Annotated in this window: 311 protein-coding genes, 7 tRNA genes, 1 other RNA gene and 1 riboswitch; of the genes, 143 read left to right on the top strand and 176 right to left on the bottom strand. The window is 55.8% G+C overall.

The window, feature by feature from the left end; genetic code table 11:
- Positions 1-233: 233 nt before the first annotated feature.
- Entirely contained in the window at positions 234-806 is a 573-nt protein-coding gene (gmhB, locus tag FND52_RS14840) for a D-glycero-beta-D-manno-heptose 1,7-bisphosphate 7-phosphatase (protein WP_144131565.1), read from the bottom strand.
- A gap of 189 nt (positions 807-995) precedes the next feature.
- Between gmhB and metN the strand changes: the two genes are divergently transcribed.
- The 6 genes from metN to proS all read left to right on the top strand — a co-directional run bounded on the left by metN (position 996) and on the right by proS (position 6,570).
- Complete coding sequence (gene metN, locus FND52_RS14835; protein ID WP_144131563.1) at positions 996-2,027, top strand: methionine ABC transporter ATP-binding protein MetN; 1,032 nt, start codon at positions 996-998, stop codon at positions 2,025-2,027.
- Positions 2,020-2,673, top strand: coding sequence for a methionine ABC transporter permease MetI (locus FND52_RS14830; protein WP_002437008.1), 654 nt, complete (start codon positions 2,020-2,022; stop codon positions 2,671-2,673). Before metN ends, FND52_RS14830 begins: the two co-directional genes overlap by 8 nt.
- A gap of 32 nt (positions 2,674-2,705) precedes the next feature.
- A complete protein-coding gene (gene metQ / locus FND52_RS14825) occupies positions 2,706-3,521 on the top strand; it encodes a methionine ABC transporter substrate-binding lipoprotein MetQ (protein ID WP_125293580.1) in 816 nt (271 codons plus the stop codon).
- A gap of 115 nt (positions 3,522-3,636) precedes the next feature.
- The gene (gene rcsF, locus FND52_RS14820; RefSeq protein ID WP_125293581.1) at positions 3,637-4,041 is read left to right on the top strand and encodes an Rcs stress response system protein RcsF; all 405 of its coding nucleotides are present in this window, start codon (positions 3,637-3,639) and stop codon (positions 4,039-4,041) included.
- The gene (gene tsaA, locus FND52_RS14815; protein ID WP_144131561.1) at positions 4,038-4,745 is read left to right on the top strand and encodes a tRNA (N6-threonylcarbamoyladenosine(37)-N6)-methyltransferase TrmO; all 708 of its coding nucleotides are present in this window, start codon (positions 4,038-4,040) and stop codon (positions 4,743-4,745) included. The genes rcsF and tsaA overlap by 4 nt, the downstream gene beginning before the upstream one ends.
- Positions 4,746-4,851: 106 nt before the next feature.
- On the top strand, positions 4,852-6,570 hold the full coding sequence (proS, locus tag FND52_RS14810) for a proline--tRNA ligase (protein ID WP_125293583.1): 1,719 nt from the start codon (positions 4,852-4,854) through the stop codon (positions 6,568-6,570).
- A 41-nt stretch (positions 6,571-6,611) separates the two neighbouring features.
- Here proS and nlpE read toward each other — a convergent pair whose 3' ends face one another.
- Genes nlpE through FND52_RS14795 form a run of 3 tightly spaced genes read right to left on the bottom strand, consistent with a single transcriptional unit; the run spans position 6,612 to position 8,308 of the window.
- Positions 6,612-7,310, bottom strand: coding sequence for an envelope stress response activation lipoprotein NlpE (nlpE, locus tag FND52_RS14805; RefSeq protein ID WP_144131559.1), 699 nt, complete (start codon positions 7,308-7,310; stop codon positions 6,612-6,614).
- A 33-nt stretch (positions 7,311-7,343) separates the two neighbouring features.
- A complete protein-coding gene (gene arfB, locus FND52_RS14800; RefSeq protein WP_125293585.1) occupies positions 7,344-7,766 on the bottom strand; it encodes an alternative ribosome rescue aminoacyl-tRNA hydrolase ArfB in 423 nt (140 codons plus the stop codon).
- Positions 7,763-8,308 (bottom strand): YaeQ family protein, encoded by a 546-nt coding sequence (locus tag FND52_RS14795; protein WP_144131557.1) that lies wholly within the window; start codon positions 8,306-8,308, stop codon positions 7,763-7,765. The genes arfB and FND52_RS14795 overlap by 4 nt, the downstream gene beginning before the upstream one ends.
- A gap of 213 nt (positions 8,309-8,521) precedes the next feature.
- Here FND52_RS14795 and FND52_RS14790 point away from each other — a divergent pair, with 213 nt between their 5' ends.
- Together FND52_RS14790 and rof are read left to right on the top strand one after the other, a co-directional pair.
- Positions 8,522-8,722 (top strand): YaeP family protein, encoded by a 201-nt coding sequence (locus FND52_RS14790; protein WP_125293587.1) that lies wholly within the window; start codon positions 8,522-8,524, stop codon positions 8,720-8,722.
- Complete coding sequence (gene rof / locus FND52_RS14785; protein WP_125293588.1) at positions 8,709-8,969, top strand: Rho-binding antiterminator; 261 nt, start codon at positions 8,709-8,711, stop codon at positions 8,967-8,969. The genes FND52_RS14790 and rof overlap by 14 nt, the downstream gene beginning before the upstream one ends.
- A gap of 44 nt (positions 8,970-9,013) precedes the next feature.
- On the opposite strand, the gene FND52_RS14780 is transcribed toward rof, so the two are convergent.
- The 21 genes from FND52_RS14780 to rpsB form a co-directional block, all read right to left on the bottom strand.
- Positions 9,014-9,328 carry a c-type cytochrome gene (locus tag FND52_RS14780; protein ID WP_408938957.1) on the bottom strand — a complete coding sequence of 105 codons (315 nt, stop codon included), beginning with the start codon at positions 9,326-9,328 and terminating at the stop codon, positions 9,014-9,016.
- 2 nt (positions 9,329-9,330) lie between these two features.
- On the bottom strand, positions 9,331-10,614 hold the full coding sequence (gene tilS, locus FND52_RS14775; protein ID WP_144131555.1) for a tRNA lysidine(34) synthetase TilS: 1,284 nt from the start codon (positions 10,612-10,614) through the stop codon (positions 9,331-9,333).
- Positions 10,611-11,000: a VOC family protein gene (locus FND52_RS14770; protein ID WP_144131553.1), complete on the bottom strand. Its 390-nt coding sequence runs from the start codon at positions 10,998-11,000 to the stop codon at positions 10,611-10,613. The genes tilS and FND52_RS14770 overlap by 4 nt, the downstream gene beginning before the upstream one ends.
- 36 nt (positions 11,001-11,036) lie before the next feature.
- Entirely contained in the window at positions 11,037-13,172 is a 2,136-nt protein-coding gene (locus FND52_RS14765) for a lysine decarboxylase LdcC (RefSeq protein WP_144131581.1), read from the bottom strand.
- 116 nt (positions 13,173-13,288) lie between these two features.
- A complete protein-coding gene (accA, locus tag FND52_RS14760) occupies positions 13,289-14,248 on the bottom strand; it encodes an acetyl-CoA carboxylase carboxyl transferase subunit alpha (RefSeq protein ID WP_125293592.1) in 960 nt (319 codons plus the stop codon).
- A 12-nt stretch (positions 14,249-14,260) separates the two neighbouring features.
- Positions 14,261-17,743, bottom strand: coding sequence for a DNA polymerase III subunit alpha (dnaE, locus tag FND52_RS14755; RefSeq protein ID WP_144131551.1), 3,483 nt, complete (start codon positions 17,741-17,743; stop codon positions 14,261-14,263).
- 31 nt (positions 17,744-17,774) lie between these two features.
- On the bottom strand, positions 17,775-18,371 hold the full coding sequence (rnhB, locus tag FND52_RS14750) for a ribonuclease HII (RefSeq protein ID WP_144131549.1): 597 nt from the start codon (positions 18,369-18,371) through the stop codon (positions 17,775-17,777).
- On the bottom strand, positions 18,368-19,516 hold the full coding sequence (gene lpxB / locus FND52_RS14745) for a lipid-A-disaccharide synthase (protein WP_144131547.1): 1,149 nt from the start codon (positions 19,514-19,516) through the stop codon (positions 18,368-18,370). The genes rnhB and lpxB overlap by 4 nt, the downstream gene beginning before the upstream one ends.
- Entirely contained in the window at positions 19,516-20,304 is a 789-nt protein-coding gene (gene lpxA / locus FND52_RS14740) for an acyl-ACP--UDP-N-acetylglucosamine O-acyltransferase (RefSeq protein WP_125293596.1), read from the bottom strand. The genes lpxB and lpxA overlap by 1 nt, the downstream gene beginning before the upstream one ends.
- Positions 20,305-20,307: 3 nt before the next feature.
- The gene (fabZ, locus tag FND52_RS14735; RefSeq protein ID WP_002436969.1) at positions 20,308-20,763 is read right to left on the bottom strand and encodes a 3-hydroxyacyl-ACP dehydratase FabZ; all 456 of its coding nucleotides are present in this window, start codon (positions 20,761-20,763) and stop codon (positions 20,308-20,310) included.
- 114 nt (positions 20,764-20,877) lie between these two features.
- Positions 20,878-21,903: a UDP-3-O-(3-hydroxymyristoyl)glucosamine N-acyltransferase gene (lpxD, locus tag FND52_RS14730; protein WP_125293597.1), complete on the bottom strand. Its 1,026-nt coding sequence runs from the start codon at positions 21,901-21,903 to the stop codon at positions 20,878-20,880.
- 3 nt (positions 21,904-21,906) lie between these two features.
- A complete protein-coding gene (skp, locus tag FND52_RS14725) occupies positions 21,907-22,401 on the bottom strand; it encodes a molecular chaperone Skp (RefSeq protein ID WP_144131545.1) in 495 nt (164 codons plus the stop codon).
- A gap of 119 nt (positions 22,402-22,520) precedes the next feature.
- A complete protein-coding gene (gene bamA, locus FND52_RS14720) occupies positions 22,521-24,917 on the bottom strand; it encodes an outer membrane protein assembly factor BamA (RefSeq protein ID WP_144131543.1) in 2,397 nt (798 codons plus the stop codon).
- A 31-nt stretch (positions 24,918-24,948) separates the two neighbouring features.
- The gene (gene rseP / locus FND52_RS14715; RefSeq protein WP_125293600.1) at positions 24,949-26,301 is read right to left on the bottom strand and encodes a sigma E protease regulator RseP; all 1,353 of its coding nucleotides are present in this window, start codon (positions 26,299-26,301) and stop codon (positions 24,949-24,951) included.
- Between the two features lie 11 nt (positions 26,302-26,312).
- Positions 26,313-27,170 carry a phosphatidate cytidylyltransferase gene (cdsA, locus tag FND52_RS14710; protein ID WP_125293601.1) on the bottom strand — a complete coding sequence of 286 codons (858 nt, stop codon included), beginning with the start codon at positions 27,168-27,170 and terminating at the stop codon, positions 26,313-26,315.
- A gap of 12 nt (positions 27,171-27,182) precedes the next feature.
- A complete protein-coding gene (gene ispU / locus FND52_RS14705; RefSeq protein ID WP_125293794.1) occupies positions 27,183-27,941 on the bottom strand; it encodes a (2E,6E)-farnesyl-diphosphate-specific ditrans,polycis-undecaprenyl-diphosphate synthase in 759 nt (252 codons plus the stop codon).
- Between the two features lie 188 nt (positions 27,942-28,129).
- The gene (gene ispC, locus FND52_RS14700) at positions 28,130-29,326 is read right to left on the bottom strand and encodes a 1-deoxy-D-xylulose-5-phosphate reductoisomerase (RefSeq protein ID WP_125293602.1); all 1,197 of its coding nucleotides are present in this window, start codon (positions 29,324-29,326) and stop codon (positions 28,130-28,132) included.
- Positions 29,327-29,452: 126 nt separating this feature from the next.
- On the bottom strand, positions 29,453-30,010 hold the full coding sequence (gene frr / locus FND52_RS14695; RefSeq protein ID WP_002436957.1) for a ribosome recycling factor: 558 nt from the start codon (positions 30,008-30,010) through the stop codon (positions 29,453-29,455).
- 169 nt (positions 30,011-30,179) lie between these two features.
- Entirely contained in the window at positions 30,180-30,905 is a 726-nt protein-coding gene (pyrH, locus tag FND52_RS14690; protein WP_125293603.1) for a UMP kinase, read from the bottom strand.
- Positions 30,906-31,043: 138 nt separating this feature from the next.
- Positions 31,044-31,895 (bottom strand): translation elongation factor Ts, encoded by an 852-nt coding sequence (tsf, locus tag FND52_RS14685; RefSeq protein ID WP_008501911.1) that lies wholly within the window; start codon positions 31,893-31,895, stop codon positions 31,044-31,046.
- Positions 31,896-32,014: 119 nt separating this feature from the next.
- Positions 32,015-32,740 carry a 30S ribosomal protein S2 gene (gene rpsB / locus FND52_RS14680; protein WP_002436951.1) on the bottom strand — a complete coding sequence of 242 codons (726 nt, stop codon included), beginning with the start codon at positions 32,738-32,740 and terminating at the stop codon, positions 32,015-32,017.
- A 319-nt stretch (positions 32,741-33,059) separates the two neighbouring features.
- Between rpsB and map the strand changes: the two genes are divergently transcribed.
- The 4 genes from map (at position 33,060) to FND52_RS14660 (ending at position 38,052) form a co-directional block, all read left to right on the top strand.
- Positions 33,060-33,854, top strand: coding sequence for a type I methionyl aminopeptidase (gene map, locus FND52_RS14675; protein ID WP_125293604.1), 795 nt, complete (start codon positions 33,060-33,062; stop codon positions 33,852-33,854).
- Between the two features lie 171 nt (positions 33,855-34,025).
- Positions 34,026-36,701 (top strand): bifunctional uridylyltransferase/uridylyl-removing protein GlnD, encoded by a 2,676-nt coding sequence (gene glnD, locus FND52_RS14670; protein ID WP_144131541.1) that lies wholly within the window; start codon positions 34,026-34,028, stop codon positions 36,699-36,701.
- Positions 36,702-36,732: 31 nt separating this feature from the next.
- Positions 36,733-37,557: a 2,3,4,5-tetrahydropyridine-2,6-dicarboxylate N-succinyltransferase gene (dapD, locus tag FND52_RS14665; protein WP_125293606.1), complete on the top strand. Its 825-nt coding sequence runs from the start codon at positions 36,733-36,735 to the stop codon at positions 37,555-37,557.
- Positions 37,558-37,665: 108 nt separating this feature from the next.
- Entirely contained in the window at positions 37,666-38,052 is a 387-nt protein-coding gene (locus FND52_RS14660; protein ID WP_125293607.1) for a DUF3461 family protein, read from the top strand.
- A 39-nt stretch (positions 38,053-38,091) separates the two neighbouring features.
- Here FND52_RS14660 and FND52_RS14655 read toward each other — a convergent pair whose 3' ends face one another.
- The 3 genes from FND52_RS14655 to dgt form a co-directional block, all read right to left on the bottom strand.
- Positions 38,092-39,249 (bottom strand): CdaR family transcriptional regulator, encoded by a 1,158-nt coding sequence (locus FND52_RS14655; RefSeq protein ID WP_125293608.1) that lies wholly within the window; start codon positions 39,247-39,249, stop codon positions 38,092-38,094.
- 126 nt (positions 39,250-39,375) lie between these two features.
- Positions 39,376-40,806, bottom strand: a complete 1,431-nt coding sequence (gene degP / locus FND52_RS14650) for a serine endoprotease DegP (RefSeq protein ID WP_125293609.1) — start codon at positions 40,804-40,806, stop codon at positions 39,376-39,378.
- Positions 40,807-40,944: 138 nt separating this feature from the next.
- A complete protein-coding gene (dgt, locus tag FND52_RS14645; RefSeq protein WP_144131539.1) occupies positions 40,945-42,459 on the bottom strand; it encodes a dGTPase in 1,515 nt (504 codons plus the stop codon).
- Between the two features lie 92 nt (positions 42,460-42,551).
- Between dgt and mtnN the strand changes: the two genes are divergently transcribed.
- Genes mtnN through FND52_RS14630 form a run of 3 tightly spaced genes read left to right on the top strand, consistent with a single transcriptional unit; the run spans position 42,552 to position 44,676 of the window.
- Entirely contained in the window at positions 42,552-43,250 is a 699-nt protein-coding gene (gene mtnN, locus FND52_RS14640; RefSeq protein WP_144131537.1) for a 5'-methylthioadenosine/S-adenosylhomocysteine nucleosidase, read from the top strand.
- On the top strand, positions 43,243-44,046 hold the full coding sequence (gene btuF, locus FND52_RS14635) for a vitamin B12 ABC transporter substrate-binding protein BtuF (RefSeq protein ID WP_125293612.1): 804 nt from the start codon (positions 43,243-43,245) through the stop codon (positions 44,044-44,046). The genes mtnN and btuF overlap by 8 nt, the downstream gene beginning before the upstream one ends.
- A 9-nt stretch (positions 44,047-44,055) precedes the next feature.
- A complete protein-coding gene (locus tag FND52_RS14630) occupies positions 44,056-44,676 on the top strand; it encodes a TRIC cation channel family protein (protein WP_125293613.1) in 621 nt (206 codons plus the stop codon).
- Between the two features lie 50 nt (positions 44,677-44,726).
- On the opposite strand, the gene erpA is transcribed toward FND52_RS14630, so the two are convergent.
- Together erpA and clcA are read right to left on the bottom strand one after the other, a co-directional pair.
- On the bottom strand, positions 44,727-45,071 hold the full coding sequence (gene erpA, locus FND52_RS14625; RefSeq protein ID WP_125293614.1) for an iron-sulfur cluster insertion protein ErpA: 345 nt from the start codon (positions 45,069-45,071) through the stop codon (positions 44,727-44,729).
- 132 nt (positions 45,072-45,203) lie between these two features.
- Positions 45,204-46,613 (bottom strand): H(+)/Cl(-) exchange transporter ClcA, encoded by a 1,410-nt coding sequence (gene clcA, locus FND52_RS14620; RefSeq protein ID WP_144131535.1) that lies wholly within the window; start codon positions 46,611-46,613, stop codon positions 45,204-45,206.
- Positions 46,614-46,790: 177 nt separating this feature from the next.
- Between clcA and hemL the strand changes: the two genes are divergently transcribed.
- On the top strand, positions 46,791-48,071 hold the full coding sequence (gene hemL, locus FND52_RS14615; RefSeq protein ID WP_125293616.1) for a glutamate-1-semialdehyde 2,1-aminomutase: 1,281 nt from the start codon (positions 46,791-46,793) through the stop codon (positions 48,069-48,071).
- A gap of 38 nt (positions 48,072-48,109) precedes the next feature.
- Here hemL and FND52_RS14610 read toward each other — a convergent pair whose 3' ends face one another.
- A complete protein-coding gene (locus tag FND52_RS14610; RefSeq protein ID WP_144131533.1) occupies positions 48,110-48,889 on the bottom strand; it encodes an NAD(P)H-dependent oxidoreductase in 780 nt (259 codons plus the stop codon).
- A gap of 86 nt (positions 48,890-48,975) precedes the next feature.
- Between FND52_RS14610 and FND52_RS14605 the strand changes: the two genes are divergently transcribed.
- Complete coding sequence (locus tag FND52_RS14605; protein ID WP_144131531.1) at positions 48,976-49,878, top strand: LysR family transcriptional regulator; 903 nt, start codon at positions 48,976-48,978, stop codon at positions 49,876-49,878.
- 32 nt (positions 49,879-49,910) lie between these two features.
- Here FND52_RS14605 and fhuB read toward each other — a convergent pair whose 3' ends face one another.
- The 6 genes from fhuB to hrpB form a co-directional block, all read right to left on the bottom strand.
- On the bottom strand, positions 49,911-51,896 hold the full coding sequence (gene fhuB, locus FND52_RS14600) for a Fe(3+)-hydroxamate ABC transporter permease FhuB (RefSeq protein WP_144131529.1): 1,986 nt from the start codon (positions 51,894-51,896) through the stop codon (positions 49,911-49,913).
- Complete coding sequence (gene fhuD, locus FND52_RS14595) at positions 51,893-52,789, bottom strand: Fe(3+)-hydroxamate ABC transporter substrate-binding protein FhuD (protein WP_144131527.1); 897 nt, start codon at positions 52,787-52,789, stop codon at positions 51,893-51,895. Before fhuD ends, fhuB begins: the two co-directional genes overlap by 4 nt.
- The gene (fhuC, locus tag FND52_RS14590) at positions 52,789-53,586 is read right to left on the bottom strand and encodes a Fe3+-hydroxamate ABC transporter ATP-binding protein FhuC (protein ID WP_125293621.1); all 798 of its coding nucleotides are present in this window, start codon (positions 53,584-53,586) and stop codon (positions 52,789-52,791) included. Before fhuC ends, fhuD begins: the two co-directional genes overlap by 1 nt.
- A gap of 47 nt (positions 53,587-53,633) precedes the next feature.
- Positions 53,634-55,886 carry a ferrichrome porin FhuA gene (fhuA, locus tag FND52_RS14585; RefSeq protein WP_144131525.1) on the bottom strand — a complete coding sequence of 751 codons (2,253 nt, stop codon included), beginning with the start codon at positions 55,884-55,886 and terminating at the stop codon, positions 53,634-53,636.
- A gap of 266 nt (positions 55,887-56,152) precedes the next feature.
- On the bottom strand, positions 56,153-58,672 hold the full coding sequence (mrcB, locus tag FND52_RS14580) for a bifunctional glycosyl transferase/transpeptidase (protein ID WP_125293623.1): 2,520 nt from the start codon (positions 58,670-58,672) through the stop codon (positions 56,153-56,155).
- Between the two features lie 94 nt (positions 58,673-58,766).
- Positions 58,767-61,199, bottom strand: coding sequence for an ATP-dependent helicase HrpB (gene hrpB / locus FND52_RS14575; RefSeq protein WP_144131523.1), 2,433 nt, complete (start codon positions 61,197-61,199; stop codon positions 58,767-58,769).
- Between the two features lie 87 nt (positions 61,200-61,286).
- Between hrpB and thpR the strand changes: the two genes are divergently transcribed.
- The 9 genes from thpR (at position 61,287) to panD (ending at position 68,266) form a co-directional block, all read left to right on the top strand.
- A complete protein-coding gene (thpR, locus tag FND52_RS14570) occupies positions 61,287-61,814 on the top strand; it encodes an RNA 2',3'-cyclic phosphodiesterase (RefSeq protein ID WP_125293625.1) in 528 nt (175 codons plus the stop codon).
- A gap of 12 nt (positions 61,815-61,826) precedes the next feature.
- Positions 61,827-62,531 (top strand): DNA/RNA nuclease SfsA, encoded by a 705-nt coding sequence (gene sfsA / locus FND52_RS14565; RefSeq protein ID WP_125293626.1) that lies wholly within the window; start codon positions 61,827-61,829, stop codon positions 62,529-62,531.
- Between the two features lie 178 nt (positions 62,532-62,709).
- The gene (gene dksA, locus FND52_RS14560; RefSeq protein WP_002436912.1) at positions 62,710-63,165 is read left to right on the top strand and encodes an RNA polymerase-binding protein DksA; all 456 of its coding nucleotides are present in this window, start codon (positions 62,710-62,712) and stop codon (positions 63,163-63,165) included.
- A 59-nt stretch (positions 63,166-63,224) separates the two neighbouring features.
- A complete protein-coding gene (gene gluQRS / locus FND52_RS14555) occupies positions 63,225-64,106 on the top strand; it encodes a tRNA glutamyl-Q(34) synthetase GluQRS (RefSeq protein ID WP_144131521.1) in 882 nt (293 codons plus the stop codon).
- Positions 64,107-64,161: 55 nt separating this feature from the next.
- Positions 64,162-65,559, top strand: a complete 1,398-nt coding sequence (gene pcnB, locus FND52_RS14550; protein ID WP_208737509.1) for a polynucleotide adenylyltransferase PcnB — start codon at positions 64,162-64,164, stop codon at positions 65,557-65,559.
- Positions 65,556-66,035, top strand: coding sequence for a 2-amino-4-hydroxy-6-hydroxymethyldihydropteridine diphosphokinase (folK, locus tag FND52_RS14545; protein ID WP_125293629.1), 480 nt, complete (start codon positions 65,556-65,558; stop codon positions 66,033-66,035). The genes pcnB and folK overlap by 4 nt, the downstream gene beginning before the upstream one ends.
- A gap of 81 nt (positions 66,036-66,116) precedes the next feature.
- Positions 66,117-66,911 carry a 3-methyl-2-oxobutanoate hydroxymethyltransferase gene (panB, locus tag FND52_RS14540; RefSeq protein WP_125293630.1) on the top strand — a complete coding sequence of 265 codons (795 nt, stop codon included), beginning with the start codon at positions 66,117-66,119 and terminating at the stop codon, positions 66,909-66,911.
- Positions 66,912-66,925: 14 nt separating this feature from the next.
- A complete protein-coding gene (gene panC / locus FND52_RS14535) occupies positions 66,926-67,777 on the top strand; it encodes a pantoate--beta-alanine ligase (protein ID WP_144131517.1) in 852 nt (283 codons plus the stop codon).
- Positions 67,778-67,885: 108 nt separating this feature from the next.
- On the top strand, positions 67,886-68,266 hold the full coding sequence (panD, locus tag FND52_RS14530) for an aspartate 1-decarboxylase (protein ID WP_002436899.1): 381 nt from the start codon (positions 67,886-67,888) through the stop codon (positions 68,264-68,266).
- Between the two features lie 27 nt (positions 68,267-68,293).
- Here the strand turns inward: panD and FND52_RS14525 are convergent, their stop codons facing one another.
- The 4 genes from FND52_RS14525 to FND52_RS14510 form a co-directional block, all read right to left on the bottom strand.
- Positions 68,294-69,508 carry a polysaccharide deacetylase family protein gene (locus FND52_RS14525; RefSeq protein ID WP_244290576.1) on the bottom strand — a complete coding sequence of 405 codons (1,215 nt, stop codon included), beginning with the start codon at positions 69,506-69,508 and terminating at the stop codon, positions 68,294-68,296.
- 109 nt (positions 69,509-69,617) lie between these two features.
- On the bottom strand, positions 69,618-70,049 hold the full coding sequence (locus FND52_RS14520) for a PTS sugar transporter subunit IIA (RefSeq protein WP_144131515.1): 432 nt from the start codon (positions 70,047-70,049) through the stop codon (positions 69,618-69,620).
- A gap of 122 nt (positions 70,050-70,171) precedes the next feature.
- The gene (locus tag FND52_RS14515; RefSeq protein WP_125293634.1) at positions 70,172-70,942 is read right to left on the bottom strand and encodes an ABC transporter permease; all 771 of its coding nucleotides are present in this window, start codon (positions 70,940-70,942) and stop codon (positions 70,172-70,174) included.
- Positions 70,939-71,865, bottom strand: a complete 927-nt coding sequence (locus FND52_RS14510) for an ABC transporter ATP-binding protein (protein WP_125293635.1) — start codon at positions 71,863-71,865, stop codon at positions 70,939-70,941. Before FND52_RS14510 ends, FND52_RS14515 begins: the two co-directional genes overlap by 4 nt.
- A gap of 107 nt (positions 71,866-71,972) precedes the next feature.
- On the opposite strand from FND52_RS14510, the gene can reads away from it, so the two are divergent.
- Positions 71,973-72,635 (top strand): carbonate dehydratase, encoded by a 663-nt coding sequence (can, locus tag FND52_RS14505; protein ID WP_125293636.1) that lies wholly within the window; start codon positions 71,973-71,975, stop codon positions 72,633-72,635.
- A gap of 26 nt (positions 72,636-72,661) precedes the next feature.
- Here the strand turns inward: can and hpt are convergent, their stop codons facing one another.
- Positions 72,662-73,198, bottom strand: a complete 537-nt coding sequence (gene hpt, locus FND52_RS14500; RefSeq protein WP_167509364.1) for a hypoxanthine phosphoribosyltransferase — start codon at positions 73,196-73,198, stop codon at positions 72,662-72,664.
- Between the two features lie 194 nt (positions 73,199-73,392).
- Here hpt and FND52_RS14495 point away from each other — a divergent pair, with 194 nt between their 5' ends.
- Positions 73,393-75,792, top strand: a complete 2,400-nt coding sequence (locus tag FND52_RS14495) for a glucose/quinate/shikimate family membrane-bound PQQ-dependent dehydrogenase (protein WP_144131513.1) — start codon at positions 73,393-73,395, stop codon at positions 75,790-75,792.
- A gap of 50 nt (positions 75,793-75,842) precedes the next feature.
- Here FND52_RS14495 and cueO read toward each other — a convergent pair whose 3' ends face one another.
- A complete protein-coding gene (gene cueO, locus FND52_RS14490) occupies positions 75,843-77,393 on the bottom strand; it encodes a multicopper oxidase CueO (RefSeq protein WP_144131579.1) in 1,551 nt (516 codons plus the stop codon).
- A 146-nt stretch (positions 77,394-77,539) separates the two neighbouring features.
- Here cueO and FND52_RS14485 point away from each other — a divergent pair, with 146 nt between their 5' ends.
- From FND52_RS14485 to speD, 3 genes are all read left to right on the top strand, one after another.
- On the top strand, positions 77,540-77,887 hold the full coding sequence (locus FND52_RS14485; RefSeq protein ID WP_125293639.1) for a YacC family pilotin-like protein: 348 nt from the start codon (positions 77,540-77,542) through the stop codon (positions 77,885-77,887).
- A 151-nt stretch (positions 77,888-78,038) separates the two neighbouring features.
- A complete protein-coding gene (gene speE, locus FND52_RS14480) occupies positions 78,039-78,905 on the top strand; it encodes a polyamine aminopropyltransferase (RefSeq protein ID WP_144131511.1) in 867 nt (288 codons plus the stop codon).
- Between the two features lie 14 nt (positions 78,906-78,919).
- Complete coding sequence (gene speD, locus FND52_RS14475; protein WP_125293641.1) at positions 78,920-79,714, top strand: adenosylmethionine decarboxylase; 795 nt, start codon at positions 78,920-78,922, stop codon at positions 79,712-79,714.
- A 67-nt stretch (positions 79,715-79,781) separates the two neighbouring features.
- Here the strand turns inward: speD and FND52_RS14470 are convergent, their stop codons facing one another.
- The 4 genes from FND52_RS14470 to yacL all read right to left on the bottom strand — a co-directional run bounded on the left by FND52_RS14470 (position 79,782) and on the right by yacL (position 83,492).
- Complete coding sequence (locus FND52_RS14470) at positions 79,782-81,083, bottom strand: TRAP transporter large permease (protein ID WP_125293642.1); 1,302 nt, start codon at positions 81,081-81,083, stop codon at positions 79,782-79,784.
- The gene (locus tag FND52_RS14465) at positions 81,083-81,604 is read right to left on the bottom strand and encodes a TRAP transporter small permease (protein WP_125293643.1); all 522 of its coding nucleotides are present in this window, start codon (positions 81,602-81,604) and stop codon (positions 81,083-81,085) included. Before FND52_RS14465 ends, FND52_RS14470 begins: the two co-directional genes overlap by 1 nt.
- A gap of 46 nt (positions 81,605-81,650) precedes the next feature.
- Positions 81,651-82,649, bottom strand: a complete 999-nt coding sequence (locus FND52_RS14460; protein ID WP_144131509.1) for a TRAP transporter substrate-binding protein — start codon at positions 82,647-82,649, stop codon at positions 81,651-81,653.
- 480 nt (positions 82,650-83,129) lie between these two features.
- Entirely contained in the window at positions 83,130-83,492 is a 363-nt protein-coding gene (gene yacL, locus FND52_RS14455; protein ID WP_125293645.1) for a protein YacL, read from the bottom strand.
- A gap of 188 nt (positions 83,493-83,680) precedes the next feature.
- On the opposite strand from yacL, the gene FND52_RS14450 reads away from it, so the two are divergent.
- Positions 83,681-84,064 carry a hypothetical protein gene (locus FND52_RS14450; RefSeq protein ID WP_167509363.1) on the top strand — a complete coding sequence of 128 codons (384 nt, stop codon included), beginning with the start codon at positions 83,681-83,683 and terminating at the stop codon, positions 84,062-84,064.
- A 49-nt stretch (positions 84,065-84,113) separates the two neighbouring features.
- On the opposite strand, the gene acnB is transcribed toward FND52_RS14450, so the two are convergent.
- Positions 84,114-86,711, bottom strand: a complete 2,598-nt coding sequence (gene acnB, locus FND52_RS14445; protein WP_125293647.1) for a bifunctional aconitate hydratase 2/2-methylisocitrate dehydratase — start codon at positions 86,709-86,711, stop codon at positions 84,114-84,116.
- Between the two features lie 903 nt (positions 86,712-87,614).
- Here acnB and FND52_RS14440 point away from each other — a divergent pair.
- Both FND52_RS14440 and FND52_RS14435 read left to right on the top strand, forming a co-directional pair.
- Complete coding sequence (locus tag FND52_RS14440) at positions 87,615-89,249, top strand: DUF3300 domain-containing protein (protein ID WP_144131507.1); 1,635 nt, start codon at positions 87,615-87,617, stop codon at positions 89,247-89,249.
- Between the two features lie 12 nt (positions 89,250-89,261).
- Positions 89,262-90,110 (top strand): DUF2950 domain-containing protein, encoded by an 849-nt coding sequence (locus FND52_RS14435; protein WP_144131505.1) that lies wholly within the window; start codon positions 89,262-89,264, stop codon positions 90,108-90,110.
- A gap of 44 nt (positions 90,111-90,154) precedes the next feature.
- On the opposite strand, the gene FND52_RS14430 is transcribed toward FND52_RS14435, so the two are convergent.
- From FND52_RS14430 to pdhR, 5 genes are all read right to left on the bottom strand, one after another.
- Complete coding sequence (locus tag FND52_RS14430; RefSeq protein ID WP_125293650.1) at positions 90,155-90,439, bottom strand: hypothetical protein; 285 nt, start codon at positions 90,437-90,439, stop codon at positions 90,155-90,157.
- 200 nt (positions 90,440-90,639) lie between these two features.
- Complete coding sequence (lpdA, locus tag FND52_RS14425) at positions 90,640-92,064, bottom strand: dihydrolipoyl dehydrogenase (RefSeq protein ID WP_125293651.1); 1,425 nt, start codon at positions 92,062-92,064, stop codon at positions 90,640-90,642.
- Positions 92,065-92,273: 209 nt separating this feature from the next.
- The gene (gene aceF / locus FND52_RS14420) at positions 92,274-94,175 is read right to left on the bottom strand and encodes a pyruvate dehydrogenase complex dihydrolipoyllysine-residue acetyltransferase (protein WP_144131503.1); all 1,902 of its coding nucleotides are present in this window, start codon (positions 94,173-94,175) and stop codon (positions 92,274-92,276) included.
- Positions 94,176-94,189: 14 nt separating this feature from the next.
- Entirely contained in the window at positions 94,190-96,853 is a 2,664-nt protein-coding gene (gene aceE, locus FND52_RS14415) for a pyruvate dehydrogenase (acetyl-transferring), homodimeric type (protein ID WP_125293653.1), read from the bottom strand.
- A 178-nt stretch (positions 96,854-97,031) separates the two neighbouring features.
- Positions 97,032-97,796 carry a pyruvate dehydrogenase complex transcriptional repressor PdhR gene (gene pdhR, locus FND52_RS14410; RefSeq protein ID WP_125293654.1) on the bottom strand — a complete coding sequence of 255 codons (765 nt, stop codon included), beginning with the start codon at positions 97,794-97,796 and terminating at the stop codon, positions 97,032-97,034.
- Between the two features lie 536 nt (positions 97,797-98,332).
- On the opposite strand from pdhR, the gene aroP reads away from it, so the two are divergent.
- Positions 98,333-99,700, top strand: a complete 1,368-nt coding sequence (aroP, locus tag FND52_RS14405; RefSeq protein WP_125293655.1) for an aromatic amino acid transporter AroP — start codon at positions 98,333-98,335, stop codon at positions 99,698-99,700.
- Positions 99,701-99,765: 65 nt separating this feature from the next.
- Here the strand turns inward: aroP and ampE are convergent, their stop codons facing one another.
- Complete coding sequence (gene ampE, locus FND52_RS14400; RefSeq protein ID WP_125293656.1) at positions 99,766-100,620, bottom strand: beta-lactamase regulator AmpE; 855 nt, start codon at positions 100,618-100,620, stop codon at positions 99,766-99,768.
- A complete protein-coding gene (gene ampD / locus FND52_RS14395; protein WP_144131501.1) occupies positions 100,617-101,180 on the bottom strand; it encodes a 1,6-anhydro-N-acetylmuramyl-L-alanine amidase AmpD in 564 nt (187 codons plus the stop codon). The genes ampE and ampD overlap by 4 nt, the downstream gene beginning before the upstream one ends.
- A gap of 87 nt (positions 101,181-101,267) precedes the next feature.
- Here ampD and nadC point away from each other — a divergent pair, with 87 nt between their 5' ends.
- From nadC to hofC, 4 genes are all read left to right on the top strand, one after another.
- Positions 101,268-102,158: a carboxylating nicotinate-nucleotide diphosphorylase gene (gene nadC / locus FND52_RS14390; RefSeq protein WP_144131577.1), complete on the top strand. Its 891-nt coding sequence runs from the start codon at positions 101,268-101,270 to the stop codon at positions 102,156-102,158.
- Positions 102,159-102,336: 178 nt separating this feature from the next.
- Entirely contained in the window at positions 102,337-102,774 is a 438-nt protein-coding gene (ppdD, locus tag FND52_RS14385) for a prepilin peptidase-dependent pilin (protein ID WP_144131500.1), read from the top strand.
- Positions 102,775-102,783: 9 nt separating this feature from the next.
- The gene (gspE, locus tag FND52_RS14380) at positions 102,784-104,154 is read left to right on the top strand and encodes a type II secretion system protein GspE (RefSeq protein WP_125293660.1); all 1,371 of its coding nucleotides are present in this window, start codon (positions 102,784-102,786) and stop codon (positions 104,152-104,154) included.
- Positions 104,147-105,349 carry a protein transport protein HofC gene (hofC, locus tag FND52_RS14375; RefSeq protein ID WP_144131499.1) on the top strand — a complete coding sequence of 401 codons (1,203 nt, stop codon included), beginning with the start codon at positions 104,147-104,149 and terminating at the stop codon, positions 105,347-105,349. Before gspE ends, hofC begins: the two co-directional genes overlap by 8 nt.
- Positions 105,350-105,406: 57 nt before the next feature.
- On the opposite strand, the gene FND52_RS14370 is transcribed toward hofC, so the two are convergent.
- Positions 105,407-106,450: a GMP reductase gene (locus FND52_RS14370; RefSeq protein ID WP_125293662.1), complete on the bottom strand. Its 1,044-nt coding sequence runs from the start codon at positions 106,448-106,450 to the stop codon at positions 105,407-105,409.
- Positions 106,451-106,716: 266 nt separating this feature from the next.
- On the opposite strand from FND52_RS14370, the gene coaE reads away from it, so the two are divergent.
- Genes coaE through yacG form a run of 3 tightly spaced genes read left to right on the top strand, consistent with a single transcriptional unit; the run spans position 106,717 to position 108,284 of the window.
- Positions 106,717-107,337 carry a dephospho-CoA kinase gene (coaE, locus tag FND52_RS14365; RefSeq protein WP_144131497.1) on the top strand — a complete coding sequence of 207 codons (621 nt, stop codon included), beginning with the start codon at positions 106,717-106,719 and terminating at the stop codon, positions 107,335-107,337.
- Complete coding sequence (zapD, locus tag FND52_RS14360; RefSeq protein ID WP_125293664.1) at positions 107,337-108,080, top strand: cell division protein ZapD; 744 nt, start codon at positions 107,337-107,339, stop codon at positions 108,078-108,080. Before coaE ends, zapD begins: the two co-directional genes overlap by 1 nt.
- A 9-nt stretch (positions 108,081-108,089) precedes the next feature.
- Positions 108,090-108,284: a DNA gyrase inhibitor YacG gene (gene yacG, locus FND52_RS14355; RefSeq protein WP_125293665.1), complete on the top strand. Its 195-nt coding sequence runs from the start codon at positions 108,090-108,092 to the stop codon at positions 108,282-108,284.
- A 62-nt stretch (positions 108,285-108,346) separates the two neighbouring features.
- Here yacG and mutT read toward each other — a convergent pair whose 3' ends face one another.
- The 4 genes from mutT to trmB are packed head-to-tail and all read right to left on the bottom strand — an operon-like array spanning position 108,347 to position 110,577.
- Positions 108,347-108,748, bottom strand: a complete 402-nt coding sequence (mutT, locus tag FND52_RS14350; protein WP_125293666.1) for an 8-oxo-dGTP diphosphatase MutT — start codon at positions 108,746-108,748, stop codon at positions 108,347-108,349.
- 12 nt (positions 108,749-108,760) lie between these two features.
- Complete coding sequence (locus tag FND52_RS14345; protein ID WP_144131495.1) at positions 108,761-109,477, bottom strand: YggN family protein; 717 nt, start codon at positions 109,475-109,477, stop codon at positions 108,761-108,763.
- A gap of 54 nt (positions 109,478-109,531) precedes the next feature.
- On the bottom strand, positions 109,532-109,858 hold the full coding sequence (locus tag FND52_RS14340; protein ID WP_125293668.1) for a YggL family protein: 327 nt from the start codon (positions 109,856-109,858) through the stop codon (positions 109,532-109,534).
- A complete protein-coding gene (gene trmB, locus FND52_RS14335) occupies positions 109,858-110,577 on the bottom strand; it encodes a tRNA (guanosine(46)-N7)-methyltransferase TrmB (RefSeq protein WP_125293796.1) in 720 nt (239 codons plus the stop codon). The genes FND52_RS14340 and trmB overlap by 1 nt, the downstream gene beginning before the upstream one ends.
- A 150-nt stretch (positions 110,578-110,727) precedes the next feature.
- Between trmB and mutY the strand changes: the two genes are divergently transcribed.
- From mutY to FND52_RS14315, 4 genes are all read left to right on the top strand, one after another.
- Positions 110,728-111,813 (top strand): A/G-specific adenine glycosylase, encoded by a 1,086-nt coding sequence (gene mutY, locus FND52_RS14330; protein WP_144131493.1) that lies wholly within the window; start codon positions 110,728-110,730, stop codon positions 111,811-111,813.
- 2 nt (positions 111,814-111,815) lie between these two features.
- Positions 111,816-112,091, top strand: coding sequence for an oxidative damage protection protein (locus FND52_RS14325; protein WP_144131491.1), 276 nt, complete (start codon positions 111,816-111,818; stop codon positions 112,089-112,091).
- A 58-nt stretch (positions 112,092-112,149) separates the two neighbouring features.
- Complete coding sequence (mltC, locus tag FND52_RS14320) at positions 112,150-113,226, top strand: membrane-bound lytic murein transglycosylase MltC (RefSeq protein WP_144131575.1); 1,077 nt, start codon at positions 112,150-112,152, stop codon at positions 113,224-113,226.
- 254 nt (positions 113,227-113,480) lie between these two features.
- Complete coding sequence (locus FND52_RS14315; RefSeq protein WP_125293671.1) at positions 113,481-114,737, top strand: nucleoside permease; 1,257 nt, start codon at positions 113,481-113,483, stop codon at positions 114,735-114,737.
- Positions 114,738-114,783: 46 nt separating this feature from the next.
- Here FND52_RS14315 and FND52_RS14310 read toward each other — a convergent pair whose 3' ends face one another.
- Positions 114,784-116,919 (bottom strand): ornithine decarboxylase, encoded by a 2,136-nt coding sequence (locus FND52_RS14310; protein ID WP_144131489.1) that lies wholly within the window; start codon positions 116,917-116,919, stop codon positions 114,784-114,786.
- Positions 116,920-117,439: 520 nt separating this feature from the next.
- Between FND52_RS14310 and FND52_RS14305 the strand changes: the two genes are divergently transcribed.
- The 10 genes from FND52_RS14305 (at position 117,440) to FND52_RS14260 (ending at position 124,610) form a co-directional block, all read left to right on the top strand.
- On the top strand, positions 117,440-118,150 hold the full coding sequence (locus tag FND52_RS14305) for a DUF554 domain-containing protein (protein WP_144131487.1): 711 nt from the start codon (positions 117,440-117,442) through the stop codon (positions 118,148-118,150).
- Between the two features lie 104 nt (positions 118,151-118,254).
- A tRNA-Phe gene (locus tag FND52_RS14300) sits at positions 118,255-118,330 on the top strand.
- Positions 118,331-118,762: 432 nt separating this feature from the next.
- Positions 118,763-119,506: a FadR/GntR family transcriptional regulator gene (locus FND52_RS14295; protein ID WP_125293674.1), complete on the top strand. Its 744-nt coding sequence runs from the start codon at positions 118,763-118,765 to the stop codon at positions 119,504-119,506.
- 23 nt (positions 119,507-119,529) lie between these two features.
- Positions 119,530-119,976, top strand: a complete 447-nt coding sequence (gene rpiB, locus FND52_RS14290; RefSeq protein ID WP_125293675.1) for a ribose 5-phosphate isomerase B — start codon at positions 119,530-119,532, stop codon at positions 119,974-119,976.
- Positions 119,921-120,901 (top strand): NAD(P)-dependent oxidoreductase, encoded by a 981-nt coding sequence (locus FND52_RS14285; RefSeq protein ID WP_221740205.1) that lies wholly within the window; start codon positions 119,921-119,923, stop codon positions 120,899-120,901. The genes rpiB and FND52_RS14285 overlap by 56 nt, the downstream gene beginning before the upstream one ends.
- 14 nt (positions 120,902-120,915) lie before the next feature.
- Positions 120,916-121,593 (top strand): amino acid ABC transporter permease, encoded by a 678-nt coding sequence (locus tag FND52_RS14280; protein WP_125293677.1) that lies wholly within the window; start codon positions 120,916-120,918, stop codon positions 121,591-121,593.
- Positions 121,594-121,605: 12 nt separating this feature from the next.
- On the top strand, positions 121,606-122,292 hold the full coding sequence (locus tag FND52_RS14275; RefSeq protein WP_125293678.1) for an amino acid ABC transporter permease: 687 nt from the start codon (positions 121,606-121,608) through the stop codon (positions 122,290-122,292).
- Positions 122,293-122,310: 18 nt separating this feature from the next.
- Positions 122,311-123,036: an amino acid ABC transporter ATP-binding protein gene (locus FND52_RS14270; RefSeq protein ID WP_144131485.1), complete on the top strand. Its 726-nt coding sequence runs from the start codon at positions 122,311-122,313 to the stop codon at positions 123,034-123,036.
- A 40-nt stretch (positions 123,037-123,076) separates the two neighbouring features.
- A complete protein-coding gene (locus FND52_RS14265) occupies positions 123,077-123,874 on the top strand; it encodes a transporter substrate-binding domain-containing protein (RefSeq protein ID WP_144131483.1) in 798 nt (265 codons plus the stop codon).
- A gap of 124 nt (positions 123,875-123,998) precedes the next feature.
- Positions 123,999-124,610, top strand: coding sequence for a DUF2238 domain-containing protein (locus tag FND52_RS14260; protein WP_244290575.1), 612 nt, complete (start codon positions 123,999-124,001; stop codon positions 124,608-124,610).
- Positions 124,611-124,655: 45 nt separating this feature from the next.
- Here the strand turns inward: FND52_RS14260 and FND52_RS14255 are convergent, their stop codons facing one another.
- Complete coding sequence (locus FND52_RS14255; protein WP_125293682.1) at positions 124,656-125,615, bottom strand: LysR family transcriptional regulator; 960 nt, start codon at positions 125,613-125,615, stop codon at positions 124,656-124,658.
- 250 nt (positions 125,616-125,865) lie between these two features.
- On the opposite strand from FND52_RS14255, the gene FND52_RS14250 reads away from it, so the two are divergent.
- Together FND52_RS14250 and metC (FND52_RS14245) are read left to right on the top strand one after the other, a co-directional pair.
- Entirely contained in the window at positions 125,866-127,152 is a 1,287-nt protein-coding gene (locus FND52_RS14250; RefSeq protein WP_144131480.1) for an amino acid permease, read from the top strand.
- Between the two features lie 21 nt (positions 127,153-127,173).
- The gene (gene metC / locus FND52_RS14245) at positions 127,174-128,355 is read left to right on the top strand and encodes a cystathionine beta-lyase (protein ID WP_125293684.1); all 1,182 of its coding nucleotides are present in this window, start codon (positions 127,174-127,176) and stop codon (positions 128,353-128,355) included.
- 2 nt (positions 128,356-128,357) lie between these two features.
- Here metC (FND52_RS14245) and FND52_RS14240 read toward each other — a convergent pair whose 3' ends face one another.
- Positions 128,358-129,149, bottom strand: a complete 792-nt coding sequence (locus FND52_RS14240; protein ID WP_244290574.1) for an alpha/beta hydrolase — start codon at positions 129,147-129,149, stop codon at positions 128,358-128,360.
- A gap of 239 nt (positions 129,150-129,388) precedes the next feature.
- Between FND52_RS14240 and FND52_RS14235 the strand changes: the two genes are divergently transcribed.
- Positions 129,389-132,316: an autotransporter family protein gene (locus FND52_RS14235; RefSeq protein ID WP_144131476.1), complete on the top strand. Its 2,928-nt coding sequence runs from the start codon at positions 129,389-129,391 to the stop codon at positions 132,314-132,316.
- Between the two features lie 34 nt (positions 132,317-132,350).
- Here FND52_RS14235 and cobU read toward each other — a convergent pair whose 3' ends face one another.
- Positions 132,351-132,902, bottom strand: coding sequence for a bifunctional adenosylcobinamide kinase/adenosylcobinamide-phosphate guanylyltransferase (gene cobU / locus FND52_RS14230; protein WP_167509365.1), 552 nt, complete (start codon positions 132,900-132,902; stop codon positions 132,351-132,353).
- Positions 132,899-134,410 carry a cobyric acid synthase gene (locus FND52_RS14225; RefSeq protein WP_144131474.1) on the bottom strand — a complete coding sequence of 504 codons (1,512 nt, stop codon included), beginning with the start codon at positions 134,408-134,410 and terminating at the stop codon, positions 132,899-132,901. Before FND52_RS14225 ends, cobU begins: the two co-directional genes overlap by 4 nt.
- A gap of 112 nt (positions 134,411-134,522) precedes the next feature.
- Here FND52_RS14225 and FND52_RS14220 point away from each other — a divergent pair, with 112 nt between their 5' ends.
- A complete protein-coding gene (locus FND52_RS14220) occupies positions 134,523-135,836 on the top strand; it encodes an NAD(P)/FAD-dependent oxidoreductase (protein WP_144131472.1) in 1,314 nt (437 codons plus the stop codon).
- On the opposite strand, the gene FND52_RS14215 is transcribed toward FND52_RS14220, so the two are convergent.
- Positions 135,833-137,038 (bottom strand): serine hydrolase domain-containing protein, encoded by a 1,206-nt coding sequence (locus tag FND52_RS14215; protein WP_144131470.1) that lies wholly within the window; start codon positions 137,036-137,038, stop codon positions 135,833-135,835. The genes FND52_RS14220 and FND52_RS14215 overlap by 4 nt on opposite strands.
- Before the next feature lie 140 nt (positions 137,039-137,178).
- Here FND52_RS14215 and yghU point away from each other — a divergent pair, with 140 nt between their 5' ends.
- Positions 137,179-138,036, top strand: coding sequence for a glutathione-dependent disulfide-bond oxidoreductase (yghU, locus tag FND52_RS14210; protein WP_125293691.1), 858 nt, complete (start codon positions 137,179-137,181; stop codon positions 138,034-138,036).
- A 41-nt stretch (positions 138,037-138,077) separates the two neighbouring features.
- Here yghU and yghX read toward each other — a convergent pair whose 3' ends face one another.
- The 3 genes from yghX to FND52_RS14195 form a co-directional block, all read right to left on the bottom strand.
- Positions 138,078-138,965, bottom strand: a complete 888-nt coding sequence (gene yghX, locus FND52_RS14205; protein WP_125293692.1) for a YghX family hydrolase — start codon at positions 138,963-138,965, stop codon at positions 138,078-138,080.
- 97 nt (positions 138,966-139,062) lie between these two features.
- Positions 139,063-139,560 carry a TIGR00645 family protein gene (locus FND52_RS14200; protein ID WP_144131468.1) on the bottom strand — a complete coding sequence of 166 codons (498 nt, stop codon included), beginning with the start codon at positions 139,558-139,560 and terminating at the stop codon, positions 139,063-139,065.
- Positions 139,561-139,649: 89 nt separating this feature from the next.
- Positions 139,650-140,147 (bottom strand): ESA_00282 family adhesion-associated protein, encoded by a 498-nt coding sequence (locus tag FND52_RS14195; protein WP_125293694.1) that lies wholly within the window; start codon positions 140,145-140,147, stop codon positions 139,650-139,652.
- A 103-nt stretch (positions 140,148-140,250) separates the two neighbouring features.
- Here FND52_RS14195 and FND52_RS14190 point away from each other — a divergent pair, with 103 nt between their 5' ends.
- The 3 genes from FND52_RS14190 to FND52_RS14180 all read left to right on the top strand — a co-directional run bounded on the left by FND52_RS14190 (position 140,251) and on the right by FND52_RS14180 (position 142,091).
- Positions 140,251-140,655 (top strand): hypothetical protein, encoded by a 405-nt coding sequence (locus FND52_RS14190; RefSeq protein WP_125293695.1) that lies wholly within the window; start codon positions 140,251-140,253, stop codon positions 140,653-140,655.
- 3 nt (positions 140,656-140,658) lie between these two features.
- Positions 140,659-141,108: a cytoplasmic protein gene (locus tag FND52_RS14185; RefSeq protein ID WP_144131466.1), complete on the top strand. Its 450-nt coding sequence runs from the start codon at positions 140,659-140,661 to the stop codon at positions 141,106-141,108.
- Positions 141,109-141,194: 86 nt separating this feature from the next.
- A complete protein-coding gene (locus tag FND52_RS14180; protein ID WP_144131464.1) occupies positions 141,195-142,091 on the top strand; it encodes an SDR family oxidoreductase in 897 nt (298 codons plus the stop codon).
- A 55-nt stretch (positions 142,092-142,146) separates the two neighbouring features.
- Here FND52_RS14180 and exbD read toward each other — a convergent pair whose 3' ends face one another.
- Both exbD and exbB read right to left on the bottom strand, forming a co-directional pair.
- Positions 142,147-142,572 carry a TonB system transport protein ExbD gene (exbD, locus tag FND52_RS14175; RefSeq protein WP_125293698.1) on the bottom strand — a complete coding sequence of 142 codons (426 nt, stop codon included), beginning with the start codon at positions 142,570-142,572 and terminating at the stop codon, positions 142,147-142,149.
- A 6-nt stretch (positions 142,573-142,578) separates the two neighbouring features.
- Positions 142,579-143,310 (bottom strand): tol-pal system-associated acyl-CoA thioesterase, encoded by a 732-nt coding sequence (exbB, locus tag FND52_RS14170; RefSeq protein ID WP_125293699.1) that lies wholly within the window; start codon positions 143,308-143,310, stop codon positions 142,579-142,581.
- A 241-nt stretch (positions 143,311-143,551) separates the two neighbouring features.
- On the opposite strand from exbB, the gene metC (FND52_RS14165) reads away from it, so the two are divergent.
- Both metC (FND52_RS14165) and FND52_RS14160 read left to right on the top strand, forming a co-directional pair.
- On the top strand, positions 143,552-144,739 hold the full coding sequence (metC, locus tag FND52_RS14165) for a cystathionine beta-lyase (RefSeq protein ID WP_125293700.1): 1,188 nt from the start codon (positions 143,552-143,554) through the stop codon (positions 144,737-144,739).
- Between the two features lie 122 nt (positions 144,740-144,861).
- On the top strand, positions 144,862-145,515 hold the full coding sequence (locus tag FND52_RS14160; RefSeq protein WP_125293701.1) for a DedA family protein: 654 nt from the start codon (positions 144,862-144,864) through the stop codon (positions 145,513-145,515).
- Between the two features lie 31 nt (positions 145,516-145,546).
- Here FND52_RS14160 and FND52_RS14155 read toward each other — a convergent pair whose 3' ends face one another.
- A complete protein-coding gene (locus tag FND52_RS14155) occupies positions 145,547-146,443 on the bottom strand; it encodes an AraC family transcriptional regulator (RefSeq protein WP_144131462.1) in 897 nt (298 codons plus the stop codon).
- A gap of 187 nt (positions 146,444-146,630) precedes the next feature.
- Here FND52_RS14155 and yqhD point away from each other — a divergent pair, with 187 nt between their 5' ends.
- Together yqhD and dkgA are read left to right on the top strand one after the other, a co-directional pair.
- Positions 146,631-147,794, top strand: coding sequence for an alcohol dehydrogenase (gene yqhD, locus FND52_RS14150; protein WP_144131460.1), 1,164 nt, complete (start codon positions 146,631-146,633; stop codon positions 147,792-147,794).
- 102 nt (positions 147,795-147,896) lie between these two features.
- A complete protein-coding gene (dkgA, locus tag FND52_RS14145) occupies positions 147,897-148,724 on the top strand; it encodes a 2,5-didehydrogluconate reductase DkgA (protein WP_144131457.1) in 828 nt (275 codons plus the stop codon).
- 156 nt (positions 148,725-148,880) lie between these two features.
- Here dkgA and FND52_RS14140 read toward each other — a convergent pair whose 3' ends face one another.
- The 5 genes from FND52_RS14140 to parC form a co-directional block, all read right to left on the bottom strand.
- Entirely contained in the window at positions 148,881-149,351 is a 471-nt protein-coding gene (locus tag FND52_RS14140; protein WP_144131456.1) for a carboxypeptidase-like regulatory domain-containing protein, read from the bottom strand.
- Between the two features lie 42 nt (positions 149,352-149,393).
- On the bottom strand, positions 149,394-151,565 hold the full coding sequence (locus FND52_RS14135; protein WP_125293706.1) for a YgiQ family radical SAM protein: 2,172 nt from the start codon (positions 151,563-151,565) through the stop codon (positions 149,394-149,396).
- Between the two features lie 127 nt (positions 151,566-151,692).
- On the bottom strand, positions 151,693-153,105 hold the full coding sequence (gene ftsP / locus FND52_RS14130; protein WP_144131454.1) for a cell division protein FtsP: 1,413 nt from the start codon (positions 153,103-153,105) through the stop codon (positions 151,693-151,695).
- Between the two features lie 57 nt (positions 153,106-153,162).
- Positions 153,163-153,900 (bottom strand): 1-acylglycerol-3-phosphate O-acyltransferase, encoded by a 738-nt coding sequence (locus FND52_RS14125; RefSeq protein WP_125293708.1) that lies wholly within the window; start codon positions 153,898-153,900, stop codon positions 153,163-153,165.
- Positions 153,901-154,124: 224 nt separating this feature from the next.
- The gene (gene parC, locus FND52_RS14120) at positions 154,125-156,395 is read right to left on the bottom strand and encodes a DNA topoisomerase IV subunit A (RefSeq protein WP_125293709.1); all 2,271 of its coding nucleotides are present in this window, start codon (positions 156,393-156,395) and stop codon (positions 154,125-154,127) included.
- 249 nt (positions 156,396-156,644) lie between these two features.
- On the opposite strand from parC, the gene FND52_RS14115 reads away from it, so the two are divergent.
- Both FND52_RS14115 and FND52_RS14110 read left to right on the top strand, forming a co-directional pair.
- Complete coding sequence (locus tag FND52_RS14115; protein WP_144131452.1) at positions 156,645-157,226, top strand: NAD(P)H-dependent oxidoreductase; 582 nt, start codon at positions 156,645-156,647, stop codon at positions 157,224-157,226.
- An 89-nt stretch (positions 157,227-157,315) separates the two neighbouring features.
- Complete coding sequence (locus tag FND52_RS14110; RefSeq protein ID WP_125293711.1) at positions 157,316-157,630, top strand: putative quinol monooxygenase; 315 nt, start codon at positions 157,316-157,318, stop codon at positions 157,628-157,630.
- Positions 157,631-157,693: 63 nt separating this feature from the next.
- On the opposite strand, the gene parE is transcribed toward FND52_RS14110, so the two are convergent.
- Genes parE through nudF form a run of 5 tightly spaced genes read right to left on the bottom strand, consistent with a single transcriptional unit; the run spans position 157,694 to position 162,114 of the window.
- Positions 157,694-159,586 carry a DNA topoisomerase IV subunit B gene (gene parE / locus FND52_RS14105; RefSeq protein WP_125293712.1) on the bottom strand — a complete coding sequence of 631 codons (1,893 nt, stop codon included), beginning with the start codon at positions 159,584-159,586 and terminating at the stop codon, positions 157,694-157,696.
- A gap of 43 nt (positions 159,587-159,629) precedes the next feature.
- Complete coding sequence (yqiA, locus tag FND52_RS14100; RefSeq protein ID WP_144131450.1) at positions 159,630-160,205, bottom strand: esterase YqiA; 576 nt, start codon at positions 160,203-160,205, stop codon at positions 159,630-159,632.
- On the bottom strand, positions 160,205-161,032 hold the full coding sequence (cpdA, locus tag FND52_RS14095; RefSeq protein WP_125293714.1) for a 3',5'-cyclic-AMP phosphodiesterase: 828 nt from the start codon (positions 161,030-161,032) through the stop codon (positions 160,205-160,207). Before cpdA ends, yqiA begins: the two co-directional genes overlap by 1 nt.
- A 24-nt stretch (positions 161,033-161,056) precedes the next feature.
- Entirely contained in the window at positions 161,057-161,479 is a 423-nt protein-coding gene (locus FND52_RS14090; protein ID WP_125293715.1) for a DUF1249 family protein, read from the bottom strand.
- Between the two features lie 2 nt (positions 161,480-161,481).
- Positions 161,482-162,114, bottom strand: coding sequence for an ADP-ribose diphosphatase (nudF, locus tag FND52_RS14085; RefSeq protein ID WP_125293716.1), 633 nt, complete (start codon positions 162,112-162,114; stop codon positions 161,482-161,484).
- A 213-nt stretch (positions 162,115-162,327) separates the two neighbouring features.
- Here nudF and tolC point away from each other — a divergent pair, with 213 nt between their 5' ends.
- The 3 genes from tolC (at position 162,328) to FND52_RS14070 (ending at position 165,808) form a co-directional block, all read left to right on the top strand.
- Positions 162,328-163,821, top strand: a complete 1,494-nt coding sequence (gene tolC / locus FND52_RS14080; protein WP_144131448.1) for an outer membrane channel protein TolC — start codon at positions 162,328-162,330, stop codon at positions 163,819-163,821.
- A gap of 151 nt (positions 163,822-163,972) precedes the next feature.
- Complete coding sequence (locus FND52_RS14075; protein ID WP_125293718.1) at positions 163,973-164,644, top strand: DUF1190 family protein; 672 nt, start codon at positions 163,973-163,975, stop codon at positions 164,642-164,644.
- 3 nt (positions 164,645-164,647) lie between these two features.
- Entirely contained in the window at positions 164,648-165,808 is a 1,161-nt protein-coding gene (locus tag FND52_RS14070) for a glutathionylspermidine synthase family protein (protein WP_144131446.1), read from the top strand.
- A gap of 33 nt (positions 165,809-165,841) precedes the next feature.
- Here FND52_RS14070 and ygiD read toward each other — a convergent pair whose 3' ends face one another.
- Positions 165,842-166,630, bottom strand: coding sequence for a 4,5-DOPA-extradiol-dioxygenase (ygiD, locus tag FND52_RS14065; protein WP_144131444.1), 789 nt, complete (start codon positions 166,628-166,630; stop codon positions 165,842-165,844).
- Between the two features lie 196 nt (positions 166,631-166,826).
- On the opposite strand from ygiD, the gene zupT reads away from it, so the two are divergent.
- Positions 166,827-167,600 carry a zinc transporter ZupT gene (zupT, locus tag FND52_RS14060; RefSeq protein WP_125293721.1) on the top strand — a complete coding sequence of 258 codons (774 nt, stop codon included), beginning with the start codon at positions 166,827-166,829 and terminating at the stop codon, positions 167,598-167,600.
- Between the two features lie 61 nt (positions 167,601-167,661).
- Here the strand turns inward: zupT and ribB are convergent, their stop codons facing one another.
- The gene (gene ribB / locus FND52_RS14055) at positions 167,662-168,315 is read right to left on the bottom strand and encodes a 3,4-dihydroxy-2-butanone-4-phosphate synthase (RefSeq protein WP_125293722.1); all 654 of its coding nucleotides are present in this window, start codon (positions 168,313-168,315) and stop codon (positions 167,662-167,664) included.
- Between the two features lie 109 nt (positions 168,316-168,424).
- Positions 168,425-168,574: riboswitch (FMN riboswitch) on the bottom strand.
- A gap of 158 nt (positions 168,575-168,732) precedes the next feature.
- Between ribB and ubiK the strand changes: the two genes are divergently transcribed.
- Positions 168,733-169,077 (top strand): ubiquinone biosynthesis accessory factor UbiK, encoded by a 345-nt coding sequence (ubiK, locus tag FND52_RS14050; protein WP_125293723.1) that lies wholly within the window; start codon positions 168,733-168,735, stop codon positions 169,075-169,077.
- A gap of 33 nt (positions 169,078-169,110) precedes the next feature.
- On the opposite strand, the gene hldE is transcribed toward ubiK, so the two are convergent.
- The 3 genes from hldE to FND52_RS14035 all read right to left on the bottom strand — a co-directional run bounded on the left by hldE (position 169,111) and on the right by FND52_RS14035 (position 174,765).
- Positions 169,111-170,544: a bifunctional D-glycero-beta-D-manno-heptose-7-phosphate kinase/D-glycero-beta-D-manno-heptose 1-phosphate adenylyltransferase HldE gene (gene hldE / locus FND52_RS14045; RefSeq protein ID WP_125293724.1), complete on the bottom strand. Its 1,434-nt coding sequence runs from the start codon at positions 170,542-170,544 to the stop codon at positions 169,111-169,113.
- 66 nt (positions 170,545-170,610) lie between these two features.
- On the bottom strand, positions 170,611-173,451 hold the full coding sequence (glnE, locus tag FND52_RS14040) for a bifunctional [glutamate--ammonia ligase]-adenylyl-L-tyrosine phosphorylase/[glutamate--ammonia-ligase] adenylyltransferase (protein ID WP_144131442.1): 2,841 nt from the start codon (positions 173,449-173,451) through the stop codon (positions 170,611-170,613).
- Between the two features lie 12 nt (positions 173,452-173,463).
- A complete protein-coding gene (locus FND52_RS14035; RefSeq protein WP_144131440.1) occupies positions 173,464-174,765 on the bottom strand; it encodes a CYTH domain-containing protein in 1,302 nt (433 codons plus the stop codon).
- A 244-nt stretch (positions 174,766-175,009) separates the two neighbouring features.
- Here FND52_RS14035 and FND52_RS14030 point away from each other — a divergent pair, with 244 nt between their 5' ends.
- Together FND52_RS14030 and FND52_RS14025 are read left to right on the top strand one after the other, a co-directional pair.
- Entirely contained in the window at positions 175,010-175,630 is a 621-nt protein-coding gene (locus FND52_RS14030; protein ID WP_002438167.1) for a TIGR04211 family SH3 domain-containing protein, read from the top strand.
- A 96-nt stretch (positions 175,631-175,726) separates the two neighbouring features.
- The gene (locus FND52_RS14025) at positions 175,727-176,962 is read left to right on the top strand and encodes a multifunctional CCA addition/repair protein (RefSeq protein WP_144131438.1); all 1,236 of its coding nucleotides are present in this window, start codon (positions 175,727-175,729) and stop codon (positions 176,960-176,962) included.
- Between the two features lie 16 nt (positions 176,963-176,978).
- Here FND52_RS14025 and bacA read toward each other — a convergent pair whose 3' ends face one another.
- Together bacA and folB are read right to left on the bottom strand one after the other, a co-directional pair.
- Positions 176,979-177,797, bottom strand: coding sequence for an undecaprenyl-diphosphate phosphatase (gene bacA, locus FND52_RS14020; protein WP_125293728.1), 819 nt, complete (start codon positions 177,795-177,797; stop codon positions 176,979-176,981).
- Between the two features lie 115 nt (positions 177,798-177,912).
- The gene (gene folB / locus FND52_RS14015; RefSeq protein WP_144131573.1) at positions 177,913-178,281 is read right to left on the bottom strand and encodes a bifunctional dihydroneopterin aldolase/7,8-dihydroneopterin epimerase; all 369 of its coding nucleotides are present in this window, start codon (positions 178,279-178,281) and stop codon (positions 177,913-177,915) included.
- Between the two features lie 106 nt (positions 178,282-178,387).
- Here folB and plsY point away from each other — a divergent pair, with 106 nt between their 5' ends.
- The gene (gene plsY, locus FND52_RS14010; protein ID WP_125293730.1) at positions 178,388-179,005 is read left to right on the top strand and encodes a glycerol-3-phosphate 1-O-acyltransferase PlsY; all 618 of its coding nucleotides are present in this window, start codon (positions 178,388-178,390) and stop codon (positions 179,003-179,005) included.
- A 15-nt stretch (positions 179,006-179,020) separates the two neighbouring features.
- Here the strand turns inward: plsY and tsaD are convergent, their stop codons facing one another.
- Positions 179,021-180,034: a tRNA (adenosine(37)-N6)-threonylcarbamoyltransferase complex transferase subunit TsaD gene (tsaD, locus tag FND52_RS14005; RefSeq protein WP_125293731.1), complete on the bottom strand. Its 1,014-nt coding sequence runs from the start codon at positions 180,032-180,034 to the stop codon at positions 179,021-179,023.
- A gap of 245 nt (positions 180,035-180,279) precedes the next feature.
- Here tsaD and rpsU point away from each other — a divergent pair, with 245 nt between their 5' ends.
- From rpsU to rpoD, 3 genes are all read left to right on the top strand, one after another.
- Positions 180,280-180,495: a 30S ribosomal protein S21 gene (gene rpsU, locus FND52_RS14000; RefSeq protein WP_001144069.1), complete on the top strand. Its 216-nt coding sequence runs from the start codon at positions 180,280-180,282 to the stop codon at positions 180,493-180,495.
- Positions 180,496-180,673: 178 nt separating this feature from the next.
- A complete protein-coding gene (gene dnaG, locus FND52_RS13995; RefSeq protein WP_125293732.1) occupies positions 180,674-182,416 on the top strand; it encodes a DNA primase in 1,743 nt (580 codons plus the stop codon).
- 153 nt (positions 182,417-182,569) lie between these two features.
- Entirely contained in the window at positions 182,570-184,414 is a 1,845-nt protein-coding gene (gene rpoD, locus FND52_RS13990) for an RNA polymerase sigma factor RpoD (RefSeq protein ID WP_125293733.1), read from the top strand.
- Between the two features lie 52 nt (positions 184,415-184,466).
- Here the strand turns inward: rpoD and mug are convergent, their stop codons facing one another.
- Positions 184,467-184,973, bottom strand: coding sequence for a G/U mismatch-specific DNA glycosylase (mug, locus tag FND52_RS13985; RefSeq protein WP_125293734.1), 507 nt, complete (start codon positions 184,971-184,973; stop codon positions 184,467-184,469).
- A 125-nt stretch (positions 184,974-185,098) separates the two neighbouring features.
- On the opposite strand from mug, the gene FND52_RS13980 reads away from it, so the two are divergent.
- Positions 185,099-185,174 (top strand) — tRNA-Ile (locus FND52_RS13980).
- Between the two features lie 87 nt (positions 185,175-185,261).
- On the opposite strand, the gene FND52_RS13975 is transcribed toward FND52_RS13980, so the two are convergent.
- The 3 genes from FND52_RS13975 to FND52_RS13965 form a co-directional block, all read right to left on the bottom strand.
- Positions 185,262-185,585: a DUF1889 family protein gene (locus FND52_RS13975; protein WP_208737508.1), complete on the bottom strand. Its 324-nt coding sequence runs from the start codon at positions 185,583-185,585 to the stop codon at positions 185,262-185,264.
- 292 nt (positions 185,586-185,877) lie between these two features.
- Entirely contained in the window at positions 185,878-187,968 is a 2,091-nt protein-coding gene (gene foxA, locus FND52_RS13970) for a ferrioxamine B receptor FoxA (protein ID WP_144131434.1), read from the bottom strand.
- Positions 187,969-188,108: 140 nt separating this feature from the next.
- On the bottom strand, positions 188,109-189,098 hold the full coding sequence (locus FND52_RS13965; RefSeq protein ID WP_144131432.1) for a helix-turn-helix transcriptional regulator: 990 nt from the start codon (positions 189,096-189,098) through the stop codon (positions 188,109-188,111).
- Between the two features lie 207 nt (positions 189,099-189,305).
- Here FND52_RS13965 and FND52_RS13960 point away from each other — a divergent pair, with 207 nt between their 5' ends.
- The 6 genes from FND52_RS13960 to FND52_RS13935 all read left to right on the top strand — a co-directional run bounded on the left by FND52_RS13960 (position 189,306) and on the right by FND52_RS13935 (position 194,544).
- The gene (locus FND52_RS13960) at positions 189,306-189,737 is read left to right on the top strand and encodes a hypothetical protein (RefSeq protein ID WP_144131430.1); all 432 of its coding nucleotides are present in this window, start codon (positions 189,306-189,308) and stop codon (positions 189,735-189,737) included.
- Between the two features lie 4 nt (positions 189,738-189,741).
- Positions 189,742-189,954, top strand: coding sequence for a hypothetical protein (locus FND52_RS13955; protein ID WP_125293741.1), 213 nt, complete (start codon positions 189,742-189,744; stop codon positions 189,952-189,954).
- Between the two features lie 417 nt (positions 189,955-190,371).
- Entirely contained in the window at positions 190,372-191,601 is a 1,230-nt protein-coding gene (locus tag FND52_RS13950) for a sensor histidine kinase (RefSeq protein ID WP_125293742.1), read from the top strand.
- 17 nt (positions 191,602-191,618) lie between these two features.
- Positions 191,619-192,683: an AraC family transcriptional regulator gene (locus FND52_RS13945; RefSeq protein WP_144131427.1), complete on the top strand. Its 1,065-nt coding sequence runs from the start codon at positions 191,619-191,621 to the stop codon at positions 192,681-192,683.
- 119 nt (positions 192,684-192,802) lie between these two features.
- Complete coding sequence (grpR, locus tag FND52_RS13940) at positions 192,803-193,954, top strand: propanediol utilization system methionine adenosyltransferase GrpR (protein WP_144131424.1); 1,152 nt, start codon at positions 192,803-192,805, stop codon at positions 193,952-193,954.
- A 44-nt stretch (positions 193,955-193,998) separates the two neighbouring features.
- Positions 193,999-194,544: a BMC domain-containing protein gene (locus tag FND52_RS13935; RefSeq protein WP_144131423.1), complete on the top strand. Its 546-nt coding sequence runs from the start codon at positions 193,999-194,001 to the stop codon at positions 194,542-194,544.
- 114 nt (positions 194,545-194,658) lie between these two features.
- Here the strand turns inward: FND52_RS13935 and grpO are convergent, their stop codons facing one another.
- From grpO to FND52_RS13825, 22 genes are all read right to left on the bottom strand, one after another.
- A complete protein-coding gene (grpO, locus tag FND52_RS13930; RefSeq protein WP_125293746.1) occupies positions 194,659-195,564 on the bottom strand; it encodes a propanediol utilization system permease GrpO in 906 nt (301 codons plus the stop codon).
- Between the two features lie 144 nt (positions 195,565-195,708).
- Complete coding sequence (gene grpN, locus FND52_RS13925; RefSeq protein ID WP_144131421.1) at positions 195,709-196,626, bottom strand: glycyl radical diol dehydratase-activating enzyme GrpN; 918 nt, start codon at positions 196,624-196,626, stop codon at positions 195,709-195,711.
- 108 nt (positions 196,627-196,734) lie between these two features.
- The gene (gene grpM / locus FND52_RS13920) at positions 196,735-199,287 is read right to left on the bottom strand and encodes a glycyl radical diol dehydratase GrpM (RefSeq protein WP_125293748.1); all 2,553 of its coding nucleotides are present in this window, start codon (positions 199,285-199,287) and stop codon (positions 196,735-196,737) included.
- A 48-nt stretch (positions 199,288-199,335) separates the two neighbouring features.
- Positions 199,336-199,911 (bottom strand): DJ-1/PfpI family protein, encoded by a 576-nt coding sequence (locus FND52_RS13915; protein WP_125293749.1) that lies wholly within the window; start codon positions 199,909-199,911, stop codon positions 199,336-199,338.
- Between the two features lie 10 nt (positions 199,912-199,921).
- The gene (gene grpK, locus FND52_RS13910; protein ID WP_122927243.1) at positions 199,922-200,221 is read right to left on the bottom strand and encodes a propanediol utilization system shell hexameric protein GrpK; all 300 of its coding nucleotides are present in this window, start codon (positions 200,219-200,221) and stop codon (positions 199,922-199,924) included.
- 21 nt (positions 200,222-200,242) lie between these two features.
- Positions 200,243-201,763, bottom strand: a complete 1,521-nt coding sequence (locus FND52_RS13905; protein WP_144131419.1) for an aldehyde dehydrogenase family protein — start codon at positions 201,761-201,763, stop codon at positions 200,243-200,245.
- A 60-nt stretch (positions 201,764-201,823) separates the two neighbouring features.
- Complete coding sequence (gene grpI, locus FND52_RS13900; RefSeq protein ID WP_125293751.1) at positions 201,824-202,609, bottom strand: propanediol utilization microcompartment protein GrpI; 786 nt, start codon at positions 202,607-202,609, stop codon at positions 201,824-201,826.
- Positions 202,610-202,630: 21 nt separating this feature from the next.
- Positions 202,631-202,912 (bottom strand): propanediol utilization system shell hexameric protein GrpH, encoded by a 282-nt coding sequence (grpH, locus tag FND52_RS13895; protein ID WP_002438304.1) that lies wholly within the window; start codon positions 202,910-202,912, stop codon positions 202,631-202,633.
- Between the two features lie 278 nt (positions 202,913-203,190).
- A complete protein-coding gene (gene tdcD / locus FND52_RS13890) occupies positions 203,191-204,387 on the bottom strand; it encodes a propionate kinase (protein ID WP_144131417.1) in 1,197 nt (398 codons plus the stop codon).
- Between the two features lie 30 nt (positions 204,388-204,417).
- Positions 204,418-204,915: a GlcG/HbpS family heme-binding protein gene (locus FND52_RS13885; RefSeq protein WP_144131415.1), complete on the bottom strand. Its 498-nt coding sequence runs from the start codon at positions 204,913-204,915 to the stop codon at positions 204,418-204,420.
- A 24-nt stretch (positions 204,916-204,939) separates the two neighbouring features.
- Positions 204,940-205,212 (bottom strand): propanediol utilization microcompartment vertex protein GrpE, encoded by a 273-nt coding sequence (gene grpE, locus FND52_RS13880; protein ID WP_122927237.1) that lies wholly within the window; start codon positions 205,210-205,212, stop codon positions 204,940-204,942.
- A gap of 11 nt (positions 205,213-205,223) precedes the next feature.
- A complete protein-coding gene (locus FND52_RS13875) occupies positions 205,224-205,940 on the bottom strand; it encodes a flavoprotein (protein WP_144131413.1) in 717 nt (238 codons plus the stop codon).
- A 4-nt stretch (positions 205,941-205,944) separates the two neighbouring features.
- The gene (gene eutJ / locus FND52_RS13870) at positions 205,945-206,769 is read right to left on the bottom strand and encodes an ethanolamine utilization protein EutJ (protein WP_144131411.1); all 825 of its coding nucleotides are present in this window, start codon (positions 206,767-206,769) and stop codon (positions 205,945-205,947) included.
- A complete protein-coding gene (locus tag FND52_RS13865) occupies positions 206,762-207,448 on the bottom strand; it encodes a phosphate propanoyltransferase (protein ID WP_144131409.1) in 687 nt (228 codons plus the stop codon). Before FND52_RS13865 ends, eutJ begins: the two co-directional genes overlap by 8 nt.
- Positions 207,449-207,587: 139 nt before the next feature.
- Positions 207,588-208,706 (bottom strand): 1-propanol dehydrogenase PduQ, encoded by a 1,119-nt coding sequence (locus tag FND52_RS13860; RefSeq protein ID WP_144131407.1) that lies wholly within the window; start codon positions 208,704-208,706, stop codon positions 207,588-207,590.
- A 476-nt stretch (positions 208,707-209,182) separates the two neighbouring features.
- Complete coding sequence (fbpC, locus tag FND52_RS13855; protein WP_144131405.1) at positions 209,183-210,226, bottom strand: ferric ABC transporter ATP-binding protein; 1,044 nt, start codon at positions 210,224-210,226, stop codon at positions 209,183-209,185.
- A gap of 15 nt (positions 210,227-210,241) precedes the next feature.
- Positions 210,242-212,320, bottom strand: a complete 2,079-nt coding sequence (locus tag FND52_RS13850; RefSeq protein ID WP_125293759.1) for an ABC transporter permease — start codon at positions 212,318-212,320, stop codon at positions 210,242-210,244.
- A gap of 53 nt (positions 212,321-212,373) precedes the next feature.
- Positions 212,374-213,405, bottom strand: a complete 1,032-nt coding sequence (locus FND52_RS13845) for an ABC transporter substrate-binding protein (RefSeq protein ID WP_125293760.1) — start codon at positions 213,403-213,405, stop codon at positions 212,374-212,376.
- Between the two features lie 15 nt (positions 213,406-213,420).
- A complete protein-coding gene (gene uhpC, locus FND52_RS13840) occupies positions 213,421-214,743 on the bottom strand; it encodes an MFS transporter family glucose-6-phosphate receptor UhpC (protein ID WP_144131571.1) in 1,323 nt (440 codons plus the stop codon).
- A gap of 99 nt (positions 214,744-214,842) precedes the next feature.
- Entirely contained in the window at positions 214,843-216,384 is a 1,542-nt protein-coding gene (locus FND52_RS13835; RefSeq protein WP_144131403.1) for an MASE1 domain-containing sensor histidine kinase, read from the bottom strand.
- Positions 216,384-217,013, bottom strand: coding sequence for a response regulator transcription factor (locus tag FND52_RS13830; RefSeq protein WP_144131401.1), 630 nt, complete (start codon positions 217,011-217,013; stop codon positions 216,384-216,386). Before FND52_RS13830 ends, FND52_RS13835 begins: the two co-directional genes overlap by 1 nt.
- Before the next feature lie 132 nt (positions 217,014-217,145).
- Positions 217,146-217,898, bottom strand: coding sequence for a siderophore-interacting protein (locus tag FND52_RS13825; protein WP_144131399.1), 753 nt, complete (start codon positions 217,896-217,898; stop codon positions 217,146-217,148).
- A 228-nt stretch (positions 217,899-218,126) separates the two neighbouring features.
- On the opposite strand from FND52_RS13825, the gene FND52_RS13820 reads away from it, so the two are divergent.
- On the top strand, positions 218,127-218,693 hold the full coding sequence (locus tag FND52_RS13820; protein ID WP_144131397.1) for a PadR family transcriptional regulator: 567 nt from the start codon (positions 218,127-218,129) through the stop codon (positions 218,691-218,693).
- Between the two features lie 26 nt (positions 218,694-218,719).
- On the opposite strand, the gene FND52_RS13815 is transcribed toward FND52_RS13820, so the two are convergent.
- Genes FND52_RS13815 through FND52_RS13795 form a run of 5 tightly spaced genes read right to left on the bottom strand, consistent with a single transcriptional unit; the run spans position 218,720 to position 224,274 of the window.
- Positions 218,720-219,613 (bottom strand): dihydrodipicolinate synthase family protein, encoded by an 894-nt coding sequence (locus tag FND52_RS13815; RefSeq protein ID WP_144131395.1) that lies wholly within the window; start codon positions 219,611-219,613, stop codon positions 218,720-218,722.
- Complete coding sequence (ilvD, locus tag FND52_RS13810; protein WP_144131393.1) at positions 219,610-221,325, bottom strand: dihydroxy-acid dehydratase; 1,716 nt, start codon at positions 221,323-221,325, stop codon at positions 219,610-219,612. The genes FND52_RS13815 and ilvD overlap by 4 nt, the downstream gene beginning before the upstream one ends.
- Positions 221,322-222,698 (bottom strand): MFS transporter, encoded by a 1,377-nt coding sequence (locus tag FND52_RS13805; protein WP_144131391.1) that lies wholly within the window; start codon positions 222,696-222,698, stop codon positions 221,322-221,324. The genes ilvD and FND52_RS13805 overlap by 4 nt, the downstream gene beginning before the upstream one ends.
- Before the next feature lie 32 nt (positions 222,699-222,730).
- A complete protein-coding gene (locus FND52_RS13800; protein ID WP_244290572.1) occupies positions 222,731-223,381 on the bottom strand; it encodes a 2-dehydro-3-deoxy-6-phosphogalactonate aldolase in 651 nt (216 codons plus the stop codon).
- Positions 223,378-224,274, bottom strand: coding sequence for a 2-dehydro-3-deoxygalactonokinase (locus tag FND52_RS13795; protein WP_144131389.1), 897 nt, complete (start codon positions 224,272-224,274; stop codon positions 223,378-223,380). The genes FND52_RS13800 and FND52_RS13795 overlap by 4 nt, the downstream gene beginning before the upstream one ends.
- 232 nt (positions 224,275-224,506) lie before the next feature.
- On the opposite strand from FND52_RS13795, the gene FND52_RS13790 reads away from it, so the two are divergent.
- Entirely contained in the window at positions 224,507-224,983 is a 477-nt protein-coding gene (locus FND52_RS13790) for a hypothetical protein (protein ID WP_144131387.1), read from the top strand.
- 233 nt (positions 224,984-225,216) lie between these two features.
- On the opposite strand, the gene FND52_RS13780 is transcribed toward FND52_RS13790, so the two are convergent.
- A complete protein-coding gene (locus FND52_RS13780; protein WP_125293770.1) occupies positions 225,217-225,957 on the bottom strand; it encodes a FadR/GntR family transcriptional regulator in 741 nt (246 codons plus the stop codon).
- 114 nt (positions 225,958-226,071) lie between these two features.
- Positions 226,072-227,592 carry a methyl-accepting chemotaxis protein gene (locus tag FND52_RS13775; RefSeq protein ID WP_144131383.1) on the bottom strand — a complete coding sequence of 507 codons (1,521 nt, stop codon included), beginning with the start codon at positions 227,590-227,592 and terminating at the stop codon, positions 226,072-226,074.
- Positions 227,593-228,041: 449 nt separating this feature from the next.
- Between FND52_RS13775 and ygjG the strand changes: the two genes are divergently transcribed.
- A complete protein-coding gene (ygjG, locus tag FND52_RS13770) occupies positions 228,042-229,439 on the top strand; it encodes a putrescine aminotransferase (RefSeq protein ID WP_208737507.1) in 1,398 nt (465 codons plus the stop codon).
- 45 nt (positions 229,440-229,484) lie between these two features.
- On the opposite strand, the gene nadR is transcribed toward ygjG, so the two are convergent.
- The 3 genes from nadR to serB form a co-directional block, all read right to left on the bottom strand.
- On the bottom strand, positions 229,485-230,717 hold the full coding sequence (nadR, locus tag FND52_RS13765) for a multifunctional transcriptional regulator/nicotinamide-nucleotide adenylyltransferase/ribosylnicotinamide kinase NadR (RefSeq protein WP_125293773.1): 1,233 nt from the start codon (positions 230,715-230,717) through the stop codon (positions 229,485-229,487).
- A 155-nt stretch (positions 230,718-230,872) separates the two neighbouring features.
- Positions 230,873-232,255: a DNA repair protein RadA gene (gene radA, locus FND52_RS13760; protein ID WP_125293774.1), complete on the bottom strand. Its 1,383-nt coding sequence runs from the start codon at positions 232,253-232,255 to the stop codon at positions 230,873-230,875.
- Positions 232,256-232,267: 12 nt separating this feature from the next.
- A complete protein-coding gene (gene serB, locus FND52_RS13755) occupies positions 232,268-233,239 on the bottom strand; it encodes a phosphoserine phosphatase (RefSeq protein WP_144131379.1) in 972 nt (323 codons plus the stop codon).
- Positions 233,240-233,344: 105 nt separating this feature from the next.
- Here serB and FND52_RS13750 point away from each other — a divergent pair, with 105 nt between their 5' ends.
- Positions 233,345-233,986: a YtjB family periplasmic protein gene (locus tag FND52_RS13750; protein WP_125293776.1), complete on the top strand. Its 642-nt coding sequence runs from the start codon at positions 233,345-233,347 to the stop codon at positions 233,984-233,986.
- A gap of 24 nt (positions 233,987-234,010) precedes the next feature.
- A complete protein-coding gene (lplA, locus tag FND52_RS13745; protein WP_144131377.1) occupies positions 234,011-235,027 on the top strand; it encodes a lipoate--protein ligase in 1,017 nt (338 codons plus the stop codon).
- A gap of 27 nt (positions 235,028-235,054) precedes the next feature.
- On the opposite strand, the gene kch is transcribed toward lplA, so the two are convergent.
- From kch to deoC, 5 genes are all read right to left on the bottom strand, one after another.
- The gene (kch, locus tag FND52_RS13740) at positions 235,055-236,239 is read right to left on the bottom strand and encodes a voltage-gated potassium channel protein (protein ID WP_144131375.1); all 1,185 of its coding nucleotides are present in this window, start codon (positions 236,237-236,239) and stop codon (positions 235,055-235,057) included.
- 129 nt (positions 236,240-236,368) lie between these two features.
- Positions 236,369-237,088 (bottom strand): purine-nucleoside phosphorylase, encoded by a 720-nt coding sequence (deoD, locus tag FND52_RS13735; protein WP_125293779.1) that lies wholly within the window; start codon positions 237,086-237,088, stop codon positions 236,369-236,371.
- 53 nt (positions 237,089-237,141) lie between these two features.
- Positions 237,142-238,365: a phosphopentomutase gene (deoB, locus tag FND52_RS13730; RefSeq protein WP_144131373.1), complete on the bottom strand. Its 1,224-nt coding sequence runs from the start codon at positions 238,363-238,365 to the stop codon at positions 237,142-237,144.
- A gap of 98 nt (positions 238,366-238,463) precedes the next feature.
- Positions 238,464-239,786 (bottom strand): thymidine phosphorylase, encoded by a 1,323-nt coding sequence (deoA, locus tag FND52_RS13725; protein ID WP_144131371.1) that lies wholly within the window; start codon positions 239,784-239,786, stop codon positions 238,464-238,466.
- Between the two features lie 56 nt (positions 239,787-239,842).
- Positions 239,843-240,622 (bottom strand): deoxyribose-phosphate aldolase, encoded by a 780-nt coding sequence (gene deoC / locus FND52_RS13720; RefSeq protein ID WP_125293782.1) that lies wholly within the window; start codon positions 240,620-240,622, stop codon positions 239,843-239,845.
- A 265-nt stretch (positions 240,623-240,887) separates the two neighbouring features.
- Here deoC and FND52_RS13715 point away from each other — a divergent pair, with 265 nt between their 5' ends.
- Positions 240,888-242,438 (top strand): YjjI family glycine radical enzyme, encoded by a 1,551-nt coding sequence (locus FND52_RS13715; RefSeq protein WP_144131369.1) that lies wholly within the window; start codon positions 240,888-240,890, stop codon positions 242,436-242,438.
- Entirely contained in the window at positions 242,410-243,273 is an 864-nt protein-coding gene (locus FND52_RS13710) for a YjjW family glycine radical enzyme activase (RefSeq protein ID WP_144131367.1), read from the top strand. The genes FND52_RS13715 and FND52_RS13710 overlap by 29 nt, the downstream gene beginning before the upstream one ends.
- On the opposite strand, the gene FND52_RS13705 is transcribed toward FND52_RS13710, so the two are convergent.
- The 8 genes from FND52_RS13705 to FND52_RS13670 all read right to left on the bottom strand — a co-directional run bounded on the left by FND52_RS13705 (position 243,268) and on the right by FND52_RS13670 (position 249,858).
- On the bottom strand, positions 243,268-244,044 hold the full coding sequence (locus FND52_RS13705) for a TatD family hydrolase (RefSeq protein ID WP_144131365.1): 777 nt from the start codon (positions 244,042-244,044) through the stop codon (positions 243,268-243,270). The genes FND52_RS13710 and FND52_RS13705 overlap by 6 nt on opposite strands.
- On the bottom strand, positions 244,041-245,117 hold the full coding sequence (locus FND52_RS13700) for a patatin-like phospholipase family protein (RefSeq protein WP_144131363.1): 1,077 nt from the start codon (positions 245,115-245,117) through the stop codon (positions 244,041-244,043). The genes FND52_RS13705 and FND52_RS13700 overlap by 4 nt, the downstream gene beginning before the upstream one ends.
- 195 nt (positions 245,118-245,312) lie before the next feature.
- Positions 245,313-245,474 carry a DUF1328 domain-containing protein gene (locus FND52_RS13695; protein WP_002437547.1) on the bottom strand — a complete coding sequence of 54 codons (162 nt, stop codon included), beginning with the start codon at positions 245,472-245,474 and terminating at the stop codon, positions 245,313-245,315.
- Positions 245,475-245,604: 130 nt separating this feature from the next.
- Positions 245,605-246,228, bottom strand: coding sequence for a molecular chaperone OsmY (gene osmY, locus FND52_RS13690; protein WP_125293787.1), 624 nt, complete (start codon positions 246,226-246,228; stop codon positions 245,605-245,607).
- Between the two features lie 416 nt (positions 246,229-246,644).
- Entirely contained in the window at positions 246,645-248,234 is a 1,590-nt protein-coding gene (gene prfC / locus FND52_RS13685) for a peptide chain release factor 3 (RefSeq protein ID WP_144131361.1), read from the bottom strand.
- Between the two features lie 96 nt (positions 248,235-248,330).
- Positions 248,331-249,008 carry a pyrimidine 5'-nucleotidase gene (gene yjjG, locus FND52_RS13680; protein ID WP_144131359.1) on the bottom strand — a complete coding sequence of 226 codons (678 nt, stop codon included), beginning with the start codon at positions 249,006-249,008 and terminating at the stop codon, positions 248,331-248,333.
- 24 nt (positions 249,009-249,032) lie between these two features.
- Positions 249,033-249,476, bottom strand: a complete 444-nt coding sequence (gene rimI, locus FND52_RS13675) for a ribosomal protein S18-alanine N-acetyltransferase (protein WP_125293790.1) — start codon at positions 249,474-249,476, stop codon at positions 249,033-249,035.
- Positions 249,445-249,858 carry a DNA polymerase III subunit psi gene (locus tag FND52_RS13670; RefSeq protein WP_125293791.1) on the bottom strand — a complete coding sequence of 138 codons (414 nt, stop codon included), beginning with the start codon at positions 249,856-249,858 and terminating at the stop codon, positions 249,445-249,447. The genes rimI and FND52_RS13670 overlap by 32 nt, the downstream gene beginning before the upstream one ends.
- Positions 249,859-249,984: 126 nt before the next feature.
- Here FND52_RS13670 and rsmC point away from each other — a divergent pair, with 126 nt between their 5' ends.
- The 4 genes from rsmC to FND52_RS13650 all read left to right on the top strand — a co-directional run bounded on the left by rsmC (position 249,985) and on the right by FND52_RS13650 (position 251,458).
- Complete coding sequence (rsmC, locus tag FND52_RS13665) at positions 249,985-251,016, top strand: 16S rRNA (guanine(1207)-N(2))-methyltransferase RsmC (protein ID WP_125293792.1); 1,032 nt, start codon at positions 249,985-249,987, stop codon at positions 251,014-251,016.
- 122 nt (positions 251,017-251,138) lie between these two features.
- Positions 251,139-251,225, top strand: a tRNA-Leu gene (locus FND52_RS13660).
- A 29-nt stretch (positions 251,226-251,254) separates the two neighbouring features.
- Positions 251,255-251,341: transfer RNA gene (locus FND52_RS13655), tRNA-Leu, on the top strand.
- A gap of 30 nt (positions 251,342-251,371) precedes the next feature.
- Positions 251,372-251,458, top strand: a tRNA-Leu gene (locus FND52_RS13650).
- A gap of 32 nt (positions 251,459-251,490) precedes the next feature.
- On the opposite strand, the gene FND52_RS13645 is transcribed toward FND52_RS13650, so the two are convergent.
- Positions 251,491-251,727 (bottom strand): DUF1435 domain-containing protein, encoded by a 237-nt coding sequence (locus FND52_RS13645; protein WP_125294320.1) that lies wholly within the window; start codon positions 251,725-251,727, stop codon positions 251,491-251,493.
- Between the two features lie 255 nt (positions 251,728-251,982).
- On the opposite strand from FND52_RS13645, the gene FND52_RS13640 reads away from it, so the two are divergent.
- Positions 251,983-253,050, top strand: a complete 1,068-nt coding sequence (locus FND52_RS13640) for a GGDEF domain-containing protein (RefSeq protein WP_125294319.1) — start codon at positions 251,983-251,985, stop codon at positions 253,048-253,050.
- An 80-nt stretch (positions 253,051-253,130) separates the two neighbouring features.
- The gene (fhuF, locus tag FND52_RS13635; protein ID WP_144131357.1) at positions 253,131-253,919 is read left to right on the top strand and encodes a siderophore-iron reductase FhuF; all 789 of its coding nucleotides are present in this window, start codon (positions 253,131-253,133) and stop codon (positions 253,917-253,919) included.
- A gap of 8 nt (positions 253,920-253,927) precedes the next feature.
- Here fhuF and FND52_RS13630 read toward each other — a convergent pair whose 3' ends face one another.
- Positions 253,928-255,271, bottom strand: a complete 1,344-nt coding sequence (locus tag FND52_RS13630) for a PTS sugar transporter subunit IIC (protein WP_144131354.1) — start codon at positions 255,269-255,271, stop codon at positions 253,928-253,930.
- A 312-nt stretch (positions 255,272-255,583) separates the two neighbouring features.
- Here FND52_RS13630 and FND52_RS13625 point away from each other — a divergent pair, with 312 nt between their 5' ends.
- Positions 255,584-256,042: a YbaK/EbsC family protein gene (locus FND52_RS13625; protein ID WP_125294316.1), complete on the top strand. Its 459-nt coding sequence runs from the start codon at positions 255,584-255,586 to the stop codon at positions 256,040-256,042.
- A gap of 45 nt (positions 256,043-256,087) precedes the next feature.
- Here FND52_RS13625 and bglJ read toward each other — a convergent pair whose 3' ends face one another.
- The gene (bglJ, locus tag FND52_RS13620; protein WP_125294315.1) at positions 256,088-256,735 is read right to left on the bottom strand and encodes a DNA-binding transcriptional activator BglJ; all 648 of its coding nucleotides are present in this window, start codon (positions 256,733-256,735) and stop codon (positions 256,088-256,090) included.
- Entirely contained in the window at positions 256,711-257,415 is a 705-nt protein-coding gene (locus tag FND52_RS13615) for a helix-turn-helix domain-containing protein (protein WP_208737506.1), read from the bottom strand. The genes bglJ and FND52_RS13615 overlap by 25 nt, the downstream gene beginning before the upstream one ends.
- Positions 257,416-258,245: 830 nt before the next feature.
- Between FND52_RS13615 and FND52_RS13610 the strand changes: the two genes are divergently transcribed.
- The 8 genes from FND52_RS13610 to FND52_RS13575 all read left to right on the top strand — a co-directional run bounded on the left by FND52_RS13610 (position 258,246) and on the right by FND52_RS13575 (position 267,586).
- On the top strand, positions 258,246-259,022 hold the full coding sequence (locus tag FND52_RS13610; protein WP_125294314.1) for a threonine/serine exporter family protein: 777 nt from the start codon (positions 258,246-258,248) through the stop codon (positions 259,020-259,022).
- On the top strand, positions 259,013-259,486 hold the full coding sequence (locus FND52_RS13605) for a threonine/serine exporter (protein WP_125294313.1): 474 nt from the start codon (positions 259,013-259,015) through the stop codon (positions 259,484-259,486). Before FND52_RS13610 ends, FND52_RS13605 begins: the two co-directional genes overlap by 10 nt.
- Positions 259,487-259,611: 125 nt before the next feature.
- On the top strand, positions 259,612-260,157 hold the full coding sequence (dnaT, locus tag FND52_RS13600; RefSeq protein ID WP_125294312.1) for a primosomal protein DnaT: 546 nt from the start codon (positions 259,612-259,614) through the stop codon (positions 260,155-260,157).
- A 2-nt stretch (positions 260,158-260,159) separates the two neighbouring features.
- Complete coding sequence (dnaC, locus tag FND52_RS13595; RefSeq protein ID WP_144131352.1) at positions 260,160-260,900, top strand: replicative helicase loader DnaC; 741 nt, start codon at positions 260,160-260,162, stop codon at positions 260,898-260,900.
- A 133-nt stretch (positions 260,901-261,033) separates the two neighbouring features.
- Entirely contained in the window at positions 261,034-261,531 is a 498-nt protein-coding gene (locus FND52_RS13590; protein WP_144131350.1) for a YjjA family protein, read from the top strand.
- A 241-nt stretch (positions 261,532-261,772) separates the two neighbouring features.
- Positions 261,773-264,064: a phosphatidylglycerol--membrane-oligosaccharide glycerophosphotransferase gene (gene opgB / locus FND52_RS13585; RefSeq protein ID WP_144131348.1), complete on the top strand. Its 2,292-nt coding sequence runs from the start codon at positions 261,773-261,775 to the stop codon at positions 264,062-264,064.
- Between the two features lie 36 nt (positions 264,065-264,100).
- The gene (gene dsdA, locus FND52_RS13580; RefSeq protein ID WP_144131346.1) at positions 264,101-265,417 is read left to right on the top strand and encodes a D-serine ammonia-lyase; all 1,317 of its coding nucleotides are present in this window, start codon (positions 264,101-264,103) and stop codon (positions 265,415-265,417) included.
- 150 nt (positions 265,418-265,567) lie between these two features.
- Entirely contained in the window at positions 265,568-267,586 is a 2,019-nt protein-coding gene (locus tag FND52_RS13575; RefSeq protein ID WP_144131344.1) for an NADPH-dependent 2,4-dienoyl-CoA reductase, read from the top strand.
- Here FND52_RS13575 and rlmG read toward each other — a convergent pair.
- Positions 267,583-268,713 (bottom strand): 23S rRNA (guanine(1835)-N(2))-methyltransferase RlmG, encoded by a 1,131-nt coding sequence (rlmG, locus tag FND52_RS13570; protein ID WP_144131342.1) that lies wholly within the window; start codon positions 268,711-268,713, stop codon positions 267,583-267,585. The two genes, FND52_RS13575 and rlmG, sit on opposite strands and share 4 nt — an antisense overlap.
- Before the next feature lie 85 nt (positions 268,714-268,798).
- On the opposite strand from rlmG, the gene FND52_RS13565 reads away from it, so the two are divergent.
- From FND52_RS13565 to sstT, 4 genes are all read left to right on the top strand, one after another.
- Positions 268,799-269,299, top strand: coding sequence for a M48 metallopeptidase family protein (locus FND52_RS13565; protein ID WP_125294305.1), 501 nt, complete (start codon positions 268,799-268,801; stop codon positions 269,297-269,299).
- Between the two features lie 72 nt (positions 269,300-269,371).
- Positions 269,372-270,370: a Gfo/Idh/MocA family protein gene (locus FND52_RS13560; protein WP_125294304.1), complete on the top strand. Its 999-nt coding sequence runs from the start codon at positions 269,372-269,374 to the stop codon at positions 270,368-270,370.
- 172 nt (positions 270,371-270,542) lie between these two features.
- On the top strand, positions 270,543-271,511 hold the full coding sequence (locus FND52_RS13555) for a TerC family protein (RefSeq protein ID WP_144131340.1): 969 nt from the start codon (positions 270,543-270,545) through the stop codon (positions 271,509-271,511).
- Between the two features lie 377 nt (positions 271,512-271,888).
- The gene (gene sstT, locus FND52_RS13550) at positions 271,889-273,133 is read left to right on the top strand and encodes a serine/threonine transporter SstT (protein WP_125294302.1); all 1,245 of its coding nucleotides are present in this window, start codon (positions 271,889-271,891) and stop codon (positions 273,131-273,133) included.
- Here sstT and FND52_RS13545 read toward each other — a convergent pair.
- From FND52_RS13545 to uxaC, 3 genes are all read right to left on the bottom strand, one after another.
- Entirely contained in the window at positions 273,130-273,705 is a 576-nt protein-coding gene (locus tag FND52_RS13545; RefSeq protein WP_125294301.1) for a YgjV family protein, read from the bottom strand. The genes sstT and FND52_RS13545 overlap by 4 nt on opposite strands.
- A 76-nt stretch (positions 273,706-273,781) precedes the next feature.
- Positions 273,782-275,269, bottom strand: coding sequence for a UxaA family hydrolase (locus FND52_RS13540; RefSeq protein WP_144131338.1), 1,488 nt, complete (start codon positions 275,267-275,269; stop codon positions 273,782-273,784).
- Between the two features lie 21 nt (positions 275,270-275,290).
- Positions 275,291-276,703: a glucuronate isomerase gene (uxaC, locus tag FND52_RS13535; protein ID WP_144131336.1), complete on the bottom strand. Its 1,413-nt coding sequence runs from the start codon at positions 276,701-276,703 to the stop codon at positions 275,291-275,293.
- A gap of 461 nt (positions 276,704-277,164) precedes the next feature.
- Here uxaC and FND52_RS13530 point away from each other — a divergent pair, with 461 nt between their 5' ends.
- The 11 genes from FND52_RS13530 (at position 277,165) to FND52_RS13480 (ending at position 284,411) form a co-directional block, all read left to right on the top strand.
- On the top strand, positions 277,165-278,466 hold the full coding sequence (locus tag FND52_RS13530) for an MFS transporter (protein ID WP_144131334.1): 1,302 nt from the start codon (positions 277,165-277,167) through the stop codon (positions 278,464-278,466).
- A 125-nt stretch (positions 278,467-278,591) separates the two neighbouring features.
- Positions 278,592-279,371, top strand: coding sequence for a transcriptional regulator ExuR (exuR, locus tag FND52_RS13525; protein WP_125294297.1), 780 nt, complete (start codon positions 278,592-278,594; stop codon positions 279,369-279,371).
- Positions 279,372-279,692: 321 nt separating this feature from the next.
- Positions 279,693-280,355, top strand: coding sequence for a DedA family general envelope maintenance protein YqjA (gene yqjA / locus FND52_RS13520; RefSeq protein WP_125294296.1), 663 nt, complete (start codon positions 279,693-279,695; stop codon positions 280,353-280,355).
- 4 nt (positions 280,356-280,359) lie between these two features.
- Positions 280,360-280,737 carry an EnvZ/OmpR regulon moderator MzrA gene (mzrA, locus tag FND52_RS13515; protein ID WP_125294295.1) on the top strand — a complete coding sequence of 126 codons (378 nt, stop codon included), beginning with the start codon at positions 280,360-280,362 and terminating at the stop codon, positions 280,735-280,737.
- Positions 280,738-280,881: 144 nt separating this feature from the next.
- On the top strand, positions 280,882-281,250 hold the full coding sequence (locus FND52_RS13510; protein WP_125294294.1) for a DUF1090 domain-containing protein: 369 nt from the start codon (positions 280,882-280,884) through the stop codon (positions 281,248-281,250).
- Between the two features lie 33 nt (positions 281,251-281,283).
- Positions 281,284-281,586, top strand: coding sequence for an ElaB/YgaM/YqjD family protein (locus FND52_RS13505; protein ID WP_125294293.1), 303 nt, complete (start codon positions 281,284-281,286; stop codon positions 281,584-281,586).
- Position 281,587: 1 nt separating this feature from the next.
- On the top strand, positions 281,588-281,986 hold the full coding sequence (locus FND52_RS13500; protein ID WP_002437598.1) for a phage holin family protein: 399 nt from the start codon (positions 281,588-281,590) through the stop codon (positions 281,984-281,986).
- Positions 281,983-282,273 (top strand): YqjK-like family protein, encoded by a 291-nt coding sequence (locus FND52_RS13495; RefSeq protein WP_125294291.1) that lies wholly within the window; start codon positions 281,983-281,985, stop codon positions 282,271-282,273. Before FND52_RS13500 ends, FND52_RS13495 begins: the two co-directional genes overlap by 4 nt.
- A 196-nt stretch (positions 282,274-282,469) precedes the next feature.
- Positions 282,470-282,862: a DoxX family protein gene (locus FND52_RS13490; RefSeq protein ID WP_125294290.1), complete on the top strand. Its 393-nt coding sequence runs from the start codon at positions 282,470-282,472 to the stop codon at positions 282,860-282,862.
- A 67-nt stretch (positions 282,863-282,929) separates the two neighbouring features.
- Positions 282,930-283,916 (top strand): glutathione S-transferase family protein, encoded by a 987-nt coding sequence (locus FND52_RS13485; protein WP_144131332.1) that lies wholly within the window; start codon positions 282,930-282,932, stop codon positions 283,914-283,916.
- Between the two features lie 129 nt (positions 283,917-284,045).
- Complete coding sequence (locus FND52_RS13480) at positions 284,046-284,411, top strand: DUF805 domain-containing protein (protein WP_125294288.1); 366 nt, start codon at positions 284,046-284,048, stop codon at positions 284,409-284,411.
- 27 nt (positions 284,412-284,438) lie between these two features.
- On the opposite strand, the gene yhaJ is transcribed toward FND52_RS13480, so the two are convergent.
- Positions 284,439-285,341: a DNA-binding transcriptional regulator YhaJ gene (yhaJ, locus tag FND52_RS13475; RefSeq protein WP_125294287.1), complete on the bottom strand. Its 903-nt coding sequence runs from the start codon at positions 285,339-285,341 to the stop codon at positions 284,439-284,441.
- A gap of 104 nt (positions 285,342-285,445) precedes the next feature.
- Between yhaJ and FND52_RS13470 the strand changes: the two genes are divergently transcribed.
- Positions 285,446-286,147 carry a pirin family protein gene (locus FND52_RS13470; RefSeq protein WP_125294286.1) on the top strand — a complete coding sequence of 234 codons (702 nt, stop codon included), beginning with the start codon at positions 285,446-285,448 and terminating at the stop codon, positions 286,145-286,147.
- Positions 286,148-286,168: 21 nt separating this feature from the next.
- Positions 286,169-286,321, top strand: a complete 153-nt coding sequence (locus tag FND52_RS21820; RefSeq protein WP_167509361.1) for a hypothetical protein — start codon at positions 286,169-286,171, stop codon at positions 286,319-286,321.
- A 21-nt stretch (positions 286,322-286,342) separates the two neighbouring features.
- Here FND52_RS21820 and FND52_RS13465 read toward each other — a convergent pair whose 3' ends face one another.
- The 7 genes from FND52_RS13465 to FND52_RS13435 all read right to left on the bottom strand — a co-directional run bounded on the left by FND52_RS13465 (position 286,343) and on the right by FND52_RS13435 (position 293,047).
- The gene (locus tag FND52_RS13465; RefSeq protein ID WP_244290571.1) at positions 286,343-286,972 is read right to left on the bottom strand and encodes an NUDIX hydrolase; all 630 of its coding nucleotides are present in this window, start codon (positions 286,970-286,972) and stop codon (positions 286,343-286,345) included.
- Between the two features lie 119 nt (positions 286,973-287,091).
- Entirely contained in the window at positions 287,092-288,213 is a 1,122-nt protein-coding gene (locus FND52_RS13460) for a ribosomal protein uL16 3-hydroxylase (protein ID WP_125294285.1), read from the bottom strand.
- Positions 288,214-288,370: 157 nt separating this feature from the next.
- Positions 288,371-288,749, bottom strand: an RNA gene (rnpB, locus tag FND52_RS13455) — RNase P RNA component class A.
- Between the two features lie 39 nt (positions 288,750-288,788).
- Entirely contained in the window at positions 288,789-289,934 is a 1,146-nt protein-coding gene (garK, locus tag FND52_RS13450) for a glycerate 2-kinase (RefSeq protein ID WP_125294325.1), read from the bottom strand.
- Positions 289,935-289,999: 65 nt separating this feature from the next.
- Positions 290,000-290,890, bottom strand: coding sequence for a 2-hydroxy-3-oxopropionate reductase (gene garR, locus FND52_RS13445; RefSeq protein WP_125294284.1), 891 nt, complete (start codon positions 290,888-290,890; stop codon positions 290,000-290,002).
- A 34-nt stretch (positions 290,891-290,924) separates the two neighbouring features.
- Positions 290,925-291,692: a 2-dehydro-3-deoxyglucarate aldolase gene (garL, locus tag FND52_RS13440; protein ID WP_125294283.1), complete on the bottom strand. Its 768-nt coding sequence runs from the start codon at positions 291,690-291,692 to the stop codon at positions 290,925-290,927.
- Positions 291,693-291,718: 26 nt separating this feature from the next.
- Positions 291,719-293,047: an MFS transporter gene (locus tag FND52_RS13435; RefSeq protein WP_125294282.1), complete on the bottom strand. Its 1,329-nt coding sequence runs from the start codon at positions 293,045-293,047 to the stop codon at positions 291,719-291,721.
- Positions 293,048-293,445: 398 nt separating this feature from the next.
- Between FND52_RS13435 and garD the strand changes: the two genes are divergently transcribed.
- The 5 genes from garD to FND52_RS13410 all read left to right on the top strand — a co-directional run bounded on the left by garD (position 293,446) and on the right by FND52_RS13410 (position 298,487).
- A complete protein-coding gene (gene garD, locus FND52_RS13430; protein WP_125294281.1) occupies positions 293,446-295,017 on the top strand; it encodes a galactarate dehydratase in 1,572 nt (523 codons plus the stop codon).
- A gap of 354 nt (positions 295,018-295,371) precedes the next feature.
- Positions 295,372-295,842, top strand: coding sequence for a PTS galactitol transporter subunit IIA (gatA, locus tag FND52_RS13425; RefSeq protein WP_144131328.1), 471 nt, complete (start codon positions 295,372-295,374; stop codon positions 295,840-295,842).
- A 14-nt stretch (positions 295,843-295,856) separates the two neighbouring features.
- Entirely contained in the window at positions 295,857-296,141 is a 285-nt protein-coding gene (gene gatB, locus FND52_RS13420; RefSeq protein ID WP_125294279.1) for a PTS galactitol transporter subunit IIB, read from the top strand.
- A 5-nt stretch (positions 296,142-296,146) separates the two neighbouring features.
- Positions 296,147-297,493: a galactitol-specific PTS transporter subunit IIC gene (locus FND52_RS13415; protein ID WP_144131326.1), complete on the top strand. Its 1,347-nt coding sequence runs from the start codon at positions 296,147-296,149 to the stop codon at positions 297,491-297,493.
- A 220-nt stretch (positions 297,494-297,713) separates the two neighbouring features.
- Positions 297,714-298,487: a DeoR/GlpR family DNA-binding transcription regulator gene (locus FND52_RS13410; RefSeq protein ID WP_125294277.1), complete on the top strand. Its 774-nt coding sequence runs from the start codon at positions 297,714-297,716 to the stop codon at positions 298,485-298,487.
- Between the two features lie 4 nt (positions 298,488-298,491).
- Here FND52_RS13410 and FND52_RS13405 read toward each other — a convergent pair whose 3' ends face one another.
- Complete coding sequence (locus tag FND52_RS13405; protein WP_144131324.1) at positions 298,492-299,508, bottom strand: Fic family protein; 1,017 nt, start codon at positions 299,506-299,508, stop codon at positions 298,492-298,494.
- 3 nt (positions 299,509-299,511) lie between these two features.
- Entirely contained in the window at positions 299,512-300,375 is an 864-nt protein-coding gene (rsmI, locus tag FND52_RS13400; RefSeq protein ID WP_125294275.1) for a 16S rRNA (cytidine(1402)-2'-O)-methyltransferase, read from the bottom strand.
- A 64-nt stretch (positions 300,376-300,439) separates the two neighbouring features.
- Between rsmI and FND52_RS13395 the strand changes: the two genes are divergently transcribed.
- The 4 genes from FND52_RS13395 to dolP are packed head-to-tail and all read left to right on the top strand — an operon-like array spanning position 300,440 to position 304,028.
- On the top strand, positions 300,440-302,476 hold the full coding sequence (locus FND52_RS13395; protein WP_144131322.1) for a penicillin-binding protein activator: 2,037 nt from the start codon (positions 300,440-300,442) through the stop codon (positions 302,474-302,476).
- Positions 302,434-302,823, top strand: coding sequence for a YraN family protein (locus FND52_RS13390; RefSeq protein ID WP_125294273.1), 390 nt, complete (start codon positions 302,434-302,436; stop codon positions 302,821-302,823). The genes FND52_RS13395 and FND52_RS13390 overlap by 43 nt, the downstream gene beginning before the upstream one ends.
- 29 nt (positions 302,824-302,852) lie before the next feature.
- Positions 302,853-303,443, top strand: a complete 591-nt coding sequence (gene diaA, locus FND52_RS13385; RefSeq protein WP_125294272.1) for a DnaA initiator-associating protein DiaA — start codon at positions 302,853-302,855, stop codon at positions 303,441-303,443.
- Positions 303,444-303,452: 9 nt separating this feature from the next.
- Complete coding sequence (dolP, locus tag FND52_RS13380; RefSeq protein WP_125294271.1) at positions 303,453-304,028, top strand: division/outer membrane stress-associated lipid-binding lipoprotein; 576 nt, start codon at positions 303,453-303,455, stop codon at positions 304,026-304,028.
- 36 nt (positions 304,029-304,064) lie between these two features.
- Here the strand turns inward: dolP and FND52_RS13375 are convergent, their stop codons facing one another.
- On the bottom strand, positions 304,065-304,712 hold the full coding sequence (locus tag FND52_RS13375) for an NAD-dependent epimerase/dehydratase family protein (RefSeq protein ID WP_144131320.1): 648 nt from the start codon (positions 304,710-304,712) through the stop codon (positions 304,065-304,067).
- 117 nt (positions 304,713-304,829) lie between these two features.
- Here FND52_RS13375 and FND52_RS13370 point away from each other — a divergent pair, with 117 nt between their 5' ends.
- The gene (locus FND52_RS13370) at positions 304,830-305,348 is read left to right on the top strand and encodes a type 1 glutamine amidotransferase domain-containing protein (protein WP_125294269.1); all 519 of its coding nucleotides are present in this window, start codon (positions 304,830-304,832) and stop codon (positions 305,346-305,348) included.
- Between the two features lie 3 nt (positions 305,349-305,351).
- On the opposite strand, the gene FND52_RS13365 is transcribed toward FND52_RS13370, so the two are convergent.
- Positions 305,352-305,774: a YhbP family protein gene (locus FND52_RS13365; protein ID WP_144131318.1), complete on the bottom strand. Its 423-nt coding sequence runs from the start codon at positions 305,772-305,774 to the stop codon at positions 305,352-305,354.
- Between the two features lie 95 nt (positions 305,775-305,869).
- Here FND52_RS13365 and FND52_RS13360 point away from each other — a divergent pair, with 95 nt between their 5' ends.
- Entirely contained in the window at positions 305,870-306,172 is a 303-nt protein-coding gene (locus FND52_RS13360; protein WP_125294267.1) for a GIY-YIG nuclease family protein, read from the top strand.
- Here the strand turns inward: FND52_RS13360 and FND52_RS13355 are convergent.
- A complete protein-coding gene (locus FND52_RS13355; protein ID WP_125294266.1) occupies positions 306,159-306,662 on the bottom strand; it encodes a GNAT family N-acetyltransferase in 504 nt (167 codons plus the stop codon). The two genes, FND52_RS13360 and FND52_RS13355, sit on opposite strands and share 14 nt — an antisense overlap.
- Positions 306,656-307,180, bottom strand: a complete 525-nt coding sequence (gene ubiT / locus FND52_RS13350) for a ubiquinone anaerobic biosynthesis accessory factor UbiT (protein ID WP_125294265.1) — start codon at positions 307,178-307,180, stop codon at positions 306,656-306,658. Before ubiT ends, FND52_RS13355 begins: the two co-directional genes overlap by 7 nt.
- 227 nt (positions 307,181-307,407) lie before the next feature.
- On the opposite strand from ubiT, the gene ubiU reads away from it, so the two are divergent.
- The 3 genes from ubiU to FND52_RS13335 all read left to right on the top strand — a co-directional run bounded on the left by ubiU (position 307,408) and on the right by FND52_RS13335 (position 310,424).
- Positions 307,408-308,403, top strand: coding sequence for a ubiquinone anaerobic biosynthesis protein UbiU (gene ubiU / locus FND52_RS13345; protein ID WP_144131316.1), 996 nt, complete (start codon positions 307,408-307,410; stop codon positions 308,401-308,403).
- Between the two features lie 10 nt (positions 308,404-308,413).
- Entirely contained in the window at positions 308,414-309,292 is an 879-nt protein-coding gene (locus FND52_RS13340; protein WP_144131314.1) for a U32 family peptidase, read from the top strand.
- A 127-nt stretch (positions 309,293-309,419) separates the two neighbouring features.
- Positions 309,420-310,424 carry a luciferase-like monooxygenase gene (locus FND52_RS13335; RefSeq protein WP_125294262.1) on the top strand — a complete coding sequence of 335 codons (1,005 nt, stop codon included), beginning with the start codon at positions 309,420-309,422 and terminating at the stop codon, positions 310,422-310,424.
- Positions 310,425-310,455: 31 nt separating this feature from the next.
- Here FND52_RS13335 and mtr read toward each other — a convergent pair whose 3' ends face one another.
- From mtr to FND52_RS13260, 15 genes are all read right to left on the bottom strand, one after another.
- Positions 310,456-311,700, bottom strand: a complete 1,245-nt coding sequence (mtr, locus tag FND52_RS13330; RefSeq protein ID WP_144131312.1) for a tryptophan permease — start codon at positions 311,698-311,700, stop codon at positions 310,456-310,458.
- 149 nt (positions 311,701-311,849) lie between these two features.
- Positions 311,850-313,793: a DEAD/DEAH family ATP-dependent RNA helicase gene (locus tag FND52_RS13325; protein ID WP_125294260.1), complete on the bottom strand. Its 1,944-nt coding sequence runs from the start codon at positions 313,791-313,793 to the stop codon at positions 311,850-311,852.
- The gene (gene yrbN / locus FND52_RS13320) at positions 313,786-313,866 is read right to left on the bottom strand and encodes a protein YrbN (RefSeq protein ID WP_121497548.1); all 81 of its coding nucleotides are present in this window, start codon (positions 313,864-313,866) and stop codon (positions 313,786-313,788) included. Before yrbN ends, FND52_RS13325 begins: the two co-directional genes overlap by 8 nt.
- Positions 313,867-313,972: 106 nt before the next feature.
- Complete coding sequence (gene nlpI / locus FND52_RS13315) at positions 313,973-314,857, bottom strand: lipoprotein NlpI (protein WP_144131310.1); 885 nt, start codon at positions 314,855-314,857, stop codon at positions 313,973-313,975.
- A gap of 116 nt (positions 314,858-314,973) precedes the next feature.
- Positions 314,974-317,118 carry a polyribonucleotide nucleotidyltransferase gene (gene pnp, locus FND52_RS13310; RefSeq protein WP_125294258.1) on the bottom strand — a complete coding sequence of 715 codons (2,145 nt, stop codon included), beginning with the start codon at positions 317,116-317,118 and terminating at the stop codon, positions 314,974-314,976.
- A gap of 245 nt (positions 317,119-317,363) precedes the next feature.
- Complete coding sequence (gene rpsO, locus FND52_RS13305; RefSeq protein ID WP_002434239.1) at positions 317,364-317,633, bottom strand: 30S ribosomal protein S15; 270 nt, start codon at positions 317,631-317,633, stop codon at positions 317,364-317,366.
- A gap of 139 nt (positions 317,634-317,772) precedes the next feature.
- Entirely contained in the window at positions 317,773-318,717 is a 945-nt protein-coding gene (truB, locus tag FND52_RS13300; protein WP_144131308.1) for a tRNA pseudouridine(55) synthase TruB, read from the bottom strand.
- Positions 318,717-319,118 (bottom strand): 30S ribosome-binding factor RbfA, encoded by a 402-nt coding sequence (rbfA, locus tag FND52_RS13295; RefSeq protein ID WP_125294256.1) that lies wholly within the window; start codon positions 319,116-319,118, stop codon positions 318,717-318,719. The genes truB and rbfA overlap by 1 nt, the downstream gene beginning before the upstream one ends.
- Before the next feature lie 67 nt (positions 319,119-319,185).
- Positions 319,186-321,900 (bottom strand): translation initiation factor IF-2, encoded by a 2,715-nt coding sequence (infB, locus tag FND52_RS13290; protein ID WP_125294255.1) that lies wholly within the window; start codon positions 321,898-321,900, stop codon positions 319,186-319,188.
- Positions 321,901-321,924: 24 nt separating this feature from the next.
- Positions 321,925-323,412, bottom strand: a complete 1,488-nt coding sequence (gene nusA, locus FND52_RS13285) for a transcription termination factor NusA (RefSeq protein ID WP_125294254.1) — start codon at positions 323,410-323,412, stop codon at positions 321,925-321,927.
- Between the two features lie 26 nt (positions 323,413-323,438).
- Positions 323,439-323,891, bottom strand: coding sequence for a ribosome maturation factor RimP (rimP, locus tag FND52_RS13280; RefSeq protein WP_144131306.1), 453 nt, complete (start codon positions 323,889-323,891; stop codon positions 323,439-323,441).
- Between the two features lie 212 nt (positions 323,892-324,103).
- Positions 324,104-324,180: transfer RNA gene (locus FND52_RS13275), tRNA-Met, on the bottom strand.
- Between the two features lie 59 nt (positions 324,181-324,239).
- Positions 324,240-324,326 (bottom strand) — tRNA-Leu (locus tag FND52_RS13270).
- A gap of 44 nt (positions 324,327-324,370) precedes the next feature.
- Complete coding sequence (gene secG / locus FND52_RS13265) at positions 324,371-324,703, bottom strand: preprotein translocase subunit SecG (RefSeq protein WP_125294252.1); 333 nt, start codon at positions 324,701-324,703, stop codon at positions 324,371-324,373.
- A gap of 161 nt (positions 324,704-324,864) precedes the next feature.
- Complete coding sequence (locus tag FND52_RS13260) at positions 324,865-325,767, bottom strand: LysR family transcriptional regulator (protein WP_125294251.1); 903 nt, start codon at positions 325,765-325,767, stop codon at positions 324,865-324,867.
- A 166-nt stretch (positions 325,768-325,933) separates the two neighbouring features.
- Here FND52_RS13260 and iadA point away from each other — a divergent pair, with 166 nt between their 5' ends.
- Positions 325,934-327,067 carry a beta-aspartyl-peptidase gene (gene iadA / locus FND52_RS13255; RefSeq protein WP_144131304.1) on the top strand — a complete coding sequence of 378 codons (1,134 nt, stop codon included), beginning with the start codon at positions 325,934-325,936 and terminating at the stop codon, positions 327,065-327,067.
- Between the two features lie 10 nt (positions 327,068-327,077).
- The coding region (dcuC, locus tag FND52_RS13250) for a C4-dicarboxylate transporter DcuC (RefSeq protein WP_144131302.1) at positions 327,078-328,207 on the top strand (1,130 nt) is incomplete at its 3' end.

Below are 328,207 nucleotides of genomic sequence, written 5' to 3'. Positions count from 1 at the left end.
GAGCAGTGCCGCTTCGCTTTTTCTCAGCGGCGCGGGGTGCGTATATTACGACTTCCCGCTTCAGAGTCAAGCGTTAATTTTCGCTTTTCTCCGCCGAACTCCCCGGAGGGACTTCGCTGTCCGGCCGGCTTATTTGCCGTTGTTCCGTGTCAGTGGTGGCGCATTATAGGGAGTAATCAGAATCTGACAAGCCTATTTTTAAAAATAATTTCTGACTGCTCACCTTTTAATCACTACGCCGTTTTTTGCCGCGTTTTGATGGCTTCCGGCAGCTTCGCAAGGCTATCCACCACCCAATCCGCTGCTTTTTCCGCTTCTTCGGTCACCGGTTTACCAGAACGCACCAGCACTTTAGTACCCACGCCAGCCGCCTGTGCCGCCTGCATATCTTCAAGTTTGTCGCCGATCATATAAGAAGCAGCCATATCAATGTGCAGATAGTCACGCGCAGAGATCAGCATCCCCGGCTGCGGTTTGCGGCAATCACAGCTCTGGCGAAATTCGTCAACTGCCCCTTCCGGATGGTGCGGGCAATAATAGATGCCATCCAGATCAACACCGCGATCGGCCAGCGACCAGTCCATCCACTCCGTCAGGGTTTCAAATTGGGCTTCGGTAAATTTACCGCGCGCGATGCCAGACTGGTTAGTCACCAGCACCAGCGCGAAGCCCATCTCTTTTAATTCGCGCATCGCGTCGATCACGCCATCGATAAATTCGAACTGGTCAATCTCATGGACATAGCCGTGATCGACATTAATAGTGCCGTCACGGTCGAGGAAAATAGCGGGCATCGATTTAGCCACCGGTAGAACTCCTGCATATAAAGTAATGCGCGTAGTATCGCATGTTTCTTTCTGTGAGAAACAACTCATCATGCACAGCAGATTGATTTAGACGTCTGGATGCCTTAACATCCATTTCATGTACGGTCATCCGCCGTATCTGGCAAGACAAAATGCCACGGCTCACTCTCATACGATAATAAATAGCTAATGATCAAACTTTCGAATATCACCAAAGTGTTCCAGCAAGGGAACCGCACCATTCAGGCGTTGAATAACGTCAGTCTGGACGTTCCCGCCGGGCAAATTTATGGCGTGATTGGCGCCTCCGGCGCAGGCAAAAGTACGCTGATTCGCTGCGTGAACTTACTTGAGCGCCCCACTCAGGGCAGCGTTCTGGTTGATGGACAAGATTTAACGGCGCTTTCCGAGTCGCAATTGACCAAAGCCCGCCGCCAGATTGGCATGATTTTCCAGCACTTTAATTTGCTCTCTTCCCGTACCGTTTACGGCAACGTTGCGCTGCCGTTAGAACTGGATAACGTTCCGCGTGAAGAAGTTAAGCGCCGCGTCACTGAACTGTTGGATCTGGTTGGTCTGTCTGAGAAGCACGATGTCTATCCGGCTAACCTGTCTGGCGGTCAAAAGCAGCGTGTCGCCATTGCCCGCGCGCTGGCCAGCAACCCGAAGGTATTGTTGTGCGATGAAGCCACCAGCGCGCTGGATCCGGCGACCACCCGTTCTATCCTCGAACTGCTGAAAGACATCAACCGTCGCCTTGGTTTAACCATTCTGTTGATTACGCATGAAATGGATGTGGTGAAGCGCATCTGCGATTGCGTCGCCGTGATCAGCAACGGCGAGCTGATTGAGCAGGATACGGTGAGCGAAGTGTTTTCCCATCCGAAGACGCCGCTGGCTCAGCAGTTTATTCAGTCCACCCTGCATCTGGATATTCCGGAAGATTACGCTCAGCGTTTGCAGCCTATCGCGCAGGCAGATTCGGTGCCGCTGCTGCGTCTGGAGTTTACCGGCCAGTCGGTGGATGCGCCGCTGCTGTCCGAAACCGCGCGTCGTTACAACGTCAATAACAACATTATTAGCGCCCAGATGGATTACGCCGGCGGCGTGAAGTTCGGGATCATGCTGGCTGAAATGCACGGCACGTCCGAAGAGACGCAGGCGGCTATCGCGTATTTGCAACAACATCATGTAAAAGTAGAGGTTCTGGGTTATGTCTGAAGCAATGATGTGGTTGCTGGTTCGCGGCGTCTGGGAAACGCTGGCGATGACCTTCGTTTCCGGCTTCTTCGGCTTTGTGCTGGGCCTGCCGGCAGGCGTACTGCTGTATGTCACCCGTCCGGGTCAGATTAATGAGAATGCCAGCGTTTATCGCGTGCTGTCCGCGCTGGTGAATATCTTCCGCTCCATCCCATTTATTATTTTACTGGTGTGGATGATTCCGTTTACCCGCGCCATTGTTGGCACGTCTATCGGCCTGCAGGCGGCGATTGTTCCGCTGACGGTCGGCGCTGCGCCGTTTATCGCCCGTATGGTAGAAAACGCCCTGCTGGAAATCCCGTCGGGGCTGATCGAAGCGTCGCGCGCGATGGGTGCCACGCCGATGCAGATTGTTCGCAAGGTACTGTTGCCGGAAGCGTTGCCGGGTCTGGTTAACGCCGCCACCATTACGCTGATTACCCTGGTCGGCTACTCCGCCATGGGCGGCGCGGTAGGCGCGGGCGGTCTGGGACAGATCGGCTATCAGTACGGTTATATCGGTTATAACGCCACGGTGATGAATACAGTATTAGTATTACTGGTCGTTCTGGTGTATCTCATTCAAATCTCCGGCGATCGTATCGTCCGGGCTGTCACGCATAAGTAACGAACACAACATCAAAAGAGTAAGGAATCGCTATGTCTTTCAAATTAAAAACTTTCGCAGCAGTAGGCGCGTTGATTGGTTCTCTGGCGCTGGTTGGCTGTGGTCAGGAAGAAAAAGATCCTAACCACATTAAAGTAGGCGTGATTGTCGGTGCGGAGCAGCAGGTGGCTGAAGTCGCTCAGAAAGTCGCGAAAGAGAAATACGGTCTGGACGTTGAGCTGGTGACCTTCAACGATTACGTTCTGCCGAACGAAGCGCTGAACAAAGGCGATATCGACGCTAACGCCTTCCAGCACAAACCGTACCTCGATCAGCAGATCAAAGACCGTGGTTATAAACTGGTTTCCGTTGGCAATACCTTCGTTTACCCAATTGCCGGCTACTCCAAAAAAATCAAATCGCTGGATGAGCTGCAGGAAGGCGCACAGATCGCAGTGCCTAACGACCCGACTAACCTGGGCCGTTCCCTGCTGCTGCTGCAGAAAGTGGGTCTGATTAAACTGAAAGACGGCGTGGGCCTGCTGCCGACCGTACTGGACGTGACTGAGAACCCGAAAAACCTGAAGATTGTTGAGCTGGAAGCACCGCAGCTGCCGCGTTCCCTGGACGATGCGCAGATTGCCCTGGCCGTTATCAACACCACCTACGCCAGCCAGATCAACCTGACGCCGGCTAAAGACGGCATCTTCGTGGAAGATAAAGACTCCCCGTACGTGAACCTGATCGTGACTCGCGAAGACAACAAAGACGCGGAAAACGTGAAGAAATTCGTTCAGGCTTACCAGTCTGATGAAGTAAACGAAGCCGCGAACAAAACCTTTAACGGCGGCGCGGTTAAAGGCTGGTAATTCGTTTCTTCAATAAGAACGACATAAATATTCAGGACGGGCGCACGCCCGTCTTGTTATTTGTGCAGGCACCTGATTCAATAACCTACGATTTAATTATGATTGAGGATAAATTATGCGTGCTTTACCGATCTGTTTGCTGGCACTCATGGTGAGCGGCTGTTCAATGATAAGCAGATCCCCTGTTGAACCTGTCAAAAGCACGGCAGCCCCGGCAAAAGTCGAGCCCGCGAAGCCGCAGGCCCCGCGCCCTGCCCCCGTCAGAATTTATACTAACGCGGAAGATCTGGTCGGCAAGCCGTTCCGTGATTTAGGTGAAGTTAGTGGCGAATCATGCCAGGCATCGAATCAGGATTCACCGCCGAATATCCCAACCGCACGCAAACGCATGCAAATTAATGCATCAAAAATGAAAGCCAATGCCGTATTGCTGCACAGTTGTGAAGTGACCAGCGGTACGCCGGGTTGCTACCGCCAGGCCGTTTGCGTGGGTTCAGCGTTAAAAGTCTCTGCCAAATGAGTCAGTTCTGCCTCGAGCAGATAGGCGTTATCCGTTCGCCCTATAAAGAAAAATTCGCAGTCCCCCGCCAGCCTGGTCTTGTCACCAGCGGGGGCGGCGAGCTGCATCTTCTCTCCCCTTACAACAACCCTGACGCGGTGCGTGGTCTGGAAGCGTTCAGCCATATCTGGGTAGTGTTTATTTTTCATCAAACCATGGAAGGCGGCTGGCATCCTACCGTGCGCCCTCCCCGGCTTGGCGGCAATGCGCGGATGGGCGTATTCGCGACCCGTTCCACTTTCCGCCCTAATCCGGTCGGTATGTCGCTGGTTTCGCTGGAAGGGATCCGCTGCCATAAAGATGAGGTGATACTGCAATTAGGCGGACTGGATCTGGTGGACGGCACCCCGGTCATTGATATCAAACCCTATCTGCCGTTCGCCGAAGCGCTGCCGGATGCCCGTGCAGGCTACGCCCAACAGGCACCCGACGCCGCGATGGCGGTCTCTTTTACCGATGACGTGCAATATCGAATCCGCCAACTTGATGCGCGCTATCCTCGCCTGGAACAGTTTATCCGTGAAGTGCTGGCTCAGGATCCGCGTCCGGCCTATCGCAAAACGGAAGATCCCGGTAAAACCTACGCCGTCTGGCTGCTGGATTTCAACGTGCGCTGGCGCGTAACCGATACGGGTTGCGAAGTGTTTGCACTCGAAGCGCGTTAATTTCGCACCCTTCTCTTTTGGCAATCCGGCCTCGCTGGTAAACTAATTCACTTTACTTAAGTCAGGCCATTTGCCTGTATCTGAACCATCTAATGGAATCGTAATAATGCGTACTAGCCAATATATGCTCTCCACTCTGAAGGAGACACCCGCCGACGCCGAGGTTATCAGCCATCAGCTGATGCTGCGCGCCGGGATGATCCGCAAGCTCGCCTCCGGGTTATATACCTGGCTGCCGACTGGCCTGCGCGTCCTGAAAAAAGTCGAAAACATCGTGCGTGAAGAGATGAATAACGCCGGTGCTATCGAGGTGTTGATGCCAGTGGTTCAGCCAGCAGACCTGTGGGAAGAGAGCGGGCGTTGGGAGCAGTACGGCCCGGAATTATTACGTTTAGTCGACCGCGGGGACCGTCCGTTCGTCCTTGGCCCGACGCATGAAGAAGTCATCACCGATCTGATCCGTAACGAACTGAGCTCGTATAAACAGCTGCCGCTCAACTTCTTCCAGATCCAGACCAAATTCCGTGATGAAGTTCGTCCGCGTTTCGGCGTAATGCGTTCGCGCGAATTTATCATGAAAGACGCTTACTCTTTCCATACCTCTCAGGAATCCCTGCAGGCGACTTATGACGCCATGTACGAGGCGTACAGCAAAATCTTTACCCGTATGGGGCTGGATTTCCGTCCGGTTCAGGCGGATACCGGCTCCATCGGCGGCAGCGCCTCGCACGAGTTCCAGGTGCTGGCACAGAGCGGCGAAGATGACATCATTTTCTCTGACACTTCCGATTACGCCGCCAATATCGAACTGGCTGAAGCCGTTGCGCCGAAAGCGCCGCGCGCGCCAGCGACCCAGGAAATGCATCTGGTCGATACGCCGAACGCGAAAACCATCGCCGAGCTGGTTGAGCAACATAACCTGCCGATCGAGAAAACGGTGAAAACCCTGCTGGTGAAATCCGTTGAAGGCAGCGCTTATCCGCTGGTGGCGCTGTTAGTGCGTGGCGACCATGAGCTGAATGAAGTTAAAGCAGAGAAGCTGGCCCAGGTAGCAAGCCCGCTGACGTTCGCAACCGAAGCGGAAATCCGCGCGGTGGTCAATGCAGGTCCTGGCTCACTCGGCCCGGTGAATATGCCGATCCCGGTGGTTATCGACCGTTCCGTGGCTGCGATGAGCGATTTCGCTGCGGGTGCCAATATCGATGGCAAACACTACTTCGGCATCAACTGGGATCGCGATGTGGCTACGCCGGAAGTGGCGGATATCCGCAACGTGGTGGCAGGCGATCCGAGCCCGGACGGCCAGGGTACGCTGCTGATCAAGCGCGGTATCGAAGTGGGCCATATTTTCCAGTTAGGCACCAAATATTCTGAAGCGCTGAAAGCCTCCGTTCAGGGCGAAGATGGCCGCAACCAGACGCTGACCATGGGCTGCTACGGCATCGGGGTAACCCGCGTAGTGGCTGCTGCGATTGAACAGCACCACGACGAGCGCGGCATCGTATGGCCGGACGCCATCGCGCCGTTCCAGGTAGCGATCCTGCCGATGAACATGCACAAATCTTTCCGCGTTCAGGAACTGGCCGAGAAACTCTATAGCGAGCTGCGCGCGCACGGTATCGACGTGCTGATGGACGATCGTAAAGAGCGCCCGGGCGTGATGTTTGCGGATATGGAGCTGATCGGTATCCCGCACACCGTGGTGATTGGCGACCGCAACCTCGACAGCGACGAGATCGAATATAAGTATCGTCGTGAAGGCGAGAAGAAAATGATCAAGACCGGTGAGATTGTGGATTACCTGGTCAGCCAGATTAAGAAGTAAACCTGACGCCCTGCACCCGCAGGGCGTTTTTTTAGCGGCGATTACTCATCGCAATCCGCACCAGGCTTGAACGCGCCAGCGTTATCCGCCACCAGCGTTTTCTGCATTGCCCCGCTATCCGGATTCGCCTGCAACACGAAATGCGCTTCGATATGCAGCAATACCGGTTTCATTTCCCCTTGCTGCGCGGCAGCAAATCCCCGCTCCAGCTGCGCGTTGTTCACTACCGGGAAGCGTTTACCGGTGACACAGTCGGTGAACACCGCCGCATCGGCCATATAGAAATACATGCCTTTCATCGCCATTGGCGTGGCGGGCAGCGCGGCGGTAGAGGGCTTAAGGGTGTAGTTCAACTGCGACTCAATGGGATTGCCCTCGCGGTCGAGCATCTCGAGATTTTCACCCTTCACGCGAAAATAGAGCTTTTCACCGTCGGTATCGGTGAGCACCAGCCTGTCAGCGGTCCGCGCCCATTTCCCCCACGATGCAAACTGGGTCGGCTGCGGCGCGCCCTGATAACGCTGGTTCATCACCCAGGTACCGTCTTTCTCCAGAAACAGTGACGTGTCGATGCCTTCGCAGTCGGCGCAGGGCAGCAGGCCGCGAAAGCTTTGCTGCATCGCTTTGGCTTCCAGCGGCTGGACGGCCTGTAGTGGCTGGCTCTCGCTGCGGTTATTACAGCCAATCAGTAAAAATACCCCGCAGGCGATGGCAGCGGAGATAAGTGGACTTTTTGACATCATATCCCTGATTTTCATTGTTCTTTGCCTCAGTTAGTCTGACGTGCGGCGGATTTTGGCGCGTAGCGCTTTGGTGGTAGATTTTTGCGCTTTCGACGTCAGGCGTCTCTCTTTTGACGCACGTGTGGGTCTTGTTGCTTTTCGATGCTTTTGTTCAGCAGTAAGTTCCCGTACCAGTGCAATAAAGCGAGCAAGCGCCGCTTCGCGATTCATTTCCTGGCTGCGGTACTCCTGCGCTTTGATGATGACGATCCCTTCCGCGGTAATTAAATGGTGGCTGGCCGCCAGCAGACGCATTTTATAACTTTCCGGCAGGCTGGAAGCGGCAATATCGAAGCGCAAATGGATCGCCGTCGAGGCCTTATTCACATGCTGCCCGCCTGCGCCCTGGGCGCGTATAGCGCTGAAGGTCACTTCATCATCGGGTATAGAAACGGTACGCGAAAAAACAATCATTCGGACTGATGCCAGTTATCCAGGGTAATTTCCAGATTATTCTCACCTTCCGACAGCCAGATCAGCCCATCCTGTAGCGTGGCCTGTATCACCATGCTGCGCGACGCCAGGGCGCTCAGCTTCGCCAGCTGCGCGTCATCCAGATACCAGATGGTCAGATTATCGTAAGTGCGAAACTTACTCTGGTTCTGCTGCCGCCAGATGTCAGCTGCCCGGCTGTTGTAGGTAAACAGCGCCACCTGGGCCGCCTGGCTACAGGCTTTCTTCAGGCGGCGCTCATCCGGCAGGCCGAGCTCGATCCACAAATCAATGCCCAGATAGTCGTTGCGCAGCCACAGTTCCGGCTCCTCTTCCGCGCTGAGCCCACGGGTAAACTGTAGCCGCTCGTCGGCGTATTTGATCCACGCCAGCAGGCGCAGCATCAAACGCTCTTCGGTTTCCGACGGATGGCGCGCCAGCGTCAGGTTGGCGTCCAGAAACTGGTTTCTGTCCATGTCGGCAACATTCACGGTTGCTTTATAAATCGTTGCTTTTAAAGCCATAGGTCCCCCGAAAGACAATCGGCGGCTATTGTAGCGAAATTAGCGCGCCCGCGCCTGCCTCACCCGCCGCTTCGAACAGAATTCCCTGCTATGACTGTTAATGCCGCCAGAGCGAGTATGGTATAGTCACCTTGCTAAACAGAGTTAATATTCGTAGGCTTAGACTTGCATCCCACGATTCAGTCTGTAGTCAGGACTCTGACAGGAGGGCATGTGGAAAAGTATTGTGAGTTAATACGCAAGCGATACGCCGAGATCGCCAGCGGCGACCTGGGGTACGTCCCCGACGCGCTGGGTTGCGTATTGAAAGTATTGAATGAAATGGCCTCAGATGAAGCCCTTTCTGAGTCGGTCCGGGAAAAGGCGGCCTATGCCGCCGCGAACTTACTGGTGAGCGATTATGTCAATGAATGAAACTTATCAACCCATCAATTGTGATGACTATGACAATCTCGAACTCGCCTGCCAGCATCACCTGGTATTAACGCTGGAATTGAAGAGTGGGGAAGTACTGAAGGCGCAAGCCAACGATCTGGTTTCTCGTAAAAACGTCGAATATTTGATCATCGATGAAGCCGGCACCTCACGCGAAGTTCGTCTCGACAAAATCGCCAGCTTCAGCCATCCGGAAATTGGTACCGTGGTGGTTAGCGAAGGCTAGCGAACAACCAAAACAACGAGGGCAGCCGGATGGCTGCCCTTTTTTTATGGCTTCTGGCTGGCGTAGTACGCCGCCAGGTTATCGATATCTTCATCGGATAACCCGCTGACATAGGCTTTCATCACTTCCGCCTGGCCGCCGCTGCGCTCGCCTTTTTTATACGCGTGCAGGGAGTGTGCCAGATACTCCTCATGTTGCCCCGCCAGGTTCGGATACAGCGGGACCGAGACATTGCCCGTCGCGCCATGGCAGGAAACGCACATCATCGCTTTTTGCTCGCCCGCTTTCGGGTCACCTTTGGCTAAAACCGGCAGGCTACAGGCCAGTAAGCCCACTAAAACCGCACTACGCATCGTCATTGTTATTCTCCTTTCTGCCAGTCGATATGCCAGCATGCATGATCCTGAGCCTGCCCCTGACGCGTAACGAAGATGCCTGGAGCGGCAATTAATTGCTCACCGTAAAACAGCAGCGGCGTGGTATCCCGTCGCCAGGGCGGCACGGACAGCTCCTGCCACAGTTTCTTAAGGCTTCGGCTGCGCTCGCGTCCGACGATCTGCCAGTTGCCTGGCGCATGAAAGCGCACCGAAACCTGTTCATCCTGCTCTGGAGCCCGGACAGCATAGCCTGTCTGCGCCACGCGTAATATCCCTAATTCGAGTGGGAGCTTTAATGGCGCATAGGGCGGTAGCCAGGCAAGCACCTGTTTTCCCGGCGCGGCCTGGCGTGTGATCCACCACAGCTGCCCCTGATAGCGCCGCACGTCATGCGCACCGATTTGCAGGCGCGGCGCGGCATCCTCCCGGCTTAACGCCACTTCCTGCCAGATCCGCTCCAGCATGGCGCGCGACGGCGGCGGCGCATCCAGTTGAGTGAGCCAGCGGCGCAGTAGCGCATTGCGGCGGATTTGGCTCACTTCCTGCAAAGGCGCAATCGTCAGGCTGCCTTCCGGCGTCATCAGCGACGCCAGTTCATCGGCTAACAGCTCATCAAGCAGCGCTTCCTGTTCGCCGCACAGCGCCGCGCTGCGGGCTACGCTGCGGGCAAAGTGCGGCCAGCGGGCCTGAAGCAGCGGCAAAATGCGCAGGCGCAGGAAGTTACGATCGTAGCGATCGTCCTGATTACTGTCGTCATCGATCCACTCCAGCTGGTGCGCGTGGGCATAGGCTTCAAGCGCTTCACGAGACGTATTTAAAAGTGGGCGAACCAGGACGTTATCACCGAACGGCAGGGTTTCTGGCATCGCCGCCAGGCCTGCAGGCCCGCTGCCGCGCTTGAGGGCCAGCAGCACCGTTTCGCACTGATCGTCGAGATGTTGTGCGGTGACCAGCACCTCGTCCGGCTGGATAATCTGCGCAAAGGCGGCATAGCGCGCGGAACGGGCCTGGGCCTCAATCCCCGAGCCATCGTTTGGCAACGTAACGCGAATAACCTCCAGCGGCACCGCCCAGCGCTCGCAAATTGCCTGGCAGTGCGTCACCCACTCATCAGCAAAGGCGCTAATACCGTGATGAATATGCACCGCCCGCAGTTGGACATCATGCTGTTGGCGCAGATCCGCCAGCTGGTGCAGCAGCACGGTGGAGTCCAGCCCGCCGCTGAACGCCACCAGCACTTTGCGATAGTGACTATCCCAGTGGATCATCCCTCATACAGCTCCAGCGGCAATCCATCGGGATCGTTAAAAAAGGTGAAGCGCTTGTCGGTGTAAGGATCGACGCGGATCGGCTCGCAGGGGACGCCCTGCTGTTCCAGATGCGCCACCGCCTTATCCAGATTTGCAACGCTGAACGCCAAATGGCGCAGCCCGCAGGCTTCCGGGCGGCTTGGCCGCTCGGGGGGGAACGGGAACGAAAACAGTTCGATGACGTATTGCCCGTTCAGCGCCAAATCCCCTTTCCAGGAATCCCGCGCTTCGCGATAGGTTTCGAACTGGAGGGTGAAACCCAAAATATCGCAGTAAAATGCCTTACTGCGCGCATAGTCGGTCGCGATAATAGCGATGTGATGAACCCTGGTTAAATCCAGCATAATGTCTCCTTGTCGGCGTTCTGGCTGCGCGCCTCGCTACTGTTTTAAAACTCTGACCCGGTAAATGCCGTCTTCGCCGAGCTTCGCGCCGTGAATATCGGTTTCGAAACCGGGATAGTGACGGCCAATCGAGCACAGCATCAGCAGGAAATCGAGCACCGCGCGGCTTTCCTGCGTTACCCGCTCGCCGGGCATCACCAGCGGTACGCCGGGAGGATACGGCAGGATCATGTTGGCGGAAACCCGATTAATCAGATTATCCAGCTCTACGGTTTCGATATTGCCTTTCACCTGCTGCTGATACATCTGGTGCGGCGTAAGCTGCATTTCTGGCAGTACGTCGAACGCCTTGAGCATTAGCTGCGGCAGATCGTGCTGTTTGATCAGCCGATGGATGCCCTGCGCCAGATCCTGAATGCGCATATTGCGGTAAAAGTCCGGATCTTCCGCATACAGATCCGGCAGCATGTTTTTCACCCGCAGATTCAAATCGTAGGCGCGCTTAAATTCCATCAGCCCACGCAGCAGCCCCATAGCGCGGGTTTTGTCGATGCCGATGCTAAACAGAAACAGCAGATTGTACGGGCCGGTTTTCTCCACCACCACGCCGCGCTCATCGAGAAACTTCGCCACCAGCGCAGCAGGAATGCCCTCTTCCGCCATATTGCCGTGTTCGTCCATGCCCGGCGTCAGGATGGTGACTTTCACCGGGTCGAGGAACATATGGTTTTCATCGGCATGGGTAAAACCGTGCCAGTCTTCGCCGGGAGCAATCGGCCAGCAGTCCGCTTCTTCAATCGCTTCGGGCTGCCAGATATCGTAAAACCAGCCGTCGGCCTCTTCACGCAGCCGCTGGACTTCTTTACGGAAATGCAGCGCACGCTCAACCGATCGATTGATCAGGCGCTTGCCCGGATTGCCGCGCAGCATCGCCGCCGCGGTTTCAATGGAGGCCACCAGCGGATAGCTCGGCGACGTGGTGGTATGCATCATATAGGCTTCGTTGAAAGTTTCTTCGTCGTAGTCGCCTTTAATATGGATCAGCGCAGCCTGGGAAAAGGCCGCCAGCATTTTGTGGGTCGACTGGGTTTCGAAGATCACTTTGCCCGGCGTGCGCTCGCCGCTCATGCCGCCCTTGCCGCTATAGATAGGATGAAAATGGGTATAGGGCACCCAGGCGGAGTCAAAATGAATCGACGGCACGTCGAGAGTCTGTTTGATCCAGTTGGTGTTATACAGCAGGCCATCGTAGGTGGAGTTGGTGATCACCGCGTGAACCGGCCACTGGGCGTCAGGGGTCTCACGCACTTTTTGGGCGATAGATTCGCTGGAAAATTCCCGCTTCGGAATGCCGCCAAGAATGCCCAGCGCGTTACGCGTCGGCTTCATCCACAGCGGGACAATGTCGCTCATCATCAGCAGATGGGTCAGCGATTTATGGCAGTTGCGATCCACCAGCATGGTGCTGCCGGACGGCGCGGCGTACATGCCGACGATTTTATTCGAGGTGGAGGTGCCGTTGGTCACCATATAGCTTTGCTCAGCGCCAAAGGTACGGGCCACGTACTCTTCGGCCTCCAGATGCGGACCGGTGTGATCGAGCAGCGACCCCAGTTCGGTCACCGAAATCGACACATCGGATTTCAGCGTGTTGCCGCCAAAGAAATCGTAAAACAGGCAGCCCACCGGGCTTTTTTGGTAAGCGGTCCCGGCCATATGCCCCGGAGTGCAGAAAGTATATTTCCCCTCATGGACGTATTTGAACAGCGCCCGGGTAAACGGCGGCGTGATGTTATCGATGTATTCATCAGTGTACTGGCGGATACGCTGGCCAATATCCTCAGCGGCACCCAGGCCATATTCAAAGAACCAAATCGCCATGCGCATCTCATGCGCGCTGACGTCCATCGTTGAGTGGGTATTGATAAAGGCGTACAGCGGCAGATATTCATTAAGCTGATTAATATCGCTGCACAACTCGATACCGTGCTCGTCCCAGTCGAAAACCACGCCGCAAATGCGCGGGTTATGTTCAATCAGCTTGAGGAGATCGAGATTGTTCTTCGGCCAGATTAACTGGAAGCCCTGCCCTTGCAGCGCCTGTTCCAGTTCCTGCATCGGCTCATCTTTATAAAAGACCCCTTGCGGCCCCATGATGGCAATAATATTCAACACTCACCTCCTGGCAAAAATTCAGCCTTAAGCATAGTTTACGCATCCTGCCCGCCGGACGGCGAATAAAAAAAGGGCCGCTTACGCGACCCTTTTCAGAATGTGTGACTCGCCAATCAGGCGTAGCCGTAGCTCATCAGACGCTGATAACGACGATCCAGCAGTTCGTCTTTGCTCAGTACGTCGAGATCCGCCAGATCCGCCAGCAGCTGCGCTTTGAGGGATTCAGCCATCACTTCCGGATTGCGGTGCGCGCCGCCCAGCGGCTCCGGGATCACGGTATCGATCAGCTTCAGCTCTTTCAGACGCGGCGCGATAATGCCCATCGCATCGGCGGCAATCGGCGCTTTGTCGGCGCTTTTCCACAGAATAGACGCGCAGCCTTCCGGCGAAATTACCGAATAGGTGCTGTATTGCAGCATGTTGACTTTGTCGCCCACGCCAATCGCCAGCGCGCCACCAGAACCGCCTTCACCGATCACGGTGCAGATAACCGGCACTTTCAGGCGTGACATTTCACGCAGGTTGCGGGCGATAGCCTCGGACTGGCCGCGCTCTTCCGCACCCACGCCCGGATACGCGCCCGGGGTGTCGATGAAGGTGATAATCGGCATATTAAACCGTTCAGCCATTTCCATCAGACGCAGCGCTTTGCGGTAGCCTTCCGGTGCCGGCATACCAAAGTTACGACGGATCTTCTCTTTGGTTTCGCGGCCTTTCTGATGGCCAATAACCATCACCGGGCGATCGTCGAGACGCGCAATACCGCCGACGATGGCTTTATCATCCGCATAGGCGCGGTCGCCAGCCAGTTCGTCGAAATCGTCGAAAGCTAAACGCAGATAATCGAGGGTATACGGACGCTGTGGATGGCGCGCCAGCTGCGCAACCTGCCATGCCCCCAGGTCGGCGAAGATTTTACGCGTCAGTTCTACGCTTTTTTCACGCAGACGATGCACTTCTTCGTCGATGTTAATATCCAGTTTTTCATCCTGACGGCTTACCGCGGTCAGGGAATCGATTTTCGCTTCCAGCTCGGCAATCGGCTGTTCGAAATCAAGGAAATTCAGACTCATAATATTCCTGTATTAGTCAAACTCCAGTTCCACCTGCTCCGAACCTATCAGGCCACGCAGATCGTTAAGTAAACGATCGCTCGGAGAGACACGCCACGTTGCGCCAAAACGCAACCTCGCGCGCGCATCCGCCCTCTGATAGTAGAGATGTACTGGAATGGTTCCCGAACGATGGGGTTCCAGAGACTGACGGAGTCGGTTTAAAAGCTGGTCATCAATTTGCCTGTCCGTCAGCGAGATAGCAAGCCCACGCGCATACTTTTCGCGGGCGTCTGCAATGTCCATCACTTCGCGAGCGGTCATTTTAAGGCCTCCGCTGAAGTCATCAAAGCTGACCTGTCCGCTGACGATTAGGATCCGGTCTTGTTCCAGCAGATGCTGGTATTTCTCCAGCGCATCGGTGAATAACATCACCTCAAGACGCCCGGAGCGGTCATCCAGGGTACAGATGCCGATACGATTGCCGCGCTTGGTGACCATAACCCGCGAAGCAATCACAAGCCCCGCAGCCGTGATAACTTTACAACGCTCTGTCGGGTGCATATCTTTGAGACGCATGCCGCCGACATAGCGTTCGATCTCTTTCAGGTACTGGTTGATGGGGTGCCCTGTGAGGTATAGCCCCAGGGTTTCCCGCTCGCCGTCCAGTACGGTCTGCTCAGGCCATGGCTGGCAGTTGGCGTAGGATTTTTCAATCTGTTCCGGCTCTTCCGCCAGCACGCCAAACATATCCGCCTGGCCGATAGCTTCGGCTCTCGCGTGCTGATCCGCTGCTTTAAGCGCATCGCCCAGCGAGTTCATCAGCGCGGCGCGGTGCGGGCCAAGGCGATCGAACGCCCCGGACATGATCAGCTTTTCCAGGACCCGACGGTTAAGCTTTTTGGTGTCGGTGCGCGCGCAGAGATCAAACAGCTCGCGGAAATAACCGTCTTTATTACGCGCCTCGATGATGGCCTCAATCGGCCCCTCGCCCACGCCTTTAATCGCGCCGATGCCGTAAACAATCTCCCCGTCATCGTTGACGTGGAAATGATACAGCCCGGAGTTAATGTCCGGCGGCAGGATTTTTAGCCCCATGCGCCAGCACTCATCCACCAGCCCGACCACTTTGTCGGTGTTATCCATATCCGCCGTCATTACCGCCGCCATAAACTCCGCCGGGTAATGCGCCTTCAGCCAAAGCGTTTGGTAGGATACCAGAGCATAGGCCGCCGAGTGCGATTTGTTAAATCCATAACCCGCGAATTTCTCCACCAGGTCGAAGATTTTCATCGCCAGTTCGCCGTCGACGCCGTTATTTTTCGCGCCCTCTTCAAACACCGAACGCTGTTTGGCCATCTCTTCAGGCTTCTTTTTACCCATAGCGCGACGCAGCATATCCGCGCCGCCAAGGGTATAGCCCGAGAGCACCTGGGCAATCTGCATCACCTGTTCCTGATACAGGATGATGCCATAGGTCGGCTCCAGTACCGGTTTCAGGCTCTCATGCTGCCACTGGATATCCGGATAGGAGATCGCTTCACGGCCATGTTTACGGTCGATAAAGTTATCTACCATGCCCGACTGCAGCGGCCCCGGGCGGAACAGCGCCACCAGTGCGATCATGTCTTCGAAGCAGTCCGGCTGCAGGCGTTTAATCAGATCCTTCATGCCGCGCGATTCAAGCTGGAATACCGCAGTGGTTTCCGAGCGTTGCAGCATGTCGAAGCTTTTTTTGTCATCCAGCGGGATGGCGGCGATGTCGATGGGCTCCAGACCCTGCTTCGCCCGGCGCGGGTTGATCATCTTCAACGCCCAGTCGATGATGGTCAGCGTGCGCAGCCCCAGGAAGTCGAACTTCACCAGGCCCGCGTATTCCACGTCGTTTTTATCAAACTGGGTAACCGGGTGCTGGCCCATTTCATCGCAGTACAGCGGGGCGAAGTCGGTAATTTTGGTCGGCGCGATTACCACGCCGCCCGCGTGCTTACCGGCGTTACGGGTCACCCCTTCCAGTTTGCGCGCCATGTCGATCAGCGCCCGGACCTCTTCGTCGGCTTCATAGATTTCTGGCAGCTGTGGTTCGGCTTCAAATGCCTTCGCCAGGGTCATGCCCGGATCGGGCGGCACCAGCTTGGAAATGCGGTCAACGAAGCCGTACGGGTGGCCCAGCACACGGCCCACGTCGCGGATCACCGCTTTTGCGGCCATGGTTCCGAAAGTAATGATCTGCGAAACCGCTTCGCGCCCGTACATTTCCGCCACGTGATCGATAACCCGATCGCGCTTCTCCATGCAGAAGTCGACGTCGAAGTCGGGCATCGAGACACGCTCCGGGTTCAGGAAACGTTCGAACAGCAGGTCGAATTCCAGCGGATCGAGGTCGGTAATTTTCAGGGCATAGGCTACCAGCGAACCTGCGCCGGAGCCACGGCCTGGGCCTACCGGCACGCCGTTATCTTTCGACCACTGGATAAACTCCATCACGATCAGGAAGTAGCCCGGGAAACCCATCTGGTTGATCACCTGGAGTTCAATATCCAGACGCTCATCGTATTCCGGTCGGCGCTTCGCCCGTTCTTCCGGGTCCGGGAACAGAAACTCCAGGCGCTCTTCCAGACCCTCTTTTGACTTCGCCACCAGGAAATCCTCGGTGGTCATATCGCCGGTGGGGAACTGCGGCAGGAAATACTCGCCGAGGCGCACCGTCACGTTACAGCGGCGGGCAATCTCAACGCTGTTTTCCAGCGCTTCCGGAATATCCGCGAACAGCTCGCACATCTCCTCTTCGCTGCGCATATATTGCTGCGTCGAGTAGTTGCGCGGGCGCTTAGGATCGTCGAGAGTAAAACCGTCGTGAATGGCGACGCGGATTTCGTGGGCATCAAAATCACCGGCATCGATAAAACGCACGTCGTTAGTGGCGACAACCGGCACGCCCTTCTCTTCCGCCAGCGCGACGGCGGCGTGCAGATAACGCTCTTCATCGGTGCGCCCGGTGCGGATCAGCTCCAGATAAAACCGGTCGGCAAAATGCTGCTGGTAGAAGCTCAGGCACTGATCCACCAGCGCCATATTGCCGCGCAGCAAACTTTTACCAACGTCGCCATTGCGCGCGCCAGAGAGCAGGATCAAGCCGTGATTAAGCTCCGCCAGCCATTCGATATCGATAAACGGCCCTGCGGCCCCATACCCGCGCTGGTAGGCGCGGGAAATGAGCAGCGTAAGATTCTGGTAGCCGTCGTTGTTGGCGGCCAGCACGGTAATTTCGTTCAGCTCGTCGCCCATAATCGGGTTATGAACGTTAAAATCCGCGCCGATAATCGGCTTCATGCCCGCGCCGTGTGCGCCCCCGTAAAACTTAACCAGACCACACAGGTTGGTGAAGTCGGTGATCGCCAGCGCAGGCATCCCCAGCGAGGCCGCCTTTTTTACCAGCGGTCCCGTCTTGGCAAGCCCATCGATCATGGAATAGTCACTGTGCACCCGCAGGTGCACAAAACGAGGTTCAGCCATCTCAGTATCCGAATAACGTTGTGCGTGGTGCTTAAGACACCAGATTGAGAGCGCGTCTCACCGGCGCGAAACTGCGGCGGTGATGTTCTGTCGCGCCGTGCTCAGCCAGCCTTTCCAGATGGAAGACGGTAGGGTAGCCCTTGTGTTGAGCAAAACCGTATTGCGGGAAGCTGATGTCCAGCGCCGCCATTTCCGCATCGCGCGTAACTTTGGCAAGTATTGATGCTGCGCTGATTTCCGCCACCCGGCTATCGCCCTTGACCACCGCCATGGACGGCATCGGCAATTGCGGGCAGCGGTTTCCGTCGATCAGCACATATTCCGGCGTCACCGATAGCCCGGCAACCGCGCGCTGCATCGCCAGCATGGTGGCGTGCAGAATATTCAGCTCGTCGATTTCGTGCGGCTCCGCCCGCCCCAGGCTCCAGCACAGCGCTTTTTCAGTGATTTCATCAAATAGTGCCAGGCGGCGTTTTTCCGATAATTTTTTTGAATCGGCAAGACCAGGGATGGGACGGCTGGGATCTAAAATCACCGCCGCCGTGACCACTGCGCCCACCAGCGGGCCGCGGCCCACTTCATCCACACCCGCCACAAGTTGGGTATGCGGATAGATAAATTCGATCATTGCGCTAACTCCAGTACCGCATCCGCCGCCTGCTCGTCGGCATTGCAGCGAATTTGCTGATGCAGCTGGCGGAAGGTTTCATGCATCTGTTCGCTCTTCGCGCCACGATCTAACAGCGGCAGCAATGCGGCGTACAGGTTCTGCGGGGTGCATTCATCCTGAAGCAGTTCTTTAACCAGTTCGCGCCGCGCCAGCAGATTGGGCAGCGAGACATAATCAGTTTTGACCAGGCGCTTCGCCAGCCAGAAAGTGAACGGTTTCATGCGATAGCCGACCACCATCGGGCACTTCGCCAGCATACACTCCAGCGCGGCGGTGCCCGACGCCAGCAGCGCGGCATCGCTGGCGATCATCGCTTCGCGCCCCATGCCATCCAGCAGGTGGATGTGCATGTCCGGCGCGACATCCTGCTTAATCTTTTCAAACTGCTCGCGACGCTTCGCATTTACCAGCGGCACCACCACCTGCAAATCGGGGAAGCGTTCGCGCAACAGCAGCGCGGTTTTCAGGAAATCGGCGCTAAGCATTTCGACTTCCGCACCGCGGCTACCGGGTAACAAAGCCAGGCAGTGAGCATCTTCCGGGATGCCGAGCGTGGCTCTGGCCGCTTGTTTATCCGGGTCCAGCGGCATCGCATCGGCCATAGTGTGGCCGATAAACCGACACGGGACATTGAATCGATCGTAAAACGCTTTTTCGAAAGGCAGAAACGCCAGCACCAGGTCGGTGGCTCTGCCGATTTTGAAAACCCGTTTTTGACGCCACGCCCACACTGACGGGCTGACGTAATGAATGGTTTTAATACCCTGTTTTTTCAGGTTGCCTTCGAGGGTAATGTTGAAATCCGGCGCATCAATGCCGACAAACACGTCCGGCTTAAGCTCGTTGAAACGGCGGATGAGATCGGCACGAATATGCAGCAGGCGACGCAGGCGGCCCAGCACTTCAACCACGCCCATCACGGCCAGCTCTTCCATTTCGTACCAGGCTTCGCAGCCTTCTGCCTGCATACGCGGCCCGGCGACGCCCACGAAGCGTGCGTCCGGAATACGCGCTTTTAACGCGCGGATCAGGCCAGCACCAAGAATATCGCCGGAGGTTTCTCCGGCGACGAGGGCAATCGTTAAGGGTCGTTTTACAGCCATTAACGAATCAGACCGCGCGTGGAACGTTCAAAGAACTCGGTAAACGCCTGCACTTCGGGATATTGTTCCGCCAGCGCAGCGATTTCCGGTTTTGCTTCATCCAGCGTTTTACCACTGCGGTACAGCAGTTTATACGCGTTGCGGATCGCGGTGATCGCTTCACGGCTAAAGCCGCGGCGCTTCAGCCCTTCGATGTTGACGCCAAACGGCGTCGCGTGGTTACCCTGGGCAATCACATACGGCGGGACGTCCTGGGCGACGCCAGAGCATCCGCCGACCATTACGTGGGCACCAATGATGCAGAACTGATGAACTGCGGTCATACCGCCGATAATGGCGAAGTCGCCCAACGATACGTGCCCGGCCAGCGTCGCGTTGTTGGCCAGGATGCAGCGGTCGCCCACTGTGCAATCATGCGCTACGTGCGCGTTGATCATCAGCAGGTTATCGCTACCTACCTTCGTCAGGCCGCCGCCTTGCTCGGTTCCACGATGAATAGTGACGCTTTCGCGGATGCGGTTACGGTCGCCGATCTCCACACGGGTTGGTTCACCAGCGTATTTTAGATCCTGGTTTACTTCGCCAATGGATGCGAACTGATAGATCTCATTATCACGACCAATTTTGGTATGGCCGTTAACGACGACATGAGACTTCAGAACAGTACCTTCACCGATCTCAACGTGTGGACCGACGATACAAAACGGACCAATATGAACGTTAGCACCAATAATGGCACCGTCTTCCACAATGGCAGAGGGATGAACAAAGGCAGTTTTATCAATCACGTATCAGCTCTCCCGGCTGCGCGCGCACATCATCGTCGCTTCGCAGACAACTTTGCCATCGACCAGTGCGACGCCCTTAAAGCGCGTCAGGCCGCGGCGGGTTTTCTCAAAGGTGACTTCCATAATCATCTGATCGCCCGGCACAACCGGACGTTTAAAACGTGCTTCATCGATACCCGCAAAGTAGTAAAGCTCGCCCGGTTCCAGTTTACCCACGCTTTTGAATGCCAGGATACCGGTGGCCTGCGCCATCGCTTCCAGAATCAGCACACCTGGGAAAATCGGTTTACCAGGGAAATGGCCCTGGAAAAACGGTTCGTTTACCGTAACGTTTTTGACTGCCCGCAGGAAGCGACCTTCTTCAAAATCCAGCACGCGATCCACTAAAAGGAACGGGAAACGGTGCGGCAGAAGCTCTAAAATCTCTTCGATGTGCAGAGTATGAGTGTCAGTAGTCAAGATACTGGTCCTGTCTAAATATACTAAATGGCAATAATAACACGGCCTGCGGCAATCCGAAGAATGCCAACAGGCCGCTTAACTTTGTCGCTTGCAGGCGTTAGCCAGAGGGCGTTATTCGTCTTTAATGACTTTCCGCTCAACAGCTTTCAGGCGTTTATTCATTTCATCAATGTTCATTACCAACGCTGCTGTTTTACGCCAAACCTTATTCGGCTGTAGCGGAATACCTGAAGAGTACACGCCAGGCTCGGAAATAGGACGCATCACCATGCCCATACCGGTCACGGTAACTTTGTCACAAATTTCCATATGACCGTTGATCACGCTGGCACCGCCAATCATGCAGTAACGGCCAATTTTCAGGCTGCCCGCCATGATGACGCCGCCCGCAACTGCGGTATTGTCGCCAATCACGACGTTATGCGCAATCTGGCACTGGTTATCAATGATCACGCCGTTGCCGATAAGGGTGTCATCCAGCGCGCCACGGTCGATGGTGGTGCATGCGCCGATCTCAACGCGATCGCCGATAATCACCCGGCCAAGCTGAGGGATCTTAATCCAGTTACCACGATCGTTAGCGTAGCCAAAGCCATCCGCGCCGATCACGGTGCTGGACTGGATCAGGCACTGTTCGCCGATCTGGATCTCATGATAGATGGTGACATTCGCCCACAGACGCGAACCCGCGCCAATGCGTGAATTTTTACCCACGAAGCAACCCGCGCCGATAATGACGTTATCGCCCAGCTCAACGCCGGATTCGATCACCGCATTCGCGCCAACAGAGACGTTGTTGCCCAGCTTCGCGCTGGCGTCAATCACTGCGCTGGGCGCGATATTCTGCGCAGGCTGAGGCGTGGTATCAAGAATTTGGGCCATACGCGCATAGGTCAGATAGGGATTTTTCACTACCAGCGCCGCGCTTTTGGCAAAAGGAAGATCGTCTGCGGCCATCACAACGGCAGACGCCTGGCATGCAGCCAGATGGTCACGGTAACGGGGGTTTACCATGAAGGTGATTTGCCCCTCACCCGCAGACTGCATTGAAGCGACGCCGGTGATGACGATATCGCCATCACCGTGCAGTTCTGCATCCAACTGTTGGGCTAAATCAGCCAGTCGAATTGAAGGCATTACTTATTTAACCTGTTTCAGTACATCAGCGGTGATGTCTTTCACATCGCTACCGTTATAAACAACGGTATTGGCGTCCAGCACCAGATCGACATCCTGGTCGGCAGCAACTTTCTTCACAGCTGCCTGAATACGGGAAACCAGCTTGCCGCGTTCTTCATTAGAACGGCGCGCACGGTCCTGCTCGAACTGCTGGGCTTTAGTACCGAAAGCCTGGCGCTGAGTCATGATGTCTTTTTCCAGCTTGGTACGATCGCTCGCCTTCATCGTGGAACCATCACGCTGTAAACGCTGCATTTTGGCCTGCAGATCGCTTTCCTGACGTTGCAGCTCGCTGCCACGGCTTTTGAACTCATTTTCCAGCGTTTTAGATACGCCAGTGTTCTGAGCAACCTGCTGAAACAGATTTTGCATGTTAACAACTGCAACTTTATCAGCCGCCTGAGCAGACGCTGCCATTGCTAAACCGAGACCTGCAGCACATAACCACTTTTTCACAATAAACTCCTTACCATCCCATTAGTACCCGAAGGTACCGTTCTTTGCGTGGCCTGACGGGTGAAACACCCGCCAAAAGTCATCGCTACACTGCTAATGCATTCCTTCGCAACAAACAATTACCAGGTCTTACCGATGTTAAACTGGAACTGTTCTGCACTGTCTCCATCATACTTTTTAAACGGCTGCGCATAAGAGAACACCAATGGACCCAACGGTGACATCCACTGCAAGGCGATACCCGCAGACATACGGATGTTGGCGGGATCGCTGTAGTCCGGAACGCCTGCCGCACGCATTTCAGCGGTGTTATCCCAGTTGGTATCCCATACGGTACCCGCATCAACGAACAGCGAGGTACGAACCGAGTTGGCATATTTATCGCTGAGGAACGGCGTCGGGGTGATGAATTCCAGGCTGGCGACACCCATCGCGTTCCCGCCTACCGCATCGTCAGATGAACAGTATGCGCTATTTTCGCAGTTATCCTCATTCGGACCTTTATAAACTGCTTTAGGACCAATGTTGTTTGACTGGAAACCACGTACGGTACTGGAACCGCCTGCATAGAAGTTTTCATAGAACGGCATCTCTTTGCCGCCCAGACCATCGCCATAGCCCCAACGGGTACGTCCCAGGACCACCCATTTATGGTCATCATCAATCGGCACATAGGTCGCCGTATCGAGAGTGAGTTTATAGAACTCGTTATCTGAACCTGGAATGGTCACTTTACCGTTCAGGTTAACGCGCGAACCTTCGGTCGGGAAGAAACCGCGGTCCAGCTTGTTATAAGTCCAGCCGTAGTTAAAGGTGAAATCGTCGGCGGTAAAACCGCGATCGCTACCGTCTTTCTGACCGAGCGAATCAAGATAACGATCCATCGCAACCTGCGGCTGCATGTTGGACAGGTCGTTATGGACGTAGCCAACGCCTGCACGCAACGTGTTGTATTCGTTAATCGGGAAGCCCAGCGTGCCGTCTACACCGTAACTTTTGTTGGTATAGGAGGACAGATCGGCGTCATCCGCTTTAAAGTCGTTATAGAAAATGCGTCCGCCAAGACTAACACCATCCACGGTGAAGTACGGGTTAGTGACGGAGAATTCAGAATAGGTCTGATAATCGTTTTTGGTGCCGTTAATGCCGACAGAATAGCCGGTACCTAACCAGTTATCCTGCTGTACGCCAACCTGGAAGCTGACGCCGCTTTCGGTACCGTAGCCCACGCCGAAGTTAAAGCTACCGGTGTTACGCTCTTTGACTTTATAGACCACGTCTACCTGATCCGGCTGGCCCGGCACACGCTGGGTGTCGGTGTCCACGGTTTCAAAGTAGCCCAGGCGGTTCAGACGCTCTTTACCCTGATCGACCAGATCGCTGCCCAGCCACGCGCCTTCCATCTGGCGCATTTCACGACGCAGGACTTCATCTTTAGAGGTGTCGTTGCCTTCAAAACGGATTTTGCGCACGTAGAAGCGGTTACCCGAGTCCACGTTGACATGCAGTTTAACCGTTTTGTCGTTCTCGTTAATTTCAGGCTGTGTCTGCACGCGCGGGTAGGCATAGCCATAGCGACCAAGAAACTTTTTAATGTCGTCTTCCATTTTGGTCACTTTGGTGCCGTTGTAGAGCTCGCCCGGCTGCATTTTGGTCAGCGTTTCGATTTCCGCAGAGTGGCCGGCCAGGTTGCCGCTAACTTCAACGCCAGAGATTTTGTACTGATCGCCTTCGGTGACGTTAACGGTCACGTAGATGCTCTTTTTGTCCGGCGTCAGGCTGACCTGAGTCGAATCAATATTGAAGCGCGCATAGCCGCGATCCAGATAGTAGCTGCGCAGGGTTTCAAGATCGCCCTGCAATTTTTGCTTCTGGTATTTACGGTCGCCCACCACGTTCCACCACGGCACTTCATCACGCAGTTGGAAGTGAGAGATCAGCTCTTCGGTGGTAAACGCGTGGTTGCCCACGATGTTGATTTGCTGGATGGTGGCGGAAACGCCTTCCTGGAACACCAGTTTCAAATCCACGCGGTTACGCGGCAGCGGGGTCACAACGGCTTTTACGCTGGCGCTGTATTTACCCACGCTGTAGTAGAAATCTTCCAGTCCTTTTTCGATATCGGAAAGGGTGGTGCGGTCGAGAGATTCGCCGACGCGAACGCCGGAAGCCTCCAGGTTCTGCTTCAGCATGTCGTCTTTAACCGACTTGTTGCCGGAGAACGTGATGCTGGCAATGGTCGGCCGTTCTTTTACCTGAACAAGCAGCGTGTCGCCGTCGCGCAGTACGCGAACGTCTTCAAAGTTGCCTGTGGCAAAGAGCGAACGGATCGTGTTACTGATGTCTTCATCATTAACCGTATCACCGACGCGGACCGGCATGCTGAGGAGGGCCGCACCAACGGCGACTCGCTGCAGTCCTTCGAAATGAATATCTCTCACTACGAAACCGTCTGCACCGTATACAGTAGCGCTGCTGAACAGCAGCGACGCTATGAGCAATTTTTTAATCGCCATCGTTGTAATGCGCTCTTCCTAACCTGGCTCTCTATAACCGAGAGAAATCATTGAAAAGTGCAAGCCCCATTAACAGCACCAGCAAAATAGAGCCAATGCGATAACTAAAGTCTTGAACTCGCTCGGAAACCGGCCCGCCCTTCAGCTTCTCTATCGCTAAAAAGAGCAAATGCCCACCGTCCAAAACGGGTAACGGGAACAGATTGATAATCCCTAAGTTCACGCTTATCAGCGCTAAGAACATCAGGTAATAAATCAACCCATACTCCGCTGACATCCCTGCCCCTTGAGCAATCGAAATTGGCCCACTGAGGTTGTTCAGTTTGACATCACCGGTTATCAATTTCCCCAGCATATTGACCGTCAGCTTCATCAACTGCCAGGTTTTGTCCGTGGCTTCGATGATAGCGGCAAACGGCCCATACTGGCGCACTGTTTTATACTCTTCTGGCAGCGGGATCACTTTCGGCACCACGCCGGCAAACCCTTCCGCCTTCCCACTACCGGCTTTTGTATCCGGAATCAGGGTCAATGACAAGGGACTCCCCTGCCGTTCAATTTCTACCGCCAGCTTTTGCGCCGGGTTGTCGCGCACCAGCGTGACAAAGCTCATCCAGTTCGCCAGCGGCTGACCATCGACTTTAACGATCCTGTCGCCCGCTTGCAAACCCGCTTTGCTGGCGGCTGAATCAGCCTGAACTTCAGCCAGCACCGGTTCAATCTTCGGTCCGTAAGGTCTGATGCCTAGAGACGCCACCGGATCTTCTTTATCGGGCTCAAAATGCCAGTTTTTGAGATCCAGCATTTTATTGGTTTGTTGCGTACTGCCAAACGGCCCCACGCCCAACGTCACGCTGTCATCGCCGATTTTCGCCACCAGCTCAAGACGAACGCTATCCCAGTCAGGCGTTTCGATACCCTCAACGGACTTAAGTTCCATGCCTGGCGCAATTTGTGCCTGCGCCGCGATGGAGTTGGGCGTTATTTCACCAATTACTGGCTTAACGCTGGGAATACCGATCATGAAAACCAGCCAGTAGGCAACAATAGCAAACAGGAAGTTTGCTATCGGACCTGCGGCGATGATCGCCGCACGCTGGCCGACGGTTTTGTTGTTGAACGCCTGATGACGCATTTCCGGAATAACCGTTTCAACGCGCTCATCCAGCATTTTGACATATCCCCCGAGAGGGATAACGGCGATAACGTATTCTGTGCCCTGGCGGTCGGTGCGTCGCCACAGGGCTTTACCGAAGCCGATAGAGAAGCGCTCAACGCGAACGCCCGCTTTGCGAGCCACCCAGAAATGGCCAAACTCATGCACGGTAATAAGAACACCCAGCGCGATGATAAAAGCGGCCAAATTCCAGAGAATGCTCAGCATAGATTATTCCGTTAAATCGTTCTGAAAACTAACAGCATCAGACACGCGAACACCGGCACGGCAGCCGTCAGGCTGTCGATGCGATCGAGGATCCCGCCGTGGCCGGGAATGAGGTTCCCACTGTCTTTAATACCCGCTTCGCGTTTAAACATACTTTCAGTGAGATCGCCCAATACCGAAGCCAACGCAGCAACCACTGAGCATATCAGCAAAGTCGATGGTGCGACTTCAAGATTCACCACCACGCCATAAATCCAGGATATCACCGCAGCGGTAAACAGGCCGCCAATAAAGCCCTGCCAGGTTTTACCGGGCGATACCTTAGGCGCAAGCTTATGTTTACCAAACAGTTTGCCGAACATATAGGCACCGGAATCTGCGCCCCAAACCAGAATCATTACGTACAGCAGCCAGATAGCGCCGTAGTAATGGTTGGCTTCATAATGCCAGCCGCGCAGCGCCACCATGCCCCAAAAAAACGGCACGATGGTCATTAATCCGAAAGCCAGCCGCAGAGCTTTAGAATTGCGCCAGAACGCGGCGGATGCAGGATAAAAAAGCACCAGCAACAAGGCGACAACCCACCAGAAAAGGGACAGCCACAATGAGCCCTCAACGACCGCAATATCGACGCCATAGTGGTATTCGGGCAGCGTGAATAACATTAGCGCAAGCAGCAGGCCACACAGCACCGCCAGCCACACCCGTTGCGTACGGTTAACAAACCCGCTCAGTTGCCCCCACTCCCAGGCCGCCAGCATGCATACCACCAGCGTGGTGATTGCAAAGCCAATCAGCGGCAAAAAGAACAGTGCGGCAATGACGACCGGAATTAAAATGAAAGCAGAAATCAGGCGATACTTCAGCAAAAGCTACCCCCATCAGGCTTCATTGTCACCGGACACAGTCCCACCAAATCGACGCTCACGATTGGCAAAGGCATTCAATGCACCTTCAAAGTCTTGTTCATCAAAATCAGGCCAAAGAACATCGGTAAAATAAAGTTCCGCATAGGCGATCTGCCAAATCAGAAAGTTACTGATACGATGCTCTCCCCCTGTCCTAATCACTAAATCAACGGGAGCCAGCTCATGCATGCAGATCTGCTCGCTGAGCAAATCTTCACTAATCTGATCCGGGCGCAATAGCCCTTCCTGCACTTGCTCAGCTAAACGCCGCACTCCCTGAATAATATCCCAACGTCCGCCATAATTCGCGGCGATGTTGAGCGTAAGGCCGGTATTTTTACTGGTTAAGGCTTCGGCTTTATGAATACGCTCTTGCAAACGGGTGTTGAATCGACTGGTGTCGCCAATGATGCGCAGCCGGACGTTATGACGATGTAAGTTCTTGACTTCACTATCTAACGCCCAAACAAACAGCTCCATCAAGGCGCTAACTTCCTGAGCCGGTCGATTCCAGTTTTCACTGCTGAATGCATACAGAGTCAGCGCATCGATACCATGATTTGCAGCAAACGAAACGGCACGGCGAACCGACTTAGCCCCTGCCTTATGGCCAAAGGCACGGATTTTCCCCTGCCGTTTCGCCCAGCGTCCGTTGCCATCCATAATGATAGCCACATGGCGGGCACCTGAAGCAGGCAGATTTTCGTTTACTGGTTGATTCGCAGACAACATAACGCGTTCTTTTTCCCCGATAAGGAGTAAACGGTACTCAGAAATACTGAAGCCTCTACACAAAAACGCCGTGTTTACCACGGCGAACCCGGCCTTTACAGCCTTTTACCCCTAATTAGGGTGGCGCAGACTATATCACTGAAGCCAGACGCTAACAAATAACATGGCTTTTGTGGGATGAATAATCATCAGCTTGCGAAGCGCATCACTTCCTGATGCGCAACCCTGCGCGCTTCCTCATCAACGCCTAATACCTCGTCCACCGAGCGCGGTTCAGACAAGATCATCATGCCTAACACCTGGGCATTCAGCGCAGCAATATCAGTGAAGCGAATCTGCTGATCGAGGAAAGCCTGAACGGTGATTTCATTCGCGGCATTCAGGGCGGTGGTTGCCGCCTGGCCTTGTTCAAACGCGTCCATCGCCAGCTTCAGGCATGGGTAACGTTGGTAGTCTGGCTCAACAAAGCTCAACGGGCCCGCTTTGCAAAAATCCAGCGGTTTCACCCCGGAGCTCACGCGCGCGGGCCAGGCCATGGTATGGGCGATGGGGGTACGCATATCCGGTTCCCCCAGCTGTGCGAGCACGCTGCCATCCACATAGCGAACCATCGAATGAATCACGGATTGAGGATGAATCAACACTTCCATACGGCTGGCTGGCGCATTGAAAAGCCAGCGGGCTTCAATATATTCGAGACCTTTGTTCATCATCGTGGCGGAATCGACGGAGATTTTACGCCCCATCGACCAGTTCGGATGCCGACAAGCCTGATCCGGCGTCATACCCGCCAGTTCAGCCAGTGCGGTTTCGCGAAACGGCCCGCCCGACCCGGTAAGGATAATCGACGAAATGCCGTTTTCCTCAAGGTCAGCGTACCCCAGCTGGCGCTGGATTGTTTCCGGTAAACTCTGAAAAATGGCGTTATGCTCGCTGTCTACCGGCAGAAGGCGGGCGCCGCTCTGCTTCACAGCATCCATAAAAAGACGGCCACAGGTAACGAGTGACTCTTTATTGGCCAGCAGGATCTGTTTACCGGCGCGGATGGCGGCAAGCGTAGGCAATAATCCCGCCGCGCCGACAATCGCCGCCATGACCTGGTCGACGTCATTGAGCGCCGCCATATCGCAGGCCGCCTGCCGTCCGGAAAGCACCTCGGTCGCACTCCCCTTTTCACGCAGCAACGATTTCAGCGCCGATGCGCTGGCGTCGTCATCCATCACCGCAAAACGCGGAGTGAATTCGAGGCACTGCTCAGCCATGCGCGTTACGTTTTTGCCCGCTACCAGCGCGGTGACGACATACTGTTGTGGATTGTGGCGAACAACGTCAAGGGTGCTACAACCGATAGATCCGGTAGAGCCAAGAATGGTCAAATGCTTCATCAGGCGCTCGGTGAGGAAAAGGGAAAAGTCATCACGCAAGTTACACGTGGTCTAAATGCAAAACGCCGTAAGAAAACACCGCTAAGCGGCTTTCCTGTACGGCGTTCACATTTGCAAGGCGAGAAATTAGAACTGCATTAACTCAGTTTCTTTCTCTGCCAGCGCGGCATCTACTTTCTTGATAGCGGCATCAGTAGCTTTCTGAACGTCGTCCTGGGAACGGCGGTCATCATCTTCGCTGATTTCTTTATCTTTCAGCAGCGCTTTTACTTTATCGTTAGCGTCACGACGCACGTTACGCACCGCAACACGCGCCTGCTCGGCTTCGCCACGCACCACTTTGATCAGGTCTTTGCGACGTTCTTCGGTCAGCGGAGGCAGTGGAACACGGATATCAGAACCGGCAGAACTTGGGTTCAGGCCGAGGTCAGACGCCATAATCGCTTTCTCAACCGCCGGGCCCATCGAACGATCAAACACGTTGATTTTCAGCGTACGGGTGTCTTCTACCGTCACGCTTGCCAGCTGACGCAGCGGCGTTGGCGTGCCGTAGTATTCGACAATGATACCATCCAGCAGGCTTGGGGAAGCACGGCCAGTACGGATTTTGCTGATTTGGTTTTTGAATGCTTCGACGCATTTTTCCATACGCACTTCAGCATCTTTTTTGATTTCGCTAATCACGTTACGAGTCCTTGAAAACTGGTAGTTGGGCAGGCCACACACGCTCGCCTGACGACGTGAAACGCAGTGTGATAAGTATAGCCCGATTAATTCATGGCACCCGGCAGATAATCCGCCAACTGAACCGACAATGAAACGGAATTTTACCCGGAATTGTCGCTTACGGAAATTATTCCGTGATTAATGTGCCTTCTTTTTCGCCCATCACAACGCGACGCAGCGCGCCCGGCTTGTTCATATTGAACACGCGGATCGGCATTTTGTGGTCACGGGCCAGCGTGAACGCGGCGAGATCCATGACTTTTAATTCTTTTTCCAGCACTTCCTGATAGCTCAGCTGATCGTACAGGGTCGCTGCCGGATCTTTCATCGGATCGGCGGAGAACACGCCGTCCACTTTAGTGGCTTTCAGCACCACGTCGGCTTCGATTTCGATGCCGCGCAGGCAGGCTGCGGAGTCGGTGGTGAAGAAAGGATTGCCGGTGCCCGCAGAGAGGATCACCACGCGGTTATTGCGCAGCAGGCTGATGGCTTCCGCCCAGCTGTAGTTATCGCACACGCCGTTCAGCGGAATAGCAGACATCAGGCGCGCGTTAACATAGGCACGGTGCAGCGCATCGCGCATCGCCAGGCCATTCATCACGGTAGCCAGCATACCCATATGATCGCCGACTACACGGTTCATGCCCGCTTTCGCCAGACCCGCGCCACGGAACAGGTTACCGCCGCCGATCACCACACCGACCTGGACGCCGAGCTCAACCAGCTCTTTTACTTCCTGCGCCATGCGATCCAGTATGCTCGCATCAATACCGAAGCCTTCTGCACCTTGCAGCGCTTCGCCACTCAGCTTGAGCAGAATGCGTTTATAGACGGGTTTTGCATTGGTAGCCATGTTTCTTTCCTGGAACTGTCAACGAATGGGATGGTTTGGAGACGACATGATATGCCGCTTTTCAGTTCGCGCGCATTGGGAGCAAACTGAATGTTTTACTGATAAAACAGAGCCGCCCTCAGGCGGCTCCTTACTGCATTAAGACTGCTTGGACATAGCAGCAACTTCTGCTGCGAAGTCAGTCTCAACTTTCTCGATGCCTTCGCCCACTTCGAAGCGGATGAAGCCAGTTACGTCAGCGTTGTGCTCTTTCAGCAGCTGAGCAACAGATTTGCTCGGATCCATAACGAAAGGCTGGCCAGTCAGAGAAACTTCGCCGGTGAATTTCTTCATGCGGCCTTCAACCATTTTCTCTGCGATTTCTTTCGGCTTGCCAGACTGCATGGCGATGTCCAGCTGAACCTGGTACTCTTTTTCTACCACTTCAGCAGACACGTCTTCCGGCTTAACGAATTCCGGCTTGCTTGCAGCGATGTGCATAGCCAGCTGTTTAACCAGCTCTTCGTCAGCGCCTTTAGCAGCGACCAGAACGCCGATACGCGCGCCGTGCTGGTAAGAACCCAGAACGTCGCCTTCCAGGGAAGCTACGCGACGGATGTTGATGTTCTCGCCGATTTTAGCAACCAGGGCAACACGCTCTTCTTCGAACTGTGCTTTCAGAACTTCAACGTCAGTGATTTTGCCTGCAACCGCTGCGTCCAGAACTTTGTTCGCGAACGCCTGGAAACCACCGTCTTTAGCAACGAAGTCAGTCTGGCAGTTAACTTCCAGAATGATGCCGTAGTTGCCGTCGATCTTGGTGATGATCACGCCGTCAGCAGCAACGTTGCCTGCTTTCTTAGCCGCTTTGATCGCGCCGGATTTACGCATGTTTTCGATTGCCAGCTCGATGTCGCCGTTCGCTTCGGTCAGCGCTTTTTTGCAATCCATCATGCCTGCGCCAGTACGCTCACGCAGCTCTTTTACCAGGGATGCGGTAATTTCAGCCATTGTTAAATCCTCGGGAGATTTGATCTGCCCGGCGGCTAACGCCAGGCAGATATAAAAGAGAAAAAGGGGCCATAAAAAGGCCCCTATCTATACACGGTCAAATAAGGGCTAAAACCTTATTATTCAGCTTCTACAAAGCTTTCTTCAGCCTGAGAAGCCAGGTCCTGAGAGCGTGCTTCGCGAACGGTGGTCGCTACCGCGTTCAGGTACAGGGTCACAGCACGGATTGCATCGTCGTTACCCGGGATAACGAAATCAACGCCATCCGGATCGGAGTTGGTATCAACGATAGCAAATACCGGGATACCCAGGTTGTTTGCTTCTTTGATCGCGATGTGTTCGTGGTCAGCATCGATAACAAACAGAGCGTCCGGCAGGCCACCCATGTCTTTAATACCGCCCAGGCTGTTTTCCAGTTTTTCCAGCTCACGGGTACGCATCAGCGCTTCTTTCTTGGTCAGCTTGTCGAAAGTACCGTCCTGAGACTGAGTTTCCAGATCTTTCAGGCGCTTGATGGACTGACGAACGGTTTTCCAGTTAGTCAGCATGCCACCCAACCAGCGGTGGTTTACGAAGAACTGGTCGCAGCTTTCGGCAGCTTCTTTCACAGCTTCGCTTGCAGCGCGTTTAGTACCAACGAACAGGATTTTGCCTTTGCGAGCAGCAATTTTGTTCAGCTCAGCCAGGGCGTCGTTGAACATCGGTACAGTTTGCTCAAGGTTGATGATGTGAACTTTGTTACGCGCACCGAAGATGAACGGCTTCATTTTCGGGTTCCAGTAACGGGTCTGGTGACCAAAGTGAACACCAGCCTTGAGCATGTCGCGCATGGAAACAGTTGCCATGTTTAAAACCTCTATATAAAAGTTGGGGTTATGCCTCCACGTATCCCATATTACCGACCCCGAAGGGCACCCCGGAATATGTGCCGATACGTGTGTGTTATTACACATAGTGAGAATGTCGCTTCTGCGCCGCAGCGTGTAGTAAATGCGGAACAGAAGTCCGGCGCGCTTTATACCATAAAACCCATTAAGACACCAACAGTAGTTCACGCTGCGTTAGCCAGATTAAATCTCAATTTGGCTCAGCCCTGCCGCCCTGTTAACATTGTTATTACTTGCTTAAATCTTGTCGACGTAACGACATTAGCGGACGTTATTCATGGCTATTTCTATTAAAACCCCTGACGAAATCGAAAAAATGCGCGTCGCCGGCCGCCTTGCCGCCGAAGTGCTGGAGATGATTGAACCTCACGTTAAGCCAGGGATCAGCACCGGCGAACTCGACCGGATCTGCAACGATTACATCGTGAACACCCAACACGCGGTTTCCGCATGCCTCGACTACCACGGTTTTCCGAAATCGGTCTGTATCTCGATTAACGAAGTGGTATGCCACGGCATTCCGGACGATGAAAAACTGTTGAAAGACGGTGATATCGTCAATATCGACGTTACCGTGATTAAAGACGAATACCACGGCGATACCTCGAAAATGTTTATCGTCGGTAAACCAACCATTCTGGGCGAGCGCCTGTGCCGCGTCACCCAGGAGAGCCTCTACCTGGCGCTGCGCATGGTGAAACCAGGCATTCGTCTGCGCACCCTGGGCGCGGCGATCCAGAAATTCGTCGAAGCGGAAGGCTTCTCCGTGGTGCGCGAATATTGCGGACACGGCATTGGCCGCGTGTTCCACGAAGAGCCGCAGGTGCTGCACTACGATGCTGATGACGGCGGCGTGGTGTTGCAGGCCGGTATGACCTTTACTATCGAACCGATGGTCAACGCGGGCGATTACCGTATCCGCACCATGAAAGACGGCTGGACGGTAAAAACCAAAGACCGCAGCCTGTCTGCGCAGTACGAGCACACGATTGTGGTCACCGAAACCGGCTGTGAAATTCTCACGCTGCGTAAGGATGACACCATCCCGGCCGTATTGACCGCCGACGCGTAAGCGCACATTAATGGCCCTGTTTCAGGGCCATTTTTTTATCTTCTATGCGGTATTCCGCCCTCGCCCATCACAAAATGATCCTTTCTATTTGCGCATAACTTTTTTACTTTGTTGTCACAGACCCGGGTTCCCTGAATCGTTGGGCAAACTTATTTTCTTTAGGGTGGCGCCATGAGTAATACCTTACCTGAACCTTTCGTCAGCACCATTATCCCCACCCTGCCCGGCCAGCCTGATAACCCGGGCGTCTGGCCGCAGGCGGACCTGCACTGCCAGGCCATCAAAGCGCATATCGACCAGTTTCAGCAGTGGCTTGCCAGCGCCTTTGACAGCGGGCTGTCCGCAGAAACGCTGATTGAAGCGCGGACCGAATTTATCGACCAACTATTGCAGCGCCTGTGGATTGAGTACGGTTTTGGCGAGCTGAGCGAAGCGGCGTTAGTCGCGGTGGGCGGCTACGGGCGCGGCGAGCTGCATCCATTATCCGACATCGATTTGCTGATCCTGAGCCGCAAGCGGTTAAGCGAGGCGCAGTCCCAGAAAGTCGGCGAGCTGCTGACCCTGCTGTGGGACGTGAAGCTGGAAGTGGGCCACAGCGTGCGCACTCTGGAAGAGTGTCTGCTGGAGGGGTTATCCGATCTCACCGTCGCTACTAACCTGATTGAATCCCGCTTGTTAACTGGCGACGTGGCATTATTCCTGGAACTGCATAAGCATATCTTTTCAGAAGGTTTCTGGCCTTCCGAGCGCTTTTTCGCCGCCAAAGTCGACGAACAACAGGAGCGCCATAAGCGCTACCACGGCACCAGCTACAACCTTGAACCCGACATCAAAAGCAGCCCCGGCGGCCTGCGCGATATCCACACCTTACAGTGGGTAGCGCGGCGGCACTTTGGCGCGACGTCGCTAAGCGAAATGGTCGGCTTCGGCTTTCTGACCGAGGCCGAACGCAACGAGCTGGACGAATGCCAGCACGTGCTGTGGCGCATTCGCTTCGCGCTGCATCTTGAGCTGAACCGCTATGACAACCGCCTGCTGTTCGATCGCCAGCTCAGCGTGGCCCAGCGCCTGCACTATCAGGGCGACGGCAATGAGCCTGTCGAACAGATGATGAAGGATTTTTACCGCGTGACGCGCCGGGTCGGCGAGCTCAACCATATGCTGTTGCAGCTGTTTGACGAGGCGATTCTGGCGCTGCCCGCCGATGAAAAGCCGCGTCCGCTAGATGATGACTTCCAGCTGCGCGGCTCGCTTATCGATCTGCGCGATGAGAGCCTGTTTATCCGCGAGCCGCAGGCCATTCTGCGTATGTTTTACGCCATGGTGCGCAACCGCGACATCACAGGCATTTACTCCACCACGCTGCGCCATCTGCGCCACGCGCGCCGTCATTTAACAGAGCCGCTGTGTTATATCCCCGAGGCGCGCAGCCTGTTTTTATCGATGCTGCGCCACCCGGGCGCGGTGAGCCGCGGGCTGCTGCCAATGCACCGCCACAGCGTGCTCGGTGCCTATATGCCGCAGTGGTCGCATATCGTCGGCCAGATGCAGTTTGACCTGTTCCACGCCTATACGGTGGATGAGCACACTATCCGGGTGATGCAAAAACTGGAGAGCTTCGCGCTGGAAGAGACGCGCCAGAAACACCCGTTATGCGTGGAGCTCTGGCCGCGTCTCACCCATCCGGAGCTGATCCTGATCGCCGCGCTGTTTCACGATATCGCCAAAGGCCGGGGCGGTGACCACTCGGTGCTGGGCGCGCAGGACGTGCTGAAGTTCGCCGAACTGCACGGCCTGAATTCTCGGGAAACGCAGCTGGTGGCCTGGCTGGTGCGTCATCATCTGCTGATGTCGGTCACCGCCCAGCGCCGCGATATTCAGGATCCGGAAGTGATCAAGCAGTTTGCCGAAGAGGTGCAAACCGAAAACCGCCTGCGCTTCCTGGTGTGCCTGACGGTGGCGGATATCTGCGCCACCAACGAAACCCTGTGGAACAGCTGGAAGCAGAGCCTGCTGCGCGAACTCTATTTCGCGACCGAAAAACAGCTGCGGCGCGGGATGCAGAATACGCCGGACATGCGCGAGCGGGTGCGTCATCATCAGCTTCAGGCGCTGGCGCTGCTGCGCATGGACAACATTGATGAAGAGGCGCTGCACCGCATCTGGGCCCGCTGCCGGGCCAACTATTTTGTCCGCCACAGCCCGAACCAGCTTGCCTGGCATGCGCGCCACCTGCTGCAACACGATCTCAGCAAGCCGTTGATCCTGCTCAGCCCGCAGGCCACGCGCGGCGGCACCGAAATCTTCATCTGGAGCCCGGACCGTCCTTACCTGTTCGCCGCCGTGTGCGCGGAACTCGACCGGCGCAATCTCAGCGTTCATGACGCGCAGATCTTCACCACCCGCGACGGGATGGCGATGGATACCTTTATTGTGCTGGAGCCGGACGGCAAACCGCTGGCGGCGGATCGCCACGAAGCGATTCGCTATGGCCTGGAACAGGCAATCACCCAGCGCACCTGGCATCCGCCGCAGCCGCGTCGCCAGGCCGCCAAACTGCGCCACTTTACCGTCGAGACCGAGGTCAATTTTCTGCCGACCCACACCGATCGCAAATCGTTTATGGAGCTGATTGCCCTCGATCAGCCTGGGCTGCTGGCGCGCGTCGGCCAGGTGTTCGCGGACCTGGGGATTTCGCTCCATGGGGCGAGAATTACGACAATTGGCGAGCGAGTAGAAGATTTATTTATAATCGCGAATGCGGACCGGCGTGCCCTTAATAATGCGCTGCAACAAGAGGTGCAACAACGGTTGACAGCCGCCCTCAATCCAAACGATAAAGGGTAACGAATTTTTTTACGCAATATGGACAGAGACAATGCAGCAGTTACAAAACGTTATTGAAGCCGCTTTCGAGCGTCGCGCCGACATCACTCCCGCGAATGCGGATACCGTAACCCGTGAAGCGGTGAATCAGGTTATCGCACTTCTTGATTCCGGCGCGCTGCGCGTGGCGGAGAAGATCGACGGCCAGTGGGTGACGCATCAATGGCTGAAAAAAGCGGTGCTGCTTTCTTTCCGCATCAACGACAACCAGGTCATCGACGGTGCGGAAAGCCGCTACTTCGATAAAGTGCCGATGAAATTCGCCGACTACGATCAGGCGCGTTTCCAGAAAGAAGGTTTCCGCGTGGTGCCGCCGGCAGCGGTGCGCCAGGGCGCGTTTATCGCCCGCAATACCGTGCTGATGCCGTCCTATGTCAACATCGGCGCTTACGTGGATGAAGGCACCATGGTTGATACCTGGGCGACTGTCGGCTCCTGCGCGCAGATCGGTAAAAACGTTCACCTCTCCGGCGGCGTAGGCATCGGCGGCGTACTGGAGCCATTACAGGCTAACCCGACCATCATTGAAGACAACTGCTTTATCGGCGCACGTTCTGAAGTAGTAGAAGGCGTGATCGTGGAAGAAGGTTCAGTGATCTCCATGGGCGTGTACATCGGCCAGAGCACCCGTATTTACGATCGTGAAACCGGCGAAGTACACTATGGCCGCGTTCCGGCGGGCTCCGTGGTGGTCTCCGGCAACCTGCCTTCGAAAGACGGCAAATACAGCCTATACTGTGCGGTAATCGTCAAAAAAGTCGATGCCAAAACCCGCGGCAAAGTGGGCATTAATGAGCTGCTTCGCACTATCGACTAAAGATGAATAAAAAAGGCGGGATAACCCGCCTTTTTTGTACCCGGTTGTGGCATTAACGGATTATTTCATTAATTATTTCTGGGTTAATGTTTCGCTAAGGATACCGCTATGTACGATAATCTGAAGAGTCTGGGGATCACCAATCCTGAAGAGATTGACCGGTACAGCCTCCGGCAGGAAGCCAACAACGACATCCTGAAAATCTACTTCCGTAAGGATAAAGGCGAGTTTTTTGCCAAGAGCGTGAAGTTCAAATATCCGCGCCAGCGCAAAACCGTGGTGGCTGATGGCGTAGGGCAAGGTTACAAAGAAGTGCAGGAGATCAGCCCGAATCTGCGTTACGTGATCGACGAGCTGGATCAGATCTGCATGCGCGATCGTACTGAAGTGGATCTGAAGCGTAAAATCCTCGACGATCTGCGTCATCTGGAAAGCGTGGTGACCAATAAGATCAACGAAATCGAAGCCGATCTGGAAAAACTTACCCGGAAATAATTCTCTCAGGGCGGGTTCTCCCCCGCCCTGCTTTCTCTATTAGCGCTGTTCGTCGAGCTGTAACGCAATATACAACAGCAGCCTGTCGTCAAAATTCCCTAAATCCAGCCCGGTCAGCTCTGAGATCCGGTTCAGTCGATATTCCAGCGTATTGCGGTGGATAAACAGCGCCTTTGAGGTCGCCAGCGGCTGTACGTTGTGACGAAACCACGCGGTCAGGGTGCGGCGCAGCAGGCCGTTGTTGTCCATCGCTTTCAGCTTCGCCAGCGGGCGCGCCAGTTCGTTGGCCTGCCAGCCGCCGCGCAAACTGTCCAGCAGCACCGGCAGCATCAGATCCTGATAGAAATAGCTGCGCACGTCCGGCATACGCTGTTTGCCGACCATCATGGTGGTGCGCGCGGTACGCCAGGAGCGGGCAATGCTGCCGGGCCCGGTAAAATAGTTGCCGAGCGCCACACGAAAACGCAGATGCCCGCTCTCTTTCATCCGGGCGATCAGTTGCTCGACGCGGCGACGGTGATCTTCCGCATCCCAGCGGCCAAAGGCATTGAGCGCGGGCTTCAGTACCACCATTTCGGTCAGCGAAACGATCGCCACCAGATTATTGCGTTCAGGGGTCGTGAGCGCGGTTTGCAACTGTTGCAGTTCCGCCATGGCGCTGTCGACGCCGAGCTGGCCGCTGTCCACTTCTACCACGGCGACCACGCGCGGCTGATTGAGATCGATGCCTAAACGCTGCGCCCACTCCATCAGCGCCGGGGTGTGCTCTTCGGTCTGGATCAGGTTCATCACCAGTTCTTCGCGCAGACGCGTATCCTGCGCCAGCATATGCATCAGACGTGACTGCTCCAGCATCATCTCTGCCGTCATGCACACCAGCTCGCCATACTTGCGCAGATGCACCGGATCGCCCGTCAGGCCGATCACGCCGACAATTTCCCCTTCAATACGCAGCGGCAGGTTAATCCCCTGACGCACGCCGTGCAGGCTGCGCGCCACCGCATCGTCGATATCCACCACGCGGCCCTGAGAGAGCACCAGCAGCGCACCTTCGTGCAATTCACCAATACGCTCCTGGTCGCCGCTGCCGATGATACGCCCGCGGGCATCCATAACGTTGATATTGGTATCAATGATTCGCATCGTGCGTGACACGATATCCTGCGCCATTTTGGTATCAAGATGCCAACCCGCCATTGTGCCCCTCCGCTCTATCAATGATTCAGAATAAGGCACAAAAAAAACCCGCGCATTGGGCAATTGCACAATGCGCGGGGTCAGACTATGGAGTTGTGGAAAGGGTCACAAAAAACCCTTCAACTATTACTGCATCAACAGATAAAGCGTGGTATCACCGCGTTTCACGTTCAGCGCCAGCACCGACGGCTTGCTGTCGAGAATTTTGCGCAGTTCAGCGATGTTTTTCACCGGCTGCTGGTTAGCACCCAGGATGATATCGCCTTTTTTCAGGCCGATACGCGCGGCCTGAGAACCGGTTTTCACGCTATTCACTACCACACCCGGATTATTGCCGGTCTGGTTGCTCATCTCCGCGCCTTCAATCCCGTTGAAGATGGAAGAAGAATCTACCTGGTTCTGGCTGCTCTGCTGGAGTTCCAGCGTTACCGACGTTGGTTTGCCGTCACGCAGCAGGCCCAGAGTGAGTTTACTGCCCACCGGCATGGTGCCAACCTGAGCGCGCAGCGCCGCGAAGCTGCTAATCGGCTTGTCATTCAGCGAGACAATCACATCGCCCGCCTTCACGCCCGCTTTGGCCGCAGAAGAGTTCGGCATCACCTGGCTGACGAACGCGCCGCGCTGGGCGTCAACTTTCATCGCTTTCGCCAGTTCGGAGTTGAGTTCAGTCCCCATGATGCCAAGTTCGCCACGGCGCACCTGGCCATATTCCACCATCTGGCTGGTCAGGCTTTTCACCATATTGCTCGGAATGGCGAAGCCGATACCGATGTTGCCGCCGTCCGGCGCGAGGATCGCGGTGTTAATCCCGATCAGTTCGCCGTTCAGGTTGACCAGCGCGCCGCCGGAGTTACCCCGGTTGATCGCCGCATCGGTCTGGATGAAGTTTTCGTAGTTTTCAGCGTTCAGGCCGCTACGACCCAGCGCTGAGACAATACCGGAGGTCACGGTCTCGCCGAGGCCGAACGGGTTGCCGATCGCCACGGTGTAGTCGCCCACGCGCAGCGCGTCGGAATCGGCCAGTTTAATCGCCGTCAGGTTTTTCGGATCCTGGATTTGGATCAGCGCGATATCGGAACGCGGATCTTTACCGACCATTTTGGCGTCCAGCTTGCGGCCATCGCTGAGCTGCACTTTGATGCTGGTGGCGTTATCCACCACGTGGTTGTTGGTCACCACATAGCCTTTAGCGGCATCAATAATCACGCCGGAACCCAGCGCCATAAATTTCTGCTGCTGGCCGCCTTGCGGACCGGCACCGCCGCCCTGGCAGAACGGCGAACTCTGGAACGGCGAACCGTCCTGGCAGAACGGCGAATCGTCACCGAAGAACTGCTGGAAGTTACGCGGAAGGCGCGGGTTGTTAACCGCCGTGGTTCCTTCCACATTAATGCTCACCACTGAAGGCATCACTTTTTCAAGCATCGGCGCCAGGCTTGGCATCGGTTGAGTAACCGGTGCCGCCGAGGCGGTTTCAGCAGCGACAGCGGAGACAGGACTTAACGCCAGGCCCATGCTCAGAGCCAGCGCACTCAATGCTAACGTGGTTTTTTTCATCTGTTTCATTCTCAATTAATTAGTCAGGCAAAATTGCTGTGAACGTGACTATCAGAGTGATTTTATAGCGCGAAGTTCCACGCCTGAATTTCTTGAAAAGTAAAAATTTATTGGCCGTCTTTACAAAACTTTCGGATATTATTCTACCGCCATCAGCTTGCGGTATTCATCCCATGCATAAAGATCGGTCATGCCGCTAATATAATCCTGGATAAGACGGCAGCGATAATAATATTCCCAAACCGGGAAAACGGCATCATTACGATTAACGTGGCTCATCGCCTCAATATAGGCCAGACGGTGCCGACCGGACAACTTATGAAATAGCCGGGTTTCAATGGGTAACCGTCGCCCGCTGGCCTCTTCCACTAATAGCCGGAAGTCGTCTGCGCCCAGCAGCAACAGCGGTTGATATATATCTAACAGTCCCTTAATTACCCGGTAGCCCTGTAATTCGAGCTGTTCAACATCCGGATGGCTAAATACGTGGCGCACCGCGACATTTTTATAAAGCTTCAGAAGACGGCTATATGGGCTGTCATCTTCCAGCAGCGCATGATTAAAACAGCCGGGGAAAATGGTCGGCAAATTATCAATAAAACGCTGGGCGGCATAGGGCACCAGTTTATTCAGGGTGTTCACCCGTAAATACATAAAGAACTGATCTTCCACGCTGCGCTGCATGGAATTGGTCATCGATTTATCCCAGGCGTTTTGCACCACCTGGGCAAACAGATCGCCGGACTGATGGTCGCCCCAGGCGTCGCGCAAATGCTGGTAAAGCTGCTCGGCGCTGAAGATACGTTTCTCCACCGCATCTTCTAAATCGGCGACGCAATAGGAGATGTCGTCAGCGGCTTCCATAATCCACGTCAATGGAAAGCGGCAGTATTCATCCAGTGAGAGTTCTTTACGTAACCGTACAATGTACTCTTCTTCCGAGAGGTAAAATCCCGGTTTTTTCATCAAATAGCTGTGGCTTTCCGGCGTAGGACCGGTAAACCAGGCAGGGCGGGTATACTTTAAAATCCCGCCGACCTGCGCCCAGGTGAGATTCATGCGCAGCAGCGTATGCACCAGCCGGATGCCCTGGGCATTGCCTTCGAACTGGCAAATATCATTACGCACTTTACGCCGCAAATCATTCAGCGCTTCCTCACCTTCGTGCAGTTGCAATACTGCCACCTGGCAGCGATCGCCGCTGAGCGGCTGGCTGGTGGCATCAGCGGGCACCAGCCGCTGGCGAAACCAGTCATTAATCGCCGCTTCGCCAAAGTGGCCAAAAGGCGGATTACCGATGTCATGCATCAGGCAGGACATCTCTACAATGCTTTCGAACGGGCCGGTGAGTTCATCCAACCCGTACTCCGCCAGCAGCCTGCGCTCCTTCAGGCGGCTGAGCACCTCTTTGGCGATATAGCGGCCAACCTGCTGTACTTCCATGGAATGGGTCAAACGGGTGCGCACCGCAGCGTTGCGCTCAAGGGGAAACACCTGGGTTTTCTGCTGGAGGCGACGAATGGCGGGAGAATTAACGATGCGTCCACGATCGCTTTCAAAAATGCGCACAATTTCATGCTCGCTTTTCACGCCCTGCGGCGAGCGGTAGCGGCGACGCCAGTTAATCTTATTGCGAAAGTCGAACTCAGCCATAAGCCCTCCAGCTCATAATCAGAAGCGAATTATTTCCCTGCCATTGCCATGATAGACTATGCCCCTGAATCTAACATTTAGCGAGTATCTCTATGAAAGCAGGCATCATTGGCGCAATGGAAGAAGAAGTTACCCTTCTGCGCGACAAAATCGAAAACCGTCAAACCCTGAACATTGCCGGTTGCGAAATTTATACCGGAACCTTAAACGGAACCGAAGTGGCGCTGCTGAAATCGGGAATTGGTAAAGTGGCGGCGGCGATGGGCGCAACCCTGCTGCTGGAACACTGCAAGCCTGACGTCATCATTAATACCGGCTCCGCGGGCGGCCTGGCGCCGACGCTAAAAGTGGGCGATATCGTGGTGTCGGAAGATGTGCGCTATCACGATGCCGATGTTACCGCGTTCGGTTACGAATATGGCCAGTTGCCGGGCTGCCCGGCAGGCTTCAAAGCCGATGAAAAACTGATTGCCGCTGCCGAAGCCTGCATTCAGAAACTGGATCTCCACGCGGTGCGCGGCCTGGTGGTAAGCGGCGACGCGTTTATCAACGGCGCGGAAAACCTGGCGAAAATCCGCCAGCATTTTCCGAATGCGATTGCCGTAGAAATGGAAGCCACTGCCGTGGCGCACGTGTGCCATAACTTCGGCGTGCCGTTTGTGGTGGTGCGCGCCATTTCCGACGTGGCGGACCAGCAATCCCACCTCAGCTTTGACGAGTTCCTGGCGGTGGCGGCGAAGCAGTCCAGCCTGATGGTTGAAACGCTGCTCCAACAGATCCAGCATGGCTAAGTTCAAACGCCTCGGGGCGCTGTGCGCCCTTTTTCTGTTTCCGGCGTGGCTGTTTGCCGCGCCGCGCGTCATCACCCTTTCGCCGGGCAACACCGAACTGGCGTTTGCCGCAGGCATCACGCCCATTGCCGTCAGTAACTATTCCGACTATCCGGAAGCCGCCAAAAAGCTTGAGCAGGTAGCCAACTGGCAGGGCATGAATTTCGAGCGCATCGTGGCGCTGAAGCCGGATCTGGTTGTCGCCTGGCGCGGCGGCAATCCCGAGCGCCAGGTTAACCAGCTAAAAGCGCTGGGCATCGACGTGCTGTGGCTCGATCCGCTGACCGTGGATGATATCGTTGCCGCGCTGCGCCAGCTGGCGAAATGGAGCCCGACGCCCGGGCAGGCCAATGCCGCCGCCGACAGGCTGGCTGCGGAATTTGCCGCGCTGCGAAAACAGTACGCCGATAAACCGAAAACCCGGGTTTTTCTGCAGTTCGGTGATAACCCGCTGTTTACCTCCGGAAAATCCTCCCTGCAAAACCAGATCCTGGAAGTATGTGGTGGTGAAAATATCTTCGCTGACAGCCGCGTACCCTGGCCGCAGGTCAGCCGCGAACAGGTGCTGATGCGTAAGCCGCAGGCCATCGTGGTAGCCGGTGAACAGCGCAATATTCCAAAAACATCACAATTTTGGCATGACCAGCTCAAAGTTCCGGTTATTGCCCTTCACGACGACTGGTTTGAACGGTCAGGCCCGCGTATTATCCTCGCCGCAAAACAGCTCTGCCAGGCAATGGCGGAAACAACAAACTGAGGGTGAGCGATGCTGGTCTATTGGCTGGATATCATTGGTACTGCCGTTTTTGCTATTTCAGGGGTTTTACTGGCCGGTAAGCTGCGGATGGATCCGTTCGGCGTACTGGTGCTGGGCGTGGTGACCGCAGTGGGCGGCGGCACCATCCGCGATATGGCCCTCGCCCACGGCCCGGTATTCTGGGTGAAAGATCCCACCGATCTGGTGGTGGCGATGGTCACCTGTATGCTGACCATTGTGCTGGTGCGCCAGCCGCGCCGCCTGCCGAAATGGGTACTGCCGGTGCTGGATGCGGTCGGGCTGGCGGTGTTTGTCGGCATCGGGGTGAACAAAGCCTTTATGGCCGGAACCGGCCCGCTGGTGGCGGTGTGTATGGGCGTGCTGACCGGCGTGGGCGGCGGGATTATCCGCGATGTGCTGGCGCGCGAAGTACCAATGATCCTGCGCACCGAAATCTACGCCACCGCCTGTATTATTGGCGGCATCGTTCATGCTAACGCTTTCTATCTGTTCGGCATGCCGCTGGAACAGGCCAGTATGGTGGGCATGGCGGTGACGCTGACAATTCGGCTGGCGGCGATCCGCTGGCACTTAAAGCTGCCGACCTTCGCGCTGGATGACCGGGCCTGAAAACAAAAAAGCCGTGATGCAATCACGGCTTTTTTTATCGGCGTTACGGCTTAAATGCTGAATGAAGAACCGCAGCCGCAGGTGCTGGTGGCGTTCGGGTTCGTCACCACAAAGCGGGAACCTTCCAGGCCTTCGGTGTAATCCACCGCGCCGCCCACCAGATATTGCAGGCTCATCGGATCGACCACCAGCGCGACACCCTGTTTCTCAATGGTCATGTCGCCTTCGTTGATCTGATCATCAAAGGTAAAACCATACTGGAAGCCGCTGCAACCGCCACCGGTGATATACACACGCAGTTTCAGGTTCGGGTTCTCTTCATCGGCAACCAGGCTTTTTACTTTATTGGCTGCTGCATCGGTAAATTGCAGAGGCAGCGCTACGTCATCACTCATTATTTGCTCCCATTGATACGGCGATTCGGGTAATTAACCGAATGCTGGAGGCGGTCCCGGGAAAGAAACGGCCAGAAGTATGACGGATATCACCCAATCTTTTGGCTATTATCTAATACCCTGGTAAATCGTTCAAGTATTCTCCGGTCGGGCAGCCTGCTGCCGCTCCGCTTCCTGTTTCGCGAGCGTACGCGCGAGGATCGTGGAATAGAGCGGCTTGCCGCCCAGGAACTGCGCCAGCAGTGTGGCACCCAGACAGGTAATTATCATTGGCAATATGAGCTGATAATTGTCGGTCATTTCCAGAACCAGCACGATACCGGTCAGCGGCGCGCGCACCGAGGCGGCGAACAGCGCCCCCATTCCGGCGATGGCAAAGGTGCCCGGATCCAGCTGCCACGCCGGGAACCAGGCGATACAGGCCATGCCGAACGCGGTGCCCAGCAGCGTCCCCAGCGCCAGCATCGGCGCAAAAATGCCACCCGGTGCGCCAGAGGAGAAGCACAGCACCGTAGTGATGATGCGGGTGATAAAGATAAACAGCAGCATCCCGACGGTAAAATTGCCCGCTGCGGCAATGGGGATCAGATTAAAACCGCCCCCCGCCGCGCTGGGATCGATCAGCCCCAGCACGCCGCACAGCCCGCCGATCAATCCGCCGATCAGCACCCACTTCGTGGTATTGCCGCCGTGGATGCGGGCGAAGATATCCTGCGCCTTCAGCACCAGCGCGTTAAACAGCGGCCCGACAATGCCAAAAATCATCCCTAATACCAGATACAGCCACAGGGTATGGATTGGCGCGTTGGAGAGTTGACCAACATCGATAATCGCCGCTTCGCCATTAAACACGCGAAACACAATGCTCGACATAATCACGCCGGTGAACACGGCCTTAATGGAGATCAGGCTGTAGCGAAACTGCGGACGCATCTCTTCGATGATAAACAGAATGCCCGCCAGCGGCGCGTTAAAAGCCGCGGAAAGGCCCGCCGCCGCACCGGTCGCCAGTAGCGTATGGCGCGCCTCAGCGCTGCGCATGCGAAAAATATCCAGCACCATGCGCCCGATATTGCCGCCGATCTGCACGGTTGGCCCTTCGCGCCCCAGCACCATACCCGCGCCCAGCGTCCCCATGCCGCCGAAAAACTTCACCGGCAGCACGCGCCACCAGCGCACCGGGCGTAATTCTTCCATCGCGCCTTCGATTTCCGGGATGCCCGAACCGCCCGCTTCTGGCGCAAAACGGCGCACCAGCCAGTAGCCGAACATCGCCAGCAGCGCCGAAACGATAAACGCCAGCGGCCAGACCAGCCATTCGCGGTCTGCGGTGCTGGCCAGTAGCATCATGCGATTCAGCTGCACCCACTCTACGGCTTTATCGAATGCCACGCCCACCAGGCCGGTAATCGTGCCGACCACGGCGGCCATCAACAGGATCGCGACGGGGGTTTTATCGCGGTTAAGCAATTGCCGGATCCGCGCGCGCCGCGTCAGGCGGATAAACTGCTGTGCTTCAAACGAGGAGTTCTCAGAGTTCATACATCATCATTTTTAGGTAGTTTTATAACGCGCGGCATTTTACTCGCCCTCAAGCCAGACGTCGCGAGGAAAATCCCTTCGAATTATGATGCTTTAATCGGGCAAAACTTTTAATACCTTCCGTGGATCCCTTAGAATAGCCCGTTGTTACCCATTCCACGAATCAGGAGCCGATTCATGAGTAAGTCTGAACATCTCTACGCTGCCGCACGCGAGCTTATCCCTGGCGGGGTTAATTCACCGGTCCGCGCGTTTACTGGCGTAGGGGGCACACCACTTTTCATTGAGCGCGCCGACGGAGCTTACCTGTATGACGCCGACGGAAAAGCCTATATCGACTACGTAGGCTCCTGGGGTCCGATGGTGCTGGGACATAACCACCCCGCCATCCGCAACGCGGTCATCGAAGCCGCCCAGCGCGGTTTAAGCTTTGGCGCGCCCACCGAAATGGAAGTCAAAATGGCGCAGCTGGTGACCGAACTGGTGCCGACGATGGATATGGTGCGAATGGTGAACTCCGGCACCGAAGCCACCATGAGCGCAATCCGCCTGGCGCGCGGTTACACCCATCGCGATAAAATTATCAAATTCGAAGGCTGCTATCACGGCCACGCCGACTGCCTGTTAGTGAAAGCCGGTTCCGGCGCGCTGACCCTCGGCCAGCCGAACTCGCCGGGCGTCCCGGCGGATTTCGCCAAACACACCCTGACCTGCACCTACAACGATCTCGCTTCGGTGCGCGAGGCGTTTGAGCAGTATCCGCAGGACATCGCCTGCATCATCGTCGAGCCGGTTGCCGGCAACATGAACTGCATTCCGCCGCAGCCGGACTTCCTGCCGGGCCTGCGTGCGCTCTGCGATGAATTCGGCGCGCTGCTGATTATTGATGAAGTGATGACCGGCTTCCGCGTGGCGCTGGCGGGCGCGCAATCTTATTACGGCGTGGAGCCGGATTTGACTTGCCTCGGCAAAATCATCGGCGGCGGTATGCCGGTGGGCGCGTTCGGCGGACGCCGTGAAATCATGGAAGCGCTGGCACCAACCGGCCCGGTTTACCAGGCGGGGACCCTGTCCGGCAACCCGATCGCCATGGCGGCGGGCTACGCCTGTCTGACCGAAGTGGCCCAGCCGGGCATTCACGCCACCCTGACCGACCTGACCACCCGTCTGGCGGAAGGGCTACGCGAAGCGGCGCAGGAGGCGGGGATCCCGCTGGTGGTGAACCATGTCGGCGGCATGTTCGGCCTGTTCTTTACCGATGCGCCGAGCGTCACCTGCTATCAGGACGTACTGGGCTGCGACGTCGAGCGCTTTAAGCGTTTCTTCCACCTGATGCTGGAAGAAGGTGTATACCTTGCGCCGTCGGCGTTTGAAGCGGGCTTTATGTCCGTGGCGCACAGCGAAGAAGATATCGATAACACCATCGACGCGGCGCGTCAGGTGTTTGCGAAGCTGTAATCCTCAGGCCCGCGCTATCCGGCGCGGGCCGCTTTCCTTTAGCGCTGCAGATGCACGCGCCATCCGCTCTCCCCTTCCGCCAGTTCCGGCCTCAGGATTAGCGATGGGATCTGATAGTCACCGAAATTCTGCCGACGAAACGGCAGCGGGGCCGTCTGTTCGAGAGTTTTCATCCGCGCCTCCAGCTTCTCGCACTCCACCTGAAAACGCGCATCGTCCATCTTATGGACGCGATAAATCACGTGCGGCGGCAGAACATCGAAGCCCGGATACCACAGCATCCCATGCTGGATGGGAAACAGTATGTCGTCGATGCCACCGTTGATGCCGCGCGGGTGGTAATGGCTCTCCCAGCCGCCTGCCGTGACCACCAGCATGGCGCGCTTGCCGGTCATGTTGCCCTCGCCATAGCGGTCGCCCCAGTGGCTATCGGAGTGTTCACCCACGCCGTAGGCAAAACCGTAAGCGTACACGCGCTCAAACCAGCCTTTCATTATCGCGGGCATCGAGAACCACCACAGTGGGAACTGAAAAATCACCGTATCCGCCCAGCGCAGTTTTTCCTGCTCACGAGTGATATCCGGGGTCTGTAATCCCTGCTCGTAACCCAGTTTTGAATCCTCTGCCGGATCGAACGGCTTGCCCTGGCGATCGCGGGTAAAGTCCGCCGCATCCAGCGAGGCCTTCCAGTTCATGGCATACAGATCGGACACCTGAACCTGATGGCCCAGCGCGGTTAGCTGCGTCACCATAACCTGTTTTAGCGCCCCGCTCAGCGAATGGGGTTCCGGATGGGCATAGACAATCAGTACATTCATAATCATTTCTCCTGATGAAAAGTGACGCCAGCATCGCGCTTTGTCAGGTATAGTGGAAGTGAATAACTTATATATCAGGTATAGTTATGAACAATCTCAGCGGTCTGGATCTGAATTTGCTGCTGACGCTGGATGCGCTGCTCACCGAGCAGAACGTCACCCGCGCGGCGGCGCGGCTGAATCTATCCCAACCGTCGGTTAGCGTACAGTTAGCTAAACTTCGCGAATCGTTAGGCGATCCGCTGCTGCTGCCGGGGCCGCGCGGCATGCGCCCTACCGCCAGGGCCGACGCGCTGCGCGAGCCGTTGCGTCAGGCACTGCGGGCGCTGGATCATGCCATCGCCTCGCCGCAGCCCTTCGAGCCTGCAGAGGCGTCCCTTACCTGGCGCATCGCCGCCTCGGATTACAGCGAATATTCAGTCCTGCTGCCCGCGCTGGACGGGCTACGCCAGGCCGCTCCGCACTGCCGTCTGGCGCTGCTGGAAATTCCATCGACCCGCCTCTCCGCCGCGATGGAGCATGACAAACTGGATCTGGCGATTTTTACCCGCACCGGCGCACCGCCGGAACTGCGTAGCCGCTTCCTGTTCGATGAAAATTACCGGCTGGTATGCCGCCGCGATCATCCCGACCTGCAACGCGCGCCGGATCTGGCGCAGTTTTGCCAACTGGAGCATGTGATTGTCTCGCCGGACGGCGGCGGTTTTGTTGGTAGCACCGACGAGGCGCTGGCGAAACTGGGGCTGCGCCGCAACGTGGTGCTCTCGGTGCCGCACTTCAGCTTTGTCAGCGCCGTGTTAAGCCGCACCAGGCTGGTGGCGATGTTGCCGGAACGGCTGGTGCGCGACGATCCGGCGCTGCGCGTGCTGGACGCGCCGATTGAGATTGCGGGGTTTGAGAAGATGATGCTCTGGCCGGAGCGAGTGCACCGCGACCCGGCGCATCAGTGGCTGCGCGAGTTTATCGCCCGTGCGGTTCCGGCAGAATAAGGCCCCTTTGCCGATCAAAGGGGCCAGCGCAATTATCGGCTCTGCTTACGCAGCAGATACACAAAGTACGGCGCGCCAATAAAGGTCGACAACAATCCGGCGGGGATCTGGTACGGGAACATCACCATTCGTCCGCACCAGTCTGCGACCACCAGCAGCAGCCCGCCAAGCAGCGCGGAAATCACCAGCTGCGGCAGCGCGCGGCGAAAGCCCATCATCCGGGTGATATGCGGAGCCATCAGCCCAACGAAACTCAGCGGGCCGATAGTCATGGTGGCCGCCGCCGTCAGGCCCGACGCCAGCATCAGCAACGTCACGCGTGACGGCGTGAGCGCCAATCCCACCGCCCGCGCCGTATCGCCACCCAGCGGTAGCACGGTCAGCCAGCGGCGGCACAGCGGCGTCAGCGCCAGCAGCACCGCCATCACGATAAAACTGTACACCGCGTGCTGGCCGGTTACGCTGTAGGTCGACCCGGAAATCCAGGTGATGACTTTCGCCATACGCGGATCGCCGCTGGCCTGGAGCATCATCAGCAGCATGGTGAAGGCAGTACTTAACGCCATCCCGGCGAGCAGCATCCGGTGCGGAGAAAACCCGCCGCGCCCGGCAGCGATCATGATAATCAGCAGCGTGGCGGCAGCGCCCAGGCTCCCGGCTGGCAGCAGCCAGCCAAAAGCATCTCCCGGCACCAGGAACAGCATCAACACCACGCCAAACGCCGCGCCGGAGCTAATGCCCAGCACTTCCGGGCTCGCCATGGCGTTGCCGGTCAGCCGCTGGATAATGCAGCCCGCCACCGCCAGCATGCAGCCAGCGGTCATCGCCGCCAGCACGCGCGGCCAGCGCCACGGCAGCAGATCGCGCAACAGATCGCCGCTGGCCCAGGTCCAGCCGTGCGCATCACGGCCAAACGTCAGGGCAACGGCAATCATCAGCAGCAGCACCCCGACGCCCGCCAGGCTGAATAGCAGCACGTGCTGGCGCTCTACGGGGATATGGTCGCCCGCGTCAAGCGACGGCGCGCTCTGGGTACGCAAGCGCGGCAGCAGCCACAACAGCAGCGGCGCGCCGATTAACGCTGTTACCGCGCCGGTGGACACCTCCATCCATACCCGCGTCAGCCAGACAATCATCTGATCGGAGAGCCACAGGATCAGCGCGCCAATCAGCGGCGCGAGGATCAGCCGGGACAGCAGGCGGCGCGCGCCGAGCATTTTCGCCAGCAGCGGCGCAAACAGGCCGATAAAACCGATAATTCCCACCGCGTTAACCAACAGGGCGCTAATCGCGATAGCCAGCACCAGCGCCGCCAGGCGCGCCATGGAGAGCGCTAACCCCAGATTGCGCGCCACGCCATCGTCGAGACCCATCAGGGTGAGCGGGCGCAGCAGCAATAGCGTCAGCATCACGCCGCCCAGCAGTTGCGGCCACAGCCGGGAGACAATGCTCCAGTCGGTCTGATTAAGCGCCCCGGTGCTCCACAAAAATACGCTTTGCAGCTGGTCGTGATGGAAAATCACAATCAGCTGATTCACCGCGCCGCAGTACAGACTGACCACCAGCCCCGCCAGAATCAGCGTGATGGGCGATAAGCGTTTATTCCAGGCGACGCCGAAAACGATCAGCCCCACCAGCGCCGAGCCCGCCAGCGCGGCGAACTGCGAGGTCATATAGCCGCCGGGCAGCGCCCACAGCGTGGCGATGGCAACGCCCAGCTGCGCGCCGGTCGCCACGCCAAGCGTGGTCGGCTCCGCCAGCGGATTGCGCAGCACCTGCTGGAACAGCACGCCCACCAGGCCCAGCCCCGCGCCAACCAGCAGCGACAGCGCCAGGCGCGGCAGCGCGCTGTAGTGGAACAGCATCTGATCGAGAGCATCCTGGCTGGGATGCCACAGCGCCGCGCTCCACTGGTCGCGCGGCAGTTGATGATTGAGGTTAAACCAGGTGAGCCACAACCCGGCCAGAAACATCACCGACAGCAGCACCGGCGCGAACAAATTGCTTTTGGCCCTCATGCTTTGCCTCCCAGCGCGGCATCCAGCACCCGGCAGAAATGCATCGACGACAGGGTCGCGCCGTAGAACCACACGGCGGGCACGCGCTGGAAGCGCTGCTGACGGATAAACGGCATCGCGTTCCACAGCGGGGTGACGGCAATACGTTTCATCAGGGCGTCGTCACCGTGTTCAAAGCACAGCACGTCGGCGTCTTTTACCGCCGCCAGCCGTTCGATACCCACCACGGCGCTGCCCCAAAAATTAGTTTCGCCGTGCCAGGCATTGGGAATGCCCATCACATCCATGACCTGCTGGAACAGGCTGTTTTCACCGATCACCAGCACATGGCGCTCGTCCATCAGGGTCATCATCAGGATCGGGCGATTGCCCCGTCCGGCAAAGCGCGGTTTCATCTGCGCCAGATACGCGTCAAACTTATCCAGATGCGCGTGCGCCGCCTGGGAAAGCCCCAGCAGCTCGCCCATCTCCAGCAGCGAGTTGCGCGCTTTGGTCAGCGGTTGTTTACCGTCGCTGAAGCTGAAGCCGCGCCCCGGCGCGATAGGCCGTAATGTCTCTTCCGAGGGGCCGTAGCCCGTGGACCAGACCAGCATCGACGGCTTCATTTGCGCCAGCAGTTCGAGATTCGGCTCGGTACGCAGCCCGACGTCGATCACCGAGTCCGGCAACGCAGGCTCATTGACCCACATTTTGTAGTTAACAATATCCGCTACGCCGTAGGGCATCACGCCAAGCGCCATCAACAGCTCAACAGGCAGCCACTCCAGCGCCACCACGCGATGCGGGTCGACCGTTGCAGCGCGGGCGGACTCCATTTGCCACAGCAGCGGCGACAGCGCCATCGCCGTCACCAGACGACGACGGGAAATCAGGGTTAACAGGGAATCAGACATCAGTAGACAAAGCTCACCGGGGCCGCGCCCGCAGGATGGGGCAGTATCCCCATAGGAATACCGTAGATACGCTCCAGGGTTTCGCTCTGCATCATGGCAGCAGGTTCGCCCTGGGCAATCATTTCGCCGCCGCGCAGCGCCACCAGATAATCACAGTAGCGCGCCGCCATGTTGATATCGTGCAGTACGGCGATCACCGTTAAGCCTTTTTGCTGGCTCAGGCGATGGATCAGCGCCAGCACGTCCACCTGATGGGCAATATCCAGCGCCGAAGTTGGTTCATCCAGCAGTAAACAGCGGCTGTCCTGAGCCACCAGCATCGCAATCCACACCCGCTGGCGTTCGCCGCCGGACAGGCTGTCCACCAGACGATGGGCGAACGGCTTCAGCCCTACCAGCTCAATAGCCTCTTCCACTTTCTCACGATCGGCCACGCCGAAACGGCCTAGCGCGCCGTGCCACGGATAGCGGCCAATCGCCACCAGCTCGCGCACCGTCATGCCTTCGGCGGGCGGCAGTTGCTGCGGCAAATACGCCACCTGGCGGGCAAAGGCTTTGCTGGTCCACTGGTCGAGGGGTAAATCGTTGAGCAGCAGATCGCCGTCGGACGGCTTCTGATGGCGGCCAAGCATTTTCAGCAGGGTGGATTTCCCGGAACCGTTGTGGCCGATCAGGCCCGTCACTTTACCGACAGGAAAGGTCAATGAGAGCGGGTGAAGCAGGGTTCGGCCTGGTACCCGGAAGGTGATATCGCGCAGAGAAAAGGTGGTATCGGGATGCGTCTGTTTATCCTGCATAGTCATCAACTTGATAAAGGGCACGGCGAACCGTGCCCGAAAACGGATCAGAAACGGAAGGTGGCGGTCGCGACAACCTGACGTTCCGCGCCCCAGAAGCAGCCATAGGTGTTGAAGCAGCTGGCAACGTATTCACGATCGAACAGGTTGTTAACGTGCAGCGCCACGTTGGAGCCAGCCATGCCCACGCGAGCCAGGTCATAGCGGACCAGCGCATCCACCAGGGTGTAGCTGCCGACTTTAAAGGAGTTCGCCGGATCGCCGTAGCTGGTGCTGGTATAGCGCACGCCAGTGCCCAGAGTCAGGCCAGAGAGCGGGCCGTCAAACATCGTGTAATCGCCCCACAGGGACGCCATGTGTTTTGGCACCTGAGCCGGGGTGTTGCCTTTGTAGTTGGTGTCAGTGGTGTATTCCGCATCGGTATAGGTGTAAGAACCCACCATGTTGATGCTAGCGGAAAGCGCCGCTTTGGCTTCCAGCTCCACGCCGCGCGCGCGGATTTCGCCGCCTTCAACCGAGAAGAACGAACCCGCAGGATCGGCCATCAGGTTGTTGGTTTTGGTGAGCTGGTACACCGCGCCGGTCAGCACGATCGGACGGTCTTCCGGTACGTACTTCACACCCGCTTCGTACTGTTTGCCTTTCGACGGCGCGAAAATACTGGCATTCGCACCCACGGTAGAGGCCGGTTCGAACGACTCGCTGTAGCTGAAGTACGGGGTCACGCCGTTGTCGAACAGGTAGTTAACGCCGCCGCGCCAGGTAAACTCGTTATCGTTGCGCGAGTGCTGGACATTCGCTTCACGATCCAGCGAATCCTGTTCCGCCCAGTCGTAACGGCCACCCAGGGTCACCAGCAGTTTGTCCCACTGCGCCTGATCCTGCACATATACGCCGGTCTGTTTCTGCTTGTTCAGCACCCGGTACGCCGCGCCTGGACCAGGGTGAGCACCGAAATCAAAGTCGCTGCGATCGAGGTTATAGATATCCGATGACGCCACGGAACCCGCCCAGCCAAACCAGGAGTTGATGTCGTTACGCATGCGCATAAAGTCGACGCCGGTCAGCAGGGTGTGGTCCACGGAGCCGGTAGCAAAGGTGCTTTGCAGTTGGGTATCTACCGCGAAATTCTCTAATTTCTCGTAGTCGTCCACATAGCGGCGGGTCAGGGTATGGCCCCATTCTGACGGCGCGATGGTGGCGCATGGGCCGTTAGCCGGATCGCCGGTGTACAGCGGATCGGAACACATCCCGTAGCCGTAAACGCTGTTCTGCGAGGTTTTGTTCTGCGTGTAACGCAGGTTCTGACGCACGGTAAAGGTGTCGTTAAAGCCGTGTTCGAAGCTGTAACCCACCATTTTCTCGTTACGCGAGTAGGTGTTGTTTTCCGCACCTTCGTTGAAATCGGTCGGCAGGCGGCTGCCGTTTGGCAGCGTTGATACCGTGCCCTCTTTAGGCAACCAGCCGTAATAGCCGGTTTCCGGCTCGTTCTGGAAGTAAGAGAGGAAGGTAAAGTTGGTTTTGTCATCCGGACGCCAGCTAAACGATGGCGCGATGGCGTAACGCTGCTCTTCAGCGCCCTGCTGCTGGGCATTCGCCGAGCGCGCCAGGCCGGTTAAGCGATACGAGTAAACCCCGTCATCGTCCAGCGCATCGCTGAAATCAAAACCGGTCTGATACAGGCTGTCGGTGCCCATTTTAAACTGGACTTCATACAGCGGCTCGGTGGTCGGGCGCTTGCTGACCATGTTCAACAGGCCACCCGGGTTGCTCTTTCCGTACAGCACGGAAACCGGACCGCGCAGCACTTCGGCGCGCTCCAGCATATACGGGTCGATCACCGCATCGTTATAGAAGTTGCCCTGCATCTTCAGGCCGTTCAGATAGTTATTCTGGCTCTGGCCGTCGGCGGCGAAACCGCGAATGATCAGGTAATCATAAGTGTTGGATGCGCCACGGGTTCCCACGGCGACGCCCGGCGTGTAGCTCAGGGCTTCCTTCACGGATTTCGGCTGGTGCAGCGCCATCTCTTCGGCAGTCACCACGGAAATGGACTGCGGTGCCTTCTGGATAGGGGTATCCGTTTTGGTGGCGGTGGCAGACTGTCTGGCCGCGATGGTGGCCGCCGGGCCCCATGCGCTTTCCTGCGGAGCCGCTGCGGTAACGGTGATGGTGTCTTCTTTTTGAGTGGTGTCAGCCGCAAAAACCGGAGCAGAAATGCTGCCGACTGCTGTGGCTATCATCACTGCGATTTTACGCAGTGAGGTATTGACTGGCTGAGCAGTGTCTGGACGCGCCATTGGATTTTCTCTACGTGAATATGACGAATGATAACGTAAACGATAATTATTATTATGACCGCAGGATAATATGCGAAACGGCGTTTATATAGCAAGCAGCACACATCCCTGATTTCGCTAAGGGAACAAGAAATAATCACCTTGCTAAACGTGGGTTATATACGGGTATTACAGGGGTTGCCGGGATGTGAAAAAACGTGGAAATGGCGGCGTTCAGATACACAAAGGGCGGGAAATTCCCGCCCTTTATTAATTGTGCTACGGCGTTAGTTGCCGCCGAACATATCTTTAATCCAGCCCGCTACGCCATCGCTTTTCTGCTCCTGCGCCGGTGCCTGTTGCTGCTGAGGCTGCTGCTGTTGCGGCTGCGATGACTGATCAAACGGGTTACCCGACGGCTCCACCGGGCGGCTCTGCTGGCACAGCGCATCCGGATTGGTGGTCCATACCGGCAGCGAACGCATTCCGCCGCCGCCGCACAGGAAGTACCCCTGATCGTCCACGCCCATATTGACGATGTCTTCCGGCGGCGTCAGATCCAGCGCGATAGGCGACTGGTTGCTGAGGTAGCGCTGGTAAATCGACATCGCACCGCTGGCCCCGTACAGCTTGGTCGGCTGGTTGTTGTCGCGTCCTACCCAGGTGATCACCACTTCACGCCCGTCGATACCGGCAAACCAGGTATCCACCTGATTGTTGGTGGTACCGGTTTTCCCGGCCAGATGCAGGCCAGGGAATTTCGCGCCCAGCTGGCGACCGGTTCCGCGTTGCACCACCTGCTGCATGGTCCACAACGTCATATAGGCTGCCTGCGCCGGGACGGCGCGTTCAGACTGCGGGAAGCTCTGGAACAGCGGGGTGCCGTCTTCGGCAATCACCGAACGCACCGCAGACAGCGTGGCGCGGTTGCCGCCGCTGGCGATGGTCTGGAACGCCTGGGCCACTTCAATCGGCGTCAGGTTCAGCGCCCCCAGCAGCATCGCCGGAACCGGGTTCAGCTGATCTTTCGGCACGCCCAGTTTCAGCCAGGTATCGGTGACCGCAGGCAGGCCAATCGCCATCCCCAGGTTCACCGTCGGCACGTTCATAGAGCGGGTCAGCGCATCCACCAGCATCACCTGGCCGCTGTAACGGCGATCGTCGTTCTGCGGCGACCACACCTTGCCGTTCGGCTGAGGCAGGGAGATCGGCGCATCGGCAATCCAGGTATTCAGGCGGTACTGGTTCGGCTGGCTAAGCGCGGTGAGATAGGTCGCCGGTTTCGCCAGTGAACCGATCGAGCGGCGGGCCTGCATGGCGCGGTTATAGCCAGCAAACTGCGGATTCGCTCCGCCGACCATCGCGCGCACTTCGCCGCTGAAGCGGTCGACCACCACCATCGCGGTTTCCAGATCGCTCAGCTTACGCTGTTTGATCAGCGCCGGAATGCCTTCGATAGCGGCTTTTTCCGCCGCGTCCTGCGCCACCGAGTCAAAGGTGGTGAAGATCTTCACGCCGGAGAGATCTTTAACCTTATCGCCCAGTTTGGTTTGCAGCTCCTGACGCACCATCTGCATAAACGCCGGCTGCGGAGAGATCACCCCACCGCGCGGCTGCACGCCCAGCGGACGGGCGCTCAGCATGTCATACAGCTCCTGGTCGATAACTTTCTGTTCCTGCAACAGACGCAGTACCAGGTTACGGCGCTCCAGCGCCATTTTCGGGTTACGCCACGGGTTGTAAATCGACGCACCCTTCACCATCCCTACCAGCAGCGCCTGCTGGTCAAGGCTCAGCTCGTCGACCGGGCGGCCAAAGTAATACAGGCTGGCCAGCGGGAAGCCGCGAATTTCGTTATCGCCGCTCTGGCCGAGATACACCTCGTTCAGATACAGCTCAAGGATGCGGTCTTTGCTGTAGCGCGCGTCCATGATCAGCGCCATATAGGCTTCGTTAGCCTTACGCCACAGGGTGCGCTCGCTCGACAGGAACAGGTTTTTCGCTAACTGCTGGGTCAGCGTACTCGCCCCCTGAACGGCGCGACCGGCGGTCAGGTTCGCCAGCACCGCACGGCCAATCGAGTAGAGGCTAATGCCGTCGTGCTCGTAGAAATGGCGGTCTTCGGTAGCGATCAGCGTATCCACCAGCAGGTCCGGGTAGCCGCTGCGCGGCACGAACAGACGCTGCTCGCCGTTCGGCGAAGAAAGCATGGTGATCAGACGCGGGTCGAGGCGGAAGAAGCCGAACTGGCGCTTGCTGTCGAGGTTCTCGATGGTCTCCAGACGATCTTTGCTGAACGTCAGACGCGCGCGCACCTGCCCTTCTTTACTGTCCGGGAAATCGAACGGGCGGCGGATCATCTCGATGCTGTTGGCCTGCACGGTAAACTCGCCCGGGCGCGTCATCCGCGTCACCTGACGGTACTGTGTGGCCTCCAGCAGTTGCACCATCTCTTGCTTGCTGACGGGCATATCCGGCTCAAGGTTGACCATCCGGCCATAGACCGCGGCGGGCAGCTGCCACACTTTACCGTCGATGCGGCTGCGGATTTTCTGATCGAGATAAACGCCGTAAATCACCAGCGCCACGAGCAGCACCAGCATGATTTTCAGCAATAGCCATAACCAGCGGCGTTTTCTCTGCGGCTTTTTCCCTTTGCCTTTGCGTGGGGGCATCGGCTCCTCGTCTGCATCGTCTTCATAATCGTCGTACTCATCATCTCTGAGACGACGACGGGTTACTTTCTGTTTCACCGGACGCGAAGGTCGCCCTTTACGCCCGATGGGTTCGCGGTCATTCCCCGCCATGCTTTCTCTCCACTACGTTCAGGCGCGAGGGCCTGATTCTTGGTTCTTTCACGTCGCCGCGAAAGAAGAAATCTCTCAAAAGTACCGCATCTGTTTACGACTGATGCTTTTTGGTGCGCCGCGTCGGCAACGCGCTGGCAGGGTCGTCCGGCCAGACGTGTTTTGGATAACGCCCCTTCATCTCTTTTTGTACTTCCCGGTACGATCCTTTCCAGAACGCGCTCAAATCACGGGTGATTTGCAGCGGGCGCTGGGCGGGCGACAGCAGCTCCAGCGTCAGCGGAATACGCCCTTCGGCAATCGCTGGCGTTGCTGCCTCGCCGAACATTTCCTGCATCCGCACCGCCAGCGCCGGTGGATTTTCCTGATGATAGCGCACGGCTATCCGGCTTCCGGTGGGCACAGTGTAATGAGTTGGCAACGCACTATCCAGACGTTGGCGCTGCGACCACTCAAGCAGATTGCCGAGCGCCGCGCTTAAATCGACGTTCTGCAAGGCGCGCAGCGAATGCACGCCGCCGAGTTGCGGCAGCAGCCAGCGCTCAAGTGTAGCCAAAAGTGCCGAATCTGAAACATCCGGCCAGGGATATTCTGGTAGCCATTGCGCGGCGCAGTGTAAGCGTAGCCGCAATTGCTCGGCTTGCGGGCTCCAGTTCAGCACCGCCAGCCCTTTTTCACGAATGCCGTTGAGCAACGCCTGATGTAACTCTTCTTCCGACGGACGTGCCAGCAGCTGGTTTTTTACTACCAATTGGCCGATTTGCTGGCGGCGAAACGCTTTCAGCGTCCCCTGCGCTTCGTCCCACTCCACGCTGTCCTGCTGGCGCAGCAGCTGCGGGCTCCGGGCGATCAGCGCGTCAATATCCAGCGCCAGCGCCTGCAAAATGCGCGCGTCTGGTGAATGGCTGCCCTGTAACAGCAGCGGCGCGATCAGCCATTCGTGGCGGGTCAGCGCATCGTCAGGGTCGAGACGCGCCCCCATGCCGTTGGCGAGCTGGTAACGTCCGTCCAGCCCGCGCCGCCGGGCGATGCGGTCGCTAAACGCGATAGCGAGCAGGTGCGGTGCAAGCGTGATATCCCGCGCGCCGCCCCGGCTATCCATGCGCTTCAGCAGCTGTTGGCTACGGCTCTGCCAGTTTTGCTGGCTGCGCGAAAACAGGCTGGCTAAATCGCTGCTGCCGGTGCGCGGCGGCTCTTCGAGCAGCGCGGCAAGCCAGGCGGCGGTGGCTTTCTCATCGGCGGATTCCGCCGCCGCCAGCATCGCCGCCAGCCGGGGATCGTTGCCGAATTTCGCCATCTGCTGGCCGCGCGCGGTTAATCGCCCTTCCTTTATTGCGCCTAACTGTTCGAGTAACGCGCGGGCGGCGGCGAGATTGACGTCGGGCGGCGTGTCCAGCCAGTTTAGCTGCGCCACATCCTGGCAGCCCCACTGCAACAACTCCAGCCACAATCCGCTGAGATCGCTTTGCAGGATTTCCGGGTCCGCCTGAGCGGCAGCGCGCTCGCCCTGCTCTTTGGCGGTGAGATGCAGGCAGATGCCCGGCTCCAGCCGTCCGGCGCGACCGGCGCGCTGGATCATCGACGCCTGGCTGACCCGCTGAGTGATGAGCCGCGTCAGGCCGCTGCGCGGATCAAAGCGCGCCACCCGCTCCAGGGTGCTGTCCACCACCAGGCGAATCCCTTCGATGGTTAGACTGGTTTCGGCGATATTGGTCGCCAGCACCACTTTGCGTAACCCGGCGGGCGCGGGGAGGATCGCTTTACGCTGCTCGCTCAGCGGCAGCGCGCCGTACAGCGGGCACAGCAGTACATCGCGCGCAACGCGTTCAGCAAGCTGTTCCTGCACCCGCTGGATTTCGGACTCGCCGGGCAAAAACAGCAGCAACGAGCCGGCTTCTTCGCGCAGCAGCTGCGCCGTGGCCGCGGCAATCGCCTCTTCGCTACGCAACTGGCTGGGTAACGGCTGCCAGCGCCGCTCCACCGGGAATGCGCGCCCCTGCGACGCCACCACCGGCGCACCGGGAAGCAGCGCTTCCAGACGGGCATTGTCGAGGGTGGCGGACATAATCAGCAGTTTAAGATCGTCGCGCAGCCCCTGCTGCACGTCCAGCAGCAGCGCCAGCGCCAGATCGGCCTGTAGACTACGCTCGTGAAATTCATCAAGGATCACCAGACTGATGCCGGTCAGCTCCGGGTCCTGCTGGATCAGGCGCGTCAAAATCCCTTCGGTCACCACTTCAAGACGCGTTTTCGGCCCGACGCAGGTTTCACCGCGCATCCGGTAGCCCACGGTCTCGCCAGGCGCTTCATCAAGCAACTCCGCCAGCCGCTGGGCGACATTGCGCGCCGCCAGACGCCGGGGCTCGAGCAGGAGAATTTTGCCGTTGAGATGCGCCGCCTTCAGCAGCTGTAGCGGTAGCCAGGTGGATTTGCCCGCGCCGGTGGGGGCACTGAGCAGCACCTGCGGGGCGGATTGCAGGGCATCGAGCAGACGGGGTAAAACGGCGGCGACCGGCAATGAGGACACAGCGAGCTCCCTGGGGTTCACATCAAAAGGGTTAACATTAAAACGGGCGCATTGTAGCATCCCCACAAACCATTACCGAGAACTGCCATGTCTGAGCCCAAACGGCTATTTTTTGCCCTTGAGATACCCGCGCCGATCCAACAGCAGGTGATCCAGTGGCGCGCCGCGCAGTTCGCCCCGGAGGCGGGCCGCCCCATCGCGGCGGCGAATCTTCATCTGACGCTGGCATTTTTAGGCGAAATCAGCGACCAAAAACAACAAACGCTGATGACGCTGGCCGGGCGGATTCAGCAGCCTGCGTTTACCCTGACGCTGGACGATGCCGGGCACTGGCCGCGCTCGCGGGTGGTGTGGCTGGGTAGCCGCCAGCCGCCGCGCGGGTTATTGCAGTTGGCGAATCTATTGCGCGCCCAGGCCGCGCGTAGCGGCTGTTATCAAAGCCCGCAGCCGTTTCATCCGCACGTGACGCTGCTGCGTAACGCCGCGCATCAGGTCGCTATCCCCGCGCCAGGCTTTCACTGGACCTTTCCGGTGACGGAATTTGTGCTTTACTCATCGCAGTTCAGCCAGGGACGCACTCAATACCAGCCGCTGGCGCGCTGGTCGCTGGAATAAAAAGGACCGATTATGGAGTTTTCTCCCCCGTTGCAGCCCGCCACGCTGATTAAGCGTTACAAACGATTTCTGGCCGATGTGGTGACGCCCGAAGGCGCGCTGCTGACGCTACACTGCCCGAATACCGGCGCGATGACCGGCTGCGCCACGCCCGGCGATACGGTCTGGTATTCCACATCGCCCAATCTGACGCGTAAGTATCCGCACACCTGGGAGCTTACCCAGACTCAGCAGGGGCATTTCATCTGCGTCAACACCCTGCGCGCCAACCAACTGGTGAAAGAGGCGATCCAGGAAAATCAGCTGGGGGAATTTTCTGAATATCCCACGGTCTTAAGCGAAGTTAAGTACGGCGCAGAGCGCAGCCGTATTGATTTCATGTTACAGGCAGGTTGCAAGGTTAACTGCTATATTGAAGTGAAATCAGTGACGTTATCGGATAATTCGCAAGGGTATTTTCCCGACGCCGTGACGGTGCGGGGTCAAAAGCACCTGCGTGAATTGATGAGTGTGGTGGAGAACGGCGAACGCGCCGTCCTGTTATTCGCCGTATTGCATTCGGCGATTGAGCGGGTCTCTCCGGCGCGCCACATCGACCCCCGATACGCAATGTTGCTCAGTGAAGCACAGCAAAAAGGGGTGGAAATCGTTGCCTGGAAGGCGACGTTAACCGCCGAGAAAATGCAATTAACGATACCCGTACCGGTCTGTTTGTAATGCCGGTTAACCGTTTGAGTCATTATTGTTTCAGGCGCATGCGCAAATACGCTTTTCCTCACAGGGTTGTCAAGTGTAACGTTTATACAATTGCTATCCCGAAAAGCTTCTGCTATTTATAGCGGCCTGATTTTTCCCCCGACAAGGGGATCGATAGTGCGTGTTAAGGAGAAGCAACATGCAAGAAGGGCAAAAACGTAAAACATCGTCCCTGAGTATTCTCGCCATCGCTGGGGTGGAGCCGTATCAAGAGAAGCCGGGCGAAGAGTATATGAATGAAGCCCAGCTGGCACACTTCAAGCGCATTCTTGAAGCATGGCGTAATCAACTTAGGGATGAAGTCGATCGCACCGTTACGCATATGCAGGATGAAGCGGCTAACTTCCCGGATCCGGTCGATCGTGCCGCCCAGGAAGAAGAGTTCAGCCTCGAACTGCGTAACCGCGACCGTGAGCGTAAACTGATCAAGAAAATCGAGAAGACTCTCAAAAAAGTGGAAGACGAAGACTTCGGCTTCTGCGAATCATGTGGAGTGGAAATCGGCATTCGTCGTCTTGAAGCACGTCCGACCGCGGACCTGTGCATCGACTGCAAGACGCTGGCTGAAATCCGCGAAAAACAGATGGCTGGCTAAGCACAGCCCCTATCCATTAATAACAAAGGCGGGTCTCTCCCGCCTTGTTTTTTAGCGCTATGTCCACAGCTTATATCGGGCGTTTTGCCCCTTCTCCTTCTGGTGAACTCCACTTCGGCTCGCTGATCGCCGCGCTGGGCAGCTATTTGCAGGCCCGCGCGCAACACGGCGTGTGGCTGGTGCGTATCGAAGATATCGACCCGCCGCGCGAAGTGCCCGGCGCTGCCGACACCATTTTACGCCAGCTTGAACATTACGGCCTGCACTGGGACGGCGAGGTGCTGTACCAGTCCGCGCGCCATGATGCCTACCGCGAGGCGCTGGCCTGGCTGCGCGAACATCAGCGCAGCTATTACTGCACCTGCACCCGCAGCCGCATTCAGCAGATCGGCGGGATTTACGACGGCCACTGCCGCGACCTGCAACACGGCCCGGAGAACGCCGCCGTGCGGTTACGCCAGACCCAGCCGGTGATGAGTTTTACCGACCGGCTGCGCGGCGAGATTGTCGCCGACCCGGCGCTGGCGCGGGAGGATTTCATTATTCATCGCCGCGACGGGCTGTTCGCTTATAACCTGGCGGTGGTGGTGGACGATCATTTCCAGGGCGTTAGCGAAATCGTACGCGGCGCGGATTTGATTGAGCCCACGGTGCGCCAGGTGTCGCTGTATCATCAGTTCGGCTGGCAGCCGCCCGCCTGGTTCCATCTGCCGCTGGCGCTCAACGCCGACGGCAATAAACTGTCGAAACAGAACCACGCTCCTGCCCTGCCGCAGGGCGATCCAAAACCGATGCTGGTTGCCGCTTTGCAGTTTTTGAACCAGCCTGTAACAGAGCACTGGCGGGATTTATCTACCGAGGCGCTACTGCGCGAAGCGGCGATTAACTGGTCTCCCCAACGCATACCCGTGAATCCAGCATTCTCAAATGCGTTGCGCTGAGCTATGATTAGCCGCTATTTTTTGTCCAGAGTCTGACACACTACCGAGGTGCACCATTTTTACCCGAGTCGCTAATTTTTGCCGCAAGGTGTTAAATCGCGAGGAAAGCGAGGTTGACGATATCGTCAGCCAGCCCACCATTACCGTCATCCCGCGCGAACAGCACGCTATTTCCCGCAAAGATATCAGTGAAAACGCCCTCAAGGTGATGTACCGCCTGAATAAAGCGGGCTATGAAGCGTGGCTGGTCGGCGGTGGCGTGCGCGATCTGTTGCTGGGCAAAAAACCCAAAGATTTCGACGTGACCACCAACGCCACGCCGGATCAGGTCCGCAAACTGTTCCGCAACTGCCGCCTGGTGGGCCGCCGTTTCCGCCTGGCGCACGTGATGTTCGGCCCGGAAATTATCGAAGTGGCGACCTTTCGCGGCCATCATGAAGAAAATGTCAGCGATCGCGCCATTTCCCAACGCGGCCAGAATGGCATGCTGCTGCGCGACAACATTTTCGGCTCCATCGAAGAAGACGCCCAGCGCCGTGATTTCACCATCAACAGCCTGTATTACAGCGTGGCGGATTTTACCGTGCGCGATTACGTCGGCGGGTTGCAGGACTTAAAGCTCGGCATCATCCGTCTGATTGGCGATCCGGAAACCCGCTACCGTGAAGATCCGGTGCGCATGCTGCGCGCGGTGCGTTTCGCCGCCCGTCTGGATATGCAGATTAGCCCGGAAACCGGCGAACCGATCCCGCGCCTGGCGACGCTGTTAAACGATGTGCCGCCCGCGCGCCTGTTTGAAGAGGCGTTAAAGCTGTTGCAGATGGGCTACGGCTACAACACCTATCTGCTGCTGCGCGAGTATTCGCTGTTCCAGCCGCTGTTCCCGACCATCACCCGTTTCTTTACCGAACAGGGCGACAGCCCAATGGAGCGCATCATCGCGCAGGTGCTGAAGAACACCGATACCCGCATTCACAACGATATGCGCGTTAACCCGGCGTTCCTGTTCGCCGCGCTGTTCTGGTATCCGCAAATTGAAACCGCACAAAAAATCGCCCAGGAAAGCGGCCTGAGCTGGAACGACGCTTTCGCGCTGGCGATGAACGATGTGCTTGATGAAGCTTGCCGTTCGCTGGCGATCCCGAAACGCATCACCGCGCTAATCCGCGATATCTGGCAGCTGCAGCTGCGCATGTCGCGTCGTCAGGGTAAACGCGCCTGGAAGCTGATGGAGCATCCAAAATTCCGCGCCGCCTACGACCTGCTGGAACTGCGCGCTGAAGCGGAAAACAACGCCGAATTGCAGCGTCTGGCCCGCTGGTGGGGCGAGTTCCAGGTTTCCGCGCCGCCTGCCCAGAAAGATATGCTTAACGATCTGGATGATGAACCGGCGGCACGCCGCCGTCCTCGCCGCCCACGCCGTCGTGCGCCGCGCCGTGAGGGCAATGCGTGACCCGCGTTTATCTGGCTATCGGCAGCAACCTTGCGTCCCCGCTTGAACAAGTGAATGCTGCCCTGGCGGCGCTGGCTGAGATCCCCGAAAGCCAGCTCGTCGCGGTTTCCGACTTTTATCGCACCCCGCCGCTCGGCCCGCAGGACCAGCCTGATTATCTCAACGCCGCGGTGGCGCTGGAGACCGCGCTGGCCCCGGAAGCGCTGCTGGATCACACTCAGCGCATCGAGCTACAGCAGGGGCGCGAGCGCAAAGCCCACCGCTGGGGGCCGCGTACGCTTGATCTGGATATCATGCTGTTTGGCGAAATGCAGATCGACACCCCCCGCCTGACCGTTCCCCATTACGACATGAAAAATCGCGCCTTTATGCTGTTGCCGCTGGCGCAAATCGCCCCGGATTTACGCTTCCCGGACGGTGATAAACTGTCCGATCTGCTGGCAAATCTTGATCCTTCCGGCATTTCCCGCTGGTAATTGTCTGCCCCTTGTTCCCTGGCTACTCAGCCTGAAAACTATCGTTTACACTGTTCGCCATTTTCAGTTCAGGGGACAGCCATGAAACCAACCACCATTGCCCAGCTCTTACGTCTCAAGGCCAGCGGCCAGAAATTCGCCACCATCACGGCTTATGATTTTAGCTTCGCAAAACTGTTTGCCGACGAAGGCATTGGCGTAATGCTGGTAGGCGACTCGCTGGGAATGACGGTACAGGGGCATGATTCCACCCTGCCCGTCACCGTTGACGATATTGCCTATCACACCCGCGCAGTACGCCGCGGCGCGCCGAACTGCCTGCTGCTGGCCGACCTGCCGTTTATGGCCTACGCCACGCCGGAACAGACCTTCGCCAACGCCAGCGTAGTGATGCGCGCCGGGGCCAACATGGTGAAAATCGAAGGAGGCCGTTGGTTAGTGGATACCGTGCGGATGCTGACCGAACGCGCCGTGCCGGTGTGCGGCCATCTGGGCCTGACGCCGCAGTCGGTGAATATCTTTGGCGGCTATAAAGTGCAGGGCCGCGATGAAGCCGCCGCGCAAACGCTGCTGGACGACGCGCTGGCGCTGGAAGCCGCCGGAGCGCAGCTGCTGGTGCTGGAGTGCGTGCCGGTTGAGCTGGCGCAGCGCGTCACCGAGGCGTTACGCATCCCGGTGATCGGCATCGGCGCGGGCAACGTGACCGACGGGCAAATCCTGGTCATGCACGACGCCTTCGGCATCACCGGCGGCCATATCCCGAAATTTGCGAAAAATTTCCTTGCCGACGCGGGCGACATGCGTGCCGCCGTGCGCCAGTATATTACTGAGGTCGAGTCCGGGGTTTATCCGGGCGAAGAACACAGTTTCCACTGACAGGAGTATGGGTTGTGCTGATTATTGAAACCGTATTGATGCTGCGCCAGCAGATTCGCCGTCTGCGCCTTGAAGGCAAACGGATTGCGCTGGTGCCGACGATGGGAAACCTTCATGACGGTCATATGAAGCTGGTTGATGAAGCGAAAGCGCGCGCCGATGTGGTGGTGGTCAGTATTTTCGTTAATCCGATGCAGTTCGATCGCCCGGACGATCTGGCGCGCTATCCGCGTACCCTGCAGGAAGATTGCGAAAAGCTGAACCGCCGTGGCGTGGAGTTCGTCTTTTCTCCGACGCCGGAAGAAGTCTACCCGCGCGGCATGGGCGAACAAACCTATGTTGACGTGCCGGGTATCTCCACCATCCTGGAAGGCGCAAGCCGTCCGGGGCATTTCCGCGGCGTCTCCACCGTGGTCAGCAAGCTGTTTAACCTGGTGCAGCCGGATATCGCCTGCTTCGGCGAGAAGGATTACCAGCAGCTGGCGCTGATCCGAAAAATGGTCGCCGATATGAGCTACGACATCGAAATTGTCGGCGTGCCGACCGTGCGGGCCAAAGACGGCCTGGCGCTTAGCTCGCGCAATGGCTATCTCACCAGCGATCAGCGTAAAATCGCGCCGGGGCTGAGCAAAGTGATGAACGGCATCGGCGAAAAACTAAAGGCTGGCGAGCGCAACGTGGAAGAGATTCTGGCAGCCGCCGCGCTGGAGCTGAACGAAAAAGGCTTTCGCAGTGATGAATTACAGATCCGCGATGCCGATACCCTGCTGGAGCTGACGCCGCAAAGCCAGCGCGCCGTGGTGCTAATGGCGGCATGGCTCGGCCAGGCGCGTTTGATTGATAATCTGACGGTCGACCTGGCGTAACGGAGCGGGGATAGACAGCGATTATAAAACGGGCAATACTGCCCGGGTAAAATTCCTGGAGCGGGGATGCCCCGCTCTGACAGTGTTGGTGTTAACAGGGTTAAATTTATGATTCGTACAATGTTGCAGGGCAAACTGCATCGCGTCAAAGTGACTCAGGCAGACTTGCACTATGAAGGTTCCTGCGCCATTGATCAGGATTTTCTTGAAGCAGCTGGCATTCTGGAATACGAAGCCATCGATATTTATAACGTGACCAACGGTAAGCGTTTTTCTACCTACGCCATTTCCGGTGAGCGCGGTTCGAAAATCATTTCCGTTAACGGGGCGGCGGCGCACTGCGCCGATGTGGGCGATATTTTAATTATCGCCAGCTACGTCACCATGCCGGATGAGCAGGCCCGCAGCTGGCAGCCAAAAGTGGCGTACTTTGACGGCGACAACGAGATGAAACGCACCGCCAAAGCGGTTCCGGTTCAGGTCGCCTGATTTTTTCGCGCCCGTTCGCGGGCGCTATTACCCCTGCGGCTGATTACTGATCGTCCGCGCCATATCCTCCAGCGAATCGGTTCTCAGAATATACAGCCGCTTCAGCAAATACGGGTTGTCCCCCGGCTTCACCTTCCCTTTCACCGTGGTTACCGCTAACTGAAACCCCGCGTCATGGGCCGCTTTAACCGCCTTCTGGTCGTAACCGCCAAACGGATACGAAAGATACAGCACGTGCGGATTGAACTGCGCCAGCGCCCGGCGCGAACGCTCAAAATCAAACAGGATATTGTGATAGCTGCGGCTTAGCAGGATCGGATGGCGCAGGCCGTCGATGCGATGCAAAAAGTGGGTATGGGACTGCACATCAAACACGTCCTGGATGGATTGCAGCTCGGAGATGCTCATAAACTGCAGGGATTTTGGGTCCCATTTTTGCGGATGCCGCTTGATGCGTGAAGAAATAATAAACGCCGTGGCGCTAAAGCCGTACTGCTTCAGCACCGGATACGCGTAGCGTGATACCGACTTCAGGCCATCGTCAAAGGTAATCGCCACCGCGCGGGCGGGCAAATTGATCCGGTTCTTTACGTAGCCTTCCAACTGATACAGGGAAAGCGTGGTGTAGCCCATATCGCGCAGCCAGGTCATCTGGTTGCTGAAGGCGCGTACCGAGGTGGTGGTAGAGGTATGGCGAAAACGGGTGTTCTCTTCATCGCGCAGAATATGGTGATAAGTCAGCACCGGAATGCCGTTATCTTCCTGCGCCTCCAGGCTGCTGACCCATGCCAGCCGGTTGCCGATGCGGATCTGGAACCAGGTCTGGTTAAGCCGGTCTTTAAGTTTGGAAATAATCGGATAGCGCAGGTTCTCGGCCAGCACGCCCAGCGGTTCGCTTTTATTGTCGGGTTCGTTATACAGCGTGACGGCCTGCCAGGTAAGCAGGTTCTGGTTGCTGAGCGGCTTATTGAGATCGCCCAGCCGGTCCTGAATCCGCGGTTTGCCCTGCGTCGGTTTGAGGTGCCGCTTATCAATAAACCCGGTACCAAACCCAAAGCTAAATTCATAGTAATCGGCTGCGGTCGGCACCACCGCCAGCACCTGGCCCTGTTCAATTCGGCCCACGGAGATGACACGGTTGCCAATATGCGCCCAGATAGCTGCGTCTTCCGTGGTCTGCATATAGCGCGGCGGATTAAAGGTCGGATTAACCAGGATCGCTCCGGCCGGTGCGGTAAACATCAGCACAAAGCAAAAAATAAGGCGTGTCAGCATAGGGGATCGCAGCGGCAAAAGAATTTGCGCTTATTTTGACAAAAAGTGCCTTTTACACCAAGCGGTAAACCGTCTGTCAGGCGTGGTGCAGTAACACAAACGGCGGATTTTTTTGTTGCTGGTGCCAGAGACTACTGACGCTCTCGCCACCGCGCTCGACGATGGTATGGCGGAACGCGCGGCTGCTTAAGCAAAAGCGCAGCGGATAAAGCTCGGTAAGAAGATTGAGAGTTACACCGGAAATCACTTCACAATTATCGTGTTTGTGGCTCATCAACGCGGCTACCCGATACGGCGCGCCACCGTTGCAGTCGGTAAGAAAAATTACGCCGTCTCCGGAATCTGCATGGTGCAGCGCATCGCACATCATACGGCTGAGCATATTGGTGCCGATGCCGTGCCAGTAATTCACCACCCGGCACTGGGGAATATGACCAAAGCGTTTTTCCAGTTGTTCCATTATGCATTGCGCCTTGTCGTCATGACAGGCGATGACCCATCCCAGCATTCGCAGCTCCTTATCCAAAGGGGGTAGTTTAGCGAAGTGACGAACCGCTGTTGTGATACGAATCATGGGAAAATAAAAGGCCCTCATATGAAGGCCTCGTTTTACGATAAAAAGTTACGCGTTTATGTGCGCAAGCCGCGTCCGCGCTGGATTAAATACCAGCAGAGAAGATAAAACGCGAGGATAAACACCACCAGCACGCCCAGGGTGAAGCCGAGCGGCACATCGTTAATGCCCAGGAAGCCGTAGCGGAACCCGCTGATCATATACACAATGGGGTTGAGGTGTGACAGCGCCTGCCAGAACGGCGGCAGCAGCGTCAGGGAATAGAACACCCCGCCCAGATAGGTTAGCGGCGTTAGCACGAAGGTGGGGATCAGGCTGATGTCATCAAAAGTGGTGGCGAACACGGCGTTCAGCAGCCCGGCTAACGAGAACAGGATCGCGGTAAACAGCAGCGTAATGCCGACAAACAACCATGAATGCACCTGAAACGGCACAAAAAACAGCGAAATCGCGGTCACCAGGATGCCAACACATAATCCGCGCGCCACGCCGCCGCCGACATAACCAATAATGATCACATGGGTCGGCACCGGTGCCACCAGCAGCTCTTCAATATTGCGCTGGAATTTGGCGCTAAAAAACGACGACGCCACGTTGGCGTAAGCGTTGGTGATCACCGCCATCATAATCAGCCCCGGCACGATAAATTGCATATAGGTAAAGCCATGCATTTCGCCGATGCGCGAGCCAATCAGGTTACCGAAAATAATAAAATAGAGCGTCATGGTGATGACGGGCGGAACCAGGGTCTGGATCCAGATGCGCATAAAACGGTGGATCTCTTTGGTCCAGATACTTTTCAGCGCCACCCAATACAGCTGCATCATGCGTGGTCTCCTTGCTTTTCGTTCACCAGAGTCACGAACAACTCTTCCAGGCGGTTGGCTTTATTACGCATACTCAGGATCTGAATACCCTGTGCGGTCAGTTGGTTAAAGACGCTGTTAATGCCCTGCTCGCGCAGCACTTCCACTTCCAGCGTCGAGGTGTCCACCAGGCGATACTGATAGCCTTCCAGCTTCGGCAGCGGGCTGCGCGGCGCTAAATCGAGAATAAACGTCTCTGATTTCAGCTTGGACAACAGTGACTTCATTGAGGTGTTTTCCACCAGCTCACCGCGCTGGATAATGCCGATATTGCGGCACAGCATTTCCGCCTCTTCCAGATAGTGGGTGGTGAGAATGATGGTGGTGCCTTTGTCGTTGAGATCCTTCAGGAATCCCCACATTGAGCGGCGCAGCTCGATGTCCACCCCGGCGGTCGGTTCGTCGAGGATCAGCAGTTTCGGCTCGTGCATCAGGGCACGGGCGATCATCAACCGACGTTTCATCCCACCGGACAGCATCCGCGCACGTTCGTTGCGTTTTTCCCACAGATCGAGCTGGTTGAGGTATTTTTCGCTGCGTTCAATCGCATCTTTGCGCTCGACGCCGTAGTAGCCCGCCTGGTTGACAACGATCTGCTGCACCGTCTCGAACGGGTTGAAGTTGAACTCCTGCGGCACCAGGCCCAGCTGGCGCTTGGCGTTGACCACGTCTTTTTCGAGGTCATAACCAAACACCCTCACGCGGCCTGACGTCTTGTTCACCAGCGAACTCACTATCCCTATAGTGGTAGATTTACCGGCACCGTTCGGCCCGAGCAGGGCGTAGAAATCCCCCGCCTCTACCTGTAAGTCGATGCCGCGTAAGGCTTTCACGCCGCCGGGATAGGTTTTTTTTAATCCTTCCAGTTCCAATGCAATTGTCATGGATATACAGTTACCTTGTATCGCACAAAAGTTATGGTGTTTAAAAAATAATTGAGTTGCCTTATATTACATCAACGCAATCCCACGGTTACAGGTTGTTAACCTAAATGAAAGACATTGACGCACTCATCAGCAATAACGCTCACTGGTCCAAAATGCTGGTGAAAGAAGATCCTGGTTTCTTTGAACGCCTTTCTCAAGCGCAAAAACCGCGCTTTCTGTGGATCGGCTGCTCCGATAGCCGCGTTCCCGCCGAACGCTTAACTGGCCTTGAGCCGGGTGAACTGTTTGTTCACCGTAACGTTGCCAACCTGGTGATCCATACCGATCTCAACTGCCTGTCAGTGGTGCAGTATGCGGTGGATGTCCTTGAAGTTGAACACATTATTATTTGTGGGCACTACGGCTGCGGCGGTGTCCAGGCCGCGGTTGAAAATCCGGAATTGGGCCTGATCAACAACTGGCTGCTGCATATCCGTGATATCTGGTTCAAACACAGCTCCCTGCTGGGCGAGATCCCGCAGGAACGCCGTCTGGATACGCTGTGCGAGCTAAACGTGATGGAACAAGTGTACAACCTTGGGCACTCCACCATCATGCAATCTGCGTGGAAACGCGGACAGAAAGTCACGATCCACGGTTGGGCCTACGGTATTCACGACGGTCTGCTGCGCGACCTGGACGTGACCGCCACCAGCCGCGAAACGCTGGAACAGCGTTATCGCAACGGCATCTGCAACTTAACGCAGACGCATACCAGCCATAAATAACACTAAAGGGGCCGCGGCCCCTTTGTTTACTCGTCCAGCAGAACGACTTTGCCGATGTAGGGCAGATGGCGGTAGCGCTGGGCATAGTCGATGCCGTACCCCACCACGAATTCATCGGGAATAGAGAAGCCGATAAACTCTACTTTCACATCCACTTCGCGACGCGACGGCTTGTCCAGCAGGGTGCAGATCGCCAAGGATTTCGGCTCGCGCAGGCTTAAAATCTCGCGCACTTTCGACAGGGTGTTGCCGGAGTCGATGATGTCTTCCACGATCAGCACATCTTTGCCGCGAATATCTTCATCCAGATCTTTTAAGATTTTCACATCGCGAGTCGTGGACATGCCGCTGCCGTAGCTTGATGCGGTCATAAAATCGACCTCATGCCCAACCTGCACTTCACGACACAAATCGGCCATAAACATAAACGAACCGCGCAACAGGCCCACCAGCACCATCTCACTTCCGCTGTCGCGGTAGCGTTCAGTAATCTGACGCCCAAGTTCGACAATACGCGCTTTAATCTCCGCTTCGGAGATCATCACTTCAACAGTATGTTTCATATCGCTAACCATATGATTTAAGAACTAAATCATTAAATACTGGCGTTTATTTCACCAGCACTAATTCGTAAGGCAGGCAGTATAACAGTAATTAGCGCGTCGGGACCTATTCTGAAAAAAAGCTCTTTTTGTGATTAAGATCACACATGTTAATAACTATAATTACTTGCTACTAAAATATTACGAGTGTGATTATGGCGGAAATAAAACATAAACAATCATCACTAATTGTGGTGTTAACAGCCCTGTTCGCAGTTCTGTGCGGGCTGTATTTATTGATTGGCGGGGTGTGGTTAGTCACATTAGGCGGTTCCTGGTACTACCCGATTGCGGGCCTGGTGATGCTTGGCGTTGCCTGGCTGCTGTGGCGCGGTAAACAGTCGGCGCTCTGGCTGTATGCGGCGCTGCTGCTCGCGACCATGCTGTGGTCAATCTGGGAAGTCGGCTTCGACTTCTGGGCATTGACCCCGCGCTGCGATATCCTGGTGTTCTTCGGCATCTGGCTGATCCTGCCGTTTGTCTGGCGAAAACTGCCGGTGATCTCGCGCCCTGCTCTCCCCTCAATGATGGTGACGCTGATTATCACCGCCGGTATTCTCGGATGGGCCATTTTCAACGATCCGCAAGAGATCGACGGCACCCTGAAAACCGATGCGGCGGCAGCCACCACCACTGCTCCGGCGATCCCGGACGGCGACTGGCCTGCATACGGCCGTAACCAGGAAGGGCAACGCTTCTCTCCGCTTAAGCAGATTAACGCGGATAACGTTCATGAGCTGAAAGAAGCCTGGACCTTCCAGACCCGTGATGTGAAATTGCCCACCGACCCGGGCGAAATCACCAACGAAGTGACGCCGATTAAAGTGGGCGATACGCTATACCTGTGCAGCGCGCACCAGCGTCTGTTCGCACTGGATGCGGCCACCGGGAAAGAGAAATGGCACTTCGACCCGCAGCTGAACGCCAATCCGTCGTTCCAGCACGTGACCTGTCGCGGCGTCTCTTACCATGAAGCGCGCGCCGACAGCGCCAGCCCGGACGTAGTGGCCGATTGTCCGCGCCGTATCATTCTGCCGGTTAACGATGGCCGCCTGTTTGCCATCAACGCCGATAACGGCAAGCTGTGTGAATCCTTTGCCAACAAAGGCATTCTCAATCTGCAAACCAACCAGCCGGTGACCACGCCGGGCATGTATGAGCCGACGTCGCCGCCGATCGTGACCGATAAAATTATCGTGATCGCCGGCGCGGTGACCGATAACTACTCGACCCGCGAGCCGTCAGGCGTGATCCGTGGTTTCGATGTCAATACCGGCGATCTGGTCTGGGCGTTCGATCCGGGTGCCAAAGACCCGAATGCGATCCCGTCGGATGAGCATCATTTCTCCCTGAACTCCCCGAACTCCTGGGCGCCTGCAGCCTACGATGCGCAGCTGGACCTGGTCTATCTGCCGATGGGCGTCACCACGCCGGATATCTGGGGCGGCAACCGTACCGAAGAGCAGGAGCGTTACGCCAGCTCGATTGTGGCGCTTAATGCCTCCACCGGTAAGCTGGCCTGGGCTTATCAGACCGTCCACCACGATCTGTGGGATATGGATATGCCTTCCCAGCCGACGCTGGCGGACATTACCGACAAAAACGGCAATGTGGTTCCGGTGATTTATGCGCCGGCGAAAACCGGCAATATCTTCGTGCTGGACCGTCGTGACGGCAAACTGGTGGTTCCGGCTCCGGAAAAACCGGTGCCACAGGGCCCGGCGAAAGGCGACCGCCTCTCCCCGACCCAGCCGTTCTCTGAGCTGAGCTTCCGTCCGACCAAAGATCTGAGCGGGGCGGACATGTGGGGCGCGACCATGTTCGACCAGCTGGTGTGCCGCGTGATGTTCCATCAGCTGCGCTACGAAGGGATCTTCACCCCGCCGTCTGAGCAAGGCACGCTGGTATTCCCGGGTAACCTGGGGATGTTTGAGTGGGGCGGTATTTCCGTCGATCCGAGCCGTCAGGTGGCGATTGCCAACCCGATCGCCCTGCCGTTCGTGTCGAAACTGATGCCGCGCGGCCCGGATAACCCGATGGAGCCACCGGAAACTCCGCATGCCGCCAGCGGTCAGGAAACCGGGATTCAGCCCCAGTACGGCGTGCCGTATGGCGTCACCCTGAACCCGTTCCTGTCGCCGTTTGGTCTGCCGTGTAAGCAACCGGCATGGGGTTACATCTCCGCACTGGATCTGAAAACCAACGAAGTGGTGTGGAAAAAACGTATCGGGACGCCGCGCGACAGCCTGCCGTTCTCGCTGCCATTCCCGCTGCCGTTTAACCTCGGGATGCCGATGCTCGGCGGGCCGATCTCCACCGCTGGTAACGTACTGTTTGTTGGCGCAACCGCAGATAACTATCTGCGCGCCTACAACATGACAAACGGTGAAAAACTGTGGGAAGGCCGGCTGCCTGCGGGTGGCCAGGCTACGCCGATGACCTATGAGGTTAACGGTAAGCAGTACGTGGTGATTTCCGCCGGGGGTCACGGCTCGTTCGGCACGAAGATGGGCGACTACATTGTTGCCTTCGCGTTGCCGGATGACGCGAAGTAATCCTCAGCGTTAAACAGCAAGGCCGCGAATCATTCGCGGCCTTTTTTGTTTTACGCGACGGTAAAGCCCAGCATCATGCCGGTATCCTCATGCTCCAGCAGATGGCAGTGCGCCATATAGGCCTGCTCCGCCGACGCCGGATGATCGAAACGCACCAGCACCTCGCTGCGCGCGCCTTCTACCCAGACGGTATCTTTCCAGCCCGCGCGATGAGCGGCTGGCGGTTTGCCGTTTTCACTTAGGATGCGGAACTGAGTGCCGTGGATGTGGAACGGATGCATCATCATGTCGCCCTCCCCGGAAATGGTCCAGCGCTCATACTGCCCGCGCTGGGCGGCAAATGCCGGTTTGGCCATATCAAACGCCAGCCCGTTAATTTTATTGGCATGGTGGAAATCCATATTCTGGTGGCCCATGCCGCCATGGTTCATCTTGCCGTGGCCCTCCATACCGTGGTGCATGCCCATGCCGGCCAGCGCCTGTTTGCCGTATTTTTGCTCCAGCGCCTGCATCCCCATCATGTCGAGCATCGGGTCCATCATCAGCTGTAGCCAGCGTTCTTTAGCATTGGCGCTGTCAGGTATCGCGGGCATGTCGACCAGCTTGTCAGGCAGTTCGCCGGATGCGGTCACTACCAGCGGCTGAATGCGCACCACCGGCACCGGCTTATCAAACGGCGCGACAGTCATGCCGATCTGTTTCACCGGCAGCGTTACGATATCGAACGGCGTGTTGTCGCGGTTTTCTACCAGTACTTCAAAACGCTCGCCCATGATCATCGGCAGTTCGGTGACTTTAACCGGCTCGGCCAGAAAGCCGCCATCGCTGGCGACCACATACAGCGGGCGACCATCGCTGGCGGCGATATTCAACGAACGGGCGTTACAGCCGTTCAGCAAGCGCAGGCGCAGCCAGCCGCGCGGCGCGGCATGTTGCGGATACGCCGCGCCGTTACACAGCAGCGTGTCGCCAAACCAGCCTACGGCGGCGCTCATTACATCCAGCTGATAATCGATCTGGCCGTCGGCCCCGAAGCGTTTGTCCTGGATAATCAGCGGAACGTCATCAATGCCCCACTGCTGCGGCAGACGCAACAGGCGGCTATCGTTATCTTCAATCAGCACCAGACCCGCCAGCCCCATCGCCACCTGATGCCCGGTTTTGCCGTGTTGATGCGGGTGGAACCAGCAGGTGGCGGCGCGCTGCTGCGGCGTAAAAGAGACGGTGCGGGTTTCGCCGGGTTTGATTACGCCCTGCGGGCCGCCGTCTACTTCGCCGGGCACTTCCAGACCATGCCAGTGCAGCGTGGTTTCTTCCGCCAGGGTGTTATGAATATTGACAGTGACGGCCTTTCCCTGGCGCAACTGGAGCGCCGGGCCGAGCAGGTTGCCGTTATAGCCCCAGGTGGCCGCCGCTTTACCGTTAAACAGCGTCTGCCCCGCCTGAATGGTCAGGCGGATGCGGCTCTCGGCATCAGCAGATAACAGATTAGGAATAGGTAAAGCGGGACGATCGGCGGCGAGGGCAAAGCGGCTCCACAGCGGTAACGCGCTTGCTGCGCCCAGCACGGCGGAATATTTTAAAAAGTCGCGGCGATGCATGTCGATTTCCTTATGGTTCGCAGGCGTAATTTTGAGCATAAACCCTCCCCTAAGCGGAAGGTCAAGCCTGCGGCATAATAATAAAGATCGTCGTGAAATACGGAATTGTGCTAACTTTCTCACTTCAGAGAGGAGTTCCAGGCGCGATGATGAAGTGGGTCAGATTGGTGTTGCTCGGTGGGTTGCTCGGATTCTCCGCCAGTAGCTTTGCATTAAGTGAGTCTGAAGCCGAAGATATGGCTGATCTTACGGCGGTTTTTGTATTTTTGAAGAATGACTGCGGCTATCAAAACTTGCCCAACGGCCAAATTCGACGCGCGCTGGTGTTTTTCGCTCAGCAAAACCAGTGGGATCTCAGCAATTACGATAGCTTCAATATGAAAGCGCTCGGCGAAGACAGCTACCGCGATCTCAGCGGCATCGCCATCCCCACCGCCAAAAAATGTAAAGCCCTGGCACGCGATTCGCTCAGCCTGCTCGCCTACGTCAAATAATTCCCTCCGTTCGGCCTGAAGCTTGCTGGCGTTCAGGCTGCGTGTCTCTCCCACCTTTCGTTGATGAAATATTGACCGTGCATCAGAGTAAGATGTTAGCTATCATGTTGCGCCATTTTTCCATGAATGTTAACGAAAGAGGGTTCTGCCAATGGCCGAAGCAAAAGTGTGGCAGGAAACGCTGCACGACCAGTTTGGACAATACTTTGCCGTTGATCATGTGTTGTATCACGAAAAGACCGATCACCAGGATCTGATCATTTTCGAGAACCGCGCATTTGGCCGCATCATGGCGCTGGACGGCGTGGTGCAAACCACCGAGCGTGATGAGTTCATCTATCACGAAATGATGACCCACGTACCGCTGCTGGCACACGGCAACGCAAAGCACGTGCTGATTATCGGCGGCGGCGATGGCGCAATGCTGCGTGAAGTAACGCGCCATAAAAACGTCGAAACCATCACCATGGTGGAAATCGACGCGGGCGTGGTGTCGTTCTGCCGCCAGTATCTACCCAACCATAACGCCGGAAGCTATGACGATCCGCGTTTCACGCTGGTGATCGACGACGGCGTTAACTTCGTCAATCAGACCACCCAAACCTTCGATGTGATTATTTCCGATTGCACCGACCCTGTCGGACCCGGCGAAAGCCTGTTTACCTCGGAATTTTATCAGGGCTGTAAACGTGCGCTGAATCCGGGCGGGATTTTCGTGGCGCAAAACGGCGTCTGCTTTTTACAGCAGGACGAAGCCGTCGGCAGCCATCGTAAACTCAGCCACTATTTTGGGGACGTGAGTTTTTACCAGGCAGCGATCCCGACCTACTACGGCGGCATTATGACTTTCGCCTGGGCCACTGATAACCCCGCGCTGCGCCAGCTCGATCTGAAAACTATCCAGATGCGCTTTGCCGACGCCGGTTTAACCTGCCGCTACTATAACCCGGCAATTCACGCGGCCGCTTTCGCTCTGCCGCAATACTTGAACGACGCGCTGGCTCGCCAGGCATCCTAAGGAGGTGAACAAAATTGAAAAAGCTTAAACTGCATGGCTTTAATAACCTGACCAAAAGCCTGAGTTTTTGTATCTACGATATTTGCTACGTCAAAACGGCGGAAGAGCGCGATGGCTACATCGCTTATATCGATGAACTGTATAACGCAAACCGTCTCACCGAGATCCTGACGGAAACCTGCTCCATCATCGGCGCGAACGTGTTGAATATCGCGCGCCAGGATTACGAGCCTCAGGGTGCCAGCGTGACCATTCTGGTCAGCGAAGAGCCCGTCGACCCGAAGCTGGTCGATAAAACCGAACACCCCGGCCCATTGCCCGAAGCGGTGGTGGCCCACCTGGATAAAAGCCATATCTGCGTCCACACCTACCCGGAAAGCCACCCGGAAAACGGGCTGTGCACCTTCCGCGCGGATATTGAAGTGTCAACCTGCGGGGTGATCTCTCCGCTTAACGCGTTGAACTACCTGATCCATCAACTGGAATCCGATATCGTGACCGTTGATTACCGCGTGCGCGGCTTTACCCGCGACGTCAACGGCATGAAGCACTTCATTGACCATGAGATCAATTCGATTCAGAACTTCATGTCTGAAGATATGAAAGCGCTGTACGACATGATGGATGTGAATGTGTATCAGGAGAATATCTTCCACACCAAGATGCTGCTGAAAGAGTTCGATCTGAAGCACTACATGTTCCACACCAAGCCGGAAGATTTGACTGAACAAGAGCGTAAAGACATTACTGACATGCTCTGGAAAGAAATGCGCGAGATTTATTACGGACGTAATATTCCAGCGATTTAACGCAGATAAAAAAAACGCCTGACACATTACATCAGGCGTTTTTTATAACAGGGCGCATGTCTCGCGATTAACGCAGACCAAACATCCCCGGCAGAGCCAGGCTCAAGGATGGGATAAACGTCACCGCCATCAGCGCAACCAACAGCACCGCGAAGAAAGGCAACATCGGTTTAATCAGCGACTGGATTTTGACGCCGGAAACTGAGCAGCCCACAAACAGCGCGCTTCCTACCGGCGGCGTACATAGACCAATGCAAAGATTGAATACCATCATGATACCAAAGTGTACCGGATCCATGCCTAACTCGTTGACGATAGGCAGGAAAATAGGGGTAAAGATCAATACTGCTGGAGTCATATCCATAAAGATGCCGACAATTAACAGAATGACGTTAATGATCAGCAGAATAACAATCGGATTATCAGAAACCGCCATCAATCCTTCGCTGATGGTGTAAGGGATATCGGCATTGGTCATTGCCCAGGACATCCCTACTGAAATGCCGATCAACAGCAGAACAATAGCCGTAGTAATAACAGAATCCAACAGAATAGCCGGGAGATCTTTCAGTTTAACCTGGCGATAAATCACCACTGACAAAATAAAGGTATAAACAACGGCAATTGCGGAGGCTTCGGTCGCCGTGAAAATACCGCCTAAAATCCCGCCCATCACAACGACGACCAGCATCAGGCTGGGCAGCGCTTCCCAGAATACCCGTAACACCAGGCCCAGGGTCGGACGTTCCGTTACCGGATAACCACGACGTTTTGCAATAAAGCCCGCAACCAGCATCACACTCAGGCCCATCAAAATGCCTGGTACGTAGCCTGCCATAAAGAGCGTAGCGACAGAAATACCACCCGCCGTGAGCGCATAGATAATGAGAACGTTAGAAGGAGGAATCAACAGCCCCGAAATACAGGAAGTCACGTTGATTGCCGCTGAATATGCCGGATCGTAACCCGCTTTTTTCTGCATTGGTGCCATGGTCCCACCCACCGCGACTGCCGCAGCGACAGCAGAGCCGGAAATAGAACCAAACATCATGTTGGCCATTACGTTCACATGGCCGAGCGAACCGGGTACACGGCCCACTAATACCTGAGATAAATTGATCAAACGTTGTGCAATGCCGCCGCTATTCATCAGTGTCCCGGCGAGAAAAAAGAACGGGATCGCCAACAGTGAAAAACTGTCGAGACCGGTAGCCATTTTCTGGCTGATAACCGTCAGGATAGTTTCGAACGGCAGCATCATCGCCCCCGCGGCAAGGGTCGCGAGTCCAATTGAGAAAGAGATAGGTACGCCAGCAAAAACGAGCAGGAAAAACGAGCCAAACATAACCAGTGTAAGCGTCCAGTCCATCAGGATTTTCCTCCTTCAATTTCTGGTAAAGATGATGCATTTGCATGGCGGGTAAGGGTGTCCAACATATACAACGCGCTATACCAACATATCAGTAGCCCGCTAATCGGTAACACAACATAGACATAGGCCATGGGCATTTGCAGTGCTGGCGAAAGTTGACCTGATTTAAAAACACTCATTAAAAGCGCCATTCCGCCCCAGACCATTGCGCAGGCAGCGAAGAGAAAAACGCAGCCATCAATAAACAGCTGATTGATTAATTTCCGGATGCCTGTGAGTTCAGCAGTGAATAAATCAATACTCAAATGACGGCGTTTACCCACAGCAAATGCTGCGCCCAGTAAGCCCACCCAGATCATACTGAAACGCGCTAATTCGTCCGTCGACGTACTTGGCTGTGATAAAACATAGCGACTAAATACCTGCCATACGACGCAAACTACTAACATCACCATGACAAAAATGGAAAACATCGCCAGTAAGCGATCAATTGGCCTTTTATATTTTTCGATATCCATAGGACACTCCCTGAATAAAGGCGGCATTGCCGCCTTTATGTGTTCCTTATTGAGAAATTTCTTTTGCGACTTCTTCTACTTTTGTGATCCACGGACCACGAGCGGGATCGTTTTTAAATTCGTCGTATAGTGGACGTAAGGCCGCGCGGAAGGGCTCTTTATCAACTTCAATAAACGTAGCGCTGGCCTTTTCTGCTTCTTTTTTAGACTCCAGGACCAATTCATCCCAGGCTTTCATTTGGTTTTGTTCAGATTTTCTAAATACTTTTTCCAGCACCGCTTTATGCTCATCACTGAGACGCGCCCAGGCCTTATTAGACACAATCAAATAGTCGGGTACGGCAGAATGCTGGTTATCCGAGTAGAATTTCGCAACTTCAACATGACGCGTCTGAACGTAGGAGGGCTCGTTATTTTCTGCGCCATCAATCACGCCTTGCTGCAATGCGGTATAGACCTCACCGAAGGGGATCGACACCGGCGAAGCGCCTAACAGTTCGATAAATTTAATGGTTGTCGGCGTGGTAATAACGCGGATTTTCATTCCTTTCATATCCGCAGGAGAATGAATCGCTTTTTTAGCATAGAAACTCCGGGTTCCGCCCACATATGCGGCGACAGGGAAGAAACCTTTTTGTTTGATTTCTTCCATCATTTCTTTACCTACCGCACCATGGATCACCGCCTTGAAATGCGCATCGCTTTTGAATAAATACGGCAGACTGAAAATAGAATAGGCAGGGGTAAACGCTTCTAATTCATTTGCCATGGCTTTTGTCATATCCAGCGCGCCATTCTGCAATAATTCCAGCGTCTCGCGTGGGCCGCCCATTTGGCCACCAGGATAAATACGCAGCTTCATTTTGCCGCCCGATTCGGTTTCAAGATCCTTAGCCATTTGAGCCCAGGTTTGATGCACAATATGGGAGGTATCAAGATTATGAGCTAATTTCAGCGTCACCTTCTCCATGGCTGCGGATGAAAAGGCCAGAGTAGCCAGAGGCAATGCGAGAATCATTTGCGTCGCAATTTTTTTCAATTTCATTTCGATATCCTTTTTTATAAATACTCCGAATTGCTGACAACATACCTAATCGCAGGTAAAAAAAACAGATCGGCATCTCATTAAGAATTTTATGAAACAGCATTTTATAAAAGTTGTGAGGATACTCTTAATTATTGAAAACAACTCAGGAAACAATTAGATGACTAATAAAAAACCATTCGTTTTTTTCTTTTAAATAACTCGGAAAAACCAATATCAATTCTGTTAATCATATTTCATTAACACAAAATCAACCCATTTAACCTTAATAACTCAATTAATAAATAACGTGCAGGCAACGCAGGCAAATGCACTAATAAAAAAACCAAAAAGTACAATATGAAAAAATGATGGGCAAAACCCGGGAAAGCGCGCAGCAGGTTGAATACGGCCAGGAAAGTCGGCCAAAGATAGCCGCTGACGGCCGCAGTGGCAGTCAGCAAGCCCGATGATCAAACAGCGTCTGACAGTTACCTGACGCTATTTTTGCTGAATAAATTCACGATAGGCGCGCAGCACCTGAAGAAAATCCTCCACGCCGCACAGCGACAGGCTCTCTTCATCGTAATAGCTCATCCCCTCCTCCATTTCATCGCCAGAGAAGGCCAGCTGATTGGCGCGCACCATGACTTCTTCGCCATCCAGCCACAGCGTGTATTCATGCCCGGCTCTTTGCCATTGACGTTCGCTGCCGATGACCGACTGCGCTGCCTGCTCCACTTCCTCCAGCAGCGCCAGGTTCTCTTTAACTTCTTCATTAAACCAGTGGCCAATCGCTTCATGGCCCATCGACATGCGTACTCTCACCGTACCGGTAACGTCGCGCAGAAATTCATGATCCATAGTGTTTTCCTCTGCTACACGCCGGGCAAACTGCGCCCGAATCTTCTTATCTGTAATTATCGCAGCACGGCGCAAGAAAAACAGCGCGGCGGGCAGAGGTATCAAGAAAAAAGCCAGCCGGGATGGCTGTGCTATCCTGAGTATCTTCTTAAGGCCTTAAATCGTAATCAGTTATGCAAAAATTGAAAATGTCATTGTCCCCAGTCCTGCTGTTTATTTCCCTCGTCTTTCCTTTTTCCGCCGCGTATGCGGGCGAAGCGGTGCGGCTCGACTGCCTGACCCGCCAGAATGTACTGATCTCCTTTTTTAAATATCACCTCACCACCATGCAGTGGGGCAAACATTTTCAGATTGCTTCTGGCGCGCATAAAGATCACACCCAATCGGGCGTGCGTTACCAAACCTATTCGTTTCGCAATGGCGATGATGTGGTCTATTTCCCGGAGAATGAGCGCTGGTTCATTATTTATGCCGACCAGAAAAAGCCGGAGCGCTGCCGGGTTGAAGAGAGCTTTACCTATCCGGTGGTAAGCCTGCCGCGCTACAGCGGCAAAGAGGATGCCCTGTCGTAAGGCATAAAAAAGGGAAGCGCTGAGGCTTCCCTTTTCGTTATGCGAGGTATCAGACCGCCGTCTGGAAAATTACCCCATCCGCTTTCTCGGTGTACTGGGAAAGCTGGTCGAAGTTCAGATAGCGATAGGTATCCGCGGCGGTTTTATCCACCTGGGAAACAAACGTCTGATACTCTTCCGGCGTCGGCAGTTTGCCGATCAGCGCCGCCACGGCAGCCAGTTCCGCAGACGCCAGGTAGACGTTCGCGCCGGTGCCTAAACGGTTCGGGAAGTTACGGGTAGAGGTCGACACCACGGTCGCACCGTCCGCCACGCGCGCCTGGTTACCCATGCACAGTGAACAGCCCGGGATCTCAATACGTGCCCCGCTCTTACCGAATACGCTGTAGTAGCCCTCTTCGGTTAGCTGTGCGGCATCCATACGGGTCGGCGGCGCAACCCACAGACGGGTCGGCAGCTGGCCTTTATGGGTATCCAGCAGTTTACCCGCCGCGCGGAAGTGACCGATGTTGGTCATGCAGGAACCGATAAACACTTCGTCGATCTTGTCGCCCTGTACGTCAGAGAGCAGACGCGCATCGTCCGGATCGTTCGGCGCGCACAGGATCGGCTCTTTGATATCCGCCAGATCGATTTCGATCACCGCAGCGTATTCCGCATCGGCATCGGCTTCCATCAGTTGCGGATCCGCCAGCCACTTCTCCATGCCCTGAATACGACGCTCCAGCGTACGACGGTCGCCGTAGCCTTCCGCAATCATCCACTTCAGCAGCACGATGTTGGACTGCAGGTACTCTTCGATCGGCTCGCGGTTCAGTTTGATGGTGCAGCCTGCCGCAGAACGCTCGGCGGAGGCGTCGGTCAGCTCGAACGCCTGCTCCACTTTCAGATCCGGCAGACCTTCGATTTCCAGAATGCGGCCAGAGAAGATGTTTTTCTTACCTTTCTTCTCAACGGTCAGCAGACCCTGTTTGATGGCATACAGCGGGATAGCGTGAACCAGATCGCGCAGGGTGATGCCCGGCTGCATTTTGCCTTTAAAGCGCACCAGCACCGATTCCGGCATATCCAGCGGCATTACGCCGGTCGCGGCGGCAAACGCCACCAGACCTGAGCCCGCCGGGAAGGAAATCCCAATCGGGAAACGGGTATGGGAGTCACCGCCGGTGCCAACGGTGTCCGGCAGCAGCATGCGGTTCAGCCAGGAGTGGATCACGCCATCGCCCGGACGCAGCGACACGCCGCCACGGTTCATAATGAAGTCCGGCAGGGTGTGGTGCGTAGTGACGTCAACCGGCTTCGGATACGCAGCGGTGTGGCAGAAGGACTGCATCACCAGATCCGCAGAGAAGCCCAGGCACGCCAGGTCTTTCAGTTCATCACGGGTCATTGGGCCGGTGGTGTCCTGAGAGCCTACGGAGGTCATTTTCGGCTCGCAGTAAGCGCCCGGACGGATGCCAGCGACGCCGCAGGCGCGGCCCACCATTTTCTGCGCCAGAGAATAGCCGCGGTTGCTTTCCGCTACGTCTTTGGCCTGACGGAATACGTCGCTGTGCGGCAGGCCCAGCGCTTCACGCGCTTTGGTGGTCAGGCCACGGCCGATGATCAGTGGAATACGGCCACCGGCGCGTACTTCATCGACAAGAACATCGGTTTTCAGCTCAAAGTTTGCCAGCAGCTCGCCCGTTTCATGGTTGCGGACCTCACCTTTGAACGGATAAACGTCGATCACGTCACCCATGTTCAGGTTATTGACATCAACCTCGATAGGCAGCGCGCCCGCATCTTCCATGGTGTTAAAGAAGATTGGCGCGATTTTGCCGCCCAGCACCAGGCCGCCGCCGCGCTTGTTCGGCACGTTCGGGATATCGTCGCCCATAAACCACAGCACCGAGTTGGTGGCGGATTTACGGGAAGAACCGGTACCGACCACGTCGCCCACATAGGCCAGCGGGTAGCCTTTTTGTTGCAGGGCTTCGATCTGCTTGATCGGGCCAACTGCGCCAGGCTGATCCGGCTCAATGCCTTCACGGGCGTTTTTCAGCATCGCCAGGGCGTGCAGCGGGATATCCGGGCGCGACCAGGCATCCGGTGCCGGAGACAGGTCATCGGTGTTGGTTTCACCGGTCACTTTAAAGACGGTAACGGTAATTTTTTCATCCAGCGTCGGGCGCGACAGGAACCATTCGGCGTCCGCCCAGGACTGCATCACCTGCTTCGCATAGCTATTGCCCGCTTTGGCTTTTTCTTCCACATCGTAGAAGTTATCGAACATCAGCAGAGTATGGGACAGCGCTTTCGCAGCAATCGGCGCGAGTTTGTCGTTTTCCAGCGCGTCCACCAGCGGATGGATGTTGTAACCACCCTGCATGGTGCCTAACAGTTCGATGGCTTTTTCAGGGGTGACCAGCGGGGAGGTTGCTTCGCCTTTGGCAATTGCAGCGAGGAATCCGGCTTTAACATAGGCGGCTTCATCAACGCCCGGCGGTACACGATTGGTCAGCAGATCTAACAGGAATTCTTCTTCGCCCGCGGGCGGATTCTTCAGCAGCTCGACGAGCGCGGCCATTTGGGTTGCATCTAAGGGTTTTGGAACAATCCCAACGGCTGCACGTTCTGCTACGTGCTTACGGTATTCTTCTAGCACGACGGTTCTCCTCGCTCTCATTGTCATATGCGGCAGGCGATTCTCTTCACGCTCCTGTGAGACAGCAGTTTGTAGGGTAAATGCCCGATACCGCGTCGGGCAGCATAGCAGGATTTCGAGGGGGTGTTAATCCGTTTACAAAAAAGTAACATAAAAAGATTGGCTGAATCGTTAAGCATGGTGTAGCGCAAGAAAACGGCGTTTTTCGGATACAAAAAAACCGCTTTTCAGCGGTTAGTTTGTGCCATGCGGTGGTAGCAAGCACCGGTCCGGCGGTATTGATTTGTGGCAAACCCTCACGCTGTGCATTTTGCTCCGCTCAGAAACTGAACGCAAGCGGAAAAATGTTTTTTGCGTAACGTTATCCAGATTCGAATGAAAGCCGATGAAATTACTCCTACCCACCTGTTTTAAAAAGTAATCATCAGGTAATGTCCGCATCGGCCTGCTTCGCTGGCGTAGCAACCAGTCACCGGGTCCGGGAGCAGTTCCATTATCTACCTGGCAAATCCTCATTTGCCAGGTTCTGCCTTTCCCGGTGAAGAGGAATCAGCGTAGTCCTGAATAAGGAAACGTACGCAATGGAGATGCGACAGCTATATGCATTAATCATTGTGACAGGTTTACTGCTGACGGCACTGCATGGCGGCTGGAATATTTCCGACATCTCGGTGCTGTTTGTCGTCAACCTCGGCAATTAGCTACTGGCCGCTCGTCAGAGCGGCCTTTCAATAACAGCGCAGCAGCAAATCCATCATCGCTTATAATTTGTGTAATAAATGCTCACACTCTTTATCCGGACTTAATGGCCCGGTTCACCATTTAAGTCAAAAAAGCAAAGTACGGGTGAATATACTCGCGGCAACCTAAACGCCTTACGGCTGGCCTTCGTCGGAGTCATCTATGAAATTGCCCTTTAAGCCACACCTGCTTGCACTATTGTGCAGCGCCGGGCTATTAGCCGCCTCTGGCGTGCTATATGTTAAAAGCCAGACGCCGCCCGTCACGAGCCCCCCGTCATCCCAACCCGCGCCTGTTCAGGCGCAGCCGGCACCCGCCGCGCCGGTTGCCGCCGCCTATACCACCGCGCAAATCGATCAGTGGGTCGCGCCCGTGGCGCTGTATCCGGATGCGCTGTTATCGCAGGTGCTGATGGCGTCAACCTATCCGGCCAACGTCGTACAGGCGGTACAATGGTCGCGGGATAATCCCTCGCTTCAGGGGGATCAGGCGATTCAGGCAGTGGCGAGCCAGCCCTGGGACCCCAGCGTAAAATCGCTGGTGGCGTTCCCGCAGTTAATGGCGTTGATGGGTGAGAACCCGCAATGGGTAGAAGACTTAGGCAATGCCTTTCTGGCCCAGCCTCAGGACGTGATGAATGCCGTGCAAAAGCTCCGCGCACTGGCGCAGCAAACCGGCGCGCTGAAGTCAAACCAGCAGCAGACGGTGACGCAAACGCCTAAAACCTCTGTTGCCGCACCCGCGCCACAAAATTCAGGTGCTGGGAAAACCACCGTGGTAACCAGCGCGCCTGCCGAGACGATCATTAAAATCGAGCCCGCCGATCCGCAGGTGGTTTATGTCCCGACCTACAACCCGAGCACCGTGTACGGCACATGGCCCAACGCCAGCTATCCGCCAGTCTATTTACCGCCCCCTCCCGGGCAGCAGTTTACTGAAAGCTTTGTGAAGGGCTTTGGCTACAGCCTCGGCGTGGCGACCACCTATGCGCTGTTCAGCAATATCGACTGGGATGACGATGACGATCACCACCATCACGATCATGACGATGACTATCATCACGATCATGGCGACGGCTATTACCGCAACGGCAATAACATCAATATCAACGTGGATAACTACAACCGGATATCCGGGGAACACCTCACCGGCGGCGATCGGGTCTGGACCCATAATCCTGCCTATCGCGATAACGTGCCGTACAGGAACGACGCCGTGGCCGCGCGCTTCCATCAAACCAACGTAGCGGGCGGCTTAAGCGCCACGCAAAACGCTGCGGTTTCACGGGATGGGCAGCGCCAGGCGGCGATGCAGCAGCTTCAGCAATCCACGGGGCACAAGCTCAACGCATCCCAGCCCGCAACGCGTGACGCCCAGCGCCAGGCCGCATCAAAACAGCTTAACCAGATAGCCCAGCGCAATAACTATCGCGGCTACGACAGCGCAGATAACAGCGAGCGCCGTGAAGCGGCGAAACAGCATCTTAAAAACCCTACCGCGCAGCAGCAGCAACGCCGGGACGCGGCGAAAAATGAGATGCAGCATCCCACCGCTCAGCAACAGCAGCGCCGGGAAGCGGTGCAACAACATCGAGCGACCATTACCCCGGAGCAGCGACAACAGCGGCGCGAAACGTTAAACGCCAACGCCTTTAGCGGCAACGACAGCCGTTCGCCCTCGTGGCAGGCGCAGCAGCAGCGCGGGCTACAAAGCCGCCAGCATGCAGCAGCGGATCGGGAGCGTCTTTCTCAGGCCCGGGAAAATGTCCCGCGCCATCGTGAATTTCATCGCCAGTAAGCAGGAACGAATATGAAAAACCGAATAACTCTACGCGCCCTTCCCCTGCTTTTACTGCCTGTTCTGGCCCAGGCCCAGCAGTATTTCAACACGCCGGAAGAAGCGGCGAACGCGTTTGCCGTTGCGATAACTCAACAGGATGATGCCGAACTTACCAATCTGCTGGGCAATGACTGGCGAGAATTTTTACCGCCTGAAGGCGTCGATCCGCAGGCCGTTGAACGATTTAACCGCGACTGGAAAGTCAGCCATCGTATCGTGCAAAAAGATAACGTCGCGCATCTCAACGTAGGCAACGAGAGCTGGCAACTGCCGCTGCCCATCGTGAAAGCCGAAAACGGCTGGCGGTTCGATATGAAAAGCGCGGCGGATGAAATCCTGACCCGGGCGATTGGCCGCAACGAACTCTCCGCGATCCAGGCGATGCATGCTTATGTGGATGCTCAGCATAGCTTTTACCAAATGAATCAGGAATATGCGCAAAAATTTGTCAGCAGCGAAGGCAAAAAAGATGGGTTGTACTGGCCCGTGCAGCCAGGCGAAGCACCCAGCCCGTTAGGGCCATCATTCAGTCCGGTGCAGCCCGGTATGGGCTATCACGGATACCATTTCCGTATCATTACCGCCCAGGGTAAAAGCGCAGAGGAAGGTGAGAAAAATTACTTGCAGGACGGGAAAATGGTCGGCGGATTCGCGCTTATCGCCTGGCCGGTTGAGTATGGGAAAACCGGCATCACCACCTTTATGATTAACCAGCAGGATGGGATCTGGCAGAGGGATTTTGGTCCTCAAACCGATGAAAAAGCCAGAGCGATTACGCGTTTCGACCCCGGTAGCGAATGGCAAGCAGTTAACCTTTAAACAGAAAAAGCGGCTATTCAGCCGCTTTTTTATCATCAAAAAAATTATCCCTGATGCGGCATCAGTTCAGGATGCCCAACTACCGGTGGTTTGGTAGTGGAAAGATCGGCTTCATCGGCGCGAATGCTGCCGGAACCGGTGGCCCAGACGCCTTCATGCGTTTTAGTGATTTGCTGGTGCTGGGCATTTAAATCTTCGCCCATGGCGGCGATATGATTCGACTCGGTTCCACCGCTGTTATCAGCCCAGGGGATCTGCTGATCGGCGGCAAGCGTCAGGCCGGAAAATAACGTCGCAGCGAAGGCTGTGGTAATCAAAAGCGTTTTCATTTGTCACCTCTAATTAGTTAGCTGATTATTAATTAGTTCGCTATTAATTTAATCAGTTATTATTTAGCAAAGGGCAACAAGATGTATGGAAATATTCTTCAGGTAACATTTTTCTGCGGGTGATGCAGTCGCGAATACGACATACGGCGGGCGTAAAAAAAGCGGCTATTCAGCCGCTTTTTATCATTTGAAACGAAGGATTACTTCTTCTTCGCTTTCGGGTTCGGCAGGTCGGTGATGCTGCCTTCGAACACTTCTGCCGCCAGGCCAACAGACTCGTGCAGAGTCGGGTGAGCGTGGATGGTCAGCGCGATGTCTTCAGCGTCACAGCCCATTTCGATCGCCAGACCGATTTCACCCAGCAGCTCGCCGCCGTTGGTACCGACAATCGCACCACCGATTACGCGGTGAGTTTCTTTGTCGAAAATCAGTTTGGTCATACCGTCTGCGCAGTCAGAAGCGATAGCACGGCCAGAAGCAGCCCACGGGAAGGTGGCGGTTTCATAGCTGATGCCTTTCTCTTTCGCTTCTTTCTCAGTCAGGCCCACCCATGCCACTTCTGGCTCAGTGTAGGCGATTGACGGGATCACTTTCGGATCGAAATAGTGTTTCTTACCAGCGATAACTTCAGCGGCAACGTGGCCTTCATGCACGCCTTTGTGTGCCAGCATCGGCTGACCGACGATATCGCCGATAGCGAAGATGTGCGGCACGTTGGTGCGTAGCTGCTTGTCAACGCGGATGAAGCCACGGTCGTCCACTTCCACGCCCGCTTTACCGGCGTCGAGGTTTTTACCGTTCGGCACACGGCCGATAGCCACCAGCACGGCATCGTAACGCTGTGCTTCGGCAGGCGCTTTTTTGCCTTCCATGGAAACGTAAATACCGTCTTCTTTGGCTTCAACGGCAGTTACTTTGGTTTCCAGCATCAGGTTGAATTTCTTGCTGATGCGCTTGGTGAAGACTTTAACGATGTCTTTATCGGCAGCCGGGATAACCTGGTCGAACATTTCAACCACGTCGATCTCTGAACCCAGCGCGTGGTACACAGTACCCATTTCCAGGCCGATAATACCGCCACCCATCACAAGCAGGCGTTTTGGTACGGTTTTCAGTTCCAGCGCATCGGTGGAGTCCCACACGCGCGGATCTTCGTGCGGAATAAACGGTAGTTCGATCGGACGGGAACCCGCCGCGATGATCGCGTTGTCGAAGTTGATCACGGTTTTGCCGTTTTCGCCTTCCACTTCCAGGGTGTTGGCCCCGGTAAATTTACCCAGACCGTTGACCACTTTCACTTTGCGGCCTTTCGCCATGCCAGCCAGACCACCGGTCAGCTGATTGATGACTTTTTCTTTCCAGGTACGAATCTTGTCGATATCGGTTTTCGGCTCGCCGAAGACGATGCCGTGCTCAGCCAGCGCTTTGGCTTCTTCGATAACTTTAGCGACGTGCAGCAGCGCTTTAGAAGGGATACAGCCGACGTTCAGACAAACACCGCCCAGGGTGTTGTAACGTTCTACGATGACGGTCTCCAGACCTAAATCAGCGCAACGGAAGGCCGCAGAATAACCTGCCGGGCCTGCCCCAAGTACCACGACCTGAGTTTTGATTTCAGTACTCATCATGACCTCTGTAATTTATATCCGGCGGGTCTGACGCTATTGTTGTTACGCCCATCATCCACCGGGACGTTCTATCCGCCTGTATTTTACAAAATTGTTAACAATTTTGAAACAACAAAACGGCAAACGATTTGTCCTTTATCCTGATAACCGCATAAAGCCTCATGAGATTATCAGAAAAAAGCCGGCCGTCAGGCCGGCTTTTTCGATTACATCACCAGGCGGCGAATGTCGCTCAGCATGTTGTTGATGATGGTGATGAAGCGCGCACCATCAGCACCGTCGATCACGCGGTGGTCGAAGGACAGAGAAATCGGCATCATCAGACGCGGAGTAAACTCTTTACCGTTCCACACCGGTTCCATCGCAGATTTGGACACACCGAGGATAGCCACTTCCGGCGCGTTAACAATCGGCGCGAAGTGGGTGGTGCCCAGGCCGCCGATGCTGGAGATGGTGAAGCAACCGCCCTGCATTTCGCCAGCCGTCAGCTTGCCATCACGCGCTTTCTTAGAAATCACGGTCAGTTCGCGGGACAGCTCGGTAATGCTCTTCTTGTTCACGTCTTTAAAGACCGGAACAACCAGACCATTCGGGGTATCTACCGCAACACCGATGTTGATGTATTTCTTCAGCGTCAGCTTCTGGCCATCTTCGGACAGAGAGCTGTTGAAGCGCGGCATCTGCTCCAGAGCAGCGGCAACGGCTTTCATGATGAACACAACCGGGGTGAATTTCACGTCCAGTTTGCGCTTCTCAGCTTCGGCGTTCTGCTGTTTACGGAACGCTTCCAGATCGGTGATATCGGTTTTGTCGAAGTGAGTCACGTGCGGGATCATCACCCAGTTACGGCTCAGGTTAGCACCAGAGATTTTCTGGATGCGGCCCAGTTCCACTTCTTCAATTTCACCAAACTTGCTGAAGTCCACTTTCGGCCACGGCAGCATGCCCGGGATACCGCCGCCAGTGGCAGCAGCAGGTGCGGATTCAGCGCGTTTCACCGCGTCTTTCACGTAGACCTGAACGTCTTCGCGCAGGATACGGCCTTTACGACCGGTGCCTTTCACTTTCGCCAGGTTAACGCCAAATTCGCGCGCCAGGCGGCGGATCAGCGGAGTAGCGTGGACGTAAGCGTCGTTTTCAGCGAATTCAGTTTTGCCTTCCGCTTTAGCCGGTGCAGCGGCCGGTTTCTCTGCTTTCGCAGCCGGAGCCGGTGCAGCCGCTTCCTGCTGAGCAGCCGGAGCCGCAGCAGGCGCAGCGCCTTCCACTTCGAAGATCATGATCAGGGAGCCGGTAGACACTTTATCGCCGGTGTTGATTTTGATCTCTTTGACGGTGCCCGCGAACGGTGCCGGAACTTCCATAGAGGCTTTGTCGCCTTCTACGGTGATCAGTGATTGTTCAGCGGCCACTTTATCGCCCACTTTCACCATCACTTCGGTCACTTCAACTTCGTCACCGCCGATGTCCGGTACATTAACTTCTTTAGAGCCGGATGCCGCCGCCGGAGCGGAAGCCGCCTGCTCTTTGACTTCAGGTTTTGCAGCCGCAGCCGGCGCAGCGCCTTCCACTTCGAATACCATGATCAGGGAGCCGGTGGAGACTTTGTCGCCAGTGCTGATTTTGATCTCTTTAACCTTGCCCGCGAACGGAGAAGGGACTTCCATGGAGGCTTTGTCGCCTTCCACGGTGATCAGAGACTGCTCAGCGGTCACGCTGTCGCCAACTTTGACCATGATTTCGGTGACTTCAACTTCGTCGCTGCCGATATCCGGTACGTTAACTTCTTTCACGCCGCCCGCTGCAGCAGGTGCTGCCGCCGGAGCCGCTTCTTGTTTCTTCTCTTCTGCCTTGGCAGGTGCAGCGTCAGCTGCACCGTCGGCGGAATCGAAAATCATAATCAGTTTGCCGGTCTCGGTTTTGTCGCCGACAGAGACTTTGATCTCTTTCACGACGCCAGCCTGCGGAGACGGCACTTCCATAGAGGCTTTGTCGCCTTCTACGGTGATCAGCGACTGTTCAGCTTCAACTTTGTCGCCCACTTTGACCAGGATCTCGGTGATTTCAACTTCATCAGCCCCGATGTCCGGTACGTTGATTTCGATAGCCATTATTCTTTTACCTCTTACGCCAGACGCGGGTTAACTTTTTCTGCATCGATGTTGAATTTGGTGATTGCGTCGGCAACCACTTTCTTATCGATTTCGCCACGTTTAGCCAGTTCGCCCAGGGCCGCTACTACCACGTAGGAAGCATCAACTTCGAAGTGGTGACGCAGGTTTTCACGGCTGTCAGAGCGGCCGAAACCGTCGGTACCCAGTACGCGGTAATCATCAGCCGGTACATAAGTACGAACCTGTTCAGCAAACAGTTTCATATAGTCAGTGGAAGCCACTGCCGGCGCGTCGTTCATCACCTGAGCGATGTACGGAACACGCGGGGTTTCCAGCGGGTGCAGCATGTTCCAGCGCTCGCAATCCTGGCCATCACGCGCCAGTTCGGTGAAGGAGGTCACGCTGTAAACATCGGAGCCCACGCCGTAGTCTTTCGCCAGGATCTCTGCCGCTTCACGCACGTGACGCAGGATAGAACCGGAGCCCAGCAGCTGAACTTTACCTTTGCTACCTTCGAGAGTTTCGAGTTTGTAGATACCTTTACGGATACCTTCCTCGGCACCTTCCGGCATTGCCGGCATGTGGTAGTTTTCGTTCAGGGTGGTGATGTAGTAGTAAATGTTCTCTTGCGCTTCACCGTACATGCGTTGCAGACCATCGTGCATGATCACAGCAACTTCGTAGGCGTAAGACGGATCGTAAGAGATACAGTTCGGGATAGTCAGCGACTGAATGTGGCTGTGGCCATCTTCGTGCTGCAGACCTTCGCCGTTCAGCGTGGTACGACCGGAAGTACCGCCGATCAGGAAGCCGCGCGCCTGTTGGTCACCTGCTGCCCAGCACAGGTCGCCGATACGCTGGAAACCGAACATGGAGTAGTAGATGTAGAACGGGATCATCGGCAGATCGTTGGTGCTGTAGGAGGTCGCCGCCGCCAGCCAGGAAGACCCTGCGCCCAGCTCGTTGATGCCTTCCTGCAGGATCTGGCCTTTCTCGTCTTCTTTGTAGTATGCAACCTGCTCACGGTCCTGCGGGGTGTACTGCTGGCCGTTCGGGCTGTAAATACCGATCTGACGGAACAGACCTTCCATACCAAAGGTACGCGCTTCGTCAGCGATGATCGGAACCAGACGGTCTTTAATAGACGGGTTCTTCAGCATCACGTTCAGGGCACGAACGAAAGCGATGGTGGTGGAAATTTCTTTGTTCTGCTCTTCCAGCAGCTGTTGGAAATCTTCCAGCTTCGGCAGTTCCAGCTTCTCAGTGAAGTTCGGAATGCGGCTCGGCAGGTAGCCGTGCAGCTTTTCACGCTGACCGTGCAGGTATTTGTGTTCTTCAGAACCTTCCGGGAAGGTGATGTAAGACAGTTTTTCTACCTGCTCGTCGGTCACCGGCACATTGAAACGGTCGCGGATATAACGCACGCCGTCCATGTTCATTTTCTTCACCTGGTGAGCGATGTTTTTACCTTCGGCGGTATCACCCATGCCATAGCCTTTAACGGTATGGGCCAGGATAACGGTCGCTTTGCCTTTGGTTTCCTGCGCTTTTTTGAATGCAGCGTAGATTTTCTTCGGATCGTGGCCGCCACGGTTCAGGGCCCAAATCTGATCGTCAGTCCAGTCGGCAACCAGTGCGGCAGTTTCCGGGTATTTACCGAAGAAGTGCTCGCGAACGTACGCGCCGTTTTTGGATTTGAAGGTCTGATAGTCGCCGTCAACGGTTTCGTTCATCAGCTGGATCAGTTTACCGCTGGTGTCTTTACGCAGCAGCTCGTCCCAACGAGAACCCCACATCACCTTGATAACGTTCCAGCCAGCGCCTGCGAAGATGCCTTCCAGTTCGTTAACGATCTTGCCGTTACCGGTTACCGGGCCATCCAGACGTTGCAGGTTACAGTTGATGACGAACACCAGGTTATCCAGTTTTTCACGGGTCGCGATAGTGATCGCGCCTTTGGATTCCGGCTCATCCATCTCGCCGTCGCCCAGGAAGGCGTAAACGGTTTGCTGGGAGGTGTCTTTCAGACCGCGGTGTTCCAGATACTTCAGGAATTTAGCCTGATAGATCGCGCCGATCGGGCCCAGGCCCATGGATACGGTCGGGAACTGCCAGAATTCCGGCATCAGTTTCGGGTGTGGGTAAGAAGACAGACCATTGCCATGCACTTCCTGACGGAAGTTGTTCATCTGCTCTTCGGTCAGACGGCCTTCCAGGAAAGCACGTGCGTAAACGCCTGGAGAGATGTGGCCCTGGAAGTACACCAGGTCGCCGCCGTCTTTGTCGTTGCGGGCGCGGAAGAAGTGGTTGAAGCACACATCATATACGGTCGCGGAAGACTGGAAGGACGCCATGTGGCCGCCAAGCTCCAGGTCTTTTTTAGACGCGCGCAGCACGGTCATGATGGCGTTCCAGCGAATAGCCGAGCGAATACGACGTTCCAGCTCCAGATTCCCCGGGTATTCCGGTTCATCTTCAACGGCAATAGTGTTGATGTAGTTGCCAGCTCCGGTACCAGCGGCAACCTGTACGCCTCCTTTACGGGCTTCGCTCAGGAGCTGGTCAATCAGATACTGAGCACGCTCAACACCTTCTTCACGGATTACCGATTCGATCGCCTGTAGCCAGTCGCGAGTTTCAATCGGATCCACGTCATTTTGTAAACGTTCTGACATGGGGGGTATTCCTTATCTATCTAATACGTTGATTTAGCTGGAACCTGTCCCATTGTATTTTCACGGGGTTACTGCTCACAAAAACACAATAAGACAGGTTCTGCGTTTAGTTGCCGCGCTCTAAAAGTTGGCGCTCAATTCGCACTGTTTTCTTACTCTGACGAGCCGGAAAAAGCGCTTAGTCCTTTCGTTGCTGTAGGCGGCGCAGTGAGCGTTCACGACGACTGTGCTCACGGCTGCGGTCCAGCAATATCTCCTCAATAAAAGCGAGATGGCGATGCGACGCTTCTCGCGCCTGCTCCGGCTCTCTCGCCATAATCGCCTCGAATATACGAGAACGATGGTTGCTTACCAGCGGGAGCATCTCCCGGCGGGCATACAGCAATTCAAAATTCTGTCGAACGTTTTGGGCCAGCATTGGCTCCATGCAGCGCAGTAAGTGTAGTAGCACAACGTTGTGTGCAGCTTCGGTGACTGCGATTTGATACTGCATTACGGCGTCGGATTCGGCATCCAGGTCGCCGGATTGCTGGGCAAGCTCAATGGCCTGGTGGAGTTCACGGATACGCTCAAGGTCTTCGTCAGTGCTGCGAAGCGCGGCGTAATACGCGGCGATGCCCTCGAGGGCATGACGGGTTTCCAGCAGATCAAATTGAGATTCAGGGTGATCGGTCAGTAGCTCGACCAGCGGGTCGCTGAAGCTCTGCCATAGTGTGCTTTGAACAAATGTCCCGCCTCCCTGGCGACGAAGCAGTAATCCTTTGGCTTCGAGACGCTGAATTGCCTCTCGCAGTGAAGGACGCGATACGTCGAACTGTTTCGCCAGTTCGCGTTCCGGTGGGAGTTTTTCGCCAGGACGCAAGGTCCCTTCCAGGATGAGAAACTCCAGTTGCTGCTCAATCACATCGGATAGTTTTGGTTGGCGGATTTTGCTGTAGGCCATTATTCCCTGTCTCTGCCATTAGCCCGGAGTCAATTGGTATGACCAATTTCACATTCGTGACGCTAAAGTAACAAAGTATTCACCTTCTGTCCATCCCGGTTTTGATTGAAATCAGTAAAGCAGCCACATTTTAACAACCCTACAGAAATAACGTTTCATTAATGTAACTTTGCACAAATGAGGTATTTACCTCCAAAGAAGTAGTTTTAACTTTAGTGAAACGTCAATATTTGCGATCTGAACCGATTCATCAGATTAAAATATGAATATAAATGCGTAATTTGCGTATAAATTGAAAAAGCAGGCGGGAAAGAATAATAACGAGGCGATTTACAAATGGTTTCTTTTTATTCACTTCTTCTGCATCCGCGTTAAAAGCAGGTGCATTCAACTGCGCTTACCACTATTCTTGGCGCTGTGGTAGAGGAATAGGGAAAATTAAGCCTTCCACTTCGTAAATAAAAAAATACACCTATCGGAATATACAACTTACAACGGTGAAAATTCACACCGATTATGATCACTCACGAGGTTCTATGATGGAAGGTCAACACGACACGCTGAAGCGCGGCCTGAAAAACCGCCATATTCAGCTTATCGCGCTGGGAGGAGCAATCGGCACGGGCCTGTTTCTGGGCAGCGCCTCTGTTATCCAGTCCGCAGGGCCAGGTATTATCCTGGGCTACGCCATTGCGGGTTTTATTGCCTTTTTGATTATGCGTCAATTGGGCGAAATGGTAGTCGAAGAACCTGTTGCAGGTTCCTTCAGCCACTTCGCTTATAAATACTGGGGCGGATTTGCGGGCTTCGCTTCCGGATGGAACTACTGGGTACTGTACGTTCTGGTTGCTATGGCGGAACTGACCGCCGTAGGGAAATACATTCAGTTCTGGTGGCCGGAAATCCCAACGTGGGTCTCTGCTGCCGTCTTCTTCGTGCTGATCAACGCCATCAACCTGACCAACGTAAAAGTGTTCGGCGAGATGGAATTCTGGTTTGCCATCATCAAAGTTATCGCGGTTATCGGCATGATCCTGTTTGGCGGCTGGCTGCTGTTCAGCGGCACGGCGGGCCCGCAGGCTACGGTACGCAACCTGTGGGAACAGGGCGGCTTCCTGCCGCACGGCATCTCGGGGCTGGTAATGATGATGGCGATTATTATGTTTTCCTTCGGCGGGCTGGAGCTGGTGGGCATTACCGCCGCTGAAGCCGATAACCCGGAAGAAAGCATCCCGAAAGCCACCAATCAGGTAATTTACCGTATTCTGATTTTCTATGTGGGCTCTCTGGCGGTACTGCTGTCGCTGATGCCATGGTCGCGCGTCACCGCCGACACCAGCCCGTTCGTGTTTATCTTCCATGAGCTGGGCGACGCGCTGGTGGCGAACGCGCTTAACATCGTGGTGCTGACGGCGGCGCTGTCGGTCTATAACAGTTGCGTATACTGCAACAGCCGTATGCTGTTCGGCCTGGCGCAACAGGGCAACGCGCCGAAAATGCTGCAAAAAGTGGATAAGCGCGGCGTGCCGGTGAACACCATTCTGATCTCCTCGCTGTTTACCGCGCTGTGCGTACTGATTAACTACTTCGCACCGGAAGAGGCTTTCGGCCTGCTGATGGCGCTGGTGGTTTCCGCCCTGGTGATCAACTGGGCGATGATCAGCCTGGCGCACATGAAATTCCGTCGCGCTAAACAGCAGCAGGGCGTTAAAACCCGCTTCCCGGCTATCTTCTACCCGATGGGCAACTGGCTGTGCCTGGCCTTTATGGCGGCGGTACTGATCATCATGCTGATGACCCCGGGCATGGCGATTTCCGTCTACCTTATCCCGGTATGGCTGGTGATCCTGGGCGTAGGTTATATGTTTAAACAAAAAGGCGCGAAGGTCGCGAAAGCGCACTAATTACGCTCCGCTATAACGAAAAATGCCTGGGTTTCCCCAGGCATTTTTTATTGCTAAAGCCGCTGTTACACCAGCGTGCCGTAAATCGTTAGCAGCGCGACCACCACCACAATCACCAGCGTCGTTTTCCTGGCCATTGATACCGCCGCTTTCGGGGTTTCGATCTTATCCAGATGCGGCTCGCGTGCCAGTGAGAACTGCGCCAGACGCGTCAGCACCTGATACTGCGACGTATGACGATCGGCCAGCGACGCGAACCACGCGGGCAGTGCCCGTTCGCCATGGCCCAACAGGGCATACACCACGCCCGCCAGACGTACCGGCACCCAGTCCAGCACGTGCAAAATGCTGTCTACGCCAGAATAAAGACGCTGCTGCGGCGAATGGTGGCGCGCCAGCCAGGATTGCCAGGCGCGCAGGAAGGCGTATCCGGTCAATAACACCGGTCCCCAAATCCCGCCAACGATAAACCAGAACAGCGGTGCCAGATAAAAACGGAAGTTAATCCACAGCAGCGCGTTTTGCAGTTCGCGCAGATAGTCGCGCTCGTCGCAGTCGTGCGGAACGCCGTGGATCAGCGTCAGCTCTGCCGACATCGCATCTCTGGCATGGCTGTCGCCCTGGCTCGCCGCTTTCAGATAGGCATGATAGTGCAGACGCACCTGCCCTGCCCCGATGCACAGCAGCGCCAGTAAAATCCAGAACACCAGCAGCGGCACATTGAAAAACAGCCCGTACAGGGCGCGCAGGCAGAGCCAGACAATCAGCATGGCCAGCAGCGTCATGCCGATCGTCCGCCACCAGGAAAAATGGTGGATCCGGCGGAAGACGCCTTCCAGACGGCTGTCCAGTTGCCAGTGCTCGCCCAGCTTGAATAAGCGCTCGGCGATAAGCACCAGCAGCAAGGTGAATAACGTCATGACACCTCCTTATTTGTCGGGCAGTCGACCAGGGCACGAAAGCGTTGCCAGTCGAACGCCGGGCCGGGATCGGTTTTGCGCGTCGGCGCGATATCGCTGTGCCCGGTCATATGTCGGGCAATGTTCGGATACTGTTCGATAAGCGTACGCGTCAGCGCTGCCAGTTGCTGGTACTGCGCATCGGTATAGGGCAAGGTATCGGTGCCTTCCAGCTCAATACCAATAGAAAAGTCGTTGCAGCGTTCGCGGCCCTGATACACAGAGACGCCCGCATGCCAGGCGCGCTTATCAAAGGGGACATACTGAACGATTTCACCGTCGCGGCGAATCAGACAATGCGCGGATACGCGCAAATGGGCGATGTCAGCGAAGTAAGGATGGGCGTCGGGATCTAAGGTTCCGGCGAACAGCGCATCGATCCACGGCCCGCCAAATTCACCCGGCGGCAAACTGATATTGTGTACCACCAGTAATCCAGGTTGTTCATCATCTGGCCGACTATCCTGATGAGGCGAGCACTGATGCCTCACTCCCTGTAGCCAGCCCCCGTTAACCTGCATGCGGAGACCTCCTTTTTATGGTGCTGAAACACGCTTCAGAGTAGCATGTTTACCTCTCAGGATTAGCCACCAATTTGGAGTTTTATGATGTCGCCTCGCCGTTATAATCCCGATCATCGACGTGACGTTCTGCTCGATCGCATCAATCGTGATATCCCGCAAATTATCGCCACCGCGCTGCGTGAAGACCTGGGCGGTGAAGTTGACGCCAACAACGATATTACGGCGCAACTGCTGCCTGAAGACCAGCAATCCCATGCAGTGGTGATCACCCGCGAAGCCGGGGTGTTTTGCGGCAAGCGTTGGGTCGAAGAGGTGTTTATCCAGCTGGGCGGCGACGTGGACGTCACCTGGCACGTAAAAGATGGCGACAGTCTGGTGCCCAACCAGCCGCTGTTTGAGTTGAAAGGCCCGTCGCGTATCCTGCTGACCGGCGAGCGCACCGCGCTCAATTTCGTGCAAACCCTTTCCGGCGTCGCCAGCCTGGTGCGCAGCTATGTCGATTTGCTCGAAGGCACTCAAACCCAACTGCTGGATACGCGTAAAACCATACCCGGCCTGCGTACCGCGCTGAAATACGCGGTGCTGTGCGGCGGCGGCAATAACCATCGTCTCGGCCTGAGCGACGCGTTTCTGATCAAAGAAAACCACATTATTGCCTCGGGATCGGTGCGCAAGGCGGTGGAAAAGGCCTTCTGGCTGCATCCGGACGTGCCGGTGGAAGTCGAGGTGGAGTCGCTGGAAGAGCTGGATGATGCCCTGAAAGCGGGCGCGGATATCGTGATGCTGGATAACTTCACCGTTGACGATATGCGCGAAGCGGTGAAACGCACCAACGGCCAGGCGCGTCTGGAAGTTTCCGGCAACGTCACCAAAGAGACCCTGCGCACCTTCGCGGAAACCGGCGTGGACTTTATCTCCGTCGGCGCGCTGACCAAACACGTTCAGGCGCTCGATCTGTCGATGCGTTTTCGCTGATCGCCAGCCGGGGGGACGCCTCCGGCTCCAGTGAAATTTGCGATCTGTATTCCTGCTAAATGTTTCCCACCTGCAACGGCTAAAATAGCCTGGAAAGCCGCTTCAAAAGCGGTAATTTCGCACTCGTTTGCATTCTCGCGCTCTGCGACAGTGGCGTCCCCACATCAAGGAGCGAGTTATGAACAGACAACACGGTTTTACCCTGATTGAGCTGATGGTGGTGATTGGCATCATCGCTATTCTCAGCGCCATCGGTATCCCCGCCTACCAGAACTATCTGCGCAAAGCCGCGCTGACGGACATGCTGCAAACCTTTGTGCCGTACCGGACCGCCGTGGAGCTGTGCGCTATTGAAAGTGGCGGCATCGGCGGTTGCGATGCCGGCAGCAAAGGCATCCCTTCTCCCAAAACCACGCGCTACGTTTCCGCCATGAGCATCGCGGCGGGCAAAGTCACGCTAACCGGCCAGGAGAGCCTCAACGGGCTAACGGTGACGCTGACACCGGTCTGGAGCAACAGCGAAGGCGTCACCGGCTGGCAGCGCAGCTGCGACAGCGGCAGCGACGGCGCGCTGAAACAGGCTTGCGAAGAAACCTTCCGGTTTAGCGCCGAATAAGGATGCGCCATGGATCGTGAATTCATACTGGCGCTGTGCAAGCGCCATCATGCCCAACTGCTGGATCTCACTGACGCTGAAGTGCGCATCGCCCTTAGCGAAGGGCCGAGCATTGAGCTGCTGGATGCGCTGCGCTTTGCCACGCAGCGGCAGATCAAAATTGAGTGCTGGAGCGCCGAACAGCTGGAAAAGCACCAGCAGCAGGCGCAGCCCGCGCTGCCTGACGACAATACGTCCGCCGTCGCCTGGCTTGATGAGACCCTGCTGCACGCGCTTAAGCGACGCGCCTCCGATATTCATATTGAGCCCGGTGACGCCCACTGGCGGGTGCGGCTGAGGGTTGACGGCGTGCTGCACCCTTTCGCCACTCTGCCAGCAGAGCTGGCGCAGGCGGTGATGGCGCGGCTTAAAGTGCTGGGCGAGCTGGATATCGCCGAACGCAGATTGCCGCAGGACGGGCAATTTTCGGTGCCGCTACAGGGGAAACCGGTCTCTTTTCGCCTCTCCACTCTGCCCTGCCGAAGCGGTGAAAAGGCGGTGCTGCGGCTGCTTGAGCAAAGCGATCGTCCGCTGGCCGTCGAGTCGCTGGGTATGCTGCCGGTCCAGCAGGCTGATTTTTACCGCGCCATCAGCGCACCGCAGGGCCTGATTCTGGTGACCGGCCCGACGGGGAGCGGCAAGACCATTACCCTGTATAGCGCGCTGGGCGCGTTAAATAGCCCCGAGATCAACCTGTGCAGCGTGGAAGATCCCATTGAAATTCCGCTGTCCGGCCTGAACCAGACCCAGGTCAATACCAAAGCGGGGCTTAATTTCCAGAACGTACTGCGCGCCCTGTTGCGCCAGGACCCGGACGTGGTCATGGTTGGCGAAATCCGCGATGGCGAAACCGCCGAAATCGCCATCAAAGCCGCGCAAACCGGCCATCTGGTGCTATCAACGCTGCATACTAATTCCACGGTAGAGACCATTACGCGGCTGGAGCAAATGGGCATTGCGCGCTGGATGCTGGCCTCGGCGCTGGAAATCATTGTCGCCCAGCGGCTGGTGCGCAGGTTATGTCCGCACTGCCGGGTGCGTTTAGCACAGCCTGCGTCCCTGCCGGATGCATTCTGGTCGAGCCCGCTCTATGCCTGGGAAGCGAAAGGCTGCGCCCAGTGCTATTCCGGCTTTTATGGGCGCGTGGCGCTGTTCGAAGTGCTGACGCTGGAGCCGGGGTTACGCCAGGCAATCGTTGATGGCGCTTCAGCGCAGCAGATTGAACAGCAGGCGCGCGAATTGGGCATGGTAACGCTGTTTGAACATGGTCTGGAGGCGGTGGAACAAGGGCTGACCACTTTGCAGGAGGTTTACCGGGTGCTGGGGATGCCCCATGAATGAGCGCCGCCTATGGCAGTGGAGCGGCCTGGACGAAGGGGGAACACCCTGCGGCGGTTTGGCCTGGGCAGCAGATCGTGCAACGGCGCTTCAGCAGTTGTACCAACAAAATATCTGGCCCCTGAAGGTGAAGCGCCAGACCGTTGCGCGCCAGTACTGGAACCTGACCTATAAAATCCATTTTATCCGCCAGTTGGCGACGCTGTTACAGGCGGGCATTGCCCTGCCCCAGGGGCTGGCGATGCTGGCGGAGCAGCATTCCCGTGCGCAGTGGCGGGCGCTGTTACAGGAGCTGGCTCAACAGGTGACGCAGGGCGTGCCGTTTTCCGATGCGTTAAAGGCGTGGCCCGGGGTGTTTCCGCCGCTGTTTATCGCTCTGATCCGCACAGGGGAAATTACCGGCAAGCTCGACGAATGCTGCCAGCGGCTGGCGCTTCAGCAAGAGGAACAACAGGCGCTGCGAAAGAAGGTGGTCAAAGCGCTGCGCTATCCGGGCATCATCTTTGTAATGGCGCTGCTGGTCACCCTCGGTATGGCGGGGTTCGTGCTGCCGGAATTCGCGGCGATCTATCGCGCTTTTAACGCCCCGCTACCGGCGTTAACCCATGGCGTGATGGCGTTCTCTGCTTTTATCACCGGCAGCGGGCACTGGCTGGCGCTGATAACGGCCACGCTTATCACCGTTATCCTGCGCTGCCGCCGTAACCCACACTGGCAGTGGCAGGAGCAAAACCTGCTGCTGCGCCTGCCGCTGGTGGGCGAACTGGTGCGCGGGCAGCGATTGAGCCAGATTTATACCATTCTCGCTATGACCCAGCAGGCGGGCTTGCCGCTGTTGCAGGGGCTGGAGGCGGTGGTGCAAACGCTCTCGTCCCCGTTCTGGCGGCAGATGCTGGAGCGTATCATGCGGAAAATCGCCGACGGCGTACCGTTCTGGAAGACGCTGGAACAGGAAAAGGGTTTTACACCGCTGTGTCGGCAGCTGATTTATACCGCTGAAGAAACCGGGTCGATGGATTTGATGCTGGCGCGGCTGGCGCACTGGCATACCGGGCAAACCCACGAGCGGGCCGATTCACTGTCGTCCACGCTGGAACCGCTGATGATGGTGGTGATTGGGCTGATCGTCGGCACGCTGGTCATCGCCATGTATTTACCGGTGTTCCAGATGGGAGATGCCATGAGCGGCGCGGGCTAGCGGCATAAAAAAAGCAGAAGGTCGCCCCTCTGCTCTTTGTCGCGCTAAGCCAGCTAATTACAGGCTGTTGAACACGCGGTTCTCTTGTTCCTGAACGCGGATAAAGGTGGTGCGCTTGGTCAGCTCTTTCAGGCGTGACGCGCCCACGTAGGTGCAGGCCGAGCGCAGGCCGCCCAGGATATCGAGCGCGGTATATTCTACCGGGCCACGCAGCGGCAGCTTAACGGTTTTGCCTTCTGCAGCACGGTATTTAGCAACGCCGCCAACGTGACGGTTCATCGCTGATTCCGAGCTCATGCCGTAGAACAGCATGAATTTTTCGCCGTTCTCTTCCACGACGGTGCCGCCGCTTTCGTCGTGGCCCGCCAGCATCCCGCCGAGCATCACGAAGTCCGCGCCGCCGCCGAAGGCTTTGGCTACATCACCTGGCGTAGTGCAACCACCGTCGCTAATGATCTGGCCGCCCAGGCCGTGGGCCGCGTCAGCACATTCAATCACGGCGGACAGCTGCGGATAGCCCACGCCGGTTTTCACGCGAGTGGTGCATACGGAGCCAGGACCGATGCCGACCTTAACGATATCCGCACCAGAGAGGATCAGTTCTTCACACATCTCGCCGGTCACTACGTTGCCTGCGATGATCACTTTGTTCGGCCAGGCTTCACGCGCTTTGGTCACAAACTGTACGAAGTGTTCGGAATAACCGTTTGCTACATCAATGCAGACAAAATTCAGGCCCGGGTTGAGCGCCAGGATCTGTTTGGTTTTCTCGAAATCGGCGTCGGAGGTACCGGTAGAAACGATGGCATGCTTCAGCACGTTGGCATCCACGCTATCGATAAACTGTTGCCACTCTTCAACGGAGTAATGCTTGTGCACCGCCGTCAGAATATCGAACCCCGCCAGGGCTTTCGCCATGCCGAAGGTGCCGACCGTGTCCATATTAGCGGCAATAACAGGTACGCCAGACCATTGGATACCAGAGTGCTTGAAGGTAAATTCACGAGCCAGTTCGACATCGGAACGGCTTTTGAGGGTAGAGCGTTTAGGGCGGATAAGAACGTCTTTGAAACCTAACTTCAGATCTTCTTCAATACGCATGAGCGAATTCCTGGTAAATGGCGATGAACGCGTAAATATAAGCGGCGGTACAACTACCAACTCCAGTGACGCTATCATACGCACTAATTGTGGCTCCGCAAGACTGCGAAAACGCTCTTTTTTACGCTACAATCCTATAAATTTACCTGCCGCCAGGCAGAAATTGCCATTTCATGAACAGGGGATTTTTTTCTTGTTTCGCGAGCCTTTGCAAGGCCATGAAAAGACAGGCGATAACTTGTTAAAACATTAATTGGGATTGGTTTATGGTTTACACAGTAGCGATAACGGGCGGCATCGGAAGTGGAAAAACCACCGTAGCCAACAAGTTCGCGCAACTGGGAATTACCATTATTGATGCCGATATCATTGCCCGAAATGTCGTTGAACCTGAAAAACCCGCGCTAAAATCCATCGTTCAACATTTTGGCCCAGCGATGCTGCTGCCCGACGGCACCCTGAATCGCCGGGAACTGCGCGAGCGTATTTTTGCTAATCCACCGGAAAAAGCCTGGCTCAACGCCTTATTACACCCCCTGATCCATCAGGAAACCCAGGACCAAATGGCGCGCGCCACATCTGACTACGTGTTGTGGGTGGTTCCGCTGTTAGTGGAAAACCAGCTGCATAAAAAAGCCGACCGGGTGCTGGTAGTCGATGTCAATCCTGAAACTCAGATAATCCGCACTATGCAACGTGATAATGTGTCACGTACGCATGCCGAACAGATCATCGCCGCCCAGGTAAGCCGCGCAGCGCGCTTAGCCGTCGCCGATGACGTTATAGACAATAGCGGCAGGCCAGACGCCGTTGATGCCGAGGTGAAGCGCTTGCATCAACGCTATTTGCAGCTGGCCGCACAAGCCGTGCAACAGGAAAATCAGTAATGCACAACCACATTCTCTTTGAACACCCGTTGAATGAAAAAATGCGCACCTGGCTGCGTATCGAGTTTCTTATTCAACAGGTGATGTCACGCCTGACCGTGACCGATCATGCTTCAGCCCTGCATTTTTTTCGCAATATCGGTGAATTAATGGATGTGTTTGAGCGCGGCGATGTCCGCACCGAAATGCTGAAAGAGCTGGAACGCCAACAGCGCAAATTACAGAACTGGGCCGAAGTACCAGGCGTGGATAACGATCGTATCCACGCATTGCGCCAGGAACTAAAAGAGCACAGCGTGGTACTGATGGCTGCGCCGCGTCTGGGCCAGGCGCTGCGTGAAGACCGTCTGATCGGCCTGGTGCGCCAGCGTCTCAGTATCCCCGGCGGCTGTTGCAGTTTTGATTTACCAAGCCTGCATTTCTGGCTGCATATGCCGCAGGAGGCACGCGATGCCCAGGTTAACCGCTGGTTCAGCAGCCTCGATCCGCTGCGTTTCGCGCTGGAAAAAGTGCTCGATCTTATTCGCCACTCTGCGCCGTTCCGCAAACAGACCAGCCTGAACGGCTTCTTCCAGGATAACGGCGACGATGCGGATCTCCTGCGCCTGAAGCTGAATATGAACGACGAACTGTATCCGCAGATTTCCGGGCATAAGAGCCGCTTTGCCATCCGCTTTATGCCGATCGATAGCGAAAATGGCCGCGTGCCTGAGCGTCTGGATTTTGAACTGGCCTGTTGCTAAGGAGGCAAAATGACGCAAACCACCACGGTAAACTGCCCGACCTGCGGCAAACCGGTTATCTGGAACGAAACCAGCCCGTTTCGCCCGTTTTGCTCTAAACGCTGTCAGTTGATCGACTTAGGCGAGTGGGCGGCAGAAGAAAAACGCATCCCCAGCCAGAGCGATTTAAACGACAGCGACGAGTGGAGCGAACAGGATCGCTAATAAAAAACCGGGGCGGTATTCAACAATACCGCCCCGGCTCCGTTTGTTAATACGCGGGTAACTTAACGCGCGCGGGCATCCGCAATCAGGCGTGCCACCACGGGCTCATTGGCAGGTGGAAACGCCGCCGCGTCCAGCGCACTGGAGGCAATCCATTCCCCTGGCTGCCCCTCTTTCCCCCAGGGCTCTCCCTGCCACGCTTCGACCAGGTAAAACCACAGCGTGATATGCCGGTCCGGGAAGGCGTACTCCAGCGTTTCGTAAAGTGACGGCTGTTCGGCGGCGATACCGACTTCTTCCTGCAGTTCGCGGATCAGCGCCTGCTCCGGGGTTTCGCCGGCTTCAATTTTGCCGCCGGGAAACTCCCACTTGTTCGCCATGTGGGCATCAGCGGCGCGACGGGTAATAAAAATCGCGTTATCAGCGTTGCGGATGATACCCACGGCAATCTGTAGTTTTTTCATATTCAGATCGCTTTATTTCAGGCTGGTAACCAGCTTCGTGCGCTGATCTTCCAGGGAAATCACGCGCTGGCACACATCACGACCAAACTGCTGGAAGTCCTGCTCCTGGGTTTTCCACTCGTTCTGGATCGCCGTCTGCAATCCGCCCAGGCTGCCCAGCACGCCCTGCAACGGATTACCGCCGCCCTTCAGCACCGCTTTGGCACCCATTTCGTTGATGCTGTCCTGCAGGATGCCGCCCATCGCCTGGTTTACCAGCTGCTGACCATCGGCACGCACCTGGTCGATAGCTTTATAGTGGAACGTCAGTCCGTCGCTGCGCTGCTCAATAATGCGGTTCATTTGGGTTTTGAGTTGGGCATCAAGACTGGTCAGGCGACTGCGCATATTGCTGCTTGCACCGACTTCCTGAGTAATTACCCGGTCCAGCGCCACGCGTCCTTTCTCTACGCGGCTTAACGCGCCCTGCTGGATCCACGGTAAATCGGTCCGTAAGGCTTTCTGATAGTTCAGCGCCTGCTGACGCTGCGCGGCGGTCAGGTTTTTCTGCTGGCCGTTAAACTGTACGCTGCCGTCGGGGCCAATCACCAGGTTGCCGTTTTCGCCAACCACCTGCACGGTTTGCGGGCTGAGCACCACATCGTCACGCGGCGTGACGCTGCATTTGTATTCGGCCTGAGCCTGCATTGCCGTTACCAGCAGTGCGCCCAGAAGCGCTTTACGCATCATATCGACTCCCTATAAAGCAAAACGGGCCAATATCTCGGCCCGTTATCAATTAACTCAATCCCACCACACGTCGAAAAGATCGCTCAAGCGGATCTCTTCGAGCTTGCGATCTTCAAGCCACTTACGTACCAGCGCTTGATCTTCTTCGGTGCACTTACCGATTTCCTGCTTGCAGATCAGTCCTTCCCAGGCGAGATAACCACTGCCGTCAAAGGCCAGACCGTTTGGCTCGATCACTTCGTTGATCAGGTCATCAACGGTTTTATCCACCACCTCTTCGCTGGTGCCTTCCGGGAAACGCCAGGCTACCGAGAATCCCAACTCCTGAAACTCATCGATATGCATCTTTTTACGCAAACGACGGCTGCGGTTCTTTGCCATTATTTCACCCTCTCGAACATTAAGTCCCATACGCCGTGACCAAGACGATGGCCACGCTGTTCAAATTTGGTTACCGGACGCGATTCCGGGCGCGGTACGTAGTCGTTGTTTTCAGACTGGTTCTGATAACCGTCAACAGACGACATCACTTCGAGCATATGTTCGGCATAAGGTTCCCAGTCGGTCGCCATATGGAACACGCCGCCGAGCTTTAATTTGCTCTTCACCAGTTCCGCAAACGGAGCCTGGACGATACGGCGCTTGTTATGACGCGCTTTATGCCACGGATCCGGGAAGAACAGCTGCACCATATTCAGGGAATTATCCGGGATCATGGTTTGCAGCACTTCGACCGCGTCATGGCACATCACGCGCAGGTTTTCCACGCCCTCTTCATGCGCCAGGCTCAGGCACGCGCCCACGCCCGGGGAATGCACTTCAATGCCCAGAAAATCCTGGTGAGGATTGGCTTTTGCCATCGCCACCAGCGAGGCACCCATACCAAAGCCAATTTCCAGGGTAACCGGCGCAGTGCGGCCAAACAGCGCGGTAAAGTCGAGCGGTGCAGGAGTGAACTCAACGCCCATCACCGGCCAGTAGTTATCCAGCGCGTGCTGTTGGCCTTTAGTCAGGCGTCCCTGACGGCGGACAAAGCTGCGGATGCGGCGCAGCGGGCGGCCGCTTTCATCAAATTCCGGTGAAATGACGTCGTTATTCATGGTTTCAATCTGTGTCAGTGAATGGGAAAGCAAACCGGCATTATCCAAAGATAGTCCTGGGATGCAAGCACAGGAAAGTTCCGGTTTACAGCCTTTTCGCTCTGTGCTGCAATCTGGGCCCTGAAACTCTATGCAGGATGCCACGCGTTCATGATGCAAGCGCAGCAATTTTCTCGCCAGGTGCTCGACTGGTACGACAAATATGGGCGTAAGACCCTCCCCTGGCAGATCGAAAAAACGCCTTACAAAGTATGGCTGTCTGAAGTGATGCTGCAACAAACGCAAGTTGCCACGGTTATTCCTTATTTTACCCGCTTTATGGCGCGCTTCCCTGGCGTCACCGATCTGGCTAACGCGCCGCTGGACGAAGTGCTGCACCTGTGGACCGGGCTCGGTTATTACGCCCGCGCCCGCAACCTGCATAAAGCGGCGAAAATGGTCGCCGAACAGTACGGCGGCATATTCCCGCAGACCTTTGATGACGTCGCTGCGCTGCCCGGCGTGGGCCGTTCCACCGCAGGCGCAATTTTGTCACTGTCGCTGGGCCAGCACTTTCCGATTCTGGATGGCAACGTCAAGCGCGTGCTGGCGCGCTGCTACGCCGTGGAAGGCTGGCCGGGCAAGAAAGAGGTAGAGAAAAAACTCTGGTCGCTGAGCGAAGCCGTTACCCCAGCCAAAGGCGTGGAGCGCTTCAATCAGGCGATGATGGATTTAGGCGCGATGGTCTGCACCCGCTCGCGCCCGAAGTGCGAGATTTGCCCGCTCCAGCTCGGCTGTGTGGCCTATGCCACGCAAAGCTGGGCCCGTTATCCGGGTAAAAAACCGAAGCAGGTGCTGCCGGAGAAAGTCGGCTATTTTCTGCTGATGCAGCAGGACAACACCGTGCGCCTGACCCAACGCCCGCCGGTGGGGTTATGGGGCGGGCTGTTTTGTTTCCCGCAGTTTGACAGCGAACAGAGCCTGCGCGAGTGGCTGGCGAAACGTAACATTAAGGCCGATACTCTGACGCAGCTTAACGCGTTCCGCCATACTTTCAGCCACTTCCATCTGGATATCATACCCATGTGGCTTTCTGTGTCCTCGCAGGCGTCTTGCGTGGAGGAAGAGAGCGCACTCTGGTATAACCTGGCACAGCCGCCATCCGTTGGGCTTGCCGCCCCGGTTGAGCGTTTGTTGCAACAATTACATGCGGAGCCGGTTGTGACACAACCCCTTCGCCACGATAGTGAGGACTAACGATGAGCAGAACGATTTTTTGTACCTACCTGCAGCGCGACGCCGAAGGCCAGGATTTCCAACTCTATCCGGGCGATTTGGGTAAGCGCATCTATAACGAGATTTCCAAAGAGGCGTGGAAGCTGTGGCAGACCAAGCAAACCATGCTGATTAACGAAAAGAAACTCAACATGATGAACCCGGAGCACCGCAAGCTGCTGGAGCAGGAAATGATTAACTTCCTGTTCGAAGGGAAAGACGTACACATCGAAGGCTATACGCCGCCAGAACAACAATAAGGGCCTTTGGCCCTTTTTTGACAACACAATTTCAATAACACAACGCACTCCCTTAATGATGAAAAAATTACTCGCGCTGGCTTTGATTGCGCCGTTACTCATCTCCTGCTCCAGTAAAAAAACGGAAAGCTATAATCCGGAACTGGAAAAAGATACCAACGGTTTTGACATCCTGATGGGGCAGTTCGCCCATAACATTGAGAATATCTGGGGATTTAATGAAGTTCTGATCGCCGGGCCGAAAGACTACGTTAAGTACACCGATGGCTACCAGACCCGCAGCCACATCAACTTTGACCAGGGTACGATTACGGTCGAGACCATCGCGGGCACCGATCCCGCCGCCCGCTTGCGCCAGGCGATCATCACCACCCTGCTGATGGGCGACGATCCGGGTTCTATCGATCTCTATTCCGATGTGAACGACATACCCATTTCCAAACAGCCGTTCCTGTATGGGCAGGTGGTGGATAACACCGGTGAGCCTATCCGCTGGCAGTGGCGCGCGGCGCGTTTTGCCGACTACCTGCTGCAAACCCGTATGAAGAGCCGCAGCAACGGTCTACGCGTGATCTACAGCATCACTATTAATCTGGTGCCGAACCACCTTGATAAGCGTGCCCATAAGTATGTGGGCATGGTGCGCCAGGCTGCGCGCAAATATGGAGTGGATGAGTCGCTGATCCTGGCGATTATGCAGACCGAATCCTCCTTTAACCCGTATGCAGTCAGCCGTTCTGACGCGCTGGGGCTGATGCAGGTGGTGCAGCATACCGCGGGTAAAGACGTGTTCCGTTCGCAGGGTAAATCGGGCACGCCGAGCCGCAGCTACCTGTTCGATCCGCAAAGCAATATCGACACCGGTACGGCCTACCTGGCGATGCTGAATAATGTCTATCTTGGCGGTATTCAGAATCCGACCTCACGACGATACGCGGTGATCACCGCCTACAACGGCGGGGCGGGCAGCGTGTTACGCGTGTTCTCAAGCGATAAAATCAAGGCGGCCAGCATCATTAACAGCATGCAGCCGGGGGATGTGTATGAAACCCTGACCACGCGCCATCCATCTGCTGAGTCGCGTCGTTATCTGTATAAAGTAGATACCGCACAAAAGAGTTATCGCCGTAAGTAATTCCTGTTAAATGTTATATCCCTCACATTCTCCGTGAGGGATATTTTTTTGTGCCCCGCCTGGCATGAAGTGGCATTTCTTCATTCGAAACCATTAACCTCATCACATTTCGTATCTGCAAGACGGTTTTTTTTGCAGAATTTTGTCGTAGGTAACATAAAGCCTGGTGGCTGAAATGCTAAAATCCGCACAATTCACAACCTTCAATGTTTTTAATTCAACATAATTTTGGTTTCTCGTGTGAGGAAAATAACATGAATTATAAGCTGCAGCTGAAAGTGCTCTCGTTTCTGCAGTTCTGCTTGTGGGGAAGCTGGCTGACCACGCTCGGCTCCTACATGTTCGTTACCCTGAAGTTCGACGGCGCGTCTATTGGCGCGGTGTACAGCTCACTCGGGATCGCGGCGGTGTTTATGCCGACGCTGCTGGGGATTGTGGCGGATAAGTGGATCAGCGCTAAATGGGTGTACGCGTTCTGTCATCTGGTCGGCGCTGCGACGCTGTTTATGGCGGCCAACGTCACCACGCCCACCGAGATGTTTGTGGTGATCCTCATTAACTCGCTGGCCTATATGCCGACGCTGGGCCTGGTTAATACCATCTCCTACTACCGTTTGCAGCAGGCCGGGCGAGATATCGTTACCGACTTCCCGCCTATCCGTATCTGGGGCACCATCGGCTTTATTCTGGCGATGTGGGCGGTGAGTTTCTCCGGCTTCGAACTGAGCCATATGCAGCTGTATATCGGCGCGGCGCTCTCTCTGGTGCTGGTGCTGTTTACCCTGACCCTGCCGCACGTGCCGGTGTCTAACCAGCAGAAAAACCAGAGCTGGTCGACCATGCTGGGCCTGGACGCGTTCGCGCTGTTGAAAAACAAGCGCATGGCGATTTTCTTTATCTTCTCCATGCTGCTGGGTGCAGAACTGCAAATTACCAATATGTTTGGTAACACCTTCCTGCACAGCTTCGATCAGGACCCGCTGTTCTCTGGCAGCTTTATTGTGCAACACGCCTCGGTGCTGATGTCGATTTCGCAGATTTCCGAAACCGTGTTCATCCTGACCATTCCGTTCTTCCTGAGCCGTTACGGCATCAAGAAAGTCATGCTGATCAGTATCATCGCCTGGATGCTGCGCTTCGGCCTGTTCGCCTACGGCGATCCGAGCCCGATGGGCACCGTGTTGCTGGTTCTGTCGATGATCGTTTACGGCTGCGCCTTCGACTTCTTTAACGTCTCCGGTTCGATGTTTGTTGAACAGGAAGTGAAACCGGCCATCCGCGCCAGCGCCCAGGGTATGTTCCTGATGATGACTAACGGTTTCGGCTGTATCCTCGGCGGCATCGTGAGCGGTAAAGTGGTTGAGCAATATACTCTGAACGGCATTACCGACTGGCAAACCGTGTGGCTGATCTTCGCGGGCTACTCACTGGTTCTGGCCTTCGCATTCGTGGTGCTGTTCAAGTACAAACACGTAAAAGCGCCGGTTGCAGGCGTTCCGCACAGCGCCTGATAGCGCGTTACAATGTAAAAATGCCGACCACAGGGTCGGCATTTTTTTAGGCTTTCAGCACATTTCCGTAGAGCCGTTTAATCCCGTCGGCATCGGTTTCGCTGTACACCCCCTGAAGTTCCGGCGAGAAGCCTGGCAGCAAATTCACGCCCTCTTCCAGCGCCAGGAAGTAACGCTGCACCGCCCCACCCCATACTTCGCCCGGCACCACGCACAGTACGCCTGGCGGATACGGCAGCGCCCCCTCCGCCGCGATGCGCCCTGCGGCTTCGCTGATGCGTACCAGCTCCACGTTGCCACGGATAAACTCACGGTTGGCGTCCTGCGGATTCATCACCACAGGCGGCAACTCGGCTTTGCGGAACATCGCTTTTTGCAGGTCTTTAACGTTAAAGCTGACGTACAGATCGTGCATCTCCTGGCACAGCTGGCGCAACGTATAGCCCTTGTAGCGCAGCGAATATTTTTGCCAGATGGTCGGCAGCACTTCTGACAGCGGCGAATCCTGTTCGATGTGGCGCTCGAACTGCGCCAGCAGCGCTACCAGATGGGCCATTTTCTGTGGGCTTTCCGCCGGGGTCAGCAGGAACAGAATCGAGTTGAGATCGGCTTTCTCCGGCACCAGGCCGTTTTCGCGCAGGTAGTTCGCCAGAATGGTGGCCGGCACGCCGAATTCGGCATACTCGCCGGTTTGTGCGTCGATACCCGGCGTGGTGAGCAGCAGCTTGCAGGGATCAACAAAATATTGCTCATCCGCATAGCCGTCAAAACCGTGCCAGCGCTCACCCGGGATAAAGCTGAAGAAACGGCGTTCGCTGGCAATCTGCGCGGTGGGATGATCCTGCCACGGTTTACCCTCCACCATCGGCGGCACGAAAGGTGCGATCATCGAACACTGGCTGAGAATGGCTTTACGCGCCTCGATGCCCAGCTCCACGCACTCGGCCCACAGGCGGCGACCGCTCTCGCCCTCGTGGATCTTGGCGTTGACGTCCAGCGCGGCAAACAGCGGATAAAACGGGCTGGTAGAGGCATGCAGCATAAACGCGTTATTCAGGCGCTTGTGCGGGCAAAACCGTGCCTGGCCGCGCAGGTGATTATCCTTTTTGTGGATTTGCGAGGTTTGGGAAAAACCGGCCTGCTGCTTGTGAACCGACTGAGTGACAAAAATCCCCGGATCGTTTTCGTTAAGTTCCAGCAGCAGCGGCGAGCAGTCGGCCATCATCGGAATAAACTGCTCATAGCCCACCCAGGCGGAGTCAAACAGGATGTAGTCGCACAGATGGCCGATTTTATCGATCACCTGGCGGGCGTTATAAATAGTGCCATCGTAGGTGCCAAGCTGGATCACCGCCAGGCGGAACGGACGCGGTTCATCAGCACGCGCTGGCTCAGCTTCGCGGATTAACTCGCGCAGATACGCCTCGTCAAAACAGTGCTCATCAATCCCGCCGATAAAGCCGAAGGGGTTGCGCGCCGCTTCCAGATAGACCGGCGTGGCACCCGCCTGAATCAGCGCGCCGTGATGGTTGGATTTGTGGTTGTTGCGGTCGAACAGCACCAGGTCGCCACGGGTCAGCAGCGCGTTGGTCACCACTTTATTGGCGGCGGAGGTGCCGTTGAGCACGAAATAGGTTTTATCGGCGTTAAACACTTTGGCCGCGAACTTCTGCGCATGTTTGGCCGAGCCTTCGTGGATCAGCAAATCACCCAGCTTTACATCGGCATTGCACATATCGGCGCGAAACACGTTCTCGCCGAAGAAATCGTAAAACTGACGCCCTGCCGGATGCTTTTTAAAGAACTCGCCATGCTGATGCCCTGGGCAGGCGAAGGTGCTGTTTTGCATTTCGACATACTGATACAGGGTATCGAAAAACGGCGGCAGCAGGTTCTCTTCATAGCGCGTGGCGGCGGCTTCCAGCTCGAGGAACGACTGGGCTTTACCGTCAATCACGCCGGTAATCGCGTCCAGCGCCAGCGGCGTTTCGCTCAGTACAAACACCGGCAAATTAAATCCGCTGCGTTTCAGCAGCGCCAGAATGCCGCTGCGGGTATCGGCAACGGTCAGCACCACGGCGGCGACATCGGTAAAGTCAGTATTATCCAGCGTCACCACCTCGCGATGGGTAGAAAGCGCGTCGACAATGTCGTGACTGGCTGCGATTTTTAACAATTTCATAAGCAACAAAAGCCTTAAAGGGAGTAAGTGCCAACAGGCAAGCACAGGGAGTTCATCCCGGTATGGCGTCTTTGGTGAAACTGGAAACAGCTCCAACCGCCTGACATCAGTAAAAACAGAATGCATCTGGTCTTACTGATGTCCTGGAGTGAGCGTGCGTTGACCTCACCGCATGGTGAGTGTAGGCAATAACCAACTGAGAGCACGGGCGAGCGGCTGCGTGGCAGAACGCAGTCTGTAAGTGACAGGCGCGGAAAACGACCTCATCATACAAGCCTCGTGACAGGGAAGCGGAAAATTCGCGCAATCATGGCAGCTTTGCCCGGCCCGCGCAAGGCGCAATCGATAAACTGCATAATTCGGCAAAGATTATTCAGTTAAATTATTGATATTATCAGGCCGCGCAACGCATTTATCCGCAGGCGCATTACATTAACACGCATAATTAGCGCATGAAAACGCATTCACCGCACAGAGAATAAGACGGCTTTTTGCGCGCAAAGACGCATCGGGAGAACACATGGTTACTGGTCCTTTTATCAATGGTGCCGCCGTACTGATTGGCGGATTGCTGGGCGCGCTGCTGGGTTCGAAATTACCGGAGCGGCTGCGGGTGACGATGCCGTCAATCTTCGGGCTGGCTTCTCTCGGCATTGGCGTGTTGCTGATCGTTAAATGCGCCAACCTGCCGGTAATGGTGCTCTCTACCCTGCTTGGCACCATTATCGGCGAGCTGTGCTGTATGGAGCGCGGCATCAACGCTGCCGCGGGCAAAGCGCGTTCGCTACTGGACAAAGGCGGTAAAAATGGCGGTCATGACGCGTTTATTCAGAACTTCGTCGCCATTCTGATTCTGTTTTGCGCCAGCGGTACCGGCGTGTTCGGCGCGATGCAGGAAGGCATGACTGGCGATCCGACCATTCTGATCGCCAAATCCTTTCTCGATTTCTTTACCGCGATGATTTTTGCTACCACGCTTGGCGTAGCGGTAGCGTTTATCGCGTTTCCGCTGGTGGCAATCCAGTTAACTCTCGCCTGGTGCGCAGCGATTATTCTGCCGCTCACCACCCCCGCGATGATGGCCGATTTCACCGCTGTCGGTGGCGTACTGCTGCTGGCGACCGGGCTGCGTATTTGCGGCATCAAGATGTTCCCGGTGGTAAATATGCTGCCTGCGCTGATTATCAGCATGCCGATATCTGCGCTGTGGATGCACTTCTTCGGCGGGTAAAGTGGTGGGATTGTCGTCAACCTGGCGGCTTAATGCGCATCTGAACGCAATCGGCGGAAATTTCGTTGACGCGGTACGGTGAATCGGGTTTAATGCGCCCCGTTGCCCGGATAGCTCAGTCGGTAGAGCAGGGGATTGAAAATCCCCGTGTCCTTGGTTCGATTCCGAGTCCGGGCACCAAAATTCAGAAAACCCGCCGAAAGGCGGGTTTTTGCTTTGTATTTTCATAATATTTTCAAAGCGAACTTAATACCCTCTGCCTTATCTCTTTCACTGCCGCCTTTGCCTGTTTTAACTCTTCATGCAGCACCTGCGTTTTATTATTATCGGGAATAAGTACGATGCAATCGTCGGCACTCTTTACCCAGGCCGATATGCTATGCGCCCTGCCGGGTTCGATGTTCTCGGTGTTAATTCCTGGCCGTTGGCATTCGCGTTAGCTAAAAAATCTGATCTCACGATCCTGTAGATCTCCTCGCCTCCAGTCAGTCAAATCAATAATTGCAATCCCGCTCACAGAACCATCAGGTTAATTATCGATCAACATCACATTAATAATTCATTAACATATCTACCATTGGTATTACCACTTAAGACCACCGGTAAAATCATATGGATATCAAACGCGAAAAGACGGAAAGCAGCAGCGGCCATGACCGCGTCGTTAAATTTTTGCGCGAGCAGTTGTTAAGCGGCGCGCTGAGCGCGGGCGACAGCTTGCTCCCGGAGCGTGAACTGTCCGCCCGGTTAGGCGTCAGCCGCCCGGTACTGCGGGAAGCGCTCAGAGCGCTGGCGATGATTGGTGCCGTAGAGATCCGTCACGGCATTGGCACGGTGGTGACAAAACCCGACGTTTCGATCTTCGGTGAATTCTTCACCTTCGTGCTGGCCCACCAGCCGAATGTGGTGGATGACGTGATGCAGGCGCGTATCGCTATTGAACGCCAGGCCGTGCGCCTCGCCTGCCGCCGGGCCACACAAAGTGATTACGATCGTCTGGCCGCCTGCCTGCGCGACATCAGCGATACCATCCATGAGCCGGAATTAGGCGGACGAGCCGACTTTCGTTTTCATGAAACCATCGTCAACGCATCAGGCTCGCCAACGCTTATCAACATTTATCAGTCGATCGGCGTGCTGATGCAGCGCTCCCACCTCGACAGACGTGAACAGATTATTCAGGTGGAAGGCATTGAAGCGTTCCTCATCGATCACCACCGCGCCATTTTTGCCGCCATCGTCGAACGAGACGAAGACAAAGCCGATGACTTACTGAGCCGCCATTTTGAAATTGGCGCCGATTTTCGTCGTCGCGCCACCATTCGCATGGTGGGTTCTCAACCTTTTGCTGACTAAACCCCCTTAATAAGGAAAAGCAGATGCAGATCGTAATTGGCAGTGACCACGCAGGTTTTCACCTTAAGCAGGAGCTCATCCAGTGGCTTGAGCAAGCGGGCCATCAGATTGACGATGTGGGGAGCTATAACCCTGAGCCTGTGGATTTCCCCGATATCGCTTTCGCGGTGTGCAACAAAGTGCGCGAAGGCAACGGTCTGCGCGGGATCCTGGTGTGTGGTACCGGCGTGGGTGCGGTGATTGCCGCCAACAAAGTCAAAGGCATCCGCGCCGCGGTGGGTCATGACGTACATTCCGCCCATCAGTCCGTTGAGCATGATGACGTCAATGTGCTGTGTATCGGCGCGCAAATCGTTGGCCCCTGGCTGGCGCGCGATCTGATTGACGCCTTTTTGCAGGCAACCTTTGTGCAGGATGCCGACTTCATCCGCCGCGTCGAGAAACTGGCGCAGCTCGAACAGCACAACTAACGGCAGGAGAATCCTGATGAAAACAGATACTTCCGGCATCGTTGGCTTTCTTGGCTTAGGTGTGATGGGGCGTGAGATGGCGCGCAATCTCGCCCAGGCGGGCTATACCGTGCGCGCGTTCGATATCGTCAGCGGCGCAGGCGATGCGTTGCGCCAGTTCGGCGTTGAAATCGTTAACGATATCCCTTCCGCAGTAAGCGATGCCGATATCGTAGTTTCCATGCTGCCGGACACCCCGCAGGTTGAAGAGATCGTGCGCGGTCCGCAAGGGCTATTAGCTGTCCCGCCGCGCGGAAAACTGTACGTGGATATGAGCACTATCGCCCCGGAAGCCACGCGTAAGCTGAGCCAGGAGCTGGCGGCGGCGGGTGTAACCATGCTGGATGCGCCGGTTTCCGGCGGGCCGATTGGTGCCAAAAACGGCACCCTGACCATCATGGTAGGCGGTGAAGCCAGCGGCTTTGAACAGGCAACGCCGTATCTGCGCGCCATGGGCACCACGTTAAATCACGTTGGCGCATCCGGTGCCGGGCAAACCGTCAAGCTATGTAACCAGCTGATTTGCGGCATCAATATTCAGGCGATTTGCGAAGCGCTGGCGCTGGCCCGCGCCTGGGATATCAATTTGCCGCAAATGCGTGAAGTGCTGCTGGGCGGATCCGCCGCATCCTGGATGCTCGACAAACTGGGGCCTGCGATGATCGAAGGCGATGACTCCGCCGGTTTTCGCATTGATTTGATGATGAAAGATCTGCGTCTGGTTCTGGAAGCGGCACAGAAGCATCCGGTGCCCCTCCCAGCAACCGCCCTTGTCGCCACCCAATACCAGAATGCGCAGGCTTATGGGGAAGGAGCCAACGGCAACCAGGCGCTTTTCAGAGTCTATGACCGATTAACCGGCCAGCAGACCGCAAAAACCAATTAACCGGGGCGAAAGTCATGATGCTCGATTTCACAGCAATACTTTCACAATGGCAGCTGTTACTGGACGGCGCAACGTTAACCGCCCAACTGGCCATCGTGACGACGGTGACGGGTTTTCTCATCGGCACGCTCTGCGCCGTTGCCCGGCGCTCTCACTCCAAAGTGTTTGCGAGAATCGCGGCAATCTATGTCGAGTCCATCCGCAACACGCCGTTTCTGGTGCAGATCTTTCTGGTTTACTTCGGCCTTTCCAGCCTGGGCTTTTCCTTTACCGCCTTTACCGTCTCGGTGATTGCGCTGACGATTAACGTGGGTGCCTACACCGCCGAAATCATGCGCGCCGGATTTGAGTCAGTGCATAAAGGGCAATGGGAAGCCGCAGAAACGCTGGGGTTAACCAAATGGCAGCAGTACTGGCATGTTGCGCTTCGGCCTGCGATCGAACGCGTTTATCCGTCGCTGACCAGCCAGTTTATTTTGCTGATGCTGGCCTCCTCGGTCACGTCGCAGATCTCTACCGAAGAACTGACCGCGACCGCCAACTTTATTCAGTCAGAAACTTACCGCCCGTTTGAAACGTTCGTGATTGTGGCGGGCATTTACATCGCGATCTCGCTGTTGATGCGCCTGATCTTCTGGCTGTTCGGGCTGGCCATTTTCCCTCGCCGTCGCCGGCTTGGCACCATGATTTAGGGAGGCAAGACGATGAATATTTCCCTCAATTTTGCACACATTCAGTTTCTGCTGGAAGGCGCGGTCTGGACCGCCATTCTGTCGCTGATGGCCTTCGGCGGCGGTGGGTTAGTGGGCTTCCTGCTGGCGCTTGGCCGCATTGCGCCGGTGCGTATCGTCCGTCTGGTGGTGGCGACCTGGGTGCAGTTAATTCAGGGCACGCCGTTGCTGATCATCATGTTTATGGTCTATTTCGGGCTGCCGCAACTGGGCTTTTCTATTTCGCCCCTGCTGGCCGCAGGCGTGTCGCTGACGATTTACGCCAGCGCCTACCTTGGCGAAATCTGGCGCGGCTGTATTCAGGCGGTTCCGCGTGCGCAGTGGGAGGCGGCTGAATGCCTGGCGCTTTCCCGCGTGCAACGCATGTTTAAAGTGATCCTCCCGCAGGCCATTAAGCTGGCTACGCCGCCTACGGTGGGGTTCTCGGTGCAGATCATCAAGAACACGTCGCTGGCCTCGGTGGTGGGGTTTGTCGAACTGGCGCGCGCCGGGCAGCTGATCAACAACTCTATTTTTGAGCCATTCATTATCTATCTCATTGTTGCCACAGTGTATTTTTGCCTTTGCTTCCCGGTATCGGTGCTGAGCCGCCGTCTTGAACAGGCCGCGCCCGAAAAGAAAAACAAGCTTCTCCCCACCGTAAGTCCACGCATCAATTAAGTGCTGAAGGTTAATATTATGTCCATCATTACCCTGAGAAATGTGCAAAAAAGCTTTGGCCATAACCCGGTACTGAAAGACGTCTCTTTTTCAGTGAATCAGGGGCAGGTCGTGGCACTGATTGGCGCCAGCGGTTCCGGAAAAAGTACCGCACTGCGCTGTATTGATCGGCTGGAAACCATCAATAGCGGCAGCATTGAGGTCTGTGGACACAAAGTGGAGGATCCTCACGTCGATCTGCGCAAGCTGCGTCAGGATGTCGGGATCGTGTTCCAGAGTTACAACCTGTTTCCCCATCTGACGATTGAACAAAACATCACCTTAGGCCCGGTATCCGTCAAGAAGCTGGCAAAGACGGAAGCCCGACGGCTGGCGCTGTCGGTGCTGGAGCAAGTGGGGCTGGCGGATAAAGCCGACAGCTACCCCGAGCAGCTTTCCGGCGGGCAGCAGCAACGCGCGGCCATCGCGCGTTCACTGGCGATGAAACCGAAAGTAATGTTGTTTGATGAAGTCACCTCGGCATTAGATCCCAAACTCACCGGCGAAGTGCTGCGCGTCATCGAACGCCTGGCGGGAAGCGGCATGACCATGATTATGGTGACCCATGAAATGAACTTCGCCCGTAAGGTCGCCGATAAAATTATTTTTATGCACCAGGGAACCGTCCATGAAAGCGGTACGGTCGAGATCCTGAAAACGCCTGCCACAGCGGCATTACAGGAATTTATTTCCAACGATTTGTGAGTCACTCAACCCTACAAAATCCCCATGAAGGAGAATAATAATGAGCCCTGCAAAAAACATCTTACTGCTCGCCACACTGCTGTCTGCCGTTGTCACGCTCCCGGTTTCGGCCAATGCTCTGGAGGAGATTCAAAAACGGGGCGAGATCCGCGTCGCCACCGATCTCTCTATTCCACCTTCCGGGATGCTGGATGCGTCGATGAAACCCGTTGGCTCCGACGTTGAAACCGCCGAGCTGTTGGCTAAAGACTGGGGGCTGAAACTGAAGTTCATTGAGACCACCGGCGCGACGCGTATTCCCAACCTGCAAACGGGCAAGGCGGATATCGTGATTTCCACGCTCTCCGTCACGCCGCAGCGTGCGCAGGTGATTGATTTTAGCCGCGCCTATGCGGGCTTACGCTCGGTAATTGGCGCGCCTGCGGCCACCAAAATCAGCGACTGGGCCGACCTGAAAGGCCATGCCATTACCGTGACCCGGGGCACGACTCAGGACTCGATGTTGACCAAAGACGCCGCGAAAAATGGCGTAACTATTCAACGTTATGATGACGATGCCACGATGGTCACGGCAGCCGTCAGCGGCCAGGCGTATGCGGTCGCGACATCCGCTACCCTGGTGAATCAGATCAACAAGCAAAACCCGAAGCTGGCATTTGAACCGAAAATGACGCTAACCGTGTTTGATTTAGCCATTGGCCTGAAAAAGAATGAGCCAGAGCTGAAAGCAAAACTCGACGAATGGATTGCGGCTAACCTGAAAAATGGAAAACTGAATGCCATTTATGAGAAATATCACGGCGAACCGATCCCCGCTGAGATCCTTAACCGTCCCTGATGTAGCGTAATGTAACGTTTCAGGCGTGACGCCAACGTCACGCCTTTCCCCTGCTATTTTCAGCGTTGTTTTTCTTCGCTTTCAGTCGGATAGTATGCCCTTTCCCCTGAGTGAAGGATCGCTAATGAATTCTGCCCGTCCTCTCTATTTGCCCGTCGGCGTACTGCTACTGGCCGCATTGCTTATCGTCACTGGCGTTGCCACCGCCAGCAAACTCACCTGGCTAATGGAAGTGCTCCCGGTGCTGATCGTGGTGCCGATCCTGTGGGCCACCGCCCGGCGCTATCCGCTGACGCCCCTGCTGTACGTGCTGATCTTCTTCCACGCCATTATTTTGATCGTCGGCGGGATGTACTCGTATGCCAAAGTGCCCCTCGGGTTTGAGGTCCAGGAGTGGCTGAACCTCAGCCGCAACCCCTACGACAAACTCGGCCACCTGTTTCAGGGCTTAGTTCCGGCGCTGGCGGCGCGAGAAGTGCTGATTCGCGGCGGCTTTATCAACGGGCGCAAAATGCTGGGTTTCCTGGTGTGCTGTATCGCGCTGGCGATTAGCGCCTTTTATGAATTAATTGAGTGGTGGGTGGCAATGATATTGGGCCAGGGCGCGGATGAGTTTCTCGGTACCCAGGGCGACCCGTGGGATACCCAGTCCGATATGCTGTGCGCCCTGCTGGGTGCGATGATTTCGGTGTTTATTCTCGGCCCATGGCACTCGCGGCAGATTGAAAAACTGTAACGACAACCCGCCGCCCGGCGGGTTTTTACCTTAACAGACGCGAACTCAGGTCTCCAGCCAGGTATCCCACGCCGGGGCGGCAGTGATCCGCTTCACCATAAAATCGATAAAGCTGCGTATTTTGGGGTCCTGATGGTAGCCGGGATGGTACAGCGCATACAGGCTGTATTCATGCTCTTTGACCTCATGATCCAGCAGTACCGGCACCAGCTCGCCGCGGGCAATATAATCGCCCAGCAGATAGGTCGGCAGGCTGACAATCCCCTGATGATGCAGCGCGGCATTCAGTAGCCCCAGCGTACTGTTGACCTCAATAATGTTATTCACCTTTAACGCGCGCGGCTGGTGCTGCTCGTCGATGTAATACCAGTTATCCGAGACGTTGGGATTAATTAAACAGTCGTGCTGTTCCAGATCGGCCAGCGACTGCGGAATACCCCGCCGTTCAAAATAGGTTTTGCTGCCGCAGTACACCCAGTTGATTTTACAGATTTCCCGCAGAGCAAAGTTATTCGGCGGTCGCGCGGTGATCCGCAGGGCAATATCAAAATTCTCTTCGTTAAGATTTACGTTCCGATCGTTGAGATCCACCGACAGCCGCACGTCCGGGTACGACTCCCGGTATTCGCTGTACAGCCGCATCAGATGCGACACGCCAAACGCGATGGAACAGGTGATCCTGAGCTGGCCTTGCGGATGTTGATGAAAGCTGGAGGTGTTGATCAGCGAATCATCCAGATCGCCCAGCAGACGCTGGGCGCGGATCAGCAAATATTTCCCCGGCTCGGTGAGGATAAAAGTGCGGGTGGTTCTTTTTAACAGTACAACCCCAAGGCTCTCTTCGAGCTGTGAAATACTGCGGCTTACCGACGACGGCGTCAGGCTTAGTTTTTGCGCGGCGACGGAGAAACTGTTGCATTCAACCACCTTGATAAAGATTTCCAACTGGCGAAATATCGCGTGGTTATCAATTTTTGCTTTAAATGGCATAAAAACCTTATTCATCACTCTCCCTCGCCCCGCTAATACCTGCTCAACAGCATATCGCGCCGTCACGCAAACAGCGACCCTCATCAACTTTTGCGTTTTACGCACAAGTCTTGTTAATAGTTAGCACCGCCAGCGCCTTTTCGTTTCGCTGTTGATTACGTACCATGATATTGCAGTCAGAAAATGAATGGACTGAATAATAATTATCACCGCCGTTGCAGTCATGCGTCACCATTATTTTAATAAATTGCGACAGGAAAATATTATGAATGACATTTCTCCCTCAGTACCCCGCTCTGAAAAGCTTCATCAATCGATTCCATTTACCAAATATGATGCAGGATGGGTCGTATTGTGTATTGGCATGGCGATCGGCTCCGGCATTGTATTTATGCCGGTGCAAATCGGCATAAAAGGCATTTGGGTATTTATCGCCTCGGTGATCATTGCCTATCCTGCTATCTATTTATTACAAAGCTTATATTTAAAAACCCTCTCGGAAAGTGAAAATTGTGAGGATTACTCTAACGTTATTACCCAGTATTTAGGGAAAAACTGGGGTTTCTGGCTGGGCATCGCCTATTTTTTAATGCTGCTGCACGGTATGTTTTCCTATTCGCTGGCGGTCACCTTCGATAGCGCATCCTATATTCAGACCTTTGGATTAACAGACGGATTACTGTCGGATTCGGTATGGTACGGGCTGGTGATTCTGGTGGTGCTGGTCAGTATCGCCTCACAGGGCGAACGGCTGCTGTTTAAGGTCTCCGGGCCGATGGTCTGCGTGAAGTTCGGTATTATCGTGGCGCTGGGCCTGGTGATGGTTCCGCACTGGAATTTCAATAATATCAGCGCGTTTCCACCGATTGGATCTTTTCTGCGCGACGTGTTTCTGACATTGCCGTTTACCCTGTTTTCGATTCTGTTTGTCCAGATCCTCAGCCCGATGAATATCGCCTACCGCAAAGTGGAGCCGGACCGACGTATCGCTACGTACCGGGCCATTCGCGCTAATCGGGTAGCCTATATTATCCTGGCGGTAGCGGTGCTCTTCTTCGCCTTTTCGTTTACCTTCGCGATTAGCCATGAACAAGCGGTCTCTGCATTCGAGCAGAATATTTCCGCGCTGGCGATTGCCGCTCAGGTGATCCCCGGCTCGGTGGTAAAAGTCATGAGCGCCCTGTTAAATATCTTCGCGATATTAACAGCGTTTCTCGGGATTTATCTGGGCTTTCAGGAAGCCATTAAAGGGATTGTGGTGAATATTATCAGCCGCTTTATTCCTGAAGAGAAAATCAATCACCAAATGCTCAACCTGGCTATTCACGCTGGCGTGGTACTCGGGCTGTGGGCGTGGATTTCCACTCGCTTTTCGATTCTGTTTTTTATGCAGCTCGGCAGTCCGTTATTCGGGTTAGTCTCCTGTTTAATTCCCTGTTATTTAGTTTATAAAGTCAAAACGCTGCATCAGTTTAAAGGTCCGGGCGTTTGGTTCATCACCTTTTTTGGCATCTTGCTATGCCTGTCCCCTTTCTTTAAGTTTTTCGAATAACGCTGGTTAAAGAGGTACCTGATGAGTAAACAATCCGAGTCGAATTTCAGTATCGGCACGCGCATCACCCAGATTGGCAGAAATCCTGCGCAGCAGAAAGGCTTCGTGAACAGCCCGGTGTATCGCGGCTCGACGGTGATTTTCCCCACCGTGAGCGATATTGAGAACAACCGCGCCGAGTTTAATTACGGCACCATGGGCACGCCCACCATCGCCAATCTGGAGAATGCGTGGAGCGAACTGGCGGGCGCGGCGGGAACCGTGCTATCGCCTTCCGGCCTCGGCGCTATTGCCCTGGCGCTGCTCACTACCCTGAAAGCGGGCGATCATCTGCTGATGCCGGACAGCGTGTATAAACCCACGCGCCTGTTCTGTGCGGGTTTGCTGGCAAAAATGGGTATTGAAACCGAATACTACGACCCGCTGATCGGCGCGGGAATCGAGGCGCTGTTCCGCCCCAATACCACCACCCTGTTCCTGGAATCCCCCGGTTCTCAGAGCTTTGAGATCCAGGACGTGCCCGCCATGACGGCACAGGCCAAAGCGCGCGGAATCGCCACCATTATCGACAACACCTGGGCAACGCCGGTGTTTTTCCGCGCCCACGAGCACGGCTGTGATTTATCGGTAGAGGCCGGGACTAAATATCTCGGCGGCCACTCCGATTTGCTGATGGGCGTAGTCTCGGCCAACGAGGCCTGGTGGCCGGCGCTGCGCAAAACCTACGATCTGATGGCGATGCTGCCCGGCGCGGAAGACTGTTTCCTGGCGCTGCGCGGCATGCGCACTATGTATCTGCGGCTCAAAGAGGCGGAAAAACGCGGGCTGGAGATGGCGCAATGGCTGCAATCCCGCCCGGAAGTGCTGAAAGTGCTGCATCCGGCGTTCCCGGATTGCCCCGGCCACGAACTGTGGAAGCGCGATTTTACCGGCTCATCCGGGCTGTTCTCGATTGTTCTGAAACCGGAATACAGCAAAGCCAGCGTCGATCACATGCTGGATAACATGGCGATTTTCGCGATGGGCTACTCATGGGGCGGTTTTGAAAGCCTGATAATTCCGTTTAACTGCGCGGAATACCGTACTGTGACGACCTGGCAGCCCGGCGGCAGAGCGTTACGTCTGCAAATCGGTCTGGAAGATATGGACGATTTAAAAGCCGACCTGGCCGCCGGGCTGGAACGGTTAAAAATGTTTGTCTGAGGTCAACGGCAGTCGGGCTGTTGCTGTAGCAGCGACGGCCACACTGCCGCCCAGTCCGATCCATGCGCCATCCCCCGCACCTGTTCGATACGCACGCACCGTCCGCCCGCCGCCTGCTGAAAACGCCGCGCCGTCTCTGGCGGCACGGTGCTGTCGGCGCTGCCGGTAAAATGGATCTGCGGCAGGTTCGCCAGCCGTGGAGCAACGTCGATAGCGCTTAACGCATCAGGCATCGCAGAAACGTTATGCACGGCGTTAACGTAAGCCACATCCAGATTACCCGCCACGGTGCGCAGCGAGCGCACGTCATCACGCCGCGCGGCAATCAGGGCCGCGATAGCGCCCCCGCCGGAGTAACCCACCAGCTCAATCTGAATGCCTGTCCAGGGTTGCAGCGACTGGCTCAGCGCTTCATCCATCGCCTGCACGACGGTCGGCGAGAAACGATTGTCAGTCCACCACGTCGTACCACAATTGGCCGGAAGCGGCGGGCCGATAAACTGGCAGGGCCGCGCCAGATACAACACGTTGGCTGAAGCATCCGCCGCCGCCAGCATTAAACCCGTGGGCTGCCGCGGCGTGGGATCGTCGGAGGGACGCGTGCGGCTGACCCAGGCGTAGCCATCGCCCTCAATATAGACCCGCACTGGCTGCGCGGGCGCAGTAATGCGCTGCCAAATCCGCAATTCGAAGCGCGACGTTTGTAAATTTTGACTGTTCAGACCAGATTTTTTGGCCAGCAGCGCCGCCCGTTCCCGGCTATCGCCGGTTACACATCCAGCCAATAAAAACATCAGCATTATCAACAAATAATAACGTTTACTTAACAAACACAGCGGCATTACGGCATCCTGATTAAGTGAAATATCATTTTAAAATTTAATTTAAGTCTTGTTTTCGCACTGTGATAGTTAAGAAATTGTGATTGATCTTGTCATGTAAATCGATATTCTGCCGATAAATAACATCGGATAATTCCTGAATTATTTATACCTGCTTTTATCGATAACAATTAGACATCGCAACGGACATTATGAAAAAAAATCATTTTAGCCAGCGTGGCGCTATGCTGGTGGCATTGACGACTGCGCACGGGCTGCTCGCGCCTGCTGCGTACGCCGACCTGGGAAATATTATTGACGACGGGTATTACGGTAACGTCACGATTAATACCACTTATCCTGATTTTACCGTAACGACTGAGGGCCGGGTACAACCCTCTTCAGGCTCTGCGGTGAAAGTAGGGTCAGAAGGCAGCGTCGATCTGTTCACTAACAAGGGCTGGATCTATAGCCAGAATGGCCACGGTATCCAGAACGAAGGTCATATTGGCACACTGGAAAACACTAACTTTATTAACTCGCAAAATAACGCCAATTTGTCTGCCTACAACGGCTTATATCTTGGTACCGAAAGCCAGACCGACCATATCATCAATAAAGGCTCTATTAACGCCAGCGTAAGCTACGACATGAATAATCCTGTCGTGGTGAATAACGCCGCGATCTATAACCGTGGGCATGTAGGTTCGCTGACTAATGAGCAAAATGGCCGAATCAGCGGTAATACCGCGCTCCAGAATAGCGGTGTCATCGATCTGTTGCAGAATGACGGCAACATGGAAAGTTATTCCATCGGTATTATTTCTTCCGATATCAATGCCACGCTAATTAATAACAGCACGATTATTAATAAAGGCACGATCGCTACCTTAAATAACACCGGATCGATTACCAGTTATAACTATTACGATAGCTCTGACTCAACGGCGATTCGTAACTCCGGCACAATTACCGCCCTGAATAATTACGGCACTATTAGCGGCAGTACAACGGCGATCGATTCTATTGGCACCATCACAGATCTTCATAACGAAGGCGTGATTAAGGGTGATATTTACGTTGCGGGTAATGCGCCGCTGAATATCACTGGCGGTAGCGGTACGCAAGGCAAGCTGACCGGTTCAGCCCCTACACCGATCTTTGGCATTTTCGCTATGGGTCCAGTCCCTGTGATTGAAGATACCATCGGCACGTTGAGTGCGGGCGGCGACATCAACTTTAATGTGGGTTCTATCCTGCTGAACGACAACGTGTTCACCGGCGGCACGGTGTATAACAACGCGTCTAAAATTCAGGTGAATGCCCCTATCGCAATTAACGGCAACTATCACCAGAAAAGCGATGCAACGTTGATTATCGGCGTGGCCGACAACGCGGTAGCAAACGGCGACGCGCAGGACAGCGGCTATGGCCGGTTGAACGTAACCGGCTCAGCGATTGTTGACGCGGGTTCGCGTGTTAACCTGGTACAAAAAGCCAGCAGCTATGCCTTTGCGCACGGCCAGCGTTACGTGGTGATTGATGCGGATGTCAGCGGCACCGAGTACAACGCCAGCCAGCTGAAATATAAAGTGTCTGGTTACGAGGGCGCAGTATCGGGTAAAACCCTGCTGGACGGTTCTCGTAGCGCGCTGGTTGTCAGCCTGACGGACGCGCCGGTTGAGCCGGAAGTCCCGGTTACGCCTGAAGTCCCGGTTACGCCTGAAGTCCCGGTCACCCCTGAAGTCCCGGTTACCCCTGAAGTCCCGGTCACCCCTGAAGTGCCGGTTACCCCTGAAGTCCCGGTTACCCCTGAAGTGCCGGTTATCCCTGAAGTGCCGGTTATCCCTGAAGTGCCGGTTACCCCTGAAGTCCCGGTCACCCCTGAAGTGCCGGTTACTCCAGAAGTGCCAGTTACCCCTGAAGTGCCGGTTATCCCGGAAACCCCGGTTACGCCAGCCGAACCGGAAACGCCGACACAGCCTGAGCCAACGGCTCCGCAGCCGGGCTTCGCGACAACCCGTAATGCGACCTCCGCGCTGAACGGTCTGACCAGCTACTCCGGGATTTCTCCGCAGCTGCTGGAGCTGTACAACGCCTCGCTGGCGATTGATAACACCAAAGAAGCGAACCGCGTTGGCGAGCGCTTGTCTCCGGGCCAGAGCATCAGCGCCGGGCAGGCGACGCAAACCGCTACTGCCTCCGCTTACTCGGTGATCGGCAACCATATGGATAATCTGCGCAACCCGCAAACGGCGGGCATGAGCGGCGTATCTACCGGTGATGCTTACAGCGACTGGCTGATGTGGGCGCAGCCGTTTGGCGGCTATGCGCGCCGCGACAGCACCGACCAAATAAGCGGCTACAGCGCTAAATTCGGCGGCCTGCTGATCGGTGCCGACCGCGCGCTGAATGATGCATGGCGTCTGGGTGCAGCGGTGAACTACAGCAACACCTCGGTTCACGGCAAAGATAACCTGAACGGCAACACCTCAACGGCGGACAACTATGGCCTGATCGGCTATGCCAGCTACACCGGCGAACCCTGGTTCATGAACCTGTCCGCAGGCGTTAACCGTCAGAACTACGACACGTCGCGTTACGTCGATTTCACCGGCTTCTCCGGTCACGCGCGCGGTAAGTTCAACGGCCAGTCTGCAACCGTACAGGGCGAATTCGGCTATCCGTTCGCGCTGGGCGCAGACGTGACCCTGACCCCGCTGGCAAGCCTGTCTTACAGCTATCAGCATATCGATGGCTACTCGGAAAGCGGCGGCAACGGTATGGCGCTGGACGTGGATTCTTCCCACAACCAGTCCGTGGTGAGCGATATCGGCGCGCGTCTGGACAAGACGTTTGAAACCAGTCTGGGCAACCTGACGCCGTTTGTTCAATTCTCCTGGATCCACCAGTACGACAACAAGCAGATGAGCAACACCGCGACCTACGCCGCAGACAGCATCGGTGAAACCACCTTTATCACCAAAGGCGCGGCACCGGTTGAAGATATGGCGGGCGTGGCTATCGGCAGCACCCTGTATGATGTGAACTCGCTGAGCCTGGATGCTCGTTACGATCTGCAGGCGGGCGAAGATTATCAGGCACACACCTTCAGCCTGCGTTTACGCAAAACGTTCTAAGTCAGACCCGGCGGTGGGCCACAGGCCCGCCGCCTTATCCTTTAATCTTTACGCCAATCCCCGATACAACCAGCCACACCTGTTCCGCCTGCTCCGCCAGCCGCTGGTTGACGCGCCCGGCGATATCCCGAAAATGACGCGCTAAACGGTTTTCCGGTACGATGCCCATCCCCACTTCGTTGGTCACTAACACCACCGGAGACGGACAGGCCGCGCAGGCCGCCAGCAGTTGCGTGATATGCGCGTCGATATGCGCCTCAATCGCCGTGTAATCCCAGCTTTCTTCCGGCGTATCGCCAACAAAATCAAACAGCAGATTGCTGATAAGCGTGGTAATGCACTCCAGCAAAATGGCTTCCTGCGGATCGTTGTCTGGCGTGATAACGGCGGGCACATCGCGCCACGCCTCCACGGTTCGCCAGTGCGCGGGGCGGCTGAGCTGGTGATGCTTGATTCGCTCGGCCATCTCGTCATCAAAAATCATCGAGGTGGCGATATACAGCACGCGCTCCGCCATGCCCTGCACGAGCCGCTCGCCGTGACGGCTTTTTCCGCTGCGCGCGCCGCCGGTAATCAGGATCATCAGCTTAACTCCTTGTGCTCGCGCATAATCTGATAAACGCGTTCTATATCAATGTGTTCACGCATCTGCTGCGCCAGCAGATCAAACTGCTGCGCTTTATGGGCCGCGTAGTCCAGCACTTCGCCGTCCCACGGCTCGAGGCCTTTACGCTGACGCAGGGTGTCCAGCAGCGCGCGGGTAAAACCGCCGTTATCAAATAACCCGTGCAGATAACACCCCGCCGCCTGGCCGTCCGGGCTGACCGCGCCGTCAACGCGATCGCTGAACCTTAACATTGGCTGAACGCCCTCGCCGCGCGTGGTTTCGCCCATATGGATTTCATAACCGGTGACCGGTTGCTGGCCGCAGTGCTGCAACACGCCGCTGAAGTTTTTGGTTGTCACGCCCGAGACCAGAGTGGTGACTTTTTCCCGGGCGAAGCGGGTGGTGACGTCCAGTAACCCCAGCCCTGGCCGCTCGCCAAGCCCGGACTCCACCTCATCAATAATCGTTGTGCCAAGCATCTGGTAGCCGCCGCAAATGCCTATGACCGGCGTTCCGGCCTGATGCCGCGCCAGCAGCGCCTCCGCCAGCCCGCATTCGCGCAGCCACTGCAAATCGCCCAGGGTATTTTTACTGCCGGGCAGCAACAGCAGATCGGCATCGTTCAGCTGATGGGGCGACGTCACATAACGCACCCGCACGTCGGGCTGCGCCGCCAGCGGGTTAAAGTCGGTGAAGTTGGAAATATGCGGCAACTGGATCACGGCGATCTCCAGCGGGCGTTCCGTGACGTCGCGGTATTTCCCACGCTGGAGCGCCACGCCGTCTTCATCCTCCAGGCTAACGTCCAGCCACGGCATCACGCCAAGCACCGGCACCCCGGTCAGGGCTTCGATTTGCTCCAGCCCGGAGGTCAGCAGCGCCACGTCGCCGCGAAACTTATTGATGATGACGCCTTTGACCCGCCAGCGCTCATGCTCCTGAAGCAGCGCTAACGTACCGTAAATGGCGGCGAATACCCCGCCCCGATCGATATCCGCCACCAAAATCACCGGGCATTGCGCCAGTTCCGCCATGCCCATATTGACGATATCGCGGTCGCGCAGGTTGATTTCCGCCGGGCTGCCCGCCCCTTCCAGCACCATCACGTCATACTCGGCGGCCAGGCTCTGGTAGACCTCGCGCACCGTCTCGCGCAGTTTTGGTTTGTATTGGTGATAGCTCACCGCGTCCATGTCGCTGGCGACTTTGCCCATCAACACAATTTGCGCTTTGCGATCGCTGGTGGGCTTGAGCAGAATCGGGTTCATGCGCACGTCCGGCGCAATGCCCGCCGCTTCCGCCTGGAACACCTGGGCGCGCCCCATCTCTTTGCCATCGGGCGTGATGCCGGAGTTCAGCGCCATATTTTGCGATTTAAACGGAGCGGTGCGATAACCCTCCTGGAAAAAGATGCGGCACAACCCAGCCACCAGCGTACTTTTCCCCACATCCGAGGCGGTGCCCTGCAACATGATTGACAGGCTCATGCCCTCTCCTTGCTGTACTTGTCTAAAATCAATAACACTCAGGTTATCACTGGCGTGTATGGCAATCTTTAATTTATAAATTTGGTTTATTTTATAAAAAAAGGTTCAGGCTTTGCGCTACGCATCAATACCATTTAACCATAACCAACTGGGCTGGCCGGAAGGCGAACAACATTTCGCTCCACATCCTACGCTGCGCGGCGATATCACCGCCGACTGGGTCGTCATCGGCGCGGGTTTCGCAGGTGTGGCATTCGCCCGCCGTCTCGCGGAAATTAATCCAGCCCTGAACATCGTTATTGTCGATGCCCACAGCGCACGCGAAAGCTCCTCGGCGCGTAATTCCGGCTTCGTGATTGGTCTACCGCATAATATCGGCAGTTCCACCGCCGAACTCAAAAAAGCCAATGCCTACCGCAATCTGTTGCAGGATGGTATTCGCCAGTTGGAACGCCAGATTGACCAGCACGGGATTGCCTGCGACTGGGAAAATGCCGGGAAATACCATTGCCAGGTCGAGCGCGGCAACGATCGTGTTTTAAATGAATACGCCAGCCATCTCGATTTAATGCACGAGCCGTATCAAACCTTAGAAAGCGATGCGTTGTATGAAAAACTCGGCACCCGGTTTTACAGCAAAGGCATTTATACCCCGAGCTGCGTGCTGGTGAACCCGGCGCAGTTGATTGCCGGGCTGACCCACTGCCTGCCGGAAAACGTGCAGAGTTTTGATAACACCCCGGTGCTGGAGATCCGCTACGGCAGCGTGGCGGAAGTCGTGACGCCGTATGGCGTCATCAAAACCCCGAAAGTGATGCTGGCAACCAACGCCCTCTCATCCGCCCTGCTGCCCGGCATGACCCGTCAGGCGTCGATGGCGACCTTCGCCAGTATTACCGAGCCGCTGACCGACGAACAGCTGGCGACGCTGCCGCCAATGCAAAGCTGGGGGCTGACGCCGGTTAACGCCATCGCAGGGGCGACGTTCCGCTTTACCCGGGATCGCCGCTTCCTGATCCGCCAGCACGTGACGCCTGCGTTAAAAGGCCAGGTGAGCGTGGAGCAAACCTGGCACGCCACGCAGTTGCACCGCCGGTTATTCAATAAAGTCTACCCGACGCTGCGCGAGGTGAATCTGGAGCATACCTGGTCTGGCACCATCAGCGTGACGCGCAACGGCGCGCCGGTATGGGGGGCATTGAATGAGGTGATCTGTACCGCAGGCGGCTGCAACGGCGCGGGAGTCTCGAAGCAGACCGTAGCGGGCAGCCTGCTGGCAGACGTGATGCTCAAACAGGACAACCCGCTGATTGCCGATATGCAATCGCTGGGCGAGGCCAATTTCCTGCCGCCATCGCCAATTCTGGATATTGGCATTGCGGGCTCGCTGCTCAAAGAGCGCTGGCTGGGGCGCAAAGAAGCCTAATTATTCGCGAAACGGTTGCCGGAAAGCTGGCGATCGTTTTTCGCCATATCCAGTAACAACGTCATGCCAATATAGTTGCTCCAGTTAAAGGCATTTTGCAGCACCACTACCGCGTTGCCTTTTTCTTTATCGAAACCGATAAAGCTGGAGTAGCCGCCGATATATCCCACCTGATAAGTGATTTTTTCCCGGCCAATAAAGTCGGTTGCCCAGGCGATTTCCTGCGATCCTTCCGGGCGCTGATAATACATATTGCTTACCTCGGCAAATACCACGTCCAGCACGCTATTGTCGGTTTTTGATACGTGATAGCGGGCATAGGCAATCAGATCCTCGGCATTACTGTATAAGCTCGCCGCCGCCACCATATTATTGTCAAAGTGCCAGTCCGGGGTTAGCTGGCCGCGCGGAATAAATTTCGGCTGATCCCCGGCGTGGCCCAGGGCGCGCTGCGGAAAGCCTTTTAGTTGTTCCGGCGTAAAGCTGGTGCTGGCCATATTTAATGGCCGGAAAATATAGCGCGCCGCCAGCGTCTGAATATCTTCGCCGGTTTTATATTTCAGGATATAGCCAATCAGCGCATAGCCGAGATTGGAATATTCCGGCACTTTGCTTTGCGGTGCCTGCCAGCGGGCTAAATAATCCAGCACGTTGTCGCTGTCCAGCTCGCCATAAAAGTTTTCGCCGCTGCCTAAATAACCGATGAATTTTTTTAGCATCGGCAGATCCATATTCTGGCGCGGCAGCCCGGAGGTATGGGTCACCAGCTCCAGCAGGGTGATGTTGCGCGCATCCGCGCTGAGCGGCGTGCCCGGCGGCAACAGAGTCGCCAGTTTGGCGTCCCAGCTGAGCCGTCCTTCATTCACCAGGCAGGTGACCACTTCCGCCGTCACCCCTTTACTGAGCGAGCCGAGGGCAAACAGGGTATCTGGCCTGACCGGGTAACGATGGGTTTCGTCGGTGACGCCCCAGCTGTAATACTGCGGTTCGCCGTGGTTATGGATCACCGCTACCGTCATGCCGGAAACCGACTTTTGCGCCATATAGTGGCGGACCACGCTGTCCACATCGCCATCCAGCGATTCATGGGTAAGCAGTTCCTGGGTGCCTGCCGGGGAGGACATTTGCGAGAGCGTACCGCAGCCGCTGAGTAACGGGACAACGAGCAGAAGCCAGCGAAATTGTTTAGTAGTGTTCTGCATACCCGTTGTTATGTAGTGTGGTCATTTATAAGCGCGGAAAATGTAACATATTCCTGGTTGTTAAGCGCACGGCTTGCTACACATTCGCTAAAAGGTCGGCTATCTTCGCTAAACATTTCAGAGTAAAGGCGGAGAAAACGATGTCCGAGCAATCCTGGCAACCCCCGAAAGTCTGGACCTGGCAAAAACAAGGCGGTACCTGGGGCAGCATCAATCGCCCCATTGCTGGCCCGACCCACGAACGTACCCTTCCGGTTGGTAAACATCCGCTCCAGCTTTACTCGCTGGGCACGCCCAACGGCCAGAAGGTCACTATCCTGCTGGAAGAGCTGTTAGCGCTGGGCGAAAGCGGCGCGGAATATGACGCGCACCTGATCCGCATCGGCGAAGGCGACCAGTTCTCCAGCGGCTTCGTGGACGTCAATCCCAATTCGAAGATCCCTGCGCTGATGGACCACAGCATTAACCCGCCGGTGCGGGTGTTTGAGTCCGGCGCGATCCTGCTGTATCTGGCGGAAAAATTCGGCCACTTCCTGCCGAAAGACCACGCCGGGCGCACCGAAACCCTGAACTGGCTGTTCTGGCTGCAAGGCTCTGCGCCATATCTCGGCGGCGGCTTCGGGCACTTTTATCACTACGCCCCGGAGAAAATCGAATACGCCATCAACCGTTTTGCCATGGAAACCAAGCGCCAGCTTGATGTGCTGGATCGCCAGCTGGCTGACCATCGTTATATCGCGGGTGATGAATACACTATCGCCGATATCGCCATCTGGCCGTGGTATGGTGCGCTGGGCCTGGGCGGGATGTATGACGCGGCGGAGTTCCTGGATGTGGCGTCGTATAAAAACTTCCAGCGCTGGGTGCAGGACGTGAACGCCCGCCCGGCGGTACAGCGTGGCCGCAAGGTTAACCGCACCTGGGGCGATGCCTCGGAACAGCTGCCCGAACGCCATGACGCGTCTGATTTTGATCTGAAAACTGAAGATAACAAATAACGCGTCCCGATAAGAGTAAGGGGAACGGGCGTTCCCCTTTTTTAATGCAGATATTTTTCAAACCACGCCAGCGTACGCTGCCAGGCGAGTTCAGCGGCGGCCTTGTCGTAGCGCGGGGTGGAATCATTGTGGAAGCCGTGGTTCACCCCAGGGTAGATATGCGCCTCATAGGTTTTCCCGGCTTTTTTAAGCGCGGCTTCCCAGGCGGGCCAGCCCTCGTTGATGCGCGTATCCAGTTCGGCAAAGTGCAGTAGCAGCGGCGCTTTTACTTTTTCCGCATCCTGCGCAGGCGGCTGGCGGCCATAAAACGGCACCGCGGCCGCCAGCTCCGGATACGCCACTGCCGCGGCATTTGCTACCCCACCGCCATAGCAAAAGCCCGTCATGCCCACTTTGCCGGTCGCGTCTTTGTGATGCATTAAAAACTCAATGGCGGCGAAGAAATCATTCATCAGCTTTGTCGGGTCAACCTTTTGCTGTAGCTCGCGCCCTTCATCATCATTGCCCGGATAGCCGCCCACCGAGCTCAACCCGTCCGGGGCCAGCGCAATATACCCGGCTTTGGCAACCCGCCGCGCCACGTCTTCGATATAAGGGTTTAAGCCGCGATTTTCGTGCACTACCACCACGGCAGGCACTTTACCGGATGCTTTTGCCGGTTTTACCAGATAGCCGCGCACCTCGCCGTGACCGTTCGGTGAAGGATAGGTAATGTACTCCGGCAGGATATCCGGGTCGGTAAACAGCACCTGCTCCGCCAGCGCATAGTCAGGTTTCAGCAGGTCGAACAGCGCCAGCGCGGTTAATCCGCCGACGGCATATTTAGTCGCCAGCTCCAGGAATTGGCGTTTAGTGATTTTGCCGTGGGCGTAATAGTCGTAGTAGTCGAGCAGTTGCTGAGGAAAGTCTTTGGCGGTGAGGCGCGTCATAGCAGGCTCCGGCGTGTCGCTGACGAAAGTTATTTAAGCGAAGCACAACACGGCGGATTTGCACAGAAATTCGCCACGGGATGCCCGTGGCGAACGATTATTTGTGATCGTGGCGGGTGAGCTTATCGAGATAGCCCATCACGAATGCGGAGAGGACGAAAGTCAGATGGATGATGACGTACCACATCAGCTTGTTATCCGGCACGTTGCGCGCATCCATAAATACCCGCAGCAGGTGGATAGAAGAGATAGCGACAATCGACGCAGCGACTTTGTTCTTCAGCGAGCTGGCATCCATTTTACCCAGCCAGTTGAGCTTCTCTTTATGCTCGTCGATATCGAGCTGCGAAACGAAATTCTCGTACCCCGAGAACATCACCATCACCAGCAGCCCGCCGACCAGCGTCATATCCACCAGCGACAGCAGCACCAGAATCAGATCGGCTTCCGCAATCTCATAGATGTTCGGAAGAACGTGGTACATCTCCTGGAAAAATTTTAACGTCAGGGCTAACAGCCCCAAAGACAAACCAAAGTAGACCGGCGCGAGTAGCCAACGTGAGGCGTACATTGCGTTCTCAAAAAAACGTTCCATAAGGTCCTGATAGATAGCCAAGGGGCGCTCAGTATAACGCAGAAATGTTAACCGCTTGCAACAGCCTGGTGCGCCTTGCAAGCAAGTTGTTAAACATCAGCGGGGTTAATTTCCGGGCGCGCATACTCGGGCCAGACCAGCGCCACCAGCGCCGGGTAGGCCTCCAGACTGAACTCATGAAAACAATGGCGCATATTGAGCACTTCGATATCGGAGAGCAGCACTAATTCTCCGTTCAGGCAGCGTTTTTTAATATTTTCGTAATATTTATAAACCGCAGAATTGAGATCGCTACAGCGCCGTTGTGCCTCAAATAACCCTGGCGTGGCGTTCAGTTCATCAAAACGCATCCGCTTTACCGTGGCGTTGATAAAGTCCATGTATTCATGATTAACCCGCCAATACCACACCGGCGTAATGGAATTAAGCAGCGCGGAAAAATGATCCTCGCCCTGTTCTTTGGTAGCGGGACCGTGCGCATCAGGTTCAACCACTGGCGATTTATTGGCTCCATCCTGGCGCATTAATATCAATATGCCGACCATCAGCAGTAATACAGTAAGAATTAAATAAACAACAGTGTTCATGCACCGAACCCATTTTTTTGATTTTAAAATTAGCACATGGTATCGTCAACGCAATCCATCAAAGCCACAACCGTAACAAACTGAAGTATAAGGAAATTATATCATGTTGCCCGATTATCTCGTGGCGGCGCGTTACGTTATTTCTACGCCTGCTACCCCGCCGCAGCCCGACAGCGCAGATGAAAATTTCACTCAAGGAATACCTGATATCAGAGAGCACGAGAAAGATATTTTAAGCCGGACTTCATTGGCGGGGCAACGGAGTCATGCGTTACTTGAGGAGCGCGACCGCCACATTAAAGAGCGCCTGTTCTGTGCGGCTAAAATTGATAGCTTTGCGCAAGTGCTTAATACTCTTCTCGAACAACAGAAAATAAGCCCGGAAGAGATCAGCCAATTAATTCATGAGCAAACGACGTTGATAAACGATCAGGGTAAGAAAATTTGGCTTAATCTTATTACTCGCGAATCAACGGAGCCTGTTTTTTATCAATTAGGGGATAAATAAACAATGGAAAAACAGGAAACCGAAAAATATTTTACTTTGGATAAGCAAGAAGAACAAAAATTTATATTAAGTCAAAACAGACAGGCGCTGATTGATATTCGTAATAATGACATTGCGTACTATACCCAGGAAGTCGCCATCCCTGCCGCGCTGGTGCAGTTGAAGTGGCAAAACCGCCGGGAAATTTACGCGCTCAGGGTCAAAGAAGAGATCTACGGTGCCGTGCTTTGCGCCATCATGAAAAAAAATCCCACGCTGAAAAACGAGCTGGAAGCGCAGATTGAAGCGCGCTATCAGCAATGCAAAACCGACGAAGCCGCCACACTTATGATGAGCCGCCAGCTTGCTGAAAAACAGTATAAAACCCATACCGTCCCGACCCTTCCGCCAGAGGAAATATCGCCTGCCGGGCCCGACGCAGCCGTTCCGCCTGCTCCACCCACTAATCACTGATATATTCAGGAATATCCCGAATCCGCCTGAAAACTTATGGCCGGGCACTATCCTTAAAGGGAATTTTCTACTGATGGAGATCCCTTATGGCTAACGATCAAACCCACATTCAGGACCCCACCACCCAGTATTACACCGGCGAATACCCGAAGCAGCGCCAGCCTGTTCCGGGCATCCAGGCGAAGATGGATCCGGTCCCCGACTGCGGCGAGAAAAGCTATGTTGGTTCGGGCCGCCTTAAGGATCGTAAAGCGCTGGTTACCGGCGGCGACTCGGGCATCGGGCGCGCGGCGGCCATCGCTTACGCGCGTGAAGGCGCTGATGTAGTGCTGAACTATCTGCCCGACGAGCAGGAAGACGCCGAAGCGGTGAAAAAGCTGATTGAAGAGGCCGGGCGTAAAGCGGTGCTGATCCCCGGCGATTTGAGCGATGAGACGTTTGCCCGCAGCCTGGTGGACCAGGCGGTGAAAGCGCTGGGCGGGCTGGACATTCTGGCGCTGGTGGCCGGTAAACAGGTCGCCGTGCAGGATATCGCGGAAATCACCAGCGAGCAGTTCACCAAAACCTATGCGGTCAACGTGTTCGCACTCTTCTGGATAACCCAACAGGCGCTGCCGCACCTGAAACCCGGCGCGAGCATTATCACCACGTCCTCGATTCAGGCGTATCAGCCAAGCCCACACCTGCTGGATTATGCGTCCACCAAAGCCGCGATCCTTAACTTCACGCGCGGGCTGGCGAAGCAGATCGCCGAGAAAGGTATTCGCGTCAACTGTGTCGCGCCAGGCCCCATCTGGACCGCGCTACAAATTTGCGGCGGGCAGCCGCAGGAGAAACTGCCGGAATTCGGTAAGCAGACGCCGATGAAACGTGCGGGCCAACCCGCCGAGCTGGCACCGATTTATGTTTATCTGGCCAGCCAGGAATCCAGCTACGTGACGGCGGAAGTCCACGGCGTGACCGGCGGCGAGCATTTAGGCTAAGCCGCAGGCAACAAAAAGGCGTGGTCTTCGCCACGCCTTTTTTAACGCCCGGAAATCACTTCGCTTTCGCGGTTTCCTGGCCGACTAAACCAATTTTCAGGTATCCCGCCTGGTGCAGGGTATCCATTACTTTCATCATGGTTTCGTAATCAACGGTTTTATCCGCGCGGAAAAACACCGTGGTGTCTTTCTTGCCTTCCGTCAGCGCGTCGAGCTGCGCGATCATAGTCTCCTCGGTAATCGGCTCATTGCCAAGGAACATCGATTTATCCGCTTTCACCGACACGTAAATCGGTTTTTCCGGGCGCGGCTGCGGCTGGCTGGTGGAGGCCGGCAGGTTCACTTTGACGTCAACCGTCGCCAGCGGCGCGGCCACCATAAAGATAATCAGCAGGACCAACATCACGTCGATAAACGGCGTGACGTTGATTTCATGCATTTCGCCGTTGTCGTCGAGGTTTTCGTTAAGACGCATTGCCATAGGGCATTAACCTACACGTAATTTCTGAGCGGTACGCACCGGGCGCGCAGAAGAAGCATTCAGATCCAGATCGCGGCTTTGCAGCAGCAGGACCTGCGCGGCGACATCGCCCAGCGTAGCTTTGTAGCTGCCGATCATACGCGCGAAGATGTTGTAAATCACCACCGCCGGGATAGCGGCCACCAGACCGATCGCCGTCGCCAGCAGCGCTTCCGCGATGCCTGGCGCCACAACCGCGAGGTTAGTGGTTTGCGTCTGGGCAATACCGATAAAGCTGTTCATGATGCCCCAGACGGTGCCGAACAGACCCACGAACGGGGAAATCGCGCCGATGGTGGCGAGGTAACCGTTGCCGCGGCCCATATGACGGCCAATTGCCGCAACGCGGCGCTCAAGGCGGAAACCGGTACGCTCTTTAATCCCTTCGTTGTCTTCGCTGCCTTCGGAGAGCTCAAGCTCATCCTGGGCTTCGTTAATCAACGTGGTGCTGAGACTTTTGCCGTGGAAGGAGGCGGAAATTTCGCTGGCGTCGTTCAGGGAACGGGCTTTCGCTAACAGCTGCTGCTCGCGCTTAAGGCGGCGTTTCTGGCTAATCAGTTCAGCGCTTTTGCTAAAGAAGATCGCCCAGGTCACGACGGAGGCCAGGATCAGGCCAATCATCACCATTTTCACCACGATATCAGCGTGCTGATACATACCCCAGACGGAGAGATCCGTCTGCATCAACTCATTACCCACTCTGTATCTCCAGGACAAAAATCACAAAACTGCTGCTAATAATATCAAAACATCATCGAATTGATAGTAGTTCTCATTAGTATTTGCATAGTGTCGGAAAAAGGCGCGATTTTCCTTGCGCTTACGCAGTAAATCGAATCAGCAGAATATTTTTTAACTTTTTACTGTTTGTTGAAGAAACCCTGACCGCTAACCGTGATAACGTATGGACATCCAGACGTATAAACAGGATCCCGCTCAGATGACAAAACCGCACATCGAAACCGCGCTGGTCAATGCCGGCCGCAGCAAACGTTATACCCAGGGCTCAGTGAATAGCGTGATCCAACGCGCGTCGTCACTGGTGTTTGACAGCGTGGCCGCCAAAAAAGCCGCTACCGCAGGGCGGGCGTCCGGCGAACTGTTTTACGGGCGGCGTGGCACCCTGACCCACTTCTCGCTTCAGGAAGCGATGTGCGAGCTGGAAGGCGGTGCGGGCTGCGCGCTGTTCCCCTGCGGCGCGGCGGCGGTGGCGAATACCATTCTGGCATTTGTCGAACAGGGCGATCACGTACTGGTGACTAACACCGCTTATGAGCCGACACAGGACTTCTGCACGAAAATCCTTGGCAAACTCGGCGTAACCACCAGCTGGTTCGACCCGCTGATCGGCGCGGGGATTGCGGACCTGATCCAGCCGAACACCCGAATCGTGTTTCTGGAATCGCCCGGCTCCATCACCATGGAAGTGCACGATGTCCCGGCGATTGTCGCCGCCGTACGCCGCGTCGCGCCTGAGGCGATTATCATGATCGATAACACCTGGGCGGCGGGCGTGCTGTTTAAGGCGCTGGATTTCGGGATTGATATTTCGATTCAGGCGGGCACCAAATACCTGATCGGCCATTCCGACGGCATGGTGGGCACCGCGGTCGCCAATGCGCGCACCTGGGCGCAACTGCGGGAAAACGCCTATCTGATGGGCCAGATGCTGGATGCCGATACCGCCTATATGACCAGCCGCGGTTTACGCACGCTGGCGGTGCGGTTGCGTCAGCATCATGAAAGCAGCCTGAAGGTCGCTGAATGGCTGGCGGCGCATCCGCAAGTGGCGCGCGTGAATCATCCGGCGCTGCCCGGCAGTAAAGGCCACGAATTCTGGAAACGCGATTTCCTCGGCAGCAGCGGTTTATTCTCTTTTATCCTGAAAAAACGCCTCACCGAGACCGAGTTTGCGGCGTATCTCGATAATTTCAATTATTTCGGCATGGCCTATTCCTGGGGCGGCTTCGAATCGCTTATTCTTGCCAACCAACCTGAAGAGATCGCCGCCATCCGTCCGGACAGCCGCGTCGATTTCGACGGCACGTTGGTTCGCGTTCACATCGGCCTTGAGAACGTCGAAGATCTCATTGCCGATCTGGAGGCTGGTTTCGGGCGCATAGCCTGAAGTTGCCAGTGCTGGACAGCTAAAAGGACGGAATAGTCCGTATTTATTGGGCCCCGGATCAAACCGCTCCGGGCATTTTGCGATTACAATAACCCTATACACGCTGTTCGTCAGGATTACCCATGGTTGTTATTCAGAATATTGTTTCCGCGCTCTGGCAGCATGATTTCGCTGCGCTGGCGGACCCGCATGTTGTCGGCATTGTTTACGGCGTGATGTTTGCCACGCTGTTTCTGGAAAATGGGCTGTTACCCGCCTCATTTTTACCCGGCGATAGTTTATTGCTGCTGGCAGGCGCGCTGGTAGCGAAAGGCGTGATGGATTTCGTGCCAACCATGCTGATCCTGACGTCTGCCGCCAGCCTCGGCTGCTGGCTAAGCTACGTGCAGGGCCGCTGGCTGGGCAATACCCGAACGGTAAAAGGCTGGCTGAAGCAATTGCCGGCAAAATATCATCAGCGCGCCACCTGCATGTTCGATCAGCACGGCCTTCTTGCACTGCTGGCGGGGCGTTTCCTGGCGTTTATCCGCACCCTGCTGCCGACCATGGCGGGCATTTCCGGCCTGTCCAACCGCCGCTTCCAGTTCTTTAACTGGCTGAGCGCGTTTCTGTGGGTCGGCGTGGTGACCAGCTTCGGCTATGCGCTCAGCATGATCCCCTTCGTTAAGCGCCATGAAGATCAGGTGATGACCTTCCTGATGGTGCTGCCCATTGTGCTGCTGGTAGCGGGCTTTATCGGCGCGCTGACGGTGGTGTTGAAGAAAAAATTCGCCTGACAAGTCACCTCGCCGCCAGGCGGGGTGATAGCTATCCCTGCAAGGTGCGCATCCGCGCCGCGTCCTCTCCCGGCGTCACGCCGAAATAGCGTTTAAATTCCCGACTGAACTGCGATGCGCTCTCATAACCCACGCGCATTGCCGCCGCGCTGGCTTTCATCCCGTCGTGAACGATCAGCATCCTGGCCTTATGCAAACGGAAGGTTTTGATGTACTGCAACGGCGAGGTGCTGGTCACCGACTTGAAGTTATGGTGAAACGCCGAGACGCTCATATTGGCGTCCAGCGCCAGTTGGTCCACGGTCAGGTTTTCGGTGTACTGGTTTTCGATGCGCTTCAGCACGCGGCTGATCAGGCTGAAATGGGTCTGGCGGCTGACCAGCGCCAGCAGCGCCCCGCCCCGCGGCCCCATCAGCACGTGGTAGAGGATTTCACGAATAATCGATTTCCCGAGGATCCGCGCATCCAGCGGCTTATCCAGCACGTCAATTAACCGCTCAATGGCGCAGAGGATTTCATCGGAAAGTACGGCGGAATTAATCCCGCTGGCGCACTGCGCCGGGTGAAACGCGTCGTCTTCACCGATATCCATCAGCAGGGTTTGCAGCTGCTGAACATCAACATTGATACAAATGCCCGCCAGCGGCGTTTCTGGCGTGGCGAAGGTTTCACACTCAAACGGCAGCGGCACCGTCAATAGCAGGTATTCGTTGGCATCGTAGCGAAACACCCGATCGTTGAGATAACCGGTCTTATTGCCGGAAAAGAGAAATATGATGCCTGGCTGGTACATCACCGGGGTGCGCGGGTGCGGCTGGGTGCCGTATAGCAGGCGGATCTCCGGCAGTAGAGCGCTGATTTCTTCTTCATTACTTTTCAGAAGGTTAACTTTGTTTGCCAGATGCTGGCAGATTTGCTGACGGTTCATGATTCGCTACGCCGTGGCTACTATTCACGCTTCACATTGTGCGCAAAAAATTGCAGATCCTCCAGCGTCCTGGAGAAACAGGCAAGACACCGGCAGAAATGAGCATTGAGCATCCCGGTAGCCGCGCCCACAATATATCCCATCGCCACGCTGTGGCTCTCTGTTCACCCACTTAACGGGAGTTCCCATGAATAATTTCGATCTGCATACCCCAACCCGAATCCTGTTTGGTAAAAACTCCATCGCTCAGCTGCGGGCGCAAATCCCGGAAGGCAGCCGCGTGCTGATTACCTACGGCGGCGGCAGCGTCAAGAAAACCGGCGTGCTGGACCAGGTGTACGACGCGCTGAAAGGCCTGGACGTGCTGGAATTCGGCGGCATCGAACCGAACCCCTCTTACGAAACGCTGATGAAAGCGGTTGACGTGGCCCGCAAAGAGAATGTGACCTTCCTGCTGGCCGTCGGCGGCGGTTCGGTACTGGACGGCACTAAATTTATCGCCGCCGCCGCGCACTATCCGGACGGCGTCGACCCGTGGGAAATTCTCCAGACTTCCGGCAGCAAAATCACCAGCGCCATCCCGATGGGGTCGGTACTCACCCTGCCCGCCACCGGCTCTGAATCCAACAAAGGCGCGGTGATCTCCCGTCGCGCCACCGGCGACAAACAGGCGTTTCATTCTCCGTTCGTCCAGCCGGTCTTCGCGGTTCTCGATCCGGTTTATACCTACACCCTGCCACCGCGCCAGGTCGCGAACGGCGTGGTGGATGCTTTCGTACACACCGTTGAGCAGTACATCACTTACCCGGTGAACGCCAAAGTGCAGGACCGCTTCGCGGAAGGCATTTTGCTGACGCTGGTGGAAGATGGCCCGAAAGCGCTGTCTGAGCCGGAAAACTATGACGTGCGCGCCAACGTAATGTGGGCGGCAACCATGGCGCTGAACGGCCTGATCGGCGCGGGCGTGCCGCAGGACTGGGCAACCCATATGCTGGGCCACGAACTCACCGCGATGCACGGTCTCGACCATGCGCAGACCCTGGCGGTGGTGCTGCCGTCGCTGCTCAACATCAAGCGCAACGAAAAACGTGCCAAGATGCTGCAGTACGCGGAGCGCGTCTGGAATATTACCGAAGGCAGCGAAGACGCGCGTATTGATGCCGCCATTGCCGCCACCCGTGATTTCTTCGAGCAGATGGGCGTGCCGACGACCCTGTCCGGCTACGGTCTCGACGGTAGTTCTATCCCCGGTTTGCTGGCGAAGCTGGAAGAGCACGGCATGACCAAACTCGGTGAACACAAAGACATTACCCTTGATGTGAGCCGTAAAATTTACGAAGCCGCGCGCTAAGCTTTTTATCGACCGACCTTTCGTTTTCGGCTTTTTCGTCCAGAATTAAGTCACTCGACTTACCCCGCAGCACCTTGCGGGGTATTCCAAAAGGAGGAATTTATGGCAAATCCGACCGTAATTAAGCTTCAGGACGGTAATGTTATGCCACAGCTCGGCCTTGGCGTGTGGAAGGCAGGAAATGACGAAGTCATCCCCGCCATTCATAAAGCGCTCGAGGTGGGGTATCGCTCCATTGATACCGCTGCGGCATACAAAAACGAACAGGGCGTGGGGCAAGCCATTCACAGCGCGGGCATTCCGCGTGAAGAACTGTTTATCACCACCAAACTGTGGAATGACGATCAGCAGCGTCCTCAACAGGCGCTGGAAGAGAGTCTTGAGAAGCTTAAGCTCGATCATGTCGATCTCTACCTGATGCACTGGCCGGTTCCGGCAATCGATCGCTATGTCGACGCCTGGAAAGGGATTATCGAGCTGCAAAAGCAAGGGCTCGCCAAAAGTATCGGGGTGTGTAACTTCCAGATTAACCATTTGCAGCGCCTGATTGATGAAACGGGCGTCACGCCGGTGATCAACCAGATCGAACTGCACCCGCTGATGCAACAGCGCCAGCTTCACGCCTGGAACGCCACGCACAAGATCCAGACGGAATCCTGGAGCCCGCTGGCCCAGGGTGGCGAAGGGGTGTTTGACCAGAAAGTGATCCGCGAACTGGCGGACAAATACGGCAAAGCCCCGGCGCAGATCGTGATCCGCTGGCATCTGGATTGCGGGCTGGTGGTGATCCCGAAATCGGTCACGCCTTCCCGTATCGTGGAAAACTTTGACGTCTGGGATTTCCGTCTGGATAAAGACGAACTCGGCGATATCGCCAAACTCGATCAGGGCAAACGGCTGGGGCCGGACCCGGATCAGTTCGGTGGTTAATCCTTATCAACCCGGTGCCCAGCGCCGGGTTTTTTTTAGAATTTTTTAATCATCGTGGGTGCGACGCCTTCCCGAGCCGTTATAGCCATGCCTGCGGCCCGGTTTTGTTCGGCGCTGGTTACGCCGGCATTGCTGCCGGGCTGATACCCAATTAACTCAGGGAAATGGTCGGAACGCTTTCACCGCATTCAATGACATTTGTTGGCAGATATCGCTTTCGTCATTCGCCTGCTTCGGCGTTGGTAACGTTGCGGGTAGTGTACAGACTACCCCTATTTCAGCAGGTCCCGATCCAAAAGGTCCGCTCATAACAGAGGCCAGCAGGATAGCGTACTGCTGGCCCAAAACCTGAATGAGCAACTCCGTACGATTCATTTTATCAATCGGCCCGATTGGCAAAAAAAACGACCATTCATAGTCAGCGGGAAAAGAAAAAAAACCGTCCTGATCCGAGACCGTGCTTACAGCCGGGCCGTTGCTTTGCAGGATGATATTCGCATCCGGTACCGCATGTCCCTGGTTATCAAACAGTCGGCCTTCAACCCTCGGTTGGGACTGAGTATGTGCAACGCACCCACTTTGTAGAAATGCGCCCACTATCATCATTGGAATAAATCGTCTGAACATCCCTGTTCTCCTTAGCATGAATAGAGCGGTCTATGGAATATCCTACCGTCCGGCCACCTTACTTCTTTTTTTCCCGGCTGCTGGCGTCTGCCGCTGATGCTCCACCGGCGTATGTTTGGTCAGCGCCGGACGGGTATGGCGATTCTGGCGGCGCGCTTCGCGCATTTCTTCAATGGTCGGCGCAGGTACCAGGCAATCGCGACGCGAGCCAATCAGGTGCTTTTTACCCATCGCCTCCAGCGCCTGACGGATCAGCGGCCAGTTGGCTGGGTCGTGATAACGCAGCAGCGCTTTATGCAGACGACGCTGTTTATCCCCTTTCGGCACCACTACATCTTCACTCTTGTAACCAATCTTACTCAGCGGGTTCTTGCCGGTGTAATACATGGTGGTGGAGTTGGCGAGCGGTGACGGATAGAAGTTCTGCACCTGATCCAGACGGAAGCGGCGCTGTTTCAGCCACAGCGCCAGGTTCACCATGTCTTCATCGCGCGTACCGGGGTGCGCGGAGATAAAGTACGGGATCAGGTACTGCTCTTTACCGGCCTGTTTAGAGTAGGTATCGAACAGCTCTTTAAAGCGATCGTAGCTGCCCATACCCGGCTTCATCATTTTTGACAGCGGGCCTTCTTCGGTGTGCTCCGGCGCAATCTTCAGATAACCACCTACGTGGTGCGTCGCCAGCTCTTTGATATAACGCGGATCTTCCACGGCAATGTCGTAACGCACGCCGGACGCGATCAGGATCTTCTTGATGCCTTTCAGATCGCGCGCCCGACGATAAAGATTGATCGTCGGTTCGTGGTTGGTGTCCATATGCTGGCAAATGTCCGGGTAGACGCACGACAGACGACGGCAGGTTTGTTCCGCGCGCGGCGATTTACAGCGCAGCATGTACATATTGGCGGTTGGCCCGCCTAAATCGGAGATCACGCCGGTAAAGCCAGGAACCGTGTCGCGAATAGCTTCGATTTCGTTGATGATCGAGTCTTCTGAGCGGCTCTGGATGATGCGGCCTTCATGCTCGGTGATCGAACAGAACGAACAGCCACCGAAGCAGCCGCGCATAATATTGATCGAGAAGCGGATCATCTCATACGCCGGAATGCGGCTGGTACCGTATGCCGGGTGCGGCACGCGCTGGTACGGCAGAGCGAACACACTGTCCATCTCTTCGGTAGACAGGGGGATCGCGGGCGGGTTAATCCAGATATAACGCTCGCCGTGTTTTTGCATCAATGCACGCGCACAGCCCGGATTGGTTTCATGGTGCAGAATGCGCGACGCGTGGGCGTAAAGCACTTTGTCGCCTTTGACTTTTTCAAACGACGGCAGCAGAACGTAAGTCTTTTCCCACGGCTTCGGACGCGGCGGCTGTACGACAACGGCTTTCGCTTCAGCTTTTTTCGGCTCGACCGGCTTGTTATCCGCACACGGCAAATCTTCGCCGTAAGGATGCGGGATTGGGTCGATCTTGCCCGGCATATCAATGATGCGCGAATCCACCCCGCTCCAGCCCGGCAGCGCCTCTTTCACCATGATCGCGGTATTGCGCACATCGCGGATCTGCCCCACCGGCTCACCCTGGGCCAGACGGTGCGCCACTTCCACCAGCGGACGCTCGCCGTTGCCGAAAATCAGCATGTCGGCTTTGGAGTCCACCAGCACCGAGCGGCGCACGGTATCAGACCAGTAATCATAATGCGCGGTACGGCGCAGGCTGGCTTCAATGCCGCCAAGGATCACCGGCACGTCTTTCCACGCTTCTTTACAGCGTTGGGTGTAGACAAGCGTTGCGCGGTCGGGACGTTTACCCGCCACGTTATCCGGCGTATAGGCGTCGTCATGGCGCAGCTTACGGTCGGCGGTGTAGCGGTTGATCATTGAGTCCATATTGCCCGCCGTCACCCCGAAGAACAGGTTCGGTTTGCCCAGACGCATAAAATCGTCTTTGGTGTTCCAGTCCGGCTGGGCGATGATGCCGACGCGAAAGCCCTGGGCTTCCAGCATGCGTCCGCAAATCGCCATCCCAAAACTCGGGTGGTCAACGTAGGCATCCCCGGTAACCAGAATGATGTCGCAGCTATCCCAGCCAAGTTGATCCATTTCCTCACGGGACATCGGCAAGAACGGCGCCGGGCCGAAACAGGCGGCCCAATACTGGGGCCAGGAGAAAAGGTCGCGATCGGGTTGGATCAGACTTATAGCGCTCATAATGCTTCCGGGGTGGTAAAAAAATAGACAAAGGGCGGCGATTATACGTTGTATCGCCGCCAGAAAAGAAGAGGTAATAACAAAACGTTTACGCCCCTTTTCCCCGTGGGAAAAGGGAACGAAAAGTTTACGGTGCCGGGTTCACCAGAATCTGGCCGATTGAACCGCGATCTGCCATCTCCAGGGTTTGGCTGCCGTACAGGAACGGGAAGTGCTCCCAGGACGGCTGCGAGAAATAAACCAGCAGTTCCACCTGGCCGTCAACCCACACCGTGTCTTTCCAGCCGCGATCTTCCGGGAACGGCGCGGCACCGTTGACATGGCGGACCAGGAACTGGACGCCCTCAATGTGGAACGACTGCGGCGAATCGGAACGCACCGTCCAACGCTCCCAGGAGCCCTGTTGGGTGGTGATATCCAGACGCTTGATATCCCACAGCTGGCCGTTAATACCCGGATCGTCACCCAGCGTGATATCGCGGCTGCGCACCGGGCTGCCGTCCAGAATGTTGTTCGGCAGCAATCGCATCGGCAGCGTATCGGTTACCAGCGGCAGCAAGCCGGTCGGACGCAGCGTCAGCACCAGCGTGGAGATCAAAATGCTCGAAGGCTCAAAGAAGCCGCGCAGGCGATCCATGATGCTCGCCGCTTCACCGCAGGTAACCGAAACTTCATCGCCGTTGGTCATGTCCACCAGGATTTCCCGGCGTTCGCCCGGCGCGAGGGAAAGCTGCTTGACGGAAACCGGCGCGGGCAGAAAGCCCTGATCGCTGGAAATCACGTGTAGCGGGCGGCCATCGCTCATCTGCAACAGATAACGGCGGGCGTTAGAGGCGTTCAGCAGGCGCAAACGCACCCAGCCGCGGGACACGTCCACATACGGGCTTTGCGCGCCGTTGACCAGCAGCGTATCGCCGACAAAACCGCCGCTGCCCGGCTCGCTGTATTCCGGCGTACCGAAGTTATCCAGCCGCTTGTCCTGAATGATGACCGGAAAATCGTCCACGCCGTAGTGGTTGGGGATCGGCAGCGCTTTGCTGACCTCGTCTTCTACCAGCCACATTCCCGCCAGGCCGTTGTAAACCTGCTGGGCGCTGCGATTGGGGGTATTGGCGTGATACCAGAGCGTCGCCGCCGGCTGGCGGATCGGCAGCACCGGTGCCCAGTCGGCGCTGGCTGACATCATGCGCGACGCGCCGCCAATCAGCGGGCCAGGAACCTGTAAACCGCTCACCGTCATCGCCACGTTTTCAGCCAGGCGGTTACTGTAAATCAGTTTGACGTCATCGCCGTTCCAGACGCGGATCGTCGGCCCAAGATAGCGGCCATTGACGCCCCACACCTGCGCCCGGGTGCCAGGCGTAAACGACCAGTGGGTGCGTTGCAGGGTAAGAAATAGCGGCTGGCCGCGCCGTGATTCGAGGAGCGGCGGGATCGGCAGCGGTTGCTGCTGCCCTGCCGCATGTGCCGTCAGTGGCGCTGCGCCTGCACAGAGAACCAATCCCGATGCCTGAATAAACTGACGCCGACTGAATGACATACTTTGCTCCGTGTAAACTGTCAACATCGCGAGGAAGGGCCCCTCGCGAGGTAAAACTTAGATATTGCCTGATGCTTCGCGCTCGGCCACTTCCTGATCCAGCTCTTTGATTTTGGCTTCCATTACTTCACGGCAATGGGTCGCCAGCGCACGCACCTGATCCTTCTGCCAGGCGGAAGTATCGATAGGCGGCATCACCTCAACAATCACCAGGCCGTTTTTCCAGCGGTTGAGATTGATTTTACCGTGGGTGTTGGAGACGCAAACCGGAATGATCGGTACGCCTGCCGCCAGCGCCGCATGGAACGCGCCGGTCTTAAATGGCATCAGGCCACGACCGCGGCTGCGGGTGCCCTCCGGGAACATCCAGATAGAGATGCGGCGCTTTTTAAACTGGTTCACCACCTGAGCGATGGTGCCGTGCGCTTTGGCGCGGTTGTCGCGGTCGATCAGCAAGTTACCGGTTAGCCAGTAGAGCTGCCCGAAGAACGGGATCCACAACAGGCTTTTTTTACCCACCGTAACAGTCGGCGGGATCACAACGTTCGCCGCCGTCACCATATCGTAGTTGTTCTGATGGTTGGCGATGAAAATGGCGTTGCCGAACTGCTCAACCCCTTGCGGGTAGCGCTTTTCGACTTTTAATCCAAAAACGGTAGAGAGGCGGCCAAACATATGGCCAAAGGTAGCGACGTGGCGCGGATTGCGGGGGCTGAACAAGCACCAGATACAACCCAGGATGCAAACCAAAATACAGTAAATCACGACAAAAATAATACGAAGAATAAGTAACATAACTACCTCTGAAGCCCTTGTCGCAGACAAGTATACTGGCTTTGTCGCAAAAACACCGCTCCGGTCGAGGATGACCGCGGCACAATACGGCTAATTTCCCAAACGCGTATTCTTATGCGCGACGCATCAACACACAATGGCTGAGTTATAAAAAAGTTACGCTGACGTACTGCGGGATAACGGCAGCGAGAGAAACTCCCGCTGCCGCGATGACCGGCGCTTGATTACTCTTCGCTATTTCCCGCGTCAGGACGCAGCGGCGAATCCACGTCGATACGGTCGATGCGTTGCAGGCCGCGCATCAGGGTGCCGCGACGCCCGCGTTCTCCGTGCACTTTTTGCAGCTCTTCCGGGCGCATTTTGATTTTGCGTTTGCCGACGTGGAAGGTCAGCGTGCTTTGCGGCGGCAGCAGCAGCAGGTGCGCCAGCTTATCGTCGCCCTTCGCCGCTTCTGCCGACGGAATCGAGATGATTTTGTTCCCCTTGCCTTTCGACAGCTGCGGCAAGTCAGACACCGGGAACATCAGCATGCGGCCTGCAGCGGTGATGGCGAGCAGCATGTCCTGTTCATTGACGATTTCAATCGGCGGCAGCACATGGGCGTTTTCCGGCAGGGAGATCATCGCTTTGCCTGCCCGGTTGCGGGCAATCAAATCGTTGAAGGTGCAGACGAAGCCATAGCCGGAATCCGAGGCCATCAGCAGCTTCTGCTCTTCATTGCCCATCAGCATCTGCTCAACCACCGCGCCCGGCGGCAGCGTCAGCTTACCGGTAATCGGCTCGCCCTGCCCGCGCGCCGATGGCAGCGTAATCGGGTCGATGGCGTAGCTGCGGCCGGTGGAGTCGATAAACACCACCGGCTGGTTGCTCTTCCCTTTCGCGGAGGCCAACCAGCTGTCGCCCGCTTTGTAGCTCAGACCCTGCGCGTCGATGTCGTGGCCTTTGGCGCTGCGCACCCAGCCCATCTGCGACAGCACGATGGTGATCGGCTCCGACGGCAGCATGTCGTGCTCGCTCATGGCTTTGGCTTCGCTGCGCTCGTGCAGCGGCGAGCGGCGGTCGTCGCCATAGGCGTCGGCGTCGGCCTGAAGCTCTTTCTTCAGCAGGGTATTCATTTTGCGCTCGGAAGCCAGAATCGCCTGGATCTGATCGCGTTCTTTTTCCAGCGCGTCCTGCTCGCCGCGAATTTTCATCTCTTCGAGCTTCGCCAGGTGGCGCAATTTCAGCTCAAGGATGGCTTCAGCCTGGGTTTCGCTCAGTTCAAAACGGGACATCAGCACCGGCTTCGGCTCATCTTCGCTACGGATGATGTGAATCACTTCGTCGATATTCAGGAACGCCACCAGCAAGCCTTGCAGAATATGCAGGCGCTTGAGTACTTTTTCCAGACGATAGTTCAGGCGGCGGCGCACGGTATCGCGACGGTACGCCAGCCATTCGGTCAGGATCTCCAGCAGGTTTTTCACTGCCGGGCGGTTATCCAGGCCGATCATATTCAGGTTAACGCGATAGCTCTTTTCCAGATCGGTGGTGGCGAACAGGTGGTTCATCACCTGCTCCATATCCACGCGGTTGGAGCGCGGCACGATCACCAGACGCGTCGGGTTCTCATGGTCCGACTCGTCGCGTAAATCATCCACCATCGGCAGCTTTTTATTGCGCATCTGGGCGGCGATTTGCTCCAGCACGCGCGCGCCGGAAACCTGATGCGGCAGCGCCGTGATCACCACCGCGCCGTCCTCTTTCTTCCACACCGCGCGCATACGTACCGAACCGCGGCCGCTCTGGTAGATTTTGCGGATCTCGGCGCGCGGAGTAATGATTTCCGCTTCAGTCGGGTAATCCGGGCCCTGCACGATATCCAGCACATCGTCCAGGGTGGTTTTCGGGTTATCGATCAGGCTAATTGTGGCTTTCGCCACTTCGCGCAGGTTGTGCGGCGGGATATCCGTCGCCATGCCCACCGCGATGCCGGTGGTGCCGTTTAACAGAATATTCGGCACTCGCGCCGGCAGCATTTTCGGCTCGTCTAAGGTGCCGTCAAAGTTAGGCACAAAATCCACCGTGCCCTGGCCCAGCTCGCTGAGCAGCAGTTCGGCATATTTCGACAGGCGCGATTCGGTATAACGCATCGCCGCGAAGGATTTCGGATCGTCCGGCGCACCCCAGTTCCCCTGACCATCCACCAGCGGATAACGATAGGAGAACGGCTGGGCCATAAGCACCATCGCCTCATAACAGGCGCTGTCGCCGTGTGGATGGTATTTACCCAACACGTCGCCCACGGTACGGGCCGATTTTTTAAACTTGGCGCTGGCGCTGAGGCCTAGTTCCGACATCGCATACACGATGCGGCGCTGTACCGGTTTTAAACCGTCGCCGATAAAGGGTAACGCCCTGTCCATGATGACGTACATGGAGTAGTTCAGATAGGCGTTTTCCGTGAACTCATGCAGCGCAAGACGCTCTGCACCATCCTGAGTTATGTCACTCATTAATCGTTATACCTCGAACAGGGGCCGCAGGGTGAAGTAGCGGCAATATTGCCGCAGATAGTACCTTATCTGAGGAGCGAGTCCCAGCGTGGGATGGGATCTTTCCTGTATTTAACACCAGTAATCAGATAACCGCTCCAGACGTTGATTATTGCGCATCTGGCAAAAGTCTTTGCACTTTTTGCTAATTTTACCGCCCCGCCCGATCCGCTATCATTCATGCCAAATGCAATTATTCGAGGATAAATAATGAGCAACGTGCTTATCATCAACGGCGCGAAACAATTCGCGCACTCTAAAGGCCAGCTTAACGACACCCTGACCGACGTCGCACACAGCTTTCTGCGCGACCTCGGACACGATGTTCAGGTAACCCGCGCTGACAGCGATTACGATATTCAGGCCGAAGTGCAGAAATACGTCTGGGCCGACGTGGTGATTTACCAGATGCCGGGCTGGTGGATGGGCGCGCCATGGACCGTGAAAAAATACATCGATGACGTGTTCACTGAAGGCCACGGCACCCTGTACGCCAGCGATGGGCGTACCCGCTCCGACGCCAGCAAAAAATACGGCTCCGGCGGCCTGATTCAGGGCACCAAATATATGCTCTCCCTGACCTGGAACGCGCCGCTTGATGCGTTCACCGAAGAAGATCAGTTCTTCCACGGCGTGGGCGTCGACGGCGTGTATCTGCCGTTCCATAAGGCCAATCAGTTCCTGGGCATGGACGCGCTGCCGACCTTTATCACCAATGACGTGATCAAAATGCCGGACGTGCCGCGTTATATTCAAGAATATCGCGAGCATCTGGCGGCGATTTTTGCTTAACTGAATGCCTGTTACTCTATCCTGATTAAGAGAGCCGCGGCTTGCCGCCTGCGGCTGCTGTTCTACGGATTTATCACAAGGAGTTTTTGATGCTGACAGTTATTGCAGAGATCCGCACGCGTCCGGGCGCACATCATCGCCAGGCGGTGCTGGATCAGTTCGCCAAAATTATTCCCACTGTGCTGGCGGAGGAAGGCTGCCACGGCTATGCGCCGCTGGTAGACGTTAACGCTCAGGTGAGCTTCCAGTCCACCGCGCCGGACTCCATCGTGATGCTGGAGCAGTGGGAAAGCGTGCCGCATCTTGAAGCGCACCTTCAGACGCCGCATATGAAAGCCTGGAGCGAGGCGGTGAAAGGCGACGTGCTGGAAACCCATATCCGTATTCTGGAACAGGGCGTTTAAGCGCGCATTCAGGATCAAAAAAGGCGATGAAGATTCATCGCCTTTTTTACGTCATCGCGCCGGTTACACGTCCAGATCGGCGAGATCGCCTTTCTCCTGCAACCAGTTACGACGATCTTCCGAACGCTTCTTAGCCAGCAGCATATCCATCATCGCCGTGGTACGCGCATCGTCGTCGTCGCTGATGGTCAACTGCACCAGGCGGCGGGTATTCGGATCCAGCGTGGTTTCGCGCAGCTGGAGCGGGTTCATTTCACCCAGCCCTTTAAAGCGCTGCACGTTCGGTTTGCCCTTCTTACGCTTAAGCTGATCCAGCACGCCAGCCTTTTCTTCTTCCGTCAGCGCGTAGTAAACCTCTTTACCCAAATCGATGCGGTACAGCGGCGGCAGCGCAACGTAGACGTGACCGTTTTTCACCAGGGTGCGGAAGTGTTTCACAAACAGCGCGCACAGCAGCGTGGCGATATGCAGCCCGTCCGAGTCGGCATCTGCCAGAATGCAGATTTTGCCGTAACGCAACTGGCTGAGATCTTCGCTGTCCGGATCGATGCCGATAGCCACGGAAATATCGTGAACTTCCTGAGAGGCCAGCACTTCGTCCGACGAGACTTCCCAGGTATTCAGGATCTTACCCTTCAACGGCATGATCGCCTGGTATTCGCGATCGCGCGCCTGTTTAGCCGAGCCGCCCGCCGAATCCCCTTCCACCAGGAACAGCTCGGTGCGCGCCAGATCCTGCGCGGTGCAGTCCGCCAGTTTGCCCGGCAGCGCCGGTCCGCTGGTGAGTTTTTTACGCACCACTTTTTTGGCGGCGCGCATCCGGCGCTGGGCGCTGGAGATCGCCAGTTCCGCCAGCATTTCCGCCGCCTGCACGTTCTGGTTCAGCCACAGGCTGAAGGCGTCTTTTACTACGCCGGAAACAAATGCCGCGCACTGGCGCGAGGAGAGGCGCTCTTTGGTCTGCCCGGCAAACTGCGGGTCCTGCATTTTTACCGACAGCACATAGGCGCAGCGTTCCCAGATATCTTCCGCGGAGAGCTTCACGCCGCGCGGCAGGATGTTGCGGTATTCGCAAAACTCGCGCATCGCGTCCAGCAGGCCCTGACGCAGGCCGTTAACGTGGGTGCCGCCCTGCATGGTCGGGATCAGGTTAACGTAGCTTTCCGTCAGCAGTTCGCCGCCTTCCGGCAGCCACAGCAGCGCCCAGTCTACGGCTTCGGTATCGCTGGAGAAATTGCCGATAAACGGTTTTTCCGGCAGCGTCGGCAGCCCGTTGACCGCCTCGCTCAGGTAATCATTCAGCCCGTCGAGATAGCACCAGCGCTGCTCGGTGTTGTTCACTTTATCTTTAAAAGTGATTTCTACGCCGGGGCACAGCACCGCTTTCGCTTTCAGCAAATGGCTTAAGCGCGATACCGAAAAACGCGGAGAATCGAAAAACGATTCATCCGGCCAGAAGTGCACGCTGGTGCCGGTATTGCGTTTACCGCAGGTGCCGACCACTTCCAGATCTTTCACTTTATCGCCGTTGGCGAACGCGATGTTGTAGACCTGTCCGTCACGGCGGACGTTCACTTCTACCCGCTTCGACAGGGCGTTGACCACCGAGATCCCCACGCCGTGCAGGCCGCCGGAGAACTGGTAGTTTTTATTAGAGAACTTACCGCCCGCGTGCAAACGGCACAGGATCAGCTCAACGGCGGGCACACCCTCTTCCGGGTGGATATCGACAGGCATACCGCGCCCGTCGTCAATCACTTCAAGGGATTGATCTTCGTGGAGAATGACGTCTACGCGTTTCGCATGGCCCGCCAGCGCTTCGTCCACGCTGTTATCAATAACTTCTTGCCCAAGGTGGTTGGGGCGAGTGGTATCGGTATACATCCCCGGACGGCGGCGAACCGGCTCAAGCCCGGTGAGTACCTCAATGGCATCAGCGTTATAGGATTGCGTCATGGTTTATTCGTTCAGAGAGAAACGGCATCGACTCGGGGCGGAATTACTCAAGCCCCAGGAAATCGACAATCTGTGAGAAATAATCTTCAAAGCCCACAAAGGCGTGATTACCCCCGTCAATCACGGTCTGCCGGCAGGAAGCGTAGTACGCCACCGCCTGGCGATAATCAAGCACCTCGTCCCCGGTCTGCTGCAGCAGCCAAATCAAATCCGGCGCTTCCAGCGGGTCGATTTGCATGACTTTAAGATCGTAAATATGGCGTGACTCTAGCACATATTGCTGCCCGGTGTAGGGGTTCTCGTTTTGGCCTAAATAGTCGACCAGCAGTTCAAACGGGCGCACCGCCGGGTTTACCACCACCGCCGGTAACATAAAGCACTGGGAGAGCCAGGTGGCGTAATACCCGCCGAGAGACGAGCCCACCACCGCCAGCTCTTCGCCGCCGTGCTCCAGCACCAGCGACTCCAGCAGTTCCGCCGCATCGGAGGGAAACGGCGGCAGCTGAGGCACGATCATGTTAATCGCCGGATGATGCTGTTCCAGCCAGGCTTTAAACAGCGTCGCCTTCGCGGAGAGCGGCGAGCTGTTGAACCCGTGCAGGTAGAGAAGTGTGGACATCAGTAGCCTTCGGACGCGGTGTCAGGATTGAACTGCGTCCCCTCCAGGCGTTCGACCTGGGTGGTCAATGTGCCGTCGGCATGCAGTTCCAGCCAGCGCCAGCCAGGGGCGATGGTATCAAGGGTAAAATTCGCGCAGTGGGGTTTGAACTGAACGCAGGTCGACGGCGTCGCCAGCAGACGGCGGCCATTCCAGTCGAGATCCTGCTCCTGATGGATATGTCCACACAGCAGGTGGCGCACATTCGGAAAACGGCCCAGCACCGCGTCCAGCTCGCCCGCATTACGCAGGCTGTGTTGATCCAGCCAGCTACATCCCGCTGGCAGCGGATGATGGTGAAGCAATAATAAGGTGAACCGATCGGCGTTCTCCGCCAGCTTTGCTTCCAGCCACTCCAGCTGATATTCGCTTAACTCGCCGTGCGGCACGCCGAACACCTGGCTGTCCAGCAGCAAAATCTGCCACTTTTCACCGCACAGCACCTGCTTCGCCGGGGAGATGCCCGCATCCTGGAGCGCGCTGAACATAGCAGGCTGGAAATCGTGATTGCCCGGCAGCCAGACGCAGGGCGCAGAAAATGCGGCAATGCCCTGTGCGAAATGCTGGTAGGCCTCAGGCGTATGATCCTGCGCTAAATCACCGGTCGCGACAATCAGGTCGCACGGACGCTGCTGTGCGGTGATTGCTTCCAGCACAGCCTGATAACTACTCCAGGTATTGACGCCCAACAGCGTTTCGCTTTTTTGCGCGAACAGGTGGGTATCGGTAATTTGTAAAATCCTGACGCTCGCCCCATCCGCAACAGGAAGATTCAACAAACTTTCCAAAGGGTGTCCTTAGGTTTCACGACGCTAACAAACCGGAACCGCCATCGCTCCATGCGCCAGGCAGTAGCGCAACCAATCCGCAAGAAACTGGTTAATTTGATGCTTTTCATCGCGTTGATGCAACTTTTTGTTCGGGTAATCATAACGTGCTTTGAAGCGAAAGATCTGCTGGCTTGAACACACTTCCGCCACCATCGCGTCATGATAGAGCCGCACCGACATTGATGGCAGGCTCCAGTAGCTAATTGCGGGCACGGTCTGTTTGATTTCCACCAGCGTAGTGTAGCGGGTGGATTCGAGGATCGTTAATCGGTATTGCGCGCTGCCGACTTGATAGCTCACGGTTTCGCCCACTGCGTCAGTTCGCGGCAGCAAGCGGCGCAAAATTGCAAAATTGGTTTCGCAAAGGCGCATCATTTCTGGAAAGTCGGGGGTGTAGCGCTTCATATTCAGGTGTTCCACTCTTGACGTATTTCTTGATAGTGCAGTTGCAGCCAGAGCAGTGCGATGACTGAGGCTGCGTTATCGATTTTCCCCTCGTTTACCCACTGGTATGCCTGTTCCCGGCTTACCACATGAACACGAATATCTTCGTTTTCTTCCACCAGGCCGTGTATACCTTCGGCCTGGGTGGCATCCACTTCACCCACCAGAATCGATAACCGCTCGCTGGTGCCGCCTGGGCTTGCGAGATAGTTCAATACCGGCTTCGTGCGTCCTACCAGCAATCCTGCTTCTTCCATGGCTTCGCGGCGCGCCACCTCTTCTACGCTTTCGCCGGGCTCAATCATGCCGGCGACCAGCTCCAGCAACCACGGGGTGTCGCTGGTGTCATACGCGGCAATGCGGATCTGTTCGATCAGCACCACTTCATCGCGCACAGGGTCAAAGGGTAGCAGGACTGAAGCATGACCGCGCTCAAAAATTTCACGTCGCACTTCACCGCTCATTTCACCATTGAAAAGGCGGTGTCGAAAACGATACAGATCTAACGAAAAAAAGCCGCGGTACAATTTTTCCCGTGCAATAATTTCTACATCGTTTTTTGTGAAAGTCACTGCGCGATCGTCTGGTTTGCTCATGATCAAAGCCTGTTATAAATGAGGATTGTGGTGAACGTATTCAACTCCAGTTTACCTGTCGTTATAACGCCAATATGGTAGATTGATGAAATTTAATGGCATAAGGCACAGAAGGCCAATCTTCAGATATCGCGGATTCTGCTAAAATCGGCGACAATTTTCGACTTCTGTCAGCGCTAATAAACAAATTCTGCTTCACAACAAGGAATGCAAATGAAGAAACTGCTCCCCATTCTTATCGGCCTGAGCCTTACCGGATTCAGCGCCATGAGCCAGGCAGAAAACCTGTTACAGGTTTATCAGCAAGCACGTTTGAGCAACCCGGACCTGCGTAGATCCGCTGCCGATCGTGATGCCGCATTCGAAAAAATCAACGAAGCTCGCAGTCCTTTATTACCGCAGCTCGGCCTTGGCGCAGACTACTCTTACAGCAACGGTTACCGCGACGCGAACGGCATTAACTCCAACACTACCAGCGCGTCGCTGTCGTTGACCCAGACCATTTTCGATATGTCGAAATGGCGTCAGTTAACGCTTCAGGAAAAAAGCGCCGGTATTCAGGACGTCACCTTCCAGACCGATCAGCAAACCCTGATCCTGAACACCGCGACCGCCTATTTTAACGTGCTGAGCGCTATCGATGCGCTTTCCTATACCGAAGCGCAGAAACAGGCGATCTACCGCCAGTTAGACCAGACTACCCAGCGTTTTAACGTGGGTCTGGTGGCGATCACCGACGTACAGAACGCCCGCTCCCAGTACGATAACGTGCTGGCGAACGAAGTGACCGCCCGTAACAACCTGGATAACGCGCTGGAACAGCTGCGTCAGGTGACCGGCAATTACTATCCGCAGCTGGCGTCGCTGAACGTTGACGCGTTCAAAACCGCGAAACCGGATTCGGTGAACAATCTGCTGAAAGAAGCGGAAAACCGCAACCTGGCGCTGTTGCAGGCGCGCCTCAGCCAGGATTTGGCCCGCGAGCAGATTCGCCTGGCTGAAACCGGCCATATGCCGACGGTAGGTTTGACCGCCTCAACTGGCATTTCCGACAGCTCTTACAGCGGCTCCGCGACCAATACCGCTCAGTATAACGACAGCAACGTCGGCCAGAATAAAGTCGGCATTAACTTCTCCCTGCCGATTTACAGCGGCGGCGCGGTAAATTCCCAGGTTAAACAGGCGCAGTACAACTTCGTCGGTGCCAGCGAGCAGCTTGAAAGCGCGCACCGCAACGTCGTGCAAACCGTGCGCTCCTCCTTCAATAACATCAATGCCTCTATCAGCAGCATCAACGCCTACAAACAGGCAGTGGTTTCTGCCCAGAGTTCATTAGATGCGACAGAAGCTGGCTACGAAGTGGGTACCCGTACCATCGTTGATGTGCTGGATGCCACCACTACCCTGTACAACGCGAAGCAGCAGCTCTCCAGCGCCCGTTATAACTACCTGATTAACCAGCTGAATATTAAATCCGCGCTGGGCACGTTGAATGAGCAGGATCTGCAAATCCTCAACAGCAACCTGGGCAAACCGGTTTCCACCACGCCTGAAATCGTGGCACCGGAAAATGCCCAGCAGGATGCCGCCGCCGATGGCTACGCCGCCACCAATGGTGCGCAGACCCAGCCAGCCGCTCAGCCGGCGAGCGCGGTGCAACCCGCAGCCGCTACGCAGAGCAACGGTAAAAATCCGTTCCGCAATTAAGCCTGCGACGGGGGGTGTGAATCACCCCCCGAAACTTCGTAAGGCAACGTAAAGATCCGCGCCCGGCGCGCCTGCCGCTTTAATTTCGACCGTTCATCCTCTATCCTTTGAAGTTAATTCTTTGCATTATCACTGGGTTCAGGAAGATAAAATGAAACGGACAAAATCCATCAATCATGCGACGTTTCGCAAAAGCTTTAGCGCGCGCCACTTAACTCCGGTTGCACTGGCGGTTTCCGCCGTGTTTATGCTTGCGGGTTGTGAAAAGAGCGATGAGACTGTCTCGCTTTATCAGAATGCCGACGACTGTTCGACGGCTAACCCGGGCAAAAGCGCCGAATGTACCACCGCCTATAACAACGCCCTGAAAGAAGCCGAGCGCACCGCGCCGAAATACGCCACCCGCGAAGACTGCGTGGCGGAATTTGGCGAAAACCAGTGCCAGCAGGCACCCGCACAGGCGGGCATGGCGGGTGAAAACCAGGCTCAGGCCCACAGCGGTGGCAGCTTCTGGATGCCGTTAATGGCGGGCTACATGATGGGCCGTATGATGGGCGGCGGCGCGGGCTTCGCGCAGCAGCCGCTGTTCACCTCGCGCAATCCTGCCAGCCCGGCCTACGGCCAGTACAACGACGCCAGCGGCAAGAGCTATGGCGCAGCGCAGCCGGGCCGCACCATGACGGTGCCGAAAACCGCCATGGCCCCGAAACCAGCCACCACCACGACCGTAACCCGCGGCGGCTTTGGCGAATCGGTGGCGAAGCAGTCCGCCATGCAGCGTAGCTCGGCAACCGGCACCTCCAACCGTTCGATGGGTGGTTGATCGATGGAACGGATTGCCATTAGCGAGCGCCCGGACTGGCGCGAAAAAGCTACCGAATACGGTTTCAACTTCCACACCATGTACGGCGAGCCGTACTGGTGTGAGGAAGCCTATTACCAGTTAACGCTCGACCAGGTGGAACGCCTGGAAACCGTCACCGCCGAACTTCATCAGATGTGTTTGCAGGTGGTGGAGAAGGTCGTCGCCAGCGATGCGCTGCTGACCAAATTCCGCATTCCGAAACACACCTGGGAGTTTGTGCGCCAGTCCTGGCGCAGCCAGCAGCCGTCGCTCTACTCACGTCTCGATCTGGCCTGGGATGGCGTCGGCGATCCGAAGCTGTTAGAGAACAACGCCGATACGCCTACCTCGCTGTATGAAGCGGCATTTTTCCAGTGGATCTGGCTGGAAGATCAGATCAACGCGGGCAAGCTCCCGGCCAACAGCGATCAGTTCAACAGCCTGCAAGAGAAGGTGATCGCGCGCTTCGCCGAGCTGAAAGAACAACACGGTTTTAATCTGGTGCATTTCGCCTGCTGCCGCGACACGGTGGAAGATCGCGGAACCGTGCAGTATTTGCAGGATTGCGCCGCTGAGGCAGGCGTAGCGAGCGAATTCTTGTATATCGACGACATCGGCCTGGGCGAGAAAGGCCAGTTTACCGATCCGCAGGATCAGGTGATCGCCAACCTGTTTAAGCTCTACCCGTGGGAATACATGCTGCGCGAGATCTTCTCCACCAAGCTGGAAGACGCAGGCGTGCGCTGGCTGGAACCGGCCTGGAAAAGCATCATTTCCAACAAAGCCCTGCTGCCGATGCTGTGGGAGATGTTCCCGAACCACCCTAACCTGCTACCCGCTTATTTTGCTGAAGACCAGCACCCGACGATGGATAAATACGTCGTGAAGCCAATTTTTTCCCGCGAAGGCGCCAATATTTCCATCATTGAAAACGGGCAAACACTGGAGCACGTCGAGGGGCCGTATGGCGAGGAAGGCATGATCGTGCAGCAGTTCTATCCGCTACCGAAGTTTGGCGACAGCTATACGCTGATCGGCAGCTGGCTTATCAACGATCAGCCTGCCGGGATCGGCATCCGTGAAGATCGGGCGTTAATCACCCAGGATCTGTCACGTTTTTATCCGCATATCTTTATCGAGTAATAGACCGGGCGCGAATGATATCGCGCCCTTTTGTTAGCCCACCTGCACCGACAGCATACTCAACGATCCCATCTCGATACCGTCCACCGGCACCGAAACCGGCTCGCTGCCGTCCCACGCGCCCAGCACGTACAGCAAAGGTAAAAAGTGTTCCGGGGTCGGGTTAGACAAGCTGCCCCCTTCCTGCTGGAGATAATTCACCAGCGGATGCTGCTCGACCGGCCCTTGCCAGGTGAGATTGGCTTTCACCATATCGTTAAACGCCGTCGCCCACGGATACGGCGTATTTTCACCGTGCCAGCGGGCGGTACGCAGGTTGTGCACCACGTTGCCGCTGGCGATCAGCATAATGCCTTCATCACGCAGCGCCGCCAGTTTACGGCCCATTTCAAAATGCCAGGCGGCAGGCTTCGTGCTGTCTATACTCAATTGCACCATCGGGATGTCGGCATCCGGGTACATCTTGATCAGTACGCCCCATGAGCCGTGATCAAACCCCCAGGCTTCTCTGTCGAGCGCAACGGGCACCGGCGCGAGCAGATCGACCAGCCGCTGCGCCAGTTCCGGCGAGCCTGGAGCCGGGTAATGGGTGTCATACAGCGCCTGCGGGAATCCGCCAAAATCATGGATGGTTTTGGGCTGTTCCATGGCCGTGACGCCGGTACCCCGGGTGAACCAGTGGGCAGACACCACGACAATCGCTTTTGGACGTGGCAGGGTTGCGCCCAACTGCCGCCAGGCCTGAGTATACTGATTGTCTTCCAGCACGTTCATCGGGCTACCGTGGCCGAGAAACAGTGTAGGCATACGCGAAACGTTCATGGTGTTATCCTTTGCTCTTCGGGGTAATGTTGATGGATAAACCTTACGCTGATTCGGGAAAAGAAGAACTCAGATAACCATGATGGAGATCATCAGGAAATTTGAATGTAAGGCTGGTGTAAATCCGCTGACCACGCGTCGATTTTAATCGGCGGGTTCTTTAAGCTTTGAGAATCCAGAACACAAGGAGCTGTTGATGTCGGTCCCTCTTATATTGACTTTACTGGCTGGCGGAGCCACGTTTATCGGCGCGCTGCTGGGCGTGATCGGCCAAAAACCGTCAAACCGGCTGCTGGCGTTTTCGCTGGGTTTTGCCGCTGGCATTATGCTACTGATTTCTTTGATGGAAATGCTGCCCGCCGCGCTGCGCGAAGAAGGGATGTCGCCGATGCTGGGCTACGGCATGTTTATTGTCGGCCTGCTGGGTTACTACGCCCTGGATCGAATTCTACCCCATGCCCATGCCCAGGATCTGCTGGATAAAGATCTGCAGCGCGCGCCGCGCAATCTCAAGCGCACCGCGCTGTTGCTGACGCTCGGTATCAGCCTGCATAACTTCCCGGAAGGCGTCGCCACCTTCGTGACGGCCAGCAACAATCTGGAATTAGGATTTGGCATCGCTTTAGCTGTCGCCTTGCACAATATTCCTGAAGGACTGGCGGTAGCCGGGCCGGTGTATGCCGCCACGGGTTCTAAATATAAAGCGGTGTTCTGGGCGGGTATCTCCGGAATGGCGGAAATTCTCGGCGGTGTGTTGGCGTGGCTGATCCTCGGATCGCTGGTATCGCCGGTGCTGATGGCCTCAATTATGGCGGCGGTGGCGGGGATTATGGTGGCGCTTTCTGTAGACGAGCTGATGCCGCTGGCGAAAGAGATCGACCCGAATAATAACCCCAGTTACGGCGTGCTGTGCGGGATGTCGGTGATGGGGCTAAGCCTGACGCTGCTGCAAACCAGCGGGATTGGCTGATTGCTCTGGACGTAAAAAACCCGGTTGATGTAACCGGGTTTTTTATTATCTGCCTGAAGAATTAGCTGGCTTTACGCTCGTGCTGCTGGCGGTAAGCCACCAGATCTTCAATGGTCACGACCGCCATCTGGTGCTTCACGGCGAAGTCGATGCACTCCGGCGCGCGCGCCATAGAGCCGTCATCGTTGGTCAGTTCGCACAGTACGCCAGCCGGTTTGAAACCTGCCAGCGTCACCAGATCGATAGTGGCTTCGGTATGGCCGCCGCGGGTCAATACACCGCCGCTCTGCGCGCGCAGCGGGAACACGTGGCCCGGACGGTTCAGATCGGAAGGTTTCGCGTCATCAGCGATAGCAGCGCGGATGGTGGTAACGCGGTCCGCGGCGGAAACGCCGGTGCTCACGCCGTGCGCGGCTTCGATGGTCACGGTAAAACCGGTGCCGTACGCGCTGGTGTTGTTTTCAACCATCATCGGCAGGTCGAGCTGCTGACGGCGATCTTCGGTAATGCACAGGCACACAATGCCGCTGCCGTGGCGAATAGTCAGCGCCATTTGTTCAACGGTCATGGTTTCGGCGGCGAAAATCATATCGCCTTCGTTTTCACGGTCTTCATCATCGAGCACCATCACGCCACGGCCTTCGCGCAAAGCGGTCAGAGCGTGTTCTACGCGTTCAAATGCGGTACCGAAAGAGGAAAGAAGCGTCTGATTCATGGTAAAAAAACCTCATTAAAATTATGGTTACCAGAATCAGGGCGGTCTTAGGAGTGCCGTCGTAAAACGGCAAAAAAATAACGTGAGTGGGCCGTATGCCCGACTTGATCGTTACTCTCTCCCATCCGGACTTTAACCGTCGGCCCCGGAATTACACCGGATCTGCTGACCTTCAGGATTGCTCCTGAAGCGCTCGCGGGCTTTCAGCCTAAGCTGATTTACCGCCGGTGGGGAATTTCGCCCCGCCCTGAGAATAAGCGGGATTACTATAACGCCAATGACTATTGTCGGCAATGTATTCAGCAGCCTAAATAAATCGGTTTGTGCTATTACTTAGATTCATACATTTCCGGTTTCTCCTCCCGGAAACAGGCATTACAATAAGAGGTTATGTAACTCACGCACTGGGAAACCGCCATGATTGACCCGAAGAAAATTGAGCAGATTGCCCGCCAGGTTCATGAATCCATGCCAAAAGGCATTCGTGAATTCGGGGATGATGTTGAAAAGAAAATCCGCCAGGTTTTACAGTCGCAGTTGACGCGTCTCGACCTTGTCAGCCGTGAAGAATTTGATGTACAGACTCAGGTGCTGCTGCGCACCCGCGAGAAGCTGGCGGCGCTGGAACAGCGTATCAGCGCGCTGGAAAGCCGCAATACGCCAGTGGAACAATCTGCTGCGCCAGCGCCGGCTATCCCGCCGGTGGACGTGATCCAGCCTGCGCCAGCGGTTCCGCCGATTGATGACGAAAAACCGCAGTAAAAAATCGGGCCTTCTATGAAGGCCCGATTGGTTTTATTTAGCGCTGTCTTTCTGGATCTTTTTAATGATGTTAGTGGTTGAACAGCCGTCTTCGAAGTTCAGTACCATCACCTCGCCGCCGTTGGCCCAGACCTCTTCACTGCCCGCGATCTGTTCCGGTTTGTAGTCGCCGCCTTTGACCAGCAGGTCAGGCAGGATCCCGGCGATCAGGCGCTGCGGCGTATCTTCCTCAAACGACACCACCCAGTCCACGGCTTCCAGCGCGCCCAGCACGATCATCCGCTGTTCCAGCGGGTTCACCGGGCGGGTTTCGCCTTTCAGGCGTTTGGTGGAGGCGTCGCTGTTGACCGCGACAATCAAACGGTCGCCCAGCTTGCGGGCGTTAGCCAGATAGGACACGTGCCCGGCGTGGAGAATGTCGAACACGCCGTTGGTCATCACGACTTTCTCGCCGCGTTTGCGCGCCGCGGCGACAGCCAGTTTCAGCGCCTCTTCGTCCATCACGCCAAAACCGGAATCGGCACGACCTCGTACCGCGTTTTCCAGCTCGATGGGCGACACGGTAGAAGTACCGAGTTTACCCACCACCACACCCGCCGCCGCGTTAGCGAAGAAGCAGGCTTCTTCCAGCGAGTTACCCGCCGCAAGGGTGGCCGCCAGCACGCCGATCACGGTATCGCCCGCGCCGGTCACGTCATACACTTCCTGCGCCTGGGTCGGCAGGTGCAGCGGATCTTTACCCGGTTGCAGTAGGCTCATGCCCTGCTCTGAACGGGTGATCAGTAGCGCGCTGAGGTCATAATCCGCCACCAGCTTCATGCCGCGCTCAACGATTTCCGCGTCGGTTTTGCATTTCCCGACTACGGCTTCAAATTCAGACAGGTTCGGCGTCAGCAGCGTCGCGCCGCGGTAGCGTTCAAAATCGGTGCCTTTCGGGTCGATCAGCACCGGGACGCCTGCTTTGCGCGCCAGTTGGATCATCTGCTGGACGCTGGCCAGCGCGCCTTTGGCGTAGTCAGACAGCACCAGCGCGCCGATATTGCCCAACGCCTGGTTGATGCGCTCGTGCAGCGGCTCCGGATCAACGCCTTCAAATCCTTCTTCGAAATCCAGGCGGATCAGCTGTTGGTTACGGGACAGTACCCGCAGTTTGGTAATGGTCGGGTGAGTCGGCACCGACACAAAATCACATTTCACGTTAACGTTAGCCAGCGCCTGGCTCAGCGCCCGCGCCGCATCGTCGATGCCGGTCAGGCCAACCAGACGGGAGTGCGCGCCCAGCGAAGCGATGTTCATCGCCACGTTCGCCGCACCGCCGGGGCGTTCTTCGATATTATCGACTTTGACCACCGGGACCGGGGCTTCCGGGGAGATACGGCTGGTGGGGCCATACCAGTAGCGATCGAGCATGACATCGCCCACCACCATGACGCCTGCGCGTTCAAACTCGGGCAGCGTTACTTTCATTCCAGACTCTCCTGAGAGATACCAAATTTGCGCGGGATAATAGCACAATTCCCTGCGTACACATTTTTATGCCTTGCCCAGCCATGCCGCCCAGCTTTGGATAACCTGCTGGCGCTCCGCCTGAAACGCGCCGGGCTCTACGTGGCCGGGTAGCTCCTGAAGCGCCAGATGGTGTAGCTCATCGCGCAGCGTGACGTAAGCGTGGGTCAGCGCGCGCGCTTCCTGCTCCGGCATGATGTCATTCTGTGCCAGCAACTCGAGGATGCGCACGTTATCAGACCAGCGGGTCAGCTTCGGCGCATCGTGAGAATAGCGCAGCACCAGATACTGGGTAATAAACTCAATATCGGTAATTCCGCCCTCATCGGCTTTAATATCAAAGCGGTCTTTATGCTTATTGCCAAGGTGGGCGCGCATTTTCTCACGCATTTCGCGCACTTCGGTTTGTAACGCGTCGCCGTCACGCGGTTTACACAAAATCTGGCGGCGGATGGCGTCAAAATCCCGGCACAGCTGCGGATCGCCGTAGACCACGCGGGCGCGCACCAGCGCCTGATGCTCCCAGGTCCAGGCCTCGTTTTGCTGATAATCCGCGAAGGACTCCACGGTAGTCACCAGCATTCCCGCCGCGCCGGACGGACGCAGCCGGGCGTCCACTTCATACAAGATGCCGGACGAGGTGCGGGTGCTGAACAGGTGCATGATGCGCTGGGCAAGCCGCAGATAGAACTGGCGGCCATCGATCTCGCGCTCGCCGTCGGTCATCACGTCTGCCGGGCAATCGTGCAGGAACACCAGGTCGAGATCGGAGCTGTATCCCAGCTCCCAGCCGCCCAGTTTGCCATAGCCCACCACGGCGAAACCGCGCCCTTCCCGGCCCTGAAGATGCGTCGGCGTGCCGTAACGCGCCACCATCAGGGTCCACGCCTGCTGTACCACCGCGTCGATCATCGCTTCCGCCAGCCACGTTAAGTGATCGCTCACTTTCATCACCGGCAGAGTTCCGGCGATATCCGCCGCCGCCACGCGCAGCAACTGGGCCTGTTTAAACTGGCGCATCGCTTCAAGCTGCTGCTCTTCGTCGTCTTCCGGAACGCGCAGCAAATACTGGCGCAGCTCATCGCGATAAGCATTGGTGGCCGTCGGCTGATAAAGGGTATTTGGATCGAGCAGCTCATCGAGCAGCAGCGGATAACGCGCCAGCTGCCCGGCGATCATCGGCGAGGCGGCGCACAGCCGGATAAGATGCTTCAGCGCACCGGGGAATTCGGTAAGCAGTTCCAGATACGTGGTGCGGGTCACGATGCCCAACAGCAGCGGCGTGATGCGCCCCAGCGGGACCGCGGGCATCGGCATGGCGCACACTTCGCTTAGCAGGCGCGGCATCAGCAGATCCAGCACGTGGCGTCCACGCGGGCCGATGGTGCGTTTGTCCACCTCTTTGCGGAAATCCGCCGCCAACGCGATGACCTGACGCTGGCTGTCGCTATCAAGATGGCTTAACACCGGGCTCGTAACATCCGCATCGTGCGCGTCCTGCCACAGTTCGCGCCAGCCTTCGGCCAGTTTATCTTCGCCGGCGTCGGGCTCGTCATCGCCAATCAGTTCGTTAAATATGTGCCGCACCGCCGTCATATGGCTGGCTAACGTTGCCTGGAGCGCCGCCCAGTCGGGCTCGCCCATCGCCCAGGCCAGGCGCGCGCGATTCAGTTCATCGCCCGGCAGCGTCTGGGTCTGCTCGTCATTAATGCTTTGCAGCAGGTTTTCGAGGCGGCGCAGAAACAGATAAGCGCCGCGTAACTGTTGTGCATCGCCCGCTGGCAGCAGATGGAGCGCGTCGATGGCCTCCAGCGTCGGCAGTAGCGAGCGTGATTGCAGCGACGGCTCGCGTCCACCGCGAATCAACTGGAACACCTGGACGATAAACTCGGTTTCACGGATGCCACCCGCACCCAGCTTAATATTGTCGGTCAGGCCGCGCCGCCGCACTTCGCGAGCGATCATCCCTTTCATATTACGCAGCGACTGGATCACGCTGAAATCGATATAGCGGCGGAAGACAAACGGACGCAGCATGGCGCGCAGCTCCTGGCTCCAGCGATCGTCTTTGTCGCCCATAATGCGCGCTTTTACCATGGCGTAGCGTTCCCAGTCGCGCCCCTGCTCCTGGTAATAATCCTCCAGCGCCGCAAAGCTCAGCACCAGCGGGCCGCTGTCGCCGAACGGGCGCAGGCGCATATCCACCCGGTAAACGAAGCCATCCTGGGTCGGCTGATCGAGCACTTTGATCAGCCGCTGGCCCATGCGGGTAAAGAACTGCGCGTTATCCAGCTCGCGCCGCCCGCCCTGGGTAACGCCGTTTTCCGGCCAGGCGAAGATCAGGTCAATATCAGAAGAAAAATTGAGTTCACCGCCGCCGAGTTTGCCCATGCCGAGGATCATCAGCGGCTGCGGCTCGCCCTGCGCATTGCACGGCGTGCCCCACTCGCGACAGCAGGATGCCCACAGCCAGTCGCGCGCGGCGACAATCAGCGTTTCGGCCAGCACGCTGAGCTGCGCCAGCGTGCCCTGGGTGGCAACCAGATTCAGGGTTTGCGCCCAGGCGATACGCACCATGATCCGCCGCCGGAACTGGCGCAGCGTACGCATCAGTTGCGCCTCATCGCTCACCTCCTGCAATGCCTCCTGAAGCCAGAGCGCGTAATGGCGTTCTTCGTCGGCTTCCGGCGGCCTGCCGCGCAGCTCGTCCAGCCATTCGGGATGCGCGGCCAGCCCGTCGCGCACGAAATCGCTGAATGCCAGCATCGCCTGCGCGTCCTGGTCCAGCGCAAGGCCCGATAACGGCTCAGGCAGGTTAGCCAGCACGTTTTCAGCGTGTTGCTGCAGTAAAGGTGAGAGCGGCATCATGGTGGCGTCCTTTTATTTTTTTCCGCTGTGCAGCCAGAACGGCGATTGTGCGATCGCTTCATGACGCAGAGATTCGATATCACTGCGTAAGCCGTTTTCGATAGCGTGACGCAGGGCGTCCCAGGTATCGATCCAGTCAAGCGCCGCCTCGCCAGGGTAAACGCCCGCCAGGGTGCGGATAGCGTCCAGCTCGCGGTATAAACGCGGTAATTGATCGCGGTAGCGTTCGCCGCAGGATTGTAAAAACGCCTGTTTAAGCTCAGCGGCGTGGCGCGACAGATGGATATCGGCGTAGCGCTTAAAGGAATCATCGAGCTTGCGGCGGTCTTTTTCATCGATAAACGGCTGCCAGCCCTGGGTCAACAGCCATTCGGTCAACGCCAGTTTCGCGGTGCTGATTTCACTGCCGAATGCGAGGGTTTCCGCCGAGGCGTCCGAGACCAGCGACACTTCGCACTGGGTCAGTAAATCACGTAAGCGAGCGCTCGCTTTCCTTGGAACAACGCCGCCGAACAGCGCCAGAATATGGCGAACCAGGCCGATGGCCTGCTGGACCTGCGATTTCGCCAGGGTATTTCCGCGCACCCACAACTCTTCATGGTACTGCCAGTGGGATAGCGCGGCTTCCAGCGCCGTTTGCAGCCCCTGCTCAACGGTCGCTTTCGGCTGCATAGCGATCACCGTCAGCGGCTGGATTGCCCGCAGGGCGTTGCCCTGGGCCAGATGATAACCACGTGCGGCCTTGCTCAGGCTGCCCTGGCGCAGGCCGGGGACCGCCACCAGCTGGCGCGCCAGTTTTAAAATATCCGCTAACTGGCCTTCCAGCAGTTCCATTTCCAGCTCGCACAGCGGCTCGCTGTGCTCTCCCGCTTTCACCTCGCCACGATCGAGCGCCAACTCAATGCGGCTTTCACCGTGAGTAACCACCCACTTCTCGCGCTGAAAATCAGTGCTGAACAGCGGGCGAACCTGGCTTTGCAGGGTATCAGCCGTCAGCCCATCCGGCCAGATGTCCGCCGGGAAACGTGCTAAATCCAGCTCGGCGCTGTCCAGCGCGACATTGTATTCCGGATGCTGATGAACGCCTCCAACGACACGTCCCGCAGTTTTCACGGTCATTTCGTAGCGGCCATTGTCCCCACGCACCCGCAATCCAGTGCCATGATTCCGTAACTGGTTATCAGGCGTTTCGTAGTAAACGTTGTGTAACTGACGGGGAGCGTGATGTTCGCCGGAAAGCCCATTAAGGACGTTGCGCACGGCCTCAAGGACCTCGGGTTGTACGATAAATTTGAGTTCGATTTCTTGTGCCATAGCCTTTTACTTACGGTTGCGTCACACCGGTGCGAATGTCCGGCGAACTTACGGGCCTGTTTTTTGTCAGTAGATAGTATTTTCCGCTAAAATGCCACGCCGAAGGCGTTTTAGACGAGCAACAAACCCTTTGGCTGTGCGCCAGTCACTGATGTACCAGGATGATTCTCATTCAGGTTTGCGCTTCGCATCGTCAAACTGTTGCACTACTATCATCCCACGAAAAACGATTAATGAAGACCTGATGCCTAAATTACGCCTGATTTGCCTGACTTTATTCGCGCTTAGCGTTTCTACTGTGGCCCATAGCGAAGAGAAACGCTACGTTTCCGATGAACTGACCACCTGGGTTCGCAGCGGCCCTGGCGATAATTATCGCCTTGTGGGCTCACTTAACGCGGGTGAAGCCGTCACGTTATTGCAGACCAATGAGTCAACGAATTATGGCCAGGTGCGTGACAGCAACGGGCGTACCGCATGGATCCCGCTGAAAGAACTGAATACCGAACCGAGCCTGCGTACCCGCGTGCCGGAACTGGAAAATCAGGTTAAAACACTGACCGATAAGCTGAATAATATTGATGCGACCTGGAATGAGCGCACGTCAGATATGCAGAAGAAGGTTTCTGCCAGCGACAGCATTATTAACGGCCTGAAAGATGAAAATCAAAAGCTGAAAAATGAGCTGATTGTGGCGAGCAAGAAAGTGAACGCCGCGAATCTGCAACTCGACGACAAGCAGCGCACCATTATTATGCAGTGGTTTATGTACGGCGGCGGCGTGTTAGGCGTTGGTCTGCTGCTGGGCCTGCTGCTTCCGCATATGATCCCGCGTCGCAAGAAGAAAGACCGCTGGATGAATTAATCCCCAAAGGGCAACCATACAGGTTGCCCTTTTACTTGGCCTTCTCCTCTACACTTACGTATTATCTCAACGCTAATGTGAACAAGAGAGGTGTGGGTGAAGAGCTATTTGGTCGGTGGTGCAGTACGTGATGGATTGTTAGGGCTACCGGTTAAAGACAGAGACTGGGTTGTGGTAGGCGCAACGCCTGCCCAAATGCTTGAGCTGGGCTATCAACAGGTTGGGCGCGATTTCCCGGTGTTTTTGCACCCGCAAACGCGTGAAGAGTACGCCCTCGCCCGTACCGAGCGGAAAAACGGCTACGGCTATACCGGGTTTGTTTGCTATGCCGCGCCCGACGTCACCCTTGAGCAGGATTTACTGCGCCGCGATTTAACGATTAACGCCATCGCGCTGGACGAAAACGGCGAATTTGTCGACCCGTATAACGGGCGTGCGGATATCGAAAAGCGACTGCTGCGCCACGTTTCCGGCGCGTTCAATGAAGACCCGCTGCGCGTACTGCGCGTGGCGCGTTTCGCCGCCCGCTTCGCCCACCTCAATTTTACTATCGCCGAAGAAACCCAGGCGCTGATGCGGGACATGACCGAGGCCGGCGAACTGGCTCACCTCACCCCGGAGCGGGTCTGGAAAGAGACTGAAAACGCACTGCGCTCCCATAATCCCCATATCTTTTTCAAAGTGCTGCGCGACTGTGGGGCGCTGAAAGTGTTATTCCCGGAACTGGATGCGCTGTTTGGCGTGCCCGCGCCGGAAAAGTGGCACCCGGAAATCGACACCGGCGTGCACGTGCTGATGACGCTCTCTATGGCGGCGATGCTCAGCCCGGATGTAGACGTGCGTTTCGCCACGCTGACGCATGATGTGGGAAAAGGCCTGACGCCGCCGCGCCTCTGGCCGCGCCATCACGGACATGGCCCGGCAGGCGTTCCGCTGGTTGAGAATATCTGCCAGCGGCTGCGGGTGCCGAACGAGATCCGCGATCTCGCCAAACTGGTGGCGGAATTCCACGATCTGATCCATACCCTGCCGATTTTGCAGCCAAAAACTATCGTGAAGCTGTTTGATTCTATCGACGCCTGGCGCAAACCCCAGCGCGTGGAACAAATTGCCTTAACCAGCGAGGCGGATGTGCGCGGACGCCAGGGCTTTGAAGGCTGTGATTATCCGCAAGGCCGGTTGTTGCGCGAAGCCTGGGAAGTGGCGAAAGCGGTGTCGCCGAAAGAGGTCGTCGCAGACGGGTTTAAAGGCATCGAGGTGCGCGAAGAGCTAACCAAACGGCGCATCAGAGCGGTCGCGCAATGGAAAGCTGAGCGCTGCCCCCAGCCCTGAAGCCGGGGGCGTGACATCACATAAAGACCACGTAAACTGCCGCCGCGACGATAAAGCGGTAGATGGCGAACGGAATAAACGAAATCCGCTTGATGATTTGCAGGAAGGTTTTGATAGCCACCAGCGCCACCAGAAACGCAGTGACAAAACCTACGGCGAACATAGGAATATCGGCTGCCGTCAGGAAGTGGTAGCTCTTATACAGATCGAGCGCCGTCGCGCCCATCATCATCGGCACCGCCAGTAAGAACGAGAATTCCGATGCTGCGTAACGGCTGACGCCCACCAGCATCCCGCCGGATATCGTTGCGCCGGAACGCGAAAAGCCCGGCCACAGCGCCAGGCACTGGAAGCAGCCGATAGCGAAGGCCTGGCGGTACGTCATATCATCCAGGCCGGGCGCACGCGGCTCTTTAGGCTTAAAGAGTTCCGCCGCAATCAGCAACACCCCGCCCACGACCAGCGCGTACATCACGTTGATCGGGTTAAACAGCGATTTAATCAGATCGTGAAGTACCAGTCCCAACACTACGGCAGGGATCATCCCCAGCAAGATATGGATCAATGACAGGCGACCCCGCCCCATTCCCTCATGAGAGGGTCGACCAAAATGAATGCCGATGAGACTGAACAAGCGACGCCAGAACATCACCACCACCGCCAGGATCGACCCCAACTGAATGACCACTTCAAACGTCTTGGCCGTTTCCCCTTCAAAGCCCAGAAGATGGCCCACGATAATCATATGCCCGGTGCTGGAAACCGGCAGAAACTCGGTTAAACCTTCAACTACGCCGAGAATCGCCGCAATGACCAGCGAATGCAAATCGCCCATGAAATGTCCTCGTACCCCAAAAAAAATCAAAAAAAAACGGCGGGCGCAACGCGCTTGCCGTAAAAGCCCGAGCTATAAGACAGATATCGCTGCGTTAGGTTTAAAAATTATTAACTTAAATGATTTGATTAGGATTATGGCCACGCTGAATGATTACGCCCACGCTGGCCGCCTGCGCCACCGCGCCAGGCTTGCTGAGTTTAATTTTTACCCACGGCGTATTGAAACGGGTGAGCAATAGCTCAGCTACCTCTTCCGCCACACGCTCCACCAGCGCAAATTTGCCGCCCTGAACGTGGCTGATGATGGCCTCGCTGACGTCGGCATAGCTCAGGCAATCCGCCACATCGTCGCTTTTTCCCGCCGGACGGTTGTCCCAGGCCATTTCGATATCGAACATTAACTTCTGTTCGATGGTTTGCTCCCAGTCGTAAACACCGATAGTGGTGATTATCGAAAGTTGCTCTATAAATACTATATCCATCATCACCTGCCTGTTTTTAGCGCACCCGGATACCACTTCCGGCAAATTATGCGTATTATCCACAGATGCAGAGAATAAAACGACATTTTCAAAACGGAACAGCGTTATGAGTGCAATCGCGCCTGGAATGATCCTCCTTGCGTACCTTTGCGGCTCAATTTCCAGCGCCATTTTGGTCTGCCGTATCGCAGGTTTACCCGACCCGCGTGATAGCGGTTCCGGCAACCCCGGGGCGACCAACGTCTTACGCATAGGTGGCAAGGGAGCAGCCGTAGCGGTACTGATTTTCGACGTGCTGAAAGGCATGCTGCCCGTCTGGGGTGCCTACGCGCTCGGTCTCTCTCCGTTCTGGTTAGGCTTAGTCGCCATTGCCGCCTGCCTCGGCCATATCTGGCCGGTGTTCTTTGGCTTTCGCGGCGGCAAAGGCGTCGCAACGGCGTTTGGTGCGATTGCCCCTATCGGCTGGGATCTCACCGGCGTAATGGCAGGCACCTGGCTGCTGAGCGTGTTGCTTAGCGGCTACTCCTCGGTCGGCGCTATTGTCAGCGCGTTAATCGCCCCGTTTTACGTCTGGTGGTTTAAACCCCAGTTTACCTTCCCGGTTTCGATGCTCTCCTGCCTGATTTTGCTGCGTCATCACGACAATATTCAGCGCTTATGGCGCGGACAGGAAACCAAAATCTGGCACAAGCTGAAAAGAAAGCAAAAAAAAGAAGAGCGCTAGGCTCTTCTCCATTGATTACGCGGCAGGCAGTTCCGCCAGCGGCCAGCGTGGCCGCACCGAGACGCTTAAATCGGTTTCGCCGCCCGCTTTTAAACGCACCATGCCCGCGTAAGCGATCATCGCGCCGTTATCAGTACAAAACTCTGGGCGCGCGTAGAACACTTCGCCACCGCGTTTTTTCATCATCTCAGCCAGTTTCGCGCGCAGCGTGCGGTTGGCGCTGACGCCGCCCGCCATCACCAGGCGTTTAAAGCCGGTTTGCTCCAGCGCGCGGCGGCATTTGATCATCAGCGTATCCACCACGGCATCTTCAAACGCGCGGGCGATGTCCGCGTGGGTTTGCGGATCCGGCGCATTGTCGCGAATAGTGTTGGCGGCAAAGGTTTTAAGACCTGAAAAGCTGAAGTCCAGGCCAGGACGATCGGTCATTGGACGCGGGAAAGTAAAGCGGCCGGGATTGCCATTGGCGGCCAGCTTCGACAGCATCGGGCCGCCTGGGTAATCCAGGCCCAACAGTTTGGCTGTTTTATCAAAGGCTTCGCCAGCGGCGTCGTCAATGGACTCGCCCAGCAGTTGATATTCACCGATGCCGGTAACGGAAATCAGCTGGGTATGACCGCCGGAGACCAGCAGCGCAACGAACGGGAATTCAGGCGGATTCTCTTCCAGCATCGGGGCCAACAGATGCCCTTCCATATGATGCACCGGCACTGCAGGCACGTTCCAGGCAAAGGCCAGCGCGCGCCCGACGGTTGCGCCAACCAGCAGCGCGCCGACCAGGCCAGGGCCTGCGGTATAGGCCACCGCGTCGATATCGCTGGCGTTAAGCCCGGCGTTTTTCATCGCTTCCTGAATCAGGGGCACGGTTTTACGCACATGGTCGCGGGACGCCAGTTCTGGCACCACGCCGCCGTAATCCGCGTGCAGTTTTACCTGGCTATACAGCTCGTTAGCCAACAGCCCCTTTTCATCGTCATAAATGGCGATGCCGGTCTCATCACAGGATGTTTCAATACCCAATACACGCATGCTTATTTTTACCTCTTTTGCCTGCGCCGCAGTGTATGCGCAGAGGTCGCCATTGTAAAACATTGCTCATCGGCCTGCGGGATAGTGTATAATCCCCGCCCCTGTAAGAATGCCACCGAAAAGCGGTTTTTGTTCCTCCTGTTGCTTTACAAAGCATCAGCAGTTGCAGTAAAATTCCGCACCATTTTGAATTAAGCTGGCGTTGATGCCAGCAGCAAACCGATTTAATCAAAGGTGAGAGGCACATGCCGGTAATTAAAGTACGTGAAAACGAGCCGTTCGACGTAGCACTGCGTCGCTTCAAACGTTCCTGTGAAAAAGCAGGTGTTCTGGCGGAAGTTCGTCGTCGTGAGTTCTATGAAAAACCGACTACCGAACGTAAACGCGCCAAAGCTTCTGCTGTGAAACGTCACGCGAAGAAACTGGCTCGCGAAAACGCACGCCGTACTCGTCTGTACTAATCTCTGGAGGGAACTCCCCTCCTTTCAGACCGAGTTGTAGTTGTAAAGGCCGTGCTTCCGAAAGGAATGCGCGGCTTATTTTCGTTTATGAACTGACATCCCTACGCTTTTTGCCCCCGCATCGCCGTCGTGCGATCGCGTTTATGGTTAGCAGAAAGTTAACGGGTAAATGGGGCTTATGGCTGGACGAATCCCACGTGTCTTTATTAATGACCTGCTGGCTCGTACCGATATCGTCGACCTCGTTGACGCGCGGGTAAAGCTCAAGAAACAGGGCAAAAATTATCACGCGTGCTGTCCATTCCATAATGAGAAAACGCCTTCATTTACCGTAAACGGCGAAAAGCAGTTCTACCATTGCTTTGGCTGTGGCGCGCATGGTAACGCCATCGACTTTTTGATGAATTACGACAAGCTCGAATTCGTCGAAACCGTTGAAGAACTGGCGGCCATGCATAACCTGGACGTGCCTTACGAGGCGGGAACCGGGCCGAGCCAGATAGAACGCCACCAGCGGCAGAACTTGTATCAACTGCTGGATGGCCTGAGTGCGTTTTATCAACAATCCCTGACGCAACCGAATGCCAGTGACGCGCGTGAATATCTTTCCCGACGCGGTTTAAGCGCCGATGTCATTTCGCGCTTCGCTATCGGTTATGCGCCTGCGGGTTGGGATAACGTCCTCAAGCGCTTCGGCGGCAATGAGGAAAACCGCCAGTCGCTGATTGATGCCGGCATGCTGGTGACCAACGATCGCGGGCGCAGTTATGACCGTTTCCGCGAGCGGGTGATGTTCCCGATCCGCGATAAACGAGGCCGGGTAATAGGCTTTGGCGGTCGGGTACTGGGCGACGGCCAGCCTAAATATTTAAACTCGCCGGAAACCGACATTTTCCACAAGGGCCGCCAGCTATATGGCCTTTATGAAGCGCAGCAGAGCAGCCCTGAACCGGCGCGCCTGCTGGTGGTCGAAGGCTATATGGATGTGGTTGCGCTGGCGCAATACGACATCAACTATGCGGTCGCGTCGTTAGGCACCTCGACCACAGCTGACCATATTCAGCTGTTGTTTCGGGTGACCAACAACGTGATTTGCTGTTATGACGGCGACCGGGCCGGACGGGACGCGGCATGGCGCGCGCTGGAAACGGCGCTGCCTTATATGACCGACGGACGGCAGTTGCGCTTTATGTTTCTGCCGGACGGTGAAGACCCGGATACGCTGGTGCGCAAAGAGGGTAAAGACGCGTTTGAAGCGCGTATGGAGCAGGCTCAGCCGCTCTCGACCTTCTTGTTTAACAGCCTGATGCCGCAGGTGGATTTGAGTACGCCAGATGGTCGTGCGCAGCTAAGCACGCTGGCGTTGCCGCTGATCACTCAGGTGCCCGGCGAGACGCTACGAATCTATCTGCGCCAGGAATTAGGAAAAAAGCTCGGTATCCTCGATGACAGCGCGCTGGAGCGCCTGATGCCGAAGCAGGCCGACGCTACGGTACGTACCGCGCCAACGCTAAAACGCACAACCATGCGTATACTGATAGGACTGCTGCTGCAGAACCCTGAACTGGCGCCGCAGGTGCCGCCGCTGGACGCGCTGGATAAGGATAAACTGCCTGGACTTGGCTTATTTGCGGAACTGGTCAACACTTGTTTGTCACAGCCAGGTCTGACCACCGGCCAGCTTTTAGAGCAATATCGCGGTACAAAAGAGGCCGCCACCCTTGAAAAACTGTCGATGTGGGACGATATAGCAGATAAAGACATCGCAGAAAAAACGTTCACCGACTCACTCAACCATATGTTTGATTCGATGCTTGAACAGCGCCAGGAAGAGCTGATAGCTCGCGAGCGCACGCACGGTTTAAGCAGCGAAGAACGCCGGGAGCTCTGGAGACTGAACCAGGAACTGGCAAAAAAATGAATTCCGCGGCTTAACTGCCGATTATCGTTCGGGTGAACCCCCGAAGGCCGCAAAGAGGCGCTGCGGCATGAAAATAAATCAGCCCTCGCTCGTTATTGTTGGCGGTCACGCCTGCCGACACAACCCTCATGAAATAAGTGTGGATACCGTCTTATGGAGCAAAACCCGCAGTCACAGCTGAAGCTTCTCGTCACTCGTGGTAAGGAGCAAGGCTATCTGACCTATGCCGAGGTCAATGACCATCTGCCGGAAGATATCGTCGACTCCGATCAGATCGAAGACATCATCCAAATGATTAATGACATGGGCATCCAGGTGATGGAAGAAGCACCGGACGCCGATGATCTGTTGCTTGCTGAAAACTCAAACAACACTGATGAAGACGCAGAAGAAGCTGCTGCTCAGGTGCTGTCCAGCGTTGAGTCTGAAATCGGGCGCACCACCGACCCGGTTCGTATGTACATGCGTGAAATGGGTACCGTTGAACTGTTGACCCGCGAAGGCGAAATCGACATCGCTAAACGCATTGAAGACGGGATCAACCAGGTTCAGTGCTCAGTTGCCGAATACCCGGAAGCCATCACCTATCTGCTGGAGCAGTACGATCGCGTTGAAGCGGGCGAAGCGCGTCTGTCCGACCTGATCACCGGCTTTGTCGACCCGAACGCGGAAGAAGATCTCGCGCCGACCGCGACCCACGTGGGCTCAGAGTTGTCCAGCGAAGAGCTGGATGATGACGAAGACGAAGACGAAGATGAAGACGACGACAGCAGCGATGATGACAACACCATCGACCCGGAACTGGCCCGTGAAAAGTTCGGCGAACTTCGCACCCAGTACGAAGCCGCGCGCGTTGTTATCAAAGCGAAAGGCCGCAGCGATAAAGCCGCTCAGGAAGAGATCCTGAAGCTGTCTGAAGTCTTCAAACAGTTCCGTCTGGTGCCGAAGCAGTTCGATTACCTGGTTAACAGCATGCGTGTCATGATGGACCGCGTGCGTACCCAGGAACGTATCATCATGAAGATGTGCGTTGAACAGTGCAAAATGCCGAAGAAAAACTTCATCACGCTGTTTACCGGCAATGAAACCAGCGAGACCTGGTTCAACGCTGCGCTGGCCATGAATAAACCATGGTCTGAGAAGCTGAAAGACGTGGCTGAAGATGTGCATCGCAGCCTGCAAAAACTGCAGCAGATTGAAGAAGAAACCGGCCTGACCATCGAGCAGGTTAAAGATATCAACCGTCGTATGTCTATCGGTGAAGCAAAAGCTCGCCGCGCCAAGAAAGAGATGGTTGAAGCGAACCTGCGTCTGGTAATTTCTATCGCCAAGAAGTACACCAACCGTGGTCTGCAGTTCCTGGATCTGATTCAGGAAGGCAACATCGGCCTGATGAAAGCGGTAGATAAGTTTGAATACCGTCGTGGTTATAAGTTCTCCACCTACGCCACCTGGTGGATCCGTCAGGCGATCACCCGCTCTATCGCGGATCAGGCGCGCACCATTCGTATTCCGGTGCATATGATTGAGACCATCAACAAACTCAACCGTATCTCCCGCCAGATGCTGCAGGAAATGGGCCGTGAGCCGACGCCGGAAGAGCTGGCTGAGCGCATGCTGATGCCGGAAGACAAAATCCGTAAAGTGCTGAAAATCGCTAAAGAGCCAATCTCCATGGAAACGCCGATTGGCGACGATGAAGATTCGCATTTAGGGGATTTCATCGAGGATACCACCCTCGAGCTGCCGCTGGATTCTGCCACCACTGAGAGCCTGCGTGCCGCTACGCACGATGTGCTGGCTGGCCTGACGGCCCGTGAAGCGAAAGTGCTGCGTATGCGTTTCGGTATCGATATGAACACCGACCACACGCTGGAAGAAGTGGGTAAACAGTTTGACGTCACCCGCGAACGTATCCGTCAGATCGAAGCCAAGGCGCTGCGTAAACTGCGTCACCCGAGCCGTTCTGAAGTGCTGCGTAGCTTCCTGGACGATTAATCTCGCCCGTCACGTTAAAAAACCCTCTTCGCGAGGGTTTTTTTATATCTGCTTATAGCCCACGAAAAATCAGCGCCTCATCCAGTTCCCGGTACGCTTCCACCAGTTTATCCAGTGATGCGCGATTCAACCCGCTGGGATTGGGCAGCACCCACACCTCCGTCTCACCAATGGTTAACGCCTGCTTACCCCATTTCACGCCCCGCTGGCTGAATGCCTGCTCAAACGCCTTTTTGCCTAATACCGCCAGCGCAGCAGGCTGGTAATCATTAATTTTACCAATGAGCTCGCGCCCGCCGGTCCGCAGTTCATGCAAACCGACTTCACTGGCCTGCACCGTAGGGCGTTCCACCAACATGGTGATACCGCAGCGGGTATCCAGCAGTTGCTGTTCCTCTTCGGGGAGGAGTTGCTTGTCGGTAAACCCGGCCTGATGAATCACCTTCCAGAAGCGATTGCCTGGATGAGCGAAATGGAATCCGGTATGGGCGGAAGACTTCCCTGGGTTAATCCCGCAAAACACCACTCTTAACCCTGGCGCTAAAATGTCGCTAATCATAATAACTCCCGATAACTTACGGATTCTTAAAGTATAAAAGACCGCGCTTAAATTGCCGATAAAAGCAGCAGCCGCGCGGTAATGGCTGGATTGAGGGCAGCACATCCATTATAATCCAGCGCCACGGCCCCTTAGCTCAGTGGTTAGAGCAGGCGACTCATAATCGCTTGGTCGTTGGTTCAAACCCAACAGGGGCCACCAGATAAAACAAGGGCTTACGTTAACAACGTAAGCCCTTTGTTATTTCCACCAGTGCCGCTGTTAGCGGTGTTACTCATCAGGTATCGCTTAGCTCGTTTGCGACTCGTCAACGCATACCTGCGCCCGGAGTTGTTCCCGCATATACGCAGTAAAATACTCAGGGTTTTTAACGATCACACGGTCGCCAGCTGCGATTTTATCAGCCCAACCCGCCACTTTTTGCGTGAATCCGGCATTCCACCCCTCCCTGTTGCCTCGTGCCGTCACGTCAGCCGCGCTCGCCGGTACGCCCAGCTCTTTTAAATACTTAAGCAACCCTTTGGTTGTGCTTTCATCCATGGGATGCGGCACTGACGCTGATGTATTCATACCGTTAATGAAGTCCAATGCTTTATCAATTACTGCTGGCATAGTCTTATCCTTAAAATTAACCACGTAATAAATGAGCCTTTAACAGGAACCAAAATAAACGGCAAAATCAAAGGAAGCGCCTTTGATTGGCCATAAGCTCACGCCTCTTTCACCATAACAAATCCACCGCGCGCAAACCCACCGCTCACCGTCGGAATTGAGATGTGGCTTCAGCATTTCCGGGTTAACAAATAAGAGGGCCAGATAATTTCTCATCTGGCCCCTTATGCTCGTTAGCCTTCACTGCGCCCGGATTCATCGCCTGATGCATTAACCCGGTGCCAGACCCACATCAGAACTTCCACGAAACGCTGCCCACGATGCTGCGTTCAGCGCCAAAGTAGCAGTATGAAAGCGAGTTACAGGCCGCCACGTAGCTCTCATCCGTCAGGTTATTGACGTTAAGCTGCGCGCTCAAACCCTTGACGCCCAGTTTTGACAGGTCGTAACCCACCATCATATCCACCAGGGTATACGACGGCAGCGTATGGGTATTCTGGCGATCGCTGGTTACGCCGTTAACATACCGTACCCCGGAGCCGACGGTTAATCCGTCCAGCGGACCGGTTTTCACGTCATAGCTCAGCCAGGCGCTGGCCATATTGCGCGGCGCGTAAACGGCACGTTTTCCCTGCTCTTCCGGGCTGCTCTTCTTGTAACGGATATCGGTATAGGTATACGCCGCCTGCATCCGCAGGCTGTCGGTCAACTGCCCTACCGCTTCCAGCTCCACGCCCTCGGATTCAATTTCCCCGATGGAGCGATACGGGTCGGTTGGCTCCTCTTTGGTGGCGATATTTTCCTGATTGATACGGAACACCGAGGCGCTGAACTGGCTGTTCCACCCTTCCGGCTCGTACTTCACGCCAGCTTCCCACTGTTTGCCTTTCATCGGCTCCAGAATATTGCCGTTCTCATCGGCAAAGCTGGTTGGCGTAAAGGCGGTGGAGTAACTCACGTACGGCGCAACCCCGCTGTCAAACAGATACAACAGCGCCGCGCGGCTGCTGAAATTGTTCTTATCCAGATCGCTGCGGGTGTTATTGAAATTATCGATATTCGACACGCTTACCTGGTCGTAGCGGCCGCCGAGCGTCAGACGCCAGCGGTCAAGCGACATCTGATCCTGAAGGTAATATCCGGTCTGGCGCAGCTTGTGTTTCTCTTTGCTGTACATAGTGATGTAATCAGGCTGTGCGCCGTACACCGGATGGAATGCGTTAATCGGCGGGAACGCGCCATAGTAACCGGTGGTGTGATTGCTGCGATCCTGATAATCCATGCCAATCAATACGCGATGGTTAATTGCCCCGGTATCGAAACTGCCATCGATCTGGTTATCCAGAGTAATGGCGTTCATCTTCTCATCAGAACCGGAATAGCCGCGATTCAGCTCGGTTTCATTCAGCCAGTCCGCCGCATACACCTGGTTCAACTCCACTTTGGTATGCAGATAACGCAGCTTCTGGCGTACCGACCAACCGCTATCAAACATATGCTCGATGTTGTAGCCAACCATATTCTCGCGGCGGTCATATTTGTCGTAATCGTCCTCACCTTCAAAGAAAGTGTTGGAAATTTGTTTGCCGTAATGCGGGACCACCGTACCGTCATAGGGCAAACCAGAATGGCTGCCGCCCTCCGGATCGCGGTGCAGATAGGCCATCACATCGAGGCGCGTATTATCGGTAATGCGCCAGGTCAGGCTTGGCATCAGCGCATAACGCTCTTCTTTTAGCGGATCGAACTGGGAATCGGCGTAACGGGTCATGCCGCTCAGGCGCACCGCCACGCGATCGTTATCGTCCAGCGGGCCGGTGACGTCAAACATCGCCCCGCGCTGCTCATTATTTCCGGCGAAAAGTTTGATCTCCCCGCCCGGATCGAACGACGGTTTACGCGAGGTCAGCGCCACAATGCCGCCGGGCGATGAGCGTCCGTACAGCACAGAAGCCGGGCCGCGCACCACTTCAATATTTTCCAGGAACCACGGGTCGACCACCAGCGAACTGTGGGAGTTGGTATCGCCCATCATCTTCAGGCCGTCGAGATAGACGTTGTCGAGACTCCCGTCCGAGAAACCGCGCAGCACGATGTAGTCAAAGCGATTCGACGCGCCGATCTGGTTACTGTAAACGCCCGGCGTATAACTCACCGCCTGGCGCACGCTGGTTGCGCCCTGCTCTTCAAACTGCCCGCGCGTGACGATGGATACCGACTGCGGTGTTTCAATATCCGGCGTTGCCACTTTAGTCGCACCGCTCAGCAGCTGTGACGTCACCACAACGGTATCGGTTTTTTGCGTATCCTGCGCCATTAAGGGAAAAGTGAGACTGCCGGTAACCCATCCCACCAACAGCGCCAGCCGCGATTTAGCGAACATGTACATCTCCAGAAAGCATTTCTAATTGTTAATAAGAATTATTACCTTTTTTGATCTGCAAACGGCTATGCGCGCCGCCAGATTGCATATGCGCGCTGCCAAACCGTTGTGGTGTGATTCGCAAAGACAGGAAAAATGGGTTAGCCGCCGGGGCGAATATTGCCGGGCGAGACGCCATAACGGCGGCGAAAAGCGGTGGAAAAATTAGTCGCGTGCTGATAGCCCGAGATCCAGGCGGCGTGCTGGACGCTATGGCCTTCCAGTAAATAGCGCCGCGCCAGTGCCAGCCGGCAATCGCGTAAATAATCAAACACCGTGCAGCCATAGGCCTGGCGGAACTTGCTGCGCAAACTACTGGGGCTCATCGCTGCCTGCGCCGCCAGCTCAGCCAGCGAATAATCGCGCTCCGGTGCGCTTTCCAGCAGTTCTCGCACCCGCTCCAGACGGTGCTGTTCACAACGAACCGGCACGCCGCTGCGCTGAGCGTTTTCCTGACGCGCGCTCAACCCCTGCCCCAGCAACTGGAGCATCAGGCCCTCTAGCATTAATTGCCGCGCGACTCCGTGGGCTTTGCTCTGGCGAACGTGCGCCAGCCCGGAAAGCAAAAAGCCCGGAACCTGCCAGACAAACGTCGACGGCCCGTGCATTTCCCACTCCCGCAGCAGCGAATCGAGCATCCCGTTGCGCCAGGCATCGCCTGGATAAACGCCCAGCGACAGGGTTTTCAGCTTACACTCCGCCGTATGCCGCGCATTCATGGTCTGATGCTCATAAAGGCTGGAGCTGAACGCCATTCCGGCGCGGACAACATATTCCTGACCGTTAAGGGTTAAAACAACGCAGCCTTCCAGCACCACCAGGGTATACAGCGGGCTGCTGTAGCGTGAAAACGTTTCATACGGTTGAAGCACTTGCACGTCAGAATGGGTAACAGAAATGCCTGGCGCAAGCGCGATCTCTTCAACATCGCCCTGTAAAACTGGCGCATCGGCCTGATGAGGGGAAGCCAACAGCGGGAAGCGGTAATCAATGCCGTAACGTTCACCAAATCCCTGAAAGTCGCGGACAAAAAAGACTTTTTTTTGCGGGGGCTGGGGAGGATATTGCCTGGTTAGCGTTGCGTCATTCATGCCTGCATCTACCGTAACAGTGGAAGACGAACATTATCATCCCCGGCATTGCTCGGCAATTTAAGTGATAATAATTCTCAGTAACACTCTTGTAAGAAGCCAATGCAGGCGACGATTTATTGAAAGCAATCATGACTTTTTTATATAAGGGAAAATTATTTCCTGGACCTGAATACCGCACTACTCCTTTTATCTGCTGTTTATTCTTTGGTAGTATTTGCTCGAATATTTCCAGATTCCGCGTATTTTATTGGCGTTGGGCAGCCCAGAGTTGCTGCCATTAAGTACTATTTTTACTGTGGATTTATCCGCAGCGTTAAGAAGTTTTGGAGAGGTTCCATGTTTCATCCTAAACAAAGCGGCAAACCTGCTTTGATTTCGCGTGTGCTGGGTAAACGCATCAGTGTGATACTGACTGCCATCGCACGCCATCCGCTCATGGTGGGTGCGTTATTACTTTTATATATTGTCTTTACTATTCCTGAAAATAATCGACTTATTCAGTCTGCGCTTTCTGCCAGTGATTTTCCGGAAACCGCGCTGGGCGCGCTGATATTCTCCGCGCTGCTGATGGCCGTAATATACGCCTTCGCCCGCTTTGTTCGTCAGATCCTGACGGCATTGCGCAACGACGAGTAATGCCATGAAATCTCAGGGACTTGCACTGATTATCGGCACAGTGGTGTTAATTAACGCCGCCAGCTCTCATGCCCGAACCTCATCGGGAACGGTTCGTTTGCTGGCGGGGCTGCATGCCGCCAGGGCGTCGCTGCCGCCCTGGAAATTCTGGCCCGGCGGACCACGTCGCGCTGTACTACCGCAGCGCAGACGTACCCGAGTAGTCCAGAGAAGCTAAAGACATGTTAGCAGGGCGCGAGAAGCGCCTTTTTTATTGCCTTTATGCCAATATTGCGAGCCAGATTCCTGTTTATCCCTTAATAAGAGATTGCGCTTTATCGCTGCCCCGATAATATATCTCATGACCGGATTATTTTAATATTCATTGCCCATAGAAAATTGGCAATCCTCAATCACTTTATATTAGTGGTTCGCATTATAATAATCCCTAACCTAAACCTTGCATATGTTATTAAGATTAATCCAATAGACAAATAAATACCTTTTTTCGTTACATTCAAATAACATCAAAGATACTCCATTAACATGGTTTTTTAAGGCTATTTTTCTTGCCGTGACCCATTTCAATATTTTTTTGAGCCAGATCGTTTATTTTTAAATATGCGATAATGCTGTAAAGATGCGGGCTGAAAGTATGATGAATAAATACAAATTACATGAGTTTTTGGATGTAAAACGCCTTCAGACCCTGCAGGATAACTTTTCAAAATCGATGATGATCGCGCTGGTGGTTGTCGATGAGAACGGCGTCCCGGTAACGAAACCCAGCGGTTTTTCAGACTTCTGCGCGCGCTCGCGGCTCAACCCGACGCTGGCGCACCACTGTTATGAAAGCGACAACGCCGGTGGCCGCGCCGCAATGCATGCTCGTGAACCGGTGGTCTATCGCTGCTACTGCGGTTTTGTCGAGTTTGCTGTACCGATCATGATCAACGACCATTATCTCGGCGCATTTATTTCCGGACAGGTGAAAGTTGAAGAAGAGAAAGAGCAGAGTATTCCCTATATTCTGAATAACAATGAAGTCTGGGAAGAAAATCCGTGGTTAATTAATTTGCACCAGAATACACGTCGTATGCCTTACGAGCGCTTTGAATCCACCGCGTCGACGTTATTACATGTATCCTCTTACCTTGTTGAACAGGCCCACGCCAATAATATTCAACGCGAATTACGTAAAAAAGATCTCGAACTCACTAATGAATTAAGAAAACGCGTAGAGATTGAGCGCTCATTACATGAAGCTGAGTTCAAAGCGCTCTCTTATCAGATAAATCCACACTTTTTATTTAACGTATTAAATACTATTGGCCGGTTAGCTTTTCTGGAAGATGCGCAGCGCACCGAAACCATGGTGCACGATTTTTCTGACATGATGCGCTACCTGTTACGCAAAAATAATCATGGCCTGATTACGCTGCGTAACGAGATGAATTACGTCAACAGCTATATGTCGATACAGAAAGTACGCATGAGTGACCGCTTCGATTACCTGTGCGATATCCCGGAAAAGTATCTGGAGGTGGTTTGCCCGTTTTTGATCCTGCAGCCGCTGGTGGAAAACTTCTTTAACTATGTGGTGGAACCGCGCGACAGCAGTAGTCACTTGCTGATCCGCGCCACGGATGACGGGCAAGACGTCATTATCGAAGTCACTGACAACGGCGATGGTATTGCGCCGGAAGCCATCAGCCATATTTTGTCAGGGGACCAGAATTTGCAGAAAGGCAGTATTGGTATCAACAACATAAAAAACAGATTGAAGCTGTTATTTGGCGAGCGCTATGGCCTGGACATCATGAGCCCTAACAAGCCCAGGATGGGTACAACCATTAAACTTCGGTTCCCGATGCTGGAAGCCTGATATCAGGAAGAGGACATATGTTTAACATTGTTATCGTTGAAGATGAGCCCATCGAATTAGAAGCCCTGCGGCGGATTATTTCCCAGTGCGTGGAAAATGCCGTAATTCATGAAGCCTCGACCGGTAAAAAAGCGATTCAGTTGATCGACCAGTTGAGCCAGATCGACATGATCTTCGTGGACATTAATATTCCGTTGCCGAATGGCAACCAGGTGATTGAATACCTGAAGAAAAAGAACAGCGATACCAAAGTTATCGTCACCACGGCCAATGACGACTTTGATATCGTGCGCAGCATGTACAACCTGAAAGTGGATGATTACCTGCTCAAGCCGGTGAAAAAAAGCATCCTGACCGACACCATCAAAAGAACCCTGGCGTTCGACGAAGGGGACAATGAAAAATCCCGCGCCCTGAAGCAGAAAGTGTTCGCCATGATAGACAACTGCGATTACGCCCAGTGGCACAGCTTTATTTTTGACACCATCAACGGCGCATGTCCGGTGGATATGATGGAAGAAGATAAGCGCAAAGACGTGACTGATTTTCTGGAAATCGTTAGCCAGTATATGACTGAGAAAGGGGAAAAATTAGCCCCGACCAACCGTAAAGTCGCCGCGCTGATCAAAGACATCAATCAGTATGGCGTGATGGAAAGCCGCTATTTCCGTATCATGATCAGCCTGCTGACCATCAGCGAAGAACTCTTTGATTACGCCTTCAAAAGCTATACCGGTAATATCGATTTTATCGAACGGGCGAAATTCCATATTGAGAAAAATATTCTCAGAAACCTGACGCTTGATGACGTGGCGGCAAAATCATTTGTCAGCTCCTGCTACCTGAGCCGCGCCTTTAAGAAAATAACCGGCATCGGGTTTTCGAACTATATTGCCACGCGCAAAATTACTATCGCCAAATCGTTGTTACAGTTCAGCGATTTAAAAGTGAATACCATTGCGCTGGAACTGGCATACCAGGACTCAAACTATTTTTGCCGCATCTTCAAAAAAGAGACCGGCATGGCCCCCTCCGATTATCGGAAAGTCGTGAGCCCGGGGGATTACCCGGCGATGGCGTGATTTTGCGCTGGCCCGGTAATGAAAACAAAATAGTCCAACACACCCGCAATATAGTTTACGCCCACTTGTCTGGTTGCCCCCTAAGATAGGAATAAACCTTCCAGACAAGTGGCCTCGCTTTGAACGATTACCTGTTTACCTCCGAATCCGTTGCCGAAGGGCATCCCGATAAAATGGCGGACCAGATATCCGACGCCATTCTGGATGCTGTTCTCCTGCAGGACCCGTGGGGCAAGGTTGCCTGCGAATGCCTGGTGAAAACCGGCGTTGCTATTGTCGCAGGAGAAATCACTACCCATGCTGCCGTGGATATCGAGCAGATTGTCCGCAACACCATCAAAGAGATTGGCTATGACCATTCGCGATTGGGGTTTGATGGCAACACCTGCGGCGTATTGAACATCCTCGGCAAACAGTCCGCCAATATTGCTGACGGCATTCGCGGCCACTCAATGGAAGAACTGGGTGCGGGCGATCAGGGTATCACCTTCGGTTACGCCTGTGACGAAACCCCGGAACTGATGCCCGCCACGCTGGTTTACGCCCATCGTCTGATGGAGCGCCAGGCGCAGCTGCGTAAATCCCAACGGCTACCGTTTTTACTCCCCGATGCCAAAAGCCAGGTCACCCTGCGCTATCAGGATAACCGCGTTCATTCGGTAGATACCGTCGTGGTGTCTACCCAACACAGCCCGGACGTTTCACTGGAGGTGTTACGGGAAACGGTCATCGAAGAGATCGTTAAACCGGTGATGCCGTCGCGCTGGCTTACGCCACAAACCCGCTTTCTGGTGAATCCGGCAGGCAGTTTTGTGATTGGCGGGCCGGTGGGTGATTGCGGGCTAACGGGCCGTAAAATTATTGTTGATACCTATGGCGGCGCGGCCTGTCATGGCGGCGGTGCGTTTTCCGGTAAAGACCCGTCGAAAGTCGATCGTTCCGCCGCCTACGCCGCTCGCTACGTGGCGAAAAACATCGTCGCCGCTGGGCTTGCCTCACGCTGTGAAGTTCAGTTGGGATGGGCCATTGGCCTGCCCCGCCCTGTTTCCGTCAGGATCAACACTTTCGGTACGCAAACCGTGTCATCTGAGGCGTTGCAGCGAGCTGTTAACCGCCATTTCGACCTTAGCGTGTTCGGCATCATTACTATGCTCGACCTGCTGGTCCCCCGCTATCGTAAAACGGCCTGCTATGGCCACTTTGGTCGCGACAGCTTTCCGTGGGAAGTCACGGACAAAGCGGCGCTATTACGCGAAGACGTTGGACGTTAAGCCGACGACGCGCAGCACAGTTGAATTTATTACAGGAGAAGTTTATGTCCGGGCAAAGTTTAGGCTTAATCGAAACCGTCGGGATGGCTGCGGCGGTAGAAGCCGCCGATGCAGCCATGAAATCCGCTAACGTTAGTCTGGTAGGCTATGAATTGACGAAAGGCGGCGGGATGGTGACCGTGAAGCTGGAAGGTGAAGTGGGCGCGATTAACGCGGCGGTAGCAGCAGCCATCAGCGCGGCAAGCCGGGTTGGCGAGGTGTATGCCCATAAGGTGATCGCCCGCACCGCGCAGCATATCGAGCATATTATTCACTCTAAAGAGACCGTCGGCGTGGCGCAGCCTGAACCTGAAGCGCCTGCTGCGCAACTTGCACCGCAAGCTGAAGACTCGCCTTCACAGACAATCCCGGTGGTGAACCTTGATACGTCAGACAGCGCATCCTGTATGGATGTCACTGATGAAACGCTGAAGTCCGTGGAACAGCAGCAACCGGTTAAACCCGCAACAGAAAACACTGAACCCACAAAATCTGATGTACCGCAGGAAGCAGCAAAGAAAGGTCCCCGTCCCGGCGGCAAGAAAAAATAAATAAACCGCTATGACGCTGCCGCGATAACGATTTCTTTATCGCGGCATTTCTTTGCTTAGCAGATAAAACAAAAAGCCAGCAGGCAGACCCTGCTGGCTTTTTTGCGTGTGGGATTAAAACAGGGGAACCAGGGTAAATAATCCAATGGTCGCCAGCAGATTAATCATCGTGGTCATAATGGCGATGGCCATCGCCGGCGGGTCAATATGGGTATCGCCGTGGATCAGGAAAATACGCGACATCAGTTCACCCAACAGCGCGCAAATAATTCCAACGATTGCGGCCCAAATCAGGCTACCCGATAGTACCGCCACCAGCGCAGCAGGCAGCGCAATATGATGCGACACCGGTACCTGAGTGTTGAAATGCAGGAAAATCAGCGAGAACGCGGAAATACCAAACGCCAGCAGCGCGCCGTTGCCGCCAAACTTCAGGCCTAAAAAGCCTGCCATCAGTCCAATACCCAGGCCCAGCACGGAAAGCTGCGGAATGCGGCTATGGTAAGGCATCCAGCACTTATCCTGCGGCGGATAGCAGTGACGAATTCCCTGTTCCGGTTTGCCAAACAGGCCAGTTTTGCCGAAAACCAGACGCGAGACCACGCCAGAAATCACCACGGTTAGCGCTACAGTATCGGTCCAGGCATTGCCGGACGGGAAGGCCGGGATCTGGTTTAACCCCCAGGCGATGATGTAACCGCCCGCCCCGAAAACCCCACCTACCAGCAGCACATCGTAAGCCGCCAGACCACTCAACCCGGCGGTGATATCACGCCCGGAACCCAGCTTACCTTTCTTCGCTGCATACGCCGTCGCCGCAACCCCAGCGGCAAAGCCGCCGGTATGCGGTCCAAACAGCCCAAACGGAAAAGTAATAAAGTCCGATGGTGCGCCGGTAATAATTTGCACTACCGCCATGGCGATAACCAGAAGCCCAACGAATTCAAATGCCGCCAGCGCGCCAACAGCTGCGCCAAATATGCCGCCGCCGAAGGCAACTAAAATATCTAAGCTATTCATCTAGCTTACCTCTGTAATTGGATTAAATTAAATGACAAGATAAAAATGCAGACTGGCTCCAGGTTTTTATAATTAAAATAATATTCTTGCTTGAGAAACAAAAAAGCGCAGCATTGTCCTGCTGCGCTCTTATTGCATCATTAATTAACCGCCGATATGGCAACTAAATCCTAAGGATTCAACCGTTGCTTTTAAGGTTGCCATTTTTGCTTCTTCAATACTTTTTGCATCACCCATCGGATACTGGCGGCCCAGTAAATTATATTTATTTTCACCGAAGCTGTGATAAGGCAATAAATGAATGGTATCAACGTTTTGCATCAGGCGGGCGAACTCCGCGATATTGTGGATTTCCTGCGGATTATCATTCACCCCGGGGATGACCGGAATACGTACCACCACTTTGGTTAAAAAGGAGATGCGCAACAAATTCTCCAGAATCACGCTGTTATTAACGCCGGTGTTACGCTCATGGATTTCCGGATCGATGGCTTTGATATCGGTTAACGCCAGATCGACATAGGGAAATACCTCATCAATCACCGCTTTAGTGGTAAAGCCGGTGGTTTCAATGGCGGTGTGCCAGCCTTTGGCTTTACAGGCTTTAAGCAGCTCACGGGCAAATTCCGGCTGCGCCAGCGGTTCACCGCCGGACAGGGTAATCCCGCCGCCTGAGCGACGGTATAAATTCTCTTCTTTTTCCAGTTCGCGCATCACTGCGGTTACCGACATGCGCTTGCCCTTCATTTCCAGCGCACGGGTTGGGCAAACTTCGGTACATTTACCACACTGAATACAGCGGTCGCGATCGATAAACCAGGCATTAGTGGTGGAAAGCGCCTGTTGCGGACAAGCCTCAATACATTTTCCACAGCGGATACAATCATTCTTTTTAAATAATAACTCTGGCTGTGGACGTTGTGATTCAGGATTACTACACCATTTGCAGGACAGTGGGCAGCCTTTAAAAAAAGGAATGGTGCGTATGCCTGGACCATCATGCAAAGAATAGCGTTGAATATTAAATATGACGCCTTCGGTTTCGTACTCAACTTTATTCATAACATCACTCTATATTTGCCAGATGAATTACCTTTTCAGGTAAAAATAAAAACCAGGAGCCGTGGAGAGAGTAACGGGCTATATATTGCTATATAGCCCGTTTGGTATTTACGACAGTTGTTGCTCAGTACGGCTGATGATGTCGTCCTGAACTTCTTTCGCCAGAACTACCCACTGGGCGCTATAGCCCGCGACGCGTACTACCAGATCCTGATGTTGCTCAGGATGTTTCTGGGCTTCGATCAGGGTGTTGCGGTCGATAACGTTGAACTGGACGTGCATCCCTTTCTTATCAAAATAGTTGCGCACCAGGCCGCTAAAGTTACGCAGACCGTTCTCGCCAGCCAAAGAAGACGGCAGGAATTTCTGGTTATAGAGCGTACCGTTGGAGGCAATAAAGTGGTCCAGTTTGGCCACCGAGTTGGCTGCGGCGGTTGGGCCCAGGGTGTCTTTACCCTGACGTGGAGATACGCCATCCGCAAGCGGCTCTTTCGCCAGACGGCCATCCGGCAGTGCGGCAACGTCTTTACCAAACAGCACGTTCGCAGACACCGGATAGATACCGGCCTGGAACTGGCCGCCGCGCGGGTTGGTGTATTTCTCGACTTCCTGGCAGTAAATCAGCGCACATTTACGCGCCACTAAATCCACGTCATCGATGTCGTTACCAAAGCACGGCGTGTTCTCCAGAATACGGCGGATCTCTTCGTGACGGGACATCGTGCCGGATTGCACCGGTGCCGCACTGCCGGAAGTCAGCTGGCGGTACACTTCGTTTTTAATCGCCGCCGGATCCAGCGCGCCGTGTTGTTCAATGATGCGTTTCACCACATCATAGATATCCTGCTCGTTGAGCGAGGATTTCGCCGCTGGGGTGTGCGGGTTGGCACCCACCGGATAACCGAAGTTAGCGTCCAGCGCGCTTTTCAGCTCACTGAGAGACAGTTTGCGATCTTCGAATACCTGTTTCTGGATGGCATAAACGGAGTCGCCGGTATCAGCCACGCCGAACGCCTGCGGCCCGGTAAAGTTGTAAATCGCCCCGCCTTCCTGGAGGGATTTACCGCGACCGATACAGTCGTCGACCAGTGCAGACAGGAACGGCAGCGGGCAACGTTCGCCGTGGGCAATATCCACGCTGTTACAGGCTTCAACCAGCTGATGAACGAAGTGCGCCATCTGTTTCTGGAACGCGGTGTAGAAGTCGTCCATGCTGGTGTACTGAGTCAGTTCGCCAGTGACCGGGCCCAGCTGTTTGTTGCCGACGCGACCGTTGTTCAGGGTAATTTCCAGCACTTTCGCGACGTTAAAGAACGCGGCGTCATGCCAGCCCTCGGTGCGGTGCGGTGCCTGCGGCTCTACGCAGCCGATAATGCAGTAGTCACGCGCATCGCGCAGCGAAACGCCACGGTTTTGCAGCGCCGGAATAATCACTTCATCGTTGTACATCGCTGGAACGCCCAGCCCCATACGCACCAGTTCGCAAGCGCGATACAGGAACGCATCCGGGGTGCCCTGCCATACGCGGATAGAGAAGGACGGCTGCGGCAGACGCACGTGCGCAGTCGCTTCCATACACATGTAGCTCAGATCGTTAGTGGCATCGCGACCGTCTTCAGTCTGGCCACCGCAGCACAGGTTCTGGAACACCGCATAACCAGCAAACGCCTGGGCAGAGACTTCGTCACGGGTTTTGTTGATGTCGTTAAGCTTGATCCAGCAGCAGTCCACCAGCTCCTGCGCAAATTCGCGCGAAATGGATTTGTCCGCCGCCAGGTACGGATACATATACTGGTCGAAACGGCCCGGGGAGATAGAGTGACCGCTGGATTCGATTTGCAGCATGCTCTGGATAAACCAGAAGGTCTGGCACGCTTCCCAGAACGTGGTCGCGCCGTATTCCGGTACGCGCGTACAGTTCTGAGCGATTTGCTCCAGTTCGCGTTTACGGGTCGGGTTAGTTTCCTGCTGCGCCAGACGGGAGGCTTCTTCCGCATAGCGATGGGCAAAACGGATCGCCGCGTTGTAACTGATTAATACCGAGTTATAGAACTGCTCTTTCTTGATATAGCCCGGCTCGCTGCGATCTAACCCTTCCAGCGCGCGGCTGACTTCATTGATGATGCCGCGGAAACCGATTTTCAACACTTTACCGTAGTCAACACTGACGTGGCCGACGCCGCCGAAGAAGTAGTTGCCAACGGTAAATACGCCGCTCGCCATACTCTCTTTGGTGCCTTCGGACATATAAGACGCGGCTAGCGAGCTGGTGGTTTTACCCGGCCAGTATTTGAACGCTTCATGCAGATCCTGGGCGGTCTTTTTCGGGATGATGAACGGGTCGGCGACACGGTGCTCCATGGTCTCAAACTCTTTTTCCACCCAGTCATAAGAGAATTCAGGGCAGATTTCGGTCGAGCGAGGATTGACGGTTACCGCGCCAACGATTAATTCGTCCGGGCGAATTGTCACCGGTAATTGATTAAAGATTTTTTCAACGACTTTTGCACGGCGCATAATCGCCGGCAGCTGTTCTGTTTCTTTATATGCTTCGGTTGCCAGTACTGCACGCTCTGATTCCACATACGGCTTCGCCGTCAGGATCATATTTTTCAGTCTTACAACACGGTCAGTCGGATTAGAAAAGCCTTTCTCTAACATATAAAACTCCCGAATATATTTTGTTAACCTTGCGGCGATGCCGGGGTATTAATGAATAATGCTGGTACCTGTCTGAGTAATAAAGTGACGTAATATTTCCGGATGCCCCATCCAGGTGGTGGCAGTAATTAAATTACCATCGACGACGGCTTCATCATCTGCGGCAGTCACCCATAGACCGCCTGCCATCTCTACTTCGGGCTTCACCGTAAAATATCCTGTCAGTTTCCTGCCTTTTAATACCCCCGCAGCGGCCAGAATTTGTGGACCATGACAAATTGCAGCAACAGGTAATGAAAAGTTCATCGCATAATGCACAATATTCAGAACCGATTTATTTAATCGCAGGTATTCCGATGAACGCCCGCCTGAAATATAAATGCCGCAATATTCCTGTAACCTTATTTCATCAAATGATGCGGTTAATCTAAAAAGGTGTCCGGGTTTTTCGGTATACGTCTGATCACCTTCAAAATCATGAATCGCGGTTTTAATAAACTCGCCGGTTCGTTTTCCCGGACACACTACATCCACTCTGAAACCTAACATGCTTAATGCCTGCCATGGCACCATGACTTCATAGTCTTCAGAGAAATCGCCTGCGATAAGTAATATCTTCTTCATAAGCGAACTCTTAAAACTGGTTGTCGTCTTCCTCAATTATTCGCATGGCTTCATGCACCGCCGCGACTTCGCCAAAAATGGCCAGGGTGGTGATATGCTGAGGGCAACTACCAAAGATTTCCGATACCACCACATTGGCGCTTTTGCTGGCTACGTCGGCATAAAAATAGAGATCCGGAACCGGCAGCATTAACAAACCAATGGCGTCGATACGAATCAAATCCAGACGCGAACGAAACTCCCCGGGCATACGCCGTTTCAACATGGCCAAAATATCCGGAGTTGGCGCGTTTATGATTCGTTTTTTCATCTTTGATACCCTTCGCGATGGTTAGCGAATATTCAGCGCTTCAACCATTACGCAGCGACGGTGGCGTGCAAACGCGCGTGCTGACGTAAGCCCTTCGCCGGTCGGCCCGGCAATCGTAAAGGTGGCATGCCCTTCGCCACCCACCCCCAGCCCCGCATAAGAGGGGCCATTTTTAACAAAGATGGTGGTCTGGATCAGGCGCGCCATTTTGGTCAGTTTTTCGACGTTGGTAGAGTGCATAATCGCGGTATGGCGATTGCCGTGCTCCACTTTCACCGCCAGCTCGATGGCTTCATCAACGTTATCGACGCGCACCACCGGCAGGACCGGCATCATCAGCTCGTGCACCACGAACGGATGGGTTTTCTCCGTCTCAATCAAGATGACTTTAATATCGTCGCCAACCGTGATCCCCAGCTGTTGCAGAATGTAACGCGCATCTTTACCGACAAAGGCGGTATTCGGACCGGTGCCTTTTTCGTTAAGCACCAGCGATTGCAGTTGCTGAATCAGCTTCTTATCGCACAGCAGATAGGCACCGCTTTTCTTCATGCAATGAATCAGATAATCCGCCACCTGGTTCACCACAATCACTTCTTTTTCCGCCACACACGGCAGGTTGTTATCAAAGCTACAGCCTTTAATAATGTCGCGGGCCGCTTTTTCGATATCCGCCGTTTCGTCCACTACCGCTGGCGGGTTGCCTGCACCTGCGCCAATCGCTTTCTTACCGGATGACATCACAGTTTTCACGATAGCCGGGCCACCGGTCGCGACCAGCATGTTGATACGCGGGTCGTTGATCAGGGCGTTGGTGTTGTCGATAGACGGTTTGGTCACCGTGACGACCATATTCGCCGGAGCACCCAACTGAGCGAGCCTGTTGTTAATCAGCTCCACCGCATACAGCGATACTTTGCGCGAGCGCGGATGCGGACTGAACACCACGGTGTTGCCTGCTGCCAGCATGCCGATGCTGTTGTTGATAATGGTTTCGGTCGGGTTAGTGGTTGGCGTAATCGAACCAATCACCCCGAACGCGGAGTACTCGATCAACGTTAAACCACCGTCTCCGGTAACCGCACTGGTGGCCAGATCTTCAAGACCTGGCGTTTTCAGCGCTGCGACGCGGTTTTTGATCAGCTTGTCCTCGTAGTTCCCCATGCCGGTCTCTTCCACCGCCATACGGGAAATAGCGCTCAGCACATCTTCCTGCAGGAAAACGTCACGAATGCCATTGATAAACGAAGCACGGTCTTGCATAGAACAGTGGCGATACTGCACCTGCGCCAGGACCGCGGCGGAGATCGCCTCATCCATGGTCTCGAACGCGCCTGTTCCGGCGTTCGCTACCTGAGGTGTTGCACAGGCGGCGCGCCCGGAGGACTGCTGCGCCAGCGCCTTAGCGACGATTTCATCCAGGCCTTCGACTCGCGCCGTTTCTGACGTGGCGGGAGCCGCTGCCGGAACCGCATCCGGTGTTGCTTTGGTGAATTTGCTCAGAATGGTCGAGACAGCCTGAGCGATTTCAATATCATTCATCTTTAAATTCCTTACTACTCTTCCTCTGCCGACCGCGTCGCGCGCGTCGTCACCCGATGCTTAGATATACGGCGTCGTGGTGGATTTGATTTCCGCCGGATCTAACGTGGAGAGCAGTTGTAGGCCGACTTCACGCGCGGCAATCACCGCCTGGCGTACCGCACCGGAATCACCGGAGAAGGTAAAAATCACTTCGTTGCTGAAGCTGGTGCCTTTCGACGGGCTGGCATAACCCACCGGATCGATCACGGCAGATTTCGCCGCTGCGTCGGCAATCACCAGGCCAATCGCCGCTGGCGAGGCGCAGGTCATCCCGAAGGATTTGCCAACCGGCGCGCCCAGCGCTTTGTTCAGCGCATAGCTGGCACGAGCGGTGTATTGAAATTCAAGGTGACCCGCTGGCGAGCCGTAAACGTCGCCCATGGTGCGTTCAATTTCAGACAGCGCCACTTCAACCGCACGTCTGACGTCGGAAACATCAGACGCGCCGAAAATAATTAAGCAACCGTGTCCGCCACCGCCTTCGGTGTCGCGGGCCAGCTCGATAGAAATAATTTCGCTGTTAGTTGCTTTGATTGCTTCGTCAGCCGCAAAAATTTGCGGGCCAGCGCCGGTACGTGCGCCCAGAATACCGATAGAGCGATATTTCTTGTCGATATTCATAACTTCATGTAATTGATTATCGACATTGGCAATCACCAGGCCGATAGTGTGACCCAACGCAGTGCCGACAAATTCCGTAATACCACAACCGGCAAAATTTGCCGCGTTACTGGCTTTCGGTTGTGCGCCGGTTTGTTTATTCATTACGTCAGATATAATCTGCTCAACAAGATTATCTCTCATGATCAGTATCCTTTATTGTTATTAACCGACGGCCTTCGGCAGAATTTTTTCCACCTCAATGTGCGGACGCGGAATAACGTGTACGGAGACCAGCTCGCCCACTTTACCCGCAGCGGCGGAGCCCGCGTCGGTGGCGGCTTTTACTGCGCCCACGTCGCCACGAACCATTACGGTCACCAGGCCAGAACCGATTTTTTCATAACCCACCAGGGTTACGTTGGCAGATTTCACCATGGTGTCTGCGGCTTCAATTGCAGAAACCAGGCCTTTCGTTTCAACCATTCCTAATGCTTCTTGTTGCATAACAACCTCGATATTTCCGATAGAAAGAAAACGTGCACAGAGGAATAGCAATCCACGGATTTACCCATGTGCGTTAATTATTGACTCATCATGATGCTAAGGTTATTCAGACAAAATGTTTTGCGCGCCAGCGGGACTATCTTGTTTTTGCATCGGCCTAATCGACAATAAAATCCACCTGAGATCGGCAATAAAAGTCCTGCTGTTGGTGTGCCTTGCGCAAAATATTCCTGAGCCAAATAGCAATAATAAATACCGTTAAAGCGATCGCATTTTTGCTAATTCGTACCGGCGATCGCCATTGCGTCCATGGCAATCATTTTTTCTTCATTGGTGGGAATGACGGCAATCTTCGTGCTGCCCGCTTTAGAAATGACGCCGCTGCGCCCGCCGAACATCTGCTGGTTGCGTTCTTGATCCAGCACCAGTCCCAGCGCCTGCAGGCGTTGCACGGTGAGTTCGCGGATCAGCGCCGAGTTTTCGCCAATGCCGCCGGTGAAGATCAGCGCGTCGAAGCGTTTAAGCGAGGTGACGTGGCCGCCGATATGCCGCGCGAGGCGATGCACCATCACGTCGATGGCTAACGCTGCCCGCTCATGGCCCTCATCCCGCGCCTGTTGAAGGGTGCGACAGTCGCTGGATAAGCCGGAAATCCCCATCAGGCCGGACTGGTTATTGACCATTTTGTACAGCGCGTCGAGCGTTTGACCGGTGCATTTTGCCAGGTATGCAGCGGCCCCGAAATCAAGATCGCCGCAACGGGTGCCCATCACCAGCCCTTCCAATGGCGTCATGCCCATTGAGGTGTCGACACTCACACCGTTTTGCACCGCGCACAGCGATGAACCATTGCCCAAATGGGCAATCACGATACCGTGATCCGCCGGGTCGAGATCCAGTGATGCCAGCGCCTCAGCGGCGATATAGCGATGAGACGTCCCGTGAAAGCCGTAGCGACGCACCTGATAATCCTGCTGATATTCCAGCGGGATCGCATAAGTGTAAGCCGCCGGAGACAGGGTCTGGTGGAACGCGGTATCGAATACCGCAATCTGCGGCAGCGCGGGCAGCAGTGCGCGCGCCGCTTCGATGCCAATCAGGTTGGCAGGGTTATGCAGCGGGGCCAGCGCTGACAGCGCGCGGATTTTTTCAATCACGTCATCGGTAACCCGTACCGAACGTTTAAAATCGCTGCCGCCGTGCGCCACGCGGTGCCCAATGGCGCTGATGGTGGTCAGCAGCTGTTGCTCATCGAGCTTCGCGAAAAGCACTTTAAGCGCATGCTGATGGCTGGCCTCGTCCAGCGCGACGGTGGATTTATGACCATCACGGTCTTTGAACGTCATGACGGCATGATCAATGCCCAGCCGCTCCGCCAGGCCCGACAGCAACGGCTGGTCGGCATCCTGAGGAATGACGGAGAATTTCATTGATGAGGAACCACAGTTAATCACTAATACACAAGCTAAGGACATGATGACCCCTGAAATGGACTGCTATGAAAATTAACGGCTTGTTGCGAGGGGATAACGCAGCGCGCTAAACCGCGCCAGCGCCTGGCGGGCAATAAGCATATCTTCCTCAACGCTGCCGCCGCTGATGCCGATGCCGCCGAGCAAACGCCCGCCCGACCAGCAGGGAAAACCGCCGCCGAAGCAGCAGATATCTTTTTCTTTCTCAAGGCCGTACAAATCACCGCCCGGCTGCACCAGCGCCGCCAGTTCATGGGTCGCCATTTTGAGCGCCACCGCGGTCCAGGCCTTTTGCGGTGCCAGGGTATGGCTGACCAGCAGGGCGTTATCCATGCTGAAGAAAAACCGCTGCTGGCCGCAGGTATCTACCAGGCTAAAAACAATTGGCACATCACATTCCTGGGCGACTTCCCGCGCCAACTTCGCTAACGCTTCGCTATCGTCCAGGCTCAGCGACATCCGGCGTTCTGGCAGCTGTGTGGCGATAGCCTCGTTAATCCAGTTGTCGAGTGAAGCCTCATTCGCAGACATAAGTATTCCTCCGCGTGCGCGCCGCTATTTGCCGTTAAGTTCGAGCGAGTCGACGATGCCCACCACGGCGGCGTCAATCACCGAGTGATCTTTGCTGTTACTCATACGCGCCGAACTGCCGGTGGTGACGATCACAATCTCGCCATTGCCCGCGCCGACGGTATCGACTGCCACCTGGGCATGGCCGGTCGGCTGATAGTTTTCATCCAGCCGCGCCACCATCAGCAGCTTTGAGCCATTCAGCGAGGCGTGTTTGGTCGTGGAAACCAGTGCGCCAGTGACTTTTGCGAGATACATTTTTCCTCCGGCTATCCGTGGATAACGGTGAGATTGCGCCGCTGGATTTCATCTCTGGCGGCGGGGGTAATCAGGGTATTGCCCGCTATGCGCAACGCTTCGCCAGAAGCCAGCAGACGGATATCGCGCAGGGTAATTAAGCGCTTTTTACCGGCTACCGGCAGGGCGGCAGCGGGTGCCGATTGGCTTACCGGCACAAGGCTGGCGTGAGCTGCTCGTTTACCGGAGAGCGCAATGCCATAGCTCTCCAGCACCTGCGCATAACTTTCCAGACGGGCCAGCAGCGGCAGCGGCAGCGTGCTGTCAACGCACTGCGGATGCAGGGTGGCGATAACCCGCTTACGGTGCTGCAACGCCTGAAATACCGCTTCACAGGCCAGATTATCGCGAATGCCCAGCGCGATTTTGCTCATGCTGTTAACAGAGAGTGCAGGCAGATAGAGCACCTCATAGTGGGGCGGCGACCGATCAAATCCGGCACGGGAACCGCGCTGGTGCAGCGCATCCACGCAGGCGGATTTCAGCGTCGACTGGCTGGCGCTGTGAGAAAAACTGACCCATAGCTGATAGCCTGCCTTTTCAAGCGCCGCGAGACAGCTCAGCGTTTCCGGTAGCGAGGAGATATCGTCACCGGTCACGACCACGCGGACATTTTTCTCGGCGACGGATTGCGCCAGCAATTCGGCGATAACCCGGTCCAGCAGTTGCGATAAGGTCTGGCTGTCCATTGATTTACCCCTGGCCCGCATTCATGGCGATGCCTAACGGCGTGACGAGCAACGGCTCCACCGAAGGAATCACGTTTCTACCGGTTTGTTTGCTGAACACGGCAGCAAACTGGCTAAAGCTGCTCGCGCCGCCCACCAGATAAATATTTCTCACCCGCTGAGTAGCGAGCCACCCCGACACCAGGCTGGCCATCTTCTGGGCTACCGGCAGTACCAGAGTAAAGACCTGCGCTTCCTGCGCCGGGTCTTTTTTCATCTCTTCAGCCTCGGCATAGGGCAGGCCCAGCGCGCCGGCAATCACCAGCGTCATATGGCTACCGCCGGTAGGCTCGTCGGCGCTGAATGTCACTTTGCCGCTTTTCAAAATGCTCATGCCGGTAGTGCCGCCGCCGACATCCACCACCGCGCCGTTTTTGATATTCAGCGCGCTGGCAGCGGCGACCGGTTCGTCGAGGACGCGGGTAACCGTAAAACCCGCCGACTCCACGACGTTCACGATCACTTTTGTGTTGCCTTGCGAGATCCCCGGTGGGATTGCGGTCGCCGCGCGATCCAGCGTGCGGCCCAGTTTCTGTTCAAGAATTTGTTTAAGACGCGTTACTACCCGGCTGGCGGTCAGGTAATCCACCACCACGCCGTCTTTCACCACGCTGGAGGGATACGTTACCCCTGCCACCGGCTGGTTATCTTCATCCACCACTACGATGGCGATATTGGCAGTACCGAGATCTACCCCCACCTTCAACGCGCCGGTGCAGGGCCGACATTCGCCGCTGTCAATCAGCGCGGCCAGTTCATGCAATCGGCGGTTTTCGGGGCTGTCAGCCATGGCACGCATCCTGTTTAATGCCGCGAACGGTGTCGCCGTTACGAAGGCCGAAGCCATTGGCTTCTTCCACATCGATATGCAGTTCCAGCACCGCATCCGCCGTGACGCGCACCACCACATGACTGAGCACGCCGCCGCGCGGGCCATTGGTTTGCACGTCGATTTCCATCCCATCGCGCAGGCCGTGCAGTTCGGCTTCTTCAGGCGAGATATGGATATGGCGCCAGGCGACAATCATGCCGTTGTGTTTCACCACCCGCCCTTTCGGGCCGATGATTTCAATGCCCGGCGAATCCAGCAGATCCCCCGACATGCGCACCGGCGCTTTGGCACCCAGCGCAAAGCCGTCGGCCACGGAGATTTCCACCTGCGTGGTATTACGCAATGGCCCTAACACGCGCACTTTGCTGAGCTCGCCTTTCGGCCCGCGCAGCGTCACCATCTCTTCGGCGGCATACTGGCCGGGCTGTTTCACCGCTTTAAAACGGGTTAGCGTGGAGCCGTAGCCAAACAGAATGTCCATATCTTCACGGCACAGATGCACATGGCGGTTGGACACGCCCACCGGAATATCCAGCGCGACGGGCGCGGCAGCAGGCGCTACTGGTTTTTTGCTGGCGGCAAGTTCCTGCAAAATTTGTTGGGTAATCCACTCGGCTTGTTGTTCGGTGTAATTCATAACGGGTACGACCTGATTATTGAGTTATCTCATGGGTACTGGACGTCTGACGATCAGGATAGGGAGTAACGACGCCCGGTTTTTGTTTATCAGCAGGACTTTTTTGACCGCTTCACGAAGGCTGGACAAAGTTGTCCAGCTAGCCGGTAATCTGGTCGATCAACCCTTCGACATCCTGCGTCGTCGCCTGCCGCGGGTTCGACGCGGTACAACCGTCGGCCAGCGCCGAATTCACCAGTGCGCTGCGCAACCCGATGATTTTTGCTCGGTCGGTGCCCAGTTCGCTGAGCGTGGCGGGGATGCCGAAATGGCGATTGATCTGGCGGATCGCCTGAGTCATCAGCGCGATGGCCTGCTCCGGTACCGCATGGTCAATGCCCATAATTTGCGCGCAACGGTGATAGCGATCGCGGGTTTCGGCGCTGGCCTGTTTGCTGTTGAAGTCGATGACAATCGGCAGCAGCATGGCGTTAATTTTGCCATGAGGAATATGCAGCATCCCGCCGATGGCGTGAGCCATGCCGTGTACCAACCCCAGCCCGGCAGAGTTAAACGCCATGCCCGCCATACAGGAGGCATTGTGCATGTGGGTGCGCGCCGCAATGTCTTTTTCGTCGTTGAACACCTGCGGCAGATAGCGCCAGGTCAACGCGATGGCTTTTTCCGCCAGTGCATCGCTAAAATCATTTGCGCCAGTAGAGACAAAGGCTTCCATGGCATGGGTCAGCACGTCCATGCCGGTATCTACCGCGACATGGCGCGGCACGGTTAACACCAGGTTAGGATCGAGAATGGCGATGTCCGGCACCAGTTGCCCGGAGATCAGCGGATATTTGCGACCATTTTGCGGATCGGAGACGATCGCGTAGGAGGTCACTTCAGAGCCGGACCCGCTGGTGGTGGGAATAGCAATGAGATCAATGTGATGATCGCCAAAATACTCTTCCAGTGTGACCTTAATCCCTTTCGCAGCGTCCAGCGACGAGCCGCCGCCGAGGGCGATAATGACGTCGGGCTTAAAGGTTTTAAAACGCGCCGCGCCGGAAGTCAGAATATCAATATCCGGATCGGGTTTGACCTCGCCGAAAATACACACCGACGCCTGGGGCATGTAATTAATCAGGTAACGGGTTTTGCCTGACGTCACCATAAAATCATCGGTCACGATAGCAACGCGTTTATCGTTAAACTGGCTTAAAGAGGCAATAGCCTCTTCGCCAAACCATACTTCAGGGCAGGAAAACAAATAGCGGGCCATGGGCAACGACCTTCATCACGGTAAACGTTCAAATACGATGCCGTTAACCTAACATGGCGTTTTTTTTATGAGGCTAAGTAACTTTGTGCAGGTAAAGGATTATTTTGCGGTCTTGATTTCCTGCGGGCAAAAAAGTCCTTCACCCAGACAATGATTTCTGAAATCGTACTAACCTGGCGTTATCGCTGAGAAATTTTGCCATCCTGGAATATATTGAGCATCAGCAGAACGTCTAATAACATGCAATAAGCCTCGTTTAGCCCCGTCCCCTGACGGGGCTTTTTTTTGCTGAATGCAGGCTAAAAAAAAGTGCAATCTTTCGATTGCACCTAAAAAATTACACAGCATATAAGCAAATTTAGAACAGCTTAAGATAATAAGATGACGCGCCAACTCTACCGTTATTCACTGCGTCGCGCCTTATTGATCTCATCTGATCGGAACTTTTAAGAATTAATCAAATTCAGCCCACTGGCTTAGTTATTTTCCGCCAAAGCAAACATACCGTAAGGATGAATTTGCAGATAATAGTGCTCGCCCACATCCGGCTGTAAACGCGTGGCGTTAACCTGCAACAGGATCTTCTGGCCGTGCCATTCGACGATCACTTCATACTGCGGCCCCATATAGGCGACGTGTCGAATAACGCAGCGCTGGCTGTCCTCACCCTGCGTGCCGAGGGTGATGGCCTCCGGACGCACGCCCACGGTGCCCTCGCCCATCGGCGCAATGTTCTCCGGGCGCGGCAGGCGGTAGCCGTAGATGTCGACATACTCCGCGCCAAACTGCGCCGGGAACAGATTGGCATCGCCCATAAAGCTCGCCATAAAGCGCGAAGCGGGTTGACGATACAGCGCCTGTGGCGAACCAATCTGCATGATGTTGCCTTTGTTCATCACCAGTACCGTATCCGACACCGCGAACGCTTCGCTCTGGTCGTGGGTCACGTACAGCGAGGTAATGTTGAACTGCTTTTGCAGCTCGCGGATTTTATCGCGCATGCTGCGGCGCAGGTTGGCGTCGAGGTTACTCAGCGGCTCATCGAACAACAGCACTTTTGGCTTGAGGATCAGGGCGCGGGCCAGCGCCACGCGCTGCTGCTGGCCGCCGGAGATCTGATCCACATAGCGATCTTCAAACCCATCGAGATCGACCATCGCCAGCGCCTCTTTCACCCGCTGTTTGATCTCGGCGCGCCCCACGCCGAGCATTTTCAGGCCGTAGCCGACGTTTTCTCCCAGCGACATGTGCGGGAACAGCGCGTAGGACTGGAACACCATACAAATATCGCGCTGCTGAATGGAACGATGGGTCACGTCTTCGCCGTCGATAAAGATCTGCCCTTCGCTGGGCTTTTCCAGCCCGGCCACCAGCCGCAGCACCGTGGTTTTACCGCAGCCAGACGGCCCCAGCAGGGTGACCATTTCCCCGCGCGGGATCGCCAGATTGATGTTGTCGATCACGGTGTTATTGCCAAACCGTTTGGTGACATTACGTAATTCAACAAAATGATGCGTCATGGTTAAGCTCCGTGATTACGCCTGGTTTTTGGCTTTGGAGCGCGAAATGCGCGCTTCGCCAATCAGCCAGTCAAAAAGGAAGATGATGGCCAGCATCACCACAATCAAAATCGAACCGTAGGCAATCGCCACGCCGTATTCGCCGTCTTCCACGCGGTTCAGGATGTAGGCCGTGGCCACGCGGGTGTCCGGCGTCACCAGGAACACGATGGCGCTGACGGTGGTAATGGCGCGCACAAAGCTGTAGATCAGCGCCGACAGGATCGCCGGGCGCAACAGCGGCAGCAGGATATTGACGATGGTCCGCAGCGATCCGGCGCGCAGGCTCAGAGACGCTTCATCCAGCGACTTGTCGATCTGCCCCAGGCCCGCGATCCCGGCGCGAATGCCCACCGGCACGTTACGCATCACCATGGAGATAATCACAATCGCCGCCGTGCCGGTCAGGTACACCGGAGCGCTGTTAAACGCCAGGATGTAGGAAACCCCCGCCACGGTGCCCGGCACCGCGAAGCACAGCATGGTGGTGAACTCGATGGTCTTTTTGCCTTTAAACTGCTGGCGCACCACGATCCAGGCGATCAGCAAGCCGAAGATGGCGGTGATCGGCGCGGCGATCCCGGCGTACAGCAGCGTATCGAGCAGCGAAGGCCACGCGCCGTCGTCCATGCCCTGGCCGAACAGTTTGATAAAGTTATCCAGCGTCAGGGTGTAATCCACGCCCCAGTTGACGGTAAAGCTGCCGTAGAAAATGCTGCCGTACAGCAGAGCGTTGAAGGCAATCCACACCGCCAGCAGCCCGATCACGCTCCACACCAGCGCCACCGGCAGCGGCTGCACGTCGCCGCGATAGGATTTACCGGAGACGGTGACGTAAGAGCGCTTGCCAATCCACATGTACTGGATGCAGAACACCAGCAGGGAGAACAGCAGCAGGAACACGCCGAGGGTACTGGCCGCCTGATAGTCGAGCTGCGAGCCGGTGATGTAGAAGTAAATTTGCGTCGCCAGTACGTCGAAGTTGCCGCCGAGCACCAGCGGGTTACTGAAGTCCGCCAGCGACTGCACGACCACGATCAAAAAGGCGTTGGCCATGGCCGGTTTCAACAGCGGCATAAATACCGAGACAAAGGTCTGCCAGCGGTTAGCGCGCAGCGTGTAGGAGGCTTCTTCCAGCGACGGATGAATGGTTTTAATCGCGCCGTCGAGGATCATAAACGCCATCGGGGTAAACGCCAGCACCTGCGCCAGCCAAATCCCGGTGAAGCCATACAGCCAGTTGGTGTTGGTCAGCCCGAACCAGTCGACCATTAATTCGGTGACGTAGCCCGAACGGCCCATCATTAGCGTTACGCCCAGACCCACCACAAATGGCGGCGTGACGATCGGCAGAATCGAAAAGATACGCCCGATAATGGCGCTGCGTTTGGCGATGCGGGTAGTGTAAATCGCCAGCACCAGCCCGAAGAAAGTACAGCCCACGCCCACCGCCATAGAGAGCATGATCGAGTTGGCAATAACTTGCAGGATATGGGCCTGCCCCAGCACCGCCATAAACGCCAGCGGGGCGAACTCGCCCACGTCGTTGGTGAACATCGGAATAAAGATCGCAATGCTCGGCCAGACGATAAACACGCCGATCAGCGCGATAATGGCAATCAGCGAACCGATAACAAACTGGTCGCCGCCGAGAAATTCCAGCCGGGTCAGCGCCAGAGTGGCGATAGCGCCTAAAGCGATAAACAGCACGATAGTGGCATAGCCCATGCCGCGCCCAACCAGCGTTGCGCTGATCACCACAAATGCCATGCAGCCCAGCGCCCACAGCGCGTCAAACCAGTGGCGCGAGCGCTGCTCGCGGCGCGATTCATGGAAAGGCCGCAGCAGCAACACGCACGGCAACAGATACCACAGCACGCTGACGTTCCAGTGCGACCAGCCATAGGCATCCAGGATCTCGTCAGAGGTGGATTCCATCAGGCCATAGTCCAGGCTCCAGCTCGGCAGCAGCGCGAACGCCAGCAGTCCCAGCAGCACCCAGGCGAAAATAGCCTCCCGCTTCTGCGCGGGACGCAAAAGTAATGTTTCAGACATACACGCCTCGTCGGCAGGGGGAAAAGGCGGGTGAGGAGCTCACCCGCATACGATTACTTGCCCATCTTCACGTCATTGACCCACTTATTGATCAGCGCTTTACGCGTGTCAGTGGAGCCGTATTTGTCCATGTCGTAGTTGATCAGTTTCAGATCGTCGAGCTTCAGGGACAGCGGCGAGGTTTCAGCCGTGGTGTTGGTCAGGATTTGGTAAGACTTGCCTTTCTTCCACGCCAGCTCCTGGGCTTCTTTCGACAGCACCCAGTCCACGAACAGTTTGGCGTTGTCGATGTTGCGCGCGCCTTTCAGAATGCTGACGCCGCCGATTTCATAGCCGGTGCCTTCGCACGGTGAAATCAACTCCAGCGGCGCGCCCTGCTCTTTTTCCAGCGAATAGTCGTGCAGGAAGCCAATGCCGATAGCGGTTTCGCCACGGGCGGCGTTACGCGCCGGGGCAATGCCGGATTTGGTGTACTGGGAGATGTTGCCGTTGAGCTGTTTCAGGTAATCAAACGCCTGATCTTCGCCCCACAGTTGCACAAAGGTCGCGAGCGCGGTGTAAGCCGTGCCGGAGCTCTGCGGATCGGCAATCTGGATTTCGCCTTTGTATTCCGGTTTGGTCAGATCTTTCCAGCACTTCGGCACCGGCAGGTTTTTCTCTTTCAGGCGCTGGGTGTTGACCCCAAAGCCGAGAATGCCCACGTAAACCGCCGACGACAGGTTGCCTTTCACTTTGGCCGGATCGCGGAATTTCTCCATGATCTGCTCCAGGTTCGGCGACTTATAGGCTTCCAGCAGGCCCATTTCACCGGCCTGGGACTGTGGATCCAGGGTGCCGCCGTACCACACGTCCGCCTGCGGGTTTTTCTTCTCGGCATCCACTTTTGCCAGGGTACTACCCGAGCCGTTGCGGATGAACGAGGTTTTCACATCGTATTTCTCGCCGAAGGCTTTGGTTTCCACTTCACACATTTCATTGGTGGCGCTGCAATACACCACTAAACGTCCTTTAGCGTCCGCCGCGTGGCTGAATGTCGCCAGCGTCACGCCTGCGGCAATCAGAGCAGAGAGGGCAGTCAATTTCATTTTGTTATCCTTCTGTCAGGTGTCTGGAGGTAAGCTCGCCGGGTCCGTGGCGTGATACTGGCGGTCCTGTGCGTTGATGCCCGCCATCAGCAGCGGCATCAGCAATAATCCAATCAACACGGCGGCCACCGACAACAGCACAAACATGCCGGACCAGCCGTACACTTCGGTGAGTTTCGACAGCGGCCAACCGGCCAGCGCCGCCCCTAAGTAGGCAAACAGGCCGAGAAAACCGGTAATCGAGCCTGCGGCCCCTTTATGACCGCATTCCACGGCGGCAAGACCAATCAGCATCTGCGGGCCGAATACAAAAAAGCCGATGGCGAAGAAACACATCGCCAGTAACGCATAGTGATGCACTGGCGCGAGCCACAGCGCGGTGACCGAAACCATCAACCCGAGGGTAAACAGCAAAATCATCGGCGCGCGTTGCCCGCTGAACAGCAAATCCGATCCCCATCCGGCAAACAGCGCCCCCAATAAGCCGCCCACTTCAAACAGCATCACCGTGGCGTTGGCGCTGAGTAAATTAACGCCGTGGGTTTCAGACAGCCAGATGTTGCCCCAGTCGTTCAGCGCAATGCGAATCAGGTACACCAGCACATACGACCCGGCCAACAGCCAGATCATCGGGTTTTGCAGCATGGTGGTGCGTAACATGGCCCACAGCGACATCGGCGGACTGCGCTCTTGCTGGCGCAGTTCCAGCGGGTCGTGCCGCCACTCCCCCACCCCCGGTAACCCCTCTTCGTTCGGCGTGCCGGGCAATTGCCGGTACAGCCAAACGCCTAACGCCATGCTGATGATCCCTGGTGTCAGCATCGCGGCCTGCCATCCCCACCAGTGCGCAGCCAGCGCGCTGATCAGCGGGATAATCGCCCCACCAATGTTGATGGAGGTGTTCCAACATCCCCACCAGAAGCCGCGCTCGTTGCGCGAATACCAGTGGGTTAATAATCTTGCGCAGGGCGGCCAGCCCCAGCCCTGAAAAAATCCGTTCAGCGTCCAGATAATCAGCAACAGCGTCAGGCTGTCGCCAAACGCAAACAGCACGTTCAGCAGGCCGGTGGCAAACAGGCCGATGCCCATAAACGACCGCTGCCCGTGGGCGTCATGCCACAATCCCGCCGCGAATTTCGACAGCCCGTAGGAGAGATAAAACAGCGATCCCAACAGGCCGATATCGCTTTTGCTCAACTCTAAATCGAGCTGGAGCGCGGGCAGGATGAAGTTGAGGCTTTTGCGCGTCAGGTAAAACGCCGCATAGCCGACGATCATCACCAGCAGCAGCCGCGGCCTGACGGCGCGATAGCGTTTGGCAATTTCTGCGTTGGACATAGTCAGATGGTCCATGGCTGTCTCCGGCCAGTTGAATGTAGGAAATGGCCCGCGAAAAGGGATGAGAGTCGTTCCAGGGTGACTAAGACTTTTTCCTGGTTACAGCGAGTTTTGTGGCAAAAGTGTGGGCAAGTTAACAGTTACCCGCACGCCAGACTGGCTTTCCAGCAGCAGTTCGCCCCCCAGCGCCTGTACCCGCTCGCTCATGCCCTGGATGCCAAAGCCCGGCGCGCGGCCTGGCAGCACGCCGACGCCGTTATCGCTCACCACCAGATGCACGAAGCCGGGCGACTGGCTGAGAGTGATGTCCACTTCCGTGGCCTGGGCGTGTTTGGCGACGTTGTTCAGCAGCTCCTGCAACAGGCGATACAGGGTAAACACTACGGTTTCGTTGTCCGGCGGCGCGGCGAGTTGATAGTGGAAACGGCAGCGAATACCGCGCTCGGGGAAGGCAAATTCTCGCACCAGATGGTGCAGGGCTTCATCGAACGCCATTTGATCGAGCACTGGCGGGCGCAGCTGGCGCAACAACTGGCGCGTGGAGTGGTGAATGCGCTGGGCCAGTTCGCTGATCTGCTCCCCCGCCATCAGCGCGGTACGGTTATCGCTCACCCGCTTCACCAGCTGCGACTGAATCTGGATCGCCGTGATGTTTTGGCCAATCTCATCGTGCAGCTCCCGGGCCAGCAGCTTGCGGGTATCTTCTTCGGCGTGGATCAGCTTTTCGGTGAGCGCCCGCCGCGCGTCCAGCTCCACTTCCAGCCGCTGGCGGTAGTGGTCGAGATTGCTGGCCAGCTGCTCCTGGCGGCTGATCGCGATGCCGAGACCGATGCCCAGCAGCGCCTGGGTGGAGAGGAAAATTTCCAGTTCCATTAAGTCGCTGAACCCGCTGCCGACCTGGCGCACGGTGGTGATCATCATGCTGCCGAGCAGCGCCGCCAGCACCCCGCCCTGCCAGCCGAATTTCCACGCCATCACCACATTGGGTAAGAACACCACAATCAGCAGCAGCCGTTCGATTTCCGGCGACAGCACCATCTGGGTGCCGATGCCGATAATAAAAAACAGGCTGCACCAGAGCAGCAGCGAGGTGCGCAGCGGCGGGTTGCGCGTCTCCAGCCCTAACAGCTGATAGCGATGCTGCTGACGTAAATAGTCAAAGACCAGATAGACAAACGGCGTCAGCAACACGCCGCCGGTGAACGACGCCAGCAGGATCAGCGTGGCGCGGCTTTCGATAACCGGCGTCAGCAACAGCGTATTGAGCAACGCCGACCCCGCCACCGCGCTTAACAATAGCGACAGCCGTTGCCAGTAAAGCGGAAAGCGGTGCCAGAAATGCTGGGTCAGCAGCGCCGGAATGGCGGTGATAAACGGCGCGAGCGCCATCGCGCCGCCGTTAATTAGCTGCTCGTGCCACAGCCACAGCGACAGGCCGATTTGCGGGATAAACAGCGCAGGCCAGTAGCGGCGCGCCAGCAAAATCAGCAGCGCCAGCTGGACGCCGTGGGGCAGCAACAGCGCCGCCTGCTGGCCGTTGCGCGTGAGGTAAAAACTGATGGTCCAGAGCATCAACCAGCCAGGCCCCCAGGCCAGCATGATAAACAGCGACAGGACAATCTGGCGGAGAGAACGGCGCATCAATGCCCCGTCAGTAGCTGATGTTCCAGGGCAAAATGCACCAGTTCGATGGTGGTGGCGCACTGCAATTTGCCCAATACGTTGGCCCGGTGGACGTGAACCGTTTTATGGCTGAGATCGAGCTGTAGCGCGATGGATTTTACGCTCTCGCCGCGCACCAGCAGATCAAACACTTCACGCTCGCGGGGGGTTAATACCTGCAATACGCGCGCCGGCTCCGCGCCGCCACGCAGCGCTTTTAACGCATCGGCGCACAGGTAATGCCCGCCAAGCCCCACCGAGCGCACCGCGTGCACCAGCTCTTCCGGGCCGCAGCGCTTGGTTAAATAGCCGCACGCCCCGGCGTCCAGCGCACTTTGCACAAACGCCGGGGTGTCGTAAATGCTGAGGATAATGGCGCGAAAACCTGGCTGGCGAGCGCGCAGACGCTTAAGCAAACTTAATCCGTTTTCATCGGGCATCGCCACATCCAGTACCGCCACGTCCACCGGCTGGCGCGATAACACCGGCCACGCTTCGGCAGCGCTGCTGTACTGGCCCAGCACCGTAATGTCCTCTTCCAGGCTAAGTAGCTGGACGAAACCCGATCGAACGACCACATGGTCATCCACTAACACCACACCAATCATGACGCTTCCCCTTACTGAACCGCGCCATAATGCGCCATAAGGTTCAGGAGGCAATATTCATGTTGGTAATATGTAACGGATGTAACAAAACGGCAAGCTATGGACCCGCTTGCCGTACGTTAACGCAAAAGATCAGGCATGCCAGTACGCGACGGCACGCACCAACTGCTGATCGAGCTGATGGGTATAGCGATCGGCCAGGCTTTTCGCCAGTTTGCCTTCTCCGGTGATCCAGACGAAATAATCCTCCGTCGGCCAGGCGATGGCCTGAAGATGCTGCTCTACCACCGCCGCGTCATGACCCACCACCCAGTCGATATTCGCGTCGGGCAAATGGGCCAGATACTCTTTGCAGGCGTCATCGGTGATGCTGACGATAGCGCGGCATTGCGCCTGCACGCCCGCGTCACGCAGCGCTTCAAGACGGCGGCGCAGCGCCGGTAAGCCGGATTCGTCACACACGTAGAGCTGCCACGAATATTCCAGCGGCACCACCAGCGAACCGCGCGGCCCGCCGATGCACAGCGTATCGCCTGCTCGCGCCGCCACGGCCCAGGCGCTGGCCACGCCGCCGTCATGCACCCAGAAATCAATCGTCAGTTGCTGGGTTTGCTCATCAAACAGCGGCGTGTAATCGCGGGACTGCGGACGCGTATCGCCAGGCCAGACAATCCCCGACTCGGTGATTTCCGGTGGGGTAAACGGCTGCCCCGGCTCCGGGAAAAACAGTTTGATGTGATCGTCAAAGCCCTGTGAGGTAAAGCCCGCCAGCGCATCGCCGCCGAAGACGATACGCTGAAAACCGCTGACATAGCTGCTGCTTAAAACGGTAATTTCGCGAAAACGCAGATCGTTGCGCACACGCTGAGGGTAAGAAGTTGTCATAGTCAATCCCGCTCGCTAAGTTTAGATATATCGAATTTTAAATGATAATGATTGTTATCTGAGTGGCTGGCAAGTTTTTTTTAGAGTGGCTAAGCGATTGGGCACGGATCGTTAAAATATCATTAAAAATCACCTAAAAACATGAAGTTAATAGTTTTAAGTGAATCCATTATTGCGTTATCTCTTTTTTTAGATATAAATTAGATATATCTAAATAAGGAGCCAACCATGAGACATCAACACCGGCATACCCATCACTGTCACGCTCATGACGACGAACGCCATCATGAACCTTGCGAAAAACGCGGCCACGGCGGCGAGGGGCGTAAACGCCGCGCGCGCTTTTTTGGTCACGGCGAACTGCGCGTGGTGCTGTTAGATATTTTGACGCGCGGCGCGAGCCACGGTTATGAATTGATTAAAGAGATCGAAGCCCTGACCGGCGGCCACTACACGCCCAGCCCCGGCGTGATCTACCCAACGCTGGATTTTCTTGAAGAACAGGCGTTTATCGCGTTCAGCGACGACGACGCCGGGCGTAAAAAAATCGCCATCACGCCGGACGGCGAGGCCTGGCTTAACGACAATCGCGAGCACCTCGAACACATCCGCGCCCGCATGACTGCCCGCGCCATCGGGCATGAGCTGCGTAAAAACCCGGATTTAAAACGCGCGCTGGATAATATGAAAGCGGTGCTGGATTTGCGGGTTAATCAGTCGGAAATCGACGCCCAGACGCTGAAGCGGATCGTTGGCGTGATCGACAGAGCCGCGCTGGACATTGCCCAGCTGTAAGGCCGCCGGGCGGCGGCCTTCAGGGGTTACAAAAACATCGCCAAAAACGTGTCGATGTCCCGGTGATCCTCCGGACTTAGCGCCCAACCGGGATGACGGCAATAGTCGCTGGCGATAACGCCGCGCCGCTGGAGGATGGTTTTCTCTACCTGGATGATGTACTCGCAGTGGCTCATCCAGCGGGTGATCCAGGGGAGTAAACGCTGATGCAGCGCCTCCGCCTGGGCGATGCGGCCTTCACGCCAGGCGCGGTAGATCTGCACATAAACTTCGCTGAACGAGCAGCCTGGCATCACGCCCTTGCCGCCCGCCGCCAGCATTTGCAGCATATACAGCCCGGCATAGCCGTTCAGCACATGCGCACCGGGTGCCTGCTGCAAAAACTCGCGGGTGTATTCCACCGGCGGATTGCATTCAATTTTAAATACCGCGTGCGGATAGCGCTGCGCCACCTGAGCCAGTTCTTCCGGCGGTATCGGCAGGCCGGTTTCGCCGGGAGCGTACTGCACCATCACCGGGATCGTGACCGCCTCCAGCACCTGGTTGATATGGCTCGCCACCGCCTGCGGGCTGGGCTTCAGGAAGAACGGCGGCAGCAGCATCAGCGCATCCGCACCCATTTGCTGGTAGCGCCGTGCGCGCTTCACCGCCAGTTCCGTTGAATGATCGGTAACCGACATGGCGCGAAACACCCCGCTGCCCGCGAGATCGCTGATAAATCGCGCCGCCAGACGTTCGCGCTCGTCATCCGACAATTTTGGAAATTCGCTGGCAATACCGAACAGCGTGAGGCCGTCGATGCCGGTCCCCGCCAGATGCCCCAGCATGTTGCTGAAGCTGGTTTCGTCCAGCTCGCCGTCGGCGCGAAACGGCACCGCGGCGATGGGGTTTACGCCTTTAATGGCGGCAACGCTGCTCATAGGTTTTCCTCCCGGTCGGCCAGCACCGCGCCCTGTGCGGCAGGAGCGGCCCAGCGGCGATACAACCGTAAAAAGCCACGCGGCACCTGTTTGTCTACCGGCTGCCAGCGGGCCTGGCGCGCCGCCAGCTCGGCGTCGTCTACCTGCAACGTCAGGGTACGTTCAGGGATATTAATGGTGATGATGTCGCCCTGCTCTACCAGCGCCAGTTCACCGCCGTCGCTGGCCTCCGGTGAAATATGGCCGACAAACAGCCCGCGGTTGGAGCCAGAGAAACGGCCATCGGTGATTAACGCGCAGCTGTCAGATAAGCCCATCCCTTCCAGGCACTTCATCGGCTTGTACATTTCCGGCATCCCCGGCCCGCCTTTCGGCCCCTCATAGCGCAGCACCAGCACGCTGCCCGGCTGAATATCGCCGGACAGGATCGCTTCGACCGATTCGTCTTCGCTGTTGAACACCACCGCAGGACCGGTAAAGAGCATCAGATGTTCCGGCACCGCCGCCGGTTTCACCACACAGCCCAGCGGCGAGAGATTGCCGTGTAGTACGGCCACGCCCGCTTCGTTACGCACCGGGATCGCCAGCGTGTGGATCACTTCCGGGCGGCGCGAGCGCGGGACGCCCGCCAGCCATTCGCCTTTGGTCTGGCCGTTCACCGTCAGACAGTCGGTATGCAGCAGCGAGGCGATCTCTTTTTCTACCGCCGCCACGCCGCCTGCTTCCCAGAAATCGATCATGTCATGTTCAGATGCCGGATAGAGCGAGGCCACCAGCGGCACGCTGTAGCTCAGTTGGTCAAACGCGGCGAGCGGCAGCTCGCCCAGTTCCGCTTCGTAATAAATCGCCTGAAGATGCAGGATCGCATTGGTGGAACCGCCGGTCGCCAGCAGATAGACCATGGCGTTATGGATCGATTCCCGGGTGATGATCTGACGGGCGTTAACGCCAGTTTTAACCAGATCCACCGCCCTCAACCCGGTGGCGTAAGCACAGTCGCGGCGCTCGCGAGAGATAGCGGGCAAGGTGCTGCTGCCCGGCAGGCTCATACCCAGCACTTCAGCGATGCAGCACATGGTATTGGCGGTGCCATACATGGTGCAGGAGCCCGGCCCCGGCTCGGCGATATCTTCAATATGGCGGAACTCCGCCTCATCGATTTCGCCGCGCCGCTTCCAGCCGATGGCCTCGGTGACAATATTGCCGTCCCAGTGTTTGCCTTTATATTCCGCCGGATACATCGGCCCGCCGTTCACCAGGATCGCCGGGACATCAAGACGCGCGGCGGCCATCAGCATCGCCGGGACGATTTTGTCGCACGAGCCGAGCAATACCATGCCGTCAAAACGGTGGGCGCGCATCATCACCTCGATGGAGCTGACGATCACCTCCCTGGCCGCCAGAATGTAGCGCATCCCGAGATGCCCTTCGGCGATGCCGTCGCAGGGCGCGATAGTGCCAAACACCATGCCCACCCCACCTGCCTCATCGATGCCTTTGAGCACTTCCGCCGTCAGTTCATTGAGATTGGCATGGCCTGCCGTGGCGTTGGTGTAGCTGTTGACCACGGCGATCACGGGCCGACGCAATTGCTCATCGGTATGGCCCATCGACTTATACAGGGCGCGCTTCAGCGCGCCGTCATCACCACTGAGAACCGGGTTAAAGTGGCCACCACAACCGCCACCGCATCCCGTGCCACAACTGCTCATATATGACCTCTCTTCATCGTGCCTGTTTCTTCACGCTGCGCCGTGGCAGCGGCTTTGGATTTCGGGTTTACCAGCCTGGCGGGCAGTAAGAACATCAGCGGCGCGCACAGCACCAGAAAACCCGCCAGGATATACAGACCGGCGTTGGCGCTGCCGGTGGTGTCTTTGAGATAGCCCAGCACCGTAGGGCCGAAGAAGCCCGCCAGGTTGCCGATAGAGTTCACCAGGGCGATGCCCGCAGCGGCGGCAGTACCGGAAAGCAGCGTGCCGGGCAGGCTCATATAGGTGGGGATCAGCGCTAAAGTGCCGGACATCGCCAGGCAGATCCACGCCATCATCCAGAAGGTGGACCCGCTGCTGGAGGCGCTGAGCGTCAGCCCTACCGCACCGATCAGCGCCGGAATAGCGATATGCCAGCGGCGCTCCTGTTTCAGATCCGAATGGCGGCTGTTCCAGACCATAAACGCCGCGCCAAAGATGTACGGCAGCGCCGCCAGCAGGCCAATGGCGAAGTCGTCCTTCACGCCGGAAGATTTAATGATCGACGGCAGCCAGAAGTTGATCCCGTAATAGCCGATGTTGAAGCTGAAGAAGATCAGCGCCAGTAACCAGACGAACTTGTTGCGGAACATGGCGCTCAGGCTGGTGGGCGCTTTGCCGGCGTTAGCGGCGATCTTATTGATCCGATCCTGCTCCAGATCGCGCGCGATAATGTCCTTCTCTTGCGCCGTCAGCCAGTGGGCCGATTCCACGTTGTTATCCAGGTAGCGCAGCACTACAAACGCCAGCAGGAATGACGGGATCGCTTCCACCAGGAACAGCCACTGCCAGTTATGCAGGTGACCCACTCCTTCGAACATCTTCAGGATGAACCCGGACAGCGGGCTGCCGATAATAGTGGACAGCGGCGTCACCAGGATAAACAGGCCGAGGGTGCGCGCCGAGCGCCACGACGGGAACCACAGGGTGAGATAAAACACGATCCCCGGGAAGAAGCCCGCTTCCGCCACGCCCAGCAAAAAGCGCACGATATAAAACTGGGTCGGGGTGGTGACAAACATGGTGAGGCACGACAGCACCGCCCAACTCACCATAATGCGGGCGATCCAGAAGCGTGGCCCAAAGCGCTGCATCAGCAGGTTGCTGGGCAGTTCGAAAATGAAATAGCCGATAAAGAAGATCCCGGCACCGATGCCGTAAACCGTGTCGCTCAGGTTAAGCGCATCCTGCATGTGGAGTTTGGCGAACCCCACGTTCACCCTGTCCAGATAGGCGAAGAAGTAGCACAGGATCAAAAAAGGGATCAGCCGCCGGGTGACTTTGCGGTAGACCTCATTTTTACTGGCTTCGCTGTGTGTAGAGTCAGTGTTCATACGGACCTCAGTAAGGTTGTAGGGTTGTGTTGTTATCTGTGGCTGTTGCGCCACGCCTCGCGATAGTCGCGGGCTTTTTGTTGTACTTTCTGAGCGTCGTCCGCGCGGCGGTATAGCCCGCCGCCCAGACCAAATCCTTGCGCGCCAGCGTTACGCCAGGCGCGCATTTGCGCAGCATCAGGCTGAATGCCGCCCACCGGCAGGCACACCACTTCAGCAGGCAACACCGCGCGCCAGGCGCTTAACGTGCCTGGCTCGATGCTTTCCGCCGGGAACAGTTTGAGGGCGCTGGCTCCGGCCTGTAGCGCGGTAAAGGCTTCCGAAGGCGTGATCACGCCAGGCATGCTGATTAACCCGCGTTCGCGGCTGCGGCGGATAACGTCCACGCTCATGTTGGGCGAAATAATGATTTGTCCGCCCGCGTCTGCTACCGCGTCCACCTGCTGTGCGGTTAATACCGTGCCCGCGCCAACGTAGCCCCGGCTACCTACGAGTTCGCGCAGTAGTGTGATTGAGGTCAGCGCATCCGGGCTGTTGAGCGGGACTTCAAGCCAGGTAAAACCTTCCGCCAGCAAGCCTTCGGCCACGGCGGGCGCGTCTTCAGGCGTCAGGCCACGTAAAATTGCAACCAGCGGCAGAGTCGTTTGCTGCCACAGTGTCGAAAAGGCGCGGTAATCCATCATTCGATTCCTTGTAGATAAAGACGTATCTGGTTCATCCCGGCGATAAAACAGCGCTCGCCGGACAGGGCTTCCGTCACTAAACCCAGCTGTGACGCGGCCTGCTGATAGCGGGCGTTCAGCGCATCGCTGCCGATGATCCAGTGAGGGGTTGAGGGGCACTGGCGCAATTCCTGGCCGATTAACAGTCCGGACAGATAGTCGCCGACGCCGGATAGCGGCACATCACCGCGCAGACGCAGGGTGCGTACCGAAAACAGCAGCTGGCTCAGCGGGGCAGCCAGGCCGCTGTGCTGTACGCCAAGCGCAAAGGCGCGGCTGTCAGGCTGCTGAGGCGGTAAATCGCGGCCCAGCAGGGAGTGAGCCATTAACAGCTGATACAGCTCGCCAGTCATAAAGGTGGAAAAATCGTGAATAGCCTGATGCGCGACCGTAGCGTGTTTGCTGTGCGTACCCGGCAAAATGGCGTGATGATTTTCTGCCGGCGCGAGCGCCATCAGGCCGACCAGTTGGATCTCTTCACCGCGCATGACTTCCGGCAAGCCCACGGCGCTGTGCCCGGCCACGCCGGGTAAGATCCATCCCTGGCTTCCCCAACGGGTGTGCAGCGCATGGGCACCCTGGGCCAACTGTTGCGCATCAATACGCCCCTCACAGTAGGGCACGTTAACCCACCCCTGCTGCGACCCGACCATGCCAGCCATCAGCAGCGGCAGCGCGCCATATTCGGCAATCCACAAGGCGATATGGGTTTGCAGCGCCGTTTCGAACTGCCCGTTTTCAACCTGCAATAAGCCGCAGGGCGCATTGATGACGGAAACCACGTCCGCGTCGTGCATTAGCCAGGCACGAAAATTCGTCGTGCCCCAGTCCACCGCCAGCCAGCTCTTACTCATCTTGTAATCCAAATAGATTAATCTTGTATGACAAGAAATGTAGACCAAAAACGGGGCTACGATCTGTGATCGGGATCTAAAGCTGGCGTTAAGGGTTATAAAAGGTCGATCTTTAAATGCGGAATACGGTTATGGAAGATGTCTCGTAAAATGAGAACATATTTTACGAGTGTTTTTCTACTCTATTACGGGAAGCGTTAATATATCGAATAAGGAGGAATGATGATTAATCATGACGTATTTCGATGAATGCTCTGAATATGGATCTCCACGATTACATGTCGCGCGATTTACAGTGGCAAACGTTGATTATGAAGTGCGTTTTACACAAATAACGGCGGTAAACCCTTATGATTGTGCAGCATTGTTTCCGGAAGGATTTATATTCCCATTATATGGTCACCATTATGACGTTACCTTTGATACCAAAGCTAACCGAATTAATAAAACACCTTATCAACGAGCAGCAGAATTACCAACAGGCGCGGGTACCCGGGTTCTTAAATGCGTTGAAAGAACAATTATTGACCACTATACTCGCTTCAATGTTGGGCTTTATACCTTCGTTCCCTCAGACCATAAATTATTAAATATCTACTGCCGATTTATAACTAAAAAGAAACATAAGGGATTAACCATTGAGGTTGGGCTGGAGCCCAACGGGAGGGCAAATGTCTTACGAACACCCAGATTCTGGGGACTGGCTTGAACAGTATCGTGCTCGCCAGGCAGCCCGGGCAGAACAACTATTTCGCGCTATTGAAGAAGGAAGGACGCATGTAGTTATTGCTGGTGAAGACGCTGAAGCAACGTCGTCCTGGCAAACTAACTACACAACACCGACATCACAGCAGGACGGGTAATATCGCCTGGTGCTATCAACATGGTTATTGTGATGCTAAAAAGCCCCTTTCGGGGCTTTTTCATTTAAAGATGATGACATCAGCTGGCTGATAAAAAATGTTCCAGCCTGTCCGGCAGCGGATCCCCGAGATGCTTCTTCGCTGCGCTGAGCAGAATATGGCGCATCTGCTGGCGCGCCTGCTCAGGCTGCTTAAGGCGGATACACTCCATGAGTTCGCGGTGCGCGTCCACGGCTTCCAGCGTCAGCGTAACGTCCGGCTCCAGGGTGCGCTTAAAGGAAAACAGCATCGCGGCAGAAAGCGCATTGCCCACCGAAAACAGAAACGGATTGTGCCCTGCTTTAAGGATCGCAGTATGAAACGCCAGATCGCCCTGTTTAAACAGATCGGCGGAATCCTGCTGCTGCCCCTGCGACATGATTTCCCAGGCATCTTCCAGATCGGCCAGATCGCGCCCATTGGCGTTGATCGCCGCCATGGCCGCCGCGTTGGGCTCGAAGATCAACCGTGTGATCATCAGCTGTTCGATCAGCGCGTCGTCAATGCCGATTTCCTCCAGCCAGCTCAGCACGTCAGCATCGAGAAAACTCCACTGCTCGCGGGGTGCCACGGTGCTGCGCCGCTTGGCCTGGATAGTCAGCATGCCTTTCGCGCCCAACACCTGAAGCGCGTTACGCACCGAGGTACGCGAGACGTTGTACTGCACCGCCAGCTCGTTTTCACCGGGAATTGACATGCCCGGTTGCAGCTCGCCGCGCATAATGCGCAGGGCAAGATCCTGGGTCAGGGTTTCGGCTACAGACGCGGTCACGCTTTTCATGAGTATCCGGTTGAAGAGGCAATAAGTGGGTAGTTTATATCAGGTTGATATGAGATGGAATTTTCACGGGTCTGGTGGGGAAGATGCCCTGAGGCCAGGGCATCTGCTGTAAGGTTATTGAAGGACCGTAACCGCATCCTCCAGCCGCGCCGCGCGATGCTTCACCATCGACGAGACGTGCGCGCTTTCTTCGACCAGTACCGCGTTCTTTTTGGTGATCTCGTCCAGCTCCGCCACCGCACGCGTCAGTTCCGACAGCCCCTGCGCCTGCTCAGAGGTAGCACTGCTGATTTGGCTAATTAGCTGCGTCACGTTCTGCACCTGATCGACAATATTTTGCATGGTGCGCCCCGCCTCATGAACCTGCACTGCGCCGGACTGCACTTTACTGGCGCTGGCGTCGATCAGTTTTCGGATATCGTTGGCGGCGCTGGCGCTGCGGCTCGCCAGATGGCGTACTTCCCCGGCTACCACCGCGAACCCTTTGCCCTGCTCGCCGGCGCGCGCGGCCTCCACGGCGGCGTTCAGCGCCAGGATATTGGTCTGGAAGGCGATATCGTTGATCAGTGAAGTAATCGACCCGATGCGCTGGGTGCTGTCGGCAATGTCGTCCATGGTATTGACCACCGTTTCCATCGCCTGCCCGCCCTGACGCGCCGCGTCGCTGGCTTCGCTGGAGAGTTTGTTGGCGTCTACCGCGGTCCGGGAATTGTTCTGCACCGAGGCCGCCATCTGGTTCATGGTGGTCACGGTCTGCTGAACGTTCACCACCGTCTGACGGGTACGCTCATTAAGATCTTCATTGCCGCGCGCCAGAGTTTCGCTGCCGCTGCGCACGTTTTCCACCTGGCTGGTGACGTCATTGATCAGCCAGCGGCACATCAGGCCCAGCTGGCCGATGGCCCGCAGCGTCAGCCCCACCTCGTCAGTGCGATTCATGTGCTCAATGCTGTTGTGCTCCCCGGTTGCCACCTTCAGCGCCTGGCGCGCAACGTTCTCAATCGGACGCGATACCTGCCATTCCAGCGCCAGGCAGCCGAGCGCCATTAACACCACCGGCGCGATCGTTATCAGCCATCCCGGCGCGGCAAACGCGCTTAGCGCCAGCCACAACAGCGCGGCAATCCCCATAATGCTGCGGATGCGCCAGCGCAGCGGCATAGCGGGCAGTTTGCCGAGAAAATGTTTGCGCAGTACCAACCCTTTATAAATGCGGCGCTTCGCCTTGCCCTCGCGCAGCGCCTGGTACAGCGGTTCGACGGCGGCAATTTCATGCGGCGTGGCGCGGGTGCGAATCGACATATAGCCGGTGGTTTTGCCGTTGCGCACCATCGGTACCGCGTTGGCGCGCACCCAGTAATGGTCGCCGTTTTTACAGCGGTTTTTAACGATGCCGGTCCAGGGTTCCCCCTGCTTCAGGGTGTACCACATATCGGCAAATGCCGCTTTCGGCATATCCGGATGACGCACTAAATTGTGCGGCTGGCCGGTGAGTTCCTGAAGTGAATAACCGCTTACCTGTACAAAGGTGTCATTGGCGTGGGTGATGAAGCTTTGCAGATTGGTGGTGGACATTAATGTAGTGTTTTCATCCAGCACTTTTTCGCGCTGGGTAACGCGGTTATGCGACGACATGGCTGCTCCATTTTGCAGGTTATCTTATTGTTAACCATTCCTGTGCCATGTTATGTCGGCGCTAAAATTAATAACTTTAACGGTTAAATATGATAGAGATCGCAAATCTCAGGATAACCACAAAGAAGTAGTGCTAATGCAAAATAATCAACCCGATCAACTATTTGGATATCCCGATTAATTATGCGGTAAAAAAGTGAATTTGGGAGCTATTGCACAAATTTGCAACAATCTGCACCATCATTGTGCATCCGCGCTGGTTTTTCTTCTCCCTCTGCCGCTGTAGATAGCACAAACTGCCGAAACCCCGGTTGCGATGAGATTAAATCGTAAGCGGCACGCGTTCTCCCTGGCGTTTATTCCGTTTATCGGCCTCCACGACGAAGTGGCGCAAATGCTGCAATACTTGATCTGTGTATCGCGTGATACGCCATTCCCAGGAGCACATTTTGAACAGGTTACCGAACAGCGCCTCGGCACTCGCCTGCACCGCGCACGCATTGAATCTCATTGAGAAGCGAACGCTGACCCATGAGGAGATGAAAACACTCAACAAAGAGGTGATCGACTATTTCCAGCAGCATGTTAATCCAGGTTTTTTAGAGTACAGAAAGTCTGTTACCGCCGGCGGGGATTACGGAGCCGTAGAATGGCAAGCGGGAGGTTTGAATACGCTTGTCGACACTCAGGGACACGAGTTTCTCGATTGCCTGGGTGGTTTCGGCATTTTTAACGTGGGGCACCGTAATCCAAAAGTGGTTTCCGCCGTACAGCATCAACTCGAAAAACAACCTCTGCACAGCCAGGAGCTCCTCGACCCACTACGGGCGATGCTGGCGAAAACCTTAGCTACGCTGACGCCTGGCAAACTCAAATACAGCTTCTTCAGCAACAGCGGCACCGAATCGGTGGAAGCGGCGTTGAAACTCGCCAAAGCCTATCAGTCCCCGCGCGGGAAATTTACCTTCGTCGCCACCAGCGGCGCGTTCCACGGTAAATCGCTCGGCTCGCTTTCTGCCACCGCCAAAGCGGATTTCCGTAAGCCGTTTATGCCGCTGCTGCCGGGTTTCCGTCACGTGGCGTTCGGCAATATTGACGCGATGCGCGCCCTGTTCACGGATTGCAAAAAAACCGGCGACGACGTGGCGGCGGTGATCCTTGAGCCGATTCAGGGCGAAGGCGGCGTGATCCTGCCGCCGCCAGGCTATCTGCCCGCAGTGCGTAAGTTGTGCGATGAGTTTGGCGTGCTGCTGATTTTCGATGAAGTGCAAACCGGCATGGGGCGCACCGGCAAAATGTTTGCCTGCGAGCACGAAAACGTGCAGCCAGACATTTTGTGTCTGGCCAAGGCACTGGGTGGCGGCGTAATGCCGATTGGCGCGACGGTTGCGACCGAAGAGGTGTTTTCGGTGCTGTTCGACAATCCGTTCCTGCACACCACCACCTTTGGCGGCAATCCGCTGTCCTGCGCGGCGGCGCTGGCCACCATCCATGTGCTGCTGGAAGAAAACCTCCCGGCGCAGGCGCAGCAGAAAGGCAATCTGCTGCTGGACGGCTTTAAAGAGCTGGCGCAGCAGTACCCGGACCTGGTGGTTGAAGCGCGTGGTCAGGGGATGCTGATGGCGATTGAATTTGTCGATAACGAAATCGGCTACCAGTTCTCCAGCGAGATGTTCCGCCAGCAGGTGCTGGTGGCAGGCACCTTGATCAACGCCAAAACGGTGCGCGTTGAGCCGCCTTTAACGTTGACCATTGAGCAGTGCGAACAGGTGCTTGCGGCGGCCCGCCGCGCGCTGACGGCGCTGCGGCAGACGCTGGCTGCTCCGGCAGCCACAGCAACCAACTAATCGGTGATTCAGGGAAACCACCGTTATACGGTTTCCCTGATTCCCTTATCCCGCCTCACCCATCAAATCCTTCACCAGCTCGACGCAGCGCAGAAAACGACTGTCGTAATCCGGTTCCTGAACGTGCACATAGCTGATGTTGTTCTCGTTGAGCATCTCCACCAGCAGCGCCTGGAAGGTATGGCGGTCCACCGAACTGCCCAGGCTGCGCAGGCCGTCGGCCACCCACGGGGTGTTGTTTTCCAGCAGGATCACCAGGTCAAATCGGTATTCGTCGATCAGCGCCTGCACGAACGGATGTTCGCGCCCTTCGTACTTCTTGCAAAACGCCTGGGTAGTGACGAAATCGGTATCGATAAACGCCACTTTATTGGCGTATTTCACCGCAAAATCAATGTACTGGGCGTGGCCGAGGGCGATTTTGTCATAGTCGGAATACTGTAACGCCATTTCATCGCCACCCAGATGGGAGAACACGTAGTCGCGGCCATATTCCCAGGCGCTGGTGGTGTTGAAGATATTAGCCAGCTTGTTGACCAGCATCGATTTGCCGCTCGACTCACCGCCTAAGATTGCCACGGTGCGCACGAAAAACGGCTTCACTTCGGTAGGAATGTATTCCCAGTAGCGGAACGGGTTTTCGCGGATCTGCCCGCCGCTGATGTTCATAAAGGTGCGTTTCGGGTCGATCAACACCGTTTCGATGCCCAGATGCTGGAGATACTGCGACGCGTCGCTCTCTTCGGAAGTGTAGATCCAGTCCGGCTCAATGCCCTTCTCGGCCATAAACGCGGAGATCCCCTCGCTCCAGACGTCCCAGCCGTGCGGGTAAGGCTCCATGCCCTCTTCGTTAAACGCGTGGATGCGGATGTTTTTCTGGTACTTGAAGGTCTGTAGCAGCCAGCGCAGGCGATCCGGCACCGTCGGCTGCTGGGACATGGCGCTGTCTTCAAACAGCGCCCGGTCGCGGGTTTCATCGAAACCCATAATGATATGCAGTTCATCCACCTGGCTACAGGCGCGCTGGATCAGGTAGATGTGGCCGGTATGCAGCGGATAAAACTTACCGAACACCACACCGACGCTTTTTTGACGGCGCGGGAACTCCAGGCCGAGAAAACGGTGCAGCGCTTCCAGCTTCTGGGCGCTGGGACTTTTGATTTTGGCGTTCAGCAGCTGGCTAAGATAGCCTTTGGTCATCCCGCTGGCGTCCGCCACCTGTTGCAGCGTGCAGCCCTTCTGGCGAATGGCGGTTTTTAAATAGTCGAATGATGACAAGATGCGCTGCCTCCCTTACTTATTCCGCGATCGTTCGCTGCTACTAAGTCTAGCGGCAAACGCGTCAATGCCAGGAGGATACTTGAGTAAACGTCTGAGGTGAATGGTAAATATTCACAGGCGGCGCTGCCGCCGCCTGAATCAGAGCGGGAAAGTCACAGGTCGTTGAAGATATCCAGCGCGTCGGCGAGTTTTTTCACGCCAAACACCTGCATGCCTTCCGGCGCTTTTTTCGGAACATTGGCTGCCGGCACGATAGCACGACGGAAGCCGTGTTTCGCCGCTTCGGAAATGCGTTCCTGACCGCTGGGCACCGGACGGATTTCCCCCGCCAGACCCACTTCGCCGAATACCACCAGATCCTGCGGCAGTGGGCGATCGCGCAGGCTCGATACCATTGCCAGCAGCAGCGCCAGGTCGGCGCTGGTTTCGGTGACCTTCACGCCGCCAACCACGTTCACGAACACGTCCTGATCGGACATCTGCAAGCCGCCGTGGCGATGCAGCACCGCCAGCAGGATCGCCAGACGGTTTTGTTCCAGCCCCACCGCCACGCGCCGTGGGTTGGCCATCATCGACTGATCCACCAGCGCCTGGATTTCCACCAGCAGCGGGCGCGTGCCTTCCCATACCACCATCACCGAGCTGCCGGAGGTGACTTCATCGCCCCGGCTCAGGAAGATAGCGGACGGGTTGCTGACTTCACGCAGGCCCTGTTCGGTCATGGCGAACACGCCCAGCTCGTTTACCGCGCCGAAGCGGTTTTTATGGCTGCGCAGGGTGCGGAACCGCGAGTCGGCATCGCCGTCGAGCAGCACCGAGCAGTCGATGCAGTGTTCCAGCACTTTCGGCCCGGCCAGCGAACCGTCTTTGGTGACGTGGCCAACCATAATAATCGCCACATCGCGGGTTTTGGCGAAACGGGTCAGATAGGCGGCAGTTTCACGCACCTGCGCCACGCTGCCCGGCGACGACTGAATATCCGCCATATGCATCACCTGGATGGAGTCGATCACCATCAGGCGCGGCTGCTCCTGCTCGGCAATCAAACAGATCTGTTCGATGCTGGTTTCCGACAACATATTCAGGTTATCGGTCGGCAAACCGAGACGATGGGCGCGCATCGCCACCTGCTGGAGAGATTCCTCGCCGGTGACGTACAGCGTTTTCATGTTCTGGGCCAGCCTGCACAGCGTTTGCAGCAGCAGGGTGGATTTGCCCGCGCCGGGGTTACCGCCGATCAAAATGGCGCTGCCCGGCACCACGCCGCCGCCCAGCACCCGGTCGAACTCTTTAAAGCCGGTGGAAAAGCGCGGCAGCGCCTCAAGGCTGATGTCGGAAAGTTTCTGGACTTTCGATACACCCGCGCTGCCCGCGTAGCCGGAAAGCCGTTCATTACGCGCAACCGTGGGCGACGCCGCCAGACGCACTTCGGTGATGGTATTCCAGGCGTGGCAGGCGCTGCATTGCCCCTGCCAGCGCGGATAATCCGCACCACACTCATTACACACAAACGCGCGTTTTGGGGCTTTAGCCACCTTTTACCTCGTTTATTTCTTGTTCAGACTGCCTGACAGAATACAGAATACGCCCATCAGGTCCGCATGGCGGATGGTCACTTCGGTTTTTTCATTCACCTTGGGTTTGGCATGGTAGGCAATGCCCAACCCGGCCGCCTGGATCATCGGCAGATCGTTGGCGCCGTCGCCGATCGCCACGCACTGGGCAATCGGCACTTCATATTTTTCCGCCAGATTTTTCAGGGTCTGCGCTTTGAACTGCGCGTCGACGATCTGACCGATCACCTGACCGGTTAGTTTACCATCCCGGATCTCAAGTTCGTTGGCCACCGTGGCGGTTAAGTGCAATTTTTCGCGCAAATAATCGGCGAAGAAGGTGAACCCGCCGGAGGCAATCGCCACTTTCCAGTTCATGGCCTGTAGCTTGAGCACCAGCGAGGTCAGGCCCGGCATCAGCGGCAACACATCGCGCACCTGGCGCAGGATTTCCGCATCCGCCCCTTCCAGCGTGCCGACGCGTAACCGCAGGCTGGCGGTAAAGTCCAGCTCGCCGCGCATGGCGCGTTCGGTCACTTCCGATACCAGTTCGCCAGTACCCGCCAGTTTGGCGATCTCATCAATGCACTCGATCTGGATGGCGGTGGAGTCCATGTCCATCACCAACAGGCCCGGGGTTTTTAAATGGGGGATCTTGCCGAGCGGCGCGACGTCCAGGCCGTTATCGTGCGCCAGACGGGTGGCGCGCGGGGTCAAGGATCCCGCCAGGCGGATCACCTGATAATCTTCCACACACCAGGCGGTAACGATCACCATCGCCGCGCCCAGCTTGCGCTGATATTCGGTCAGACGGCCCTTATCCAGATCTCTGCCATACAGAAGCCAACCGCTGCGTCCGGCGTGATAATCCAGCGGCATCACTTCATCGCCACTTAATGAAAGCGGTAACCCCGGCCAGAGAGAAACATCGTTCGGCAGGTCGCACCAGGTCAGACTGTTAGGCATTAACGCTCCTGAAATCGGTTTGATACGGGTAAAAACAACGCATGAGGCTACCTTGAGTCCGGCGCTTCTGGCAACATTAAGATTCATTTTTTCAGCAGGTGGATTATGGCCCGTACCCGCTTTAAATTTAGACTGCATCGCGCAGTGATTGTGCTTATCTGTCTCGCGCTGCTGGTGGCGCTGATGCAGGGGGCAAGCTGGTTTAGCCAGAGCCATCAACAGTCGCGCAATATCCAGCTGGAAGAACTGGCCCGAACGCTGGCGCGCCAGGTCAACTATACCCTGCTGCCGTTGATGAAAAGCGAAAACCCGGACGAAAAACGCGTTGGCGCGATCCTCAGGCAGTTAACCGATGAGAGCCGGATTCTCGACGCCAGCGTGTACGATGATAAAGGCGAGATGGTGGCACGCGCCGGGGAGAGCGTCGAGGTGCGCGACCGGCTGGCGCTGGACGGCAAACGCGCGGGCAGCTATTTCAGCCAGCAAATCGTTGAGCCGATCGAGGATAAAAGCGGCCCGCTCGGCTACCTGCGCATCACGCTCGACACCCACTCGCTGCCCACCGAAGCCAAACAGGTGGATAACACCACCAATATTTTGCGCCTGATGCTGCTGTTAGCGCTGGCGATCGGCATCGTGCTGACGCGCACCCTGTTACAGGGTAAACGTACGCGCTGGCAGCAATCGCCCTTTTTACTGACGGCCAGTAAAGACGTGCCGGAAGAAGACGTGAGCAAAAAAGAATAACCATTTGATGAAGGGATATCGCTTGTGAGTACCCTGCGGCTACTGATTTCAGACTCGTATGACCCCTGGTTTAACCTCGCGGTGGAAGAGTGCATTTTCTGCCAGATGCCCGCTACCCAGCGGGTGCTATTCCTGTGGCGCAATGCCGATACCGTGGTGATTGGCCGCGCCCAGAATCCGTGGAAAGAGTGCAACACCCGGCGCATGGAGCAGGACAATATTCGCCTGGCGCGCCGCAGCAGCGGCGGTGGCGCGGTGTTTCACGATTTAGGCAACAGCTGCTTTACCTTTATGGCGGGTAAGCCGGAATACGATAAAAGCATCTCCACCGGTATCGTGCTGGCGGCGTTAAACGCGCTGGGCGTGCAGGCATCGGCCTCCGGGCGCAACGATCTGGAAGTCGCCACGCCGGACGGCCCGCGTAAAGTGTCGGGTTCCGCCTACCGGGAGACCAAAGATCGCGGGTTCCACCACGGCACGCTGCTGCTGAATGCCGATCTCAGCCGTCTGGCGAACTACCTCAATCCCGATGAGAAGAAGCTGAAGGCTAAAGGCATCACCTCAGTGCGCGGGCGGGTGGCGAACCTCAACGATCTCCTGCCGGGGATCACCCATCAGCAGGTGTGCGACGCCGTCAGCGAGGCGTTTTTTGCCCATTATGGCGAGCGGGTCGCGCCGGAAGTGATCTCTCCAGACGCCGTCCCGGATCTGCCCGGCTTCGCCGAGACCTTTGCCCGCCAGAGCAGTTGGGAGTGGAACTTCGGCCAGGCCCCGGCGTTTACCCATACGCTGGATGAGCGCTTCGGCTGGGGCGGCGTGGAGCTGCATTTTGACGTCGAGAAAGGCCACATCACCCGCACCCAGGTGTTTACCGATAGCCTGAATCCGGCCCCGCTGGAGGCGCTCGCCAATCGGTTACAGGGCTGCGTCTACCAGGCCAACGCGTTAAAGCAGCAGTGCGAAACGCTGATCATCGACTTCCCTGACCATGAAAAAGAGTTGCGCGACGTGGCGCAGTGGATGGCGGACGTAGTGCGTTAATCCCCCGCAACGCCCTCACGGGCGTTGTTACTCGCTCTCTTTACTCTCCGTAATATCGCCAAAGAACAGCGCGGTGATCAGCTTGTTGTCGATAGGCTCACCGTTCAGGGTACGCACCAGCAGTTCGCTGCCCAGGGTTTGCAGCGAAAACACCATATCCGGCTGAACGCGTTTAATTTTTTGCAGGTTTTTACTGGCATTGACCACCGAGATGGTTTTACAGCCCGCGCCCGCCACGTCTTTGGCGGCCAGTACGATAAACGCGTTTTCGGCGTCATCATCGCGCAGCGCCAGGATGTATTTCGCTTTTGCCGCCCCGGCTTTAACCAGCTCATCGGCGTTCGACGGGTCGCCGGAAATCAGGTCGCTATCCGGCGGGTACTCATGGGCGATATGCGGCGGAACAATCACGGTAACCGCTTCGCCGCGCGCTTTTAAGCCGTGGTAAACGCTAAGCGCCAGCGGCGACGCACCGGCAATAATAAAGTGGTTTTTACGCATCACGTGTGAAATCCGCCCTGTGACGATTCGTTTTAAATTACCGCCAATCACCGGCCCGATAATGGCGCTGATTGACGTCGCAAAGACGGTGATGCCCATAACGATCACCGAGACGGTAAACAGCCGCGCCGTGGAGGTGACCGGGACAATATCCCCGAAACCCACCGTCGACATGCCGACAATCACGAAGTAAAACGCCGTGGGCATATCCATAATCGCTGGCGCGAACTCCTCGCCCAGATACAGCGCGCCCATCACCGCATACAGCAGCAGCGAGACAAAGCTCACCAGCGCGAACAATCCGCCCGCCGCCAGGCTGGCGCGATCGAACTGCCGCCAGAAGCCAATCAACAGCAGCATCAGCGCCAGCGCGCCGAGGCTGAGAGCCGGGTTTCCCTGTGGGGAGAGAAAGTTAAACGCGCTGGTGACCAGCAGCAACAGCAGCGAGAACACCCAGGCGGTGCGGGCGCGCAGCAGCAGCCCGAAGGCCATCAGGATCAAGCCAAGTCCCAGCACAAACTGCGGAATGTCGAGCAAGCCCAGCACCGACAGCGCCTCTTTCCAGGTGCTGAAACTGTGCATCTGGGGCAGCACGTCCACGGTTCTCAGCAGGACCGGATGCAGAAACAGATAGCCGCAGGCCGCCACCAGAATGGCAAGCAGTCCGTGAGGTGAAAACAGGGCCAGGCAGCGGTGGATTATTTTTTTCACAACAAGTGGTTATTCCATGTATCCGTGGTGTGAATGCATGAATGATAGCCGTGCGGCGAGGGGTTTGAAACAGTCGGGCGCGAGAAACCAAATTGCCAGCCTGGGATGGCTGGCATTGAGAAAAAAAAATTACGCTTTGTCGCCTAACAGCACGGATTCCAGCGCGATTTTGATCATGTCGTTGAAAGTGGTCTGGCGTTCTGCCGCGGTGGTCTGCTCGTGGGTACGGATATGGTCAGACACGGTGCAAATGGTCAGGGCTTTAGCGCCAAATTCCGCCGCGACGCCGTAGATGCCTGCCGCTTCCATTTCTACACCCAGGATGCCGTATTTTTCCATCACATCGAACATCTGCGGGTCCGGTGAATAGAACAGGTCCGCCGAGAAGATGTTACCGACGCGCGCTTCCACGCCCAGCGCTTTTGCCGCGTCAACCGCGTCACGCACCATGCCGTAGTCGGCAATCGCCGCGAAATCGTGATCCTTAAAACGCAGGCGGTTTACTTTGGAATCGGTGCAGGCACCCATGCCGATTACCACGTCACGCAGTTTCACGTCAGCGCGTACCGCGCCGCAGGAGCCCACGCGAATGATCTTCTTCACGCCAAAATCGGTGATCAGCTCTTTGGTGTAGATGGAGCAGGACGGAATGCCCATGCCGTGGCCCATCACGGAGATTTTACGGCCTTTGTAGGTGCCGGTGAAACCCAGCATGCCGCGCACGTTGTTTACTTCACGCACGTCTTCCAGGAAGGTTTCCGCGATATGTTTCGCACGCAGCGGGTCACCCGGCATCAGAACAACGTCAGCGAAATCACCCATCTCTGCATTAATGTGTGGCGTAGCCATGAATTTATCCCTTTTTAGAATGGTTAATCAGGGCGGACAGGCCGCCCCGTCAATCACAACATGTTTTTGCCGTATTCCATGTCGGACGTGCCGAAGTATTTGGCGACGGTCTGGCCGATATCCGCGAAGGTTTCGCGGTGGCCCAGCGAGCCTGGTTTGACTTTCGGGCCGTAGATCAGCACCGGGATATGCTCGCGGGTGTGATCGGTGCCTTTCCAGGTCGGGTCGCAGCCGTGGTCGGCGGTCAGGATCAGGATGTCATCCTCACCCACCAGCTCCATCAGCTCCGGCAAGCGGCGGTCAAACAGCTCCAGGCCGCCCGCGTAGCCCGCCACATCGCGGCGGTGACCCCAGGAGGAGTCAAAGTCCACGAAGTTGGTGAACACGATGGTGTTGTCGCCGGCGGCTTTCATCTCTTTCACCGTGGCGTCAAACAGCGCATCCAGACCGGTGGCTTTCACTTTTTTGGTGATGCCGCAGTTGGCGTAGATATCAGCGATTTTACCTACCGACACCACGTTGCCGCCCTTCTCGTCCACCAGCTTCTGAAGCACGGTCGGCGCTGGCGGTTCAACGGCCAGGTCATGGCGGTTGCCGGTACGCTGGAAGTTACCCGCTTTGTCGCCGATAAACGGACGCGCGATCACGCGGCCAATGTTGTAACCGCCTTCGGTCAGCTCTTCACGGGCGATTTCACACAGTTCATACAGGCGATCCAGCCCGAAAGTTTCTTCGTGGCAGGCAATCTGGAATACCGAGTCGGCAGAGGTGTAGAAAATCGGCTTGCCGGTTTTCATGTGCTCTTCGCCCAGTTCGTCGAGGATCACGGTGCCGGAAGAGTGGCAGTTACCGAGATAGCCCGGCAGGTTTGCGCGCTCAACCAGTTTATCCAGCAGCTCCTGCGGGAAGCTGTTGGTGTGATCGCTGAAGTAGCCCCAGTCGAACAGAACCGGTACACCGGCGATTTCCCAGTGGCCTGACGGAGTATCTTTGCCGGACGACAGCTCGTGCGCCCAGGCGTATGCGCCAATCACTTCTGCGTTGCCGTCCATACCGGCGGCAATTTTGCCGGTGGAGCCTTCATGGGCTTTCACCAGACCAAGACGTGTTAAATTCGGTAAGTTCAGCGGGCCTTTACGGCCATGATCCGCTTCACCTTTTGCGCAGGCTTCAGCAATGTGACCGAGGGTATCAGAACCCACGTCGCCAAAACGCTCTGCATCTTCAGTCGCGCCAATACCGAATGAATCCAGTACCATAATGAATGCACGTTTCATATTTTCTCCGTACGTTGCGCTGTTTAACGCCCTGTGGCGTTAAAAAATGCGATCAGATCAGTATACCCGAATGCGGCTCGCCCAGGAAGCGAGGACGGTTACTGGCTGATTCTGCGATAAACCACCGGCGTGTCTTCAGCTGCGGTGTCGCCCACTTCAATCGCTGCTTTAACGGCTTTAGCCGCTTCCTGCCACGAGGCTTCGTTTTTGGCGTGGATAATCGCCAGCGGACGCTGGCCGTCAACGCTGTCGCCCAGGCGCGCCATATCGGTAAAGCCGACGCTGTAGTCAATCGGATCGGAAGCCTGACGACGGCCGCCGCCCATGGACACCACCGCCATACCCAGTGCGCGGGTATCCATGGCAGAGACCACGCCGCTGCGATCGGCGTACACCGCTTTGCTCAGGGTCGCGGCAGGCAGGTATTTGTCGTAATTTTCCACGAAATCCGCCGGGCCTTTCTGGGCGCTGACCATACGGCCAAACACCTCTGCAGCCTTGCCGTTATCCAGCACCGCCTGTAGCTGTTTACGGGCGTCGGCTTCATCACGGGCCAGACGACCAGAGATCAGCATTTCCACGCACAGCGCCATGGTGACGTCGAACAGGCGCGGGTTGCGGTAATCCCCCGTCAGGAACTGCACGGCTTCGCGCACTTCCACGGCGTTACCCGCGCTGGACGCCAGCACCTGGTTCATATCAGTGAGCAGCGCGGTGGTACGCACGCCTGCGCCGTTGGATACGCCGACGATCGCTTCCGCCAGCGCTTCAGAGAGTTCATAAGTCGGCATAAACGCACCGCTGCCCACTTTCACGTCCATCACCAGCGCATCCAGCCCTTCCGCCAGTTTCTTGGCGAGGATCGAGGCGGTGATCAGCGGAATAGAATCCACGGTGGCGGTAATATCGCGGGTCGCGTAGAAGCGTTTATCCGCCGGAGCCAGCGAGCTGGTCTGGCCGATAATCGCCACACCGACGTCTTTAATGATGGCGCGGAAACGGGCGTCATCAGGGAAAATATCAAAGCCCGGAATGGCTTCCAGTTTATCCAGCGTACCGCCGGTATGGCCGAGGCCGCGCCCGGAGATCATCGGCACGTAGCCGCCGCACGCCGCCACCATTGGGCCTAGCATCAGGGAGGTTACATCGCCCACGCCGCCGGTGGAGTGTTTATCCACAATCGGGCCGTTGAGATTCAGGCTCTTCCAGTCCAGCACGCTGCCGGAATCGCGCATCGCCATGGTCAGCGATACCCGCTCGGGCATCGTCATATCATGGAAAAAGATGGTCATTGCCAGCGCGGCAATTTGCCCTTCTGAGACGGTGTTATCGCGGATCCCGTTAATGAAAAAGCGAATTTCTTCGTCGCTGAGCGCGTGGCCATCACGTTTTTTGCGAATAATTTCTTGAGCGAGGAACAAGGTAACCCCCAGAGATAGCAGATTTTAGGCGGCGGTTGCCCGCCGCAGGAAAGGAATTAGTAGCTGCTGGCGCTTTTGCCGTCGCCGTGGCCCAGCGCTTTCAGCAGGCTGGCTAACAGGCTGGACGCGCCAAAGCGATAGTGACGGGCATCCGCCCAGTCCGCGCCGAACAGCTCGTCGGCAATCGCCAGGAATTTCTGCGCGTCTTCGGCAGTACGTACGCCGCCAGCAGGCTTAAAGCCCACGGTTTTCTGCACGCCCATATCGCGGATCACTTCCAGCATGATGCGCGCGCTTTCCGGCGTGGCATTGACCGGTACTTTACCGGTAGACGTTTTGATGAAATCGGCACCTGCTTTGATGGAGATTTCAGAGGCTTTACGAATCAGCGCTTCTTCTTTCAACTCGCCGGTTTCGATGATCACTTTCAGCAGCACGTTGGCGGCGGCGCAGGCGTCTTTACAGGCTTTCACCAGTTCGAATCCTACCTGCTCGTTACCGGCGATCAGCGCGCGGTACGGGAATACCACGTCCACTTCGTCTGCGCCGTAAGCGATGGCCGCGCGAGTTTCTGCCAGCGCGATCTCGATATCGTCATTGCCATGCGGGAAGTTGGTGACCGTCGCGATGCGGATATCCGGGGTGCCCTGCTCTTTCAGGGTTTTACGGGCAATCGGAATAAAGCGCGGGTAGATGCAGATCGCCGCGGTATTGCCCACCGGAGTTTTGGCCTGATGGCACAGCGCGATGACTTTCTCGTTGGTGTCGTCATCGTTCAGGGTGGTTAAGTCCATTAACTGCAATGCGCGAAGGCTGCTTTTGGTTAAATCGGTCATGTGTTTCTCCAGATGGAAGCCGGGTTCGCCGGTTCATTAATCACCGCGCGGAATGTTATTATTCTAACATTTACTCGCGCTTACTCTTAGACAGACGTCACAGTTATGGAAATCGATTCAACTCGCCATACACCGTACATGTGACGCAATTCAAAATTTTCACGACGGTTCCGTCGTTCAGTGCGCGATGTGGGTGACAGGATCAAAAGCACATTGCGTGAATGGCTTTACATTGGCGTCACTGTCAACATGGAAGGAACACATCATGTCTGCACTTTCTCAATCAGGGCTGCTGGAACGTTGCCAAAATATTGTGACCTCGTCAGGGCTTTCCCCGGCGCAGAAGCGCCATTTTCTGGCGCTGGAAGCCGAGAATGCGCTTCCCTACCCTATTCTTCCTGAAGCGGCACGTCAGGCGCTGGCGGACGGCGTCATCTGCGATATGTTCGAAGGCCACGCCCCGTACAAACCCCGCTATGTACTGCCCGATTACGCCAAATTTCTCGCCCAGGGCAGCGAATGGCTGGAGCTGCCGCCCGCCGAAGATTTCGACGATGCGCTGGCGATGCTCACCATTCTTTACCACCATGTCCCGTCGGTAACCTCGATGCCGGTGTTCCTGGGGCACCTTGATTCCCTGCTCACGCCCTATGTTAAAATTCTAACACAAGATGAAATCGATCTGCGCATAAAACGTTTCTGGCGCTATCTCGATCGCGTCCTGCCGGATGCGTTTATGCATGCCAATATTGGCCCGCAGGATTCGATGGTGGCGCGAGCGATATTACGTGCTGATGCCGAGCTCAAGCAGGTTGCGCCTAATCTGACCTTTATTTATGACCCGCAGATTACACCGGACGATTTACTGCTCGCCGTCGCCAGTAACATTTGCGAATGCTCTAAACCCCACATCGCCAACGGCCCGGTGCATGATAAAATTTTCACACCCGGGAATTACGGCATCGTCAGCTGCTATAACTCGCTGCCAGCGGGCGGCGGCGGCAGTACCCTGGTGCGAATTAACCTCAGCGAAGTGGCGGCGCGCAGCCACAGCATTGACGACTTCTTTGCCCGCGCGCTCCCTTATTATTGTGAACAACAACGGGACATCATCAACGCGCGCTGCGCATTTCTGTATCAGGAGTCGAACTTCTTCACGGAAAGTTTCCTGGTGCGTGAAGGGCTGATCGACCCGGATCGCTTTGCGCCGATGTTTGGCATCTACGCGCTGGCCGAGGCGGTGAACGTATTGTGCGATAAAGCCGGAATTGCGGGCCGTTACGGAAAAGACGCCGCAGTCAACGAGCTGGGCTACCGCATCAGCGCCGCGCTGGCCGCGTATGTGGAAAACACGCCGGTCAGGTTTGGCTGGAATCGTCGAGCCCTACTGCATGCGCAGTCCGGTATCAGCAGCGACACGGGCACCACGCCCGGCGCACGTCTGCCGTATGGCGACGAGCCCGATCCGATAACCCATTTGTTGGCCGTTGCGCCGCATCATCGCCATTACCCGTCAGGCATCAGCGATATTTTGACGCTCGACGAAACGGTGAAGCGCAATCCGCAGGCGGTGGTCCAGCTCTGTCTGGGCGCATTTAACGCCGGGATGCGCGAGTTTACTGCTAACGTCAGCGGCAACGATCTGGTGCGGGTGACCGGCTATATGGTGCGTTTATCCGATCTGGAAAAATACCGTGCCGAAGGATCGCGAACCAACACCACCTGGCTGGGCGAAGAAGCCGCCCGCAATACCGGGATCCTGCAACGTAAACCGCGCGTGGTCAGTAATGAGCAGCAGATGCGCTTCGATCAATAAGATCCTGCCGTTCTCCTGCGTGGATGGGCCGGGCAGCCGCCTGGCTCTCTTCCTGCAGGGCTGCAACCTGCGCTGCAAAAGTTGCCATAACCCGTACACTATCGCGCTGTGCGATCACTGCGGCGACTGCGTTCCTGGCTGCCCCGAGCAGGCGTTAACCCTGGCCGACGGGCGGGTGGTATGGGATGAAAACCGCTGCGCCCAGTGCGATACCTGTCTTAAGGGCTGTGCTTCACAGGCCAGCCCGATGGCCCGCACGCTGAGCGTTGACGAAGTCTTAACCCAGATCGAACGCGCCGCGCCGTTTATTGAGGGCGTCACCGTGAGCGGCGGTGAAGCCACCACGCAACTGCCGTTCGTGCGCGATCTGTTTGCGGCGGTTAAAGACCATGCCGCGTTGCGCCACCTCACCTGTCTGGTAGACAGCAACGGCGAGCTGGGCCAGCCAGGATGGGGAAAACTGCTGCCGGTGATGGATGGCGCGATGCTGGATCTCAAAGCCTGGAGTCCGGAGCGGCATCGGTTTCTCACCGGACGCAGCAATGCGCGGATCGTCAACAGTATTCGCTTTCTGGCTGCACAGAAAAAACTGGCGGAACTGCGGCTCTTGCTCATCCCCGAGCACAGCGACTATCTACAGCACATCAACGAATTAAGCGCTTTTCTGAAGGGGCTGGGACCGGTGCCGGTGCGCATCAATGCGTTTCATCATCACGGCACTTATGGCGAGGCGCGGACGTGGCGGGCGGCCAGCAGGCAGGACGTGGAGCAGTTAGCCAGCGCGCTACGCCTGCGCGGCATTAGCGATATCGTGTTACCTGCGCTCTATTTATAAATCAAACACCTGATGGGTATTCGCCAGAATGGCGGCGGCAATCTGATCCGGCGCTTCGCTACGCAGTTCGCACAGCGTTTCAAACACCAGCGCGATCCGCTCCGGGCGATTAGGCTGGCCCTGCCAGCCGTTAAGCGGCATATCCGGGGCATCGGTTTCCAGCAATAATGCTTCCAGCGGCAGTTGCGCCATCACATCGCGGGTTTTGCTGGCGCGCGGATAGGTAATGGTGCCGCCCACGCCGATCTTATAACCCAGACCGATAAAGCGTTCCGCCTGTTGCAGGCTGCCGGCAAAGCCGTGCACCACGCCGGTACGCGGCAGATCGTGGCGCTTAAGGTGCATAGCCAGTTTGTCGTGGGTGCGGCGCGAATGGAGGATCACCGGCAGATCGTAACGTTTAGCGAGCTGGAGTTGCCGGTCGAGATACCATTCCTGGCGCTCGAACTGCGGATTGTCGCGATACAGATCCAGCCCGATCTCCCCCACCGCCACCAGCTTATTCGCACGCTGCGCCAGCCGTCGGTCAAGCGCGTCAAGCGCCGCTTCGGTGTGGTTTTCAATGACTATTGGATGCAGGCCCAGCGCGGCGTAGATTGCCGGATGCTGCTGTGCGAGCTTAAGAACGGTATCGAAACGCGTTTCATCAATTGCAGGCAGGATAAGTTTTTCTACGCCCGCCTCAGCGGCGCGCGCGATGGCTGAGGCTTCATCACCGGTAAACGGCGGAAAATCGAAGTGGCAATGGGTATCGATAAAACGGCGGGTCACGCCAGATCCTCATTTTCAAATGCCGGATCGTTGGCCTGCGGCGCGTTAACCAGCGTGGCGTCGACGGCGTCGTTGGCGACAGTGGCGGGCGGCACCACCACCACCGGCGCAGGGGTAACCACGCGCGGAACGTGACGCAGCACCGGCGGCGTCGGCACCAGCAGTTTACCCACCGTAGCCAGGAAATAGCGCCCGCATAAACGGCCAATCTTATAATCGTCCAGCAGCGTCGGGACGCGGCTGCCCAGCGCCATGCTCTGTAACGGCTTCGGCGGATAGATTTCGAAAATGCGCAGTTTACCCGGCGGCTTTTCAATAAATTGCTGGATTTCCCGATAGGTCTTTTCGTGATGCTGGACCAGATTCAACAGCGGTTGCAGGCTGCTGTCGGTCATCCAGCGCTCCATGCGCTTGAACCACTGCGGGGTGTAGTACATCTGCGACGGCACGGTGCGGATCACCACCAGGGTATTGGCCCCCAGCCGGGCCGCTTCGCGCACCGGAACCGCATCGCTGATGCCGCCATCCTGATAGCTGATGCCGTCGAGCATCACGCCGGTGCGGTAGAAGCCGGGAATGGCGCTGGAGGCGCGCAGGATATCCAGCCAGGTGGCGTTAGTCGGCGAAAAATAGCCCGGCGAGTAGTCATCGCTACGGCAGGCGCACATATAGAAAGCTTTGCCGCCGTCAAACAGTCGCGCGGCGTTGTCCATCGCCAGCGGCATTTTGCTGGCGGTCGCTTCGGTTAACCAGTCGAGATCGATCAGATTGCCGCCGCGCACAAAGCGCACCGGATTGAAAAATTCGCGGCTGGTGGTGTAGCGGGTGATCACCCGGCGCGCGTAGCCCGGTTGATTACAGAGATAAGCTGAGAGGTTTTGCGCACCGGCAGAGGTGCCAAGGAAAGTGTCGAACGGGTTGAAATTTGCGCGCATGAATTCGTCCAGCACGCCGGCAGTGAAAATCCCACGCTGCCCGCCCCCCTCGCACACAAGGGCAAGCTTTCCGGGACGAAACGGTTTTAACGCAAGCGGCGCGATGTTGCCGAGCGTAACGGGTATACGTTGTCCCACCCTGCTTTCCTGATTATTGTTGTGCTGGTAAACGGAATAATCCGCCAGCAATCAACATGTTAGTTTTTCTTACGCCATAAACAAAAAGATACCACGCGAAGGGCAACGCTAACAACCCGCGTGGGGCGCAACGGTAAAACCGTGAAAGCCAGTCGCATTGACTGGCTTTCCGGTTACCTGTTGCTAGTGGTCACACTATGGACGTCTGCGGCCCATAAACAGGCTGACCAGGAACAGAATAATACCGACTACGAAAACAATTTTCGCTGCGCCAGCCGCTGTACCGGCCAGACCACCAAAGCCTAAAGCCGCGGCAATCAACGCAATCACGAGAAAAATAATGCCCCAACGAAACATAAGACTCTCCTTTACCATAGTTTAATTGCTACCGCTTCTGAGCAAGCTCAGCTTGCTGGCGGTGTTATCTGGTGGTGATGCTTACCATCTCTCCCGGCGCTCACCGGGAGAGGGGGTTTCGTGGTGTGAATTACTCAACTTTCAAATCGTTTTTAACGCTTTTCACACCATCAATGGCTTTGGCGATGCTCTCAGCACGCTCGGACTGTGCTTTGGACTCAACCGTACCTGAAAGCTGTACCACGCCATCGGTGGTCTCAACCTTCACTTTTCGTGAAGGAACGATGTCATCGGCCAGGAATTTGGCTTTGATTTCACTGGTGGTGGCGGCATCACCTGCATAGCCTTTTGCAGAGTCGGTTTTCGACTCGGATTTGCCATCACGCACATGCAGTTTGTCGCTTACTGAGTCGACGCCTTCAACGCCTTTGGCGATTTTCACGGCCTGTTCGGCCTGCGCCTGACTTTCTACGAAGCCGCTCAGGGTGACAACTTTCTTATCGGTTTCTACCGAAATATCGGTGCTCTTGATGTTCTCATCGTCCACCAGAGCCGCTTTTACTTTCGCTGTGATAGCACTGTCATCCATGAAATTACCGACTTTATTCATAGAGTTATCGATTTTTTGCCCTGCGCTATCCGCCGTTGATTCGACTTTGTTGGAGGTTTCGGATGCAGCCAGCGCGGAACCGGAAGCCAGTGCAGAGCCCAACAAAACAGCCATCAGAGTTTTTGAAATCTTAGTCTTATTCATCGATTCATTCCTGTAGGTTTGCTCAGAATTTGAGCCTTGAGCTACTTAGTGAGTAGCCTCTCCTTAAACGGCAACGCCATCTCGGCAGTTGCTAAACCACTAAGAATCAACGGATTACAGTAGAAACAGTCCTGTTCACTACTTTATTACATCTCATTGACATTCTTAGTTTTTAATATCGTGATTGAAACCAATATCAGGATTAACGGTCAAAAACCTTAAATTAGATGACACATTAACCCGGCAATCTGTTCTTCACTTTGTTAAATATAGATCACAATCTTGAAAACGCCTGGTTGACTGCGCGAAAAATGAGCAAACCGGCGGCAAACGAAGGAAATTAAGAACAATCCGCAAGGGACTAAAAAGACAGGGAAAGTGACGGGACGCGGCGTGTGCCGCGTCCTGAGAGAGGATTAGTGCTCGCGGGTTTTACGGAACGTGACGTCAGGGTAGCGTTCCTGCGTCAGGTTGAGGTTAACCATGGTTGGCGCGATGTAAGTCAGGTTATCGCCGCCATCCAGCGCCAGCTGAACTTCGTTCTTCCGCTTAAACTCCTCGAACTTCTTAACGTCGTTGCTTTCCACCCAACGCGCGGTCGCCACGTTGACCGATTCGTAAATCGCTTCAACGTTGTACTCGCTTTTCAGGCGCGCCACGACCACGTCAAACTGCAGCACACCCACCGCGCCCACGATCAGATCGTTGTTGGCGATCGGACGGAACACCTGTACCGCCCCCTCTTCGGAAAGCTGGACCAGCCCCTTAAGCAGCTGTTTTTGCTTGAGCGGATCGCGCAGACGAATACGGCGGAACAGTTCCGGCGCGAAGTTCGGGATACCGGTGAACTTCATCATTTCGCCCTGGGTAAAGGTATCGCCAATCTGAATGGTGCCGTGGTTATGCAGACCGATGATGTCGCCCGGATAGGCTTCTTCCACGTGGGAACGGTCACCCGCCATAAAGGTCAGCGCGTCGGAAATCACCACGTCTTTGCCGATTCGCACCTGGCGCAGCTTCATACCCTTTTCGTATTTGCCGGACACCACGCGCATAAACGCCACGCGGTCGCGGTGTTTCGGGTCCATGTTGGCCTGGATCTTAAACACGAAGCCGGAGAATTTCTCTTCCTGGGCTTCAACTTCGCGGGTGTCGGTTTTACGCGGCATTGGCGCAGGCGCCCACTCCACCAGGCCGTCCAGCATATGATCCACACCGAAGTTGCCCAGCGCAGTACCGAAGAAGACCGGGGTGATTTCGCCGCTCAGGAACAGCTCCCGGTCGAACTCGTGCGAAGCGCCCTGCACCAGTTCCAGTTCGTCACGCAGCTGCGCCGCCAGATCTTCACCCACCGCCGCATCGAGATCCGGGTTGTTCAACCCTTTAACAATGCGCACTTCCTGGATGGTGTGGCCTTTACCGGTCTGGTAGAGGTAGGTTTCATCTTTATAAAGGTGATAGACGCCTTTAAACAGTTTGCCGCAGCCGATAGGCCAGGTGATCGGCGAGCAGGCGATTTTCAGTTCGCGCTCGACTTCATCCAGCAGCTCCATCGGGTCGCGAATGTCGCGGTCCAGCTTGTTCATAAACGTCAGGATCGGCGTGTCGCGCAGGCGGGTAACTTCCATCAGCTTGCGGGTACGATCTTCAACGCCCTTGGCGGCGTCGATAACCATCAAACAGCAGTCCACCGCCGTCAGGGTACGGTAGGTATCTTCGGAGAAGTCTTCGTGGCCCGGGGTGTCCAGCAGGTTCACCAGGCAATCGTGATACGGAAACTGCATCACGGAGGTGGTAATAGAAATACCACGCTGCTTTTCCATCTCCATCCAGTCGGATTTCGCATGCTGGTTGGAGCCGCGGCCTTTTACCGTACCGGCGGTCTGGATCGCCTGTCCGAACAGCAGCACCTTTTCAGTGATGGTGGTTTTACCGGCATCCGGGTGCGAGATGATGGCAAAAGTGCGGCGCTTGGCCACCTCTTGCAAATAAGGAGACAACGTCATAATTAAATCTTCTTCATAAGGGCATGGGCAGGCCATGCGACTGGAAATCGAAAATGCGGCTATTTTACCTGGCTGGTAATCTCAGACAATCAGTGTTTAGTGTTTACACAACAGCTGCTCCAGTTCACTTAACGACGAAACCTGCCAGGTGGGCTTGATCTCTGGCGGCAAGGTGCGTCCGCTTGAGCTCAGCCAGCAGGTCGCCAGCCCGGCATTGATGCCGCCCAGAATATCGGATTCCGGCGTATCGCCCACCATTAATACGTGCGAGCGCGGCGGGTTGCCCATTTTCTCAAAAGCATAATCGAAGATCCGCGCATCGGGTTTGGCTACGCCAACCTGCTCGGAAATCACTAGTAAATCAAAATAGTCGCGCAGGCCGGTGCGCTCCAGGCGAATTTCCTGCAACGCGGTAAAACCGTTGGTGATGATACCCAGTTTCACTTTGCCTTTCAGGGCGTTAAGCAAGGATACCGCGCCCGGCAGCGGGGCGCAGATTTCCGCCATTGCGTTCAGGAAGGCGTCATTCAATGTGCCTGGGGTGACGTTTAAACGATCGGACCAGCTTTGAAAACGGTTATGTTGCAGCTGCAGCGCGGTAATCGCCCCGTTCTGGTAATCGACCCACAACGGCTTATTGATGGCCTGGTAATCCTGGAAATCTTCAGCAGTAAACGTCACGCTGTAGTCGAGAAACATCCGCTGTAAACCGCCGAACGAGTCAAAAGTAAACAGCGTTTCGTCAGCATCAAACAGTATCCAGTCCCAGTTCATCACATCACCTGTCTTGTTGTGTTATCAACCCAATGGCAGGGCCATGATAATAGCGTCTTCACGGCCATCCGCAGTGGGGTAGTAATTGCGGCGTATTGTCGCTTCGTTAAAGCCGAGGCTCTCATAGAGCGCGATAGCGGCGGCGTTAGAGGCGCGGACCTCCAGCCAGAGCGTAAACACGTCACGCTGTTCCAGTTCGCGAATCAGATGCTCCAGCAGCGCTCGCCCCAGCCCACGGCGTTGATACGCCGGATCGACGGCAATATTGAACAGCGTCGCTTCATCCAGCACCACCTGGGTAATGGCAAATGCGGCCATCTGGTCCGCCACATCCAGCCGAAAATTGAGGTAACGCTCGCCCTGGTTGCTGGCAAAGGTTTTTTGACTCCAGGGGAACGCGTGGGCGCGCTGTTCAATGGCAAATGCCCGGTCGAGGTCACTGCTCGTGAGTAAAGAGATCGTGTTCATGTTCGCAAATGTGTTGCCATAATGCGGCGCGCGCCGCGGGATCTGCACGCAGTTCATCCAGCGTTTGGGTGCGTAGCGCCGTGCCTGCCAGCGACGTCAACGGCTCCACGCCCAGCCACAGGCTTACGCAATGGCTGTCAGGCGGCAGCATTTCCACCCGATCAGGGGTGAGCGCCAGAACCCGATCGGGGCTGATGCCAAGGGCCAGCAGCAGATCGCGGATCAGCGGCGAGGTTAACGCCGGAAGCGTCTGCGCCACCATCACCAGACGAATATGGGCGGGCAGCGAGATGGCGATTTCGCCCTGCAATGCCGTCGGGCGACGCAGCACCCACTGGGTGATGCCCAGTTGCTGTAATTGCCAGTCGCGTCGGGATGTCATCGCAAAGCCTGCCTTATTGCCGGAAGGGCGCAAATATAGCAAATCCACGCCGCCTGCGCCAACAAAGGTGCAGCCGGAAGCGGGTCAGGGTTATAATCGCCGCCTACGTTTATACAGGAGAGTTTCATGTCTGCTTTTACCCCGGCAAGCGAAGTCTTGCTGCGCCACAGTGATGATTTTGCCGAAAGCCGCGTGCTGTTCGCCGGAGATCTTCAGGACGACCTGCCCGCCCGGTTTGAAACCGCAGCCAGTCGCGCTTTCACGCAATTTTATCACCACTGGCAGACGCTCTCCCAGACGATGGGCGACAAGGCGCAGTACGGCCTGACCGTGGATGCCGATTTTATCGCTGACAGCGATACCCTGATCTACTACTGGCCGAAGAATAAGCCGGAAGCGCAGTTCCAGCTGATGAATCTGCTGTCGCTGATGCCGGTCGGCTGCGACGTGTTCGTGGTGGGCGAAAACCGCAGCGGCGTGCGCAGCGCCGAACAAATGCTGGAGACGGTGTGCCCGCTGAATAAAATCGACAGCGCGCGCCGTTGCGGGCTGTACCATGGCCGTCTGGAAAAACAGCCGACCTTCGATGCTGACGCGTGGTGGGGTGAGTATCAGCTTGATGGGCTGACCATCAAAACAATGCCGGGCGTGTTCAGCCGCGATGGGCTGGATGTCGGCAGCCAGTTGCTGCTCTCCACCTTTACGCCGCACACCAAAGGCAAAGTGCTGGATGTAGGTTGCGGCGCAGGCGTGCTGTCGGTGATGCTGGCCAGCCATTCGCCGAAAGTGCGTTTAACACTGACCGATGTGGGTGCCTCGGCAGTCGAAGCCGCGAAGGCAACGCTGGCGGCTAACCAGATGGAAGGCCAGGTGTTTGCCAGCAACGTTTATTCCGATGTGAATGGCCGCTTCGATATGATCATCTCTAACCCGCCGTTCCACGATGGGATGCAAACCAGCCTTGACGCGGCACAGCAGCTGATCCGCGGCGCGGTACGCCATCTGAATATCGGTGGTGAGTTGCGCATTGTGGCTAACGCCTTCCTGCCCTATCCGAACGTGCTGGATGAGGCGTTCGGCAACCATGAAGTGCTGGCGCAAACCGGGCGCTTTAAGGTCTATCGCGCCGTAATGGGCCGTGGCGCGAAGAAGCGCTAAACCTGACGGGTGTCGCTTTTTAAGCCAATCAGGAAAGCGACACCAAATTAACTGTTGACGACGCTCAGAAAACATCTAGAATGCGCCTCCGTGGTTGCAATACTTCTCGGTATTGCTGGTACGCGAAGGTGGCGGAATTGGTAGACGCGCTAGCTTCAGGTGTTAGTGTCTTAACGGACGTGAGGGTTCAAGTCCCTCTCTTCGCACCAACAACCACGCAAAATATCGTTCGCACTGCGCGAAGGTGGCGGAATTGGTAGACGCGCTAGCTTCAGGTGTTAGTGTCTTAACGGACGTGAGGGTTCAAGTCCCTCTCTTCGCACCAATGCGATGACGATATTTATCTTTACCCTGTGCGAAGGTGGCGGAATTGGTAGACGCGCTAGCTTCAGGTGTTAGTGCCTTAACGGGCGTGAGGGTTCAAGTCCCTCTCTTCGCACCACGCTTTACTCCCTCTTGTCTGGCTTCCCTGCTTCAAAACCACCGCAAATTTAACGCTATCAGCATCAGTCCGCTGGTTAATGCTATGCATGACGGCAACAGCACAAAATGACGCAGCCGCTTGTGATAAAGCATGCCCGATGTCGCCAGCAACGCCAGTACGACCACGCCCCGCCACTGTTCAAAGGTTAAACCGCTAAACGCCAGCACGGTAACGACGACGCCCGGCAGCACGATGCCCCATCCACTCTCCAGCGCTTTTTGCAACATGGCTACGCCTCTTTCACTGATAACTCAACCGATAATGATAAATTATATCATATGATATAAATTCTCATTTGCAACCCTTCGTTTGTTAAGTGAACGTTGAGTTTTACGGGCAATTAATGACACGAATTGATGAAGGTGATAGATTGAGCAAATTGATAAAGATCATTAATTCTGGCTCGATCATGACCTACATTCCGCCTGTTAGCCTTTATCTCCCCTCAACCTGACATAGCGCGTGTAAACAACGACTTAGATATGACGTCTCAAACCTGGCGATCGCTACTTCAAGAGAAGTACCAACTCTCATTACGCCTGTTTCTGTTTCTTAATGCGTTGTCGGCATTATTTAGCATGCTGAGCCCATTGTTCCGCGTAAAGATGATTACCGTGCCGCTGGTGAGCATACTGACGCTCAGTATCGGGTTGTTGATATGGCGCTGGGTTAGCCAGGCACGTACCATTAGTCTGAATCTCATCTCCCTGCTCTTCGGCTTGCTCTGGGCCTGGCATATTTATCTTAAACAGCCCCATATTCCCCAGCATGAATCGTCCTATCTGATCATTGCGCTAATGAGCGTGCTGTTCGTCGGCGCACTGGCATTTATTAATAACCTTAAAGCGTTTATCTGCCACTGCCTGCCGGTGATCCTGACGGTACTGTGGCTGGATCAGGGGCAACACACCATCCGGATGCTCTACGCCGTTGCGCTGCCGATGGTGGGCATTGTGATCCAGCATCTGATTCAGAAGCGCAACGACGCCTTCGCTCAGGGCCTGATGTTTAAGCTGATGGAAGAGAAAAAAACGCTCACCGATTTGAGCATGGTCGACCCGTTAACCGGGCTGTATAACCGGCGCGGCTTTCAGAACCGGCTGGAGAACCTGTTTGCGTTAGGGTCTGAACGTAACGTGGTGGTGGTGCTAGATATCGACCACTTTAAAGCTTACAACGACCATTACGGCCATATGATGGGCGACCAGGCGCTGGCCCGCGTGTCGGCAGCGATTCGCGATGCGGTGCGTTCGCGGGATATCGTGGCGCGTTTTGGCGGAGAAGAGTTTCTGGTGCTGTTGACCAATACCGATTTGGAGATGGCGCGCAAAACCGCAGAGCGGATACGCCAGCGGGTATTTGATTTGCGCATCCCCCACCGTTTTAACGCCGAGGTCGCCACCAACGTGACCATTAGCATTGGTCTGGCACCGATGCATGAACGGAATTTTAACGATGCTTTTAAGCTGGCGGATAAGGCCCTGTATAAAGCCAAGCATCTGGGGCGCAATCACATTCTCACCAGCGAAGAGATGGAAACTGAACAGTAACCGATGAATCCGCTTGCCATCGGTTAAACCCATCGTTAGGATTGGCAATCATTATCATTTAGATTTGCTGTTCAGTGCCTATGGCTTACCTCTCGCCTCAGCGACATCGCCCTGCCGTTGCGTCACCTGCCCCGTTTAACAATACGGTCGCGCTGGCGGACGCACTTCGTCACGCCCTGCGCGAGCACCATCCCCATTTACTCGACACCGTAAAGTTTGATGAGCCGACGCCCATCACTGCGCTGACGCTTGCGCACTGGGCGCAACCTGAGACGCTGAACGCGCTGATGGCGACCTACGGCGATCATATTTATGCTCAACATGCAGAGCAGGCTCGGGAAGTAAAGCCGCTGAAATCGCTGTGGGCACAGTGGTATGTGGGCCTGCTCACGCCTGCATTGATGGCGATTGTGCTGACGCATCCGCAAGGCCTGCGCCTTTCTCCGGACGTCATCCGGGCGCGCTTTCATGAAACGGGCCGGGTGGAGTCATTCTGGATTGATGTTTACCCGCATCCCGAGCTGACAAACTACAGCCTGCGCGAGCGGATGGAGTATCTGGTGGGCGACGTGCTGATGCCGGTGGTCGATGCGCTGGAAGAGAGCGGCGATATCAACGGACGCCTGATCTGGGGCAATACCGGTTATCTGATCAACTGGTTCCTGGGCGAATTAAAGCCGCGCCTGGGCGAAGCCGCCTGGCAACAATTACGCCAGGCCTGCTTCTTTGAAAAAACGCGTCTGGATGGACGCGACAACCCGCTTTATCGCACTGTGGTACCGCGTGAAGGTTTACTGGTTCGCCGCACCTGCTGCCAGCGCAATCGCCTGCCAGGCGTTCAGCAGTGCGGCGACTGCACGCTTAAGTAAGCGCATTATTACGCCACCTGCTGGTTATCAGACTCCTGCGCCAGGCTTTCTGCCGCTTCCTGCGCCAGCAGCTGTTTTTCATACACTTTGAAAAACGGGTAATAGATGATGGCAGACACGACCGCCAGCACGATAACCAGCAGCGCCGCACGAAAATCCCAACCCAGCGCCCATGCTCCACCAATCGGCGCTGGCGCAGTCCAGGGCACCACGGAAATCACCCGGCTAATCAGATCGAATTTCATGGCGGCCCAGGCGAGCACCGCATTAACCATCGGTGCCAGCAGGAACGGGATGAAAAACACCGGGTTCATCACGATAGGCGTACCGAAGATCACCGGTTCGTTGATGTTGAACATGCTGGGCACCACGCTCAGTCGGCCAATCGCCCGCAAGTGCGCCGAGCGGCTTCTCAGATAGCAAATCACCAGCCCCATTGTCGCGCCCGAACCGCCAACCACGATAAAAAAGGTCCAGAAAGCCTCCATAAAGATATGGGGCAGCGGCGCACCCTGCGCCAGCGCCGCCTGGTTAGCAGCAAGGTTGGTCAGCCAGAACATTTGCAGCATCCCGGAGACGATTGCCGCGCCATGAATGCCCGCGAACCACAGCAGATGGCCGATCAGCACCGCCAGCAAAATTGCCGGTAACGAATCCGCCGCAGCAACCAGCGGTTTGAATATCGACATAATCGCCTGCGGGATCAGCATATCGAACTGTGACTGGATCAGCAGGCTGAGCGGGTAAAGGGTCAGCACCACCACCAGCACCGGGATCAGCAAATCAAATGAGTTTTTGATCATCGGCGGCACCTGATCCGGCAAACGGATGCCGATATTGTGCGCTTTCAAAAAGCGCATCATTTCAACGCAGTAAATCGCCACCAGAATTGCAGTAAAAATGCCGGTACCGCCAAGGCTATCCCCAGGCAGCGCGCCTTTGGTCTTCGGGGCTGCCACCAGCAAAAACGCCATCAGCGACAGCATGGCACCCATAAAGGGATCGAGCTGATGGCTCTTCATATAGTGTTTGCCGAGGTTGTAGGCGATGGCCACGCAGATGTAAATCGACATGATCCCCATGGTCATATCAAACGGCGACAGGATCTGCCCTTCGAACTGTTTCGCCAGCGCCAGCCAACTGCGGGCAAAGCCCCAGGTGGTATCCGGTGAAAATGGCGGATACGCAAAAACCAGTAGAAATGACCCCACGATCATAAACGGCATTGCGGAAATAAAGCCATCGCGAATAGCCATGACGTGGCGCTGGGAAGAAATGCGCACAGCAACGGGACTGATATAGTTTTCAACAAAACGGAAAATGATATTGAATGCAGCATGATTGGCAGACATCGCAATTCTCCTGTCAGGCGATGAAAGGCAGATGCCAGCACTATTCGATCACTGTGCATCCTTTCTCATACACCCTGCGTAATGCACGGTAAAAGAGAGGGTTAGAAGCGACTTATCGTATGAATCAGAGAGAGATGACGACCTCAGTATTAATCCGCTCTGACCGACCTGCAACCGGTTACAGTGTCCACTTTTTGCCATTGTGAAGAAGATCGCTAATTGTCTGATGTTAACGACAGGTGAAAGATTGTCATTTTACAATCGCAAAGCCGCTGTGCCAGATTAATGGGCGACATGATGCAGGAGCCCATAATGAGTATTGAATCTGTACGTAAATTTTTTGCTGAACACGCCCCGGATATCGACATCATCGAATTAAATCAGAGTACCGCTACCGTAGCTCTGGCTGCGGCTGCGCATAAGGTTGAGCCTGGCCAAATCGCAAAAACGTTATCGCTGAAAGTAAAAGAAGAGATTATCCTGGTGGTCGCAAAAGGGGACGCGCGGCTGGATAATAAAAAACTGAAGGCCGCCTTTGGCGCGAAGGCGCGCATGCTGAACAGTGATGAAGTCGTGACATGGACAGGGCATCCTGTCGGCGGAGTATGTCCCTTCGGGCTGGAGCACCCACTGAAGGTGTATTGCGACGTTTCATTACAGGCGTATCAGGAAGTTTTACCCGCTGCCGGCGCCATCCATAGCGCCGTGCGCATATCTCCCCAACGGCTGGCGGAACTCACCGCCGCGCATTGGATTGATGTTTGCCAGTAATAATAATGCCATGAATGATTCAGGCTTATTCCCGGCCTGAATACCTTACAGAAAGTTGTTGCGATAGCGCAGAATATCCGCCGCATCCAATAACCCGGCATCATTGTTAACGCCCAGTTTGAGCATGGCGTTGAATTTATGCGCGCGTATCGTTTTGATGTTCCGCTCCAGGCACGAAGCGATCTGCGAAACTGAGTAACCATCCGTTAAATAGCGTAGGATCACTCGTTCGGTCGGGCTAAGTAACCGGGTGCTATTGCTAATGTACCAGTGGTTTGCATTCGTATCTGCTGCACGACCTGAGTCATTGAGCAACGCAGAAAGCTCATCATAAAAGCGCGCCACGGGTGAATCTTTATTAACGACACCATTAATTATGGTTTGCGAAAGTTGCGTAATCAGTTTTGCTTCATTGGTGTCATTCACCATAACAATGCGCTTCATGTTCGGCTGCAAGGATGCGATTTCACTAAACAGTTGCAGGCAGTCCCGACGATGTTCACGCGATCCGGATAACGAAAAAATAACGCCATGAAACGGGACATGCGCGCGCATCTGCATAAATTCATCACGGCTGTTAAAGAAAGTAATACGATATTGTGATTGTTTTGCAAAAAGCGCTTTGATTCCCGCAGCTATTAACCCGCAAGTTTCGACAACTGCAATATTCAGTTGATCGCTAAATTGTTCCATTGTTGTGATTCCCTGTGCATAGATAATAAATTCAATTCCTTCAAACCCTGAAAACTATTTATCCACCCGTACATTTCCGCATTGGTTTTGAGTGATAAACGACGCATGGCACTGTGTTTTTGAGCGCTAATGGTTTTATTACTTTTCTTAAGCAGTTGTGCTATCTGATTGATACCCCATCCTTTACCTAATAATCGTAACACCTGCTTTTCTGAAGCTGTTAATAAGGGTGGGTTCTCTTCATCATTACTGCCCTCCCGGCCTGCGGCCAGAAGTGAATGGCTAATCCTGTCAACTTTCTGGCTTCCCAGGAAAATGGCATCAGCCACGGTCTCTATGGATTCACACGTTGATAACAGCGTCGTTTCCGGACGCATGAGCCATTCTACTGCCCTGGCAAAACACACTCTTGGTACTAAAAAAATCCAGTGAACCTCCCGAAAGCGAGTTATTAACGAATAATAAACCTCACATTCTCGCGCAAGCTTCTGCTCATCGCCCCCAAGCTCAGCGATCACGACCGATGTTTGCATTAATTCACTGCTGCCAATGTTCTTAACATCAATAAAATGCAATAACCCCATTCGTTCGATATGGCTATCAACGACTTTCTGGAGGCCGGTATGGATTAAAGGGGTTTCGCTAACGACAATTCCTTGCCTGTTATAATTTGGTAACACGCTTCCTCCATGAATATCTTATAAATATTCTTACCTTGTATGTTTTAAGCTATTACAATTATAAAGCTAATAGATTGCGGCGGCTCTCAGGCATCATCAAACAGCAGAACACGGACATATTCTACCTGAGACAGGGTTAACTTAAGAACATTCTAAAAATGCGATTCCAAAGAGTCAATATGTCAAAATTAAAACTCAATTAAGAATTTATTTATAACGAAACAAAAAAAGAGCTTCACGAAACCATTGGTGTCCATTAATAAACACAATTTAGCATGTTTTTTTCAAACAAGGATGGATAGCAGCTTAGTTTTGTTTCATTGATTATTTAAAAAAAATCACGAGTCTTACCTGTCATTTTTCTTGCCATCCAAAATCATACAAAACAACGGCGATAAATAACGAAATTTATTCGCCGGCCCCTACGTTAGCGCTTCTCCTGGTACGCGTTCCAATAAATGGTTGGCTTATCATCCCCAGTGTAGAACCCCCGTAAAAACGAGTGAAAAAAGCCTACGCCAGGAAAGAAAGTAAGAACTGACGCATCAAAATCAAAATATATTTGGAAATATGCCTCCGGCACTAAAGCCATGTTTAAAACTATGACAGTCGTCTCTTTATGGCATCATTACCAGAAAAAACCGACTTGCCCAACATAAAAAACCATAAATCACTTTCGTTTCAAAATTTCGAAAAACTTAAATTTCTAATTGCCGATCAGGAGCGATAACTTTCTACCAAAAATTTGATCCAGAGACCTAAATGTCCCACAGGCCGATATGTTAAAACCATTCTCCTCTCTTTTTGTTGTCGAGCGTTTTGCCTGAACCATGGAACAAGAAGTTGTTACGCAGCGGGAAGTCACTCGCTTATGCATTCAATGCGGCCTGTTTTTATTACAGCATGGCGCTGAGAGCGCGCTGATAGAAGAATTGTCTACCCGATTAGGGCTGGCGTTGGGTATGGATAGCGTGGAAAGCTCTATTTCTGCGAACGCCATTGTGCTGACGACCATCAAAGACGATCAATGCCTGACCTCAACACGCAAAAACGTCGACCGCGGCATTAATATGCATATGGTCACCGAGGTTCAGCACATCGTTATCCTGGCCGAGCATAAACTCATCGATCTTCAGACGGTTAAGAAGCGTTTTAACCAGATCAAGCCGTTGCGCTATCCACGCTGGTTGGTGGTTACCATGGTAGGGCTCTCCTGCGCCTGCTTTTGCAAACTGAATAACGGCGGCTGGGACGGCGCGCTGGTGACCTTTGTCGCCAGCGCTGTTGCCATGTACGTCCGCCAGGTTTTCACCCAACGTCATCTTCATCCGCAGATTAATTTTTGCCTGACGGCGTTTGTCGCGACCACGGTATCCGGCTTGTTGCTTACGCTTACTCCGTTTCTCAACACCCCTACCGTGGCGATGGCTGCCAGCGTTTTATTATTGGTGCCCGGCTTCCCGCTGATTAACGCCGTGGCGGACATGTTTAAAGGCCATATCAATACCGGGCTGGCGCGTTGGGCGATGGCGAGCCTGCTGACGCTGGCGACCTGCATCGGTGTGGTAATGGCACTGTCGCTGTGGGGGCTGCGCGGATGGGCATAATCGATTTTATTTTCGCACTGATTCAGGACATGATCCTGTCCGCTATTCCTGCGGTGGGATTCGCGCTGGTGTTCAACGTACCGCAACGGGCGCTGCCATGGTGCGCGCTATTGGGCGCTATTGGTCACGGCTCGCGCATGGCGATGATGACGGCGGGCTTCAATATCGAGTGGAGCACCTTTGTCGCCTCGATCCTTGTGGGCATTATCGGCATTCACTGGTCGCGCTGGTATCTGGCGCATCCGAAAGTGTTTACCGTCGCCGCCGTGATCCCGATGTTTCCGGGGATTTACGCCTATACCGCCATGATCTCCGCCGTAAAACTCAGCCACTTTGGCTACAGCGACCCGCTGATGGTGGCGCTGGTCACCAACTTCCTGAAGGCCTCTTTTATTGTTGGCGCGCTGTCTATCGGTCTCTCGTTACCGGGATTATGGTTATACCGTAAAAAGCCCCGCGTCTGATCGCCCCGAATGTCGGGGCAAGCATCAAAAGCCGCCCCCGACTGTGCTACTATGGAAAGAGCATCGCCAGCCTGGGCTGATGCCTGTTAGCCCGTGTAGTTAACCTCCTGTTTTGAGAATGTTTTATGTCTTCCAGAATCCTCACACCCGACGTTATCGGCATTGATGCCTTTAATAACGACCCGCAAGGTGCGCTCTCCCGCGCTGACAACGGGGCGCTGGCGGTATTTAAAGATAACGTTCCCGCATTTTATGCCGTTTCGCCTGCCCGCATGGCGGAACTGATGGCGCTGGAAGCCCGGCTAAACGCGCCGCAGTCGGATGTCGCGCTGGAAGATCAGCTGTTTGATGAACTCACCACGCAAAGCCATCCGGTGCCGGTGCCGCTGGGCAAATTCGCCATGTATCCGGCATGGAAACCCGATGCCGATTTCCAGCGTATGGCGGCGCTGTGGGGCGTTAATTTGATCCAGCCGGTCACCGACGAAGAGCTGGCGACGTTTATCAGCTACTGGCAGGCGGAAGGCAAAGTCTTTCATCATGTACAATGGCAGCAGAAGCTGGCGCGTAGCGTGCAAATCAGCCGGGCCAGCAACGGCGGCGCGGCGCGCCGCGACGTCAACAGTGTGCCGCAACCCGATAACAGCATTCCCGATGGATTCAGAGGTTAACGATGAAACACGTCACTGACCTGATGACGCGCCTGAAAAAGATGATGCCCCGCGATATCAAACCAGCGTTCACTAGCGCTGAAGAGCTGCTTGCCTGGCAACAGGAGCAGGGCAAACTGCGCTCGGCCTCCATCGCTCGCGAAAATCAGGCCATGAAAATGCAGCGCACCTTTAAGCGCTCCGGCATCCGCGAGCTGCATATGAACTGCTCGTTCGATAATTATCAGGTTGAAACCGAAGGGCAGATGAGGGCGCTGGAGCGCGCCAGAAAATACGCGGCAGAATTTGACGGTAACATCGCCAGCTTTGTGTTTTCGGGCCGCCCCGGCACCGGCAAAAACCATCTGGCTGCCGCCATCTGCAACGAGCTGCTGCTGCGCGGCAAGTCGGTAATGATCATTACCGTCGCGGATATTATGTCGGCGATGAAAAACACCTTCAGCGATGGCGCAGACACCACCGAAGAGCGGCTAATTAACGATTTAAGCACCGTGGATCTGCTGGTGATCGACGAAATCGGTATGCAGACAGAATCGCGCTACGAGAAAGTGATTATTAACCAGATCGTCGATCGCCGTTCATCATCCAAACGCCCCACCGGCATGTTGACCAACCTGCCTATCAAAGATATGAATGCACTGCTCGGCGAACGCGTTATGGACCGTATGCGACTGGGCAACAGCCTGTGGGTCAATTTCGACTGGGACAGCTATCGCAGCCGGGTCACAGGCCGTGAAGTGTAAAAGCGCCAGATAACTCCGAAACAGCAGGCGACAGGCTCTGAAACGCCTGCCCCCTCTCCTTCCTTCCCCTGGGCCCGGTATACACTAGCCGCGACTTTTGCCTGCGCCGCAGGCCAACCATGAGATCGTGCCGATGAAATCAGTAAAACAGATGTTTCAGCTTGCCGCCTGCGGGGCAATGCTGATGGCCACCAGCAGCTATGCCGCGACCTGGCAGGAGAGCTTATCCAGCGCCGCCAGCCAGTTGAGCCAGAGCCAGACCACGACCAGCGGCACGCAAAGCAACTCGCTTTCTTCGCTCAGCGGCCTGCTGACGGGCGGCTCTCAGGCGTTAAGCTCAGAAAACATGCCTAACGTAGCGGGTATTCTCGGTTACTGCATGAAGCAAAAGCTGGTTTCTGCGACCAATACCGAAAATGTCAAAAATCAGATTATGGAAAAGTTAGGGCTGAGCACCCCACAAGCCCAGACCACCACGCCGGATTACACCGAAGGTTTGATGGGGCTGCTGAATACCGCGAAAGGCGAACAGCTTGACCTGGCGACCATCGGCAACTCGCCGCTGGCGGAAAAAGTAAAAACCAAAGCCTGTGATCTGGTTCTTAAACAAGGGGTTAATTTCCTGATGTAAATGCCCGGCGGGTGTATTTATGCACCCGCTTCCTCCTTCATTCCCCCACATTTTACCGCTACACTGCCCGCCACCCTGTAATGTGCGCGCAATCAAATAATCCCATAACTAAACCAATTCTTAACCACTGCACACTTTGATGACACTAGAATTGCAGCTGTGTTACTGAAAAGTTAGATTGTGCTGTTAAAAAAGATGATTGATATAAACAGGCGTGATGCCTGCTGGTGAGGATTTGGCGTTGTCAGAACTGCTCTCGGTTATTTTATTTATCGCCTCGATCGTAATTTATTCCCTCAAGGCGGGCCGTAATACCTGGTGGTTTGCCGCCACCCTGGTGGTTCTTGGCCTGTTTGTTATTTTAAATATCACCCTTTACGCCAGCGACTATTTTACCGGCGACGGTATCAACGACGCGGTGATCTATACCCTGACCAACAGCCTGGCTGGCGCGGGCGTCAGCAAGTATTTATTGCCTGGCGCGGGGCTGATAGCCGCGCTGGTGCTGGTTTTTGGCGCTCTGGCCTGGGTGTTGCGCCGCCGCCGTCACCGTCCTTACCATTTTGGCTACAGCCTGCTGGCGCTGGTGATGGCGCTGGCCTCCGTGGATGCCAGCCCGGCGTTTCGCCAGATTAGCGAGCTGGTGAAATCCCAGAGCCGCGATGGCGATCCCGATTTCGTGGCGTATTACAAAGAGCCGAAAAAAGTCATCGATAATCCGACGCTCAACCTGGTGTATATCTACGGCGAAAGCCTGGAGCGTACCTATTTTGACGACCAGGCGTTCCCCGGCCTCACGCCAGAACTGGGCGCGTTAAAAAATGAAGGGATTGATTTCAGCCACACCGCGCAGCTGCCGGGCACCGATTACACCATCGCCGGGATGGTTGCGTCCCAGTGCGGTATTCCGCTGTTCGCGCCGTTTGAAGGCAACGCGTCAGCGTCGATGTCGAGCTTCTTCCCGCAGAATATCTGCCTTGGGGATATCCTGAAAAATTCCGGCTATGAAAACCATTTTGTCCAGGGTGCCAGCCTGCGCTTTGCCGGAAAAGACGTGTTCCTGAAATCCCACGGTTTCGACCACTTATACGGCGCGGATGAGCTGAAAAGCGTGGTGGCCGACCCGCATTACCGCAACGACTGGGGTTTCTACGACGATACGGTCCTCGACCAGGCGTGGCAGAAATTCGAAGCGCTGTCGAAAGAAGGCAAACGCTTCTCGCTGTTTACCCTGACGGTGGATACCCATCATCCCGACGGCTTCGTATCACGCAGTTGCGAACGTAAACGTTACGATATCGATGGCAAAGCCAATCAGTCGTTCAGCGCAGTGACTTGTAGCCAGCAGCATATCGCCGCGTTTATTAATAAAATCAAAGCCTCACCGTACTTTAAAAATACCGTTATCGTGGTCTCTTCTGACCACCTGGCGATGAACAACACCGCCTGGAAATACCTTAATCAGCAGGATCGTAATAACCTGTTCTTCGTGCTGCGCGGCGATAAGCCTCAACAGGAAGTCATGGCGGTGAAGCGTAACACCATGGATAACGGCGCGACGGTGCTGGATATCCTGGGCGGCGATAACTTTATCGGCCTCGGACGCAGCAGCCTGTCGGGGGACTCGCTCTCCACCGTGTTCCTGAACATGAAAGAGAAAGTGCTGGCCTGGAAACCGGACGTGATCCGTCTGTGGAACTTCCCGCGTGAGATTAAAGATTTCACCATTGATCAGGAAAAACAAACCATTGCTTTCTCCGGTTCGAAATTCCGTCTGCCGCTGTTGCTACGAGTATCGGATAAAAGAGTCGAACCGCTACCCGAGAGCGAATATTCCGCGCCGCTGCGCTATCAGCTGGCGGATTTCGCCCCGCGCGATAACTTTATCTGGATCGATCGCTGCTACAAAATGGCCCGCCTGTGGTCGTCGCAGTGGGCGCTGTCTACCGACTGGTGCGTGTCGCAAGGCCAGTTGGGCGGCGAACAGAAGATCGTCCACGTTGATAAACCGAAGTGGCAGGGCAAAGCGGCGTTTCGCGACACGGTGATCGACACCCTGCGCTACCAGGGTAACGTCGATATGCTGAAAACCGTGGATAACGATATTCGCTATAAAGCCGACAGCTTCGTGTTCAACGTCGCCGGTGCGCCGGAAGAGGTGAAAAGCTTCAGCGGCATTTCACGCCCGGAATCCTGGGGACGCTGGTCCAACGCGCAGCTGGACAAGGAAGTGAAGATTGAATACAACCAGCCGCTGCCGGAGAAATTCGAGCTGGTGATCACCGCCAAAGCCTTTGGCCCGAACGCGAATCAACCGATCCCGGTACGGGTGGGTGACAGCGAACAGACGTTGACCCTGGGCAATGACGTCACCACCACTACGCTGCATTTCGACAACCCGTCGCGCAGCAACACTCTGGTGATTGTGCCCCCTGCCCCGCAGGAGACCAACGAGGGCAATATCCTCGGCCATTCGCCGCGCAAGCTGGGTATCGGGATGGTGGACATTAAAGTGGTGAAATCCGAAGGCTGACGGGTATCATGGGCTCAATAACCAGAAGGAGCCCGCATGCCTGCGCCAACTGTCCCGCAACTGCTCAGCCGCTTTCCGCTGCTGCACGATCTTATCGCCCTGCGCGAAACCCAGTGGTTTAACCCTGCCGTCACGTCGCTGGCGGACGGGTTGCCCTGGGTCGGTTTAACCCTTGATGATGTGCAAGATGCCGAAGCGCGCCTGCAGCGCTTTGCGCCCTGGATTGCCCATGTGTTCCCGGAAACTGCCGCCAGCGGCGGGATTATCGAATCCCCCTGCGTCGCCATCCCCGCGATGCAATCGGCCCTGGCATCACACTATGCAGCGCCGCTGCCCGGCCAGCTGTGGCTCAAAAAAGACAGCCATCTGCCGGTCTCCGGCTCGATTAAAGCGCGCGGCGGGATCTACGAAGTGCTGTTTCACGCCGAGAAGCTGGCGCTTGAGGCAGGTCTTCTTCAGCTCACCGATGACTACCGCAAACTGGCGGATGCGCCGCTGCGCCAGCTCTTTGGTCAGCACCGCATCGCGGTCGGCTCTACCGGCAATCTGGGTCTGTCTATCGGCATTGCCTCCGCCCGGCTGGGCTTTCAGGTGAGCGTGCATATGTCGGCAGACGCGCGGGAATGGAAGAAAGCGCTGCTGCGCGCCAATGGCGTCACGGTGGTGGAATACGCCGATGACTACAGCGTTGCCGTGGAACAGGGCCGCCGCGAGGCGGAGCAGGATCCCCGCTGTTTCTTTATCGATGATGAAAACTCCCGCAACCTGTTTCTGGGCTATGCGGTGGCAGGCGGCAGGCTAAAACGCCAGTTTACAGATGCGGGCATCAGGGTGGATGCCGATCGTCCGCTGTTTGTCTATCTGCCCTGCGGCGTCGGCGGCGGCCCCGGTGGGGTAGCGTTCGGCCTGAAGCTGGCGTTTGGCGATGCGGTACACTGTATTTTCGCTGAGCCGACCCACTCGCCCTGCATGCTGTTGGGGGTTCATACCGGGTTGCATGACGCTATTTCGGTGCAGGAGTTGGGGATTGATAACCAAACCGCCGCCGACGGTCTGGCGGTAGGCCGCGCCTCCGGTTTTGTTGGGCGGGCGATGGAGCGGTTAATCGACGGCTATTACACCCTGAACGATGACACGCTGTTCACCCTGTTGGGCATGCTGAATCGGCAGGAAAATATCGCCCTGGAGCCTTCCGCGCTGGCGGGGATGCCCGGCCCGTGGCGCTGGGATGACGCGTATCGCCGCCGCTTTAGCGAGCAGGCGCTGAACCACGCAACGCACCTGGTGTGGGCTACCGGCGGCGGCATGGTGCCCGCTGACGAGATGGCGAAATACCTCGCCCGCAGCCGTTAGTCATTTACGCGGCAGGCCCGCCTGCCGTTATTCACCGCGTTCTTTGAATCCCATCACAATCGCTGATTGCGCTTTTTCCATTCTTTCTCAGGCCAGCTAAATTAGACACTCATCCGACCACATAACAATAATTTTACATTGGAAGAGACTATGAGCTATCCGTCGCTGTTCGCCCCGCTGGATTTAGGGTTCACCACGCTAAAAAACCGAGTCCTGATGGGCTCGATGCATACTGGTCTTGAGGAGCGTCCGGACGGCCCGGAACGGCTGGCGGCGTTTTATGCCGAACGCGCGCGTCACGGCGTGGCGCTGATTGTCACAGGCGGGATAGCGCCTGCGCCTTCTGGCGTGGCGATGGCGGGCGGCGCGATGCTCAACGACCGCAGCCACCTCGATCACCATCGGCTGGTGACCGATGCGGTGCACCGCGAAGGCGGGAAAATTGCGCTGCAAATCCTCCATACCGGGCGCTACAGTTATCAACCCCATCCGGTTGCGCCTTCGGCGATTCAGGCACCGATTAACCGTTTTGCGCCCCACGCCCTGACCCACGATGAGATCCTGGCGCTGATTGATGACTTCGCGACCTGTGCCCAGCTGGCGCGAGAAGCAGGCTATGACGGCGTAGAAATCATGGGTTCGGAAGGCTACCTGATTAACCAGTTTCTGGCGGGGCGCACCAATACCCGCGAAGACGAATGGGGCGGCGATTATCCGCGCCGGATGCGCTTTGCCACCGAAGTGGTGCGCACGGTGCGCGAACGGGTAGGCGACGATTTTATTATTATCTACCGCCTGTCGATGCTCGATCTGGTGGAGGGCGGCGCAACCTTTGAAGAAACCGTGACGCTGGCGAAGGCCATCGAAGCGGCGGGCGCGACGATCATTAATACCGGGATCGGCTGGCACGAAGCGCGTATTCCCACCATCGCCACTCCGGTGCCGCGCGGCGCGTTCAGCTGGGTAACGCGCAAGCTTAAAGGCCAGGTGGCGATCCCGCTGGTCACCACCAACCGGATTAACGATCCGGCGGTGGCCGATGCGATCCTCTCTTCGGGCGATGCCGATATGGTGTCGATGGCGCGCCCGTTCCTGGCGGATGCCGAATTGCTCAGTAAAGCGCAAAGCGGCCGCGAAGATGAGATCAACACCTGCATCGGCTGTAATCAGGCGTGTCTCGACCAGATCTTCGTGGGCAAAATCACCTCATGCCTGGTGAACCCGCGCGCCTGTCATGAAACGAAAATGCCGATCCTCCCGGCAGCGGTGGTAAAACACCTCGCCGTGGTCGGCGCGGGGCCCGCCGGGCTGGCGTTTGCGGTTAACGCCGCGCTGCGCGGCCATCGGGTGACGCTGTTCGACGCCGCCCCGGAGATCGGCGGGCAGTTCAACATCGCCAAACAGATCCCTGGCAAAGAAGAGTTTTACGAGACCCTGCGCTATTACCGCCGAATGCTGGAGATCACCGGCGTGGATGTTCGGCTGAATACGCCGGTTAACCCGGCAATGCTGGCAGAAGCGGACGAAGTGATTCTGGCCTGCGGCATTGAGCCGCGCGTTCCGCTGATTGACGGGATCGATCACCCCCGGGTACTCAGCTATCTGGACGTGCTGCGGAATAAAAAACCGGTGGGCAAACGCGTGGCGATTATTGGCTGCGGCGGCATCGGCTTTGATACCGCGATGTACCTCAGCCAGCAGGGCGAATCCACCAGCCAGAATATCGCCGAGTTCTGCGCGGAATGGGGTATCGACACCAGCCTGGAGCGAGTGGGCGGATTGCGCCCGGAAGGGCCGCAACTGCCAAAAAGCCCGCGCCAGATCGTGATGCTGCAACGTAAAGCCAGCAAACCTGGCGAAGGGCTGGGTAAAACCACCGGCTGGATCCACCGCGCCACCCTGCTGTCGCGCGGCGTGAAGATGATCCCCGGCGTCAGCTATCAGCGCATCGACGATGACGGTTTACACGTCACGATTAACGGCGAGCCGCAAACGCTGGCGGTGGATAACGTGATCCTGTGCGCCGGGCAGGAGCCGCGCCGCGAACTGGCGGAACCGCTGCGCGAAGCCGGTAAAACGGTGCATTTGATTGGCGGGTGCGATGTGGCGCTGGAGCTGGATGCCCGGCGCGCGATTGCCCAGGGCACCCGTCTGGCGCTGGAGATTTAGCGGCTTTTACGCAGCTTCACCGCCTTCAACACCACGAATTTGTTATTGGTGGCGACGGTGGTGCAGTTGCCGAAGATCTTCTTCAGCTTGCGGTAATAATCGAGGTGGCGGTTGCCGACCACGCGTAGCTCGCCGCCGTACTTCAGGCAACGCCGCGCGTCGTTAAACATCTGCCAGGCGATATGATCGGTAATGGTGTGCTGCTGGTGGAACGGCGGATTGCACAGCACCGCGTGGAAACGGTCCGGCTCAATGCCCGCCAGCGCATTGTTTACCACAAACTCACTGCGCTCCAGCGCGTCCGGCAGATTATGTTCGACGTTTAACCGGCTCGACGCCAGCGCCATAAACGATTCATCGACGAACGTTACCCGGCCCTGCGGATTTTGCGCCAGCAGCGTTAAGCCAATCACGCCGTTGCCGCAGCCCAGATCCACCATCTCGCCTTCCACGTTTTCCGGCAGATGCTCCATAAAGAATCGCGCGCCGATATCCAGCCCGGTACGGGAGAACACGTTGGCGTGGTTGTGGAGGGTCCAGGGCGTACCGTCGAGTTTCCAGTTTGTGGTCGCGGGCGCATTATTTAGCGCAGGCAGCGCCACGCTGCCGTAGATCAGCCGCGCCTTTTTCCACGCCAGCGAGGTGGTGGTCGGCCCGAGGATTTTCTCAAACAGCGCCAGGGTGGAGTTATGAATATCCCGCGCTTTGGCCCCGGCGATAATCCGGGTCTCCGGCGTCACCACGTCGCGCAGCGCGCGCAACTGCTGCTCGAGCAGGGCCAGCTGTTTCGGGATCTTGATCAACACCAGCGCCGGGGCCGCAGGCAGCGGCGCGAGGGAGTCCTGGAAGGTGATACTGTCGGCATCAATCTGATTGAGACGCAGGTTATGGCGCGCGGCCTGCTGGGCGATAAACGAATCGCTGATGTTCCACGGACAACGGGCCGCCAGCGCGCAGGTTAACGCGCCGAAGGCATCGTTAAAATTCAGCGTCGGGCCGTCGGTTTGCGACACATCCTGCAGCAGATATTCATCGGCGGCATCCCACGCCTGTAGCGGGGCCTCTTCCGGCATCGGCGGATAGCGCTCAAGCGTTAATTCGCATGCATTTAACTCAACCTGGCTCATCGGCCCTCCACGGTGCTAAAATTCGCGCGATTTATCCCTTAATTACGCATCTGAGTAAACCTTTTTTTCTCTCGCCGAGGCATCCATGAGCGCACTGCTGTATCTCCAGGGCTACCCTGAATCTCTGTTAAGCCAGGTAAACAGCCTGATCGAACAGGGGCGGCTGGGGGAAGTGCTGAATAAACGCTATCCGCAACTGCATGATATCGCGACCGATAAAGCGCTGTGGAACTATGTGCAGGAGATTAAAAACCGTCATCTGCGCAGCAGCTCGCCGCTAAGCAAAGTGGCTTATGACAATAAAATCCACGTGCTGAAACACGCGCTGGGGTTGCATACCGCCGTGTCGCGGGTGCAGGGCAATAAGCTGAAGGCCAAAGCGGAAATCCGCGTGGCGACGGTGTTCCGCCAGGCCCCGGAGCCGTTTTTACGGATGATCGTGGTGCACGAGCTGGCGCACCTGAAAGAGAAAGAGCACAACAAAGCGTTTTATCAGCTGTGCTGCCATATGGAGCCGGACTACCACCAGCTGGAATTTGACACCCGCCTGTGGCTGACTCATCAGGCATTGCTCAGTTCTGCGTAACAGGCCACGTGATTTCCTGCCATCGCATGCTACTCTGACGGGTACATTCCACTGCGGAGTTAACTCCCCGATATGATACGTTTCGCTGTTATTGGCACCAACTGGATCACACGCCAGTTCGTCGATGCCGCCCATGAGACCGGCAAACTCAAACTCACGGCGGTCTATTCACGTACCCTTGAACAGGCCCAGATGTTCGCCAACGATTACCCCGTCGAGCATCTGTTTACCTCGCTGGAAGCCCTGGCGCAAAGCGATGATGTTGACGCAGTGTATATCGCCAGCCCTAACTCCCTGCACTTCTCCCAATCCTGTCTGTTCCTGAGCCATAAAAAACATGTGATTTGCGAGAAGCCGCTGGCCTCTAACCTGCGCGAGGTGGAAGCGGCCATCGCGGTGGCGCGGGAAAATCAGGTGGTGTTTTTCGAAGCCTTCAAAACCGCCAGCCTGCCCAATTTTATCGCCCTGAGCCAGGCGCTGCCAAAAGTCGGCAAGCTGCGTAAAGCGCTGTTCAACTATTGCCAGTACTCCTCGCGCTATCAGCGCTATCTGGACGGCGAGAATCCGAATACCTTTAATCCGGCCTATTCCAACGGTTCGATTATGGATATCGGTTTTTACTGCCTGGCGAGCGCCGTGGCGCTGTGGGGCGAGCCGGCATCGGTTAACGCCTCCGCCAGCCTGCTGGACAGCGGCGTCGACGCCCACGGCACGGTGGTGATGCACTATGGGGACGCAGACGTCACCCTGCTGCATTCCAAAGTCAGCGACTCGGGCCTGCATAGCGAAATTCAGGGCGAGGCCGGCACACTGGTGATCGAGAAGATCTCCGAATGCCAGCGCATCACCTTTATACCGCGCGGCGGCAAAGCCCAGGATCTCTCGCTGCCGCAGCATATCAATACCATGCTGTATGAGGCGGAAACCTTCGCCCGGCTGGTGGAAACGAACGAAGTTAACCACCCCGGTCTGACGGTCAGCCGCATCACGGCGAAGCTGCTTACCGAGATCCGCGCCCAGACCGGCGTCAAGTTTCCGGCGGATGATGTCAACGAACCGCTAACCGCGTAAAGCTCAGTAAAAGCCCCGGCAGCGTCGTTGACGAGATCGCTGGCGCTGCATACTTTTTTATCTGCAAAGGGGAGTCACTTCCTTGCCGGAAGGCGAGACAACATCGCGGCCTCAGCTAAGCGGCTAACGTCTTCCGACGTTGGCCGTTTTTCATTTTTAAGGAATGATGCTTATGAATACCGTGGGTACTCCCCTGCTGTGGGGCGGCTTCGCTGTCATTGTGGTGATAATGCTCGCCATCGACCTGTTGCTTCAGGGTCGGCGCGGCGTACATACCATGACTATGAAGCAGGCGGCGGTCTGGTCGCTGATTTGGGTCGGGCTGTCGCTGCTGTTTAATTTAGGCTTCTGGTGGTATCTCACCGGCACTGAAGGCCGCGCGGTGGCGGATACCCAGGCGCTGGCCTTTCTTACCGGTTATCTCATCGAGAAAGCGCTGGCGGTGGATAACGTCTTCGTCTGGCTGATGCTGTTCAGCTATTTTGCCGTTCCCCCGGCGCTACAGCGGCGGGTGCTGATTTACGGCGTACTCGGCGCGATCGTCCTGCGCACCGTTATGATTTTCGCTGGCAGTTGGCTGATTTCGCAGTTTGAATGGCTGCTGTATGTGTTCGGCGCGTTCCTGCTGTTTACCGGCGTGAAGATGGCGCTGGCCAAAGAGGACGAGGCGGGCATCGGCGAGAAACCGATCGTGCGCTGGCTGCGCGGCCATTTACGCATGACCGATAAAATCGAAAACGAGAAGTTCTTCGTGCGGCACAACGGCCTGCTGTACGTCACGCCGCTGTTCCTGGTGCTGATCCTGGTGGAGATCAGCGACGTAATTTTCGCGGTGGACAGTATCCCGGCGATCTTCGCGGTCACCACCGATCCGTTTATCGTGCTGACCTCTAACCTGTTCGCTATTCTCGGCCTGCGCGCCATGTACTTCCTGCTGGCGGGCGTCGCCGAACGTTTCACCATGTTGAAATACGGCCTGTCGGTGATCCTGGTGTTTATCGGCTTTAAGATGCTGATTGTCGATTTCTACCATATCCCAATCGCCATCTCGCTGGGCGTGGTGGGCGGTATTCTGGTGGTGACGTTGCTGATCAACGCCTGGGTGAATCACCGTAACGACAGACGCAAAACGCTGTCATAAAACCAGGGCGTCTCAACGCGGCAGCGCTGCGTTGGGACGCTTCATCCTGCGAATCATCGCTTACCCTTCACGAAAATTCCGCTTCCTGCCCCCCAGGCGCGTCACCTGTAACGCAACGCCGCCAAACGCCAGAACGTCACGCTATAGCCAGCCATTTTGGCTTTGCAATATCACCCGAATCAGAAGTGCTATTAATGTCACAAGAATGTTAATTTTAAGTTGGAAAGCTGGAGCGATTCGGAAAAAACAGCACTATCCCCTTCCTCTCGGACGGCAAATCCCTATACTCATCCATGCAAACATCTGTTACATCCGGTCACAAAGCTTTTAATAATATTGACGCGGGATGGAACCACATCACATCTGAAGGAATATCTATGAGCACGCAATCTACACCAGGGTTGTTGCGCCGCCTTGCGGGCGGCAGTCTGGTTAAACAAATTCTTGTCGGTTTAGTTCTCGGCATTCTGCTGGCGTTAGTGTCCAAAGACGCGGCGATAGCGGCGGGCCTGCTGGGTACACTGTTCGTCGGCGCACTGAAAGCCGTTGCGCCGGTGTTGGTACTGGTACTGGTAATGGCGTCTATCGCTAACCACCGCCAGGGCCAGAAAACCAACATTCGTCCTATCCTGTTTCTCTATCTGATCGGCACCTTCGCCGCAGCGCTGACGGCGGTGCTGTTCAGCTTCGCGTTCCCGTCAACGCTGCACCTCACCACTGGCGCAACGGAAATCACTCCACCTTCCGGCATTGTGGAAGTGATGCGCGGCCTGTTGATGAGCATGGTCTCTAACCCGGTTGATGCGGTGCTGAAAGGCAACTACATCGGCATTCTGGTGTGGGCGGTGGGCCTCGGCTTCGCGCTGCGCCACGGCAACGACACCACCAAAAATCTGCTCAACGATATGTCTGACGCGGTGACCTTTATGGTGACGCTGGTGATCCGCTTTGCGCCGATCGGTATCTTTGGCCTGGTGGCGTCCACCCTGGCGGAAACCGGCTTCGCGACGCTGTGGGGCTATGCGCACCTGCTGGTGGTGCTGATTGGCTGTATGTTCCTGGTGGCGTTTGTCATCAATCCGCTGATCGTCTGGTACAAAATCCGCCGTAACCCGTACCCGCTGGTGCTGGCTTGCCTGCGTGAAAGCGGCGTGACCGCCTTCTTCACCCGCAGCTCCGCTGCCAACATCCCGGTGAATATGGCGATGTGCGAGAAGATGAACCTGGACCGCGATACCTATTCGGTGTCGATCCCGCTGGGTGCCACCATCAACATGGCGGGCGCGGCTATCACCATTACCGTGTTGACCCTGGCGGCGGTGAATACCCTGGGGATTGCCATGGACATCCCGACCGCGCTGCTGCTGAGCGTAGTCGCATCGCTGTGCGCCTGCGGCGCATCCGGCGTGGCGGGCGGTTCGCTGCTGCTGATCCCGCTGGCCTGTAATATGTTTGGTATCCCGAACGAAATCGCCATGCAGGTGGTTGCGGTCGGCTTTATCATCGGCGTCCTGCAGGACTCCTGCGAAACCGCGTTGAACTCCTCCACCGACGTGATCTTCACCGCGGCAGTTTGCCAGGCGGAAGACCAGCGTTTAGCGGCGAACGCGCTGCGCAATTAATCTTTACAGGCGGGCCTTGCGCCCGCCTCTTCTTCCTTCTGCCCACTCTCTTTTTCGATTTTAAACGGATCGATACCGCGCTTTTGCATCCGCCAGAAGCGAATAATATTCAGGCCGTTCATCACCAGAAAACTCCCCTCAATCAGCGAGCCGCCAATCGAGCCCAGCCAGATATTGTGGCTCACCCAGCAGGCCGTGGAGCACCACATCACGCAGCGCACGGTTAAGCCTTTGCAGCGAAACAGCGCCCAGGTGCTGGCGACGGTGCCGACAATCGGCAGCAGCTCCATGGGGTGATGAAGTTTGGCAAGCCCGAGGAACAATGTCAGCACGATGAATGCCGACATCACCCACAGACTGCGGGTGCGCAGAGAAATCACGGTGCGCAAGGCGTTTAACACCGCGCTCATCCCGGCGGGTGCCGCGCCCATCAGAAAGAAATGACAGCCGATAATGAAGCTGTACAGCGAGAGTTGCAGTTTGAAGCGCTTTTCGTCGCGGTTGATAAACGTTGTTATACCGATTACAAACGCCAGGACGCCAACGCCCTGGGCAAGCCAATACGCGGTCATTCTCTGTCCTTAACATCATAAAAAAACGGCGCTCGTTAACGGAGCGCCGGGGTAAATGAACTCAGGAGTCCACAGATTATAATGTCACGCCACTCTTAAAGATTGCCAGTTCTCTGAAATCATTGCGTTCATTGCAGGTCTGCTTGCCGTTAGCAAACTCCACAATGGTGTCGACAAATTGGTTTAACAGCTGCGGCATGGTCTGACCATGCAGGAGCTGCCCGGCGTCGAAGTCAATCCAGTGCGGTTTTTTCTTCGCCAGCTCGCTGTTGGTGGCGATTTTCACCGTCGGCACAAAACCGCCGTACGGCGTACCGCGCCCGGTGCTGAACAGCACCATATGGCAACCGGCTCCGGCCAGCGCGCTGGTGGCGACGGCGTCGTTGCCCGGCGCGCTCAGCAGGTTCAGGCCATGCTGGGTCAGGCGTTCGCCGTAGCGCAGCACGTCAACCACCTGGCTTTCGCCCGCTTTCTGGGTGCAGCCGAGAGATTTCTCTTCCAGGGTGGTGATCCCGCCCGCTTTGTTGCCCGGCGACGGGTTTTCGTAAATCGGCTGATTGTGGGCGATAAAGTACTGTTTGAAGTCGTTCACCATGGTGACAGTTTTTTCAAACGTCGCTTCATCGCGGCAGTGGCTCATCAGCAGTTGTTCAGCGCCGAACATTTCCGGCACTTCGGTCAGCACCGTGGTGCCGCCGTTGGCGATCATATAGTCGGAGAAGCGGCCCAGCATCGGGTTAGCGGTAATACCGGACAGGCCGTCAGAACCGCCGCACTCCAGCCCAAACTTCAGCTCGCTCAGTTTGCCCGGCTGACGCTGGTCGTGACGCATCACTTCATACAGCGCGTGCAGATGCTCCAGACCGGCTTCCACTTCGTCATCCTGATGCTGGCAAACCATGAAATGTACGCGCTCAGGATCGAAGTCGCCCAGGGTTTCACGGAACGCGTCAACCTGGTTGTTTTCGCAACCCAGGCCAATCACCAGCACCGCGCCCGCGTTGGGGTGACGCACCATGTTCTGCAACATGGTGCGGGTATTAACGTGATCGTCGCCCAGCTGTGAGCAGCCGTAGGTATGGCTGAACAGAAATACCCCGTCGGTGCCTTCGGCATCGTTGGTTTCTTTCAGGAAACGGCTCTGGATCTGACGGGCAATCCCGTTGACGCAGCCCACAGTCGGCAGGATCCACAACTCGTTGCGCACCCCGACGTCGCCGTTGGCGCGACGGTAGATATTAACGTCGCGATCCGCGGCCTGCTGCTCCAGCGTTTGCAGATCCGGTTGATAGCGATAGGTATCCAGATCGCTCAGATTGGTGCGCGCGTTATGGGAATGGATGTGCTCGCCTGGCGCAACATCGCTCAGAGCATGGCCAATCGGCAATCCATATTTAATAACGTTCTCACCTTTCGCAATCGGGCTGATGGCGAACTTATGCCCGCGCGCCACCGCCTGCACAAGCGTCAGGGTAATACCGTCAATGGTGACGACGCTGCCTTCTGCCAGGTCGGCCAGCGCAACCGCGACGTTATCCTGCGAATGGATCCTGATGTATTGCATATCAACCTCAAACGGCCTTAATTAGTTCAGTTCAATGGCGAAGTAATCACGCGCATTGTTAAAGCAGATGTTTTTCACCATCTCGCCCAGCAGCTCGATATCCGCCGGCGCTTCGCCAGCCTGCACCCAGCGGCCAATCATCTGGCACAGAATGCGACGGAAATACTCGTGACGGGTATAGGACAGGAAGCTGCGGCTGTCGGTCAGCATGCCCACAAAGCGGCTTAGCAGGCCGAGCTGTGCCAGTTGGGTCATCTGGCGTTCCATACCGTCTTTCTGGTCGTTAAACCACCAGCCGGAACCGAACTGCATCTTGCCTGGCATCCCTTCGCCCTGGAAGTTACCGATCATGGTGCCCAGCACTTCGTTATCGCGCGGGTTCAGGCAGTACAGGATGGTTTTCGGCAGCAGGTTTTCTTCGTTCTGTTTGCTGAGCAGTTTGGACAGCTCTTCCGCCATCGGACGGTCGTTGATGGAGTCGAAGCCGACATCCGGCCCTAACAGCTTGAACTGACGCAGGTTATTGTTGCGCAGCGCGCCGATATGGTACTGCTGCACCCAGCCGCGACGGGCATATTCTGCGCCCAGCCAGACCAGTACAGCAGTTTTGAACTGGGCCACTTGGTGCTCGGACAAGCTTTCACCCGCCAGGCGACGCGCCAGGATGCTGTCGAGTTCGCTTTCGTTAGATTCCGCGAACAGCACTACGTCCAGCGCATGGTCGGAGACTTTACAGCCGTGTGCGGCAAAGTGGTCCAGACGTTTAGCCAGCGCGGTTTGCAGATCGGCAAAACGGCGGATGTCGGTGTCGGACACTTCGGCCAGTTTGGCCATGTAATCGTTAAAGGTGGCCTGCTCGATGTTGAAGGCTTTATCCGGACGCCAGCTCGGCAGCACTTTAACGCTGAAGCTGCTGTCTTTCGCCACGGTAGCGTGGTGTTCCAGCGAGTCCACCGGATCGTCAGTGGTGCCGACCATTTTCACGTTCATCTGCTGCATGATGCCGCGCGCGGAGAATTGATCCTGCGCCAGCAGCTCGTTGCACTGGTTCCAGATTTCATCGGCGGTTTTAGGCGACAGCAGTTTACCTGTCACACCAAACGGGCGACGCAGCTCAAGATGGGTCCAGTGGTACAGCGGGTTACCGATGGTGTGTGGCACCGTGGCCGCCCAGGCGTCGAATTTCTCGCGATCGCTGGCATCGCCGGTACACAGGCGTTCAGCCACACCGTTGGTGCGCATCGCGCGCCATTTGTAATGGTCGCCTTTCAACCAGATGTCATACAGGTTTTTGAAGCGGTAGTTCTCGGCGATTTGCTGCGGCGGGAGATGGCAGTGATAGTCGAAAATCGGCTCGTCTTTGGCGTAATCATGGTACAGACGGCGGGCGAATTCAGTATCTAACAAGAAATCTTCGGTCATGAACGGGGTCATTGTGAGCTTCCTCTGAGCGAGTGAACCAGATGCGTCCAACTATGCTGACAAAGTTATCACACCAATTTCCAGTCACAGAGAATTATTTAGTGAGCAAGATCAATAAACGCTAACAAATTCTGTCCCACTTTAGGAGTAAATCTCAGGCCAGGCCGCGCCACTACTGGCCTGAGCGGCAATTGTTAATAACCTTATTAAGAAAAGCGCTTTTGTGATGGCTCTCAACTTTTAAAGCTGTATGACAAGTTATCTTTGCAGCCGTCGCAAAAACAGCCTCAAGGTGAAAAGCGACTTTACCGGTATGGACACCGAATTGCCCCACAAACACTTTCTATGGCAAGGAACGGAACGTTTCAGCTACAACCTGAAAATGGTGCCGTTTCAGTTTTCGACACCTGCCGTAATTGGTCAGGCAGGTGACCGTGTTACTACGGTGGATTTCAAAACAATGAGGTTTTCACATGCGTAAAATCAAAGGGCTACGTTGGTACATGATCGCCCTGGTCACCTTAGGCACCATACTGGGTTACCTGACTCGTAACACCGTGGCGGCGGCTGCGCCGACGCTGATGGAAGAGTTACACATCTCCACCCAGCAGTACTCTTATATTATCGCTGCGTACTCTGCGGCTTACACCATCATGCAGCCGGTTGCGGGTTATGTTCTGGATATCCTGGGCACCAAAGTCGGTTATGCCATGTTCGCTATCCTGTGGGCTGTATTCTGCGGCGCAACCGCGCTGGCAGGCAGCTGGGGCGGCCTGGCGCTGGCCCGTGGCGCAGTGGGCGCAGCGGAAGCGGCGATGATCCCGGCTGGCCTGAAAGCCAGTTCTGAGTGGTTCCCGGCAAAAGAGCGTTCTATCGCGGTCGGTTACTTCAACGTCGGTTCTTCTATTGGTGCGATGATTGCGCCGCCGCTGGTGGTCTGGGCAATCGTGATGCACAGCTGGCAGATGGCGTTCATTATCTCCGGCGTGCTGAGCTTCGCCTGGGCGATGGCCTGGCTGATTTTCTACAAACACCCGCGCGATCAGAAAAAATTAACTGATGAAGAACGCGAGTACATCATCGGTGGTCAGGAAGCGCATCACCAGAAAGACAACGGTAAGAAGATGTCCCCGTGGCAAATCATTCGTAACCGTCAGTTCTGGGGTATCGCCCTGCCGCGTTTCCTGGCAGAGCCGGCATGGGGTACGTTTAACGCCTGGATCCCGCTGTTCATGTTTAAAGTCTACGGCTTTAACCTGAAAGAAATCGCCATGTTCGCCTGGATGCCGATGCTGTTTGCAGACCTGGGTTGCATCGTGGGGGGCTACCTGCCGCCGCTGTTCCAGCGTTGGTTTGGCGTAAACCTGATCGTTTCCCGTAAGATGGTGGTCACCATGGGCGCACTGCTGATGATTGGCCCAGGCATGATCGGCCTGTTCACCAGCCCGTATATCGCTATCGCACTGCTGTGTATCGGTGGCTTCGCTCACCAGTCCCTGTCTGGCGCGCTGATTACCCTTTCTTCCGACGTATTTGGTCGTAACGAAGTTGCCACCGCAAACGGCCTGACCGGTATGGCCGCCTGGACCGCGAGCACCATGTTTGCACTGGTGGTGGGCGCACTGGCTGACACCATCGGTTTCAGCCCGCTGTTCGCCGTGCTGGCAGTATTTGACCTGTTAGGCGCGGTCGCTATCTGGACGCTGCTGCAAAACAAACCGATGGCGGAATTGCAAAAGCAGGCTCCAGACCCTAAACCTGCCGCCCAACATTAACCGGCATCACAAATCGTCTCGCAGCCGCCCTCAGGGGCGGCTTTTTTGAGCCCGCAAGTGGAGCGTTTCTCGTAAAAGTGGTATAACAAATCAATGTTGTCCCGCAGTTCATTCCGGAGTTGCATATGGAAATCACAGAATCTCGCCGACTTTATCAGCAGCTCGCGGCTGAGCTGAAAAGCCGTATCGAGCAAGGCGTTTATCTGGTGGGTGATAAATTACCTGCTGAGCGCTTTATCGCTGATGAAAAAAACGTGAGCCGCACTGTGGTTCGTGAAGCCATTATCATGCTTGAAGTCGAAGGCTACGTAGAGGTCCGCAAAGGCTCGGGCATTCACGTGATTTCTAATCAGGCAAAATACCATTCAATGCCGGATGAACAGCAGTTTGAGTTCGCCAGCTATGGTCCTTTTGAGCTGTTGCAGGCGCGCCAGCTGATTGAAAGCAATATCGCTGAATTTGCCGCTACTCAGGTGACCAAGCAGGACATCATGAAGCTGATGGAAATCCAGGATAAAGCGCGCAACGAGAAATGCTTCCGCGATTCTGAGTGGGATTTGCAGTTTCACGTTCAGGTGGCGCTGGCAACTCAGAACAGCGCCCTGGCGGCGATTGTCGAAAAAATGTGGACCCAGCGCGTCTATAACCCGTACTGGAAAAAACTCCATGAACACATTGATTCCCGCACCGTGGATAACTGGTGCGATGATCATGACAAAATCCTAAAAGCGCTGATTCGCAAGGACTCCCACGCGGCAAAACTGGCTATGTGGCAGCACCTCGAAAACACCAAGCAAATGTTGTTTAACGAAACCAGCGATGACTTTGAATTTAATGCCGATCGCTATCTATTCGCTGAAAATCCTGTAGTTCATCTGGATACTGCAGCTAATAGCGTAAAATAATCTCTATTCCCCCAGCGAGGGTAAGCAAACCATGTATAGTGTCAGCGTTTGTAAATACCCTCGCCAGCGCCTCCCCCGGTAAGCAAAATCAATCGTCAACAACGCGCAAATTTTATGACGTATTGCGCCGCGCTTTGTTACAATTAGACGCAATTCTTGGCTACAGTGTAAGTACCCACTCACTTTGCCAACCTGACAGGGAATCGTGCAGGTGCGATGTATGCATAGCTTGAAGTGGCCACCCAATTAATAATCACAATGTCCACGATGCTGTTTCCTTTATAAAACCTTTGGCTTTAACCGATGTGCCAGGAAAATTGAATGGAACTGTTTACCCAACTGTTAAACGCGCTGTGGAGCCAGGACTTCGAGACGCTGTCCAATCCCTCCATGGTGGGTATGCTGTACTTTGTGCTGTTTATGATTCTGTTTCTGGAAAATGGCCTGTTACCTGCCGCTTTCTTACCGGGAGACAGTTTATTAGTGCTGGTAGGCGTGCTGATTGCCAAAGGGACTATGGGCTTTCCGCAGACTATTTTATTGCTTACCACGGCGGCCAGCCTTGGATGCTGGCTCAGCTATATACAGGGGCGATGGCTCGGCAACACGCGGATTGTGCAAAACTGGTTATCCCATTTGCCCGCGCACTATCACCAGCGCGCCCATCACCTGTTCCATAAGCACGGTTTATCCGCGCTGCTGATTGGTCGTTTTATTGCGTTTGTGCGCACGCTGCTGCCCACCATTGCCGGTTTGTCCGGGCTGAACAATGCGCGCTTCCAGTTCTTTAACTGGATGAGCGGGTTGCTGTGGGTGTTGATCCTCACCACGCTGGGCTATCTGCTGGGCAAAACGCCGGTGTTTTTAAAGTATGAAGACGCGCTGATGAGCTGTCTGATGCTGCTGCCGGTGGTGCTGCTGGTGTTTGGCCTGGTAGGATCGTTAGTGGTGTTATGGAAGAAGAAATACGGAAATCGAGGTTAAAAGGATGCGACAAAAACGGTGGACCAGACTCACCCTGGTAACAGGAGGTGCGCTGGCGCTGATCTCACTCTGCGTGGCGCTTTCGGCGCTGCGCAATACCGAGTCGACGCTGGAAATACGCGCCACGGCGCAGGGCGCGGCTATTCCGGACGGTTTCTCCGTCTGGCACCATCTTGATGCCAACGGCATCCGCTTTAAGAGCATTACGCCGCAGGACGATATCCTGTTGATTAAATTCGATTCAAGCGCACAGAGCGAAGCCGCCAAAGAGGTGCTTTACCGTTCTCTGCCGCACGGCTTTACCATCGCTCAACAGGAAGAAGATAACCTGGCCTCCAGCTGGTTATCCCGCATTCGTAGCGAATCCCGCCACTTAGGTTAAGACTTCCAGGATTCTGAATCTTTTCAGTTTCTTTGGGGTTTGCGTCATTACTTACTATGCTTAGTAAGCGCAATCCACTCCACCCGCGCCGTTAATAATCTGGAACATGCAGCGTTTCGCTGCATCACAATGGAAGGTTTATCAATGAAATACCGCACTATCCTGGCATGCATCCTTTTCTCAACGACTGTTGCTGCGCAAGCCGCCTCGTTATGCCAGGAGAAGGAACAGGAAATCCTTCGAGAAATTAGCTATGCCGAAAAGCATAACAATCAAAATCGCATCAACGGTCTGAACAAAGCGTTAAGCGAAGTCCGCGCTAACTGTTCCGACAGCGATTTACGCGCTAAGCATCAGCAGAAAATTTCCGAACAACAAGCTGAGATTTCTGAACGCCGCGCCGAGTTACACGAAGCGCAGCAAAGCGGCGATCGAGAAAAGATTTCTAAACGCGAGCGTAAACTGAACGAAGCTGAAGAGGATTTAAAGGCTTTGAAAGCTCGCGATTACTGAGTTAACACCTCACTCACTTCACTGGAGAGAACTATGTCAAAAGATAATTCAGAGCATTTGCGCGCAGAGTTGAAATCCCTGGCTGATACGCTTGAAGAAGTGTTGAGCTCATCCAGCGATAAATCGAAAGAAGAGTTAAGCAAATTGCGTGGCAAAGCCGAGCGTGCGCTTAAAGAAAGCCGTACTCGCCTGGGCGAAACCGGCGAAGTCCTCGCAGAACAGACCCGCGTAGCGGCGGCACGTGCCGACGATTACGTTCGTGAAAACCCATGGACTGGCGTAGGTATCGGTGCGGCAGTCGGTGTCGTACTGGGCGTACTTCTGTCGCGTCGTTGATATGGCAGAGTATCGTCAACCTCAAGGGCCGGGTAAAGGCGTTCTCGGCATCGGACAGCGCATTATCACCATTATTGTTGAAATGGTTGAAACGCGCGTGCGCCTCGCGGTCGTCGAGCTGGAAGAAGAAAAAGCGAATCTCGTTCAAATTCTTCTGATGCTTGGCATGACCATGCTGTTCGCGGCATTTGGGTTGATGAGCCTGATGGTACTGATTATCTGGGCTATCGATCCGCAATACCGTCTGAACGCCATGATCGCGACAACTGCCGTGTTACTGGTGCTGGCGCTTATCGGCGGATTGATGACGTTGCGTAAAGCGCGTAAATCCACTCTACTGCGCCATACCCGTAAAGAACTGGCGAACGATCGTGATTTACTGGAGGAGGATAAGTCATGAACAAGGCTGAACGCGAATTGCGCAAAGCCATGTTGATAACCCAGGTCCACCAGCAGCGGCTCGACCTGTCGTCGAGCCGACGCGACTGGCTTGAGGCGACCGGTTCTTACGATCGCGGCTGGCATACGTTATTGGGCCTGCGCTCGTGGTTGCTGGTCGGCAGCAGTATTGGCGCAATCTGGACCATCAAAAACCCGAACTTCCTGCTGCGCTGGGGGAAACGTGGGTTTGCAGCATGGAGCGCATGGAAGCTGCTTAAAAATACCGTTAAAGACCAGTCACGCTAATTTCCCCTCTTCCCTCTTAGTTAATAAGAGGGAAATACCCTTTCTCAATATATTTGAAAAACTTCGACAGTTTTCCTTGCTTACAATCGCTCTCCCATCTGTCTATTATCCCTTTCAACGACCGACATGGCCGAAATAACTGAATAAATTAACGCTGATACACACAGCAAAAGAGACAGATCCCCCGGAGAGCAAAATGAAAAAATTTGAAGATGTAGGTATCCTGGTTGCGCGTATTCTGATGCCAATCCTGTTTATCAGCGCTGGCTGGGGCAAAATCTCCGGATATGCAGGCACTCAGCAGTATATGGAAGCGATGGGCGTACCGGGCTTTATGCTGCCGCTGGTGATCCTGCTTGAGTTTGGCGGCGGTCTGGCAATCCTGTTTGGTTTCCTGACCCGTACCACCGCGATTATCACCGCCGTGTTTACGCTGCTGACGGCCTTCCTGTTCCACAGCAACTTTGCCGAAGGCGTGAACTCACTGATGTTTATGAAAAACCTGACCATCGCTGGCGGCTTCCTGCTGTTGACCATCACCGGCCCTGGCGCTATCAGCATCGACCGCGTGCTGAATAAAAAATGGTAAGCCATCTATAATGAATTAAAAAAAGCGAGGGATGTTCCTCGCTTTTTCCATTCCGAGGAGGAGCAAAATGGGACAACTGGTTGACGGCGTCTGGCACGATACCTGGTATGACACAGCCTCAACGGGCGGACGTTTTAAGCGTTCGGAAGCGGCGTTTCGCAACTGGCTGACCGCCGATGGTGCGCCCGGCCCAAACGGCAAAGGCGGTTTCGCCGCTGAGAAAGATCGCTACCATCTCTATGTTTCCCTCGCCTGCCCCTGGGCTCACCGCACGCTGATTATGCGCAGCTTAAAAGGGCTGGAATCGTTTATCTCGGTTTCCGTGGTGCATCCGCTGATGCTGGAAAACGGCTGGACCTTCGGCAACGATTTCCCGGACGCGACGGGCGACACGCTCTACGATCATCAGTTCTTATATCAACTCTATCTCCATGCCGATCCGCACTACTCGGGCCGCGTGACGGTGCCGGTACTGTGGGATAAGAAGAATGAAACCATCGTCAGCAACGAGTCGGCGGAAATTATCCGCATGCTTAACAGCGCCTTTGACGCCCACGGCGCGCGGGCGGGCGATTACTATCCGCCAGCGCTGCGTGAAAAAATCGATGAGCTGAACGGTTGGATTTATGACAACGTGAATAACGGCGTTTATAAAGCCGGGTTCGCCACCAGCCAGCAAGCCTACGATGAGGCGGTGGAAAATGTGTTTAGCCACCTGGAACGGCTGGAACAGATTTTAGGCCGCCATCGTTATCTCACTGGCGACCAGCTTACCGAAGCCGATATTCGCCTGTGGACGACGCTGGTGCGTTTCGATCCGGTGTATGTTACCCATTTTAAATGCGACAAATACCGCATTAGCGATTATCTGAACCTGTACGGCTTCCTGCGCGATATTTACCAGATGCCGGGCATTGCCGAAACGGTGAATCTGGCGCATATCCGCAATCACTATTACCGCAGCCACAAGACCATTAACCCTACCGGGATTATTTCCATTGGACCGGAGCAGGACTTAAGCGAACCTCACGGGCGCGATGAGCGCTTCCGCTAATGCATCAGGGCATCCTTCGGGATGCCTTTTTTATTCAGACAAAGAATATTTACCGCTTATTCATTCACGTCTATTCTTGAAGTGATCGCTTACAAAACAAGTGATTATTGCTGAAGAGGCGAAGAACAGATGGATTGGTATTTTAAAGTCATTCGTAACTATATTGGATTTGGTGGCCGCGCGCGTCGTAAGGAATACTGGATGTTCGTGCTGGTCAACGTGATTTTAACCACCGTGTTAAGCATCGTGGACAGTATTCTCGGTTGGCAAACGGAAAGTGGCCAGGGATACCTGGCAGGTATTTACGGCATACTGGTGTTCCTGCCCTGGTGGGCAGTGCAGTTCCGCCGTCTGCACGATACGGATCGTTCCGCATGGTGGCTGTTGCTGCTGCTGATTCCGGTTATCGGCTGGTTAGTGATCGTTATCTTTAACTGCCAGCGCGGCACGCCGGGTGAAAACCGTTTTGGCCCCGACCCGATTCGCGAAATCTAATGGCCGCCGTGCGGCCATCTTCATTAATTAACTGCGCATATGGGCGAACAGTTTGGGGATCTCACGCAGACACCAGGCTTTCGCCTCACCCATGCTGTCGCGACGCCAGGCCATAATGATGTCGATTTCGTGGGTCGACTCCGGGCTCACCACGCGCAGCCGCCCTTCCGCGATATCTTTTTCCACCAGCGGATACGGCATGGTCGCTACGCCCATGCCCGCCAGCAGCGCGTTTCTCTTATCTTCAATAGAACTGACCGTTAAGCGCGGCTGCTTATCCAGCAACTGAACCGTTAACACCGGGCGCTCGCGGGCAGTATCCGCGACCGCCACGCCACGGTACTTCACGCGCGTGACTTCAGACAGCGGCTCCGGCTCCTGGTGGATTGGGTGATCCGGCGCGGCGACGTATACGTTCATCAGGCTGTAGAGCTTGCGGGAGTTGATTTCAGAGGACGAGCGGAAGTGCATATCCGGCGCGATAACGATATCGGCGCGCCCCTGCTCCAGCCGTTCCCAGGCACCTGCCAGCACTTCAGTAATAATGGAAAGCTGGGTGTTGGCTTTATCCGCCAGTTTATCCACCAGCGGAAATAGCGCGGAAGTGGGCACCAGCGCCTCGGTGACGAGAGTGAGATGGGTTTCCCAACCGCGCGCCAGCGCTTCGGCGTCAGTGGTAAGCTTATCGGCGGCTTCCAGCAACACGCGTCCGCGTTCCAGCAGCATACGCCCGACGTTAGTGAATTTGGTGCGGTGTCCGGAGCGGTCAAAAAGCACCACGTCCAGCTCTTCTTCCAGCTTCTGCATGGTGTAGCTGAGCGCTGACGGAACTCGCCCCAGCTCATCCGCTGCGGCGGCAAAACTGCCGCGCCGATCGATTGCATCCATGACGCGTAACGCTTCTAGCGTCAGTGCTCTTTCTTTAGCCATCGGGTGCTCATTCAGGAAATTTGAACATACCCAGCAGATTAACTGGCTAACAATGCAGCGTCCAGAGCCTTAACATAAAAGCTGGTAAAGAGAGGTCAAGAATTATGATTACGACGAGAACAGCCAAACAGTGCGGGCAAGCTGACTATGGTTGGCTGCAAGCTCGCTACACCTTCTCCTTTGGGCACTACTTCGATCCAAAATTACTGGGTTATGCCTCGCTGCGGGTGCTTAACCAGGAGGTTCTGGCACCAGGCGCATCCTTCCAGCCGCGCACGTTCCCGAAGGTGGATATTCTGAATATCATCCTGGAAGGCGAAGCGGAATACCGCGACAGCGAGGGTAACCACGTTCGCGCCTCCACCGGAGAAGCGCTGCTGCTGGCCACCCAGCCGGGCGTGAGCTATAGCGAGCACAACCTCAGCAAAGACCAGCCGCTGACGCGCATGCAGCTGTGGCTGGACGCCTGCCCGGAACGGGAAAACCCGCCGATCCAAAAAATTGAAATTCTGCCCCAGGCGACCCAGCTGCTGGCGACGCCGGACGGCAGCAATAACAGTTTGCAGTTACGCCAGCAGGTCTGGCTGCACCATATCGATCTGTGTGCGGGCGAGCGCCTGTCATTCCAGCTTCACGGGCCGCGCGCCTATCTGCAATCGATTCACGGCACCGTCAATGCGCTATCTCACAGCGATGAGAAACAGATTTTAACCTGCGGCGATGGCGCGTTTATTCGTGACGAAGCTAACGTAACGCTGGTAGCAGATTCACCGCTGCGGGCATTGCTGATAGATTTGCCGGTGTAAGAACTGTCCGGGAAGGATGCTATGAAAAAACACAAAGGAAAAGCGACGCAAACCGCTGCGCCAAAAGAGCAGGAATCGCCAAAACGCCAGGAATGGGGTTATGAAGAGATGCTCACCGAGCTTGAAGCCATTGTCAGCGACGCCGAGCAGCGGCTTGAGCAAGAAGAACAGTAAGACTCTCTACCCCGCGTTGGGTTAATCAAACCACGCGGGTTTATCGCTGACGGCGATGTCGATGCCTGTCAGGATCTCTTCCTTAACGATCCGCGTCAGTGAAAGTGCAGGCAGGTTATCGATATCAAAAAAGCCGATATCCAGCGACTCGTGGCTAATCTGCAGTTCGCCGCCCAGTTCTTCGCACAAGAAAAGCGTTTTATACACGTGCCACGGGTACGGTGGATGGCCGTGCAGGTTGCGATCCCATATGCCTAACAGTTTAGTGACCTTAACATTCAGCCCGGTTTCTTCGAGCACTTCACGGCGAATGGCCGTTGAAGGGCTGTCACCGACGTCAACCCATCCCCCCGGCAGGCTCCATAAACCATCATCCGACTCCTGCACCATCAACAACTTGCCTTCACGCAGCACAATGGCACGTACATCGGTTTTTGGCGTCGCGTAGCCATCATCGGAAAGATGCATGTTGGCAAAGGCCTCCGGGCTCAGGTTAAAACCCGCCGCCAGCATGTCATACGCAATTTTCCGTAGGGCTTCATAGCGTTCTCTGTCAAACACGCCAGGTGAGTATGTCAGCCCGGATTGAGCAATGGCCTGGATGCGCTGGGCGATAAGATTGATATCTTCGTTGCTGAGTTTGTTTGACACTTGCTCCACCTTCTTCAAAAAGCCAGCGACTAACTTACTCTGGTTAGTGACGGATAAACATAAAAAAAAGCCGCAGCACGGTGTGCTACGGCTTATTTTCATTAGCGAAACGCGCTGGGTTACTCGTCGAAATACCAGTAGCCCTGATTAATCAGCCCGGTTAGCTCTGCTGCAAACGCCGGGTTAGCCAGAGCCGCGCCTAGCAGCTCTTTACCGAGAGTGGTGTAACGGCACAGCGCATCCGCAGCCTGCGGATCGACCGTCTCCAGCTTCTCGCTGTTAATAAAGAAACTGTCGCCAATGTGCAGTACCCGCAGCCCGCTAAGGCGCGTCAGCATTTCGCCGTCCATCAGGGCACCAACCACTTCGTCCACCTCATACGGCGGCTCTGCCGGGGCGATATCCAGTTCATGGCGCGGCGTTGTCGCGAAGCGGCCAAACCACTGTTTGAAATCTTCCGGCTGGTTGATCATGGCGATCATCATATCGCGCAGGCGATCCAGTTCGTACTCTTCAACGCGGCCCGGATGCTCCCGGCAGGTCAAATCCGGATCGCTGTAGTGCTCGCCGCCGAGATCGTTTTCCAGCGCATAGTCCGCAAAGCTGCTAATCAAATCGCGGCCATTAGGCCCACGGAAACCAACAGAGTAGTTAAGTGCGGTTTGATGGGTAAACCCGTCGTGCGGGAATCCCGGTGGGATGTACAGAATATCGCCCGGCTCAAGATCTTCATCGATGATCGGCGGGAATGGATCGACATGCAGCAGCGCCGGATGCGGGCAGAACTGGCGCATCGGCAATTTATCGCCCACGCGCCAGCGGCGGCTGCCCATGCCCTGAATGATAAACACATCATACTGATCGATATGCGGGCCCACACCGCCGCCCGGCACGGAAAACGAGATCATCAGATCGTCCAGCCGCCAGTCGGGCAGTACGCGGAACGGTTTTACCAGCTCGGCGGAAGGCATATGCCAGTGGTTCACCGCCTGGGCCAGCAGCGACCAGCCGGTCTCGCCTAAGTTATCGAAATCCTCGAACGGCCCGTTGGCGGCCTGCCATTGACCATTTTTATGGCTGACCAGGCGGCTATCCACTTCGGGTTCCATCGCCAGCCCTGCCAGTTCGTCCGGAGTAATCGGATCGACGAAATTGGGGAAGGCATTTTTCAACACCACAGGTTGTTTTTGCCAGTACTTCTCTAAAAACTCAGGCCAGTTAAGATTCAGTTGATAAGCCATGATGGTGACCATTGTGAAGACAAACGGGCCTGATTATAAAGAGGCGAAGATCTAACCCGCTTTGTCATTGGTCAAGGTCGGATGCGCCGTCCTGTAAAAATGGACAGTGAAGAGGGATGCTGAAAAAGCAAAACCCCGCCGAAGCGGGGTTTCTAATGTGTGAAGCTGACCGATAAGCCGGGTTCTGTCGTGGACAGTCATTCATCTAGGCCAGCAATCGCTCACTGGCTCAAGCAGCCTACCCGGGTTCAGTACGGGCCGTACCTTGTGAACCCCTATTTGGCCTTGCTCCGGGTGGAGTTTACCGTGCCGCGAACTGTTACCAGTCGCGCGGTGCGCTCTTACCGCACCCTTTCACCCTTACCTGATCCCGCTTGCGCGGGCCATCGGCGGTTTGCTCTCTGTTGCACTGGTCGTGGGTTTCCCCCCCAGGCGTTACCTGGCACCCTGCCCTATGGAGCCCGGACTTTCCTCCCCTCCGCCCGTCTCCCCCCGAAAGAGGACGACGACGAAGCGGCGACTGTCTGGTCAGCTTCGGCGCGGAGTATAGAGGGTTTGCGCCTCTCTGTCACGCCTTAAGGCGCGGTATGCATCCCAACATTCAGCGTCGCGGCGATGTTGCGCGAGGCGCGATAGATGTTTTCAAACGCGTTCTTTAACGCCTCTTCCAGCGAACCGATGCTGGTCAGCACGCTGAATACCGCATCGATGCCATACTGATGCACCACGCCAACGTCCGGCGTCAGGCTGCCCGCGATGCCGATCACCGGCTTGTGGTACTTCATGGCCACATTCGCCACGCCTACCGGCACTTTGCCGTGAATGCTCTGGCTGTCGATACGCCCTTCGCCCGTCACCACCAGCGTGCAGTCGTGAATATGTTCTTCCAGATTGAGCGCCTCGGTGACGATCTCAATTCCGCTGCGCAGCTCTGCGTTCAGGAACGCCATCAGCGCTGCCCCCATGCCGCCCGCCGCGCCTGCGCCCGGCACCTCTTTCACGTCCACGCGCAGCGATTTTTTAATCACATCGGCAAAATGGCCGAGATTGCGATCGAGCTCAACGATCATCGCTTCCGTTGCGCCCTTTTGCGGGCCAAAAATCCGCGATGCGCCCGTGTCGCCCACCAGCGGATTCGTTACATCACAGGCAACGCGAATCGAACATTCCGCGAGACGCGGATCGAGCCCGGAAATATCAATGCTGTTCAGCGCGATTAAACTGCCGCCGCCGTGGCCGATCTCTTTACCGGCCGCATCCGTCAGCTTTGCGCCCAGCGCTTGCACCATGCCTGCGCCGCCGTCATTGGTAGCGCTGCCGCCAATGCCGATAATAATATTGCGCGCCCCGTTATCCAGCGCGTGGAGGATCAGCTCCCCGGTGCCGCGCGAAGTGGTAATCAGCGGGTTGCGTAAGTTCAGTGGAACCAGCGACAGCCCGCTGGCTTCCGCCATTTCAATAAAAGCCGTCTTTTTATCGCCCGAAATACCCCAGCTGGCATTCACGCGCTCGCCCATAGGACCGGTCACCTGCGTGGTAATTTTGCTGCCGTCAGTCGCCGAAATCATGGCGTCCACGGTACCTTCGCCGCCATCGGCAACCGGTACGCGAACATACTGAGCGTCAGGGAAAATTTCCCGAAATCCTTTTTCGATGGCCTGGGCTACCTCAGCAGCAGGAAGGCTTTCTTTATAAGAGTCTGGTGCTATTACAATTTTCATCATTATTAAGCCCTTCTTGCCGTGCGGGGCGTGAAACCAAGGGCGCGTCCCCGCGCCCTGTTTTATTACCGGGTGATCTCGATCTTCGCCAGTTTCTCGTAGTAGCACGCCAGCGCGCTGTGGTCGTCGTTGCCATGACCATCGGCACGCAGCGCCTGCATCATCTCCATCACTGCCGCGGTCAGCGGCAGCTGTGCGCCCACGCCGTGAGAGGTATCCAGCGCGTTCGCCAGATCTTTAATGTGCAGATCGATACGGAAACCCGGTTTGAAATTGCGATCCATCACCATCGGCGCTTTCGCGTCCAGTACGGTACTGCCTGCTAGGCCGCCGCGTATAGCCTGGTAAACCAGATCCGGATTTACGCCCGCTTTGGTCGCCAGCGTCAGCGCTTCAGACATCGCGGCGATGTTCAGCGCCACAATCACCTGGTTCGCCAGCTTGGTGACGTTGCCCGCGCCGATGTCGCCGGTGTGCACCACGGAACCCGCCATGGCTTTCAGCAGATCGTAGTATTTGTCGAAAATCGCTTTGTCACCGCCAACCATCACCGACAGGGTGCCGTCGATGGCTTTCGGTTCGCCGCCGCTCACCGGCGCGTCCAGCATGTCGATGCCTTTGGCTTTCAGCGCATCGCTGATTTCACGGCTCGCCAGCGGTGCGATGGAGCTCATGTCGATGACCACGGTGCCCGGCTTCGCGCCTTCGATGATGCCGTTTTCACCCAGCGCCACTTCTTTGACGTGCGGGGAGTTCGGCAGCATGGTGATGATGACGTCACACTGCTGGGCGATCTCTTTCGGGGTGGCCGCGGTGCTGGCACCAGCCTCAACAACTTCAGCAATCACCTCGGCATTGCGGTCGGCAACCACCAGGGAATAACCGGCTTTAATGAGGTTTTTACTCATTGGTTTACCCATGATGCCCAGGCCAATAAAACCAACTTTCAGTGTCATAGCGTTAATCTCTCTCGTTAATTACGGGGGGTGGTTATTTTTTAAAAGCGTCACACAGTTTCTGCGTGGCGGAGCGGAACACGCCTAAATCGCTGCCCACGGCAACAAAGGTCGCGCCCCATTCCAGATAGCGACGGGCGTCGGCTTCAACCGGTGCCAGGATGCCTGCCGGTTTGCCGTGCGCTTTGGCGCGTTCGAAAATGTACTGAATGGCGCGCTGCACGTCCGGGTGATTCGCGTTACCCAGATGGCCCAGCGCGGCGGCCAAATCGCTCGGGCCGACGAAGATGCCGTCTACGCCGTTGGTCGCGGCAATGGCATCAACGTTATCAACGCCCTGCTGGCTTTCGATCTGCACCAGGATGGTGATGTTCTTGTTCGATTCGGTCAGATAATCCGGCACGGTGCCAAACATGTTGGCGCGATGAGAAACCGACACGCCGCGAATGCCTTCCGGCGGATAGCGTGTAGAGGCCACCGCCTGCTCCGCTTCTTCCGCCGTTTCCACGAACGGGATCAGGAAGTTGTAGAAACCGATATCCAGCAGGCGCTTGATGATGATCGGCTCGTTGGTCGGCGCGCGTACCACCGGCGCACTGTGGCTGCCTTTCAACGCCATCAGTTGCGGGATAAAGGTAGTGACATCGTTCGGCGCGTGTTCGCCGTCCAGCACGATCCAGTCAAAACCTGCCAGACCCAGCACCTCGGCGCTGATCGGATTTGCCAGTGCGGACCAGCAGCCGATTTGGGTCTGTTTGGCCGCCAGCGCGGCCTTGAATTTGTTAGGGAAAATAGCGCTCATTCTCTTTACCTTAATGTCATCGATGCTTATTTCTGCAGTTCCATACGCTTGATGTCGCCAACCACGAACAGGTAGCAAACCATCGCCATCAGGGCGGAACAGCCCACGAACAGCAGCGCAGCGTTAAAGGAGTGCAACTCACTCACCAGATAGCCAATCACCAGCGGGGTGACGATAGAGGCAACGTTACCAAACACATTGAATACCCCGCCGCACAGCCCGACAATTTCTTTCGGCGCGGTATCAGAGATAACCGGCCAGCCCAGCGCGCCAAAACCTTTACCGAAGAACGCCAGCGCCATCAGAGCAATCACCAGCACGGTATTGTCGGTGTAGTTACACAGAATGATGGTCGATGCCAGCAGCATGCCCAGCACAATCGGCAGCTTACGGGCCAGCGTCAGCGAATGGCCGCGTTTAATCAGCGAATCCGAGAACACGCCGCCCAGCACGCCGCCGGCGAATCCGCACAGCGCCGGGATAGACGCCACCATCCCCACTTTCAGAATCGACATGCCCTTTTCCTGCACCAGGTAAATCGGGAACCAGGTGAGGAAGAACCAGGTGATAGTGTTGATAAAGTATTGGCCGAAAAATACGCCCAGCATCATGCGGTTGGTCAGCATCTGCTTGATGTAATGCAGTTTAGGGCCGCTGTCAGTGGTGGTTTTTTTGTGGTCCATATCCACCACTGCGCCGCCTTTCTTGATGAACTCCAGCTCAGCCGCAGACATTTTCGGGTGGTCAGTGGGGTTATGGATAAATTTGACCCACATAATCGTCAGCACAAAGCCAATCGCGCCCATCACGGTGAAAACGTGCTCCCAACCCCATGCGAAGGTCAGCCAGCCCAGCAGCGGCGAGAAGATTGCCAGTGAGAAGTACTGCGCTGAGTTGAAGATCGCCGAGGCGGTGCCGCGCTCTTTGGTCGGGAACCAGGCCGCCACAATACGGGCGTTGGCCGGGAATGACGGCGCTTCAGAGAAGCCGAGCATAAAGCGCATCAGGAACATCGACACGCCCGCCCAGGCCAGCGGCACCATATCCACAAACCCTTGCAGGAAAGTAAACAGCGACCAGAAGAACAGGCTGTAGGTATACACTTTCTTAGAACCGTAACGGTCAAGCAGCCAACCGCCCGGAATTTGCATCAGCAGGTAGGCCCATCCAAACGCGGAGAAGATGTAACCCATGGAAATCGCGCTGAGCTGAAGCTCTTTGGCCACTTCGGTCCCGGCGATAGACAGGGTAGCGCGGTCGGCGTAGTTAATGGCAGTAACAATAAAAATAATCAGCAATATATAATATCGGGTATGCATACCCTTTTTTGTTTCACTGGCGGCATCAAGCATCATATTATTTACCTCTGGTTCAGGCACTCTATTCGGAATTAAATTGAACCGGTGCGGGAGTAGTTTTTATATTTTTATATCTTATTCTGGGATATTAAATTCACACCATTACGTTATGGGTCAGTATAAACAGCGCCCCCTAACCTCGCATCATGCATCTGCACAACAAAACATTCTTAAATAGCGTTTTTGTTTTGCCGAAGCCCAACTTCATGGGCGCTAATCCACAGATTTAATCATTGCCGCCCTTGCCAGCGCTGGCTTCGCGGTGTCTGGTGACCTGCGTCACATTTTTATTTTTGAACACCTGACATTCTTACTGCCATTACTGCTTGATACCGATAAAAATAATATTCCTTAATTTATTAACCATGCCTTGAGCACGCGGAGAATACTGGACAATGGCTAATATTGAAATTAAACAACAACCGCCCGGCGCTTTTTATATCAAAGTGCACGACACTGATAACGTCGCCATCATTGTAAATGATTACGGCTTAAAAGCGGGCACCCGTTTCCCGGATGGTCTTGAGTTGATTGAACATATTCCTCAGGGCCATAAAGTCGCGCTGAGCGATATTCCCGCGCATGGCGAAATTGTCCGTTACGGCGAAGTAATCGGTTATGCCGTAAAAGATATTCCGCGCGGCAGCTGGATTGAAGAATCTCTGGTGGAACTGCCAAAAGCACCGCCATTGAATACCCTGCCGCTGGCGACCAAAGTCCCGGAGCCGCTGCCGCCGCTGGAAGGCTATACCTTTGAAGGCTATCGCAACGCGGATGGCAGCGTGGGGACTAAAAATCTGCTCGGCATTACCACCAGCGTGCATTGCGTGGCGGGCGTGGTGGATTACGTGATTAAAATCATCGAGCGCGATCTGCTGCCGCGTTACCCGAACGTGGACGGCGTGGTCGGCCTGAACCATCTCTACGGCTGCGGCGTGGCGATTAACGCCCCGGCGGCGGTAATTCCAATCCGTACCATTCACAATATCGCGCTGAACCCCAACTTTGGCGGCGAAGTGATGGTGATTGGCCTGGGCTGTGAAAAACTGCAGCCGGAACGCCTGTTGCAGGGCACCGAAGACGTGCAGGCTATCGCGGTCGATGACGCCAGCATTGTGCGTTTGCAGGATGAGCAGCACGTGGGCTTCCGCTCCATGGTGGACGATATTCTGCGCGTCGCCGAGCGTCACCTTGAAAAACTCAACCAGCGTAAACGCGAAACCTGTCCGGCTTCTGAACTGGTTGTCGGCATGCAGTGCGGCGGCAGCGACGCGTTCTCCGGCGTGACCGCCAACCCGGCGGTCGGCTACGCTTCCGACCTGCTGGTACGCTGCGGCGGCACGGTGATGTTCTCGGAAGTCACTGAAGTGCGCGATGCGATCCATCTGTTAACGCCGCGCACCGTGGACGAGCAGGTCGGTAAGCGCCTGCTGGAAGAGATGGCCTGGTACGATGATTACCTCGACATGGGCAAAACCGACCGCAGCGCCAACCCGTCCCCGGGCAACAAGAAAGGCGGCCTGGCGAACGTGGTGGAAAAAGCGCTGGGGTCTATCGCGAAATCCGGCCAGAGCGCGATTGTGGAAGTGCTGTCGCCGGGCCAACGCCCGACCAAACGCGGCCTGATTTATGCCGCTACCCCGGCCAGCGACTTTGTGTGCGGTACCCAGCAGGTGGCCTCCGGGATCACCGTGCAGGTGTTCACCACCGGTCGCGGCACGCCGTACGGCCTGATGGCGGTGCCGGTGATTAAAATGGCGACCCGCACCGAGCTGGCGAACCGCTGGTATGACTTAATGGACATCAACGCAGGTACTATCGCTACCGGTGAAGAGACCATTGAGCAGGTGGGCTGGAAGCTGTTCCACTTCATTCTGGATGTGGCGAGCGGGCGCAAGAAAACCTTCTCCGATCAGTGGGGCTTACATAATCAGCTGGCGGTGTTCAACCCGGCACCTGTGACCTGATATCTCATTTCAATTTCCTTGCCATTATGCCAGCCGCTCGCGCTGGCATTTTTTTTGGTTTACCGCGCTTCCCTCATGCGTAGCGTTCCCTTCAAGCCTGATATTCAGCCTTTTCCCACCGATTTCCGGTACATATTCCGAATATTTTTGAAACCTTTCCTTTGTGAACGCAGATCACAATTATTGAAATTCAAAATGATTAAATTCCTTTCGTAAGAAACAAAACGAAAATAAATGTGCGCCTTATTTCGAAGAAATAACAGCGGTTTCCCCGCACAACGAAAGGAGGCCGCAGTTGAGATGTTTCACATCATGGGAATACGGCCATGGGTGGTATGCCCCAGAGGAGAAATCATGACCCAATTGTACGTTCGTACCGGTATTCACTTTGCTAACCGTGAGGAGGCGCTTGAGCACATCGGCACGGAAATGCTGGCGAAAGGCGTAGTGAAAGCGAGTTATCCGCAGGCGCTGAAACAGCGAGAGGCGGTTTTTCCAACCGGCATCGCCCTTGAACACCATGCCGTCGCTATCCCGCACTGTGAAGCTATACACGCTATTTCGCCCGCTATTTATTTGATCCGTTCGGATAACCCCGTCTTTTTTCAACGCGCGGATGACGACGATGAAATCGCGGTATCGCTCATTATCGCGCTGATCGTCGAAAACCCTGATGCCCAACTCAAACTGCTGCGCCAGTTATTTAGCGGGCTCCAAAATCCGCAACGAATGACGGCAATGCTTAATGCGGATTCGGCAGAACTGAGAAAAGTATTCCGGGAAACCCTGATCGAACCGCAGCCTGAAGCGGCTTCGACACGATAAATAAGGAGAACGTTATGAAACGAAAAGTTATTGTCGCCTGCGGCGGTGCGGTTGCGACATCAACCCTGGCAGCCGAAGAAATTAAAGAGCTGTGTGCGGCACAGGGTATAGAACTCGATCTGGTGCAGTGTCGTGTCACGGAGATCGAGACTTATATGGAGGGGGCCGATCTGATTTGTACCACTGCGCGGGTCGATCGGACCTTTGGCGATATTCCCGTGGTGCACGGTATGCCGTTCGTTTCCGGCGTGGGTATCGAAGCATTACAACAAAAAATCCTGGCTATCCTGGAGGAGTAGAAATCATGTTTAACGACATCATGCGTTATATCCTCGATCTCGGCCCCACCGTGATGCTGCCAGTGGTGATCATTATTTTCTCCCTGCTGCTGGGAATGAAGCCAGGAGACAGCTTCAAATCGGGATTGCATATCGGCATCGGGTTTGTAGGTATCGGGCTGGTCATCGGTTTAATGCTTGACTCTATTGGCCCCGCTGCGAAAGCGATGGCAGAAAATTTCGACATTAACCTGAACGTGGTCGATGTCGGCTGGCCCGGCTCATCGCCAATGACCTGGGCTTCGCAAATCGCGCTGGTCGCTATTCCGATCGCTATTGCGGTAAATATCGTGATGCTGGTGACGCGTCTGACCCGCGTGGTTAACGTCGATATCTGGAATATCTGGCATATGACTTTTACCGGCGCGTTGTTGCATCTGGCAACGGGCTCCTACTGGATTGGTATTCTCGGCGTTGTGGTTCATGCCGCCTTTGTTTACAAGCTGGGAGACTGGTTCGCTAAAGACGTGCGCGACTATTTCGGTCTGGAAGGGATGGCAATCCCCCACGGAACCTCCGCCTATCTGGGGCCAATCGCGGTACTGGTGGATACGCTGATTGAAAAAGTGCCGGGCCTGAACCGTATTCACTTTAGCGCCGATGACGTTCAGAAGCGGTTTGGACCATTCGGCGAGCCGGTGACCGTGGGTTTTGTAATGGGTATTCTGATTGGATTGCTGGCCGGGTATGACGCTAAAGGCGTATTACAACTGGCCGTGAAAACCGCCGCCGTCATGCTGCTAATGCCCCGCGTGATTAGACCGATTATGGATGGCTTAACCCCTATTGCGAAACACGCGCGCAAACGCCTGCAGGCTAAATTTGGCGGCCAGGAATTTTTGATTGGCCTCGACCCGGCACTGCTGCTCGGCCAGACCTCAGTGGTATCCGCCAGCCTGATATTTATTCCGTTAACCATTTTAATCGCCATCGCGGTTCCCGGTAATCAGGTGCTACCGTTTGGCGACCTTGCAACGATTGGCTTTTTTGTCGCCATGGCGGTAGCGGTACATCAGGGAAACCTGTTCCGCACCCTGATTTCTGGCGTCATTATTATGAGTATTACCCTGTGGATCGCCACGCAAACCATTGGATTACACACCCAACTTGCGGCAAATGCGGGCACGCTTAAAGCAGGCGGTATGGTAGCGTCAATGGATCAGGGCGGCTCGCCGATTACCTGGCTGCTGATCCAACTTTTTACGTGGCAAAACGTTGCCGGGTTTTGCGTTATCGCCGTGATTTACGTCGCAGGCGTATTTTTAACCTGGCGTAGAGCCAGGGAAAACAGTAAATCGCCGGTCGGCGTCTGACGCTATAAGAATCAGATTTTATCTGCTGATTAGCGGCGGCAGAGTCCTGCGCGCCCTGATAACGCTGAAAACTCGCTCTCTCCACCCTCGTTGACGGCGCAGTGGAAATAACCCAAAGCCAGCGTTTAGCGCTGGCTGTCATCGCCTTTCGAAATGCAACGCTAACCTTTCAAAACGCTTTCGATTACACTAGGGGTAATTATTTTTAAGGATTGAAAAGATGAACTCCTTTGAACGACGCAACAAAATAGTCGAAATGGTCAACACCCATGGCAGCGTGCTGGTGCTTGATTTGTCGAACACCTTCGGCATCTCGGAAGTCACGATCCGCGCCGATCTTCGCCTGCTTGAAGAAAAGGGTCTGGTGACGCGTTTTCACGGCGGCGCGGCGAAGCCGGGCAATAATGGTGCTGAAAGCGATAACCACGAAGTATTGCTGGAAGCACGCTACCAGCTGGCGAAAGATCCCAAGAAACGCATTGCGCAAACCGCAGCGGCGATGATCGAAGAAGGCATGACCGTGATCCTCGACAGCGGCAGCACTACGCTACTGATCGCCGAAGCGCTGGTAAAACGCGCCAATATCACGGTGATCACCAATAACCTGCCCGCCGCCTATCTTCTTTCCGACAATAAAGACATCACCCTGGTGGTGTGCGGCGGCACGGTACGCCATAAAACCCATTCGATGCACGGCACGATTGCCGAGCGCTCATTGCAGGGGATCAGCGCCGATTTGATGTTTGTCGGGGCTGACGGCTTTGATACCACTAATGGCATCACCACGTTTAATGAAGGGTACTCCATCAGCGCGGTGATGGCGGCAGCGGCGCGCCGCGTCATTGCCGTGCTCGACGCCTCGAAGTTTAATCGCCGCGGCTTTAACCAGGTCATTGCGATGGAGAAAATTGACGTCATCATTACGGATGATGGGATCAGTGAAGAAGATAAGATGCTGCTGAATAACAGCGGCGCAAAGATGATGGTGGTGTGAGCAATCACGGTCGGCAGGTTTCTAAAACCTGCCAGTAGCCCCCTTTTCTGGGCCCGACTCGCCGAAGCGCTGATTTATCCTGAAGCAGTTTGAGGTAACGCTCAATGGTCCGCGACGTCACGCCAATGTTGTTGGCCAGTTGAACGGCCGTCATTGCTGGCTGGCGGTCTAATAATTGCAGAATATCGCGCTCTGTCGCCGTCAGATAAAAAGAATTTTCTTCCGACATTTTTCCCGACATTTGTTCCGACACTGCGGGGGTAGATGCCAATCCTTCTTCCAGCGCCTGAGCGACGTTTTGCAGCATAAATTCAATAAAAGCCGTACAGTCGCTTTCCCTGTCGCACTGACGCAGGATCTGATAATAGGCTTCCTGCTGATGATGAATTAACGTTTCAACCGGCAACCATGCCAGTTCTGTACGCCATTGGCTCAATATCAGGGTCTGCCACAAGCGCCCCATACGCCCGTTACCGTCAGAAAAAGGGTGAATGAATTCAAATTCATAATGAAACACCGAGCTGGCAATCAGAGGATGAAGTTCTGTTGTTTGAAGCCAGCCGAGAAGATCCTCAATCAGGCGCGGAACTTGTGAGGCGGAAGGAGCCATATGGATCAGGGTATTATCCCGGTAAATACCGACATCCCCGCGCCGCAATTTACCGGGATTATCCACAAGCCCCATCATCAAAACTCGATGGGCGCTCAGTAAATCCTGTCGTCGCCCAGCCTTCCAGCCGGGCATTTTTTCATAAGCTTGTATGGCGTTACGCACTTCCTGAATATCTTTTTCAGGTGCCAGAACGCGCTTTCCTTCCATAATCGCCGTGACCTGATCGGTGGTTAGCGAGTTATGCTCAATCGCCAGAGAGGCCTGAATGGTGCGAATACGGTTTTCTTTGCGCAACAGGGGCGACGTCCTGCCGGATTGCGCCGCCCAGTGCCCCATCAGTTCGCCAATCTCCACCACCTGGTTAAGCATGGCGGGAGTAAGGGTAAATGGCGGCTGATAGCGGCTCACAGGTTAATCTCCCTGCTGTTCCAGCGCATATTTATACAGCGCGTTTTTCTTCACGCCGTGGATTTCCGCCGCCAGCGCCGCCGCTTTCTTTAACGGCAGCTCGGCCTGCAACAGCGCCAGGGTGCGCAGCGCATCGGCGGGCAACGCCTCTTCCTGCACGTCGAAGCCTTCAACAATAAGCACCATTTCGCCCTTGCGGCGATTTTCATCTTCCTTAACCCACGCCAGCAGCTCGCCGATGGGCGCGCCGTGAATCGACTCCCAGGTCTTGGTGATCTCCCGGGCCAACACCACATAACGTGATTCACCCAGCACGGTGCAAATGTCTTCCAGGCTCTCCAGCAAACGGTGGGTGGATTCGTAAAAAATCAGGGTGCGTGGCTCCTGCTCAATAGCTTTGAGCGCATCGCGGCGCGCTTTGGATTTAGCAGGTAAAAAGCCTTCGTAGCAGAAGCGGTCAGACGGCAGCCCGGCCGCGCTTAACGCCGCGATGGCGGCGCACGGCCCCGGCAGCGGCACAACGCGAATACCCGCCTCGCGGCAGGTGCGAACCAGATGATAGCCCGGATCGTTAATCAACGGCGTGCCCGCATCGGAGACCAGCGCAATATTTTGCCCTTCCTGCAACTTTGCCAGCAGCGTTTGCGCTTTTTGTTGCTCATTATGATCGTGTAATGCGAACAACCGCGCGGAAATAGCAAAGTGTTGCAGCAATAAGCCAGTATGGCGCGTATCCTCAGCAGCAATCAGGTCAACCGACTGCAACACCGAGAGCGCACGCTGGGTTATGTCCCCAAGATTACCGATTGGCGTTGGGACAATATAAAGCTGGCCCTGAGAATTCTCGGTGGAATCGTGTTGTTTCATTGTTTAGTCCGTATTGCCGATTTAATATTGAATATTGATTAAAAAAAAACTCACTGGATACAGTATGGTACCGTCAACCTTAATACGTTCTAAAGCCGCGCGCTGCCTGCCTGTTGTGCTTGCCGCGCTGCTTTTCGCCGGCTGTGGCACCCAGGCGCCGGATCAAAGTACCGCGCACATGCAGGGTGAAGCGCAGGCGAATTCTGCTTACTACTTACAGCAAATGCAGCAGAGCTCGGATGATACCAAGACCAACTGGCAATTACTCGCGATACGTGCCCTGATTCAGGAAGGTAAGCGCCAGCAGGCCACCGAGCTGTACCAGCAGCTACCTGAAAAACTTAATGATGCACAGCGCCGTGAGCGTAGCCTGCTCGATGTCGAACTGATCCTCGCGAACAAAAATTACCAGGGCGCTGCCGCTCAACTGGCTTCTCTGGATACGTCCGATTTTAGCGATGCGCAAAAAGCGCGTTACTACCAGGCGCAAATTGACGCCAGCCAGGGCCGACCGTCGCTGGAACTGCTGCGCGCGCTGATCGCTCAGGAGCCGCTGCTGAAACCCGCCGATAAGCAAAAAAATATCGACGCCACCTGGCAAGCGCTCTCTGCCATGACGCCCGAACAGGCCAACGCGCTGGTGATTAACGCGGATGAAAACGTGTTGCGCGGTTGGCTGGATTTACAGCGCATGTGGTTTGATAACCGCAGCGATCCTGCCATGTTGAAGGCGGGGATTCAGGACTGGCAGACCCGTTATCCGCAGAACCCGGGCGCAAAGCTGCTACCGACTCAACTGGTGAACGTCCAGAATTTCAAACCCGCCTCGGCGGATAAGATTGCGCTGTTATTACCGCTTAACGGCCAGGCCGCCGTCTTTGGCCGCGCCATTCAGCAGGGCTTTGAAGCGGCGAAAAATAGCGGCGTGAGCCCGGTAAACGCCCCGCAAACGCCGGTGGCGGCGCAGCCTGCCGCTGAGACTGCGCAACAGCCGATCGGCACGGACGGCGTGGCAAGCCCGTCCGCCGCCAACGTTAACGATTTAACCCAGGATGCCGTCGCGCCGGCAGCTGTGCCGCAACCCGCAGAGACGCAAACCGCAACCAACGCCCCGGCCAATCCGGGCGCGGAAATTAAAATCTACGACACCAGCAGCCAGCCGCTTAATCAGGTACTGAATCAGGTGCAGCAGGATGGCGCGAGTATCGTCGTCGGCCCGCTGTTGAAGCCTAACGTTGAAGAGCTGGTGCGTAGCAACACGCCATTAAACGTGCTGGCGATGAATGAACCAGAGAACGTGCAAAACCGCGCCAACATCTGCTATTTCGCCCTCTCCCCGGAAGACGAAGCGCGTGACGCCGCAGACCACATATGGCAACAAGGCCAACGTAATCCGTTGCTGCTGGTACCGCGCAGCGCGCTGGGCGACCGCGTGACGCGCGCGTTTGCCGAACAGTGGCAGCATCTGGGCGGCGCTGCAGTGTTACAGCAAAAATTTGGCTCCGTGTCGGAACTGAAAATGGGCATCAACAGCGGTTCCGGGATTGCATTAACCGGCTCGCCGGTAGCGTCCAGTCTGCCATCTCAGCAGGCGACCACCATCGGCGGCCTCACTATCCCTGCGCCACCGACGGATGCGCAAATCACTGCCGGCACCAGCGGCAATGTGGATGCGGTTTACATTGTGGCAAGCCAGGATGAAATCGCCTTAATCAAACCAATGATCGCAATGCGCACCGGCAGCCATAACGGCGCGACGCTGTATGCCTCGTCACGCAGCGCGCAGGGCAATACCGGGCCGGACTTCCGTCTGGAAATGGAAGGGCTGCAGTTTAGCGAAATCCCGATGCTGGCCGGAGATAATCCGGGCTTACAGCAGCAGGCACTGGCCGCAGTGAATAACGACTATTCGCTGGCGCGGCTTTACGCCATGGGCGTCGACGCCTGGTCGCTGGCGAATCACTTCTCGCAAATGCGTCAGGTGCAGGGCTTCCAGCTCAACGGCAATACCGGCACGCTGACCGCCGATGGTGACTGCGTGATCAACAGGAAGTTAACATGGCTCAAATACCAGCAGGGACAGGTGGTGCGGGCAAATTAAATTCACAGCAGGGCGCGGCCTGGGAACACCGGGCGCGCCTGTGGCTGGAACGCAAGGGATTGCGTTTTGTCGCGGCAAATGTGCGCGAACGCTGGGGTGAGATTGATTTGATCATGAAGCACCGCCACGTCATCGTGTTTGTCGAGGTGCGCTATCGCCGCTCCGGCTATTTTGGCGGGGCCGCCGCCAGCGTTACCCAGGCCAAGCAACATAAATTATTACAAACCGCGCGCGGCTGGCTCGCCCGTCAGTCTGAGAGTTTTGATACTGTGGATTGCCGGTTCGATGTGTTAGCCTTCACCGGCGATGAAGTCGAGTGGATTGAGAACGCGTTTTCCGCCCATTAATCAATTGACGTATTTTTCAAAGGATCACCGTGTTAGAACGAATCAAAGTCTGCTTTACGGAAAGCATTCAAACTCAAATTGCTGCTGCTGAAGCCCTTCCGGATGCCATCTCTCGTGCGGCAATGACGCTGGTTCAGTCCTTACTCAATGGCAACAAAATCCTGTGCTGCGGCAACGGCACCTCCGCCGCGAACGCCCAGCATTTTGCCGCCAGTATGATCAACCGGTTTGAAACCGAGCGCCCCAGTTTACCGGCGATAGCACTAAATACTGATAATGTGGTCTTAACAGCCATCGCCAACGACCGTTTGCATGAAGAGATTTATGCCAAACAGGTTCGCGCATTAGGCCATGCGGGCGATGTCTTACTGGCAATCTCCACCCGCGGCAACAGCCGGGATATCGTCAAGGCGGTAGAAGCCGCGGTAACCCGCGATATGACCATCGTCGCCCTTACCGGTTACGACGGCGGCGAACTGGCGGGTTTGCTGGGACCGCAGGATGTGGAGATTCGTATCCCCTCTCACCGCAGCGCGCGTATTCAGGAGATGCATATGCTGACGGTGAACTGTCTGTGCGATTTGATAGATAACACGCTTTTTCCTCACCAGGATGATTAAGGAGTACACATGAAGGCATTTTCGCCCCTCGCCGTCCTTATTGCCGCGTTGCTATTACAAGGTTGCGTTGCTGCAGCGGTTGTCGGAACTGCGGCGGTAGGTACTAAAGCCGCTACCGATCCGCGCTCGGTCGGCACTCAGGTCGACGACGGAACGCTGGAGCTACGGGTCAATAGCGCGTTATCCAAAGATGAGCAGATCAAGAAAGAGGCACGTATCAACGTGACCGCTTATCAGGGCAAGGTTCTGTTAACTGGCCAGGCACCCAATACCGAGCTGGCGTCGCGTGCCAAACAGATCGCCATGGGCGTGGAAGGCACCACTGAAGTGTATAACGAAGTGCGCCAGGGCCAGCCGATTGGCCTGGGAACCGCCTCCACCGATACCTGGATCACCACCAAAGTACGCTCCCAGCTGCTGGCAAGCGATCTGGTGAAATCCTCCAACGTGAAAGTCACTACCGAGAACAGCGAAGTGTTCCTGCTGGGTCTGGTAACGGACCGCGAAGGGAAAGCGGCTGCCGATATCGCCAGCCATGTGAGCGGCGTGAAGCACGTCACCACCGCCTTTACCTATATTAAATAACGACTTGCGCCCGCAGGTTACTGGCGGGCGCTGTTTCTATCGCGCCGCCAGCTGCGCTTTTTCCCGCAGTTCAGCAGAGTCCAGAATCGTCACGCCTGGTTTCCCTCCTGTCATCGCATCCTGAAACATCGCCAGCGCGACGTCCCGCGCATGAATCGCTTTCCATTTCCCTGGCAGCAGGCTGAAGAGCGGCGCAAACAGCGATTCGTTAAAGCGTTTTTTATTGCGATGCCCCAGCAGCATCGATGGCCGGGCGATGGTCAAACGCGGCCAGCCCTGGGCGCGCAGCGTCTCTTCCATCTCGCCTTTGACCCGATTGTAAAAAAATGGCGAATGGGCATTCGCGCCCATCGCGCTGACCACCAGCACATGCGTTGCGCCAAGGCGTAACCCCGTCAGGCCGGTATCTACCACCAGGGTAAAATCGGCATGAACAAACGCCTCTTTGCTGCCCGCCTCGCGCCGGGTGGTACCGAGACAGCAGAACACGATATCCACCGGCTCGGTGGCCTGGGCTAACGCATCCGTAAGCTGCGGATCGTGGGGGTTAAACATTTTTTTCATGGGCGCAAGCGGCCTGCGGCTGGGCGCGACGATGGTTTCAATGCGCGGCTCGTCGTTCAGTAGTCTAAGTAAGTGGCCGCCAACTAAACCGCTGGCCCCCGTAATCAATACCCGGCTCATTATTTCCCCCTTGCAGATTAATCCGTGTTGCAAAGCCATGCCCTTCAACCAGGCTTAATAGTCAGTATTCACTATTTTCAGTGATTAGGTGTGTCTAAAACGAACTGAGGAGTAAACATGAGCAAGAAGATTGCAGTCCTGATTACCGACGAGTTCGAAGATTCCGAGTTCACCTCCCCGGCGGAAGAATTTAAAAAAGCGGGCCATGAAGTGATCACCATCGAGAAGCAAGCCGGCAATACCGTAAAAGGTAAAAAAGGCGAAGCTCAGGTGACTATCGATAAAGGCATTGATGACGTAAAACCTGATGAATTCGATGCGCTATTGCTGCCGGGCGGTCATTCACCGGATCACCTGCGTGGTGATAGCCGCTTTGTCGATTTTACCCGTGAGTTTGTTGAAAGCGGCAAACCGGTATTCGCCATTTGTCACGGTCCACAGCTGCTGATTAGCGCCGATGTGATCCGTGGCCGTAAGCTGACGGCGGTAACGCCCATCGTGATTGATGTGAAAAACGCGGGCGCAGAGTTTTTCGACCAGGAAGTGGTGGTCGATAAAGACCAGTTGGTCACCAGCCGTACTCCGGACGATTTACCCGCCTTTAACCGCGAGGCGCTACGCCTGCTAGGCAGCTAACGGTTAACGCTGCCAGATATGTTTTTTGCCAAAGCCAAGGGTGTTGTCGGTGAATTTAAGTTCATCCAGCCGGATCGACCAGACCGGCGCTGACATCGCTCTGGCTATGGGGAAGCGTCGGTTATAGCGCTCGCGAAGGCTTGCTGACGCTTCACCCTCCAACAGCTCAAGCTCGCCTTTAAACTGCACCCCGCGTATTAACGCCACGTTTTTTGTCTGCCCGCTTACGGTGCCCGCCACTCTCGCTTTGCCGCCGCTGATTTGCCCGTGCCGGGTCTGCGGATCGCTTAACAGATAAAACGCGACTGCCTGTGGGCAATACAGGTAAAACGCGTTCGCGCACCACATATCCTGGTCGTTCGCTACGCAGTAGCTCACCACATGCTGTTTAGCGAGCCAGCGGCTGATGGCTTCCAGTGCTTCCATAATGCCTCCTGAAAAGGTTTGCCGACACACTACCACAGTGTCGCTGCCGGGAAAGCGTGATAAGGTGCGGCAAAATCCTCGTCCGAATACGCTTTATGAACTGCTGGTTTCTCTATTTGATTCGCACCGCCGACAATCGGCTCTATACCGGTGTCACTACCGATACCGCACGCCGTCTGCTTCAGCATCAGACCGGTAAAGGCGCGCGCTCGCTGCGGGGCAAAGGTGCGCTAACCCTGGTATTCGCTCAACAAGTTGGTGAGCGCTCACAAGCGCTGCGCATTGAATACCGTATTAAGCAGTTGCCGAAGCGGGAAAAGGAGCGACTGGTGGCGGGAGAAATCGCGCTGGCGGATCTGTTTCCAGATTTACCAGCGCCTGCGATTAGAAACGATTGAAGTGCTCGTGATATTCCACCAGACCGCTTACGCCCTTCATCGCATCGGGAGCCAGCGGATGGATCTGGAATGCCGCTTCCGTCCCCGGCCAGCGGCAGTGTAAATCGTAGTGCGCGGCCAGTTCAAAACCGAAACGGCCATACAGCGCCGGATCGCCCAGCGTTACCACGGCGGCGTAGCCAAATTCATTCAGGGAGTCGAGCCCTTCGTAAACCAGCTGGCGTGCCAGGCCCTGGCCACGCAGCGATTCTTCTACCGCCAGCGGCGCAAGGCCCACCCACTGGAGATCTTCACCCTGCACGCTTACCGGGCTGAACGCGACGTAGCCGACCACCTGACCTTCATCATCGGTAGCCACCAGCCCTAACGTCAACATGCCGTCTTCACGCAGATCGTGAATCAGATCCGCCTCGCCGCCGTCTTTAAACGTCCGGCGCAGCAGCGCGTCAATACCGGGGGCATCTATGGGTATTTCTACACGAATTAGCATGGTTCACCTACTGAGGTTGCTTTGGTCGACGGCTGGTCTTTCAGACCCGCTTCGACGAAGTCAGCCAGTTGCAGAAGCATGATGCGCAGCGGTTTCGGCATCGCCTCCAGCTCAATGGCATCCATCAGGTTTTTAACATACAAACCAAGTTCGGTATCGCCTTCAATAATCAACCGGCGCTGGAAGAATAGCGTATCCGGGTCCTGTTTGCGTGCGGCGATCATTAAAAGATCGCTGGCATCGGCGCTGAAACTGACGTCAGCCGGGGCATCTTCTTTGACCACCAGCCGGTCGTTTTCCACCGAAGTAAACCATCGCAGGCCGATATCCCGTACTTCAATGCATAACCAGCGCCCGTCAAGGAATTCAAGCTCTCCTTCTTCAAGCGCCTGACGGAACTGCCAGGCCAGCACCTGCTCAAGAACCTGTCGTTTCAGAGCAAAGGGCGCCAGCTTAACGGGCGTCCTCATCAGTGAGGGGCCAAGACGAACCAGGCGCGAACGCAGTTGATCTAACACGAGCTCTACTCCTTGATAACTATCGACCCATCATTGTGCCATATCGTTCCTGCGGCATAGCGGCGTAAATCAAGATTTTAAACGTTTTGATTACCTCTTTATTGGTTTCATCAATACGCGTTTAACTGCCTCAAATCAAATCTTGTCGCCGCCAGGTTAACTAAAATCGCCGTTCATTAACAATATGGCGACGATTTATGTCCGCCCCCTCACCTTCAGGAAAGTCTATGGAGTTGCTGTGTCCTGCCGGAAACTTGCCGGCACTGAAAGCGGCTATCGAAAACGGGGCTGATGCGGTTTATATCGGCCTGAAAGACGATACCAACGCCCGCCATTTTGCAGGCCTCAACTTTACTGATAAGAAACTTCAGGAAGCGGTGAATGTGGTCCATCAACACCGCCGCAAGCTGCATATTGCGATTAACACCTTTGCCCATCCCGATGGCTATCAGCGCTGGGAGCGCGCAGTGGACATGGCAGCGCAATCCGGAGCCGATGCCCTGATTCTGGCGGATATCGCGATGCTGGAGTACGCCGCCGAGCGCTATCCGCACGTGGAGCGCCACGTCTCGGTGCAGGCATCCGCCACCAATGAAGAGGCGATCCGTTTTTACCAGCGCAACTTTGATGTGGCGCGGGTTGTGCTGCCTCGCGTGCTGTCTATCCATCAGGTTAAGCAGTTGGCGCGCGTGACGCCGGTGCCGCTGGAAGTATTTGCCTTTGGTAGCCTGTGCATCATGGCGGAAGGCCGCTGCTATCTCTCTTCTTACCTGACCGGCGAATCGCCCAACACCGTCGGCGCGTGCTCACCAGCGCGTTTTGTGCGCTGGCAGCAGACGCCTCAGGGCCTGGAATCACGCCTCAATGACGTACTGATCGACCGCTATCAGGACGGGGAGAACGCGGGCTACCCGACGCTGTGTAAAGGGCGCTATCTGGTTGACGACCAGCGCTATCACGCCCTTGAAGAACCCACCAGCCTCAACACCCTGGAACTGCTGCCGGAGCTGCTGGCTGCCAATATCGCCTCGGTGAAAATCGAAGGCCGCCAGCGTAGCCCGGCATACGTTAGCCAGGTGGCGAAAGTGTGGCGGCAAGCCATCGACCGCTGCATGACGGATCCGCAACAGTTCCAGCCGCAGCAGGCTTGGATGGACACCCTCGGCGCGATGTCCGAAGGCACGCAAACCACGCTCGGCGCGTATCACCGCAAATGGCAGTAAAGGAACCACAATGAAATATTCATTAGGGCCAGTACTGTATTACTGGCCGAAAGCGACGCTGGAACAGTTTTATCAGGCAGCGGCCAACAGCCGCGCCGATATTATCTATCTTGGCGAGTCGGTGTGCAGCAAGCGCCGCGATACCAAAGTGGGCGACTGGCTGGAGATGGCGAAAACCGTCGCGGCCAGCGGCAAACAGGTCGTCATCTCCACCTTAGCGCTGGTACAGGCACCATCGGAGCTTAACGAGCTGAAGCGTTATGTGGAAAACGGCGAGTTTCTGATTGAGGCCAGCGATTTCGGCACCGTGAATATGGCCTGGGAACGCGGGTTGCCGTTTGTCGCCAGCCATGCGCTCAACTGCTATAACGCCGTCACGCTGCGCCGCCTGGCGAAACAGGGCATGATGCGCTGGTGTATGCCCGTGGAACTCTCCCGCGACTGGCTGGTGAATTTACTGACCCAGTGCGAAGATCTGGGCATTCGCCAGCAGTTCGAGGTGGAAGTGCTGAGCTACGGTCATCTGCCGCTGGCCTACTCCGCCCGCTGCTTTACCGCGCGATCAGAGGATCGGCCTAAAGATGAATGCGAAACCTGCTGCATCAAATACCCACATGGGCGGGTGATTCATTCCCAGGAAGGCCAGCAGGTGTTTGTGCTGAACGGTATCCAGACCATGAGCGGCTACGTCTACAATCTCGGCAACGAGTTAACCTCTATGCAGGGTCTGGTAGATGTAGTGCGGCTTTCTCCGATGGGCACGGACACCATCGACATGCTCAACGCCTTTCGTGCCAATGAGGCAGGCGCTGCGCCGCTGGCGCTGGAAGCCAACAGCGACTGCAACGGTTACTGGCGTCGTCTGGCGGGGCTTGAGCTGCAGGCCTAAAAAAAGCTCACTTTGTTAACAGCAATCAGCGGATTTTAATGCAGTATTAAAAGGTACAGCTTTCTGGCGCATGCGCGCCGGAGGCAGACCTTTAATCTGAAACAGTGCTGTGACAAAGTGAGCTGCTATGACCACGCAATCAACTGTACCTTTCTCTTTGCTTGACCTGGCCCCGATCCCGCAAGGGCTCAGCGCCCGGGACGCGTTCCATCATTCTCTGGATTTAGCCAAACTTGCCGAAGCGCGCGGCTATCACCGCTACTGGCTGGCTGAACATCACAATATGACCGGCATCGCCAGCGCGGCGACGTCGGTGCTGATCGGCTATCTTGCCGCGAATACCTCCACACTGCGCCTGGGCTCAGGCGGCGTGATGCTGCCCAACCACTCTCCGCTGGTGATTGCCGAACAGTTCGGCACTCTGGACGCGCTGTATCCTGGCCGCATTGAGCTGGGGCTGGGCCGCGCGCCGGGCAGCGATCAACGCACCATGATGGCGCTGCGCCGCCATATGAGCGGCGATATTGATAACTTCCCGCGCGATGTGAACGAGCTGGTGGAGTGGTTTGACGCGCGCGATCCGCACCCTGCCGTGCGTCCGGTGCCGGGCTACGGCGCGAAAATCCCGCTGTGGCTGTTAGGCTCCAGCCTGTATAGCGCACAGCTGGCGGCTCAGATGGGGCTGCCCTTCGCATTTGCCTCGCACTTCGCGCCGGATATGCTGTTCCAGGCGCTGCATCTGTATCGTACCCAGTTCAAACCGTCCGGGCGGCTGGAAAAACCGTACGCGCTGGTGTGCATCAATATCGTGGCAGCCGACAGCAATCGCGACGCGGAGTTTTTGTTTACCTCAATGCAGCAGGCGTTTGTGAAGCTGCGCCGCGGCGAGGCCGGACAGCTGCCGCCGCCGGTGGAAAGCATGGAGAGTATCTGGAGCCCGGCGGAGCAGTATGGCGTCCAGCAGGCGCTGGGCATGTCTCTGGTGGGCGATAAGGCTAAAGTGCGCCACGGCTTGCTGTCGATCCTGCGGGAAACCGAGGCCGATGAAATCATGGTTAACGGGCAGATTTTCGATCATCAGGCCCGTCTCCACTCCTTCGATTTAGCGATGCAGGTTCGCGAATCGTTGTAACAGAGCGCCCTCCACATCGGAGGGCGTTTTTTTATTGATAAACTGGCAGCAGGTTCGCCGTCGATAACAGATGCACCAGCGCATTACCGATGCCGAAAACCAGGATCAGCACAATCATCGGCGTCCCGCCCCAGACGCGAAACAGCGGGCTGCCGAAGCGCTTACGCGACGCCCTGGCCAACAGCGCAGGTACAATTGCAGCCCAGATAGTCGCAGCCAGCCCGGCATAGCCGATAGCGTACAAAAATCCGTTCGGCCACAGCATGCCGCCCGCAATCGGCGGCACAAAGGTTAACAGCACGGTTTTGAAACGCCCCAGCGCGGAATCATCGAAGCCGAATAAATCCGCCAGGTAGTCAAACAGACCCAGGGTGACGCCGAGGAACGAGCTGGCGACCGCAAAGTTAGAGAAGATGATTAACAGCAGGTCGAGCGTCTTACTGTTGAGCACGCCCGCCAGCGCCTGGACCAGCACATCAATATTGCCGCCTTTTTGGGCAATCTCAATAAACGCCGGACGCGGGATATTCCCCATGGTCGCCAGCAGCCAGACGGTATACAGCGCCAGCGCAATCAGCGTTCCCCACACAATGCAGCGCACAATGGTGCGCGGATCTTTGCCGTAATACTTCATCAGGCTCGGCACGTTGCCGTGATAGCCAAATGACGCCAGGCAGAATGGCAGCGTCATCAACAAATACGGCAGGTAGGATGGCTGAGGCTCCGCAACGTTAAACAGCGTGGCAGGCTCAACGTGGCCCAACAGGCTGCCGAAAGTCAGGAAGAACGTAATCACCTTCGCGCCCAGCACAATCGCCGTCATCCTGCTCACCGCACGGGTGCTAAGCCAGACCACAAACGCCACGATCAACGCGAAGATCAGTCCCGCCAGCCGGGGAGAAAACGACAGCGACATTTCCGACAGCGTGTGATGCAGTATCGAGCCGCTCGCCGAGATATAGGCGTAGGTCAGGATATACAGTACAAAGGCGATGGAGAGGCCGTTGATCCACGTCCAGTTTTTGCCGAGCAGATCTTTAGTCATGGTATCGAAGCTGGCACCGGGCGCGTAGTTGAGGTTTGCTTCGAGGATCATTAAGCCGGAATGGAGCATGCAGAACCAGGTAACCCCTAACGCCGCCAGTGACCAGAAAAACCACGCGCCTGACATCACGACCGGCAGAGAGAACATTCCTGCGCCGATGATGGTGCCGGCAATAATAACAATGCCGCCCAGAATGGAGGGCGAGACGCTGGTGGTGGAGAGGGTTGCCATGTTATGTCCTGTATTAACGATCGGATCCGGAAAGCGGATGCGTCATTGTACCAGTACACGAGTACAATCCAGATAAAAAAAGTCCCAATCATTTTGATCGGGACTGTTTATTAAACTTTACAGTTTGTAAAGCGTAAGGCGTTCAGACCTTATGCGTCGCCGAAACGACGGCGGGACGGTGCAGCGCCATCTTCACGACGCGGGCCACGGCCACCTTCACGACGCTCGCCGCTGAAGCTACGGCCTGCGCCGCCTTCACGACGTTCACCGCTGAAACGACGACCTTCGCTACGACCGCCTTCACGACGCTCGCCACCGAAACCGCCACGGCCAGCACCAGCGCCGCCGCCACGACGTTCACCACCGCGATCCGGACGCGGTTGCGCGTCGCCCAGCAGCTGCATATTCATCGGTTTGTTGAGAATACGCGTGCGGGTGAAGTGTTGCAGAACTTCGCCCGGCATGCCTTTCGGCAGCTCAATGGTGGAGTGGGACGCAAACAGCTTAATGTTACCGATGTAACGGCTGCTGATGTCGCCTTCGTTAGCAATCGCGCCAACGATATGACGAACTTCAACGCCATCATCACGGCCCACTTCAATGCGATACAGCTCCATGTCGCCAACGTCACGACGCTCACGACGCGGACGATCTTCACCCTCGCGCTGAGGACGGTCGCTACGCGGACCACGATCGTTACGATCGCCGCGACGCTCGAAACGATCGTCACGCTCACGGAACTCACGACGCGGACGCATCGGCGCATCCGGCGGCAGGATCAGCGGACGTTCGCCCTGCGCCATTTTCAGCAGCGCGGCAGCCAGGGTTTCGATGTCCAGCTCTTCGTCTTCTGCGGTCGGCTGGATTTTCGCCAGCAGAGCGCGGTACTGATCCAGATCGCTGCTTTCCAACTGCTGCTGTACTTTAGCGGCGAATTTCTCCAGGCGGCGTTTGCCCAGCAGTTCTGCGTTCGGCAGTTCTACTTCCGGAATGGTCAGCTTCATGGTGCGTTCGATGTTGCGCAGCAGACGACGCTCGCGGTTCTCAACGAACAGCAGCGCGCGGCCAGCACGACCCGCACGACCGGTACGGCCAATACGGTGAACGTAGGATTCTGAATCCATCGGGATATCGTAGTTAACGACCAGGCTGATACGCTCAACGTCCAGGCCACGGGCCGCAACGTCGGTGGCGATCAGGATGTCCAGACGACCATCTTTCAGGCGTTCCAGGGTCTGCTCACGCAGCGCCTGGTTCATGTCACCGTTCAGCGCGGCGCTGTTGTAACCGCTGCGCTCCAGCGCTTCGGCTACTTCCAGGGTCGCGTTTTTGGTGCGCACGAAAATAATCGCCGCGTCAAAATCTTCCGCTTCCAGGAAACGCACCAGCGCTTCGTTTTTACGCATGCCGTATACAGTCCAGTAGCTCTGGCTGATGTCCGGGCGAGTGGTCACGCTGGACTGAATGCGCACTTCCTGCGGCTCTTTCATAAAGCGGCGGGTAATGCGGCGAATCGCTTCCGGCATGGTAGCGGAGAACAGGGCGGTCTGATGACCTTCCGGGATCTGCGCCATGATGGTTTCAACGTCTTCGATGAAGCCCATACGCAGCATTTCATCCGCTTCGTCCAGTACCAGACCGCTCAGGTTGGACAGGTTCAGCGTACCGCGTTTTAAATGGTCAAGCAGGCGACCTGGAGTACCCACAACAATCTGTGGGCCCTGACGCAGGGCGCGCAGCTGCACGTCATAACGCTGGCCACCGTAAAGGGCTACCACGTTTACGCCATGCATATGTTTAGAGAAGTCCGTCATTGCTTCAGCAACCTGAACCGCCAGTTCGCGGGTCGGGGCCAGCACCAGGATTTGCGGCGCTTTCAATTCAGGATCAAGGTTGTTCAGCAGCGGTAATGAGAACGCTGCGGTTTTGCCGCTGCCTGTCTGGGCCATACCCAGAACATCGCGGCCACCAAGCAGGTGCGGAATACACTCGGCCTGGATTGGAGATGGCTTTTCGTAACCCAGATCGTTAAGGGCTTCAAGGATAGGAGTCTTCAGCCCCAGATCAGAAAAAGTGGTTTCGAATTCAGTCATGTAGTACGTGTGCCTCAAGATAAATGGCGGCCAGTCTACATAACTCATCATGAAAAAGATCTGCAATTTTCATTGAAAAGTGTGAACCGGCTCAAATTTGGTTGATTGACGAACAAAAACGCCCTCACCCGCTAAGGTGATGACTTTAAAAAAGTTTTGGGCTGATAGATGTCCGTCAGCTATTGCTGGTCCGATTCTGCCAGGTCTTCTTGCTCCTGGCCCAAGAGTGCTAGTTCCAACAATGCGTAACGGTGTTCAACGTAGTTATGTACGTTGTTAGCTACCGCTAACTTGAACAGTGCCGTAGCGCTGTCCGTATCCCCCAGACTTAGGTAGTACTTACCTAAATAGAAGTTGGTTTCACTGAGATGCTCAGCGAGCGAGGTGTTATCCGTTGCGTCCGCCTTGAGCCGATCCATTAACGTTGCTTCGTTAATGTTGCCCAGGTAGAACTCGACAATGTTCCATCCCCATTGCTCTTTATCCGATTTGTCTAAGCGTTGTTGTAACGACGCTTTGGCCTGTTTCTCATCCAGTTTGCGTTCAGCAATATAGAGCCACAGACTACGGAAAGGATCATTGGGATCGTCTTGATAAAACGCCAGCAGATCATCTTGCGCTAACTGGTAACGTCCGCCGTAATAGAGGGCGATACCGCGGTTTAAATGCGCGTAGTTGTAAGTTGGTTCAAGCTCAAGTACAGAATCAAACGCTTCATAGGCAGCATCAAAATTGCCTGCCTGCGTTAAATAAATGCCTAAGTAATTGAATACTTCAGGCATATCGGGGCGGATAGCCAGCGCTTGTGAAAAATCATTTCGCGCCAGTGCCCGCAAACCAAGACTATCATACAACACTCCGCGCTCATATAAAAGCTGAGCGCGTTCATCATCGGTTAAAGCCCGACTGGCAAGAATTTGTTCCATGCGAGCCAGAATGACTTCTTGCTGTAAAGTCGGTTGCAATGGTACCGCGAGGACTTCACTCTTACGCCAGGCAGAGTTGCTGCATCCTGCCAGCGTGAGAGCTGTCGCAACGAAACACCAGCGCAAAAAAGGCTTCATTTCCCACTCCCGAAGACAACAATTGGATGAACGTCCTGTTCCCCGGTTGCAAACCCGGCTTCCAGCCCGGTATCAAAGAGCTCTCCATGCGAACATGGAGAGCCTAATGGCAACCCTTATTCAGCTTGCGGTGCTGCCGGAGCTTCCGGTGCGGCCGCCGGCTGAGACGGCTCGGCTGCTTCTTTAATGCTTAAACGGATACGGCCCTGGCGATCCACTTCCAGAACTTTGACCGGCACTTCCTGATTCATCTGCAGATAATCAGTTACTTTCTCAACGCGCTTGTCAGCGATTTGGGAAATGTGTACCAGGCCTTCTTTGCCGCCACCAATGGCAACAAACGCACCGAAGTCAACGATACGGGTGACTTTACCGTTATAAACGCGACCCACTTCGATTTCAGCGGTGATCTCTTCGATACGGCGAATAGCGTGTTTGGCTTTTTCACCGTCGGTAGCCGCGATTTTCACGGTGCCGTCATCTTCAATTTCGATGGTGGTGCCGGTTTCTTCGGTCAGCGCACGGATCACAGAACCGCCCTTACCGATCACGTCTTTGATCTTGTCCGGGTTGATCTTGATGGTGTGGATACGCGGAGCGAATTCGGAGATGTCGCCACGCGGTGCGTTGATAGCCTGTTCCATTACGCTCAGGATGTGCAGACGCGCGCCCTTAGCCTGGTTCAGTGCCACCTGCATGATTTCGCGGGTGATGCCTTCGATTTTGATATCCATCTGCAGCGCGGAGATACCTTCACGGCTACCGGCTACTTTAAAGTCCATGTCGCCCAGGTGATCTTCATCACCCAAAATGTCGGACAGCACCACGAAGTTGTCGCCTTCTTTCACCAGACCCATTGCGATACCCGCAACGGCGGCTTTGATCGGCACGCCCGCGTCCATCAGCGCCAGAGATGCGCCACACACGGAAGCCATGGAAGAAGAACCGTTGGATTCGGTGATTTCCGACACCACGCGAACGGTGTACGGGAAGCGCTCTGCATCCGGCATAACTGCCATCACGCCGCGTTTCGCCAGGCGACCGTGGCCGATTTCACGACGCTTCGGCGAGCCCACCATCCCGGTTTCACCCACGGAGTACGGAGGGAAGTTGTAGTGGAACAGGAAGTTGTCAGTACGTTCGCCCATCAGCTCGTCCAGGTTCTGCGCATCGCGTGCGGTCCCCAGCGTTGCGGTAACCAGTGCCTGCGTTTCGCCACGGGTGAACAGTGCCGAACCGTGAGTACGCGGCAGTACGCCGGTACGAACGTCCAGACCACGGATCATGTCTTTTTCACGGCCATCAATACGCGGCTCACCACGCAGAACGCGGCTACGTACTACGTTTTTCTCGATAGCGTGCAGAATGTCGTTCAGCTCGTTTTCATCCAGCGCGTCGCCTTCAGCCTGTTCAGCCTGCAGCGCAGCGATGACGTCGGATTTAATCGCGTCGATCTGGGAATAACGTTCTTGTTTGTCGGTGATGCGGTAAGCGTCGCTCAGACGCGTTTCAGCCAGCGCAGCAACGCGGCTGTTCAGCGCGTCGTTAGCGGCTTCCGGCTGCCAGTCCCAACGCGGTTTGCCCGCTTCGGCGACCAGGGCGTTGATGTTTTCGATAACAACCTGCTGTTGATCGTGGCCAAACACTACTGCGCCCAGCATCTGGTCTTCGCTCAGCAGTTCAGCTTCGGATTCAACCATCAGTACAGCGCCTTCGGTACCGGCAACCACCAGATCCAGCTTGCTGTTTTTCAGCTCGTCAGCCGTCGGGTTCAGCACGTACTGGTCGTTGATATAGCCAACGCGTGCAGCGCCGATTGGGCCGTTGAACGGAATACCAGACAGGCTCAGGGCCGCGGATGCGCCAATCATTGCCACGATGTCCGGGTGAACCTGCGGGTTCACGGAAACCACGGTCGCGATGACCTGAACTTCGTTAACGAAGCCTTCCGGGAACAGCGGACGAACCGGACGGTCAATCAGGCGCGCGATCAGGGTTTCGCCTTCGCTCGGGCGGCCTTCACGACGGAAGAAGCTACCCGGGATACGGCCAGCAGCGTAGGTACGCTCTTGATAGTTAACGGTCAGCGGGAAGAAATCCTGACCCGGTTTGGCTTTTTTCTGACCCACAACGGTCACGAATACTGCGGTGTCGTCCATGCTTACCATCACTGCGGCGGTAGCCTGGCGCGCCATCATACCGGTCTCTAACGTGACGGTATGTTGACCATATTGAAATTTACGAACGATCGGATTAAGCAAAATAATACCCTTTCTTAATGAATGACAGCACACCGCTGCGGCGTGCTGTTGAGTATTGACCTTCTTTGCATCCTCGCGACTAATGACAATCCTAACCCCGTCGCGGAGTCAAGCCTCTCATTAGCCGCGCGAACCTCTGCACAAGAAGATCCCTTCAGGCAACAATACAGTAGTTTACTATTGAATTCTGCCATCTGGTTGAAAAAAGGGGCCGTAAAGGCCCCCTTTTCTGAAACTCGCAAGAATTAGCGACGCAGGCCCAGACGTTCGATCAGGCTGGTGTAACGTGCTACATCTTTACGTTTCAGGTAGTCGAGCAGTTTACGACGCTGAGAAACCATGCGCAGCAGACCACGACGGCTGTGGTGATCTTTTTTGTGCTCTGCAAAGTGACCTTGCAGGTGGTTAATCTGAGCAGTCAGCAGAGCAACCTGAACTTCGGTAGAACCGCTGTCGTTAGTACCACGACCGAACTCAGAAACGATTTTAGCTTTAGCTTCAACGCTTAGAGACATTTTCAACTCCAAATTATAGATAAAAAAGAGGGTGCCGATCTCTAATTCAGCCACCCGAGATACCTGCCGGCGTTAAAATAACGACTGGCAGCGTATTTAGCCGCAATATTCTACCTGTCACAGCAGCTTATCGCAAACGTTAGTCGTGGTATTCCACCACCAGACGACGGGGCGCGACGCGTCCCTCGTCATCAATTTCACCCATGCCGATAAACTTCTGTTCATCGCCTTCGGTTACGCGCACCAGGCCGTGCAGCGGCACGTCTGCAACGCGTACCGGCTGGCCATTTTTAAAATAGCCCGCAGTCACAGGTGGAATATTCACCACCGGGAAATCCGAAGCCGGACTGTCCATCGGCATTAACAGCGGGTCAAGAACTACCGACAAATCAACGCCTTCTTCATCCGCCTGAGCGCGCAGCGCAGTCAGCTGCTCCAGCGTCACCATGCGTTCGACAGGGTATTTACTCACCGCAAGCCGACGCAGATAGCTAACATGCGCGCCGCAGCCGAGCTTTTCACCCAGATCGTCAATGATGGTGCGGATATAAGTGCCCTTGGAGCAGTGAACTTCCAGCTCCAGTTCCAGCCCTTCATGACGAATAAACAGCAGCTCATAAACGGTGATCGGACGCGCTTCACGCGGCACCACAATCCCCTGACGCGCATACTCGTACAGCGGTTTGCCCTGATACTTTAGCGCCGAGAACATGGTCGGGACCTGTTGGGTCTCACCACGGAAACTCTCCAGTGCGCTTTCCAGCTCCTGCGCAGAAAACGTTACCGGTCTTTCCTCGACGATATTGCCGTCGGCGTCCGAGGTATCGGTGCGCTGCCCGAGCCGCGCAATCACGCGATAACGCTTATCGGAATCAAGCAAATATTGGGAAAACTTTGTTGCCTCGCCAAGGCAAATCGGCAACATACCGGTCGCCAGCGGATCCAGCGCGCCGGTATGCCCTGCCCGGTTGGCATTGTAGAGGCGTTTAACTTTTTGCAGCGCGTCGTTGGACGAGAGCCCGCCGGGCTTATCCAGCAACAACACGCCATGCACATCGCGACCGCGACGACGAGGACGACTCATCAGTCCTCCTTGCTGTCGTCCGGGTTGACGCGGCGCGCTTCGTCGTCCTTGATGACATTACTCACCAGGTTCGACATGCGCATCCCTTCTACCAGTGAGTTGTCATAGAAGAAGGTTAATTCCGGCACAATACGCAGACGCATTGCTTTACCCAGCAGCGAACGGATAAAACCGGACGCTTCCTGAAGCGCTTTAATGCCCGCTTTGATGGCGTCTTCGTCTTTATCGTTCAAAAACGTGACGAACACCTTCGCATAGGCCAGATCGCGGGACATTTCCACGCCGGATACGGTGGTCATCAGACCTAAACGCGGGTCTTTGATTTCGCGCTGCAGGATAATGGCAATTTCTTTTTGCATTTCCTGAGCCACCCGCTGCGGGCGACCAAATTCTTTCGCCATAGTAAAATCTCCAGACAAATCGGGGGGCACTCGGCCCCCCTAAAATTAAGCAGTCACATCAGCCCGATTAAGCGATGGTACGTTTAATCTCAATGACTTCGAACACTTCGATCATATCGCCAACGCGAACGTCGTTGTAGTTCTTCACGCCGATACCACATTCCATGCCGTTACGGACTTCGTTAACGTCATCTTTGAAGCGGCGCAGGGATTCCAGCTCGCCTTCATAGATAACCACGTTGTCGCGCAGTACGCGGATTGGGTTGTGACGTTTAATCGTGCCTTCGGTAACCATACAGCCCGCGATCGCACCGAATTTCGGTGATTTAAACACATCACGTACTTCAGCCAGACCGATGATCTGCTGTTTCAGTTCCGGAGACAGCATGCCGCTCATCGCCGCTTTCACTTCATCAATCAGATGATAGATGACGGAGTAGTAGCGCAGATCCAGGCTTTCCGCTTCGATAACGCGGCGGGCAGAGGCATCGGCACGCACGTTGAAGCCAACCAGAATCGCGTTGGACGCGGTAGCCAGCGTCGCATCGGTCTCGGTGATACCACCCACGCCGGAGCCGACAATCTTCACCTTCACTTCGTCGGTGGAGAGTTTCAGCAGCGAGTCGGAGATGGCTTCCACAGAACCCTGAACGTCGGCTTTCAGCACGATGTTCACTTCGGACACTTCGCCTTCGGTCATGTTGGCGAACATGTTTTCCAGTTTAGATTTCTGCTGGCGAGCCAGTTTCACTTCACGGAATTTACCCTGACGATACAGAGCCACTTCACGCGCTTTCTTCTCGTCACGTACCACGGTCACTTCATCACCCGCAGCCGGAACACCGGACAGGCCGAGGATCTCAACCGGGATAGACGGACCCGCTTCGGTCACTTCGCGACCCAGTTCGTCACGCATCGCACGCACACGGCCATATTCGAAGCCGCACAGCACGATATCGCCTTTGTTCAGCGTACCTTCGCGAACCAGAACGGTGGCAACCGGGCCACGGCCTTTGTCCAGGAAGGATTCGATAACCACGCCGCTTGCCATACCTTTGCGGACGGCTTTCAGTTCGAGAACTTCAGCCTGCAGCAGGATGGCATCCAGCAGGTCGTCAATACCGGTACCGGCTTTCGCGGATACGTGAATGAACTGGCTCTCGCCGCCCCACTCTTCCGGCATGATACCGTACTGGGACAGTTCGTTCTTCACGCGATCCGGATCGGCTTCTGGCTTATCGATTTTGTTCACGGCAACCACCACCGGCACCTGCGCCGCTTTCGCGTGCTGGATAGCTTCGATAGTCTGCGGCATCACGCCGTCGTCAGCCGCCACAACCAGAACCACGATATCCGTTGCCTGAGCACCACGTGCACGCATCGCGGTAAACGCGGCGTGGCCCGGGGTATCCAGGAAGGTGATCATGCCATTGTCGGTTTCCACGTGGTAAGCACCGATGTGCTGGGTAATACCACCCGCTTCGCCGGAGGCCACTTTGGTTGAACGAATATAGTCGAGCAGCGAGGTTTTACCGTGGTCAACGTGACCCATGATGGTCACGACCGGCGCGCGCGCTTCGGCTGCGGCACCCGTATCACGGTCGCTCATTACCGCTTCTTCCAGCTCGTTTTCACGACGCAGGATAACTTTGTGGCCCATCTCTTCGGCAACCAGCTGTGCGGTTTCCTGGTCGATGACCTGGTTGATGGTGGCCATTGCGCCCAGTTTCATCATCGCTTTGATAACCTGAGAGCCTTTCACCGCCATCTTGTTAGCCAGTTCGCCAACGGTGATGGTTTCACCGATCACAACGTCGCGGTTAACGGCCTGAGCTGGCTTATTAAAGCCCTGCTGCAGTGCGCTGCCTTTACGCTGTCTTCCGCCTTTTCCGCCACGAACAGCCGCACGGGCTTCTTCACGATCGGCTTTAGATTCGGCGTGTTTGTTGCCTTTTTTCTGACGGGCAACTTTAGGCGTGTTACGCCCACGGCCACGGCCGCCTTCTACTTCGCGATCGCTGTCATCTTCAGCCTGACGAGCGTGCTGAGACGTGGTGACGTGGTAATCACTCTTGTCTTCTTCTACGGTTTCAGTGCTGGTCCAGCCCGCAGCGTTTTCTTCAGCCATACGGCGTGCTTCTTCAGCGACACGGCGAGCGTTTTCTTCGAGTTTACGACGCGCTTCTTCTTCAGCCTTACGCTTCAGCTCATTGGCTTCTGCTTCACGGCGGGCTTTTTCAGCCTGAGCGGCCTTGGTTGCTTCGTCAGTTTGTTGATTGCTCACTTTACTATTTTCCGCAGCTTCGCGTTTAGCCTGGTCTGCAAGCTCACGTTTAGCCTTTTCGTCTGCGTCGCGTTTGGCTTTCTCTTGCGCTTCACGCTTCGCTTTTTCCTGAGCCTCGCGCTTTGCAGCTTCCTCTGCTTCACGTTGGGCCTGCTCTTCCGCTTCACGCTGCGCTTGCTCTTCCGCGGCGAGGCGTTCTGCCTCAGCCGGATCACGTTTTACAAAGGTGCGTTTCTTGCGGACTTCGATCTGTACCGATTTGCTCTTACCACCGGTACCTTGAATGCTTAAAGTACTGCGCGTTTTGCGCTGTAATGTCAACTTATCCGGTGCCGAACCATGTTCACGGTTCAGGTGCGCCAGTAAAGTTTGTTTCTCTTGTGCCGTCACAGAGTCTTCAGCGGACTTGGGGATCCCTGCATCAGCGAATTGCTGTACCAGGCGGTCCACCGAGGTCTGAATCTCTGCGGCCAGCGCTTTTACGGTTACATCAGTCATGCTGTTCCTTCCTGCTACAGTTTATTACGCTTCGTCACCAAACCAACAGATATTACGCGCGGCCATGATCAGCTCACCGGCTTTCTCATCCGTCAACTCTTCAATATCTGAAAGGTCATCAACGCCTTGTTCGGCGAGGTCTTCCAGCGTACAAACCCCACGAGCAGCCAGCTTCCAGGCAAGAGCGCGATCCATGCCTTCAAGGGCTAACAGATCTTCACTCGGCTTCTTGTCGCCGAGGCTTTCTTCCTGAGCCAACGCCAGCGTCGTGAGTGCGTTTTTGGCACGTTCGCGCAATGCTTCAACGGTCGCTTCATCCAGCCCGTCGATTTCAAGCAGCTCTTTCATTGGCACGTAAGCCAGTTCCTCAAGAGTCGAGAAACCTTCTTCAACCAGAATCGTGGCGAAATCTTCATCAATATCAAGATGTTTGGTGAAGGTATCAATCGCCGCATGCGCTTCGGCCTGATGCTTCGCTTGCAGGTCTTCAACGGTCATCACGTTGAGTTCCCAACCGCTTAACTGCGAAGCAAGACGCACGTTCTGGCCGTTACGACCGATCGCCTGCGCCAGGTTGCCAGCCTCAACGGCGATATCCATGGTGTGTTTATCTTCATCCACCACGATAGACGCCACATCGGCTGGTGCCATGGCGTTGATCACGAACTGCGCCGGGTTATCGTCCCACAGAACGATGTCGATACGCTCGCCGCCCAGTTCGGTAGACACCGCCTGAACGCGCGCGCCACGCATCCCAACACAAGCGCCAACCGGGTCGATACGCTTATCGTTGGTTTTCACCGCGATTTTGGCACGGGAACCTGGATCGCGAGCGGCTGCTTTAATTTCAATGACTTCTTCGCCAATTTCCGGCACTTCGATGCGGAACAGTTCGATCAGCATTTCCGGTTTGGAACGGGTCACGAACAGCTGCGCGCCGCGCGCTTCAGGGCGTACAGAGTACAGCACGCCGCGAATGCGGTCGCCCGGACGGAAGTTTTCACGCGGCAGCATGTCTTCACGGAGAATAACGGCTTCAGCGTTGCTTCCCAGATCGAGGCTGATGTTGTCGCGGTTCACTTTCTTCACCACGCCGGTAATGATATCGCCTTCGTGCTCGCGGAACTGATCGACCACCATCGCGCGCTCGGCTTCACGCACTTTTTGTACGATAACCTGCTTCGCGGTCTGGGTGGTGATACGGTCAAAAGTGACCGATTCAATCTGATCTTCTACATAGTCGCCGACGTTGAAGTTCGGATCTTCGTACTGCGCCGCTTCTAATGTGATTTCACGGGTCGGCTGAGTGACTTCTTCCACCACCATCCAGCGACGGAAGGTATCAAAATCACCGCTTTTACGATCGATGCTGACACGCACGTCGATCTCTTGTTCGTATTTTTTCTTGGTTGCCGTGGCCAGGGCACTTTCCAGCGCTTCGAAAATCTTCTCGCGCGGAACCGCTTTTTCGTTAGAAACAGCTTCAACAACAGCCAAAATTTCTTTGTTCATCCTGGGCTTCGCCTCAATCCAGACTGTTAAAAATGGGGAACCAGATTCGCTTTCTGAATGTTGCTCAGCGCGAACACTTCGTCTTTGCCCTCAACCGTTACGGTGATCATTTCGCCTTCAACGGCTTTGATGACACCCTGCCATTTACGGCGGTTCTGAACCGCCATACGCAGCACTACCGTGACTTCTTCACCGAGAAAACGCGTGTAATGCTCAGCGGAGAACAGCGGACGGTCGAGACCTGGCGAGGACACTTCCAGGTTATATGCCACAGTGATCGGATCTTCGACGTCGAGTACAGCACTCACCTGGTGGCTAACATCAGCACAATCGTCAACATTGATGCCATCTTCACTATCAATATAGATGCGCAGCGTCGATGTGCGACCACGAAGAAACTCGATGCCGACAAGTTCATAGCCCAGTGCTTCAACCGGCGCTGTAATCATCTCTGTTAATTTTTGCTCTAATGTGGACAAGCCCACCCCCAAGACATAAAAAAAGGGCATAAAGCCCAGTTATTATTAACTCAGATAACAAAAAACCCCGATAAATCGGGGCTTTTAATAACTGAACCCTGTAAGCCGCTTGCGCGACCCGGACACTTCCGAGAGAATTTTCTTTCAAATTTCATAGTGTAAAGCGTCAACCGCTATTCACAGTCTATTTGAAAAAAAACTTTCAGGGAAAGTGGTTGCGGGGGCCGGATTTGAACCGACGACCTTCGGGTTATGAGCCCGACGAGCTACCAGGCTGCTCCACCCCGCGTCCGAAAACGTGGCAAATACTACGCCTAAAACGTCTAAAATGCAAGTTTTGCTTAGATTTGGTACCGAGGACGGGACTTGAACCCGTAAGCCCAATCGGGCACTACCACCTCAAGGTAGCGTGTCTACCAATTCCACCACCTCGGCACTTTGTGTACGGCTTCGTCGATAACCGTACTGAAGCTGACAACTTACTGCGGGATATCGCTGGTCGGTTTAGCCGGCGCTGCGTCCTGAACTTTCTCAGTCTGAGCTGGTGCGTTCAGGTTATCCCACTCGCTTCCTTTATTGGTTTTGTTGCTATTGATATTACCCAGAGCCAGGCTGATGATGAAGAACAGCGTCGCCAGAATAGCCGTCATGCGGGTCATGAAGTTACCAGAACCACTTGAACCAAACAGCGTGGCGGAAGCGCCTGCTCCAAAGGAGGCTCCCATATCAGCGCCTTTACCTTGTTGCAGCATGATCAGACCTACCAGGCCAATGGCTACAATAAGGAAAACTACTAAAAGAGCTTCGTACATAATCAACCTGTTCCTTGCGGGTTAACCGCATACCAATTGCTTCACCAAGTAAAGTGGGAGGCGTTTGTCATTCCCCACTGAAGCGGGTGTGAATACTAACCAAAGCCAGGGTGGCGCGCAAGACCATTTTCACCATCCTGGCGCGTTTGCAGAAAAAAACATCAACCATGTGACTTTCGGGACAATTTCTCCCAACACAGGCTAAGAATTGGGCGATTCTCCTGGCGCTGGCACCAAATCACAATCGCGATTTCGCGCTGCCGGGAGGCATTGTCCGGCCAGAGTTGCACCAGTTCGCCGCTGGCCAGCTGTTCCGCAATGGTGGATTCCGGTAGCCACGCCAGCCCCATCCCACGCAGCACCATTTCGCGAATGCTTTCGCTTAATCCGCTTTCAAAAACTGGCTTAAGCCGGGCGGCAACCTGCTTTTCAGCGGGGGCGATAATTTGCTGTACAAACGTGTAATCACTGTAGCGCAGCCAGGGTATAGGGCTGTGCTCATCGTCAACCAGCGGCATCAAATGCGCGGCCATCACCGGAATAAAACGTTCGTAGCGCCAGACCGTGCGCTTCAGCTGTTCTGCCGTTTCCAGCGAGGGCTGGGCCTGCAGTAAATCGTAAGTGATCAGCAAATCGATCTGGCGATTCAGCAAGGCGTTAAAGTGATTATCGATACCCTGCATACAGGCATTCACCGTAAAGCGGGCTTCAGGATAGGTACGATGCAGGTAATTAATCATGTCTGGCAGCACATTAATCGACAGGGTATGCAGGCTCACCATCACAATAGTGTTATCGGTCTGCGGCAGCATACAGGATAACTCGTGCTGCGCCTCCTTCAGCGCAGAAACTACTTGCCGGGCATAAGGCTCAAAGCGCTCGCCGTAGCGCGTGAGCGTTACGGGCGTGGTGGTTCTGTCAAACAGCGGCGCGCCCAGCGTCTCTTCCAGCGCCTTAACCCGGCGGCTGAATGCCGGTTGGGTAACACACCGCTCACGGGCGGCAAGTGAAAAGTTGCCGTGCCGACTCAGGCTTAAGAAATCTTCCAGCCATTTACTGTCCATGTGTTTCGCCCTGCTATGCCGTTTCGGTATCACCCGATACTAAATCCGCAATAGCCACACAAAAAGTAAAACTTTACCTTTTAGTGCAGCGGCACCGATTTCATTTACCCCCTTTATAAGCCGCCACGCTTTACCTCCCCTTTCTTACACACATAGCAGGCTTGATATGTTTACGTTACTGACCAATGCCAGGGTTTTTGCACCAAAGGATTTGGGTAGACAGTCCGTCTTACTGTACGGCGATAAGATTGTCAGTATTAGCGATACCTGCCCCACGCTCCCTTTCCCTGTGGCCACGCACGACTGTAAAGGAAAATGGCTGGTTCCCGGCTTTATCGATCAGCACGTCCATTTGACCGGCGGTGGTGGCGAGGCGGGGTTTGCCAGCAGAACGCCAGCGTGCAGTCTCACTCGCCTGATTTCCGCAGGCATTACCACCGTGGTAGGCGTGCTGGGCACCGATGGCATTTCGCGTTCACCGAAAGATCTGTATGCCAAAATGCAGGCGCTCAATCTGGAAGGGATCCGGGCATTTATGCATACCGGCTCCTATGAGTTGCCTACCCGCACTATCACCGGCAATGTGCGGGACGATATTGCATTTATTCCTGCCATTCTCGGCGTCAAAATCGCCCTTGCCGATCATCGCGGCTCTTTCCCAACGGTGCAGGAATTGCTGCGGCTGGTGAGTGATATTCGCGTCGCGGCGTTGCTGGCAGGGAAAAAAGGCCTGCTGCATATTCATCTCGGCGGATTACCTGAAGGCTTTGACGCGCTGAATGCACTATGCGATGCCGGATTACCCATTCACCATCTCTCGCCGACCCACGTGGCCCGCACCGCACCGCTGTTTGAGCAGGCGATCGCTTTCGCCCGGCGCGGCGGCATGATCGACGTCACGTCAGGCGGCAGCCGCTATGCGCCGCAGGAAGAGGCGATTGTTCATGCGCTGGAATCCGGCGTCGCGCCGAACTGCATCACCATCAGTTCCGATGGCAACGGCAGCGTGCCGCGCTTCAACGCCAACGGCGTGGTGGAGGGCCTTTCCGCTGCGCCGGTCGACGGCAATATTCAACTCTTGCCGCGGCTTGTTGACGCTGGTATTCCGGTAGAGCAGGCGCTGGCGATGCTAACGTCGAACGTGGCCAACTCTTTAAGCATTAGCGGCGGACGCATCGCCGTGGGCGAGCGCGCCGATCTCTGCGTACTGAACGATGATCTGACGCTTCATCAGACTTACGCCGCCGGACAGCTTATGTTCGCGTCCGGCGAGTGTCTGGTACGCGGCAATTTTGAATGAGGGCCAGGCCATGTCATTACTGATAGCACTTATCGCCGTGATTTTTGCCGGTCGGCTGATCCTTAAAAAATATAATCCTCAGGCGGTGTTGCTGTTAACCGGCCTGGCGCTGCTGTTTATCGCCCAGATTTTCAACATGTCGGATATCAGCGGGCTGGTGAAGAAAACTACCGGGGTCAGCGCCTTTGATGCGTTTGAGTTTATTCGCGATACCCTGAGCGTACGCCTTGGCGGGCTGGGACTGCAAATCATGCTGATTGGCGGGTTCGCAGTGTATATGTCTGCCATCGGTGCCAGCCAGGTACTGGTGCGTCTCACCTCTCGCCCGCTACAAAAACTCAACTCGCCCTATCTGCTGCTGGGGCTGGCCTTGATCCTCGGCCAGTTTTTATCGCTGTTTATCAGCAGCGCAACCGGGCTGGGCCTGTTGCTTATGGCGACGCTTTACCCATTATTGACGCGCCTGGGCTGTAGCCGAGCCGCTGTTGCAGCGGTGATCGCCAGCACCTGCGCCGTGGAATTTGGCCCCGGCTCCGGTAACTCGGTGCTGGCCGCTAAAACCGCAGGCGTAGAAGTAGTGGAATATTTTGTGCGCGACCAGTTGCCGGTGGTAGTCCCGGTGGTGCTGTTTATCGCCGTGTTGCACATTGTGGTGCAGCGCTTTTTTGATAAGCGCCAGCGGGAAGAAACCGCACCACAGTCAGATGTGACGCTGAATGAAAATGAAGGCCCGCAAGCGCCGATTTTTTATATGTTCCTGCCGATGCTGCCACTGGTGCTGATGCTGTTGTGCAGTAGCCTGGCGTTTAGTCAGCTGCGCATTACGCTGGATACGGCGGTTCTGATTAGCGTCTTTATCAGTCTGTTTTGTGAGTACTTACGTCATCGTAACGCGCGCGACGTGATGGCCGGTTTACAGCGGGTATTCGACAGCATGGGCAGCGTGTTTGCCACCGTGGTTACGTTGATTATCGCCGGTGAAGTGTTCTCCGCCGGGCTAAAAGCCACCGGCGCGGTGGATGCGCTGCTGAATATGTCCAGCGAGTTTGGGCTCAGCGCAGCGTCGATCATTCTGCTGATGACGCTAATCACCTTCTCTATTTCTGCGCTGATGGGTTCGGGCAATGCGGCGTTTTTCTC

Origin of the sequence: Atlantibacter subterraneus (assembly GCF_007570865.1) — a bacterium.
GTDB classification, from domain to species: domain Bacteria; phylum Pseudomonadota; class Gammaproteobacteria; order Enterobacterales; family Enterobacteriaceae; genus Atlantibacter; species Atlantibacter subterraneus.
Note: the sequence above shows the minus strand (reverse complement) of the source record. Positions and strands in the feature narration are given on the sequence as shown.

What these genes read in the sequence shown, in the direction of transcription:
- metN (WP_144131563.1), top strand. Translation starts at nt 996, where the DNA reads ATGATCAAACTTTCGAATATCACCAAAGTGTTCCAGCAAGGGAACCGC.
- FND52_RS14830 (WP_002437008.1), top strand. Translation starts at nt 2,020, where the DNA reads ATGTCTGAAGCAATGATGTGGTTGCTGGTTCGCGGCGTCTGGGAAACG.
- metQ (WP_125293580.1), top strand. Translation starts at nt 2,706, where the DNA reads ATGTCTTTCAAATTAAAAACTTTCGCAGCAGTAGGCGCGTTGATTGGT.
- rcsF (WP_125293581.1), top strand. Translation starts at nt 3,637, where the DNA reads ATGCGTGCTTTACCGATCTGTTTGCTGGCACTCATGGTGAGCGGCTGT.
- tsaA (WP_144131561.1), top strand. Translation starts at nt 4,038, where the DNA reads ATGAGTCAGTTCTGCCTCGAGCAGATAGGCGTTATCCGTTCGCCCTAT.
- proS (WP_125293583.1), top strand. Translation starts at nt 4,852, where the DNA reads ATGCGTACTAGCCAATATATGCTCTCCACTCTGAAGGAGACACCCGCC.
- nlpE (WP_144131559.1), bottom strand. Translation starts at nt 7,310, where the DNA reads ATGTCAAAAAGTCCACTTATCTCCGCTGCCATCGCCTGCGGGGTATTT.
- arfB (WP_125293585.1), bottom strand. Translation starts at nt 7,766, where the DNA reads ATGATTGTTTTTTCGCGTACCGTTTCTATACCCGATGATGAAGTGACC.
- FND52_RS14795 (WP_144131557.1), bottom strand. Translation starts at nt 8,308, where the DNA reads ATGGCTTTAAAAGCAACGATTTATAAAGCAACCGTGAATGTTGCCGAC.
- rof (WP_125293588.1), top strand. Translation starts at nt 8,709, where the DNA reads ATGTCAATGAATGAAACTTATCAACCCATCAATTGTGATGACTATGAC.
- FND52_RS14780 (WP_408938957.1), bottom strand. Translation starts at nt 9,328, where the DNA reads ATGACGATGCGTAGTGCGGTTTTAGTGGGCTTACTGGCCTGTAGCCTG.
- tilS (WP_144131555.1), bottom strand. Translation starts at nt 10,614, where the DNA reads ATGATCCACTGGGATAGTCACTATCGCAAAGTGCTGGTGGCGTTCAGC.
- FND52_RS14770 (WP_144131553.1), bottom strand. Translation starts at nt 11,000, where the DNA reads ATGCTGGATTTAACCAGGGTTCATCACATCGCTATTATCGCGACCGAC.
- accA (WP_125293592.1), bottom strand. Translation starts at nt 14,248, where the DNA reads ATGAGTCTGAATTTCCTTGATTTCGAACAGCCGATTGCCGAGCTGGAA.
- dnaE (WP_144131551.1), bottom strand. Translation starts at nt 17,743, where the DNA reads ATGGCTGAACCTCGTTTTGTGCACCTGCGGGTGCACAGTGACTATTCC.
- rnhB (WP_144131549.1), bottom strand. Translation starts at nt 18,371, where the DNA reads ATGATCGAATTTATCTATCCGCATACCCAACTTGTGGCGGGTGTGGAT.
- lpxB (WP_144131547.1), bottom strand. Translation starts at nt 19,516, where the DNA reads ATGGCTGTAAAACGACCCTTAACGATTGCCCTCGTCGCCGGAGAAACC.
- lpxD (WP_125293597.1), bottom strand. Translation starts at nt 21,903, where the DNA reads ATGCCTTCAATTCGACTGGCTGATTTAGCCCAACAGTTGGATGCAGAA.
- bamA (WP_144131543.1), bottom strand. Translation starts at nt 24,917, where the DNA reads ATGGCGATTAAAAAATTGCTCATAGCGTCGCTGCTGTTCAGCAGCGCT.
- rseP (WP_125293600.1), bottom strand. Translation starts at nt 26,301, where the DNA reads ATGCTGAGCATTCTCTGGAATTTGGCCGCTTTTATCATCGCGCTGGGT.
- ispU (WP_125293794.1), bottom strand. Translation starts at nt 27,941, where the DNA reads ATGTTGTCTGCGAATCAACCAGTAAACGAAAATCTGCCTGCTTCAGGT.
- ispC (WP_125293602.1), bottom strand. Translation starts at nt 29,326, where the DNA reads ATGAAGCATTTGACCATTCTTGGCTCTACCGGATCTATCGGTTGTAGC.
- pyrH (WP_125293603.1), bottom strand. Translation starts at nt 30,905, where the DNA reads ATGGCTACCAATGCAAAACCCGTCTATAAACGCATTCTGCTCAAGCTG.
- tsf (WP_008501911.1), bottom strand. Translation starts at nt 31,895, where the DNA reads ATGGCTGAAATTACCGCATCCCTGGTAAAAGAGCTGCGTGAGCGTACT.
- rpsB (WP_002436951.1), bottom strand. Translation starts at nt 32,740, where the DNA reads ATGGCAACTGTTTCCATGCGCGACATGCTCAAGGCTGGTGTTCACTTT.
- map (WP_125293604.1), top strand. Translation starts at nt 33,060, where the DNA reads ATGGCTATTTCTATTAAAACCCCTGACGAAATCGAAAAAATGCGCGTC.
- glnD (WP_144131541.1), top strand. Translation starts at nt 34,026, where the DNA reads ATGAGTAATACCTTACCTGAACCTTTCGTCAGCACCATTATCCCCACC.
- dapD (WP_125293606.1), top strand. Translation starts at nt 36,733, where the DNA reads ATGCAGCAGTTACAAAACGTTATTGAAGCCGCTTTCGAGCGTCGCGCC.
- FND52_RS14660 (WP_125293607.1), top strand. Translation starts at nt 37,666, where the DNA reads ATGTACGATAATCTGAAGAGTCTGGGGATCACCAATCCTGAAGAGATT.
- FND52_RS14655 (WP_125293608.1), bottom strand. Translation starts at nt 39,249, where the DNA reads ATGGCGGGTTGGCATCTTGATACCAAAATGGCGCAGGATATCGTGTCA.
- degP (WP_125293609.1), bottom strand. Translation starts at nt 40,806, where the DNA reads ATGAAAAAAACCACGTTAGCATTGAGTGCGCTGGCTCTGAGCATGGGC.
- dgt (WP_144131539.1), bottom strand. Translation starts at nt 42,459, where the DNA reads ATGGCTGAGTTCGACTTTCGCAATAAGATTAACTGGCGTCGCCGCTAC.
- mtnN (WP_144131537.1), top strand. Translation starts at nt 42,552, where the DNA reads ATGAAAGCAGGCATCATTGGCGCAATGGAAGAAGAAGTTACCCTTCTG.
- btuF (WP_125293612.1), top strand. Translation starts at nt 43,243, where the DNA reads ATGGCTAAGTTCAAACGCCTCGGGGCGCTGTGCGCCCTTTTTCTGTTT.
- FND52_RS14630 (WP_125293613.1), top strand. Translation starts at nt 44,056, where the DNA reads ATGCTGGTCTATTGGCTGGATATCATTGGTACTGCCGTTTTTGCTATT.
- erpA (WP_125293614.1), bottom strand. Translation starts at nt 45,071, where the DNA reads ATGAGTGATGACGTAGCGCTGCCTCTGCAATTTACCGATGCAGCAGCC.
- clcA (WP_144131535.1), bottom strand. Translation starts at nt 46,613, where the DNA reads ATGAACTCTGAGAACTCCTCGTTTGAAGCACAGCAGTTTATCCGCCTG.
- hemL (WP_125293616.1), top strand. Translation starts at nt 46,791, where the DNA reads ATGAGTAAGTCTGAACATCTCTACGCTGCCGCACGCGAGCTTATCCCT.
- FND52_RS14610 (WP_144131533.1), bottom strand. Translation starts at nt 48,889, where the DNA reads ATGAATGTACTGATTGTCTATGCCCATCCGGAACCCCATTCGCTGAGC.
- FND52_RS14605 (WP_144131531.1), top strand. Translation starts at nt 48,976, where the DNA reads ATGAACAATCTCAGCGGTCTGGATCTGAATTTGCTGCTGACGCTGGAT.
- fhuB (WP_144131529.1), bottom strand. Translation starts at nt 51,896, where the DNA reads ATGAGGGCCAAAAGCAATTTGTTCGCGCCGGTGCTGCTGTCGGTGATG.
- fhuD (WP_144131527.1), bottom strand. Translation starts at nt 52,789, where the DNA reads ATGTCTGATTCCCTGTTAACCCTGATTTCCCGTCGTCGTCTGGTGACG.
- fhuC (WP_125293621.1), bottom strand. Translation starts at nt 53,586, where the DNA reads ATGCAGGATAAACAGACGCATCCCGATACCACCTTTTCTCTGCGCGAT.
- fhuA (WP_144131525.1), bottom strand. Translation starts at nt 55,886, where the DNA reads ATGGCGCGTCCAGACACTGCTCAGCCAGTCAATACCTCACTGCGTAAA.
- mrcB (WP_125293623.1), bottom strand. Translation starts at nt 58,672, where the DNA reads ATGGCGGGGAATGACCGCGAACCCATCGGGCGTAAAGGGCGACCTTCG.
- thpR (WP_125293625.1), top strand. Translation starts at nt 61,287, where the DNA reads ATGTCTGAGCCCAAACGGCTATTTTTTGCCCTTGAGATACCCGCGCCG.
- sfsA (WP_125293626.1), top strand. Translation starts at nt 61,827, where the DNA reads ATGGAGTTTTCTCCCCCGTTGCAGCCCGCCACGCTGATTAAGCGTTAC.
- dksA (WP_002436912.1), top strand. Translation starts at nt 62,710, where the DNA reads ATGCAAGAAGGGCAAAAACGTAAAACATCGTCCCTGAGTATTCTCGCC.
- gluQRS (WP_144131521.1), top strand. Translation starts at nt 63,225, where the DNA reads ATGTCCACAGCTTATATCGGGCGTTTTGCCCCTTCTCCTTCTGGTGAA.
- panB (WP_125293630.1), top strand. Translation starts at nt 66,117, where the DNA reads ATGAAACCAACCACCATTGCCCAGCTCTTACGTCTCAAGGCCAGCGGC.
- panD (WP_002436899.1), top strand. Translation starts at nt 67,886, where the DNA reads ATGATTCGTACAATGTTGCAGGGCAAACTGCATCGCGTCAAAGTGACT.
- FND52_RS14525 (WP_244290576.1), bottom strand. Translation starts at nt 69,508, where the DNA reads ATGTTTACCGCACCGGCCGGAGCGATCCTGGTTAATCCGACCTTTAAT.
- FND52_RS14520 (WP_144131515.1), bottom strand. Translation starts at nt 70,049, where the DNA reads ATGCTGGGATGGGTCATCGCCTGTCATGACGACAAGGCGCAATGCATA.
- FND52_RS14515 (WP_125293634.1), bottom strand. Translation starts at nt 70,942, where the DNA reads ATGATGCAGCTGTATTGGGTGGCGCTGAAAAGTATCTGGACCAAAGAG.
- FND52_RS14510 (WP_125293635.1), bottom strand. Translation starts at nt 71,865, where the DNA reads ATGACAATTGCATTGGAACTGGAAGGATTAAAAAAAACCTATCCCGGC.
- can (WP_125293636.1), top strand. Translation starts at nt 71,973, where the DNA reads ATGAAAGACATTGACGCACTCATCAGCAATAACGCTCACTGGTCCAAA.
- hpt (WP_167509364.1), bottom strand. Translation starts at nt 73,198, where the DNA reads ATGAAACATACTGTTGAAGTGATGATCTCCGAAGCGGAGATTAAAGCG.
- FND52_RS14495 (WP_144131513.1), top strand. Translation starts at nt 73,393, where the DNA reads ATGGCGGAAATAAAACATAAACAATCATCACTAATTGTGGTGTTAACA.
- cueO (WP_144131579.1), bottom strand. Translation starts at nt 77,393, where the DNA reads ATGCATCGCCGCGACTTTTTAAAATATTCCGCCGTGCTGGGCGCAGCA.
- FND52_RS14485 (WP_125293639.1), top strand. Translation starts at nt 77,540, where the DNA reads ATGATGAAGTGGGTCAGATTGGTGTTGCTCGGTGGGTTGCTCGGATTC.
- speE (WP_144131511.1), top strand. Translation starts at nt 78,039, where the DNA reads ATGGCCGAAGCAAAAGTGTGGCAGGAAACGCTGCACGACCAGTTTGGA.
- FND52_RS14470 (WP_125293642.1), bottom strand. Translation starts at nt 81,083, where the DNA reads ATGGACTGGACGCTTACACTGGTTATGTTTGGCTCGTTTTTCCTGCTC.
- FND52_RS14465 (WP_125293643.1), bottom strand. Translation starts at nt 81,604, where the DNA reads ATGGATATCGAAAAATATAAAAGGCCAATTGATCGCTTACTGGCGATG.
- FND52_RS14460 (WP_144131509.1), bottom strand. Translation starts at nt 82,649, where the DNA reads ATGAAATTGAAAAAAATTGCGACGCAAATGATTCTCGCATTGCCTCTG.
- yacL (WP_125293645.1), bottom strand. Translation starts at nt 83,492, where the DNA reads ATGGATCATGAATTTCTGCGCGACGTTACCGGTACGGTGAGAGTACGC.
- FND52_RS14450 (WP_167509363.1), top strand. Translation starts at nt 83,681, where the DNA reads ATGTCATTGTCCCCAGTCCTGCTGTTTATTTCCCTCGTCTTTCCTTTT.
- FND52_RS14440 (WP_144131507.1), top strand. Translation starts at nt 87,615, where the DNA reads ATGAAATTGCCCTTTAAGCCACACCTGCTTGCACTATTGTGCAGCGCC.
- FND52_RS14435 (WP_144131505.1), top strand. Translation starts at nt 89,262, where the DNA reads ATGAAAAACCGAATAACTCTACGCGCCCTTCCCCTGCTTTTACTGCCT.
- FND52_RS14430 (WP_125293650.1), bottom strand. Translation starts at nt 90,439, where the DNA reads ATGAAAACGCTTTTGATTACCACAGCCTTCGCTGCGACGTTATTTTCC.
- lpdA (WP_125293651.1), bottom strand. Translation starts at nt 92,064, where the DNA reads ATGAGTACTGAAATCAAAACTCAGGTCGTGGTACTTGGGGCAGGCCCG.
- aceF (WP_144131503.1), bottom strand. Translation starts at nt 94,175, where the DNA reads ATGGCTATCGAAATCAACGTACCGGACATCGGGGCTGATGAAGTTGAA.
- aceE (WP_125293653.1), bottom strand. Translation starts at nt 96,853, where the DNA reads ATGTCAGAACGTTTACAAAATGACGTGGATCCGATTGAAACTCGCGAC.
- pdhR (WP_125293654.1), bottom strand. Translation starts at nt 97,796, where the DNA reads ATGGCCTACAGCAAAATCCGCCAACCAAAACTATCCGATGTGATTGAG.
- aroP (WP_125293655.1), top strand. Translation starts at nt 98,333, where the DNA reads ATGATGGAAGGTCAACACGACACGCTGAAGCGCGGCCTGAAAAACCGC.
- ampE (WP_125293656.1), bottom strand. Translation starts at nt 100,620, where the DNA reads ATGACGTTATTCACCTTGCTGCTGGTGCTTATCGCCGAGCGCTTATTC.
- ampD (WP_144131501.1), bottom strand. Translation starts at nt 101,180, where the DNA reads ATGCAGGTTAACGGGGGCTGGCTACAGGGAGTGAGGCATCAGTGCTCG.
- nadC (WP_144131577.1), top strand. Translation starts at nt 101,268, where the DNA reads ATGTCGCCTCGCCGTTATAATCCCGATCATCGACGTGACGTTCTGCTC.
- ppdD (WP_144131500.1), top strand. Translation starts at nt 102,337, where the DNA reads ATGAACAGACAACACGGTTTTACCCTGATTGAGCTGATGGTGGTGATT.
- gspE (WP_125293660.1), top strand. Translation starts at nt 102,784, where the DNA reads ATGGATCGTGAATTCATACTGGCGCTGTGCAAGCGCCATCATGCCCAA.
- hofC (WP_144131499.1), top strand. Translation starts at nt 104,147, where the DNA reads ATGAATGAGCGCCGCCTATGGCAGTGGAGCGGCCTGGACGAAGGGGGA.
- FND52_RS14370 (WP_125293662.1), bottom strand. Translation starts at nt 106,450, where the DNA reads ATGCGTATTGAAGAAGATCTGAAGTTAGGTTTCAAAGACGTTCTTATC.
- coaE (WP_144131497.1), top strand. Translation starts at nt 106,717, where the DNA reads ATGGTTTACACAGTAGCGATAACGGGCGGCATCGGAAGTGGAAAAACC.
- zapD (WP_125293664.1), top strand. Translation starts at nt 107,337, where the DNA reads ATGCACAACCACATTCTCTTTGAACACCCGTTGAATGAAAAAATGCGC.
- yacG (WP_125293665.1), top strand. Translation starts at nt 108,090, where the DNA reads ATGACGCAAACCACCACGGTAAACTGCCCGACCTGCGGCAAACCGGTT.
- mutT (WP_125293666.1), bottom strand. Translation starts at nt 108,748, where the DNA reads ATGAAAAAACTACAGATTGCCGTGGGTATCATCCGCAACGCTGATAAC.
- FND52_RS14345 (WP_144131495.1), bottom strand. Translation starts at nt 109,477, where the DNA reads ATGATGCGTAAAGCGCTTCTGGGCGCACTGCTGGTAACGGCAATGCAG.
- FND52_RS14340 (WP_125293668.1), bottom strand. Translation starts at nt 109,858, where the DNA reads ATGGCAAAGAACCGCAGCCGTCGTTTGCGTAAAAAGATGCATATCGAT.
- trmB (WP_125293796.1), bottom strand. Translation starts at nt 110,577, where the DNA reads ATGAATAACGACGTCATTTCACCGGAATTTGATGAAAGCGGCCGCCCG.
- mutY (WP_144131493.1), top strand. Translation starts at nt 110,728, where the DNA reads ATGATGCAAGCGCAGCAATTTTCTCGCCAGGTGCTCGACTGGTACGAC.
- FND52_RS14325 (WP_144131491.1), top strand. Translation starts at nt 111,816, where the DNA reads ATGAGCAGAACGATTTTTTGTACCTACCTGCAGCGCGACGCCGAAGGC.
- mltC (WP_144131575.1), top strand. Translation starts at nt 112,150, where the DNA reads ATGAAAAAATTACTCGCGCTGGCTTTGATTGCGCCGTTACTCATCTCC.
- FND52_RS14315 (WP_125293671.1), top strand. Translation starts at nt 113,481, where the DNA reads ATGAATTATAAGCTGCAGCTGAAAGTGCTCTCGTTTCTGCAGTTCTGC.
- FND52_RS14310 (WP_144131489.1), bottom strand. Translation starts at nt 116,919, where the DNA reads ATGAAATTGTTAAAAATCGCAGCCAGTCACGACATTGTCGACGCGCTT.
- FND52_RS14305 (WP_144131487.1), top strand. Translation starts at nt 117,440, where the DNA reads ATGGTTACTGGTCCTTTTATCAATGGTGCCGCCGTACTGATTGGCGGA.
- FND52_RS14295 (WP_125293674.1), top strand. Translation starts at nt 118,763, where the DNA reads ATGGATATCAAACGCGAAAAGACGGAAAGCAGCAGCGGCCATGACCGC.
- rpiB (WP_125293675.1), top strand. Translation starts at nt 119,530, where the DNA reads ATGCAGATCGTAATTGGCAGTGACCACGCAGGTTTTCACCTTAAGCAG.
- FND52_RS14285 (WP_221740205.1), top strand. Translation starts at nt 119,921, where the DNA reads ATGCCGACTTCATCCGCCGCGTCGAGAAACTGGCGCAGCTCGAACAGC.
- FND52_RS14280 (WP_125293677.1), top strand. Translation starts at nt 120,916, where the DNA reads ATGATGCTCGATTTCACAGCAATACTTTCACAATGGCAGCTGTTACTG.
- FND52_RS14275 (WP_125293678.1), top strand. Translation starts at nt 121,606, where the DNA reads ATGAATATTTCCCTCAATTTTGCACACATTCAGTTTCTGCTGGAAGGC.
- FND52_RS14270 (WP_144131485.1), top strand. Translation starts at nt 122,311, where the DNA reads ATGTCCATCATTACCCTGAGAAATGTGCAAAAAAGCTTTGGCCATAAC.
- FND52_RS14265 (WP_144131483.1), top strand. Translation starts at nt 123,077, where the DNA reads ATGAGCCCTGCAAAAAACATCTTACTGCTCGCCACACTGCTGTCTGCC.
- FND52_RS14260 (WP_244290575.1), top strand. Translation starts at nt 123,999, where the DNA reads ATGAATTCTGCCCGTCCTCTCTATTTGCCCGTCGGCGTACTGCTACTG.
- FND52_RS14255 (WP_125293682.1), bottom strand. Translation starts at nt 125,615, where the DNA reads ATGAATAAGGTTTTTATGCCATTTAAAGCAAAAATTGATAACCACGCG.
- FND52_RS14250 (WP_144131480.1), top strand. Translation starts at nt 125,866, where the DNA reads ATGAATGACATTTCTCCCTCAGTACCCCGCTCTGAAAAGCTTCATCAA.
- metC (WP_125293684.1), top strand. Translation starts at nt 127,174, where the DNA reads ATGAGTAAACAATCCGAGTCGAATTTCAGTATCGGCACGCGCATCACC.
- FND52_RS14240 (WP_244290574.1), bottom strand. Translation starts at nt 129,149, where the DNA reads ATGTTTTTATTGGCTGGATGTGTAACCGGCGATAGCCGGGAACGGGCG.
- FND52_RS14235 (WP_144131476.1), top strand. Translation starts at nt 129,389, where the DNA reads ATGAAAAAAAATCATTTTAGCCAGCGTGGCGCTATGCTGGTGGCATTG.
- FND52_RS14225 (WP_144131474.1), bottom strand. Translation starts at nt 134,410, where the DNA reads ATGAGCCTGTCAATCATGTTGCAGGGCACCGCCTCGGATGTGGGGAAA.
- FND52_RS14215 (WP_144131470.1), bottom strand. Translation starts at nt 137,038, where the DNA reads ATGCAGAACACTACTAAACAATTTCGCTGGCTTCTGCTCGTTGTCCCG.
- yghU (WP_125293691.1), top strand. Translation starts at nt 137,179, where the DNA reads ATGTCCGAGCAATCCTGGCAACCCCCGAAAGTCTGGACCTGGCAAAAA.
- yghX (WP_125293692.1), bottom strand. Translation starts at nt 138,965, where the DNA reads ATGACGCGCCTCACCGCCAAAGACTTTCCTCAGCAACTGCTCGACTAC.
- FND52_RS14200 (WP_144131468.1), bottom strand. Translation starts at nt 139,560, where the DNA reads ATGGAACGTTTTTTTGAGAACGCAATGTACGCCTCACGTTGGCTACTC.
- FND52_RS14195 (WP_125293694.1), bottom strand. Translation starts at nt 140,147, where the DNA reads ATGAACACTGTTGTTTATTTAATTCTTACTGTATTACTGCTGATGGTC.
- FND52_RS14190 (WP_125293695.1), top strand. Translation starts at nt 140,251, where the DNA reads ATGTTGCCCGATTATCTCGTGGCGGCGCGTTACGTTATTTCTACGCCT.
- FND52_RS14185 (WP_144131466.1), top strand. Translation starts at nt 140,659, where the DNA reads ATGGAAAAACAGGAAACCGAAAAATATTTTACTTTGGATAAGCAAGAA.
- FND52_RS14180 (WP_144131464.1), top strand. Translation starts at nt 141,195, where the DNA reads ATGGCTAACGATCAAACCCACATTCAGGACCCCACCACCCAGTATTAC.
- exbD (WP_125293698.1), bottom strand. Translation starts at nt 142,572, where the DNA reads ATGGCAATGCGTCTTAACGAAAACCTCGACGACAACGGCGAAATGCAT.
- metC (WP_125293700.1), top strand. Translation starts at nt 143,552, where the DNA reads ATGACAAAACCGCACATCGAAACCGCGCTGGTCAATGCCGGCCGCAGC.
- FND52_RS14160 (WP_125293701.1), top strand. Translation starts at nt 144,862, where the DNA reads ATGGTTGTTATTCAGAATATTGTTTCCGCGCTCTGGCAGCATGATTTC.
- FND52_RS14155 (WP_144131462.1), bottom strand. Translation starts at nt 146,443, where the DNA reads ATGAACCGTCAGCAAATCTGCCAGCATCTGGCAAACAAAGTTAACCTT.
- yqhD (WP_144131460.1), top strand. Translation starts at nt 146,631, where the DNA reads ATGAATAATTTCGATCTGCATACCCCAACCCGAATCCTGTTTGGTAAA.
- dkgA (WP_144131457.1), top strand. Translation starts at nt 147,897, where the DNA reads ATGGCAAATCCGACCGTAATTAAGCTTCAGGACGGTAATGTTATGCCA.
- FND52_RS14140 (WP_144131456.1), bottom strand. Translation starts at nt 149,351, where the DNA reads ATGTTCAGACGATTTATTCCAATGATGATAGTGGGCGCATTTCTACAA.
- FND52_RS14135 (WP_125293706.1), bottom strand. Translation starts at nt 151,565, where the DNA reads ATGAGCGCTATAAGTCTGATCCAACCCGATCGCGACCTTTTCTCCTGG.
- ftsP (WP_144131454.1), bottom strand. Translation starts at nt 153,105, where the DNA reads ATGTCATTCAGTCGGCGTCAGTTTATTCAGGCATCGGGATTGGTTCTC.
- FND52_RS14125 (WP_125293708.1), bottom strand. Translation starts at nt 153,900, where the DNA reads ATGTTACTTATTCTTCGTATTATTTTTGTCGTGATTTACTGTATTTTG.
- parC (WP_125293709.1), bottom strand. Translation starts at nt 156,395, where the DNA reads ATGAGTGACATAACTCAGGATGGTGCAGAGCGTCTTGCGCTGCATGAG.
- FND52_RS14115 (WP_144131452.1), top strand. Translation starts at nt 156,645, where the DNA reads ATGAGCAACGTGCTTATCATCAACGGCGCGAAACAATTCGCGCACTCT.
- FND52_RS14110 (WP_125293711.1), top strand. Translation starts at nt 157,316, where the DNA reads ATGCTGACAGTTATTGCAGAGATCCGCACGCGTCCGGGCGCACATCAT.
- parE (WP_125293712.1), bottom strand. Translation starts at nt 159,586, where the DNA reads ATGACGCAATCCTATAACGCTGATGCCATTGAGGTACTCACCGGGCTT.
- yqiA (WP_144131450.1), bottom strand. Translation starts at nt 160,205, where the DNA reads ATGTCCACACTTCTCTACCTGCACGGGTTCAACAGCTCGCCGCTCTCC.
- FND52_RS14090 (WP_125293715.1), bottom strand. Translation starts at nt 161,479, where the DNA reads ATGAAGCGCTACACCCCCGACTTTCCAGAAATGATGCGCCTTTGCGAA.
- nudF (WP_125293716.1), bottom strand. Translation starts at nt 162,114, where the DNA reads ATGAGCAAACCAGACGATCGCGCAGTGACTTTCACAAAAAACGATGTA.
- tolC (WP_144131448.1), top strand. Translation starts at nt 162,328, where the DNA reads ATGAAGAAACTGCTCCCCATTCTTATCGGCCTGAGCCTTACCGGATTC.
- FND52_RS14075 (WP_125293718.1), top strand. Translation starts at nt 163,973, where the DNA reads ATGAAACGGACAAAATCCATCAATCATGCGACGTTTCGCAAAAGCTTT.
- FND52_RS14070 (WP_144131446.1), top strand. Translation starts at nt 164,648, where the DNA reads ATGGAACGGATTGCCATTAGCGAGCGCCCGGACTGGCGCGAAAAAGCT.
- ygiD (WP_144131444.1), bottom strand. Translation starts at nt 166,630, where the DNA reads ATGAACGTTTCGCGTATGCCTACACTGTTTCTCGGCCACGGTAGCCCG.
- zupT (WP_125293721.1), top strand. Translation starts at nt 166,827, where the DNA reads ATGTCGGTCCCTCTTATATTGACTTTACTGGCTGGCGGAGCCACGTTT.
- ribB (WP_125293722.1), bottom strand. Translation starts at nt 168,315, where the DNA reads ATGAATCAGACGCTTCTTTCCTCTTTCGGTACCGCATTTGAACGCGTA.
- ubiK (WP_125293723.1), top strand. Translation starts at nt 168,733, where the DNA reads ATGATTGACCCGAAGAAAATTGAGCAGATTGCCCGCCAGGTTCATGAA.
- hldE (WP_125293724.1), bottom strand. Translation starts at nt 170,544, where the DNA reads ATGAAAGTAACGCTGCCCGAGTTTGAACGCGCAGGCGTCATGGTGGTG.
- glnE (WP_144131442.1), bottom strand. Translation starts at nt 173,451, where the DNA reads ATGATGCCGCTCTCACCTTTACTGCAGCAACACGCTGAAAACGTGCTG.
- FND52_RS14035 (WP_144131440.1), bottom strand. Translation starts at nt 174,765, where the DNA reads ATGGCACAAGAAATCGAACTCAAATTTATCGTACAACCCGAGGTCCTT.
- FND52_RS14030 (WP_002438167.1), top strand. Translation starts at nt 175,010, where the DNA reads ATGCCTAAATTACGCCTGATTTGCCTGACTTTATTCGCGCTTAGCGTT.
- bacA (WP_125293728.1), bottom strand. Translation starts at nt 177,797, where the DNA reads ATGGGCGATTTGCATTCGCTGGTCATTGCGGCGATTCTCGGCGTAGTT.
- folB (WP_144131573.1), bottom strand. Translation starts at nt 178,281, where the DNA reads ATGGATATAGTATTTATAGAGCAACTTTCGATAATCACCACTATCGGT.
- plsY (WP_125293730.1), top strand. Translation starts at nt 178,388, where the DNA reads ATGAGTGCAATCGCGCCTGGAATGATCCTCCTTGCGTACCTTTGCGGC.
- tsaD (WP_125293731.1), bottom strand. Translation starts at nt 180,034, where the DNA reads ATGCGTGTATTGGGTATTGAAACATCCTGTGATGAGACCGGCATCGCC.
- rpsU (WP_001144069.1), top strand. Translation starts at nt 180,280, where the DNA reads ATGCCGGTAATTAAAGTACGTGAAAACGAGCCGTTCGACGTAGCACTG.
- dnaG (WP_125293732.1), top strand. Translation starts at nt 180,674, where the DNA reads ATGGCTGGACGAATCCCACGTGTCTTTATTAATGACCTGCTGGCTCGT.
- rpoD (WP_125293733.1), top strand. Translation starts at nt 182,570, where the DNA reads ATGGAGCAAAACCCGCAGTCACAGCTGAAGCTTCTCGTCACTCGTGGT.
- mug (WP_125293734.1), bottom strand. Translation starts at nt 184,973, where the DNA reads ATGATTAGCGACATTTTAGCGCCAGGGTTAAGAGTGGTGTTTTGCGGG.
- FND52_RS13975 (WP_208737508.1), bottom strand. Translation starts at nt 185,585, where the DNA reads ATGCCAGCAGTAATTGATAAAGCATTGGACTTCATTAACGGTATGAAT.
- foxA (WP_144131434.1), bottom strand. Translation starts at nt 187,968, where the DNA reads ATGTTCGCTAAATCGCGGCTGGCGCTGTTGGTGGGATGGGTTACCGGC.
- FND52_RS13965 (WP_144131432.1), bottom strand. Translation starts at nt 189,098, where the DNA reads ATGAATGACGCAACGCTAACCAGGCAATATCCTCCCCAGCCCCCGCAA.
- FND52_RS13955 (WP_125293741.1), top strand. Translation starts at nt 189,742, where the DNA reads ATGAAATCTCAGGGACTTGCACTGATTATCGGCACAGTGGTGTTAATT.
- FND52_RS13950 (WP_125293742.1), top strand. Translation starts at nt 190,372, where the DNA reads ATGATGAATAAATACAAATTACATGAGTTTTTGGATGTAAAACGCCTT.
- FND52_RS13945 (WP_144131427.1), top strand. Translation starts at nt 191,619, where the DNA reads ATGTTTAACATTGTTATCGTTGAAGATGAGCCCATCGAATTAGAAGCC.
- FND52_RS13935 (WP_144131423.1), top strand. Translation starts at nt 193,999, where the DNA reads ATGTCCGGGCAAAGTTTAGGCTTAATCGAAACCGTCGGGATGGCTGCG.
- grpO (WP_125293746.1), bottom strand. Translation starts at nt 195,564, where the DNA reads ATGAATAGCTTAGATATTTTAGTTGCCTTCGGCGGCGGCATATTTGGC.
- grpN (WP_144131421.1), bottom strand. Translation starts at nt 196,626, where the DNA reads ATGAATAAAGTTGAGTACGAAACCGAAGGCGTCATATTTAATATTCAA.
- grpM (WP_125293748.1), bottom strand. Translation starts at nt 199,287, where the DNA reads ATGTTAGAGAAAGGCTTTTCTAATCCGACTGACCGTGTTGTAAGACTG.
- FND52_RS13915 (WP_125293749.1), bottom strand. Translation starts at nt 199,911, where the DNA reads ATGAAGAAGATATTACTTATCGCAGGCGATTTCTCTGAAGACTATGAA.
- grpK (WP_122927243.1), bottom strand. Translation starts at nt 200,221, where the DNA reads ATGAAAAAACGAATCATAAACGCGCCAACTCCGGATATTTTGGCCATG.
- FND52_RS13905 (WP_144131419.1), bottom strand. Translation starts at nt 201,763, where the DNA reads ATGAATGATATTGAAATCGCTCAGGCTGTCTCGACCATTCTGAGCAAA.
- grpI (WP_125293751.1), bottom strand. Translation starts at nt 202,609, where the DNA reads ATGAGAGATAATCTTGTTGAGCAGATTATATCTGACGTAATGAATAAA.
- grpH (WP_002438304.1), bottom strand. Translation starts at nt 202,912, where the DNA reads ATGCAACAAGAAGCATTAGGAATGGTTGAAACGAAAGGCCTGGTTTCT.
- tdcD (WP_144131417.1), bottom strand. Translation starts at nt 204,387, where the DNA reads ATGTCCTTAGCTTGTGTATTAGTGATTAACTGTGGTTCCTCATCAATG.
- FND52_RS13885 (WP_144131415.1), bottom strand. Translation starts at nt 204,915, where the DNA reads ATGTCTGCGAATGAGGCTTCACTCGACAACTGGATTAACGAGGCTATC.
- grpE (WP_122927237.1), bottom strand. Translation starts at nt 205,212, where the DNA reads ATGTATCTCGCAAAAGTCACTGGCGCACTGGTTTCCACGACCAAACAC.
- FND52_RS13875 (WP_144131413.1), bottom strand. Translation starts at nt 205,940, where the DNA reads ATGGACAGCCAGACCTTATCGCAACTGCTGGACCGGGTTATCGCCGAA.
- eutJ (WP_144131411.1), bottom strand. Translation starts at nt 206,769, where the DNA reads ATGGCTGACAGCCCCGAAAACCGCCGATTGCATGAACTGGCCGCGCTG.
- FND52_RS13865 (WP_144131409.1), bottom strand. Translation starts at nt 207,448, where the DNA reads ATGAATTACACCGAACAACAAGCCGAGTGGATTACCCAACAAATTTTG.
- FND52_RS13860 (WP_144131407.1), bottom strand. Translation starts at nt 208,706, where the DNA reads ATGGCCCGCTATTTGTTTTCCTGCCCTGAAGTATGGTTTGGCGAAGAG.
- fbpC (WP_144131405.1), bottom strand. Translation starts at nt 210,226, where the DNA reads ATGACGCATCATTTTGTTGAATTACGTAATGTCACCAAACGGTTTGGC.
- FND52_RS13850 (WP_125293759.1), bottom strand. Translation starts at nt 212,320, where the DNA reads ATGTCTGAAACATTACTTTTGCGTCCCGCGCAGAAGCGGGAGGCTATT.
- FND52_RS13845 (WP_125293760.1), bottom strand. Translation starts at nt 213,405, where the DNA reads ATGAAATTGACTGCCCTCTCTGCTCTGATTGCCGCAGGCGTGACGCTG.
- uhpC (WP_144131571.1), bottom strand. Translation starts at nt 214,743, where the DNA reads ATGTCCAACGCAGAAATTGCCAAACGCTATCGCGCCGTCAGGCCGCGG.
- FND52_RS13835 (WP_144131403.1), bottom strand. Translation starts at nt 216,384, where the DNA reads ATGCGCCGTTCTCTCCGCCAGATTGTCCTGTCGCTGTTTATCATGCTG.
- FND52_RS13830 (WP_144131401.1), bottom strand. Translation starts at nt 217,013, where the DNA reads ATGATTGGTGTGGTGTTAGTGGATGACCATGTGGTCGTTCGATCGGGT.
- FND52_RS13825 (WP_144131399.1), bottom strand. Translation starts at nt 217,898, where the DNA reads ATGACAACTTCTTACCCTCAGCGTGTGCGCAACGATCTGCGTTTTCGC.
- FND52_RS13820 (WP_144131397.1), top strand. Translation starts at nt 218,127, where the DNA reads ATGAGACATCAACACCGGCATACCCATCACTGTCACGCTCATGACGAC.
- FND52_RS13815 (WP_144131395.1), bottom strand. Translation starts at nt 219,613, where the DNA reads ATGAGCAGCGTTGCCGCCATTAAAGGCGTAAACCCCATCGCCGCGGTG.
- ilvD (WP_144131393.1), bottom strand. Translation starts at nt 221,325, where the DNA reads ATGAGCAGTTGTGGCACGGGATGCGGTGGCGGTTGTGGTGGCCACTTT.
- FND52_RS13805 (WP_144131391.1), bottom strand. Translation starts at nt 222,698, where the DNA reads ATGAACACTGACTCTACACACAGCGAAGCCAGTAAAAATGAGGTCTAC.
- FND52_RS13800 (WP_244290572.1), bottom strand. Translation starts at nt 223,381, where the DNA reads ATGATGGATTACCGCGCCTTTTCGACACTGTGGCAGCAAACGACTCTG.
- FND52_RS13795 (WP_144131389.1), bottom strand. Translation starts at nt 224,274, where the DNA reads ATGAGTAAGAGCTGGCTGGCGGTGGACTGGGGCACGACGAATTTTCGT.
- FND52_RS13790 (WP_144131387.1), top strand. Translation starts at nt 224,507, where the DNA reads ATGACGTATTTCGATGAATGCTCTGAATATGGATCTCCACGATTACAT.
- FND52_RS13780 (WP_125293770.1), bottom strand. Translation starts at nt 225,957, where the DNA reads ATGAAAAGCGTGACCGCGTCTGTAGCCGAAACCCTGACCCAGGATCTT.
- FND52_RS13775 (WP_144131383.1), bottom strand. Translation starts at nt 227,592, where the DNA reads ATGTCGTCGCATAACCGCGTTACCCAGCGCGAAAAAGTGCTGGATGAA.
- serB (WP_144131379.1), bottom strand. Translation starts at nt 233,239, where the DNA reads ATGCCTAACAGTCTGACCTGGTGCGACCTGCCGAACGATGTTTCTCTC.
- FND52_RS13750 (WP_125293776.1), top strand. Translation starts at nt 233,345, where the DNA reads ATGGCCCGTACCCGCTTTAAATTTAGACTGCATCGCGCAGTGATTGTG.
- deoD (WP_125293779.1), bottom strand. Translation starts at nt 237,088, where the DNA reads ATGGCTACGCCACACATTAATGCAGAGATGGGTGATTTCGCTGACGTT.
- deoB (WP_144131373.1), bottom strand. Translation starts at nt 238,365, where the DNA reads ATGAAACGTGCATTCATTATGGTACTGGATTCATTCGGTATTGGCGCG.
- deoC (WP_125293782.1), bottom strand. Translation starts at nt 240,622, where the DNA reads ATGACCGATTTAACCAAAAGCAGCCTTCGCGCATTGCAGTTAATGGAC.
- FND52_RS13715 (WP_144131369.1), top strand. Translation starts at nt 240,888, where the DNA reads ATGTCTGCACTTTCTCAATCAGGGCTGCTGGAACGTTGCCAAAATATT.
- FND52_RS13710 (WP_144131367.1), top strand. Translation starts at nt 242,410, where the DNA reads ATGAGCAGCAGATGCGCTTCGATCAATAAGATCCTGCCGTTCTCCTGC.
- FND52_RS13695 (WP_002437547.1), bottom strand. Translation starts at nt 245,474, where the DNA reads ATGTTTCGTTGGGGCATTATTTTTCTCGTGATTGCGTTGATTGCCGCG.
- osmY (WP_125293787.1), bottom strand. Translation starts at nt 246,228, where the DNA reads ATGAATAAGACTAAGATTTCAAAAACTCTGATGGCTGTTTTGTTGGGC.
- prfC (WP_144131361.1), bottom strand. Translation starts at nt 248,234, where the DNA reads ATGACGTTGTCTCCTTATTTGCAAGAGGTGGCCAAGCGCCGCACTTTT.
- yjjG (WP_144131359.1), bottom strand. Translation starts at nt 249,008, where the DNA reads ATGAACTGGGACTGGATACTGTTTGATGCTGACGAAACGCTGTTTACT.
- rimI (WP_125293790.1), bottom strand. Translation starts at nt 249,476, where the DNA reads ATGAACACGATCTCTTTACTCACGAGCAGTGACCTCGACCGGGCATTT.
- FND52_RS13670 (WP_125293791.1), bottom strand. Translation starts at nt 249,858, where the DNA reads ATGACATCCCGACGCGACTGGCAATTACAGCAACTGGGCATCACCCAG.
- rsmC (WP_125293792.1), top strand. Translation starts at nt 249,985, where the DNA reads ATGTCTGCTTTTACCCCGGCAAGCGAAGTCTTGCTGCGCCACAGTGAT.
- FND52_RS13645 (WP_125294320.1), bottom strand. Translation starts at nt 251,727, where the DNA reads ATGTTGCAAAAAGCGCTGGAGAGTGGATGGGGCATCGTGCTGCCGGGC.
- FND52_RS13640 (WP_125294319.1), top strand. Translation starts at nt 251,983, where the DNA reads ATGACGTCTCAAACCTGGCGATCGCTACTTCAAGAGAAGTACCAACTC.
- fhuF (WP_144131357.1), top strand. Translation starts at nt 253,131, where the DNA reads ATGGCTTACCTCTCGCCTCAGCGACATCGCCCTGCCGTTGCGTCACCT.
- FND52_RS13630 (WP_144131354.1), bottom strand. Translation starts at nt 255,271, where the DNA reads ATGTCTGCCAATCATGCTGCATTCAATATCATTTTCCGTTTTGTTGAA.
- FND52_RS13625 (WP_125294316.1), top strand. Translation starts at nt 255,584, where the DNA reads ATGAGTATTGAATCTGTACGTAAATTTTTTGCTGAACACGCCCCGGAT.
- bglJ (WP_125294315.1), bottom strand. Translation starts at nt 256,735, where the DNA reads ATGGAACAATTTAGCGATCAACTGAATATTGCAGTTGTCGAAACTTGC.
- FND52_RS13610 (WP_125294314.1), top strand. Translation starts at nt 258,246, where the DNA reads ATGGAACAAGAAGTTGTTACGCAGCGGGAAGTCACTCGCTTATGCATT.
- FND52_RS13605 (WP_125294313.1), top strand. Translation starts at nt 259,013, where the DNA reads ATGGGCATAATCGATTTTATTTTCGCACTGATTCAGGACATGATCCTG.
- dnaT (WP_125294312.1), top strand. Translation starts at nt 259,612, where the DNA reads ATGTCTTCCAGAATCCTCACACCCGACGTTATCGGCATTGATGCCTTT.
- dnaC (WP_144131352.1), top strand. Translation starts at nt 260,160, where the DNA reads ATGAAACACGTCACTGACCTGATGACGCGCCTGAAAAAGATGATGCCC.
- FND52_RS13590 (WP_144131350.1), top strand. Translation starts at nt 261,034, where the DNA reads ATGAAATCAGTAAAACAGATGTTTCAGCTTGCCGCCTGCGGGGCAATG.
- dsdA (WP_144131346.1), top strand. Translation starts at nt 264,101, where the DNA reads ATGCCTGCGCCAACTGTCCCGCAACTGCTCAGCCGCTTTCCGCTGCTG.
- FND52_RS13575 (WP_144131344.1), top strand. Translation starts at nt 265,568, where the DNA reads ATGAGCTATCCGTCGCTGTTCGCCCCGCTGGATTTAGGGTTCACCACG.
- rlmG (WP_144131342.1), bottom strand. Translation starts at nt 268,713, where the DNA reads ATGAGCCAGGTTGAGTTAAATGCATGCGAATTAACGCTTGAGCGCTAT.
- FND52_RS13565 (WP_125294305.1), top strand. Translation starts at nt 268,799, where the DNA reads ATGAGCGCACTGCTGTATCTCCAGGGCTACCCTGAATCTCTGTTAAGC.
- FND52_RS13560 (WP_125294304.1), top strand. Translation starts at nt 269,372, where the DNA reads ATGATACGTTTCGCTGTTATTGGCACCAACTGGATCACACGCCAGTTC.
- FND52_RS13555 (WP_144131340.1), top strand. Translation starts at nt 270,543, where the DNA reads ATGAATACCGTGGGTACTCCCCTGCTGTGGGGCGGCTTCGCTGTCATT.
- sstT (WP_125294302.1), top strand. Translation starts at nt 271,889, where the DNA reads ATGAGCACGCAATCTACACCAGGGTTGTTGCGCCGCCTTGCGGGCGGC.
- FND52_RS13545 (WP_125294301.1), bottom strand. Translation starts at nt 273,705, where the DNA reads ATGACCGCGTATTGGCTTGCCCAGGGCGTTGGCGTCCTGGCGTTTGTA.
- FND52_RS13540 (WP_144131338.1), bottom strand. Translation starts at nt 275,269, where the DNA reads ATGCAATACATCAGGATCCATTCGCAGGATAACGTCGCGGTTGCGCTG.
- uxaC (WP_144131336.1), bottom strand. Translation starts at nt 276,703, where the DNA reads ATGACCCCGTTCATGACCGAAGATTTCTTGTTAGATACTGAATTCGCC.
- FND52_RS13530 (WP_144131334.1), top strand. Translation starts at nt 277,165, where the DNA reads ATGCGTAAAATCAAAGGGCTACGTTGGTACATGATCGCCCTGGTCACC.
- exuR (WP_125294297.1), top strand. Translation starts at nt 278,592, where the DNA reads ATGGAAATCACAGAATCTCGCCGACTTTATCAGCAGCTCGCGGCTGAG.
- yqjA (WP_125294296.1), top strand. Translation starts at nt 279,693, where the DNA reads ATGGAACTGTTTACCCAACTGTTAAACGCGCTGTGGAGCCAGGACTTC.
- mzrA (WP_125294295.1), top strand. Translation starts at nt 280,360, where the DNA reads ATGCGACAAAAACGGTGGACCAGACTCACCCTGGTAACAGGAGGTGCG.
- FND52_RS13510 (WP_125294294.1), top strand. Translation starts at nt 280,882, where the DNA reads ATGAAATACCGCACTATCCTGGCATGCATCCTTTTCTCAACGACTGTT.
- FND52_RS13505 (WP_125294293.1), top strand. Translation starts at nt 281,284, where the DNA reads ATGTCAAAAGATAATTCAGAGCATTTGCGCGCAGAGTTGAAATCCCTG.
- FND52_RS13500 (WP_002437598.1), top strand. Translation starts at nt 281,588, where the DNA reads ATGGCAGAGTATCGTCAACCTCAAGGGCCGGGTAAAGGCGTTCTCGGC.
- FND52_RS13495 (WP_125294291.1), top strand. Translation starts at nt 281,983, where the DNA reads ATGAACAAGGCTGAACGCGAATTGCGCAAAGCCATGTTGATAACCCAG.
- FND52_RS13490 (WP_125294290.1), top strand. Translation starts at nt 282,470, where the DNA reads ATGAAAAAATTTGAAGATGTAGGTATCCTGGTTGCGCGTATTCTGATG.
- FND52_RS13485 (WP_144131332.1), top strand. Translation starts at nt 282,930, where the DNA reads ATGGGACAACTGGTTGACGGCGTCTGGCACGATACCTGGTATGACACA.
- FND52_RS13480 (WP_125294288.1), top strand. Translation starts at nt 284,046, where the DNA reads ATGGATTGGTATTTTAAAGTCATTCGTAACTATATTGGATTTGGTGGC.
- yhaJ (WP_125294287.1), bottom strand. Translation starts at nt 285,341, where the DNA reads ATGGCTAAAGAAAGAGCACTGACGCTAGAAGCGTTACGCGTCATGGAT.
- FND52_RS13470 (WP_125294286.1), top strand. Translation starts at nt 285,446, where the DNA reads ATGATTACGACGAGAACAGCCAAACAGTGCGGGCAAGCTGACTATGGT.
- FND52_RS21820 (WP_167509361.1), top strand. Translation starts at nt 286,169, where the DNA reads ATGAAAAAACACAAAGGAAAAGCGACGCAAACCGCTGCGCCAAAAGAG.
- FND52_RS13460 (WP_125294285.1), bottom strand. Translation starts at nt 288,213, where the DNA reads ATGGCTTATCAACTGAATCTTAACTGGCCTGAGTTTTTAGAGAAGTAC.
- garK (WP_125294325.1), bottom strand. Translation starts at nt 289,934, where the DNA reads ATGAAAATTGTAATAGCACCAGACTCTTATAAAGAAAGCCTTCCTGCT.
- garR (WP_125294284.1), bottom strand. Translation starts at nt 290,890, where the DNA reads ATGACACTGAAAGTTGGTTTTATTGGCCTGGGCATCATGGGTAAACCA.
- garL (WP_125294283.1), bottom strand. Translation starts at nt 291,692, where the DNA reads ATGAGCGCTATTTTCCCTAACAAATTCAAGGCCGCGCTGGCGGCCAAA.
- FND52_RS13435 (WP_125294282.1), bottom strand. Translation starts at nt 293,047, where the DNA reads ATGATGCTTGATGCCGCCAGTGAAACAAAAAAGGGTATGCATACCCGA.
- garD (WP_125294281.1), top strand. Translation starts at nt 293,446, where the DNA reads ATGGCTAATATTGAAATTAAACAACAACCGCCCGGCGCTTTTTATATC.
- gatA (WP_144131328.1), top strand. Translation starts at nt 295,372, where the DNA reads ATGACCCAATTGTACGTTCGTACCGGTATTCACTTTGCTAACCGTGAG.
- gatB (WP_125294279.1), top strand. Translation starts at nt 295,857, where the DNA reads ATGAAACGAAAAGTTATTGTCGCCTGCGGCGGTGCGGTTGCGACATCA.
- FND52_RS13415 (WP_144131326.1), top strand. Translation starts at nt 296,147, where the DNA reads ATGTTTAACGACATCATGCGTTATATCCTCGATCTCGGCCCCACCGTG.
- FND52_RS13410 (WP_125294277.1), top strand. Translation starts at nt 297,714, where the DNA reads ATGAACTCCTTTGAACGACGCAACAAAATAGTCGAAATGGTCAACACC.
- rsmI (WP_125294275.1), bottom strand. Translation starts at nt 300,375, where the DNA reads ATGAAACAACACGATTCCACCGAGAATTCTCAGGGCCAGCTTTATATT.
- FND52_RS13395 (WP_144131322.1), top strand. Translation starts at nt 300,440, where the DNA reads ATGGTACCGTCAACCTTAATACGTTCTAAAGCCGCGCGCTGCCTGCCT.
- FND52_RS13390 (WP_125294273.1), top strand. Translation starts at nt 302,434, where the DNA reads ATGGCTCAAATACCAGCAGGGACAGGTGGTGCGGGCAAATTAAATTCA.
- dolP (WP_125294271.1), top strand. Translation starts at nt 303,453, where the DNA reads ATGAAGGCATTTTCGCCCCTCGCCGTCCTTATTGCCGCGTTGCTATTA.
- FND52_RS13375 (WP_144131320.1), bottom strand. Translation starts at nt 304,712, where the DNA reads ATGAGCCGGGTATTGATTACGGGGGCCAGCGGTTTAGTTGGCGGCCAC.
- FND52_RS13370 (WP_125294269.1), top strand. Translation starts at nt 304,830, where the DNA reads ATGAGCAAGAAGATTGCAGTCCTGATTACCGACGAGTTCGAAGATTCC.
- FND52_RS13365 (WP_144131318.1), bottom strand. Translation starts at nt 305,774, where the DNA reads ATGGAAGCACTGGAAGCCATCAGCCGCTGGCTCGCTAAACAGCATGTG.
- FND52_RS13360 (WP_125294267.1), top strand. Translation starts at nt 305,870, where the DNA reads ATGAACTGCTGGTTTCTCTATTTGATTCGCACCGCCGACAATCGGCTC.
- FND52_RS13355 (WP_125294266.1), bottom strand. Translation starts at nt 306,662, where the DNA reads ATGCTAATTCGTGTAGAAATACCCATAGATGCCCCCGGTATTGACGCG.
- ubiU (WP_144131316.1), top strand. Translation starts at nt 307,408, where the DNA reads ATGGAGTTGCTGTGTCCTGCCGGAAACTTGCCGGCACTGAAAGCGGCT.
- FND52_RS13340 (WP_144131314.1), top strand. Translation starts at nt 308,414, where the DNA reads ATGAAATATTCATTAGGGCCAGTACTGTATTACTGGCCGAAAGCGACG.
- FND52_RS13335 (WP_125294262.1), top strand. Translation starts at nt 309,420, where the DNA reads ATGACCACGCAATCAACTGTACCTTTCTCTTTGCTTGACCTGGCCCCG.
- mtr (WP_144131312.1), bottom strand. Translation starts at nt 311,700, where the DNA reads ATGGCAACCCTCTCCACCACCAGCGTCTCGCCCTCCATTCTGGGCGGC.
- FND52_RS13325 (WP_125294260.1), bottom strand. Translation starts at nt 313,793, where the DNA reads ATGACTGAATTCGAAACCACTTTTTCTGATCTGGGGCTGAAGACTCCT.
- yrbN (WP_121497548.1), bottom strand. Translation starts at nt 313,866, where the DNA reads ATGAAAATTGCAGATCTTTTTCATGATGAGTTATGTAGACTGGCCGCC.
- nlpI (WP_144131310.1), bottom strand. Translation starts at nt 314,857, where the DNA reads ATGAAGCCTTTTTTGCGCTGGTGTTTCGTTGCGACAGCTCTCACGCTG.
- rpsO (WP_002434239.1), bottom strand. Translation starts at nt 317,633, where the DNA reads ATGTCTCTAAGCGTTGAAGCTAAAGCTAAAATCGTTTCTGAGTTCGGT.
- truB (WP_144131308.1), bottom strand. Translation starts at nt 318,717, where the DNA reads ATGAGTCGTCCTCGTCGTCGCGGTCGCGATGTGCATGGCGTGTTGTTG.
- rbfA (WP_125294256.1), bottom strand. Translation starts at nt 319,118, where the DNA reads ATGGCGAAAGAATTTGGTCGCCCGCAGCGGGTGGCTCAGGAAATGCAA.
- infB (WP_125294255.1), bottom strand. Translation starts at nt 321,900, where the DNA reads ATGACTGATGTAACCGTAAAAGCGCTGGCCGCAGAGATTCAGACCTCG.
- nusA (WP_125294254.1), bottom strand. Translation starts at nt 323,412, where the DNA reads ATGAACAAAGAAATTTTGGCTGTTGTTGAAGCTGTTTCTAACGAAAAA.
- secG (WP_125294252.1), bottom strand. Translation starts at nt 324,703, where the DNA reads ATGTACGAAGCTCTTTTAGTAGTTTTCCTTATTGTAGCCATTGGCCTG.
- FND52_RS13260 (WP_125294251.1), bottom strand. Translation starts at nt 325,767, where the DNA reads ATGGACAGTAAATGGCTGGAAGATTTCTTAAGCCTGAGTCGGCACGGC.
- iadA (WP_144131304.1), top strand. Translation starts at nt 325,934, where the DNA reads ATGTTTACGTTACTGACCAATGCCAGGGTTTTTGCACCAAAGGATTTG.